Genomic DNA, 325,725 nt, shown 5'->3' with positions numbered 1-325,725 from the left:
TGAACTGAAACATCTCAGTAGCTCGAGGAAAAGACATCAACCGAGATTCCGAAAGTAGTGGCGAGCGAAATCGGAAGAGCCTGTTAGTGATAGCACAAGACATAACGGAACAGCTTGGAAAGGCTGGCCATAGCGGGTGATAGCCCCGTACGTGAAATGACCTGTGTGGTACTGAGCTAACGACAAGTAGGGCGGGACACGAGAAATCCTGTCTGAATATGGGGGGACCATCCTCCAAGGCTAAATACTCATCATTGACCGATAGTGAACTAGTACCGTGAGGGAAAGGCGAAAAGAACCCCGGGAGGGGAGTGAAATAGATCCTGAAACCGCGTGCTTACAAAAAGTAGGAGCCTCGTAAGGGGTGACTGCGTACCTTTTGTATAATGGGTCAGCGACTTACATTCAGTGGCAAGGTTAACCGAATAGGGAAGCCGTAGAGAAATCGAGTCCGAATAGGGCGATCAGTCGCTGGGTGTAGACCCGAAACCAAGTGATCTATCCATGGCCAGGATGAAGGTGCCGTAACAGGTACTGGAGGTCCGAACCGACTAGTGTTGCAAAACTAGCGGATGAGCTGTGGATAGGGGTGAAAGGCTAAACAAACTTGGAAATAGCTGGTTCTCTCCGAAAACTATTTAGGTAGTGCCTCAAGTATTACCATCGGGGGTAGAGCACTGTTTTGGCTAGGGGGTCATGGCGACTTACCAAACCAAGGCAAACTCCGAATACCGATGAGTACAGCTTGGGAGACAGAGCACCGGGTGCTAACGTCCGGACTCAAGAGGGAAACAACCCAGACCGCCAGCTAAGGTCCCTAAAATTGGCTAAGTGGGAAACGAAGTGGGAAGGCTAAAACAGTCAGGATGTTGGCTTAGAAGCAGCCATCATTTAAAGAAAGCGTAATAGCTCACTGATCGAGTCGTCCTGCGCGGAAGATGTAACGGGGCTAAGCCAGTTACCGAAGCTGCGGATTTGCAATTTATTGCAAGTGGTAGGAGAGCGTTCTGTAAGCCTGTGAAGGTGCGTTGTAAAGCGTGCTGGAGGTATCAGAAGTGCGAATGCTGACATGAGTAGCGTTAAAGGGGGTGAAAAGCCCCCTCGCCGTAAGCGCAAGGTTTTCTACGCAACGTTCATCGGCGTAGAGTGAGTCGGCCCCTAAGGCGAGGCAGAGATGCGTAGCTGATGGGAAACAGGTCAATATTCCTGTACCGATTGTTAGTGCGATGTGGGGACGGATCTTAATAGGTCATCCAGTTATTGGATTATTCTGGTTTAGTTGGATGTAGGCGTGCATTAGGCAAATCCGGTGCACATATACCGAGGCCAACGATCGAGCGGACTTGTCCGTGAAGTGACTGAACGAGGTTCCAGGAAAAGCCACTAAGCTTCAGCTAACAACGACCGTACCGCAAACCGACACTGGTGCGCGAGATGAGTATTCTAAGGCGCTTGAGAGAACTCAGGAGAAGGAACTCGGCAAATTGACACCGTAACTTCGGAAGAAGGTGTGCCCTATTAGTGTGTAGTGAACAACGAAGCATGAATGGGTTGCAAAAAATCGGTGGCTGCGACTGTTTATTAAAAACACAGCACTCTGCAAACACGAAAGTGGACGTATAGGGTGTGACGCCTGCCCGGTGCTGGAAGATTAAATGATGGGGTGCAAGCTCTTGATTGAAGTCCCAGTAAACGGCGGCCGTAACTATAACGGTCCTAAGGTAGCGAAATTCCTTGTCGGGTAAGTTCCGACCTGCACGAATGGCGTAACGATGGCCACACTGTCTCCTCCTGAGACTCAGCGAAGTTGAAATGTTTGTGATGATGCAATCTCCCCGCGGAAAGACGGAAAGACCCCATGAACCTTTACTGTAGCTTTGTATTGGACTTTGAACAGATCTGTGTAGGATAGGTGGGAGGCTTTGAAGCAGGGTCGCTAGATCTTGTGGAGCCAACGTTGAAATACCACCCTGGTGTGTTTGAGGTTCTAACCTAGGTCCATTATCTGGATCGGGGACAGTGCATGGTAGGCAGTTTGACTGGGGCGGTCTCCTCCCAAAGCGTAACGGAGGAGTTCGAAGGTACGCTAGTTACGGTCGGACATCGTGACGATAGTGCAATGGCATAAGCGTGCTTAACTGCGAGACTGACAAGTCGAGCAGATGCGAAAGCAGGACATAGTGATCCGGTGGTTCTGTATGGAAGGGCCATCGCTCAACGGATAAAAGGTACTCTGGGGATAACAGGCTGATACCGCCCAAGAGTTCATATCGACGGCGGTGTTTGGCACCTCGATGTCGGCTCATCTCATCCTGGGGCTGTAGCCGGTCCCAAGGGTATGGCTGTTCGCCATTTAAAGAGGTACGTGAGCTGGGTTTAAAACGTCGTGAGACAGTTTGGTCCCTATCTTCCGTGGGCGCTGCAGATTTGAGGAAGCCTGCTCCTAGTACGAGAGGACCGGAGTGGACACACCTCTGGTGTATCGGTTGTCACGCCAGTGGCATTGCCGAGTAGCTAAGTGTGGAAGAGATAACCGCTGAAAGCATCTAAGCGGGAAACTCGTTTCAAGATGAGATCTGCCGGGGCCTTGAGCCCCCTAAAGAGTCGTTCAAGACCAGGACGTTGATAGGTCAGGTGTGGAAGCGCAGTAATGCGTTAAGCTAACTGATACTAATTGCTCGTGCGGCTTGACCCTATAACTTTGATCAATCTGATCAAGGTGTTATGCCAAGTTGACGCATTCAAAATAATTCGCCAAAAGCTGATTCCAAACTCTATGAATTCGTCTGATTGATCGTGTGATCAATCGGACAACCCTTTATGCCTGATGACCATAGCGAGTTGGTACCACTCCTTCCCATCCCGAACAGGACAGTGAAACGACTCAGCGCCAATGATAGTGCGGGTTCCCGTGTGAAAGTAGGTCATCGTCAGGCTCTTACAGCCCAGAAAACCCCAGTCAGCAATGACTGGGGTTTTTTGCTTTGCGCGACGCAAAGACAAAGAACACGCAAAGCACGAGCAAGCGAATAGTCGGACAAAGAAAAAGCGCCCACTCGAAAGAGATGGCGCTTTTTTATTGCAGCAAACAACCGCCAATCAGGCGTTGCGGACCCCAAGAGCATCGGATTGTGCTGCGCCAGCCGCAATCAGCTCTGCCAACAGATCCTCAGTCAGGGCTGCCAGCGTCTCACCAGCAAAGAATCGAGCCCGAAGCCGCTCGAAAAACAGCGTCCCACCAACCCAATCAGCCCAATCCGCTCGCGACACCGCATGCAGCTCCAGCAACTTGAACTTCATCAACACCTTCATCGCATGACGCGCGTGCTTCACCGGGTCTCGCTGCAAGCCAGCTAAACGCCGGCGCGCAGTTTGCAAAGCTCGGTCGACGTCGCCAAAGACTCCTCCATGGCCCGGAATCACATGCAGAGGCGCCAGCTTCTCGATCAAATCGAGCGTCGCAGCGATATCTCCGAACGAGGGCTCACCCATCAGTTCAGGAAAGGCGATGCCAAAGCCGTTTTCCCAGAGTGCATCCGCGGAAATCAGGGTCCGCGACACTGGATCGAACAGGATCACCGAGTGCGGATCGTGACCTGGAGCGCCGTGCGCTTGCCACGCCCTGTCTCCCAAGAGGCATTCAGTGCCTGGCTCGAGCAGCCCGGTGAAGCCAAAGCGCGGGCAAGTCTGCCCTGTTGCAAGAAAACTCAGACCCTGCGCATCCCACCGCTCGACCAACGGCGCCTCGCCAGGTGGAATGTCCGTTCGCAGTGACGGATAACGCTGCTGCAAAGCCGCGTTCCCCCCGCAGTGATCGCTGTGCAGATGCGTGTTCAGCACCCGATCGAGCGGACGCTCTCCAAGAACGGATTCCACCAGTGCCAGCGTCTGATCGGCATGCGTGGCATACCCCGTGTCGACCAGCGCCGTTTCCTCTGCCCCGACGAACAGGATGTTGTTCGACGACAGCCAGCCCCGCTCGAACACGACGACATTCGCCGGCAGTCCGGCGCTGGCTTCCCCGTGATGCGCTACGCGCTCAGGCACCGGCACCGGCACTGGTGCGCAGTTCGCGCCGCAGGATCTTCCCCACGTTGGTCTTGGGCAGCGACTCGCGGAACTCGATGTGCTTCGGCCGCTTATAGCCGGTCAGTTGTCCGTTGCAGTACTGGAGCACGGCGTCTTCCGTCAACGTCGGGTCCCTGCGGACCACGAAGACCTTGATGGCTTCGCCTTGCTTTTCGTCCGGCACGCCGACGGCCGCGCATTCGACCACCCCCGGGCACAGCGAGATCACGTTCTCCAACTCGTTCGGGAACACGTTGAAACCGCTCACCAGGATCATGTCCTTCTTGCGATCGACGATCCGGCTGTAGCCGTCTTCCTGCATCACGGCGATGTCGCCGGTGCGCATGAAGCCGTCGGCTGTGAAGGCCGCTGCCGTCTCGGCGGGCTGGTTGTAGTAGCCGGTCATCACGTTCGGGCCTTTGATGCAGAGTTCGCCCGCCTGGCCGATCGGAAGCGATTGGCCTTCATCGTCCTTGATCGCGATCTCAATACTCGGCAACGGCAGGCCAATGGTGCCCGTGAACTTCGTGTTCGACACCGGGTTGTTGGTGCCGATCGCGCAGGTCTCGCTCATGCCCCAGCCTTCGATCATCGGGCAACCGGTGGCCTCGAACCACTTGCGTGCCGTGCCTTCGGAGGCGGCCATTCCACCGGCCTGAGATACGAAGAGCGTAGAGAAATCGACCGACTTGAACTCCGGGTGCATCAGCAGCGCATTGAACAAGGTGTTCACCGCCGGCAGCATGTGGAAGGGCCGCTTCTTCAACACCGCGACGAACTTGTTGAAGTCGCGAGGGTTCGGGATCAGCGTCATGTGCGAGCCCTGGCGAATCACGAGCAGGCACAGCGTCAACGCGAAGATGTGATACAGCGGCAGCGCCGCGATGCTGTTGACCTTCGCCAGGTCGCCGGCCCGCGACAGCGCGGGTGTGAACCAGGCTTCGGCCTGCAGCGTGGCGGCCACGATGTTGCGGTGGGTCAGCACCGCGCCCTTCGACAAGCCGGTGGTGCCGCCCGTGTACTGCAGGAAGGCGATGGAGTCGAGCGTGCTCTGATCGGGCCCGAGCGTGCGCCCGCGGCCTTCGGCAATCGCCTGCTTGAACGGCGTGACCGTGCGGCCGTCGCTCAAAGGCAGCTTGTAGGGCGGCACCATCTTGGCCAAGTGGCGCACGGCCACCGTGATCCACGTGCCGTACAGCCCGCCGAGCAGGTCGCCCATCGAGGTCATCACCACGTGCTTGACCGGCGTGCGCTCGATCACCTGCTCGAGCGTGGCGGCAAAGTTCTCAAGGATGACGATCGCCGTGGCGTCGGAGTCCTTGAGCTGGTGCTCCAGTTCGCGCGCCGTGTACAGCGGGTTGACGTTGACGCAGGTGTAGCCCGCGCGCAGCACGGCGCACATCGTGACCGCGAACTGCGGCACGTTGGGCAACATGATCGCCACCCGCGCGCCGGGCTCAAGGCCCCGCGACTGCAGCCAGGCGCCCATCGCCTTCGAGAGCGTGTCCAGTTCGCCGTACGACATCCACCGCTCCATGCAGACCGAGAACGGCCGGTCCTTGTAGCGGCCAAAAGCCTCATCGAACATGTGAGGCAGGGAGCGGTACTGCTCCGGGTGAATCTCGTGCGGCACGCCGGCCGGATAGTTCTGTTGCGCGGATGTCTGCATGCAAGCTCCTTTGGCGCGGATTGTGAGAGCCAATGCCTCCCACCCGCCAGCGGGCTTGTCCTAGGGGCGCATGCCGGGTGTCGCGCAGGCGATAGCCGCCGTGCGCGCCCCGGTCACACAGATGCCGATCAGGCGTTGCCGGATTCGCCCGGCAGCAGCACGCCGGCCGGGATGTCGGGCTCAACTTCAAGTGCGCGGTACAGCGGTGTGAAGTCGGGTGCCGTGAGATCGAAGAGCTGCGCGAAGTTCTCGATCACGAAGTAGTTGGCTTGGTAGGTGTCGATCTTGTATTGCGTGCGCATGGTGCGCAGCAGGTCGAGCGGCAGGCGGTGCGGCTCGGGGCTGCGCACCGCGTGCTGCAGCTCGCCGACCGAACTCAGGATGCCGGCGCCGTAGGCGCGCAGGCCTTCGGGCTGGCGGATCAGGCCGAACTCGACCGTGTACCAGTACAGCCGCGCCAGCTTCTCGCCGGCGCCCAGCTCGTGCGCCTTCATGCCGCCCTGGCCGTAGCGCTGCACATAGTCGGCGAAGGTGGGGTCGAACAGCATCGGCACGTGGCCGAACAGATCGTGGAACACGTCGGGCTCGACGATGTAGTCGAACTCTTCGGGCTTGCGGATCCAGTCGGTCACGGGGAACTTGCGGTTCGCCAGCAGCGTGAAGAAGGGCAACTCGGGAATCAGCCCCGGCACCGCGACGATCTCCCAACCGGTGGCACGGTGCAGGCGTTCGTTCAGTTCCTCGAAGCGCGGGATGCGGTCCTTCACGCCGAGCAGCGGCAATGCCTGGATGAAGGCGTCGCAGGCCAGGCCCGGCAGCTGCGCGGCCTGGCGTTCGTACAGCCGCTTGTAGGTGTCGTGGTCGGCCGCCGTGTAGCTGGCCCAGTCCTGCGGACAGGTGTAGTCGGCTTGCACCGAACCGCCGCGCGAGTAGTCGCCGCGCGGCGGGCGATCGGATGCGCCATAGACGGCGGGAGTGACAACGGCGGCGGGGGTGTCCATGGGGCGGTTCGATTTCTCGGGTTATTTGAGCCAGCGGTCCATCACGCGCTGGAAGTCGCCGCCGGCTTGCTGCAGGTGCAGCCATTGGTCGACATACGATTTGAAAGCCACGTCGTCGCGCGGCAGCATCCACGCCATCTCGCCGTACTGCAGCGGCTTGTCGGGATTCACCGCGCACAGCCCGGGCTTGAGCTTCTGCTGCGTGATGGCCTCGGCCGATTCGGTGACGAACACGTCGGCGCGGTTGGCCAGGATCTCGTCGAAGATCGTGACGTTCTCGCCGTGCAGCGTGAGCTTGGCCTGCTTGAAGTTGGTGCGGGCGAAGCGTTCGTTGCTGCCGCCCGGGTTGAAGATCACGCGGGTTGACGGCTGGTCGATGGCCGCCACGCTCTGGTACTTGGCCACGTCGGCGCAGCGCGCGATCGGCGTCTTGCCGTTGACCATGTACGGCGCGCTGAAGAAGGCACGCTTCTGGCGGTCGGTGGTCACCGACACACCGCCCACGGCGATGTCGCATTTGCCGGCAGCCAGGTCGGGCAGCAGGTTGGCCCACGTCGTCTTGACCCACTCGGGCTTCGCGCCGAGGCTGGCGCTGAAGCCGGCCATCAGGTCGACGTCGATGCCTTCGAAAGACGCGTCGGCCTTCTGGAAGCTGAAGGGCCGGTAGTCGCCCGGCGTGCAGATGCGCAGCACCGCCGCCTTTTGCACCGTGTCCAGGTGCGAGGCGCCCGGGCCGGCCGCGGGCGGCGCCGAGGCGCAGCCCGAGAGCACGACCGCAGCGGCGGCTGCCGCGACAAAGGAAGTGACGACAGTCGAAGAAGACACGTGGCGCATGCCGGGCTCCAGGGCAGTGGTGAAGCGCCTTATTTTGCGGCGCTCAGCACGCCGCGGCGCATCTGGTCGAGCTCGATGCTCTCGAACAGCGCCTTGAAGTTGCCGTTGCCAAAACCGTCATCGCCCTTGCGCTGGATGAACTCGAAGAAGATCGGGCCCAGCTGGTTCTCACTGAAGATCTGCAGCAGCAGCGCGTCCTTCTTGCCGTCGATCAGGATCTTGCGTTTCTTCAGCTCGGCCACGCTTTCGCCGTGCCCGGGGATGCGCTTGTCGATCAGCTCGTAGTACGTGTCGATGGTGTCCAGCAGCGTCACGCCGTTGGCGCGCAGCGCGTCGACGCTCTCGTACAGGTCGTCCGAGCCCATGGCGATGTGCTGGATGCCCTCGCCCTTGTACATGTCCAGGTACTCCTGGATCTGGCCGGCCTGTTCCTTGCCCTCTTCGTTGATCGGGATGCGGATCTTGCCGCAGGGGCTGGTCATGGCCTTGCTCTTCACGCCCGTCACCTGGCCTTCGATGTCGAAGTACTTCACTTCGCGGAAGTTGAAGAGCTTCTCGTAGAAGTTGGCCCACACGTCCATGCGGCCGCGGTACACGTTGTGCGTCAGGTGGTCGATGTAGGTCAGGCCGTTGCCCTTGCGCGCCAGCGCGTCCTGCGACGACACGCCCGGCAGTGCCTCGAAGTCCACGTCGTAGAAGCCGATGTTGCCGATGTCGCCCGGCTGCGCGCCGTTCTTGCCGGGCCAGCGGTCGACCAGGTAGATCAGGCTGTCGCCGATGCCCTTGATGGCGGGGATGTTCAGCTCGCCCGGACCGGCCTTGTCGGCGAAGCCCCAGGCGCCCAGCGCGGTGGCGCGCTCGTAGGCCTGCTTGGCGTCCTGCACGCGGAAGGCGATGGCGCACACGCTGGGACCGTGCTCGCGCGCGAAACGCTGGGCGAACGAATCGGGTTCGGCGTTCAGGATGAAGTTGATCGTGCCCTGGCGGTACAGCAGCACGTTCTTGTGGCGGTGCTTGGCGATGGCCACGAAGCCCATGCGCTCGAACACCTGGCCCATCGCGACCGGATCGGGTGCCGCGTATTCGATGAATTCGAAGCCGTCGGTGCCCATCGGGTTCTCCCAGGGCGTGAAGGCGGGGGCGTCGGCGTGGCTCATGGGTGCTGTCTCCGAAAAGTGGGGAAGTTGTGCAGAAAGGAAAACAATGGCCCGGATTCGGGCCGTGCTGCACTGTAGGACGGAAGGCTTTCAGGTTTTCTGCGTTTCTGGGCGCCTTTGATGGTCATGACGCAGTAAAACTGCAAAAATGGCGAAATGGAAGCACTCGACAAGATCGATCGACTCATTTTGCGCATGCTGCAAGCAGACGGCCGCGCCACCTACGACCAGATCGCCGAGCAGGTCAGCCTGTCGCCCAGTGCCGTGCTGCGGCGGGTCAAGCGGCTCGAAGAGCACAAGGTCATCGACCGCTACGTCGCCTTGGTCCAGCCCGAGGCGGTCGGCCTGGGCCTCACCGCCTACCTGAACGTGCGGCTCGAAAAGCACACCGAAAGCCACAAGCGCAACCCCATGGACCTGTTCCGCGCCAGCGTACAGACCTGGCCCGAAGTGGTCGAGTGCGCCGCGCTCACCGGCGACATGGACTACCTGCTGCGCGTGGTGGTGGCCGACATGGCGCACTACAGCCGCTTCATCATGGACACCCTGCTGAAGCACCCCAGCGTCCAGGACTGCAAGACCAGCTTTGTGCTCGATCGTGTCAAAGCCACAACATCTGTGCCCGTTTAACTACAAATTGGTTGCGGAAAGACCACGGACTCTGGTACCGAGTCACGAATGCGTCCAGAAAGTGTCCTGACGGGCTTGGTGATTAAGGGAAAACCCTTACATTTGAACCATGCTTACCGCCAAGACCCTCCTCAAAGCGTCTCTCGGCCTCGGCTCTTTCCTGAAGGCGCCGATGGTTGAAGCGCAGCCGCGCGCCGTCAGCGCGCCACCGCCCGTCATGGTGCCGATCCGCTCGATCGGCCCGCGCGAACGCGAACGCATCGCGCGCCACCTGCTCGACCTGACCCCGCACGACCGCTACCTGCGCTTCGGCTATGCCGCAGCCGACGAGCAGGTGTTGCGGTACGTCGAAAGCCTGGACTTCGATCGCGACGAACTGTTCGGCATCTACAACCGCCGCCTCGACCTGATCGCGATGGCGCACGTCGCCTACGCGCCCGACGACCAGCACAGCGACTGCGCCGAGTTCGGCGTGTCCGTCTCGGCGCACGCCCGCGGCCGCGGTTACGGCGCGCGCCTGTTCGAGCGCGCCGTGGTCGCCGCGCGCAACGAAGGCGTGGGCATGCTCTTCATTCATGCGCTGAGCGAAAACGCCGCCATGCTCAAGATCGCCCGCAACGCCGGCGCCACCGTGGTGCGCAGCGGTTCGGAGTCGGAAGCGCACCTGCAGCTGCCCACCGCCACTTTCGACAGCCGCATGAGCGAAATCGCGCTGGAGCACTACGCCGCCGTCGATTTCGCGCTCAAGAGCCGCGCCAAGCAGTTCTGGGCCTTCCTCGGCAGCCTGCAGGAAGTGCGCAGCGGCATGCGCGAAGCCCGCAGCAAATCGGCTCCTTGAGCGGGCGAGGGCGGCCTATGCCGGCCGGACGGTAGAGCCTGTCATGCGCAATCCGTTATCCTTGCCTTTCTTCAACTCCGCCCTCCCGCAGTGGCCGACCCTCACCCTGAACGCGCTCCCGTTGAACGGGAAGACAAGCGTGGCTTTCTCCAGAAGCTCGCCGAATTCATCCACCCCGGCCCCGATTCACGCGACGAGCTGATCGAAACCCTCGCCGACGCCGAGGACAACGAGGTGATCGGCGCCGAATCGCGCGTGATGCTCGAAGGCGTGCTGCGCATGGCCGACATGACGGCCGGCGACGTGATGGTCGCCGCCCCGCGCATGGACCTCGTGAACATCGACGCGCCCTTCGACGCGCTGCTGCACTCGGTCATCCAGACCGCGCACTCGCGCTTTCCGGTCTACGAGGGCGAAAAAGAAAACATCATCGGGATCCTGCTCGCGAAAGACCTGCTCAAGCTGCAGCGCGCGCCGGGCCTGAACATTCGCGCGCTGCTGCGTCCGGCCACCTTCGTGCCCGAGAGCAAGGGCCTGAACGACCTGCTGCGTGAGTTCCGCGGCAACCGCAACCACCTGGCCATCGTCATCGACGAGTTCGGCCGCGTGGCCGGCCTCATCACCATCGAGGACGTGCTCGAACAGATCGTCGGCGAAATCGAAGACGAGTTCGACATCGCCGAAGACGAGGGCGACATCTTCGGCCTGGCCGATCACACCTACCGTGTCTCGGGCGACACGCCCATCGAGCGCGTGGCCGAGGCCTTCGGCATCGTCTTCAACGAAGAACAGCTGAGCGAAGACTTCGACACCATCGGCGGGCTCATCGCGCACGAGATGGGCCATGTGCCCAAGCGCGGCGAGCACCACGCCATCGGCGGCTTCGACTTCGTCGTGCTGCACACCAAGGGCGGCGCGGTGCGCTGGTTCCGGGTGTCGCCGGCGCGCGGCGGCGACGCGGCCGACTGATGCCGGCGCCCGCAGCAGCGGCCTCGGCCCGCGTCTCGCCTTCTTCCTCTCCTTCCTCCGCTGCCAGCGGATTCCTGCGTCTGCTCGGCTTCGGCTTGGCGGGCGTGGCACAAGCGTTGTCGATCGCGTGGCCCGGCGACGGCCGTCCGTTGTGGTGGCTGCAGTTGTTGTCGCTGGCCGGGCTGGTCTGGCTGCTTGATGGCCTGCGTGCGCAGGGCGCGGGCTGGGGCCGCGCCGGTCTGCACGGCTGGGTGTTCGCAACCGCCTGGCTCACGGGCAGCTTCTGGTGGCTCTTCATCTCGATGCACACCTACGGCGGACTGCCAGCGCCGCTGGCGGTGATCGCCGTGCTCGCGCTGGCCGCGGCGCTCGGGCTCTATTACGCCGCGGCCTGTGCCTGGTTCGTGGTGCGCGGGCCGACGGGGCGCATCGCGGGCGCCTTGGTGTTCGCGGCGCTGTGGACGCTGGCCGAACTCGTGCGCGGCAGCTGGTTCACCGGCTTTCCCTGGGGCGCGGGCGGCTACGCCCACGTCGATGGCCCGCTGGCTGCGCTGGCGCCGTGGGTCGGCGTGTACGGCATCGGCGCGGCGGCGGCACTGGCCGTGGCGCTGGTTGCGCGACGCCTGCCGCTGCGTGGCGTGGTGTCGACGGCGCTGGCCGCGGTGCTGCTCGCCGTGGTCTTCGTGCTGCCCAACATCGTCTCGCCGCTGCCTGCTGATGCACGCGGCGCGCAGGGCACGGCCGGCACGCTGCAGGTCGCGCTGCTCCAGGGCAACATCCCGCAGGACGAGAAATTCGTTCCGGGCGGCGGCATCGAGACTGCGCTGCGCTGGTACGCCGAACAGTTGCGCGATGCCAAGGCCCAGCTCGTGGTCACGCCTGAAACCGCGCTGCCGCTGCTGCCGCGCCAGCTGCCCGCCGGCTACCTCGACGCGATCCAGGAACGCTACGGCCAGCAAGGCGCTCAGCAGGCCGCCATCGTCGGCCTGCCGCTCGGCGACGGGCCCGGCACCTACCGCAACGCCGTGCTGGGCTTCCAGCCCGGCGCGACGCAGCCCTTCACCTACAGCAAGCACCACCTCGTGCCCTTCGGCGAGTTCATTCCGCCGGGCTTTCGCTGGTTCATCCGCATGATGAGCATCCCGCTGGGCGACTTCGAGCGCGGCGGGCTCGCGCAGGCGCCGTTCGTCTGGCAGGGCCAGCGCATCGCACCCAACATCTGCTACGAAGATTTGTTCGGCGACGAGATCGGCGCGAACTTCCGCGACGAGGCCACGGCGCCGACCATCCTGCTCAACGTCAGCAACATCGCCTGGTTCGGCGACTCGGTCGCCATCGACCAGCACCTGGCCATCTCGCGCATGCGTGCGCTCGAGTTCGCGCGGCCGATGGTGCGTTCCACCAACACCGGCGCCACCGTGGTGATCGATGCCGCGGGCCGCGTCACGCACCAGCTGCCGCGCCTCACGCGCGGCGTGCTCGAAGCACCGGTCGAAGGCCGACGCGGGCTCACGCCCTTCGCGCGTTGGGTCGCGCCTTTCGGCCTGTGGCCGTTGTGGATCGCGGCGCTTGCGATCGTCGCGCTCGGCGCGGTCTTCTTCCGGCCCGGACGGCGCTGAGTCGCACCGGCGGATACACGTTCGAAGTCGTCGTCCGTGAAGCACCATCACCGCCCCAAGCCTGCCGCGCCGCCCGCTGCTGATGGCGCGAGCCCCCTCCGAGCCAAAGGCCCGGTGCTCGAAGTCTTCCTCGCCTTTCTCGCGCTCGGCCTGACCTCCTTCGGCGGCCCGGTGGCGCACCTCGGCTACTTCCGCGCGGAGTTCGTCGAGCGCCGCAAGTGGCTCGACGACAAGAGTTATTCCGACCTCGTGGCGCTGTGCCAGTTCTTGCCCGGTCCCGCGAGCAGCCAGGTCGGCATTGCCCTGGGGCTCGGCCGCGCGGGCTGGGGCGGGGCGCTGGCGGCGTGGCTCGGGTTCACGCTGCCGTCCGCCGTGGCGCTCATCCTCTTTGCAGCGGGCGTCACGCATTGGGCGGGCCTCGCGCAATCGGGCGCGGTGCACGGGCTGAAGGTCGTCGCGGTGGCCGTCGTCGCGCAGGCGGTGTGGGGCATGGCGAAGTCGCTGTGCCCCGACCGGTTGCGCGCGAGCGTGGCCATCGCCGCGGCACTGCTGGTACTCGCGGTGCCTTCGGCCGTCGGGCAGATCGTCGCCATCGTCGCCGGGGGCGTCGTCGGCCGATGGGCGCTGCAGCTCGGCCCCCTTCCCGCCGCGCCGCACCGCGACCACGGCGTGCGCAAGTCGACCGGCGCCGCGCTGCTGGGCCTGTTCGCCGTCCTGCTCGTCGCGCTGCCGATGCTGGCGGAGGCGACGCAGTGGCCGGCGCTGTCCGTCCTCGCGTCCTTCTATCGCTCGGGCGCGCTGGTGTTCGGTGGCGGTCACGTCGTGCTGCCCTTGCTGCAGGCGGGCGTGGTACCTACAGGACTGGTCTCGAACGACGTGTTCCTGGCCGGCTACGGCGCAGCCCAGGCCGTGCCGGGGCCCTTGTTCACGTTCGCGGCCTTCCTTGGCGCCGCCATGCCGGGACCGTTCGGCGGCTGGGTGGGCGGCGTGGCGCTGCTGCTGGCGATCTTCCTGCCCGCCTTCCTGCTGGTGGCCGGCGCGCTGCCGTTCTGGGAGACGCTGCGCCAACGCGATGGGGTCCAGCGCGCGATGGCGGGCGTGAACGCGGCGGTCGTCGGCGTGCTGCTCGCCGCGCTCTACGACCCGGTGTGGACGAGCGCCATCCACTCGAAGGCCGACTTCGGCCTCGCGCTGGCCGCCTTCGGCTTGCTGGTCTACGCCCGCCTCTCGCCGGTATGGGTTGTCGGGCTCGCGGCGTTCGCCGGCTGGCTGCTGGCCCTGTAAGGCCGGCGCATGACCGCATGCCATGCCGGCATGCAGCGGCCCTGCACGCGGGCATGGTTCATGTATCTTCCTCGCCGCCTCCAGAAATCATCCTCAAACCAAGGAACCCCTATGTACTTTTCTGCCCATTTCCGTGCCTTCGCGGCCGGTGCCGCGTTGCTCGCGGCCAGCGCGCTCGCGCAGGCCCAGCAGGCACTGCCCAACGTGGTGATCCTGGCAACCGGCGGCACCATCGCCGGTGCCGGCGCGTCGGCCGTCAACAGCGCGACCTACGCGGCCGCCAAGGTCGGTGTCGAGAAGCTGATCGCCGGCCTGCCCGAGCTGGCCAAGGTCGCCAACGTGCGCGGCGAGCAGGTGTTCCAGGTGGCTTCCGAAAGCCTCACCAACGACAACCTGATGACGCTGGCCAAGCGCGTCTCGGCGCTGTCCAAGCAGTCGGACGTCGACGGCATCGTCATCACCCACGGCACCGACACGCTGGAAGAAACCGCCTACTTCCTGACGCTCACCGTGCACACCAACAAGCCGATCGTGGTGGTCGGTTCGATGCGCCCGGGCACGGCCCTGTCGGCCGACGGCGCGCTCAACCTGTACGACGCCGTGAACGTGGCGGGCAGCAAGGACGCGATGGGCAAGGGCGTGCTCGTGACGATGGGCGACAACATCGACACCGGCCGCGACGTGAGCAAGAACGTCAACATCAAGACCAGCGCGTTCTCCAGCCAGTGGGGGCCGTTGGGCATGATCGTCGAGGGCAAGAACTACTGGTTCCGCGCGCCGGTGAAGCGCCACACCACGAACTCGGAGTTCAACATCGACACCATCACCGCGCTGCCGCCGGTGGAGATCGCCATGGGCTACGAAGGCGTGTCGTCGGTGGCCATCGACGCGATCGCCAAGAGCGGCGCCAAGGCGCTGATCCACGGCGGCACGGGCAATGGCTCGGTGGCCGATCGCATCGTGCCGAACCTGCAGAAGGCGCGCACCGATGGCGTGATCGTCATCCGCAGCTCGCGCGTGCCCGACGGCTTCGTGATCCGCAACGCCGAGCAGCCCGACGACAAGTACGACTGGGTGGTGGCGCACGACCTGCGCCCGCAGAAGGCACGCATCCTGGCGATGGTGGCTCTCACGAAGACCAATAACACCAAAGAGCTTCAGCGCATCTTCTGGGAATATTGATCTCCCCCAGGCTTGCGCGCTTCGCGTAGCCGCCAACCCCCTTCCGGGGGCAACACCGACGGACCGGCGAAGCCGGATCCGTGGTGTTTCTGGAAGACCCGCCGAGGCTGCGCCCGGCGGGTTTTTTGTTTTTAACGTTGCGCGCGTTGGCGGCGATGTCTTGCGTATTCCAGGCTGCTCACGCACACGAGCAGCCAGCCCAGGCCGGTCAGCAGGCCGGCCGCGACATCGCTCGCGAAGTGCACCTGCAGGAAGACCCGGCTGCAGGCGATGGTGACGATGGCCGCCGCCGCGGCCATGGCGGCCGGCACATGCCAGCGCGCCGGCAGCAGCCGCAGCGCCAGGTACAGCAGCATCCCGTAGCTCACGATCGCGCCCGCGCTGTGGCCGCTGGGAAAGCTGAAGCTCGTCTCCAGTGCCAGCCCGTGGTCGTGCACCGGCCGGGCGCGCGCAAAGATGTGCTTGAGCGCCGGGTTCAGCACCACGATGCCACCGAGCGCGATCACCCAGCCCAGCGCCAGACCGCGGTGTGCGTTGCGCCACAGCAGCAGCGCGACCACCCCGCACACGGGTGCGAGCAGTTGCGCGTCGCCCAGGTGCGTGAGCCAGCTGAAGCTCACGAGCGCGCCCCACGGCACGTGGGTGCCGATGGCATCGGCGAGCGCCTGGTCGGCGCGGCCCATGGTGCGGCCGTCGCCGAGGTGCGAAGCGATCCAGGCGACCAGCACCGCCGCCGCGAGGATCAGCACGAAGCCCAGGCCCAGACCGAGCGCCAGGCGCGATTCATCGGGCTCGCCGGTGTCGGGCAGCGAATGGCGCCGTTGCAGCATCCGGCAGCCGAGGCCGGCACCGAGCACCGACACGGTCAGCGCGAGCGCGAACCAGGCCAGGGCGTGCTCGCCCAGCTGTTGTGCAAGAAGAACCAAGGGGGAAGAAGAAAGAAGGAGGGTGTCCGCAGGAGGCATGCGGCGCAACCCTAAGGGCCTGCCGCGCGGCTGGCAAGCGGAAGCCGCAATAGGTCGACGGGCATGAAGGCTTTGTCGGCCGCCGAGTGGTCCCAGCGTTCGACCACGCAGACGCGCTGCGCGCCGTCGCCGGTCGATTCCGTGCGCAGCACGTTCACCGAATTGGGCGCGTCCGAGCGCACGCGCGTCGACACCGCGGTGCCGGCCTGCACCGCCCAGGCGGTGGGCGGACAGCCCTGAAAGTGCTCGTCCAGCGGGCGCACGAAAGGCAGGTGGATGTGGCCGCCGACGATCAGGTCGGCGCCCGCCGCCGTCCAGCGCGCGACCGCGGCCTCGCGCCCGTGCAGGCGGTTCGAGCGGTCTTCGGGCCGCGTCACCAGCACCGGCTGGTGCGTCACGACCACGCGCACCTGCGCGGGCGACGCGTGTGCCAGCCGCGACGCGACGCGCTCGACCTGCGCGGGCGACACCTCGCCGTCCTCGTGCCGGTACCAGCGCGTCGTGTTGACCGTGACCACCAGCCAGTCGTCGCAGGCGAACACCGGCTCCAGGTCAGTGCCGAAGGCTTCTGTGTAGCGACCGTAGGGCGAGAAGACGCGCGCCGCCAGCTGGAACAGCGGGATGTCGTGGTTGCCCGGAATGGCGACCACAGGCGCGGCGAGCCGGTCGGCAAAAGCGCGCGCCGCCGCGAACTGGCGGCGCGTGGCGCGCTGCGTGATGTCGCCCGACAGCAGCACCGCCTGCGGTGCCAGCGCGTGCGCGAGGCGCTCGAGCGCCTGCAACACCTCGGGCTGCTCGGTGCCGAAGTGCGGGTCGGACACTTGCAGCAGGCAGCTCATGGCCGCGCCGCCTCCAGCTCGGGCGCGCTGTCGGGCCGCACCAGCCACAGCGGGTCGGGCGCCACGCGGAACAGCAGGGGCATGTCGACCCAGTCGATCTCGCCGTCGGTCGCGATCTTCACGCGGCGCGGCGTGCGCAGCCGGCCGGCCTTCACGGTCATCGACTCGAACGGAAAGCTCAGCACCTCGTCGGCATCGCCCAGCCGCCCGAGCGCGCCGCGCACCAGCAGCCCCGGCATCGCCAGCAGGCCGACCGGCTTGAGCGCCACCGCGGTCAGCTGGCCCTGCTCGGGCGCCTCGGCGTGATCGACGCCCGCCTGCATCAGCTGCAGCGGGTTGTTGCCCACGAACAGCGTGGGCGTGCGGATGTCGCGCTCATGGCCGTGCGAGGCAATGCGCAGCTGCCAGTGGCGATGGCGTCCGCGCAGCACCGTCAGCAGGCCCGAGTAGAAGGCGATCCAGCGGTGGCGGCCGAAGCGCGCCTTGTGGCTTTCGCGCTCTTCGAGCAGGTCGGCATACAGGCCCATGCTGGCATTGACCAGGAACACCCGGTCGTTCACCAGCCCCACCTGCACGGGCCGGGGCTGCTGCGTCAGCAGCACCTGCAGCGCCTGCGCCGTGTCGCGCGGAATGCCGTGGGTGCGGCTGAAATAGTTGAAGGTGCCCTGCGGCAGCACGCCGAAAGGGCAGCCGCTGCCGAGCGTGGCCTGGGCCACGGCATTGATGGTGCCGTCGCCGCCCGCAGCCACCACCACGCCGCCCACGGCGCGGGCGCGCTCGACCGCTTCGCGCGCCAGTGCCTGCACGCGGCCGGGGCCGTCCACGAGGAACACGCGGTGCCGGCGGCCGTCTGCCTCGAAGGCTTCGTCGATGACCTGCCGGGCCTGTGCGGCGCTCTCGCTGCCGGAGCCGGCATTGAGCACGATGAAAAAGGGAGCGTCGGGGCCGATGTGGGGCGGTGCCATGCAGTGAGAGAGGGGGAAAGCGCGGGAAAGTGCCGAAAGCGGCGGGAAACGCACAAATGAGCGCGGGGCTCGGCTTTGTCCCACAGCCGCACGGGCCGCCGCGGCAGCCGGCATCCCGAGCGGCTGTGGGAGAGTTGCCCTCCCACGACCGTAAAATCGTCGCCTTTCGCGGCCTGTGCCGCGCCACCGTCCCGTCCAATGTCCGGCCCCCGACGCCGGCCAGCTTCATGTTGACCTTCCAGCAAATCATTCTCAAACTGCAGTCGTACTGGGCCGACAAGGGCTGTGCGCTCCTGCAACCGTACGACATGGAAGTGGGCGCAGGCACCTCGCACACCGCCACCTTCCTGCGCGCGCTCGGCCCCGAGCCCTGGAAGGCCGCCTACGTGCAGCCCAGCCGCCGCCCCAAGGACGGCCGCTACGGCGAGAACCCCAACCGCCTGCAGCACTACTACCAGTACCAGGTCGTGCTCAAGCCCGCGCCCAGCAACATCCTCGAGCTCTACCTCGGCAGCCTCGAGGCCCTGGGCTTCGACCTGAAGAAGAACGACATCCGCTTCGTCGAAGACGACTGGGAGAACCCCACGCTCGGCGCTTGGGGCCTGGGCTGGGAGGTCTGGCTCAACGGCATGGAAGTGACGCAGTTCACCTACTTCCAGCAGGTCGGCGGCATCGACTGCAAGCCCATCACCGGCGAGATCACCTACGGCCTGGAGCGCCTGGCCATGTACCTGCAGGGCGTGGACAACGTCTACAACCTCACGTGGACCGACGGCCTGAGCTACGGCGACGTCTACAAGCAGAACGAGGTCGAGCAATCGACCTACAACTTCGAGCACAGCGACGCCGAGTTCCTGTTCACCGCCTTCAACGCGCACGAAAAGCAGGCCAAGCACCTCATGACCGAGCAGCTCGCGCTGCCGGCCTACGAGCAGGTGCTCAAGGCCGCCCACAGTTTCAACCTGCTCGACGCGCGCGGTGCCATCAGCGTGACCGAACGCGCGGCCTACATCGGCCGCATCCGCAACCTCGCGCGCAGCGTGGCGCAGAGCTACTACGACAGCCGCGAACGCCTCGGCTTCCCGATGGCCCCGCGCGAATGGGTTGCGCAGATGCCCCCGAAGAAAGCCGCCTGAGCGATGACGACCCCCATGAACAAGAACTCCCTCCTGGTCGAACTGTTTGTCGAAGAGCTGCCGCCGAAGGCGCTGAAGAAGCTCGGCGAGGCCTTTGCCGGCGTGCTGCGCGACCAGCTCGTGGCGCAAGGCCTGGCCGAAGCCGGCTCGGTGCTCACGCCCTACGCATCGCCGCGTCGCCTGGCTGCGCACCTCACGCACGTGGCCGAGCGCGCCGCCGACAAGGCCGTGTCGCAAAAGCTCATGCCCGTGGCCGTGGGGCTCGATGCCTCGGGCCAACCGACGCCCGCGCTGCTCAAGCGCCTGGCCGCCCTCGGCGCCGACGCCTCGGCCGTGCCTGGCCTCAAGCGCGCCATGGACGGCAAGGCCGAAGCGCTCTTCTACGAAAGCACCGCCAAGGGCGCCACGCTGGCCGAGGGCCTGCAGAAGGCGCTGGCCGAAGCCATCGCCAAGCTCCCCATTCCGAAGGTCATGAGCTACCAGCTCGAAAGCGGCTGCGACATGCCCGGCTGGAGCAGCGTGAGCTTCGTGCGCCCCGCGCACGGCCTCGTGGCACTGCATGCCGACACCGTGGTGCCCATCGAGGCGCTGGGCCTGAAGGCCGGCCGCGAAACGCACGGCCACCGCTTTGAAGCAGCGGTCGACCCCGTGGTGCTGCGCGACGCCAACAGCTACGCGCTGCAGCTGCAGGACGACGGCGCTGTCATCGCCAGCTTTGAAGCGCGCCGCGCCGAAATCGCACGCCAGCTCGCGGCGGCTGCGGTCAAGGTCGGCGGCGGCTCGGTGCCGATCCACGACGACGCGCTGCTCGACGAAGTCACGGCGCTGGTCGAACGCCCCAACGTGCTGGTCTGCAGCTTCGAGCCGGAGTTTCTCGAAGTGCCGCAGGAGTGCCTCATCCTCACGATGAAGGCCAACCAGAAGTACTTTCCGCTGCTCGATGCGTCGAGCAAACTCACGAACAAGTTCCTCGTCGTCAGCAACATCACGCCCGACGATGCGAGCGCGGTCATCCAGGGCAACGAGCGCGTCGTGCGCCCGCGCCTGGCCGATGCCAAGTTCTTCTTCGACCAGGACCGCAAGAAATCGCTGGCCTCGCGCGTCGAGTCGCTGGGCAAGGTGGTCTATCACAACAAGCTCGGCACGCAGGGCGAACGCGTGCAGCGCGTGATGCACATCGCGCGCGGCATCGCCGAAAAACTCGGCGACGCGACGCTGGCCGCGCAAGCAACCCAGGCCGCGCAACTGGCCAAGGCCGACCTCGTGACCGACATGGTCGGCGAGTTCCCCGAGCTGCAGGGCTCCATGGGCCGCTACTACGCGCTGCACGACGGCCTCGACGCGGCAGTGGCCGACGCCATCGAAGACCACTACAAGCCGCGCTTCGCCGGCGACGAGCTGCCGCGCAACAGCGTGGGCCTCGCGGTCGCGCTGGCCGACAAGCTCGAGACGCTGGTCGGCATGTTCGGCATCGGCAACCTGCCCACCGGCGACCGTGACCCGTTTGCGCTGCGCCGCCACGCGCTGGGCGTGATCCGCATGCTGATCGAGAAAGACCTCGCGCTGGGGCTCGACGCCCTGCTGCAGGACGCCGCCGCGCAGTTCAGCGCCATCGACGGTTTCGACAGCAGCAAGGCCACGGTCGAGCTGCGCGACTTCATCCTCGACCGCTTGGCCGGCAGCCTGCGCGAGCAGGGCGCCAGCGCACAGGAAGTCGACGCCGTGCTGGCCCCGCTGCCGCAGCGCCTGGGCGAAGTGCCCAAGCTGCTGGCGGCCGTGCGCGCCTTCGCCGCGCTGCCTGCCGCCGCCGCGCTGGCCGCCGCCAACAAGCGCATCGGCAACATCCTGAAGAAGGCGCCCGAAGCCGACGCCCACGTCAGCGAGCTGCTGCTGCAGGAGCCCGCCGAGAAAGCGCTGCACGCCGCCATGGCGCAGGTCGTGCCCGCTGCCAACGCCCAGTTCGACGCGGGCGACTACACCGGCTCGCTGCAGACGCTGGCCGCGCTGCGCGAACCGGTCGATGCGTTCTTCACCGACGTGATGGTGAATGCCGAGCAGGCCGACCTGCGGCTGAACCGCCTGGGCCTCCTGATGTCGCTGCACGCCGCGATGAACCGCGTCGCGCAGCTCGAGCGGCTGGCCGTCTGACCCCATGCCCCATCCCTCCACCAGGAGCGGTTCTTCCATGAAGCTCGTCATCCTCGACCGCAACGGCACGATCAACGTGCACCGCGAAGACTTCGTCAAGAGCGACATCGAGTGGACGCCGCTGCCCGGTGCGCTCGAGGCCGTGGCGCGGCTCAACCATGCGGGCTGGCACGTGGTGGTGGCGTCGAACCAGTCGGGCCTGGGCCGCGGGCTGTTCGACATGGCCTCGCTCAATGCCATGCACGCCAAGATGCACAAGATGCTCGCGGCCGTGGGGGGCAAGGTGGATGCGGTGTTCTATTGCCCGCACAGCCCCGACGAAGGCTGTGACTGCCGCAAGCCCAAGGACGGGCTGTTCCTTCAGATCGGCGACCGCTTCGGCATCGACCTGAAAGGCGTGCCGACCGCGGGCGACAGCCTGCGCGACCTGCAGGCCGGCGCGTCCGCCGGCTGCGAACCGCACTTGCTGCTCACGGGCATGGGCGCGGCCTGCCGCGGGGTTCACCCGCTGCCTCCCGAATATCCGGCGGACACGAGGGTGCATGACGACCTCGCCGCCTTTGTCGACTTTCTGCTCGCGCGCGAAGCGCGGGCTGCACTGCAGGTGGCTGTCTGATGGCGTTTATCCGTTCCGTTCTCCACGCCCTGTGGATGCTTGTCACCGTGGTGCCCTGGGGCATCATCATGTGCGTCTGTTCGCTCTGGAAGCGCGGCATTCCGCTGTACTGGATGGCCGCGCGCTGGCTCGGCTGGGCGGTCGACGGTGCGCGCGTCATCATGGGCATCCGCACGCGCGTGACCGGCATGGAAAACCTGCCGACCGACCAGCTCGCCGGCGCCGTGCTGCTGGTCAAGCACCAGTCCACGTTTGAAACCTTTCTCATGCCCACGCTGATGCCGCACCCGCTGGCCTACGTGTTCAAGAAGGAGCTGATCTACGTGCCCTTCTTCGGCTGGGCGATGGCGCGGCTGGACATGATCCATATCGACCGCAGCCAGCGTGCGCAGGCCTTCAACAAGGTCGTGAGCCAGGGCCGCAAGCTGCTCGCGCAGGGCATCTGGATCATCATGTTCCCCGAAGGCACGCGCATTCCGCGCGGCCAGAAGGGCACCTACAAGAGCGGCGGCACGCGCCTGGCCTGCGAAACCGGCGTGCCCGTGATCCCGATCGCGGTCACCTCGGCCAAGGTCTGGCCGCGCAAGGCCTTCGTCAAGCGCCCCGGCGTGGTCGACGTGTCGATCGGCCCGGCGATCTCGAGCGTGGGCCGCAAGCCCGACGAGCTGATGCGCGAAGTCGAAGCCTGGATCGAGGCCGAGATGCGCCGCCTTGACCCTGAGGCCTACAGCGACAGCGCGGCGCAGCCGCAGCAGGCGTTGCCGCGCGAAGCGGGCTGACGCGCCTGCCTCAGAGCGAGCCCGACATGCAGGGGATGCTGCAATTCACGATGGACCTCTTCGAAGGGCTGGGGAGCACGCCGGCGCCTGCTGCTGCTCCGCCGCGGCGGCCGCGGAAGAAGGCGCCTGCGCCGGTGCCGCCCGCTGCTCCTGTGCCGGTGGTGGCTGCCACGCCTTTGTCCATCGAGCCCGTTGATCCGCGTCCTGCGGTGCCGTTGGCCGACACGTTGACGCTGGCGAATTTTGCGCATCCGCAGGCCACGCGTGAAGTGGTGCTGGGGTCGGCGCGCGTGGCCTACGAGTTCAAGCGGGGGCAGCGCAAGACCATCGGTTTTCTTGTCGGTGCCGAAGGCCTGTCGGTGCGAGCGCCGCGGTGGGTCACGCTGCGCGATGTCGATGCGGCGGTGCGTGAGAAGGCCGACTGGATTCTGCGCAAGCTGGCGGAGACGCAGCAACGCAATGCACGTGTCGAGGCGACGCGGATTGCTTGGGAAGATGGAGCGGAGTTTCCTTTTCTTGGCGAGCTGGTGGTGATCCGGCTCGATCCGAAACACGGGTTTGCCAGCGTCGGCGGCACGCTTGATCCTGCTGTCGAAGGCGGTGGCCCGCGGACGCTGCGGCTGGCTGTGGCGCAGAACGCGGCGCCTTCGCAGATTCGGGATGCGGCGCAGGCCTGGTTGATGCGGCAGGCGCGGAAGCTGTTCATTGAACGGCTGGATCACTTTGCGCCACTGCTGGGGGTGTCATGGCAGAAGCTGTCTTTGTCCAACGCTGCTACGCGGTGGGGGAGTGCGAGTGCGGATGGGTCGATTCGGTTGAACTGGCGGTTGATTCACTTCCGCCTGCCGGTGATCGACTACGTTGTGGCGCATGAGTTGGCGCATCTGCGGGTGATGGACCATTCGCATCGGTTTTGGGAGACTGTTGAGAGCGTGGTGCCTGACTATGGGGTGCTGAGGCAGCAGTTGAAGGATGAGGCTGTGCCTCGGTGGGGCTGATGTTTTTCGTTTGCTTCCCGAGGCCGGGAGTTCCGCCCGGCGGCGGACTTACTTTCTTTTGCTTCGCCAAAAGAAAGTAAGCAAAGAAAAGGCGACCCCACTGTCTGCGTCCCTCCGCTTCGCTGCGGGCAACCTGCGGTGCTCACGTTTCGCGGGGTCTCGCAGAACTCGCTTCGCTCAAACAGCTGCGAGCCCTGATCCGCGAAACGCTGCGCTCCTCGGCGCAGCCAGAGGGGATTTGGACACCGGACGGGCCTTTGCTTCGCTCGGCTTGGGATCGGGCCTTCGCTTCGCTCGGCGGGGAACTTGCTCCCTCTCCCCAAGGGGAGAGGGAGCAATGCAAGCCGAGCGAAGCGAAGGCTCGTGAGGTGTTCAGGCGCCGAGCGCAGCGATGGCGTGTCGGTCCCCCAACCCCTTCTGTATGCGCCGAGGAGCGCAGCGTTTCGCGGATCAGGGCTCGCCCTTGTTTGAGCGAAGCGAGTTTGGGCGAGACCCCGTGAAACGCGAGCACCGCAGGTTGCCCGAAGCGAAGCGCAGGGACGCAGACAGCAGGGTCGCCTTTCTTTTGCCTACGTTTCTTTGGCGAAGCAAAGAAAAGTAGGTCGGCCGCCGGGCCGAGACCCGGCCTCGGAACTCAACCAGCCCCGAGCGCCAAAAAATCAACGAGCGTGCGTGACCCCACCGTCCACCACCAACGTAGACCCCATCACATAGTCCCCCGCCCGCGACGCCAGAAAAATAGCCGCCCCAGCCATGTCCTCAGGCGTACCAATGCGGCCAGCGGGAATGCGGCCTTTGACCTCATCCCCGTGATCCCGCGCATCCTTGTTCATATCCGAAGCAAACGCCCCAGGAGCAATCGCACTCACCACGATCCGGTCCTGCGCCAGCCTCAGCGCCATCCGCCGTGTCAGCTGAATCAACCCCGCCTTGCTAGCCGCATACGAGTAAGTCTCTTGAGGATTCACAGAAATCCCGTCAATAGAAGCAATGTTGATCACCTTAGACAAATGATCCGTAGCAGCCTTCTTGAGCATCGGCGTCAACGCCTTCGTCAGGAAGAACGGCGTCTTCAAATTCAGGTCGACGACCTTGTCCCAACCACTCTCCGGAAACTCCTCATAAGGCGCCCCCCAGGCAGCCCCAGCGTTGTTGACCAGAATATCCAGCGCCCCTTCATGCTTCGCATAAGCATCGACCAGCGCCTGAGCCCCTTCCAAAGTCGAAACATCGGCAGGCAACGACACGCAATGCCCAAACGCCGACAGCTCCTTCGCCGTCTGATCACAAGCCGCAGCCTTGCGCGCCGAGATGTACACGCGCGCGCCTTGCGCCAGAAAGCCCTCGGCAATCATGCGGCCGATGCCGCGCGAGCCGCCGGTGATCAATGCGCTGCGGCCCTTCAGCGAGAAGAGTTGGGTGGTGTCCATGTGCGGTTGTCTCCTGAGTGGTGAAAAAGGGAAGTTCAATTCCCGTCAGGAGAAAGCTTAGTGCGCGATCCGCCCGCGCTGCGTCACCTAGGCGGCAGGCAGCGCCAGCCGGCGAGGGCTCTCGAAGGTGCGCAAGGCACCGCTCAGCGGGTCGATGAAGGCCAGCGACCGGGCCAGCAGCTGCAGCGGCTTGTCGAAGTCGTCGTTCCCCGCGGGCTGCAGCGTGGGATAGAACGGGTCGTTCACGATCGGCAGGCCCAGCGCCTGGCAATGCACGCGCAGTTGGTGCTTGCGGCCGGTGACGGGTGAAAGCTCCAGCAATGCATGGCCGTCGCGGGCCTCCCGCAGCACGATGCGGGTCTCGGAATTCGGCTCGCCGGGCGCTTCGCGCATCCGCATGAAATGGTCGTCGTCCACCAGCCGGCTGCGGTACACGGCGGGCACCGACGACACGCCCTCCTGCCACGGCACGACGGCCTCGTAGTGCTTGTCGATGCGCCGCTCGGGGAACATCGCCTGGTAGATGCCGCGCGTCTCGCGGCGCACCGAGAACAGCACCAGGCCCGAGGTGTTGCGGTCGATGCGATGCAACGGCACGAGGTCGTCCAGGCCGAGCTTGCGCTTCAGGCGCACCAGCAGGCTCTGCTGCACGTACTTGCCGGTGGGCGTGACGGGCACGAAGGGCGGCTTGTCGACCACGACGAGGTCGTCGTCCTGGTGCAGCACCAGTTCTTCAAAAGGGATGGGCGTCTCGGCGTCGAGTGCGCGGTAGTAGTACACGCGCAGCGGCGATTCATATCGGCGCGTGGCGGTGACGGGCACGCCGTGCTCGTCGCAGACGTCGTTCGCTTCAATGCGCGAGAGCCAGGCCTCGCGCGAGATGGCGGGAAAACGCTCGGCGAGAAAGTCGGCGATGGTGGACCAGGGGCCGTACGGCAGCGAGACACAACTCGGGCTCACGCCGTCGCGCGTGGGCATGGGGACGACGAAGCGGGGGCGCGTCATGGTGCAGCGGCGTCCAGCTCTGACAGCACTTCGGCGAACGACGGCCGTGCCGCCACTTCGGGTTGCAGGCAGCGCGCCGCGAGCGTGGTCAAGGGCGAAGAAGAAGCCGCATCGTCGCAGCGCTCGGCCAGCTCTTCGAGCAGGCAACCGAAGGCGCGCATCTCCACGCCTTGCAGCGCTTTCGCGTGCGCGGGGTCGAGCGCGCCCGTCATCCAGGCCGCGCCGAAGTCGCCGAGCCGCCCGCCGTCCTGCGCGTGCCAGAGGATGTTGTGGGCGTACAGGTCGCCATGCAGCACGCCGCGCGCATGCAGGTGCGCCATGGCCGCGGCGATGTCGCGCGCGATGCGCAGCGCGGTGCCGGCGGACCAGCGCGCATCGTCGGCATAGACGTCGCGGGTGCACGAAGCCAGGCTCGGCGGCCCGGCCAGGGTGATGAACGACGGCGGCACCAGCGCCATCACCAGGCCTTCGGTGCCGTCGGGGTGGCCGTCGATGCGGCCTTGCGCGGCGATCAATGTCGGGTGCGCGCCGGCCGCGATGCAGGCCGCCATCTCGCTGTGCGGCCAGCCGTCGCTGGTGACGGCGCCCTTGAACAGCTTCACTGCAACGGGCAAGGCAGCGTCGTCCGGTGTGGCCAGCGTGGCGCGGTGGATCACGCCCGAGGCGCCTTCACCGAGCTTCGGGCCGAGCGTGAGGTCGCGCCAGTCGACGTGCGGCACGGTGGGCGCGTCGATGGCCGCGTCTTCGGTCGGCGCATCGAACGGGTTGCCCGCGCAGGCCAGCCACGCCAGGCGCGGCAACGTGTGCAGCCACTCAGGCAACACCTCGAAGCGGTTGGCCGACAGGCGCAGCAGCTCGATCTGCTGGCAGCGGGCCACCGACGCCGGCAGCGCGCGCAGGCGGTTGCCGGCCAGCATCAGCTTCTGCATGCGCGTGCAGTCGCCTAGCGTGTCGGGCAGTTCTTCGATGGCGTTGTCGGTCAGGATCAGCCAGCGCAGCGAGGGCGGCAGCGCCTCGGCGGGCACGTGGGCGATGCGGTTGGCTTTGAAGCCCACGATGTCGAGCTGGCGGCACTGGCCGAGGGACGCCGGCAGTTCGGTGAAGCGGTTGTCGGAGCAGAACAGCACGCGCAGTCGGTGCAGCCGGCCGAGGTCGTCGGGCAGTGCGGTGAGCGCATTGCCCGTGAGGTTCAGCGTTTCGAGGGTGTCGGCGAGCGCAAAAATCTCGCGCGGGAACTCGGTGAGTCCGCACGAGAGGTCCAGTCGTCGTGCGCCAGCCAGCCGGCCGGCGCACAGCTCAGCCAGCGTGTCCATGCGGGAAGTCTACCCAGCCGAAGCGGCCCCGGCGCCGAAGCGGTAGACGCCGTCGGCATCGAGCGTGCGCTTCACCTGCCCCGAGAACCACAGCAGGTGCAGGTGGGCCACGGTCTCGCCCATGGCGAAGGTGATCTGGTGCAGGTCGAGCTCGCGCTTGAACAGGATCGGCAGGCCCTCCGACGCCGTGATCGGGCGCGCGAGGCAGGCTTCGAGCAGCTCGGCCAGACGGTCGCGGTGGTGCTCCTGCAGCTGGTCGACGCGGCGGTGGATGCCGGTGAAGGGCTTGCCGTGCGAGGGCAGGCCCAGCGTGTCGGCGGGCAGGGCCTTGAACTTGTCGATGCTGTCCAGGAACAGGCGCAGCGAATTGGCCTCGGGCTCGCCCGCGTGCACGCTCACGTTGGTCGAGATGCGCGGCAGCATCATGTCGCCGCCCAGCAGCAGCCTGGGCTCGGCGCAGTACAGCGCGATGTGCTCGGGCGCGTGGCCGTAGCCGCTGATGCAGCGCCACTCGCGCCCGCCGATGGTGACGATGTCGCCGTCCATCATGCGCACGTAGCGGTCGGGTACGGCGGGCACCATGTTCGTGTAGTAGCTGCTGCGTGCGCGGATCTTGGCGACCGACTCGGGGTTGCTCAGTCCGTGCGAGACGAAGAAGTCGGCCGCCGCATCGCCGCCCGCGAGCGTGTCGCCGGCGCTGCACAGCACGCGCGCCACGTGGTAGTCGGTGGCGCTGATCCACAGCGGCACGTTCCAGCGCTTGCACAGCCAGTCGGCCAGGCCGATGTGGTCGGGGTGCATGTGGGTGACGAACACGCGCAGGATCGGCAAGCCCTGCAGCTGGGTCTCGAAGATCTGTTCCCACTGGGCGCGGGCCTCGTCGTGCGCGATGCAGCAGTCGACCACGGTCCAGCCTTCGACGCCGTCGATCGTGTCGCGCAGCAGCCAGAGGTTGATGTGGTCCAGCGCAAAGGGCAGCCGCATGCGGATCCAGCGCACGCCGGGCGCCACTTCCATCGCTTCGCCGGCGGCGGGCAGGGTGTCGCCCAGGGGGTAGTGGAGTTCGCGTTCGAGGAGGTTCATGTATGATTGACGTTTACGTAAACGTCATGGGTTGAGGCTTCATTGTAAAGAATGCGCCACCAACCTGCTGTCGCCCCCGCAACCCTTGCCGCCCATGCCCGCGCAGACCTTCACCATCAGCCAGCTCGCCAAGGAGTTCGACCTCACGACGCGCGCCATCCGCTTCTATGAAGACATGGGCCTGCTGTCGCCGGAGCGGGCCGGCCTGCAGCGCGTGTACAGCGCGCGCGACCGGGCGCGGCTCACGCTCACGCTGCGCGCCAAGCGCCTGGGCCTGACGCTGGTCGAGGCGAAAGACATCCTGGACATGTACGACAGCCCGCGCGACACCGTGCCGCAGCTGGAGAAGTTTCTGGGCGTGCTCGGCGCCCACCGCGCGCAACTCGAGGCGCAGCTGGCCGAACTGCAGGCCAACCTCGCCGAAGTGCGCGAGCACGAGAAAAAGGGCCGCGCCACGCTGGTCAAGGCGCAGAAGGCCGTCAAGGCCACCAAGGACGCCCCCGGCGGCGAATGCCCGTCCGACACAACGACTCACTGACAATAGACCACCATGCCCTCCGACAACCTCGACGACCTCTTTGCCCACAACCGCGCCTGGTCCGCCCAGATGGAACGCGACCGGCCCGGCTTCTTCACCGGCCTCGTCAAGCAGCAGACGCCGCGCTACATGTGGATCGGCTGCTCCGACAGCCGCGTGCCCGCCAACCAGATCACCGGCCTGGAGCCGGGTGAAGTGTTCGTGCACCGCAACGTGGCCAACATCGTGGTGCATTCCGACCTCAACGCGCTCTCGGCGATCCAGTTCGCGGTCGAGCACCTGAAGGTCGAGCACATCATGGTGGTCGGCCACTACGGCTGCGCCGGCGTGAAGGCTGCGCTCAGCGGCAAGCGCATCGGCCTGGCCGACAACTGGATCCGTCACATCCAGGACGTGCGCGACCGCCACAGCGTGATGCTCGACAGCCTGCCCGAAGACGTGCGCGTCGATGCGCTGTGCGAACTCAACGTGGCCGAGCAGGTGGTCAACGTGGCCGTCAGCACCGTCATGGTCGACGCCTGGGCGCGCGGCCAGAAGGTGCGCATCCACGGCTGGACCTTCGGCGTGCACGACGGCCTGCTGCAAGACCTCGGCCTGAGTGCCGACGGCGACAAGCCGCTCGACGCCATCTACAAGGCCGCCGTGCAGCGCATCCGCTACAAGTGGAGCAAGCCCGCAGGCGCCTCGCCGTCGGCGCAAGCGGGTGCCGACGGCACCGAAGGCGTGGAGCGCGCAGAGACCCCGCCAGCCGCCTGAGCGAACCCGTCGCTGCCATCGCCGGTACCGTTGCCATGTTCCCGCAGCGCCTCGATTCGCCGCTGGCCTACGACATCGCGAAGGCGATGATCGACGGGTTCAACCGGCACTACCGGCTGTTCCGCGCCGAATCGGCGCGCGCCAAGCACCGTTTTGAAACGGCCGACTGGCACGGCCAGCAGCGCGCGCAGCGCGAGCGCATCGAGTTCTACGACCTGCGCGTGAACGAGGCCGTGGCCCGGCTCGAAAAAGAGTTCAAGGCCGGCGACCAGCCCATGGAAGTCTGGCACCAGGTCAAGCTGCACTTCATCGGCTTGCTGGTGAACCACCACCAGCCCGAGCTGGCCGAGAGTTTCTTCAACTCGGTCACCACGAAGATCCTGCACCGCGCGTACTTTCAGAACGACTTCATCTTCGTGCGCCCGGCCATCAGCACCGAGTACATCGAGCCGCGCGGCGCACCGACCTACCGGCCCTACTACCCGTCGCAGGCCACGCTGCCCGACATCATCGAGCAGATGCTCGACGACTTCGCGCTGCAGGGCAGCTACGCCAACAAGCGGCGAGACGCCGAGCGCGTGGCGCACGTCATCCTGAACCGCTTTCACCAGGTCAAGCTGCGCGCCAACTTCCAGCTGCAGGTGCTGTCAGGGCTGTTCTATCGGAACAAGGGCGCGTACGTGGTCGGCAAGATCATGAACGGCTTCACCGAGATTCCGTTTTCGCTGCCCCTCCTGCACGACACCCGCGGCAAGTTCTACATCGATGCGGCGCTGTTCGGCGAAGACGACCTGCAGATGCTGTTCAGCTTTGCGCGCGCCTACTTCATGGTCGACATGGAAGTGCCTTCGGCCTGGGTGCAGTTTCTGCGCTCGCTCATGCCGCGCAAGCCGCGCGCCGAAATCTACAACGCGCTCGGCCTGGCCAAGCAGGGCAAGACGCTGTTCTACCGCGACTTTTTGTCGCACCTGAACTACTCGAGCGACCGCTTCCGCATCGCGCCCGGCATCAAGGGCATGGTCATGCTGGTGTTCGACCTGCCGTCGTTTCCCTTCGTGTTCAAGGTCATCAAAGACTTCTACCCGCCGCAGAAAGACACCACGCGCGAGCAGATCAAGGGCAAGTACATGCTCGTGAAACAGCACGACCGCGTGGGCCGCATGGCCGACACGCTCGAATACAGCAACGTGGGTTTTCCGCTCGACCGCTTCGAGCCCGAGCTCATCGAAGAGATCCGCAAGTTCGCGCCCAGCCAGCTGGAAATCGGCGACCGCGACGGCAACGGGGAGATGGAAGTCGTGCTCAAGCACGTCTACATCGAGCGCCGCATGATCCCGCTGAACATCTACCTGCAGGAAGCCTTCGACACGCTGGCCCATCCCGAGAGCCCGGCCCATGCCAAGCGCGCGAAAGACCAGCTGGAGCACGCAGTCATCGAGTACGGCAACGCCATCAAGGACATGGTCGCCGCCAACATCTTTCCCGGCGACATGCTGTGGAAGAACTTCGGCGTCACGCGCGGCGGCAAGGTCGTGTTCTACGACTACGACGAAATCGAATACGTCACCGACTGCAAGTTCCGCAAGGTGCCCACGCCGCGCAACGAAGAAGACGAGATGAGCGGCGAGGTCTGGTACTCGGTGGGCCCGAAAGACGTGTTCCCCGAAACCTTCGAGCCCTTTCTGCTCGGCAACAGCGACGTGCGCGCCGCCTTCATGGCGCACCACGCCGACCTGCTCGACGCCGCCTTCTGGCAGCACCACAAGGAACGCATCCAGGCCGGCCAGATGCTCGATGTGTTCCCGTACGAAGAGTCGCAACGCTTCCAGCATGAAGGCCACGCGACGCATTTCTGACCGCCCGTTTCCCGATTCCGTTTTCGTTTTGTTTTTGACTTCACTTTCACATTCCTGAAGGAGACCTCCATGTCCGAATCCATCGTCATCGTCGGCGCCGCACGCACCCCCATGGGCGGCTTCCAGGGCGACTTTTCGTCCCTCTCCGCGCACGACCTGGGCGGCGCGGCCATCAAGGCGGCTGTCGAGCGCGCCGGCATCGCGCCCGAGAGCGTGGGTGAAGTGCTGTTCGGCAACTGCCTCATGGCCGGCCAGGGCCAGGCCCCGGCGCGCCAGGCGGCCTACAAGGGCGGCCTGCCCGACAGCGCGGGCGCCGTCACGCTCAGCAAGATGTGCGGCTCGGCCATGAAGGCCGCGATGCTCGCGCACGACCTGCTGCTGGCCGGCACGCACGACGTCATCGTGGCAGGCGGCATGGAAAGCATGACCAACGCGCCCTACCTCATGCTCAAGGGCCGCGGCGGCTACCGCATGGGCCACGACAAGATCTATGACCACATGATGCTCGACGGCCTCGAAGACGCCTACCAGCCGGGCCGCTCCATGGGCACCTTCGGCGAAGACTGCGCCGCCAAGTACAACTTCACGCGCGAGCAGCAAGACGCCTTCGCCATCGCCAGCGTGCAGCGCGCCAAGGCCGCCACCGAATCCGGCGCCTTCAAGGACGAGATCACGCCCGTCACCGTGAAGGGCCGCGGCGGCGACACCGTCATCTCCATCGACGAAGGCCCGGGCAAGGTCAAGCTCGACAAGATCCCCACGCTCAAGCCCGCGTTCAAGAAAGAAAACGGCACCATCACCGCCGCATCGAGCTCGTCGATCAACGACGGCGCCGCCGCGCTGGTCATGATGACCGAGTCGCACGCGAAGAAGATCGGTGCCAAGCCGCTGGCGCGCATCGTCGGCCACGCCACGCACGCACAGCAGCCCGAGTGGTTTGCCACCGCGCCGGTCGGCGCCGTGCAGAAGCTGTTCGCCAAGACCGGCTGGACCGTGAAGGACGTCGACCTGTGGGAGGTGAACGAAGCCTTCGCCGTCGTGCCCATGGCCCTCATGCACGAGCTCGACGTGTCGCACGACATCGTCAACGTGAACGGCGGCGCCTGCGCGCTGGGCCACCCCATCGGCGCCAGCGGCGCGCGCATCATGGTCACGCTGCTGCACGCGCTGAAGGCGCGCGGCAAGAAGCGCGGCGTCGCCACGCTGTGCATCGGCGGCGGCGAAGGCACCGCGGTCGCGCTCGAATTGCTATAACGCCAGGAGCCGCCGGCGCCCGGGGAGAGGGCGCCGGCCAGTTTCCACCCCGGACACTTCAAACAAAACCATGCGTAGAGCAGGAGATTTCATGCGCCCATCCCTTCACCGTACCGCCGTTGCCGCCGTGCTCGCTACCGCCTTCGTGGTAGGTGGCGCCTGGGCCCAGAAGCGCGACAACGTGCTGTTCCAGGCCGCCACCGACGAGCAGCCGGCGGTGATCAAGACGCTCGAGAAGCTCGTCAACATCGAGACCGGCACCGGTGACGCCGAAGGCATGGCCGCCGCCGGCGCGTACCTCGAGGGCGAGCTGAAGAACCTCGGCTTCACCGTCACGCGCAGCAAGTCGGCCGGCCTCGTGGTCGGCGACAACATCGTCGGCAAGCTCAAGGGTCGCGGCGGCAAGAACCTGCTGCTCATGTCGCACATGGACACCGTGTACACCAAGGGCACGCTCGCCAAGGCGCCGTTCCGTGTCGAAGGCGACAAGGCCTACGGCCCCGGCATCGCCGACGACAAGGGCGGCAACGCCGTCATCCTGCACACGCTCAAGCTGCTCAAAGACTACGGCGTGCGCGACTACGGCACCATCACCGTGCTGTTCAACACCGACGAAGAAAAAGGCTCCTTCGGTTCGCGCGACCTGATCCAGGAAGAAGCCAAGCAGGCCGACTACGTGCTCTCGTTCGAGCCCACCAGCGCCGGCGACGAAAAGATGTCGCTCGGCACCTCGGGCATCGCCTACGTGCAGGTCAACATCACCGGCAAGGCCTCGCACGCGGGCGCCGCCCCCGAGCTGGGCGTGAACGCATTGGTCGAGGCATCCGACCTCGTGCTGCGCACCATGAGCATCGACGACAAGTCGAAGAACCTGCGCTTCAACTGGACCATCGCCAAGGCCGGCAACGTGTCGAACATCATCCCGGCCAGTGCCACGCTGAACGCCGACGTGCGCTACGCACGCAACGAAGACTTCGACGCCGCCATGAAGACGCTCGAAGAAAAGGCGCAGCAGAAAAAACTGCCCGAGGCCGACGTCAAGGTGCTCATCACGCGCGGCCGTCCGGCCTTCAATGCGGGCGAGGGCGGCAAGAAGCTCGTCGACAAGGCCGTGGTCTTCTACAAGGAAGCCGGCGGCAGCGTGGGCGTCGAAGAGCGCACCGGCGGCGGCACCGATGCAGCCTACGCGGCGCTCTCGGGCAAGCCCGTGATCGAAAGCCTGGGCCTGCCCGGCTTCGGCTACCACAGCGACAAGGCCGAGTACGTCGACATCAGCGCCATTCCGCGCCGCCTGTACATGGCCGCGCGCTTGATCATGGACCTGGGCGCCGGCAAGTAAGCCGCGCACCCACCGACAAGAAAGAACTGGAGACAACGCCATGCTGCTCAGCGCAGACCAGGAAGCCATCCGCGACGCCGTGCGCGATTTTTCGCAGGCCGAGATCTGGCCCCACGCCCCCCAATGGGACCGCGACCACAGCTTTCCGAAGGAAGTGCACCAGGGCCTGGCCGCGCTGGGCGCCTACGGCATCTGCGTGCCCGAAGAGCACGGCGGTGCGGGCCTCGACTACCTCACGCTCGCGCTCGTGCTCGAAGAAATCGCGGCCGGCGACGGCGGCACCAGCACCGCCATCAGCGTGACCAACTGCCCCGTCAACGCCATCCTCATGCGCTACGGCAACGCGCAGCAGAAGAAGAAGTGGCTCGAGCCGCTGGCCCAGGGTCAGATGCTCGGCGCCTTCTGCCTCACCGAACCGCAGGCCGGCAGCGATGCCTCGAGCCTGCGCACCACCGCGCGCAAGGACGGCGACGGTTACGTGATCGACGGCGTCAAGCAGTTCATCACCAGCGGCAAGAACGGCCAGGTAGCCATCGTCATCGCCGTCACCGACAAGGGCGCCGGCAAGCGCGGCATGAGCGCGTTCATCGTGCCCACCGACGCGCCCGGCTACAACGTTGCGCGCGTCGAAGACAAGCTCGGCCAGCACAGCAGCGACACCGCGCAGATCAACTTCGACAGCTGCCGCATCCCGGCCGAGAACCTCATCGGCGCCGAAGGCGAGGGCTACAAGATCGCGCTCGGCGCACTCGAAGGCGGGCGCATCGGCATCGCCGCGCAGAGCGTGGGCATGGCCCGCAGCGCCTTCGACGTGGCCGTGGCCTACGCCAAGGAACGCCAGGCCTTCGGCGGCGCCATCTTCGACCAGCAGGCCGTGGGCTTTCGCCTCGCCGACTGCGCCACGCAGATCGAAGCCGCGCGCCAGCTCATCTGGCACGCCGCCAGCCTGCGCGACGCCGGCCGGCCTTGCCTGAAAGAAGCCGCCATGGCCAAGCTCTTCGCCAGCGAGATGGCCGAGCGCGTGTGCAGCGCCGCCATCCAGACCCTGGGCGGCTACGGCTACGTGAACGACTTTCCGCTCGAGCGCATCTACCGCGACGTGCGCGTGTGCCAGATCTACGAAGGCACGTCGGACATCCAGAAGCTGCTGATTCAACGCGCGCTCGCGTGATCACGTGAGCCGGCGCCGCGGCCGACCCTGGGGCTCGATCGCCGCGGCACTCGTGCTCGCGGCGCTGGCCGCCTGGAGCTTCGTCATCGAGCCGCGCTGGGTGGCCGCCCGCATCGAGCCCTTGGGCTCGGCGCAGTGGCAACCGCCCGCCGGCCTGAAGGTCGCCGTGGCCAGCGACTGGCACCTCAGCACGCGCTCGCTGTGGCGCGTGACCAGCGCCGACCGCGCCGCGGCCATCGCCGACCAGATCAACGCGGCGCAGCCCGACGTGATCCTGCTGCCCGGCGACTTTCTAGCCGGCTCCGGCGACGACGAAGACCTTTCCATCGAAGCCATGGCCGCCGTGCTCGGCCGCCTGAAGGCGCCGCAGGGCGTGTACGCGGTGCTCGGCAACCACGACTGGTGGCACGACGGCGAACGCACCGCCAAGGCCCTGTCCGCGCAGGGCATCCGCGTGCTGGAGAACGCCTCGGTGCGCCTGCCCGGACACGACCTCTGGGTGGTCGGCATCGGCGACGACTCCACTGGCCATTCGCAGCCCGACAAGGCCCTGGCCCGCGTGCCACCCGGCGCCGCCACGCTGGTCATGATGCACGACCCCTTCAGCTTCGCCGGCATGCCGCGCACGCAGGGGCTCGTGGTGGCGGCGCATACGCACGGCGGGCAGATCAGCGTGCCGGGCTACGGCGCAATCGTGGTGCCCGGGCGCGCGCCGCGCGAGTGGGCCTACGGCTGGATCGCGCACAAGGACAACAAGCGGATGTACGTGACCAGCGGGCTTGGCGTGAGCATCCTGCCGGTGCGGTTCAACATGCGGCCTGAGTGGGTGATGTTTCGATAGGGGCGTGTCAGTCGCTGAAGCTTGACGGGCGTCTGAGAGAGCGCGTACATTGCTTTTGCCTCGTGATGAGCGAGGTCGGGATTGGCGTCCCGCTGACATCCTGCGACGAAAGCCGCAGTTACCGCACAAGGTCTGCGGCTTTTTCATTCGCGCTTCTTTTTTAGGCGGCTCGAATGGGAGGGCTCGCGCCCTGCCGGTTTCCGCAAGGATGTCCCGGTACGCCAACCCGTTCGAGCTGCCGCCCCCGATTGGCGTCGGGTGCGTCGGTTGTTGCAAATCGACATCCTTGGAGGCCTATGGCCACTGCTTCAGATGCGGGTACCGACGCCGGTTGCCCTTGCGCGTCTCAACGATCCACTGCCTTGTTCAAACCCTTTGAATGGGTGCAAGGTGAACGGCTTGCTCCTTCACTGCAAAGCCGTGCAGCCTTTCTCAACGAGGCGCGCGACGTGGTGCAGGGCGCTCAGACGTTGGTTCAGTTGCTCGAATGGGATGAGGATCGACGCGACACCGCTACTTCCGATGCGGACCCTGCGCCGCTTTTCGATGCATGCCAGCGCAGTTCGCTGCAGCGGTTTCTTGCGGTCTCGCTGGGGCTTCTGCATGCTCGGATTGAAGCGCAGTGCGAGGGGTTAACCGAGTAGCAGAGCGACGCAGGGCTTGCGGTGCGTGGAGCCCTGCGGCGATGAGGCCAAGTCTTTTTTCCGTCATCGTCTAAGCTGCAAAGCCCATAGGAGGGGAATCGACGATGAAAAAACTTAGTTTGACGCTAGAGCATTGCTACGGCATCCGCAAGCTTGAAACCGTACTGGACTACTCCAAGTGGCCCACAGTTGCCATTTACGCTCCTAACGGCGCAATGAAGAGCTCGTTGGCCAACACCTTTCAAGATATCGCCGACGGCACTCCCTCGAAGGATCGGATTTTTCGAGATCGAGTCAATCGTCGCGAAATAAAAGACGAAACGGGCGCAGATATCGCAGCGGGGAACGTGTTGGTTCTTCGTCCCTATGAGGAAGTGGGCCAGAAGACGGGGGAGACCGCGACGCTGCTAGTGAATCTTGCGCTGCGTCAAGAGTACGAAGCCCTGCACGCGGAGATCAACACGGCTAGGGGAGCATTCCTCAAAGCCGTAAAGACACAGGCGAAAACGAAGCGAGAAGTGGATCGCGAGATATCTTCAACTTTTACGGCGTCTGGAAATCAGCTCGACACTGCACTAAATCGAATCAAGGACGAGCTCGCGTTGCAGCAGGGCGCTCCATTCGCAGACATCCCCTATGACATCGTGATGGATGAGAAGGTGCAAGCGTTCCTTGCGACGGGGGACTTCCGAACAGCGATCGACGACTACGTCAAGAAGTACAACGAACTGCTCGCGGCTTCCCAATACTTCAAGAAGGGAGCCTTCAACTACTACAACGCCGCCAATGTCGCGAAGCAGCTGAAAGACAACGGGTTCTTCGAGGCGAAGCACACTGTTAGCCTGAACGGGGACGAGAAGGTCGAGATAACTTCGGAAGCGCAGCTTGAAGAACTGATCAAGAAGGAAAAAGAAAAGATCACGGGTGACGCTGACCTCAGAAAAAGGTTCGAGGCGCTAGAGAAGCAGATCCAGAAGAACGTGACGCTGCGGGAATTCGAGGCATATCTACAGGACCACGAAGGACTGTTGCCTGAGCTAGCCGACTTTGCGTCATTCAAAGAGAAGCTCTGGAAGTCGTATATCAAGGCCAACTATGACTCGTACACCTCACTGCTCGAGAAGATCCAGCTAGCGGCTGCCCGTACCACGGAGATTCAGGAGCAGGCGGCTCAGGAAGAGACTCTTTGGCAAACGGTCATTGACATCTTCAACGACCGCTTCGTGGTTCCATTCAGGCTTGAGGTTGCAAACAAGGTTCAGGTCATGCTCGGTGTGGAGGCCGTGCCACGGCTTGGATTCATCTTCAGAGATGGAGGCGACGAGCTTCAGGTCGACCGAGATGCTCTCCTTCAAACCCTCAGTACGGGGGAGAAGAAGGCGTTCTACGTGCTAAACATGCTCTTCGACATCGAAGTGCGCCGCCAGAGCGGCGAGGAAACCTTGGTTGTTGTGGACGATATCGCCGATTCGTTCGATTACAAGAACAAGTACGCCATTGTTCAGTACCTCTCCGACCTTGCTGAAGACCCTCGCTTCAAACAGCTAATCCTCACTCACAATTTCGATTTTTTCAGAACCATAGAAAGTCGGAAACTTGTTCATCGAAGCAACTGCTTTATGGTTTCGAAAACCGCCCAGGGCGTGGCGCTGCAAGGAGCAGTCGGAGTAAAAAATGTCTTTGTGAATGTTTGGAAGCCGCGCTTCTACGTTGATCAGCGAATGAAGATTTGCTGTATTCCGTTCATGCGTAACCTGATCGAGTACACGAAAGACGAGTCGGATGTTGACTACGTAAAGCTCACGTCACTCTTGCACTGGAAGGCGGACTCTATCCAGATCACGGTGGCGGATTTGGACGGAGTTTATGGGCGACTTTTCGCCCCGAATGGACAGTCGGCCAACGGAGCTGATCTTCTTCTTGACTTGATCAACGCAGAGGCGCTGGCGTGTTTGCAAGCGCCCGATGGCATCAACTTCGAGAACAAAGTGGTGCTTGCCATGGCCACCAGATTGCGAGCGGAGAAGTTCATGGCGGACAAGATCAACGACGCAGCGTGGTTGGCTGCTATTAGCGCGAACCAAACGCCTGTCTTGCTGTCGCGCTACCGTGAGCTATTTGGTGGCGATGCCGCCAGTATTCGGGTCTTGCGAAAAGTGATGTTGATGACGCCTGAGAACATTCACTTGAACTCCTTCATGTACGAACCCATCCTCGACATGTCGGATCAGCACCTTCGGCAGCTGTACACCGAGGTGGCAGCGCTGGCCTAGTTGATGCCATTGACGACTTGAGGGTGGGTGCACTGATGGCCGGTATAGAACTGCGCAGCAATTTCTCTCCCGAACTTCTCTGAGCGCCAATGCGTGGGTGTGCCTGCAATTCCGGCAGACCCACGCCAGCCGATGCCCCTCCCCACGCCCGGCGGACATGCCCCGAAGCCACCCCAAACCCCACCTTCAACCCCCGCCGCGCCAAGTGTTCCAATAGAGCCCTTCATGAGCGCCACCGACCCCACTCCCGGCCCCTGCCCCTGCGGCCGCACCGACCGTCGCGACAAGCCCATCGGCTACGCCCTGTGCTGTGGGCGCTACCTCGACGATTTCGAGAACACGCCCGCGCCTGACGCCGAATCGCTGATGCGTTCGCGTTACTCGGCCTTCGTGCTGGCCCGCGCCGACTACCTGCTCGCCACCTGGCACGCGTCGAAGCGGCCGGCTACGGTCGAGTTCGAGCCGGGCGTCAAATGGCTGGGGCTGGACATCCGCTCGCGCTCGGTGCTCGACGCCGACCACGCCGAGGTCGAGTTCGTCGCCCGCCAGCGCAGCGCGGCGGGCGTGGCGTTCCGCCTGCACGAGCGCAGCCGCTTCGTGCGCGAAAACGAGCGTTGGTATTACGTCGACGGCGACCTGCACCAGCCGCCGCCGGCCTGACGGGTTGACGGCACCGGGCTTCGGCCCGCACAATCGGCCCCGCTCCGGGGTGCACACATGTGGTGTGCTGAGATGGCAAAGCTGCCGACCCGCGAACTTGATCCGGGTCATACCGGCGTAAGAAGAGCTGCACTCCCTGACTTCGGTCCGTCACTCCCTTTTCTGGTGGCGGGCCTCCCGAGGTCCACTGAGCGATTGCGGAGCACCCTTTCCCTCAACAAGGAGTGCCTCCCGATGAATGCCCCCGATAAATTCACCTCGCTGCTGTCGCTGACGCGCGAACCCTTTCCTGCGTCGCACAAGTGCGTCATTCCGGGCAGCCGGCCCGACCTGTTCGTGCCCGTGCGCGACGTGGCGCTGACCAACGGCGAAACCGTTTCCCTGTACGACACCTCGGGCCCCTACACCGACCCGAAGGTCGAGATCGACGTGCGCCGCGGCCTGCCCGACGTGCGCAGCGCCTGGGTCATCGAGCGTGGTGACACCGAAAGTTATGAAGGCCGCACGCACCACGCGCTGGACGACGGCGCCAAGAACGAAGACCGCGACGCACAGCGCCTGGCCGAGCTGCGCGCCGGTGCCTCGGCACTGCAGCGCACGCCGCGTCGCGCCAAGTCGGGCGCCAACGTCACCCAAATGCATTACGCGCGCCGCGGCATCGTCACGCCCGAAATGGAATACGTGGCCCTGCGCGAGAACGGCAAGCGCGAGTGGATGGCCGAGTACCTGGCCAACGAAGAGCGCGCCAAGCGCGTGGCGGGCAACCCGATGGGCGCGAGCATCCCGCGCATCATCACGCCCGAGTTCGTGCGCGACGAAGTGGCCCGTGGCCGCGCGATCATTCCCGCGAACATCAACCACCCCGAGGTCGAGCCGATGGCCATCGGGCGCAACTTCAAGGTGAAGATCAACGCCAACATCGGCAACTCGGCCGTCACCTCGAGCATCGAGGAAGAGGTCGAAAAGCTGGTGTGGGCGATTCGCTGGGGCGCCGACAACGTGATGGACCTGTCGACCGGCAAGAACATCCACACCACGCGCGACTGGATCGTGCGCAATTCGCCGGTGCCCATCGGCACGGTGCCGATCTACCAGGCGCTCGAAAAGGTGGGCGGCGTGGCCGAAGACCTCACCTGGGAAATCTACCGCGACACGCTCATCGAGCAGGCGGAGCAGGGCGTCGACTACTTCACCATCCACGCGGGCCTGCGCCTGCCGTTCATTCACCTCACGGCCGACCGCATGACGGGCATCGTGTCGCGCGGCGGCTCGATCATGGCCAAGTGGTGCATTGCGCACCACAAGGAGAGCTTCCTCTACACGCACTTCGAGGACATCTGCGACATCATGAAGGCCTACGACGTGAGCTTCTCGCTCGGCGACGGCCTGCGCCCCGGCTCGGGCGCCGATGCGAACGACGAGGCGCAGTTTGCCGAGCTGCGCACGCTGGGCGAGCTCACGCAGATCGCCTGGAAGCACGACGTGCAGACCATGATCGAAGGCCCGGGCCACGTGCCGATGCACATGATCCAGGCCAACATGGACGAGCAGATCAAGCACTGCCACGAGGCGCCGTTCTACACGCTCGGCCCGCTGACCATCGACATCGCGCCGGGCTACGACCACATCTCCAGCGCCATCGGCGCCGCCATGATCGGCTGGGCCGGCACCGCGATGCTCTGCTACGTGACGCCCAAGGAGCACCTGGGCCTGCCCGACCGCGACGACGTGAAGCAGGGGATCATTGCCTACAAGATCGCCGCGCACGCCGCCGACGTGGCCAAGGGCCACCCGGGTGCGCGCTCGCGCGACGACGCGCTGAGCAAGGCACGCTTCGAGTTCCGCTGGCAAGACCAGTTCAACCTGGGCCTGGACCCCGACACGGCGCGCGAATTCCACGACGAGACACTGCCCAAAGACTCGAGCAAGGTGGCGCACTTCTGCTCGATGTGCGGCCCCAAGTTCTGCTCGATGAAGATCACGCAGGAAGTGCGCGAGTACGCCGCCAAGAAGGGCGTGGCGGAGCGCGAGGCCGTGGCCGAGGGCATGGAAGAGAAGTCGAAAGAATTCATGGCCGGAGGCGGCGAGATCTACATCCCGATCCGACCCGTCGCTTGATAGCTTGAGTCTCCCCGTGCGGAAAGGGGCCGTTGCTACCATGGGGCCAGACCCCTGAACTCCTGCCTCGCAATGACCCCTTTCCCCTTTTCCGCCGTTCTCTTCGATTGCGACGGCGTGCTCGTCGATTCCGAGCCCATCACCAACCGCGTGCTCGCCGAAATGCTCGGCGAACTCGGCTGGCACCTGACGCCGACGGAGTCGATGGACATCTTCACCGGCAAGGCCGTGAAAGACGAAACGGCGCTCATCGAGGCGAAGACCGGCTTCAGGATCACCGACGACTGGCTGCGCGGCTTCCGCGCCCGCCGCAACGAGGCGCTCGACCGCGACCTCGTCGCCATTCCCCACGCGCCTGCGGCCATCCGCGAAATTCACACGCGGCTCAAGGGCCGCATCGCCTGCGCCTCGGGCGCCGACCGTCACAAGGTCGAGCTGCAACTGGCCAAGGTCGGCCTGCTCGACTGCTTCGAAGGCCGCATCTTCAGCGGCCACGAGATGCCGCGCTCCAAACCGTATCCCGATGTGTACCTGGCCGCGGCGGAAGCGCTCGGTGTCGACCCGACGCGCTGCGCGGTGGTCGAAGACACGGTCACCGGCGCCACCGCCGGCGTGGCCGCGGGTGCCACGGTGTTCGGCTACAGCACGGGCGAGTCGGGCCACAGCGGCCCGGGCGCGTTGCGCGGCGCGGGTGCCGTGGCCGTGTTCAGCGACATGACCGAGCTGCCCGCATTGCTGGCCAGCTACGGCCTGCAGGCGGCCTGAGTTTCTGATGCAATGACGTTTGTCGTCAGCGTGTGGTCGCGCGTCTCTCGCGCACACGCGCTCCCTCTTTCTCACGTTTCGCAAGGACTTCGCCCATGACCTCCGAATACCAGACCGAGCAACCCGACCGCAGCGAAATCGACGCGCTCCAGGGCCCGGCCGTGGTGGAGTTCGGTACCAACTGGTGCGGCATCTGCAAGGCCGCGCAGCCGAACATCGCCGAGGCTTTTGCCAAGTTTCCGAATGTGCGCCGCATCAAGGTGGAAGACGGCAGCGGCCGCCCGCTGGGGCGTTCGTTCAACGTGCGGCTGTGGCCCACGCTGGTGTTCATGCGCGACGGGCAACAGGTCGCGAAGCTGGTGCGTCCGGAAGACAGCCAGTCGATCGCCGATGCGCTGGCGCTGATCGATTCGCCGGCCTGAGTTCCGGCTCTCAGGGCACGCGCACTGAACGGGGTCGCTACAACCCCAGCTGCCGAAAGTCCCGCGGCGCATGCCCCGTCCACTGCAGGAACGCGCGCGAAAAACTCTTCTCGTTGCGAAACCCGACCGCCAGCGCCACCTGCTTGATCGGCCGCGTGGTCCGGCGCAGTTGCTCCACCGCCAGCTCGTGCCGCACCTCGTTCTTCAGCACCTGCAGCGAGGTGCCTTCTTCGTGCAGCTGCCGGTGCAGCGTGCGCCCCGACACGTTCAGCAGCCCCGCCAGCGCTTCCGCCGTGGTCGCCTCGCCGGCGCGCGCGCGCAGCAGTTCGCGCACGCGCTGGCCCAGCAGGCGGTCGCGGCGGTACTGCAGCACCGTGAGCGGCAGGGCGCGCTTGAGCATGGTGCGCAGCGCGCGCTCGTCGCGCAGCAGCGGCAGCGCGAGGTAGCGCTCGTCGAAGCTGATGCTGGCCTGCGGCGCGTCAAAGTGCACGTCGGGCGTGAACATCAGCGGGTAGGCGTCGTGGTGCGGCGGCGCCGCAAAAGGAAAGGTGGCCTGGCGCAGCGAGATGCGCGAGTCGATCGCCCAGCACACGTAGCCGTGCATGAAGCGCAGGCTGGTCACCAGGCAGAACTCGCGGAACGCCGCATCGAGCGGGCGGTTCTCGGTGATGCGCAGCGTGGCCACGCCGCCGGTCACCTCCAGCGCGAGCGTGATGTCTTCGGTCAGCAGGCGGTGGTGGCGGCACCAGCGCTTGATGGCCACGCCCAGGTCGGGCGAGGTCAGCGAGGCGCGGCACAGCATGCCGTAGCTGCCCCAGGGCAGGCGGCGCGAGAACCAGCCCAGGGCCTCGTCGTCCAGCTCCTGCATCGCGTGGCCCGACAGCGCCTCGAACTGCGCGGCCGTCACCCGCGCGCCGGGGCGGCTCAGTTCACGCGGCGCGATCTGTGCCGCCTGCAGGGCCTGCGCCGGGTCCTTGCCGTAGCGGGCATACCCTTGCACGATGGCTCGCACGAAGGCCATCGGCGTGACGGCGCGGGCGGGTCGCAGGAAGGCGGGAGACGACAAGGTTGAGTGCATCGGTCGTGGCGCAATTTGCAACCATTGTGGCGCCAATTGCGGCGCGACGAGGCGTAAGCTGCGACTTTTCAAGCGCCATTCCGCGCGGGCAGCCCTGCGCGCCGACCCCTTCAGAGGAGACAAGACTCATGCACGATTTCGGCCTCAACTTCGACCTGGGCGACGACATCGACGCGCTGCGCAGCGCGATCCAGGACTTCGCCGCCCACGAAATCGCGCCCCGCGCCGCCGAGATCGACCGCGACAACCTGTTCCCGCACGACCTCTGGCAAAAGCTCGGCGAGCTGGGCCTGCACGGCATGACGGTGAAGGAAGAATTCGGCGGCACCGAGCTGGGCTACCTGGCCCACATCGTGGCCATGGAAGAAGTCTCGCGCGCCTCGGCCTCGGTGGGCCTGTCGTACGGCGCGCACTCCAACCTGTGCGTGAACCAGATCCACCGCAACGGCAGCGACGCGCAGAAGAAAAAATACCTGCCCAAGCTGGTGAGCGGCGAGCATGTCGGCGCGCTGGCCATGAGCGAGCCCAACGCCGGCTCCGACGTGGTGAGCATGAAGCTCAAGGCCGAGAAGAAGGACGGCTATTACGTGCTCAACGGCGGCAAGATGTGGATCACCAACGGCGGCGACGCCGACACGCTGGTCATCTACGCCAAGACCGAACCCGAAATGGGCGCGCGCGGCATGACCGCCTTCATCGTCGAAAAGAACTTCAAGGGCTTCTCTGCCGGCACCAAGCTCGACAAGCTCGGCATGCGCGGCTCCAACACCTACCCGCTGTTCTTCGACAACTGCGAAGTGCCCGAAGAGAACGTGCTGGGCGGCGAAGGCATGGGCGCCAAGGTGCTGATGAGCGGCCTCGACTACGAGCGCGCCGTGCTCTCGGGCGGCCCGCTGGGCATCATGGCCGCCTGCATGGACGCCGTGATTCCCTACATCCACGAGCGCCAGCAGTTCGGCCAGAGCATCGGCGAGTTCCAGCTGATGCAGGGCAAGATCGCCGACATGTACTCGACCTGGCAGGCCACCCGCGCCTACGTGTACGCCGTGGGCAAGGCCTGCGACCGCAACGACCACGCGCGCACCTTCCGCAAGGACGCGGCCGGTGCCATCCTGTACTCGGCCGAGAAGGCGACCTGGATGGCCGGCGAGGCGGTCCAGACGCTGGGCGGCGTGGGCTACACCAAGGACTTCCCGGTGGAGCGGCTGTGGCGCGACGCCAAGCTGTACGAGATCGGCGCGGGCACGAGCGAAGTGCGCCGCATGCTGATCGGGCGCGAGCTGTTCAGCGAAACGGCCTGAGCTGTTTTTCTCCCTCCCCCGCTGGGGGAGGGCAGGGGTGGGGGCAAGCGGCGTCCGATGAAGCACAGCGCCTAGCAAACGCCGCTCGCCCCCATCCCAGCCTTCCCCCGGAAGGGGAAGGAGCAAGTCAAGGAGACAAGGAACATGAGCATGACTGCTGCGTTGACCGAGAGCTACGGCAAGGGCGCCACCAACGTCCCCCTCATCGAACACCCCATCGGCGACTTCTTCGACGACATGGTCGCCAGGCAGCCCGAGCGCGAAGCCCTCGTCAGCCGCCACGAAGGCCAGCGCTTCACCTACCGCGCGCTGCAGACCGCATCGAACCGCCTCGCGAGCGCGCTGCTGAACCTGGGGCTCGTGCCCGGCGACCGCGTAGGCATCTGGTCGCACAACAACGTGCCCTGGGTGCTGATGCAGATCGCCACCGCCAAGGTCGGCCTGGTCCTCGTGAACATCAACCCCGCCTACCGCACCTCGGAGCTCGAGTACGCGCTCAACAAGGTCGGCTGCAAGGCGCTGGTGACGATGGCGCAGTTCAAGACCAGCGACTATCTGGGCATGCTGCGCGAGCTGGGCCCGGCGAAGCTGCCGCAGCTGCTGCACACCTTCTGGATCGACGCAAAGCCCGGCCAGGGCGACGAGCAGCCCGGCATGCGCCGCTTCAGCGAGCTGCTGGCCAGCGGCGATGCGGCCGATGCGCGCGTGGCCGCCACGCAGAAGACGCTGAAGGCCACCGACCCGATCAACATCCAGTTCACCAGCGGCACCACAGGCTTCCCCAAGGGCGCAACGCTCACGCACCGCAACATCCTGAACAACGGCTTCTTCATCGGCGAGTGCATGAAGCTCACGCCGGACGACCGCTTGTGCATTCCGGTGCCGCTGTACCACTGCTTCGGCATGGTGCTGGGCAACCTGGCCTGCCTCACGCACGGCTCGGCCATCGTGTACCCGAACGACGGCTTCGATCCGCTCACGGTGCTCGAAACGGTGCAGGCCGAAAAATGCACGGGCCTGCACGGCGTGCCCACGATGTTCATTGCCGAGCTGGACCATCCGCGCTTCAAGGAGTTCGATCTGTCGACCTTGCGCACCGGCATCATGGCCGGCTCGCCGTGCCCGACCGAGGTGATGAAGCGCGTGGTCGACCAGATGCACCTGAACGAGATCACCATCGCCTACGGCATGACCGAAACCAGCCCCGTGAGCTGCCAGAGCAGCACCGACACGCCGCTGGACAAGCGCGTGTCGACCGTCGGCACGGTGCAGCCGCACCTCGAGGTGAAGATCATCGACCCCGAGACCGGCGCGGTCATGCCCATCGGAAAGTCGGGCGAGCTGTGCACGCGCGGCTACTCGGTGATGCACGGCTACTGGGAAGACGAACCCCGCACGCGCGAAGCCATCGACGCCGAGCGCTGGATGCACACCGGCGACCTCGCCACGATGGACGCCGAGGGCTACGTGAACATCGTCGGGCGCATCAAGGACCTCGTGATCCGCGGCGGCGAGAACATCTACCCGCGCGAGATCGAAGAATTCTTGTACCGCCATCCGAAGGTGCAGGACGTGCAGGTGGTCGGCCTGCCCGACAGGAAGTACGGCGAAGAACTCTGCGCCTGGATCATCGTCAAGCCCGGCCAGAGCGCCACCGACACCGAGATCCGCGACTTCTGCAAGGGTCAGATCGCGCACTACAAGGTGCCGAAGTACATCCAGTTCGTCACCGAGTTCCCGATGACGGTGACCGGCAAGATCCAGAAATTCAAGATCCGCGATGCCATGACCGAGCAACTCGGTCTCACGCAAGAAAAGACAGCATGAGCGCGGCGCAGAACCGCTTCAAGCTAGCTCGCTCCCCCTTGGGGGGAAGTGAGGACACGACAGTGCCGAACAAGAGGGCTCAATGACCAAACTCGAAACCAAACTCAACGCCCGCTCGGCGGACTTCCAAGCGAATGCCGCGGCCATGCGCGCGCTGGTCGACGATCTGCAAAAGCAGTTCGCCAAAGTGGAGCAGGGCGGCGGCGAGGCCGCGCGCGCCAAGCACACGGCGCGCGGCAAGCTGCTGCCGCGCGACCGCGTGGCCGAGCTGCTCGACCCGGGCACGCCTTTTCTCGAAATCGCGCCGCTGGCCGCGCATGCGATGTACCTCGACGGCAAGGGCGCCGAGTCGGCACCGGGCGCCGGCATCATCACCGGCATCGGCCGCGTGAACGGTGTCGACTGCATGATCGTGTGCAACGACGCCACCGTGAAGGGCGGCACCTACTACCCGCTGACGGTCAAGAAGCACCTGCGCGCGCAGGAGATCGCCGAGCAGAACCGCCTGCCCTGCATCTACCTCGTGGACTCGGGCGGTGCCAACCTGCCGAACCAGGACGAGGTGTTTCCGGACCGCGACCACTTCGGCCGCATCTTCTACAACCAGGCCAACATGAGCGCGCAGGGCATCCCGCAGATCGCGGTGGTCATGGGCTCGTGCACGGCCGGCGGCGCGTACGTGCCGGCGATGAGCGACGAATCGATCATCGTGAAGAACCAGGGCACCATCTTCCTGGGCGGCCCGCCGCTCGTGAAGGCGGCCACCGGCGAGGTCGTGTCGGCCGAAGACCTGGGCGGCGGCGACGTGCACACGCGCCTGTCGGGCGTGGTCGATCACCTGGCGCAGAACGACCTGCACGCGTTGGCGCTGGCGCGCTCGGCAGTCGCGAACCTGAATGCGAAGTCGGCGGAGAAGCCCGACGGCGCCGCGGTGCGCGCGCCCGAGTTCCCGCGCGAAGAGCTGTATGGCGTGATCCCCACCGACACGCGCAAGCCCTTCGATGTGCGCGAGATCATTGCGCGCATCGTCGACGGCAGCGAGTTCCACGAGTTCAAGGCGCGCTTCGGCGCCACGCTGGTCTGCGGCTTTGCCGAGATCGAGGGCATGCCGGTCGGCATCATCGCCAACAACGGCATCCTGTTCAGCGAGTCGGCGCAGAAGGGCGCGCACTTCATCGAGCTGTGCTGCCAGCGCAAGATCCCGCTGGTGTTCCTGCAGAACATCACCGGCTTCATGGTGGGCCGCAAGTACGAGAACGAAGGCATCGCGCGCCACGGCGCCAAGATGGTGACGGCCGTGGCCACGGCCAACGTGCCCAAGTTCACGATCATCATCGGTGGCAGCTTCGGTGCGGGCAACTACGGCATGTGCGGCCGCGCGTACAGCCCGCGCTTCCTCTGGATGTGGCCCAACGCGCGCATCAGCGTGATGGGCGGCGAGCAGGCCGCGAGCGTGCTGGCCACGGTGAAGCGCGACGGCATCGAACTGAAGGGCGGCAGCTGGAGCGCCGACGAAGAAGAGGCCTTCAAGGCCCCGATCCGCCAGCAGTACGAAGACCAGGGCCACCCCTACTACGCCACCGCGCGCCTGTGGGACGACGGCATCATCGATCCGGCCGACACGCGCCGCGTGCTGGCACTGGGCCTGGCGGCATCGCGCAACGCGCCGATCCCCGAGCCGAAGTTCGGCATCTTCCGCATGTGACGAGGGCCACCGCATGAGCAGCACCTTCACCAAGCTGAACCTCGCCATCGACGGCGCGGTGGCGCGCATCTGGCTCGACCAGCCCGACGCGCGCAACGCCTTCGACGATGTCGTGATCGCCGAGCTGACGCAGGCTTTTCTCGAAGCCGGCGGCGCGCCGCAGGTCAAGGCCATCGTGCTCGGCGCGAACGGCCCGGCCTTCTGCGCGGGCGCGAACCTCAACTGGATGCGCCGCATGGCCGACTACACGCGGGACGAAAACCTCGCCGACGCGGGCAAGCTGGCCGACATGCTGCGCACCATCGCCGAGTGCCCCAAGCCGACCATCGCGCGCGTGCAGGGCGACGTGTATGCGGGCGGCATGGGGCTCGTGGCCGCGTGCGACATGGCCGTGAGCGTCGACACCGCGTGGTACTGCCTCAGCGAAGTGAAGATCGGCCTCGTGCCCGCGACCATCAGCCCGTACGTGCTGCGCGCGATGGGCCCGCGCGCGTCGCAGCGCTACTTCCTCACGGCCGAGCGCTTCACCGCCGCCGAGGCGCACCGCATCGGCTTCGTGCATGAAGTGGTCGCGGCCGACGCACTCGATGCCAAGGTCGATGAACTCATCAAGGCACTCATCGGCGCCAGCCCCGCCGCCGTGCGCGCCTGCAAGCAGCTGATCGCCGACGTGGCCGGCCGCGAGATCGACGGCGCGCTCATCGCCAAGACCGTCGAAGGCATCGCCGACATCCGCGCCAGCGACGAAGGCCGCGAGGGCGTGCAGGCTTTCCTGCAGAAGCGCAAGCCGTCCTGGCTCGCCGGCTGACAGCCAACCAAGGACCGCCATGAACGCACTCGACATGCCGCAACTGCTCGCTCTGGCCGCCGCCATCGGCTGGGCCAGCGGCGTGCGCCTGTACCTCGTCGTGCTGCTGACCGGCCTGGTCGGCTACTTCGGCTGGGTGCCGCTGCCTTCGGGGCTGCAGATGCTCGCGCATCCGATCGTGCTCGCGGTCAGCGGCTTCATGGTGTTCGTCGAGTTCTTCGCCGACAAGATTCCCGGCCTCGACTCGCTCTGGGACGTGGTGCATACCGCCATCCGCATCCCCGCCGGCGCGGCGCTCGCGGCCAGCGTGTTCGGCGCCGACCATGGCGCGATGGCCGTCGTGGCGGCGCTGCTGGGCGGCGGCTTCGCGGCCATGGCGCATGCGGCCAAGGCCACCACGCGCGCGGCCATCAACACCTCGCCCGAGCCGTTCTCGAACGTCGGTGCGTCGCTGGTCGAAGACTCGATGGTGCCGGCCGGGCTGTGGCTCGCGGTGGCGCATCCGCTGGTCTTTCTGGTGCTGTTCGTCTTCGTGCTCGTGCTCAGCGTGTGGCTCATCCGCAAGAGCTGGCGTTTTCTGCGCGCGCTGTTCAGCCGCGTGGCACGCATCTTCAGTGGCCGGCCCGATCCGGGCGTCACGTCCGCCTTTCAACTGAAAAAGAATCCTCCGGGAGACACCCCTAATGTTTAAGAAGATCCTGATTGCGAATCGCGGTGAAATTGCCTGCCGTGTTGCTGCAACTGCACGCCGCATGGCCATCCGCACGGTCGCCGTCTATTCCGATGCCGATGCGCACGCCAACCATGTGCGCGCCTGCGACGAGTCGGTGTACCTCGGCGGCAGCGCCCCGAAGGACAGCTACCTGCGCTGGGAAAAGATCCTCGAAGCCGCCAAGGCCACGGGCGCCGAAGCCGTGCACCCGGGCTACGGCTTCCTCAGCGAGAACGAAGAGTTCGCGCAGGCCTGCGCCGACGCCGGCCTGGCCTTCATCGGCCCGCCGCCCTCGGCGATCAAGGCCATGGGCCTGAAGGCCGAGTCGAAGCAGCTGATGGAAAAGGCCGGCGTGCCGCTGGTGCCCGGCTACCACGGCCACGACCAGGACCCGGCGCTGCTGCAGCGCGAGGCCGACCGCATCGGCTACCCGGTGCTCATCAAGGCCAGCGCCGGCGGCGGTGGCAAGGGCATGCGCGCGGTCGACAAGGCCGCGGACTTCGAGGCCGCGCTGGCCTCGTGCAAGCGCGAGGCCATCAACAGCTTCGGCGACGACGCGGTGCTGATCGAGAAGTACGTGCAGCGCCCGCGCCACATCGAGATCCAGGTGTTCGGCGACACGCAGGGCAACTACGTGTACCTGTTCGAGCGCGACTGCTCGGTGCAGCGCCGCCACCAGAAGGTGCTCGAAGAAGCGCCCGCGCCCGGCATGACCGAGGCGATGCGCAAGGAAATGGGCGATGCGGCCGTGGCTGCGGCGCGCGCCGTGAACTACGTCGGTGCGGGCACGGTCGAGTTCATCGTCGAGCAGCGCGAAGGCGGCGAAATGAACTTCTTCTTCATGGAGATGAACACGCGCCTGCAGGTGGAGCACCCGGTGACCGAAGCGATCACGGGCCTCGACCTCGTCGAATGGCAGCTGCGCGTGGCCTCGGGCGAGCCGCTGCCCGCCAAGCAATCGGAACTGCAGATCCACGGCCACGCCATCGAGGCGCGCATCTGCGCCGAGAACCCCGACAACAACTTCCTGCCCGCCACCGGCACCTTGCGCGTGTACCGCAAGCCGCAGGCCACGGCCTTCCAGCGCAGCCGCGTGCGCATCGACGACGGCGTGCGCGAGGGCGGCGAGATCTCGCCCTTCTACGACTCGATGATCGCCAAGCTCATCGTGCACGGCAGCACGCGCGCCGAGGCGCTGGCCCGGCTCGACGCCGCGCTGGCGCAGGTGCAGATCGTGGGCGTGTCGACCAACGTGCAGTTTTTGCGCGGCATCCTGGCGACCGAGTCGTTCTCGAAGGCCAACCTCGACACCGCGCTCATCGAGCGCGAGCGCGCCGTGCTGTTCGACCGCGAGCCGCTGGGCCTGCCACTGGCCGCCGCCGCCGCCATCACGCGCACGCTGGTCACCGAAGCACCGGTCGGCGTGCCCGACCCCTTCGAGCGCCGCGACGGCTGGCGCGCGCACGGCGAATACAAGCGCCGCTTCGACTTCGAGTTCCGCGGCGCCGAGCACAGCGCGCTGCTGACCTACCGCCGCGACGGCGGCCTGAACCTCGAAGTGGGCGGCGTGAATGGCCCGCTGACGGTCGGCCGTTTTCCCTCGGGCGAGTTCGAGCTCGAATTCGTCGGCACGCGCCAGACCCTCGACGTGCACCTGGACGGCGCCACCGCCCACGTGTTCGCGGCGAAGGGCGCCACGCGCCTCACGGCCATCGACCGCCTCGCCCACGCGGGCGACACCCAGTCCGAAGGCGGTCGCCTCACGGCGCCGATGCCCGGCAAGGTCGTGTCCTTCGCGGTCAAGGCCGGCGACAAGGTCAGCCGCGGCCAGCCGCTGGCCGTGATGGAAGCCATGAAGATGGAGCACACCATCGCCGCGCCCGCCGACGGCACGGTGGAAGAACTGATGTTCTCGCCGGGCGAGCAGGTGGCGGAGGGCGACGAATTGTTGCGAATGGCTGCGGCGGCTTAACCCCGTTGCGGACGCTGGTCCGTATCAGCGGTGGTAGTCATTCTTTTCAAGGAGTCCTGATGATCCGCCGCACCCTTTCCGTGTCGACACCTCGCGCTGCCGTGCGCCATCGCGCGGGCGCTGTCCTGCTGGCCCTGGCGGCCGCCCTGTCGCTGGCCGGCTGCGACCGCGAGCGCAGTGCCGAGTCTGCCGCGCCGGCCTCCGCGCCCATGCCGGCACCGCCGATGGGCTATGGCGGTGCCATGAAAGTGCAGCGGGCGAGCGCGCCGCAAGCCGAAATCGCCGCGTCGCAGTCCGACGAGGCGCGGGGCGGCAGCGGCGAGACCGCGTTGCAACGCTTCCTGGCCGTGCGGCAGGACCTGAATGTCGAAGTGCCGGCCGAGCAGCTGGCCGACGCCTGGGGCAAGGTGCGCGACCTGTGCGGCACGCTGAAGTGCGAGCTGCTGTCTTCGTCGCTGCTGCGCGAGACGCCGCAGCAGCCGGGCAACGCCCTGCTCGAGATGCGCGTCGAACCTGCCGACGTCGACAAGCTGCTCGGCGGCCTGGCCGGCGTGGCGAATGTGGTCTCGCACACCACCACCAGCGAGGACAAGACCTCCGAGGTGATCGACGTCGAGGCCCGCATCAAGAACCGCACCGAGTTTCGCGACAGCCTGCGCGTCATGCTGCGCGACACCGTCACCAAGCGCACCATGGCCGACCTGCTGGCGATCCAGCGCACGCTGTCGGACACGCAAGCCGAGCTCGACGCCATCGCCACGCAGCGCAAGGTGCTGGCGCAGCAGACCAGCAAGCAGCACATCCAGATCCAGTTCACGCCCAAGCGCGCGCTGGTGAGCGGCAGCGACGGCTACAGCCCGATGGCGCATGCGCTGCGCAACGCGGGCGACGTGCTGGCCGAAAGCGTGGGCGCGCTCATCACCTTCGTGGCCGCGGCGCTGCCGTGGCTGCTGCTGGTGGTGCTGCCCGTGGGGTGGCTGGTGCGGGTGCTGTGGCGCCGTCGCCGGACCGGCAAGGCCTGAGTCCGTTCGGAAGCGAAGTGGTGCGTCAGCCCACCACCACTTCGCTGATCTGCATCACCGGCACGATGTCGGTGTAGTTCTTGATGTCGCCCTGGATCTCCTTCATGTGCGGGCCGAAGGCCTTCTGGAAGGACTCGACCGATTCGGCGAACACGTGGCACATGCCGACATACGCGGGCGGCGTGCCCGGTGCGCCGCCGCCCAGGCCCTTGTCGATGGTGTACGAGAGGCAGGCGTCGCCCATGCGGGCCTTGAGCATCGGCATGTGCTGGTCGCGGTAGTAGTCGTGGTCGAACCGCGCGCCGGGGGTGTGGGGGTACATCACGCTGACTTTGATCATTTGGGGTGTCTCCTGGGTGGCTGAATGCGGTCGAGCATAGGGGAGGGCGCGCAGCGCAACAAGCCGGTGCCTTCTAAGATGGCGCCCATGCGAATCTCCGTCTACCTCACCGACAACCGTCCCGATCCCTGGATCAATGGCCTGAAGGCCGAACTCCCCGAAGCCACCATCGAAGCCTGGGCGCCCGGCGCGCCGCAGGCCGACCACGGCGTGGTGTGGGCGCCGCCCCAGCAGTTTCTCGACGAGCAGCCGAACCTGCGCGGCCTGTTCAACATCGGCGCGGGCGTCGATGCGCTGCTCAAGCTCAAGGTGCCGGCGCACACGCGCATCGTGCGGCTCGACGACGCGGGCATGTCGGTGCAGATGGCCGAGTACGTGTGCCACACGCTCATTCGCCACTTTCGCGAGTTCGACGTGTACGAGGCCGATGCGCGCGAGGGCAAGTGGAGCTACCGCAAGCCCAAGCTGCGGCGCGATTTTCCGGTCGGCATCATGGGCCTGGGCGTGCTCGGCGAGCGCGTGGCCAAGGCCGTGGCACAGTTCGAATTTCCGGTGCTCGGCTGGAGCCGTTCGCCCAAGGCGCTCGACGGCGTGCAGGTGTTCAGCGGCGAGGCGCAGTTCGACGAGTTCCTGGCCTCCACGCGCGTGCTGGTCAACCTGCTGCCGCTGACCGAATCCACGCGCGGCATCCTGAACCGCACGACGCTGGGCAAGCTCAAGCCCGAGGGCTATCTCATCAGCATCGCGCGCGGCGGCCACCTGGTCGAAGACGACCTGATCCCGATGCTCGACGCCGGCCAGCTCGCGGGCGCGACGCTCGACGTGTTCCAGGTCGAGCCGCTGCCGGCCGACCACGCCTTCTGGCGCCACCCGAAGATCACCGTCACGCCGCACGGCTCGGCGCGCACGCTGCGCGAGGAGTCCATCGCCCAGATCGCCGGGAAGATCCGCGCGATGGAGCAGGGCCTGCCGATCGTCGGCATCGTCGATCCCGTCCGGGGCTACTGACGCCCCTGCGCCGACGACGACGATCCGGCTGAAACGCGGCCGGCGGGGGAAAACCCCGACGCTTTTGTTTTTCACATACGAGAAAATTTCTTCATGGTTGTGAAAACAGCGTTTCGCGTGATCGAGATCGTCGAGCTCTTTGCCAGGGAGAAGCAGCCGCTGGCCCTGTCCGAGATGGCGCGGCTGCTCGAGATGCCGGTGTCCAGCTGCCTGGGCCTGATCCGCACGCTCGAAGAGCAGGGCTACATGTACGAGACCGGCCGCCGCCAGGGCTACTACCCCACGGGCCGGTTGCTGGCGATGGCGCAGGTCATCGCCGCGCACGACCCGGTGCTCGACCGGGTGAAGGCCACGCTCGAAGAACTGCGCGACGCCGCGGGCGAGACCGTGGTGTTCGGCAAGTTCCGCGATGCGGAAAACGTCGTCTATCTCGACGTGCTGAGCGCGCCGCAGCGCATCCGCTACACGGCCGAGTCGGGCGAAACGCGCCCCGCGTACGCCAACTCGATGGGCCGCGCGCTGCTTTCCACGCTCGCGCCCGAGGCGCGCCGCAAGCGGCTCGACGGCATGACGCTCACGCCGCTCACCGACGCCACGCTCACCACCGCCGACGCCATCGAGGCCGAGCTGCAGCGCGGCGCCGCGCGCGGCTGGTACGGCAACCTCGGCGAAAGCATTCCCGACCTGATCGGCCTGGCCTGGCCGCTGCGCATCGGCGGCGAGGCCTACGCGATCTCGGTGGCCGGCCCGCGCTACCGCATGGAAGCGCGCATCGACGACATCGCCGCGATGCTGCGCTCGGCCTGCCTCGCGATCGAACCCAAGACAGAAAGCCCCCGATGACCGCATCCGCTGCTGCGCGCTACTTCGTCCGCGAGGACGAGATCACCGGCTACCACCCGGCCAACCACACCGGCACGCTGAACAAGCGGCTCATCGGCCCCGAGACCGTGGGTGCGAAGCAGCTCGAGGTGCTGGTGGGGCACATCCAGAAGGGCAAGGGCGCGCTGCCGCATGCGCACCCGGGCATCGAACAGGTCTGCTACATGCTCGAAGGCCGCGCGGTCGCCGAGGTGGGCGGCCAGCGGCAGGAGCTGCATCCTGGCGACAGCTGCTTTTTCCCGGCCGACGCGATGCACACCTTCACGGTGGTGAGCGACGAGCCGGTGCGCGTGCTGGTGATCTACAGCCCGCCGTACGAGGAATCGCCGGAGCGCGTGATCCGGCCCTGAACGACAACCCCCGGAGACAACAACCATGCAGACGAAGAACGCGACAGAAACAGTCGCGGTGGAAAGCCGCCGCCGCTTCATTTCCATCGGCGCTGCCGCGGGCCTCGTGGGCGCTGCGCCCTGGGCCTTTGCGCAGGACGGCTACCCGAAGCAACCGATCAAGCTCATCGTGCCCTTCGCGGCCGGCAGCGGCACCGACGCGGTGGCGCGCATCACCGCGCAGATGCTGGGCGAGGCGCTCAAGGGCTCGGTGATCGTCGACAACCGCGCCGGCGCCAGCGGCGTGATCGCGGCCGAGCTGGTGGCCAAGGCCCCGCCTGACGGCTACACGCTCTTCATGACGACCAACACCACGCACTCGGCCAACCCGAGCCTGATGAAGTCGCTGCCCTACGACCCGGTGAAAGACTTCGCGCCCGTGAGCCGCATGGGCAACCTGCCGTTCATGCTGGTGGTGAACAATGACCTGCCCGTGAAGAGCGTCGCCGAGCTGCTGGCCTGGGGCCGTGCGCATCCCGGCAAGCTGACCTACGCGAGCGGCAACAGCACCGGCATCGTGAGCGGCGCCACGCTGTCGCGCATGAGCGGTATCCCGATGCTGCACGTGCCCTACAAAAGCACGCCGCCGGCCATCGCCGACCTCATCGGCGGACAGGTCTCGATGATGGTGGTCGACCTCGCCGCGGGGCTCGCGACGGTCAAGGCCGGCAAGATGCGCGCGATTGCGGTCACCACGCAGGAGCGCACCAAGCTCTTTCCCGAACTGCCGCCGCTGGCCGACACGCCCGAGCTCAAGGGCTTCGACATCACCTCGTGGAACGGCGTGTTCGCGCCGGCCGGCACGCCGCGCGACGTCGTGCTGAAGCTCAACAAGGCGCTGTCGGATATGGCGAACGGGACTACCTTCCGCGAGCGTGTGACGAAGCTGGGCTTCGATGCGTTCGGCAGCAGGCCGGAAGAACTCGGGGCGTTCACCGTGTCGGAGCTGGCGAAGTGGAAGAAGCTGATTCAGGCTGCGGGCATTCAGCCGGAATGAGCGCTGAACTGACTTTCTCCCTCCCCCTCTGGGGGAGGGCCGGGGTGGGGGCAAGCGGCGCATCCATCGGGCGCTCTGCCTGCCCCCATCCCAACCTTCCCCCAGAGGGGGAAGGAGCCAACACCAAGTCATGAACACCTTCGGACCTCTTCAGGGCATCCGCATCCTCGACCTCACGGCCGTGGTGATGGGCCCGTACGCCACGCAGACGCTCGGCGACCTCGGCGCCGACATCATCAAGGTCGAGCCACCCTCCGGCGACAACCTGCGCGCCGTCGGCCCGATGCGCCATGCGGGCATGGGCGCGATGGCGATGCACCTGAACCGCAACAAGCGCTCCATCGTGCTCGACCTCAAGCAGCCCGAAGGCCGCGAGGCCTGCCTGCGGCTCGCGGCGGGCTGCGACGCGCTCATCTACAACACGCGTCCGCAGGCGATGGCGCGGCTGGGGCTCGGCTACGAGGCCGTGGCCGCGGTCAATCCGAAGATCGTCTACCTCGGCGCGTTCGGCTATGGCGAAGAAGGCCCGTATGCCGGCAAGCCCGCCTACGACGACCTGATCCAGGGCGCGGCCGGTGTCGCCTCGCTCTTCGCGCAGCAAAGCGGCGGTGCGCCGCGCTACGCGCCCGTCACGCTGGCCGACCGCGCCGTGGGCCTGCAGGCGGCCATCGCGCTGCTGGCCGCCGTGCTCAGCGCGCAGCGCACCGGCCAGGGCCAGGCGGTGGAGGTTCCGATGTTCGAAGCGCTCTCGCAGTTCGTGATGGGCGACCACCTCGGCGGCCACAGCTTCGAGCCGCCGCTCGGGCCCACCGGCTACGCGCGCCTGCTCGCGGAGCACCGCAAGCCCTACGCCACGGCCGACGGTTATCTCGGCGTGCTCATCTACAACGACAAGCACTGGCAAGCCTTCTTCGACGTGATCGGCCGGCCCGAGCTGCGCGCTTCGCCGATGTTCGGCACGCACACGGCGCGCGCCGCGAACATCGGCGCGGTCTATGCGTTCGTGGCCGAGGTGATGGCCACGCGCGGCAGCGACGAATGGATGGCGCTGCTGGAAGCGGCCGACATTCCCGTCGCACGCCTGCACACGACCGAAAGCCTGCTCGACGACCCGCACCTGCGCGCCGTCGATTTCTTCCCCGAGTTCGACCATCCGACCGAGGGCCGCATCCGCACGCTCGCGCCCGTCGGCCGCTACAGCGCCACGCCCGCGGCCATCCGCCGGCCTACGCCGCGCATCGGCGAACAGAGCGTCGAGCTGCTGCGCGAAGCGGGCTATGCGGACGAAGCCATCGACCGCATGCTCGCGCGCGGCGTCACGCTGCAGCCGGAACCCATGAAAGACGACAGCCCATGAATTTCTCCCTGAACGAAGACCAGCGCTCGCTCGTCGCGGCCATCGAGCGCCTGTGCGAAGACTTCCCCATCGACTACTGGCGCGACCACGACGACCGCGCCGTGTTCCCGCATGAATTCCACCGCGCCGTCGCCGAGAGCGGCTGGCTCGGCATCGCGATGCCCGAAGCGCAGGGCGGTGCGGGGCTCGGCATCACCGAGGCGGCGCTGATGATGCGTGCCATCAGCGCCTCGGGCGCGGGCATGTCGGGCGCGTCGTCGGTGCACATGAACATCTTCGGCCTCAACCCGGTGGTGGTGTTCGGCACCGAGGCGCAGCGCCAGCGCTTCCTGCCGCCGCTCATCGCGGGCACCGAGAAGGCCTGCTTCGCCGTGACCGAGCCCGATGCGGGGCTCGACACCACGAGCCTCAAGACGCAGGCGGTGCGCCAGCCGAACGGCAGCTACCTGCTGCACGGCCGCAAGATCTGGATCTCGACCGCGCAGGTGGCCGACCGCATGCTGATCCTCACGCGCACCACGCCGCTCGACCAGGTGAAGAAGCCCACGCAGGGCCTCACGCTGTTCTACACGGCGCTGGACCGCAGCAAGGTCGAGGTGCGCGAGATCCACAAGCTCGGCCGCGCGGCGGTCGACTCCAACATGCTCTTCATCGACGGCCTGGAAGTGCCTGAAGGAGACCGCATCGGCGAGGAGGGCCGCGGCTTCGAATACATCCTGCACGGGCTGAACCCCGAGCGCATATTGATTGCGGCCGAAGCCATCGGCATCGGCCGCGCCGCGCTGCGCATCGCGGCGCAGTACGCGCAGGAGCGCGTCGTGTTCGGCCGGCCCATCGGCCAGAACCAGGGCGTGGCGCACCCGCTCGCGCGCGCCTGGGCCAACCTGGAAGCGGCCGACCTGATGGTCTTCAAGGCCGCCACGCTGTACGACGCGAACGAGCCCTGCGGCATCGAGGCCAACGCCGCCAAGTACCTCGCGGCCGAGGCGGCGCACGACGCCTGCCAGAACGCCGTTCTCACGCTCGGCGGCATGGGTTATGCGAAGGAATACCATGTCGAACGCCTGCTGCGCGAGAGCTACATCCCGCGCATCGCGCCGGTCAGCCCGCAGATGATCCTGAACTTCATCGCCGAAAAAGCGCTGGGGCTGCCGAAGTCGTACTGACCACCGTTCATGAACGCCAACGCTACCGTCACCCGCCATCTCGTCGTCCACGGCCTCGTGCAAGGCGTGGGCTACCGCTGGTCGATGATGCAGGCCGCGCAGCGGCTCGGCGTGCGCGGCTGGGTGCGCAACCGGCGCGACGGCAACGTGGAAGCGCTCGTGGCCGGCGCCGCCGATGCGGTCGAGGCGCTGGTGCATTGGGCGCGCCAGGGACCGGCGGGTGCGCGCGTGGACGCGGTCGATGTGAACGAGGCCGACGCCGCGGACGATCTGCCCGACGGCTTCGCGCAGCGCGAAACCGTCTAGCGGCTGTTTTCCTGCAGCGCTGATCGGTTGGCACCATTTGCAACCCCACAGGCGCGCATTGCTACCTTCTGCGACTTGTGTACCCTGCAGCGCAAGCCCATGTGTCAGACAATCGAAGCCGGTTTTTCAGCATCCTCCCGCGACAGCGACACAAGAGACATCCCATGAAACTCCCCGCCCAGGTCAAGCTCGTCGACGTCGGTCCGCGCGACGGCCTCCAGAACGAAAAGCAACCCGTGTCCGCCGAGGTCAAGATCGGCCTCGTGCACCGCCTGCAGGACGCCGGCCTGAAAGAGATCGAGGTCACCAGCTTCGTCTCGCCCAAGTGGGTGCCGCAGATGGCCGACAACGCCGAGGTGATGCACGGCATCACGCGCAAGCCGGGCGTTCTCTACTCGGTGCTCACGCCCAACATGAAGGGCTTCGAGGCCGCCATCGCCGCGCCGCGCGACGAGTGGCCCGACGAGATCGTGGTGTTCGGCGCCGCGAGCGAGGCCTTCAGCCAGAAGAACATCAACTGCTCGATCGCCGAGAGCATCGAGCGCTTCGCGCCCGTGGTCGAGGCGGCGCGCGCGAAGGGCATCGCCGTGCGCGGCGCGATGTCGTGCACGGTGGGCTGCCCCTACGAAGGCGAGATCGATCCGTCCAAGGTCGGTTACCTCGCGCAACTGATGAAGGGCATCGGCGTGCAGCGCGTGGACGTGGCCGACACCATCGGCGTGGGCACGCCGCGCAAGGTGCAGGCGGCCATGGAGGCCACGCTGGCGCACTTCGATGTCGACGCCATCTCCGGCCACTTCCACGACACCTACGGGCAGGCGCTGGTCAACACGCTGGCGGCGCTCGAACTGGGTGTGTGGAACTTCCAGTCGTCGTCGGCCGGCCTCGGCGGCTGTCCGTACGCCAAGGGCGCAACGGGCAACGTCGCGACCGAAGACGTGGTCTACATGCTGCACGGCATGGGCATTTCGACCGGCATCGACCTGGACAAGTTGATCGACGCCGGCGTGTACATCAGCGAAGCGCTGGGCCGCGAACCGAACTCGCGCGCCTCGAAGGCGATCCGCACCAAGCGCGCGGGCTGAGTTTTTCTTTTCAGCGCCCGAAGGCGCGCAGCCCCAGCAGCACGACCACCGCCGCGGCCAGCAGCACGGTGGTGCACTGCCAGAAGAGCACGGGGCGGCGCTCGATCAGCGGCGGCATCCGCGCGCTCAGGAACTCCGGGCCCGGCGTGCGCAGGTCGTGCACGAACTCCGACACGGCCTGCTGCCGCTTCGCAGCCTGCGGGTGCAGCGCCTTCTGCAGCACAGCGTCGACCCACGCGGGCAGCTCGGGCCGCAGGTGGCGCACGGGCACGTAGCGCAGCCGGCCCACGTCGGCCGGCGTGCGGACGCGTGACACCTGCAGGCCGTAAGGCAGCTGGCCGCACAGCATCTGGTAGACGATCGCGGCCAGCGAGAACAGGTCGGAGCGCGCGCTGCCGCCGTGGCCGGTGAAGTACTCGGGCGCGGTGTATTGCAGCGTGCCTTCGATGGCGAGCGCGCGGGCTTCGCCGCTGCCGTCGGCCAGGCCGGCGACGTGGGTCGAGGCGAGGTCGATGATCTTCACGGTGCCGGTGCGGTCGATCATCACGTTCTCGGGCCGCAGGTCCTGGTGCAGCATCTCCTTGCCGTGCAGCGCCTGCAGGCCGCGCGCGAGCTGCGCGACGATGCCGCGCACGCTGTCCAGGTCGGGCCGGGGATGGTCGACCATCCACTGCGCGAGCGTGTGGCCGTCGACGTACTCCATGGCCACGTACAGGTGCGCGCGCGGGCGCTCGACGGCGCTGGCCTTGAGCACGTGCGGGCTGTCGATGCGCCGCGCCACCCACTCCTCGAGCACGAAGCGGTCGAGGTAGTCGGGGTCGTCGCGCAGGTCGACCGACGGCAGCTTCAGCACGGCGGGCTGGCCGGTGGCGTCGTCGGTGGCCAGGTACACATGGCTGCGCGAACTCATGTGGATCTCGCGCACGAGGCTGAAGCCCTCGAAGCGGGCGCGCGGCGCCAGCGCCGGCGGCATCGCCAAGCCTTCGCGCTGCAGCTGCGCGGGCGGCGCGGCGGCGTCGGGCAGCTCGTCGATGCGCAGCAGCTGCACGGTGATGTCGTCGGTGCTGCCTTTGGTGCGCGCAGCCTCCGCGAGCCAGCGCGCTGCTTCGTCGAAGTTGTCGGCGTGCAGCGCCAAGGCTTCGTGCACGGCGGCGGCGTCCAGGTGCGTGTAGGCGCCGTCGGTGGCCAGCAGGTAGACCTCGCCCACCTCCGCTTCCCAGCATCGATGGTCGATCTCGACATGCGCGCCCGCGCCCAGCGCGCGGCCGAGGTACGACTCGACCGACGACACGCGCACGCGGTGGTCCTCGGTGAGCTGTTCGAGCGCGCCGGCGTGCAGCCGGTGGATGCGCGCATCGCCCACGTGCAGCAGGTGCGCGTCGCGGCCCTTGAGGATCAGTGCGCTGAAGGTGCAGACGTAGCCGCTGTCCTTGTCGAAGCGCGCGTCGCTGCGCTGGGTCTGCGCATGCAGCCAGGCGTTGGTGGCGCCCAGCACGCGCTGCGCCGCGCGTTGCACCGACCAGGTGTCGGAGGTGGCGTAGTAGTCGTCGAGAAAGCCGCGCACGGCCGCCGCGCTCGCCACCTGGCTCACGCGGCTGGAGCCGATGCCGTCGGCCAGCGCCACGGCGATGCCCTTGGACGCGCGCAGCGTGCCCTCGGGCAGCATGGCGCCGTGGAAGTCCTGGTTGACCGGCGCGTGGCTCCCCGCCAGCGAGTGCTGGCCGAGCGTCACGCGCAGCTGCTTGCGCGGCGGCGCGGGCATGCGAACCGTGGTGATGCTGCTGCTGCTGCGGTTCAGCCGATCACGCGCTTGGCGGCCGTCTTGTAGTGCGTGGCGTACAGCGTGAGGCCCACGAAGGTCAGGCCGCCGACGAGGTTGCCGACCACGGTGGGCAGCTCGTTCCAGATCAGGTAGTCCATGAAGGTGAACTTGCCGCCCAGCATCAGGCCGGCGGGGAACAGGAACATGTTGACGATGGAATGCTCGAAGCCCATGTAGAAGAAGATCATCACGGGCATCCACATGCCGATGGCCTTGCCCGACACGGTGGTCGACATCATGGCCGCGACCACGCCGGTCGAGACCATCCAGTTGCACATCACGCCGCGAATGAACAGCGTGAGCATGCCGGCCGCGCCGTGCGCGGAGTAGCCCAGCGTGCGGCCTTCGCCGATGTGGCCGAGCTTCTCGCCGATGGCGTTGGGCGCCTCGCTGAAGCCGAAGGTGAAGATGATCGCCATGAACACCGCGACGGTCAGCGCACCGGCGAAGTTGCCCACGAACACCAGGCTCCAGTTGCGCATCACGCCGGCCCAGGTGGCGCCGGGGCGCTTGTCGAGCACGGCCAGCGGCGCCAGCGTGAACACGCCGGTGAGCAGGTCGAAGCCCAGCAGGTACAGCATGATGAAACCGACCGGGAACAGCATCGCGCCCACCAGCGCATTGCCGGTGTTCACGGTGATGCTCACGGCAAAGGCCGCGGCCAGCGCGAGGATGGCGCCCGCCATGTACGAGCGGATCAGCGTGTCGCGCGTGGACATCAGCAGCTTGGATTCACCGGCGTCGACCATCTTGGTCACGAATTCGGCAGGAGCGAGGTAGGCCATTCGGAGTCCTTGGAGAGAGGCTGAAAGAAAGAGAAGAGGGGGCGGTCGTCAGGCGAGCGCGACGAGCACGCGGCCGTTTTCGACGCGCACCGCATGCGCGCGCACCGAGTGCTCGGGCGCCTCGAGGCATTCGCCGCTGCGCAGGTCGAAGTGGTTCTTGTAGAGCGGCGAGGCCACCACGATGCGGTCGCCCAGGCTGCCGACCAGCCCGCGCGAGAGCACACTGGCGCCGGCCTTCGGGTCGACGTTGTCGATGGCGAAGAGCGAGGGCTCCTGGCCGACGCGGAAGATCGCGACATGCACGCCATCGACCAGCGCGCACACGCCGGTGTCGGGGAGGATGTCGCCGGCGGCGCACACGGCGGTCCAGTTCAGGGTGTCAGTGGTCATGGTGGGTTGTCCTTTTTTGTTCGCTCAGGCGGCGCTGGTTTCGCGGCGCTCTTCGGGACGCGCCGGGCGGTTCTGGCCGCGTTCCTGCACGAAGACGATGTGCTCATCGGGCTTCTCGCTGTTCACGAAGGAGCGGAAGCGCTGGCGCGTGGCGGGGTCGGTCACGGCGGTCTTCCATTCGCACTGGTAGGTGTCGACCACGTGCTGCATCTGCGTCTCGAGCTCGGCGCCCAGGCCCAGCGTGTCCTGCAGCAGCACGCCCTTGAGGTAGTCGAGGCCGCCTTCGAGGTTCTCGCGCCAGGTGCTGGTGCGCTGCAGGCGGTCGGCCGTGCGCACGTAGAACATCAGGAAGCGGTCGATCATGCGGATGAGGTCGGCCTTGGTCAGGTCGCTCGCCAGCAGCTCGGCGTGGCGCGGCTTCATGCCGCCGTTGCCGCACACGTAGAGGTTCCAGCCCTTGTCGGTGGCGATGATGCCGACGTCCTTGCCCTGCGCCTCGGCGCATTCGCGGGTGCAGCCCGACACGCCGAACTTGATCTTGTGCGGCGCGCGCAGGCCCTTGTAGCGGTTCTCCAGTTCGACGGCCAGGCCGACGCTGTCGTCCACGCCGTAGCGGCACCAGGTGGAGCCCACGCAGCTCTTCACCGTGCGCAGGGACTTGCCGTAGGCATGGCCCGACTCGAAGCCGGCGGCGATGAGTTCTTCCCAGATGGACGGCAGTTGCTCGACGCGCGCACCGAACATGTCCACGCGCGCACCGCCGGTGATCTTGGTGTACAGGCCGTACTTCTTGGCCACATGGCCCACGGCGATCAACCCGTCGGGCGTGACCTCGCCGCCGGGCATGCGCGGCACCACGGAGTAGGTGCCGTCCTTCTGGATGTTGCCCAGGAAGTAGTCGTTGCTGTCCTGCAGGCCGGCCAGGTCTTTCTTGAGCACGAACTCGTTCCAGCACGAGGCGAAGATGCTCGCGGCGGTCGGCTTGCAGATGTCGCAGCCCAGGCCCTTGCCGTGCTTCGTGAGCAGGTCGGCGAAGCTGCGGATCTCGCCCACGCGGATGAGGTGGTACAGCTCCTGGCGCGAGTACGGGAAGTGCTCGCACAGGTGGTTGTTCACGGCCATGCCGCGCTTGGCCATTTCCATCTTCATGACCTGCGTGACCAGCGGCACGCAGCCGCCGCAGGTGGCGCCGGCCTGGGTGCAGGCCTTCATCTCGGCGGGCGTGCACACGCCCTGGCCCACGGCCTCGCAGATCTGGCCCTTGGTGACGCTGTTGCACGAGCAGATCTGCGCGCTGTCGGGCAGCGCATCGACGCCCAGGCCCGGCTTGGCCTTGCCGTCGCTCGACGGCAGGATCAGGAACTCGGGCTCGTCGGGCAGTGCGATGCCGTTGAGCGCCAGCTGCAGCAGCGTGCCGTACTCGGTGGCGTCGCCGACCAGCACCGCGCCCAGCAGCTGCTTGCCGTCTTCGCTGACCACGATCTTCTTGTAGACCTGCTTGCGCTCGTCGATGAACTGGTAGGCGCGCGACTTCGGCGTCTTGCCGTGCGCGTCGCCGATGCTGGCCACATCGACGCCCATCAGCTTGAGCTTGGTGCTCAGGTCGGCGCCGGTGAAGGCCGCGTCGTCCTGGCCGGCGATGTGGCGGGCGGCCACGCGCGCCATGTCGTAGCCCGGCGCGACGAGGCCGAAGGTCTGTTCGTTCCACGACGCGCACTCGCCGATGGCGTAGACGTTGCGGTCGCTGGTGCGGCAGTGGCTGTCGATCGCCACGCCGCCGCGCGGACCGACGGCCAGCAGGCTCTGGCGCGCGAGCTCGTCGCGTGGGCGGATGCCGGCGGAGAACACGATCATGTCGGTCTCCAGGTGCGTGCCGTCGGTGAACACCATGCGGTGCCGCGCGCTCGCGCCGTCGGTGATCTCCACCGTGTTGCGGCCGGTGTGCACATGCAGGCCCAGCGCCTCGATGCTGCCGCGCAATGCACGGCCACCGCCTTCGTCGACCTGCACGGCCATGAGGCGCGGCGCGAACTCGACCACGTGCGTTTCCAGGCCCATGTCGCGCAGCGCCTTGGCGCATTCCAGGCCCAGCAGGCCGCCGCCCACCACCACGCCGCTGCGCGACCTGGCGCCGCAGGCCTTCATGGCGTCGAGGTCCTCGATGGTGCGGTAGACAAAGCAGTTCGGCCGGTCGCGGCCCGGCACGGCCGGCACGAAGGGGTTGGAGCCGGTGGCCAGCACCAGCTTGTCGTAGGCGATCACCTCGCCGTCGGCCGTGGTGACGGTGTTGTTGCGCCGCTCGATGGCCGCCGCGCGGGCCGCCAGGCGCAGCGTGAAGCCGCTGCGCTCGAAGAAGCCCGGCTCGACCAGCGACAGGTCGTCGGCCGTCTTGCCGGAGAAGTATTCGGACAGGTGCACCCGGTCGTAGGCCGGGCGCGGCTCTTCGCACAGCACGGTGACCTGTGCATCGGGAATGCCGAGCGTGTGGAGTTGCTCGAGGAATTTGTGGCCGACCATGCCGTGGCCGATGACTGCGATCTTCATTGGGGGTCCTGCACGCAACCGGCCCTGGAAGGCGCCCCCGCGGCCGCTGTCGAACAGACAGCGTCGTTGGGGCCCCCGCGACGGAACGGATGCGAAATGGGTTGGAGCAGACGAACCGGCGGCGGGCGGCCATCGGTGCGCTTGAACCCCGCCGTCGTTAGCGGAGGCAATGCGAACCCGCCGCAGAAGCCGGTGGGTCGCCACCGTGTTCAGCAATAAGCGTGCCGCGCTCAAAAGCCCGTGGGGCGGGCCTCATCGGCCGGTGGCGCACCGAAATCGGACCGGGACGGCCGCGGCGCGCACGGGCGTCGTGCGCCGGCGCTCTCCGCATTGGTGCGCCGGGCTTGAAGGGTGAGCGGAGGCGGTGGCGTCGGTGCGCGGGGCTTTTCCGTATGCTCGGGGCCTTGCAACGCGGGGCGAACGCCCCCACGAACCTCGAAGAACTTGCCATGTGCGGCTCCGAACTCCATTCCCTTCCTGAAGGTGTCCAGCGCGTCTCCCGCGTGCTGCAGGACGCCGGCCACCCCCATGCGCCCCGCATGCTCGACGACGCCTGCCGCACCGCGCAGCAGGCCGCCGACGCGCTCGGCATCTCGGTCGGTCAGATCGCCAAGAGCATCATCTTTCGCCGCAAGAGCGACGAGGCGGCGGTGCTGGTCATCACCTCGGGCGACAAGCGCGTCGACGAGAAGAAGGTCGACGCCATCGTCGGCAAGACCGGCCGCGCCGACGCCGACTTCGTGAAGGCGCGCACCGGCTTCACCATCGGCGGCGTCTCGCCGGTGGGCCATGTGACCAAGCCCGTGGTGCTGATCGACCGCGAGCTGTTCCGCTTTGAGGAAATCTGGGCCGCCGCGGGCCATCCGCATGCCGTGTTCCAGTTGCACCCGAACGATCTAGAGAAGCTCACCGGCGCGCCGGTGGCCGACGTGGTGTGAACTTCGACGAAGCGCACGCGCTCGCCGACCGCGCCACCGCCGTGCAGCGCATGGCCGGCGAGGTGCCTTCGCCATGCTCGTCGGTGTGCCGCATGGACCGCCTGAGCGGTTTCTGCGAAGGGTGCCTGCGCACCATCCCCGAGATTGCCGGCTGGAGCAAGATGGAAGACGACACGCGGCGCCAGGTGTGGCGCGCGATCGAACTGCGCGCCCAGGCGGGCATCTGGCGCGTGCCCGAAACCACCCCCGGAGACACCGACGCATGAAGCACATCGACTTTTATCTCGACTTCATTTCGCCTTACGCGCACCTCGCGTTCGAGCACCTGCCCGAGGCGCTCGAAGGCCTGAGCGTGAGCGTGGCCTACAAGCCCGTGCTGCTGGGTGCGCTGCTCAAGCACCACGGCCAGCTCGGCCCGGCCGAGATTCCTTCCAAGCGCAGCTGGACCTACCGCCACGTGCTGTGGCTGGGCCAGGCGCACGGCATCCCCATCGAGATGCCGGCCTCGCACCCTTACAACCCGCTGCCGCACCTGCGCCTGGCCGTGGCCACGGGCGACGACGGCAGCATCAATCGCCTGGCCGCCGAAACCCTCTTTCGCCACGTGTGGCGCGGCGGCGAAGAAGCGGGCGACGCCACGCGGCTGGCCGCGCTCACGGCGCAGCTGCAGCCCAAGCGCGACGTGAACGGCGACGAGAACAAGGCCCTGCTCAAGCGCAACACCGACGAGGCCGTGGCGCAGGGCGTGTTCGGCGTGCCGTGCTACGTGGTCGACGGGCGCCTGTTCTGGGGCTTCGACGGCCTCGCGATGCTGCGCGCCTACCTGCAGGGCGATGCGTGGTTCGACGGTCCGCAATGGACCGGTGCCGACCAGCGGCCCTCGTTGCTGCGCAGCAGCAAGGGCTGAAAAGGCCGGATGAGGACAAACCCGCGCAGGGTCTTTGTTTCTTACAAGCTGAAACGTGCAGCGCGGGTTTCACCCTAAACCGTAAGCGCCCGTTCAGTTTCGCGAAAGCCTCGGGTCAGTCGCGCCTCCAAAAATGCCTCACGGTCCCGAATGCCGGGCACCGATGAACGCATACATACACACCAGGAGACGACGATGGCAGCCACGCTAGATTCAAGGGGAATGCCGCATCCGGCCCCCCGGCCCATGTCCGCGGAGGAGAAGAAGGTCATCTTCGCCTCCTCGCTCGGCACCGTGTTCGAGTGGTACGACTTCTATCTGTACGGTTCGCTCGCCGCGATCATCGCGAAGCAGTTCTTCAGCGGCCTGGATGCGGGCGCGGCCTTCATCTTCGCGCTGCTGGCGTTTGCCGCCGGCTTCCTGGTGCGTCCGTTCGGCGCCATCGTGTTCGGCCGCCTGGGCGACATGATCGGCCGCAAGTACACCTTCCTGGTGACGATCCTGATCATGGGCCTGTCGACGTTCATCGTCGGCCTCTTGCCCAGCTACGCGACCATCGGCGTCGCGGCGCCGGTGATCCTGATCGCGCTGCGCATGCTGCAGGGCCTGGCGCTCGGCGGCGAGTACGGCGGTGCTGCCACCTATGTGGCCGAGCACTCGCCGCACGGCAAGCGCGGTGCCTACACCTCGTGGATCCAGACCACGGCCACGCTCGGCCTGTTCCTGAGCCTGATCGTCATTCTGGGCGTGCGCACCTGGCTGGGTGAGCAGGCCTTCGGCGACTGGGGCTGGCGCATTCCGTTCCTGGTGTCGATCCTGCTGCTGGGCGTCTCGGTGTGGATCCGCCTGTCGCTGAGCGAGTCGCCGGCCTTCCAGAAAATGAAGGCCGAGGGCAAGACCTCGAAGGCGCCGCTGTCCGAATCGTTCGGCGAGTGGAAGAACCTGAAGATCGTGATCCTGGCGCTGGTGGGCCTCACCGCCGGCCAGGCCGTGGTCTGGTACTCGGGCCAGTTCTATGCGCTGTTCTTCCTGACGCAGCAGCTCAAGGTCGATGCGACCACGGCCAACCTAATGATCGCCGCCGCGCTGCTGCTGGGCACGCCCTTCTTCGTGGTGTTCGGCACGCTGTCCGACAAGATCGGCCGCAAGCCGATCATCATGGCCGGCTGCCTGCTGGCCGTGGTCACGTACTTCCCGGTCTTCAAGATGCTGACCGAAGCCGCCAACCCTGACCTGGCCCGCGCGCAAGCCACGGCCGGCGTCACCGTGACGGCCGACCCGAAGACCTGCTCGTTCCAGGGCAACCCGGTGGCCCGCGAGATCGACTTCAAGAGCTCGTGCGACATCGCCAAGCGCTACCTCGTGCAGAACTCGGTGAGCTACGAGAACGTGGCCGGCGCGCCCGGCTCTGCCGCCGTCGTGAAGATCGGCAGCAAGACCATCGAGGCGCCCACCGGCGTGGTCGCGAACTCCAAGTTCGACGAGACCAGCGTCAAGGCCATCGCCGCCTTCAAGAAGGGCGTGGCCGAAGACCTGAAGGTTGCGGGCTACCCGTCCAAGGCCGACCCCGCCAAGATCAACAAGGTGCTGACCATCGTGTTGCTGTTCTGGCTGGTGCTGCTGGTGACCATGGTCTACGGCCCGATCGCCGCGATGCTGGTCGAGATGTTCCCCACGCGCATCCGCTACACCTCGATGAGCCTGCCGTACCACATCGGCAACGGCTGGTTCGGCGGCCTGCTGCCGACCACCGCCTTCGCCATCGTGGCCTCGACCGGCAACATGTACAACGGCCTGTGGTACCCGATCATCATCGCGGGCATCACGCTGGTGATCGGCACGCTGTTCATCCGCGAGACCAAGGACGTGGACATCTACGCCAACGACTGATCGGTGGCACCTGGAGGGAGCCGCGCGGCGGCTGCCCTCCGTTCAACAAAGAGGCTTCATGCCCACGGCATGAGGCCTTTTTCTTGAACGTTCTCTTCCCCTTTTTCTCACCTTCTCAGGAGACAGTCCCCATGTGGAAAATCGTTGTCGGCTTCGTCATCTTCGCTGCCATTGCCCTGTATGTGATTTCGATGGGCGGCGACAAGATCGACATGTCCGGCGAGAAGCACGGCGGCGATACGACGCACGCGCCGGCAGCCCCTGCTGCTGCAGGAGCTTCGGCACCGGCTGCCGCGGCTTCCGCCGCGAAGTAACGCGACGCGGTTCGCGTCAGCGCTTGAAGCGGCCTTCGCTGATGATGGCCAGGTCCGCGAAGTCGATGCCGCTGTGGTCCTGCGGCGAGTAGCTCACTTCGAGCCCGCCGCCCAGGTCGTAGCCCTTGAGGCTTTCGAGTGCCGCGAGCACCTTGGCGCGCGTGGGCTTGGGGCCGGCGCGGCGCAAGGCTTCCACCAGCACCTTGGCCGAGGCGAAGCCCTCGAGCGCGGCCGGTGACAGCTCGCCCTGGCCCTTGGCGCGGGCGAGCGTCAGCGCCTCTTTCACCATCGGCTGGCCCATCGAGCGTTCGTTGGGGAACACCTGCGTCACGATCACGCCGCGGCTGGCGTCGCCCAACTGTTTGATGAAGCCCGACGAGGCGTTGTTCGACAGCGTGACCACCTGCGCCGCCGAGCCCGCGGCGCGCAGCGCCTTGATGCCGTCGACCACCGCCACGCCCGAGCCGATCCACACCACCGCCTGCGCGTCGGCCTTCAGGATGGCGGGCACGATGGTCTTGTAGTCGGGCTTCTCGCGGTCGGCCGGCACGGTGGCGATCGGCTGGGCCTTGCCCTTGGTGAAGCCGTTCATCGCGCCCTGCAGCGCATCGGCGCCGAACGAGTCGGTCACGTGGACCACGGCGATGCGCGTGAGGCCGATGGTCAGCAGGTGCTGCACCGCCTTCTCGGCCTCGCGCTGGTAGGTGGCGCGCACGTTGAACACGTGCTTTTGCAGCGGCTTGTGCAGCACCATCGCACCGGTCGAGGGGCCGATGAGCGCCACCTCGTTCTTGTCCAGGTACGGGATGATGGCCTGCGAGTGCGGCGTGCCGCGGCTCATGAAGAGCGCGAGCACCTTCTTGTCTTCGATGAGTGCGCGTGCGTTGTCGCCCGCGCGCTTCACGTCGAAGGCGTCGTCCATGCGGATCACCTCGATCTTCTCGCCGTGGATGCCGCCCTGGGCATTGGCCGCGTCGATCACCAGCTGCGCGCCACCGATGGTCTCGTTCACGCTCGCAGCCACCGAGCCGGTCATGCCGGCGGTCTGGCCGATCACGATCTGGGCCGAGGCGCCCATGGCGCACAGCGCCAGCAGGACGGCCACGCTGAGCGCGTGCCGTGAACCTGCCACCTTCTTCTTCGTCATGGAAACCTTTCGGAGTCGTCTGCAGACTCGCCGGACAATTGTGAAAACAAATGTCGCATTTGTTTCACAAAGTGTCTCAAGGCGAATCCGGACAAACCCCTGCGCGGGCGCCGCCCATGTGGCGGGGTGGGCGGAAGCGTCACGATGCGCTCCCTAGAATGTTTGCCCCACCCCTCAAGGCACTCATGACACAGGGCTCCATCCGGATTCGCGGCGCGCGCCAGCACAACCTCCAGAACCTCGACCTCGACATCCGCACCGGCGAGATGACCGTGGTCACCGGGCCGAGCGGCTCGGGCAAGTCGAGCCTGGTGTTCGACACCCTCTACGCCGAAGGCCAGCGCCGCTACGTGGAGACCTTTTCCGCCTACGCGCGCCAGTTCCTGGACCGCATGGACAAGCCCGCCGTCGACAAGGTGGAGGGTGTGCCGCCCGCCATCGCCATCGACCAGACCAACCCGGTGCGCTCCTCGCGCTCCACGGTCGGCACGATGACCGAGCTGAACGACCACCTGAAGCTGCTCTACGCGCGCGCGGCCCAGCTGTTCGACCGAGAGACCGCGCTGCCGGTGCGCCACGACTCGCCCGACAGCATCTATGCGCAGATCGCCGAGCGCGCCGCGGCCGCGGGCGACCCGCGCATCGTCATCACCTTTCCGGTCGAGCTGCCCGCGGGCACGTCGGCCGAAGAAGTGACGCAGTGGCTGTCGGCCAGCGGCTTCACGCGCGTGCAGGCCGAGCGCGAGCTCGCCACGCCCACCGGCCCGCGCAAGGTGCTCGACGTGGTGGCCGACCGCTTCCGCATCTCGAGCGCCGAGCGGGCGCGCGTGGTCGAGGCGATCGAAGTGGCGCTCAAGCGCGGCAGCGGGCGCGTCACCGTGCATGCGACTGGCGCGGAAGAGAACGCGCCCACCGATGTGTGGAAGTTTTCGACCGGCCTGCACTGCCCCGAAAGCGACATCCGCTACACCGACCCGATCCCGTCGATGTTCTCGTTCAACTCGGCGGTGGGCGCCTGCGACACCTGTCGCGGCTTCGGCCGCGTGATCGGCGTCGACCTGGGCCTCGTGATCCCGAACGACAAGCTCACGCTGCGCGCCGGCGCCATCAAGACCATCCAGACGCCCGCGTGGAAAGAAGCGCAGGACGACCTCATGCGCCACGCCGAGGCCGCCGGCATTCCGCGCGACACGCCGTGGAACAAGCTCACCGAGGAGCAGAAGCACTGGGTGATCGAGGGCACGCCCAACTACAAGGAAGGCAACTGGAACAAGCAGTGGTACGGCGTGCGCCGCTTCTTCGGCTACCTGGAGAGCAAGGCCTACAAGATGCACATCCGCGTGCTCTTGTCGAAGTACCGCAGCTACACGCCGTGCCCCGTGTGCAGCGGCGCGCGGCTGAAGCTCGACAGCCTGATCTGGCGCATCGGCAGCAAGGAAGACGCGGATGCGGTGCTGCCGCCCGAGAAGCGGTTCATGCCCACCGGCGTGAAGTGGACGCGGGCGCAGCTCGAAGCGCTGCCCGGGTTGTGCCTGCATGACCTGATGCTGTTGCCCATCGAGCGGTTGCGGCGGTTCTTCGACCGCATGGGTTTGGCTCCCTCCCCCGCTGGGGGAGGGCAGGGGTGGGGGCACGCGGCCTCTGCAAAGGCTGTGGCGGTGGTGGAGGCCGAGAGCCCCCATCCCCACCTTCCCCCAGCGGGGGAAGGCGCAAGACAGGGCGAAGCCCAGGCCCTCAAGCTCCTCCATGAGGAAATCACCACCCGCCTGCGCTACCTGCACGACGTCGGCATCGGCTACCTCACGCTCGACCGCCAGAGCCGCACGCTCAGCGGCGGCGAGGTGCAGCGCATCAACCTCACGACCGCGCTGGGCACCTCGCTGGTGAACACGCTCTTCGTGCTCGACGAGCCCAGCATTGGCCTGCACCCGCGCGACATGAACCGCATCACCGAGGCCATGCTGCGCCTGCGCGATGCGGGCAACACGCTGGTGGTGGTCGAGCACGATCCGGCCGTGATGCTCGCCGCCGACCGCGTGATCGACATGGGCCCCGGCCCCGGCGTGCGCGGCGGACAGATCGTGTTCGACGGCACCACCGACATGCTGCGCGACGCCGACACGCTCACCGGCCAGTACCTGGGCGGGCGCAAGAAGATCGGCATGGGCTTCAAGCGGCTCGTGAGCGAGAACACGCACCGGCTCATTCTCGAAGGCGTGCGCGAGCACAACCTGAAGAACATCACGGTCGACTTTCCGCTCGCGCGCCTCGTGTGCGTGACCGGCGTGAGCGGCTCGGGCAAGTCGACGCTGATCCAGGACGTGCTGGCGCCCGCGCTCATGCGCCACTTCGGCAAGGCCACCGAAACGCCGGGCGCGCACGACCGCATGCTCGGCGCCGATCACCTGGGCGACGTGGTGTTCGTCGACCAGTCGCCCATCGGCAAGACCGCGCGTTCCAACCCCGCGAGCTATGTGGGCGCGTGGGACGCCATCCGCGAGATCTTCGCCACCGCGGCGCTGTCGCGCCAGCGCGGCTACACCGCGAGCAAGTTCAGTTTCAACTCGGGCGACGGTCGCTGCCCGACCTGCGGCGGCTCGGGCTTCGAGCACGTCGAGATGCAGTTCCTGTCGGACGTGTACCTGCGCTGCCCCGACTGCGACGGCAAGCGCTACCGGCCCGAGATTCTCGAAGTGAAGATCGAGCGCAAGGGCCGTGGCTACAACGTGGCCGACATCCTGGAGCTCACCGTGGCCGAGGCTGCGGCGCTGTTCGACACCGACCGTGACGTGCTGCGCGTGCTGCAGCCCATCGTCGACGTGGGCCTGGACTACGTGAAGCTCGGCCAGCCCGTGCCCACGCTGTCGGGCGGCGAGGCCCAGCGCCTGAAGCTCGCGGGCTTCCTGGCCGAAGCGGCCAAGAGCGCGACCGCGAGCCGCCAGATGGTGGCGCGCAAGGGCACGCTGTTTTTGTTCGACGAGCCGACCACCGGCCTGCACTTCGACGACATCGCGCGGCTCATGCGCGCGCTGCGCAAGCTGCTCGACGCGGGTCATTCGCTGATCGTCATCGAGCACAACCTCGACGTGATCCGCGCCAGCGACTGGCTCATCGACCTCGGCCCCGAAGGCGGCGAGGGCGGCGGCGAAGTGGTGGCCGAAGGCACGCCCGAGCAGCTGCGCGAGAACCGCGCCTCGCTCACCGGCGCGGCACTGGCCGACTACGAACTGGCCATCGGCCCCGGTGCCTACAAGGTGGCCGAGCGCGCCGCGCGGCGCTACATCGCCAATGCGAAAACGGCGCCGGGCAGCAACGCCATCGAGATCGTCAACGCGCGCGAGCACAACCTGAAGAACCTCAGCGTGAACATTCCACGCGGCAAGTTCAGCGTGGTGACGGGCGTGAGCGGCTCGGGCAAGTCGACGCTCGCGTTCGACATTCTTTTCAACGAAGGCCAGCGCCGCTACCTCGAATCGCTCAACGCCTATGCGCGCAGCATCGTGCAGCCCGCGGGCCGGCCCGAGGTCGACGCGGTGTACGGCATTCCGCCGACCGTGGCCATCGAGCAGCGCCTGTCGCGCGGCGGCCGCAAGAGCACGGTGGGCACCACCACCGAGGTGTGGCACTTCCTGCGCCTGCTGTACGTGAAGCTGGGCATCCAGCACTGCGTGCACGACGGCGCCGCCGTGCAGCCGCAGACGCCCGACAGCATCGCCGCGCAGCTCATGCGCAACTTCAAGGGCCAGCACATCGGCCTGCTCGCGCCGCTGGTGAGCAACCGCAAGGGCGTGTACACCGAGCTGGCCGACTGGGCGCGCCCGCGCGGCTTCACGCACCTGCGCGTGGACGGCGACTTTCTGCCGACCACGGGCTTCCCGCGCATCGACCGCTTCAAGGAACACAGCATCGAGCTGCCCGTGGCCAGCCTCGACGTGCTGCCCTCGCAGGAGAACGAGCTGCGCGCGGCGCTCACCCGGGCGCTGGAGCACGGCAAGGGCGTGGTGCATGTGCTGAGCGAACTCGACGGCCTGCGTGCCGCGATGGCGGCCGGCGTGTCGGCCACCGGCATCGGCCGCGTGCACGTGTTCTCCACGCTGCGCGCCTGCCCGGTGTGCAGCACCAGCTACGCCGAGCTCGACCCGCGCCTGTTCAGCTACAACAGCAAGCACGGCTGGTGCCCCGACTGCGTGGGGACGGGCGTGAAGCTCAGCAAGGACCAGCGCAAGGTCTTCGACGATTCGATCCGCGACGACGACAACAAGGGCCGCGAACAGACCTTCGCCGAGCCCGAGGTCGAAGACCTCGCCGACGTGGCGTGCCCGACCTGCGAAGGCACGCGCCTGAACGCCACCGCGCGCGCCGTGGGCTTCGGCACCGCGGCCGACGGCTCGGGCGGCATCGGCATCACGCAGTTGGCGCGCATGAGCGTCACCGAAGTGCGCCAGTGGTTCGAAGGGCTGGTGCTCAACGGCCGCGAAGCCGAGATCGCGCGCGACCTCGTGCCCGAGATCAAGAGCCGCCTCGAATTCCTCGAAGAGGTGGGCCTGGGTTACCTCACGCTCGACCGGGGCGCGCCCACGCTCTCGGGCGGCGAGGCGCAGCGCATCCGCCTCGCGGCGCAGCTGGGCAGCAACCTGCAGGGCGTGTGCTACGTGCTCGACGAGCCGACCATCGGCCTGCATGCGCGCGACAACCAGATTTTGCTGAACGCGCTGCACAAGCTCGGCGAAAAGGGCAACACGCTGGTGGTGGTGGAGCACGACGAAGACACCATCCGCCGCGCCGACCACATCATCGACATCGGCCCCAGCGCCGGCAAGCGCGGCGGCCGCCTCGTGGCCGAGGGCACGGTGGCCGACATCCAGAAGGCCGGCGATTCGCAGACCGGCCGCTACCTGCGCGATGCCATCAAGCACCCGCTGCAGGCGCGCCGCCTGATTCCCTCGCCCGATCCGAAGGCGGAAGACAGCGGCAACTGGCTCACCGTGCACGGCGCCGACCTGCACAACCTGCAGGACGTGACCGCCACGCTGCCGCTGCACCGCCTCGTGGTGGTCACGGGCGTCAGCGGCTCGGGCAAATCGACGCTCGCGCGCGACGTGCTGCTGGCCAGCGTGCAGGGCATCGTCGTGCAGCGCATGACCAAGGCCGGTCGCGACGCCGATGCCGCGGGCAAGCGCCCGGCCTGGGTCGGCTGCCGCGGCGTCGACGGCTACGCGGTCATCGACCGCGTGCTCGAGGTCGACCAGACGCCCATCGGCAAGACGCCGCGCAGCTGCCCCGCCACCTACATCGGCTTCTGGGACACCATCCGCAAGCTCTTTGCCGACACGCTCGAAGCCAGGGCGCGCGGCTACGGCCCGGCGCGCTTCAGCTTCAACACCGGCGAAGGCCGCTGCCCGGGCTGCGACGGCGCGGGCGTGCGCACCATCGAGATGAGCTTCCTGCCCGACGTGAAGGTGCCGTGCGAGGTCTGCCACGGCGCGCGCTTCAACCCCGAGACGCTGGCCGTGAGCTGGCGCGGCAAGAGCATCGGCGACGTGCTGAAGATGGAGGTCGACGAGGCGGTGGAGTTCTTTGCCAGCATGCCCAACATCGCGCATCCGCTGCAGCTGCTGAAGGACGTGGGCCTGGGCTACCTCACGCTGGGGCAGCCGTCGCCCACGCTGTCGGGCGGCGAGGCGCAGCGCATCAAGCTGGTGACCGAACTCAGCAAGGTGCGCGACGACATCACCCGCCGCGGCCAGAAACCGCCGCACACGCTGTACGTGCTCGACGAGCCGACCGTGGGCCTGCACATGGCCGACGTCGAGAAGCTGATCCACGTGCTGCACCGGCTGGTGAACGGCGGCCACAGCGTGGTGGTGATCGAGCACGACCTCGACCTGATCGCCGAAGCCGACTGGATCATCGACCTCGGCCCCGAGGGCGGCAACGCCGGCGGGCGCATCGTCGCGGCGGCGCCGCCGGAGGAGGTGGTGCGGTTGGGTACGCACACTGGCGTAGCTCTAAAGGCCGTGTTGGCACGTTGACGCGCGCAGGCGCACAATGGCTTGAACCCTTGGCGCAGGCGCATCCTGAATCAGCCATGGTGGAGACCATGTGAACGGATGAAGCGCCGTGTCAGGGCTACGCAAGGAGCCGCGCCATGACCCGCTTCATCGATGTGCACAGCCTGGTTCGCCTGGTGGATGAGACCGGCGTCCCGCAATTCCTCGTCACCCTGGCCGACGCGCTGCGCGACGATTTTCTGCGCTGGCGCGAGTTCGACAAGAAGGCGCGCGTGGCCAGCCATTCGCACCTGGGCGTGATCGAACTCATGCCCGTGGCCGACGACGGCGCCTACGCCTTCAAGTACGTCAACGGCCATCCGCACAACACGCAGGTCGGCCTGCCCACGGTCATGGCCTTCGGGGTGCTGGCCGAGGTCGACACGGGCTACCCCGTGCTGCTGTCCGAACTCACGCTCACCACCGCGCTGCGCACGGCCGCCACCTCGGCGATGGCCGCCAAGGCGCTGGCGCGGCCCGACGCACGCAGCCTCGCCATCATCGGCAACGGCTCGCAGAGCGAGTTCCAGGCGCTGGCCTTCCATGCGCTGCTGGGTATCGGGCAGGTGCGCGTGTTCGACACCGACCCGCACGCCACTGACAAGCTGGTGCGCCACCTCGCGGCCTGCACGCCGATGGAGATCGTGCGCGCCGGCTCCACCGCCGAGGCGGTGCGCGGCGCCGACATCGTGACCACCATCACCGCCTACCAGGGCCACGCGACCGTGCTCACACCCGAGATGATCGAGCCCGGCATGCACATCAACGCCGTGGGCGGCGATTCGCCCGGCAAGACCGAGCTGCATCCCGACGTGCTGCGCGGCGCGCGCGTGTTCGTCGAGTACGAGCCGCAGACGCGCATCGAGGGGGAGATCCAGCAGCTGCCGCCCGACTTCCCGGTGCACGAGCTGTGGCGCGTGCTGCTGGGCGAAGTGCCGGGGCGCGAGCGGCCCGAGCAGGTGACGGTGTTCGACTCGGTCGGCTTCGCGCTGGAGGACTACACGGCGCTGCGCTGCATCCAGCAGCTGGCGCTGGAGCGCGGCGTGGGCCGGCAGATCGCGCTGGTGCCCGAGCTCGACGACCCGAAGGACCTGTTCGGCCTCACCGCCTCGGGGCGGCGCCGGGCGGTGCTGCGGCGTGCGGCATGATGGCGGCCCCTGTCGTCACGCTTCTCGCTGCTTCATGCTCACCATCTACAACGATCAGCACGCACTGCACCAAGGCAAAGTCGAAATGTTCCGGGGCGAGCTGGTGCCCTGCTTCGAGGTGCCCGCGCGCGTCGACCATGTGAGGCACGAACTGGAACGGCGCGGCCTCGGCCCGTTGCAGTCGCCCGATGCGCTCGACGATGCCCTGCTGGCGAAGGTGCATGCGCCGCGCTACCTGGACTTCATCGCCGGCGCGTGGGACGAATGGGTGGCGCTCGATCCGGCCAATGCCTCGCGCGATGCCTTGCCTTCTTACTGGCCCACGCGCGGCATGCGCACCGACGTGCTGCCGCAGAGTTTTCCGGCGCGCCTGGGCCTCTTCTCGTTCGATGCGGGGACACCGCTCACGGCCGGCAGCTGGGCCGCGGCGCGACAGGGCGCCGCCTGCGCGTGGACCGCGGCGCAGCGCGTGCTCGCCGGCCAGCGCAGCGCCTTCGCGCTCACGCGCCCGCCGGGCCACCATGCGGGCGCCGACTTCTTCGGCGGCTACTGCTTCGTCAACAACGCCGCCGTCGCCGCGCAGGCACTGCGCGATGCGGGTGTCGAGCGCGTGGCGGTGCTCGACGTCGACTACCACCACGGCAACGGCACGCAGGCGATCTTCTACGAGCGCAGCGACGTGCACTTCGCCAGCCTGCATGGCGACCCGCTCACCGACTACCCGTACTACCTCGGCCATGCCGACGAGCGCGGCGCCGGCAAGGGCGAGGGCTTCAACCACAACCTGCCGCTGCCGCGCGGCACCGACTTTGCGGCTTGGCGCGCGGCGCTCAAGACGGCGATCGACGGCATCGCGAAGGTGAAAGCCGGCGCGCTCGTGGTGTCGCTGGGCGTCGACACCTTCGAGGGCGACCCGATCTCGGGCTTCAGGCTGAAGAGCGACGACTACCTGCGCATGGGCGAAGACCTCGCGCGCCTGGGGTTGCCGACGGTGTTCGTGTTCGAAGGCGGTTATGCGGTGGCCGAAGTGGGCGTCAACACGGTGAACGTGCTCGAAGGCTTCGCGCAGAAGTAAGCAACCGAAGCAGCGGGAGCCCCCTCGGGCGCCGCTGCTGACGCGCAGGCGACTGCGCGGCCTGAATAGGCCCTGGTTTCCCCGGGAAATCAGGGGAGCCCCGATTGCCTTCGACCACCGGGCCGGGCCCAATCGGCGCTTTCCCAAGTTTCAGGAACCCGTCAGCCATGCTCCGCCGATCTTCGCTCCTCTGTGCCGCCACGCTTGCCGCGTGCGGCCTCGTCTCCCCGCTGGCGGCCTTTGCGCAGCAGGCCTTTCCCGCCAAGCCCATCAAGCTGGTCATCGCCTTTCCTGCCGGCGGCCCGACCGACATCACCATGCGCCAGCTGGCCGACAACGCCAGCAAGATCCTGGGCCAGCCCGTGATCGTCGACAACAAGCCCGGCGCCGGCGGCACGCTGCCCGCGCAGGCGCTGCAGACCGCGCAGCCCGACGGCTACACCGTCGCGCAGATTCCGCTGGGCGTGTTCCGCCTGGGCTACACCACCAAGATCAACTGGGACCCGCTCAAGGACATCACGTACGTGCTGAACGTCACCGGCTATGCCTTCGGCATCGTCGTGCCGGCCGACAGCCCCTTCAAGACCTGGGCCGACTTCGTCGCCTATGCCAAGGCCAACCCCGGCAAGCTCACCTACGGCTCGACCGGCAACCTGACCAGCCCGCATCTCACGACCGAGATCATTGCGCAGAAGGCCGGCATCACGCTGCAGCACGTGCCCTACAAGGGCAGCGCCGACCTGATGCTGGCCGTGGTCAGCGGCCAGCTCATGGCCGCAGCCGACAGCACCGGCTTCGCGCCGCAGGTCGAGGCCGGCAAGCTGCGCGTGCTCAACACCTGGGGCGACAAGCGCCTGGCCAAGTTCCCCGACGCGCCCACGCTCAAAGAGCTGGGCTACGACGTGGTGCAGAACTCGCCCTTCGGCATCGGCGCGCCCAAGGGCACCTCGCCCGAAGTCGTGAAGAAGCTGCACGACGCCTTCAAACAGGCGATGGAAGAACCGAGCTACGTCGCCTCGCTCGGCCGCTACGACATGCTGCCCAACTACATGAGCTCGGCCACGTACACCAAGTTCGCGCAGGACACGGTGGTGCGCGAGAAGGTGATCATCGACAAGCTGGGGTTGGCGAAGGAGAAGTGAGGCGGAGGGAACACGACAGCCGCGGCCACGGTCGCTGCTGAACATGGATTCCGCCGGTTTCTATGCACGTCGTCGACGACGTGTATAGAAATTCGATTTTTCTATGCACGTTTCGGCCTGCGCCATGCAGCGCCTACCCCGATCCCCGATCGGTGTCCCGAACTCACCCCCTAAAACCCTCTGCAATTTAGGCGTTAACCCCATGTAATCCCTTTGTCTTCCAGCGAAGGAAAACTCGGACCCAGTCTCGCGGCGGCATCGCCCGGACGTCCCACTGTCGCGCCCGATGTCGGTGCAGCGACTTTCCCATCCCTGGAGTGACACGAATGAAAAAATCCCTGCTTGTTCTGGCTGCCATCGCAGCCTGCGGCGCCGCGTCGGCGCAATCGACCGTGACCCTGTTCGGCGTGGTCGATGCCGCCTACCGCAACGTAGCGAACAAGAGCGTTTCGACCAACCCCTTCGGTCCCGCCTACAGCGTGAAGGCCAGCCGCACCGAGCTGGCGAATTCGGGCCTGAGCTCGAGCCGTCTCGGCTTCCGCGGCGTGGAAGACCTGGGCGGCGGCCTGTCGGCCAGCTTCTGGCTCGAAGCCCCGATCACCAACGACGACGGCGCCACCGGCGTGTCGAGCTTCACCCGCCGTTCGACGGTGAGCCTGGCAGGCAGCTTCGGCGAACTGCGCCTGGGCCGCGACAAGACCGCGACGGTGATGAACGAAGAACAGTTCGATCCGTTCGGCGACACCGGCATCGGCGGCTCGCTGATCATCGACGCCAACGAAGCCAGCCTGTCGGGCAGCGGCTACGGCAGCAACAGCACCTACAAGCGCGCCAGCAACATGGTGCAGTACTTCCTGCCGCGCCTGGGCGGCCTGTACGGCAACGTGGCCTACGGCCTGGCCGAGCAGACGCGCCTGTCGCCCGACACCGCCGCCAGCACCAACACCGGCCGCCACATCGGCGGACGCCTGGGCTACACGACGGGTCCGTTCGACATCGCCGCCAGCTACGCGCAGAACGACACCAGCTTCACGTCCGGCAGCGGTGCCGCCGCCGTGGCGCGTCCGGGCAAGATCAAGACCTTCAACCTCGGCGCGACCTACGACTTCGGCGTGGCCAAGCTGTTCGGTGAAGTCTCGCGTTCGAAGGACGAGCGCAACGCGCTGAACATCTTCACGACCGGCCAGGACGTGGACCTCACGGGCTACCTGCTGGGCGTGACCGTGCCGATCGGCCCGGGCGTGATCCGCGCGTCGTACGCGCACGTCAAGTACGACTTCAACCGCGTGCCGGTCTTCGGCGTGAACAACGCCGACCCGAAGGCCAGCAAGCTCGCGCTGGGCTACGTGCACAACCTGTCCAAGCGCACCGCGCTGTACGGCACGGTCGCGCGCGTCAGCAACAAGAACGGCGCAGGCCTCACGGTGGGTGCAGGCCCGTCGTACGCCACCACGTTCAACCGCACGGCGCTGCAGGCCAAGAGCTCGATGGGCTACGAGTTCGGCATCCGCCACACGTTCTGATGGTTTGAGCGGTCGCGTACTGCGCGACCGCACCCCCGCAAGTTTCTCCAAGGGTCGTTCAACCGGTCCATTCGGCCCGCCTCGTGCGGGCCTTTTTTTCGTCTGCGGCCCCGGAAGACGGCGTGGCTCAGCGCGCCGACAGCACCGCGTGCGCCGCTTCGGCAAACCCTGCGCCGCGCTCGCCCTGCGTTACGTAGCGCGGCAGGTGCTCCAGCTGCGGCACGAAGCGCGCGACGTTCGCCACGCCGATGCTGTGCGCGAAGCTGCGGAACATCAGCTGGTCGTTGGTGGAATCGCCCACGTAGGCCCAGCGGTCCATCTCGTCGTCGAGCGTGCGGCCCCAGAGTTCGCGCACGATCCAGCGCGCGCCTTCGAGCTTGTCGTTGTCGCCGTACCAGCCGTTGATGTGGATGCTGCTCACGGTGGCGTGCATGCCCTCGCCGCGCATCAGCGCGACGACGCGCGCGATGGTGTCGTCGTCGAGCGTCACGAACTCGCTGTGGTCGATCGCGATGTCGGTCTCGCGCCCGGGCGAGTCGGTGGCGCGGCCGGCGCCGGGAATCTCGCGCTCGATGCGCGCCAGCACGGCCTGCATGCGCGCGAAGTTGGCGGCGCGCGTGGCGGCGTCCTGCTGGTAGCGCTTCTCGACACCGCCGTCGGCCGCAGGCCCCAACGCCACCGCGCCGTTCTCGGCCACGATGGCATCGACCGGCCAGCTGTTCACGAAGGGCAGGCTCCAGCCCACGGGCCGGCCGGTGATGGCCACCACCGCGAGGCCCGCGGCCTTCAGGTCGGCCAGTGCCTTCAATGCGTCGGGCGTGATGGCGCCGTCGGTGGTGAGCGTGTCGTCGATGTCGGTGAACACGCCGGTCAATGCCGTGCGCGCGTCGGCGGGCCAGCGCGTCAGCGGCAACAGGTGGTGGGGCGAAGCGGGCAGGGCAGGGGGAGGCGAAGACATGGGCAGGATTCTCGGGAAGGCCCGTGATCGTACCGGCGCTTTCGTGTAGCATCCCGCCCCCGCCGCGCTTTCAGGGCCGGCGCGGCACTCTGCTTCTGTCTCTCACCATGCCTCACATCCTCGTCGACAACCTCCGCAAGACCTACCGTGTGTCCGAGCGCGACCCCGGTCTGCGCGGGGCGCTGCGCGGCCTGCTGCAGCGCCGCCACCGCACGGTGGAGGCGCTGTCGGGCGTGTCGTTCGCGCTGGAGCGCGGCGAGCTGCTGGGCTTCATCGGGCCGAACGGCGCGGGCAAGTCGACCACCATCAAGATCCTGTCGGGCATCCTGCGGCCCGACGGCGGGCGCGTGGAAGTCGATGGCCGCGACCCCTTTGCCGACCGCGAGCGGCACGTGGCGCGCATCGGCGTGGTCTTCGGCCAGCGCACGCAGCTGTGGTGGGACCTGCCCGTGGGCGACGGCTTCGACCTGCTGCGCGACATCTACCGCGTCGACCCGCAGCGCTACCGCCGCACACGCGACGAGCTGGTCGCGCTGCTGCACCTGGAGCGCGTGCTCGACCAGCCGGTGCGCCAGCTTTCGCTGGGCCAGCGCATGCGCGCCGAGATTGCGGCGGCGCTGCTGCACGAGCCCGACCTCCTGTTCCTCGACGAGCCGACCATCGGCCTCGATGCGCCCTCGAAGCTCGCCGTGCGCGACTTCGTGCGGCGCGCCAACCGCGAGCGCGGCACCACCGTGCTGCTGACCACGCACGACATGCACGACATCGAGGCCCTGGCCCAGCGCGTGATCGTCATCGGCCACGGCCGCGTGCTGGCCGACAGCCCGGTCGAGGCGCTGCGCGCGCAGGTGCTGGCCGAGCGCCGGCTGGTGGTCGACTTTGCACAAGACGCCACGCTGCCCGCGCACGTCGACGGCGCCACCGTGCACTCGCGCGACGGCCAGACGCTGGTGCTCGACTTCGACCCCAAGCAGACCCCCGCCCCCGCGCTCATCGCCCGCATCGCCGGCGCGCACGCCGTGGAAGACATCCGCCTCGAAGGCCTTGCGATCGAAGCCGTGATCGCGCGCTTCTACGCCATGCACGGAGCGGCCGAGGCGTGAGGCCGGCCATGGGCCTGCGCGAACTCGCCCGGCCGTATGTCGCGGCGTTCGTCTCGCGCTTTTTGCAGATGCTGCAGTACCGCACGGCGGCGCTCGCGGGCTTTGCCACGCAGTGCTGGTGGGGCGGCATCAAGGTGATGGTGTTCGCCGCGTTCTACAGCGGCAGCGCCATCGCGGGCGCGGCCTCGTCGATGTCGCTGGCCCAGGCCATCACCTACACCTGGCTCGCGCAAGGTTTGCTGGTGCTGATGCCCTGGCTCGGCGACCCGGAAGTGGCTCAGGCTGCGCGCACCGGCGCGGTCGCCTACGACCGGCTCCGCCCGGTGGATGCGTACGCGCTGTGGTTCGCGCGCACGGCGGGTTGGATCGCAGCGCGCCTGTTGCCGCGCGTGGCGCTGATGGCGGCCTTCGCGGCGGTCGCGCTGCCGCTGGTGGGGCTGGGCGACTGGGCCTGGCAAGGGCCTGCGAATGCCGTGGCCGGCGCGGCGTTCCTGCTGTCGGTGGTGCTCGGCCTCCTGCTCTCCACCGCGATGGTGATGTTGCTCAACGTGGCGACCACGGCGGCGCTCAACGAGCGCGGCATCCAGGCGGTCGCGACGCCCGTGGTCATCGTGTTCTCGGGCAACCTGCTGCCGCTGGCGCTGCTGCCCGACGCCTGGCAGATCGCGCTGCTGGTGCAGCCGTTGGCCGGGCTGATCGACATTCCGGCGCGGCTGTACTTCGGGCAGTTGAGCGGCTGGCATGCGTTGATCGGCTTGGGGCTGCAATGCTTCTGGATCGTCGCGCTGGTCGCGTTCGGGAAGGTCACGATGGGGCGCACGATGCGCAGTCTGCAGGTGCAGGGTGGTTAAGGTGCAGCGCTGTTCAGGGCGCACTCACGCCGACGGGGAGCCTTGCTCCGCGAATGTCCTCCGCCCTTCGGGCTCCCCCTTAATTTCGCTGCGCAAGGCACCCCATCGACGTGAGCGTTGGGCAGTGCGGTCGTTGATCGACCCGCACAACGACCGCGCTCGGTGTGCGCAGGACACTGGGTGCTTCCCGCAGCGAAATCAAGGAGGAGGGCGAAGCCCGGGGGACATTCGCGGAGGGAAGTACCCGGTGGCCTGTGCACGCGCCCTGAACAGCGGCAAACCAAGCCAAGAGGGCCACTGAAGATGGGCGCACTTCCCCTTTTCTTCCGCCTCATGGCCGCCTCCATCAGCGGCCAGGCGAGATACCCCGCATCGGCTTTGCTGCTCACCGTCGGCCAGTTCCTCGGTACAGGCATCGAGGTGGTCGCCGTCTGGGCGCTGTTCCATCGCTTCGGCGAAGTGCAGGGCTGGGGCATCGGCGAGGTCGCGCTGTTCTATGGCCTCGTGAACTGCATGTTCGCCCTCGCCGACGCATTGGGTCGCGGCTTCGACGTGCTCGGCACCGAGTTCCTGCGCACCGGCACCTTCGACCGGCTGCTGCTGCGTCCGCGTCCGCTCGCGCTGCAGCTCATGGGCCACGACGTGCGCATCAGCCGCCTGGGCCGCCTGCTGCAGGGCCTGCTCGTGCTGGCCTTCGCGACCGTGCAGGCCGACATCGCGTGGACGCCAGGCGCGGTGGCCGTCGCGCTGTTCGCGATGGCCGGCGGCATCGCGCTGTTTCTCGGCATCCTCGTGCTGCAGGGCACGCTGTCGTTCTGGACGGTCGAGAGCCTGGAGATCGCCAACGTGCTCACCTACGGCGGCGTGCAGGCGGCGCAGTACCCGCTGGCGCTCTACGCGCAGTGGTTCCGCCGTGTGCTGACGTTCATCGTGCCGCTGGCCTGCGTGGCGTACTACCCGGTGCTGGCGATTCTGGGCAAGTCCGACCCGCTGGGCGCGCCGGCCTGGGTGGGGTGGGTGTCGCCGCTCGCGGGCTTCGTGTTCCTCGCGGCGGCGTTCGGTGCGTGGCGCATCGGGCTGCGCCACTACACCTCGACGGGCAGCTGATCAGCCTGCGCTTTGCAGCGCCAGCCCCGCGTGCTCTCGCAGCGGATGGAAATGGATCTTCGGAAAGCGCTCCTGCGCCAGCCGCACGTCGTACGGCGAGGTGCACAAAAAGGCCAGCGTGTCGGCCGCGTCCTTGGCCATGCGCACCGGGTAGGCGTGGACGAACTCGCGCAGCTCGGCCGGGGTGTCGGCCGTGATCCAGCGCGCGCCCGTGTACTGGCAGCCTTCGAGCCGCACGTCGGCGTCGTACTCGGCCTTCAGGCGGTGCTGCACCACTTCGAACTGCAGCTGGCCGACGGCGCCCAGCAGCATCGGGCCGCCGACCTCGGGGCGGAAGACCTGGATCGCGCCTTCCTCGCCGAGCTGGGCCAGGCCCTGCTGCAGCTGCTTGGTGCGCAGCGGGTTCTTCAGGATGACGGTCATGAACAGCTCGGGCGCGAAGAAGGGCAGCCCGGTGAACTGCAGGTTCGCGCCGTCGGTGATGGTGTCGCCCAGCTGCACGCCGCCGTGCGTGGTGAAGCCCACGATGTCGCCCGCGTAGGCCTCTTCCACCGCCTCGCGGCGCTGGCTCATGAAGGTCACGACGCTGGTGGGACGCAGCTCTTTCGACGTGCGCTGCACCTTGAGCTTCATGCCCGGCGTGTACTTGCCCGAGGCCATGCGCACGAAGGCGATGCGGTCGCGGTGGTTGGCGTCCATGTTGGCCTGCACCTTGAAGACCACGCCCGCGAAGTCCTTGTCCTCGGGCTGGATCTCCTTCACCACCGGCTGGCGGTTGACCAGCGTGGTGCTGGTGCGCGACTGCGGTTGCGGCGCCAGGTCGACCAGTGCGTCGAGCACTTCCATCACGCCGAAGTTGTTCACGCCGGAGCCGAAGAACACGGGCGTCTGCTTGCCGGCCAGGAAGGCCTCGCGGTCCCAGGTGGGGGAGGCGCCGGTGGCGAGTTCCATGCTTTCCATGGCGTGCTCGAAGTCGGCGCCGAAGCGCTTGGTCAGCGTGTCGCGTTCGCTCAGCGGGATGGTCTCGAAGTCGTGCGGCAGCCGCTCGCTGCCCGACTCGAACACCGTCATCGCCTGCGTGCGCAGGTTCATGATGCCGCGGAAGCTCTTGCCCTGGCCCACGGGCCAGGTCATGGGCACGCAGGGCATGCCGAGTTCGCGCTCCACCTCGTCCAGGATGTCCAGCGGCTCGCGCACTTCGCGGTCCATCTTGTTGACGAAGGTGATGATGGGCGTGTCGCGCTGGCGGCAGACCTCGATCAGCCGGCGCGTCTGCGCTTCCACGCCGTTGGCCGCGTCGATCACCATCAGCGCCGAGTCGACGGCGGTGAGCACGCGGTAGGTATCTTCCGAGAAGTCCTTGTGGCCGGGGGTGTCGAGCAGGTTGATCACGTGCTCGCGGTACACCATCTGCATCACCGACGAGGCCACCGAGATGCCGCGCTGCTTCTCGATTTCCATCCAGTCGGAGGTGGCGTGGCGCGAGGCCTTGCGAGCCTTCACCGAGCCGGCGATCTGGATCGCGCCCGAGAACAGCAGCAGTTTTTCGGTCAGCGTGGTCTTGCCGGCGTCAGGGTGGGAAATGATCGCGAAGGTGCGACGGCGGCGGGTTTCGGCGAGAAAAGACAAGGTGGGCAATCTGCAGGGGGAATCCCCCGATTTTAGGAGGCCGCCCCGCAATCCTCCTCAATCCCCTGCCGATGGGCCTAAAACGCCTCCGTCACCCCGTACGCCCGCATCTGCGCCTCGACCTGCGCCGCGTCCTGGCTCAGCACCACGAGGTCGTGCGCCTTGCCCTCGCGGTCTTTCACGTGGCGCGTCAGCAGGGCCTCGGGCCGGAAGCCCAGGGCCTGGAAGACGGCGATGGCGCCGCGCTGGTCGACGCTCATCTGGGCGACGATCTTTTCCTGCCCGTGCGCGAAGGCCAGCGCGCAGCCCTCCTGCGCCAGCTGCTGGCCCAGGCCGCCGCCGCGCAGCGTGGGCGAGACCAGCACGCGCAGCTCGGCGACATGGCCCGACCACGAGTGCGGGTCGCGGATGACGGCGGCGCAGCCCAGCACGGCGCCATTGCGCACGGCGAGCACGCTGTCGATGTCGCCGCGCTCGATGGCGCGGACCCAGGCGGCCATCACCTTGGGCTCGGTGATGTCGCGCGGCAGAAAGAGCAGGTCGTGCGTCGGCAGCGCCTGCGCGAAGGCGAGCACGGCGGGGGCGTCGGCGCCGGTCATCAGGCGCAGGGCGATGTCGCCGTCCGCGTGGGCGACGGTGCGCGGGTAGGTCCGGGAAGAAGATGCGGTCATGGGAAGGTGTTCGGTGGTTGTGTTCGTCAGGTGGAGCGCACGCCCAGCCATTCGTCGAGCTTGGGCCACAGCCGCCGCACGGCGTTGGTGCCGGCCGCCAGGCTGACGTGGCCGCCCTTGAGCACCACCTCTTCCTTGTCGGTGGAGCCGATGCCGGCAATCAGCGGCTGCCCCGCCTCGTAGGGCACGATGTGGTCGTGCTGCGCGAGCGCGTGCAGCACCGGCACGGTGATGTTCTTCAGCAGCACCTTGCGCCCGCCGAGCACCAGCTCGCCCTTGTGCAGCTTGTTGTCCCACATGAGCTCCTTCACGGTCTGGCGGAAGTACTCGCCGGCCAGCGGCAGCATCTCGGCGCCCCAGCGGTCGAACATGCGGTACGACTTGACGAACTCGTCGTTGGCCATGTTGTCCCACAGCTGCACCAGCCCGGCGCCGCGCCCGGCGGGGCGCAGCATGTCGAAGGAGGCGAACAGCATCTCGGGCGGCACGTTGCCCACGGTGTCGATGAGGCGATCGACGTCGAAGTACCGCCGGTCGGACCACGCATGAAAGAGCGTCATGCGGCTGAAGTCGATCGGCGTGGTGAAGAGCGCGAGGTTCTTCATCGGCCCGTCGGGATGCAGCGCCGCGTACAGCGTGGAGAGCACGCCGCCCATGCAGTAGCCGGCGAGGGTGACGTCTTCTTCGCCCGAGTCTTCCTGCACGCGGCGGAGCGAGTCGGGAATGAAGTCGAGCACGTAGTCTTCGATGCGCAGGCGCTTCTCGTCGGGGCGCGGCGCGTTCCAGTCCATCACGTAGACGTCGTAGCCCTTGAGCAGCAAATACTCGACCATGCTCTGGCCCGGCGCGAGGTCGAAGATGTAGGCGCGGTTGGTGGTGGCCATCACCATGAGCACCGGCACGCGGTAGATCTCGTCGACCATCGGGCGGTAGTGGTACAGGCTCAGCGTGCCGCGTCGGTGGATCTCGTCCTTGGGCGTGAGGCCGACGGCGGGCGCGGTCGAGGTGAGGAAGTCGAGCCCCTTGATGTTGCGCTGGATGGTGCGCTCGATCTCGCCGCGGATGTCGGGCAGCGCGCTCATGGGCGGCGCTTTCCGGTGGGGCGTTTCTTTGGGGCGGCGGCTTTGACAGGTGGGATCGGCGCCGCCGCGGGCGGCTGCCTGGTGCGACGTGGCCGGGGCGACGCGGTGGCGGCATCGGCGGTCCGCGCTGTCCGCGCAGCAGGTCCGGCCCCGCCTTCCAGCGCGCGGCGGATGCCCGCCAAGTGGTCGTCGATGCGGTGCAGCTGTTCGCCCAGCGCCTGCAGGTCGCCGCGTGTCGGCAGGTTCAGCAGCGTGAGGTAGCGCGCCATCAGGTCGCCCAGCGCCTTCTGCGCGGTGAGCGAGGCGTTCATGCCGCCATGCATGCCTTGTCGGAACGGGTCCGACGCCATGGTTTCGTTGGCGAATTCGTTGGTGCTTTTCTCCCACTGGGCCGTGAGCTCACGCCACATCGCCATGGGATCGAGGGACGGAAACTGGCTCATCGAAACACCTCCGTCTGGGTTGGTCGTTGTCTCTTTTTTTCTTCAGTGATCGTCGCGTCGCGCTGCTCGTGCGGTGTGCGCGGCAATGGCCTCGGTGATCTGCGGCCACATCGCGATCGGCAGTGCGTGGCCCATGCGTGGAATGCGCAGCAGCTTCGCGCCGGGAATGGCCTCGGCCACGTCGATGCCGCAGGCCACGGGCACCAGCGGATCGACGTCGCCGTGGATCACCAGCGTGGGCACCTGCACCGCACGCAATGCCGGCTTGCGGTTGCCCGACGCGAACACCGCCGCCAGCTGCCGCGCCACGCCGCCCGGGTTGAGGCCGCGCAAAAAAGCGAGCTGCGCGCGCCCGGCATCGCGTGCCTCGTCGAGCGGAAAGGCGTCGGGCCCGCGCAGCACGCGCCACAGCTTGGCGTGGTGCGGCAGGTAGGCCTCGAAGCTCGTCGGGGTGGGCGCGAACAGCACCGCCAGCGCCTCGGGCGTGGGCGGCGGCAGGGCCGGGTCGCCCGTGCTCGACATGATGCTGGTGAGCGAGCGCATCCGCCCCGGGTGATGGATGGCCATCTCCTGCCCGATGGCGCCGCCCATCGACGCACCCACGATGTGGGCGCGCGCGATGCCCAGCGCGTCGAGCAGGCCGGCGCAGTCGTCGGCCATGTCGCGCAGCGTGTAGGGCACCTGCAGCGGCCGGCCGGCCATGGCCTGCAGCATCAGCGCCTGGATGTCGGGCACGCCGGCGTGCGGCAGGTGGGTGGAGTGGCCGATGTCGCGGTTGTCGAAGCGGATCACGTGGTGCCCGCCGGCCTGCGCCAGGCCAGCGCAGAACGCGTCGTCCCAGGCGACCATCTGGGCGCCGAGGCCCATGACCAGCAGCAGCGGCGGCGCCTCGGGGTCGCCGAAGCTGTCCCAGGCCAGGTCGATGCCGTTGGCGCGGGTGCGCCGTTCGGTGCGGGGTGGGACAGCGGTCATGCGGACGGCGGTCTTCGTTGCGTTACTTGCGCTGCAGCAGCTTCGTGACCTCGTCCACGTTGGACTGGATGCGCTGGCGCACCACGTCGAAGGCATCGGCCTGCGACTTGGCGGCCAGGGTGGCCAGCTCCTTGATGTCGTCGACGGCGCGCTGGAACGACTGGCGGCCCAGCTCGTCGAGCTTGGCCAGGTTTTCCTTCGGGTCCTTGCCGGGCATCGCCTTGGCGGCGGTCTGCCATTCGGCGATGGCGCTCTTGATCATCTCGGTCTGTCGCTGCACCACGGACTGCAGGCCCTGGTAGGACTTCTCGTTAGCCTGCATCAGCGCCTGCAGGTCCTTGCGGCCGCTGTCGAGCAGCTTGCCGGCGCTGCCGGTCAGGTCCAGGTTCTGCAGGCGCTCGGCCATGCCCTTGAGGTTCTTCATCGGGTCGAGCATGTCCGCGGCGGACGGCGCCGCCTGCTTCGCGCCGGCGCTGCTGGCGGTGGTTTTTTTCGCGGCGGCTTTCTTGGCAGTGGCCATGGTGCGGAATCTCCTGTGTCGGGTGATGAAAACAATCGAACGGGTGGATGCAGGCAGCGGCCGGGCGGCCGGGGCCCGCCGCCACGATACGCCGCGTCGGCGCGGCCGAGGGCGGTCGAAGCGCGGATTTGCCTGCGGAGTTTCCCGGGGTGGCCCGTGCGACGCCGCAGCACCCGTGCTTTCCGTGATGTGGGATGCCCCGGTCGATTGGCGGGTGCGGCGGCCGCGACTACAATCCGGCGCTCCGAGGAGCGTTGCAGCGCCGTCAGGCGTGAGGCTCGGACCACATCGCAACCACGCTCACCCGCTGTTCTCGCGGTGAGTTTTTCTTCCCCGTACGCAGTGGCATCTTTCAAACCAGTTTTGGAGTTCTCATGAGCGCTGTACTCAAGCCCACCCCCGTCTCGACCGCCGACCAGGCGATTGCCGACCTGTCCCTTGCCGCCTGGGGCCGCAAGGAAATCAAGATCGCCGAAACCGAGATGCCCGGCCTCATGGCCATCCGTGAAGAGTTCTCGAAGGGCCAGGCCCTCAAGGGCGCGCGCATCACGGGCTCGCTGCACATGACCATCCAGACGGCCGTGCTCGTCGAGACGCTGCAAGCCCTGGGCGCCGAAGTGCGCTGGGCCTCGTGCAACATCTTCTCGACGCAGGACCACGCCGCCGCGGCCATCGCCGCCGCCGGCACGCCGGTGTTCGCCATCAAGGGCGAGTCGCTGAAGGACTACTGGGACTACACCCACGCCATCTTCGACTTCGGCCCCAAGGGTTCGAAGGGCGAAGGCCCGAACATGATCCTGGACGACGGCGGCGACGCTACGCTGCTCATGCACCTGGGCCAGCGCGCCGAGAAGGATCTGGGCGTGCTCGCCAACCCGACCAGCGAAGAAGAACGCATTCTTTACGCCGCCATCAAGGCCAAGCTGGCCGTGGACGACACCTGGTACACCCGCAAGTCGGCCGAGATCATCGGCGTGACCGAAGAGACGACCACCGGCGTGCACCGCCTGAACGAGATGAGCGCCAAGGGCACGCTGCTGTTCCGCGCCATCAACGTGAACGACTCGGTCACCAAGAGCAAGTTCGACAACCTGTACGGCTGCCGCGAATCGCTGGTCGACGGCATCAAGCGCGCGACCGACGTGATGATCGCCGGCAAGGTGGCTTGCGTGGCCGGCTACGGCGACGTGGGCAAGGGCTCGGCCCAGGCGCTGCGCGCACTGTCGGCACAAGTGTGGGTCACCGAAATCGACCCGATCAACGCCCTGCAGGCCGCGATGGAAGGCTACAAGGTCGTGACCATGGAGTACGCCGCCGACAAGGCCGACATCTTCGTGACCACCACCGGCAACAAGGACGTCATCACGCACGACACCATGGTCAAGATGAAGGACCAGGCCATCGTCTGCAACATCGGCCACTTCGACAACGAGATCGACGTCGCGTCGATCGAGAAGTACGAGTGGGAAGAGATCAAGCCGCAGGTCGATCACATCACCTTCCCCGATGGCAAGAAGATCATCCTGCTGGCCAAGGGCCGCCTCGTGAACCTGGGCTGCGGCACGGGCCACCCGAGCTTCGTGATGTCGTCGTCGTTCGCGAACCAGACCATCGCCCAGATCGAGCTGTTCACCAAGCCCGACGCCTACCAGGTGGGCAAGGTCTACGTGCTGCCCAAGCACCTGGACGAGAAGGTCGCGCGCCTGCACCTGAAGAAGGTCGGCGCCATGCTCACCGAGCTGACCGACGCCCAGGCCGCCTACATCGGCGTGAGCAAGAACGGCCCGTACAAGCCGGACACGTACCGCTACTAAGCGTCCATGCGCGCTGATCAACTGTTGGTAGAACGCGGCATGGCCGCCTCGCGTTCGCAAGCCGTCCGGCTCATCGCCGGCGGCATGCGCTGGCGTGACGCGGGCACGAGCGACGCGTGGCGCACTGTCGTCAAGAACAAGGACGAGGTGCCCGAGTCGGCCGAGCTCGAACTCGCCGACGCGGCCGAGGCACGTTATGTGTCGCGCGGCGGCCTCAAGCTCGAAGGCGCGCTGAAGGTCAGCGGCGTGGACCCGACGGGCAGGCTCTGCCTGGACGTCGGCCAGTCGACCGGTGGCTTCACCGATTGCCTGCTGCAGCATGGTGCCGCCAAGGTGGTGGGCATCGATGTGGGCCACGGGCAGCTGCATCCGCGCATGCGCGAAGACGAACGCGTGGTCGCCATCGAAGGCGTCAATGCGCGGGCGTTGTCGCCGGCCGATCTGCAGGTGGACGAGGGCGATGACGAGGACGAAGACGCCGAAGTGGGCGAGGTCGCCGAAGTGGTCGAGGCCCCGCCCGAACCGCGCTTCGACCTCATCGTCGGCGACCTGTCGTTCATCTCGCTCACGCTGGTGATGCCGGCCGTGGTGCAGTTCCTGGCCGACGACGGCCAGTTGCTGATGCTGGTCAAGCCGCAGTTCGAACTGCAGCCCGGCCAGGTCGGCAAGGGCGGCATCGTGCGCGACGAGGCGATGTACGCGGTGGTCGAGAAGCGCCTGCACGACGCCTGCGCGGCGCTCGATCTGAAGGTGCTGCGCTGGTTCGACAGCCCGATCGCCGGGGGCGACGGCAACCGCGAGTTTTTCATTCACGCCGTTCGTGCTGCCAAGGCCGGCGACGGTTCCTAAGGAGACGCAGGTGCGCCTTCCGCTGAGTTTCGAATTCTTCCCGACCAAGACGCCCGAAGGCGCGGTCAAGCTGCGCGCCGTGCGCCAGCAGCTGTATGTGCGCAAGCCGCAGTTCTGCTCGGTCACCTACGGCGCGGGCGGCTCCACGCACCAGGGCACTTTCGGTGCGGTGCAGGAGATCCTGGCCGAGGGCGTGGACGCTGCCAGCCACTTCTCGTGCATCGGCGCCACGCGCGCCACTGTGCGCGAGCAGCTGGCCGAGCTGAAGGCCATGGGCGTGAAGCGGCTCGTCGCGCTGCGCGGCGACCTGCCCAGCGGCTACGGCATCGGTGGCGAGTTCCAGTACGCGAGCGACCTCGTCGCCTTCATCCGCGAAGAGACCGGCCGCGACTTTCACATCGAGGTGGCCTGCTACCCCGAGATCCACCCGCAGGCGCGCTCGCCCGAAGCCGACCTGCAGGCCTTCGCCACCAAGATGAAGGCGGGGGCCGATTCGGCCATCACCCAGTATTTCTTCAGCCCCGAGGCCTACTTCCGCTTCGTCGACGACGCGCGCAAGCTGGGGCTCGACACGCCGATCGTGCCGGGCATCATGCCCATCACGAGTTCGACGCAGCTCATGCGTTTCTCGGACGCCTGCGGCGCCGAGATTCCGCGCTGGATTCGCCTGCGCTTGCAGGGCTTCGGCGACGACACGGCCTCGATCAAGGCCTTCGGCCTGGACGTGGTGACCGACCTGTGCGCGCGCCTGCAAGAGGGCGGTGCACCCGCGATCCACTTCTACACGATGAACCAGTCGGCGGCCACGCTGGCCATCCTGGAGCGCCTGGATTGAGAGGGCTGCGCGCGGTCGCCGTCGCGGTCTCCTGCGTGCTCGCAGGTTGCACCATGCCGCCTGCCACGCAGGACAAGGATGCGGACACCGCCGCCACGCCGGCGGCGTCCGACAAGCGGCTGCTGCCGCTGGGCCGCGGCCTGGCCGTGCCGCCCGGTGCGGCGCCGCGCTCGGCCGTGCCGTCGGTGCGCTACGACCTCGCGGTGTCGGGCACCGGCGAGGCGCTGGACGACGGCGTGCCCGGCGATGAGCCGCGCGAGATCTTCGAGCGCGGCGGGGCCTCGTGGTACGGCATCCAGTTCCACCAGCGCAAGACCGCCAACGGCGAGCGCTTCGACATGGGCGCCATGACGGCGGCCCACAAGACGCTGCCCTTCAACACGCGCTTGTGCGTGCGCAGCCTGGTCAATGGCAGCGAGGTGCTGGTGCGCGTCAACGACCGCGGGCCCTTCACGCCGGGCCGCATCATCGACCTGAGCCGCGCCGCGGCCGACCGCATCGGCCTCACGAGCATGGGCATCAAGCAGGTGGCGCTGTCGGTCATCGACCGCGAGGGCATGCGTTGCGGCGGCGAAGCCGTGGCGGCAGGCGATCTGCAGCCCGCGCTGTTGCCCGAGGCGCCGACGTCGCGCGTTCGTGCGCCGGCACCTGCACGCAAACAGGCGGCCGTGCCGCCGCGCAAGCGCCGCTGAGCGGCCGGCCTCAGCCGCCGCTCTCGAGCGAGTAGGCGGCGTTGCGGTCTTGTGCCAGGCGTTCGGCCAGCTGGGGCAGCGCCTCGGCCAGTTGCGCCTTCAGCGTGTAGGGCGGGTTGATCAGGAACATCCCGCTCGCCGGCAGGCCCGGGCGCTGCGTTTCGCCCGACGCGGCGTCCTTCGTGATCTTGCTCGACTTGACGGTCAGCGTGGCGTGCAGCCACGACTTGCCGGCCTTGGTCGCCATCGTCTTCAGGCGGCGCGGCAGGTCGTGCGCCTCGGGGCGCGGAATGATCGGGTACCAGACGGCGTAGGTGCCCGTGGCGAAGCGCTTGAGCGCCTCGGCCGCGAAGTCGAGCACGCGGCCGTAGTCGGTCTTCATTTCGTAGCTCGGGTCCATCAGCACCAGCGCGCGGCGCGAGGGCGGCGGCAGGAACTTGGTGGCGCTGCCGAAGCCGTCTTCGGTCAGCACGGCGATCTGCCGGCCGGCTTCGAGCTGCGCGATGTTGGCGCCGAGCGTGCGCGAATCGGTCGGGTGCAATTCGAACAGCTTGAGCTTGTCGTGGTCGCGCAGCAGGTGCTGCACGATGAACGGCGAGCCGGGGTAGACGCGGGCGCCGCCCTTGGGGTTGAAGTCGTGGATCACGCTCAGGTAGCGCGCAATGGCTTCGGCGACCGGCTTGTCTTCTGCGGGCGCCGCCGCTTTCTTGCCCGCCGATTTCGCGGCCGGGGCGCCGGGCGCAGGCGTTTCAGCCGCTTTTGACGGCTCGGCGAAGAAGCGCAGCACGCCGTCGGCCGCTTCGCCGCTGGTGCCGGCGTAGTCGCCATCGAGCCGGTACAGGCCGGCGCCGGCGTGGGTGTCGACGACGGTCAGCGCGGCTTCTTTTTCAAGCAGGTGGTCGAGCGTGGCAATCAGGACCGTGTGCTTGAGCACGTCGGCGTGGTTGCCGGCATGGAACGCGTGGCGGTAACTGAACATGGAATGAGGCCTGAAAAAGTGAAAAGGGGAGCGCTAGACTCGCGCGGCGCTACATTGATTTACAAAACACAACGAGGGGCAGCAATGCGAGGAGCCGGATGGCGATTTTGGGGCCTGTGCGTCGGCGCGGGTGTTTTGTCTATTTTGACGGGCTGCGCCTCGGTCACCCACGGGACGACCCAGAACGTGAAGTTCGAGACCCTGTCGCCCGCCGGCAAGGTCGTCGACGGGGCCCGCTGCCGGGTCTCCAACGACCGCAATGATGCCGTGGTGCGCTCCGGCCTGACCTTGCCGGTGCGGCGATCGGGCGAGAACCTGAGCATCGAATGCACCCAGGCCGGCCTGCCGCCGGCCCGCGGCCAGGCGATTTCGCGCGTCAACGCGGGCCTGGTCGGCAACGTGATGATCGGCGGCCTGGTCGGCGTGGCAATCGACACCGGCACCGGGGCGGGCTTCAACTACCCGAGCTGGATCCAGCTGATCTTCGGCGAGGTGCGCAGCTTTGACCGCAGCGCGCAAACCGGCGACGAGGCGACGACCGGCATGAAGATCGGCACGACCGAGATGGCGGCCCCGCCGGCGCCGAAGACGGCCGCAGCGCCTGTGCCCGCGCCAGCGCCCGTCGTGCTGCTGCCTGCGCTTCCTCCTTCTCCTCCCGTGGCCGTCGCTCCAGTGCGCCCCGCACCCGCCGCGGCGCCCGATGCCCGCGTCTCGATGGACGACCTGCGCGGCCTGCTGCCTCCCAAGCCGTGAAGCCGACCTGGATGAACCCCGCACGGTGGCTGTGCGCCGCGGGCGCCTTGCTGGTCGGCCACGCCGCCGCGCTGGAGCCGGACGCCCTGTTCGCCAAGCTGACGGGCAGCGTCTGGGCCGTGCGCACCTTCGACGCGCAGGAGCGCCCGCTGCGCGCCGGCAGCGCTGTGGTGATCGCGCCCGGCCGCCTCGTCACCACCTGCCACGTGCTCGCCAAGGCCAGCAATTTCGTGGTCAAGCGCGACAACGTCACCTACGGCGCCACGCTCGAGTACCCGGACCCGGGGCGCGACCTGTGCCAGATCAAGGTCGCCAACTTCACGGCCACCCCGGTGGCACTGGCGCCCGCCGGCGGTGCGCGGGTGGGCCAGCGCGTGTACGCCATCGGCAATCCGCGCGGGCTGGAAAACACGCTGAGCGAAGGCCTGCTGTCGGGCCTGCGCGGCGGCGACGGCGAGGCCCGGTTGCTGCAGACCACGGCCGTCATCGCTTCGGGGTCGGCCGGCGGGGGGCTGTTCGACAGCGACGGCCGCCTGCTGGGCATCACCACTTTTGCCGCCCGCGACGGCGGCAACCTGAATTTTGCGATGCCGGCCGAGTTCCTGGCGGAATTGCCGGCCCGCGCCCAGGCGCAGCTGGCGGCACGGGCCAACGAACCCGAAGGCGCCGCCCGCCGTCGCGTCGGCGTGGCGCTGGCGGAGCCGCTGCGCGCCGGTGACGCGCTCGAATACGTGCGCACCGACCGGTTGACGGGCAACCGCACGCCGGTGATCTACCGAGTGGACCGGGTCCAGGGCGATGAGGTGTCGTTCAACGCTGGCAGCCGGATCGAGAAGACCAACGGGCAGGTGGTGTCCATCACGTCGCCAGCCGGTGGCATGTTCGACAGCGCGTCGCCGCCGGGCGGTTGGGCGCCGAAGGACGAGGTTCAGCCTGGCATGCGCTGGCACCTGGACTATGTAACGACCACCGACGATCGGCTGCGGCATGAACTCAACGCCTCGGTGGGCGCTGAACATGCGACGCGCGTTGACGGTGTGGACGTCAATGTGATGCGCATCAGCTACGACGGCTGGATCTACGCCTCCTATGGCACGGGTGCCTCGCCCGTGGGCACGCCGCTCAACGTGGCCGTCCTGTACAGCCCCGAACTGAAGCGGATCGTCAAATTCGAGGCCACGTACCGACGCGCCTATGCCAGCGTGACCAACGAGACCCTGGAACTCGTCCGCATCCAGCGCTGAGGCCCCCGGAAGCCCGGAAATTGGCCGTTTGCCCATTTCTTCATATAATCGCGGGCTTCGCAGCGTTTTTGTAGCCCCGCGGCGAAGGCATGTTCACCTGCTCATCACTGGGCGGGCAGGCATGAAAACCCACCTAAGAGATTCCCAGCAGAGGAACGCCGACCGTGGAAAAGGGCTCGCCAAACCCTCTTTCAAGAGAAAAACTCATGACCAAAACGTTCAGCGCCAAGCCCGCTGACGTGACGCACGAGTGGTTTGTGATTGACGCGACCGACAAGGTCCTCGGACGAGTAGCCAGCGAAGTTGCTCTCCGTTTGCGCGGCAAACACAAGGCCATTTACACGCCTCACGTCGATACCGGTGACTACATCGTCATCATCAACGCCGCGCAACTGCGCGTCACCGGCGCCAAGTCGATCGACAAGGTGTACTACCGTCACTCGGGCTACCCGGGCGGTATCACGGCGACGAACTTCCGCGACATGCAAAACAAGTTCCCGGGCCGTGCCCTGGAAAAGGCTGTCAAGGGCATGCTGCCCAAGGGCCCGCTTGGTTACGCGATGATCAAGAAACTCAAGGTGTACGGTGGCGCTGAGCACCCGCATACCGCCCAACAGCCCAAAGTGCTGGAACTGTAAGGAGCCTTGAGAATGATTGGTGAATGGAACAATGGCACCGGCCGTCGCAAATCCAGCGTCGCCCGTGTGTTTCTGAAAAAAGGCACCGGCAAGATCACGGTCAACGGCAAGGACATCCAAGCGTTCTTCGGCCGTGAAACCTCGATCATGATCGCCAAGCAGCCCCTGGCGCTGACCAACAACCTCGAAGCTTTCGACGTGATGGTCAACGTGAACGGCGGCGGCGAATCGGGTCAAGCCGGCGCCACGCGCCACGGCATCACCCGTGCCCTGATCGACTACGACGCAACGCTCAAGCCCGTCCTGAGCCAAGCCGGCTTCGTGACGCGTGACGCACGTGAAGTCGAACGTAAGAAGGTCGGTCTGCACTCCGCCCGTCGCCGCAAGCAGTTCAGCAAGCGCTGATCCCCTGCTCGTTGCGAGACAAGAAGCCGCCCTCGGGCGGCTTTTTCGTGGCCGCGTCCCCCAGGTGCCCTTGGCGGATGCGGCGTTCGACCCCACTTGCGATGGGTGCTCGCCACAGTCGGCCTGCCGAAAATGCGGCATTGCAGTAGCATTCGTCCCATTGGCCGCCACAGCGGCCCCCCAAGGAGTTTCACCCCATGAGCGCTGTTGCCGAAAACATCCAGACCCAGATGCCCGAGCCGATCGTCTTCACGGACAGCGCGGCCGCCAAGGTCGCCGACCTGATCGCCGAAGAGGGCAATCCCGACCTGAAGCTGCGCGTGTTCGTGCAGGGTGGCGGGTGCTCGGGCTTCCAGTACGGTTTCACCTTCGACGAGATCACCAACGAAGACGACACCACCATGACCAAGAACGGTGTGTCGCTGCTGATCGACGCCATGAGCTACCAGTACCTGCTCGGCGCCGAGATCGACTACAAGGAAGACCTGCAGGGCGCCCAGTTCGTCATCAAGAACCCGAACGCCACCAGCACCTGCGGCTGCGGCTCCAGCTTCTCGGCCTGATGCCTGGATGCTGCTGACCAGTCCCCTCGAAAAAGCCGCCTCCGGGCGGCTTTTTGCTGCCTGTCGGTTTTCTTCTGAATCCGTGCTTTCCCAATGAGCCCCGAAACCGCCGTCCCCGTCGATCCGTCCCGCAAGAGCCTGCTGTGGCTCGTGGCCGTCGGCTTCTTCATGCAGACGCTCGACGCCACCATCATCAACACGGCGCTGCCCGCCATGGCCGCCAGCCTGGGCGAGAGCCCGCTGCGCATGCAATCGGTGGTGGTGGCCTACGCGCTCACGATGGCGATGCTGATCCCGGCCTCGGGCTGGATCGCCGACCGCTTCGGCACGCGGCGCATCTTCTTCTGCGCCATCGTGCTGTTCGCCGCCGGGTCGGTGCTGTGCGCGCTCTCGCAGGGGCTGGGGCAGCTCGTGGCGGCGCGGGTGGTGCAGGGCCTGGGCGGGGCGTTGCTGCTCCCTGTGGGGCGCCTGGCGCTGCTGCGCACGGTGCCGCGCGGCGAGTTCCTGCAGGCGATGAGCTTTGTGGCGATTCCGGGCCTCATCGGGCCGCTGCTGGGGCCCACGCTGGGCGGCTGGCTGGTGCAGTACGCCTCCTGGCACTGGATCTTCCTGATCAACGTGCCGGTGGGGCTGGCAGGCTGCATTGCCACGCTGCGCTACATGCCGGACCTGCGCGGCGCCATCCAGAAGCGCTTCGACAGCGTCGGCTATGCGCTGCTGGCCTTCGGGATGGTGGCGATCTCGCTGGCAGTCGACGGCGTGTCGGGGCTCGGATTGCGCCAGGGCGGTGTGATGGCCGTGTTGATCTTCGGCTTCGCCGCCGTGGTCGCCTACTGGCTGCGCGCGGCGCGCACGCCGGAGCCGCTGTTCTCGCCCGCGCTGTTCGGCATCCCGACGCTGAGCATCGGCCTGCTCGGCAACCTGTTCTCGCGCCTGGGCAGCAGCTGCATGCCCTTCCTGGTGCCGCTGCTGCTGCAGGTGTCGATGGGCTATTCGCCGGTGCGCGCGGGGCTGATGATGCTGCCGGTCGCGCTGGCCGGCATGGCGATGAAGCGGTTTGCCACGCCGCTGATCACGCGCCACGGCTACCGCCGCGTGCTGGTGGCCAACACGGTGCTGGTCGGCTGCACCATGGCCAGCTTCGCCCTCACGGCGCCGGGGCAGCCGGTGGCGCTGCACCTGCTGCAGCTGCTGGTGTTCGGCGCGGTCAATTCGCTGCAGTTCACGGCGATGAACACCATCACGCTGAAGGACCTCGATGGCGACATGGCCAGCAGCGGCAACAGCCTGCTGTCGATGGTGCAGATGCTGGCGATGAGCCTGGGCGTGGCCGCGGCGGGCGCGGTGCTGGCGGGCTACAACGGCGTTTTCGGCACGGCAACGCCAGTGCAGACGCTCGACGCATTCCAGGCCACGTTCGCGACGATGGGGCTCATCACGGTGGCTTCAGCGCTGATCTTCTGGCATTTGCCCGCGGAAGTGCGGGCGGCGCAGCCTGCGCAGCCGGAAGTTTCCGGCCAGGGCTGACGCAATTCAGGCGGGGTAGATCGCGCCGAGCACCCGCGCCCCATGTGCGCCGGTCACGCTCGCGAGGTTGCCGGGTTCGCGTCGCACGGTGCGCCGGGCCAGCCACGCGAAGGCGGCCGCTTCGACCTGCTGGGGCGGCAGGCCGTGTTCCGACGACGCCTGCACCCGCACGCCGGGCAGCAGGGCACGCAGGCGAGCCATGAGGTGGTCGTTGAGCGCGCCGCCGCCACAGACGATCAGCAAGGCGCTCTCTTTTTGATAGCGAAGCAGACCTCCCGCGCAGGTGCTGGCGGTCAGCTCCGCCAGCGTGGCCTGCACATCAGCAGGCGCCCACGTGGCCGTGCCCAGGTGACTGGCCAGCCAGTCCGGATGGAATAAATCGCGCCCCGTGCTCTTCGGCGGCGCCTTGGCGAAATACGGCTCGGCCTGCAGCCGGGCGAGCAGTTCGGGCAGCACGCGCCCGCTGGCGGCCCACTGGCCGCCCCGGTCGAAGGGCTGGCCGAGGTGGCGCTGGCACCAGTGGTCCATCAGCGCGTTGGCGGGGCCGCAATCGAAGCCCAACAGGGGCGCAGTGTCCGCCGGTGCGTTCGTGGCGGGCAGCAGGCTCAGGTTGGAGATGCCGCCCAGGTTCAGCACGGCAACGGGCGCGTCGGGTCGGGCGAACAGCGCCTGGTGAAAGGCCGGCACCAGCGGGGCGCCCTGGCCGCCGGCTGCGAGGTCGCGGCTGCGGAAGTCGGCGACCACGTCGATGCCGCTCAGTTCGGCCAGCAGCGAGGGGTTGTTGATCTGCAGCGTGTAGCCGGTGCCATCGAAGTCGAGCGGCCGGTGGCGCACCGTCTGGCCGTGGGCGCCGATGGCGGTGACGGCTTGCGGGGCGGTGCCGGTGCGGGCCAGCAGTTGCGCGACCACGTCGGCATACACCCGCGCCAGGCCGTTGCCGGCCAGGGCCGCGCGGTGCAGCTCGTTGTCGCCGGGGGTGTTGAGCGCCATGAGCTCGGCGCGCAGCGGGGCGGGAAAGTCGGCGCTGGCGTGGCCGATCACCGCGAGGTGGCCGCTGTCGGAAAAAACGGCAATGACGCCGTCGACCCCGTCGAGCGAGGTGCCCGACATCAGGCCGATGAAGCGTTGCTGCGGCTGCTGCGGTGCGGCGGCCATGCCGAAAGGAGCGCCGAGGCTCAGTCGGCGCTGGCCTGGATCACCGAGAAGGCGGCAGCCAGCTCGGTGCGGGCGCCCACGGCGATGCGTTCGAAGGCCGGACGCATCGCGGCGGTGATCGGTGCGCCGCCTTCTTGCGCGATCGTGGTCGGGTCCTGGTAGGCCCCGCCGACGCGGTATTCGAAGTGCAGGTGCGGGCCGGTGGCCCAGCCGGTCGAACCGACGGCGCCGATGGTCTGGCCCTGGCTCACGCTTTCGCCGGCTTTTACGTTGATACGGCTCAGGTGCGCGTAGGCCGTTTGCTGGTTGTTGCGGTGGTTGATGATGACGATGTTGCCGTAGCCGCTTTGCGTGCCGGCGAAGTCGACCGTGCCATCACCGACCGTGCGCACCGCGGTGCCCGTGGGCGCCGCGTAGTCGACGCCGTTGTGCTGGCGCCAGCTGTTCAGGATCGGGTGCATGCGCATCGCGAAACCGCTGGACACGCGCGAGAACTCGACCGGCGTGGCCAGGTAGGCCTTGCGCAGGCTGTCGCCGTTCGGGCGGTAGTAGCTGCCCTTCTGGCCCGCGCCCGGAGGCTGGAACCAGACGGCCTGGTGGACCTTGCCGTTGTTCTCGAACTCGGCCGAGAGCACGCGGCCGCTGCGCAGCGCCTGGCCATCGGCTTCGAAGGTCTCGTAGACCACGGCGAAGCGGTCGCCCTTGCGCAGCGAGCGCACGTCGACGTCGCCCGCGAAGATGTCGGCCAGCTGGCTCGCCACGGCATCGGGAATGCGCGAATCGTCGGTGGCGGCGAACAGCGAGCTGCGGATCGTACCGCTGGCCAGGCGCGTGCCCGGCGTCAGCATGTCGCGCTCGGTGCGGGCCACGAAGCCCGTGGGCGTGCGCTCGATGACGAAGCGCTTGAAGCCGCCGTCGGCGTCGGGAATCCAGCGGGCGCTGAGCTTCTGGAGCTGGTTTTCCTGCGTGGCTTCGGCCGTCACGGTGCGGCCCACGCGCGCGAACAGCGCCATGCGCGCTTCGGCGTTGCCGCGCACGAAGGCGGTGGCGGCGGGGTCGGAAATGCCCAGGCGCTTCATCAGCGTCTCGGCCGTGTCGCTCGAACGCGAGACGTCGGTGCGGAACAGCGTGAAGCTGAAGTTCTCGAGCGACGTCGACTGGTCGGCGAAAGACACCGGCGCGGTGGCTTCGAGCACTTGCTGCACGGGGAGGTCGGACGCGTCGGGACCGAGCGAGGCGACCGCGAGGGTGCCGGCGCTGAGCAGCATCGCAGCGATCGCCGCGGTGATCTGCTTGGGGTACGTCCGGAATGTATAGGCCACGCGGGAAGCGAGAAGCTCCTCGGCGGCGAGAATGCCGTTGATCAAACTGTGGATTCCAACTCAGGTTCTGCCGGTCCGTGCTGCAAGGCCCAGTGCGTTCAGGGCGGCAGGAGACGGTGCGGAAAAAAGCGCCGCTTAGAATCCGGCGCTTGAAAGTCGGGCTGAGTATAGCTTCGGCCACCGGAAAAACCGCCAAAAAAGCCCATGAACGCCGAATCTGTTACATCCACCAGCCTCTCGGATGGTGTAAGACAAGCCCTCGAAATATCCCTCCGCGGCGCTGACGAGCTGCTGCCGCAGGACGAGTGGGTGAAGAAGCTCCAGAGGGCCGAAGCCTCCGGCAAGCCGCTGCGAATCAAGCTGGGCCTGGACCCGACCGCACCGGATATTCATATCGGACACACGGTGGTGCTCAACAAGATGCGCCAGCTCCAGGACCTGGGGCACCGCGTGATCTTCCTGATCGGCGACTTCACTTCGCTGATCGGCGACCCCTCCGGCCGCAACAGCACCCGCCCGCCGCTCACGGCCGAACAGATCCGCGCCAACGCCGAAACCTACTTCGCCCAGGCCAAGCTGGTGCTGGACGAGTCGAAGACCGAGATCCGCTACAACTCCGAGTGGAGCGATCCGCTGGGCGCGCGCGGCATGATCCAGCTGGCGGCCAAGTACACGGTGGCGCGCATGATGGAGCGCGACGACTTCAACAAGCGCTTCAAGGCCGGCCAGTCGATCTCGGTGCACGAGTTCCTGTACCCGCTGATGCAGGGCTATGACTCGGTGGCGCTCGAAAGCGACCTCGAACTGGGCGGCACCGACCAGAAGTTCAACTTGCTCGTCGGCCGTCATCTCCAGCAGGAATATGGCCAAGAGCCGCAGTGCATACTTACTATGCCGCTGCTCGAAGGGCTCGATGGCGTCGAGAAGATGTCCAAGAGCAAGGGCAACTACATCGGCATCAGCGAAGACGCCAACAGCATGTTCGCCAAGGTGCTGTCGATCTCCGACACGCTGATGTGGCGCTGGTACACGCTGCTGAGCTTCCAGTCGGTGGCGCAGATCGAGGCGCTGAAGGCCGAGATCGCAGCCGGCCGCAACCCGAAGGACGCCAAGGTCGCGCTGGCCAAGGAAATCACCGCGCGCTTTCACAACGCGGCGGCGGCCGATGCGGCGGAGCAGGACTTCATCAACCGCAGCAAGGGCGGCGTGCCCGACGAGATTCCCGAGGTGGCGCTGAGCGGTGCCCCGCTGGGCATCGGCCAGCTGCTCAAGCAGGCCAACCTGGCGTCGTCGTCGGGCGAGGGCAACCGCCTGATCGACGGCGGCGGCGTGCGGGTCGATTCGGTCGTGGTGTCCGACAAGGGCCTGAAACTGCCCGCGGGCAGCTACGTGGTGCAGGTCGGCAAGCGCAAGTTTGCGCGGGTGACCCTGAGCTGATCGAAAAAAAGGCCCTTCCGGGCCTTTTTCAATGGGGGTCAGTAGCGCGGGGTCAGCGGACCTCGATGGTCACGCGCCGGTTGCGCGGCTCGTCCACGTCGTCGGCGGTCGGCACGGCCAGGTCGCGTTCGCCGCGGCCCACGGCCTCGATGCGGGCGGCCGGGAACTGGCGCTCCACGAAGAGCTGGGCCACTTCCTGGGCGCGGCGGCGCGACAGCTGGTCGTTCTGCTCGCCGGCACCCTTGGTGTCGGTGTGGCCGGTCACCACGATGTCGCCGCCGCTGCGGGCCAGCGCGGCAGTCAATGCCTCGGTCATGATCTGCTGCGATGCCGCAGTCAGCGTGGCGGTGCCCACCTCAAAGAACACCGTGTAGCGTTGCGGAGGCGGCGGGCGCATGTCGAACAGGGGCTTGTTCTCTGCCTGGACCTTGGCCGCATCGGCCTGGTCGACCACCGGTGCACCGCTCTTGCCCACTGCGGCCGTGGCGCGCTGGTAGGGCTTGGAAAGCACTTCTTCGCCGTCCTTGGCGCGCACCACCACGGCGGAGGGCGTGCCGTCGGCCTGGGGCAGCAACACCACGCGCGTGCCCGGCGTGGAACAGGCGGCTAAAAAGAGGGCGACCGTGGTCGCAAGAAGAAGGGAGGAGCGGCGTAACAGGGTCTGCATCTGGTCAGGGTTGGCCGTCGGTCTGCACGATGAAGTCCGTGCCCCGAATGCCGATGGTGGCGGTCTGGGTTTCGACGCGCACGGCGTCGGGGTTGGTCTTGCCGATGAGGCCCGTGATCATGCGCATCGAGCCGCGCAGCAGCGACACCAGCATGCCGCCGTCGCGGGTGGTGCCGTCGAAGTGGAATTCCTTGAGGTCCATGCGCGAGGACGGGCCGACCATCAGCGTGGTGTTGTCGCGCAGCACGACGGCCGCCGACGAATCCGGGCCGGTCACGATGCGATCGACCGCGCCCAGCGCGTCGCCGGGGGCTGCGTTGCGCGTGGCGCCGGCGCCGTCGAGCAGCTGGACGCTGCCGCGCACCGACTTCACGAACCCGGCCTGCTGGGGCGTTGCTGCGGCTGCGGGCGCTGCAGCGGGTGCCTGGGCCTGGGCCAGGGTGGCTGCGCCGACGATGGCGAGCCCGAGGGCGGCGGTCAAAAATTTCTTCATCATTTGCCTCTCTGTGACTGATTGCTTCGCAATGAGCGCAAATATTAAGGCGAAGGCGTTACATATGGTCACGCGGCTGATAATTCAGCCGATTCCTGCGACGTAATGCCCGCGCGCACGGGCCTTTTTACCTGATCTTGTTCCTTCTGCATGACGTTGACCCCTAAAACGCTGCTTCGCGTCTCCGTCGCCGTGGCCCTGCTCACCATCCTCCTGAAGGGCTGGGCGGGCTACCTGACGAACTCGATGGGCCTCATCTCGGACGCCATGGAGTCGTGCGTCAACCTCGCGAGCGCCATGTTCGCGCTGGCCATGGTGACCATCGCCGAGCGCCCGGCCGACGAGGACCATCCCTACGGCCACCACAAGGCCGAGTACTTCTCATCAGGCTTCGAGGGCCTGCTGATCGTGGCCGCCGCCGGCGCCATCCTCTGGGTGTCGGTGCTGCGGCTGATGGCGCCGCAGCCGCTCGAGCAGCTGGGCTGGGGCCTGGCGCTGTCGGTAATCAGCTCCGGGTTCAACGCGGCCCTGGCGTTCATGCTGTTCCGCGCGGCGCGCGCGCACCGCTCCATTGCCCTGGAGGCCGACGGGCGCCACCTGATGACCGACGTCTGGACCTCGGTCGGCGTGCTGGTCGGCATCGTGGCCGTGCATTTCAGCGGCTGGCTCTGGCTCGACCCGCTGATCGCCATCGGCGTGGCGCTCAACATCGTGCGCGAGGGCTTCAAGCTCGTGTGGCGCTCCTCGCAAGGCCTCATGGACGAGGCGCTCGACGCCGAGACGCTCGCCACCGTGCGCGCCACGCTCGACGCCTTCGCCGCACGCCATGCCGAGGGCGACCGGCTGCGCTTCGACGACATGGTGACGCGCGGCGCCGGCCAGCGCCGCTTCGCCGACCTGCACATGCACGTGCCCGGCGACTGGACCCTGCAGCGCGCCGCCAACCTGCGCGACGAACTGGAGCAGGCCCTCATGGACGCCGTGCCCGGCCTGCGCGTGACCATTCAACTGCTGCCGCTCACCATGGAAGCGCGCGCCACCCGACTCGAGGACCACCATTCATGAAAGCCGTGCTCCAGCGCGTGGCGCACGCGCGCGTCGACATCGCAGGCCAGACCGTCGGCGCCATCGAGGCGGGCCTGCTGGTGCTGCTGTGCGCCGAACGCGGCGACACCGACAGCGTGGCCGACCGCCTGCTCGCCAAGATCCTCAAGCTGCGCATCTTCTCGGACGACGCCGGCAAGATGAACCGCAGCGTGCAGGACATCAGCGGTGGCCTGCTGGTCGTGAGCCAGTTCACGCTGGCCGCCGACGTGAGCGGCGGCAACCGCCCCAGCTTCACGCTCGCGGCGCCACCCGACGAGGGTCGCCGGCTCTACGAGTACTTCGTGGCGCAGGCGCGCGGCGCGCACCCGGTGGTGGCGACCGGCGAATTCGGCGCTGACATGCAGGTGCACCTGCTGAACGATGGGCCGGTCACGATCCCGTTGCAGATGACGGCGTAGGCCGGAGCACGGCCTCCCACGCCACCTTCGGTTCGTCGTAGCGCAGCACGCGCACTTCTTCGAGGTGCTGCAGCGCCCAACCGTCGGCAAACAGTCGCTCGACTGCTGCGCGATCGAAGAAGCGCTTGGAGATGCCGTCCACCACGTAGAAAAAGTCTTCGTCCCGCCCGCTGGCTGACGGACCGCGCGCGCCGTGGTGCAGGTCGTTGACCGAGTTGAGGCGGCACAGCAGCACGCCGTCCGGCTGCAGCGCGCGGTGGATGCGCCGCACCAGCGCCAGTGTCTCGTCCCACGCGAAGTAGTGCAGCGACAGGCTCGCGAGCACGGCGCCGACCATCGCGCCCTCCGCCAGCGGCCACGCGGCGCGGAAATCGCCGCAGTGGAACTCGGCGCCTGTCGGCACGCGCTCACGCGCCTGCGTCAAGGCGTCGGACGACAACTCGATCGCCACCACCCGCAACCCGGCCTCGACCAGCGTGGCGGTGTCGCGACCGGCTGCGCACCCCAGTTCGAGCACCGGCCCGTCGTCAGCGCATTCACGCAGCAGCGGCAGCCAGCGCGGCAACCAGGGATCGGTGTCGGACACTGCTGCGGCCCCCCGTCAGCGCCCGTACGGGCTGCGAATGCCTAGGCCCGCGAGGATCTCGATTTCGTACGCTTCCATCTCGTCCGCGTCGGCGTCGCTGGTCTCGTGGTCCCACCCTTGCGCGTGCAGCGTGCCGTGCACCAGCAGGTGCGCGTAGTGTGCGGCGAGCGTCTTGCGGTTTTCTTTTGCCTCGCGTGCCACCACGGGCGCGCACAGCACCAGGTCGGCCATCACGACCGGGCCCTGCGCGTAGTCGAAGGTGAGCACGTTGGTGGCGTAGTCCTTGCCGCGGAACTCGCGGTTCAGGCGCTGGCCTTCTTCGGCATCGACGATGCGCACGGTGATCTCGCCGTCGATGTCGAGTGCGTGCCGAATCCAGCGGTTCACGCTGTGGCGCGGCAGCGCGGCGCGGTGGCGCTCCACGCCCTTGAAGCGCCCGAACTGCAGCGACAGCGACAGGGCCGGAAGCAAGGAGGCCGCCATCTCAGTGGCCTCCCGCGCGCTTGCGCTGGCCGTCGTAGGCATCGACGATCTTCGCCACCAGCGGGTGGCGCACCACGTCCGCGCTCGTGAAGTGCGTGGTCGCGATGCCGGCCACGCGCTTGAGCACGCGCTCGGCGTCGATCAGGCCGCTGAGCTGCTGCTTGGGCAGGTCGATCTGGCTCACGTCGCCCGTCACCACCGCCTTGGCGCCGAAGCCGATGCGCGTGAGGAACATCTTCATCTGCTCCACCGAGGTGTTCTGCGCCTCGTCCAGGATCACGAAGGCGTTGTTCAGCGTGCGCCCGCGCATGAAGGCCAGCGGCGCAATCTCGAGCGCATTGCGCTCGAAGGCCTTCTGCACCTTCTCGTAGCCCATGAGGTCGTACAGCGCGTCGTACAGCGGGCGCAGGTAGGGGTCGACCTTCTGCGTCAGGTCGCCCGGCAGAAAGCCCAGGCGCTCGCCCGCTTCCACGGCCGGGCGCGTGAGCACGATGCGCTGCACCGCCGCGCGCTCCAGCGCATCGACCGCGCAGGCCACGGCCAGGTAGGTCTTGCCGGTGCCGGCCGGGCCGATGCCGAAGGTGATGTCGTGCTTGGCGATGTTGTCCAGGTACAGCGCCTGCGTGGGCGTGCGCGCGCGCAGGTCGGCGCGGCGCGTGACGAGCATCGCGGCGTCGTCGTCGCCATCGACCATCGAGCCGTCGCCGGCCAGGGTGAGCTGCACCACCGCGGGGTCGATCGGGCGCTGGGCGATCTCGTACAGCGCCTGCAGCACGTCCATGGCCCGCTGCGCGGTGGCCTTGGGGCCGTCGACCTTGAACTGCTCGTGGCGGTGCGCGATCTTCACGCCCAGGGCTTCCTCGATGCGGCGCAGGTGCGCGTCCAGCGGGCCGCACAGGTGGCCGAGGCGCGAATTGTTCAGGGGGGTAAAGGTGTGTCGCAGAATCACGCCGGACATTTCAAGGAAAAAGGGCACCCATGATAGGCAAACTGACCGGCACGCTGGCAGAGCGGAATCCCCCGCAGGTGGTGGTGGACTGCAACGGCGTCGGCTACGAGGTCGACGTGCCGATGAGCACGTTCTACAACCTGCCGAACGTCGGCGCGAAGGTGTCGCTGCTCACGCACTTCGTCGTGCGCGAGGACGCGCAGATTCTCTACGGCTTCGGCACCGCCGAGGAGCGGGCGGCCTTCCGCCAGCTCATCAAGATCACCGGCGTGGGCCCGCGCACCGCGCTGGGCCTGCTCTCGGGCATGAGCGTGGGCGAGCTGGCGCAGGCCATCACCACGCAGGAGCTGGGCCGTCTCGTGAAGATCCCGGGCATCGGCAAGAAGACCGCCGAGCGGCTGCTGCTCGAGCTCAAGGGCAAGCTGGGCGCCGACATCGGCCTGCCGGCGCATGCCGCGTCCGATGCGCAGGCCGACATCCTGCAGGCGCTGGTGGCGCTGGGCTACAGCGACAAGGAAGCCGCGCTCGCGCTGAAGGCGCTGCCGAAAGATGCGAGCGTGAGCGACGGCATCAAGATGGCACTGAAAGCCCTGGCGAAGTGAGTTGGCGCGAGGCGTGGTCGCGCGCGCAGGCGCTGCGCCACGAGTCGACCGAGACCGACGCGGTGCTGATGCACACGGCGATGGTCCTCTCGGTGCCGATCATCTGGCTCTACGGTTTCGCGGGCGTGGCCTACGGCCAGCTGCCGATGCTGACGCCGGCCGGCTTCGTCGACATGCCGGGCGTCTGCGCATGGCTCACGGCGGTCATGGCTTTCGCGGTCGGCATCGTGTTCATCGACTGGCTGGTGCGCGGCGACGTGGCGCCGCCGCCGGTGCCGGCGTCGATCGTCGTGCGGCACTGGCAGTCGGGCTGGCCCCGGTCACCGGCGTTGCCGCCGCAGCCGTCGCCCGGCTTCCTGCAGGGCAGCGCGTCTGCGTTTCGCAACGTGTGCCTGAGCGTCGCGGCCATCGCCTGCCTGTCGGCGCTGGTGTTCAGCGGCCTCGACACGCTGGGCTGGTCGGTCGTCGCACGGGCGGGCGGCCTCGCACCGCGCGCCGAGTGGCCGCTGTACCCGCTGCCGTGGATCTGGCCCTGGCTGCTGCCGCTCGCGCGACAGCCCTTCATGCTCGGCACCGTCGTGATCGGTGCCGTGCTGTTCGTTGCGGCGATCCTGATGCGCTGGCGCCGGGTGCGCGGCGCGTGGTTTCCGTTTTTCGCGGCGCTGCCGATCCTCGTGGCGCCGAACTTCCTGGGCACTGCCGGCTTCGACTACGCCGCCGCGCGCGGGCTCGGCGGCCTGAACGAACCCGCACTGGCGAGTGCGCTCGCGCAGCATCCGGGGCGCTACAACGTCTACACTTTCCTGAGCCTGTGGTGCGGCATCGGTACCGGCACGGTCGGCCTCGTGCTCGGCTTCTGGTTCGGCCGCTCGCGGGTCATGGACGAGGACTGAGCGCTGGCCCGGCGCCCTGCAAGGAGACACCCTCTGTGAGCGCTTCTTTCTTCGACTCGCCCGCGCGCATGACCGGCGGCCCCCTCACGCCATTGATGCGCGCCGAGATCCCCTTCGAGCTCGTCGCCCCGCGCCTGCAGGCCGTGTGCGGCAACTTCACGCCCGTGCCCATGCCGCGCCAGCAGACCGTCTCGGGCGGCATCGAGGTGCGGCGCGCCGGCGGGGTCGACGTGGCGCTCATCGGCCAGAACCTGCAGCGCGTGCACCGCGATGCGCAGGCGATCCGGCGCGACGACCGCGAACATTTCTTCCTCGTGTTCCAGGACCATGGCGGCGCGCTCATGTGCCACGGTGCGCAGCAGATCGCGGTGCAGGCCGGCGACATCGTGCTGATCGATTCGGCGCGGCCCTCGGAGTTCGTCTACGACGGCGCCAGCTCGCAGCAGGTGTCGGTGCACCTGCCGCGCGCCGACATGCTCGCGCGCTTCGGCCCCACGCTGCAGGGCGGCGTGTGCGTGCGGCGCGGCGACGCGCTGGGCTTCGCGATGCGCGCCATCCTCGCGCGCATGCTCGACAGCGGGCAGTCCGACGACGACCACCTCGTGGAGGCCTTTCTCGGCGTGTTCGGTTCGGTGCTGGTCGAGCGCGCGCGGCAGTCGCCCGCGCTGCTGTCGCGCCACGCCGGCGAGGGCGTGCTGCGCCGCGCGATGGACCACGTGGCGCTGCAGTTCCACGACCCGGCCTTCCACGCGGGTGAGCTGGCGCGGCACCTGGGCGTGTCGCCGCGGCTGCTGCAGCGGGCCTTCGAGGCGCTGGGCGTTTCGCCGAGCCGCCACATCCTCGACATCCGGCTGACGGCGGCACGCGCCGCACTCGATGCGGCAGCCCGTCGTGGCGGTCCTGCGCCGGCCATCGCAGAGGTCGCCTACGACTGCGGCTTCAACGACCTGTCGTTCTTCTACCGCGAGTTCCGCAAGCGCTACGGCGTGCCGCCGGGGCGCCTGGCGCTTGGACCACTGACGCACTGACGCCTGAGTCCATTCGCTGACGTCTGGCTCCAAGACGCCGGCCCCTGCTTTTCCTACATTGACCTGGCGCGCCCGCCCTGCGGCGGCGCGTTCCAGCGTCAACCTACAAGGACAAAGCAATGCAAGAGACAAGAATGACGATCGGCGGTCGCGCAGTGCCAGGCACGGCTTCCTTCGAAGTGCGCAACCCCGCCAACGGCCAGGTGATCGGCACCGCGCCGAACGGTTCGCGCGACGACCTCGCCGCCGCCGTGGCCGCCGCGCAGAAGGCCTTCACGAGCTGGTCGCGCCAATCCGACGACGAACTGGCTGCCGCCTGCCGCGCCGTGACCGAGAAGATCGGTGCGCACGCCGAAGAGCTGGCGCGCCTGCTCACGCTGGAGCAGGGCAAGCCGCTCAACGGCCTGGGTTCGCGCTGGGAGCTGGGCGGTGCCGCGGCCTGGGCCGGCGCCACCGCAGCGCTGTCGCTGCCGTCGCGCGTGCTGCAGGACAACGCGCAGGGCCACGTGGAGATCTTCCGCAAGCCCGTGGGCGTGGTCGGCTCGATCACGCCGTGGAACTTCCCGGTGCTGATCGCCGTGTGGCACGTGCTGCCGGCGCTGCGCACGGGCAACACGGTCGTCATCAAGCCCTCGCCGTACACGCCGCTGGCCACGCTGCGCTTTGTCGAGCTGCTCAATGAGGTGCTGCCCGAAGGCGTGGTCAACAGCGTGAGCTGCGACGACCGCACGTCGAACCTCGGCGCCGACATGGCGAGCGACCCGGTCATCCGCAAGATCGTGTTCACCGGCTCCTGCGCCACCGGCAAGAAGGTGATGCAGTCGGCCGCCAGCACCATGAAGCGGCTCACGCTCGAGCTCGGCGGCAACGACGCCGGCATCGTGCTGCCCGACGCCGACCCCAAGGCCATCGCCGAAGGCCTGTTCTGGGGCGCGTTCCTCAACAACGGCCAGACCTGCGCGGCCATGAAGCGGCTGTACGTGCACGCCAGCATCCACGACGACGTGTGCGAGCACCTCGCGGCCTTTGCGAAGCAGGTGCCGATGGGCGACGGCATGGACGAGAAGAATGTGCTCGGCCCGGTGCAGAACCGCATGCAGTTCGACAAGGTCGCGCGGCTCGTGGCCGACGCGAAGACCAAGGGCCAGCTGCTCACCGGCGGCGAGCCCGGCGAGGGCCTGTTCTTCCCCGCGACGATCGTTGCAGGCCTGAAGAACGGCGATGCGCTGGTCGACGAAGAACAGTTCGGGCCCGCGCTGCCCATCATTCGCTACACCGATGTCGAAGACGTCATCCGCGCCGCCAACGACAGCGAGAACGGCCTCGGCGGTTCCGTGTGGTCGAAGGACATCGAACACGCCAAGCGCATCGCGTCACGCCTGGAGTGCGGCTCGGTGTGGATCAACAAGCACGGCGCCATCCAGCCCAACGCGCCCTTCGGCGGCGTGAAGGCCTCGGGGCTCGGCGTGGAGTTCGCGGAAGAAGGGCTGAAGGAGTACACCGACGCGCAGGTGATCTTCTCCTGAGGAAAGTCCAGAGCGTGGCACCCGCCACGCTCTGGTTAGTTGCGCAGCGCGGCGGTCAATGCGCCGAGCAGCGCATCGGTCTCGACCAGGCTCGGCGGATGGATCGGCGCCGGCCACGTGCTGTGGATCGCGACCACGAGCCGTTCCTTGGGGTGGATGTAGATCTGCTGGCCGAAGATGCCGAGCGCGGCGAACAGGCCGCCGTCGAGCTCTGGCAGCGCCTTCGCGCCGGTCGGGAAGGTCCACCACTGGTAGCCGTACCCCATCGGTTCGAAGCCCGCGAGTGTGCCGGGCGCGAGGTGGCTGGCTGTATCGACGCGCGTGGCATCGGCCACCCAGCCGTCGGGCAGCACCTGCTGGCCACCGGCCACGCCGCCGCCGAGCACGAACAGGCCGAAGCGTCCGAAGTCGCGCAGCGTCGCGTTCACGCCGCTGCCGGTGAACTCCTGGCCATCGACCGCATCGAGCTGCCAGTACGCATCGGCCTCCATGCCGAAGGGCGCCCAGATCTTTTGCGAGAGGTAGTCGCTGATCGGCCGGCGGATCGCGCTGGCCAAAATCTCGCCGACGAGGCAGGTCTCGCCGGTGCTGTAGTTGAAGCGCGTGCCCGCCGGTGCCACGCGCGGTCGCTGCGCCATGAACTTCAGCACCGCGCCCTTTTCGCGCGTGAGCTGCACGCGCATCAGCTGGCGCCGGTCGGAGTCGGCGTCGAGGTAGTCCTCGTTCCAGGCCACGCCCGAGCTCATCTGCAGCACCTGCTTCACCGAGACTTCGTCATAAGCCGAGCCGCGCAGCGCGGGCAGGTAGCGCACCACCGGGTCGTCGAGGCTGTCGATGTGGCCGTCTTTCACAGCCGCACCGACCAGCGTGGAGGTCAGCGATTTCGCGACCGAGAACGACAGCCACTTCGTCGCCGCGTCGTTGCCCATGGCGTAGCGCTCGAGCACGACGTGGCCGTCCTTGAGCACCAGCAGCCCGGCCGTGTGGTTGCGCGCCATGAAGCCGTCGATGCCGAAGCGCTGCGCATCGACCGGCCTGCCCTCGGGCAGCGGGTGCACGTGCGTGCCGCGCCGGATCGCGCGCGTCGCGTAGAGCCGGTCCATGTGGCGGTAGGTCGGCGCCTGCAGCGCGGGCGGCAGCGTCATCAGGTCTTCGTAGCGGCCGATGGCCGCGTCGGGCGCGCTCATTTCGCGGGAGGCCGGTTCAGCCCCAGCGTCGGCGTCTCGTCGAAGAAGTTCCAGGGCTTGAGCAGCGCATGCACCCACTCGGTCGGCATGATCGGCCACTCCTCGGCGCGCGCGACGTGCGTGGTGCCGGTGGTGAGCCACACCACGTTGTCGGTGTTCACGATCTCCTGGTTGTCGGCCGTGAACTGGCCCAGCCCCGTGTCCTTGTTGGAGCGGTTCGGGTACTTGCCTTCGGGGAACAACTCCTCAGGGTCGTAGCGCGTCACCCAGAGCTGGCGGTCCATGAAGCTCAGGCGGTGGTTGATCCACTCGTCCTTCGCGAAGTTGGCGCCCTTGGCGATCGGGTGCGTGCCGCCCGCGTACGGCACGAGCTGGTACGACACCGGGTTGCCGACCTTGTTGTTCTTCGCCGGGTTGCTCAGCAGGCGGATGGTCGAGGGGTCGAACTTCTGCGCCGCCTGCTGCTCGGTGCGCACCGTGCGCTGCACCGTCTGCATGGTGCTGGTGCGCGGGCCGCCGCGCGTGTTGGGCAGCACCACGGGGTCGACCTCGGTGAGCGTGTTCTGCTCGCCGTCCACATCGAGGTCGAGGCGGAAGTTGTAGATGTGCTGGTGCGTGGTGCCGACGATGTGGTGGTCCAGCAGCGTGCCGTAGCGCGTGTCTTCGGCGGCCGTGGGGTCCTGCATGGTGCGCGCCTTCACGCCCTTCACGGCCTCGATGCCGGTGGCGCCCGCGTGGATGCCGATGGTGCCGTTCTCGGCGAACACCCAGTCGAACAGGTAGTCGTAGTTGCCCACCGTGCTGATCCAGCGCACCACCAGCTCGCGCCGCTCGGTGCTGATGTTGGGCTTGCCCATCTCCTGGTGCTTGAACTCGGGATCGGCATAGCGCTCGAAGACCGCGATGGCGCGCGGCACCTTGGTGGGGGCGCCGGTGTAGTCGGCCAGCGTGGCGTCCAGCAGCACGGCGTTCTGCGGCGCGTCCTTGTTCGGCTCGATGGGCGAGGTGAGCGTGCCCATGCCGTACTCGCCCGAGTCGAGGTAGGCCTTGAAGTACCAGCCGGTGTCGGGGTCGCCGTAGGGCACGATCATCCCGCCCAGCGAGCCCTCGTACATCACCTTGCGCTTCGTGCCCTTGTCGTTGTACGTGACGGTGGACAGCACGAGGCCCACGCGCGCGTCGAGCCGCACATGGAAGTCCCAGTTGCGCCAGTGCATCGTGTGGCCGGTGATCGTGTAGTTCTTGCCCTCGGGCTCGGTGATCTCCAGCGGCTTGGGCGCGGGCGTGGGCGCGCGGTCGCGTCCGTCGTAGGGCGTGGGCTTGAGCGGCACGGGCACGAGGCCGCCGTCCTCGATCTTGATGACCTTCTTCTGTTCCAGGTCGACCACCGCCACCAGGCCCTCGATGGGGTGCGCCCAGTAGTTGCCGTCGCCCACGTCCAGGTAGCTCACGACCTTCAGCAGGCGGTCTTCCTGGCGCAGCGAATCCTTGCCGTCGAAATAGCCCACGGTGAGCGGCGTGGCGACCACTTTTTTCACGTCGTCGATGCCGCGCGTGGCGAGCGCACGGGCGTAGTCGGGGCTGGCCTCGATGGCGGTCTGCACGGTGGCGAAGTCGTCCAGCAGCACCATGCCGTGCGCGCCCTCGATGGGCTTCCATGCGGTGAGCGTGCGCGCCGCCAGGTCGACCGTGCCCTCGATGACCTTCTTGCCGTCGAGCGCCACGAAGGCCGCCTGGCGCGGCGCGCGCACGGGCTGGCCGGTGAGCGCGAAGTTCCAGACCTCGTCCTTGGGCGGGCGCTTCACGCTGATCTCGGTGAAGCGCAGGCCGGTCTTGTAGCGCCCGGAGGCCTTCAGCACCTCGAGCGCGGTCTTGATCTCGGCCTCGGTGAGCGGGTTCAGCGGGTTCGGCACGCGCTCGACCACGAAGGTGGTGTCCAGGCTCGACTGGAACACCTGGTTCACGAAATCGTGCGGCACGTAGGCCGCGCCCTTGCGAATCGTCACGGGCACGTCCAGCTGCATCGGCTGGCCGTTGACCAGCGCCGTCTTCGAGCCAGGCTTCAGGCGCACCAGCGTGCCGTTGCGCGCCACGGTGAACACGTTGGCAAAGCTGTCCCAGCGCAGCGTGCCGCCGAAGTCTTCCACCGTTTTCTTCAGCGGCACCATGTGGGCCGCGCCGCCGTGGGCCCGGGCCGGCTCAGTGCTCAGGGTGCCGAGGGCGAGCGCCAAAGCGGTGGCCAGGGCGGTGCCCAGGAGACGCCGCGCGGCCCCGCGGACCGGCGTTCGGTGGAAACTGCTGCGCATGGCTGCATCCTTCTTCGCATGTTGTGTGGGACAACCGCGAAGTTAAGAGCGCCGCCGGCGCGGGCGTTATCAAGATTTGGCAAACCACCGCGCGCGCGTGGCGGACGGCAGTTCGCCGAACAGGCGCGTGTAGTCGATGGCAAAGCGCGACAGGTGCCAGAAGCCCCAGCGCGCGGCGATGTCGCCGATGGTGTCGTCGCGGCAGGCCTGCATCTCGCAGCGCACGCGGTTCAGGCGCATCACGCGCAGGTAGGTGACGGGGCTCAGGTGCAGCACGTCCTCGAAGGCGTACTGCAGCGAGCGCCGCGACACGCCCGTGGCCGCGCACAGGTCGGGCACGCTGATGGGCTCGTCGGCGTGCGCCTGCATGTACTCGCGCGCCTTCGCCACGATGTGGCGGCGCGCCGCCGAGCTGGCGGGCAGCCGGGCCTCGAAGGCGTCGGAGCCCATGCACTGCAGCACCGCGTCGGCCAGCGACAGCGACAGCATGTGGCGCGCGGCCGGCTGTTCCAGCTGCGCGAGGTTGTCGCGCGCCAGCGACAGGGCGGCGCCGAGCAGGCGGGTGAAGGCGCTCTCGTCGAAGCCGGAATGTTCGACCGGCGCGGGCACCGGCATGCGCAGCGCGAAGTCGGGGCCGAACAGCGTGGCGGCCAGGTCGGCCAGCGGTTCGGTGTCGACGCACACGGCCATCAGGTCCATGCCGGCGCCGGCCAGCAGCTCGAACTCGCGCTGCGGCGACAGCGCGATGAGCCGCCGCCCGTCGAGGTCATGGCCGCAGTACCAGCTGCCCGGGGCCGTGACGTCGATCACGGCCAGGCACAGCGCGCCCGGACGGCCGAGGCCGTGCTGCAGCACCGTCTGGTTGGCGTGTTCGTGGAACACCTGCACGAAGTCGAGGTGCAGGTCTTCGGACAGCCCCTCGAAGCGGCCGTTCGAGAGCTGCTCGTAGTGCTGTTTCCAGGTGCCCACGCCCGAGGCCTGGGCCTGGGCTTCGGTGGTGAGTTGTCGGCTGAAATGAAGGAGCTCGGTCATGGTGCGCGCCGGCGCAGTTGCCATCGCTCCACCGATGAGCAGAAACCGTGCCTGTCAGCGCGCAGTGTGTGGGAAGCGCCGCCGGCCGACCACGTTGCTTACCCTTGGTCGGGCCGGCCCGGGGCGCCTACTCGAGCGTCAGGCCGATGTCCTTCACCAGCGCGCCCCAGTCCCGCAGGTCGTTCCGGATGGTGGTGGCGAACTGGTCGGGCGTGTTCTGCGGCAGGTCGTTGAAGTTCAGCTCGTACATGCGGCGCACCACCGCGGGGTCGCGCAGCACCTGGTTCACGGCCTCGTTGAGCTTCTTCACGATCGCGGGTGGCGTCTTGGCCGGCGCCATCAGGCCGTACCAGGCGTAGGTGGTGAAGGGGTAGCCGCTCTCGGTCATGGTCGGCACGTCGGGCAGCATCGGGATGCGCGAGGGGCCGCTGTTGGCCAGCGCCCGGATGCGGCCGGCGCGCACGATCTCCACGGTCGACGAGATGTCGGCGAACGCCGCATCCACCTGGCCGCCCACCAGGTCCTGCACGCAGGGACCGCTGCCCTTGTAGGGCACGTGCGTCATCACGAGACCGGCCTGCTTCTTCAGGCTTTCCATCGCCAGGTGGCCGCCCGAGCCGGCGCCCCACGAGCAGTAGCTGAGCTTGTCGGGCCGCGCCTTGGCGTAGGCGACGAACTCCTGGATGGTCTTCACCGGCAGGTCCTTGCGCACCAGCAGCAGGTTGCCGCCGCGCCCGACCTGCGCGATCGGCACGAAGTCTTTTTGCGGGTCGTAGGGCAGCTTCTTGTAGAGGCTGGGGTTCACCACCATCGTCGCGGCGTAGGTGAACAGCAGCCGGTAGCCGTCGGGCGTGGCGCGCGCCACCGCCTCGCTGCCGAGGATGCCGTTGGCGCCCGGGCGGTTGTCGACCACGAAGGGCTGCTTCAGGAGCTTGCCGAGGCCGTCGCCGATCAGCCGTGCCATGGTGTCGGTGCCGCCAGCCGGCGCGGTGGGCACCACCAGCGTCACGGGCTTGTCGGGGTAGTTGTCGGCCTGTTGTGCGTGGCTGGCCGTTGCCAGTGCGGCCAGGGAGCAGGCGGCCAGCAGCGTGCGCAGGCCGAAGCGGAAGTGTTGTTGTGTGGTTGTCATGGTCCGTGTCTCCGATGGAAAGGCTTCAGCGGATGCCAAAGCGCGCCTGCGTGCCTTGTTCGATCATGTCCGCGCCCACGCGGTACAGGTTGCGCGAGACGTAACTGGGCACTTCGCGCGCCCGCTCGCGCAGCCATTCGGCCTTGAGCGAGCGCGCCTCGGCGATCTCCAGCGCGTCGCCCTCGGCGGTGGCCAGCAGGTCGATCACGTGCAGCGCGAGCTGCCACTGCTTGGCTGCGGCCAGCGTGCGTGCCTGGTCGATCACGCCGCGCTTGTCGGTGATGGCGTCGGCCACCGCGCGGCCGATGGCCTCGGGCGCGGCCGGATGCAGCGAGGTCGGGTTACGGTCCCACCAGCCGTTCTCGGAGCGGTAGATGTCGCGCACGATGTAGCCGGGGTCGCCGTAGGTCGGTTTCATCCAGTCGACCGCGAACAGCTCGTCGGGAAAGCGGATGCGCGCCAGGATGTCGCGCTCGTTGAGCCCGTCGTTCATGAGCCGCACCACCTCGGCGCGCAGCCAGCGCAGCGCGCGCGCCGTGTGCCCGAGCACGCGCTGCACCTGGTCTTCGCCTTCGAGCGTGGCGCCGAATTCGCGCACCGCCTTGCGCGGCTTCAATGCCGCCAGCGCCTCCAGCGTGTCGGCCCAGCGCACCGTGTCGCGCATCGTGCGAAAGGGCGTGCCGATGTTGGGAATCGAATCGATCAGCGCCGCGCCGCCGTACAGCACGCGCTGCGCCGGGCTCCACAGCGCGATCGCGTCGTCGGTTTCCGAGGGCGCCCAGCGCAACTCGATGCGGCGCTCGCCGCTGCCGATCTGCAGCACGTCGTCGAAGGTCTCGGTGGGCGGGTGCGTCACGAGCCGGTGGTCGAAGAAGCCCGGCGGGCGGTTGAACTGGATCTCGGCCATGCGGTGCTGCAGGGCCATCGTCTCGCCGTAGCGCGCCAGGCGGCGCGGCACGTTGCGGTGCGCAATGATCCGCGGCGGTGCATCGCCGCGCGCGGCGGCATGGGCCAGCCACATCGGCACGCCGGCGTTGTAGCCGATGTGGCCGTGGCTGAAGCACAGCGCATGCACCGGCGCGTCGCTGAGCTGGCGCAGCGCATCGATCATGCCCTGCGTCACCGAGCCGCCCGGGCCAGCGTCGACCACGACCAGACCCACGTCGGTCTCGGCCACGAACGACTGCCCCTGCCCGCGCAGGATGTGCAGGCCCGGCGCGACGGTCTCGGTGCCGGTGCCGACGATGAGGAAGGGCTTTTCTTTTTCTTCTGCTGCTGCTGCTTGGGGTTTTTCAACGGTGGCGGTCATGCGGAATCCTTGGTAGCGGTGAGAGGCGGCAGCACATAGCGGCCGTCGAGCAGTTCGGTGCGCGGCACGTAGGCGCGCAGGCAGAGGTAGAAGCTGCCTTCGGGCGCCGGCAGCCAGTTGGCGAGCGCGGCCTCGCTGTCGGGACGCGCGTGCTGGATGTGCAGCGTGAGCCCGCCGTCCGCATCGCGCCGCAGCCCCGGCGTGCGGTCGCCGATGGCGTAGCGGTCGATCGGGTTGTCGACCAGCATGTAGTCGCGCGCGTCGTACATCGTGAGCGACCAGAAGGCGTCGACCGGCGGCAGCGCGTCGGGGGCGAAGCGCAGCGTGTAGCGGCGCTGGCCGGTGAGCGGCTCGCCTGCGGCGTCGTGCCAGGCCATCGGGTAAGTGGCCTCGCGGCTTTCGAGCATGCCGATGTACTTGAGCGCGACCAGCGCGCGCGCGAGGTGATCGTCACCAAAGCTTCCTTCGACCAGCGGCATCTGCACCCAGCCCGAGGCCGTGGTGCGGCCCGACTGCGCTTCGCGCAGCCGCGGCAGCACGGTATCGAGCGCGGCCTGCAGCGCGGCGCGCTGGCCGTCGTCGAGCGCGCCTGCGCCAGCGCCGATTCCGAGCGCGGCATAGCGCGCAAGCTGCGCCGCATCAGCGGCCGGCGGCGCGTTGTCGCGCAGCGCCGCGTTCACCTGCGCAGCGAAGTGCTCCGCAGTGAGCGGCGCCTTCGGGTCGCAGGCCGGGTCGAAGGCGCGCGGCTTCGAGGCACGGCCGGCCTGCCAGTCGGCCAGCGTGCGCACGAGAAAGCCGTCTTGCAGCGCGTTGACGGCCGGCACATCCTGCGGGCCGTCGACCAGCAGGCGCCCGATGATCCACAGCCAGCGCGTGGGCGCCTCGATGCGCGCACCCGGCGCGTCGAACGCCGCGGGCAGCGTGCCGCGCCATCCCGGCGGCGTGACCACGAAGGACCGCGCCGCTGTGCCGGTGAGGCGCTGCCCGAGATGGGCAAAGGGGTTGGTGAAGAAGTCGAGCAGGCCCAGCACGTAGTAGCGGCCGGCGGTGTCGGGCACGTCGATCACCAGCGGGCCGTCGCCCAGGTCGAGCCAGGCGTTGGTGTAGAGCGTGTCGTTGTTCGGCGTGACGACGCGGCTCTTGCCCGCGCGCAGCAGCTGGCGCGCGTGCGTGAACACGTTGCACCAGCGCTGTGGCCGCGGCGCCTCGCCGGCGGCATCGGTGCGCTGCGGCGAGGTGGCCGCGCGCATGCGGCACATCTCGAAGAGCGGGTAGGCGTAGACCACGGCCTCTTCGGCCACGGCGTGCAGGGTGTCGGTGTGCAGCTGCATCGTGCTCAGTCCTGTTGCGCTTGCAGCGCCGGAATGCGCCAGCTCTGCACGCCTTCGCGCGGGTAGTACATGCGCAGGATCAGGTAGAAGCGCCCGGCCGGCGCGGGCAGCCAGTTGGCGGCATCGGCGGGGCGCGCGTGGCTCACCACGAGTTCGAGGCTGCCGTCGGTGTTGCGCTGCAGGCCCGGTGTGCGGTCGCCGATGGCGTGGCGGCGGATCTCGTTGGGGTAGAGAAAACGGTCGGTGTCGTACAGCGTGACCGACCAGAACGCGTCCGCAGGCGGCAGGTCGCCGGCCTCGAAGCGCATCGCGTAGCGGCGCTGGCCGTCCAGCGGCTCCTGCTTGGCGTCGTGGTGCGCGGCGGCGTACACCGCCTCGCTCGTGGCCAGCGCGCCCAAGCCCAGGTAGGCGGTGCGCGCGCGGCCGAGGAACTCGTTGCCGTAGCGGCCGGTGGCCGGCGTCATCGACCAGGGCTTGGGCCGGCGATTGCGGCCCACCGCACCGACCAGCTGTACGCCTTCGGCGAAGCCTTCGATGAGGCCTTCGCGCAGCGGTGCTTCGAGCGCGTCCCACGAGAACGCCGCGTTCGCCAGCAGGCCGCCCTGGCCAAACCACGCGACGAGGCCGCGGTCTTCCACGCGGCCCGGCGCCTCGGCCAGTGCGTGGCACACGTTGGTGAAGAAGCGCGGCGCCACGTCTGCGGCCGGCTCGCCGTGCTCGAAGGCGGCGGCCATGGCGTCCTCGTGCGGACCGGCCCACTGTTCGATGGCGGCCGGGCGGCCCTGCAGCACGGTGCCGGGCGCGGGCGCGAGCTGGATCTCCGACTGCAGCGCACGCGCGGCCGGCCAGTCGCTTTCATCGCCCACGAGGATGCGGCCGATGAGCCAGACGAGATTGGTGGGGCAGCGCACCACGCGATGGGCCGCGAGCGATTCCGGCACCATGCCGCCGGGGCCGACGAGCACCACGGTCTCGCCGTCGGGGTTGCAGTTGCGCGGGCCCAGGTTTTCGAAGTTCTCGGTGTAGGCGTCGTACAGCGGCAGTACGAAATAACGCCCCGGATGCCGCGACGACGCGGGCACCGTGAGCAGCATCGGCCCGTCGGCCAGGTGCAGCCAGGCCATGGTGTAGAGCAGGTCGTTGGCCGGCGTGACCACGTCGCGGTCCTGGTCGGTGGACGGGCGCGGCGCGTGGTGCAGCGTGTTCATCGGCGCGCGCACGTCGGAGCCGGCCGAGGCGCCGCTGCGGCGTTCGGCGCGCGGCGCGGTCTGCATCGCGCAGGTGCGGTAGGTCTCGGTGAGCGGATAGCCATAGACGAAGGCGGCCAGGCCGATGGAGCGGGCGAGCGCCTTGCGGGCGACGGCGATGTCGGGCGTGGAGACGGGAGCGTTCATGGAAAATACCTCGGAGCTGGGGTTCGAAAAAATCGGGGTGGGCGGCGCTTCAATCGAGCTTCACGCCCGTGGCCTGCGTGAGCTTCAGCGTCACGGGAAGGAAGGCCTTGTAGGCCGCGGTGGCTTCGGGCGGCAGGTTGCCCACGGGCTCGGCACCGAGCTCCTCGATGCGCCGGCTCACCTCGGGCTGGCGCACCACCGCGCTGACCTCGCGGCCCAGGCGCTCGATGACGGCATCGGGCGTCCTGGCCGGCGCCATCAGCGAGGTCGGTCCGGTCATCGCGTAGACCTCGTCGGCGTAGCCCTGCTCGGCGAAGGTCGGCACGTCGGGCAGCGCACGGGCGCGCCGCGTGCCGGCCACGGCCAGCGGGCGCAGCTTGCCGGCCTTGATGTACGGCTGCAGCGTGGTGATGGAGCCCACGGTCATCTGGATCACGCCGCCGATCAGGTCGATCGCCATCGGGCTCTCGCCCTTGTAGGGCACATGCATCGTCTGCAGGCCGTAGGCCTTGTCCATGTAGACCTGCACCTGGTGCGGCTGCGTGCCGGAGCCCCACGAGCCCATCGAGTACTTGCCGGGCGTGGCCTTCACGGTGGCGATGAGGCTCTTGAAGTCGGTGGCCTGCACCGATGGGTGCACCGCCAGCACGGTGCGCGTGGTGGCGATGTCCGACACCATGCGCAGGTCGGTGCGCGGGTCGTAGGGCAGCTTGCTGTAGAGCACGAGGTTCGCCGTGACGGGCCCCGGCACCGTGAGCAGCAGCGTGTAGCCGTCGGGCGGGCTCTTGGCGACGTAGTCGGTGCCGATGATCCCGCCCGCGCCGCTGCGGTTCTCGACCACCACCGGCTGGCCGAGCCGCTTCGACAGCCCCTCGGCCACGAGCCGCGCGAGAATGTCGGTCGAGCCGCCCGCCTGGTACTGCACGATGATGCGCACGGGCTTGGAGGGGAAGGGCGCCTCCGTCGCGGCCGCCGCCGCGCCTGCCGCGAGGGCCAGCGCCGCGCCCAGGCCGAGTGCGCGCGAGAGGCCGTTCTTCGATGTCGTCGTCATGCGATGTCTCCGGTGGTTGTTGTGGTTGTTCGTCAGGCTGCGCGGCCGACGATCAGCGCGTCGACCGCCACGCAGCCGCCCTCGGCCTGCGGGCGTGCGATCAGCGGGTTGATCTCGGCGCTGTCGAGCGAGTCGCCCGCGCGCTGTGCAAAGTCGGCGAGCGCGCACAGCGCATCGGCGATCGAATCGAGGTCGACCGGCGGCCGGCCGCGCGCGCCGTTCAGGATCGCGAAGGCGCGCAGCTCGCGCACCATCGCCAGTGCGTCGTCGCGCGTGATGGGCAGCGCGCGCAACGACACATCGCGCAGCGTCTCGACGTGGATGCCGCCCAGGCCGAACATCAGCACCGGCCCGAACACCGGGTCGCGGTGCACGCCCGCGATGCACTCGACGCCGCCGGTCAGCATGCGTGCCACCAGCGCGCCATCGAGCCGCGCCTCCGGCCGCGCCGTGAGCGCGTGGTCGCGCGTGCGCTCGAAGGCCGCGCGCGCCTGCGCCCCCCCGCGCAGCCCGAGTGCCACACCGCCGACGTCCGACTTGTGCGGAATGTCGGCGCTGACGATCTTCACAACGACGGCCTCGCCGAGCGCCTCGGCGGCAGCTGCAGCTTCGTCGGCGCTGCGCACCACGCGGTGCGCGACGACGGGCACGCCCGCGTCGGCGAGCAGCGCGAGCGCGTCGGGCTCGGACATCGTGCCGGGCGCGAGCGTCAACGAAGCCTTGATCGACGTGGGCGCCGCGATCACGGCAGCGGCAGGCTTCAGCCCCGCGAGCGCAGCGATCGTGCGGATGCCATCCGACGGATCGGCGAACACCAGGCAGCGCATCGCCTCGAGCTCGGCGCGACGTTCCGGCGACAGCAGCGTACTCACCGCCAGCAGCGTGTCGGGATAGGCCTCGCGCAGTGACGTCACGAGTGAGCGCAGCACCGGCCAGAACGCGTCCGACGCACCTGCAGCCGCAAGGAAACCCATCCACGACGCGAAGCCGCGGTCGTCGAGCATCACGCGCGCCGTGCGCTCGATGAGCGTCATGTCGTTGGTCACCTGCCCCGTGATGTCGACCGGGTTGCGCGGCGCCGCGAAGGGCACCCAGCTGCGCAGCGTGTCCTGCGCGGCATCGCCCAGCGGCTGGACGTCGAGGCCCTGCGCCGAGGCCTCGTCGGCCATCAGCGCGCCGACGCCGCCCGAGAGCGTGAACAGGCCGATCGAGCGGTCGCGCGGGCGGCCCGCCACGGCCGCGCTGTGGGCCAGGTCGAAGAACTCCGTGAGGTTGCGCGCGCGCAGCACGCCGTACTGGCGGAACACGGCGTCGTACACCGCGTCGTCGCCCGCCAGCGCCGCGGTGTGCGAGGCCGCGGCCTCGGCGCCCAGCGCGGTGCGCCCGACCTTGACCATCACCACCGGCTTGCCGTTGGCCTGCGCCAGGGCCAGCGCCGCGCGCAGCCGGGGGCCGTCGCGGCAGCCTTCCATGTAGGCCATGATCACGTCGGTGTCGGGGTCCTGCGCGAGCCAGGCCAGGCAGTCGGCGACCTGCACGTCGGCCTCGTTGCCGGTGGTGGCCCACAGCGACAGGCCGACGCCGCGCGCCCGCGCCATCGCGTAGGCATAGGCGCCGAACGCGCCCGACTGGCTCACGAGCCCGATGCGCCCCGGCATCACGCGGCCCACGCCGGGCGCCGGCGAGAAGGTCGCGTACACATGGCGCGCCACGTTCATGAAGCCCAGGCAGTTGGGGCCGATCAGCCGCACGCCGGCGGCACGCGCCTTGTCCCCGAGCCGCGCCTGCGCCGCCGCGCCCTCGGCGCCCACTTCCGCGAAGCCCGAGGAGAACAGCACCACGCCTTTCACACCGGCCGCAATGGCGTCGTCGAGCGCGCCGTCGACCAGCGCCGACGGCACCGCGAGGATGGCCAGGTCCACCGGCTGGCCGATGGCGCGCAGGCTCGGGAAGGCCGGCAGGTCCTGGATGCGGTCGGCGTTCGGATTGACCGGGTACAGCGCGCCCTCGAAGCCGAAGCGGCGTTGGTAGTCGACGGGGATGCCGCCGATCTTCTGCGCATTGGACGAGGCGCCGACCACCGCGATGGAGCGCGGTGCGAACAGGGCGGACAAAGACTCGGCTTGTGAAGAGAAGAAATCCATGGGCGTGTCGAAGGTCAGAAGTTGTGGCGGATGCCGGTGGCGAGCACGCGCACGTCGTTGCCGCTGTGGGCGACCACCGGAATGGTCCCGAGCGAGGCCGAGGCGCCGTGCCGGTTCAGCAGGCGCAGCCAGCGCGCGTAGACCACGGTGCGCTTGCTCAGGTAGTAGTCGTAGCCCAGCGTCCACGCCAGCTGCGAGCGTTCGCTCTCGGCCACCTTGCGCTGCGTGGCGCCGAAGATGAGATTCGACGTGGGCGTCACGTTGTAGGTGGCGCCCAGGTTCACGAGCTTCGCGGTCGGCACGTGGGGCAGGCTCGACGCGTTGCGCACGTAGCTCGCGTACAGCTGCAGGCCGATCGACGGCAGCTCGTACGAGCCGGTCACGGCTTGATAGGTCGTGGTGGCGGGCGAGGCCACGGGCGCCGCGGCCGAGCCCGAGCGTGCGCGCTGGAAGGCGTAGGCGATGTAGTACGGCTTGCGCGCCCAGCCGATGTTGCCGCCGTAGACGTTGCCGCTCTGGTGGCTCAGCGCGCTCGATTCGCCGGGTGCGTAGGCCAGGTCGGCAAAGAATTCCATGCTGGCCGGCGTGCGGTAGCGAACCATGTTGCTGGCGCGGGCCGCAAAGGGCGTGATGCCTGTCTGCGCGTCGGTGGCGGCCACGAGGTTGATCGGCGAGAACACCGAGTTCAGGCCATAGGGGTCGGCCTTGAACAGCGCATAGAACATCGGCGTGTACATGCGGCCCGCGTCGATCTGGCCCCATGGCGCCGAGAAGCCGACGAAGGACTGCCGACTGAACGACATCGCGGGGCCGGGCAGCGTGCCGTTGCCGGTGTCGGGCGCAAAGCCGCTCTCCAGCGTGAAGTGCGCGCCCATGCCGCCACCGAGGTCTTCGGTGCCGCGAAAGCCGATGCGCGAGGCGGTCTGGCCGCCGTCTTCGAGCCGCGTCGACGAGGCGGCGCCCGACTTGGCGTGCGCCACGTACAGGTCGACCGTGCCGTAGACGGTGACGGTGCTCTGCGCGAGTGCAAGGGTGGAGGCCGCGAGCGCGAGGCCGGCGGTGGCTGTCTTCTTCATGGGGTGTTGTCTCCGGGTGCGGCGTGCCGCTTGTGTGCTTGTCGATGTCCGGGGCTTACGATAGAAATGAAGACCCGCCAAATCTGTCAACGCTTTGACAGATTGGTGAACATCAAGGCAGGGAGAACCCGCTGGCCCGATCGACTGTTTCCACCCCCAAGGACGCGCTGAACGCCGAAGAGAGCGCCGATCTGCTCGAGCGCGCGCTGCGCTGGAACGAGCTCTTCTCGCACTGGCCCGACACGCTGCGCGCCGAACTCATGAAGTCCGCGCGCCTGGTGCGCTACCGCCGCCGCACGCAGGTGCTGGCGAGCGACCGCCGCAAGCGCGAGCTGCTGGCGGTGGTGTCAGGCTGCCTCGAAATCAGCAACATGAACCCGCAGGGGCGCAAGTACGTCAACGCGCTGCTCGGCCCCGGCCAGGTGGCGCCGCTGGTGCGCCTGCTGGCCGACGTGCCGCTGCCCTACGACTACCACGCGCACGAAGATTCGGTGATCGTCCACCTGCCGAGCGATGCCGTGATCGCGCTGCTCGACGCCGAGCCCGTGCTGTGGCGCGACGTGGCCAAGCTGGCCCTGCAGCGTCAGCGGCTGAGCGTGATGCTGCTGCAGGGCCAGATGCTGAACTCCGTGCGTGCGCGGGTGGCCGCCACGCTGACGAGCGTGATCCATTTCTACGGCATGCAGGTGAAGGCGGCGGCGAGCCTGCCCGTGCGCCTGTCGCAGAACGACCTCGCGGCGATGCTCGGGCTGTCGCGCCAGACCATCAACAAGGAGCTGGGGCGGCTGGTCGCAGAAGGCGTGATCGACATGAGCTACAAGCGCATCCGCATCGTGGACCCGGAGCGGCTCATGCTCATCGCGGCCGGCGCCGAGCCGCAATGAGCGGCGTTGCGTCAGCTCAGGGGTGGATCTTCTCGCCCTTGGCGAGCATCTCGACGAACTGCGCGATGCGACGGGCGCGTGTCTCGGGCTTCTTTGCGCCCTGCGTGCGGAACAGCACCGCATAGCGGTTGCGCGCATCCAGCGTGGCGAAGAAGGCCTTCGCGGTGCGGTTGGCGTCGAGCGCGGCCTGCAGGTCGGGCGGCACGGTCGCCACGCTGGCGGCGTCGTAGGCCGCGTCCCAGCGGCCGTCGGCGCGGGCACGTTCCACCTCGGCCAGGCCACCCGGCTGCATGCGGCCGTCGTCGATGAGCTTCAGCACCTTGTCGCGGTTGATCTTCGACCAGATGCTGCGCGCGGTGCGCGGCGTGAAGCGCTGCAAAAAGAACTGCGCGTCCTGGCTCTTGCGCTGGCCGTCGATCCAGCCGAAGCACAGCGCGATCTCCAGCGCCTCGGGATGGTCGACGGAGGCGATGCCGCTGGCTTTCTTCGCGATGCGCAGCCAGACGCCGGCGTGCGCGGCGTGGTGCTTCTGGTACCAACGCAGCAGTGCTGCGGCGTCGGCACATTCGAGCGGCGTGTCGTCGACGATGCGGTCCGTCTTGACCACTGTCTTCTTCGCCGCCGGGCTCACGGCACCCACCAGTAGCGCAGCGCGTGGAAGTAGATCGGCGCCGCGAAGATCACCGAGTCGAGCCGGTCGAGCATGCCGCCGTGGCCTTCGATCATGGAGCCCCAGTCCTTCACGCCGCGGTCGCGCTTGATGGCCGACATCACGAGCCCGCCGAAGAAGCCCAGCAGGCAGATCATGAAGGCCATGAGCGCGGCTTGCCACGGGTTGAAGGGCGTGGCCCAGTACAGCGCCGCGCCCATCGCGGTGGCGCTGGCGACGCCGCCGATCAGGCCTTCCCAGGTCTTCGAGGGCGACAGCTCGGGCGCCACCTTGCGCTTGCCGAAGAGCTTGCCCCACACGTACTGCAGCACATCGCTGCCCTGCACGACGATGACGAGGAAGGCGATCAGCAGCAGGTTGCGGCCCTCGAAGCCCGGAATCTGCAGCGTGAGCAGCGCCGGCACGTGGCTGATGCAGAACACGCACACCATCAGGCCCCACTGGATCTTCGAGGTGCGCTCCAGGAAGCGCTGCGTGTCGCCTCCCACGGCCGCCAAAATCGGCAGCAGCAGGAAGGCGTAGACGGGGATGTAGATCGAGTACAGCCCGTACCAGTCGATCCAGATCAGGAAGTACTGGCCCGGCAGCGCGACGAAGAAGGCCAGCGCAATCGCACCGTGGTCGCCGCGCCGCGTGTAGGCCAGGCTGATGAACTCGCGCAGCGCATAGAACGAGATCAGGTAGAACAGCACGATCACGCCACCCTTGCCGAAGGCAAAGGCCAGGCCGATCACCGCCACCATCACCCACCACGCGTTGACGCGCGAGTTGAGGTTGTCGATCACCGAGTGCGGCTGGCCGTGCGCCACGCGCCACTTGAGCAGCGCACCGATCGAAGAGGCCAGCACCAGCACGCCGAAGACGCCGCCGAAGAGCTTGAAGGTGGTCCAGGCGAAGGGAGAGAGTTCGATCACGAGGCGGTCCCTCCGTTGGTCTCGATGCGGTCGTACTCGGGGCGCAGGTCGAGCATGGCGGTGCGCGCGCGGGCAAGGAAGGCGACCTTGTCTTCGCCTTCTTCGAGCTGGATCGGCGCGCCGAAGCGCACCGTGCAGGCCAGCGGAATCGGCACCAGCGTGCCCTTGGGCAGCACGCGCTTGAGGTTCTCGATCCACACCGGCACCAGCCGCACGGTGGGGCAGGCGCGCGCCAGGTGGAACAGGCCGCTCTTGAGCGGCAGCAGGATGTCGTCGCCCGTGTTGCGCGTGCCCTCGGGGAACATGATGAGCGAGTCGCCGCCTTCCAGCGCCTCCTTCATCTGGTCGACCGGGTTGCCGCCCTGGCCCGAGCCGTCGCGGCGGATCATGAGCGCGTTGAACACGTCCTTGCCGATGAAGTTGCGCAGCTTCGAGGCCTCCCAGTAGTCCTGCCCGGCCACGGGCCGCGTGAGCGCGCGCAGGTCGGAGGGCAGCGTGGCCCACAGGAGCACGAAGTCACCGTGGCTCGTGTGGTTGGCGAAGTACAGCGTCTGCTCGGCCTTGGGCGTGGTGCCCGACCAGAGGGCGCGCACGCCGGTCAGCAGGCCGGCCGCGCCGATGATGAGCTGGCCCGCCACCACCGCGAGCCCGCGGCGCACGATGGCACCTGGCCGGGCGCTGTCGTCGCTGCTGTCGTTCTTGTTGGTGCCGTTGTCGTTGTTGTTCAAGCGAGTTCCTGTGTCATGAGAGCGAGGAGGAACAGCGCGTTCTGGCAGGCGATCACGATGGCGTGGCGCTGCATGAGTTGGCGGGTTCCCTGCACGCGGTCGGCGAGCGCGCGGGCGCTGGGGTGCGGCGGCGGGTCGCGCAGCCCGAGCACGGAGAGCGCGTTGTCCAGCGCACCCAAGGTAGCGATCTGGCCGTTGGCCAAGCCTTCGAACAGCGCCTGGTCCAGCCGCAGCCGGAAGGCGAAGTAGCGTTCGAGCACGCCCAGCACCATCACCCCCGCAAAAGCCAGGATGGCGGTGTTCGACAGCGCGCGCAGCGTGAGCGCCAGCACCAGCGCCGCGATGCAGGTGAGCGCGAAGCCCCAGAGGGCGAGCGCGGCCGCCGCGCGCAACAGGCCGGCCAGGGTGGTGCAGGTGGCGCGTTCGTTGTCAGTCATGGCGCGAGGGTCCTCCAAGGGGGTCGAGTGCGGCGCGCCAGACGGCGTGCAGCACGATCTGGGGGCGTGCGCGGCGCACGGTGTCTTCGGCGTGGGCCAGACCGTGGTCGCGGCCCAGCCAGGCGATCACGGCGCCGGCGCTGCGCGAGAAGCCCAGCGCGCAGCAGACCCACACGGCCGTGCCGTCGGCCACTGCCGCGCGGCGCTGGCCTTCGATGACGGCCGCCGCGCGGCGCAGGCGCACGGGCGGCGGCACCACGAGGTCGAGCAGCGGCACGCAGCGCGCATGCGTGGGCGGCACGCCGGCGGGCAGTTGCAGTTCGGCGCACAGGCTCACGAGCCGGGGCTGGCCGGCGGCCAGCCATTCGGCCTGCGTGGGGCGCCGGCCGAGCCAAAGGCCCGGCACCACCTCGACCGAGGCCGGCAGCTTGCGCGTCCAGAGCCACACATTGAAGGCCGCGCCCAGGCGGTAGGGCGCCAACAGCCAGCGCGCCGCCCAGCCCATGCGGCCGTGGCCGTCCATCTGGAAGCCGCGCGCGCCGAAGCCGAGGTAGTTGAGCGCCACCAGCGCGAGCGCCGCCGCCGGCCACGCCAGCCACAGCGCCACGCCGCCCGTCGCCAGCGCCGCGAACAGGCACAGCACCGCGCCCACGGCGTAGAAGCCCGCGAGCTTCAGCCGCTGCGGATCGCGCGCCAGGCGCCATGCGCGCAGCATCGACAAGCGGCGCGCCATCGGCCACAGCCACACGCAGAAGATGCCGAGCAGCGCGCCGGTCGGGATGTCGATGAAGTGGTGCTGCCAGGTCGTGAGCACCGAAGCGCAGATCGCGAAGGCCCACACATGCAGCACCAGCCGCGCCCACAGCGGCCGGATGAAGCGCCGGTACCAGTCCCACAGGATCACGGCCAGCGCGATGTGCAGCGAGGGCGCCTGGTTGTAGGGCTGGTCGAAGCCGCGCAGCGCGTTGAACAGGAAGGCCGGTGCGCCCTCCACCGGCGGCTGGCCGAAGCTGAAGTGCAGCGGCCAGAAGATGAAGCAGGTGCAGGCGATGAGCGTGGCGCTCACGAGCCGCAGCGCATGCCGGTCGAGCGTGTGGCGGTCGCGCGCCAGGAACAGCGACAGCGCGTAGAAGACGTTGATGGTCCAGTACGGAAAGATCGTCCAGGCCCAGAAGGGCAGCTGCCGCTCCCAGTCGAAGGCCATCGACGGCACGCTGGCGCGCGTGGTGGCCCACCAGTTCGCGAAGCCGTAGGTCGCGTAGAACAGCGGCCCCAGCAGCACCAGCCATGCGGCGGCGCGTTTCCAGGGCCGGGGCGCCAGCCGGGCGGTCATTGCGCGACGCGCACCGCCAGCGACACCGTGAAGATCCCCCACTCGTCCACGCGCTGGTCGATCTTGCGGAAGCCCGCTTCTTCGACCAGCTGGTCCATCTCGGCCTGCGTGCGCCGGCGCATCACCCAGGCTTCGCCCTGGCGGTGGCTGGTGAGCGCGCGCGCGATCATTTCGAGCTGCGGGTGCCACGGCTGGCCGGTGTAGACCAGGTAGCCCCGGTCTTCCACCGCGTCACCCACGCCCGCGAGCGAGCGGCGCACCATCTCGTTGTCGGGGAACAGCTCGTACAGCCCCGACACCACGGCCAGCGTGGGCCGCGGCGTGACGCTCGCGAGGCTCATGCGGTCGAAGGCGTCGGCCTGCACGAACTGGGCGACGTCTTCCAGGCCCTTCTCGGCGATCAGGGCCGTGCCGTCGCGCACGTTGATGTCGCTGTAGTCGCGCAGCAGGACCGAGCTGGCCTTCACCGGGCTGGCCAGCACGGCGTCGAGCACGTAGCGGCCGTGGCCGGCCGCGATGTCCATGAGCCGCACCTCGCGGTGCATCTCGACCAGCCGCTCCATCGCGATGCGCAGCAGTTCTTCGACGTGGACTTTGCGCTGGCGGATGCCGCGCCAGCCGATGGAGTCGAGGTAGGTGCGATCGACCGAGCGGCCCAGCGCGCCCTTGCCCTGCGGCTGGTTGCGGTAGACGTAGTCGAGCGTGCTGCCCGAGTCGAAGCCGGTGGCGTGGCCCAGCGCCACGCCGCTGGACAGCGCGCCGCCCACGCGCAGTCCGCCGCGCGTCATGGCCCAGTAGGCGCCGCGCGGCGACAGCGGCGAGAGCGGTTCGGCCAGCGCGCGCGACTCGTCGGCCGTGTGGCCGCTCAGGTGCGCCTCGCGCAGGTCGACCGGCACGGCCGGCTCGTCGAAGCGCTGCAGGATGAACTCGCGGATCGACGCCACCGCGGGCGCCCGGTCTTTCTCGCCCAGCGTGTCGTGGAAGAAGCCCGGCAGCACCGTCTTCGTCTTGACTGCGCTGCCCAGCCGATCGAAGAACTGGTGCTGCGGCTTGTGATGCACCACCCAGTCGGCGCCCGAAATGAGCAGCTGCACCGGCAGCGTGATGGCGTTCGCGTCGGCCACCACGCGGTCGGCCGCCTCGTACAGGCCCAGCAGGATGTTGACGGCAATGGGGCGCGAGATCAGCGGGTCGTTCGTGTAGCTCTCGATGCGCTCGGGGTCGTGCGTGAGGAACTTCGGCTTCACGTAGCTGTTCACGAAGAACAGTCCGCGCAGCTTGTGCATGAGCGCCAGCCCCGGCCGCGCGAACGGCACGTAGAGCTTGACCTTGAAGGCCGGCGAGGCCAGCGTGAGGCCGCGCACCTTGGGGGCGTAGTCGTGCGCCCAGGTGGCGATCAGCACCGCGCCCACGCTCTGCGCGACCACGTGGATGTCCTGCTCGGGCACGCCGTGCGCGGCGGCGATGTGCTGCACGAAGGTCTGCACGTCGCGCACCGAGGTGCCGAAGCTGGGGCTGTAGCCGCGCGGGCCCGGCGAGCGGCCGTGGCCGCGCGCGTCCCAGGCGAAGAGGTCGAAATCGGGCAGATTCAGTTCGTCGACCAGGTGCGCCATGCGCGCGCCGTGCTCATGGCCGCGGTGGAACAGCAGCACGGCACCGCGCCGTGCGCCGCTGGTGGCCGGCCAGTGGCGGTAGAACAGCGATTCGCCGTCGTGCGTGCGGAAGTGGTGCTCGGCGGCAACGCGGGGTGCGGAAAGGGTCATGGAGCGGGTTCTTTTCTATTTATTTGTGTGGGGGTGTTTCAGGCGGCGGTCGCTTCGGCTTCGGCCAAGGCGCGGCGGATGCGGTTGACGACCGTCCAGGCCACCAGCGCAGCCAGCAGCGGCATCAGCAGCGCCGTCCAGCCTGGCAGCGGCCCGCCAAGGGCGACATACAACCCGAGCGCGCCGAACACGAAGGCCCGGTCGCTCTTGCCCATCGGCCCGTCGTAACGGCGCGAGGCGCCCACCGTCGGGCCCAGCGCGCCGGCGAATTCGCTCAGCCCGGCCAGCACGATGACCGTGCCGACCCAGAACGGCGCGAACGGCACCACGAGCACGAAGGGCAGGTAGAGCGCGGCATCGGAGACCACGTCGGTGAGTTCGTTGAGGAAGGCGCCCAGCTTGCTCTGTTGGTGGTGTTCGCGGGCCAGCATGCCGTCGATGGCGTTGAAAGCCATGCGCAGGAACATCCAGGCGGGGATCAGGCCGAAGGCCGCCAGCGAGGGCGCGGCGAAGAACAGCCAGAGCCCGAGCCCGACCGACACCGCGCAGGCCGCCAGCGTCACCTGGTTGGCCGTCACGCCCATCGCATGCAGCCGGACCACGAGCGGTCGCAGCAGTGCCTGGAAACGCGGTTTCAGTTCGTAGATGGACACGCCTGACCTTCCCCTCGTTTTGTTGTAGTGGCCGATCATTCTGCCAGTGTGAAAAGTGGCCCCCACGCCCGGCACTTCGCGCTCTCTCGGCCCCCTGAGGGGACACTCGCTCGCTGGGGGCGGCCCGGCGCGGCGCTCGGACTAAACTTGCCTCCGAAGCCCCACCCCCAATGACCATCCAGACCGACGATTTCGCCCCCGCCCCGCAACGCGTGGTGTCCGCCGCCCCGGCCTCGCCCAACGAGGAGGCGATCGAGCGGGCCCTGCGGCCCAAGCTGCTCGACGAGTACGTCGGCCAGGCCAAGGTGCGCGAGCAGCTCGAGATCTTCATCGGCGCGGCGCGCAAGCGCAAAGAAGCGCTCGACCACGTGCTGCTGTTCGGCCCGCCGGGCCTGGGCAAGACCACGCTGTCGCACATCATTGCGGCCGAACTGGGCGTCAACCTGCGCCAGACCTCGGGCCCCGTGCTCGAGAAGCCCAAGGACCTGGCGGCATTGCTGACCAACCTCGAGCCGAACGACGTGCTCTTCATCGACGAAATCCACCGCCTGAGCCCGGTCGTCGAAGAAATTTTGTACCCCGCGCTGGAGGACTACCAGATCGACATCATGATCGGCGAGGGCCCCGCGGCGCGCAGCATCAAGCTCGACCTGCAGCCCTTCACGCTGGTGGGCGCCACCACCCGCGCCGGCATGCTCACCAACCCGCTGCGCGACCGCTTCGGCATCGTCGCGCGGCTGGAGTTCTACACGCCCGAAGAACTCGCGCTCATCGTGACCCGCAGCGCCCGCCTGCTCAAGGTCGAGACCGACGCGGCCGGCGGCTTCGAGATCGCGCGCCGTTCGCGCGGCACGCCCCGCATCGCCAACCGCCTGCTGCGCCGCGTGCGCGACTACGCCGAGGTGAAGGGCGACGGCCGCATCACCGAAGACATCGCGCACAAGGCACTCGCCATGCTCGACGTCGATCCGCAGGGCTTCGACCTCATGGACCGCAAGCTGCTCGAGGCCGTCATTCACCGCTTCGACGGCGGCCCAGTCGGCCTGGACAACGTGGCCGCCAGCATCGGCGAAGAGCGCGACACCATCGAAGACGTGATCGAGCCCTACCTCATCCAGCAGGGTTATCTGCAACGCACGCCGCGCGGGCGCATCGCCACGCTCGCGGCCTACCGCCACCTGGGCGTGACGCCGCCGTCGAGCCGCTCGGACGGACAAGACCTTTTCGGAGCCTGAGAATTCCATGCACACCCATGACCTGAGCGCCTGGCAGCACGACCACCATTTCGGCGCGGGCAATGCCGCCGCCGAACGCAGCACCCGCCTCGTGATGTGGATCACCGCCGCCATGATGGTGATCGAGATCGGCGCCGGCTGGTGGTTCAACTCCATGGCACTCTTGGCCGACGGCTGGCACATGAGCTCGCACGCGCTGGCCATCGGCCTGAGCGCCTTCGCCTACGCCGCCGCGCGGCGCTACGCCCGCGACCCGCGCTTTGCCTTCGGCACCTGGAAGATCGAGGTGCTCGGCGGCTTCGCGAGCGCGCTGCTGCTGCTGGGCGTCGCCGCGCTCATGGTGATCGGCTCGCTGGAGCGGCTGTGGTCGCCCGTGGCCATCCACTACCCCGAAGCCATTTCGATCGCGGTGCTGGGGCTGGTCGTGAACCTGGTCTGCGCGCGGCTGCTGGGGCATTCGCACGACCACCACGGCCATGACCACGGGCACGGTCATGACCACCACGGTCACGATCACGCGCATGGCCACGACCTCAACCTGCGCTCCGCCTACCTGCACGTGGTGGCCGACGCCGCCACCTCGGTGCTCGCCATCGCGGCGCTGCTGGGCGGCTGGTTCTACGGCTGGTCCTGGCTCGACCCCGCCATGGGCATCGTCGGCGCCGTGCTCGTCGCCGTCTGGGCCAAGGGCCTGCTGAAGGAAACCGGCAAGGTCCTCCTCGACCGCGAGATGGACCACCCCGTCACCGAAGAAATCCGCGAAGGCGTCGAGACGATGCTGGCCGATTCCGAAACCCGCGTGGCCGACCTGCACGTCTGGCGCGTCGGCCGCGATGCGTATGCGTGCGCGCTCACGGTGGTGACGCACTCGGCCACGCTCACCGCAGATCAGGTGCGGGCGTGCTTCTCAATGCATGAGGAGATTCGGCACTCGACGGTGGAGATTCAGCGCTGCGCGGAGTAGGTTGAGGTCTTGCTCCTTCCCCCTTTGGGGGAAGGTTGGGATGGGGGCAGGCAGAGCGCCCAATGGATACGCCGCATGCCCCCACCCCCGCCCTCCCCCGGAAGGGGAGGGAGAAAGTCAGGCCCCCGGCCGCCGGATGTGCCGCACGATCAGCATCTGCGCCGTGTAGTACGTCGACAGCACCCACAGCGACGCCAGCAGCAGCGGCGACACGAACCGGTTGATCGCCAGCAGCGCATCGCTCAGCATGAAGAAGCAGGCGCCCACCGCCACCCACAGCGCGGCCGGGTCGCTTGAACGCAGCACCGCGGCGCGGCCGATGGCCTGCGCCGCCATGCAGGCGATCACCACCACATAGAACCCGACCGGGATGCGCAGCGCCACCGGCAGGCCGCCCTGCCACAAGAAGGCGTACATGCCCGCGCCGATCAGCAGCGTGGCTGCCAGCGCGCGCGGGCGCGGAAACAGGCCGACGCCGATGCGGAACAGCGCGATGTACGCCAGGTGCGCGAGCAGGAAGCACACGAGCCCGGGCACGAACAGGTTCGCCGGCCCCATCAGCAGCACGTCACCCGCGAGCGAGGCGACCAGGCCGGTGAGCAGCAATGCATCGAAGCGCGTCACGCCGCCGGCCTGCTGTTGCGCGCGCCGGGCTGCGAAGACGATCGCGATCGCCAAGGCCAGCGGCTTGCAGACGAGGTGCAGCCAGCCGATGCCCAGTGCCGCACTCGCCGTGGCCAGCGCGGCCGCCTCGACCAGCAGCACCTCGGTGACCGAGAGCCGCCCCTGCAGCACCGCGCCGACCGCCCACAGCCCGGCCGTGAGCGCGGCCAGCCAGACGGCGGCCTGCGGCAGCGGCAGGGCGTCGGAGAACCAGAGGAACACCGTCACCGCGGCCAGCAGCCCAAGGAACTGCAGGCCCGCGAACCACTGCACGCCGCGGCTCACCATGGGCTCGTAGCGCGTCACCTGCGTGATGTCGAAGGCGGGCTTGGGGTAGCGCGCCGCCACATCGTCCGGGCGCCAGCCGGGCGGCTTGAACCACACGCGCAGCTTGTCGGACCAGCGGCGCGCGCGCCATGAGTCGCGCGCCAGCGCCCAGTACACCTCGGCATTGGCCCAGAGCGGGTCCCAGCTTTTCAGCTCGCCGCGCGTGCCGTAAACGCAGCGTTCGTCCTCTTCGCGGAAGGTGCCGAAGAGGCGGTCCCACACGATCAGCACGCCGCCGTAGTTGCGGTCGAGGTACGTGTCGTTCACCGCGTGGTGCACGCGGTGGTTCGAGGGCGAGCAGAACCAGCGGTCGAACCAGCCCAGCTTGCCGACCTGCTCGGTGTGGACCCAGAACTGGTAGAGCAGGTCGATGAGCGCCACCACGCCGAACACCAGCGGCGGCACGCCGGCCACGGCCATCGGCAGGTAGAAGACCCAGCCCAGCAGCGCGCCGCTCGACGTCTGCCGCAGCGCGGTCGACAGGTTGTAGTGCTGGCTCTGGTGATGCACCACATGCGCCGCCCACAGCACGGCCGACTCGTGGCCCATGCGGTGCAGCCAGTAGTAGCAGAAGTCGTAGAACACCAGCGCCAGCAGCCAGCCGTACCAGGTGGTCCAGAACTCGCGCGCCGCGTCTTGCGGAAAGAGCGCCACTGCCGAATACACGGCGGTGTAGATGCCGATGCGCAGCAGCCCCGTGAGCACCGCGCTGATCTGGCTCAGCATGCCCAGCCCGATGCTGTTCACGGCGTCGGCCAGGCGGTAGGTGTCCTGGCCGGTGCCGCGGCGGGCGCGCGCGCGGCCGACCGCGAACTCGATCGCGATGAGCAAAAAGAACACGGGGGACGCGAGAACGATGATCTGGCCAGGGCGCATCGTGTGATTGTGGCGTTGCCCTGCGGCCACGCGTCACCGGGATGTCACGGAGTCGCCATCGTGCGGTCACGCGCGGCTGCGAACCTACCGGACCATGCAACGCGACGACGCTTTCCTTCGCGCCTGGCGCGACACCGCGATCCAGCCTCCCGAGCCGGAGGACGACGATGCGGCGCGTCCGGCGCTGCGCTATCGCACCCTCTGGATCTCCGACCTGCACCTGGGCACGCCCGGCTGCCAGGCGCGGGCGCTGCTCGACTTTTTGAAGTACACCGAGTGCGAGACGCTGTTTTTGGTCGGCGACATCATCGACGGCTGGCAGCTCAAGCGCCACTGGTACTGGCCGCAGGCGCACAACGACGTGATCCAGAAGCTGTTGCGCAAGGCACGCAAGGGCACGCGCGTGATCTTCATTCCGGGCAACCACGACGAGTTCGCCCGCAAGTACCTCAACCACAACTTCGGCGGCATCGACGTGGCCGACGAATGGATCCACGAAACCGCCGACGGTCGCAAGCTGTGGATCATCCACGGCGACCTGTTCGACGGCGTGATCCAGTGCGCCAAGTGGCTGGCTTACGTGGGCGACTCGCTCTATGAGTTCACGCTCAAGCTCAACCGGCATCTGAACTCGCTGCGTGCGCGCATGGGGCTGCCGTACTGGTCGCTCTCGAAGTACCTCAAGGGCAAGGTCAAGCGCGCCGTGAGCTACGTGGGCGACTTCGAGAACGCCGTGGCCCGCGAGGCCCGCAACCGCGGCGCGCAGGGCGTGGTCTGCGGCCACATCCACCACGCCGAGATGCGCGACATCGACGGCATCCTGTACTGCAACGACGGCGACTGGGTGGAAAGCCTCACCGCGCTGGCCGAGCATGCCGACGGGACGCTCGAGATCATCGACTGGGCGCAGCACATGCCCGTCGGGACGCAAGCGGTGCCGGTGCACGAAGCGGTCGCGGCCTGAACGTTCTTCAGCCCTGCGCGGGCCTCGAGGGAAGGAAAAAGCGCTCACCGCCGCCGTGGGGCATCCACGTTCGTCCGATCCGACGATGCCGCGCGGGCGCGCGGGCCGCACACTTGCCAGGTGTGAACCCTGTGAGACAACACCATGGCCTGGACACTCAGCGCGGCAGAGACCGCGTTTCGCGACGAGGTTCGCGACTTTCTCGCGCGCGAGCTGACGCCTGAGCTGCGCGCCGCGGGGCGCCGCTGCTCCGGCATCTTCACTGACTACGCGGACGGCAACCGCTGGCACCGCGTGCTGGCGCAGCGTGGCTGGAGCGTGCCGCACTGGCCGGTGGAACACGGCGGCACCGGCTGGACGCCGATGCAGCACTACCTCTTCGCGAGCGAGCTGGCCGCGGCCGACGCACCGCCGCGCGCGCCCATGGGCCCCGGCATGGTCGCGCCGGTGATCATCGCCTTCGGCACCGAGGCGCAGAAGCAGGCCTGGCTGCCCGGCATACGCTCAGGCGAGGACTACTGGTGCCAGGGCTACTCGGAGCCGCAGTCTGGGTCTGACCTGGCGTCGCTGCAGTGCAAGGCGGTGCGTGACGGCGACGACTACGTCATCAACGGCACCAAGATCTGGACCACCCACGCGCAGTACGCCAACCGCATGTTCTGCCTCGTGCGCACGGCCTCGGGCGGCAAGGCGCAGCAGGGCATCAGCTTCCTGTGCTTCGACATTCCCCAGGCCGGCCTCACCATCCGTCCGATCATCAGCATCTCGGGCGACCACGAGCTCAACCAGGTGTTCTTCGACGACGTGCGCGTGCCCGCCAGCGGCCTCATCGGCGAGGAGAACCAGGGGTGGACGGTGGCCAAATACCTGCTGCAGCACGAGCGCGGCGGGGCCTGGGCGCCGATGCTGCGCGCGCGCCTGCGCCGGCTGCGCACCGCCGCCGACAGCGCCTTTTCGGCTGCAGGCGAGTCTGCCGCCGACGAGGCGCGCGAGATGGCGCTGCGCCTGGCCGAGATGGACTGCGCCATCGATGCGGTCGAGGCTACCGAGCTGCAGTCGCTGCGCGCCCAGGCGCGCGGCGAGCCGCACGGCATCCGGCCCTCGATGGGCAAGGTGATGGGCTCCGAGCTGCGCCAGCGCCTGACCGAACTCGGCGTCGAAATCGCCGCCCACTACGCGGCGGCTGACCTGCCGCTGGACGACAGCCTGCAGGGCGCGCTGGCCGTGCCCGAGGAGGCGGTGTTCTCGATGTCCGCCTACCTCAACGACCGCGCCGCGTCGATCTACGCCGGCTCCAACGAAGTGCAGCGCAACATCATCGCGGCGCAGTTGCTGCAATCCCGCTGAGGCCCCGTTCTCCATGACCACCCTCACTGAACAAGACGACACCCTCGCGATGCTGCGCGACAGCCTCGCGCGCTACCTTGATGACCAGCACGGCTTCGAGCAGCGCCTGCAGGCGCTGGCCGCTGCCGACGACGCACCGCCGCCGTTCTGGCAAGGCCTGGCGCGTGACCTCGGCCTGCTCGGCGCGGCCTTGCCCGAAGCGCAGGGCGGCTTGGGCCTCGGCCTGACCGCGCACCTTGCGCTGATGCCCACGCTGGGCGGCGCGCTCGCGGCCGAGCCCTATCTTTCGACGCTGGTGATCGGCGCCGGCCTGCTGCAGCGCCATCCCGGCGCGATGGCCGATGCGCTGCTCGCGCGCGTCGTCGCGGGGCAGTCCGTGCTGGCCTTCGCGCACGATGAGCCGCACAGTCGCCATGCGCGCGACGACGTGCGCACGAAGCTCGTGCGCGAGGCCGACGGCCGGTTGAAGCTCGACGGTCGCAAGGCCGTGGTGCAGGCCGCGCCATGGGCCAGCCACTTCATCGTCACCGCGCGCAGCGACAAGGGTTTGTCGTTGCTGGTCGTGCCCAAGGATGCTCCCGGCGTGCGGCTGCGCGCCTACCGCACACGCGACGGTGGCCGCGCCGCCGACATCGCCTTCGACGCAGTGCATCTGAATGCCGATGCACTGCTCGGCATCGAAGGCGGCGCGCTGCCGCAGATCGAGCAGGCGCTCGACGAGGCCACGCTCGCGGTCTGCGCCGAGTCCATCGGCATCTTGCGCCGGCTGATGCGCGACACGCTCGACTACGTGCGCCAGCGCAAGCAGTTCGGCGTGCCGATCTCCAGCTTCCAGGTGCTGCAGCACCGGCTCGCCGACATGCACATGGCGCTCGAACAGGCCGACGCGCTCACCGCCAGCGTGGGCGAGGCACTGGCCGGGGGCGCCGATGCGGCGTCGCGCGCCCGCGCCGTGTCGTCCGCCAAGGTCGCGGTCGCCAAGGCCTGCCGCGCCGTGGGGCAGGGCGCGGTGCAGCTGCACGGCGGCATGGGCATGACCGAGGAACTCGCCGTCGGCCATTACGTGCGCCGCGCCACCCTCATCGAAGGCCAGTTCGGCCCGCCCGCGTGGCACCTGCGCCGCGTGGCGCAGCTTCAGCAACAAACATCCTCAGAGCAGCAGTAAACCCATGACAGCACTGGACGACCGCACGCCGGTCATCGTCGGCGTCGGCGAAATCACCCACCGCACCAAGGAGGCCGCCGAAGGCCTCGAACCCATCGAGCTGATGGCACGCGCCATGCGCGCGGCCGAACAGGACAGCGGCGCCGCCGCGCTGCTGGCCGGCCTCGACTCGCTCGACATCGTCTGCGAGTACTCGTGGCCCTACACCGACGCGCCGGCGCTGCTCAACGCGCGCCTGGGCTGCAGCCCGGCGCGCAGCGTCTACGGAGAGACCGGCGGCGAATCGCCGGTGCGCTACATCCACGAGGCCGCGCTGCGCATCGCGCGCGGCGAGAGCACCGTGGCGGCCGTCACCGGCGCCGAGGCGCGCTACACGGTCGATGCCGCCGCCAAGCTCGGCACGCCGCTGGCCTGGACGCCGCGCGACGACAGCGTGAAGCTGGTGCGCGGCACCGACATCTGCCACCCGGTGGCGATCAAGCTCGGCGCCGCCATGCCGACCACCATCTATCCCTTCTACGAGAACGCCGCGCTCGCCCACTGGGGCCAGACGCCGCGCCAGGCGCAGGACGAGTCGTCGCGCCTGTGGGCGCGCTACTCCGAAGTGGCCGCCGCCAACCCTTATGCCTGGCTGCGCAAGCCCTTCACGCCCGAAGACATCGCGCGCATCGATGCGGCCAACCGCCTCATCGCCTGGCCTTACACCAAGCACATGGTGGCCAATCCGCTGGTCAACATGGGTGCAGCCGTGCTGCTCACCAGCGTGGGCCATGCGCGCGAACTCGGCATTCCCGAAGACCGCTGGGTCTACGTGTGGGACGGCGCCGCCGCGCGCGAGCCGCGCGACTACCTGCAGCGCGACCAGTACCACCGCTCGCACGCGCAAGACCTGGTGATGGAAACCGTGCTCGCGCAGGTCGGCGGCGACGCCTCGGCCTTCGAGATGCTGGAGCTGTACAGCTGCTTCCCCATCGTGCCCAAGATGGCGCGCCGCACGCTGGGCCTCGCACCCGAGGCGCGCATGACCTCCACCGGCGGCCTGAGCTTCTTCGGCGCGCCGCTCAACGACTACATGACGCACGCCGCCGCCGGCTTGGTGCGCGCGCTGCGCGACGCACCCAAGGGCAAGGCCGCGCTGCTCTACGGGCAGGGCGAGTACGTCACCAAGCACCACGCGCTGGTGCTCGGCTCCAGCCCGCCGCCGCAGGGGCTGCTGAAGCCCGACTACAGCGTGCAGGCCGCTGCCGATGCGCGGCGCGGACCGGTGCCGCCGCTGGTGCTGCAGTACACGGGCGCCGCCACGCTGGAGACCTTCACCGTGGTTTATGGCCGCGACGGCCAGCCCTCGCAGGGCATCGTGATCGCGCGCACGCCGGCCGGCGAACGGCTCATGGCGCGTGTCGAGGCGACGGATGCGGCCTCACTGAAGGTGCTGACCGATCTCGACCGCAGCCCCGTCGGTTGCGGCGGCACGGTGACGGCCGGTGCGGACGATCTTTTGAACTGGAGCGTGTCATGAGCGCAGTCACCGTCGAACGTCTGCCGGGCCACGTCGCCCTCGTCACCATCGACCGCCCCGAGGCGCGCAATGCCGTCAACGGCGATGTGGCGACGGGGCTCGAAGCCGCCGTCGATGCCACCGAGGCCGACGACGACATCCGCGCCGTGGTGCTCACGGGCGCGGGCCGCGAGGCCTTCTGCGCAGGCGCCGACTTGAAGGAAGTGTCGGCCGGCCGCGGCAGCGCGCTGCGCACCGAGCGCGGCGGCTTCGCCGGTTTCGTGTACCGCGAGCGCAGCAAGCCGTGGATCGCCGCCGTCAACGGCAAGGCACTGGCCGGCGGCACCGAGCTCGTGCTGGCCTGCGACCTCGTGGTGGCCGTGCGGCAGGCGGCCTTCGGCCTGCCCGAAGTGCTGCGCGGGCTGATCGCCGCGGCGGGCGGGCTGTACCGGCTGCCGCGCGCCATTCCGCCGAACATCGCGCTCGAACTCATCCTCACGGCCGGCCAGCTCGATGCCGAGCGCGCGCACGGCTTCGGCCTGGTCAACCGCCTCGTGGACGATGTGGACGGTCTGCGCGAAGCCGCGCTGGCGCTGGCCGCCGAGATCGCGCGCAACGCCCCGGTGGCGGTGCGCCAGAGCCTGCGCGTGGCACGCGAGGCGAACAGCGGCCTCGACGAGGCCGCGCTGCGCGCCCTCACGCGCGACGCCTTCGAGCGCGTGGCCGCGAGCGAAGACTTCAAGGAAGGTCCGCGCGCCTTCATCGAGAAGCGCGCGCCGCTATGGAGCGGTCGCTGAAAGGAAAGAGCCCCATGTCCGACACCGATGACATCCTCATCGACCGCAGCCGCGAAGGCATCGCACTGCTCACGCTGAACCGCCCGGCGCGCCTCAACGCGCTGAGTCAGCCCACCGTGCGGCGCCTGTGTGCCGCGCTCGATGCGCTGGCGCAGGACGACAGTGTGCGCGTGCTGGTGCTCACCGGCGCCGGGCGCGGCTTCTGCGCCGGCTGGGACCTCACCACACCGCTCACGCGCCGCGACGACCAGCCGCTCGCAGGCGAGCCCTCGGTGGCCGACCTGATGGCGGGGCAGGAGCTGTTCGCCGGCATGGTGCGGCGGCTGCGCGCGCTCGACAAGGTGGTGATCGCCGCGGTCAACGGCGTGGCCGTGGGCGCGGGCTTTGCGCTCACGCTGGGTGCCGACATCCGCGTGGCCGCGCGCTCGGCGTCGTTCCATGTGGGCGCGGTGCGCATCGGCCTCACGGCCGGCGAGTGCGGCATCAGCTACCACCTGCCGCGGCTGGTGGGCGCCTCGCGCGCCTTCGAGCTCATGCTCACGGGCCGACCCGTGCCGGCCGACGAGGCCGAGCGCATCGGCCTGGTCGCCGCGCTGGTCGACGACGAGGCCTTGCTGCCGCGCGCGCTCGCCCTGGCTGCCGACGTGCTGCGCAACAGTCCCTACGCCACGCGTCACACCAAGCAGCTCATGTGGGCCAACCTCGAAGCCCCGAGCCTCGACGCCGCGCTCGAGGTGGAGAACCGCGCCCAGGTGCTGGCGCTGAAAACCGAGGATTTCCGCGAGGCTGCTGCCGCCTTCGCGGCCAAGCGCGCGCCCGTCTTCATGGGGCGCTAAGCCGTCCTGCCTCGCTTTCGTCGCTTCCGACGATGCGACGCCGGCGCCCGCGCGCCAAGATGCCTCTACACAACAGGCCGCCGGGTGCGCGCCAGAGGAGACACACATGGCAGGACCCCTGAAAGGACTTCGGGTCGTCGAGATGGCCGGCATCGGCCCTGGCCCCTTTTGCGCGATGCTGTTCGCCGACATGGGCGCGGAGGTGCTGCGCATCACGCGCCCCGGCACGCGGCGCGACCCCCACGACATCCTGGCGCGCGGGCGCAGCACCTGGGAGGTCGACCTGCGCGCCCCCGGCGCCGCCGCCCCCGTGCTCGACGCCATCGCGCGCGCCGACATCCTCATCGAGGGCTTCCGCCCCGGCGTGATGGAACGCCTGGGCCTGGGCCCGGCCGAATGCCACGCGCGCAACCCGCGCCTGGTCTACGGCCGCATGACCGGCTGGGGCCAGCACGGCCCGCTGGCGCACGCGGCCGGCCACGACATCAACTACATCGCCATCAGCGGCGCGCTGCACGCCATCGGCCGCTCGGGCGAGGCGCCCGTGCCGCCGCTGAACTACGTGGGCGACTTCGGCGGCGGCGCCATGCTGCTGGCCTTCGGTTTGCTGGCCGCGCTGCACGAGGTGAAAAGCTCGGGCCAGGGCCAGGTGGTCGACGCCGCCATGACCGACGGCGCCGCACTGCTGTCGGCCATGATGTACGGCTTCAAGTCGGCCGGCCAGTGGAGCAACCAGCGCGGCGAGAACATGCTCGACGGCGGCGCCCACTTCTACGACACCTACGCCTGCGCCGACGGCAAGTACGTGGCCATCGGTTCCATCGAGCCGCAGTTCTACGCGCTGCTGCGCGAGCGCTGCGGCCTCGTCGACGACCCCGCCTTCGACGCCCAGATGGACGCCGACCGCTGGCCGCTGCTCAAGCTGCGCCTGGCCGACGTGTTCCGCACCCGCACGCGCGACGAATGGTGCGTGCTGCTCGAAGGCAGCGACGCCTGCTTCGCCCCCGTGCTCGACTGGGACGAAGCGCCGCAGCACCCGCACAACGTGGCGCGCGGCACCTTCGCGACCGTGGGCGGCGTGGTGCAGCCCGCGCCTGCGCCGCGCTTCAGCCGCACCGCGCCGGTCGTGCCGCCGGCCGTGTCGCCCGACGACGGGCAGGCGCTGCTGCAGCGCTGGGGCGCGGCTGCGCCTGTGGCCGAAGTGCGCTGACGTCTTTCATCCTTGGGCATGCGCGTTGGCGCATGCATGGCATTTCCGCACCGACAGGAGCCCGTGCCCATGCAATCCATGCAACCGAAGCTGCACCTCACGCAGGCCCTGCACCGCGCCGTGCAGTGCAGCCCGCGCGCCGTCGCCACCGTCTTCCAGGGGCGCACGCGCACCTACGGCGAACTCGGTGATCGTGTCGCGCGCCTCGCAGGCGCATTGCGCCGCCTGGGCGTGCAGCCCGGCGACCGCGTGGGCGTGCTCGCGCTCAACGCCGACCGCACGCTGGAGTACTACCTGGCCGTGTGGTGGGCCGGCGGCGTGGTCAACCCGGTCAACACGCGCTGGAGCGTGGCGGAGATGGCGCACTCGCTCGACGACTGCGCCACCGGCATCCTGTTCGTCGACGACCAGTTCCTGCCCGTGGCCGCCGAGTTGCGCGCCGCCGCGCAGGCCGTCACCACCTGGGTCTACATGGGCGAGCGCCAGGCGCCGACTGGAATGACCGACTGCGAAGCCCTGATCCGCGAGAGCGCGCCCGTGCCCGACGCACTGCGCGGCGGCGACGACCTGGCGGGCGTGTTCTACACCGGCGGCACCACCGGCCGGCCCAAGGGCGTGATGCTCAGCCAGTCGGCGCTGGTGATCAACGCGCAGGTCTCGATGCTCGGTGCGTTCTTCGACGACAGCGCGCGGCTCTTGCAGGTGGCGCCGCTCTTTCACCTGGCGGGGCTGTCGTTCCTGCTGCGCGGCGTGCTCATGGGCTGCACGCAGATCATCCTGCCGGGCTTCTCGGTGGACGGCATGCTCGCCGCCATCGAGCGCGACCGCGCCACCAACCTCATGGCCGTGCCCGCGATGCTGCAGATGCTGGTGGACGACCCGCGCACCGCGCAGGCCGACCTGTCGAGTGTGCGCTTCGTCGGCTACGGCGCCTCGCCGATCACCGAGGCGCTGCTGGAGCGCGCCTTCGCCACCTTCCCGCAGGCCGAGTTCGCGCAGGGCTACGGCATGACCGAGCTGTCGGCCGGCGTGAGCTACCTCACACGCCACTACCACTCGCCCGAAGGCCGCAAGCTCGGCAAGCTGGCCTCGGCCGGGCAGGCGCTCTCGGGCATCGACCTGCGTGTGTGCGACAGCGACGGCCGCGACGTGCCGCGCGGCACCGTCGGCGAACTCACGGTGCGCAGCCCGTGCGTGATGCAGGGCTACTGGAACCTGCCCGAGCAGACGGCGGCCGCGCTGCGCGATGGCTGGATGCACACCGGCGACGCGGCCTGCATGGACGACGACGGCTTCGTCTTCATCGTCGATCGCTACAAGGACATGATCGTGAGCGGCGGCGAGAACATCTACTGCGCCGAGGTCGAGGGCGCGCTCGCACGCCATCCCGCCGTGGCCGCCGCCGCCGTCATCGGCGTGCCCGACGAGCGTTGGGGCGAGGCCGTGCATGCGGTGGTGGTGCGCAAGCCCGGCAGCGATGCCGATGCCGACGCGCTCATCGCGCACTGCCGCGAATTGATCGCCGGCTACAAGTGCCCGCGCAGCGTCGAGTTCGTCGACGCGCTGCCGATCTCGGGCGCCGGCAAGGTCATGAAGTACCGCCTGCGCGAGCCGCACTGGGCAGGCCATGCACGCCGGGTCGCCTGACAAAACCACCAAGGAGACGACACCCATGTTCCTCACCCAGCCCCTGCACAAGGGTCGCCGCGAGAAGGCCCGCGAAACCGCCGTGGTCTGCGGCGCCCATCGCCTCGACTTCGCCACGCTCACCGACCGCGTGGCGCGCCTGGGCGCCGTGCTGCAGCAGCTCGGCATGGCGCGCGGCGACCGCGTCGGCATGATGAGCCTCAACTCGCACCGCTTCGTCGAGTTCTTCTTCGGCACCTGGTGGGGCGGCGGTGTCATCAACCCGGTGAACATCCGCTGGAACCCGAAGGAGGTCGCCTACTCGCTGGACGACTGCGACACGCGCATCCTGCTGGTGGACGACCTGTTCGCGCCCATGGCCGGAGAGCTGCGCAAGCTCTCGACCTCGCTGCGCACCGTCGTGTATTGCGGCGACAGCCCCGTGCCCGAAGGCATGGTCGGCTACGAGGCGCTGCTGGCCGATGCACAGCCCATCGACGACGCACCGCACAGCGCCGACGAGCTGGCCGCCATCATGTACACAGGCGGCACCACCGGCCGGCCCAAGGGCGTGATGCTCACGCACGGCAGCCTCTACATCAACGCATTGAGTTCGGTGGCAGCGGTGCCGCGCGAGACGCGCAATGCCGCCGTCGTCATCGCCGTGCCCATGTTCCATGTGGCCGGCTGCGGGTTGTCGCTGCAGAGCATCCTGCGGCTGGTGCCGCAGCACGTGGTGCCGGTGTTCGACGAGGTGGCGATCCTGCAGGCCATCCAGTCTGCGCGCGCCACCGAGATGTTCCTCGTGCCCACCATGATCAAGCGCGTGATCGAACACCCGCGCTTTGCCGAGTTCGACCTGTCGAGCCTGCAGATGCTGCTGTACGGCGCCGCGCCCATCGACGTGGCGCTGCTCGAGCAGGCCATGGCCGCGCTGCCCGCCACGAGCTTCTCGCAGGCCTACGGCATGACCGAGCTGTCGCCCACCGTGGCCGTGCTGATGCCGCACTTCCACCTGCCCGGGCCCGACCGCAATCGCCTGCTGCGCGCAGCCGGCACGCCGGTGCCCGTGGCCGAGATCCGCATCGTCGACGGCGAAGACAACGAAGTGCCTCCAGGCCAGGTCGGCGAGATCGTCGCGCGCGGCCCCATGGTCATGAAGGGCTACTGGAACAAGCCCGCCGAAACCGAGGCCGCGCTGCGCGGCGGCTGGATGCACACCGGCGACGGCGGCTACATGGACGAGCACGGCCTGCTGTTCGTGGTCGACCGCATGAAGGACATGATCGTGAGCGGCGGCGAGAACGTGTACTCGGCCGAGGTCGAGAACGCCATCGCCCAGATGCCGCAGGTGCTGATGTCTGCCGTCATCGGCGTGCCCGACGACAAGTGGGGCGAGCGCGTGCATGCGGTGATCGTGTTGCGCGAAGGCATGCCGCTCGCGGCCGACGACGTCATTGCGCATTGCCGCGACCAGATTGCCAATTACAAGTGCCCGCGCAGCGTGGAGTTCCGCGACGCGCTGCCGCTGTCTGCCGCCGGTAAGCTGCAGAAGTTCCAGCTGCGCGAGCCCTTCTGGGCCGGTAAAGAGCGCCGCGTCGGCTGACCCCATTCCCCTCATTTCAAGACACTGAAGGACAACCCCATGCCCATCGATTTCCGCCGTTCGTGGAGTGACGAAGAACTGGAGCTGTACCGCGACAACGTGGTGCGTTTCGTCGAAACCGAAATCGTGCCGCACGACGAAGAGGCGCGCAAGCGCGGCCACGTCGGCCACGAGGTGTGGCGCAAGGCCGGCGCTCTCGGCCTGCTGTGTTCCGACATCCCCGAGGCCTACGGCGGCGCCGGCGGCGACTTCCGCCACGAGGCCGTCTTCTACGAAGAGAAGGCACGCCGCGCACTCAGCGGCATGGCCAGCTCGGTGCACACCATCGTCGCGCACTACTTTTTGAACCACGGCACCGAGGCGCAGAAGCTGAACTACCTGCCGCGCATGGCGCGCGGCGAGCTGGTCGGCGCCATCGCCATGACCGAACCCGGCGCCGGCTCCGACCTGCAGGGCGTGCGCACGCGCGCCGAGAAGCAGCCCGACGGCAGCTACCGCATCCGCGGCTCCAAGACCTTCATCACCAACGGTTTTCTTGCGGGCGTGGTGCTGGTCGTGACCAAGACCGACCCGACGCAGGGCGCCAAGGGCACCTCGATCCTCATCGTCGAGACCGAGGGCTGCGAGGGCTACCGCGTGGGCCGCGTGCTCGACAAGATCGGCATGAAGGCGCAGGACACGTCCGAGCTGTTCTTCGACGACGTGCACGTGCCCGCCGACGCGCTGCTCGGCGGCCAGGAAGGGCAGGGCTTCTTCCAGCTCATGAGCGACCTGCCGTACGAGCGCACCATCATCGGCGTCAACGCGCTGGCCACCATGGAAGGCGCCTACCAGGCCACGCTCGACTACGTGCGCGACCGCAAGGCCTTCGGCAAGCCGATCGCCGAGTTCCAGAACACCAAGTTCAAGCTGGCCGAGATCGCCACGCAGATCAAGGTCGGCCGCGCCTTCATCGACCGCTGCGTGGAAGACCTCGTGGCCGGCCGGCTCGACACCGCCACCGCCTCCATGGCCAAGCTCTGGGCCTCCGAGACGCAGGGCCGCGTGGTCGACGAATGCCTGCAGCTCTTCGGCGGCTACGGCTTCATGACCGAGTACATGGTTGCGCGTATGTACGCCGACGGGCGCGTGCAGCGCATCTACGGCGGCACCAACGAGATCATGAAAGAAGTGATCTCGCGCGCGCTTTGAATGCGATCCGCGTCATGAGCGACGTCTTGCAGATCGAGCAGCGCGATGGCGTCGCCTGGCTCACGCTGAACCGTCCCGAGCGCCTCAACGCGCTCGACCCGGTGCTGGTGCGCGCATTGCGCGACTACTTCGAGGGCCTGAACGCGCGCAGCACCGAGCGCGTCGTCGTGCTGCAGGGCGCGGGCCGTGCCTTCTGCGCCGGGCTCGACCTGAAGGAGCAGGCGGGCGGCGAAGACCTCGGCGTGGCCGACATGCTCGAACAGCAGAAGGGCATCCGCGACATCATGCTGGCCATGCGGCGCTGCCCGCAGCCCATCGTGTGCGTGGTGCAGGGCGCGGCCAGTGGCGGCGGCTTTGCGCTCGCGCTGGCCTCGGACGTGCGCCTGGTCACGCCCGACGCGCGCATGAACGCCGCCTTCATCCGCATCGGCCTGTCGGCTTGTGACGTGGGCGTGAGCTACTTCCTGCCGCGCATGGTCGGTAGCTCGGTCGCAGCCGAATACATGCTCACCGGCCGCTTCATGGACGCGCAACGCGCCTACGCGCTGGGCCTCGTGAGCCGCGTCGATGCGCTGCCCGCGCTGCAGACCGAGGCGCAGGCGCTCGCCGACGACATGCTGAACGCGACGCCCGTGGCACTGCGTCTCACCAAGGAAGCGCTGGGCCTCGCGGTGGACGCCGGCAGCATGGAAGCGGTGATCGCCATGGAAGACCGCAACCAGGTGCTGTGCACCCAGACCCGCGATTTCCGCGAAGGCATGGCCGCCTTCCTCGAGAAGCGCGCGCCCGTCTACACGGGGCGCTGAGCTTCATCTTCATCCCGCACGTCTTCGCGTGCATGCATGCAAGCAAGCAAGGATTCCCATGACCCTCGACGACCTGATGTTCAAGCCCGGCCTGCTCGCCGGCCGCCGCTACCTCGTGACCGGCGGCGGCAGCGGCCTGGGCCGCGTGATGAGCGAGGCGCTGCTGCTGCTCGGCGCCGACGTGTACATCTGCGGGCGCCGCGCGCCCGTGCTCGAAGAAACCGCCGCCGAATTGATGCACCTGCACGGCGGCCGCGTGATCCCCAAGACCTGCGACATCCGCCACGACACGCAGATCACCGAGATGCTCGACGCCATCTGGGCCGACGGCGGTGCGCTCGACGGCCTCGTCAACAACGCCGCGGGCAACTTCGTGAGCCGCACCGAAGACCTGTCGCCGCGCGCCTTCGACGCCATCTCGAGCATCGTCTTTCGCGGCAGCTTCTGCATGACGCTCGAATGCGGCAAGCGCTGGTTGGCGGAAGGCAAGGCCGCGTCGGTGCTGTCGATTCTTACCACCTGGGTGTGGAACGGCTCGCCCTTCACCGTGCCTTCGGCCATGTCGAAAGCCGGGCTGCATGCCATGACGCAGTCGCTCGCCGTCGAGTGGGCCGGCCGCGGCATCCGCTTCAACGCCATCGCGCCGGGCCTGTTCCCCACCGAGGGCATGAGCGCGCGCCTGAACCCCGGCGGCGGCGAGCACAAGGCCGAGCGCAACCCGATGGAACGCAACGGCCGCATGCCCGAACTGGCCAACCTCGCGGCCTACCTGCTCGGCCCGGGCTCGGAGTACGTCAACGGCCAGACCATCGCCATCGACGGCGCGCAGTTCCAGGCCACGGGCGGGAATTTCTCGCGGATGTCGGAATGGAAGGACGACGACTGGCAGCGTGCGAGAGAGAACATCGCGGGGCGGAATGCGCAGGACAGGCGGCAGCGGCTGGCGGTCTGATGTCGAAGGAAGGGCGTTTCCCGCCCAGCTAGTCCTGCGGCTTGAGCGTTCGGCGGGTCAAGACCTGGGTGCCTTCTCTGGAGAGCAAGCGCGTGCGTTTCAGGTCGGTGTCGAAGATCGCCAGATGTGAGACTGAGCTCTCCATGATGAAGCCGATTGCGACAGGTGTACCGTCCTTCAACACTTCAACGCAGGAGTACTTGGCCGTGACACATCCCTTCAAGTATTCGAGTTCTTCGCGCTCAGCGATTGCGCGGCCCGCTGTCTCGCCAACAATCGCTGGTATCGCCATGAATGCGGTAACAACAACGAGTGCAAGAGGAAGAAGGCCGATGACGAGTGTGGTCAGCGTTGTTTGCCGTACGAGTCGTTTGAGCCAAGGAGGACGTCTTTCAAACCACTGCCATCTAGATGCGTTTGGCGTTCCGAGGGGCGTCAAGAGAACGAATACATAAAGACCAGCACCGACTGCAGTTCCGAAAAATATCAAGAGATTGCTTGCAGCTGTTCGCAGGAAGGCGAAGAAGCGCTCGAAGAGCACGTAGTAGCCGTTGATGATCAGCCAGTCTGCTGCTTTGGGGAACAGGCCTGCGTCGATTCCCCAAGCATTCAGATACGCGCGATGGGCGGCGTCGCCCAAAAAATGGAGCGCTACCGTTCCGAATGCTGCAGTTGCAGCGGCAATACTGAGAAGTGTTGGAAGACTCGGTCGGTTGAGTCTCGGTCTTGTCGTCGGCTCTGAATCATTTGCTTGCATGGAGCAACTTTAGCTTTTCCGCCGCTCTGAGATTTAGTTTCCTTGCACAGACGAACAAGCACTCCTTGCGCACTGCACGGGTTCTCTTAGCGAATCACCCCCAGCTTGCGCGCAATCGCCACCGCCTCGGTACGGCGTTTGGCCCCCAGCTTCATGTTGATATTGCGCAGGTGCGTGCGCACCGTGCTCTCCGACACGAACAGCTTCTCGCCCATCGCGTTGTTCGAGTAGCCCTCGGCCAGCAGCTGCAGCACGCGGATCTCCTTGCGCGTGAGCGGCTCCTTGGTGGCGTCGCCCGAGGGCGCCTCGGCGTCGATCGGTGAGGGCGGCGGGCCGAGCACCTGCAGCAGCCGTTGCAGGTAGTCGGCCAATATCGGGTCGCTGCGCAGCACAGGTGCCACGGCGCCGGCCTCCTGCTGCATCGCTGCCGCATAGCGGTGCACCAGCGTGCCCACGGACGGGCCCTCGTCGAGGATCAAGCGCACGAAGCCTTCCTGGCTCGCAGTCTGCAGCACGGCGCCGATTTCCTCGAGGGCGGTGGCGAGGTCGCCTGCGCGCTGCAGCGCCAGCGCGCGCAGCACGCGCAGCTTGAGTGCGCGGCGGTTGCGGTTGGCGGCGACGGCGGCGTGCAGTTCGGCGTCGAGCACGGTGAGGGCCGCACGCGCGTCGCCGAAGGCGATGTCCCAGCGCGCTTTGGCGAGCGCGAGGTAGTCGAGGTCGTGTGCGGGCAGGCGCTGGCGGCGCTCGCGTTCCCACAGCTCGGGGTCGTCGGCGCGCTGCAGCTCGTCGCGCGACGCGGGGCCGTTGCCCTGCAGCAGCAGCATGTGGGCGCGCTCCAGCTTGGCGCCCGCGACCACGCGCGGCAGTTGACGGTGGTGGCCCAGGTATTCGAGTTCGGTGAGCGCCTGGAACGCGGCGTCGATGTCGCCTGCGTGGAAGGCGATGCGCGAGCGCATGACGTGGCTCAGGATCATGTGGTCGGGCAGGCCCACGTCGCGCGCCAGCGGCAGGTACACGTTCAGCAGGTGCTCGGCCTGCACGAGCTGGTTGGTCTCGTACACGGCGCCCGCGTACAGCACGCCGGCCCAGGCGTTGCCGTGGCTGTGGTTGTACGACACGGCATGCGTCGAATCGACCGCCATGCGCAGCCGCGCGGTGGCTTGCCTCAGCCGGCCTTCGGTGAGGTCGAACAGGCCCGCGAGCGACTCGGTGTACATGCGGTTGAAGGTGCTGTTGCCCTGCTCGCGCCGCGCGGCCTCGAGCAGGCGCTGCGCCTCGCGCTGGTCGCCGCGCACCGCGAGGATATGGGCCATCGCATTGAGCAGCACGCCTTCGGCAAAGGCCAGCCCGGTGGGCAGGCGCGCGAGGCTTTCGCGGCCGGCTTCGTAGGCGGCGTCGTGCTGGTCTTCCATGGCCAGCAGCAGCGGAATGAGCGTGTGGGCGTTGGCGCGCACCTCGGGAATGGGGCTCTCGAGGCAGCCCGATTGTTCGAGCAGCCGCATGGCGTCCCACGGGCCGTGCGTGAAGCAGGTGGCCCACAGCGCGATGAGTTGCAAGAACGGATGCTCGCGCAGCTGGTGTTCAGGAATCGCCGAAAACCAGCGCGCCAGCATGCGCATGCGGCCCTGTTCGAGGAACTGCTCGGCGTAGCTGTCGAGCAGCGTGAGTGCGTGCGGATGGTCGCCGCCTTCGATGGCGTGGTCGATGGCGGGCACGGGCCGGCCGTGCGACTCGTACCAGCCCGAGGCCGCGAGGTGCAGCCGCGCGAGCTCGTCGGGCCGCTCGCGCGCCAGCTGTGCGCGCAGAAAGTCGGCGAACAGGCTGTGATAGCGCCACGCGCGCACCTCGCCACCCGCATCGCCGCTCACGGGCGTGAGGAACAGGTTGGCGGCGGCGAGCTGTTCGAGGATGACGGCGCTGTCGCCGCGCGGGCTCAGCGCCTGGCACACCGACGCGTCGAGCTGGCGCAGGATGCTGGTGCGCAACAGAAAGTCGCGGATCTCGGGTGGCTGGTGCGCGAGCACGTCTTCGGCGAGGTAGTCGGCCACGGCGCGGTCGGAGCCCGAGAAGCGCTCGATGAAGCCCGTCTCGATGCCGTGCCGCTCCAGGGCCATCGACGCCAGCCAGATGGCTGCGACCCAGCCTTCGGTCTTGCGGTGCAGCTGCGACAGCATGTCGGCCGGCAGCGCCTGCGGCGGCTGCGCGGCGGCGTGCGGCGCATGCGCCTGGCGCAGGCCGATGAAGGCGCTGGTTTCTTCCAGCGTGAAGCGCAGGCGGTCGGTGTCGATCTCGATGAGCTGGCCGCGCGCGCGCAGCCGGCCCAGGCCCAGGTCGGGCAGGCTGCGAGAGCCGATCACGATCTGCCCGCGCCGCGGCAGGTGCTCGACGAGCTCGCGCACGAGGCCGAGCACGGCGGGTTCCTGCACCACCTCGAAGTCGTCGAGGAAGAGCGTGAAGGGCGAGTCGTGCGCGGCCAGCGCGGCCACGGCGTCGAAGGGCGCGTGGCTTGCGGGCTCGTCCACGCCGATGCGCTGCACGGCCTCGGCCAGGCAGTTGAGAAAGCGCGACACGTCGTTGTCGGCGCGGTCGAGCGTGAGCCATGCGGTGGCGATGCCCTGCGCGTCCATGCGCTCGCGGATCTGTGCCATGGCAGTGGTCTTGCCGAAGCCGGCGGGTGCGCGCACCAGCACCAGCTTGACGGTGGCGGCCGCGATTTCTTCGCTGATGGCGGTGCGCGGCACCTGCGTGGCCACGAAGGCCGGCGGGTTGAGCTTGGTCTCGAGAATCCGGAGCGAGGAAGGGGGAACGGGGGCTGGTGCAGGCATCGCAAAGGGGGAGTGAATGCCTGGAAATTCCGTCGCTTCCGACGATTCCGGCAACCGATTCTGCTTCCTAAACTGGCCGCAGACAAACTGAATTCCCCTGCATCCGGTGGCCCTGCGCACCCGGGCAGCGCCCTGCCCATGACCCACGACGTTTTCATCTACGACCACGTGCGAACCCCGCGCGGCAAGGGGCGCGCCGACGGTGCGCTGCACCCCATCACGCCGGTGCAGCTGGCCACGCAGGTGCTGCAGGCGCTGCGCGAACGCCATGCACTCGACCCCACGCAGATCGAGGACGTGGGCCTGGGCGTGGTGATGCCCGTGGGCGAGCAGGGCGCCGACATCGCGCGCGTGGCGCTGCTGTCGGCGGGCTACGGCGACAGCGTGGTCGGCTTTCAGCTCAACCGCTTCTGCACCTCGGCGCTCGACACGCTCAAGATGGGCTTCGGCCTCGTGGCCTCGGGCCAGGCCGACGCGGTGATCGGCGGCGGCGTGGAGTCGATGTCGCGCGTGACCATCGGCAGCGACGGCGGCGCGGTCTACACCGACCCCGCCGTGGGCCAGCGCTACCCCTACATCCCCAACGGCGTGGCGGCCGACCTCATGGCCATGCTCGACGGCGTGGACCGCGAGGCGGTCGATGCCTACGCCATGGAAAGCCAGCGCCGCGCCGCCGTGGCGCAGGCCGAAGGCCGCTTCGACCGCTCGCTCGTTCCCGTGCGCGACCGGCTCGGCCGCACCGTGCTCGCGAAAGACGAGGCCAACCGCCCCGGCACCACGATGGCCGACCTCGCCAAGCTCAAGCCCGCCTTTGCCGGCGTGGCCGCGCAGGGCTACGAAGCGATCCTGCTGCAGCGCTATCCCCAGCTCTCGCACATCGACCCGATCCACACGGGCGGCAACTCGAGCGGCATCGTCGACGGCGCCTGCGCGGTGCTGCTGGGCAACCGCGACTACGGCACGCGCAACGGTCTGACGCCGCGCGCGCGCATCGTCGGCAGCGCCTCGTGCGCCGACGAGCCATTGCTGAGCCTGGGCGGCCCGATGCCGGCCACCGAGCGCCTGCTGGCGCGCTGCGGCCTGCGCATCGGCGACATCGACCTGTTCGAGGTCAACGAAGCTTTTTCGGTGGTGCCGATGCGTTATGCGCGGCACTTCGACATCGACCCCGCGCGCATCAACGTGAACGGCGGCGCCATCGCGCTGGGCCACCCGCTGGGCGCGACCGGCGCGATCCTCACGGGCACGCTGCTCGACGAGCTGGAGCGGCGCGACGCGGGCCTGGGCCTGGTCACGCTGTGCGCCGCGGCGGGGCAATCGACCGCGCTGGTGATCGAGCGCGTCTGAGCGCGTCTTCTCTCAAGTTCTTTTCTCATGCATTCCAACATCCGATTCGAGGTCGATGCCGACGGCGTCGCGCTCCTCACCCTCGACGTGCCCGGCCGGCCGATGAACGTGTTCACGCCCGGCTTCACGGCCGACCTGCGCGCGGCCGTGGCGCAGATCGTGCAGCGCGCCGACGTGCGCGGCGCGGTCATCACCTCGGGCAAGGCCAGCGGCTTCATGGCCGGCGCCGATCTCAAGGACCTCGTGGGCTTTCATGCGACGGGCGGCAGCGCGGCCGACGCCGCCGAGGCCATCGCGCCCGGCGGTCGCGTGCTGCGCGAACTGGAGCGCTGCGGCAAGCCCGTGGCGGTGGCCATCAACGGCGTGGCGCTGGGCGGTGGCTTCGAACTGGCACTGGCCTGCCATCACCGCGTGCTGCTCGACGAGCCGCGCGCAGTGGTCGGGCTGCCCGAGGTCACGGTCGGTCTGCTGCCGGTGGGCGGCGGTACGCAGCGGCTGCCGCGCCTCATCGGCATTGCGCGCGCGCTGCCGCTGCTGCTCTCGGGCCAGCACGTGGCGCCGGCCGAGGCGCTGGCGCTGGGCATGGTCGATGCGCTGGCACCGGCCGACCAGCTCGTGCCGGTCGCGCGCCGCTGGGTGCTCGACCACCCCGAGGCCGGCCAGCAGCCGTGGGACGTGAAGGGCTTCAAGGTGCCGGGCGGCGCGGGCGCGCTGGCGCCGCACGCGGGCGCGAGCTTCGGCGCCACGCTGGCGCAGGTGCGGCGCGACACGCACGACAACCTGCCGGCGCCGCTGGCCATCCTGTCGGCCGTGTACGAAGGCACGCAGTTGCCGATGGACGCGGGGCTGGCGGTCGAGGCGCAATGCTTCGGCCCCTTGCTGGCCGGCCCGGTGGCGCGCAACCTGATGCGCACGCTGTTCGTGAACCGGGGCGCGGCGCTGCGGCGCAAGGGCGACCTGAGCGCGGTCAATACCGCGTATGTCGAACGGCTGCGGCAGCTGTACCGCAGTGAAGGTGCGGCGCTGTTGAGCGAGGGCGTGTCGCCTGCGCTCATTGCGAATGCCGCGCGGCAGGCTGGGTTGGGCGAGAGCCCGCTGACCGCTGAAGCCACCGCGACACAGACTGCCGCATCGCAGCCCGACGCACGCGCCGTCGGCGAACGTCTGCTGGCACTGCTCGCGCTCGAAGCGGTACGTTGCCTCGAAGAAGGCGTGCTGAAGCAGCCGGTCGAAGCCGACCTCGGCGCCGTGCTCGCGCTGGGCTACCCCGACTGGACCGGCGGCACGCTCTCGTACATCGAAACGGTCGGCCTCGCCGCCTTCGTCGCACGCTGCGATGCACTCGCAGCGCGCCACGGCGAGCGATTCAAGCCTACGGCTGCGTTGCGCGAGCGCGCGCAATCGAACACCTCGTTTTATCCCACGGAGCAGGCCGCGTGAGCACAGGCCGCGCCGAAGCGCTGCAGTCGCTGGTCGCGCAGCTGCAGCTCGAACAGCTCGAGAAGAACCTGTTCCGCGGCACCAGCACCGACATCGGCGCGCCCGCCGTCTTCGGCGGCCAGGTGCTCGGACAGGCGCTGATGGCCGCGGCCCGCACGGTCGACGGGCATGCGGCGCATTCGCTGCACGGCTACTTCTTGCGCGCAGGCGACAAGGCCGCGCCCATCGTCTACGACGTCGACCGCATCCGTGACGGCGCGAGCTTCACCACGCGGCGCGTGGTCGCCATCCAGCATGGCGAGCCGATCTTCCACATGTCGGCCTCGTTCCATCGGCGCGAGGAGGGCGTGTCGCACCAGTGCGCCATGCCCGAGGCGCCACCGCCCGAAGCACTGACGCCGCGTGCCGGCTCGCGCGCTGGACCTCCTATACGGGTCGAAGGACCGATCGAGTTCCGCTACGTCGATCCGCGCGACCCGGTCACGGCCGGCCCGCGCCCGCCGCAGAGCCAGCTCTGGCTGCGTACCGCCGACGTGCTGCCCGACGACCCGCTGCTGCACCAGGCCATGCTGGCCTATGCCTCCGGCTACAGCTTCATGGGCGTGGCGATGCAGCCGCACGGCCTGGCCTTTCAACAACCCGGCGTGCAGGGCGTGAGCCTGGACCACGCGATGTGGTTCCACCGCGATTTCCGTTGCGACGACTGGCTGCTGTACGACGCCGATTCGCCCTCGGCTGAACATGCGCGCGGCTTCTGCCGTGGCGCGCTGTTCGACCGCGCCGGCCGGCTCGTGGCCTCGGTTGCGCAGGAAGGCCTGATCCGGGTGCGCCGATGATCAAGCTCGTCTTCTGCCTGCGGCGGCTGCCGCACCTGGACCGCGCGCAGTTCCAGCACCACTGGCGCCATGTGCATGCGCCGCTCGTGGCCGAACGCGCCGAGGTGCTCGGCTTGCGGCGCTACGTGCAGTCGCACACGCTCGACGATGCGCTGGTGCAGCCGCTGGCCGTGCCGCGCGGCAGCCCCGCGCCCTTCGACGGCGTGGCCGAGCTGTGGTGGGACAGCCTCGAGGCGCGCACCGGTGCGCAGCGCGACGAAGCCCGCCGCGCGAGTGCCGAGCTGCTCGCGGACGAGCGCCGCTTCATCGACCTGGCCGCTTCGCCGATCTTCTTCACCGACAAGTTCGCCGTGGTCGGCGACCCCGCCGCCGAGGCGGTGCGCGACTACCTGCAGGCGCGCGGCCGCCTGTAATCGTCGCTTCGGACGATGCCTGCGCGCAGGGCGCGTCCCTAAACTTTTTCCCACAGGTTGGCGTGTCGCCGGCCGCGAGGAGACCCCCTTTGTTCCAAGGCGAAAGTATCGAAGTCCTGCCGCTGCAGGACGGGCTGGTGGAGCTGCGCTTCGACCGGCGCGGCGAGGCCATCAACAAGCTCGACGCGCGCACGGTCGACGAGTTCCGCCAAGCCACCGAACGCATCGCGGCCTCGCCGGAGGTGCGCGGCGTGCTCGTGACGAGCGCGAAAGACGTGTTCATCGTCGGTGCCGACATCACCGAGTTCGGCGCCACCTTCCAGCAGGCCGAGGCCGACATTGCGCGCGGCGTGCGCGCCAGCAACGAGCTGTTCAACGCCTTCGAAGACCTGGCCGTGCCCAGCGTGGTCGCCATCAACGGCTTCGCGCTCGGCGGCGGGCTGGAGCTGGCGATGCTCGCGCCGCTGCGTGTGATGGCCGACACGGCCCAGGTCGGCGTGCCCGAGGTGAAGCTCGGCCTGTTCCCCGGCTTCGGCGGCACGGTGCGGCTGTCGCGCCTCGCGGGCCTGGCCACGGCCATCGACTGGGTGGCAAGCGGCAAGCCGGCCAAGGCGCCGGCCGCGCTGGCCGCGGGCGTGACCGACGAGGTCGCCGCGCCCGACGCCCTGCGCGACCGTGCGCTCGCGCTGCTGCAGCGTGCGGTGCGCGGCGAGGTCGATTGGCAAGCCGCGCAGCAACGCAAGCGCGCGCCGCTGGCGGTGTCGGCCCAAGAGGCGGGCGCGCTGGTCGAGACGGCGCGCACGCAGGTGGCAGCGCGCAGCGGCAAGCACCAGCCCGCGGCCCTCATCGCGCTCGAGATGATGGCCGAGGCCGCAGGCCGCGACCGCGCGGGCGCGCTCGATCTCGAGTCGGCCGCCTTCGGCCACGTCGCGAAGACACAGGCCGCCGCCTCGCTGGTGCAGGCCTTTCTCAACGACCAGGCGCTCAAGAAGCTCTACAAGCGCCACGCGCGTGAAGGCCGTCCGGTGAAGCAGGCGGCCGTGCTCGGCGCCGGCATCATGGGCGGCGGCATCGCCTACACCAGCGCGCTGCGCGGCACGCCGGTGCGCATGAAGGACATCGCGCAACCGCAGCTCGACCTGGGCATGGCCGAGGCCGGCAAGCAGCTCGCCAAGCAGGTGAAGAACGGCCGGCTCGCGCAGGCCAAGGTCGATGCCATCCAGGCGTCGATCGTGCCGCAGCTCGACGAGGCCGGCTTCGACACGGTGGACTGCGTGGTCGAGGCCGTGGTCGAGAACCTCGAGGTCAAGCGCAAGGTGCTGGCCGCGCTGGAAGGCAGCGTGAAGCCCGGCACCGTGATCGCCTCGAACACCTCGAGCCTTCGCATCGACGACATCGCCCAGCCGCTCGCACGGCCCGAAGACTTTGTCGGCATGCACTTCTTCAACCCCGTGCCGGTGATGCAGCTGGTGGAAGTGATCCAGGGCGCGAAGACGAGCAACGCCGCCGTGTCCACCGCCGTGGGCTATGCCGTGGCCGTGGGCAAGACGCCCATCGTGGTGAAGGACTGCCCTGGCTTCCTGGTCAACCGCATCCTCACGCCGTACATCAACGCCTTCGTGCAGTTGGTGGCCGACGGCGCCGACTTCGAGGCCGTCGACCGCGCGATGGAAGCCTTCGGCTGGCCCATGGGCCCGGCCTACCTGCAGGACGTGGTGGGCATGGACGTGGGCGCGCACGTGGGCGACGTGATCGCCGCGGGCTACCCCCAGCGCATGCCGGTCATTGAACGCAACGCCGTGAAGCTCATGGTGGCGAACAAGCGCTACGGCCAGAAGAACGGCGCCGGTTTCTATCGCTACGAGAACGACCCCACGGGCCGCCCGCGGAAGTCCACTGCGCCCGAGGCGCATGCGCTGGTCGCCACGCTGCAGCCGCAGGGCCGGCACGACTTCGCCGACGCGGAGATCGTCGAACGCATGATGCTGCCGATGGTGGTCGAGGCCGCGCACGCGCTCGAAGACGGCGTGGTCGCCACGCCGGCCGAACTCGACATGGCACTGCTGCTCGGCGTGGGCTTTCCGGCCTATGCAGGCGGCGCGCTCAAGTACGCCGACTGGCTCGGGCTGGACCGCGTGGTCGCGCTGTGCGACAAGCATGCGGCGCTCGGCGCGCCGTATGTGCCCACGGCGCGCATGCGCGAGATGGCGGCGCGCAAGCTGCGCTACTACCCGGTCTGAACGGCAGGCATTTCGTTTTTCATTTTTCCTTTCTCTCTCACTCTCCAAGGACAACAAGAGATGCAACTCGATTCCAGCATTGCCGCCGTCGTCACGGGCGGCGCCTCGGGCCTCGGGGCCGCCTCCGCGCGCCGCCTGGCCAGCCACGGCGTGAAGGTCGCGCTGTTCGACCTCAACGAGGCGCAGGGCGAGGCCCTCGCCAAGGAACTGGGCGGCGTGTTCTGTAAGGTCGACGTGACCTCCGAGGAGCAGGTCGATGCAGCCTTTGCCAAGGCGCGCGCCGCGCACGGCCAGGAGCGCGTGCTGGTCAACTGCGCCGGCACCGGCAACGCGGTGAAGACCGCGAGCCGCGACAAGGCCTCGGGCGAGATCAAGCACTTTCCGCTCGCCAACTTCGACCGCATCATCCAGATCAACCTCGTGGGCACCTTCCGCTGCATCGCCAAGTCGGCGGCCGGCATGCTCACGCTCGACACGCTGGAAGACGGCGAGCGCGGCGCCATCGTCAACACCGCCTCGGTCGCGGCGCAAGACGGCCAGATGGGGCAGGCCGCATACACCGCCTCGAAGGCCGGCATCGTCGGCATGACGCTGCCCATTGCGCGCGACCTCATGGGCGAGGGCATCCGCGTGAACACCATCCTGCCGGGCATCTTCAACACGCCGCTGCTGCAGGGCGCCCCCGACAACGTGAAGGCCGCACTGGCCGCCTCGGTGCCGTTCCCCAAGCGCCTGGGCAACCCGGCCGAGTACGCGACGCTGGCCGAGCTGATGATCACCAACGGCTACTTCAATGGCGAGAGCGTGCGGCTGGACGGCGCGATCCGGATGGCGCCGCGCTGACGTCAGGGCGCAGAAGGGCCGTCGTCAGCCCTTCTGCGCACGCCCCCGCGCCTGCACCGCCTCGCGCCGCGCGCGCAGCACTTCTGGCGTGAGCGATGCCGCCCACTCGCGCGTGGCGACCTGTTCCAGCGCCATGCCTTCGGCAAAGCTGCGCGCATGGCCGTCGTCGATCAGGCGCTTGTAGACCGGCAGCATCTCGGGCAGCGCGCTCGCGATGTCGGCGGCCAGCGCGAGCGCCTCGGGCATCAGCTGCTCGGGCGTGGTCACGCGGTTGACCAGCCCCCAGCGCTCGGCCTGCTCGGCGCCGACGAAGTTTCCGCTGAAGGCCATCTCCTTCGCACGCGCAATGCCGATGAGCCGCGACAGCCGCTGCGACAGCCCCCAGCCCGGAATCACGCCGATGCGCGCGTGCGTGTCGGCGAAACGCGCCTCGCTCGACGCGATCAGCAGGTCACAGGCCAGCGCCACCTCGAGGCCGCCCGTGAGGGCCGCGCCGTTCACGGCGCCGATCACCGGCCGCGGAAAGTTCGCGAGCGCGGTGGCCACGTCGGTGCCGGCGTCGCCGGTGATGGCGCCCGGGTCGATCTCGCGCAGGTCGAGGCCGGCGCAGAAGGCGCGGCCCGCGCCGGTGACGATGAGAACGCGCACGCTGTCGTCCTGCGCGAGCGTGTCGAGCGTGCGCACCAGGGCGCGCCGCAGTGCGAGCGACAGAGCGTTCATGGCCTGCGGGCGGTTCAGCGTGAGGCAGGCGCAGCCGTCCTGCGGGCGGGTGAGCAGAAGGATGTCGGCGTCGTCGGTTGCAGGTGTGTTCATGGCATGTCAGTGTTGGGCGCAGTCCGTACCGGGGCATCGTCGGAACGGACGAATCCGGCGGGCTTGTCCCGCTCACGACTCGAAACCCGCGCCCGCATCGGCACCATCCGCCGCATTGTCTTCATTGAATCCACAGAGAGAAAGAAGGAGCGTCCCCCATGGACTTCAGCCTCACCCCGGCCCAGCTCGACCTGCAGGAACGAACGCGCCGCTTCATCGCCGAAGAGGTGATGCCGCTCGAATCCGACCCCCGGCAGGATTCGCACGGCCCCGCCGAGGCGCTGCGCGACGAGCTGGTGGCGCGCGCACGCCGCGCCGGTTTGCTCACGCCGCATGCGTCGAAGGAACACGGCGGGCTGGGCCTGTCGCACGTCGATAAGGCCATCGTGTTCGAGGAGGCGGGCTACTCGCCGCTCGGCCCGGTGGCGCTCAACATCCACGCGCCCGATGAAGGCAACGTGCACCTGATGGAAGTGGTCGCCACGCCGGCGCAGAAGGCGCGCTGGCTGCAGCCGCTCATCGACGGCCACGTGCGCTCGTGCTTCTGCATGACCGAGCCGCCGCCCGGCGCCGGCTCCGACCCGTCGATGATGCAGACCGTGGCCGTGCGCGACGGCGACCACTACGTGATCACCGGGCGCAAGTGGTTCATCACCGGCGCCACCGGCGCGGGCTTCGCGATCATCATGGCGCGCATGGAAGACGGTTCGTCGACCATGTTCCTGGCCGACATGAACCAGCCCGAGATTGTCGTCGAGCGGCAGATCGACGCGCTCGACAGCTGCTTCACCGGCGGCCACGGCGTGGTGCGTTTCGACGGCCTGCGCGTGCCGGCCGCCGACGTGCTGGGTGCCATCGGCGAGGGCTTTCGCTACGCGCAGGTGCGGCTGGCGCCCGCGCGCCTCACGCACTGCATGCGCTGGCTCGGCGCGGCGCGCCGCGTGCACGAACTCGCCACCGACTACGCCCGCCGCCGCCAGGCCTTCGGCCATGCGCTGGTGGAGCACGAAGGCGTGGGCTTCATGCTGGCCGACAACGACATGGACCTGCACGTCTCGCGCCTGACCATCTGGCATTGCGCGTGGGTGCTCGATCAGGGCGGCAAGGGCCGGCACGAGTCGAGCGTGGCCAAGGTGCTGTGCTCGGAGGCCGAGTGGCGCGTGGTCGACCGCTCGGTGCAGATCCTCGGTGCGAGCGGCGTGTCGGACGAGACCGTGGCCGCGCGCATCTTCCGCGACATGCGGGCCTTCAGGATCTATGACGGCCCATCGGAGGTCCATCGCTGGAGCATGGCCAAGCGCCTCGCCAAGGCCTGATTCAGGCTGCGGGGGCCGGCGTCATTCCGCCGGCTCTTCCGCTCCCCCCTGCGCATCGTCCACCCGCTGCATGTTGTCGAGCAGCTTCAGCAGGTAGTGCAGGGTGTGCGTGACGTCGTTCACCGAGAACCCGTCAAGCACCTGCTCGTAGTAGGCGTAGATCTTCGGCTGCGCCTCCACCTTCCAGACGTGTTGCCCCGACCCGGTCATCGTGACCAGCCGTGACCGCCGGTCGCGGCTGTCGGGTGCGGTCGTCACGTGCCCGTCGCGCTCCATGCGGCTGACCAGGCCCGACAGGTTCTGGCGGCTGACCTTCAGGTAGCGCGCCAGGTCTCCCACGCTCATTCCCCCCACGGCCTCGTCGCGCGACAGCGCGCCGAGCACGGCCCATTGCTGCGTCGTCAGGCCCTCGGCCTCGACCGCGCGGCTGCCTGTTTTATGCAACATGTTTGCGCATTGATAGAGGCGGAAGAACACCCGGTTTGCCAGCGCCATGCGTGCTGCGTCAGTGTTTTCACTAGTGTTTGGCATGTTTTTTCTTTCGGAAAGGCTTGCGCGACGCCACTGCGGCATTCAATAATACGTCAACGTATTTACGTAAATGCCTAAAAAGCGGCGCCCAACGGCCCAACGATATAGCAAGCCCTCGCACCCCAGGAGAACCAGATGCAGCGATTTCAGGACAAGACAGTGATCGTCACCGGCGGCGGTGGCGGCATCGGCGGCGCCACCAGCCGCCGTTTCGCCCAGGACGGCGCCCGCGTGGCGGTGTTCGACATGAACCTCGAGGCCGCCGAAGCGGTGGCCGCGCAGATCCGCGCCGACGGCGGCCAGGCGCAGGCCTTCCGCTGCGACATCACCGACCGCCCCGGCGTCGATGCGGCCGTGGCCGCCGTGGTGGAGCGCTTCGGCCCGGTCGACGTGCTGGTCAACAACGCCGGCTGGGACGTGTTCAAGCCCTTCACCAAGACCGAGCCCGCGCAGTGGGACAAGCTCATCGCCATCAACCTCACCGGCGCGCTGCACATGCACCACGCCGTGCTGCCCGGCATGGCCGCGCGCAAGGCGGGGCGCATCGTCAACATCGCCTCCGACGCGGCGCGCGTGGGCTCGTCGGGCGAGGCGGTGTACGCGGCCTGCAAGGGCGGGCTCGTGGCGTTCTCGAAGACCATCGCCCGCGAGCACGCGCGCCACGGCATCACCGTGAACGTCGTGTGCCCCGGCCCGACCGACACCGCGCTCTTCGCCGAATACAAGGAAGGCGCGGGCAACCCCGAGAAGCTCATGGAGGCCTTCACGCGCTCCATTCCGCTGGGCCGCATCGGCCAGCCGAACGACCTGCCGGGCGCCATTCTTTTCTTCGCCAGCGACGACGCGGCCTTCGTGACCGGGCAGGTGCTCAGCGTCTCGGGCGGCCTGACGATGAACGGCTGAACCCCACACACCAGACACCTTTCAGGAGACACACATGGCATCCCCCGACTTCGAAGACATCCTCTACGACGTGCGCAACGGCGTGGCGTGGATCACCATCAATCGCCCCGAGAAGATGAACGCCTTCCGCGGCCAGACCTGCGACGAGATCATCCGCGCGCTCAACCGCGCGGGCTACGACCGCGGCGTGGGCGCCATCGTGCTGGCCGGTGCCGGCGAGAAAGCCTTCTGCACCGGCGGCGACCAGTCGGCCCACAACGGCAACTACGACGGTCGCGGCACCATCGGCTTGCCGATGGAAGAGCTGCACGACGCCATCCGCAACGTGCCCAAGCCCGTCATCGCGCGCGTGCAGGGCTTTGCCATCGGCGGCGGCAACGTGCTGTGCACCATCTGCGACCTGACCATCGCGTCCGAGAAGGCTGTGTTCGGCCAGGTCGGCCCGAAGATGGGCTCGGTCGATCCGGGCTACGGCACCGCCTTCCTGGCCCGCGTGGTCGGCGAGAAAAAGGCGCGCGAAATCTGGTACCTCAACCGCCGCTACAGCGGCGCCGAGGCCGTGGCCATGGGCCTGGCCAACGCCGTCGTGCCGCACGAGCAGCTCGATGCCGAGGTGCAGAAGTGGGCCGAGGAAATCTGCGAGCGCAGCCCCACCGCGCTGGCCATTGCCAAGCGCAGCTTCAACGCTGACACCGCGCACCAGGCCGGCATTGCAGGCCTGGGCATGTACGCACTCAAGCTGTACTACGACACCGAAGAGTCGCGCGAGGGCGTTGCGGCCCTGCAGGAACGGCGCAAGCCCGAGTTCCGCAAGTACGCCAAGTAGCCGCACCGGACACACCGCGATGAACCCGTACATCGACGACGACCTGGCGACGCTGGCCGAGCATGCGCGCCGCTTTGCCACCGGGCGCGTGGCGCCCGGCTTCCTGGAGCGCGACGCCACGCGCGTGCTCGACCGCACGCTGATGCGCGAGATGGGCGAGATGGGTTTCATCGCGCCCGAGCTGCCCGAGGCCCACGGCGGCCAGGGCCTGGGCTGCCTGGCCGCCGGCGTGATCCACGAAGAGATCGCCCGCGCCGACCTGAGCCTGAGCTACATCAACCTGCTGGCCTCGCTCAACGGCCAGATCCTCTGCGAGCACGGCCGGCCCGAAGTGGTGGCGCCGTGGCTGGCAAAGCTCACGCAGGGCGAGGCGCTGTTCGCCATTGCGCTCACCGAGCCGCGCGGCGGTTCCGACGCCGCCAACCTGCGCCTGCGCGTGGAGCGCGTGGGCGATCACTACGTGCTCAACGGCGAGAAGACCTCCATCTCGGCCGCCGACCAGGCCGACGCGGCCGTGGTGTTCGGCCGCACCGGCAGCCTCGAATCGGCCGCCCACGGCGTGACCGCGCTGCTGGTGCCGATGGACCTGCCCGGCGTCACGCGCAACCGCTTCGATTGCCACGGCCAGCGCGCCATCGGGCGCGGCTCGCTGTTCTTCGAGAACGTGCGCGTGCCCGTCGACCACCGGTTGGGCGAAGAGAACAAGGGCTTCGTGCAGGTCATGCAGGGCTTCGACTTCTCGCGCGCGCTCATCGGGCTGCAGGTGCTGGCCGTGGCGCGCGTGGCGCTGGAAGAAACCTGGGAGTACGTCGCGCAGCGCGAGGCCTTCGGCAAGCCGCTGTCGGCCTTCCAGGGCGTGTCGCATCCGCTGGCCGACTTCGACACGCAGATCGAGGCCGCGCGCCTGCTGTGCCTGCAGACCCTGTGGCTCAAGGACAAGGGCGCGCCGCACACCGCCGAGGCCGCCATGTGCAAGTGGTGGGGCCCCAAGCTGGCCTACGACGCCATCCACCAGTGCCTGCTGATGTTCGGCCACGGCGGCTACGACCGCGGGCCGATGGAGCAACGCCTGCGCGACGTGCTGGGCTTCCAGATCGGCGACGGCACGGCCCAGATCATGAAGACCATCGTCGCTCGCACGCGTGCGGGGCGCTCGGCAGTGCCCGCGTAGTCGCATCCCTGGCTTTCCGGTTCGCACAACAAGAGGAGACAAGACATCATGGAATTCGACGCCGTACTGCTGCCCCCGCGCCGCGCGCGCATGGTGGCCCAGGGCCTGTGGCACGACCGCACCATCAACGATGCGCTCGACGCCTGCATTGCCGCCTGCCCCGACAAGGTGGCGCTCACCGCGGTGCGCGTGAAGGATGGCGAGGGCGACGCTGCCACCGTGCGCTTCACCTACCGCGAGCTGGGCCGCATGGCCGACCGCATCGCCGTGGGCCTGGCGCGGCTGGGCGTGGGCCGCAACGACGTGGTGGCCTGCCAGCTGCCCAACTGGTGGGAGTTCACGCTGACCTACCTGGCCTGCTCGCGCATCGGCGCGGTGATGAACCCGCTGATGCACATCTTCCGCGAGCGCGAGCTGTCGTTCATGCTGCGGCACGGCGCGGCCAAGGTGCTGATCGTGCCGTCGCGTTTCCGGGGTTTCGACTTCGCGCAGATGGCCATGGGCCTGCAGGCCGACCTGCCCGACCTCGCGCAGGTGGTGGTGGTCGGCGGCAGCGGCGCGAACAGCTTCGAGGCGCTGCTGGCCGGCCCTGCCTGGGAGCAGGCGCCCGATGCCGCTCAAATCTTGCAGCAGCACCGGCCCGGCCCCGACGACGTGACCCAGCTCATCTACACCTCGGGCACCACCGGCGAGCCCAAGGGCGTGATGCACTCGGCCAACACCACCATGGCGAACATCGTGCCCTACGCGCAGCGGCTCGGTCTGGGCGCCGGCGACGTGGTGCTCATGGCCTCGCCCATGGCGCATCAGACCGGCTTCATGTACGGGCTCATGATGCCGATCCTGCTGCAGGCCTCGGTCGTGCTGCAGGACATCTGGGAACCGAAGCAGGCCATCGCGTCGATCAACGCCGAGGGCGTGAGCTTCACCATGGCGTCCACGCCCTTCCTGTCCGACCTGTCGAAGACCGTGGCCGAGTCGGGCATGGCCGTGCCCACGCTGCGCGCTTTTCTCTGCGCTGGTGCACCCATTCCGGGCGCGCTGGTCGAGCAGGCCCGCCAGGCGCTGGGCGCCAAGATCGTGTCGGCCTGGGGCATGACCGAGAACGGCGCCGTCACGCTCACGCGGCTGGACGACGACGACGAGCGTTCCATCCACACCGACGGCTGTCCGCTGCCCGGCGTCGAGCTCAAGGTGGTCGATGTCGACGGCCTCGCGCTGCCGGCGGGCGAGATCGGCAAGCTGATGCTGCGCGCGTGTTCCAACTTCGGCGGCTACCTGAAGCGCCCGCAGCTCAACGGCACCGACGCGGCCGACTGGTTCGACACCGGCGACCTCGCGCGCATCGACGAGCGCGGTTACGTGCGCATCGCCGGGCGCACCAAGGACGTGATCATTCGCGGCGGCGAGAACATTCCCGTGGTCGAGATCGAGTCGCTGCTGTACCGCCACCCCGACGTGGCCATGGCCGCCGTGGTCGCCTACCCCGACGAGCGCCTGGGCGAGCGCGCCTGCGCGGTGGTGGTGCCCAAGCCGGGGCGGCAGGTCGACCTGCCGTCGATCGTTGCCTTCCTCAAGGCCGAGAAGGTGGCGCTGCAGTACATCCCGGAGCGCCTCGTGGTGCGCGAGACGATGCCGTCCACGCCCTCCGGAAAGATCCAGAAGTTCAAGCTGCGCGACCTGCTGCGCGCGGACGAATCGGGCGCCCCGGCCGCCTGAGCGCACCTGCCGATCCTTTCGACACAACAACGGAGACAAGACATGCAACAGAAGCAATTCGCCGCCGGCGTGGGCCGGCGGCTGGGCCGCGCCGTGGCCGCATTGGGTGGCCTCGCACTCGCCGGTCACGCGGCCTGGGCGCAGGCGCCCGCCGCCACGCCCACCGGGGCTGCGGCCTGGCCGTCCAAGCCCATCCGCGTGGTCGTCGGCTTTGCGCCCGGCGGCAGCACCGACGTGATGGCGCGCATCCTCGCGCAGTCGCTGTCGGAGTCGCTCGGCCAGACCGTGCTGATCGACAACAAGCCCGGCGCCAGCGGCAACATCTCGGCCTCCGAGGTGGTGCGCGCCGCGCCCGACGGCCACACCTTCCTCATCGCACCCACCTCGGTCGAGACCGCCAACCCCTCGCTCTTCAAGGCGAGCCTGCTGCCTTCGCGCGACCTCACGCCGGTGGCCACGGTCGGGCGCACGCAGATGTACCTCGTCGCCAAGCCGCAGCTGCCCGCGAAGGACGTGCGCGAGCTGGTCACGCTGGCGCGGGCCAAGCCCGGCACGCTCTCGTACGCCTCGGCCGGCGCGGGCACGCCGCCGCACCTGGCCTGCGAGCTGTTCAAGCAGGCCACCGACACGCAGGTCACCCACGTGCCCTACCGCGGCGCCGCGCCGGCCTTGCAAGACGTGCTCTCGGGCCAGGCCGATTTCGTCTGCGACCCCGGCATCGCCTTCCAGCACATCCGCGCCGGCAAGGCCAAGCTGCTGGGCATCGTGAGCGCCAAGCGCTCGCCCTTCTTCCCCGACGTGCCCACCGTGGGCGAGCAGGGCTTCCCGGGCGCCAACCTCGACATCTGGTTCGGCATGTGGGCGCCCAACGGCACACCGCCCGAGGTGCTGGCCCGCATGAGCGCCGAGCTCGGCAAGGCGCTGGCCCTGCCGAGCGTCAAGTCGCGCTATGGCGATCTGGGCGCGGAGCCCATCGCCATGAGCACGCCCGAGTTCCGCAAGTTGTTGGCCGACGAAGGCGCCATGCTTTCCGCGCTCATCGCGCGCCAGAAGATCGTGGTGGATTGAGTTCATGACCATGCCCGACGCTCCCGTGCTCACCCATGTCGACGGCCGCGTCGGCGTGATCACCCTGAACCGCCCGCGCCAGCTCAATGCGCTCGACGACGCGCTCATGGACGCCCTCGGCGCCGCGCTGCTGGCCTTCGACGCCGACGCGGGCATCGGCGCCATCGTCGTCACCGGCGGCGACACCGCCTTCGCCGCCGGTGCCGACATCGCGGCGATGGCCGACTGGGGCTACGCCGACGTGGTGCGCGACGATTTCATCACCCGCAACTGGGAGACCATCCGCCGCGTGCGCAAGCCCGTGATCGCCGCGGTCGCCGGCTTTGCCTACGGCGGCGGTTGCGAGCTGGCGCTGGCCTGCGACATCGTGCTGGCCGCCGAATCGGCGCGCTTTGCGTTGCCCGAGATCAAGCTCGCCATGCTGCCGGGCGCCGGCGGTACCCAGCGCCTGCCGCGCGCCATCGGCAAGGCCAAGGCGATGGAGATGTGCCTGGCCGCACGCGTGCTCGATGCGGCCGAGGCCGACCGCTACGGCCTGGTGTCGCGCGTGGTCGCGCCCGAGGCGCTCATGCCCGAGGCCCTGGCGCTGGCCGCGCGCATCGCGGGCTACTCGCTGCCGGCGCTCGTGGCGATCAAGGAGTCGGTCAACCGGGCGTGGGAATCGTCGCTGTCCGAGGGCATCTTGTTCGAGCGGCGCCAGCTGCACGCGCGCTTTGCCACCGAGGATGCACGCGAAGGCCTGCAGGCGTTCCTGGCGCGGCGCCCGCCCGTGTTCGGCCACCGCTGAGAGGGTGAGGGCGCGCGGCATGGCGCCCAAAATCGTCGGTTCCGACGACGCTGTGCGGCGGCGCGGCGCCAACAATGCGCTGGACTGTCGAACCGAACCCATCACCGGAGATTTCACATGCCCGAAGCCTATATCGTCGCCGCCGCGCGCACCGCCGGAGGCCGCCGCAACGGCCGCCTCGCCGGATGGCACCCGGCCGACCTGGCCGCACAGGTGCTCAACGCGCTCGTGGAGCGCACCGACGCCGACCCCGCGCTGATCGAAGACGTCATCATGGGCTGCGTCGGCCAGGCCGGCGAGCAGGCCTCGAACATCGCGCGCAACGCGGTGCTGGCCTCGCGCCTGCCCGAGTCGGTGCCCGCCACCTCGGTCGACCGCCAGTGCGGCTCGTCGCAGCAGGCGCTGCACTTCGCGGCGCAGGCCGTCATGTCGGGCACGATGGACATCGTGATCGCCGCCGGCGTCGAGAGCATGAGCCGCGTGCCCATGGGCCTGCCCACCACGCTGCCGCTGAAGAACAACCTGGGCTTCTACGTGAGCCCGGGCATGGAAAAGCGCTACCCCGGCATCCAGTTCAGCCAGTTCACGGGCGCCGAGATGATCGCCCGCAACTACGGCATCGAGAAAGACGCGCTCGACCGCTACGCGCTCGAAAGCCACCACCGCGCCATCGCCGCCACCAAGGCCGGCCACTTCGAGCGCGAGATCGTGCCCGTGGCCGTGCGCATGGCCGATGGCACCGAGACCGGCGAGCTGCACACCACCGACGAAGGCATCCGCTACGACGCCACGCTGGAGAGCATCGCCGGCGTCAAGCTCATCGCCGAAGGCGGGCGCTGCACGGCGGCCACCGCCAGCCAGATCTGCGACGGCGCCAGCGGCCTCATGGTCGTGAACGAGCGCGGCCTGAAGACGCTGGGCGTGAAGCCGCTGGCGCGCATCCATCACATGAGCGTGCTGGGCCACGACCCGGTCATCATGCTCGAGGCCCCGCTGCCCGCCACGCAGCGCGCGCTGCAAAAGGCCGGCATGAAGATCGAGGACATCGACCTGTACGAAGTCAACGAAGCCTTCGCGCCCGTGCCCATCGCCTGGCTGAAGGCGCTGGGCGCCGACCCGGCCCGCATCAACGTGAACGGCGGCGCCATTGCGCTGGGCCACCCGCTGGGCGCCTCGGGCACCAAGCTGATGACCACGCTGGTGAACGCCCTGGGCCAGCGCGGCAAGCGCTACGGCCTGCAGACGATGTGCGAAGGCGGCGGCATGGCCAACGTGACCATCGTAGAGCGGCTCTGACGAAGCCGGGCGGCCCTTGCGCCGCCAACCTGGCAGCGCCCGCGGGGGCGGCGCTGACCTTTTCCGTTCCCTCACAAAAAGAGATCGACGCATGATTCATGACAACGATCGCGGAGACAAGACGAACACCCCCCTGTTGCGCATCGACGCGGTGTCGGTGCGCTTCGGCGGCATCGTGGCGCTCGATGGCGTCTCGTTCGACGTGCGGCGGGGCCAGATCTGCGGCCTCATCGGACCGAACGGGGCGGGCAAGAGCACACTGTTCAACTGTCTCTCGCGCCTGTACGAGTGCAGCGCCGGCCGCATCGAGTTCGACGGCCATCCGCTCACACGCCTGCCGCGCCACCGCATGGCGGGCCTGGGCATCGGGCGCACCTTCCAGAACCTGGCGCTGTTTCGCACGATGACCGTGCGCGACAACGTGCTGGTGGGTTGCCACAGCAAGCACCACGCGGGCTTTCTGCGCAACGCCTTCCGGTTGCCCGGCGTGGCGGCCATCGAGTCGCAGGCGCGGGCGCGGGCCGACCAGCTGATCCACTTTCTCGACCTCGAGGCCGTGGCCGAACGCGAAGTGGCCGACCTGCCTTTCGGCACGCAGAAGCGCGTCGAGCTGGCACGCGCGCTGGCGGCCGAGCCGCAACTGCTGCTGCTCGACGAGCCGGCCTGCGGCCTGAACCACGAAGAACTCGAAAGCCTGGGCACGTTGATCCGCGACATCCGCGATCGACTGAACGTGACGGTGCTGCTGGTCGAACACCACATGAGCCTCGTGATGGGCGTGTCGGACCAGGTGGTGGCGCTGAACTTCGGCAAGAAGATCGCCGAGGGCACGCCGGCCGAGGTGCGCGCGCACCCCGAGGTGATCCGTGCCTACCTGGGTGAGGAAGAAGAAGCGGAGGCCATGGCATGACCACGAACATTCTTGAGGTGCGCGGTCTGCATGCGGCGTATGGGCCGACGCGCGTGCTGCAGGGCATCGACCTCGACATTCCCGCGGGCCAGGTCGTGGCGCTGCTGGGTGCCAACGGCGCCGGCAAGACCACCACGCTGCGCGCGCTGTGCCAGATGATGGTGAGCACCGAGGGCCGCATCATGCTGGCCGGCCAGCGCATCGACGGCCGCTCGACCGAGCAGATCGCCAAGGCCGGCGTGGGCCACGTGCCCGACGGGCGCGGCACCTTCCTGGGCCTCACGACCGAGGAGAACCTGCGACTGGGCGCCTACGCCCGTGCGAGCCGCGAGGGCATCGACGCCGACATGGAGCGCGTGTTCGGCTACTTCCCGCGCCTGCGCGAGCGCCGTGCCCAGCAGGCCGGCACGCTGTCGGGCGGCGAGCAGCAGATGCTCGCCATCGGCCGCGCGCTCATGGGCAAGCCGCGCCTGCTGCTGCTCGACGAGCCGTCCTTCGGGCTCGCGCCGCTCATCGTGAAGGACATCTTCTCGATCATGCGGCGCATCAACAAGGAAGAGCGCGTGTCGATTCTTCTGGTGGAGCAGAACGCCAAGCTCGCGCTCGACCTGGCCGACTCGGCCTACCTCCTGGAAACCGGCCGCATCGTGCTCTCGGGCACCGCCGCCGAAATCCGCCGCAACGACGCCGTGCGCAAAGCGTATCTCGGCGAATAAGGGCCTCACACCGATGAACGCATTCCTGCACCAACTGCTGGCGGGCCTGGCCACCGGCGGCATCTACGCCAGCGTTGCACTGGCGCTGGTGATGATCTACCAGGCCACGCACCACATCAACTTCGCGCAGGGCGAGATGGCGATGTTCTCGACCTTCATCGCCTGGAGCCTCATGCAGGCCGGCCTGCCGTACTGGGCCGCTTTCGTTGCGACGGTGGCCTTGTCCTTCGTGCTCGCGGCCGTGGTGGAGTTCACCGTCATCCGGCCCATGCACGACAAGCCCGCGCTGTCGGTGGTGGTGGTGTTCATCGGCCTCTTGGTGATCTTCCACAGCCTGGCGGGATGGCTCTTCGGCTACACCATCAAGCAGTTCCCGAGCCCGTTCCCGTCGGACGCGTGGTTCGGCAGCGCGATGATGTCGGCGCACGAAATGGGCGCCATCGGCGTCACGCTGCTGGTCGTGCTGCTGCTGTTCGCGTTCTTCCGCTTCACGCCGCTGGGTTTGGCGATGCGCGCTGCGGCGCAGAACGCGGCCTCGTCGCGGCTGGTGGGCATCAACGTCGGGCGCATGCTCATGCTGGGCTGGGGCCTGGCCGGCGCCATCGGCGCGGTGGCCGGGATGATGGTCGCGCCCGTGGTCTTTCTCGACCCGCACATGATGACTGGCGTGCTGCTCTACGCCTTTGCCGGTGCACTCATCGGCGGCATCGACAGCCCCGTGGGCGCGGTGCTCGGCGGCTTCATCGTCGGCGTGCTAGAGAACCTCATCGGCACCTACGTGGTGGGTACCGAACTCAAGCTGTCGGTGGCGCTGGTGCTGATCGTCGGCGTGCTCATCGTCAAGCCCTCCGGCCTCATGGGCCGCAAGTTGGTCACTCGAGTCTGATCGCATGAACTCCCCTCAAGCCTCCTCCTTGCCGACCGTCATGGCACCGCTCGCTGCATCGGCCAGCGCACGCGCCGCCAAGCCCTCGCGCTCGCCGCTCATGTGGGTCGGCCTGCTGATCGTGCTGGCCATCGGCATCACCTTCGTGGCGCGCGGCTACCAGCTGTTCCAGGCGACCATGGTGATCTCGTACGCGATCGCGCTGCTGGGCCTGAACATCCTCACGGGCTACAACGGGCAGATCTCGCTCGGCCACGGCGCCTTCTATGCCATTGGCGCCTACACCACCGGCATCCTCATGGAGCATGCGGGCGTGCCGTACTGGCTCACGGTGCCGGCAGCGGCCGTGGTGTGCCTGGTCGTCGGCTACCTGTTCGGGCGGCCCGCGCTCAAGCTCGAAGGGCTGTACTTGGCGCTGGCCACCTTCGCGCTCGGCGTGGCGATGCCGCAGCTGCTCAAGTACAAGCACCTCGAGGCCTGGACCGGCGGCGTGCAGGGCATCGTGCTCATGAAGCCCGCCGCGCCCTTCGGCCTGCCGCTCAACGAAGACCAGTGGCTCTACCTGTTCTCGCTGTTCGTCGCGGTCGTGATGTTCTTCATCGCCCACAACCTGCTGCAAAGCGGCAGCGGCCGGGCCATGCGCGCCATCCGCGACCACGCCATGGCCTCCGAGGCGATGGGCGTGGACAACAGCCACTACAAGGCCATGACCTTTGGCGTCTCGGCCGCGTACACCGGCGTGGGCGGTGCGCTGTCGGCCATTGCCGTGCAGTTCGTGGCGCCCGATTCGTTCACGCTGTTCCTGTCGATCTCGCTGCTGGTGGGCATCGTGGTGGGCGGCGTGGGCACGCTGTACGGCGCGATCTTCGGCGCGCTCTTCATCATGTTCGTGCCCTCGCTGGCCGAGAAGGTCTCCAAGGCCGCGCCATGGGCGGTGTACGGCGTCGTGCTGATCGCCTTCATGTTCGCGATGCCCGGCGGCGTGGTCGGGTTGCTGCGCAAGCTCCAGGCACGCGTCGCCCGTGCACGATGACGCGACGCTGATCGCGAACGCACTGCAGCGGCTGGCCGGGCAACTCGTGTCCGGTGGCCATGCGGTGCAGGCCGTGCGCCGGCTCTCGGGCGGCGCCAGCCAGCAGACCTGGGCTTTCGATGTGACGACCACCGGCGCAGGCCGTGCGCATACGCAGCCGCTGGTGCTGCGCCGCGCCGCCGATGCCAGCGGCGCGCGCGCCCTGGGCACTGCGGGCCTCGCTGCGGAAGCGCAGCTCATCGAAGCCGCACGCGCAGGCGGCGTGCCCGTGCCCGGCGTGCGCCATGTGCTGCAGCCGGCGGACGGGCTCGGCGAAGGCTTCGTCATGGACCGCATCGAGGGCGAAACCCTGGGCCGCCGCATCGTGCGCGACGAACGCCTGGCCGGCGCGCGCCGCGTGCTGGCGCGCCAGTGCGGCACCGCCATGGCGCGCATCCATCGACTGCCCGCACACAACCTGCCGCGGCTGCGCACGGCCGCCGCACGCGCGGAACTCGACTTCCAGATCGACCTGCACCGCAGCCACGGCACCGCGCGCCCCGTGTTCGAACTCGCGTTCCGCTGGCTGCGCGCGAACGCACCGGCCGACGTGCCCGCGCCGGTGCTCGTGCACGGCGACTTCCGCAACGGCAACCTGATGGTCGGCGAGGAGGGCCTGCGCGCCGTGCTCGACTGGGAACTTGCGCACTTCGGCGATCCCATGGAAGACCTCGGCTGGATGTGCGTGCGCTCCTGGCGCTTCGGCCACGGCGCGTTCCCCGTGGGCGGCTTCGGCACGCGCGAGCAACTGTTCGAGGGCTACACCGCCGAAGGCGGGCAGGTCGATGCGGAACGCGTGCGCTGGTGGGAAGTGCTGGGCACGCTCAAGTGGGGCATCGTCTGCGAAGCCATGGTGCACGCCTGGCTCAGCGGCCGCGAGCGCGATGTCGAGAAGGCCGCCATCGGCCGCCGCGCGTCGGAGGCCGAGTCGGACCTGCTGGCCCTGCTCGCACCCGAGGAAGAGGCCGCCTGATGCAAGACCGCCCCGACATCGCCGAGCTGCTCGAGGCCGTCGCCGCCTTCCTGCGCGAGCAGGTGGTGCCGGCCACCGAAGGGCAGGTCGCGTTCCACGCGCGCGTGGCGGCGAACACGCTCGACATCGTGCGGCGCGAAGTGCAGCTCGGCCCGCTCGCGCAGGCGAGTGAGCTGGCGCGACTTCACGCACTGCTGGGCCCCGGCGCACCCGTCGATCTGGCCGATGCCAACCGCCTGCTCTGCACCCGCATCGCCACAGGCGAACTCGACCCCACCACGCCCGGCCTGATCGAGCACCTGCGCCAGACCACGCGCGACAAGCTCGCCATCGACCAGCCCGGCTACGCCGCCGGCACGACGAAGAAGAAGGAAAACTGAGCCATGGACTTCGACCTGCCCCGCGACCTCGTCGATTACCTCGCCGAACTCGACGCTTTCATCGACCGCGAGATCGCGCCGCTGCAGGCGCAGGACGACAACGAACGCTTCTTCGACCACCGCCGCGAATGGGCCCGCACCGACTTCGAGAACGGCGGCCTGCCACGCCCCGAGTGGGAAGCGCTGCTGGCCGAGGCGCGCCGCCGCGCCGACCGCGCGGGCCATCTGCGCTTCGGGTTGCCCACCGCGTTCGGCGGGCGCGACGGCAGCAACCTCTGGATGGCCGTGATCCGCGAGCACTTTGCCGCGCGCGGCCTGGGCCTGCACAACGACTTGCAGAACGAGCATTCGATCGTCGCCAACAACCCCTTCGTGCTCGCCATTCGCGACTTCGGATCGCCCGCGCAGTGCGACGAACTCATCCAGGGCATGCTCGACGAGCGCGTGCGCCTCACCTTCGGCCTCACCGAACCGCAGCACGGCTCCGACGCCACCCACATGGAAACGCGTGCCGTGCCCGAGGCGCGCCACGGCCGCGCCGGCTTTCGCATCGACGGCGAAAAGATGTGGACCACCGGCATGCACACCGCCACGCACTGCGTGCTGTTCGCACGCACCAGCGGACGCGACGGCGACCCGCGCGGCATCAGCGCATTGCTCGTGCCCGCGAAGGCCGAGGGCGTGAAGATCGAGGAGTACCTCTGGACCTTCAACATGCCCACCGACCACCCGCGCGTGAGCTTCACGAACGTGTGGGTGCCCGAAGCCGCCGTGCTCGGCCCGCTCGACGGCGGGCTGGCCATTGCCCAGCACTTCGTGCACGAGAACCGCATCCGCCAGGCCGCGTCGAGCCTGGGCGCCGCCGACTACTGCGTGCGCGAGAGCGTCAAGTACGCGCGAGAGCGCAAGCCCTTCGGCGAGGAACTGGCGCGCAACCAGGGCATCCAGTTTCCGCTGGTCGAGCTGGCCACGCAGGTCGAGATGCTGCGCCTGTTGATTCGCAAGACCGCGTGGCAGATGGACCAGGTGCCCAAGCCGCAGGTCGAGAAGCAGCTGTCCGACAAGGTCTCGATGTGCAACTACTGGGCCAACCGCCTCGTGTGCGAGGCCGCCGATCGCGCGATGCAGGTGCACGGCGGCATCGGCTATTCGCGCCACAAGCCCTTCGAACACATCTACCGCCACCACCGCCGCTACCGCATCACCGAGGGCTCCGAAGAGATCCAGATGCGCAAGGTGGCAGGCCACCTCTTCGGCTACATGGGGCCGAACCGGGCCACGGCCTGAACCGCTTTCCGACGACTGACGATGCAGGCCAGCCGGCCACTCAGCAACACAGAAGGAGACACGCGACATGGTTCATCCGCTTTCCCGCCGCACCGCATTGGCCGCCGGCCTGGCCACGCTCTGCATCAGCCTGCCCGCCCTGGCCCAGAAGAAGCCCGAAGCCGGCGTGAGCGACGCCGAGATCGTGCTGGGCATGCCCATGCCGCTGTCGGGGCCCGTGTCGGGCTACTCGGTGGTCGGCAAGGTGGCCGAGGCCTACTTCAAGAAACTCAACGAGCAGGGCGGCATCCACGGGCGCAAGGTGCGCCTCTTGATCTACGACGACCAGTACTCGCCGCCCAAGACCGTCGAGGTGGCGCGCCGCCTCGTCGAGGAAGACCAGGTGCTCGCCCTCTTCGGCAACCTGGGCACCGCGCCCAACATGGCGATTCAGCGCTACATGAACGCCAAGAAAGTGCCGCAGCTCTTCGTGCAGTCGGGCGCCGCGCAGTTCGACGACGCTGCCAGGTACCCGTGGACCGTGCCCTTCCTCGGCAGCTACCAGGGCGAGGGCCGCGTGTTCGCGCGCCACATCATCGAGAACCGGCCCGATGCCAAGATCGCCGTGCTCATGCAGAACGACGACCTCGGCCGCGAAGTGCTCAAGGGCCTGCAGGAAGGCCTGTCGAAGCAGAGCAAGGCGAAGATCGTGGCGCAGGCCACCTTCGAGGTGACCGACCCCACCGTCGATTCGCAGGTGGTGCAGCTCAAGTCGTCGGGCGCCGACGTGCTCGTGATGGCCGCCACCGCGCGCACCGCCGCGCAGGCCATCCGCAAGGTCGCCGACGTGGGCTGGACGCCCGACCGGTACCTCAACTTTGCCGCCGCCTCCGTGAAGATGGCCTTCGAGCCCGCGGGCGCCGACAAGGCCAAGGGCGTGGTCGCGCTCGCCGTCTACAAGGAGCCCATGAGCCCGCGCTGGAGCCGCGACCCCGAGGTGCTCGAGTACCTCGAGCTGCTCAAGACCCACGCCAGCGGCGTCGACCCGAGCAACGGCAGCGGCGTGTCGGGCTACATCGTCGCGCAGCTCATGGCACACGTGCTGCGCGAGGCCGGCGCCAACCCCACGCGCGAGAGCGTGCGCGTGGCCGCCAGCACCCTCAAGAGCCCGCGCATCTCGATGCTGCTGCCCGGCGTGGCCATGGCCAATTCGGCCGCCGACCTGCACGCCTACGCCTCCATGCAGCCCGTGCGCTTCAACGGCGTGGACCTCGACCCGGTCGGGCCCGCGCTGAACATGAAGTGAACCCCTTTTTTTTTCTACTCACGCCCTTCGGAGCCCACCCATGAGCCCACCTGACGACCAGGACCCCCTTCTGTACGAGCGCGACGGCGACGTCGCCATCCTCAGTTTCAACATTCCCAAGCGGCTCAACCCGCTCACCGTGCCGCTGCAGCAGGCCTTGCGCCAGCGGCTCGCGCAGCTGCGCGACGAAGGCGAGGTGCGCGCCGTGGTACTCACCGGCGTCGGCAAATCGTTCTGCGTGGGCGCCGACCTCGGCAGCATGGACGCCAGCGCGCCCGGCAGCCTGGGCCAGCGCACGGCCGATGCAATGGAGGCGACGTCGAACCGCCTCATCGAAGACCTGCGCAGCATGCCCTTCCCTGTGGTGAGCGCCATCAACGGCCCCGCCGCGGGCGCCGGCGTGGGCGTGGCGCTGGCCGCCGACGTCGTGCTGGTGGCGCGCTCCGCCTACTTCTACCTGCCCTTCATGCCGCGCCTGGGCATCGTGCCCGACCTGGGCACCACCTGGTTCCTCGAACGGCTCGTGGGCCGCGCAAGAGCCATTGGCATGTCGCTGCTCGGCGAGCGCCTGTCGGGCGAACAGGCCGCGCAATGGGGCCTCGTGTGGGCCTGCGTGGACGACGCTGAACTGCGCACCCAGGCCGTGGCCGTCGCACAGCGGCTCGCGCGCCTGCCCGCGCACGCAGCGCACGAGATCCGCGCCGTGTACGAATCGGCCGCGAGCCAGTCGCTCGTCGGCCAGATGCGCCACGAGGCCGAGCGCCAGCGCGAGCTGATCGACCGGCCCGACTTCGCCGAAGGCGTAAAGGCCTTCATGGAGAAACGCGAGCCCGTGTTCCGTCGGCCATGAGCGGGGCCACCGATTCAACGGCCCCGGCGGGCATCGAGTTCGACGCCGACCGCCTGCAGCGCTATTTGCGGCAGGCGCTGCCCGAGCTCGAAGGCCCGATGCGCCTGGCGCGCATCGGCGGCGGGCAGTCGAACCCCACCTTCTTCGTCGACTTCGACAACCGCGCGCTGGTGCTGCGCAAGCAGCCGCCCGGCGAGCTGCTGCCCTCGGCCCACGCGGTCGACCGCGAGTACCGCGTGCTGCGCGCGCTGGCCGGCACCGACGTGCCCGTGCCGCGCACCGTGCTGTACTGCGACGACCGCGCCGTGGTGGGCACGCCCTTCTACGTCATGGACAAGCTCGAAGGCCGCGTGCTGTCGAACTACGCGCTGCCCGGCATCGCGCCCGCCGAGCGCCGCGCCTACTACTTCGCCATGGCCGAGACCCTGGCGCGCCTGCACGCCGTCGACCTTGCCGCCGTCGGCCTCACCGACTACGGCCGCCCCGGCAACTTCTTCCAGCGCCAGATCGCGCGCTGGACGCGGCAGTGGGAAGCCTCGCGCACGCGCGAAGACGCCAACATCGACCGCCTCATCGCCTGGCTGCCCGCCAACCTTCCACCGGGCGACCAGACCACCATCGCGCACGGCGACTTCCGTTTCGGCAACCTCATGTTCCACCCCACCGAGCCGCGCGTGATCGCCGTGCTCGACTGGGAGCTGTCGACCCTGGGCCACCCGCTGGCCGACGTGGCCTACAACTGCATGGCCTGGCACACCGGCGCCGACGAGTTCGAAGGCATGCAGGGCATCGACCTCGCGGCCGAAGGCATCCCCACGCAGGCCGAGTACATCGCCCACTACCAGCAGGCCGGCGGCTGCGCCGAGCCGGTGACCAACTTTCACCTGGCGTTCTCGCTGTTCCGCTTCGCCGTGATCCTCGAAGGCATCGCCGCGCGCGCCAAGAGCGGCAGCGCGGCGGCGGCAGATGCGGTGCAGGTGGGGGCGCAGGCCGCGGGGTTTGCGCGGCGGGCGGTGGCGCTGATCGACTAGAACGCTGCACCTGAGAAGTCTCCGTATCATTTCGGCTGTCCCTCGGCACAGCGAAAGAGTCCATGCTTCTCATCAGATCCGCCACGAGCGGCCTCTTCGGCTTTATCGATGTCGGAGGGGAGACGGTTGTTCCTCCGCAGTTCCACGACGTCGGGCCTTTTGCCACGAACGGCCTTGCGGTTGCGCGATTGGATGTCGAAAGCGAAACCGGCATCGGGTTCATCGATCGAACGGGTCGCACCGTGGTCGGCCCGTCGTTCCATCAGGCCGAAGATTTTTCCAGCCAAGGCATCTCCAAGGTGATCCTCGACCGGGAACAGCTGTTTCAGCACGGCTTCGTGGATGCCAAGGGCCACAAGGTCTTCACAGCGGTTTTCGAATACGCCCGCTCGTTCGACGACTCGAGCCTCGCGACGATCCGGACCCCGGAAGGCACCTGCGGATGCATTGACATCCGCGGGGGGCTGGTGATTCCGACCCTCTACGACGGGATCGGTGCGTTCGCGGCCAATGGCCTTGCCAAGGCCCGGCGCGCCGACTTCACCGGATTCATCGACGTCACCGGCAAGGAAGTGCTGCGCCCGGCATTCAAGACATTCGGTGAGTTCGATGCGTGCGGGCTGGCGACCTTCAAGGGAGGTAATCATCGCCATGGCTACATGGACGCGAACGGTGAACCCCGAATTCCAGCCCGCTATGTGGAGGCTGCCGGCTTCGCCAAGAACGGACTCGCCAAAGTCCGCGTCGGGGAGAAATGGGGCTTCATCGACACGGCCGGGAATGTGGCGATCGACCCCGTCTTCGATGACCTGTCGAGCTTTTGCTATGCAGGATTCGCCGTCTTTCTGCACACGAACCACAAATGGGGATGCATCGATGCCACGGGCGAGGTGGTCATCGATCCGGTGTACGACGACATCGATCTGTCGTTCGATCCGCAGGTGCTCGATGTCGTGCGCGATGGCGTCCGTGGCTACATCACGAAGGCCGGCACGTGGATCGGCAGCTATGCCCGGTAGGCGTCGGCCAGCCAGCCAGCTAGCTAGCTAGCTAGCTAGCTAGCTAGCGGGGCAGGGCGCCCGTCAGCCGCCGATGGGCGAGCACAGCTCGACCAGCGTGCCGTCGGGGCAGCGCACGTACGAGACCACCTGTCCCCAGGGCTTGGTCACTGGTGCCGACAGCTGCGTGGCGCCGGCCGCCAGCGCGCGGCTGTGCGCGGCGGGCACGTCGGGCGTCACGAGGCCCAGCTCCATGCCCAGCGGTTGGGCGGAATCCGAGGCGGCGACATGCCCGCCCGGAAAGTTGGAATCGGCGAGTGCGTGCGCGGCAAAGGACAACGTGGTCTCGCCGGTTTCAAGCTCGCCGTAAGTGCCCGATTCGTGCAGGAAGCGCGTGGGCAGGCCGAAGGCTTGTTCGAAGAACTTCAGCGATTGGGCGACGTCGGGAACGTAGACGATGGTGTAGCCGAGTTTCATGCGTGAGGGCGCGTTGCTTACTTACTGCGCTTCCAGCCGCTCTGCAATCTCGCGCGCCCCGAGTTCCCGCACCGTGGCCAGTCGCTCCAGCTGCGCCGCACGCGGGCGCGCCTTGCCTTGTTCCCAGTGATAGATCGTCTGGCCCGACACGCCGACCAGCTGCCCATAGATCGCAGCGGACAACCCGAGCTTGGCGCGGTGCGCGGCCAGCCGGTTGGCACTGAAGCGGCGCTTGGGGCCGCCTGCGTCGGCGTCGTCGCCCGCAGCACCGGCAGCTGCGGCCGGCGCCTGACGCGCGGAGCCCTTGGCGAGCTTGCGCAATTCTTTTTCAAGCGCGCTCACCTGACGGCGCAAGTCGGCAATCGATGCCCGGTGCGCGACGGAGGCCTTCTTGAGGGTTTCGATCTCCGCTCGCACTTCCTTGCGAGCGACACGGGAGATTTCGGCTTTGAGGATGGAGGCGATATTTGGCATGGGGGGATTGTGCTCAATTTGGGGACACAAATGGAGGGTGCCTACTGTAGGCGGATGCCGTCGTTTGTGGGGCAACAGGTGTTGGAGCCTCAAAGAGCTGCGAATTTCTTCGTTGAATCCCGAATTCCCGATGCCGATGGATGCTTGCCGCGCCGTTTGAAAAAACTGCGCTTATCGGGTTGAGTGGTCCGTGCGAGGATTCGGGGTGGCGCTATCGGCCATGAGCTGACTGTTGTGACGGTCAGCTTTCGAGCCCGCCAGTTTGGTAGCCCAGCTTTTGACCGAATAGCAAGAAAGAGGCGATATCGTGCCAGCTACTGAGATGACGACAGCGGAGGTGCCCGGGGTGTACCGGCGCATCGCGAGCGCAATTGGTGCGGCACACTGGCAAGGTGCCGTTGCACGGCAGGAAGAGGCTATTCGGTCTAACCACTTTCTCCGCGACTACCTACATTCGGAGTACGCCATCGCATACCAGTTGGATCGGCTGCGAAAACTGGTCACGGCGTTTGGCACGGTGCCACACGATGTCTGCAACGACCCAAGCATTTTTCCGTCTATGGGCTTCGCGGTACAGGTACTCGGAGTCATGGAAAGGAGCACCCCCAAGCAGGCCAAAGCATTCGTCAAACGGGTCCGAAACGCCTTCAGCAGTCCCGGGAACATGCAGGGTCTGGCCTTGGAACTTCAGGCAGCGACCCACTTTGCCCGTCGAGGACAACGTGTGGCTTGGCACAGAACGAGCGACGGGGACTCTTTTGATCTCTTGGTCGAAGATCTCGGCCCCAACGGGCTCGAGGTCGAATGCAAGTCCATCTCCGAAAGCAAGGGTCGTCGCATCCATCGCCATGAAGCGCTGGCGTTCTGGGGCGAGCTTTGGAAAGACTTGGTCGGCGTTGCGCAGAGCCTGCGCTCGGGGCTTGCGGTTGTGCTGACCGTTCCATATCGCTTGCCAGTAGACGCAGGGGAAAGAATTGCACTCGCGAGAGAAGTCGTTGCTCGAATCGTGGCTGGGAACGGCGCGATGTTGGGCGGAGGCGCGGAAGTGCGCATTGAGCCCTTCGATCCTGCCAAGATCGAAGCGGCAGAGAACAAGGGCCGCATGGAGTTGCGTAAGGCCATTAGCGCCGCGACAAGAACTGACAACCGCGAAGCAGCCGTGTACAGGACCCCTGCAGGGGGCATGCTGATGTTCGTGATGCAAAGTGCAGTTGAGGACGATGTGCTGGATCAGGTGTTTGCCACCCTCGACGAATCCGCGGCACGACAATTCACCACCAATCGTGGCGCCTTGTTCTGGGTAGCATTGCAAGGCGTCGACGCAGATCAGTTGCTGTCGATACACGAACAAGACAGCGACGCGAGCAAGCAACCATCGCGGTTGAAACTCGGAGTTGGCAGCTTCCTCCATCGTGCTCCGAGCCACATCGTCGGTGTCGTGTTCAGCAGCAGAGGCGGCCTTTTTCCCTCTGTCGATGGCAGCACGGATTCGGGCGGAACAACGAACTTCTTCTTGAACGAAGACAGCCCTCTCTGGCATGCAAGCTTCCGCAGCCCACTAAGAGCGGCAGGGATGCTGGAGTAGAGCGCCTCAGCTGGTTGGTACGTCGGGCAAGCTGGGCAGCAGCGAAACTGCGCCATCGATGCCACTGTAAAGAGGCCCCATACCTTTCGAATGGAAGATTGAGGGGCAGGAACGAGATAAGGGCCCTTGTTGCCTCTATGCACCCAGGGCATTTGAATTTCAAATGGCCAAGACAACGCCGACAGGCCGATTCTGGGCGGCGAGTTAAAGGGCGCGGATGTCGCTGATGGGCCCCATAGCGGCAGTACACATTGCCACGGAGCAGTCGTTCACTAAGCAGCTCGTGATGCCGAAGATGCAGTGGCTTGCGGTTGCTTCTTGTCGCATTCCATCAGTTTTTTTTCTGCTGGAAGCATTCCCGCTGGGAGCGATACCCAGCCCGTCTCCTTCACAGGGGTGCGTGAGACTTTTCCTTCATCGATCGAGAGCAAGCTGAGCGTTATGGCGCACCTACCGCCCGCTGCCATCTTGATCGACAACTCATACTCTTCGCCAGGCTTTGGGGAAAAGACCGGCACTGCGCAGACGCCTGCCTGGGCTTTCTGAATAGCCCCGTGCGTAGCCGGATTCATCGAGAAGAGGATTGTTACTGCATCGAGCAGCGCAACGGTCATCCACGGCATGACCGCCATCGGACGATCTGGTGCAACTCGCCTCTCAAGGACGCCATCTCGCGGCATCGTAGTGTCGAGCATGCCCACTCGTGCCGTATCAACCCTTGCGCCTCCGCTAACCCAACCGATATCGGCGGCGGGCTTGCATGTAGTTAGATCGACCGTTGCAAGACGAAGCGCAAACTGCTCCGGATTGGGAACGACAACGCGCAACTTGGCTGCACTTTCTCCCTCGGGTTGTTGATAGTCCGGGATGGAGGAGCATCCAGCGGAAAGCGCTGCAACACAGCACAACGCAAGTCGATATCGAACGGGCATGGGATGGATCGAACTATTTCAAAAGGGGATCAAGTACTTCAAACGCGCGTTGCTTCGAGTGTCGATTCGTCAGCATCGGAGGCGCTGCTCGCGCCAAGAAGATTGTGGCCGAGACTAGTCCCTGGTTCGAATGCTTAGTGTTGGTCGGATTCTGCCTTCCCAACTCGAAATGCGATATGCCCGTTTCCATCGTTGAGCGCTAGATTTCGTCAGTTGAACTGGCGTGCCTCGCCTTAAAGACTAGTGGCTATCTCGCGGAAGATTTCATCTCGGAGGGGCGAAGCGACCTATCGCACACCGCCTTCAACAACGGCACGCAGTGACTGAGTCGTTGCGTCGGCGGCTTCGATCCGCCGCTGCAGTTCCTCATTCACCAACCGCACCAACGCCCCCAGTTCAGTGCGCGTCGGAAAGACTTCTTCCGTATCCCCCACACGCTGCGGAACGATGAGCTTTTCGATGCACGCGTAGGCACGTTGCACCGCATGAAGACTGTCGACGTCGTCACACGCCTGCAGGGCGAGCGATTCGGCACTGGCGGTTTCTTCAGAAGATGCAGGAAGCGAAGACGCGTGCGCGGACGCGCGAGGAGATGCAGATGCAGCCATGAATGGCCTCCAAGGGTTTCGGTTTGCTGAAACCGACGCACCCGAGGCCAATCGGAGGCGGCGGCTCGACGGGTTGGCCTACCGGGAAACCACTTGCGTGAAACCGGCCGGGCTTGCGCCCGCCCATCGAGCCGCCTAAAACAGGAAGCACGAACGACGAAGCCGCAGACCCTGCGGGGTGGCTGCGGCTTTTACGTCGCAGTGATTTCAGCGGGAGGCCAATCCCGATCACGCCCTGTGTAGACGTGACCGGCGCAGTATAGCCATGGCCAATGCTGCTCCTGCGAGAGTGGATTCGCAGACCTGCCAACCTATCATCCGGCCCTGTCGAGCCTCAACCCGTCGCCCATGGCGTCGTCATCTTTCATCCGCAGAGCAGACATGAAAAACGAGAAATGGGAAACGACCATCCTGAGCGACACGGCGCATGAGCACCTCGTCGCGGAACTGAGTTTCGATGGCCAGTTCTTGTTGCTGCTCGATCGCGAGGAAGGCCGGGACCAGCTCTGCGTTGCGTTCCCCGCAAAAGACGGAAGCCTGGGCCCGCGCATTCCGCTGCCCGACTTCATCGCGCAACTGAACGCCGCAGCAGCCGATCTGTGCCGTTAGCGCACTGAGCGCTACAGCACATCACGGCGCCGTCGCATTCTGCTCCGGCGTCTTGCGCTCGCCGTCGCGGGGCCCCGGCACCCGCCACCGCAGCGCACCGCTCGCGAGCACGACGCCGGGCACCACGAACGACAGCGCCAGCAGCGCGGGGCGAGTGACGGGCTCGTTCATCCACCATGCCGCGCCGAGCGTGGTCAGCACGGGCACGAGCGCGGACGACAGCGCGGCGCGGGCGGCGCCCAGCCGCGTGATCGCGACGCCGTAGACCACCAGCCCGAGCAGACCGGCGACCACGCCTTGGCCTGCGGCCTGCATCGCGATGTCGGTCCATGGCGCGGCGAACAGTTGCGGCGGGCCAGCGAGCCAGAGCAGCGGCAACAGCAGCAGGGTCGATGCGCCGTTGACGAAGGCCGCGCCCTGCCAGGCGCTCATGCCGCAGCGGCCGAAGGCGAGGGAGTAGACGGTCCACAGCAGGGCCGCCAGCAGAAAGAGCAGGTCGCCGCGCCAGTGCTGTTGCCGCAAGCCCTCGCCGAAGCTGCCCGCCGCGAACACCGCCATGCCGACGGCGATGCCGGCCAGCCCGAGCAGGCGCAGGCCCTGCACGCGCTCGCCCCGGTAGATCCACGCGCCCAGCGCGGTGAAGAGCGGCAGGCTGCCGGCCATGAAGATGCCCATGTGGCTGGCGGGCGCCCACTGCGCGCCGGCCAGCACCAGCAGGCCGAAGGGCAGGCCGCCGCCGACGACGAGCAGCACGAGCGCGCCGGGCGATGCCCCCGGCGGCACGAGCCTGCCGCGCAGCCACAAGGGGCTGAGCAGCAGCGCGGGAATGCCGTAGCGCAGCAGGGCGAGGTCCATCGGCCCGAGCGCGGTGGCGGTCACGCCGTGGCGCGACAGCAGCTGCCAGGCGCTGCCGATGAGGGCCGCGGCCAGCGCGGCGAGTGCGCCGATCCAGAGGGCGCGAGGCGATGTCGTCATCGGGCCAGTCTGTGGCCCGGTCGGCGCGAAAGCTATCAGATTCGTGCGCCTGCGCCGGCCGGTCCGAGCACGCGGCGGGCGTCGCCGAGGGTGACGCCGACGGCACGCCGGAACACGGCGCCCAGATGGCTCTGGCTGCAATAGCCCAGGTCGTGCGCGAGGCCGGCGAGGTCGCGCTCGCCGTCGGCCAGCCGCTCCATCGCCGACGCCAGCCGCAGGTGCTGGCGGTACTGGTGCAGGCTCAGGCCGGTCTGCTGGCGGAAGCGGCGCGCCAGGTGAAAGGGCGAGCGCGACACGGCCTCGGCCAGTTCGTCCAGCGAGAGATGCCGCGCGCCCGCACCGCTGCCTTCGGACAGCAGCAGTTGCCGTGCACGCGCGACGGCGCCGTGCCAGGGCGCCTGATGCGGCGCGCTGCCCAGCTCGGCGACGAGCGCGGCCACCAGGGTCGCGGCCTGTGCGCTGTCGGTGTCCGGCAGTTGGCGCCGTGCCGCGTGCATGCGGTACAGCGCCTGCGGCGTCAGCAGGCAGACGCTCACGCCCGCCGCGCTGGCGCCGTGGGCCGGGCCGACCGATGCGTGGCCGCTGACCACGAGGCTGTGCCGCACGGCCGCGGTCTCGGGTCGCAGCCGGTAGGCGGTGGCATCGCCGAAGCGGATGGCGGTGAGCGCGTCGGTCAGCCAGATGTGGTCGCCCGAGCGCACGTCGAGCCGCGTGCGACCGATGGGGAAGACGACGCGCGGCGAGGCCACGGTGTACAGGTCGCTCCACGCCGGCCCCTGCGGCGCATGCAGGCGCACATGCGCTACCTCGAACCCGCGCCCGGCATAGAGAAGGGTGCGGTCTTGCGGCATGGAAAGCGTGAAGGGTCGCTCAGCCCAGCGCGGTCCAGCTGCAGCGCAGCTCGTACTGCGCGCCGCGGTAACTGAGCGTGCCGGTCGCGCCGGCCACGCGCAGCGCCACGGCCACCTGCGGGCGTTCGAGGCCGGTGCCGCGCACGCGCATGAGCTGCTGGCGGTGGTCGACGAAGCGCTGCTGCAGCGTGAAGCGCTCGCTGCCTTCGGTGCCGGGGCCGGTGCGCGCGACGATGAGTTCGGTCAGCTGGCCGGTCGAGAGGCTGAACTGGATCTCGACCGCGTAGGGCCGGCCGTCGCACTGCAGGCTGCCGTTCGCAAACGCGGGCGACAGGCCAAGGAGCAGAAAGCAGGGCAGGGCGAGAGCGAGGAGGCGGCGGGGCATGTCGCAGTAGGTGCAGGTGCAGGTGGCAGCCCGCCACCATACCCCAAGCAGGTGAAACACACCCGCACACATCCGCGCACACCCGCCGGCGCGTCACCCCACCTTGCGCGCGCGCCCTTCCCAGTGCGGCTCGCGCAGCTTGTACTTGAGCATCTTCCCCGCCGGCGACAGCGGAATCTCGGCGCGAAACTCCACGCTGCGCGGGCACTTGTAGCCGGCGATCAGCGTCTTGCAGTGCGCCACCAGCGCCTCGGCGCTCAGGGCTTCGCCGGCGCGCAGCACGACCACGGCATGCACGCGCTCGCCCCACTGGTCGTCGGGCACGCCGACCACGGCACACATCGAAACCTGCGGCAGCTGGGTGATGGCGTTCTCGACCTCGGCCGAGTAGATGTTCTCGCCGCCGCTCACGATCATGTCCTTGAGCCGGTCGACCACGTAGACGAAACCGTCGGCGTCCATCACGCCGCCGTCGCCGGTGTGCATCCAGCCATCGCGCAGCACTTCAGCCGTTTGTTCGGGCTTGTTCCAGTAGCCGGCCATCACCATCGGTCCGCGCGCGGCAATCTCGCCGACGGTGCCGTTGGGCACGGGGCGGCCTTCGGCATCGACGATGCGCACTTCGGCGATGGGCACGGGCCGCCCGGCCGAGCGGCGGCGCGCGGCCGGCTGCTCGGGGTGGTGGCACCACGTGGGCAGCACGGTGACCACGGGCGACAGCTCGGTCATGCCGTAGAGCTGGCAGAAGCCCGCGCGCGGCAGCTTGTCGATGGCCTGCAGCAGCAACGCATCGTCGATGGGCGCGGCGCCATACAGCACCAGCTGCAGCGGCGTGGTGTCGAACTCCGCAAAGCGCGGGTGCTCGATGAGCCGCTTGAGCATCGTGGGCACCATGAAGGTCTCGCTGGCGCGCTCGTTCTGTATGGCTTCCAGCACCTTCACTTCGTCGAAGGTCGGAATGATGACCTGCGTGCACAGCCGCATCATCAGCTGCAGCGTGAGGCCGGCGCCACCGACGTGGAACATGGGCGCCATGTTCAGGCCCACGGCCTCGGCGGGGCGCGTGGCGGCCATGTTGGCCGAGAGCTGGCCGCTGTACAGGTTGCCGTGCGTGAGCATCACGCCCTTGGGCAGGCCGGTGGTGCCGCCGGTGTACATCACGGCGGCCAGGTCGGCGCCGCCGCGCCGCGCGTCGGGCACGGGCTGCGCCTGCGCCATGAGCGCCTCGGCATTGGCCATGCCGTCGGGCGCGGGGCCGTCGCCGAAGTGCACCAGCGTCTTCAGCGAACGCGACAGTTCGCGCTGCTGCTGCGCCACGGCGCCGAAGTGCGCGTCGGACAGCAGGATGCGCGTGTCGCAGTCGTCCAGCGAGTACGCGACCTCGCGCGCGCTCCAGCGAATGTTGACGGGGTTGATCACGCCGCCCGCCCACCACGTGGCGTAGAGGTACTCCACGTAGCGGTCGGAGTTCAGCGCCAGCAGGCCCACGCGGTCGCCAGGCTGCAGGCCGAGCGACTGCAGCACGGCCGCGAGCCGCGCCACGCGGTCGACGAACTGGGCGAAGGTGCTGCGGCGTTCGCCGCACACGAGGGCGGTGGCGCCGGGGCGTTCCTGTATCGCTTTGTGCAGGGGCTGGGTGAGGTCCATGAACTGCGGTCTCCGTCGGTCGGTTCGTTGTTGTGCGCCGAGTATGGAAGGGCCGCGCCGCGCCGGCATCGTCGGAAGCGACGGGATCGAAAGCGCCGTGGCGGCCAAAGTCGTCGGAAGCGACGGTGACCGGGGAAAGGCAGCGCGCGACCATCTCCGCACAACGACTGTTCGACCGAACGACCGACCGGAGACGCGCCATGACTTCTTTCTTCACAGATCCCTCCCGCCGCCGCCTGCTGGGCGGCGCCGCGCTTGCCGCCGCCGGCACCGCGCTGCCCTTCATGGCCCGCGCCCAGGGCCTGTTCGGCAAGCAACCGATCACGCTGCTGGTGCCCTACCCCGCGGGCGGCGCCACCGACGTGCAGGCGCGCGCGCTGGCCCTGGCGGCCTCGCGCGAGCTGAAGCAGCAGATCGTGATCCTCAACCAGCCCGGCGTGGCCGCCACGCTGGCGCCGACCACCATGGCGCGCAAGGCCGCGCCCGACGGCTACACGCTGTCGCTCATGCTGAGTTCGCTCTACCGCCTGCCGCACCTGCAGAAGGTGAGCTACGACCCGGCCACCGACTTCACCTACGTGGCCAACGTGACGGCCGCCACGCTGGGCATCACGGTGCGCCAGGACGCGCCGTGGAAAGACCTGAACGCGCTGCTGGCCGCGGCCAAGGCCAAGCCGGGCGAGGTGTCGTATGGCACCACGGGACGCGGCGGCACCTCGCACGTGTCGATGGAGCGGCTGGCGGCGCTGGCCGGCGTGAAGTTCAACTTCATTCCCTTCAAGGGCGCGGCCGAGCTGTACAACGCGCTCATGGGCGGCCATGTGGACGCGGTCTCCGAGGCCGGCTTCGGCGCCGCCGTGGCGGGCGGGCGCGTGCGCCTGCTGGCCACCTTCAACGAGGCACGCTCGCCCACGCGGCTGAACGTGCCGACCGTGAAGGAGCTGGGCTACGACGTGGTGGCCAACGGCTCGTGGGGCATCGCCGGCCCGCGCGGCATGGACCCGAAGGTGGTGCAGGCGCTGCAGGAGGCCTTCCGCAAGGCGGTCGACGATCCCGAGTTCGTGCGCACGCTCGACCTGAACGACTACGTCAGGTTCTACATGGACAGCCCCGCGTACACGGCCTGGGCGCACAAGACCTATGCCGACGAGAAGCGCTTCGTGAGCGACCTGCGCATCAAGCTCGACGACTGAAGTCGACGAAGCCCTTCCCGAGAACGAGACCTCCCTTCTTTCCTGCCATGACTTCTTCTTCCTCTTCTCTGCACTGCTTTCTCCACCCGAAGGCCATCGCCTTCGTCGGCGCCACCGAGCGCTCGGTGTGGTCCAACGCGGCGCTCGCCAGCCTGCGCACGCTGGGTTACGCGGGCAAGCTCTACCCGGTCAACCGGCGCGGCGGCAGCTTCCACGGCATCGCGGCGGCCACGTCGGCCGAGGCCATCGGCGAGCCGGTCGACACGGCACTGCTCATGGTGCCGGCCGATGCGCTCGACGACGCGCTGGCCGACCTGCAGCGCGCGGGCATCGGCAACGCGGTGCTGCTGAGCTCGGGCTTCGCCGAGGCCGGCGAGGAAGGCCGCGAGCGCCAGCACCAGCTCACGGCCAAGGCGCGAGCGCGCGGCCTGCGCATCCTCGGACCCAACTGCCTGGGCTTCGTCAACTACGTCGACCGCTCGGCCGTGTGGACCGCTTCGCTGCGCGAGCCGCTGCCGGCGGGCACGCTGGGCATTGTGTCGCAAAGCGGCGCGCTCGCGGGGCAGCTCTCGTTCATGGCGCAGGTGCACGGCATCGGCCTGAGCCGCATGGTGTCGACAGGCAACGAGTCGGACATCGACATCGCCGAGGTCATCGACTACCTGGTGGACGACGAGCACACGCGTTCCATTGCCGTGTTCGCCGAGACCGTACGCGACCCGCAGCGCTTTGCCGCCGCGGCCGAGCGCGCGCTGGCCGTGGCCAAGCCCATCGTGGTGCTGAAGATGGGCAGCAGCGAGATCACCGCGCAGGCCGCGCAGGCCCACACCGGCTCGCTGGTGGGCGACGACCGCGTGTTCGACGCCATGTGCCAGCGCCTGGGCCTGATGCGCGTGCGCTCCATCGAAGACCTGGTGTTCACCGCCGCCTTCGCCAGCATGACCGGGCCCTTCGCGGCCGGCGGGCTCGCGGCGGTGTCGATGTCGGGCGGCATGTGCGAGATCTTTGCCGAGCGCGCCGAAGAAGAAGGCCTGGTGCTCACGCCCCTCGCGCCCACCACCGAGGCTGCGCTGCGCGAAGTGCTGCCAGGCTACGGCACGCCGCAGAACCCGCTGGACGTGACCGGCGCGGCCATGCTGCAGCCCGAGCTGTTCGGCAACGCGCTCGAAGCGCTGGTGCGCGATCCCGCGCTGGGCGCCGCCATCGTCGTGGCCGACGTGCCCAACGCACCGGCCAACGACACGCCGCTCAACCGCGCCGTGCTCGCGCAGGTGGCACGCGGTCTGGCCGCCAGCCCGGTGCCCGCCATCGTCTGCAGCCACTACGTGATGCAGGTGAGCGAGCGGTCGCGCGAGCTCATCGCCGAGACCGGCGTCCGCCACATCGCCTGCGGCATTCACCACGCGATGAGCGCGGCGGGTGCGGTGCAGCGCTGGTCTGAAACGCTGCGTCGGCGGCAACACGCGCAAGGTGTCGCTGCTGCCGTGCCGGCGACGCCACCCACGCAGCCCTTGCGCTCGGAGCGCGAGACACTCGAGTGGCTCTCGCAGCGCGGCGTGCCCGTGGTGCCCGTGCGGCTGTCACGCAGCGCCGACGAGGCCGCGCGCTTCGCCGATGAGCTCGGCGGCCCGGTCGTGCTGAAGATCGCCTCGGCGCAGATCGCGCACAAGACCGAGGTCGGCGGCGTGGCGCTCAACCTGCAGGGCGCCGACGCAGTGCGCGCGGCCTGGCTGGCGATGGATGCGCGCGTGCGCGCGGCACGGCCCGAGGCCGAGATCGACGGCATCCTCGTCGCGCCCATGCGCCAAGGCGGGCTCGAGCTGTTCGTCGGCACCGTGCGCGATCCGCAGTGGGGCCCGGCGCTCGCCGTAGGGCTTGGCGGCATCTGGGTCGAGGCGCTGCGCGACACCAGCCTGCGCCTTCTGCCCGTGACGCCCGCCGAGGTGAAGGACATGCTGGCCGAGCTGCGCGGTGCGCGCCTGCTCGACGGCTGGCGCGGCGCGCCCGCGGCCGACCGCGACGCCATCGCCGAAGCCGTGGCTGCCATCGGCAACGCCGCGCTCGCACTCGGCCCCGAGCTGGTTTCGCTCGAAGTCAACCCGCTGCGGGTGGACGGCCGCACGGTCGAGGCGCTCGATGCGCTGGCCGTGTGGGGCGCAGCCGGCTGAACCGCTTTCCTTCCTCTGCAAGAAAACCAACAGGAGACATCTTCATGCTGCAACGACGTCGATTCGCGCAATGGGGCGCGAGCGGACTGCTGGCCCCCGCGCTCGGGGCCCTGCCGAAGGCGCAGGCGGCCGACGCCTATCCGACCCAGCCGATCAAGATCATCGTGTCGTCGGCGGCCGGTGGGCTGGTCGACGGCATCGCGCGCACCATCGGCGAACGCATCGCCAAGCCGCTGGGCCAGCCGGTGCTCATCGACCCGAAGCCGGGCGCCAACGGCGCCATTGCCGCATCCTTCGTGGCCAAGGCACCGGCCGATGGTCACACGCTGCTGTTCGCCGTCAACTCCTTCGTGCTCGCGCCGTTGCTGATGGCCAAGCCCGGCTACGACGTGTTCAAGGACTTCGCGCCCGTGTCGCTGTCGAACTACGGCCTGCTCGTGTTCGCGGTGGGCGAGGGCGTGCCCGCCAAGAGCATGCGCGAGTTCGTCGCCATGGCCAAGGCGCAGCCCGGCAAGCTGAGCTTCGGCTCGGCCGGGCAGGGCTCGTCGGGCCACCTCTACGGCGAGAAGCTGATGCGCGACGAAGGCCTGCAGATGACACACGTGCCCTACAAGGGCGGCGCGCCGCTGATGATCGACATCCTCGGCGGCCAGGTGCAGGGCGGCTTCGTCACCATGGGCGAGGCGCTGCCGCATGCGAAGTCGGGCCGCGCGAAATTGCTCGGCGTGTTCGGCACGCGCCGCATGCCGCTCGCGCCGCAGATTCCCACCTTCACCGAGCAGGGCTTCAAGGGCTACGAGCACGGCGGCTTCTGGGGCTTCTTCGCGCCGACGGGCACGCCACAGCCGGCCATCGACAAGCTGGCCGGTGCGGTGCGAAAGGCCGTGGCGCAGCCTGATCTGCAGGAACGCATGATCGGGCTGGGGTTGGAGCCTTCGGGTGAAGGGCCGGGTGAGTTGATGGCGGCCGTCAGACGCGAGAACCTGCTGTGGTCGCGGCTGATCAAGGACATGAACCTGAAGCTCGAATAGGCCTCAGGCCCGCGCCACCACGCCGGCGGTCACCAACGCATCGACCGCCGCGCGTTCGAATCCGAACTCTTCCAACACCTCATCCGTGTGCTCCCCCAGCGACGGCGCAAGCCGTTGCACGCCGCCCGGCGTGGCCGACAGCGTGAACGGCACGCCGGGAAAGCGCAGCGTGCCTTCGGTCGGGTGCTCGGCGTCGTGCCACAGGCCGCTGGCTTTCAGCTGCGGATCGTCGGGCAGCTGCTGCAGCGTCTGGATCGGCATCGCCGGAATGTCGGCCTGGCGGAACGCCGCGACCCATTCGGCCGTGGTGCGCGCGCCGGTCGCGCGTTCGAGTTCGCCGAACACCACCGTGTGGTTGCGCACGCGCGCGGCCAGCGTGGCAAAGCGTTCGTCCTCGCGCAGCTCGGGCCGACCCACCACCTCGAAGAAGCGCAGCCACTGTGCGTCGGTGTAGGGCACCAGCGCAATGTAGCCGTCGGCCGTGCGAAAGGGCTTGCGCACGCCGGAGCGGATCGAGCCGTACACCATGTCGTCGATGGGGGGCTGGAAGGTGTGGCCCCACAGGTGCTCCACCATGTTGAAGGCGGTCATGGTCTCGAACATCGGCACGTCGATGGCCTGCCCCTGGCCGCTGCGTTCGCGGTGGAAGAGCGCGGTGACGATGGCGTAGGCCGCGTACAGCGCGGTGGTCTTGTCGGCGACGAGCGCGGGTATGTAGCGCGGCTCGCCGGTGTAGATCGATTGCAGATGCGCCAGGCCCGACGCGGCCTGGATGATGTCGTCGAAGGCCGGCAGGCCCGCATACGGCCCCTCGTCCGAGAAGCCCTTGACGTGCGCGCTCACGAGGCGCGGGTTGAGCTCCAACAGCCGCGCCGCGTCGATGCCGATGCGCGCCGCTGCGTCGGTGCGCACCGAATGCACGAGCACGTCGCTGCCGCGCACCAGCGTGTCGAGCACCTCGCGCGCGGCGGGTTGCTTCAGGTCGAGCACGAGGCTGCGCTTGTTCCGGTTGCACGACAGGTACAGCGACGACATGCCCTTGTGGCGCGCTGGCCCGACCGAGCGGGCCAGGTCGCCTTGCGGCGCCTCGACCTTGATGACGTCGGCGCCCATGTCGGCCAGCATCTGGCTGGCCAGCGGGCCGAGCACCACCGACGAGAGGTCGAGCACCTTGACGCCTTCGAGGGCGCTGCGAAAAAGCGGAGGGGACGTCATCGGTCAGTCCTCCAGGCGGATGCCGGTCTTGTCGATCACGCGCTTCCAGGTGTCGGCGTCCTGGCGCAGCACCACGGAAAACTCGGCGGCCGTGCTGCCCACGGGTTCGATGTTCATGTCGCGCATCTTCTTTTGCACCTCGGGCTTGGCGACGATGGCGGCGACGGCCTTCGACATCTTGTCCACGCGCGGCTGCGGCGTGCCGGCCGGCAGGAAGAGCGCAATCCACGCATAGGGCTCGAAGCCCGCGTAGCCCGCCTGCTGGAAGGTCGCCACCTGCGGCAGCGTGGCCGAGCGCTGCGTGCCCAGTGCCGCCAGCGCGCGCAGCTTGCCGCTTTGCAGGTGGGGCAGGGCGGTGCCGGTGTCGAGCACGGCCACGCGGATGTGGCCGCCGAGCAGGTCGGTCACCATGGGGGCCGCGCCCTTGTAGGGCACGTGTGGCATGTCGACGCCCGCTTCTTTCTTGAACAGCTCGCCGTAGATGTGCGAGGTGGTCGCGACGCCGGTCGAGCCGTACGAATACTTGCCGGGCTCGGCCTTGAGCAGCGTGACGAGTGCGGCCAGCGTTTTCGCGGGCACGTCGGGCGTCACGACCAATGCCGAGGTCGAGATGCCGATCTGCGACACGGCCGCGAAGTCTTTCACCGCGTCGTACGAGAGCTTGCGTTGCAGCGCGGGCATCTGCACGTGCGTGGTGATGGTGAAGAGGGCGGTGTGGCCGTCTTTCGGGGCGCGCGCGACAGCGGCGGCGCCGATGGTGCCGCTGGCGCCCACGCGGTTGTCGACGACGACGGGCTTGCCCCAGGCGGTGCCGAGTTCCTGCGCGACCAGCCGCGCCATGTTGTCGGTGATGCCGCCGGCGGGGAAGGGCACGACGAGCGTGACGGGTTGCGAGGGGTAGTCGGCGGGTGCTTGTTGCGCGGCGGCGGGCAGGGCGAACAGGGCAGCGAGTGCGAGGCCGAGCGTGGAGGAAAGACGTGTCATGACGGATTGCTTCAATCGAGCTTGATGTTCTTGGCCTGGATCACCTGCTTCCAGCGCGCGTGGTCCGCGCGCATGGTGGCGGTGAGCTGCGCGGGCGTGCTACCGACCGGGATCACGCCCAGGCCTTCGATGCGCGCGGCCTGCTCGGGGATTTGCACCACCTGCGCCACTTCGGTCGAGAGGCGCTGCGCGATGGGCTGCGGTGTGCCCGCGGGCAGGTAGATGCCGAACCAGCCGACCGACTCCATGCCGGCGAAGCCCTGCTCCTTGAAGGTGGGCACGCCGGCCGCGAGCGGTGCGCGTGCGGTGCCGACCACGGCGATCGACTTCACCTTGCCGGCCGCGACGTGCGGGCCCACGCCCTTGGCCGAGACGAACACGGCATCGACGGTGCCGCCGAGCAGGTCGGTGATGGCCGGCGCTTCGCCCTTGTAGGGCACGTGCAGCAACTGGATGCCCGCAGCGTCCTGCAGCACTTCGGCGTAGAGGTGCGCGCTCGATCCGTTGCCGTAGGAGCCGTACGAGTATTTGCCGGGTGCGGCGCGCGCGAGCTTGACGAAGCCGTCGAGCGTTTCGACGCCGAGCTTGTTGCTCACGGTGAAGACGATGGGCAGACGGCCCGCCTCCGAGACGGGCACGAAGTCCTTGAACGGATCGAAGCCGGCGTTGGGGTACAGCAGGGGGTTCTGGATGATCGAGGTCAGCGAGAACAGCACGGTGTAGCCGTCGGCCGGTGCGCGCTGCACGGCGGTGATGCCGATCTGTCCGTTGCCGCCAGGGCGGTTGTCGACGATGACGCTCTGGCCGAGCCGCTTGCCCAGGCCCTCGGCGACGATGCGCGCGAACACGTCGGTGCCGCCGCCGGCCGCGTAGGGGACGATCAGGCGGAGGGGTTTGTCGGGCCACGCGGTCGTTGGCTGTTGCGCGAAGGCACTGCCGGCGGCCAGGGCGGCTGCCAGCGCGAGGGCGTGGCGGCGGGTGAATCTGCTGCGGTGCATGTCTGTCTTGTCTCCGATGGTTTTTCTGTCTGGGTGCGATGTCAGAGCGGCAGGCTCACGACGGCGAGGCCGGGGCCGACCGACACGCCGTGGCGGTTCTCGCTCCACAGACGCAGGTCGAGGCGGTGGCGATGCGCGGTGTCGGCGCTGTCGTCGATCCATTTGCGTTCGACCTGGCCGCGCACGGTGACGGTGTCGCCCGCCGTGTTGAACGACTTCATGCGAAAGCCGCGGATGGCATGCAGCACGCCTGCCGTGCCGATGTACTCGCGAATGGCACGCTCCCACATGCCCTGCAGCAGCATCACGTTGGCGTACATCTCGGGGGCGCCGGTCGATTGGGCGTGCTCGGTGTTGTGGTGGATCGCGTTGAAGTCGCGGTTGGCACCGGCGGCCATCACGAGGCGGTAGACGGTGAGGGGGAAGGGCACGGGGGTCAGGGTGTCGCCCTCGTTGACTTCGTTCCAGCGGCGTTGTTCTTGCCAGTTCATCTTGTTGCTCTGCTTTCTTTGTTCAGGGCGCGCGCACAGGCCACCGGGCACTTCCCTCCGCGAATGTCCCCCGGCCTGCGGCCTCCTCCTTGATTTCGCTGCGGGAAGCACCCAGTGCCCTGTGCACGGGAGGCGGCGCGCCGGTGCGGGAGGCCGCACCGAATCGGATGCTTGTTCGCTAGTGCGGCAGGTAGTGGTACATGCCGAAGCGGCAGCGGGCCACCACCTCTTCGCGCTGGTTCACGATGTCGTACTCCCACGTCGTGAACGCGCCGCGCCCTACCTTGGTCGCCTTGGGTTCGCAGCGCACGAGCCGGTTGCCGCGCCGGCCCAGGCGGTCGTCCAGGCGCGCGGGTTGCAGGTAGTCGACCTCGTAGTCGGTCGCCATGTAGGCGGTGGTGGGCGGCATGCCTTCGGGGCGCGTGCCCTTGAGCGGGCTGCGCTCGGGCTCGGCGTTGCGTGCGTCGCTGGTGAACACGGGCGGCTGGCCCGGGGCCCACATCGGCGGCAGCGTGAGGCTGGCGAGGCTGGTCGATGGCGCGACCGCGTCGGGCCCGTGGTGCAGCGGGCAGTCGAACTCCAGCACCTCGACATAGCGACGCACGGCGCCGGCCTCGATCACGTCGGCGCCCCAGCGGATCACGCCGTTCGCAAAGTCTTCGCCCACGCGCGCCACCATCGGCGCCCAGGCGCTTTCCCAATCGTCCATCTGCGGGTGCTTTCTTAGATACCGATGAACTCGGCCACGTCGGCGAGTGGCGCGCGCTCGGTTTCGAGGGCGTCGATGGGCTTGTCTCGGTCGGCGTAGCCGATGGCCATGCCGGTGAACAGCATGCGTTCGGGCGGCAGGTCGATGAAGCGGCCGATGGTCTGCGGGTAGATGGCCCAGCATTCCTGCGGGCAGCTGTCCAGGCCCTCGGCGCGCAGCAGCAGCATCACGTTCTGCAACATCATTCCCAGGTCGGACCACTGCGGCGGGCCCATGCGGCGGTCGACGGTGCAGAAGAGTGCGAGCGGTGCGCCGAAGAACTGGAAGTTGCGCGCAAACCATTTCAGGCGGGCGGCCTTGTCCTCGCGCGGAATGCCCAGCCGCGCGTACATCGCTTCACCCACGGCGAAGCGGCGGTCGCGGTACGGTGCCACCAACTCGCGCGGGTAGATGTCGTACTCGCTGCCTTCGCCGCCGGGCGTTTCCTGCACGCGGGTGCGCATGAGGGCCTTGAGGTCGTTCAGCCGTTCGCCGCCCACCACATGCAGGTGCCACGGTTGCAGGTTGCCGCCCGAGGGCGCACGCAGCGCGGCCTGCAGCACGCGGCGGATGGCGTCGGGCGGTACGGGGCGGTCGAGAAATTCGCGCACCGAGCGGCGGCTCGCGACGGCGTCGTAGACAGTCATGCTCATGGTGAGGTGTGGCTCCGGGGAAGAGAGGTCGTCAGGGTCACGCCCAGTTCGCGCGCCACTTCGGCGCTGTGCTGGCCGGGTGTCGCGGCATGCGACAGGTCGGCGTAGGCATAGCCCGAGAAGCGCACCGGTGGGCGCACCTCAAGATACGCGCCTTCGGTCGGGTGCGTGCGCTGTCGGAAAAGGCCGGCGGCCTGCAGCTGCGGGTCGTCGGGCAGGTCGGCGATGTCATTCACGCGCATCGCGGGCACGTTGGCCTTCTTCAATATGTCGAGCCACTCGGCCGTGGTGCGCTCCGGCAGGATCGCGGCGGCAGCCTCGTACATGCGGCTCATGTGCTTGCGGCGCAGGGCCTTGTCGGCGAGCTCGGTCGCCTCCAGCACCTCGGGGTGGCCGGTGGCCTCGAAGAAGCGCAGCCAGCGGTCGTCCAGGTAGGGCGCAATGGCGATGTAGCCGTCGCGCGTGCGCATGGGCTGGCGCATGGGGTCGATCTGGCGCGGGTACAGCGCGGGGCCGGTGGGCGGCACGAAGGTCTTGTCGCACAGGTGCTCCACGAGGTTGAAGCTGGCGAGCGATTCAAACATCGGAACCTCCACCTGCTGGCCCTCGCCGGTGCGCAGCCGGTGCACCACGGCGGCGAGCACGGCGTACGCCGCGTGCAGGCCCGAGACCTTGTCGGCCATGGTCATGGGCACGTAGCGCGGCTGCGGGTTGCCGTCGACCTTGGGCGGCAATGAGGCAATGCCCGACGCGGCCTGGATGATGTCGTCGTAGGCCTGCAGCGCGGCATACGGCCCGCGCTGGTCGAAGCCGGTGCAGTGCACGTAGACGATGTCGGGGCGGATGGCGCGCACTTCGTCATACGACAGGCCGGCGCGCGCGATGGCGTCGCTGCGCACGTTGTGGATGAAGATGTCGCTGGTCTCGATGAGGCGGCGCATCGCGGCGCGGCCGTCCTCGCTCTTCAGGTCCCAGACGACGGAGCGTTTGCCGCGGTTCAGGCGCAAGTGCACGGGGCTCATCAGCGGCGTGACGGGCGGCGTGCCGATGATGCGGATGCTGTCGCCCTCGGGCGGCTCGACCTTGACCACCTCGGCGCCGAGGTCCGCAAGGATCTGCGTGCAGTAGGGGCCGAAGATCACCGTGGTGAGGTCGACGATGCGCAGGCCTTCGAGCATGCGGGGGGCGGGGGCAGTGGTCTGGGTCATGGATGGGGAGGTCATGCGGCGACAAGGCCCTGCATTTCGGCGGCGAGGTGGCGCACGCGCTCGGGTCCGCCGAGCAGCTGGCGGTTGAAGCCGATGCGCTTGAACCAGTAGTGCAGGCCCAGCAGGTCGGTGATGCCCATGCCGCCATGCACCTCGGTGGCGGTGCGGGCGACGAAGGTGCCGGTTTCGCTCAGGTGCGACTTGGCGTGTGCGGCGAGCAGCGCGGCTTCGTCGGGCAGTGCGTCGAAGGCGTGGGCCGCGTACCAGACGAGCGCGCGGCCGGGTTCCAGCCCGGCGGCCATCTCGGCGCACAGGTGCTTCACGGCCTGGAAGGAACCGATCACGCGGCCGAACTGGCGGCGCTCCTTGGCGTAGGCCACGGCCTGGCCGATCATGGCTTCGCCCGCGCCAAGCGTGTCGGCGGCGAGCAGCGCCCAGCCTGCGCTGCGCAGGCGCGCGAGCGTGACGGGGCTGGCGTTGGGCAGTCGCTCGGCCTTCACCTGTGCGAAGTGCAGTTCGCCGAGCGGGCGCGTGGCGTCGATGCTGCGCAGCGCGCCGCGCGTGAGGCCTTGTGCATCGGCGCGCACGAGGTGCAAGCCGCCCGCGCGGTCCGCGACGATGAACACATCGGCCGCGCCCGCGTCGAGCACGAAGAGCGCGCTGCCGTCGAGCATGCCGTCGACGTGGGCCGTCACGCCCGCACCATCGCGCGCGCCGGCCACGGCCTCGGCGATGGCCACGCCGGCGATGCATTCGCCGGCGGCCAGGCGCGGCAGCCATTCATCTTGCTGTGCGGCGCTGCCGGCTTCGCGCAGCGCCAGCGGTGCGAGCACGGCGGTGCCGAGAAACGGCGTGGGCGCGACATGGCGACCCAGTTCTTCGGCGGCCAGCGCGGCGTCGAGCAGCGAGAGGTCGAGCCCGCCGAAGGCCTCGGGCACGAGCAAAGCCGGCACGCCGACCTCGCACAGCGTGCGCCAGACCTCGCGGTCTAGCGGCAGGTCGTCGGCCGCGACGCGGCGCACGCGATCGAGCGGGCAGGCGCGTTCGAGGGCGCGGCGCAGGCTGTCCTGCAGCAGCTTCTGGTCGGCGGAGAGGGCGAATTCCATGGAGCAGTTCCTTCCAGCCGATCAGGCAAGACGCGGTTCGCGCGGCATGTCGAGCCCGCGTTCCGCGATGATGTTTTTCTGGATCTGCGCGGTGCCGCCGCCGATGATCAAACCCAGGTCGAACATGTAGCGCTCCTGCCAGAGTGCCTGCGCGCGCACGTGCGCGCTGCCGGGCATCAGCAGGCCCAGTTCGCCCAGCGCGTCGATGGCGAGCGCGGCCAGCTGGTGGCGCAGCTCGCAGCCCTGCAGCTTCACGACCAGCGCGGCCAGGCCCGGGTCTTCGCCGTTGGCCGCGGCCGTGAGCAGCCGCAGGCCGTGGCACTTCTGCGCCAGCACCTGGCCCTGCAGCCGCATCAGGCGGTCGCGCAGCACGGGCTGGTCGATGAGGCGCGATCCGTCGACGGTTTCGGCCTGCATCAGCGTGGCGAGTTCCTGGTAGCGCTGGGTCGTGAGGTTGGGGTTGCCGAGCGAGCCGCGCTCGTGTTTGAGCGTGGCGTTGGCCACCTTCCAGCCTTCGCCGCGCTGGCCCACGATCTGGTGCTGCGGCACGCGCACATCGGTGAAGAAGACCTCGTTGAACTCGGCGTGGCCGGTCATCGTCTTCAGCGGGCGCACCTCGATGCCGGGCGTCTTCATCGAGAACAGCAGGTAGCTGATGCCCGCATGCTTCGCGGCGCCGGGCTCGGTGCGCACGAGGCAGAAGATCATGTCGGCCACATGGGCGGTCGAGGTCCAGATCTTCTGGCCGTTGATGACGAAGTCGCCACCGTCTTCCGTGGCGCGCGTCTGCAGCGAGGCGAGGTCGGAGCCCGCGCCGGGTTCGGAGTAGCCCTGGCACCAGACCACCTCGCCGCGCAGCGTGGGGCCGATCCACTCGCGCCGCTGCGCCTCGGTGCCCAGCTCGAGCAGGGTGGGCACCAGCATCGAGATGCCCTGGTTGCCCAGCGGCGGCGCCGCGCCGGCGCGCGCGAACTCTTCGGTGATGAGGTGCGCCTCCATCACGTCGGGCGCGGCACCGTGGCCCCCGTACTCACGCGGCACCGTGCGGCCCGCATAACCGTGGTCCAGCAGCAAACGCTGCCACGCAAGCGCGTCGGCGTCGGGGCGTTCGGCGGTGCGCGCGAAGGCCGAGCGGTGGCCGTGCGTGGCGAGGAACGCGCGCAGCGCGTCGCGAAAGGCTTCGTAGCGGGGATTGAGCGTGAGGTCCATGCGGTGCTTGCCTTCGGTGCCCGCCGCGTTGCGCGGCGGTGCGTGTTGTCTCCGTGTCGAGGCTCATGCTAGGGGCAACCCTCGGGCGCTCTCAATCGTCCGTTCCGACGATGTGACGCGCAGGGGGCGCTGCCTACCATCCAGCCCGAACGCCGCACGAGGTCCGATGACGTCCGATGAAGTCTGGTGAGAGGCCCGCGGCCGGCAGCTTCTTTTTCACAAGAACGACGGAGACAACACCATGACACGTTCCCTCTTTTCTGCCCGCCTCGGGTCGCGCCGCCGCCTGCTCGGCGCGGGCCTCGCGGCCACGCTCTGCCTGGCCGCCGCCTTCCCGGCGCAGGCCCAGAAGCGCTACGACCCGGGCGCGAGCGACACCGAAATCAAGATCGGCCACATCGTTCCGTACTCGGGCCCGGTCTCGGCCTACGGCACCATCGGCAAGGCGGCGGCGGGCTACTTCGCCAAGCTCAATGCCGAGGGCGGCATCAACGGCCGCAAGGTCACGTTCATCTCGCTGGACGATGCCTACAACCCCTCGAAGACGGTGGAGCAGGCGCGCAAGCTGGTCGAACAAGACGAGGTGCTGGTGCTCTTCGGCCCGCTGGGCACGGCGCACAACCTCGCGATCCAGCGCTACATGAACGCCAAGAAGGTGCCGCAGCTGTTCGTGGCCACGGGCGCCACGCGCTTCGGCGACCCGAAGGCCTTTCCCTGGACCATGGGCTGGCAGCCCACGTACCAGACCGAAGGCAAGATCTACGCGCAGCACATCCTGAGCACGAAGCCCAACGCGAAGATCGCCGTGCTCATGCAGAACGACGACTTCGGCAAGGACTTTCTGAAGGGCTTTCTCGAAGCGCTCGGCGACAAGGCCAAGACGATGATCGTGGCGCAGTCGACCTACGAGGTGACCGACCCGACCATCGACAGCCAGATGGTCAACCTGAAGGCCTCGGGCGCCGACACCTTCTTCAGCATCACCACGCCCAAGTTCGCGGCGCAGGCGATCCGCAAGGCGGCCGACATCGGCTGGAAGCCCACGCAGTATTTGTCGAGCGTGTCGGTGTCGGTGTCGGCGGTGATCAAGCCGGCCGGCCCCGAGAACGCGGTGGGCGTGATCTCGGCCACCTACTTGCGTGACCCGGCCGACGACATGTGGAAGGGCTCGAAGGAGTACGAGGACTACAAGACCTGGTTCAGCAAGTACTACCCCTCGGGCGACCTGAGCGACTCGCTCAACGTACTGGGCTACTCGTCGGCGCAGACGCTGGAGCAGGTGCTGCGCAAGGCGGGCGACGACCTCACGCGCGCCAACATCATGAAGGTGGCCGCCAACCTGCAGTACAGCCCGCCGATGCTCTACCCGGGCATCGACGTGAAGACCTCGCCGACGGACTTCTACCCGATCGAGCGCATGCAGCTGGTGCGGTTCAACGGCACGCGCTACGAGCCCTTCGGCAAGGTGCTCGGCGATTGATCGATTGATTGATCGCCTCGTTCCTGATGTCTCCCTTTTCGTTTTTCCACTGAAGCTTCCATGACCTCCATCGTTCGACTGGCCGCCGCCCTGGGCGGCGCGGCCCTCCTGTTCACCGCCGGCGCGGCCTTTGCGCAGAAGAAGTACGACACCGGCGCATCCGACACCGAGATCAAGCTCGGCATGGCCATGCCCTACAGCGGCCCCGTGTCGTCGTACGGCATCGTCGGCAAGGTCAACGAGGCGTACTTCAGGATGGTGAACGACAAGGGCGGCATCAATGGCCGCAAGGTCACGCTCATCAGCTACGACGACCAGTACACGCCGCCGCGCACCACCGAGGTGGTGCGCAAGCTGGTCGAGCAAGATGAAGTGCTGGCCGTGTACGGCAACCTGGGCTCGGCCTCCAATGCCGCGATCCAGCGCTACATGAACGCCAAGAAGGTGCCGCACCTGTTCCTGGGCGTGGGCGCCGACCGCTTCAACGACCCCAAGACCTACCCCTGGACCACGCCCTACATGCCCAGCTACGAAGGCGAGGGCAGCCTCTACGCAAAGAACATCCTGAAGACGATGCCCAACGCGAAGATCGCCGTGCTCTACCAGAACGACGACTTCGGCAAGGACCTGCTCAAGGGCCTGAAGAAGGGCCTGGGCGACAAGGCCTCGATGGTGGTGGCCGAGGCCTCGTTCGAGGTGGCCGACCCGACGGTCGATTCGCAGATCATCAAGCTGCAGTCATCGGGTGCCAATGTGTTCGTCAACTTCGCCACCGCGCGCTTTGCGGCGCAGGCCATCCGCAAAGCGTGGGACATCAACTGGAGGCCCAAGCAGCAGTACCTCACCTACGTGTCGGCCTACGTGAAGATGACGCTGGAGCCCGCGGGCCTGGAGAAGTCGAAGGGCATCATGGCCATGGCCTTCTTCAAGGACGCCGCGCAGCCGCGCTGGGCCAACGACCCGGCCACGCAGGAGTTCCTGGCCTTCATGAAGAAGTACGCACCCAACGAAGACGTGAACAACGCCGCCGGCGTGTACGGCTACGGCGTGGCGCAGGCCATGGAGACCGTGCTCAAGGCCTCGGGCGACAACCTCACGCGCGAGAACCTTCTCAAGCAGGCCACCACGCTGAAGAACATACGCACCGGCATGCTGCTGCCGGGCATTGCGCTGAACACCTCGAACACCGACTACTTTCCGTTCAACACGCTGCAGCTGGTGCAGTTCAACGGCAAGGAGTTCGAGCCCATGGGTGATTCGATCGCCGTGAAGTAGCCTTCCGAGAAGCACGCTCAAAAGAACCCACAGGAGACACACACCATGTTCGGACTGATGCAGGACCGCCCGCTGCTGATCTCGTCGCTGATCGATCACGCGGCCACCTTCCACCCCCACGCCGAGATCGTCGGTCGCACCGTCGAAGGTCCGGTGCACCGCACCAATTACCGCCAGGTGCAGTTGCGTTCCAAGCAGGTGGCCAATGCGATGAAGGTGCTGGGCGTGGCGCCCGGCGACCGCGTGGGCACGCTGGCGTGGAACACCCACCGGCACCTGGCGCTGTACTACGGCGTGTCGGGTTCGGGCGCGGTGCTGCACACCGTGAACCCGCGGCTCTTTCCGGAGCAGATCGACTACATCGTCAACCACGCCGAAGACAAGGTGCTGTTCTTCGACACCAGCTTCGCGCCGCTGGTGGAGAAGCTCGCACCCAAGCTCACGAGCGTGCGCGCCTTCGTCGCCATGACCGACCGCGCGCACATGCCGGCCATCGACGTGCCCAACCTGCTGTGCTACGACGAACTCATCGGCGCGCAGAGCGAGGACTACACCTGGCCCGAGTTCGACGAGCGCACCGCCTCGTCGCTTTGCTACACCTCGGGCACCACGGGCAACCCCAAGGGCGTGCTGTATTCGCACCGCTCCACCGTGCTGCATTCGCTGATGGAATGCGCGCCCGACACCTTCGGCGTGTGCTCGCAGATGACGCTGATGCTCGCCGTGCCGATGTTCCACGCCAACGCCTGGGGCATGCCGTACTCGGCGGCGATGGTGGGCGCCAAGCTCGTCATGCCCGGCCCGCACATGGACGGCCAGAGCCTGTACGAACTCATGCGCGACGAGAAGGTGAGCTTCTCGCAGGCGGTGCCCACCGTGTGGCTCATGCTGTTCCAGTACTTCGATGCCCACCCCGAAATCGACACCCGCGCCATCGGCCTGAAGCGCATCGGCGTCGGCGGTGCCGCCACGCCGCGCGCCATGATCGAACGCTTCGAGCGCGACTTCAACGCCGACTTCGTGCAAGGCTGGGGCATGACAGAGACCAGCCCCATCGGCGTGATCGGCAACCTGCTGCCCAAGCACCTCGCGCTCCCGAAAGAAGAGCAGACCACCGTCAAGATGCGCCAGGGCCGCGGCGTATGGGGCGTGGAGCTCAAGATCGTCGACGAGAACGGCCAGCGCCTGCCGCACGACGGCGTGGCCTTCGGTCACCTGCATGTGCGCGGTCCGTGGATTGCGAGCGGTTACTTCCGCAGCGAAGGCGGCGAGGTGCTCGATGCCGAGGGCTTCTTTCCGACCGGCGACGTGGCCAACATCGATGCCGACGGTTATGTGCAGCTGGTCGACCGCGCGAAGGACGTCATCAAGTCGGGCGGCGAGTGGATCTCGTCGATCGACCTGGAGAACGCCGCCAGCGCGCACCCGGCCGTGGCCGAGGCCGCGGTGATCGGCATCGCGCATCCGAAGTGGCAGGAGCGGCCGCTGCTCATCGTGGTGAAGCGCGCGGGTGCGGAGGTCACGGGCGAGGAACTGCTCACTTTTCTTTCGCAGCGCGTGGCCAAGTGGTGGCTGCCCGACGACGTGGCTTTCGTCGACAGCCTGCCGCATACAGCCACCGGCAAGCTGCTGAAGACCAAGCTGCGCGAGCAGTTCAAGGGCTACGTTGCAGCCAAGTCAACTTGATGACAGTTGTTAGGTTTTTCTGTGCATAACTCTGTGGGTTGCCTGAGGAGGCTGACCCACAGAACGAGCATTGGCGCGGGTTCGCACCACGTTGCCCACTGATTGAGCAGGCCGGTATTTCGCCCGGCACTATTTACCTTCCGCGCTCCTTTTTCCAAGGCCCCTGCGAGTCATCGACTTGCAGGGGCCTTGCTGCTTTGTGGCTACATCGGGGGGCTTTGTTCACAGTTTCGCCCTGTGCCTATGTCCTGGCCCTTCCATTTCGGACTGGTCCGATGGCCGTACCCGGAACGTCTTCCTAAAGTCATCGGTCAACACACCGTCTGAGCTGGCGTCGCGTGCGCGTTCGCAGTTCCGGTCCCGATTTCATTCGGCGAGTACGAGGAATTTCATGGCAAGGAAGAAGGCGAAGGTCGTAGTCAACAGCATCCGCCCACGCAGCCGCCGTCGTTCGACGATTTCTACCGGGACATCCTGCTCGTGTTGCAAGCCCGCGGACTGGGCTGCGCGACGCCGAAGCCGCTCACGTGGGGCGCCTACAGCTTCCACCCGCTGGAACGCAGCGTGAGCTTTGCGGGCCGGACGCGCCGCCTCGACCCGGTGACTTTCGATCTGGCGCTCGAGTTCTTCTTCAACGCCGAGCGGATGCTCTCGCTCGCGAGGCTGCGGCGGATGATGAACCCCGTGCGAGGCGCGTGCAGGTTCTGGGGCAACGAGCTGATCGGCACGCTGACCGACGTGGCGGACGAACTGGAACTGCACGGCGTCCACGGCTGGCGCTTGGTGCATTGCGAGCCCGAGGCGTTCCGGCTCGACCGCGAGGCGATCCCTTGAGCAGGTTCCGGGCAAGAAAAAAGCCCTAAGTTGTTGAAAACTTAGGGCTTTTTGTGCATCCCGCGCGAGGCGGGAATGCTGTGTTGGTGGCTCTTCACGGATTCGAACCGCGGACCTGTGGATTATGATTCCATCGCTCTAACCGACTGAGCTAAAGAGCCGTTCAGTACAAAACTGCACCGAAGCCCAAAATTATAGCCCAGGCTTTGGGCCGAGTTCAACACCCGGCGTTTTTAGGTCGATTTTTCTGCATCCGAATCCTCCGGATCGCACCCCGACTTAACCCCGATCGCCTCACTGAGCCGTACAAGCCCGGGTGACAATCCTTCGATGTCTGCGCTGCCCCGCGCCCCTTCCTCTGCTGCCTCCGCCGCCCTTGCGCGCGACGCCATGCCCGACGATCAGTTGATGCTGGCCTACGCCCACGGCGATGCCGCTGCCTTCGACGTGCTCTATGCGCGCCACGAAGGCGGCCTGTTCCGCTTCGTCAAGCGCCTGCTCGGCGCGCGGCTGGTGGCGCAGGCCGACGAGGTGTTCCAGGACACCTGGGTGCGGATCATCTCTGCGCGCGACAGCTTCTCGCCGCAGGGCGCCACGTGGCGCACCTGGGCCTTCACCATCGCGCACAACCTCGCGATGGACCGCCTGCGCGTGAGCGGCCGCGAAGTGACGCTCGATGGCCACGCGACCGACGACGACGGCGACGCCGTGCCTGCGCTGGACCGCGGCGTGCACGGTGCCACCGACGTGTCGGCCCATCCGTCGGCCGAAGAGCTCGCGTTCTGGCGCGCCGCCGGGCGCCGGTTGTTGGCCTGTCTTGACGAACTGCCGGCCGAGCAGCGCGCCGCATTTCTCTTGCACCATGAAGACGGCCTGACCGTCGACGCGCTCGCGGCCAAGCTGGAGATCGGCTTCGAGACGGTGCGCAGCCGCCTGCGCTACGGCCTGCAGAAGCTGCGCGACTGCATGGAACGCTACTTGTCGGTGCTGGAGCAACGGGCATGAACGAGAACAACGACGATCTGCACGACCCGCGGCTGCGTCGCGCGCTGGACCATGCGCCCGACCGCGACGCGGTGCCTGCGGCGCACACGCGCGAGGCGATCTTGAAGATGGCGCACAACCTTGCTGCTGTTTCCGCGCCGGCGGCCGGCCATGTGGCTGAAGCCGCGCCGTGGTGGCGACGCCTGTTCGGCGGCGGCAGTCCTCGCTCGCGCATGCCGTGGAATGCGGCCTTCGCGACCGTGCTCGTAGCGACCTTCGTCACTGTGCTGTGGCATCGGGAGCCGGTGCCCGAGGCAGGGCTCGATGGCGAAGCACAAGTGACCGGAGCGCCCGCGCCGGCATCGGCACCGCCTGCGCAACCGGCCGAAGCGCCAGCACCGGTGCAAGCTGCGCCTCCTGCTGCTGAGCCGGCCGCAACGGCCGACACGACACCGCCCGCCGTTCAACGCAGCGAAGTAGCGCGCGATACGAAAGAGACCTTGAAGCAGCGCGAGACGCAGGAAGCACGTGACGCATCGCGGCGGCGTGAAGCGCCTGCTGCGGCGTCGATTCAGAAAGACGAAGAACGGATGCTGGAAAAAGCGGCGCCCGTGCCCGCACCTGCACCCACCGCACCCGCCATCGCGTCGGCGCCCATGCCGGCGCCTCCCATGGCTGACGTCGGTCAGAGTCCCGCGCCTTATGCCGCTGCACCACCAGCTCCGGCCGTGGCGCCGGCCGCGCCTGCAGCGCCGATGCCGCGCGAGTCGGCGGACGCGGCCCCATCGTTCGCCGCACAAGGCGGTGTCAGCGCGAATGTCGCGGGCATGCAGCGCCGGGCTGCACCCGCGTCCGCACCGGCCGCGGCCAAGGCTGCCGCGCCACGCGCGGCCACCGAGGCCACCACAGCCGGCGTCTTCTCGGCACTGGACCGCTGGACCGCCCTCGACATCACGCGCGCCGGCACCGCCACGCGCCAGGCGCGCGGCGACACCGAAGGCCTCGCGGCGCTGGTGAACAGCGTGGCGCGCGCGGCCACCGTATCGGGCGGGGAATTGAGTTCGCCGGTCGAGGCGCGCATCGAGCTGCGGCGCGACGGCGCGTTGCTGGCCGTGCTCGAGATCGCGGGCGATCAGGTGCGGTGGACGCCGCAACCAGGCGGCCCCGCCTTCATCGGCACGCCGCCGGCACAGGCGCTCGACGCGCTGCGCATGGCGGTCTCGCGGACCCGCTGACGGCGACCGCTGCGGTCGCCGGGTCCGCTATTTAGCGGATCAGCGCCTCAGGCGTTCTTGAAGTCCGGGGCCCGCTTGTTCAGGAAAGCGTCCATGCCTTCCTTCTGGTCCTGCGTGGCGAACAGCGCGTGGAACAGGCGGCGTTCGAACATCACGCCGTCGCTCAGGCCGCTCTCGAAGGCGCGGTTGACCGATTCCTTGGCCGCCATCACGGCGATCTGCGAGTAGCCCGCGATGATCAGCGCGGCGCCCAGGGCTTCGTCGGCCAGTTTTTCGAAGGGCACCACGCGGCTCACGAGGCCCGCGCGCTCGGCTTCGGCGGCGTCCATCATGCGGGCGGTGAGCGCCATGTCCATGGCCTTGCTCTTGCCCACTGCGCGCGGCAGGCGCTGCGTGCCACCGGCGCCGGGGATCACGCCGATCTTGATTTCGGGCTGGCCGAACTTGGCGTTGTCGGCCGCAATGATGAAGTCGCACATCATCGCCAGCTCGCAGCCGCCGCCCAGCGCAAAGCCGCTCACGGCCGCGATCACCGGCTTGCGGATTGAGCGGATGGTTTCCCAGTTGCGCGTGATGTAGTCGCCCTTGTAGGTGTCGATGAAGCTGTACTTGGCCATCGCCGCGATGTCGGCGCCGGCCGCGAAGGCGCGCTCGCTGCCCGTGAGGATGATGCAGCCGATGGCGTCGTCGGCGTCGAAGGCCTTGAGCGCCTGGCCCAGCTCGGTCATCAGCGCGTCGTTGAGCGCATTGAGGGCCTTGGGGCGGTTGAGGGTGACGATGCCGACCTTGCCTGCTTCGGTGCGCACTTCGATGTTTTCGTAGCTCATGGTGTCTCTGTCTCCGGGGGAGGTGGGGGAAAAAACGCGTTCCACTATACCGAGCATGGCCGCGGGCCCGCTGGCGCGCGGGCGTTTCATTTGATAATTGTTCTCATCTAGAATGCCCGCCATGGACTTCCCGATGCAAGAACATGCCGTGTTGCTGCGGGCTTACGCTCGGGTGCAGGAGCGTTGCTCGCGCCTGCTGATCGAGCAGGCCGCCCGGGTCGAGCGGCTCGAGGCGCAGATCGTGCGGTTGCGCGGCGCACTGGTGGCGCGCGACTCGGCGATTGCCATCGTGCGCGAAGAGCTGGCGGCGCGCGCGGCCGTGGGCACTGCATTGCCCCAGCGCCTGCATGCGCTGCTGGCGCCGGGCGGCCGGCGTCACCATGCGCTGCCGCCGGGACCGGAAGTGCCGGCCGATCTGCGTGCCAAGTCGGTGCTGTGTGTCGGGCGGTCGGAAGCGGCGCAAGAAGCGCCTTCGCTGGCACGCCAGCTCGTGGAGATTGCCGGCGGCCGTTACCTGCACCACGACGGCGGCGACGATGCCGACGACCCCGCGGCGCTCGAAGCGGGCCTGCGCGCCGCCGACCTCGTGATCTGCCAGACCGGCTGCGTGAGTCACGGCGCCTACTGGCGCGTGCAGGACCACTGCCGCCGCACCGGCAAGCCCTGCGTGCTGGTGGGCGAGCCGCAGCCGATGCTGTTCGTGCGGCCGCCGCTGGCGGCGGCCGTCGATCACACCGCCTGAGAAGAAATTACGGCTTGGCTGCGAGCCAGGCCGAGACCTTGGCTGCGTCGTGCGAGAACAGCCGCCACGTGGTCGACCCCGTCGCCAACGTGAGCGGCAGGCGCAGCAGCCGGCGGTCGCGCGAGACGAGGGCCGTGCACTTGGTGCCACTGCCGAGGTACAGCGCCAGGTCGTCGAGCTTCGTGAGGCGCCAGGCCTGCGCGGGTTGCGATGCACCCTTGCCGCGACCACCCACGGCCGGCAGTTCGATGCCCAGCCATTCATCGTTCGCCGAGAAGCCGGCCTTCTCGGCGGCGCCGCCGCGCAGCACCACCTTGATTTGCACGCTGCCGCCGGTTTCGGCCACGCGCAGGCCGAGCGCCTGCGCCGGCTGCGAGGGGTCGTCGAGCGTGGCCACGCCGTGTGCGCGCAGCAAGTCGGCCAGCGGGAGTTCGTCGGTCGAATGCACCCAGCGCGCCAGCTCCGGCGCGTACGAGCGTCCGCCCACGGCTTCGAGCGCGGCCGCAATGTCGGCCTCGCTGATCGGACCGCCGTTGCTGTGCGTCCAGAGGTGGCGCATCACGTCGTCGAGCGTGCCCTTGCCTTCGTGGCGCAGCGTGAGGTCGAAGCACAGCGCCACCAGCGCACCCTTGGTGTAGTAGCTGACGGTGCTGTTGGGCGTCTGCTCGTCCTGGCGGTAGTACTTGACCCAGGCGTCGAAGCTCGCGTCGGCCACCGGCTGCACGAGCCGGCCGGGCGTCTGCAGCACCTGGTTGATGGTCTTGTTGAGCAGCCGCAGGTAGGCCGCGTCGTCGATGCGGCCGGCGCGGCGCAGCAGCAGGTCGTCGTAGTAGCTCGTGAAGCCCTCGAAGAACCACAGCAGCTGCGTGTAGTTTTCCTGGCTGTAGTCGTAACGCGCGAACTCCGCCGGGCGCATGCGCTTGACGTTCCAGGTGTGGAAGTACTCGTGGCTGATGAGGCCCATCAGCGTGGTGTAGCCCTCGGGCTGCTTCTTCTTTTCGCCGCGCTGCGGCAGGTCGCGGCGGTTGCAGATGAGCGCGGTGGAGTGGCGGTGCTCGAGCCCGCCGTAGCCGTCGTCCACCGCATTGAGCATGAACACGTAGCGGTCGATCGGCAGCTTGGGGCCGCCGCGCTTGCCGGCCTTGTCGCCGTGCCAGAAACGGATCTCGGCTTCGCAGATGGCTTGCGTGTCGGCGATGAGGCGCTCGCCGTCGAACGAGGCCGCGGCGCCTGCGATCACGAAGCGGTGCGGCACGCCGCAGGCCTCGAATTCGGCGCTCCAGAAGGCGCCCATCTCGACCGGGCTGTCGGCCAGTTCGTCGTAGCCGGCGGCGCGGTAGCTGCCGAAGCCGTGCTTGTCGGCCTTCGTCGGCACGAGCGCGGTGGCGCACGACCAGCGCGCGGCGTCTGCCGGCAGCGTGGGCGGCACGATTTCGAGCGCGTGCGGCGCCTCGGTCTGGCCCTCGACACGCAGGCAGATGCTGGTGCCGTTGAAGAAGCCGCGCGTGGCGTCGAGCCATGCGGTGCGCACCGAGTTGTCGTAGGCGCAGACCTGGTAGTGCAGCACCAGTGGCTGGCCGGGCACGCAGTCGATCTGCCAGCTGCATTTGTCGAGCTGCGTGAGCAGCGGCTTGCGGCGGCCCTGCGTGGCGCGCAGGCCCTGCAGGTTCTTGGCGAACTCGCGCACCAGATAGCTGCCCGGAATCCACACCGGCAGCGCCACGCGCTGCTGCGCGGCGGGCGCGGCGATGGTCAACGTGACAGCGAACAGGCGGGCATGAAGGTCCGCGCACTCGACGCGGCAATGCACAGCGGGCGCGGCGGTTGCAGCAGCTGCCGAGCGCCGGGAAGCAGAAGTCGTCGCCATCGGATCAGTTGGCGGCGGCGAGTTGCTTCTCGACCTGTTCGGCGGGAATGGCGCCCGGGACGCGGCTGCCGTCGGTGAAGATCAGCGTGGGCGTGCCCGTGATGTTGTACTTGCGGCCGAACTCCACGTTGCGCTCCAGCGCCGTCACGTTGCAGCTGGTGGCGGCGGCCGCGGGCTTGACGCTGTTTTCCATCCAGTCGGCCCAGGCCTTGCCCGGGTCCTTGCTGCACCAGATGTCGCGCGACTTGGCGGTCGAGTCGGCACCGAGCACGGGGTACAGGAACATGTAGACGGTCACGTTGTCGACCTTTTTCATGTCTTTCTCGAAGCGCTTGCAGTAGCCGCAGTTCGGGTCTTCGAAGACCGCGACCTTGCGCTTGCCGTTGCCGCGCACGATCTTGATGGCGTCTTTCACGGGCAGCTTGTCGAAGGCGACCGCGGTGAGCTTCTCGACGCGCTCTTCGGTGAGGTTGCGGCGCGTCTTGGCGTCGATCAGGTTGCCCTGCAGCAGGTAGTTGCCCTGTTCGTCGGTGTAGAGCAGCTGGCTGCCGCCGACGCGCACTTCGTACAGGCCCGGCACGGGCGTCTTGGTGACTTCCTCGATGGGCGGGAGCTGCGGGATGTGCGTCGGCAGGTTCTTGCGGATCTCGGCCTCGCCTGCGCCGGCGGTGGAGAGCGTGAGCAGCGCACAGGCGGCGACGAGAAGGTGGCGGACGAAGGTCATCGGGAAGGTTTCGGGAAAAAGGTGGAGGGCTGGGGGCGGCGTCAGGCGATCAGGCTTTGAGGCCCATGGCTTGCGCGGTGATCCAGTGCTTCACGAAGCGCGTGCGGTCGAAACCGCGCATGCCCCAGTTGCGCAACGCAGGAAGTGGACCCAGGTTGTGCGAGAAAAGTTGCTGCAATCCGTCGGTCGCCAGGCTCATCTGCAGCACGTCGGCGCGGCGGGCGCGTTCGTAGCGGCGCAGCAGGCGGGCATCGCCCACGCTGCGCCAGTAGTCGCGGGTGCGGATCACCTCGGCCAGCGCGGCCGCATCGGACAGGCCCAGGTTCAGGCCTTGGCCCGCCAGCGGGTGCACCGTGTGGGCGGCGTCGCCCGCGAGCACCCACGATTGGGTGGGCTGGCCGGGCATCGTGCCGGACCACCGGTCGGCGATGGCGCGCGACAGCGGCCACACGGCGCGCTCGCTCGTGAGCCGCAGCGAGCCCAGTTCGCCGTGGCTGGCCTCGCTCACGGCGGCGCTGAATTCTTCGACGCTTTGTGCGACCAGCTCGGGCACGCGCAGCTGGTCGACCGACCACACCAGCGCCAGCGTCTTGCCGTGCACGCCGCCCAGCGGCAACAGGGCGAACACTTCGCCGCGGTCGTTGAACCACTGGCGCGCGATGCCGTCGTGCGTGTGCGCGGCTTCGAGCCGTGCGGCAATGGCGTGCTGCGGATAGCGCGTGACCTCGTAGCTCACGCCCAGCGCCGCGCGCGAGGCGCTGGCCTTGCCTTCGCACACCACGGTGAGCGGTGCGGCCACGGGCTCGGTCACCACGTCGATAAGGGGCTGGAAGCGCACCGCGTCGGCCAGCTGCTGTTCGAGCGCGGGCACGTCGACGATCCAGGCCAGCGCATCGACCTTCTGGCGCGCGGCGCTGAACTGCACGCGGCCACCGTCGTCGCCGTGCACCTGCATCTCGTGCACCGGCGTGGCATGGGCCGTGTCGGGCCAGCCGCGCAGCGATTCGAGCAGCGTGCGGGACGCCACGTTGAGCGCGTACGCCCGGATGTCTTCCTTGGCCGGCGGGGCGGGCGGCACCACGAGCGCGACGCGCACGCGTTCGCGCGCCAGCAGCAGCGCCAGCGTGCGGCCGACGATGCCGGCGCCGCGAATACAAACTTCGGGGGAAAGGGCCATCGGATGATTGTAGGAGTTGCCTCCCGCACGGGCGTCGATACCCGTTCATGCGGGACAATCGCCAGCGATTTCAAAGGAACCCCACCGTGTCGCAGCCGTCCGCTTTCGATCTCCAGGCCACCATCTCGCGCCTGTTCGTGTACCCCGTCAAGTCGTGCGCGGGCGTCGAGCTCAATGAGATGCTGCTCACCGAAACCGGCCTGGAGTTCGACCGCGCCTGGATGGTGGTCGATGCGCAGGGCGAGTTCGTCACCCAGCGGCAACTGCCGCGCATGGCGCTCATTCAGCCGCAGATGAAGCACACCGAGGTCGTGCTGCGCGCGCCCGGCATGCTGGCGCTGCACTTGGCCTTCGACCGCGTCGAGCAGCCGGTGCGTGTGCGCGTGTGGAAGGACGACGTGGCGGCCTACGACATGGGCGACATCGCCGCCCAGTGGTTCAGCGACTTTCTTTCGGAGCCCGGCAAGCCGCAGACGCTGCGCCTCGTGCGCTTCGACCCCGAGCACCAGCGCCTGTCGAGCCTCAAGTGGACCGACGGCGTCGAGGCGCTGAACCAGTTCGCCGACGGCTTTCCGCTGCTGGTGGCCAGCGAAGGCTCGCTTGCCGAGCTCAACGAGCGCCTTGCGGCTGCGGGCCACGGCCCGGTCGGCATCGAGCGCTTCCGCCCGAACATCGTGCTGGCCGGCATCGAGTCGCACGACGAAGACCGGGTCGACGCGCTGCACGTCACCACCGGCGAGGGCCAAGCCGAGCTGCGCCCGGTCAAGCCCTGCACGCGCTGCCCGATTCCCGACATCAACCCCGCCACCGCGCTCAGCAGCCCCGAGGTCGGCGACATGCTGCGCACCTACCGCGCCGACGCGCGCGTGGACGGCGGCATCACCTTCGGCATGAACTGCATCGTGGTGCAGGGCGTGGAGCACCTGCTGAAGGTGGGGCAGGTGGTGGGGGCGAACTACAGGTTCGAGTAACGGGCGATCAGAACGCCACGCCCGCGACCAGGATGATGTTCGCGTAGGGCGTGCATTCGCCCGTGCGCACCACGGCCTTGGCGCGCGCGCTCACGCGCTTCAGCTCTTCGTGCGAGATGACCTGCGGCACCACGCCCAGCTGGCCTTCGCACCACGCGGGCAGCGTGCCGGCGGGCAAGGGCTCCAGCGCCTCGCGCGCGATGAGTGCGCTTTCCACCTGCATCTCCGACAGCACCGCCTTCAGCACATCGCTGATCCCCGGCACACCGCGCGCCACGGCCAAGTCGATGCGGCGCGGGCCGTCGGGAATGGGCAGGCCGGCGTCGCCGATCACCAGCATGTCGCCGTGGCCCATAGAGGCGATCACGTGGGAGAGTTCGGCGTGCAGCAGGGGAGAGCGTTTCACAGCGTGATCCAGTCGGGGGGCAGGGGGCTGCGCAGCACGGCGTCGCGCAGCGGAATGGAGGGTTGGGCGCCGGGTTGCTGGATGCACAGCGCGGCGGCGCGGATGCCCAGGCGCACGGCTTCGTCGAACGATTGGCCTTCGCCCAGTGCCACGGCGAGCGCACCCAGGAAGGTGTCGCCGGCGGCGGTGGTGTCGACGGCCTGCACCTTCGGCGCGGGATGGTGGCGTGCGCCGTCGGCGTCGACCGCGACCGCGCCGCGCGAACCCAGGGTCACGACCACGCGGGCGATGCCGCGCGCACGCAGCGACTGGCCGGCCTGCGCGGCTTCTTCGGGGCTGTCGGCGTTCTGGCCGGACAGGGTCTGCGCCTCGATCTCGTTGACCACGAGTGTGTCGATGCGAGGCCAGAGCACCTCGGCGATGGCTTGCACCGGCGAAGGGTTGAGCATCACCGCGCAGCCTGCGTCGTGCGCGGCGGCGATGGCGCGCGCCACCTGGTCCATGGGGGTTTCGAACTGCGCGACGAAAAAAGCCGCGCCCTGCAGTTGCGTGCGCAGCGCGGCGTCGTCGAGGGCGACGCGCGCGTTGGCGCCGGGGATCATCACGATGCGGTTCTGGCCGCTGTCTTCGACCAGGATCAGTGCCGTACCGGTGGGCTCGGCGGTGTCGGTGCGCAGCGCGGAAGTGTCGATGCCGTCGCGCGCGAGTGCATCGCGCAGCGCCTGGCCGTGGGCATCGTCGCCCACGCAGCCGATCATGTGCACCTGCGCGCCTTCGCGGGCGCAGCTCACGGCCTGGTTGGCGCCCTTGCCGCCGGGGATGGCGTCGATCGAACGGCCGAGCAAGGTTTCGCCCGCGGCCGGCGCGTGCGGCACGCGCAGCACGATGTCCATGTTCAGGCTGCCGAGCACGACGATGCGCGGTGGCGTGGAGGAAGAGAGAGGCTGAAGGCTCACGAGGTGCGGGACTTGGAAGATGTGGTGGTGGCGGTGGTGGCCGATGCTGCGGACGTCACGCCCGCTTCGCGAAAGCCCGCGTGGCGCGCGGTCGAGGCACGCACGCGCAGCTCGGGTTGCAGCACGACCTTGCGCGCGTCGCGGCGCTTGCCGCCCATGCGCTCCAGCAGCATGTCGACGGCCAGTGCGCCGATGCGCTCCTTGGGCTGCGCCACGGTGGTGAGCGGCGGGCTGGTGTAGGCCGACAGTTCGATGTCGTCGAAGCCCACGATGGACAGTTCGTCGGGCACTCGCACACCGCTTTCATGCGCGGCACGCAGCGCGCCGATGGCCATCAGGTCGTTGCACACGAACACGGCCGAAGGTTTTTGCTCGGTGCGCAGGATGGCGTGCATCGCCTCGTAGCCGCCCTGGCTGGTGAAGCCGCCGCGCCACAGCAGCGCGTCGGCGTTCGGTGCCGAGCCGGTTTCCGCCAGCGCCATGCGCCAGCCTTCGATGCGTTGCTCGCTCGACGTCACGCCCGTCGGCCCGCCGATGCAGGCGATGCGCTTGTGGCCCAGCGACAGCAGGTGCCGCACCGCGAGCAGGCCGCCCTGCATGTGGGCGGTTTCCACCAAGTCGCAGGCCGGATCGGCGATCTCGCGATCGACCAGCACAGTGGGAATGCGCAGGCCGCGCAGCTGGGTGGCGAGCGAGTCGTCTTCGTCGGCGCCAGTCGACACGACGATGAGCCCGTCGATGCGGCGCTCGGCCAGCACCTGCAGGTACACGCTCTGGCGCCGGGGCTCGTCGTCGGTGTTGCACAGCACCAGCGTGTAGCCGGCGCCGAAGCAGCGGTCTTCCACGATGCGCACGATCTCGGCGAAATAGGGGTTCGAGCTGTTGGGAATGAGCATGCCCAGCGTCGACGTGGTGTTGCTCTTGAGGCTGCGCGCCATCGCGTTGGGCACGTAGCCCAGCTCGCGAATCGCAATCTCGACGCGCTCGCGCACCTTGGCGCTCACGTGGCGCGTGTCGTTGACGACGTGCGACACGGTGGTGACGGAAACGCCCGCCTGGAGTGCAACGTCCTTGATGGTGGCCATGGTTGTGTGTGTTCCTTGAGGCTCAGGCGAGTCGACGGTCGGCCCGGCGCTGGCGCAGGGTGTCGATGATGACGGCCACCACGATCACCGCGCCCGTGATGATGCGCTTGCTCGGTTCGCTCGCGCCCACCTGCGCCAGGCCGGCTTCGAGCACCGCGATGATCAGCACGCCGAAGAAGGTGTTGACCACCGAGCCGCGCCCGCCCATGAGGCTGGTGCCGCCGATGACCACGGCCGCGATCACCTGCAGCTCGATGCCGACGCCGGCGTTCGGGTCGGCCGCTTCGAGGCGCGCCGACTGCATCAGGCCCGCGAGCCCGGCCAGCAGGCCGGTGACGGCGAACACGATGATGCGGATCGGCCGCGGGTCGATGCCCGCCAGGCGCATGGCTTCTTCGTTGGTGCCGATGCCCACCACATGGCGGCCGAACACGCTGCGCGTGAGCACCAGCTGCCCCACGGCCACCAGCACCACGGCAAGCACGAAGGCGGCCGAGATGCCGCCGATCCACGGCGCGGCCAGGCCCGAGATGGCGTCGCCCACGTACTGCGTGCGCGAATCGGTGACCAGGTAGGCGCCGCCGCGCACGGCTTCGAGCATGCCCAGCGAGACGATGAAGCTCGGCAGTCGCCACGCGACCGACACCGCGCCGGTCACCGTGCCGCAGATGAGGCCGGTGGCCAGGCCGAGCAGGGCGGCCAGCGGCACCGAGAGCTTCCATTCGAGGATGGCGGCGGCCGTGACGGCCGCGCTGAGTGCGAGCACCGAGCCCACCGACAGGTCGATGCCCGCGATGATCAGCACGAAGGTCATGCCCACTGCCATCACGGCCAGCGCCGGGATTTCGTTGGCGATCGAGATGAAGGTGTCGCGCGTGAGGAAGTATTCGCTCATCGAGCCGAACAGCGCAATCATGCCCAGCAGCACGACCGTCAGGCCCAGGTAGGTGCCGAGCTGACCCTTGAGTGCGGACGGCGGCTTGCTGGTGGCAGCGGAAGAAGAAGGGGAGGCGGCGTTCATGGTCGTCAGGCGTCGGCGGAAGTCGGGGCGGAAGCTGCGGAATGGGCAGAGTCCGCGGGAGAGCCGGGCACGCGGCCCGTGGCATCGCTGAAGGCGGCGGCGAGCAGCGACTGCTCGGTCCACTCGCCGCGCTCGAACACCGCGACCAGCCGGCCGGCGCTCATCACGCCGATGCGGTCGCACATGGCCATCAGTTCGCGCAGGTCGCTCGACACCATCAGCAGCGCCTTGCCGGCGTCGGTCATGCGGTCGAGTTCGGTGTACAGGTCGGCGCGTGCGCCGACGTCCACGCCGCGCGTGGGTTCGTCCAGCAGCAGCACCTTGCATTCGCGGTGCAGCCAGCGTGCGAACACCACCTTCTGCTGGTTGCCGCCGCTGAGTGTCGACACGGGCTGCTCGATGCTGCGCGAACGGATGCGCAGCAGCTCCACCAGCCGGCGTGCAATCTGGCGTTCCTTCGCGCGGCGCAGCCAACCGGCATGCGAGATCGCGCCGAGGTCGCTCAGCGTGGCGTTGACGCGGATCGGCTGCGACAGCAGCAGGCCCTGCGACTTGCGGTCTTCGGTGACGAGGCCGATGCCCGCGCGAATGGCCTGCATCGGCGAGCGCCAGCCCTTGCGCGCATGCTGAACGGGCTGCGCGGCCGGCGTGCCATCGTGCAGCACGACCTCGCCGCGGTCGGCGCGGTCGGCGCCGAACAGCAGCCGCACGAGCTCGGTGCGGCCCGAGCCGACGAGGCCGGCCAGGCCCATGATTTCGCCGGCGCGCAGTTCGAGGTCGACATCGCGCACCACCTGCGCACGGCCGATGCCGCGCGCGCTCAGCAGCACCGGGCCCGCCACGCGGCGCGCGCGCCCTTCGTGCTCGTGCACCGCGCGGCCGACCATGCGCTGCACCAGTTCGGATTCGCGCACGCCGGCCATGGCACGCACGTCGACCAGCTTGCCGTCGCGCAGCACGGCCACGCGATCGGCGATGCGCTGCAGTTCTTCGAGGCGGTGCGACACGTAGACGATCGCTACGCCGCGCAGCTTCAGCAGCTCGATCTGCTCGAACAGGTGCGCGGTTTCGCGCGGCGTGAGCATGGCGGTGGGCTCGTCGAGCACCAGCACGCGCGTGTCGTCCTGCAGGTTGCGCGCAATTTCCACCATCTGCTGCTGGCCGATGCCCAGCCGCGCCACCGGCGTGGCCGGGTCGATGCCGTCCAGGCCGATCTTCGCGAGCTGGCGTTCGGCCAGTTCGTGCAGCGTGGCGCGGCGGATCCAGCCGCTCTTGTGCGGCAGGCGGTCGAGCAGCAGGTTCTCGGCCACCGACAGCGTGGTGACGAGGCCGAGTTCCTGCATGACCATGCGCACGCCCAGCCGCTCGGCGTCGCGGCGCGAGGCCGGCGCGAAGGGCTGGCCATCGAGCCGCATGCCGCCACGCGTGGGCTGCACCAGCCCGCAGACGATCTTCGACAGCGTGCTCTTGCCCGCGCCGTTCTCGCCCGTGAGCGCGAGCACTTCGCCCGCGCGCAGCTCGAGCGAAACGTCGTCGAGCACCGGCGCCGCGTAGTCCTTGCCGACCGTGCTCAGGGAGAGCACGGCGGTGGGTAAGGGGGGATTCATAGCGGCGTCGAGTGCGGCAGTCACAACGAGGTCTTCTTCTTTTTAGGGGGAACGAAGTGGCTTACTTGGAAGACTTGGTGACGAGGATCACGTCGGTCTTCACTTCGGCCGGCATTTCCGATTGCTTCTTCTTGTCGGCGATGGCCTTCAGCGCGGTCTCGATGCCGAACACGGCCTGCTTGGCGGCGAACTGGTCGGCGGTGGCGAGCACGCGGCCGTCTTTCAGCATCGGCTTGATGGCGCCGATGTTGTCGTAGCCCACCACCAGCACCTTGCCGGTCTTGCCTGCGGCCTTGACGGCGGCGACGGCGCCCAGCGCCATGCTGTCGTTGCCGGCCAGCAGGGCCTTCAGGTCGGGGTGCTCGCGCATCATGCCGGCGGCCACGGTGTTGCCCTTGTCGATTTCCCACTGGCCCGATTGCACGCCGACCACGGTCACGCCCGCGGCCTTCATGGCGTCCTGGTAGCCCAGCGTGCGCTGCTGCGCATTGAAGGTGGTCGACACGCCTTCGATGATGCCGACCTTGTCGCCCGACTTCAGTTCCTTGGCGAGCGCGTCGCCCACCAGCTTGGCGCCGGCGCGGTTGTCGGGGCCGACGAAGGGCACCAGGATGCCCTTCTCCTTCAGTGCGGCGCCGTCGAGCTGGTTGTCGATGTTCACGACCAGGATGCCCTTGTCGATGGCCGCCTTGATCACCGGTACCAGCGCCTTCGAATCGGCCGGTGCGATGACCAGCGCGTTGATCTTCTGCGCCACCATCTGCTCGACCATCTTGATCTGGGCGGCGGTGTCGGTTTCGTCCTTGATGCCGTTGGCCACCAGCGTGTACTGCGCGGCATTGGCCTTCTGGTGCGCCTTGGCGCCGTCTTCCATGGTGCGGAAGAACTCGTTGGCCAGCGACTTCATGACCAGCGCGACCTTCGGCTTGTCCTGCGCAAAGGCGGGCGTTCCGGCGATGGCGCCCAGCAAGGTCAATGCGGCAGCGCTTTGCAGGGTACGGCGGGTGAACTTCATGGTGAATGTCTCCTGAAATGAGGGGTCAGAGCGGAACGCCGGTCTGTGCCGGGGACCCGATATTAATCGAGGGAAACGTTTGCGCAAACGTTTGCTAGTCGGGTCTAACCCTGAGCTTTCCGGGCCGAAACGCCTCTGCCAGAGAGCTTTCGCGTGCTTCTGAACGTCTGGGAAAAGGTGCGCGGCAGCGGCCGGAAGCGGGCCCAAGCCGGGGGAGAACCCGGTCAGCCTAAAATCGGGGGTTACCCAAGAGGACCTCCCATGAGTTTGCAATGCGGCATCGTCGGCCTGCCCAACGTCGGTAAATCCACCCTTTTCAATGCGTTGACCAAGGCCGGCATCGCAGCGGAAAACTATCCGTTCTGCACCATCGAGCCCAACGTGGGCGTGGTGGAAGTGCCCGATCCGCGGCTCGACCAGCTCAGCGGGATCGTCAAGCCCGAGCGCGTGGTGCCCGCCATCGTCGAGTTCGTCGACATCGCCGGCTTGGTGGCCGGTGCCAGCACCGGTGAAGGCCTGGGCAACAAGTTCCTGGCGCACATCCGCGAGACCGACGCCACCGTCAATGTGGTGCGCTGCTTCGACGACGAGAACGTGATCCACGTGGCCGGCAAGGTCGACCCGATCTCCGACATCGAAGTGATCCAGACCGAACTCTGCCTGGCCGATCTGGCCACGGTCGAGAAGGCGTTGCACCGCCACACCAAGGTCGCCCGCTCGGGCGACAAGGACGCGCAGAAGCTCGTCGGCCTGCTCGAACGCTGCCAGGCTGCGCTGAACGAGAACACGCCGGTGCGCGCGCTCGAGTTCACGAAGGAAGAAGTGCCGCTGGTGAAGAGCTTCACGCTCATCACCGCCAAGCCCGCGATGTTCGTGGGCAACGTGGCCGAAGACGGCTTCGAGAACAACCCGTACCTTGATCGCCTGCGCGAATACGCCGCCAAGCAGGGCGCGCCCGTGGTCGCCATCTGCGCCAAGATCGAAGCCGACCTGTCCGAGATGGACGAGGAAGACAAGAAGATGTTCCTCGCCGAAATCGGCCAGGAAGAGCCGGGCCTGAACCGCCTGATCCGTGCGGCCTACAAGTTGCTGGGCCTGCAGACCTACTTCACCGCCGGTGTGAAGGAAGTGCGCGCCTGGACCATCCACATCGGCGACACCGGCCCGCAAGCCGCCGGCGTGATCCACGGTGACTTCGAAAAGGGCTACATCCGCGCCCAGACCATCGCGTTCGACGACTACATCGCCTTCAAGGGCGAGCAGGGCGCGAAGGACGCGGGGAAGATGCGTTCGGAAGGCAAGGAATACGTCGTGAAGGATGGCGACGTGATGAACTTCCTGTTCAGCTCCTGATTTCGCTCGCCCCTTGCGGGGGCAACACCTGAGGCCCGGCGAAGCCGGTTCCTCGGTGTTTCACGAAAAGCGCCATGACTCGCGACCAACTCAGCCAAGCGAAAGACAGGGACTTACCGGCTTCGCTGATTGCGATGCGGCGCGCCGCACAGATGGCACGCGAGCTTGCCGTGCGCACCAACACCGGCATCGTTGTGCAGCGCGATCAGAAGCTGGTCCGCATCACGGCGGAAGAACTCCGGAAGGCCGGCGTCAAGTAAGCCCCGGCTACTTCGCGATCTGCTGCTTGCCCCACACCACGGTGTCATCCACAGCATAGGCTGCGCACGTCACCTTGCGTTCGGTGCAGCCTTTGAGGTGCTCGGTCAGCGCGGCCGAACTGGTGGCGGTGCCGAACTTCTGGTCGTCGGTGATCAGGAAGATGCGGGGCCGCGCCTGCAGCAGGAACTGGCGGTAGGCATTGCGCACCGGTGTCGGGTCGGCGCCGATGGGCGGCAGGGCCTGCAGGTCCGACAGATCGGCATGGCCGGAAGGCGCGGGTTCGCCATTGGGTCCGAACACCACGCCGGTGCTCTTCAGCAGATCGCGCCATGTCGCCAGCTCCGTGGTCACGCGCCGCGGCAGCTCCATCACCCACTGCGCCGGATAGGCAAAGCCGAGGTTCGCACCGCCGGGCGCCACGCTGTCGGTCACGCCGACGAGCCGGCCCTCGGTGTCGAACAACCCGCCGCCGCTCGAGCCTGAAGACACCGGCGCCGACGTTTGCACGATCGGCAGTTGCCCGGTTGCGCGTGGACGCAGTGCGGAGATCAGGCCTTCGCTCAGTGTGCGTTCGAGGCCATGCGGGCTGCCGATGGCGAACACGCGCTGGCCGACGCGCAACTCGCCGGAGGGCACGATCTGCACGGCGGGCAGCTGCAGCGGCGTTTCAGTGGTGAGCACGCACAGGTCGCGCGACGGATCGGGGTCGCGCACGATGCGGGCGATGCGCAACGTGGTCGGGCCCTGCGTCACGGTGACGGAGAAGGCGCCGTCGACCACGTGGCAGGCCGTGGCCAGCGCGCCCGAGGTCACGGCCACCGCGCTGCCGATGACGGTCTGGTTATTGCCGCGCTCGCCCTTCACGGTCCAGACCGAGGGCGAGACCTTGCGGAACACCTCCTCGGGCGTGAGCGCCCAGGCATGGCAGGCCGCGAGGCCGAGCCAGAGTCCGATGAGCGAGGTGCGGCGGCGGTGCGTGAAGTGTTGGAGCATTTCGGCCAGTGTAGGAAGCAGGTCCACGGTTTGCCGTAGGCGGTGGCGCTGTCGCACCGGGCGCCTGAAAGCCGCCTGGGTTGTGGTTAGACTGCGCGCCCGCTGCATCCTCTGCCGGAAGGCCTTCATTCGCCATGCTCACTGTCCATCACCTGAACAACTCGCGCTCGCAACGTGTGCTCTGGCTGCTCGAAGAACTCGAGCTGCCCTACGAGATCGTCCACTACCAGCGCGACCCCAAGACCATGTTGGCGCCCGCTTCGCTGAAGGCTGTGCACCCGCTGGGCAAGTCGCCCGTGGTGACGACCGACGACGGCGCGACATTGGCGGAATCGGGCGCGATCATCGAGTCGCTCATCGAACGCTACGGCCAGGGCCGGCTTGCACCCGCGGCGGGTTCGCCCGAAGCGCTGCGCTACCGCTACTGGCTGCACTTCGCCGAAGGCACGGCGATGTCGCCGCTGCTGCTCAAGCTGGTGTTCGACCGCATCGAGACGAGCAAGATGCCCTTCTTCGCGAAGCCGATCGCCAAGGCCATCGCAAGCAAGGCGAAGTCGGCCTTCATTCATCCGAACATCACGGGCCATCTGAATTTCATGGAGGCCGAACTCGGCCGGAGCGAGTGGTTCGCAGGCAATGAATTCACGGGCGCCGATATCCAGATGAGTTTCGTGGTCGAAGCCTCGCAGGCGCGCGGCGGCCTCGATGCGAAGCGGCCGAAGCTCATGGCCTACCTGGAGCGCATTCATGCGCGCCCGGCCTACCAGCGCGCACTGCAGCGCGGTGGCCCCTACGAACTGCTGAGCTGAGTTTGTTCGAACGCGCGCTTCATGACGGGAAGGCGTAAAGCAGCGCGTAGGTCATCGTCACGTAGCGCAGGAACTTGCCGATCGCCATGTAGCCGACGCAAGGCCAGAACGGCAGCTTGAGCCAGCCTGCGACCGCGCACAGCGGGTCGCCCACGATCGGCAGCCAGCTCAGCAGGCAGGCCTTCGGGCCCAGCCGTTCGAGCCAGCCGAGCACGCGCACATGGTGTTTCGAGTGCGAGTATTTGTCGGCCACCTTGTGCGCGCCGTAGCCGATCCACCAGTCGACCGCGCCGCCAAGCGTGTTGCCCACGGTGGCCACGGCAATGGCCTGCCAGAACATCTCGGGGTTGAGTTTCAGCAGGCCGAACAGGATCGGTTCGGAACCGACCGGCAGCAACGTGGCCGACACGAAGGCCGCGATGAACAGCGTCGAAAGTCCGTACTGGGGGAGCGCAAGGAGCGCCAGGAGTGCGTCGAGCCAGGCTTGCATATGGTCGGCGAAGTATAGGCAGCGCTCACGTCGCCGCCGCGTGGGAGAAGGCCCCGCGAACTACTGGTGTTTACGCCTGTGTCGCAGGTGCAAATAGGCGTAAATCGTTTCAGTCGCTGAAATGCCAGGTGGCTACAATCGTGCCTCATTTTTCAGCAGCCGGCCCGCACAGCACCCCTTTCCATGACCTTGCAGATCGGCACCCACACGCTGGAAAACCGGCTGTTCGTCGCGCCCATGGCCGGCGTGACGGACCGGCCCTTCCGCATGCTGTGCCGCGAACTCGGTGCGGGCTATGCGGTCAGCGAGATGGTCACCTCGCGCAAGGAACTCTGGAGCACGCTGAAGACCTCGCGGCGCGCCAACCACGACGGCGAGCCGGGCCCCATTGCGGTGCAGATTGCCGGCACCGACGCGGCCATGATGGCCGAGGCCGCGGTCTACAACATCGAACGCGGCGCGCAGATCATCGACATCAACATGGGCTGCCCGGCCAAGAAGGTCTGCAATAAGTGGGCCGGCTCGGCGCTGATGCGCGACGAGCCGCTGGCGCTGGAAATCGTGCAGGCCGTGGTCGATGCGGCGCAACCCTTCAACGTGCCGGTCACGCTCAAGATGCGCACCGGCTGGAGCGAAGACAACCGCAATGCGGTGAAGCTCGCACGCGACTTCGAATCGGCCGGCGTGCAGATGCTGACCGTGCACGGCCGCACGCGCGAACAAGGCTACAAGGGCCACGCCGAGTACGACACCATCGCTGCCGTGAAGGCCGCGGTGCGCGTGCCGGTGGTGGCCAACGGCGACATCCGCTCGCCCGAGAAGGCACGCGACGTGCTCGCGGCCACGGGCGCCGACGCTGTGATGATCGGCCGCGCCGCGCAGGGCCGGCCGTGGATCTTCCGCGAGATCACGCACTTCCTGGACACCGGCACGCACCTTGCACCGCCGCTGGTGGCCGAGGTGCGCCGGCTGTTGCTCGATCACCTCGTGGAGCACTACGCGCTGTACGGCGAGTTCAGCGGCGTGCGCACGGCGCGCAAGCACATCGGCTGGTATGTGCGTGCGCTGCCCGACGGCGAGGCGTTCCGCGCACGGATGAACGCCATCGAAGACTGCGCCGGACAGCTGCGCGCGGTCGACGACTATTTCCAGGGGCTTGCGGACCGCATGGACCGCATGCCCGCTCCGACGACAGACGAGGAGCCGTCGGGGGAAGAGAAGACGGCCTGCGCCGTCGATTGAGAGAAGAAGAGAAAAAGAGAAGAAGCAAGCAATGAGCAAGAAACACATCGAGGACTGCGTTCGCAGCAGTCTGGACAGCTACTTTCGCGATCTGCGGGGCACCGAACCCGACGGCATGTACGAGATGCTCGTGCGCGTGGTCGAGAAACCCCTGCTCGACGTCGTCATGACGCGCGCCGAAGGCAACCAGTCCCGGGCCGCCCAATGGCTGGGCCTGAATCGCAACACGCTCCGCAAGAAATTGGTCGAGCACAAACTTTTGAAATAACCCGACGGCACATCCATGGCTCAGACCGCACTCCTTTCCGTTTCCGACAAGACCGGCATCCTCGAATTCGCGCAAGCCCTGCATGGCTTGGGCGTCAAGCTGCTGTCCACCGGCGGCACCGCCAAGCTCCTGGCCGATGCCGGCCTGCCGGTGACCGAAGTCGCCGACCACACCGGCTTTCCCGAAATGCTCGACGGCCGCGTGAAGACGCTGCACCCGAAGATCCACGGCGGCCTGCTGGCACGCCGCGACCTGCCCGCGCACGTGGCGGCCATCAAGGAACACGGCATCGACACCATCGACCTGCTGGTGGTCAACCTGTACCCGTTCGAAGCCACCGTGGCCAAGCCCGGCTGCACGCTCGAAGACGCGATCGAGAACATCGACATCGGCGGCCCGGCCATGGTGCGCAGCGCGGCCAAGAACTGGAAGGACGTGGGCGTGCTCACCGACGCTTCGCAGTACGCCGTGGCGCTGGCCGAGCTCCAGGCCGACGGCAAGCTCAGCGACAAGACCAAGTTCGCGTTCTCGGTGGCCGCGTTCAACCGCATCGCCGACTACGACGGCGCCATCAGCGACTACCTCTCGGCCATCGACTTCGACGCCAGCATCGGCCAGCCCGCGCCCACGCGCTCGCTGTTCCCGGCGCAGAGCAACGGCCGCTTCGTGAAGGTACAAGACCTGCGCTACGGCGAGAACCCGCACCAGCAGGCCGCGTTCTACCGCGACCTGTACCCCGCGCCCGGTTCGCTCGTGTCGGCCAGGCAATTGCAGGGCAAGGAACTCAGCTACAACAACATCGCCGACGCCGATGCGGCGTGGGAATGCGTGAAGAGCTTCGACGAGCCCGCCTGCGTGATCGTGAAGCACGCCAACCCCTGCGGCGTGGCCGTGGGCGCTGACGCGCTCGAGGCCTACAGCAAGGCCTTCAAGACCGACCCGACCTCGGCCTTCGGCGGCATCATCGCCTTCAATCGTCCCGTCGACCTCGCCACCGCGCAAGCCGTCAACAAGCAGTTCGTCGAAGTGCTGATGGCACCGGGCTACACGCCCGAGGCGCTCGAAGTTTTCCAGGCTACCAAGGCCAAGCTCAACGTGCGCGTGCTCGAAATCGCACTGCCCCAGGGTGGCACCACCGACTGGGACAACGGTCGCAACGCGATGGACGTCAAGCGCGTCGGCTCGGGCCTGCTGATCCAGACCGCCGACAACCACGAGCTGGCCCTGGCCGACCTCAAGGTGGTCAGCAAGAAGCAACCCACGCCGCAGCAGCTGCAAGACCTGCTGTTCGCCTGGAAGGTCGCGAAGTATGTCAAGAGCAACGCGATCGTGTTCTGCGCCGACGGCATGACGATGGGCGTGGGCGCCGGCCAGATGAGCCGCCTCGACTCCGCGCGCATCGCCAGCATCAAGGCCGAGCACGCGGGCCTGTCGCTCAAGGACACGGCGGTGGCCAGCGACGCCTTCTTCCCGTTCCGCGACGGCCTCGACGTGGTGGTGGACGCGGGCGCGGGCTGCGTCATCCAGCCGGGCGGCTCGATGCGCGACCAGGAAGTGATCGACGCGGCCGACGAGCGCGGCGTCGTGATGGTCCTGTCGGGCGTGCGCCACTTCCGGCACTGAGTCTGTGGCCCCGCGGGGCCTTCGCGCACAAGGCCAGGGTCGCTCACGCGGCCCTGGCCTTTTTCGTTGTGGCCGTCGCTGTTACTCGTGCGTGCCGAAGCGGTACTTGAGCTGGAAGCTGATCGCGCCGTACAGCCGGTTCCTGATCGTCGGCACGTAGGCGATGTTCAGGCCCCAGTTCTTGCCCTCGATGGCGGCCGTCGGGATGATCGCGGGGAACCAGTTGCCGTTGCGGTAGTCGGGGTAGCCGTCGAAGCCACCCACCACCGCGCCGAACTTCACGCCGTAGAACTCGAAGGGCAGGATGTACAGGCCGACGTAGTGCGACTGCCGCCGGTTGCTGTTGTGGAAAGTGCCGGCCGTGACGCGGTAGGTGTCGTTCAGCGGGTACTCGAAGCCCAGGCCCGGATTGGCATTCTGCAGATCCTTGCCGCTGTCGAAGTGGGCCGAGTAGAAGCCGGGGTTGACCCAGATGTTCTTCGGCTCGAAGGACTGCGCCAGCGCGAGGCCCGGCAGAAGAAGGGCACTCAGCAGCGGCAGCATGCGCAAGGGGGTCATGGGCGGGGCGTCCTGAAAATCGGTCTGTCTCGCGGCTTCGATGGTGGCTGCGATGACGGCTTCCCTTGCTGTGGCGCACGCGGGAATGGACCCGCGAACGCCGGCGCAATATACACGCGGCGATCACGAAAATGATGACACCACTCAGGCGGGCCGCGCCAGGTATTTGCGGAACAGCTCGGCCAGCCGCAGCGCCGCCAGCGACAGCGGCTTGCCGCGCGGCGAGACGATGCCCAACTCCAGCGGCGGCACCGGCATCGCGAGCGGCACGCGCTCCACCAGCTCGGCGTAGGGCGACATCGTGAGCATGCCGGCGGGCCCGACCATCAGCGCGTCGCTGCGGGTCAGCAGGCCCCAGCTCACGCCGAACGACGCCACCTCGATGCGGTGCTCCGGCAGCGGCAGGCCCTGCTCGGCGTACTGCTCCAGCAAAAAAGTGTGCTGACTGCCCGGCGCCAGATGCATCAGCCATTCGGCGCCCGCCACTTCTTCCCAACGCGTGGCGCGGTTCAGCGGATGGCCGCGCCGGCAGAGCACCGCCATCTCGATCAGGTCGAGCCGCTCGAACGCGAAGTCGGCATCGAGCGCCGCGGCGACCGGGCCGGCCACGGCGAAATCGATCATGCCCTCGCGCAGCAGCGGCAGCACCTGGGGAATCAGGCCGTCGAAGAGCTTGAGCTGCGCATGCGGCATCGCCTTGCGAAAGGCGCGCACCACCTCGGGCAGCACGCCCAGGAACACCATCGGCGTTACCGCGACAGCCACGCGCCCGTGCTGGCTGCCTTGCAGGATGCGGATGTCCTGCCGTGCGAGTTCGAGCTGCTGGTGCGCCAGCCGCGCGCGCACGGTGAGCTGACGACCGCACTCGGTGAACTCGATGCCGCGCGAACTGCGCAGCACCAGTTGGGCGTCGACCTCGGCCTCGAGTTCGCGGATCGCCTTGGTCACGGCCGCCTGGCTCAGGTGCAGGCTGCGCGCGGCGGCGCGGATGCTGCCGGTGTCTGCCAGCCGCAGCCAAGCCTTGAGCTGGTGGTCCTTCATGCGGCGCATTCTGCCGGGCGGCGCCACCGGGTGATCCCCAGACAAACACAGGTTGTCATCGCGACAAGCGATTGTCTTTTCCGGCGGGCAGTCGATTCCTAGACTTTGCGCACCGGTCGTCTCATCGTGAGCGGCGGGCTTCTCACAGGAGATACCTTCGTGCCTGCACTGCTGTCATTCGCGTGGACTCGCCGCACCCTCGTTGCCGGGCTTGCTGCCGTCGCCCTCGGCGCCTCGGCCCAGTACCCCGAGCGCCCGTTGAAGTTCATCGTGCCGTACGCCGCCGGCTCGGGCGTGGACGTGGCGATGCGGCCCGTGGCCGACGCGATGGGCCGCGAACTGGGCCAGGCCATGGCGGTGGACAACCGCCCCAGCGCCGGCGGCATCGTCGGCACGCAAGCGCTGGCGACCTCCGCGCCGGACGGCTACACGATCGGCTACGGCAACCTCGTCACGCTGAGCATCAACCCGGCCTTCTTCTCGAAGCTGCCGTACGCGCCCGAGAAAGACCTGGTGCCGGTCGGCCTGATCTCGAGCAACGCCTACGTGCTGATCGTGCGCAAGGACCTGCCGGTGCGCACGCTGCAGGAGCTGGTCGCCTACGGCCGCGAGCATCCCGGCAAGCTGTCGGTCGGCTCGCCCGGCATCGGCAGTGCGGGGCACCTGACCGGCGAACTGCTGAAGGCCGAGACGGGGCTGACGATGGTGCAGGTGCCCTACAAGACCGGCACGCAGGCGGTCGGCGACATGGTCAACGGTCAGCTCGACGTGACCATCGAAAACATCTCGGCGGTGCTGCCGTTCATCCAGCAGGGGCGCGTCAAGGCGATTGCCGTGACCAGCGCCAAGCGCGCCAGCGTGCTGCCCGAGGTGGCGACGGTGGCCGAGAGCGGCGTGCCCGGTTTCGAGGTGGTGGCCTGGGGCGCGCTGATGGCGCCGGCCGGCACGCCGCGCAAGACGGTCGACCGGCTCAACACCGCGTTGCGCGCCGCACTGGCCGACCCGGCCGTGGTCCGGGCCAACGCCGCGCTGTCGATCGAGGCGCTGCCTTCGAGCCCCGAGGAACTCAGCGCGCTGATGAAGCGCGAGAAGCCGCGCTGGGCCGACGCCGTGCGGCGCGCGGGCGTCAAGGGCGACTGACGAACGGCCCGATCGATTTCACTTTTTCCCAAGGAGACAACGCATGCAACTCTGGCAACTGGAAGCCGCCGACCTGGCGCAGCGCATCAAGGCGCGCGAGGTCTCGTGCGTCGACGCGGTGCGCAGCAGCCTGGCGCGGCTCGACGCGGTGAACCCGCAGCTGAACGCCGTGGTCGACCGCTGCGCCGACGAAGCGCTGGGCGCGGCAGCGCAGGCCGACGCGGCGCTGGCGAGCGGCGAAGCGACGGGGCCGCTGCACGGCGTGCCCGTCACCATCAAGGTCAACGTCGACCAGCGCGGGCACGCCACCACCAACGGCGTGGAGGCCTACCGCAGCGTCGTGGCCACGGAAGACAGTCCGGTGGTGGCAAACCTGCAGCGCGCCGGCGCGATCGTGGTCGGCCGCACCAACACGCCCGCGTTCTCGATGCGCTGGTTCACCGACAACGCGGCCCACGGACGCACGCTGAATCCGCACAACGCCGACGTCACGCCGGGCGGTTCGAGCGGCGGCGCGGCGGCGGCGGTCGCGGTCGGCATCGGCGCCATCGCACACGGCAACGACCAAGGCGGATCGATCCGCTACCCGGCCTACGCCTGCGGCGTGTACGGCCTGCGCCCGAGCTTCGGGCGTGTGGCGGCCTTCAATCCCTCGGGCGGGAGCGAGCGGCCGATGGTGGTTCAGCTCACCTCCGTGCAAGGGCCGCTGGCGCGCAGCGTGCGCGACCTGCGGCTGGCTTTCGCCGCGATGGCGCAGCGCGATGTGCGTGACCCGTGGTGGGTGCCCGCGCCGCTGGAATCGGCAACGTCGAGCCGCCCGGTCAGCGTGGCACTGTGCACCGAACTGCCCGGCTACGCCTGCGATCCCGAGGTGGCCGATGCATTGCAGCGCGCGGCGCGCCGCCTGGAGAGCGCCGGCTACCGGGTCGAGCCCGCGCAGCCACCGCGCCTGCGCGAGGCGGCCGACCTCTGGCTGTCATTGACGATGGCCGACAGCCGGCTGCTGGTGGAAGAGGCGCTCCTGCGCGATGGCGACGACACCATCCGCCAGGCCTACCGCGCCATGGATGCGCACGCGCCGCAGTTCGACACCGCGGGCTACATGCGCGCCCTGGCCGCGCGCACGGGCTTGATGCGTGAATGGGCGCTGTTCTTGCAACGCCATCCGCTGCTGCTGATGCCCGTGTCATGGCGCCCTCCGTTCCCGGTCGACGCCGACCAGCGCGGCAGCGCCGCGATGCGGGAGATCCTGGATGCGCAGAGCCCGCTGCTGTCCACCGCGATCCTGGGGTTGCCCGGGCTGTCGGTGCCGATGGGCATGCGCCGGGGGCTGCCCACGGGCGTGCAGCTCGTGAGCGACCGCTTCCGCGAAGACCTGTGCCTGGCCGCGGCCGAGGTGCTCGAAGCCGAGGCCGGGCCGGTGGCCGTGGTCGACCCCGCCTGAGCGGGGAGGGCGCGCGTCAGCGCTTGCTGAAGATCTCGCGTGCCGCGGCGATGGTGGCCGCGATGTCGTCCTCGCTGTGCGCGGCGCTCACGAAGCCTGCTTCGTAGAGTGCCGGCGCGATGTACACGCCGCGGTCGAGCAGGCCGTGGAACAGCGCGTTGAACTGTGCGTTGTCGGTGGTCATCACTGTCGCGTAGTTCTGCGGCAGTTCGTTCATGAGGAAGAAGCCGAACATGCCGCCTTCGCTGTCGGCGTTGAAAGGCTGGCCCTCGGCGACCGCGGCGGCCTTGAGGCCGTCGACCAGCGTGCGGGTCTTCTTCGCCAGCGCTTCGTAGAAGCCGGGCTTCGAGATTTCCTTCAGCGTGGCCAGGCCGCAGGCGGTGGCCACCGGGTTGCCCGACAGCGTGCCGGCCTGGTAGACCGGGCCCAGCGGCGCGAGCTGTTCCATGATGGCGCGCGGACCGCCGAAGGCCGCCAGCGGCATGCCGCCGCCGATGACTTTGCCGAGCACCGTGAGGTCGGGCGTGACGCCCAGCACGCCTTGCGCGCCGTGCAGGCCGACGCGGAAACCCGTCATCACCTCGTCGAAGATCAGCAGCGCGCCGTGCTGCGTGCACAGCTCGCGGCAGCGCTTCGCGAATTCGGGCGTGGCGCGCACGAAGTTCATGTTGCCGGCGATCGCTTCGATCATCAGGCAGGCGATGTCCTGGCCGTGCAGCGCGAACGCTTCGTCGAGCTGCTGCAGGTTGTTGTACTCGAGCACGAGCGTGTGCTGCACGACTTCGGGCGGCACGCCGGCCGAGGTCGGGTTGCCGAAGGTGGCGAGGCCGGAACCGGCCTTCACCAGCAGCGCGTCGGCGTGGCCGTGGTAGCAGCCTTCGAACTTGACGATGGTCTTGCGGCCGGTGGCGCCGCGCGCCAGCCGCAGTGCGCTCATGGCGGCTTCGGTGCCCGAGCTCACGAGGCGCACCATTTCCATCGACGGCACCAGGGCCAGGATGGCTTCGGCCAGTTCGATCTCGCGTTCGGTCGGCGCGCCGTACGAGAAGCCCTCGAGCACGGCTTTCTGCACCGCCTCGACCACGGCGGGGTGGCCATGGCCCAGGATCATCGGACCCCAGGAGCCGATGTAGTCGATGTAGCGCTTGTCGTTGGCGTCCCAGAAATAGGCGCCTTGCGCGCGCTGGATGAAACGGGGCGTGCCGCCGACGGCCTTGAAGGCGCGCACGGGCGAGTTCACGCCGCCGGGGATCACGGCGCGGGCGCGCTCGAAAAGAATGTCGTTCTGGTCAGTCATCAATCAGTGTCGCGTGTCGTGCGGGGGTAAAGCGAAATCGGGAGGGGTGTCGGGTTCGTCATCGTCTTCGTCGTCCTCGGGCTCGGCCCAGAACAGGCGGTCGGGCAGCACGTGGCCCATGCCGGGGCGAAAGCCCGCGTCGAGGCAGCGGTCCATGTAAGCGAGCGCTTCGCTCGTGGCGGCGACCAGGTCGGTGCCGCTGGCGAGCAGGGCTGCGAGCGCGGCCGAGAGCGTGTCGCCGGCGCCGGCGAAGACGGCTTCGAGCCGTTCGTACTTCTCGCTGACCAGCACCGATTGGGGCGAGGCCAGCACGTTGTCGATGAACTGGTCGGGCAGCACCATGCCGGTCACCAAGGTGTAGGGCACGCCGAACTCGCCGGCGGCCTTGGCGATGTCGCGCGCGCCGGGCGGGCGCTCGCCGCTCCAGTCGGGCAGCAGCCAGCGCCACAGGGTGCTGTGGTTTCCAACCAACACCGTGGTCTGGGGCAGCACGAGGTCGCGAAAAGCGTCGAGATAGGCCTCGATCAGGTTCTCGTCCCACCACGACAGGTTGGGCATGTAGGCCACCACGGGCACGTCGGGATAGTCGGCGGCGGTCTCGGCGATGGTGCTCAGCGCCTCGGGCGTGCCGGCAAAGCCGACCTTGATCAGCTGGACCTCGACGTCTTCGAGGATGGCGCGCGCCTGCTCGGCCACGGCCTCTTCCTCGAAGGCGAAGTGGTCGAAAATCTCGGCCGTGTCGCGCGCGTAGGCGCCCGTCACCACCGGCAGGATGTGAGCGCCCACCGATCCCATGGCCAGCGCGTCGGCGCCCAGGCCACCCGCGCCGCTCGGATCGCTGGCATTGAACACCAGCACGCAGGGGGGATTCAGGTCGCGTTCGCTCAGCGCCTCGTCGTCCTGCGAGGGGTCGTTAAGATCGCCCGGGTTACGGGCGTTCTCGTCTGGATGTAAGTAGATGGTCATACGCCTGGCGAAATCCCCTAGATGGTGGCATAGGCGCGACGTTTACGGTCTGCCAGTGAGATACGCATAGATACACTCGTTGCATTTAATGAACAAGGACTTTAAGCTCCGATGAACACGAAAACTTGGATGTGCCTGATTTGTGGGTGGATCTATGACGAAGCGGTAGGTGTGCCGGAAGACGGCATCGCGGCAGGCACGGCCTGGGCCGAGGTGCCGATGAACTGGACCTGTCCTGAGTGCGGTGCGCGCAAGGAAGACTTCGAAATGGTTGAGATCTGACAAGCATGGCATAGGGCTACGCGATCTGCGTCGATGTTCGGCGCGGCGGGCATCCAAGTCTCTGATGAGCAGGAGCGTTTGCAATGAGCCCGAATGGATCTGGTTACAAGGTGCTGGTCATCGATGACAGCAACACCATCCGGCGCAGTGCCGAGATTTTTTTGAAGCAGGGTGGGCACGAGGTTCTTCTCGCGGAAGACGGCTTCGACGCGCTCTCCAAGGTTAACGACCACAAGCCTCACCTGATTTTCTGCGACATCCTGATGCCTCGTCTCGACGGCTATCAGACCTGCGCCATCATCAAGCGCAACGCACATTTCTCCAATGTCCCGGTCGTCATGCTGTCTTCGAAAGACGGCGTGTTCGACAAGGCCCGTGGCCGCATGGTCGGGTCCCAGGACTATCTCACCAAGCCGTTCACCAAAGACCAGCTGCTGCAGGCCGTGCAGCAGTTTGGCATTGTTCAACAGGAAGTGCAGTAATGCCGATTCGAAAAATCCTCGTCGTTGACGACTCCAAGACGGAACTGATGTTCCTGACCGACCTCCTCCAGAAGAACGGTTTCTCCGTGAAGACGGCCGAAAACGCCGACGACGCGATGCGCCGCCTCGAGGAAGACCACCCCGACCTGATCCTCATGGACGTGGTCATGCCCGGCCAGAACGGCTTCCAGCTCACGCGCGCCATCGCCCGCGACCCGAAGTACGCGGCCATCCCGATCATCCTGTGCACCAGCAAGAACCAGGAAACCGATCGTGTCTGGGGCATGCGCCAGGGCGCACGCGACTACATCGTGAAGCCCGTCAACGCGGCCGACCTGATGTCCAAGATCAGCGCGCTCGCCTGACCGGGAACCTGCGCAATCCATGGCGAATCGCGACGCGCTCCGCGCCTTCCAGTCCCGTCTTGCGAGCCGCCTCCAGGCTGCGCGCACCACGGGCGTGGCCGCGAGTTGGCTGGCGGTCGAGGCGGGCGAGGGCAAGTACCTCTTTCCGCTCGCGCACGCCGGCGAAATCTTTCCCTGGACGCCGCCCCAGCCCGTGCCCTACACGGAGCCCTGGTTTCTCGGCGTCGCCAACCTGCGCGGCGGCCTGTACGGCGTCGTGCAGCTGTCGGCGTTTGCGTCCGGTGCGCCGGGCGCGCCCGCCGCCTCCGAAGCGGCACGCATGCAATCGCGGCTCGTGGCATTCAACGAGCTGCTCGAAGTCAACTGCGCATTGCTGGTCGATCGACTGGCGGGGTTGCGGGGTGTCGAGGCCTTCACGGCCGCCGAGGCCCCGGGCGCAGAAGCACCTGCCTGGCACGGGCATCTGTACACCGACGCAGCAGGAGAGCGCTGGCAGGAAGTCAACCTGCAGGCGCTTTCGCAGCAACCCCAGTTTTTGAGTATTGGTGCGTAGTGCTTCGGCACATGGCACTGGCAACCACCTGAAGGACCGACCGTGAGCTCGATCGCCGACAAGTTCAAGAAATTACTCCCCGCGAACAACGGGAACGACAAGGCCCGCGTCGACGGCTCCGGTTCGATATCGCTCGACGATGTCGACACGGTTCAGGTTCCGGACGAAAAAACGATCCGCCTCGCCAAAAAAGGCGATGGCGTTTCCGCGTCCGCCGCCGTGACCGACACCGGCTTCGGCGGTATCGATACGCTGGGCGACCCCGCGTCCATCGAGGCCGCCAACGCGGCCACGCTCGAAGCGGCCCCGCTGGCCGCCACCACGGGCGGCAGCATGGGCGCCAACCCCGCCAAGCAGCAGCGCGTGCTGGCCATCTTGCTGGCCATCGTGGTGCTGGCGCTGTTGCTGGTGGCTGGCTCCGCCATTCTTCGCGCGGAACGTCTGGCGCAGCAGGTGGCGGCCACCGGCCAGTCGCTGATGCAGTCGCAGCGTCTGGCGAAATCGATCTCGCAGGCCCTCGTCGGCAGCGCCTCGGCGTTCGTCGAAGTGAAGGACAGCGCGGACGACCTCTCGCGTCGCGTGCAGGGCCTTACCAACGGCGACGACTCGCTGCGCCTGGAAGCCGTCGGCAATCAGTACGACGAGGAGATGAGCAAGATCAACCCCTTGGTCACCCGCGCCGACACCAGCGCCAAGGCCGTGCTGGCCCAGCGCCAGATCCTGACCCAGGTGGGTGCCGCCTTGCGCGACATCAACCAGCAGTCGTCCACGCTGCTCGAAATGACGGAAACCGTCGCGTCGCTGAAGATGCAGCAGAACGCCACGCTGCCTGAAATCTCGGCCGCCGGCCAGCTCGTGATGCTGACGCAGCGCATCGGCAAGTCGACCAACGAGTTCTTCACGGTCGAGGGTGTGAACCCCGACGCCGTGTTCCTGCTCGGCAAGGACCTGAACACCTTCCAGGAAACCACACGCGGCCTGCTCGACGGCAACGCACAGCAGCGCTTCCCCGGCTCGAAAGACCCGCAGACGCGCCAGCAGCTCGAAGCCATCCTGAAGACCTACGAGCAGATGCGCACGCAGGCGTCCGCCATTCTGGGCAATCTGCAAGGTCTGGTGGCCGCGCGCGAAGCACAGGCCTCCATCCTGACCGACAGCGAGCCGCTGCGTAAGTCGCTGGGCGACCTGCAAGACAAGCTCTCTGCCCGCACCGGCCTGGGCGCCGGAACGATCGTGCTGCTGTTCGTGCTGTCGCTGGCCGCCCTGGCGCTGGCCGGCGCCATCGGTTTCGTGCAGGTGCGCGAAGGCCGCGAACGTGCCGCGACCGCCGAACGCGAACGTCTGGCGGCCGAGCAAACTTCGGAAGAAGCCGGCCGCGTGAACAACGCCAACCAGGCCGCCATTCTTCGGCTGATGAACGAACTGCAAACGGTGGCCGAAGGCGACCTGACGCAGGAAGCGACCGTGACCGAGGACATCACCGGCGCCATTGCCGACTCGGTGAACTACACGGTGGAAGAACTGCGTTTGCTGGTGGGCAACGTGCAGAACACGGCAACCCGCGTGGCACAGACGACGTCGCAGGTGGAAAACACCTCGACCGAGCTGCTCGCCGCCTCGACCGAACAGCTGCGCGAAATTCGCGAAACCGGCCAGTCGGTGCTGACCATGGCCGAGCGAATCAACGGCGTGTCCACGCAAGCGCAAGAGTCCGCCACGGTGGCGCGCCAGTCGCTGCAAGCCGCATCGTCGGGTTTGCAGGCCGTGCAGAACGCCATCGGCGGTATGAACTCCATCCGCGACCAGATCCAGGAAACCTCCAAGCGGATCAAGCGCCTGGGCGAATCCTCGCAAGAGATTGGCGAAATCACCGAGCTGATCTCGGACATTACCGAACAGACGAACGTGCTGGCGCTGAACGCCGCCATTCAAGCAGCATCGGCTGGTGAAGCCGGCCGAGGCTTCTCGGTGGTGGCGGAAGAAGTTCAGCGACTGGCTGAACGCTCCGCAGACGCCACGCGCCAGATTTCGGCGCTGGTGAAGGCGATTCAGACCGACACCCAGGATGCGGTGGGCGCCATGGAGCGCTCCACGCAGGGTGTGGTCGAAGGGGCCAAGCTGTCCGACAACGCAGGTACCGCGCTGACCGAGATTGACCGCGTGTCGCGCCGCCTTGCTGACCTCATCGAGCAGATTTCGCAGTCCGCTTCCCGCGAGGCCGATTCGGCCAACGTGGTGGCTGCCAACATTCAGCACATTTTTGCGGTGACGGAACAGACCGGAGAAGGCACGCGGACCACGGCCCAGCAGGTGCGCGAGCTCTCGCAGATGGCTGAAGAACTGCGTCGCTCGGTCGCTCGTTTCAAGATTGCGTAATGAAGCTCTCCCCCAGCCTTCGCGCACTTCGTGTCGCTTCGCCAACCCCCTTCCGGGGGCGACACCAGCGGCCCGGCAAAGCCGGTTCCGCGGTGTCCCTTGAAGTGACTGCGACGGCTGGATGCATTGAGGGCGCATGGCGCCCAGTGAAAAACTGACAGATAAAGAACGGCGAGCAATCAACGTGTCGATTCAAACCCCTGCCACGGCCCCCCTCGCCGGCAACATGCCGGCCACCGAAGACCTCGGGCCGCTGGCCTGGGTGCTGGGAGAAATCCAGAAATCCCTCGACGGTGTCGGCAAGTCGCTGCGGCGTTTCGTGCGCGACGTGGGCAGTGCCACGGAGCCCGAAAGCGGCCCGCTGCAGATGGCCCGCCAGCAACTGCACCAGGCCGTTGGCGCGCTGCAGATGGTGGGCCACAGCTCGCCCGCGCTGGTACTCGGCACCATCGAATTCGCGGTGCAAGGCTTCATCACGGAGCCGCAGCGCTGCACCGACAGTGCCGTGCACAAGATCGAGCGTGCCGGCTTTGCCGTCACCGATTTCCTCAGCGCGCTGCTGGCCGGCAAGGCCGTGTCGTCGGTGGCGCTGTTCCCGCAGTACCGCGACGTGCTGGAGCTGGTCGGCAATGAGCGCGTCCACCCGGCGGACCTCTGGAGCACCGCGTGGCGCTGGGTCGAGGTCAAGCCCGCGCTCACGCAGGCGGCACTGGCCTACGACCCGGCCGTGCGTTCGCGGCTCGACCGCGAGGTGCTGCAGCTGGTCAAGAGCAGCGATCCGCAGGCTGCACGCCGGCTGCATGCGCTGTGTCTGGGCCTCGGCCGCGGTGCGCTGCTGCCGCGTGTCGCCAGCTTCTGGACATTGGCTGCGGGCTTCTTCGAAGCCCTCGCACTGGGCCTGATTCCCTTCGACACCTACGTCAAGCGCGCCGCTTCGCGCGTGCTGCTGCAGTACGCCACGTTGGCACGCGGCGACAGCGTGGTGTCCGACCGTCTCGGCCAGGACCTGCTGTTCTTCTGCGCCCAGGCCGGTCCTGGCGCACCAGACGACGACGCCGCCACGCTGCGCACCGTGCGCAGCGCCTGGGGCGTGGCGCAAGAGCCGCGCGTCGACTACACGGTGGTGCAGTTCGGCCGCTTCGATCCGCTGGTGCTCTCGCAGGCACGCAAGCGCATCGAAACCGCCAAGGAAATGTGGTCGGCGCTCTCGGGCGGCGACATCACACGCACACGGCAGGTGGCCGACACCTTCGCGCAGCTTGGCGAATCGCTGCACAAGCTGCACCCGCCGAGCCAGCCGATGGTGGAGGCGCTGACCCATGCCGTGGACGCCTCGGTGCGCTCCGGCCAGCCGCCCGACACCGAACTGGCGATGGAAGTCGCCACCTCGGTGCTGTACCTCGAAGCAGCGCTCGAAGACCTCGACCCCAGCGATCCGCAGCTCACGGCCCGCACGCTGCAGCTGGCCGGCCGCATCGAGCGCGTGCGCGACGGCGGCCGTTCCGAGCCGCTCGAGCCGTGGATGGAGGACCTGTACCGCCGCGTCAGCGACCGCCAGACCATGGGCACCGTGGTCGACGAACTGCGCAGCCACCTGAGCGAACTCGAGAAGTCGCTCGACCAGTATTTCCGCCGCCCGGCCGAAAAGCCGCTGCTGCGCACCGTGCCCACCCAGCTCATGCAGATGCGCGGTGTGTTCTCGGTGCTGGGGCTCGAGCAGGCCGCACTCACCGTGCAGCGCATGCGCGACGACGTCGACCAGATGCTGCAGGCCAACCGCTCGCCCGTCGAGGAAATGGCCACCTTCGACGCGCTCGGCAACAACCTGGGCGCGCTCGGTTTCCTCATCGACATGTTGGGTTACCAGCCCGCACTGGCCAAGCGCCTGTTCGTGTTCGACGCCGAAGCCGGCGAACTCAAGCCCTTGATGGGCCGCCACGCCTCCGATGCCGCGGCCCCGGCCGAAGGCGCCGCCGCGCCGGCCGCCGAGCCCGTGCTCAGCATCGAGGAAGTCGACGCGCAGATCGCCTCCAAGCTCGCCGCGCTGGCCACGCCCAACCGCAAGACCAAGCCGTCGCCGCTGGAGGAGTTCAGCCGCAAGGCCGAGAGCTGGACCACCAAGATTTCCGGCCCGTCGGCGCTGCCCGACACCGAGGTCACCGAGCTCGAAGAAGACGACCTGCAGAACATCTTCCTGGACGAAGCCCGCGAAGTGGTGGGCAACGGCCTGGCCGCCATCACCGCGCTCGGCAGCCGTCCCGGCGACACCGAAGAACTCACCATCCTGCGCCGCGCGTTCCACACGCTCAAGGGCAGCTCGCGCATGGTCGGCCTCACCGACTTCGGCGATGCCGCCTGGTCGCTCGAACAGGTGCTCAACACCTGGCTGGCCGACCAGCGCGACGCCACGCCTGAGCTGCTGTCGAGCACCGAGCGCATGCTGGGCGATTTCAGCCAGTGGGTCGAAGCCATCGCTGCCGGCGATGCAGGCCCCTGGCACTCGGCGCCGTTCAGCCGCGTGGCCAATGCGCTGCTGGCTGGCGAGCCCGTGCCCGCACCGGTGCGCGTGGCCGACGCCGAAGCGCTTGCAGTGGCTGCACGCCACATTGCCGCCGAATCGGCATCGCTTGCGCTGCCGGAGCTGCCCGATCTGTCGCTGACGCCGCAAGACGTCGGAACTCCTGATGCCACCTTGGACTTCTCCGACTGGCAGCAGGCGCAAGACGCACAACACGCACAAAACGCATCCACCCAGCCTGTCACACCCGAGCCCGACGACGATTTCGCCTCCACCGATTTCATCGACTTCGAGACCAAGCAAAGCACCGCGCCCGCACCGCTCGAAGCGCTGCCCAGCGGCGACGAGTTCGATTTCCTTGCGCCGTCGAAGACGCACGCACCTGTCGAGCCTGTCGTGTCGTATGTCGAGCCCGAACCCGCTGCGGAGATCGAAGCGACGATGCCGACCGCGTCGGGCCTGCCCGATCTCGAATGGGCGCCCGAGCCGCTGCCGCTGGCTGCCGCAGAGCCTGTCGCCGAGGTGGTGGACGCTGTCGAAGTCATCGAAGTCGCCGAAGAACTGCCGGCACTCGACGCGCTGCCTGAACTGCAGCCGGAGCAGGAACCCGTGGCCGCGACAGTCGACGTCGCACCCGAGGCCGAGGCCCCTGTCGTCGTCGAAGAACTGATTGCAGCCGTCGTGGCCGAACCGGAGCCCGTGTCGGAGCTTGAGCCTGTGCTGGCCGAGGCCGTTCCCGAATCCGAGCCTTCCATCGCACCGAGCGCCGAAGACCAGGTCAAGGTCATCGGTCCGCTGCGCATCGGCATCGCGCTCTACAACGTCTACCTCAACGAAGCCGACGAATGGTCCCGCCAGCTGGCGACCGACGTCGGCGAATGGGCGCTCGAAACCCACGAGCGCCTGCCCGACTCGACCATCGCACTGGCCCACTCGCTGGCCGGCAGCTCGGCCACCGTCGGCTTCCACAGCCTCTCGGGCATGGCCCGCCTGCTCGAATCCGCGCTGCAGCACTTGCAGATGCAGGGCAGCGGCACGCGCGAGCAGGGCGTGGTGCTGGTCGCCGCGGCCGATGAGCTGCGTCGCCTGCTGCACCAGTTCGCCGTCGGCTTCCTGCGTGATCCGTCCGAAGCCACGCTGCAGGCGCTGCGCGAAATCGCCGCCGCGCCGATGCCGCCCGAAATCGCCGCGGCCCGTTTCGAGTCGCTGCTGCCGAAGCAGATCGTCGCCAACGACGCCTTTGCCGACGTGGTCCTGGACGACAACGAAGACGCCATCGACCTGGCCGATGCGGTCGACGTCGACCTGTTCCCGATCTTCGAGGAAGAGGCGGCCGAACTGATGCCGCAGCTGGGCGAGGCGCTGCGCCAGTGGTCGCACCACCCCGACGACAGCGCGCCGCGCGCCTCGGTGCTGCGCACGCTGCACACGCTCAAGGGCAGCGCTCGGCTGGCTGGCGCCATGCGCCTGGGCGAGCGCGCGCACCGCATGGAGTCCGAGATCGAACTCCTGGGTTCCCAGGGGGCGGAGCGGGCCGACATCGAAAAGCTGCTGGCCCGCCTCGACACGCTGCAACACACCTTTGACGCCCTGCGCGCGGCCGACGACGCCGCCCAGGTCGAAGTGGCCCAACTGATCGCGACCGCCAGCCCGACCGCACCCGCCATCCAGCGCGTGCAGTCGGCGCCCGAGGTCCGCGTGTCGGCGAATGATGACCAGGCCGAAGCCGGCGAGGCCGCTGATGCGGTGTCTGCTGCAGCCCCGTCGTCCTTGCTGCCGCGCCCCGCACCGGCTCTGCTGGCGCCGCTGCGCGCGGCATCGGGCCAGGCGGTGCGCATCCGCACCCAGCTGCTCGACCGCCTGGTTGCGCAGACCGGCGAGGTCATCATCACGCGCTCGCGCCTCGAAGCCGAACTCGGCCAGCTGCGCGGCTCGCTCGCCGACCTCACGGGCAACCTGGATCGTTTGCGCCAGCAGCTGCGCGACATCGAAGTGCAGGCCGAAAGCCAGATGCAGTCGCGCCTGGCGCAAGCCAAGGACTCGCAGCAGAGCTTCGACCCGCTCGAGTTCGACCGCTTCACGCGCGTGCAGGAACTCACGCGCATGATGGCCGAGTCGGTGAACGACGTGGCCACCGTGCAGCGCACCTTGCAGAAGACCGTGCAGGCCACGGAAGACGACCTGAGCGTGCAGGCACGCCAGACCCGTGAACTGCAGCGCGGCCTGCTGCGCACGCGCATGGTGGAGTTCGAAGGCATCTCCGACCGTCTGTACCGCGTGGTGCGCCAGGCCTCGAAGGACACCGGCAAGCAGGTGCGCCTGGACATCGTCGGCGGCTCCATCGAAATGGACCGCGGCGTGCTCGACCGCATGACGCCCGCCTTCGAACACCTGCTGCGCAACTGCGTGGCGCACGGCATCGAAGACGCGGCAGCGCGCGAAGCCTCTGGCAAGGACGCCAGCGGCCTCATCGTCATCGACCTGCACCACGAAGGCAACGACGTGTCGGTGAGCTTCCGCGACGACGGCGCAGGCCTCGACCAGAAGCGCATCGCCGAACGTGCCCGCGCCCTCGGCCTGCTCGGCCACGACCAGGACCTGTCGCCCGAAGAAGCCACCGAGCTGATCTTCAAGCCCGGTTTCTCCACGGCCGGACAGGTGTCCGAACTGGCCGGTCGCGGCATCGGCATGGACGTGGTGCGCGCGCAGATCGCCGCGCTCGGCGGCCGCATCGAAACGCACAGCACGCCGGGCCAGGGCACGACCTTCAAGCTGGTGCTGCCGCTGACCACCGCCGTGACGCACGTGGTGATGCTGCGTGCGGGCGAGGTGTCGATCGGCGTGCCGTCGAACCTCGTGGAACTCGTGCAGCGCGTGAGCGGTGCCGACCTCGAGGCCGCCTACCTGAACCACAGCTTTGCCTTCGGCAGCGAGCAGGTGCCGTTCTACTGGGCCGGTGCGTTGCTGCAGCATTCCATCCGCAGCGAACACGCCGCCACCAAGAACAACACGCTGGTGATCGTGCGAAGCGCGGCGCAGCGCGTCGCCCTGCACGTGGACGAAGTGCTGGGCAACCAGGAAGTCGTGGTGAAGAACCTCGGCCCGCAGCTCGCACGGCTGCCCGGCCTGGCCGGCATCTCGGTGCTGGCCTCGGGCGCGGTGGCACTGATCTACAACCCGGTGGCGCTGGCGGCAGTGCACGGCGACCAGGCGCGTGCGCGCCAGACCGCCGCGCTGGCCGCGCCGACCCATGCCGCGTCGGCAGATGGCGGTGCACCGCAAACCCCGGCGGCCTTCGCGCCGGTGGTGCCGCAGATTCCGCTGGTGCTGGTGGTGGACGACTCCATCACCGTGCGCCGCGTCACGCAGCGTCTGCTGCAGCGCGAAGGCTATCGCGTGTCGCTCGCGGCCGACGGCCTGCAGGCGCTCGAGCGGCTGCAGCAGGAGCGCCCAGCCGTGGTGCTGTCGGACATCGAAATGCCGCGCATGGACGGCTTCGACCTGGCCCGCAACATCCGCGCCGACACGGCGCTGGCCGAGCTGCCGATCATCATGATCACCTCGCGCATCGCCGAGAAGCACCGCGAGTACGCACGCGAGCTGGGCGTGAACCACTACCTCGGCAAGCCGTACTCGGAAGAGGAACTGCTGCGCCTGGTGCGTGCGTACACGAGCGAGCCGGCCGCGCTGGCCGTGGCCTGATCAGCCTCGGCAGCGTCGGCGATCGACGCGCAAAAGAGAAGGGCCCTTCGGGGCCCTTTCTCTTTGGCTACGGCTTTTGCAGGGCCTTGCTCCGCGCCGTCGCATAGCGCTGCATCGTCTTCTCCCGCGCCTCGGCGTGGTCTACCACCGGCGTCGGGTAGTTGTCGCCCAGCTTCACGCCCGCCGCCTCCAGCTCGACCGGCGACGCCATCCACGGCGCGTGGATCGCCACGTTCGACAGCCCCGCGAGCTGCGGCAGGTAGCGGCGGATGAACTTGCCTTCGGGGTCGAAGCGTTCGCTCTGCGTCACCGGGTTGAAGATGCGGAAGTAGGGCTGGGCATCGCAGCCGGTCGAGCTGGCCCATTGCCAGCCGCCGTTGTTCGAGGCCAGCTCGAAGTCGTTGAGGTGCAGCGCAAAGTAACGCTCGCCGCGCCGCCAGTCCAGCCCCAGGTCCTTGCACAGGAAACTCGCCACCACCATGCGCAGCCGGTTGTGCATGTAGCCGCTCTGCCGGATCTGCAGCATCGCCGCATCGACCAGCGGATAGCCGGTGCGGCCCTCGCACCAGGCGTCGAACAGCTGGTCGGCGTGCTTGCCGTGGTGCCAGGCGATCTTGTCGTACTCGGGGCGAAAGCTCTTCGACTCGCCGTTCGCATGCACATGCGGAAAGTGCGCCAGGATCTGAAAGTAGAAGTCGCGCCAGACCAGTTCGCTGAGCCAGGTCGCGGCACCGGTGTTGCCCTGCAGCGCCAGTTGGTGCGCCACGCTGGCGAGCTGCCGTATCGACACCGTGCCGAAGCGCAGATGCACGCCCATGTAGCTCGGGCCGCGCACCGCCGGGAAGTTGCGCGCCTCGTCGTAGCGGTCGATGCGCTCGAAGAAATCTTCGAACAGCGCGCCCGCACCGCGCGTGCCGGTGGGAATCTCCAGCGTCTGGAGGTTGGTGCTTTCAAAACCGATCTCGCCCAGCGTGGGCACCGGCCCATTCAGGGCCGGGGGCGGCGGTGCGAGCGCGTCGGCGTGGCTGCGCACCGGGTACGACTTCAGGAAGAACGAATCCACCTTCGCCAGCCAGGCTCGCTTGTACGGCGTGAACACGGTGTAGGGCAGGCCGGCCTTGGTCATGACCTCGTCGCGGTCGAAGACGGTGCTGTCCTTGAAGGTGTGGAAGCTGATGCCTGTATTGGCCAGCGCGCCGAGCACGCGGGCGTCGCGCGCCAGGGCGTCGGGCTCGTCGTCGCGGTTGGCGAACACCGCCTGCACGTCGAGCGTGTGGGCCAGCGCCGGAATCTCTTCGGCGGCCACCGCGTGCCGCACGATGAGCCCGCTGCCCAGGCCGCGCAGCTCGGCTTCGAGTTCCACCAGCGATTCGCGGATGAATTCGACCCGCCGGTCCGCGCGGGGCAGGGCGTCCAGAATGGACCGGTCGAACACGAAAACGCACACCACCTGCCGGCAGGCCCGCAGCGCCCGGTACAGCGCCGCGTTGTCGTCCACCCGGAGGTCCCGGCGGAACCACATGAGCCCTTTGGGATAGGTCTTATCGACGGCCAGTAAAATCGGGGGCATATGGCTGCCGATTCTGCCCCGATGAACCTGACGCATCACTTTCTGATCGCGATGCCGGGGATGGAAGACAAAACTTTCAACCGCAGCGTCGTTTACCTCTGCGAACACAGCGAGCGCGGCGCGCTCGGGCTGGTCATCAACAAACCCAGCGACATCAACCTCAAGGTGCTGTTCGAAAAAATCGAGCTTCACCTGACCCGCCCCGAGCTGGGCGACGCCCCCGTTTTCCAGGGCGGCCCGGTGCAGACCGAGCGCGGCTTCGTGCTGCACGAGCCAGTGTTCACCCAGGCCGAGAAGCCCGAGGAATCGGTCTACGCCTCGACCATGACCATCCCCGGCGGGCTCGAAATGACCACCTCGAAGGACGTGCTGGAGGCCCTGGCCACCGGCGCCGGCCCGCGCAAGGTGCTGGTCTCGCTGGGCTATTCGGCCTGGGGCGAGGGCCAGTTGGAGTCCGAGCTGGCCGAGAACAGCTGGCTCACCGTGCTGGCCGACCCCGCCGTGATCTTCGATACGCCGGTGGAGAAGCGCTACGACAAGGCGTTGATGCTGCTGGGGCTCGAAGCGTGGACGCTTTCTCCCGAAGCGGGCCACGCATGAGCGACGTCATGTCCGACGCGCCCGCATCCGCTCCTGCTTCCGTTCCTGTTCCCGCCGCCGTTCCCGCGCATTTCCAGAGCTTCCTGGGCTTCGACTTCGGCGCCAAGCGCACCGGCGTGGCCAGCGGCAACCGGCTGCTGCGCAGCGCCACGCCGCAGACCACCATCAAGGCCGAGGGCGCCGACGCCCGCTTTGCGCAGGTCGAGGCCCGCATCAAGGAATGGCAGCCCGACGCGCTCGTGGTCGGCGTGCCCTACCACCCCGACGGCGCCCCGCACGAGAACACCCGCCGCGCCCAGAAGTTCGCGCGCCAGCTGCGCGGCCGTTTCAATCTCCAGGTGTACGAAGTCGACGAGCGCTACAGCACCACCGAGGCGCTGTCGTCCGGCGCCCGCGATGCCGATGCGGCGTCGGCCTGCATCATCCTGGAGCAATTTTTGAGGAGTCTCCCGTGAGTTCAATTCCTGATGCCGAAGCGCTCTACACGACGCTGCTGTCCGGCGTGAAGGCGCTGATGCGCCCCGAGACGAAGCTGGTGGGCATCACCTCCGGCGGCGCCTGGCTGGTCGAGCGCCTGCAGAAAGACCTGGGCCTGGCCGGTGCGCCTGGCGTCATCTCGTCAGCCATGCACCGCGACGACTTCGCGCGCCGCGGCCTCTCGGCCAGCGCACAGACCGCGTTGCCCTTCGACGTGAACGGCGCCGACGTTCTGCTGCTCGACGACGTGCTCTACACGGGCCGCACGATCCGCGCCGTGCTCAACGAGCTGTTCGACTTCGGCCGCCCCGCCTGCGTGCGGCTCGCCGTGCTGGTCGATCGCGGTGGGCGCGAACTGCCCGTTGCTGCCGACTTCGCCGCAACGACGCTCACGCTGCCCGACACCCAGCTGCTAGCCCTCGCACGCGCCGACGATGGCGCCTTCAGCCTCAAGGTAGAGGACAACACGTAATGCTCTACAAGCGAAACCCGCAGCTCAACAAGAACGGCGAGCTGATCCACCTGCTGTCGATCGAGGGCCTGCCCAAGGACATCGTCACGCACATCCTCGACACGGCCGCCAACTTCACGAGCGTGAGCGACCGCGAGGTGAAAAAAGTGCCGCTGCTGCGCGGCAAGAGCGTGTTCAACCTGTTCTTCGAGAACAGCACGCGCACGCGCACCACCTTCGAGATCGCGGCCAAGCGCCTCAGTGCCGACGTCATCAACCTCGACATCGCGCGCTCCTCGGCCACCAAGGGCGAGTCGCTGCTGGACACCATCGCCAACCTGAGCGCCATGGCCGCCGATCTGTTCGTGGTGCGACACAGCGAGTCGGGCGCGCCGTACCTGATCGCGCAGCACGTCGCACCGCACGTGCACGTGGTGAACGCCGGCGACGGCCGCCACGCGCACCCGACGCAGGGGCTGCTCGACATGTACACGATCCGCCACTACAAGAAAGACTTCTCGAACCTCACGGTCGCGATCGTGGGCGACGTGCTGCACTCGCGCGTGGCGCGCTCCGACATCCATGCACTCACCACGCTCGGCTGCGCCGAAGTGCGCGTGGTCGGCCCGAAGACGCTCGTGCCCGCCGACATGGCCGGCATGGGCGTGCGCGTGTGCCACACGCTCGAAGAAGGCATCAAGGACTGCGACGTCGTCATCATGCTGCGCCTGCAGAACGAGCGCATGAGCGGCGCGCTGCTGCCCTCGTCGCAAGAGTTCTTCAAGACCTTCGGCCTCACGCAAGAGAAGCTGCAACTGGCCAAGCCCGATGCCATCGTGATGCACCCGGGCCCGATCAACCGCGGCGTCGAAATCGACTCCGCCGTGGTCGACGGCAAGCAGAGCGTGATCCTCCCGCAAGTCACTTTCGGCATCGCGGTCCGCATGGCCGTGATGAGCATCGTCGCAGGCAACGAAGCATGAACATCCTCATCACCAACGGTCGCATCATCGACCCCGCCTCGGGCACCGACAAACAGACCGACATCGCCATCGCCGACGGCAAGATCGCCGGCATCGGGCACGCACCGTCGGGCTTCAAGCCCGAGCGCACGCTCGACGCCACGGGCTGCATCGTCACGCCCGGCCTCGTCGACCTGGCCGCGCGGCTGCGCGAGCCGGGCTACGAGCACGAAGGCATGCTCGAGAGCGAAATGGCCGCGGCCATCGCGGGCGGCGTGACCAGCCTCGTGTGCCCGCCCGACACCGACCCCGTGCTCGACGAGCCCGGCCTGGTCGAGATGCTCAAGTTCCGCGCCGAAAAGCTGCAGTGCGCGCGCCTGTTCCCGCTCGGTGCGCTCACGCGCAACCTGGCCGGCGGCGTGCTCACCGAGATGGCCGAGCTCACCGAAGCCGGCTGCATCGGCTTCGGCCAGGCCGACGTGCCGCTGGCCGACACGCAGGTGCTGCAGCGCGCGCTGTCGTACGCCAGCACCTTCGGCTACACCGTGTGGCTGCGCCCGCAGGACCGCGACCTCGGCAAGGGCGTCGCGGCCAGCGGCGCGCTCGCCACGCGCCTGGGCCTGGGCGGCGTGCCGGTGGCGGCCGAGACGATCGCCATCTTCACCATCATCGAACTCATGAAGAGCACCGGCGCGCGCGTGCACCTGTGCCGCGTGTCGAGCGCCCGCGGCGTGGCGCTGGTGCGCGACGCCAAGGCGCAGGGCCTGCCGCTCACCTGCGACGTCAGCATCAACTCGCTGCACCTGGCCGACACCGACATCGGATTCTTCGACAGCCGCGCGCGCCTGAACCCGCCGCTGCGCCAGCAGGGCGACCGCGATGCGCTCTCGGCCGCGCTGGCCGACGGCACCATCGACGCGCTGGTGTCCGACCACACGCCGGTCGAGGCCGATGCCAAGACGCTGCCTTTTGCCGAAGCCGAACCCGGCGCCACCGGACTCGAACTGCTGCTGCCGCTCGCGCTGCAGTGGGGCGAGCGCAGCGGCGCGGGCGTGGCGCGCGCCATCGAGGTCATCACGTCGGCGCCGGCACGGCTGCTGAACGCGGTCGACGCAGCCAGCGGCATCGGCCGCATCGTGCAGGGCGGCGTGGCCGACCTGTGCATTGCCGATCCGTCGCTCGAATGGCAGGTGGTGCCCGAGGCGCTGCGCAGCCAGGGCAAGCACACGCCGTTCTCCAGTTACCCGATGCAGGGGCGCGTGCGCCACACGCTGGTGGCCGGTCGCGTCGTGCACGGCTGAGCGACAGCCGACGCTCACTGTCACAAGCACGCAGAAAAAAGAAGAAGAGGGCCCGCGTCCAGATGCTGCACTCGTTGAAGGCCGGCTGGCGATTGCTGCATGCGGCGTCGCATGCGCTGTCCGGCTGGTGGACGATCCGCTTCGCCTTTCCGAACCTCTCGCCCGACGAGCGCAGCGCGCGCGTGCAGGCCTGGTCGGCGCGCATGCTGCAGATCATGGGCGTCACGCTGCGCGTGCAGGGCGAGCCGCCCGCGCAGGGGCCGGCGCTGCTCATCTGCAACCACCTCTCGTGGCTCGACATCACCGCCATCCATGCGGCGCGCCATGTGCGCTTCGTGTCGAAGTCCGACGTCAAGCAGTGGCCGGTGATCGGCACGCTCTCCACCGGCGCGGGCACGCTCTACATCGAGCGCGAACGCCGCCGCGACGCCATGCGCGTGGTGCACCACATGACCGAGGCGCTGCGCGGCGGCGACCTGATCGGCGTGTTTCCCGAAGGCACCACGAGCGACGGGCGCGGGCTGCTGCCGTTTCACGCCAACCTGCTGCAGGCCGCGATTTCCTCGGGCGCGCCCGTGATCCCGGCCGCGCTGCGCTTTGCCGACGCCGCCACCGGCGAAACCAGCCAGGCGCCGCGCTACATCGATGACGACAGCCTGCTGACCTCGGTGTGGAACACGCTGCGCGCGCCGCCGCTCTTGGCCATCGTGCGCTTCGGCGAGCCGCAGCCCTCGTACAGCCGCGAACGCCGCAGCTGGGCGCATTCGCTGCATGAAGACGTGCAGCAGCTGCGCCGCGACACCCACTGAGCGGCACTGACCGGGTTCGATCCGCGCAAAAAAAGCGCCCCGGGAGGGGCGCTGTAACGACGCAAGAATGCGCCGTGAGGAGGAAACAGGATCGTTCGTCGCGGGGCCGTGGGCGGTCAGAGAATGCCGAAGATCTTCAGCCCGATGATCACGATCAGCGGCACGCCGCAGAGCCAAAGAATGATGCTTTTCATGACCGGTCTCCGTGAGGTAGGTAGGCCTCTACGGTGGCCGCGTCTGTGGCCCGCGCGTGCGGGATAAGTCAAACCAAGCGCGTGAGCGCCTGCCTACACGGCAGGACCTCAAGCCGGCGCGTCCGTCGCCACGAAGCCGAGGCGGCGCGAGATTTCCAGCGCGCAGGCTTTCAGCGGCACGGCCACGCGGCCGTTCCAGTCGCTGTCGAAAGTGGCCTCGGGGCCCATCGCGGTGATGCCCAGCACCAGGTTGTTGGTCGAGTCGAACACCGGCGCACAGAAGGCGTCGATGCCCGGAATCGGCTGGCCCAGCGTGCGCGACATGCCGTGCAGCCGCGTCTCGACCAGCAGCGCCTCGATCTGCGAGGTCGACAGCTCTTCGGCGCCGCGGCCGCCGGCCGGCCCGCGCAGGCGCGCGAGGTCGTCCACCATCATCTTTTCCACCACCTTCGGCGGCAGGTAGGCCGCGAACAATCGGCCCGTGGCCGTGTAGGCCAGCGACATCACGGTGCCGGTGCGCAGGTTCACGTGCAGCGGGTGGATCGGTTCTTCCAGCCGCACCACGGTCGGCCCGAAGTTGCCCCACACGGCGACCGCGATGCTCTGCTCGGTCTCGGACGCCAGCGCCTCGATGAGGGGCGACGCCTCCTTGATCGGGTCGAGCCGCTGCAGCTTGGCCAGGCCCAGTTGCAGGGCCAGCGGGCCCAGCTCGTAGCGGCCGGCGCCGTCCTGCACCACGAACCCGACCTTCAGAAAACTGACGAGGTAGGGGTGCGCCTTGCCGACCGGAATGCCGGCCGACTTGCCGAGGTCGCGCAGCGCCATGGGCGCCACGTGCCGTCCGAGCGCGACCAGCAATTGCGTTCCGATTTCGACGGATTGAATGCCACGTCTTGGCTTTTCCATGGGGCGCCCGGCGTGGGGGTTGAGGGAGGGAGCGAGTATAGCCATCAGGGTTTTTACTGATATTGTCGTGTTCAATCGACGATGACTGATCATCTGATAGTAACTAAACGACTTGACCATATCAACATCGCTCCATACACTCCGCCGCACTTAAGTCGTACACAACACGAGAACGAACAGAGGCAGAGATGGAACAGAACACGTGGGAATGCGATGTCCTCGTCGTCGGCAGCGGCGCATCGGGCATGGCCACCGCCGTCACGGCGGCGTCGCAGGGTTTGAAGGTGCTGGTGGTCGAGAAAGAGCCGCGCTTCGGCGGCACCACCGCGCGCTCGGGCGGCTGGCTGTGGATTCCGGGCACGCGCCTGGCCACGGAGCAGGGCATCCATGAACCGCCCGGCGCGGCGCTCGACTACATGAAGCACGAGACCACGACGCACTTCGACGCCGCGCGCGTCGGCGCCTTCCTCGACATGGGCCCCAAGGCCATCGACTTCTTCACGCGCAACACCTGCGTGCAGTTCGACATGCCGGCCGTCTTCCCCGACTACCACGCCGAAGCGCCCGGCGGCCAGCCCGGTGGGCGTTCGATGGTCACGCGCCCGTTCGACGGCCGCGAACTCGGCAAGCGCATCAAGCACCTGGCGCCGCCGCTGCCCGAACTCACGGTGTTCGGAATGATGTTGGGCTCGGGCCCCGAGATCAAACACTTCATGCGGGCCTTCAAGTCGCCGACCTCGTTCTGGTACGTGACCAAGCGGCTGACTCGGCATTTCCTGGACGTGGTGCGCCACGGCCGCGGCATGACGCTGACCAACGGCAACGCGCTGGCCGGCCGCCTGGCCAAGGCCGCGATGGACCTGGACATTCCCGTCTGGCTCTCGTCGCCCGTGAAGAAGCTCGTGGTCGAGTACCACGGCGTCTCGGGCGCCGTGGTGCAGCACGAAGGCAAGTCGGTGCGCATCACCGCCAAACGCGGCGTGGTGCTGGCCTGCGGCGGCTTTCCGTACGACGTGGAGCGCCGCAAGCAACTCTTCCCGCACGCACCGACGGGCAAGGAGCACTACTCGCCGTCGCCGTCCACGAACACCGGCGACGGCCTGCGCCTGGCCGAAGCCGTGGGCGGCCGCGTCGACGGCACCATCCCGCACGCCGCGGCCTGGGTGCCGGCGTCGGTCACCACGCGGCCCGACGGCAGCAAAGGCGTCATGCCGCACTTCATCGACCGCGCCAAGCCCGGCGTGATCGCGGTCACGCCGAAGGGCAAGCGCTTTGCCAACGAAGGCAACTCGTACCACGACTTCGTGCAGGCGATGGTCAAGGCGTGCGAGGGGGAGCCCGAGGTCACGGCCTGGCTGCTGTGCGACCACAAGGCGCTGCGCGACTACGGCCTGGGCTGCGTCGCGCCCGCACCGCTGCCCATCGGCCGTCACCTGAAGAGCGGCTACCTGAAGCGCGGCGCCACCATCGGTGAGCTGGCAAAAGAAATCGGTATCGCCCCCACCGCGCTTGAAGCCACCGTGCAAGCCTTCAACGAAGGCGCACGCACCGGCGACGACCCCGCCTTCGGCAAAGGCAGCAAGGCCTACAACCGCTACCAGGGCGATGCCAACGTCACGCCGAACCCGTGCGTGGCGCCGCTCGAGCACGGTCCGTACTACGCGATCAAGCTCGTCGTCGGCGACATCGGCACCTTCGCCGGACTCGTCACCGACGAGAAGACGCGCGTGCTCGACGCCGACCGCCAGCCGATCAAGGGCCTATACGCCGTCGGCAACGACGCAGCCAGCGTGATGGGCGGCAACTACCCCGGCGCGGGCATCACGCTCGGCCCGGCGCTCACCTTCGGCTACGTCGCGGGCCTGCAGGTGGCGCAGGCCGAAGTGGCCGTGCCCTTGCACGTCGAACAGCGCGAAGCCGTGGCCGTGCCGCGCAGCGCCTGACGCCGTTCCGATTCAACGAACGTACGCATTCATTCAAGGAGCCGACCATGCCCTTTCCTCCTCACGTCGCACCACGCCTGCTCGAAGGCCGCCTCGCGCTGATCACCGGCGCCGGCCAGGGCAACGGCCGCGCGCTCGCGCTCGGCCTGGCCCAGGCGGGCGCACGCGTCGTCGTCACCGACATGAACGAAGCCACCGTGGCCGAGACCGCGCAGCTGGTGCGCAACGAAGGCGGCGAAGCCTGGTCGTTCGTGCTCGACGTCACCGCGCCCGAGGCCTGCCATGCACTGGCCGCGCGCGTGGCGCAAGAGGTCGGCCATGTCGACCTGCTGGTGAACAACGCCGGCATCATCATCCGCGAGACCACCAGCAGCCCGAACGCCGCGGCCAACTGGAAGAAGACCATCGACGTGAACGTGCACGGCACCTTCAACACCACGCTGGCCTTCATCCCCGTGCTCAAGCAGACGAAGGGATCGATCATCAACATCGCCTCCATTGCCGCTTATGCGGGGCAGGCCGCGAGCCTGGGCTACGCGCCCTCGAAGGGCGCCATCAAGATGCTCACGCAGTCGCTGGCGCAAGAGCTCGCGCCGGCCGGCGTGCGTGTCAACGCGCTCGCACCCGGCGTGATCGAGACGCCCATGACCGCCGCCACGCGCGAGAACCCGCAGCGCCTCGAGTCGTTCATGACGCGCATCCCGATGGGCCGCGTCGGCCAGACCGAAGACCTCGTGGGCCCGGTGATCTTCCTGGCGAGCGACATGTCCCGCTACGTCACCGGCATCACGCTGCCGGTGGACGGCGGCTTTCTCGCGGTCTGAGCCGTTTGAGGCAGGCCCCTTCTTTTTCGATTTCCCGTTCCCGTCCGTCAAACACTTCAGGAGACAAAGAATGAAAACGATCCGTCTGTACAAGACCCTGCTCGCGACCGCCGCCTTCGCTGCGTTCAGTGCCGGTGCTTACGCGCAAGACATCAAGCTCGGCTACAACGGCGACCTCTCAGCGTCGCCCTCGGCGCAGAGCGGCCAGGCCGCGGTGCTCGGCATGGAGGCGGCCATTGCCGACCTGAATGCCGCCGGCGGCGCGCTCGGACGGAAGTTCACGCTGGTCACGCGCGACGATGTCTCGGCGCCGCCGAAGTCGATCCAGAACATGAGCGACCTGGTCGACAACGAGAAGGTGGTGGCGGTGTTCGGTCCCACCAACTCGGGCAACGCCATGGCCTGGAAGCACATCGCCAACCAGAAGAAGATTCCCGTGCTGGGCAACGTGGGTTCGGGCACCGACATCACCAAGCCGATGAGCCCCGGCGCCGACAACTACATGTTCCGCGTCTCGATGGTCGACCGCGAGCAGGTCGCCGCGCTCATGGCCTACGTGAAGCGCAACACGGCCGGCTCCAAGGTCGTGGGCCTGATGGCCGAGACCACCGGCTACGGCCAGGGCGGCCTGAAGGACATGGAAGAAATCGCCAAGCTGCAGGACATCAAGATCGCAGCCACCGAGCGCTTCGGCGTCGGCGACACCGACATGACCTCGCAGCTCTCGAAGATGAAGGCCGCCAACGTCGATACCGTCGTGGTGTGGGCGCAGGGCACGCCCATCGCGCAGCTGGTGCGCAGCATGGAGAAGATCAACTACTTCCCGCTGACGCTCACCTCGTGGGCGGCCGACAACATCACTTTCTACGACGCAGCCGGCAAGGCGCTGGCCGAGAAGCCGATCTTCATGCGCACCGTGAGCGAAACGCGCACGCCCGCGCAGCAGAAGCTGTTCGACCGCATCGGCAGCAAGCTGAAGGCACCGGGCTCGTTCTCGTTCGCGCTGCACGGCTACGACTCGGTGCTGCTGCTGGCCCAGGCCATGAAGCAGGCCAACAGCACCGACGGCGCCGCCGTGCGCGTCGCGCTCGAAGACCTGAAGACGCCGGTGCAGGGCGTGCTCAAGACCTACGAGAAGCCCTTCAGCAAGACCAACCACGAAGCCCTCACGGCGAAAGACCTGGTCTGGATCCGCTGGAAGGACGGCAAGCTGCTGCCCTACAGCGACGCGCTGATCGGCGCGCTCAAGCCGGCCGACTTCAAGCAATAAACGTCTGAGACAAAAAAAGGAACGGGGCACCGCCTCGTTCCGCAACGGAGATACACACCATGGTTGAAGCGCTCCTGCAGGCGCTCATCAGCGGGCTCGCCGTCGGCGGTGCCTATGCGCTGGTGGCGCTGGGATTCAGCATCACGTTCACGACGACCAAGACGCTGAACTTCTCGCACGGCGAGTTCGTCTCGGCCGGCGCGTTCATCGGCATGAGCGCACTGTTCCTCGTGCTGGGCAAGCCGCTCAGTTCCACCACCTTCGGCGACGCCGTGCCCGGCGCGGGCGCGCAGCTGTTTGCGCTGCTCGCCGCGCTCGGCGTGATGGGCCTCCTGGGCTGGCTGCTCTACGTGCTCGGCGTGCGCCCGTTCGCGGGCCGCCCGGGCATGGCCTGGGTCATGAGCACGCTGGGCTTCGGCGTCATTCTGCAGAGCGTGGGGCTTGCCATCTGGGGTCCGAAACCCGTGGTGGTGCCCGCGCCCGTGGGCGACACCGTGATCCGCATGTTCGGCGTGGGCGTGCGCCCGCAGGAACTGCTCACGCTCGGCGTAGCCGTGGTCGTGATGATCGGCTTCGACCGCGTGATGAACCGCACCATGATCGGCAAGGCCATGCGCGCCGTCGCGCAGAACGGCAACGTTGCGAGCCTGATGGGCATCAACACCAACGCCATGATGATCGGCGCCTTCGTCGTCAGCTCGGCGCTGGCGGGGCTGTCGGGATTTCTGCTCGCGCCCATCGCGCAGGCCTCGCTCTTCATGGGGCTGACCGTGGGGCTCAAGGGCTTCTCGGGCGCCATGATCGGTGGCCTGAGCAACCCGCGCGGCTGCGTCATCGGCGGCTTCCTGCTCGGCGTGCTCGAGTCGATGGTGAACCTCTGGCAGGCGCAATGGCGCGAGGTCGCGGTGTTCGCGCTCGTCATTCTGGTGCTGGCCTTCCGGCCCACGGGCCTGTTCGGTCGCTCGACGGTGGAGAAGGTATGAAACGCCTCGCCCATCCCGCCGGCGTGGTGCTGGTGGCGGCCGTGCTGTGCGGCCTCGTCACGCTGTCCGGCAACGACTACTACCTGCGCATCGCCTTCATGATGTGCGTCTACTACCTGTGCGCCGCCGGCATGAACGTGCTGGTCGGCTACGCAGGGCAGAAATCGCTGGGCCAGGCCGGCCTGTTCGCGGCCGGTGCTTATGCGGTTGCGCTCATCACCTCGCGCACCGAACTGAATCCGTGGCTCGCGCTCGTGATCGCAGCTGTCGTCTCGGGCGTGTGCGGCGTGCTCATCGCGCTGCCCTCGCTGCGCGTGAAGGGCCCGTACCTTGCGATGGTCACGCTGGCCTTCGGCATCGTGGTCGAGAAGCTCGTGGGCGAATGGACCGACGTGTTCGGCGGCGCGCAGGGCATCTACGGCATCCGCCCGCTGACCTGGAACGGCCAGCCGTTGAGCAGCGTGCAATGGGTGATTTTGGGCATCGTGCTCAGCGCCGCGCTACACCTGCTGCTGCGCAACCTGCTGCAGGGCCGCTTCGGCCGCGCGCTGCTGTCGCTGCAGGCGGACGAGATCGCCTCGTCGTCGGTGGGCGTGCGCGTGTACCGCGCCAAGGTCATGGCCTTCGTGGTCGCGGCGGTCACCTGCGGCATCGCGGGCGCGCTCGTGGCGCAGCAGAACCAGTACATCAACTCCGACTTCATCACCTTCCATCTGTCGATCTTCATCCTGCTGCTGGTGCTGTTCGGCGGCGCGGGCTCGATGTACGGCCCCATCGTCGGCGCGGTGCTGCTCACGGCGACCGACGCGCTGCTGGCGCGCTGGCCCTCGGCGCAGCACTTCCTGTACGGATTTTTGCTGCTGTTCGCGCTGTACGTCATGCCGGGCGGCGTGGTGGGCCTGTTCAACAAGTGGTTCCTGACGTCGCGCCATCGCGGAGAAGGGCCGGGCGGTCATGGCGTGCCGGGCCAGATCGGTCCGGGCGGCGAAGGCGAGCTGCTGGTGGTGCAGGGCGTGACCAAGTCGTACGGCGGCGTGAAGCCCGCGCAGGACGTGTCGTTCCGCCTGCAGCGCGGCCACATCCATGCGCTCATCGGACCGAACGGCGCCGGCAAGAGCACCATGATCAACATGCTCACCGGCGTGGTCGAACCCGACGCGGGCGTGATCCGCTTCCTGGGCCACAACATCGTGGGCCAGCCGGCGCACACCATCTGCTGCCTGGGCATGGGCCGCACCTTCCAGAACCTGCGTTTGTTCGCCGACCTCTCGGTGCTCGACAACGTGATGCTTGGACGGCACAGCCGCATGAGCAACGGCTTCCTGTCGTCGCTCGTGGCCTGGCCCACGGCCGGCAAGCAGGAACGCGCCACGCGCGACCGCGCGCTGCAGCTGCTCGACCTCGTGGGCCTGGGCCATCTGGCGCACTGGCCCGCCGGCAGCCTGCCCTACGGCCTGCAGCGCCGCGTGGAACTGGCGCGCGCGCTGGCCACCGAGCCGCAGCTGCTGCTGCTCGACGAGCCCGCCGCCGGCCTCAACCCGCAGGAGACCGCCGAGCTCGGCGAACTGCTGGTGCGCATCGGCAAGTGCGGCGTGTCCATCCTGATGGTGGAGCACCACATGGACCTCGTGATGTCGATCTCCGACCACGTGATCGTGCTCGACTACGGCGTGAAGATCGCCGAGGGCAAGCCCGCCGAGGTGCAGTCGAATCCGCGCGTGGTCGAGGCCTACCTGGGCGTGGACGACGAAGAACCAGCGCACACGGCGCAGGCCGTGCCCGCCTGAGCCAGAGGACCGAAACCATCATGTTGAAAATCGAATCGGTGAAGGTCTCGTACGGCGCCATCGAGGCCGTCAAGGGCGTGAGCCTGGAAGTGCGCGCGGGCGAGGTCGTCACCATCATCGGCGCCAACGGCGCCGGCAAGAGCACGCTGCTCAAGAGCATCGTCGGGCTGGAGCCCGTGGCCGAAGGCCGCGTGCTCATCGACGGCAAGGACTGCACGCAGGTGCCCGCGCACCAGCGCGTGGGCCTGGGTGTGGCGCTCTCGCCCGAAGGCCGCGGCGTGTTCCCCGACCAGACCGTGCGCGAGAACCTGATGCTCGGCGCTTATTCGCGCCGCAGCGACAAGGCCTTCGTGGAGCGCGCCATCGAACGTGAGTTCGTTCGCTTTCCGCGCTTGAAAGAACGCGAGCATCAGCTGTCGGGCACGCTGTCGGGCGGCGAGCAGCAGATGCTCGCGATTGCGCGCGCGCTCATGAGCGAGCCGCGCCTGCTGCTGCTCGACGAGCCCTCGCTGGGCCTGGCGCCGCTCATCATCAAGGACATCTTCGATGCCATCCGCCAGCTGCGCAGCTCGGGTCTCACGATCCTGCTGGTGGAACAGATGGCCAAGCAGGCGCTCGGCGTGGCCGACCGTGCCTACGTGCTCGAAACCGGCTGCATCACGCTCGAAGGCTCCGGCCGCGAGCTGCTCGACAACCCCAAGGTGAAGTCGGCGTACCTCGGCACGCATTGAATTCATCGCTCACATCAAAGGAACCCCAATGACCACCAAGAAATTCGCCAGCCAGGCCGACCTCGAAGAAAAGAAGGTCTCGTTCACGCGCCTCTCGGAGAACGCCTACGCCTACACCGCCGAGGGCGACCCCAACACCGGCGTCTTCATCGGCGACGAGGCCGTGATGGTGGTCGACACCCAGGCCACGCCCGCGATGGCGCAGGACGTGATCCGCCGCATCCGCGAAGTCACGCCGCTGCCCATCAAGTACGTGCTGCTGAGCCACTACCACGCGGTGCGCGTGCTGGGCGCGTCGGCGTACTTCAAGGAAGGCGCCGAGCAGATCCTGGCCAGCCGCGACACCTACGACCTGATCCTCGAGCGCGGCGAGCAGGACAAGGCCAGCGAAATCGGCCGCTTCCCGCGCCTGTTCCGCAACGTCGAGTCGGTGCCGGCCGGCCTCACCTGGCCCACCATGACCTTCGACGGCACCATGAGCGTGTGGCTCGGCAAGAAGCTCGAAGTGAAGATCGCGCAAGTGGGCCGCGGCCACACCAAGGGCGACACCATCGCCTACCTCGAAGACCAGAAGATCTGCTTCGCCGGCGACCTCGTCGAGTACCAGAGCACCGCCTACGCAGGCGACTGCTACTTCCGCGACTGGCCCACCACGCTCGACCGCCTGGCCGGCTTCGGCTTCGAGAAGCTGGTGCCCGGCCGCGGCGCCGCACTGGAAAACGCCGCCGACGTGCGCAAGGCCATCGCTTCGACGCGCGCCTTCATCTCCGACGTCTACACGCTGGTGAACAACGGCGTGGCCGAGGGCAAGTCGCTCAACGTGATCTACAAGGAAACCGTGGCCGCGCTGCGCCCGACCTACGGCCACTGGGTCATCTTCGACCACTGCATGCCCTTCGACGTGACGCGTGCGTACGACGAGGCCACGGGCCACGTGCACCCGCGCATCTGGACGGCCGAGCGCGACATCGAAATGTGGAACGCGCTCGAAAGCTAGCGTGAACCAACCCGCGCCCTCGCACGGCGCCACGCCCGCGTCCGTGCAGGGCTGGATGCTGCTCGCGATGCTGGTGTGGGGCGTGAACGTGTCGGTCGTGAAGGCGCTCACCACGTCCTTCGAGACGCTGCCGCTTTCGGCACTGCGCATGGGCGTGGCGTGCTGCGCGCTCAGCGCCATCGTGCTGTGGCGGCGCGGCGGCGTGCCCAGGCTCACGGCGCGGCAGCTCGCGGTGATGGCGGGCTGCGCGTTCCTCATGGTCTACGGCAACCAGATCCTGTTCGCGCAGGGGCTGCTGCGCTCCACCGCCACCAACGGCGCGCTCATCATGGCGCTGAGCCCGCTGGTGTCGGCGCTGATGGCCGCGCTGGTCTTCGGCGAGCGCTTCACGCCGCGCCGCATGGTGGGCGTGGCGCTGGGCTTCATGGGCGTGGCTGCGGTGGTGCTGAGCCACCCGGGCGCGGGCCTGTCGAGCGCCGGCATCGGCGATCTGATGCTTGCGCTGTCGGTGGTGAGCTTCGCGGTCGGCGGCGTGGGCGTGCAGCGGCTGGCGCGGCAGATCGATCCGCTGTCGATCAGCTGGGTCATCTACCTCATCGGCACGCTCATGCTCGTGGTGCATACGGTGCTCGGCCCCTCGCGGCTGGGCACGGCGCAGCTCTTTCCCGGCGTGTGGCCGTGGGCGCTGGTGCTGTTCTCGGGCATCGCGGCCACCGCCGCGGGCAACCTCATCTGGAACCGTGCGATCTCCGTCATCGGCGTGGCGCGCACGGCCGTCTTTCTCTACTGGGTGCCGGTGTTCGGCGTGCTGTTCGCGGCGCTGCTGCTGGGCGAAGTGCTCACGTGGTGGCACCTGTTCGGCTTTGCCGCGGTGATGACCGGCACCTGGCTCGGCACGCGGCCCGTGGCCCCGCCGGCCTCCTGATTTCTTGCACACATGCCTGACTCATCTCTCCCTTTGCTGTTCCAGCCTTTGCAGCTGCGCGAGCTCACGCTCGCCAACCGCGTCGTCATCTCGCCCATGTGCCAGCACGCCGCCGAGCGCGGCCATGCCACGCCGTGGCACCTCGTGCACCTGGGCAAGTTCGCGCTCGGCGGCGCGGGCCTGATCCTCACCGAGAGCACGGCAGTCGATCCGCGCGGGCGCATCGGCACCGCGGACCTCGGGCTGTGGAACGACAGCCAGATCGCACCGCTGAAGGCCGTGGTCGATTTCGTTCACGCGCAAGGCAGCGCCATCGGCGTGCAGCTCGCGCACGCGGGCCGCAAGGCCGGCAGCGAGCCGCTGTGGGAGGGCGGTGCCGCGATCGACCCGGCATGCATGGCGGCCGACGACGAGCCGTGGGAGCGCCTGGGCCCGAGCGCGCTCGCGGCCGGCCCCGGCTGGTCGGCGCCGCGCGCGCTCGATGCCGCGGACATGGCCGAGGTCGTGCAGCGTTTCGTCGATGCCACCGTGCGCGCCGACAAGGCCGGCTTCGACGTGGTCGAGCTGCACTTCGGCCACGGCTACCTCGTGGCGAGCTTCCTGTCGCCCAACGCCAACCACCGCGACGACGCGCTCGGCGGCAGCCGCGCGAACCGCATGTCGCTCGCCTTGGAAATCGCGCAGCGCGTGCGTGCCGCATGGCCCGCCGGCAAGCCGCTGTTCTGTCGCCTCTCCGCCGTGGACGGCACGCTCGACGGCTGGAACCTCGACGACTCGGTGGTGCTCGCGCGCGAGCTGAAGCGTTGCGGCGTCGATGTGATCGATTGCTCTTCAGGTGGCCTCACCGAAGAGACACGCGCACTGCCTGTGCCGCGCGGCCTGGGCTTCCAGGTGCCGTTCTCGGAGCGCATCCGGCGCGAGGCCGGCGTGGTCACGCAGGCCGTCGGAATGATCGTCGACGCGCAGCAGGCCGAGGCCGTGCTCGCCGCCGGGCAGGCCGACCTCATCGCGCTGGGCCGCGAAGCCCTGTTCGACCCCTACTGGCCGCACCACGCCGCCGCCGCACTCGGCGCCGACCCGCAATACCAGCGCTGGCCCGTGCGCCACGGCGTGTGGCTCGCCAAGCGCGCGCCCGGCCTGGCGCGTGCGCGCGCCGAGGCAGAGCACACGCAACCCCACAAGGAGACCGACCGATGACCGAACCGACCACGACCCTTCGCATGGGCCTGATCCGCAAGCAGCCCGGTTGGACCGACGAGGCTTTCAGCCGCCACTGGCGCGAACGCCACGGCCCGCTCGTCGCGCGCCTGCCCACGCTGCGCGGCTACCGCCAGAACCGCGTGACCGATCGCCTGCAGCGCGGCATCGACTTCGCGCGCGGACCGTGGGATTTCGATGGCTTCTCGCAGCTGCAGTTCGATGCGGCGGCCCAGGCCGATGCGGCCTTCAACATTGGCGAGCTCGCTGCAGAGATTCGCGCCGACGAGCAGCACTTTCTGGGCGGGCTGCACATCGTGACGGTCGAACAGACCGAGGTCGTCGCGCCGCCGTCGCCCGCATCGTCGGCGATGCTCAAGCGCATCTCGATCCTGCGCCGCCCGGCCATGCAATCGGAGGCCGACTTCCGCCGCGAATGGAAAGTGCACGCCGACCATGTGCGCCGCATGCCCGGTGTGGCCGGCTACCGCCAGAACGTGGTCGTTGCGCGCGAGTTTGAAAAGGGCACGCCTTGCGGCTATGCCGAGCTGCCGATCGACGGCATCGTGGAGTTGTGGTTCGAGAACACCGACACGCTGAACGCCGCGTTTGCTTCACCCGAAGGCCAGCGCACGATGGCGCACGCCAAGACCTTCCTGGCGGAGATCACCGCCTTTGTGGTGGAGGAGTTTCGGGTGGTGTGAACGCGGTCGCGAGCCCGTAGTGCACCGACGTGCTCAGCGCCGGAATCACGGGGTGATGCGAGACGGGGTGCGATGCGCGTGCGGGCACCGTGCCGATGGGCGCGATCTCGCGGGGATGCTGCGATGCTTCCGGTGCGTCGCCGCGCCCCGACGGCTCGGGCAGGAACAGCCCACGCCGCAAGGACCAGATGCAGGCGCCGAGGCGCAGCAGTCTTTCGACATTGGCGTCATGCGCCGGATCGTCCGGTGACTCTTGCGCGATCAGTTCGCCCAAGTGCGTGAGTGCGTCGGCGGGCGTCATGCCGCGCCCGATCCGAGCCACTTCCACCATGGCCGCCAAGGCCTCGGTCTTGTTCATCGCTTGCCCCCTGCTGTCTGTGTCTTGCTGTGAGGGCCAGCATGCCGTTACGCCGTGCATCCAAAAGTAGTCCGCCGCGCCGTCGGGCCGTGGCGGGAAGGCGCGTCACCGCGCGGGGCGGCACGCACACCGAAGCGACACGCCCCCGTCGACGCAGCGAAGCGCGACACGCAGTGTGATCATCATTGACAATTCGACGCCACGCATCCTGCCGGCACGCACCTCGAGGAGTTGGGTTTGACGAACGACATTGGGACATCGCCGCGCCAGGCCGACCCTGCATCGACCCTTCCGGAAGCCACGGGCGTCGCGGCAGCTTGCCGGGCGGAGCGCGTGTTGTTCCTGCACGAAAACCTGCGCCAGGTCGGCAATGGCATCGAGATCGCCGGCATCCGCCGTGCCCACCTCTTCCATGGCCAGCTCGGCATCACGCCGTGGATCCTGACCAGCAACTTCGCTCCCCATCTGCGCAGGAACGAAGCGCTCCTGAAGGACTCGGGGATGCTGCCGCTGGCGACGAAGGTGCTCAATGTCTACGACTGGCTGGTCGACATGAGTGACGCAGGCTTGCTCACCCCGCTGGCTTCATTGCCCTCGGCGCCGGCCAGGGCCAGGCCGAATGCGGCCAGGCCTTCGCTGCGAAAGATCAGCCACCCGGCCGCGTGGGATTCGACGCAGACCGGTTGCGAGGAATTCGAGCTGGCGAACGGCCAGGTCGTGATGCGAAAGACATTCGCATCGGGCCGGGGCGGCGCGGATCTGCAGGCCATCGAGTTGCGCGATGCGCAGGGCGCCGCGATCACCTACGCGAGCGAGAGCGATTTTGTCTGCGCGATGATGGGCGCCAATCTGGAGCCCGACGTCACCTGGCACTTTCTCGTCGACAAGAACAAGATGTACCGCAAGCTGCGGCAGAGTGCGGTGTGCCAGCGGCTTCACTGCACGGTCAGTGCCTACTTGCACAGCACCCATCGGCTGTCCAACGGACAACTGAAGAGCAGCTATCGGCACCTGCTCGAAGATTCAGACGCTTTCGACAGCCTCATCGTTGCCACTGAAGAGCAGCATCAGGACCTGCTCGAAACCGGTGTGCCGGCGGCGAAATTGAAAGTGATTCCGCACGCGTTGCCCCGTGTGCCCGAGACCGTCGAAACGGCTTCTTCGCCGGAAAAGCGGGTGATCTATCTGGCGCGCTACACACCCGAGAAGCAGCATGAGTTGCTGTTCCAGGCGTTCGAACGCGTCCTGAAAAAGCTCCCGGACGCGCAGTTGCACACCCACGGCGTCGGCCCTCTGCAGGCGGCGCTCCAGGCGCGCGTCAACGCCAGCGGCCTGGCCGGGAGCATCCACATCCACGGCTATGCAAGCGATGTCGCGACCCTCTTCAGGGAATCGAGCCTGGGCGTGATGGCGTCCAGCGAGGAGGGCTTCTCGCAGTTCGGATTGGAGTGCCTGGCCCACGCGCGTCCGCTGGTGGCGTTTTCAGTGAAGTACGGCCCCAAGGATCTGCTGGAGGGCCGGCATGCCGGCATCCTGGTTCCCCCCGGAGAGATCGGCGCGATGGCCGACGCGATCGTCGCGCTGCTGGAAGACCCCGAGAAAGCGTATGACCTTCGCTTCGGCGCCCTGGTGTCCGCGGAGCGCTTCACGGCGGACAAGATTGCACAGCGATGGTCCACATGGTGGGCGGAGGTTCGAGAGATCGCACGCCATCGCGAGTCCCTCACGCTCGCAAGCTGAACCGACATCTTTTTTGAGTTCGAATTGATTTTGGCGTTCAGCTATTGCTGAGCCCATCATTGGTGCCGAGCAATGGGTTCAGGTGAATTGCGTTGCAATACTTTTGTATATACAAATGGCTGCTGAACGCCGAGGCGAGCCTGCGCAGGCGGCTTTCAATTGAGGCATTGATTTCCGATGCCTACTGGTTTCCGTAGAAATTAACTTGGCCGAGTGACAGCAGATCGGCAAGGAAATAGACTGATTCGACCGGTGAATTGTCACCATATGACCGTCATGAGTCGAATCTCCATTTCACTGTTATTCCTCGCAATCCTGCTGTGTTGTCACGGCTGGGCTGCGGTGATGCAGGACGTTTGGTTTGCGCAAGCAGGCATGACCGACAGCGCCGCAGGGGAACCGGATGAGATGACAGCATCGGTCGCCCAAGGCAGCAACGGCTCCGGACAACTACACGACAGCGCGTCCGCACAGACGGAGCTCGACGACTTCCCCCTTGTTGTGGGGCGACTCGATGTCCTCTCAACGGCCGCACAGGCGGCTGAGCGCCATGACATCGGCAGTTTCCTGAATCTTCCGTTCCGATGGCCTGAGTGCCCGATGCGGCCCCCGTGCCCGGCTGCCTTCCTCGCGTAGACCCAAGTTGACGGCGACGCTGGACCGAGTCCGGCAGTCACTTCTGAACGCGGTCTCGCGTCTGACCGGCGCAGTGCTCGAGCAATTGCGCATCTTTTCGCCCTCTTTTCAGCACCGCTGCTGAATTGCCGTCTGCGCGCAGACCTTGGGCGCCGGCCGACGAAGGCCTTTATCTCCCCAATTATTTTCGCGGCAAGTTCTGCCTTTTTCGACTGCCAAGTGCGCTCGAAGTCGCAACACCGCTGTAAGGAAGACCCATGAACCAGTCCAAAGATGTCCTGTTCGCACGCTTGAAAAATTTCAAGACGGACCCCGAAGCGCTGCGCGCGCATTTTCTCGGTCATGTCCAGAAAATGCCTTCGACGCCCTACAGAGACAACAGGGTCGATTACGTCGGATGGGCGGTCACCAGCCGCGACGGAACGCTGGACGATGGCATTCGCCGCATTGCACCTGGCGGATCCAACGTGCGTGGTGTGAATCCCACCGACGCCTGCAGTGGCAGCCTGGCCCAGGTCATCGACGACTTGGGCCGCACAGGCTTGAAGCCTTACCGCGCTCGAATCATGCAACTGGAGAGCGAGGGTGCAGAGATGCCGCTGCACACCGACGCCAAAGTGGAAACATGGCGGCTGCACATTCCCATCATTACCAATCCCAACTGCTTCTTCGAATGGCAGCGTGACGATGGAAGCATCGAGAGTGTTCATCTGCCGGCGGACGGTTCCGCCTGGTTGGTGCGGGTCGACGTGAATCATCGCGCGGTCAATCGCAGCAACGAGCCGTCCCATCGGGTGCATCTGTTGATGGGGCTGAGCGTGAACCCGCCTTTCCAGAAACTCGCCGAGCCTTGGCTGCCCGTCACACGCGAGCGGAGCCCCTTGCACCAGGCAGAAGAACAGGCTGCCGCGCTGAGTCTCTTCGCGCATTCGATGGCGAACTGAGCGTGCACGCGCTACAGGGATGGAGCGAACGGCATCGCAGGCCTGGGCTTGCACGTCGCATCGCGGCATTGCTCTGTCTGGCTTGTGCAGGGTCGGCGACTCAGGCGCAGCAGCCCGCCTCGGGGCCGTGCCGACCGGGCACCAGCCAGGCATTCCCGATGCTGGAGCGCATCCATGTGCGCGATGAGTTCCGCATCGTGTATGCCTTGGCAGGCCCCCACGCACTGAAGGACCCACGTGACCTGAACGGCAACGGCATCCCCGACAAGGTGGAGGACGTCGCAACGCAGCTGGTGGCGGGCCGCCAGCTGTTCAGTGACCTGATGGGCTTCGTGGCGCCACTGAAGCAACCGCGCTACGCGCAAGCGACGTCCATCGACGTGTTCTTGCTGAAGCTGGAAAGAGGCAACGGCCTGGCCTACGACGAGGTCAGGAACTACCGTCTCGGATTCGACGGCGCCACCGGCCAATGCGCATTGCGCATCGATCTGCTCAACAGCCACGTCAACCAGAACGTGACGCCAGTCCATGAACTCTTTCACCTGTACCAGTACGGGTACACCATGTTCAAGCCACGCTGGTTTCTCGAGGGCACGGCGCGATGGGCCGAGTACGCACTGCGGCTTGGCAGCGGACCGCAGAAGCCGTTGCCGCTGTCGTCGGCGTCCTTGCAGGAGCAGGTTTTCGGCACGACTTACGCGGCGAGCAATTTCTGGAACCGCCTCGCCCAACTGCTGGACCCGGCGGGCCGCATGAAACTGCCCGCTGCGGTGGCACATCTGGCTTACGTCGACGGCGGTCGGGTGGTCCATGACGATGAGCTGCACGGCGCTGCCTTCATGAAGGCGGTATTCGAATCGCTGGCGTCGCTCGACCGCGACATCGGAGCGCAACGAGGCTGGCCCGCCTACCAATGGAAAGAGGCTGACCAGCGCTCCGCTCAATTTGACGCGGACATCTTCGGAAACATCCAGAGCGTGGTCCGCCTCGAGGCCCGCCGTGCGGGTCTGGCGACCTCGCCCGAACTCGACGCATTTCTGGCGTTGACCCCGTCATTGCAAAAAGCCCCGATCCATGAGCCTGAGTGAATTGCTGGCCAAGGCACGCCCTGCAGGCTCCGAACTGTGGGATGAGTGCCGCGCGGCCTCCCCGGGCCCCGCCGGGAAACCCGGCGTGCTCTTCATGTCGGCCTGCACCGGCCAGGAACGCGCACATGTCGTCGTGGCGCGTGGCAAGGACTTCGGTGCCACGTGGCAGCGTGGCGCGCAATTGCTGAGCGCATGGCAACGCAAGCAGGCCGCCCTGCAGATCCTCTGGGTGCGCGTCGACGTGGTCCACACGGTGCACGCAATGAACTGGGCGACCTTGACCCAGGGCCTCACAGTCACCAAGCGCAATTACTTCCGCTTCGGCATTGCCTTCGACGAAGAATTCACAGTGGCGATGCTCGAGCCCGAGATCGCCGCGAATGCGGTGCTCTACGACAGCACCGTGGACAACGCAACGCCGAACGAGGCCAACCTCAGGCGCTATGGCCGACGCCGCTTCGGCCGCGAGTTGACCTGGCCGTTGCAGCCGACGGACCGGGTGTGGTTGTTCGAGACCCGCGCCGTCTTCACCGACGGCAAGGCACTGCACCGTGTCGAGCACCAGGGGCGCAACCGGGGCCATCGCGTCTTGCCAGGCTGGAACCCGGCGTACGTTCAAGAAGTGATTGCCACGAGCACGAACTATCTCGCGCGGCAGGTCACGCCTTCGGGCAAGTACCAGTACGGCTGGTTCCCGTGCTTCGATCGCCCTATTCCCACCTACAACACCTTGCGGCATGCCAGCTCCACCTATGCCTTGCTGGAAGGCTGGGAGCTCACGGGCGATCCGCGGCACAAGGTGGCAATCGACAAGGCGCTCGCCCACCTGACCGGCAACCTCATCCACCACGCGACGCTGCCGTCGGGTGCGCAGGCCGCGTTCCTCGTGGACGAAGGCGACGAGATCAAGCTCGGCGGCAATGCCGTCTGCCTGCTGGCGCTGTCGAAATACACCGAGCTGACCGGCGACACGCAATACCTCCCGTTGCTCGAGGCACTGGCGCTCGGCATCGTCCATATGCAGGACGCTTCGACGGGGCGCTTCGTGCACGTGCTTCACCATCCGGACCTGACCGTGAAGCAGGAGAGTCGCATCATCTATTACGACGGCGAGGCCGCCTTCGGTCTGATGCGGCTTTACGGCCTGACCCGCGACCGGCGATGGCTACGCAGTGCCGAACTGGCCTTCAACTACTTCATCGAGGCCGAGCACTGGCGGGCACACGACCATTGGCTGGGCTACTGCGTCAACGAAATCACGCTGTACAAGCCCGAGGCCCGGTACTACCGCTTCGGTCTGGACAACGTGCGTGACCACCTGGACTTCGTGCTCGAACGCATCACCACCTTCCCCACCTTGCTGGAACTGATGATGGCGGCCGAAAAGATGATCGTGCGCCTGCAATCCACGCCCGAGTTGTCGCATCTGCTGGAAGGCTTCGATCTCGACAAGTTCCACCTGGCGTTGGAACAACGGGCCAGGTACCTGATGACGGGGCATTTCTTTCCCGAGCTGGCGATGTTCTTCAAGAACCCGGGGCGGGTGGTGGGGAGCTTTTTTATCCGGCACCACAGCTTCCGGGTCCGGATCGATGACGTGGAGCACTACCTTTCCGGCTACGTGGCGTATCGGAAGTATTTGCAGCGTGTCGGGTCGTGACGGAGTGAAGGTTGCGCTGGATTTCCTCCGCTTGTGTCGCCAAGGGCACGACGTGATCGACCTTCATCTTTGCACCGGCAATGCGCCACTCGCCCGGTCTAGATTGATCTCTGCCCAATCGGTCGTTCGCCACTCACTAGATCGGACAAAGATCAGGGGGAGCGCTTCAGCGGGGCAACGGTGCTGGGATGGCCGTTATAGGCACGGGTTGATCGGATCACGTCGCCGACTCTCTTGGGCTTCGTAACGGCAGCGACGTGCCTGCTCGTTTTCGAGGCCGGGCTTCGATCAGGTCGGCGGTCAGTGCTGCTCTGCCAATTCTGACACTACTGCGAAGCGAAACACTTGCCCGCAAAGCTGCTTGCAATATCGCACTACATTCTCAGCAGCTCGGTGTCGTCCGTTCGTTGAAGAATCATGGCTTCATCCATTTTTAAAGCGGAAAAAGCTGAGCCAAGTGCTTCACTGCTCCGTAGTAAAAAGGCTGCGTCGTCGACTAAGACAATTGCGGGACCTGCGCTTGAGCTTGACGCTTCGATTTCACTAACGATAGATCGCCACAATGTTTTGTATGCGGAATCTTCCTCAAAGTAGGAGTTAATGCCCGACCTTCCAAACATATCTTTGTAGTCGATATTTGAGGCTTCAAAGAAAGAAAACGCTTGAGCTCTCGTTGGGCGAACGAAATCTAGTCGAGGCGCGATACGCAGGTCAATAATTGTAGAAGCCATTATTGCGGTCGCAAAGCGGCAAAAAACATCTGAGGCTCGAAAGGATGAGGTCAGAACAAAAATCAAATCACGAGGCGCACAGAACGGAAGCGACAACTGGACTGCTTTTTCCGCTTCACGGGTTTTTGCGTCAAATTCCACGCTTCGTTGGCGACGGTCAAATAGGGAGAAGACGTTACTTTTTGTCATTATCGGGTCCTTCTTCGAGACTAGTCTCAAGTTGGCGATAACTCTTTTCTAATAGGCCGGTTGCCCATTCTGGCGGGGCGACGTGAAGCTCTCCAAGCTCATTTTTCAGCTTGCGATGCTTCATAAAGGCGCGAGCGTAAAGCTTGGGCGCGACACCAGTGAAGGGCCTGAACAACACTTTAGTCGGCTTGGCTTGGGGGTTGGCAAGCCATTTTGTGAATGTTTGTTCGATTGCATCACTATGCAGCTCAAAAGCTCGGCTCTTCGGATACGGTTCGATATATTGAACTTCCTCTACCCCCGCTGATACGACATGTCGAGCGCAGTAATGGCATGGGAAAGTAGTAACGAACAATTTGGTGCCCACTGTAGGGGCACCAGCACGCGCGGCACTTAGGAGTGCATCCATTTCAGCATGGACTGCTCTACTAAATTCGAGGAGACGCCCTAGAGCAGTTTTTTTAAGTTCTTCACGAATCTTTTTCTGATCGGGGATGTTCCTCAGCGCGGGAATTGCATTGATTACTTCCGTAATCATTTCATCTTGGACTCTTGTGTTGCTGCAATATTTGTTTGTAATCGCGCAACGATGGTCAATTGATTCGGTTTCAACTTCTAGGCCGAGTTGCCCGCCATAAACGCCACCACCGAATCGTGGAACTTCGTTTGTTCCTGTTGAAATCAAATTTCCTTTGTTATCCGTAAGAGCAGCCCCGACTTGACGCGAAAGGCACGCACTTCTCATTTGCGCTCCTGTTGCGTGAAACATTCCTATTTCGCTTGGCGTAGGGCGAACAATCTTCTCACCAATCAATATATCTAAAAGTCGACCGAGCTTTTCGCTAACAACCCATTCTTTGTTTTCTATTTTCTTGGCTTGATCAACGTACCGATCGGGCGTGTTGTCTACAAAAAAATCTGCCAAGTGAAATGTGTCGGATACATGTTGCCCCCACTTATCACTTGCATCTTCGTCGCGTCGCATGAAGACATCAATTTGAGCAGAGCTTGAATCTGAGCACTTCCCATCTTGCAGGCGCTTTTTGCGTGTGGTGGTGTCGCAAACAACACCGATCAAGCAAAACGCCTCTCTGTAGACGGCTCTTAGCAATTTAACTTCCGCAGGATGTTTGAGTGAATCTAAAACGTAGATTCGCTGGGCTTTTTTAGGAATTCCTTCTCCTGCATGAAGCTGCGTCACCCCTGCGGCTGCGTCAGAATCGTCCCATTCAATTCGTGCCGCCTTAATGGCTGATACAAGCAGAGATCCTACTGCGGCAGTGTCTTCTTTTCGGAGGTTGTCGCCGGCGTCCTGTAAAAAAGTTGCTCGCGTAAGTCGAGCAGCTTCGGCTGCAATTTCGTTTCCATTTTGCTTTGCCGCATTTTCAATTACGGTGCTGGCTTTAATAATTTTAATTTCCGCACCCTCGATTGAGGCTTTGGATAGAGTCGCCAACGCCTCTGCGACCCACGTCGTACCCGACCCAACTGGTCCAACCACAGCAAAAATTAGTTCCGGTGAGGCTTGTTCGTTTAACACTGTCCGAGCATCGCGGCGCTTGAAAGTGCTAACAACAGAGCTGGCTGGCAAGGCGGCGCTTGGCACGGACATCGATTCCCCCCGGACAACTGATTGCAAAATGTTACGAACAGTGTAGCGTTTGCTACGGTCGTAGGGTGTGGGGATTGCCCTCGCCTGGACCATTCAATTGGTCCAGAAAAGACAGCAGTTTTTATGCCTTCGATGGGCGTACCGCTCGCATCGCATAAGGAAGGTGAGGGCGTTCGTCCCAGCTCTGTCCCGCTATGCAAAAAAAGCTTACAAATCAAGACTTTAGTGGTGCCCTCGACAGGAATCGAACCTGTATCTGAGTCTTAGGAGGACCCCGTTCTATCCATTGAACTACGAAGACTGTGCGCGCTGCTGTTGCTGCGGCAGCGCGGCCCGAACTTTACCAGTTTGGGGTGTCCGCACCCTCAGTCGTACTTCACCGTATAGATCAGGTCGACCCCGCTCGTCTGTCCCGCCTGGCCCCGCAGCGTGAGTCGCTTGGTCAGGTCGTAGAAGATGAAGATCGTGCCGAAGGTGCCGCCCAGGCTGCGTTCGTAGGTGATGTAAAAGTCTTTGGACAGCCGCTTGCCGAGCGTGACGGCCGACTCGCGCAGGTCGCCGCCGTTGCCGGGGCCCTTGAAGCCGAGTTCGTCCAGGCCGAAGCGGCTGGCCAGGCTGCCGCCGGTGTTGGTGCCGCCGATCTTGCCGAGCAGCGACAGAGCGGCCTGCTGCAAGAGGGCCGATTCGCCGCCGCTGGTGGCCGAGGCTCGGCCCAAGATGACCCATGACAGCGTTTCGGCGTCGGACAGCGCGGGCTCGGCGTAGAGCTTCACGCGGGGCGACTGCGCGGAGCCGGTGATCTGCACGCCGGCGCGCTGCGCGATGTTCGGGCGGATGGCCAGGATGTCGAGCGCGGGGTTGTCGAACGGGCCGTTGAAGCGCGCGATGCCGGTCTCGACATCGAGCTGCTGGCCGTAGGCGCGGTACTGGCCCTTCACGGTCTTCACTTCGCCGGTGATGCGCGGCGGAGCATCGAGGCGGGTGCTGCGGATTTCGAGTTCGCCTTCGAGCCGCGTGGTGATGCCGCGGCCCTGCACGGCGAAGTCGTCGCCGAGGTCGAAGGTGACGACGATGTCGGGCGGCTTGGCGGTCTGGGGCTTGTTGGCGGCCTTGGCCGCCTGGGCGTCGGCCTTGGCGGCTTCGCGCTTCGCGGCCTCGGCGTCTGCCTTGTCCTTGGCGGCCGAGCGCACGACGACGTCGCTGCCCAGGCTGGGCGCGGTTTCGTCGGGCAGGATGATGACGGCGCGGTCGGTCTTGAGCTTGCCGCGCACGTTGAACTGGCCGTTGTCCAGCCGCGCCTGCAGGTTGCCCGACAGCGACACCTGGCGGTCGGTGCGCACCAGCACGCGCAGGGCGCGCAGCTCGGCCTGCAAGGCCATGCGGATGCCGGTGCTGGTCGTGCTGTTGTTGCTGCCCCAGCTGAGGTCGCCGCGCGCGGTGAGTGAGCCGCCGTCGGTGCGCGCCTCGCTGGCGGCGGTGCTGCGGTTGCCGCTCTGGCCGCCGATGCGCGCGCTGCTGCCGGCGCCACCCTTGAGCGTGAACTCGGCAATTTCGAGGCGGTCGCCGGTGAGCGAGGCGCGCAGGCGGCCGTCGCGCAGGTCGAGGCCTTCGACGGGCGCGCGCAGCGCGAGCTGGTCGGCGCCGAGCGTGCCGTTCCAGCGCGGCGCGGTGCGGCTGCCCGACAGGGTGGCGTTGGCGTCGAGCGTGCCGGCGATGCGCCAGCCGGGCGGCGCAAGCATCGACCACACGCCCAGGTTGGGCAGCGCGGCGCGCAGCGTGCCGTTGAGCGGCGCGTCGGGCGCCCACTGCCAGCCGCCGCTGCGCTGCTGCATGCGGGTGCCGAGTTCGGCGTCGAGGCGGCCGGCGCGTTCGCTGTCCCAGGCCAGGGTGGCGCGCACGGCGTCGCCTTGCGCGTCGAGCTGCAGTTCGGCGCGGCGCAGGCCCGCCGGGGTGGCGGTGAGATCGACGCCGTTGACGTCGTTGGTGCCGCTGGCCGAGCTCATGGTGCGTTCGCTCGCGGTGCCGGTCCCGGTGCTGGTGATGCGGGTGACGAGCGCGGCCTCGCCGGCCTGCACGCGGATGTCGCCGCTCTGGCGCGCAAGGCGGGCCTTGGCGCGCAAGGTGTCGCCGGCGTCGATGTCCCAGTCGCCGTTGAACAGCAGGTCGCCGCTGATGCCGAGTTCGCTCAGCGTGGCGTTGGCGCCGAGCGCGCCGGCCCAGGCCATCGGCAGGCCCTGCATCTGGCCCTTGGACTGCAGGCGAAACACGCGGTTCGGTGCGGCGCCGCTCTGATTGAAGCGCAGCGGCTGCCAGTCGATGCGCACGGTGCCGGGCAGCGGGCCGCGCAGGGTGGCCTCGGCGGCGGAAGCTTCGACGTCGAGGCGGTTGTCGGCGGCGCGCACGGTGGCCGTGACTTCGCGGCCCAGCTCCAGCACCCAGGGGCCCTGGCCGGGGCGCGCGGTGGCGGTGTCCTGCGCCTGCAGGCGCAGGCTGGCGAGGGTGGCGCGCCACTGGTTGGCGCTGGCGAGGCCGCCGCTGGCGCGCGTGTCGAGCGCCAGCTTCTGCGTGCCGGTGGTGGCTTCGCCCTTGAGCGTCAGCGTGGCCTGGGCAATGCTGCCGGCGAGGTCGGCCTGCAGCTCGCGCAACTGCACGTTGGTGGCCGTGCCACCGGGCTGGGCGGCGGGCAGGTTCAGATCGAGGCGCGGCACGGCAAGCGCGGCCTTGAGGCTGGGCTCGGCGCTGCTGCCGCGCGCGGTGGGGGCGCCGGGGTTCTCGATGCGGCGCTGCACGGTCTGCCAGCCGCCTTGCCAGCTGGCGTCGAGGCGGGCGCTGCCCTTGGCGCTGGCGTTCGCGAACACGCCCGACAGGCCCGGCAGGCCTTGCACCCAGCGCTGCATCGCTTCGGCGTCGTCGATGCGCGCCTTGAGGTCGCCGCCGCCGGTGCTGGGCGCGATGCGGCCGTCGAGTTGCGCGCTGCCGCCCGGCAATGAAAGGTCGAGCTTGCCGCTGGCGGCCTGATCGGCCACGCGCACCTGCAGCTTGCCGTCGATGCGGGCGCGCATGGCTTCGACGCGCAAGGTGCGCAGGTCGAGCACCTGGTCTTTCCACTGGCCCTGCGCCAGTGCGCGGTCGAGGCCGAAGCCGGGCAGCGCCTTGCTGCCGGCGCCGCCGTTGCCTTCGGCGCGGAGGGCCACATCGAAGACGAGGGTGTCGGAATCTTCGGCCTGCCGTGCGCTGATCTGCCCGCCGACGGGCGCGCCCGACAGCTCGCTGTACAGCGCGCCGGGCCGCACGCCGCGCACGGTGGCGCGCACCTGCCAGGGCGAGGGCGCGGGGCTCCAGCTGCCTTCGGCGTCGATGCGGCCGCCGCCGGCGCGCACGGTGGCTTCGGGCACGGTCCAGGTCGTGCCGTCGAAGCCGACCTGCGCCTCGACCTGCTCGACCGGCAGCTTCTGTTGGTCCCACGGGCCGGCGACGGCGTTGCGGATGTCGGCCGAGGCCTTCCATGCGGCGGGCCCGGTGGCGGCGTCGGGCGTGAGTTCGACGGTGCCGGTGAGCCGGGTCTGCGGCGCGCCGGGCCAGAGGCTGGCGGCGTCGACGTTGCGCAGGTCGGCCTTGGCATCGACCACGGGCTGCGGCAGCCAGGGCGCGATCTGCGCGCGCAGTTTGGCTTCCATCGGCGCTTCGGCGTTGGGCTCGGTGGGTTGCAGGTCGGCGGCGACCTGCAGGCGCGCCTCGGGGCCGGCCAGCGTGCCCTTCACAGACGCCTTGGCCTGCACCTCGATGTGGCGGTCTTCGGCGAGCGGGGCTTTCACGCGGCCGTCGAGCGTGGCGTCGAGCGCCATCGGCGCCGGGCCCTGCAGCCGCACGCGGGCGCTGTAGTGGCCGTCGGCGATGTCTACGCCTTCGATGTCCAGCGCGTGCTGCGCGCCGAGGTAGCTGTAGCGCCCGGCGAGGCCGGTGGCCTGCAGCGGAGGCGGGCCGGCCCAGCGCAGTTCGTCGATGCGGAAGGGCACCTCGGCCACCTCGACGGGCAGCGCGACCTGCGCGAGCGGCTCGGTCGGCGTGTCGCTGGGCGGGCCGCGGCGTTCGATCGACAGGCGCGCGGCGTGGATCTCACCGAGCTGCACCTTGCGCTGGAACAGCGGCGCGAGCTGCCAGCCGAGCGTGGCGTCGTTCACCTCGACCGCGAGGGTTTCGCTTTGCCATTTGAGCCAGCCGATGCGCCCGCCGGTGCGCAGCGAGCCGGTCACGTCGCGGCTTTCGAGCGTCTGGCCCGCGGGCAGGCGTTGCGCGGCCTGTGCGAGCGCGAAGGCCAGCGAGGTGTTCGAGCCGAGCCACCACCAGGTGCCGGCGGCGAGCAGCAGCACGACGAGCAACAGGCCCGCCAGCGTCCAGCCCAGCGCGCGCAGCACGCGACGGCTGCGCGAGCGGGGACGGGGACTGGTCGGGGCTGCGGCGGGCGTGGTCGGCATGAAGCGGGTCAGAAGGTGAAGCCGAGACGGAAGTGCAGGCGGAATTTCTTCGAGTCGACGCCGTAGGCCAGGTCGGCCTGCACGGGGCCGACGGGGCTGCGCCAGCGCGCGCCGACGCCCACGCCGACCTTGGGCTTGAGCTCGCCGGGCTTGTCGGCCACGGCGCCGGCATCGACGAACACCACGCTCTCCCATTCGGTGAGCTTGTCCTTGTAGACGAAGGGGCGCTGCCATTCGAGGCTGGCCACGCCGAGGTAGCGGCCCGCCACGGTCTGGCCGTCGGCGCGCACGGTGCCGATCTGCTTGTAGCTGTAGCCGCGCACGGTGGTGTCGCCGCCGGTGAGGAACATCAGCGTGGACGGGATCTGCGCGATGTCCTTGGCGGCGACGGCGCCGGCCTCCAGGCGCATCTGCAGCCGGCTGCGGCGTGCGCGGGCGTTCTTGTCGTCGGCCGCGCCCAGCGGCAGCACGCCGAGAAAGCGCGCGTAGGTGCGGGTGAAGGGCAGCTGTTGGCCCGTGAGCGTGTAGCCCGCGGCCATTTCGAGCGCCAGGCCGTAGCCGCGCGAGGGCGACGCGTTGTCGTCGAAGTAGCCACCGGTCCAGCCCCAGTTGGCGGTGACGGCCGAGGCCGAGGGCGGCGCGTCGATGCCGCGGTTGTGGGCGTAGTCGTACTGCAGGAAGTAGCTGCGGTCGATGTGGTCGCTCGACTTGTTGCGCCCGCCGCGCAGCCGGCCGCTGTCGACCACGTAGCTGCCCGACTGCTCGCTCTTGAGTTCGCCGCCGGCAAACCAGCGCCAGCCGCGGTCGTTGGGCACGGCGTTCCACTCGGTGCCCAGCGACTGGATGTCGTTGTCCAGCGAGAGCCGCGACACCGCGCGCCAGCCGAGCAGCGGCATGCGGTTGTGGGTGTGGTCGATCGACAGGCGCGGGCCGTTGTCGGTGGTGAAGCCGACGCCCATCACCACCTTCTGCAGCGGCGCTTCACGCAGCTGGGCGATCACGGGCGCGGCCAGCGGCGTGTTGTTGTCGGTGTCGAGCGTGAGGAACACCGAGTCGTAGTAGCCGCTGCTGGCCAGGCGCTGCTGCGCGTCGAGCAGCTTCTGCTGGTCGTAGTCGGTGCCGGTGGGCAGGCGCGCGATGCGGCGCGCGGCGTCGGCGTCGTAGCGCTCCACGCCGCGCAGCACGAGCGGGCCGAACTTGTAGGCCGGGCCCGATTGATAAGTTACGCCGAGGCGGGCCTCGTGGCGGTCGGCATCGATCTCGGCGCGGCTGACTTCCACGCTGCCGGTGGGAAAGCGCCTGGCCGTGAGGCTGCGCAGCGCGGTGGTCTTGGCGTCGTCCCACGCCCCTTGGGTGAAGGGCTCGCCGGCGCGCAGCGCCCAGCCGGTGCGGATGGCGTCGCGCTGCGCTTCGGCGGTGGGGTCGTCGGCGATCTGGCCGCTGTAGCGGATCTGCACGGTCGACACTTTGGTCCGCTCGCCGGGCGCGACGGTGATGACGACCTCGCGCGGGGCCTCGGTGCTGTCGGGCGTTTCCTTGAGTTCGAGCGTGAGCGTGGGCGTGAAGTAGCCGAGCGTGCCCAGCAGTTCGCGCGCGTTGGCCTCGGCCGCGACCATGAGGCGCGAGACCTCGGTCACGCCCAGGTCGTCGAGCTCGCGGTAGCGCTGGATTTCGAGGTGGCGCGTGAGGTAGTCGCGCTCGGTCTCGGGGCCACGCACGTCGACGGTGAAGGCGCGGCGCCGGCCGTCGGCCTTGGCCTTGCCGTCGTCGTCCTTGGCGGTGTCGCCTTTGCTGTCGCCACTGCGCACCACGCCGACCGTGGACGCGCCCGTGTCCGCCGCCTCTTTTTTAGGCAGCAGGCTGCAGCCTTGCAAGAGCAGGACGCCGGAAAAAAGCAAAGCCGGCCACAACGCCGGCGAAAGAACGGATGCCACCCTGACCATGGGGGCATTCTGACAGCACACGTGTGACGCGTGCCCCCCGCTTGTGCGGGGCTGCGGGTTACTTGGACAGCATGCGCATCGCCTCTTCGAGGCCGCGCAGCGTGAGCGGATACATGCGGTTGGACATGAGTTGCTGCATCACCGCGATGCTCTGGCGGTACTGCCACACGCCCTGGGGCTCGGGGTTGATCCAGGCGAATTTGGGGAAGGTGTGCGTGAGGCGCTGGATCCATTCGGCGCCGGCCTCTTCGTTGTTGTATTCGACGCTGCCCCCAGGTTGCAAAATTTCGTAAGGACTCATCGTGGCGTCGCCCACGAAGATCAATTTGTAGTCTTTGTTGTACTTGCGCAGGATGTCCCAGGTCGCGAACTTCTCGGAGAAGCGGCGCTTGTTGTTCTTCCACATGAAGTCGTAGACGCAGTTGTGGAAGTAATAGAACTCCAGGTGCTTGAACTCGGTCTTCACTGCCGAGAACAGCTCTTCGACGCGCTGGATGTGCTCGTCCATCGTGCCGCCCACGTCCATCAGCAGCAGCACCTTGACGTTGTTGTGGCGCTCGGGCCGCATCTTGATGTCGAGGTAGCCGGCGTTGGCCGCGGTCGAGTGGATGGTGTTGTCCAGGTCCAGCTCTTCCACGTTGCCTTCGCGCGCGAACTTGCGCAGCCGGCGCAGCGCGACCTTGATGTTGCGCGTGCCCAGTTCCTGCGTGTCGTCGTAGTCCTTGTAGGCGCGCTGGTCCCACACCTTCACGGCACTGCGGTTCTTGCCGGCGCCGCCGATGCGGATGCCCTGCGGGTTGTAGCCGCCGTTGCCGAAGGGCGAGGTGCCGCCCGTGCCGATCCACTTGCTGCCGCCCTCGTGGCGCTCTTTCTGTTCTTCGAAGCGCTTCTTGAGCGTTTCCATGAGCTCGTCCCAGCCCATCTTCTCGATCTTGGCTTTCTCTTCGGCCGTGAACTCGCGCTCCAGCGTCTTCTTGAGCCAGTCGAGCGGCACTTCCTTGGTGAAGTCGGTGAGCATCTCGACGCCCTTGAAGTAGGCGGCGAAGGCGCGGTCGAACTTGTCGTAGTGCTTCTCGTCCTTCACGAGCGCAGTGCGCGAGAGGTAGTAGAAGTCGTCGATGCCGTAGGCACCGTCGGAGTTCGGGCCCACCACGTCGGCCTTGAGCGCCTCGAGCAGCGTGAGGTATTCCTTGACCGACACCGGCAGCTTGGCCGAACGCAGCGTGTAGAAAAAGTCGATGAGCATGGGGTGCGCTCCTTGTGTGTCGTCGCCGGTGTCAGTCGCGCGGCCGGTCGAGCAGGTACTGCAGCTGGGCCTTCACCTCGGGCCATTCGCCCGCGCGCAGGCTGTACATGACGGTGTCGCGGATGGTGCCGTCGCGGCGCATCACATGGCCGCGGATCACGCCGTCTTTCTTCGCGCCCAGGCGCTCGATGGCGCGCTGCGAGGCGAAGTTGAAGTTGTCGGTGCGCCAGCCCACCACGTTGCAGCCGAGCGTGTCGAACGCGTGCGTGAGCATCAGCAGCTTGCAGGTGGTGTTGACGTGGGTGCGCTGGCAGCGCGCGGCGTACCAGGTGTAGCCAATTTCGACGCGCTTCACGCCCGGCAGGATGTCGTGAAAGCTCGTGCTGCCCAGCACCGTGCCGGTGGCCTCGTCGGTCACGGCGAAGGCGAAGCGGTCGGCCGTTTTGAGGGCGGTCTCGATGTAGGCGCGCGTGTCCTGCGGCTCGGGCACGGAGGTGACGCGCAGCTTCCACAGCTCGCCGTCGGCGGCCGCGGCGCGCAGGCCGTCTTCGTGGGGGAGTGCAAGCGGCACCAGCGCGATGCCGCGGGCCTTCAGGGTGACAGGTTCGACGAACGCCATATCAGGAGACTCTCTCGTGAGCAGTGGGGCAGGGGCTCGGCTTGTGGCGGCTTCTCAGCCGCGCGGGTTGCCGTACTTGCGCGTGTACCAGGCACGCGCCAGTTGCACGCCGGCGCCGCCACCCAGGCCGATCAGCAGGATGCCGAAGATTTCCTTGTTGCCGTAGCCGCCCGCGCCGAAGGCGTCCAGGCCCAGCAGCAGGCCGATGCCGCGGCCGAGCAGGGCGCCCGCCACGAACAGCACCGCCTGGGCAATGCCCAGCTTCATCAACTGGCCGGTGGAATGCGGCGGTGGCTGTTGCTGGCTCATGGGCTCAGCGGTTGTTGCGTTGCATGAAGACGAGCTTCTCGAACAGCGTCACGTCTTGCTCATTCTTGAGCAGCGCGCCCACCAGCGGCGGCACGGCGACCTTGTCGTCCTTGCTTTGCAGGGCTTCGAGCGGAATGTCTTCGGCCACCAGCAGCTTGAGCCAGTCGAGCAACTCGGAGGTCGAGGGCTTCTTCTTCAGGCCGGGCAGGTTGCGCACGTCGTAGAAGGTTTTCATTGCCGACGTGAGCAGCTCCTGCTTCAGGTTCGGGAAGTGCACGGCGATGATGTGCTTCATCGTCTCGGCATCGGGGAACTTGATGTAGTGGAAGAAGCAGCGGCGCAGGAACGCGTCGGGCAGTTCCTTCTCGTTGTTCGAGGTGATGAACACCAGCGGACGGTGCTTGGCGCGAATGAGTTCGCGCGTCTCGTAGCAGTAGAACTCCATGCGGTCGATTTCGCGCAGCAGGTCGTTCGGGAATTCGATGTCGGCCTTGTCGATCTCGTCGATCAGCAGCGCGACCGGCTGGTCGGCCGTGAAGGCCTGCCACAGCACGCCCTTGATGATGTAGTTCTGGATGTCCTTCACGCGCTGGCCGCCGTCCACGTCGGCGAGCTGCGAGTCGCGCAGGCGGCTCACGGCGTCGTATTCATACAGGCCCTGTTGCGCCTTGGTGGTCGACTTGATGTGCCACTGCAGCAGCGGCATGTCGAGCGCTTGCGCCACTTCCTCGGCCAGCATGGTCTTGCCGGTGCCGGGCTCGCCCTTGACGAGCAGCGGGCGCTGGAGTGTGATGGCCGCGTTGACCGCCAGCATCAGGTCCTGAGTGGCGACGTAGTTGTCTGAGCCCTTGAATTTCATGAGTGGAGCGGAGGCAGGGTGGAGAAAAGAACACACTCGAACTGCATTGCGCAGCCTCTTGTGCAGCTCGCGCGAGGTTCCCGTGGGACCCTTGCATATAATCGAATGTTGATTCGAAAAACTGTATCTCCACGAGATTGTGCGCGCAAAATGAACAAGTTGTTGACCACGATGTTTGCCCTTGCTGTCGCTTGCGTGACGCTCTCGGCACAAGCCCAGCAAGTCACTGGCAAGCCCCAGGACGGCGCCAAGAAGGTCCAGATGTGTGTGGGCTGCCACGGCATCATCGGCTACCAGGCGAGCTTCCCCGAGATCCACAAGGTCCCGATGATTGCGGGCCAGAGCGCCACGTACATCTCAGCCGCGCTCACCGCGTACAAGGGTGGTGACCGCAAGCACCCGACGATGCGCGCCATCGCCGACAGCCTCACCGAACAAGACATCGCCGACCTCTCGGCCTACTACAGCCAGCTGGGCGTGAAGGAAGGCGATGCGCCTCCGGCCGCACCGGCCAAGGCCGCGTCCGAGAACGTCCAGGCGCTCATCGCGCGCGACAAGGACAACAGCTGCACCAAGTGCCACGGCGCCAACTTCAACACGCCGAACGACGGCACCGTGCCCAAGCTGGCCGGCCAGCACGCCGACTACCTGTTCGTCGCGCTCAAGTCGTACCGCGTGAAGAACAATCCCCACCTCGGCCGTTCGAACGCCGTGATGGCCGCACAGGTCGAGCCCAAGAAGTTCACCAACGCCGAACTGAAGACCCTGGCCACCTACATCAGCTCGCTGCCCGGCGAACTGAAGATCGTACCGGAGTCGCGCCTGCATCACGCGCCTCAGTAAGCCAAGCCAGTTCGCAAGACTGGTGCCCCCAAGAGAAAGCCCGCGGATGCGGGCTTTTTTTCGTCCGGATTTTCCCGGGGGTCAGACGTCGAAGAAGACCGTCTCTTCCGCGCCCTGCATGCGGATGTCGAAGCGGTACGTCACCGCGCCGCCTTGCTCCACGCGCTCGGCGATCAGCGTGTGGCGGCGATCGGCCGGCACGCTCTGCAGCACCGCGTCTTTCGCGTTGGCTTCGGCTTCGTCGCTGAAGTACACGCGCGTGAACGCATGCAGCAGCAGGCCGCGCATCAGCACGATCACGTTGATGTGCGGTGCCTCGCCGGGCGCTTGTGCGCCGGGCTTGACGGTGTGGAACACGAAGCGGTGCTGCGCATCGGTGCCCGTGCCGACACGGCCGAAGGCGCGAAAGCCCAGGGCGCGGGCCTCGTCGGATGTCTGCGGGTAGCGGCCTTCGCCGTCGGGCTGGCTGATCTCGATCAGCGCGTCATGGATCGTATTGCCGTCGCCGTCGATCACGCGGCCTTCGAGGCGGATGCGCTGGCCGCTGGCGGTGTCCAGCGCCAGCACGGCGTCGAAGGGCTGGTTGAAGTTGTAGCCGTACTGCGTGGCGGTGAGGCCGTACGCAAAGTAGGGGCCCACGGTCTGGGACGGGGTCTGGCCGAAGTCGGCTTCCTGGGCGGTCATCAATGGCATGGGAAATCCTTTCAGCGGTTCTCGAACGGCGTTTCATCGGCGCCGCGCAGCACCATGTCGAACTGGTAGCCGAGGGCGTAGCCTTCCTCGGTGATGTCGAGGCTGAAGTCGGCAATGAGGCGGTTGCGGTAGCGCTCGGGCGTGCCGGTGACCATGGGGTCGTACTGCAGCAGCGGGTCGCCGGGGAAGTACATCTGCGTCACGAGGCGGCTGGCGAAGCTCTGGCCGAACAGCGACAGGTGGATGTGCTGCGGGCGCCAGGCGTTCGGGTGGTTGCCCCAGGGGTAGGCGCCGGGCTTGATGGTGAGGAAGCGGTAGCGGCCTTCGCTGTCGGTCAGGCAGCGGCCCGCGCCCAGGAAGTTGGGGTCGAGCGGGGCGTCGTGCTGGTCGACCTTGTGCACGTAGCGGCCCGAGGCGTTCGCCTGCCAGAGCTCGACCAGCGTGTTGGCGACCGGGCGGCGGCGCTCGTCGAGCACCTGGCCCCTGAGGATCATGCGTTCGCCCAGCGGCTCGCCGTTGACGCGCGCGTTGCGCGTGAGGTCGTGGTCGAACTCGCCGATGCTGTCGTGGCCGTACACGGGCTGCTGCAGCTCGCCGAGCGAGGCCTTCAGCGGAATCAGCGGCTTCTGCGGGCCGCGCTTGCCGGTCGACTTGTAGCCGGGGTAGATGTAGCTGGGGTGGGCGTCCCAGTCGCGCGGGGTGAGTGTGGGCTGGGCACCTTGGGTCTTGGTCATGTACGTTGTCTCCTGTCGTGGGACGAATCCGGAGCCCGCACTGTAGAAGTCGCAATCAATGATGTAAATTGAAGATTGTTCCAGTTTCAATAACCAGAAGGCATTGAAAAAGTCTCCCGCCGAGCTTCGCCAGGATTTCGTGCGCAACGTGCAACTGCGGCACCTGCGCGCCTTTGTCGCGGTCGCGCAGGAGCGCCACCTGGCGCGCGCGGCCGAGCGGCTGGCGCTGAGTCAACCGGCGGTGTCGAAGACGCTGTCGGAGCTCGAGGCCGTGGTCGGCACCCGCTTGGTGGACCGCAGCCAGGCCGGCCGCCGCGGCGTGCAGGGCCTCACGCCGGCCGGCGAACAGCTGCTGGCCCACGCCCTGCGCGTGCTCGAAGCGATGGACGCCAGCGCGCAGGCGGTGGCCCCGGCGGCGGGCGGGCGCATCGAGCGCCTGCGCATCGGCGCCTTGCCCAGCGTGGCGCCCGCGCTGTTGCCGGTGGCGCTGGCGCGGCTGCGCGAGGGCTGGCCGGCGGTGCAGATCCTGGTGAAGAGCGCGGCCAACGCCGTGCTGCTCGATGAGCTGCGCGCCGGCGAGCTCGACCTCGTGGTCGGCCGCATGAGCGATCCGCGCCTCATGGGCGGCCTGAGCTTCGAGCTGCTGTACACCGAGCCGCTGGTGTTCGCCGTGCGCGCCGGCCATCCGCTTGCACTCAAGGCAGCGCCGGTGCAGGCGGTGCTCGACTATCCGCTGGTCGTGTACGGCGAGGGCACGGCGCCGCGCCACAACACCGAGAGCTTCCTGTCGGCGCGCGGCCTGACGCTGCCGCCCAATGCCTTGCAGACGCTCGACGTGGCGGTGGCACGTGCGCTGGTGGCGGTGTCGGATGCGGTGTGGATCACGCCGCTGGGCGCCGCGCGCAGCGAGCTGGCCGACGGCCGCCTGGTGCGCCTGCCGATCGACACCACGGGCACCGAAGAGCCCGTCGGCCTCCTGCAGCGCAGCGAGGCCGAGCCGTCGCCGTTGCGCGCCGCGATGGCGGGGCTGCTGCGCGAGGCGGCAAAGGCGCAGGGCGCGCTGCCGTCGCGAAAAGGAACGCCGCGCAACGTCGGCTGAGGGTTCGTCAGTCCTTCGTCGCTCGACGCTGCACGCACGCCACGTAGCCATCGCCATCGGGCGGACGCCCGGCGCGCTGGCTCTCCCACATCATCTGACCCAGGCAATCCATCGCCTCGTGATGCGCGTGCAATAGCGAGCCGCGACGCGCGGCCAGCAGCTCGACCGCCTGGCGGATGCCGCGCGGCTGGTCGATGGAGCACTGCTCGCTGATCGACAGGTGCATCGACAAGTGAAGGAATGGGTTCTCGCGGCCGTTCGATCCGTCGTAGACCCGCGCCACCGCCGCGTCGGCGTCGATCAGGTCCTCGTGGTACTCGGGGTGCTCGTCGATCCAGCCGGCCGCGATGGTTTCCAGCGGCTCCATCGGCAGGCCCTGCCGGTGCTTGGCGTACACGTCACAGAAGAAGCGGCGCACGTCTTCCTGGGAGGGATTGAACATATAGATAGAGGAGAGAGGAAGGGAGAAGAAGAGAAAGAAAAAACAGGCGGCGCGGTGTGCATCGCGGCCCGGTGGAAAGTGCGAGAGACACGTCCGGCGTTCCGGGTGCGTGGCGTTACATCGTTACGTAACGAATCGCGAAATGAGGTCTTTGTGAGCGGTTTCGGCGGCCGGCATGCGACGCGGTTTTCAGAAAAATTCTCATACAAATCAATCACTTGAAGCGCCAGCGAGGCCTCGTTGGCACGGCGGCGGAAAAGCGGCACGCAAGTTGCCCCTGTAGATGCATCTTTTGTCACAGAGGCTGCCATGACCGCTCCACAAGCATCGACCGTTTCGACCGAAGGGCTCTCCGCCAATGGCGCTGCGCCCGTGCTTCTTGCCCAAGCCACCGTCACGCCGCTGGGCGCGCCGGGTATGAGCGCCGGCGCCTCCGCCGCGCCTGCGGCCGTGGCGTCTTCCAGCGTGGGCACATTGTCCAATGCTACGCCCGGCGTTGCAGTGATGCGCGAGGGTGTCCGCATTCCGGTGGACGGCAATCAGACCCTGATGGCCGGCGACCGCGTGATCGTGCCGGACGGCGGCCAGGCCAACGTGCTGTTCCCCGGATCGGCCTCCAACAAGGCGCCGCTGGCCGGCGTCTTCACCGGCGGCACCGATGCCACCATCGGCTCGACCAAGCTGCCCGGCGGCCTCGAACAAGTGAACGTGGACGTCGCCTCGGGCGACCTGCAAGTGACCCCGCCGGACAGCGACGCCGACGCGGCCGCTCTGGCAGTGACCAAGAAGACCGCAGCAGGCAGCGGCATCGGCCTCGGTGAATTCGCGCTGGGCGCCCTGGGCGCCGCGGCGCTGGGTGCTGCGCTCAGCGGCGGTGGCAGCGACGGTGGCACCACCGGCTTCCCGCTGTTCGTGGGCGGCCCGGGCGGTGAGTCCGATGCGGACGCTGATTCGGACTCGGATTCCGATTCGGACTCGGACAGCGATTCGGACTCCGACTCGGATTCGGATTCGGATTCGGATTCGGATTCGGATAGCGACTCGGATTCCGACAGCGATTCGGACAGCGACTCTGACTCGGACAGCGACAGCGACAGCGACAGCGACAGCGACAGCGACTCCGACAGCGACTCCGACTCCGACTCCGACTCCGACTCCGACTCCGACTCCGACTCCGACTCCGACTCCGACTCCGACTCCGACTCCGACTCCGACTCCGACTCCGACTCCGACTCCGACTCCGACTCCGATTCCGACTCCGACAGCGACTCGGACAGCGACTCCGACTCGGACAGCGACTCTGACTCTGACTCGGACAGTGACTCCGACTCGGACAGCGACTCTGACTCTGACTCGGACAGTGACTCTGATTCGGACAGCGACTCGGATAGTGACTCGGACAGCGACTCCGACAGCGACAGCGACTCTGACTCGGACTCCGACTCGGACAGCGACGCAGACGCGGACAGCGATGCCGACGCAGACGGCGACAGCCTGCTCAACCCCGCGGACGGCATCCTGGGTGGCGCTGTCGGTGGCCTGGATGACGCGCTCGGCCTCGGCGGCTCGCTCACCCCGGTGTCGGAGACGGTCGACAACCTGACCGACGTCGTCGACGACGTGCTGGCTCCGCTGCTCGGCGAAGAGTTCCAGGCCAACGACCCGAACCAGTTCGACCCGATCGACGACACCGTCGGCAGCATCACCGACCCGCTCGGCGGCGTGCTGAGCCCGGTGCTCGATCCGCTGCTCGGTGCCGGCGCCGCCGGTGCCATTGCGGACGGCCTGCTCGGCCAGGTCGACTACGTGACCGACGCGCTCAACAACGGGCTCGAGAACCTCGTCGGCGACAACGGCATCGTCAGCGGCCTCACCGACGCCCTCGGCCTCGGCGGCGTCACCGACGAACTGCTGGGCGACGACGGCGCGCTCGGCGGCCTGCTCGAGAACGTGCTCGGCGAAGGCAGCCTCGTGGAAGGTGTGCTGGCCGAAGACGGCCTGGTCGGTGGCCTGCTGGCACCGGACGGCCTGGTCGGCGGCCTGCTGGGTGAAGACACCGCCGTCGGCGGCCTGCTCGACACCGTGCTCGGCGACGACGGCCTGGTCGGTGGTCTGCTCGGCGACGGCGCTGTCGGCAACCTGACCGGCGGCCTGCTCGGCGCGGAAGGCCTGCTGGGCGGCCTGCTCGGCGACGAGGGCGCGGTCGGCGGCCTGCTGGGTGACGACGGCCTCGTGGGTGGCCTGCTCGGCGGAGACGGCGCACTGGCCGGCCTCGCCGGTTCGGAAGGCCTCACCGGCGAACTGCTGGGCCAGGGTGGCCTCGTCGACAACCTGCTCGGCCAGGACGGCGCGATCTCCGGCCTGCTCGCAGACAGCCCGCTGGGCGGCCTGCTCGGCGGCGACGACGGTCTGCTGGGCGGCGTGCTCGGCGGTGTCATCGGCGAAGGCGGCCCCATCGGCGGCCTGCTCGGCAACGACGGCCTGGTCGGCGGTCTGCTGAGCGACGACGGCCTGCTGGGTGGTGTGCTCGGCAACGACGGCCCCCTGGGCGGCCTGCTGGGTGACGACGGCCTGGTCGGTGGTCTGCTCGGCGATGCCGGCCCCATCGGCGGCCTGCTCGGCGGCGACGGCGTGCTGGGCGGTGTGCTCGGCGACAACGGCTTGGTCGGCGGTCTGCTCGGCGGCACCGGCCCCATCGGTGGCCTGCTCGGTGACGACGGCCTGCTCGGCGGCCTGCTGGGCGAAGACGGCCCGCTGGGCGGCCTGCTCGGCGGCGACGGCGTCGGCGGCCTGCTCGGACCCGACGGCGTGGTCGGCGGCCTCCTCGGCGAAGACGGCCCTGTGGGCGGTCTGCTCGGTGAAGAAGGCCTGCTCGGCGGTCTGCTGGGTGGCGTGGTCGGCGGCATCGGCGGTGGCGGCACCCCGGGCACCGGCGCGGCACTGCTCGACCCGGCCGACAGCGTGGTCGCCGGTGTGGTGGACGGCCTGAACGAAGGCGTGCTCGGCGATCTCGGCCTGGGCGACGTCCTGGCCCCGGTCTCGCAACTGACCGACGGCGTGACCGACACCGTCGACGGCCTGCTGGCCCCGGTGCTCGGTTCCAGCTTCACGCCGAACGACCCGAACGTGCTCGACCCGGCCGACGGTCTTGTCGACGACGTCACGGACGGCGTGGCCGACCTGGCCAGCCCGGTGGTCGACCAGCTGCTCGGCGCCGGCGCAACGAGCGGCCTGCTGACCGCGGTGGACACGCAGGTCGACTTCGTGACCGACGGCGTGGCCAACCTGATCGGTGGCGATGGCCTGCTGGGTGGCGTGCTCGGCGGTGACGGCGGCCTGTTGGGCGGCGTCCTCGGCGGCGACGGTGGCCTGCTTGGCGGCGTGCTGGGTGACGACGGTCTGCTGGGCGGCTTGCTCGGCGGCGAAGGCGGTCTGCTCGGCGGCGTGCTGGGTGACGACGGCCTCCTGGGTGGCGTCCTCGGCGGCGACGGTGGTCTGCTTGGCGGCGTGTTGGGTGACGACGGCCTGCTGGGCGGCGTCCTCGGCGGTGAAGGCGGTCTGCTCGGTGGCGTGCTGGGTGAAGACGGCCTCCTGGGTGGCGTCCTCGGCGGTGAAGGCGGTCTGCTCGGCGGCGTGCTGGGTGAAGACGGCCTCCTGGGCGGCGTCCTCGGCGGTGAAGGCGGTCTGCTCGGCGGTGTGCTGGGTGAAGACGGCCTGCTGGGCGGCGTCCTCGGCGGCGAAGGTGGTCTGCTCGGTGGCGTGCTGGGTGACGATGGTTTGCTGGGCGGCTTGCTCGGCGGCGACGGCGGCCTGCTCGGTGGCGTGTTGGGTGACGACGGCCTGCTGGGCGGCTTGCTCGGCGGTGACGGCGGCCTGCTCGGTGGCGTGTTGGGCGACGACGGCCTGCTGGGCGGCGTCCTCGGCGGTGACGGTGGTCTGCTTGGCGGCGTGTTGGGTGACGACGGCCTGTTGGGCGGCGTCCTCGGCGGTGACGGTGGTCTGCTTGGCGGCGTGTTGGGTGACGACGGCCTCTTGGGCGGTGTCCTCGGCGGTGACGGCGGTCTGCTTGGTGGCGTACTGGGTGATGACGGCCTTCTGGGCGGCGTTCTCGGCGGCGGCGAAGGCGGTCTGCTCGACGGCATCCTCGGTGACGACGGCCTGCTCGGTGGTGTCCTCGGCGGCGTGACCGGCGGCGACGCGGGCGGCCTGCTCGACGGCATCCTCGGCGACGACGGCCTGCTGGGTGGTGTCCTCGGCGGCGTGACCGGCGGCGACGCTGGCGGCCTGCTCGACGGCGTGCTCGGCGACGACGGCCTCCTGGGTGGCGTCCTCGGCGGCGACGGTGGCCTCCTGGGCGGCGTGCTCGGCGGCGACGAAGGTGGCCTGCTCGGCGGCGTCCTCGGTGACGACGGCCTGGTCGGCAGCCTGCTCGGTGCGGACGGCCTCGTGGGCGGCCTGCTCGGCGGCCTGACGGGTGGCGCTGAACCGGTGGCCGGCATCCTGGAACCGGTGACGAGCCTCCTCGACGGCTCGGCCGGCTCGGTGGTCACGACGGTGGTCGAAACGGTGACGACCGCGGTCGAACCGGTGACCGACATCCTGGCCGGCTCGTCGGCGACGGCTCCGGTGGGCACGGTCGTGACCGGTCTGCTGGACACCGTCGAACACACGGTGGCCCCGGTGCTCGACAACGTGCTCGCCCCGATCTCCAGCCTGGTCGATCAGAGCCCGACCGGCGGTGCCCTGGCCCCCGTGACCAACATCCTGCACGGCCTGCTGGGCTGATCCAAGGGATACGAAGAGGGAGGAAGGGAAACCTCGATAGCAAGCAGACAGGGACAGGCCGGCAGCGGCCTGTCCCGCGAAAGGACCGTCATGAACAAGAATTTCCGGATACTGGCCCTCGTGGCAATGAGCGCAAGCCTCGTTGGGTGCGGTGTGGCCTCCAAGACGGGTCGCGACGACGCGACCTACTACTACTCCAACAAGAGCCTGCGCGAAGTGCCCAAGGTGGAGCCGGCGCCCCCGGCGCCGCCGCCGAACACGCCGGCCAAGATCGTCTACTTCGACTTCGACAAATACGACGTCAGGGCGGGCGACCGCAGCATCGTCGAGGCGCACGCGGGCTACATGCGCAACCGGCCGGCGAGCCGCGTCGTGATCGAAGGCCACACCGACCTGCGCGGCGGCCGCGAGTACAACCTTGCGCTCGGCCAGCGCCGCGCCGAGGCCGTGCAACGCATGCTCACGCAGATGGGCGTGCCGGGCGAACGCATCGAAGCCGTCAGCTGGGGCATTGAAAAGCCCGCATCGCTTGCCACCACCGAGGAGGGCCATCAGCTCAATCGCCGCGCCGAGTTCAGCTACCGCTGAACCGGGTCCCCGCGATGATTCCGAGGGCAGTGCCCGGCTCGCGATCACGTCATCCAGGCGAGAGCAGATGACGGACGCGACCGGTCGCCGCCCGCATTCGACCGGAGCCGAATGATGTCCTTCTCAGACCAGCTCCACGCCTGCCACGAGCGCCTGGTGTCCGTGTGCGCGGCACTGCCCGCGCCGTACCCGGCCTTCACGCTCTTCTTCTCGGTGAGCGACGGCGCCCAGCGTGCACACGTGGTGCATGCACGGGCCGACGACTTCGAGACCGCCTGGCGCGAAGGCGCCGACCTCGTCGAGCAATGGGTGCGCGAGCGCGGCATCGTCTCGCCCTGGTTGCGCATCGACTGGGTCGAGGGCGCCAGCCCCATGGACTGGACGCAGTTCAAGACCCAGCTCACCGCGGTCAAGCGCAACTACTTCCGGCTCGGCCTGGCCTTCGACCAGGACTTCGGCTTCGCTTTCACCGAGCAGGAGCTCAACGCCAACGCCATGCTGTGCGGCGATTCGACCATCGCGCATTCGGTGGTGAACGTGCGCAACTTCGATGTGTATGCGCAGGCCCGCTTCGAGCACACGCTGCCGCTGGAAGCGTCGTCGGATCGCACCGTCTATCTGCTGGCCACGGTCGGCGTGTTCTGCCAGCCCGACGGCGTGGTGCACAAGCTCGTGGGCACGGGGCTCGACGCCGGCCGGCGCCAACTGCCGGCGCTCAACCCGCAGTCGGTGCTCGAGCTGGTGCGCAGCGGCTCGTCGTACCTGGCGCGCCAGATGCAGAGCGACGGCCTGTTCGTGTACGGCTACTTTCCGTGCTTCGACCGCCGCATTCCGACCTACGACGCGATGCGCCACGCGGGCACCGTGCACGCCATGCTCGAGGCCTGGGAGCTCACGCGCGACGACACGCTGCGCGCGGCCATCGACCGCGCCATCGACCACCTCACCGACGCGCTGATCCGCGACTACACGCTGCCCGACGGCCGCGAAGTGGCGTACCTCGTCGACACCGGCGGCGAGATCCGCCTGGGCGGCAACGCGGCCTGCGTGCGCATGTTCGTGCGCTACTGCGAACTGATGGAAACGCGCCACTGGCTGCCGCTGCTCGAGAAGCTCGCGCTGGGCATGGTCGCATTGCAAGACCCCATCAGCGGCCGCTTCGACCACGTGCTGCACGCGGCCGACCTGACGCTCAAGCAGGCCTCGCGCGTCATCTTCTACGACGGCGAAGCGGCCTTCGGCCTCATGCGCCTGTACGGCCTCACGCGCGATCCGCGCTGGCTGGCCTCGGTCGAGAAAGCCTTCGACCATTTCATTGCGAGCCAGCACTGGCAGTCGCACGACCACTGGCTCAGCGGCTGCGTGAACGAGCTCACGCACTGGAGCCCGCAAGAGCGCTACTTCCGCTTCGGGCTGCAGAACGTGGCGGGCTACCTGGACTTCGTGCTCGACCGCAAGACCACCTTTCCCACGCTGCTCAGCCTCATGCTGGCGGCGCAGCAGATGCTGCAGCGGCTCGAAAGCATGCCCGCCATGCGGCACCTGCTCGACGAGCTGGACACCGAAAAGTTCTACCGCGCGCTCGACTACCGCGCGCACTACCTGCTCAACGGCTTCTTCTGGCCCGAGATGGCGATGTACTTCCGCCGGCCGTCCACGGTCGTCGGCGCCTTCTTCGTGCGACACCACTCGTTCCGCGTGCGCATCGACGATGTCGAGCAGTACGTGACGGGCTTCGCGGCCTACCACCGCTACCTGCTCGACCGGCGCAGCCAGCCCGGCGGCCCGGGCCCTAGCGGCACTGGGGGCGGCGGCAGCGTGCGCGACGACGGCGCCGTCTGGACCGCCGGCGAGATGGCGCGCGTCACCGGCGGCGAATGGGTCGTCAAGCCCGAAGACGGCTGGCGTGCCACCGGCGTGACCCAGCGCACCTTCATGCGCAAGGGCCGCGTCGTGTTCGAACACCAGGCCCGGCCCTCGAAGACGCCGCTGGCCGCCGTCACGCTCAAGGGCGTGCTGCAGCCGGCCGCGGCCGTGCTGTGCACCGACCCCAAGCCGCACCTGGACAAGCGCGTGCCCGTGCTGCAGGTGGCCAACGTGCTGCAGGCCGTGCTCGAGCTGGGCGACCACGCGCGCACCGAGTTCACCGGCCGCGTGTGCGGCGTGCTCGGCAGCGGCGCGGGCAGCAGCACCGTGGCCGCCATGCTGGCCGGCGCGCTCACCGTGTGGGGCGAAGTGGCGCAGCCCGAGGGCAACATCAGCCTGCCGTCGGGCATTGCGTGGAACCTCACCTGCATGCCGCGCCATGCCGCCTACTGGGTGCTCGAGATGGGCACCTCGCACATGCCGGCCTCGGCGCAGCTCATGCGGCCGTCGCTCATCGTGGTGACCGGCATCTCGGCCGCCTCGCAGAAGCACCGCGGCCCGTCGGAGGCCGCCGCGCGGCTCGACTGCCGCATGTTCCAGGCCATGGCCCCGGGCGACCGCGTGGTGCTCAACCGCGACATGCCCGAGTTCGCCACCTTCGCCGAAGCGGCCATGGCGCACCAGCTGCAGATCGTGACCTACGGCGAGCACAAGGACGCCGACGTGCGCCTGCTCGCCTTCGACCACGGCGAGGTGCAGGCCGAGGTGGCGGGCGAGCCTTTTCAGCTGCGCCTGAATGCGCCGGGCCGCCACATGGGCGCGAGCGCCGTGGCCGCGCTGGCCGCGCTGCAGGCGCTGCGCCTGCCGCTGGCCGCGGCCGTCGAGCCCTTTGCGCACTTCGAGCCGCCGGGCGGACGCGGGGCGCTGCACACCATTCACATCGGCGGCGGAAGCTTCAAGCTGATCGATGAAACCTACGACGCCAACCCGAGTTCGATGCGGGCGGCGCTTGAGTTGCTGTCACAAGCCCCCTGCGAGCCTGCGCGCCGGGTGGCCATTCTGGGCGACATGCAGGAGCTGGGGCCCGCGGCGCAACGCCATCACCTCGACTTGGAGGCCGAGTTGCTGGCGTCGCAACCTGACCGCGTGCTCCTTTGCGGACCCTTGATGCGGGCGCTTCACACGCGCATCCGCACCAAGGTCCGCTCCCATTGGTTTGTCGATGTGTCCGACCTCTCCACCGCACTCGGCGGGCTGCTGCAACCAGGCGACTGGGTGCTGGCCAAAAGCTCCGCCGGTGTCGGTCTTTCCCGGCTCGCCCGGGTCCTGAAAGCACTGCCATGAGATGGAACGCATTGGTCCACATCCCCTATGAATCCGAACGCGAGGTACCCCCGCGGCGCTGGTGGCTGGGCTGGCTGCAGCTGCTGTGCGCCTGGGTGCTGCTGATGCTGCTGTGCGCCAACATCGCCCTCGCGTTTGCCGACAACCTGCCGTCCCCGTCCGGCCGCAGCGCGACCCGCACGTACGCCCATCCAGCGGTGAATTGCACGTCCAGGGACAGCGCCGCGCTGCAGGGAACGCATGGTGCGCAAGCGGCCGGTCCGGCGCAGGTTCGCGCACACCGATGCTGAGAGGCGTCAGAGGCGAATTTCTGCCTTGTAACGATCGGGTAACAGTTGATAATGGGGCCGGCGTCGTTGCCCGACGGATCGGTGTTTCTCCATGATCAAGTTCCTCTTGCCCAGCCAGCTGGTTGCCGACAGGCCGGACGCTCCCGGCGCCAGTCCGTATGCCGGTGCGTTGAACGATGCGTTCCGCTCGGCCTACCCGCTCGTGAAGAGCGCGGCGTGGCTGTCCCTGCCCATCAGCCTGTTCGGGCTGCTGCCTTCGATCTTCCTGCTCCAGGTGTATGACCGCGTGCTCTCGCGCAGCGGCGTGTCCACGCTCGCCGCGCTGGTGTGCGGCATTCTGTTTTTCCTGTGCATCGAGTTCTGGCTGCGCACGCGGCGCTCGCGCCTGCTGCGCAACGCGGGCGCCACCGTCGACCACGGCGTGTCGGGCGCGCTGCTGCATTCCATGCTCGGGCGCCCGCTGCGCGCGCTCGAGGCGCGACCGGCTTCGTCTTGGCAGCTGTTCTTTCGCGACGTGGGCTCCGTGCGCGGCACCGTCACCGGCGGGCTCGCGCAGTCGATCTTCGATTTGCCGATGGCGATCTTTGCGCTGATCGTGATCGGCATCGTCGCGCTGCCGGTGCTGCCCGTGGTGGTGGCCTTCCTGGCCATCATGGCGTTCCTGGCTTGGTGGTGGGCCGACGAAGTGCGCGCCGGCCGCGTCGAAGAAGTGCTGCGCGGGCGCGGCCTGGACCGCATCACCTCCGAGATCTGCCATGCGCGCGAGACGCTCAAGGCGCAGTCGAACGACGGCCCGACCATCGAGGTTTGGCAGCAGACCTACAACGCCTGGCTCAGCGAGAGCTTCGGCAAGAACGGCCAGATCGAAACCGCGCGCGACGGCACCACCGTGCTGCTCACTGTGTTCTCGGTGATCGTCGTCACCGTCGGCGCCATCGCCGTCATGCAGCAGTGGATGACGGTGGGCGGCCTCGTCGCCTCCAACATGCTCGCGCTGAAGGCGCTGCAGCCGGTGGCCGGACTCGTATCGAACTGGCGCGCACTGGCCACCGCCAAGGAAGCCGCCAAGCGCCTGGAGACCGTGCTCGGCGAGCCGGTCGAGAAGGCGCCCACCGGCATGGCGCTGCCGCAGCCGCTGGGCCGCGTCACGCTGAAGGATGTGAGCTTCAGCTTCACCGAAGACGCGCCGCAGCCCGTGCTCGAAAACGTCGACCTCGACATCGGCCCCGGCGGCCTGCATGTGATCGTCGGGCGCAACGGCGCGGGCAAGTCGACGCTCGTGAAGCTGCTGTCGGGCCTGTACACGCCCACGCACGGCGTGGTGAGCATCGGCGAGTACGACCTGTCGCAGTTCGGCCGCGAAGAGCTGTCGCGCTGGATCAGCTACCTCTCGCAAGAGGTGTATTGGTTCGGCGGCCCGCTGGTCGACACCATGCGCCGCGGCGCGCCGGGCCAGAGCGACGAGCAGATCGTCGCGGCCTGCAAGCTCTCGGGCGCGCACGACTTCATCTCGCGCCTGCCCGACGGCTACCGCACCGTGGTGGGCGAGGGCGGCACCGGCTTCTCGGTGGGCGAGCGGCGCAAGCTCGCGCTGGCCATGAGCTTCCTGCGCAAGCCTTCGGTGCTGGTGCTCGACGAGCCCAGCAACGACCTCGATTTTCAAAGCGAGCGCAACCTGCTCGCGACCATGCTCGCGGTGGCCAAGGTGCGCACCGTGGTCGTGGTCACGCATTCGCTGCGCATCGTGTCGGCGGCCACGGCCGTGTATCACGTCACCGGCCAGGGCAACGTGGAGATCGGCTCGGCCGCCGTCATGGTGCCCAAGCTCTTCGGCGTGAAGAAGCCGCTGGTGGCGCTGGGCGACAGCGAGGACGGCAGCAGCAATGCCGGCGTCCCCACCGCGTCGCGCTCGATGGCGTGAGCGACTTGCGTGCTTGATTGATCGATTGACCGACTGACAGACAGAGACAGGGGTACGGGATTTTGAAACCAGACTTGCCGCAGGTGCTTCAGGGCGAGAGCGAGAAACAGGCGGCGCAGACCACGCCGCAAGGCCGGCGGCGCCAGTGGATCATCGGCGGCGCGGTCGCGGTGCTGGCGGTGGTGGGCCTCGGCTTTCCGATGGAAACCGTCGTCGTCGCGCCGGGCCGCGTGATCCCCTCCGACCGCGTCAAGTCGATCCAGCACTTGGAAGGCGGCATCGTCAGCAACGTGCTCGTGAAAGACGGCGACAAGGTCAAGCAGGGCCAGTCGCTGGTCGAGATCGACCTGGGCGGCAGTGGCCTGAACTTCGAAGAACTCACCGCGCGTTATGCCGCCACGCAGGCCACGCGCGTGCGCCTCATTGCCGAGAGCCGCGGCCAGCCGCTCAAGCGCGATTCGTTCGATGCCGAGATCGACGAAGCCGTGCTCGAAGGCGAGGTCGGTGCCTACCAGGCGCGCGCGCTCGAACAGCGTGGCGTCATGGCCGGTGCCGTGTCCGCACTGGAACAGGCGCGCAGCAAGCAGCTCGAGCAGCAAGCCAAGGCCAAGGGCCTGGCCGATCGGCTCGAGCTGATGCAGAAAGAGCAGGAGATTTCGGAGCAGCTGCTCAGCGAAAAACTCGTCGGCCAGGTCGAGGTGCTCGAGAAGCGCCGCCAGGCCGAAGGCGTGCGCAGCGAACTCGCCGTCGCGCGCCAGGGCATCATCTCGGCGCAGGCCGCCATCACCGAAGCGCAGGCCAAGATGGCCGAGGCCGAAGGCCGCTACCGCCGCCGCGCATCGGACGAACTCGCCACCGTCGAACGCCAGTTCGCCAGCCTGAGCGAAGACCTTGCACGCGCCCGCACGCAGCGCTCGCGCACCGTCGTCAAGGCGCCGGCCGACGGCATCGTGAAGGGCCTGCGCAGCTCCAGCGCCGGCTGGGTCGTGAAGCCCGGCGAATCCATCCTGGAAGTGGTGCCCGACGAAGACGAGATCATGGTCGAGGCGCGCCTCAACCCGAACGACCGCGGCTTTGTGGAAGTGGACCAGCTGGCGCGCGTGAAGATCACCGCCTACGACTACCTGCGCTACGGCGCCGTCGACGGCAAGGTCAAGCTCGTGGCGGCCGATGCCGACCGCGACGCTGCCATTGCCAACGGCGCGCCGTACTACCGGCTGCTCATCAGCATGTCGCAGTCGCATGTGGGGCGGCCGGAAAACCGCGTCACCGCCGGCATGGAAGCCGAAGTCGATCTGCGCGTGGGCACCGATCCGTTCATCTGGTACATCCTGCGGCCTGTGCTCAAACTGCGGCGCGAAGCCTTCCGCGAACCATGAGCAAGCCCGTGTTGCCGGGCCGGCGCGCGCGCATCGCCCCGGGCGTGCTCTGCGCGACTCTGTGCGTCAGCATGGCGCTGCCGCCCACCGCCTATGCCCAAGCCTCCGAACCCGAGGGGCCGCCCGCGTCGCTCGCACTGTCGCGCCGCCTGTCGCCGCCGTCCCTGGGCGCCGCCACTTACGCGCAGCGCGTGAAGCAGGCGCTCATTGCGCTGTCGCAGGAATACCCCGAGGTGCTGACCGCGCAGGCGGCCGCCAACACCAGCAGCTTCGGTGTCGATGCGGCCCGCATGGCGCGCTACCCGCGCTTCAAGGTCGGCACGTCGTCGGGCACCTACAACAGCGGCGCCGAGCGGGCGAAGAGCGAGAACTACACCGTGCTCACCGCCGAAGCGCGTGTGAGCCTGATCGACGGCGGCGCCATGAGCGCCGCGCAGCGCGCCGCCGAATTCGGCAACCAGGCCGACGACGAAGCCGTCACCACCACGTCGCAGAAAGTGGTGCTCGATGCGCTGACCGCCTACCTGCAGGTGCAGCGCTTTGACCTGAAAAAGCAGATCGCACACCGCGCCACCGAAGTCGTGGCTGAATTGTCGAAGGCCGAGGCGCGCCGCGTGGCGCTCGGCGTGAGCGGCGACAACGACCTCAACATGGCCGCGTCGCGCCGTGCCCTTGTCGCTGCGCGCGAGTCCGACTTCGAGGCCCAGCGCGACGAAGCCATCGCCAAGTTCCGCAACTACTTCAAGTTCTCGCCCAATCCCGCCTCGCTGCCCGTGCTCGCCGCACCGTCGCACTGGCGCATCGGCTCGCAGGAAGAAGCGCTGCGCCGCGCCGAAGCGCGCAGCACCGAACTGGCCGAAGCCCAGGGCCGCGTTGCACGTGCGCGTGCATTGGTCGACCAGACCGAAGCCAGCATGTTCCCCACGCTCGACGCCGTCGTCGTGAAGAGCAAAGACCCGCGCGGCGTGTCGCCGCAAGACCCGACGCGCGCGGCCTTTGAATTGAACTGGAACTTCGGCAACGGCTTCGACCGCCAGCTCAAGCTCAAGGGCGCCCTGGCCGAAGTCGCGAACCAGGAAGCCAAGATGGAGGGCGTGAAGCTCAACCTGATGGAACTCACCGCGTCGTCATGGTCGCGCACCATGGCCGGCCGCGAACGCGAGCGCCAGTTGATGGAAGCCGTTAGCACCTCGGGCCAGGCCTTCCGCGGCCGCCGTCGCCTCATGGAGTTCGGTCGCGAGACCCTGCCCCAGGTGCTCGATGCGCAGCTCGACTACTACACGCTGCTGTTCGATTACATCGACGGCGTGTTCGATTTGCGCATTTCGGAACTGCGCCTGGCGCGCACCACCGGTGAGCTGCGCGTCGACCCGCTGGGCGCCAACAACTGGATCGACCGCATCTTCGGCCCGCCCAGCCGCAACGTCCTGACCGAGGATGGTTTGCTGGGCGCGCTGTGCATTTCGAGCAACACGACCTGCGCGAGCGAGCCGCTGGTCGACCGCGCGCCGGGTGCGTCGATTGCGAACCCGCCGCTGCGCAGGGCAACGCGCCTGGCGGCAAATTAGTTCGATACTGGCTGCAAAAGCAGTCCCGGAAGACTGATTGAGTCAGGTGATTGCTCTGGTGCGGGCTGCGGCTGCCCTAAAAAACCCAAGTTAAGCTGGCGGCCATAAACATCAAACGTCGCCTAAAGGTAAGCAATATCCCCGCGGTTGCGACTGGTTCTCAGAGCTCAATCCACCCTCGCTGTCCGCCGAGGGAATGGGTGTGTGGGCCCCCATATTGTTAGCAATAGGCGTAAGGCCCGCTGTACACGGAACACCAGCAATGTTGAAATCAGAGATTTCGATACTCTAGATTTCATCTGAATAGGGTCAGATAGATTGCAGAGTGCCCCCCAACTTGAAGAATCTTTGTTGCGCGGAATTTGAATATCAAGGCAATTTCCGCGCTACTTCAGGGGTGCCCCTCACGCACTAGACGGGCGAGATGCGGTGTGAGCAAGGCCTGGCTAGACAGTTGGCTCCAGAGCACCATCATCGATCGTGCTGATTGATAATTCCGGCCGGGTGTGGGTGGAAGAAGTAAGCTGCGTCAGCAATTCTGCCGCTCGCGGACTCTCTGAATCTCTATAGTCCTCGTGAATGCCGATCATCGCTGCGTCGCAGGTGGGTAGCCTAGATTTCCATTGTGGTTTTGTTGAAAATGAAAGTAGTTTTTCACATCAATTCTGAACAAAGGGTTGAAGTGTTTGCTCATTAGAGCATGCAATTTAAGTGCGATTCCGTGGCCCCACTCACGTCGGCGCACAGCCACGCTCGAGACACTCAATAGAGTGGGTTGAAAGATCGTGACGATAATAATCTTGTATGTGTAGTCATATCTCGGCAAACTGAAAGAAAGGAGATGCATAGACATCTGGCGGGGTATGCCGCCCATAATTGATTTATGCAATGGGCATTTGTGAAAAAAAGCCGGTAAATATCACTTGAACGTTAATATTGTTCTCTATATTTTCGAGGGGCTGCCTTCTTTGATGTCGAACTTGGGTTGAAAAAATAGAAAAGAGATCGGGCAAAGATCTTCGACTGAACATGGCATGGCAGCTCTGACGGAGTCCGAGCAGTTGATGTCACCTTGAATTGAGGCTGTGAAGAGTTGATTGCTGCCGAGGATTGAGATGACCACGAGATGGAAGGTCAGTGCTAATAATTTCACCCTTCAGGATTGTTTTTTCGAGTTTGTTTCGAAAAACCTCGCTCATGAGGAATGTGGCTAGCTTGCTGCATAGCTCCTCGAGCAATATTGAAAGGCGGTTTTGAAAGGACGCGCTGTGAAACTTTCAAAATTTCTTGGTGCAGGGCGTTGGCATGAAGCTCTCAGTCTTTCCGACGCCATAGGGAATGGCCCCCTGCGCGGCACTGAGCAAGAGTCCCTGCATAAATCTCAGCCTTAACGGAAAATTTCCAGAGCTGAGGCCAGGCAGGTGAGCGGCTTCACTCGTCTAAGTTCGAGGGGATTCCCCTCTTTCTTCCGTCCTCCGAGTCGGTTGAGCGCTCACTCTCGGGAAGGGTTTTCACTCAGAATCTAGTCAATCCTGAGATCTTACAGGTGGCGATTCTGGCGATTTTCGCCAAGATCGCCACCACATAAGCTAAAGAAGAGGTTGCTGTTGAGGATCGTGGACCGGCATAAGGACGATCCACTCCTCTCCTGAGGGCACCGGATACTCCAGCCTGACCTTTCCCACATGTTCAAGGTAGTCCAACGCTGGCTGCCACACATTGCTTCTGCGTAGGAAGTGAGGAGTGGCATTTTTTGCAATCAATCTCTTGGGAACAATGGATGCAAAAGAGTTCCAAATTGCTTTTTTATTTAACCAATGCAAAAGTAGTTCGGCGTTCTTTTCGATTGGGGCAATTTCCCTTCGACCGAAGTAGAAATAATGCTCCACGAGATACCATTGGCACACGTCGATGGCGCACATGACGCTTTCTCTTGTGATTTTTTGAGGAGCGATGGGATGGTTGAAGCACTCAAAGATAGCGGCCACTCGAGCGATGTTTTCCGAGATTTTGGAAGCCATTGCTCTAATACTTTCCAACGGACCACCTCGGATCATGAAGTTTTCAATCAGGGTTGAGTATTCATTCCAGACTTTCACCGCTTCAGCACTGAAACGCATCGGGAGAATTGGTTCGGAAAGAGGTCTTGAGTATGAAATGTTGAGCATTTTTTCAACCTCAGCCTCAAAAACTTCGAGCCCTCCGTAGACTGACTCGTATCCCGACGGTGGCTTACGTGTGCCAATCTTTGACTGGGGAAACGAAAACAACGAACGAGCCAGAAGTCCGCTTTCTTCCCAGATGTTATTTTCCTTTTTTAAGGCGCGAAGGAAAATCTCGGGCTGCAACATCAGGTGCACTGTCAAGCGAGGATTGTCGATGGTAAAACTCTCCGAGCTAGTTCTCTCGACGCTCAACGCTTTTCCATTCCAACTATTATTTAGGTTGCCAACATTTGCAGTTGTAAATGACGCAAGTGCACTTGCGCCTTCATCGGAAATAATGCTGGTTGTTGGTTGATATTTGTCGAAAAAACGAAGAAATGCCGCGGAGGTCGTATTGTCGATTTGAAGTTTCAATCCTTTTGGCTCTACAGGCTCTGATCCGAGAATTTTTTCTTGATCGTAGCGAAGCGCTTCCAAATTTTCTGTTTGTTCATCACGCAGACATCGGTCAATCTTTTTCTCAAGGACTCGCTTCTGTTGATTCCAAAAATGAAGATCTGCCTTGTATTTTTTAATCTTCTCCTGAAATTCCAAATCAAATCTTCTTTGAAACTCCCTGACGGGCTTCATGAGCAAGGCGTCAGTTGCGGTTTTTCTCTCTCCTGATGCTGCCAGAGTAAAGAAGTAGAGAGATAGAGGGGAAATTTGCCCAGAAGGATGGATGACAGTTCGCCTTGCTTGGCACGCAATCGAAAGAACCGACAGGATAGAGCTCGTTATCAAGGCTATTGGGCTTTGAATTCTTTCCGAGACTTCGTTGATGGTGCCCTGAATTACATGGTGATATTTATCGGTGGGCGGGTGTTCTGCATGTGCTTCTCTGTTGTTTAGTTTTTGAAGCAGGTCGGCTGAAAAATTACTCATGGGTTCGGGCAAAGAAAAAGTACTGAGGGATGTGAGGCAAGGTTCGTTGAGATTTTTTATCTTCCGTTCGGACTGCGTCGAGATTTGAATGAATGCTGAATGGCGCGGTTAAGGGGGACGCTTGGTGCCATGGTTGGATTGCAAAAAATCTCAGCCCCATATGACAGAGCTGACAACCAAGCATCCGTCTTCATCGTCGCACCTTTGGACGAGAACCCTGCAGCTTGGGCATGTAGGCGTCAGGCCGCATGGGTCGGGTCTTTGGATTCGACGAAGGCGGGCATCGATACCGCTTGACGCTATTTGATCTTCGACCTTCCTCCCTCCCACCCCCAGTCCCAGCCTCCCAAAGCCCCGCCTCTCCATCGAGAGGGCGGGGCTTTTTGTTGGATGGGCGGTTTGAACCTTCAGAAAGAAATCGATGAACTCAACTCCCCGAAGCACTCAGCGTTCGCCGAGCACTCGTGTGCGCTCGCGCGCCCCTGCATTGCGCCTGGTCCCATCCACCTGTTCGCAGGCTCCGATATCCGAGCGGTGGCCGAGCGCGGGCGAAGCCGGGATTGGCAGTCTCGACGCCGCCGCAGCCGTAGGCCGCGATCCCTTCAAGTCTGCCGTGCGGCTGTGGATGGAAAAGACCGAGCGCCACGACCTGCTGCAGCCCGTCGATCCTTCCCTCATCCAGTCCGCAGCTACCGCTGCTTATTGGAGCCGGCTGCTCGAGCCCATCGTGGCGGCGCACTACGCGCTGCGCACGGGACACCAGGTGAAGCGCACCCGCGCCTTGCTGCAGCACCCGCAGAACCCCTGGATGCTGGCTGAGCCCGGCCACGAAATCGTCGGAGCCCCCGATGTTCAGCTGCTGGAGTGCCGATGCGTCGGCATGGATGAAGCTGAGCTCTGGGGCGCAGGCCTTCCCGACTGCGTGCGGATCCAGATGCTGCACAGGCTGGCCGTGGCAGACGCCCAGGCCCTCGATGTCGTGGCGTTGATCTGCGGCCAGGACCTGCGGATCCACCGGGTCGAGCGCGACGAGGTCGAGATCTGCCGCCTCATCGATGCCGAGCGCGAGTTCTGGCACTGCGTGCAAACCGACTGCGCGCCGCTGGCGGGCGATCGGGAGGCGGTCTGAGATGGGAAGCATCGTCTACAGGGCCACCAAGGACCAGGCTGTTCATGACGAACTGCACGGCGTCGCAGCTTTTGCTGCGGTGCTCGCCCATCGCGCGATCGGCAACCGGCTGTGGTTCCTGGCGCAGAACCGCTCGGGCGAGCACGCCGGGCGGATCTGGATCGGCCTGACCCTCATCGATTGCAGGAAGGGCGAGGCAGCCGTCAAGAGCATGGACGAAAGCTGCGGGCCGTACTACTTCGACTGCCCGCTGGCCTTCCTGGATCGTGCCAGTCCTCCGACTGGACCTTACGCAGGCCCATGGCGCGAGAAGGTGCGCGAGTTCCATGCGAACCGGGCCGCCAAACGAGCAGTCATCCGCCCGGGTCTGCGCGTCTCCTACGGCGAATGGACCTATGTGCTGCGCCGCAGCCTGGGCCGCCGGGGCTGGGACGTCGCGCGCGAGAGCGACGGCCTGATCTGCCGCCTGAAATCCCGACAGCTCGGCAAGGCAACGGTGCTGCCGTCCCAAGACAAACATCCACAAGAGAAACATCCATGAAAACCAGAGTCCGGCGGCACATCACAGTGCCGCCCCATACCCGTGACCCCTTCGCGCAAGACATGTTCAAGTGGTCGGCTGACTTCGAGGTTCCCTCGATCGGCGACGACGTGATCATCCGCATCAACGGCATCGGCCGCGCCAAGGTGGTGGGCTACGCCTCGCAAGCCGGCTACCTGGGCGTGATGACGGTGCCATACAGCCCGCCCGATTGGTGGATTCGCCAGAACGGACCACCCAGTGCCGACAACGCGGCGCTGGCGTTCGGCGCGGAGATCTCGCGCATCGATGCCGGGGAGGGCGCATGAGTGGCCCGCCGCCCATGCCCCGAACAGTGGTGGTCTTCAGCATCGAGCTTGCCGTCTTCGATGAGGAGGCGCTCGCCGGTGCTGCCAGGGTGCGTGCACGCGAGGATGGCCTGGACGATGAGGTGTGGGCGTCGATGCGCTCGGGCATCTCGGATGACCTGGTCATGCTGCTGGATCCGGGCCTCATTGCCGATGCGGGCTTCGAGATCCTTCAGTCGACATGCGAGGTGTGCGAAGTGAATGAGGGGTGCCAGCATGCCGTCGACCAACGTTGAATTCGTCACCGAACTGATGGAGTTCAGCGCCCATGGCGCACTCATCCAAGCGTTCGTGATGCAGGCGCTGGAGCAGTACGCCAAGCGAGTGGCTGAAGCGGATCCCGCGGCATTGGACACCCCCATGGTCAGCGGCCGTGCCTGGCATGGCTGTGCTGTGGAAGTGCGGGACAAGCTGGCCAGAAGGCTGGGTCGCGACGACCCGATCCCGCCTGCCACTTCGCTCACGCAAAGACGCTGACCCTCGGCGTTAGCGGACTCGCTGCAACTGCGTACAGGCGCCCTGCCTGTGCATCGGACCTCCCGGTCCGCCCTCATTCCCTACGCACGCACCCACCACGCCCCGGCCTCTCTGGCCTGGAGCGTGGTGGAGGTGCGCGCGTGGGTCTGGCTCGCCCTTTGGGGCCGGCACTTCATGGCGTCGCCGTCAACGGCTGCGCTCACAACATAGAGGATCAACTTTGTTTATTCCGATCATGGCGGAGGCACACGCTCGCCCGCAATCAACACCGCCGTCCCGGGAACGGCTGAATCACTCTCCTGCGGCTTCCACCAAGCAGGACACCTGCACCTATCACCTGGTGCGCGTCAGCCGCAACCGCAAGACCGGCCCGATTCCGGTGACCACCACGAGTGCGAACTCGTGCCCGCCGAGCTGCAGTTTCAAAGGCAATGGCTGCTATGCCGAAAGCGGACCCTTGGCCATCCATTGGCGCGGCGTGTCCGAGGGACGGCGAGGCCACAGCTTCGATGAATTGCTCCAGGAGATCTCCACCTTGCGGCGCCATGCCCTGTGGCGCCACAACCAGGCGGGTGACCTGACGCCCGAAACGCCCGGCGTCATCGACAGTCGCAAGCTCACGAGGCTGGCCATGGCGAACCGGGGGCGTCGTGGATTCACCTACACCCACTATCCGCCCACACCCCAAAACCAGGCGGCGATCCGCCATGCGAACTGGCTGGGCTTCACGGTCAACCTCAGTGCCGAGACCTTGGTCCAGGCCGACGCGTATGCGGATCTGGGCATCGCGCCGGCGGTGGTCGTCCTGCCCCAGGGACTCACCAAGTCCATCCGTACGCCAGCGGGGCGCCAGGTGATCGTCTGTCCCGCCAGCACCGGCAACTCTGATTGCCTGAACTGCGGGATCTGTCAGCAACGCGATCGCGCCGCCATTGTGGGCTTCCCGGCCCACGGCGCAGGCGCCCAGCGCGTGCAGGCGATCTTCTTCAAGGGCAGGCCCTCATGAGAAGCACACCTGACGCGATACCCGCGCAGGGCACCGCCGGCCAGAACGAGATGTTCCCGCTCGATGAGGCGTTTCTTCAGCGGGTGGATCGCGTGATGCTGCAGCGCAAGCAAACCGATCCGTTCCAGCAGGAAGCGGTCTGGCGCGCCACCGAAGAGGAGGCCAGGTTGCGACAACTCCAGTTTCCAGATGAAGAACCTGTCCGTGTCCCTCTACTTTGAATGCGGCATCAGAACGCCGCTCTCCCGATCTCCCTCTTCTCATCTCGACGACACAGACCCCGGCGCCCTCTCAAGGGACCGGGGTTTGGTCCTTGTGGGGCTGGAGATTCACCTCACCAACCAGAAAGAAAGAGATAAGGACATCGCCATGAACATCTGCTACGGGCCGATTGACTACCTGACGGCCTTCGCGTTCGTGCTTGTGACCGGAATCCTCTTGGGCCTCGGGCTGGGATGGAGTTTCTGCAGCTACTTGCGCCGGGACTCTTTTGGGGGCCTTTGAAGAAAACCGGCGAACACCTGGCCAGCAGATCACCAAATCGCCATCGAGTCGGCCAGCTCGATGGCCACGCCCCATTTCCGCGGGGGCTCACAGCGGCTCGCCCCAGCGGATTGAAGGGGCGAGCTGGACAAGGTTTCAACCACATCAAGGAGTGCTCATGCACAAAGAACAGGCCCAGACGCCAAACGTTCTCGAGCGTATTGCCGTCGGCAAGGTCGTCATCGCGGATGGCCCCTTCCAGAGAAAGACAACCACATGGCCCATCTCGAACACCTGTTTGTAAGGGGCATCCGCTTCGACACCGAAGTTCAGTACCTCGCACAGGATGCAAAGGGTCTCGTGTACGAGAACCTGCGCATTCGCAAACCGGCATCGGCCGAAACTTGTGCGCTTGCCAGCGTGATCCAGTGCCTCGCGGTACTGGGGCAGTTGTCTCGTCAGCAAATGAGAGAGGCCCAGCGCCTGGCTCGAAAGGCATTGCAGGGAACTGGCGACGACAGCATGCTGCGCTGTATCGATGCTGCTGGCTTGCCCATCGTCGTCGAATTGCACGCCTCAGATTCCGGCCAAGCGGGCCGCGTCGGGACGACCGCATTGGAGGCGCTGCGCGCGGGTCGAGCATGCCTGGTGCACTTCGAATCCGCCGCCGCCAACCGATGGGCGACAGTGATCGGGGTGGAGTGGGACCGTGCGACCGGCGAGCCCCGGGCGTTGTTGTTGCTGGATGCCGGCGCAGGTGAACCCTGGGCCTGCGCTCACAACGTGCGCATCGAGCTGCAAGCCGAGGCGGGCAGGTCGGTACGCGCGAGCCCGGGGTTCACGCTGAACTGCCGTCACCTCACGGGTGAGGCGTGTGCGGTTCGTCTGCGCAGCTTGATCGTTCTGCGGCGCAACACGTCAGCCGGGGTCTAGCTGCGACGAGTGCTGCGCTTCTTGACCGGGTAGGGTCGGGCGGTGCGCGGGGCCCGCGTTAATGTCACATCGAGATCGCGCTGCTGTGGCAAGTCCGGGTCCATCAGCTCATGGGCGGGGGCGCCGATGGCTTTGGAAATCAGCTCGATGTTGTCGATGGAGATGTTGCGCTGGCCGCGTTCCAGCGTGCCAACGAAGGCTCGGTCCAATCCGGCCTCGGCGGCCATACGCTCCTGCGACATGCCCGCGTGAATGCGCATCAGGCGGATATTGCGGGCAAACACCAGGCGAAGAGAAAGAGGAGCGGCACGAGGCATGCCCTCGATGCTCGAAAAAAGAGGTGTTTGAAACCACGGTGTTTGAAACCCTTTAACATTCAGATGCAAACAACGAAGTCATCGATCGACGCGCGGGATAGGGCACGGCCCTGTCCCGTGGGGTCCGTCTTGATCAAAAAGGAGATTCAAACACGTCTTTATAGGATCCTCGAAAACTGAGTCCGAGTTTCGAGTGGCAGCCGGGTTTGTCCGGCCGCTGGAACAAGTCAGCGTCGCGTACGACGCCTCTGGGCGCAGCGTGCCCTGTTATTCAGAACCCAACCATGAACATCCACTTCCACAAAAATAACCAAACTCGCTTCGTCAAGCACGGCTTCTCGTGGCAGCTCTTCTTCTTCGGACCGATCGCATTCCTGATGCGTGGTCAATGGCCGCTGGCGCTGCTGTGCGCGGTCTTCCTGTACGCGACCTTCTTCGTCGTGGGTCTCGCCATCTTGCTGGTGCTCGACCCCGCCGAAGACTGGGTGGCGCAGACCTGGGCGATCCTCATCGCCTGCGGACTGGTGGGGCATTTCGGCAACAGGATCTCGGCGCGCTCCTATGTGAAGAACGGTTGGATGCCGGTCGATAGCTTTCCGTCTGACTGGAATATCCCGCAGTTGATTGCGATCAAGCCTGCCGACACCAAGCTCGGCTGAGCGGCCTCCGACTAGCGTGGCTGCACTCGGGCGGCCTCGCTTCAGCTCCATCTTTTTTCAAGGCCTCTCATGAAAACCATGCTCGGCGCCGTATTCGCGGTGCTCACAGCGATCGTCTTGACACCGTTGGCGCTTGCCAAAGGCATCGATCCGCTCATCAACCCAGATGCCGTAAGGCACCAGATCGACCGGTCGGCCATGGAGATTCAGATCCAGGGCTGGAGCCGCGACCTCAAGTACCCGGTCTATCCGATCCAGGTCCACGCAGGCAGCAGCGGCGTGTACTACACCACCACCGAGCGCGTGAAGGCTTACAGGGAATTCGATTTCGACGAACTGCGCTGCGAGATCGGCGATGCAGACCGCGCAGTGTTGAAAGCACCGGGATATGCCTGCGCCGACGGCGTGTGTGTGACCAAGGAGGGGGCCGTGCTGGGCACCGATCCACGCCGACCCCGGAATCCGAAGCACCGCTGCTAGGCAAGCCTACAAGCCGGAGCTCAGCTGAGCACCTGGCTCATACCAACCACACATCTATCTTTCTTGATCATGAAATTCATCAAGCCAGGAGCGCTCTTTGCGCTCGGGTTCCTTTGCGCCGCACTGTCAGCCTGCACCGACTCGAACATCACGGCAGTCAAGGAAGCCTCCTTGACGCGAAGCGACTTCACCTTCGGTGAGGCGCTGGACGGCGCCAAGGGCTGCAAGAACACCGCATGGGAGCGTCAGGACGACGCGAATGGTCGGCCTGTGGTGATCTACACCTGTACGGCCGAGGCCTTCGATGACATCGCGCAGGAGGCCAAGAAGAAGGCGTTGGCCGATCTGGACACCGCCAGCGAGGAAAGAGCCAACGTGTACCCAGCGATGATCACTGCGCTCCAGCAAAAGCTGGCGGAGGCCAAGAAATCAAGCGAAGGGCCGTCCGTTGAGAAAAGCCCAAAGCTCCAGGCGGCCGCCAAGGCCTTACAGGACTACGAGGCGCAGGTCGACGAGGTGATGAAGAGTCCCATCAACAACCCCGAGTGGAAAAGGAGGATCCAGTTGGAACTGGCTCGGATGCATCGGCAATATGAAGCTCTGAAGGCCCAGGAAGAACAGGAGGCACCTGCGAGAAGGCAGGAAGCAAACGGGGCTGTTGCGAAGGCTCAAAAAGAACTGGACGATGCAGCCTCGTGGCAGGAGCGATACACCACGGCGGTGAAGACCACCAGAGAAACCGTCGAGAAGGACATCAACGACTACTACGGCCGGGGCCACACGTTCAAGCTGAGAATCCAGTTCGCTGTCAGCAAGAAGTCGCCCATTACTCCCTCGACGATCGAGTGGCTAATGGACGAACGCCCCGTCGTTGCGAGCATCCTGATGCCGTCGTTTCTCTATGACCCGAAGAAGATGGAAGCATCGCTTCGGGATATCTTCAAGGACAAGGTTTCGATCAAGGCTCAGGACAGGTACCAAGAGATCTTCCCGATCGTGTGCTACTACCGGTGGTCCGATCCGACCATCGGATGCTCGGTCAAGGAAAAGTAGTCAATGAGAGGACCTTTGGGGTCCTCTTTTTTTTGTTGTCATAGAGGCGCTCATCGATCTTCGTTGCGGCGCAGAGCACCGAGGGGGCGGAGCCTGTCTAGGTGGCGATGAAGAGAGCCATCAGAACGATGCATTAAGGGTGTTGATGATTTTTGCGTGGACCGTGTCTTACTGATAGTACGAACGGTCATGCAGCAATTTATGGTCGGCGAGAAGGAGCTTGAATCGCCGAAGCAGACGGGACCAATTTGGAGGTTGCCTCCTCTCACGCGGGTGCTCTGCATCGCGAAGTCAGCATGGGCCGGGAATTCGCGAAGGCGATACAGGCGGATATTTTTTTGCTCGATACCGTTTCACTATGAGTAGTGCACCCGTAGTTGCCGAAGCAATTACAGATTGAGGTGCCGACCGAGCCTTTGGTTGCAACCGGACGATGCCACGCAAAGGAAAGCGGGGCGAGCTCCCCTGCCTGGACGGTTAGAGCCTTTGGTACCGTCGAGCCCGAGAGGCTAAGTCTCTTCGGGAATGCCAGGCTCGCCGTCAAGAATCTGGTACTTGCGCATCTTTTCCCAGAGCACCTTGCGGCTGATGCCCAGATGCTGCGCCGTGTCCTGGCGCTTCCAGTCGTTGATCTCGAGCGCCGCGATGATGCGGTTACGCTCACCGCTGTTCCAGCCCTTGCGGTCGCCGTTCGCATCGAGTGCCGCACCGTTGCCGTTGCGGTCGGTGCCCAATGCAGCCGGCGCCGGCGTGCCACGCGTGAGCGCGATCGCACGCTGGATCAGGTTCTGGTCCCAGGCGTGCAACTGCCGCGCGATCACGCCCACGCGCTCCGCGAGGTTCCGCAGCTGCCGCACATTGCCGGGGAAGTAGGTCTCGGCCACCGCATCGCTGAGCCAGTGCGGCGTTTCGCCCAAGGCTTCGAGCTCGTCGCCCAGCACGTTCGTCAGCAGCGCCTTGAAGATCGCGATCTTGTCGATCTCGCCGCGCTCTTCGAGGCTCGGCACATGCAGCTCGATGACGGCGAGCCGGTAGAACAGGTCGGCACGAAACTCGCCACTCGCTACCATCTCGCGCAGGTTGCGGTTCGTCGCCGCCACGAGGCGGAAGTCCACGCGAATCGGCGAGGTGGCTCCCAGCCGCGTGACCGCGTTGTCTTCGAGCACGCGCAGCAGCTTCACCTGCTGATAGCGCGGCAAGTCACCGATCTCGTCGAGGAACAGCGTGCCGCCCGTGGCTTGCTCGAAGTAGCCGCGGTGCGCATGCACGGCACCGGTGAACGAGCCCTTCGTATGGCCGAAGAACAGCGACTCGAACAACCCATCGGGAATCGCGCCGCAGTTCACTGCCACGAACGCGCCCTTGCCGTACTGCTGGTGCCCGATGTGAAGTTGTTGTGCGATGCGCTCCTTGCCGACACCGGTCTCGCCACGCACCAGCACCGGATGGTTGCAGTCGGCAAAGGCACCCACTTCGGCGAGCAGGCCCTTCATTGCATCCGAATGCGCCACCAGCACGTCGGGCGCCTGCGGCGCGACATCGCGCGCACGCAGCTGGCGTACCAGCTTGGCGACCATCGTGCGCAGCTCGGCGCAGGTGAAGTCGTAGGGCAGAACGTGCAGGTACTCGGGCGGATACGTACGCGAATCGCGCTCGCGCGAAGCGGCAGCGACCCAGATCACGGGCATGCCTTGCAGCAGCTCGGTCGCGTGCGGCAACCCACCGCCGTCGATCACGGTGACGCTGATGATCGCAACGGAAGGGCGCAACGCGACACCACGGTCCTGCGAAGGCGGCGGCAGCCCATCAGCCCGGATGACTTCCACGTCGAAGCTCGCCATGCACCGCGCTATGCGGTCGAGGATGTCGGCTTTGCCTTCCCAGACAAAGAGGTCGAGTTCGTCGAAGTTGGAGGGGGAACTCATGCTTGAAGAGAGCGCATATCAGTAAACAAGGGTCGCGCCTTTATCGCAAGAAAGACGTGCCCCAACCTCTGTCTGGGCGAGGTTAATTCCCAGTAATTCGAGTAAATTATTTGTCAGTGGATCTAGAAGCAATTTTACTAGTTCGCCACTTAAAAGTGATTCCAATGAACCAAGAAGGCTGTTGACAAGACTGGAGGTGACTTCAAGCAATGGACCCAAAGGACCGCTTCCGGTGCTGTAATAGGTGTGAAGGTGAATTCCACTCAGGGTGGAGGATAAACTTTCGATTACTGATTTTGCGCTTAATTCTTGATACGAAGGATCTGGTGCTGGCCCGGAGTAAGGTGCGGCATCTATTTCGGGAAGATTTTCGCCGCTGGGGGTTGAATAAGTCAATGGCTTGAAAGAGCTTCCAATGTTTGAATTAATATTCAAGCCGATTCCTGCAATCACTGTTATTTTTGCGGCCGATGGATCTGAGACAAAAACACCAGCATTGTTTCGCCATTTTTCACCGTCACATTTGGCGCCCAGAACCGGTAGAAGCGGGCAGGAATCGTACTTCACTTCGCGATAGCCAATTTCCAAAATACTAATGGGCGCGGCAATTGGTTCAGCGGCTGTAAAAAAATCACTTTCCTCCATGGAGCCCACATTGAGGCGAGTGATACTTGTTTTTGCATCCGCTGTTAGGGATTTTTCGCCACCGCTTGGGCAAGTGAAGCCCGTCACGAGAGCGGACCCATTTCCGGCTTTAATACCAATTCTTATTGGATCCGCAAGCACTTCCGTATAAATAACTTTCATTGGCTGGCATGCTGGGGCGAGAAAATGGCCGCAGCCGAGCAGTTGTGAAAGAATATTTTCAATGCTCGCGACTAGATTTCCTAAATTCAAACTGGTAATGCTTTTGAGAAGATCGGTTATGGCGCCCAACGCTGGACCGACTAATCCTGTGATTTTGGAGATGATGTTATTCAATCCGGAAAGATTGATTGAAATTAATGCCCTGACTTGCGCTGTTTGAACTTGGATATTGTTTGGATCGCTGATCTTGTTAGGATTGATCAAGGCGGGATTGCGTATGGCAGATATCTGTGGTGGCTCGGTGGCTCGTACTTTGACGTTGAAGTTGGCGAGGCCATCAATTTTTATTGGAATTTCAGCCGCGAGCGAGTTTTTTCCGTTTGCAATTTGGATCGCTCCTTGTACTAATTGAAATATTTGCAAATTTGTTTGTAGGCCGGCAGCTTCGGTGCCCGTGGCTATGCTTAGAAACTCTTGAAGTTTTAAGTTGAATGGCGCGGCTTTAACACTAAGCAAGATATCTCCTAGCGCACCGATGGCAATATCAGTTGTTTCTCCTCCTCGTTGCATGGCGTTGATCATGGCTTGGAGAAGCAAGCCTGCATCAATTTCAGTTCCAAGCAATTGATCGTAGCTTAGTAGGCTAAGGTTGGCATCCAATAGTTTTAATTGATCAAAAACAGAAAGCAATTGAACGTCTGCGTCAAGTAGCCCTTGCCATCCTCCCGCGCGAACGGAGAGCTTAGAGCCCAGCATGCTGCCCAAGATCGCGTCCAATAGAACCGACTTCTCACTATTGATTTCAGCCAATGTGCTTCGTATGGTCAATGAAGCTAGGGGCTGCCGTTGGGTGGCAACCGCTTGAACACATATCGTCCGATTGCCTGTAAAGAAAGGAAGCAAAGTAGAAGGCGGGGGCTTGATTCGCACCCGAAATGCGTTCTCTGGCGAGGCAAGGGGAGAAAAATGGTCATCGGTGCCAGCAAAGCAGTCCGTGCTGACTGGCGTGACTTTCGTCGGGTCCCAGTGCCCGCATATTGCTTCTGTAAGAACAATGCCCGCGAAGTTCTTTACTGCGTTTGCGCGAGCGGCTAGCTCTGCAGAGGCGCATGCACTGCTTCCCCCTGGCGGCCCCAGCTTCTGCGCTCCAGCAAGGGCGGCGAGGTCTGCGGTTTTCTGAAGCTCTCGCTTCAGGTAGAACTGGTATCCCAATTCCGCGCCCACAAGCGTGATCACGATCAGGCTTAGCGCGATGGCTGTATTGATGACAATCGACCCGCGCGCGAGCCGTCGCGCGCGGGATCGAATGGGGCGTGTCGGTGTCGTGTTCATGCCGAGAGCCATTTCATGAAGCCTTGAGCGCCACAGTTGCGCGGCTTTGCAACTTGGGCGGAACCCAACTGGTATCGAACAACGACACCAAAGGCAGGATGGGGTTATCCCCGTAGCGATAGGTGACGGTCACGGCGCAACTTGCGTCAGCCGGTGAGCATCCGGTGAGCGAGACGGAGGTCAGGTCCGAGGCGCTGCTTGGGCAGGTGAGCGGTGGCACAAGCGAGCTTGCCAGCGAGTTTGAAACGGCTTGGCACACGCTGGCCAGAGACGGCGGCTGCGGCAGCAACCTGGCCGCCCGAGCCCCATCCTCTGCCGCACGCGAGATGGCTTGCTGCGTATAAAAAACTGCACCGAAGGTCACCAGCCCATACATCGCAATGAACAGCAGCAGGAAGACAAACGCGAATTCGATGGCGGCAATGCCGCGTTGACGCCCGCTTGCAGTGGCGATGCGGCGAGGTCGGACGTGGAGGGTTGTCACGGTTTTCACCTCAGCTCCAGCAACATGCTGGCCCTTCCGGCGATCTGGTCGGGAACGGCGAAGCTCGGCAAAGGTGGCAGCACCGATTGGAGATCGCCGGCCTGCACGACAACCTGGACTTGGCACCGTTGGCTCCAGGAAGGGCCGCAGGCGGACGCGGGGCACAGGTCGACTCCCGCTGCACCCTCCACATGGCAGATGGACACATCCGGGCGTTTCACCCGAGGCATCCAGTCGCTTCGAGCCTCGGCGACACTTGTAGCGCGAGCCACGCGAGCCCCGAGGGTGCTCTGGTACTGAAGCGCAGCCCGCGCCCCATCCTCCGCCGCGTTTTGCAGCCCCAGCCGGAACGCGAACAGCATGCCGTAGCAGATGGCGGCATACAGGACCGTAAAGAAGATCAGGAACACCATAGCGAACTCGATCGCGTACACGCCGCGCTGGGAGCGTGGCGAGCCTGGCGCGCGGATCGCTTGCATGGCGTTCTGTGACGTGTGAGCGGGGCGGGAGAAGCGGGGCCTTGCTACTTGCCGCCGCTGGACGTCTTCACCGTCGAGCTCATCCGCTCAGGAATCGGAAACTCGAAGCTCTTCAGGTACCGCTCATAGCTGCGGCCAGCAACGGCTCCCGCGATGGGCCGCGCCGTCCGCGAGGCGATCTCGCCGCTGCGTTGCCAGGCGAACAGGCTCAACGTAGCGTCGCCGACCTGGGGGGAAAGAAGATCGAAGGCCTCTTGCTCTTCCGCTGCCGCCGGGACGTCTTGCGCCAGCTGCGATGGGGACGCAGGTCCGGCGTGAGCGGTTCCGGTCGCCGTTACCGCAGATGTCTGACTGAGCGCGGCGTTACCTTGAGGAGCGCTTGTGCTGGCGGTCTGCGCTGCGGCTGCCGCCGTTACGAAGAAAAAGGCCGTGGCCAGCGCGCAGGCGGACAGCGTGGAAAGCCGGTGGGCAAGCTCGTTGTGGTTCATGGTGTCCCTCGTGGTGAAGTCGGGTTCGGTGAAAGAGGTGTGTCTGCGGCCGAGACGGGCGGATTCAGCTGGGTGGCAGTGCGTACGCCGCCCATGCCAGCCCAGCGGGTGGGCTTGAGTGCAAGCGGCAAGGGGGCTATCGGCTCATCGCGCGGCAGCATCGCAGACGCCGGTGCCGTGGCGGCCGAATTCCCTGCTGCTGCAGCCCGCATCTGCAGCGCAGCCGCGCGCACGGCGGCGCGCGTGGCTTCAGGCATGCGGTTCGAATCCATCAGGGCCGTGGCTTGTTCCTGTTGATGCGTGGCCTCGAGGTAGAGCGCCACGTTGGCCTGTGCCTGCTTGCTGTCGGGCTGCAATTGCAGGGACTGCATCAGCGGCAGGCGTGCCTCCTCAGGCTGGCCGGCGCGCAGGCTCGCATAACCAAGGTCGCTGAGCAACAAGGCATCAGTCGGGGTGCGGCGCTGTGCCTGCTTGAACAGTTGCACTGCCTCTGCGTAGTGGCCGCGTGCACCGGCCAGCAGGCCCAAGCCCCTGTAGCCCGCGCTCTCCTGCGGCGTGTTCAGCAAGCGTTTGTAGGCGGCTTCGGCAGGCTCAGGTTGGCCGGTCTGGCGCAGCGCGTCCGCGCGTACACGGGTGGAGTCGGGCGTGATGCCCCAGCGTTGCTCCAGGGCGTCGATGTGCGCAAGCGACGCGAACCACAGGCCCTGTTGCTGCATCTGGCCGACGACCTTGAGATAGGTCGCCTGGGTGTCGATATTGGCGCTGCTTTTCGTTTCGCTGGCGGCCTCGAAGGCTTGCCGCTGCTGGGCGTCTTCGCCCGCTGCGTAGTGGTCCTTGGTTGCGCCACACCCGGCAACTGCCAGAGCCAAGCCCATGGTCATGGATGCCCAGACGATGCGTACAGATGGGTTGAAGAATGCGCTCATTGGCCGACGCTCCCCAAGGCACGGAAGATGGCGATGAAGCCAGGACCTGCAGTCACGATCAGCAACGCGGGCAGGAGCGTGATGACCATGACGCCGGTCATCTTCACAGTGATCTTCCCGATGCGCTCTTTCATTTCCGAGCGGCGATGCTCGCGAAGGCGATCGCTGAAAGCGCGCAGCGGCTCCTGGACCGCGCCGCCATGGCGGTCGACTTGGACCAGCAGTGCAACCAGGCTGCCCAGGTTTTCATTCTTGTGCAGCGTGGCAAGGCGGTGCAGCGAATGTTCGCGCGTGCGGCCTTGGGCGTATTGCCGATTGGCCAGCGTCAATTCGTACCCCAGGACGCGCAGCACGTGCGAGAAGTCGCTCGCCATGACCTGCAACCCCTGGTCCAGACTCATACCCACACCCTGCAGTAATCTCAGAAGATCCACAAAGAGCGGCAGCTCTCTGGCGACTTTCGTGCGTCGCCCGGCCGCAACGCGGCCCAGCACCCATTTCGGTCCCATGAAGCCAATCACGAAGAGTGCGGCAAGCACGAGGATGGCGGTGCTCTGCTTGTGCCCTCCGCTCCAGAAAGCAAAGGCCAGCAAGGGCAGCAAAATCGCCAGTAGCACGCGCGTGACGAGGAAGATCAACTGGGCACGCTGGGAAGGCAGCCCGCATTGATCAATGAGGTTGCGGTCCTCGTCAGCAACGAAGGCCCGTCCGAGGCGCGAATTCAGCCAGTGGAATGGCAGTTCGACGTCGGCCTTGTACTGGCCACCGAACTCCGAGTCGACTTCGGTGGTGCCTATGGCCGATGACACCGTGCCTTGGTGAATCGCCTTGCCGATCGCGTGACCGCTGCGCACACGACGCAATTCCGACGCAATCAACGTGCCGGCCGCCACAAGCAGCCCGAGCGCCAGTAGCCCCAAGCTGATGGCTGTCAACGCACTGGGTGTCAGCATCATGTGATCCTCGCAAGTCGGTACAGCAGCAGGCCGCCCAGTGCTTGAAGTCCAAAGCCCGTGAGGACGAGCATCCGGCCGGTGTCATCGTTCCACATCCCGAGAAAGTAGCTTGGGTTGTTCATGATCATGAAGGCGCCCACACTCACAGGCAGTAGCCCCAGAATCCAGGCCGACAGCCGCGTCTCCGATGACATCGCCACCAGCTCGTGCTCGGCCTGTTCGCGATCGCGCATGAAGTTGCTCACGCGTTCGAGCAACAGGTCGGCGCGTCCGCCGTAGCGCACGCCCAGCCCGAGGATCGAGGCGAGAAGGAACATCTCCTCGACGCGCACGTTGGTGGCGGTCTGGTGCAATGCCTTGTCTAGATCCACGCCCGCACGCACCAAGGCGGCCGAGCGTTCCAGATGGCCGCGCAGTGGCTCCTGCGTGCTGCCGATGGCAAGCTGGAAGGCCGCCTGCGTCGAATTGCCGATAGTAATCAGACGAACCATCGCATCGATGTAGCCCGGCAATTGGCCCACCAGCTTGCGGCGCATCTTCTGCAACCGAAGCCAGACGCCGAAAGTGCCGGCCAGCGCGAGCAGCACCAGCGCGGCGAATGCGGCAAGCCAGCCACCGAACAAGCCGGCGACCAGCGACAGCGCCACAACGGCGACCAAGCCGAGAACGAGCACTTGAGCTTCGACCACGCCTACCAGCCATCCGGGCATCGCCCGGTCAAGCCAGCGTTTGGGCCGAGCGGCCGCAGCGGCCGTGGCCTCGGTCTCGAGCCACGGGTCGGTGGTCAGTCCGGAGACGACGCTGCTCATCGGTACGGTTGCCCGCGCGGGCAGCATCGCGGAGAATGCCGCTGGTGCTGACGCGCCCGTTCCCGCCCGGATTTGTTGATCGAGATGCCGCCCGACGGCGTGTTGCGTCTGGCGCTTCCTTGCCCATTGCCACAGGAGCAGCCCGCTCGCCGCCAGCAGCAGTGCAGCGACGGCGACACCAAGCAGCATGACCTCACGCACGGGGCTCCCCCTGCTGCGAGCGCGCGAGCGACTGGCGGAACCGCGTGATCTTCGGGGAGTGCGGCGCGATGCCCAGTGACACCCAGCGGTCGCGTTCTTCGCCGTCCGGCGACACGACTGGCTCGTAGCGATACAGCTCCTGCATCGCCACCACGTTGTCATTCACGCCCGTCACTTCGCTCAGCGAGATGATGCGGCGCTGGCCGTTCGACATCCGCCCGATCTGCACGATGAAGTCGATCGCACTGGCAATCTGGCGTCGCAGGCTCACTTCGCTGCCTTGATAGCCTGCAAAGCCTGCCAGCATTTCGAGGCGATAGAGGCACTCGCGAGGCGAGCTGGCGTGGATGGTTCCCATCGAGCCTTCGTGGCCGGTGTTCATGGCCTGCAGCATTTCGATGACTTCGGCGCCACGCACTTCGCCGACGATGATCCGGTCGGGCCGCATCCGTAGGCTGTTGCGCAGGAGGTCGCGGATCGACACCACGCCCGTGCCATCGAATCCGCCGGGGCGGCTTTCGAGGCGCACCACGTGACTTGTACTGAGTGAGAGTTCGGCCGTGTCTTCGATGGTGATCACGCGCTCGCGCGAGGGAATGAAGCTGGCGAGCGCGTTGAGCAGCGAGGTCTTGCCCGAGCTGGTGCCGCCACTTACTAGCACGTTGCAGCGTGCGCGCACCGCGATCTCGAGCAGCTGCGCCATGCCGGCATCGAAGGTGCCGAGCTTCACCAGGTCTGCGGGAGTCAGAGGCTCCTTGCGGAACTTGCGGATCGAGACCGAGAGGCCGTCGATGGCCAGCGGCTCGATGATGACGTTGATGCGTCCCCCGTCGGGCAGGCGCGCATCGACCATCGGGTTTGATTCGTCGAGCCGGCGCCCCAGTGGTGCCAGGATACGACGCACGATGCGCATGACGTGTTCGGAATCGGCAAAGCGCAGGGTCTCGCGTTCCAGCATGCCGTGCCGCGACACATAGACGTTCTGGTAGCCGTTGATAAGGATGTCTTCGA

The 325,725-nt window shown here is 67.4% G+C and carries 292 protein-coding genes, 2 tRNA genes, 2 rRNA genes and 2 riboswitches (2 of these 298 cut by a window edge); of the genes, 180 read left to right on the top strand and 116 right to left on the bottom strand.

Annotation, left to right across the window (positions count from 1 at the left end):
* Positions 1 to 2,695: ribosomal RNA gene (locus tag RZE79_RS27440) — 23S ribosomal RNA — on the top strand (it extends 181 nt beyond the left edge of the window).
* 128 nt (positions 2,696 to 2,823) lie between these two features.
* A 5S ribosomal RNA gene (gene rrf / locus RZE79_RS27435) occupies positions 2,824 to 2,936 on the top strand.
* A gap of 163 nt (positions 2,937 to 3,099) precedes the next feature.
* On the opposite strand, the gene RZE79_RS27430 is transcribed toward rrf, so the two are convergent.
* The 5 genes from RZE79_RS27430 to hppD form a co-directional block, all read right to left on the bottom strand.
* The gene (locus tag RZE79_RS27430) at positions 3,100 to 4,047 is read right to left on the bottom strand and encodes an MBL fold metallo-hydrolase (RefSeq protein ID WP_319357662.1); all 948 of its coding nucleotides are present in this window, start codon (positions 4,045 to 4,047) and stop codon (positions 3,100 to 3,102) included.
* Positions 4,040 to 5,737, bottom strand: a complete 1,698-nt coding sequence (locus tag RZE79_RS27425) for an AMP-binding protein (protein ID WP_319357661.1) — start codon at positions 5,735 to 5,737, stop codon at positions 4,040 to 4,042. Before RZE79_RS27425 ends, RZE79_RS27430 begins: the two co-directional genes overlap by 8 nt.
* A 128-nt stretch (positions 5,738 to 5,865) precedes the next feature.
* On the bottom strand, positions 5,866 to 6,738 hold the full coding sequence (phhA, locus tag RZE79_RS27420) for a phenylalanine 4-monooxygenase (protein WP_319357660.1): 873 nt from the start codon (positions 6,736 to 6,738) through the stop codon (positions 5,866 to 5,868).
* Positions 6,739 to 6,759: 21 nt separating this feature from the next.
* On the bottom strand, positions 6,760 to 7,572 hold the full coding sequence (locus tag RZE79_RS27415) for a transporter substrate-binding domain-containing protein (RefSeq protein WP_319357659.1): 813 nt from the start codon (positions 7,570 to 7,572) through the stop codon (positions 6,760 to 6,762).
* Positions 7,573 to 7,601: 29 nt separating this feature from the next.
* A complete protein-coding gene (gene hppD, locus RZE79_RS27410) occupies positions 7,602 to 8,729 on the bottom strand; it encodes a 4-hydroxyphenylpyruvate dioxygenase (protein ID WP_319357658.1) in 1,128 nt (375 codons plus the stop codon).
* Positions 8,730 to 8,885: 156 nt separating this feature from the next.
* Here hppD and RZE79_RS27405 point away from each other — a divergent pair, with 156 nt between their 5' ends.
* The 6 genes from RZE79_RS27405 (at position 8,886) to RZE79_RS27380 (ending at position 15,251) form a co-directional block, all read left to right on the top strand.
* On the top strand, positions 8,886 to 9,359 hold the full coding sequence (locus tag RZE79_RS27405) for an Lrp/AsnC family transcriptional regulator (protein WP_099793261.1): 474 nt from the start codon (positions 8,886 to 8,888) through the stop codon (positions 9,357 to 9,359).
* Between the two features lie 109 nt (positions 9,360 to 9,468).
* The gene (locus RZE79_RS27400; RefSeq protein ID WP_153281881.1) at positions 9,469 to 10,197 is read left to right on the top strand and encodes a GNAT family N-acetyltransferase; all 729 of its coding nucleotides are present in this window, start codon (positions 9,469 to 9,471) and stop codon (positions 10,195 to 10,197) included.
* A 90-nt stretch (positions 10,198 to 10,287) separates the two neighbouring features.
* Positions 10,288 to 11,166: an HlyC/CorC family transporter gene (locus tag RZE79_RS27395; protein WP_099793257.1), complete on the top strand. Its 879-nt coding sequence runs from the start codon at positions 10,288 to 10,290 to the stop codon at positions 11,164 to 11,166.
* On the top strand, positions 11,166 to 12,785 hold the full coding sequence (lnt, locus tag RZE79_RS27390) for an apolipoprotein N-acyltransferase (RefSeq protein WP_319357657.1): 1,620 nt from the start codon (positions 11,166 to 11,168) through the stop codon (positions 12,783 to 12,785). The genes RZE79_RS27395 and lnt overlap by 1 nt, the downstream gene beginning before the upstream one ends.
* A gap of 114 nt (positions 12,786 to 12,899) precedes the next feature.
* Positions 12,900 to 14,069, top strand: coding sequence for a chromate efflux transporter (gene chrA / locus RZE79_RS27385; RefSeq protein ID WP_319361311.1), 1,170 nt, complete (start codon positions 12,900 to 12,902; stop codon positions 14,067 to 14,069).
* Positions 14,070 to 14,180: 111 nt separating this feature from the next.
* Positions 14,181 to 15,251, top strand: coding sequence for an asparaginase (locus tag RZE79_RS27380; protein ID WP_319357656.1), 1,071 nt, complete (start codon positions 14,181 to 14,183; stop codon positions 15,249 to 15,251).
* 131 nt (positions 15,252 to 15,382) lie between these two features.
* Here RZE79_RS27380 and RZE79_RS27375 read toward each other — a convergent pair whose 3' ends face one another.
* From RZE79_RS27375 to RZE79_RS27365, 3 genes are read right to left on the bottom strand one after another with little or no spacing between them, the layout of a single operon-like run.
* On the bottom strand, positions 15,383 to 16,177 hold the full coding sequence (locus RZE79_RS27375; protein WP_319357655.1) for a phosphatase PAP2 family protein: 795 nt from the start codon (positions 16,175 to 16,177) through the stop codon (positions 15,383 to 15,385).
* 50 nt (positions 16,178 to 16,227) lie between these two features.
* The gene (locus RZE79_RS27370) at positions 16,228 to 17,055 is read right to left on the bottom strand and encodes a metallophosphoesterase (protein ID WP_319357654.1); all 828 of its coding nucleotides are present in this window, start codon (positions 17,053 to 17,055) and stop codon (positions 16,228 to 16,230) included.
* Positions 17,052 to 18,020 carry a diacylglycerol kinase family protein gene (locus RZE79_RS27365; RefSeq protein ID WP_153281887.1) on the bottom strand — a complete coding sequence of 323 codons (969 nt, stop codon included), beginning with the start codon at positions 18,018 to 18,020 and terminating at the stop codon, positions 17,052 to 17,054. The genes RZE79_RS27370 and RZE79_RS27365 overlap by 4 nt, the downstream gene beginning before the upstream one ends.
* A 227-nt stretch (positions 18,021 to 18,247) precedes the next feature.
* On the opposite strand from RZE79_RS27365, the gene glyQ reads away from it, so the two are divergent.
* From glyQ to RZE79_RS27340, 5 genes are read left to right on the top strand one after another with little or no spacing between them, the layout of a single operon-like run.
* A complete protein-coding gene (gene glyQ, locus RZE79_RS27360) occupies positions 18,248 to 19,156 on the top strand; it encodes a glycine--tRNA ligase subunit alpha (protein ID WP_056577308.1) in 909 nt (302 codons plus the stop codon).
* 15 nt (positions 19,157 to 19,171) lie between these two features.
* A complete protein-coding gene (glyS, locus tag RZE79_RS27355; RefSeq protein ID WP_319357653.1) occupies positions 19,172 to 21,304 on the top strand; it encodes a glycine--tRNA ligase subunit beta in 2,133 nt (710 codons plus the stop codon).
* A gap of 37 nt (positions 21,305 to 21,341) precedes the next feature.
* A complete protein-coding gene (gene gmhB / locus RZE79_RS27350; protein WP_192193828.1) occupies positions 21,342 to 21,920 on the top strand; it encodes a D-glycero-beta-D-manno-heptose 1,7-bisphosphate 7-phosphatase in 579 nt (192 codons plus the stop codon).
* Positions 21,920 to 22,699 (top strand): lysophospholipid acyltransferase family protein, encoded by a 780-nt coding sequence (locus RZE79_RS27345; protein ID WP_319357652.1) that lies wholly within the window; start codon positions 21,920 to 21,922, stop codon positions 22,697 to 22,699. The genes gmhB and RZE79_RS27345 overlap by 1 nt, the downstream gene beginning before the upstream one ends.
* Before the next feature lie 26 nt (positions 22,700 to 22,725).
* The gene (locus tag RZE79_RS27340; protein ID WP_319357651.1) at positions 22,726 to 23,697 is read left to right on the top strand and encodes a SprT family zinc-dependent metalloprotease; all 972 of its coding nucleotides are present in this window, start codon (positions 22,726 to 22,728) and stop codon (positions 23,695 to 23,697) included.
* Positions 23,698 to 24,356: 659 nt separating this feature from the next.
* Here the strand turns inward: RZE79_RS27340 and RZE79_RS27335 are convergent.
* The 4 genes from RZE79_RS27335 to RZE79_RS27320 form a co-directional block, all read right to left on the bottom strand.
* The gene (locus RZE79_RS27335) at positions 24,357 to 25,127 is read right to left on the bottom strand and encodes an SDR family oxidoreductase (RefSeq protein WP_153281891.1); all 771 of its coding nucleotides are present in this window, start codon (positions 25,125 to 25,127) and stop codon (positions 24,357 to 24,359) included.
* A gap of 87 nt (positions 25,128 to 25,214) precedes the next feature.
* The gene (locus RZE79_RS27330) at positions 25,215 to 26,132 is read right to left on the bottom strand and encodes a pseudouridine synthase (protein ID WP_319357650.1); all 918 of its coding nucleotides are present in this window, start codon (positions 26,130 to 26,132) and stop codon (positions 25,215 to 25,217) included.
* A complete protein-coding gene (locus tag RZE79_RS27325; RefSeq protein WP_319357649.1) occupies positions 26,129 to 27,445 on the bottom strand; it encodes a leucine-rich repeat-containing protein kinase family protein in 1,317 nt (438 codons plus the stop codon). Before RZE79_RS27325 ends, RZE79_RS27330 begins: the two co-directional genes overlap by 4 nt.
* A gap of 9 nt (positions 27,446 to 27,454) precedes the next feature.
* Complete coding sequence (locus RZE79_RS27320; protein WP_319357648.1) at positions 27,455 to 28,528, bottom strand: MBL fold metallo-hydrolase; 1,074 nt, start codon at positions 28,526 to 28,528, stop codon at positions 27,455 to 27,457.
* A 94-nt stretch (positions 28,529 to 28,622) separates the two neighbouring features.
* Between RZE79_RS27320 and RZE79_RS27315 the strand changes: the two genes are divergently transcribed.
* The 13 genes from RZE79_RS27315 to RZE79_RS27255 all read left to right on the top strand — a co-directional run bounded on the left by RZE79_RS27315 (position 28,623) and on the right by RZE79_RS27255 (position 43,165).
* Positions 28,623 to 29,066 carry a MerR family DNA-binding transcriptional regulator gene (locus RZE79_RS27315; RefSeq protein WP_319357647.1) on the top strand — a complete coding sequence of 148 codons (444 nt, stop codon included), beginning with the start codon at positions 28,623 to 28,625 and terminating at the stop codon, positions 29,064 to 29,066.
* A 12-nt stretch (positions 29,067 to 29,078) separates the two neighbouring features.
* On the top strand, positions 29,079 to 29,822 hold the full coding sequence (can, locus tag RZE79_RS27310; RefSeq protein ID WP_319357646.1) for a carbonate dehydratase: 744 nt from the start codon (positions 29,079 to 29,081) through the stop codon (positions 29,820 to 29,822).
* Positions 29,823 to 29,857: 35 nt separating this feature from the next.
* A complete protein-coding gene (gene aceK, locus RZE79_RS27305) occupies positions 29,858 to 31,678 on the top strand; it encodes a bifunctional isocitrate dehydrogenase kinase/phosphatase (RefSeq protein ID WP_319357645.1) in 1,821 nt (606 codons plus the stop codon).
* A 69-nt stretch (positions 31,679 to 31,747) separates the two neighbouring features.
* Positions 31,748 to 32,932: an acetyl-CoA C-acyltransferase gene (locus RZE79_RS27300; RefSeq protein ID WP_099793223.1), complete on the top strand. Its 1,185-nt coding sequence runs from the start codon at positions 31,748 to 31,750 to the stop codon at positions 32,930 to 32,932.
* A 91-nt stretch (positions 32,933 to 33,023) separates the two neighbouring features.
* Positions 33,024 to 34,271: a glutamate carboxypeptidase gene (locus RZE79_RS27295; RefSeq protein WP_319357644.1), complete on the top strand. Its 1,248-nt coding sequence runs from the start codon at positions 33,024 to 33,026 to the stop codon at positions 34,269 to 34,271.
* Between the two features lie 40 nt (positions 34,272 to 34,311).
* Positions 34,312 to 35,442 carry an acyl-CoA dehydrogenase family protein gene (locus RZE79_RS27290; protein ID WP_153281899.1) on the top strand — a complete coding sequence of 377 codons (1,131 nt, stop codon included), beginning with the start codon at positions 34,312 to 34,314 and terminating at the stop codon, positions 35,440 to 35,442.
* A 4-nt stretch (positions 35,443 to 35,446) separates the two neighbouring features.
* Complete coding sequence (locus RZE79_RS27285; RefSeq protein ID WP_319357643.1) at positions 35,447 to 36,283, top strand: metallophosphoesterase; 837 nt, start codon at positions 35,447 to 35,449, stop codon at positions 36,281 to 36,283.
* 362 nt (positions 36,284 to 36,645) lie between these two features.
* Positions 36,646 to 36,927 carry a hypothetical protein gene (locus RZE79_RS27280; protein WP_319357642.1) on the top strand — a complete coding sequence of 94 codons (282 nt, stop codon included), beginning with the start codon at positions 36,646 to 36,648 and terminating at the stop codon, positions 36,925 to 36,927.
* A 104-nt stretch (positions 36,928 to 37,031) separates the two neighbouring features.
* On the top strand, positions 37,032 to 39,200 hold the full coding sequence (locus tag RZE79_RS27275; protein WP_319357641.1) for a phage infection protein: 2,169 nt from the start codon (positions 37,032 to 37,034) through the stop codon (positions 39,198 to 39,200).
* Between the two features lie 225 nt (positions 39,201 to 39,425).
* Positions 39,426 to 39,860: a YchJ family metal-binding protein gene (locus RZE79_RS27270; protein WP_319357640.1), complete on the top strand. Its 435-nt coding sequence runs from the start codon at positions 39,426 to 39,428 to the stop codon at positions 39,858 to 39,860.
* A 35-nt stretch (positions 39,861 to 39,895) separates the two neighbouring features.
* Positions 39,896 to 40,001: riboswitch (TPP riboswitch) on the top strand.
* A 93-nt stretch (positions 40,002 to 40,094) separates the two neighbouring features.
* On the top strand, positions 40,095 to 41,978 hold the full coding sequence (thiC, locus tag RZE79_RS27265) for a phosphomethylpyrimidine synthase ThiC (RefSeq protein ID WP_319357639.1): 1,884 nt from the start codon (positions 40,095 to 40,097) through the stop codon (positions 41,976 to 41,978).
* Between the two features lie 72 nt (positions 41,979 to 42,050).
* Positions 42,051 to 42,743: an HAD family phosphatase gene (locus RZE79_RS27260; protein ID WP_319357638.1), complete on the top strand. Its 693-nt coding sequence runs from the start codon at positions 42,051 to 42,053 to the stop codon at positions 42,741 to 42,743.
* A gap of 95 nt (positions 42,744 to 42,838) precedes the next feature.
* Positions 42,839 to 43,165 (top strand): thioredoxin family protein, encoded by a 327-nt coding sequence (locus RZE79_RS27255; RefSeq protein ID WP_319357637.1) that lies wholly within the window; start codon positions 42,839 to 42,841, stop codon positions 43,163 to 43,165.
* 37 nt (positions 43,166 to 43,202) lie between these two features.
* On the opposite strand, the gene RZE79_RS27250 is transcribed toward RZE79_RS27255, so the two are convergent.
* Positions 43,203 to 44,231 carry an AraC family transcriptional regulator gene (locus RZE79_RS27250; RefSeq protein ID WP_319357636.1) on the bottom strand — a complete coding sequence of 343 codons (1,029 nt, stop codon included), beginning with the start codon at positions 44,229 to 44,231 and terminating at the stop codon, positions 43,203 to 43,205.
* A gap of 140 nt (positions 44,232 to 44,371) precedes the next feature.
* Between RZE79_RS27250 and RZE79_RS27245 the strand changes: the two genes are divergently transcribed.
* The 7 genes from RZE79_RS27245 to RZE79_RS27215 all read left to right on the top strand — a co-directional run bounded on the left by RZE79_RS27245 (position 44,372) and on the right by RZE79_RS27215 (position 53,590).
* Positions 44,372 to 45,544, top strand: coding sequence for an isovaleryl-CoA dehydrogenase (locus RZE79_RS27245; protein WP_099793207.1), 1,173 nt, complete (start codon positions 44,372 to 44,374; stop codon positions 45,542 to 45,544).
* A 144-nt stretch (positions 45,545 to 45,688) separates the two neighbouring features.
* The gene (locus RZE79_RS27240; RefSeq protein WP_319357635.1) at positions 45,689 to 47,371 is read left to right on the top strand and encodes an AMP-binding protein; all 1,683 of its coding nucleotides are present in this window, start codon (positions 45,689 to 45,691) and stop codon (positions 47,369 to 47,371) included.
* 82 nt (positions 47,372 to 47,453) lie between these two features.
* Positions 47,454 to 49,076 (top strand): carboxyl transferase domain-containing protein, encoded by a 1,623-nt coding sequence (locus tag RZE79_RS27235; protein ID WP_319357634.1) that lies wholly within the window; start codon positions 47,454 to 47,456, stop codon positions 49,074 to 49,076.
* A 13-nt stretch (positions 49,077 to 49,089) separates the two neighbouring features.
* On the top strand, positions 49,090 to 49,884 hold the full coding sequence (locus RZE79_RS27230; protein ID WP_319357633.1) for an enoyl-CoA hydratase/isomerase family protein: 795 nt from the start codon (positions 49,090 to 49,092) through the stop codon (positions 49,882 to 49,884).
* Positions 49,885 to 49,903: 19 nt separating this feature from the next.
* Positions 49,904 to 50,575: a DUF4126 domain-containing protein gene (locus RZE79_RS27225; protein WP_319357632.1), complete on the top strand. Its 672-nt coding sequence runs from the start codon at positions 49,904 to 49,906 to the stop codon at positions 50,573 to 50,575.
* Positions 50,568 to 52,568 (top strand): acetyl/propionyl/methylcrotonyl-CoA carboxylase subunit alpha, encoded by a 2,001-nt coding sequence (locus RZE79_RS27220; protein WP_319357631.1) that lies wholly within the window; start codon positions 50,568 to 50,570, stop codon positions 52,566 to 52,568. Before RZE79_RS27225 ends, RZE79_RS27220 begins: the two co-directional genes overlap by 8 nt.
* A 59-nt stretch (positions 52,569 to 52,627) precedes the next feature.
* On the top strand, positions 52,628 to 53,590 hold the full coding sequence (locus tag RZE79_RS27215) for a DUF4349 domain-containing protein (protein ID WP_319357630.1): 963 nt from the start codon (positions 52,628 to 52,630) through the stop codon (positions 53,588 to 53,590).
* Positions 53,591 to 53,615: 25 nt separating this feature from the next.
* Here RZE79_RS27215 and RZE79_RS27210 read toward each other — a convergent pair whose 3' ends face one another.
* Entirely contained in the window at positions 53,616 to 53,930 is a 315-nt protein-coding gene (locus RZE79_RS27210) for an EthD family reductase (protein WP_319357629.1), read from the bottom strand.
* Between the two features lie 87 nt (positions 53,931 to 54,017).
* On the opposite strand from RZE79_RS27210, the gene RZE79_RS27205 reads away from it, so the two are divergent.
* The 8 genes from RZE79_RS27205 to RZE79_RS27170 all read left to right on the top strand — a co-directional run bounded on the left by RZE79_RS27205 (position 54,018) and on the right by RZE79_RS27170 (position 61,120).
* Positions 54,018 to 54,938, top strand: coding sequence for a glyoxylate/hydroxypyruvate reductase A (locus RZE79_RS27205; protein WP_319357628.1), 921 nt, complete (start codon positions 54,018 to 54,020; stop codon positions 54,936 to 54,938).
* 93 nt (positions 54,939 to 55,031) lie between these two features.
* On the top strand, positions 55,032 to 55,781 hold the full coding sequence (locus RZE79_RS27200) for an IclR family transcriptional regulator (RefSeq protein ID WP_319357627.1): 750 nt from the start codon (positions 55,032 to 55,034) through the stop codon (positions 55,779 to 55,781).
* Complete coding sequence (locus tag RZE79_RS27195) at positions 55,778 to 56,170, top strand: cupin domain-containing protein (RefSeq protein ID WP_319357626.1); 393 nt, start codon at positions 55,778 to 55,780, stop codon at positions 56,168 to 56,170. The genes RZE79_RS27200 and RZE79_RS27195 overlap by 4 nt, the downstream gene beginning before the upstream one ends.
* 25 nt (positions 56,171 to 56,195) lie before the next feature.
* Positions 56,196 to 57,206, top strand: coding sequence for a tripartite tricarboxylate transporter substrate binding protein (locus tag RZE79_RS27190; RefSeq protein ID WP_319357625.1), 1,011 nt, complete (start codon positions 56,196 to 56,198; stop codon positions 57,204 to 57,206).
* A gap of 130 nt (positions 57,207 to 57,336) precedes the next feature.
* Complete coding sequence (locus RZE79_RS27185; protein ID WP_319357624.1) at positions 57,337 to 58,563, top strand: CoA transferase; 1,227 nt, start codon at positions 57,337 to 57,339, stop codon at positions 58,561 to 58,563.
* Entirely contained in the window at positions 58,560 to 59,729 is a 1,170-nt protein-coding gene (locus RZE79_RS27180) for an acyl-CoA dehydrogenase family protein (protein WP_319357623.1), read from the top strand. Before RZE79_RS27185 ends, RZE79_RS27180 begins: the two co-directional genes overlap by 4 nt.
* Positions 59,730 to 59,738: 9 nt before the next feature.
* Positions 59,739 to 60,035: an acylphosphatase gene (locus RZE79_RS27175; RefSeq protein ID WP_319357622.1), complete on the top strand. Its 297-nt coding sequence runs from the start codon at positions 59,739 to 59,741 to the stop codon at positions 60,033 to 60,035.
* Between the two features lie 164 nt (positions 60,036 to 60,199).
* Positions 60,200 to 61,120: a hydroxymethylglutaryl-CoA lyase gene (locus RZE79_RS27170; RefSeq protein ID WP_319357621.1), complete on the top strand. Its 921-nt coding sequence runs from the start codon at positions 60,200 to 60,202 to the stop codon at positions 61,118 to 61,120.
* Between the two features lie 10 nt (positions 61,121 to 61,130).
* Here the strand turns inward: RZE79_RS27170 and RZE79_RS27165 are convergent, their stop codons facing one another.
* From RZE79_RS27165 to nirB, 4 genes are read right to left on the bottom strand one after another with little or no spacing between them, the layout of a single operon-like run.
* A complete protein-coding gene (locus RZE79_RS27165) occupies positions 61,131 to 62,882 on the bottom strand; it encodes a protein kinase (protein ID WP_319357620.1) in 1,752 nt (583 codons plus the stop codon).
* A gap of 32 nt (positions 62,883 to 62,914) precedes the next feature.
* Positions 62,915 to 63,727, bottom strand: a complete 813-nt coding sequence (locus tag RZE79_RS27160; RefSeq protein WP_319357619.1) for a formate/nitrite transporter family protein — start codon at positions 63,725 to 63,727, stop codon at positions 62,915 to 62,917.
* A gap of 48 nt (positions 63,728 to 63,775) precedes the next feature.
* Complete coding sequence (gene nirD / locus RZE79_RS27155) at positions 63,776 to 64,117, bottom strand: nitrite reductase small subunit NirD (protein ID WP_153281926.1); 342 nt, start codon at positions 64,115 to 64,117, stop codon at positions 63,776 to 63,778.
* Between the two features lie 24 nt (positions 64,118 to 64,141).
* Complete coding sequence (nirB, locus tag RZE79_RS27150) at positions 64,142 to 66,661, bottom strand: nitrite reductase large subunit NirB (protein ID WP_319357618.1); 2,520 nt, start codon at positions 66,659 to 66,661, stop codon at positions 64,142 to 64,144.
* A 449-nt stretch (positions 66,662 to 67,110) separates the two neighbouring features.
* On the opposite strand from nirB, the gene RZE79_RS27145 reads away from it, so the two are divergent.
* From RZE79_RS27145 to RZE79_RS27125, 5 genes are all read left to right on the top strand, one after another.
* Positions 67,111 to 67,599 carry a YbaK/EbsC family protein gene (locus RZE79_RS27145; RefSeq protein ID WP_056577405.1) on the top strand — a complete coding sequence of 163 codons (489 nt, stop codon included), beginning with the start codon at positions 67,111 to 67,113 and terminating at the stop codon, positions 67,597 to 67,599.
* A complete protein-coding gene (locus RZE79_RS27140) occupies positions 67,596 to 67,865 on the top strand; it encodes a DUF1289 domain-containing protein (RefSeq protein WP_319357617.1) in 270 nt (89 codons plus the stop codon). The genes RZE79_RS27145 and RZE79_RS27140 overlap by 4 nt, the downstream gene beginning before the upstream one ends.
* Positions 67,862 to 68,506 carry a 2-hydroxychromene-2-carboxylate isomerase gene (locus tag RZE79_RS27135; RefSeq protein WP_101490498.1) on the top strand — a complete coding sequence of 215 codons (645 nt, stop codon included), beginning with the start codon at positions 67,862 to 67,864 and terminating at the stop codon, positions 68,504 to 68,506. Before RZE79_RS27140 ends, RZE79_RS27135 begins: the two co-directional genes overlap by 4 nt.
* A 195-nt stretch (positions 68,507 to 68,701) precedes the next feature.
* On the top strand, positions 68,702 to 70,396 hold the full coding sequence (locus RZE79_RS27130; RefSeq protein ID WP_153281930.1) for an MFS transporter: 1,695 nt from the start codon (positions 68,702 to 68,704) through the stop codon (positions 70,394 to 70,396).
* 131 nt (positions 70,397 to 70,527) lie between these two features.
* On the top strand, positions 70,528 to 70,710 hold the full coding sequence (locus RZE79_RS27125) for a hypothetical protein (protein WP_153285922.1): 183 nt from the start codon (positions 70,528 to 70,530) through the stop codon (positions 70,708 to 70,710).
* A gap of 16 nt (positions 70,711 to 70,726) precedes the next feature.
* On the opposite strand, the gene RZE79_RS27120 is transcribed toward RZE79_RS27125, so the two are convergent.
* Positions 70,727 to 71,857 carry an ABC transporter substrate-binding protein gene (locus tag RZE79_RS27120; protein ID WP_373696513.1) on the bottom strand — a complete coding sequence of 377 codons (1,131 nt, stop codon included), beginning with the start codon at positions 71,855 to 71,857 and terminating at the stop codon, positions 70,727 to 70,729.
* Between the two features lie 185 nt (positions 71,858 to 72,042).
* On the opposite strand from RZE79_RS27120, the gene uvrA reads away from it, so the two are divergent.
* The 5 genes from uvrA to RZE79_RS27095 all read left to right on the top strand — a co-directional run bounded on the left by uvrA (position 72,043) and on the right by RZE79_RS27095 (position 82,795).
* Entirely contained in the window at positions 72,043 to 77,889 is a 5,847-nt protein-coding gene (gene uvrA / locus RZE79_RS27115) for an excinuclease ABC subunit UvrA (protein WP_319357616.1), read from the top strand.
* 116 nt (positions 77,890 to 78,005) lie between these two features.
* A complete protein-coding gene (locus tag RZE79_RS27110; protein ID WP_153281931.1) occupies positions 78,006 to 79,055 on the top strand; it encodes an ornithine cyclodeaminase in 1,050 nt (349 codons plus the stop codon).
* 34 nt (positions 79,056 to 79,089) lie between these two features.
* Positions 79,090 to 80,130: a histone deacetylase family protein gene (locus tag RZE79_RS27105; protein WP_319357615.1), complete on the top strand. Its 1,041-nt coding sequence runs from the start codon at positions 79,090 to 79,092 to the stop codon at positions 80,128 to 80,130.
* A 167-nt stretch (positions 80,131 to 80,297) separates the two neighbouring features.
* Entirely contained in the window at positions 80,298 to 81,272 is a 975-nt protein-coding gene (locus RZE79_RS27100) for a tripartite tricarboxylate transporter substrate binding protein (RefSeq protein ID WP_319357614.1), read from the top strand.
* A 326-nt stretch (positions 81,273 to 81,598) separates the two neighbouring features.
* Positions 81,599 to 82,795 (top strand): porin, encoded by a 1,197-nt coding sequence (locus RZE79_RS27095; RefSeq protein WP_319357613.1) that lies wholly within the window; start codon positions 81,599 to 81,601, stop codon positions 82,793 to 82,795.
* Between the two features lie 127 nt (positions 82,796 to 82,922).
* Here RZE79_RS27095 and RZE79_RS27090 read toward each other — a convergent pair whose 3' ends face one another.
* Entirely contained in the window at positions 82,923 to 83,753 is an 831-nt protein-coding gene (locus RZE79_RS27090) for an HAD-IIB family hydrolase (RefSeq protein WP_319357612.1), read from the bottom strand.
* Between the two features lie 107 nt (positions 83,754 to 83,860).
* On the opposite strand from RZE79_RS27090, the gene RZE79_RS27085 reads away from it, so the two are divergent.
* The 3 genes from RZE79_RS27085 to RZE79_RS27075 all read left to right on the top strand — a co-directional run bounded on the left by RZE79_RS27085 (position 83,861) and on the right by RZE79_RS27075 (position 86,814).
* Positions 83,861 to 84,856 (top strand): ABC transporter ATP-binding protein, encoded by a 996-nt coding sequence (locus RZE79_RS27085; protein ID WP_319357611.1) that lies wholly within the window; start codon positions 83,861 to 83,863, stop codon positions 84,854 to 84,856.
* Positions 84,857 to 84,864: 8 nt separating this feature from the next.
* On the top strand, positions 84,865 to 85,707 hold the full coding sequence (locus RZE79_RS27080) for an ABC transporter permease (RefSeq protein WP_319357610.1): 843 nt from the start codon (positions 84,865 to 84,867) through the stop codon (positions 85,705 to 85,707).
* Between the two features lie 303 nt (positions 85,708 to 86,010).
* Entirely contained in the window at positions 86,011 to 86,814 is an 804-nt protein-coding gene (locus RZE79_RS27075; protein WP_319357609.1) for an ABC-2 family transporter protein, read from the top strand.
* Here the strand turns inward: RZE79_RS27075 and RZE79_RS27070 are convergent, their stop codons facing one another.
* The 6 genes from RZE79_RS27070 to phaP form a co-directional block, all read right to left on the bottom strand.
* Complete coding sequence (locus tag RZE79_RS27070) at positions 86,815 to 88,443, bottom strand: peptide chain release factor 3 (protein WP_153281938.1); 1,629 nt, start codon at positions 88,441 to 88,443, stop codon at positions 86,815 to 86,817.
* Between the two features lie 77 nt (positions 88,444 to 88,520).
* Positions 88,521 to 89,114, bottom strand: a complete 594-nt coding sequence (locus RZE79_RS27065; RefSeq protein ID WP_319357608.1) for a GNAT family protein — start codon at positions 89,112 to 89,114, stop codon at positions 88,521 to 88,523.
* Positions 89,115 to 89,140: 26 nt separating this feature from the next.
* Positions 89,141 to 90,196: an alpha/beta fold hydrolase gene (locus tag RZE79_RS27060; protein WP_319357607.1), complete on the bottom strand. Its 1,056-nt coding sequence runs from the start codon at positions 90,194 to 90,196 to the stop codon at positions 89,141 to 89,143.
* Positions 90,193 to 90,639, bottom strand: a complete 447-nt coding sequence (locus RZE79_RS27055; RefSeq protein ID WP_319357606.1) for a hypothetical protein — start codon at positions 90,637 to 90,639, stop codon at positions 90,193 to 90,195. Before RZE79_RS27055 ends, RZE79_RS27060 begins: the two co-directional genes overlap by 4 nt.
* A gap of 42 nt (positions 90,640 to 90,681) precedes the next feature.
* A complete protein-coding gene (locus tag RZE79_RS27050) occupies positions 90,682 to 91,611 on the bottom strand; it encodes an alpha/beta hydrolase (RefSeq protein ID WP_319357605.1) in 930 nt (309 codons plus the stop codon).
* Positions 91,612 to 91,633: 22 nt separating this feature from the next.
* Complete coding sequence (phaP, locus tag RZE79_RS27045) at positions 91,634 to 92,131, bottom strand: TIGR01841 family phasin (RefSeq protein ID WP_153281943.1); 498 nt, start codon at positions 92,129 to 92,131, stop codon at positions 91,634 to 91,636.
* Between the two features lie 240 nt (positions 92,132 to 92,371).
* A riboswitch (S-adenosyl-L-homocysteine riboswitch) is annotated at positions 92,372 to 92,440 on the top strand.
* A gap of 65 nt (positions 92,441 to 92,505) precedes the next feature.
* Here phaP and ahcY point away from each other — a divergent pair.
* The 4 genes from ahcY to RZE79_RS27025 are packed head-to-tail and all read left to right on the top strand — an operon-like array spanning position 92,506 to position 96,321.
* Positions 92,506 to 93,945: an adenosylhomocysteinase gene (gene ahcY, locus RZE79_RS27040; RefSeq protein WP_319357604.1), complete on the top strand. Its 1,440-nt coding sequence runs from the start codon at positions 92,506 to 92,508 to the stop codon at positions 93,943 to 93,945.
* Positions 93,946 to 93,951: 6 nt separating this feature from the next.
* On the top strand, positions 93,952 to 94,794 hold the full coding sequence (locus tag RZE79_RS27035) for a TlyA family RNA methyltransferase (RefSeq protein ID WP_319357603.1): 843 nt from the start codon (positions 93,952 to 93,954) through the stop codon (positions 94,792 to 94,794).
* A gap of 10 nt (positions 94,795 to 94,804) precedes the next feature.
* The gene (metF, locus tag RZE79_RS27030; protein WP_192193772.1) at positions 94,805 to 95,629 is read left to right on the top strand and encodes a methylenetetrahydrofolate reductase [NAD(P)H]; all 825 of its coding nucleotides are present in this window, start codon (positions 94,805 to 94,807) and stop codon (positions 95,627 to 95,629) included.
* A 53-nt stretch (positions 95,630 to 95,682) separates the two neighbouring features.
* Positions 95,683 to 96,321 (top strand): septal ring lytic transglycosylase RlpA family protein, encoded by a 639-nt coding sequence (locus RZE79_RS27025; protein ID WP_319357602.1) that lies wholly within the window; start codon positions 95,683 to 95,685, stop codon positions 96,319 to 96,321.
* Positions 96,322 to 96,331: 10 nt separating this feature from the next.
* Here RZE79_RS27025 and RZE79_RS27020 read toward each other — a convergent pair whose 3' ends face one another.
* Positions 96,332 to 97,300, bottom strand: coding sequence for a 23S rRNA (adenine(2030)-N(6))-methyltransferase RlmJ (locus RZE79_RS27020; RefSeq protein WP_319357601.1), 969 nt, complete (start codon positions 97,298 to 97,300; stop codon positions 96,332 to 96,334).
* Between the two features lie 186 nt (positions 97,301 to 97,486).
* On the opposite strand from RZE79_RS27020, the gene RZE79_RS27015 reads away from it, so the two are divergent.
* From RZE79_RS27015 to mdtD, 6 genes are all read left to right on the top strand, one after another.
* On the top strand, positions 97,487 to 98,053 hold the full coding sequence (locus RZE79_RS27015; RefSeq protein ID WP_319357600.1) for a hypothetical protein: 567 nt from the start codon (positions 97,487 to 97,489) through the stop codon (positions 98,051 to 98,053).
* Positions 98,050 to 99,297, top strand: a complete 1,248-nt coding sequence (locus tag RZE79_RS27010) for a serine protease (protein WP_319357599.1) — start codon at positions 98,050 to 98,052, stop codon at positions 99,295 to 99,297. Before RZE79_RS27015 ends, RZE79_RS27010 begins: the two co-directional genes overlap by 4 nt.
* A gap of 206 nt (positions 99,298 to 99,503) precedes the next feature.
* Complete coding sequence (gene rplM / locus RZE79_RS27005; protein WP_056577471.1) at positions 99,504 to 99,935, top strand: 50S ribosomal protein L13; 432 nt, start codon at positions 99,504 to 99,506, stop codon at positions 99,933 to 99,935.
* Between the two features lie 12 nt (positions 99,936 to 99,947).
* A complete protein-coding gene (gene rpsI / locus RZE79_RS27000; RefSeq protein ID WP_056577474.1) occupies positions 99,948 to 100,340 on the top strand; it encodes a 30S ribosomal protein S9 in 393 nt (130 codons plus the stop codon).
* A 197-nt stretch (positions 100,341 to 100,537) separates the two neighbouring features.
* Positions 100,538 to 100,903 carry an iron-sulfur cluster insertion protein ErpA gene (gene erpA, locus RZE79_RS26995; RefSeq protein ID WP_056577477.1) on the top strand — a complete coding sequence of 122 codons (366 nt, stop codon included), beginning with the start codon at positions 100,538 to 100,540 and terminating at the stop codon, positions 100,901 to 100,903.
* Positions 100,904 to 100,996: 93 nt separating this feature from the next.
* Positions 100,997 to 102,430 carry a multidrug transporter subunit MdtD gene (gene mdtD, locus RZE79_RS26990; protein WP_319357598.1) on the top strand — a complete coding sequence of 478 codons (1,434 nt, stop codon included), beginning with the start codon at positions 100,997 to 100,999 and terminating at the stop codon, positions 102,428 to 102,430.
* Between the two features lie 6 nt (positions 102,431 to 102,436).
* Here the strand turns inward: mdtD and RZE79_RS26985 are convergent, their stop codons facing one another.
* Together RZE79_RS26985 and RZE79_RS26980 are read right to left on the bottom strand one after the other, a co-directional pair.
* Complete coding sequence (locus RZE79_RS26985; RefSeq protein ID WP_319357597.1) at positions 102,437 to 103,585, bottom strand: anhydro-N-acetylmuramic acid kinase; 1,149 nt, start codon at positions 103,583 to 103,585, stop codon at positions 102,437 to 102,439.
* Between the two features lie 20 nt (positions 103,586 to 103,605).
* Entirely contained in the window at positions 103,606 to 104,952 is a 1,347-nt protein-coding gene (locus tag RZE79_RS26980) for a M23 family metallopeptidase (RefSeq protein WP_319357596.1), read from the bottom strand.
* Positions 104,953 to 105,111: 159 nt separating this feature from the next.
* Between RZE79_RS26980 and tyrS the strand changes: the two genes are divergently transcribed.
* Positions 105,112 to 106,344, top strand: a complete 1,233-nt coding sequence (gene tyrS / locus RZE79_RS26975) for a tyrosine--tRNA ligase (RefSeq protein ID WP_319357595.1) — start codon at positions 105,112 to 105,114, stop codon at positions 106,342 to 106,344.
* Between the two features lie 52 nt (positions 106,345 to 106,396).
* Here tyrS and RZE79_RS26970 read toward each other — a convergent pair whose 3' ends face one another.
* Positions 106,397 to 107,011 (bottom strand): OmpA family protein, encoded by a 615-nt coding sequence (locus RZE79_RS26970; RefSeq protein WP_319357594.1) that lies wholly within the window; start codon positions 107,009 to 107,011, stop codon positions 106,397 to 106,399.
* Between the two features lie 4 nt (positions 107,012 to 107,015).
* Positions 107,016 to 107,507 (bottom strand): FecR domain-containing protein, encoded by a 492-nt coding sequence (locus RZE79_RS26965; protein WP_373696512.1) that lies wholly within the window; start codon positions 107,505 to 107,507, stop codon positions 107,016 to 107,018.
* Between the two features lie 147 nt (positions 107,508 to 107,654).
* On the opposite strand from RZE79_RS26965, the gene RZE79_RS26960 reads away from it, so the two are divergent.
* Entirely contained in the window at positions 107,655 to 108,569 is a 915-nt protein-coding gene (locus tag RZE79_RS26960) for a cation diffusion facilitator family transporter (protein WP_319357592.1), read from the top strand.
* On the top strand, positions 108,566 to 109,009 hold the full coding sequence (gene dtd / locus RZE79_RS26955) for a D-aminoacyl-tRNA deacylase (protein ID WP_319357591.1): 444 nt from the start codon (positions 108,566 to 108,568) through the stop codon (positions 109,007 to 109,009). Before RZE79_RS26960 ends, dtd begins: the two co-directional genes overlap by 4 nt.
* Here dtd and RZE79_RS26950 read toward each other — a convergent pair.
* Genes RZE79_RS26950 through RZE79_RS26940 form a run of 3 tightly spaced genes read right to left on the bottom strand, consistent with a single transcriptional unit; the run spans position 108,981 to position 111,036 of the window.
* Positions 108,981 to 109,595 (bottom strand): class I SAM-dependent methyltransferase, encoded by a 615-nt coding sequence (locus tag RZE79_RS26950; protein ID WP_319357590.1) that lies wholly within the window; start codon positions 109,593 to 109,595, stop codon positions 108,981 to 108,983. The genes dtd and RZE79_RS26950 overlap by 29 nt on opposite strands.
* Before the next feature lie 15 nt (positions 109,596 to 109,610).
* Positions 109,611 to 110,078, bottom strand: a complete 468-nt coding sequence (gene ybeY, locus RZE79_RS26945) for an rRNA maturation RNase YbeY (protein ID WP_095947949.1) — start codon at positions 110,076 to 110,078, stop codon at positions 109,611 to 109,613.
* A 1-nt stretch (position 110,079) separates the two neighbouring features.
* On the bottom strand, positions 110,080 to 111,036 hold the full coding sequence (locus RZE79_RS26940) for a PhoH family protein (RefSeq protein WP_319357589.1): 957 nt from the start codon (positions 111,034 to 111,036) through the stop codon (positions 110,080 to 110,082).
* A gap of 20 nt (positions 111,037 to 111,056) precedes the next feature.
* Here RZE79_RS26940 and ruvA point away from each other — a divergent pair, with 20 nt between their 5' ends.
* From ruvA to RZE79_RS26920, 4 genes are all read left to right on the top strand, one after another.
* Positions 111,057 to 111,629 carry a Holliday junction branch migration protein RuvA gene (gene ruvA, locus RZE79_RS26935; RefSeq protein WP_056577514.1) on the top strand — a complete coding sequence of 191 codons (573 nt, stop codon included), beginning with the start codon at positions 111,057 to 111,059 and terminating at the stop codon, positions 111,627 to 111,629.
* Positions 111,626 to 112,522, top strand: coding sequence for a hypothetical protein (locus tag RZE79_RS26930; RefSeq protein WP_319357588.1), 897 nt, complete (start codon positions 111,626 to 111,628; stop codon positions 112,520 to 112,522). The genes ruvA and RZE79_RS26930 overlap by 4 nt, the downstream gene beginning before the upstream one ends.
* Positions 112,523 to 112,557: 35 nt before the next feature.
* Complete coding sequence (locus tag RZE79_RS26925; RefSeq protein WP_319357587.1) at positions 112,558 to 113,550, top strand: helix-turn-helix domain-containing protein; 993 nt, start codon at positions 112,558 to 112,560, stop codon at positions 113,548 to 113,550.
* A 119-nt stretch (positions 113,551 to 113,669) separates the two neighbouring features.
* On the top strand, positions 113,670 to 115,076 hold the full coding sequence (locus RZE79_RS26920; RefSeq protein WP_319357586.1) for an aldehyde dehydrogenase family protein: 1,407 nt from the start codon (positions 113,670 to 113,672) through the stop codon (positions 115,074 to 115,076).
* A 35-nt stretch (positions 115,077 to 115,111) separates the two neighbouring features.
* Here RZE79_RS26920 and RZE79_RS26915 read toward each other — a convergent pair whose 3' ends face one another.
* The 10 genes from RZE79_RS26915 to RZE79_RS26870 form a co-directional block, all read right to left on the bottom strand.
* Complete coding sequence (locus RZE79_RS26915; protein WP_319357585.1) at positions 115,112 to 116,263, bottom strand: serine hydrolase; 1,152 nt, start codon at positions 116,261 to 116,263, stop codon at positions 115,112 to 115,114.
* Complete coding sequence (tynA, locus tag RZE79_RS26910; RefSeq protein ID WP_319357584.1) at positions 116,260 to 118,569, bottom strand: primary-amine oxidase; 2,310 nt, start codon at positions 118,567 to 118,569, stop codon at positions 116,260 to 116,262. The genes RZE79_RS26915 and tynA overlap by 4 nt, the downstream gene beginning before the upstream one ends.
* Positions 118,570 to 118,638: 69 nt before the next feature.
* The gene (locus tag RZE79_RS26905; RefSeq protein ID WP_319357583.1) at positions 118,639 to 119,601 is read right to left on the bottom strand and encodes a helix-turn-helix domain-containing protein; all 963 of its coding nucleotides are present in this window, start codon (positions 119,599 to 119,601) and stop codon (positions 118,639 to 118,641) included.
* 127 nt (positions 119,602 to 119,728) lie between these two features.
* Positions 119,729 to 120,730, bottom strand: a complete 1,002-nt coding sequence (locus RZE79_RS26900) for a tripartite tricarboxylate transporter substrate binding protein (RefSeq protein ID WP_319357582.1) — start codon at positions 120,728 to 120,730, stop codon at positions 119,729 to 119,731.
* A gap of 25 nt (positions 120,731 to 120,755) precedes the next feature.
* Positions 120,756 to 122,039, bottom strand: coding sequence for an alkyl sulfatase dimerization domain-containing protein (locus RZE79_RS26895; protein ID WP_319357581.1), 1,284 nt, complete (start codon positions 122,037 to 122,039; stop codon positions 120,756 to 120,758).
* Positions 122,036 to 123,370, bottom strand: coding sequence for a DUF1254 domain-containing protein (locus RZE79_RS26890; protein ID WP_319357580.1), 1,335 nt, complete (start codon positions 123,368 to 123,370; stop codon positions 122,036 to 122,038). The genes RZE79_RS26895 and RZE79_RS26890 overlap by 4 nt, the downstream gene beginning before the upstream one ends.
* Before the next feature lie 5 nt (positions 123,371 to 123,375).
* The gene (locus RZE79_RS26885) at positions 123,376 to 124,764 is read right to left on the bottom strand and encodes a DUF1254 domain-containing protein (RefSeq protein ID WP_319357579.1); all 1,389 of its coding nucleotides are present in this window, start codon (positions 124,762 to 124,764) and stop codon (positions 123,376 to 123,378) included.
* 49 nt (positions 124,765 to 124,813) lie between these two features.
* Positions 124,814 to 125,815, bottom strand: coding sequence for a tripartite tricarboxylate transporter substrate binding protein (locus RZE79_RS26880; RefSeq protein WP_319357578.1), 1,002 nt, complete (start codon positions 125,813 to 125,815; stop codon positions 124,814 to 124,816).
* A 32-nt stretch (positions 125,816 to 125,847) separates the two neighbouring features.
* On the bottom strand, positions 125,848 to 127,959 hold the full coding sequence (locus RZE79_RS26875; RefSeq protein WP_319357577.1) for an acetate--CoA ligase family protein: 2,112 nt from the start codon (positions 127,957 to 127,959) through the stop codon (positions 125,848 to 125,850).
* A 14-nt stretch (positions 127,960 to 127,973) separates the two neighbouring features.
* Positions 127,974 to 129,035, bottom strand: coding sequence for a porin (locus RZE79_RS26870; protein ID WP_319357576.1), 1,062 nt, complete (start codon positions 129,033 to 129,035; stop codon positions 127,974 to 127,976).
* A gap of 260 nt (positions 129,036 to 129,295) precedes the next feature.
* On the opposite strand from RZE79_RS26870, the gene RZE79_RS26865 reads away from it, so the two are divergent.
* Positions 129,296 to 129,919 carry a Crp/Fnr family transcriptional regulator gene (locus RZE79_RS26865; protein ID WP_228121966.1) on the top strand — a complete coding sequence of 208 codons (624 nt, stop codon included), beginning with the start codon at positions 129,296 to 129,298 and terminating at the stop codon, positions 129,917 to 129,919.
* 16 nt (positions 129,920 to 129,935) lie between these two features.
* Here RZE79_RS26865 and RZE79_RS26860 read toward each other — a convergent pair whose 3' ends face one another.
* The 7 genes from RZE79_RS26860 to RZE79_RS26830 form a co-directional block, all read right to left on the bottom strand.
* Entirely contained in the window at positions 129,936 to 130,559 is a 624-nt protein-coding gene (locus RZE79_RS26860; RefSeq protein WP_319357575.1) for a YdeI/OmpD-associated family protein, read from the bottom strand.
* Positions 130,547 to 131,503 (bottom strand): phosphatidate cytidylyltransferase, encoded by a 957-nt coding sequence (locus RZE79_RS26855; RefSeq protein ID WP_099793091.1) that lies wholly within the window; start codon positions 131,501 to 131,503, stop codon positions 130,547 to 130,549. The genes RZE79_RS26860 and RZE79_RS26855 overlap by 13 nt, the downstream gene beginning before the upstream one ends.
* Positions 131,500 to 132,165 (bottom strand): lysophospholipid acyltransferase family protein, encoded by a 666-nt coding sequence (locus tag RZE79_RS26850; RefSeq protein ID WP_319361307.1) that lies wholly within the window; start codon positions 132,163 to 132,165, stop codon positions 131,500 to 131,502. Before RZE79_RS26850 ends, RZE79_RS26855 begins: the two co-directional genes overlap by 4 nt.
* 62 nt (positions 132,166 to 132,227) lie before the next feature.
* Entirely contained in the window at positions 132,228 to 132,668 is a 441-nt protein-coding gene (locus tag RZE79_RS26845; RefSeq protein WP_319357574.1) for a hypothetical protein, read from the bottom strand.
* Positions 132,661 to 134,001, bottom strand: a complete 1,341-nt coding sequence (locus tag RZE79_RS26840) for a phosphatase PAP2/dual specificity phosphatase family protein (protein ID WP_319357573.1) — start codon at positions 133,999 to 134,001, stop codon at positions 132,661 to 132,663. The genes RZE79_RS26845 and RZE79_RS26840 overlap by 8 nt, the downstream gene beginning before the upstream one ends.
* Positions 133,998 to 135,764 carry a bifunctional alpha/beta hydrolase/class I SAM-dependent methyltransferase gene (locus RZE79_RS26835; RefSeq protein WP_319357572.1) on the bottom strand — a complete coding sequence of 589 codons (1,767 nt, stop codon included), beginning with the start codon at positions 135,762 to 135,764 and terminating at the stop codon, positions 133,998 to 134,000. The genes RZE79_RS26840 and RZE79_RS26835 overlap by 4 nt, the downstream gene beginning before the upstream one ends.
* Positions 135,765 to 135,802: 38 nt before the next feature.
* Complete coding sequence (locus RZE79_RS26830) at positions 135,803 to 136,417, bottom strand: CDP-alcohol phosphatidyltransferase family protein (protein ID WP_319357571.1); 615 nt, start codon at positions 136,415 to 136,417, stop codon at positions 135,803 to 135,805.
* A gap of 170 nt (positions 136,418 to 136,587) precedes the next feature.
* Here RZE79_RS26830 and ruvB point away from each other — a divergent pair, with 170 nt between their 5' ends.
* The gene (gene ruvB, locus RZE79_RS26825) at positions 136,588 to 137,652 is read left to right on the top strand and encodes a Holliday junction branch migration DNA helicase RuvB (protein WP_099793082.1); all 1,065 of its coding nucleotides are present in this window, start codon (positions 136,588 to 136,590) and stop codon (positions 137,650 to 137,652) included.
* A 7-nt stretch (positions 137,653 to 137,659) separates the two neighbouring features.
* Positions 137,660 to 138,616, top strand: a complete 957-nt coding sequence (gene dmeF / locus RZE79_RS26820; RefSeq protein WP_319357570.1) for a CDF family Co(II)/Ni(II) efflux transporter DmeF — start codon at positions 137,660 to 137,662, stop codon at positions 138,614 to 138,616.
* Positions 138,617 to 138,733: 117 nt separating this feature from the next.
* Here the strand turns inward: dmeF and RZE79_RS26815 are convergent, their stop codons facing one another.
* Positions 138,734 to 140,482 carry a lysoplasmalogenase family protein gene (locus RZE79_RS26815; RefSeq protein WP_319357569.1) on the bottom strand — a complete coding sequence of 583 codons (1,749 nt, stop codon included), beginning with the start codon at positions 140,480 to 140,482 and terminating at the stop codon, positions 138,734 to 138,736.
* Positions 140,483 to 140,576: 94 nt separating this feature from the next.
* Here RZE79_RS26815 and RZE79_RS26810 point away from each other — a divergent pair, with 94 nt between their 5' ends.
* The 12 genes from RZE79_RS26810 (at position 140,577) to RZE79_RS26755 (ending at position 154,480) form a co-directional block, all read left to right on the top strand.
* Positions 140,577 to 141,446 carry a UDP-2,3-diacylglucosamine diphosphatase gene (locus RZE79_RS26810; RefSeq protein ID WP_319357568.1) on the top strand — a complete coding sequence of 290 codons (870 nt, stop codon included), beginning with the start codon at positions 140,577 to 140,579 and terminating at the stop codon, positions 141,444 to 141,446.
* A gap of 144 nt (positions 141,447 to 141,590) precedes the next feature.
* Positions 141,591 to 142,793: an acyl-CoA dehydrogenase family protein gene (locus tag RZE79_RS26805; RefSeq protein WP_319357567.1), complete on the top strand. Its 1,203-nt coding sequence runs from the start codon at positions 141,591 to 141,593 to the stop codon at positions 142,791 to 142,793.
* Between the two features lie 13 nt (positions 142,794 to 142,806).
* Positions 142,807 to 143,958 carry an acyl-CoA dehydrogenase family protein gene (locus RZE79_RS26800; RefSeq protein WP_319357566.1) on the top strand — a complete coding sequence of 384 codons (1,152 nt, stop codon included), beginning with the start codon at positions 142,807 to 142,809 and terminating at the stop codon, positions 143,956 to 143,958.
* 4 nt (positions 143,959 to 143,962) lie between these two features.
* On the top strand, positions 143,963 to 145,477 hold the full coding sequence (locus tag RZE79_RS26795; RefSeq protein WP_319357565.1) for an acetyl-CoA acetyltransferase: 1,515 nt from the start codon (positions 143,963 to 143,965) through the stop codon (positions 145,475 to 145,477).
* The gene (locus RZE79_RS26790; RefSeq protein ID WP_319357564.1) at positions 145,474 to 146,253 is read left to right on the top strand and encodes an enoyl-CoA hydratase-related protein; all 780 of its coding nucleotides are present in this window, start codon (positions 145,474 to 145,476) and stop codon (positions 146,251 to 146,253) included. The genes RZE79_RS26795 and RZE79_RS26790 overlap by 4 nt, the downstream gene beginning before the upstream one ends.
* Before the next feature lie 14 nt (positions 146,254 to 146,267).
* Positions 146,268 to 147,089 (top strand): enoyl-CoA hydratase-related protein, encoded by an 822-nt coding sequence (locus RZE79_RS26785; protein ID WP_319357563.1) that lies wholly within the window; start codon positions 146,268 to 146,270, stop codon positions 147,087 to 147,089.
* 106 nt (positions 147,090 to 147,195) lie between these two features.
* Entirely contained in the window at positions 147,196 to 148,299 is a 1,104-nt protein-coding gene (locus tag RZE79_RS26780) for a CaiB/BaiF CoA-transferase family protein (protein ID WP_319357562.1), read from the top strand.
* Positions 148,300 to 148,368: 69 nt separating this feature from the next.
* On the top strand, positions 148,369 to 149,946 hold the full coding sequence (locus RZE79_RS26775) for a long-chain fatty acid--CoA ligase (RefSeq protein ID WP_319357561.1): 1,578 nt from the start codon (positions 148,369 to 148,371) through the stop codon (positions 149,944 to 149,946).
* Positions 149,947 to 149,971: 25 nt separating this feature from the next.
* Positions 149,972 to 151,531, top strand: coding sequence for a long-chain-fatty-acid--CoA ligase (locus tag RZE79_RS26770; RefSeq protein ID WP_319357560.1), 1,560 nt, complete (start codon positions 149,972 to 149,974; stop codon positions 151,529 to 151,531).
* A gap of 39 nt (positions 151,532 to 151,570) precedes the next feature.
* On the top strand, positions 151,571 to 152,722 hold the full coding sequence (locus RZE79_RS26765) for an acyl-CoA dehydrogenase family protein (protein ID WP_319357559.1): 1,152 nt from the start codon (positions 151,571 to 151,573) through the stop codon (positions 152,720 to 152,722).
* A gap of 14 nt (positions 152,723 to 152,736) precedes the next feature.
* Complete coding sequence (locus RZE79_RS26760; RefSeq protein ID WP_319357558.1) at positions 152,737 to 153,528, top strand: enoyl-CoA hydratase/isomerase family protein; 792 nt, start codon at positions 152,737 to 152,739, stop codon at positions 153,526 to 153,528.
* A gap of 58 nt (positions 153,529 to 153,586) precedes the next feature.
* Entirely contained in the window at positions 153,587 to 154,480 is an 894-nt protein-coding gene (locus RZE79_RS26755; RefSeq protein ID WP_319357557.1) for an SDR family oxidoreductase, read from the top strand.
* Positions 154,481 to 154,508: 28 nt separating this feature from the next.
* Here RZE79_RS26755 and RZE79_RS26750 read toward each other — a convergent pair whose 3' ends face one another.
* Together RZE79_RS26750 and RZE79_RS26745 are read right to left on the bottom strand one after the other, a co-directional pair.
* Positions 154,509 to 155,237, bottom strand: coding sequence for a hypothetical protein (locus RZE79_RS26750; RefSeq protein WP_319357556.1), 729 nt, complete (start codon positions 155,235 to 155,237; stop codon positions 154,509 to 154,511).
* An 86-nt stretch (positions 155,238 to 155,323) separates the two neighbouring features.
* Entirely contained in the window at positions 155,324 to 158,062 is a 2,739-nt protein-coding gene (locus RZE79_RS26745) for a LuxR C-terminal-related transcriptional regulator (protein ID WP_319357555.1), read from the bottom strand.
* Positions 158,063 to 158,200: 138 nt separating this feature from the next.
* On the opposite strand from RZE79_RS26745, the gene RZE79_RS26740 reads away from it, so the two are divergent.
* The 6 genes from RZE79_RS26740 to RZE79_RS26715 all read left to right on the top strand — a co-directional run bounded on the left by RZE79_RS26740 (position 158,201) and on the right by RZE79_RS26715 (position 165,181).
* Positions 158,201 to 159,409 carry an acetyl-CoA C-acetyltransferase gene (locus tag RZE79_RS26740; protein ID WP_319357554.1) on the top strand — a complete coding sequence of 403 codons (1,209 nt, stop codon included), beginning with the start codon at positions 158,201 to 158,203 and terminating at the stop codon, positions 159,407 to 159,409.
* Between the two features lie 27 nt (positions 159,410 to 159,436).
* Positions 159,437 to 160,849 (top strand): enoyl-CoA hydratase-related protein, encoded by a 1,413-nt coding sequence (locus tag RZE79_RS26735; protein WP_319357553.1) that lies wholly within the window; start codon positions 159,437 to 159,439, stop codon positions 160,847 to 160,849.
* On the top strand, positions 160,846 to 161,685 hold the full coding sequence (locus RZE79_RS26730) for an acyl-CoA thioesterase II (protein WP_319357552.1): 840 nt from the start codon (positions 160,846 to 160,848) through the stop codon (positions 161,683 to 161,685). Before RZE79_RS26735 ends, RZE79_RS26730 begins: the two co-directional genes overlap by 4 nt.
* Positions 161,682 to 162,098 carry an EthD domain-containing protein gene (locus RZE79_RS26725; protein WP_319357551.1) on the top strand — a complete coding sequence of 139 codons (417 nt, stop codon included), beginning with the start codon at positions 161,682 to 161,684 and terminating at the stop codon, positions 162,096 to 162,098. Before RZE79_RS26730 ends, RZE79_RS26725 begins: the two co-directional genes overlap by 4 nt.
* A gap of 89 nt (positions 162,099 to 162,187) precedes the next feature.
* Positions 162,188 to 164,338, top strand: coding sequence for a fatty acid oxidation complex subunit alpha FadB (fadB, locus tag RZE79_RS26720; protein WP_319357550.1), 2,151 nt, complete (start codon positions 162,188 to 162,190; stop codon positions 164,336 to 164,338).
* Between the two features lie 60 nt (positions 164,339 to 164,398).
* Positions 164,399 to 165,181 (top strand): SDR family NAD(P)-dependent oxidoreductase, encoded by a 783-nt coding sequence (locus RZE79_RS26715; protein ID WP_319357549.1) that lies wholly within the window; start codon positions 164,399 to 164,401, stop codon positions 165,179 to 165,181.
* 24 nt (positions 165,182 to 165,205) lie between these two features.
* Here the strand turns inward: RZE79_RS26715 and RZE79_RS26710 are convergent, their stop codons facing one another.
* Positions 165,206 to 165,994, bottom strand: coding sequence for an enoyl-CoA hydratase (locus RZE79_RS26710; protein ID WP_319357548.1), 789 nt, complete (start codon positions 165,992 to 165,994; stop codon positions 165,206 to 165,208).
* Positions 165,995 to 166,152: 158 nt separating this feature from the next.
* Here RZE79_RS26710 and RZE79_RS26705 point away from each other — a divergent pair, with 158 nt between their 5' ends.
* Entirely contained in the window at positions 166,153 to 167,310 is a 1,158-nt protein-coding gene (locus tag RZE79_RS26705; RefSeq protein ID WP_319357547.1) for an acyl-CoA dehydrogenase family protein, read from the top strand.
* Between the two features lie 21 nt (positions 167,311 to 167,331).
* Here RZE79_RS26705 and RZE79_RS26700 read toward each other — a convergent pair whose 3' ends face one another.
* Positions 167,332 to 167,841, bottom strand: a complete 510-nt coding sequence (locus tag RZE79_RS26700) for a MarR family winged helix-turn-helix transcriptional regulator (protein ID WP_101490414.1) — start codon at positions 167,839 to 167,841, stop codon at positions 167,332 to 167,334.
* A 135-nt stretch (positions 167,842 to 167,976) separates the two neighbouring features.
* On the opposite strand from RZE79_RS26700, the gene badH reads away from it, so the two are divergent.
* The 18 genes from badH (at position 167,977) to RZE79_RS26610 (ending at position 186,020) form a co-directional block, all read left to right on the top strand.
* Positions 167,977 to 168,744 carry a 2-hydroxycyclohexanecarboxyl-CoA dehydrogenase gene (badH, locus tag RZE79_RS26695; protein WP_056577609.1) on the top strand — a complete coding sequence of 256 codons (768 nt, stop codon included), beginning with the start codon at positions 167,977 to 167,979 and terminating at the stop codon, positions 168,742 to 168,744.
* A gap of 34 nt (positions 168,745 to 168,778) precedes the next feature.
* Positions 168,779 to 169,570, top strand: coding sequence for a 2-ketocyclohexanecarboxyl-CoA hydrolase (gene badI / locus RZE79_RS26690; RefSeq protein ID WP_095947987.1), 792 nt, complete (start codon positions 168,779 to 168,781; stop codon positions 169,568 to 169,570).
* A 19-nt stretch (positions 169,571 to 169,589) separates the two neighbouring features.
* On the top strand, positions 169,590 to 170,741 hold the full coding sequence (gene aliB, locus RZE79_RS26685) for a cyclohexanecarboxyl-CoA dehydrogenase (protein WP_319357546.1): 1,152 nt from the start codon (positions 169,590 to 169,592) through the stop codon (positions 170,739 to 170,741).
* Positions 170,742 to 170,789: 48 nt separating this feature from the next.
* Positions 170,790 to 172,460, top strand: a complete 1,671-nt coding sequence (gene aliA, locus RZE79_RS26680; protein WP_319357545.1) for a cyclohexanecarboxylate-CoA ligase — start codon at positions 170,790 to 170,792, stop codon at positions 172,458 to 172,460.
* Positions 172,461 to 172,502: 42 nt separating this feature from the next.
* Entirely contained in the window at positions 172,503 to 173,528 is a 1,026-nt protein-coding gene (locus tag RZE79_RS26675; RefSeq protein ID WP_319357544.1) for a tripartite tricarboxylate transporter substrate binding protein, read from the top strand.
* A gap of 10 nt (positions 173,529 to 173,538) precedes the next feature.
* Entirely contained in the window at positions 173,539 to 174,315 is a 777-nt protein-coding gene (locus RZE79_RS26670; protein ID WP_319361305.1) for an enoyl-CoA hydratase-related protein, read from the top strand.
* Positions 174,316 to 174,432: 117 nt separating this feature from the next.
* The gene (locus RZE79_RS26665) at positions 174,433 to 175,611 is read left to right on the top strand and encodes an acetyl-CoA C-acetyltransferase (RefSeq protein WP_319357543.1); all 1,179 of its coding nucleotides are present in this window, start codon (positions 174,433 to 174,435) and stop codon (positions 175,609 to 175,611) included.
* Positions 175,612 to 175,702: 91 nt separating this feature from the next.
* Positions 175,703 to 176,521 carry an ABC transporter ATP-binding protein gene (locus tag RZE79_RS26660; RefSeq protein WP_153281997.1) on the top strand — a complete coding sequence of 273 codons (819 nt, stop codon included), beginning with the start codon at positions 175,703 to 175,705 and terminating at the stop codon, positions 176,519 to 176,521.
* Positions 176,518 to 177,237: an ABC transporter ATP-binding protein gene (locus tag RZE79_RS26655; protein ID WP_319357542.1), complete on the top strand. Its 720-nt coding sequence runs from the start codon at positions 176,518 to 176,520 to the stop codon at positions 177,235 to 177,237. The genes RZE79_RS26660 and RZE79_RS26655 overlap by 4 nt, the downstream gene beginning before the upstream one ends.
* 13 nt (positions 177,238 to 177,250) lie before the next feature.
* Complete coding sequence (locus RZE79_RS26650; protein ID WP_056577629.1) at positions 177,251 to 178,123, top strand: branched-chain amino acid ABC transporter permease; 873 nt, start codon at positions 177,251 to 177,253, stop codon at positions 178,121 to 178,123.
* A gap of 4 nt (positions 178,124 to 178,127) precedes the next feature.
* On the top strand, positions 178,128 to 179,156 hold the full coding sequence (locus RZE79_RS26645) for a branched-chain amino acid ABC transporter permease (protein ID WP_373696511.1): 1,029 nt from the start codon (positions 178,128 to 178,130) through the stop codon (positions 179,154 to 179,156).
* Positions 179,146 to 180,168, top strand: coding sequence for a phosphotransferase family protein (locus tag RZE79_RS26640; protein WP_319357541.1), 1,023 nt, complete (start codon positions 179,146 to 179,148; stop codon positions 180,166 to 180,168). Before RZE79_RS26645 ends, RZE79_RS26640 begins: the two co-directional genes overlap by 11 nt.
* Positions 180,168 to 180,548 carry a DUF6285 domain-containing protein gene (locus RZE79_RS26635; protein WP_319357540.1) on the top strand — a complete coding sequence of 127 codons (381 nt, stop codon included), beginning with the start codon at positions 180,168 to 180,170 and terminating at the stop codon, positions 180,546 to 180,548. Before RZE79_RS26640 ends, RZE79_RS26635 begins: the two co-directional genes overlap by 1 nt.
* Positions 180,549 to 180,551: 3 nt before the next feature.
* A complete protein-coding gene (locus tag RZE79_RS26630) occupies positions 180,552 to 181,835 on the top strand; it encodes an acyl-CoA dehydrogenase family protein (RefSeq protein ID WP_319357539.1) in 1,284 nt (427 codons plus the stop codon).
* Positions 181,836 to 181,902: 67 nt separating this feature from the next.
* Positions 181,903 to 183,120, top strand: a complete 1,218-nt coding sequence (locus tag RZE79_RS26625) for an ABC transporter substrate-binding protein (RefSeq protein WP_319357538.1) — start codon at positions 181,903 to 181,905, stop codon at positions 183,118 to 183,120.
* Between the two features lie 40 nt (positions 183,121 to 183,160).
* The gene (locus RZE79_RS26620; protein ID WP_319357537.1) at positions 183,161 to 183,970 is read left to right on the top strand and encodes an enoyl-CoA hydratase-related protein; all 810 of its coding nucleotides are present in this window, start codon (positions 183,161 to 183,163) and stop codon (positions 183,968 to 183,970) included.
* Positions 183,967 to 185,001, top strand: a complete 1,035-nt coding sequence (locus tag RZE79_RS26615) for a phosphotransferase (protein ID WP_319357536.1) — start codon at positions 183,967 to 183,969, stop codon at positions 184,999 to 185,001. The genes RZE79_RS26620 and RZE79_RS26615 overlap by 4 nt, the downstream gene beginning before the upstream one ends.
* Positions 185,002 to 185,063: 62 nt before the next feature.
* Positions 185,064 to 186,020: a WG repeat-containing protein gene (locus RZE79_RS26610; RefSeq protein ID WP_319357535.1), complete on the top strand. Its 957-nt coding sequence runs from the start codon at positions 185,064 to 185,066 to the stop codon at positions 186,018 to 186,020.
* A 63-nt stretch (positions 186,021 to 186,083) separates the two neighbouring features.
* Here the strand turns inward: RZE79_RS26610 and RZE79_RS26605 are convergent, their stop codons facing one another.
* Together RZE79_RS26605 and RZE79_RS26600 are read right to left on the bottom strand one after the other, a co-directional pair.
* Positions 186,084 to 186,476, bottom strand: a complete 393-nt coding sequence (locus RZE79_RS26605; RefSeq protein ID WP_099793022.1) for a VOC family protein — start codon at positions 186,474 to 186,476, stop codon at positions 186,084 to 186,086.
* A gap of 21 nt (positions 186,477 to 186,497) precedes the next feature.
* The gene (locus RZE79_RS26600; RefSeq protein WP_319357534.1) at positions 186,498 to 186,950 is read right to left on the bottom strand and encodes a helix-turn-helix transcriptional regulator; all 453 of its coding nucleotides are present in this window, start codon (positions 186,948 to 186,950) and stop codon (positions 186,498 to 186,500) included.
* 322 nt (positions 186,951 to 187,272) lie between these two features.
* Here RZE79_RS26600 and RZE79_RS26595 point away from each other — a divergent pair, with 322 nt between their 5' ends.
* Positions 187,273 to 188,535 carry a hypothetical protein gene (locus RZE79_RS26595; protein ID WP_319357533.1) on the top strand — a complete coding sequence of 421 codons (1,263 nt, stop codon included), beginning with the start codon at positions 187,273 to 187,275 and terminating at the stop codon, positions 188,533 to 188,535.
* A 272-nt stretch (positions 188,536 to 188,807) separates the two neighbouring features.
* Here the strand turns inward: RZE79_RS26595 and RZE79_RS26590 are convergent, their stop codons facing one another.
* Both RZE79_RS26590 and RZE79_RS26585 read right to left on the bottom strand, forming a co-directional pair.
* Positions 188,808 to 189,230, bottom strand: coding sequence for a hypothetical protein (locus RZE79_RS26590; protein ID WP_319357532.1), 423 nt, complete (start codon positions 189,228 to 189,230; stop codon positions 188,808 to 188,810).
* A gap of 524 nt (positions 189,231 to 189,754) precedes the next feature.
* Entirely contained in the window at positions 189,755 to 190,075 is a 321-nt protein-coding gene (locus RZE79_RS26585) for a hypothetical protein (RefSeq protein ID WP_319357531.1), read from the bottom strand.
* A 348-nt stretch (positions 190,076 to 190,423) separates the two neighbouring features.
* Between RZE79_RS26585 and RZE79_RS26580 the strand changes: the two genes are divergently transcribed.
* Entirely contained in the window at positions 190,424 to 190,684 is a 261-nt protein-coding gene (locus RZE79_RS26580; protein ID WP_319357530.1) for a hypothetical protein, read from the top strand.
* A 21-nt stretch (positions 190,685 to 190,705) separates the two neighbouring features.
* Here RZE79_RS26580 and RZE79_RS26575 read toward each other — a convergent pair whose 3' ends face one another.
* The 4 genes from RZE79_RS26575 to RZE79_RS26560 form a co-directional block, all read right to left on the bottom strand.
* Positions 190,706 to 191,659 carry a DMT family transporter gene (locus RZE79_RS26575; protein WP_319357529.1) on the bottom strand — a complete coding sequence of 318 codons (954 nt, stop codon included), beginning with the start codon at positions 191,657 to 191,659 and terminating at the stop codon, positions 190,706 to 190,708.
* A 35-nt stretch (positions 191,660 to 191,694) separates the two neighbouring features.
* Positions 191,695 to 192,510 (bottom strand): AraC family transcriptional regulator, encoded by an 816-nt coding sequence (locus RZE79_RS26570; protein ID WP_319357528.1) that lies wholly within the window; start codon positions 192,508 to 192,510, stop codon positions 191,695 to 191,697.
* A 19-nt stretch (positions 192,511 to 192,529) separates the two neighbouring features.
* Positions 192,530 to 192,895, bottom strand: a complete 366-nt coding sequence (locus RZE79_RS26565) for a hypothetical protein (protein WP_319357527.1) — start codon at positions 192,893 to 192,895, stop codon at positions 192,530 to 192,532.
* A gap of 93 nt (positions 192,896 to 192,988) precedes the next feature.
* Complete coding sequence (locus RZE79_RS26560) at positions 192,989 to 194,542, bottom strand: long-chain fatty acid--CoA ligase (RefSeq protein WP_319357526.1); 1,554 nt, start codon at positions 194,540 to 194,542, stop codon at positions 192,989 to 192,991.
* A gap of 200 nt (positions 194,543 to 194,742) precedes the next feature.
* On the opposite strand from RZE79_RS26560, the gene RZE79_RS26555 reads away from it, so the two are divergent.
* Genes RZE79_RS26555 through RZE79_RS26545 form a run of 3 tightly spaced genes read left to right on the top strand, consistent with a single transcriptional unit; the run spans position 194,743 to position 198,934 of the window.
* On the top strand, positions 194,743 to 195,735 hold the full coding sequence (locus tag RZE79_RS26555) for a tripartite tricarboxylate transporter substrate binding protein (RefSeq protein ID WP_319357525.1): 993 nt from the start codon (positions 194,743 to 194,745) through the stop codon (positions 195,733 to 195,735).
* Positions 195,736 to 195,782: 47 nt separating this feature from the next.
* Positions 195,783 to 197,903 carry an acetate--CoA ligase family protein gene (locus RZE79_RS26550; RefSeq protein WP_319357524.1) on the top strand — a complete coding sequence of 707 codons (2,121 nt, stop codon included), beginning with the start codon at positions 195,783 to 195,785 and terminating at the stop codon, positions 197,901 to 197,903.
* A gap of 44 nt (positions 197,904 to 197,947) precedes the next feature.
* Positions 197,948 to 198,934, top strand: a complete 987-nt coding sequence (locus RZE79_RS26545) for a tripartite tricarboxylate transporter substrate binding protein (RefSeq protein ID WP_319357523.1) — start codon at positions 197,948 to 197,950, stop codon at positions 198,932 to 198,934.
* A gap of 3 nt (positions 198,935 to 198,937) precedes the next feature.
* Here RZE79_RS26545 and RZE79_RS26540 read toward each other — a convergent pair whose 3' ends face one another.
* The 9 genes from RZE79_RS26540 to RZE79_RS26500 all read right to left on the bottom strand — a co-directional run bounded on the left by RZE79_RS26540 (position 198,938) and on the right by RZE79_RS26500 (position 207,546).
* The gene (locus tag RZE79_RS26540; protein WP_319357522.1) at positions 198,938 to 200,149 is read right to left on the bottom strand and encodes a CoA transferase; all 1,212 of its coding nucleotides are present in this window, start codon (positions 200,147 to 200,149) and stop codon (positions 198,938 to 198,940) included.
* Positions 200,150 to 200,152: 3 nt separating this feature from the next.
* A complete protein-coding gene (locus RZE79_RS26535) occupies positions 200,153 to 201,133 on the bottom strand; it encodes a tripartite tricarboxylate transporter substrate binding protein (RefSeq protein WP_319357521.1) in 981 nt (326 codons plus the stop codon).
* Positions 201,134 to 201,144: 11 nt separating this feature from the next.
* Entirely contained in the window at positions 201,145 to 202,131 is a 987-nt protein-coding gene (locus RZE79_RS26530) for a tripartite tricarboxylate transporter substrate binding protein (RefSeq protein ID WP_319357520.1), read from the bottom strand.
* Between the two features lie 41 nt (positions 202,132 to 202,172).
* On the bottom strand, positions 202,173 to 202,622 hold the full coding sequence (locus tag RZE79_RS26525; protein WP_319357519.1) for a hypothetical protein: 450 nt from the start codon (positions 202,620 to 202,622) through the stop codon (positions 202,173 to 202,175).
* Positions 202,623 to 202,800: 178 nt separating this feature from the next.
* A complete protein-coding gene (locus RZE79_RS26520) occupies positions 202,801 to 203,331 on the bottom strand; it encodes a hypothetical protein (RefSeq protein ID WP_319357518.1) in 531 nt (176 codons plus the stop codon).
* A 14-nt stretch (positions 203,332 to 203,345) separates the two neighbouring features.
* Positions 203,346 to 204,017 (bottom strand): nitroreductase, encoded by a 672-nt coding sequence (locus RZE79_RS26515; protein WP_319361302.1) that lies wholly within the window; start codon positions 204,015 to 204,017, stop codon positions 203,346 to 203,348.
* A gap of 2 nt (positions 204,018 to 204,019) precedes the next feature.
* The gene (locus tag RZE79_RS26510; protein ID WP_319357517.1) at positions 204,020 to 205,231 is read right to left on the bottom strand and encodes a CoA transferase; all 1,212 of its coding nucleotides are present in this window, start codon (positions 205,229 to 205,231) and stop codon (positions 204,020 to 204,022) included.
* Between the two features lie 11 nt (positions 205,232 to 205,242).
* A complete protein-coding gene (locus tag RZE79_RS26505; protein ID WP_319357516.1) occupies positions 205,243 to 206,337 on the bottom strand; it encodes an acyl-CoA dehydrogenase family protein in 1,095 nt (364 codons plus the stop codon).
* 21 nt (positions 206,338 to 206,358) lie between these two features.
* A complete protein-coding gene (locus tag RZE79_RS26500; protein ID WP_319357515.1) occupies positions 206,359 to 207,546 on the bottom strand; it encodes an acyl-CoA dehydrogenase family protein in 1,188 nt (395 codons plus the stop codon).
* 241 nt (positions 207,547 to 207,787) lie between these two features.
* Between RZE79_RS26500 and RZE79_RS26495 the strand changes: the two genes are divergently transcribed.
* The 4 genes from RZE79_RS26495 (at position 207,788) to RZE79_RS26480 (ending at position 212,821) form a co-directional block, all read left to right on the top strand.
* Positions 207,788 to 209,026, top strand: coding sequence for an ABC transporter substrate-binding protein (locus RZE79_RS26495; protein ID WP_319357514.1), 1,239 nt, complete (start codon positions 207,788 to 207,790; stop codon positions 209,024 to 209,026).
* Between the two features lie 60 nt (positions 209,027 to 209,086).
* Positions 209,087 to 210,301 (top strand): ABC transporter substrate-binding protein, encoded by a 1,215-nt coding sequence (locus RZE79_RS26490; protein ID WP_319357513.1) that lies wholly within the window; start codon positions 209,087 to 209,089, stop codon positions 210,299 to 210,301.
* 45 nt (positions 210,302 to 210,346) lie between these two features.
* Positions 210,347 to 211,987, top strand: coding sequence for a 3-(methylthio)propionyl-CoA ligase (locus tag RZE79_RS26485; RefSeq protein WP_319357512.1), 1,641 nt, complete (start codon positions 210,347 to 210,349; stop codon positions 211,985 to 211,987).
* A gap of 480 nt (positions 211,988 to 212,467) precedes the next feature.
* Positions 212,468 to 212,821 carry a hypothetical protein gene (locus RZE79_RS26480; protein WP_319357511.1) on the top strand — a complete coding sequence of 118 codons (354 nt, stop codon included), beginning with the start codon at positions 212,468 to 212,470 and terminating at the stop codon, positions 212,819 to 212,821.
* A gap of 84 nt (positions 212,822 to 212,905) precedes the next feature.
* Here RZE79_RS26480 and RZE79_RS26475 read toward each other — a convergent pair.
* Positions 212,906 to 212,982, bottom strand: a tRNA-Met gene (locus RZE79_RS26475).
* A gap of 169 nt (positions 212,983 to 213,151) precedes the next feature.
* Here RZE79_RS26475 and RZE79_RS26470 point away from each other — a divergent pair.
* The gene (locus RZE79_RS26470; protein WP_319357510.1) at positions 213,152 to 213,826 is read left to right on the top strand and encodes a sigma-70 family RNA polymerase sigma factor; all 675 of its coding nucleotides are present in this window, start codon (positions 213,152 to 213,154) and stop codon (positions 213,824 to 213,826) included.
* Positions 213,823 to 215,040, top strand: a complete 1,218-nt coding sequence (locus RZE79_RS26465; RefSeq protein WP_319357509.1) for a hypothetical protein — start codon at positions 213,823 to 213,825, stop codon at positions 215,038 to 215,040. The genes RZE79_RS26470 and RZE79_RS26465 overlap by 4 nt, the downstream gene beginning before the upstream one ends.
* A 47-nt stretch (positions 215,041 to 215,087) precedes the next feature.
* Here the strand turns inward: RZE79_RS26465 and RZE79_RS26460 are convergent, their stop codons facing one another.
* Positions 215,088 to 215,867, bottom strand: a complete 780-nt coding sequence (locus RZE79_RS26460; protein ID WP_099792965.1) for an enoyl-CoA hydratase — start codon at positions 215,865 to 215,867, stop codon at positions 215,088 to 215,090.
* A 133-nt stretch (positions 215,868 to 216,000) separates the two neighbouring features.
* Between RZE79_RS26460 and RZE79_RS26455 the strand changes: the two genes are divergently transcribed.
* A complete protein-coding gene (locus RZE79_RS26455) occupies positions 216,001 to 216,609 on the top strand; it encodes a DUF2325 domain-containing protein (protein ID WP_319357508.1) in 609 nt (202 codons plus the stop codon).
* Positions 216,610 to 216,616: 7 nt separating this feature from the next.
* On the opposite strand, the gene RZE79_RS26450 is transcribed toward RZE79_RS26455, so the two are convergent.
* Genes RZE79_RS26450 through RZE79_RS26440 form a run of 3 tightly spaced genes read right to left on the bottom strand, consistent with a single transcriptional unit; the run spans position 216,617 to position 220,377 of the window.
* Entirely contained in the window at positions 216,617 to 218,476 is a 1,860-nt protein-coding gene (locus tag RZE79_RS26450; protein ID WP_319357507.1) for a peptidase M61, read from the bottom strand.
* A gap of 4 nt (positions 218,477 to 218,480) precedes the next feature.
* The gene (locus RZE79_RS26445; RefSeq protein ID WP_319357506.1) at positions 218,481 to 219,200 is read right to left on the bottom strand and encodes a DsbC family protein; all 720 of its coding nucleotides are present in this window, start codon (positions 219,198 to 219,200) and stop codon (positions 218,481 to 218,483) included.
* 49 nt (positions 219,201 to 219,249) lie between these two features.
* Positions 219,250 to 220,377: an FAD-dependent monooxygenase gene (locus tag RZE79_RS26440; protein WP_319357505.1), complete on the bottom strand. Its 1,128-nt coding sequence runs from the start codon at positions 220,375 to 220,377 to the stop codon at positions 219,250 to 219,252.
* Positions 220,378 to 220,463: 86 nt separating this feature from the next.
* Between RZE79_RS26440 and RZE79_RS26435 the strand changes: the two genes are divergently transcribed.
* The gene (locus tag RZE79_RS26435) at positions 220,464 to 221,348 is read left to right on the top strand and encodes an MOSC N-terminal beta barrel domain-containing protein (protein WP_319357504.1); all 885 of its coding nucleotides are present in this window, start codon (positions 220,464 to 220,466) and stop codon (positions 221,346 to 221,348) included.
* Positions 221,349 to 221,355: 7 nt separating this feature from the next.
* On the opposite strand, the gene rbsD is transcribed toward RZE79_RS26435, so the two are convergent.
* The 6 genes from rbsD to RZE79_RS26405 all read right to left on the bottom strand — a co-directional run bounded on the left by rbsD (position 221,356) and on the right by RZE79_RS26405 (position 227,438).
* Positions 221,356 to 221,754 carry a D-ribose pyranase gene (rbsD, locus tag RZE79_RS26430; RefSeq protein ID WP_070062770.1) on the bottom strand — a complete coding sequence of 133 codons (399 nt, stop codon included), beginning with the start codon at positions 221,752 to 221,754 and terminating at the stop codon, positions 221,356 to 221,358.
* A complete protein-coding gene (gene rbsK, locus RZE79_RS26425; RefSeq protein ID WP_319357503.1) occupies positions 221,751 to 222,710 on the bottom strand; it encodes a ribokinase in 960 nt (319 codons plus the stop codon). The genes rbsD and rbsK overlap by 4 nt, the downstream gene beginning before the upstream one ends.
* Positions 222,707 to 223,795, bottom strand: coding sequence for a LacI family DNA-binding transcriptional regulator (locus RZE79_RS26420; RefSeq protein WP_319357502.1), 1,089 nt, complete (start codon positions 223,793 to 223,795; stop codon positions 222,707 to 222,709). The genes rbsK and RZE79_RS26420 overlap by 4 nt, the downstream gene beginning before the upstream one ends.
* A gap of 22 nt (positions 223,796 to 223,817) precedes the next feature.
* A complete protein-coding gene (locus RZE79_RS26415; RefSeq protein ID WP_319357501.1) occupies positions 223,818 to 224,816 on the bottom strand; it encodes an ABC transporter permease in 999 nt (332 codons plus the stop codon).
* 5 nt (positions 224,817 to 224,821) lie between these two features.
* On the bottom strand, positions 224,822 to 226,423 hold the full coding sequence (locus RZE79_RS26410; RefSeq protein WP_319357500.1) for a sugar ABC transporter ATP-binding protein: 1,602 nt from the start codon (positions 226,421 to 226,423) through the stop codon (positions 224,822 to 224,824).
* Between the two features lie 61 nt (positions 226,424 to 226,484).
* Positions 226,485 to 227,438 (bottom strand): sugar ABC transporter substrate-binding protein, encoded by a 954-nt coding sequence (locus RZE79_RS26405; RefSeq protein WP_319357499.1) that lies wholly within the window; start codon positions 227,436 to 227,438, stop codon positions 226,485 to 226,487.
* Between the two features lie 261 nt (positions 227,439 to 227,699).
* Between RZE79_RS26405 and ychF the strand changes: the two genes are divergently transcribed.
* Positions 227,700 to 228,791, top strand: coding sequence for a redox-regulated ATPase YchF (gene ychF, locus RZE79_RS26400; RefSeq protein ID WP_319357498.1), 1,092 nt, complete (start codon positions 227,700 to 227,702; stop codon positions 228,789 to 228,791).
* A 74-nt stretch (positions 228,792 to 228,865) separates the two neighbouring features.
* A complete protein-coding gene (locus RZE79_RS26395) occupies positions 228,866 to 229,051 on the top strand; it encodes a hypothetical protein (protein WP_319357497.1) in 186 nt (61 codons plus the stop codon).
* 7 nt (positions 229,052 to 229,058) lie between these two features.
* Here RZE79_RS26395 and RZE79_RS26390 read toward each other — a convergent pair whose 3' ends face one another.
* Entirely contained in the window at positions 229,059 to 230,045 is a 987-nt protein-coding gene (locus tag RZE79_RS26390; protein WP_319357496.1) for a trypsin-like peptidase domain-containing protein, read from the bottom strand.
* 134 nt (positions 230,046 to 230,179) lie between these two features.
* Here RZE79_RS26390 and RZE79_RS26385 point away from each other — a divergent pair, with 134 nt between their 5' ends.
* Entirely contained in the window at positions 230,180 to 230,854 is a 675-nt protein-coding gene (locus tag RZE79_RS26385; protein WP_319357495.1) for a glutathione S-transferase, read from the top strand.
* Between the two features lie 19 nt (positions 230,855 to 230,873).
* Here the strand turns inward: RZE79_RS26385 and RZE79_RS26380 are convergent, their stop codons facing one another.
* Positions 230,874 to 231,344 carry a YqaA family protein gene (locus RZE79_RS26380; protein WP_153282058.1) on the bottom strand — a complete coding sequence of 157 codons (471 nt, stop codon included), beginning with the start codon at positions 231,342 to 231,344 and terminating at the stop codon, positions 230,874 to 230,876.
* A 183-nt stretch (positions 231,345 to 231,527) separates the two neighbouring features.
* Between RZE79_RS26380 and dusB the strand changes: the two genes are divergently transcribed.
* The 3 genes from dusB to purH are packed head-to-tail and all read left to right on the top strand — an operon-like array spanning position 231,528 to position 234,477.
* The gene (dusB, locus tag RZE79_RS26375) at positions 231,528 to 232,586 is read left to right on the top strand and encodes a tRNA dihydrouridine synthase DusB (protein WP_319357494.1); all 1,059 of its coding nucleotides are present in this window, start codon (positions 231,528 to 231,530) and stop codon (positions 232,584 to 232,586) included.
* Between the two features lie 31 nt (positions 232,587 to 232,617).
* Positions 232,618 to 232,854 (top strand): Fis family transcriptional regulator, encoded by a 237-nt coding sequence (locus RZE79_RS26370; RefSeq protein ID WP_056577757.1) that lies wholly within the window; start codon positions 232,618 to 232,620, stop codon positions 232,852 to 232,854.
* Positions 232,855 to 232,869: 15 nt separating this feature from the next.
* Positions 232,870 to 234,477: a bifunctional phosphoribosylaminoimidazolecarboxamide formyltransferase/IMP cyclohydrolase gene (purH, locus tag RZE79_RS26365; RefSeq protein ID WP_319357493.1), complete on the top strand. Its 1,608-nt coding sequence runs from the start codon at positions 232,870 to 232,872 to the stop codon at positions 234,475 to 234,477.
* 81 nt (positions 234,478 to 234,558) lie between these two features.
* On the opposite strand, the gene RZE79_RS26360 is transcribed toward purH, so the two are convergent.
* A complete protein-coding gene (locus RZE79_RS26360) occupies positions 234,559 to 235,035 on the bottom strand; it encodes a hypothetical protein (RefSeq protein ID WP_319357492.1) in 477 nt (158 codons plus the stop codon).
* A 144-nt stretch (positions 235,036 to 235,179) separates the two neighbouring features.
* Positions 235,180 to 236,076, bottom strand: a complete 897-nt coding sequence (locus RZE79_RS26355; protein WP_319357491.1) for a LysR substrate-binding domain-containing protein — start codon at positions 236,074 to 236,076, stop codon at positions 235,180 to 235,182.
* A gap of 159 nt (positions 236,077 to 236,235) precedes the next feature.
* Between RZE79_RS26355 and RZE79_RS26350 the strand changes: the two genes are divergently transcribed.
* Positions 236,236 to 237,216, top strand: coding sequence for a tripartite tricarboxylate transporter substrate binding protein (locus RZE79_RS26350; protein ID WP_319357490.1), 981 nt, complete (start codon positions 236,236 to 236,238; stop codon positions 237,214 to 237,216).
* A 43-nt stretch (positions 237,217 to 237,259) separates the two neighbouring features.
* Positions 237,260 to 238,660 carry an amidase family protein gene (locus RZE79_RS26345; RefSeq protein WP_319357489.1) on the top strand — a complete coding sequence of 467 codons (1,401 nt, stop codon included), beginning with the start codon at positions 237,260 to 237,262 and terminating at the stop codon, positions 238,658 to 238,660.
* Positions 238,661 to 238,676: 16 nt separating this feature from the next.
* Here RZE79_RS26345 and hemL read toward each other — a convergent pair whose 3' ends face one another.
* A complete protein-coding gene (gene hemL / locus RZE79_RS26340) occupies positions 238,677 to 239,957 on the bottom strand; it encodes a glutamate-1-semialdehyde 2,1-aminomutase (protein WP_319357488.1) in 1,281 nt (426 codons plus the stop codon).
* Between the two features lie 3 nt (positions 239,958 to 239,960).
* The gene (locus RZE79_RS26335; protein WP_319357487.1) at positions 239,961 to 240,923 is read right to left on the bottom strand and encodes a bifunctional hydroxymethylpyrimidine kinase/phosphomethylpyrimidine kinase; all 963 of its coding nucleotides are present in this window, start codon (positions 240,921 to 240,923) and stop codon (positions 239,961 to 239,963) included.
* Positions 240,924 to 241,034: 111 nt separating this feature from the next.
* Between RZE79_RS26335 and RZE79_RS26330 the strand changes: the two genes are divergently transcribed.
* The 6 genes from RZE79_RS26330 to RZE79_RS26305 all read left to right on the top strand — a co-directional run bounded on the left by RZE79_RS26330 (position 241,035) and on the right by RZE79_RS26305 (position 251,201).
* A complete protein-coding gene (locus RZE79_RS26330) occupies positions 241,035 to 241,205 on the top strand; it encodes a rubredoxin (protein WP_099792923.1) in 171 nt (56 codons plus the stop codon).
* 83 nt (positions 241,206 to 241,288) lie between these two features.
* The gene (locus tag RZE79_RS26325) at positions 241,289 to 241,687 is read left to right on the top strand and encodes a PleD family two-component system response regulator (RefSeq protein WP_099792921.1); all 399 of its coding nucleotides are present in this window, start codon (positions 241,289 to 241,291) and stop codon (positions 241,685 to 241,687) included.
* Positions 241,687 to 242,052 (top strand): PleD family two-component system response regulator, encoded by a 366-nt coding sequence (locus RZE79_RS26320; RefSeq protein ID WP_099792919.1) that lies wholly within the window; start codon positions 241,687 to 241,689, stop codon positions 242,050 to 242,052. Before RZE79_RS26325 ends, RZE79_RS26320 begins: the two co-directional genes overlap by 1 nt.
* Positions 242,053 to 242,071: 19 nt before the next feature.
* The gene (locus RZE79_RS26315; protein WP_101490349.1) at positions 242,072 to 242,605 is read left to right on the top strand and encodes a chemotaxis protein CheW; all 534 of its coding nucleotides are present in this window, start codon (positions 242,072 to 242,074) and stop codon (positions 242,603 to 242,605) included.
* A 42-nt stretch (positions 242,606 to 242,647) separates the two neighbouring features.
* A complete protein-coding gene (locus RZE79_RS26310) occupies positions 242,648 to 244,981 on the top strand; it encodes a methyl-accepting chemotaxis protein (protein ID WP_319357486.1) in 2,334 nt (777 codons plus the stop codon).
* A gap of 184 nt (positions 244,982 to 245,165) precedes the next feature.
* Positions 245,166 to 251,201, top strand: a complete 6,036-nt coding sequence (locus tag RZE79_RS26305; RefSeq protein WP_319357485.1) for an Hpt domain-containing protein — start codon at positions 245,166 to 245,168, stop codon at positions 251,199 to 251,201.
* 67 nt (positions 251,202 to 251,268) lie between these two features.
* Here RZE79_RS26305 and RZE79_RS26300 read toward each other — a convergent pair whose 3' ends face one another.
* Positions 251,269 to 252,771 (bottom strand): deoxyribodipyrimidine photo-lyase, encoded by a 1,503-nt coding sequence (locus RZE79_RS26300; protein WP_319357484.1) that lies wholly within the window; start codon positions 252,769 to 252,771, stop codon positions 251,269 to 251,271.
* Here RZE79_RS26300 and RZE79_RS26295 point away from each other — a divergent pair, their 5' ends adjacent.
* From RZE79_RS26295 to RZE79_RS26270, 6 genes are all read left to right on the top strand, one after another.
* The gene (locus RZE79_RS26295) at positions 252,772 to 253,371 is read left to right on the top strand and encodes a YqgE/AlgH family protein (protein WP_101490345.1); all 600 of its coding nucleotides are present in this window, start codon (positions 252,772 to 252,774) and stop codon (positions 253,369 to 253,371) included.
* The gene (gene ruvX / locus RZE79_RS26290; RefSeq protein ID WP_319357483.1) at positions 253,368 to 253,826 is read left to right on the top strand and encodes a Holliday junction resolvase RuvX; all 459 of its coding nucleotides are present in this window, start codon (positions 253,368 to 253,370) and stop codon (positions 253,824 to 253,826) included. The genes RZE79_RS26295 and ruvX overlap by 4 nt, the downstream gene beginning before the upstream one ends.
* On the top strand, positions 253,823 to 254,320 hold the full coding sequence (gene pyrR, locus RZE79_RS26285; RefSeq protein WP_192193664.1) for a bifunctional pyr operon transcriptional regulator/uracil phosphoribosyltransferase PyrR: 498 nt from the start codon (positions 253,823 to 253,825) through the stop codon (positions 254,318 to 254,320). Before ruvX ends, pyrR begins: the two co-directional genes overlap by 4 nt.
* On the top strand, positions 254,320 to 255,282 hold the full coding sequence (locus tag RZE79_RS26280; protein WP_056577783.1) for an aspartate carbamoyltransferase catalytic subunit: 963 nt from the start codon (positions 254,320 to 254,322) through the stop codon (positions 255,280 to 255,282). Before pyrR ends, RZE79_RS26280 begins: the two co-directional genes overlap by 1 nt.
* Positions 255,279 to 256,562 (top strand): dihydroorotase, encoded by a 1,284-nt coding sequence (locus tag RZE79_RS26275; RefSeq protein ID WP_319357482.1) that lies wholly within the window; start codon positions 255,279 to 255,281, stop codon positions 256,560 to 256,562. Before RZE79_RS26280 ends, RZE79_RS26275 begins: the two co-directional genes overlap by 4 nt.
* 62 nt (positions 256,563 to 256,624) lie before the next feature.
* The gene (locus RZE79_RS26270) at positions 256,625 to 257,371 is read left to right on the top strand and encodes a lysophospholipid acyltransferase family protein (RefSeq protein WP_319357481.1); all 747 of its coding nucleotides are present in this window, start codon (positions 256,625 to 256,627) and stop codon (positions 257,369 to 257,371) included.
* 302 nt (positions 257,372 to 257,673) lie between these two features.
* Here RZE79_RS26270 and RZE79_RS26265 read toward each other — a convergent pair whose 3' ends face one another.
* Positions 257,674 to 258,471, bottom strand: coding sequence for an IclR family transcriptional regulator (locus RZE79_RS26265; protein ID WP_153282071.1), 798 nt, complete (start codon positions 258,469 to 258,471; stop codon positions 257,674 to 257,676).
* A 188-nt stretch (positions 258,472 to 258,659) separates the two neighbouring features.
* Between RZE79_RS26265 and RZE79_RS26260 the strand changes: the two genes are divergently transcribed.
* The 10 genes from RZE79_RS26260 (at position 258,660) to RZE79_RS26215 (ending at position 269,832) form a co-directional block, all read left to right on the top strand.
* Entirely contained in the window at positions 258,660 to 260,414 is a 1,755-nt protein-coding gene (locus RZE79_RS26260) for an FAD-dependent oxidoreductase (protein WP_319357480.1), read from the top strand.
* A gap of 47 nt (positions 260,415 to 260,461) precedes the next feature.
* Positions 260,462 to 261,238 (top strand): SDR family NAD(P)-dependent oxidoreductase, encoded by a 777-nt coding sequence (locus RZE79_RS26255; protein WP_153282073.1) that lies wholly within the window; start codon positions 260,462 to 260,464, stop codon positions 261,236 to 261,238.
* A gap of 70 nt (positions 261,239 to 261,308) precedes the next feature.
* Complete coding sequence (locus RZE79_RS26250) at positions 261,309 to 262,508, top strand: ABC transporter substrate-binding protein (protein ID WP_319357479.1); 1,200 nt, start codon at positions 261,309 to 261,311, stop codon at positions 262,506 to 262,508.
* A 59-nt stretch (positions 262,509 to 262,567) separates the two neighbouring features.
* Positions 262,568 to 263,491 carry a branched-chain amino acid ABC transporter permease gene (locus RZE79_RS26245; protein WP_319357478.1) on the top strand — a complete coding sequence of 308 codons (924 nt, stop codon included), beginning with the start codon at positions 262,568 to 262,570 and terminating at the stop codon, positions 263,489 to 263,491.
* The gene (locus RZE79_RS26240; RefSeq protein WP_319357477.1) at positions 263,488 to 265,278 is read left to right on the top strand and encodes a branched-chain amino acid ABC transporter ATP-binding protein/permease; all 1,791 of its coding nucleotides are present in this window, start codon (positions 263,488 to 263,490) and stop codon (positions 265,276 to 265,278) included. Before RZE79_RS26245 ends, RZE79_RS26240 begins: the two co-directional genes overlap by 4 nt.
* Positions 265,279 to 265,298: 20 nt before the next feature.
* Positions 265,299 to 266,009, top strand: a complete 711-nt coding sequence (locus tag RZE79_RS26235) for an ABC transporter ATP-binding protein (RefSeq protein WP_319357476.1) — start codon at positions 265,299 to 265,301, stop codon at positions 266,007 to 266,009.
* Between the two features lie 28 nt (positions 266,010 to 266,037).
* Positions 266,038 to 267,006 (top strand): MBL fold metallo-hydrolase, encoded by a 969-nt coding sequence (locus RZE79_RS26230; protein ID WP_319357475.1) that lies wholly within the window; start codon positions 266,038 to 266,040, stop codon positions 267,004 to 267,006.
* Position 267,007: 1 nt separating this feature from the next.
* Complete coding sequence (locus tag RZE79_RS26225; RefSeq protein ID WP_319357474.1) at positions 267,008 to 267,931, top strand: DMT family transporter; 924 nt, start codon at positions 267,008 to 267,010, stop codon at positions 267,929 to 267,931.
* 12 nt (positions 267,932 to 267,943) lie between these two features.
* Complete coding sequence (locus RZE79_RS26220) at positions 267,944 to 269,128, top strand: NADH:flavin oxidoreductase/NADH oxidase (protein ID WP_319357473.1); 1,185 nt, start codon at positions 267,944 to 267,946, stop codon at positions 269,126 to 269,128.
* Entirely contained in the window at positions 269,125 to 269,832 is a 708-nt protein-coding gene (locus tag RZE79_RS26215; protein WP_319357472.1) for an EthD domain-containing protein, read from the top strand. Before RZE79_RS26220 ends, RZE79_RS26215 begins: the two co-directional genes overlap by 4 nt.
* On the opposite strand, the gene RZE79_RS26210 is transcribed toward RZE79_RS26215, so the two are convergent.
* Entirely contained in the window at positions 269,795 to 270,190 is a 396-nt protein-coding gene (locus tag RZE79_RS26210; RefSeq protein WP_319357471.1) for a hypothetical protein, read from the bottom strand. The genes RZE79_RS26215 and RZE79_RS26210 overlap by 38 nt on opposite strands.
* 237 nt (positions 270,191 to 270,427) lie before the next feature.
* Between RZE79_RS26210 and RZE79_RS26205 the strand changes: the two genes are divergently transcribed.
* The 5 genes from RZE79_RS26205 (at position 270,428) to RZE79_RS26185 (ending at position 276,258) form a co-directional block, all read left to right on the top strand.
* Positions 270,428 to 271,930 (top strand): glycosyltransferase, encoded by a 1,503-nt coding sequence (locus RZE79_RS26205; protein WP_319357470.1) that lies wholly within the window; start codon positions 270,428 to 270,430, stop codon positions 271,928 to 271,930.
* Positions 271,931 to 272,197: 267 nt separating this feature from the next.
* On the top strand, positions 272,198 to 272,566 hold the full coding sequence (locus RZE79_RS26200; RefSeq protein WP_319357469.1) for a hypothetical protein: 369 nt from the start codon (positions 272,198 to 272,200) through the stop codon (positions 272,564 to 272,566).
* A gap of 257 nt (positions 272,567 to 272,823) precedes the next feature.
* A complete protein-coding gene (locus RZE79_RS26195) occupies positions 272,824 to 273,510 on the top strand; it encodes an aspartyl/asparaginyl beta-hydroxylase domain-containing protein (protein WP_319357468.1) in 687 nt (228 codons plus the stop codon).
* 158 nt (positions 273,511 to 273,668) lie between these two features.
* On the top strand, positions 273,669 to 274,598 hold the full coding sequence (locus RZE79_RS26190; protein WP_319357467.1) for a hypothetical protein: 930 nt from the start codon (positions 273,669 to 273,671) through the stop codon (positions 274,596 to 274,598).
* A 1-nt stretch (position 274,599) separates the two neighbouring features.
* The gene (locus tag RZE79_RS26185) at positions 274,600 to 276,258 is read left to right on the top strand and encodes a Mur ligase (protein WP_319357466.1); all 1,659 of its coding nucleotides are present in this window, start codon (positions 274,600 to 274,602) and stop codon (positions 276,256 to 276,258) included.
* Positions 276,259 to 276,632: 374 nt separating this feature from the next.
* Here RZE79_RS26185 and RZE79_RS26180 read toward each other — a convergent pair whose 3' ends face one another.
* From RZE79_RS26180 to RZE79_RS26140, 9 genes are all read right to left on the bottom strand, one after another.
* Positions 276,633 to 277,178 carry a hypothetical protein gene (locus RZE79_RS26180; RefSeq protein WP_319357465.1) on the bottom strand — a complete coding sequence of 182 codons (546 nt, stop codon included), beginning with the start codon at positions 277,176 to 277,178 and terminating at the stop codon, positions 276,633 to 276,635.
* The gene (locus tag RZE79_RS26175) at positions 277,165 to 278,769 is read right to left on the bottom strand and encodes an anti-phage dCTP deaminase (RefSeq protein WP_319357464.1); all 1,605 of its coding nucleotides are present in this window, start codon (positions 278,767 to 278,769) and stop codon (positions 277,165 to 277,167) included. Before RZE79_RS26175 ends, RZE79_RS26180 begins: the two co-directional genes overlap by 14 nt.
* Positions 278,770 to 279,016: 247 nt before the next feature.
* Positions 279,017 to 279,091 (bottom strand) — tRNA-Arg (locus RZE79_RS26170).
* Positions 279,092 to 279,155: 64 nt separating this feature from the next.
* A complete protein-coding gene (locus RZE79_RS26165) occupies positions 279,156 to 283,265 on the bottom strand; it encodes a translocation/assembly module TamB domain-containing protein (protein WP_319357463.1) in 4,110 nt (1,369 codons plus the stop codon).
* Positions 283,266 to 283,273: 8 nt separating this feature from the next.
* A complete protein-coding gene (locus RZE79_RS26160) occupies positions 283,274 to 285,208 on the bottom strand; it encodes a BamA/TamA family outer membrane protein (RefSeq protein WP_319357462.1) in 1,935 nt (644 codons plus the stop codon).
* 58 nt (positions 285,209 to 285,266) lie between these two features.
* Positions 285,267 to 286,454, bottom strand: a complete 1,188-nt coding sequence (locus RZE79_RS26155; protein WP_319357461.1) for a VWA domain-containing protein — start codon at positions 286,452 to 286,454, stop codon at positions 285,267 to 285,269.
* Positions 286,455 to 286,485: 31 nt separating this feature from the next.
* On the bottom strand, positions 286,486 to 287,073 hold the full coding sequence (locus tag RZE79_RS26150; protein WP_319357460.1) for a GNAT family protein: 588 nt from the start codon (positions 287,071 to 287,073) through the stop codon (positions 286,486 to 286,488).
* Between the two features lie 54 nt (positions 287,074 to 287,127).
* A complete protein-coding gene (locus tag RZE79_RS26145) occupies positions 287,128 to 287,382 on the bottom strand; it encodes a hypothetical protein (protein ID WP_056577818.1) in 255 nt (84 codons plus the stop codon).
* Between the two features lie 4 nt (positions 287,383 to 287,386).
* On the bottom strand, positions 287,387 to 288,241 hold the full coding sequence (locus RZE79_RS26140) for a MoxR family ATPase (protein WP_099792867.1): 855 nt from the start codon (positions 288,239 to 288,241) through the stop codon (positions 287,387 to 287,389).
* A 150-nt stretch (positions 288,242 to 288,391) separates the two neighbouring features.
* Here RZE79_RS26140 and RZE79_RS26135 point away from each other — a divergent pair, with 150 nt between their 5' ends.
* On the top strand, positions 288,392 to 289,084 hold the full coding sequence (locus RZE79_RS26135; protein ID WP_153282090.1) for a cytochrome c: 693 nt from the start codon (positions 288,392 to 288,394) through the stop codon (positions 289,082 to 289,084).
* Between the two features lie 81 nt (positions 289,085 to 289,165).
* Here the strand turns inward: RZE79_RS26135 and pcaG are convergent, their stop codons facing one another.
* Together pcaG and pcaH are read right to left on the bottom strand one after the other, a co-directional pair.
* Positions 289,166 to 289,777 (bottom strand): protocatechuate 3,4-dioxygenase subunit alpha, encoded by a 612-nt coding sequence (gene pcaG, locus RZE79_RS26130; RefSeq protein WP_319357459.1) that lies wholly within the window; start codon positions 289,775 to 289,777, stop codon positions 289,166 to 289,168.
* Positions 289,778 to 289,788: 11 nt separating this feature from the next.
* Complete coding sequence (gene pcaH, locus RZE79_RS26125) at positions 289,789 to 290,511, bottom strand: protocatechuate 3,4-dioxygenase subunit beta (protein WP_319357458.1); 723 nt, start codon at positions 290,509 to 290,511, stop codon at positions 289,789 to 289,791.
* A 103-nt stretch (positions 290,512 to 290,614) separates the two neighbouring features.
* On the opposite strand from pcaH, the gene RZE79_RS26120 reads away from it, so the two are divergent.
* Entirely contained in the window at positions 290,615 to 291,610 is a 996-nt protein-coding gene (locus RZE79_RS26120) for a LysR substrate-binding domain-containing protein (protein ID WP_319357457.1), read from the top strand.
* Between the two features lie 7 nt (positions 291,611 to 291,617).
* On the opposite strand, the gene RZE79_RS26115 is transcribed toward RZE79_RS26120, so the two are convergent.
* Positions 291,618 to 292,052 carry a DUF1841 family protein gene (locus RZE79_RS26115; protein WP_062482964.1) on the bottom strand — a complete coding sequence of 145 codons (435 nt, stop codon included), beginning with the start codon at positions 292,050 to 292,052 and terminating at the stop codon, positions 291,618 to 291,620.
* 309 nt (positions 292,053 to 292,361) lie between these two features.
* Between RZE79_RS26115 and RZE79_RS26110 the strand changes: the two genes are divergently transcribed.
* The 7 genes from RZE79_RS26110 (at position 292,362) to RZE79_RS26080 (ending at position 305,793) form a co-directional block, all read left to right on the top strand.
* Complete coding sequence (locus RZE79_RS26110; protein WP_319357456.1) at positions 292,362 to 296,837, top strand: hypothetical protein; 4,476 nt, start codon at positions 292,362 to 292,364, stop codon at positions 296,835 to 296,837.
* Between the two features lie 90 nt (positions 296,838 to 296,927).
* Entirely contained in the window at positions 296,928 to 297,425 is a 498-nt protein-coding gene (locus RZE79_RS26105) for an OmpA family protein (RefSeq protein ID WP_153282094.1), read from the top strand.
* 111 nt (positions 297,426 to 297,536) lie between these two features.
* On the top strand, positions 297,537 to 300,635 hold the full coding sequence (locus RZE79_RS26100) for a glutamate ligase domain-containing protein (protein WP_373696510.1): 3,099 nt from the start codon (positions 297,537 to 297,539) through the stop codon (positions 300,633 to 300,635).
* Positions 300,632 to 300,925 (top strand): hypothetical protein, encoded by a 294-nt coding sequence (locus RZE79_RS26095; protein ID WP_319357454.1) that lies wholly within the window; start codon positions 300,632 to 300,634, stop codon positions 300,923 to 300,925. The genes RZE79_RS26100 and RZE79_RS26095 overlap by 4 nt, the downstream gene beginning before the upstream one ends.
* Positions 300,926 to 301,016: 91 nt before the next feature.
* The gene (locus RZE79_RS26090; protein WP_319357453.1) at positions 301,017 to 302,846 is read left to right on the top strand and encodes an ATP-binding cassette domain-containing protein; all 1,830 of its coding nucleotides are present in this window, start codon (positions 301,017 to 301,019) and stop codon (positions 302,844 to 302,846) included.
* Between the two features lie 83 nt (positions 302,847 to 302,929).
* The gene (locus RZE79_RS26085) at positions 302,930 to 304,225 is read left to right on the top strand and encodes an HlyD family type I secretion periplasmic adaptor subunit (protein WP_319361299.1); all 1,296 of its coding nucleotides are present in this window, start codon (positions 302,930 to 302,932) and stop codon (positions 304,223 to 304,225) included.
* On the top strand, positions 304,222 to 305,793 hold the full coding sequence (locus RZE79_RS26080; RefSeq protein WP_319357452.1) for a TolC family protein: 1,572 nt from the start codon (positions 304,222 to 304,224) through the stop codon (positions 305,791 to 305,793). The genes RZE79_RS26085 and RZE79_RS26080 overlap by 4 nt, the downstream gene beginning before the upstream one ends.
* A 1,589-nt stretch (positions 305,794 to 307,382) precedes the next feature.
* On the opposite strand, the gene RZE79_RS26075 is transcribed toward RZE79_RS26080, so the two are convergent.
* Positions 307,383 to 308,882 carry a YfjI family protein gene (locus RZE79_RS26075; protein ID WP_319357451.1) on the bottom strand — a complete coding sequence of 500 codons (1,500 nt, stop codon included), beginning with the start codon at positions 308,880 to 308,882 and terminating at the stop codon, positions 307,383 to 307,385.
* 421 nt (positions 308,883 to 309,303) lie between these two features.
* Between RZE79_RS26075 and RZE79_RS26070 the strand changes: the two genes are divergently transcribed.
* The 9 genes from RZE79_RS26070 (at position 309,304) to RZE79_RS26030 (ending at position 313,798) form a co-directional block, all read left to right on the top strand.
* Positions 309,304 to 310,011 (top strand): YqaJ viral recombinase family protein, encoded by a 708-nt coding sequence (locus RZE79_RS26070; protein WP_319357450.1) that lies wholly within the window; start codon positions 309,304 to 309,306, stop codon positions 310,009 to 310,011.
* 1 nt (position 310,012) lies between these two features.
* The gene (locus RZE79_RS26065) at positions 310,013 to 310,552 is read left to right on the top strand and encodes a hypothetical protein (RefSeq protein ID WP_319357449.1); all 540 of its coding nucleotides are present in this window, start codon (positions 310,013 to 310,015) and stop codon (positions 310,550 to 310,552) included.
* Complete coding sequence (locus RZE79_RS26060) at positions 310,549 to 310,860, top strand: hypothetical protein (RefSeq protein ID WP_319357448.1); 312 nt, start codon at positions 310,549 to 310,551, stop codon at positions 310,858 to 310,860. Before RZE79_RS26065 ends, RZE79_RS26060 begins: the two co-directional genes overlap by 4 nt.
* Before the next feature lie 14 nt (positions 310,861 to 310,874).
* Positions 310,875 to 311,135, top strand: a complete 261-nt coding sequence (locus tag RZE79_RS26055) for a hypothetical protein (RefSeq protein WP_319357447.1) — start codon at positions 310,875 to 310,877, stop codon at positions 311,133 to 311,135.
* Complete coding sequence (locus RZE79_RS26050) at positions 311,116 to 311,376, top strand: hypothetical protein (RefSeq protein WP_319357446.1); 261 nt, start codon at positions 311,116 to 311,118, stop codon at positions 311,374 to 311,376. Before RZE79_RS26055 ends, RZE79_RS26050 begins: the two co-directional genes overlap by 20 nt.
* Positions 311,377 to 311,596: 220 nt before the next feature.
* Positions 311,597 to 312,382, top strand: coding sequence for a hypothetical protein (locus RZE79_RS26045; RefSeq protein WP_319357445.1), 786 nt, complete (start codon positions 311,597 to 311,599; stop codon positions 312,380 to 312,382).
* Positions 312,379 to 312,603: a hypothetical protein gene (locus RZE79_RS26040; protein ID WP_319357444.1), complete on the top strand. Its 225-nt coding sequence runs from the start codon at positions 312,379 to 312,381 to the stop codon at positions 312,601 to 312,603. The genes RZE79_RS26045 and RZE79_RS26040 overlap by 4 nt, the downstream gene beginning before the upstream one ends.
* Complete coding sequence (locus tag RZE79_RS26035) at positions 312,587 to 312,886, top strand: hypothetical protein (protein ID WP_319357443.1); 300 nt, start codon at positions 312,587 to 312,589, stop codon at positions 312,884 to 312,886. Before RZE79_RS26040 ends, RZE79_RS26035 begins: the two co-directional genes overlap by 17 nt.
* Positions 312,887 to 313,141: 255 nt before the next feature.
* Positions 313,142 to 313,798 (top strand): hypothetical protein, encoded by a 657-nt coding sequence (locus RZE79_RS26030; RefSeq protein ID WP_319357442.1) that lies wholly within the window; start codon positions 313,142 to 313,144, stop codon positions 313,796 to 313,798.
* Here the strand turns inward: RZE79_RS26030 and RZE79_RS26025 are convergent.
* A complete protein-coding gene (locus RZE79_RS26025) occupies positions 313,795 to 314,184 on the bottom strand; it encodes a helix-turn-helix transcriptional regulator (protein ID WP_319357441.1) in 390 nt (129 codons plus the stop codon). The two genes, RZE79_RS26030 and RZE79_RS26025, sit on opposite strands and share 4 nt — an antisense overlap.
* Positions 314,185 to 314,399: 215 nt before the next feature.
* On the opposite strand from RZE79_RS26025, the gene RZE79_RS26020 reads away from it, so the two are divergent.
* From RZE79_RS26020 to RZE79_RS26010, 3 genes are all read left to right on the top strand, one after another.
* The gene (locus RZE79_RS26020) at positions 314,400 to 314,774 is read left to right on the top strand and encodes a hypothetical protein (RefSeq protein WP_319357440.1); all 375 of its coding nucleotides are present in this window, start codon (positions 314,400 to 314,402) and stop codon (positions 314,772 to 314,774) included.
* A 69-nt stretch (positions 314,775 to 314,843) separates the two neighbouring features.
* Complete coding sequence (locus RZE79_RS26015; protein ID WP_319357439.1) at positions 314,844 to 315,254, top strand: hypothetical protein; 411 nt, start codon at positions 314,844 to 314,846, stop codon at positions 315,252 to 315,254.
* A 69-nt stretch (positions 315,255 to 315,323) separates the two neighbouring features.
* On the top strand, positions 315,324 to 316,307 hold the full coding sequence (locus RZE79_RS26010; protein WP_319357438.1) for a hypothetical protein: 984 nt from the start codon (positions 315,324 to 315,326) through the stop codon (positions 316,305 to 316,307).
* 509 nt (positions 316,308 to 316,816) lie between these two features.
* On the opposite strand, the gene RZE79_RS26005 is transcribed toward RZE79_RS26010, so the two are convergent.
* The 9 genes in view from RZE79_RS26005 to RZE79_RS25965 are tightly spaced (at most 44 nt apart) and all read right to left on the bottom strand, a layout consistent with a single transcriptional unit that may run on beyond the window.
* Complete coding sequence (locus RZE79_RS26005; protein ID WP_319357437.1) at positions 316,817 to 318,232, bottom strand: sigma 54-interacting transcriptional regulator; 1,416 nt, start codon at positions 318,230 to 318,232, stop codon at positions 316,817 to 316,819.
* A gap of 18 nt (positions 318,233 to 318,250) precedes the next feature.
* Positions 318,251 to 320,371: a TadG family pilus assembly protein gene (locus tag RZE79_RS26000; RefSeq protein WP_319357436.1), complete on the bottom strand. Its 2,121-nt coding sequence runs from the start codon at positions 320,369 to 320,371 to the stop codon at positions 318,251 to 318,253.
* Between the two features lie 13 nt (positions 320,372 to 320,384).
* Positions 320,385 to 320,855: a TadE/TadG family type IV pilus assembly protein gene (locus RZE79_RS25995; protein ID WP_319357435.1), complete on the bottom strand. Its 471-nt coding sequence runs from the start codon at positions 320,853 to 320,855 to the stop codon at positions 320,385 to 320,387.
* Between the two features lie 5 nt (positions 320,856 to 320,860).
* Complete coding sequence (locus RZE79_RS25990) at positions 320,861 to 321,334, bottom strand: TadE/TadG family type IV pilus assembly protein (RefSeq protein WP_319357434.1); 474 nt, start codon at positions 321,332 to 321,334, stop codon at positions 320,861 to 320,863.
* Between the two features lie 44 nt (positions 321,335 to 321,378).
* Positions 321,379 to 321,822 carry a DUF3613 domain-containing protein gene (locus tag RZE79_RS25985; protein ID WP_319357433.1) on the bottom strand — a complete coding sequence of 148 codons (444 nt, stop codon included), beginning with the start codon at positions 321,820 to 321,822 and terminating at the stop codon, positions 321,379 to 321,381.
* Positions 321,819 to 322,748 (bottom strand): tetratricopeptide repeat protein, encoded by a 930-nt coding sequence (locus RZE79_RS25980; protein ID WP_319357432.1) that lies wholly within the window; start codon positions 322,746 to 322,748, stop codon positions 321,819 to 321,821. The genes RZE79_RS25985 and RZE79_RS25980 overlap by 4 nt, the downstream gene beginning before the upstream one ends.
* The gene (locus tag RZE79_RS25975; protein ID WP_319357431.1) at positions 322,745 to 323,704 is read right to left on the bottom strand and encodes a type II secretion system F family protein; all 960 of its coding nucleotides are present in this window, start codon (positions 323,702 to 323,704) and stop codon (positions 322,745 to 322,747) included. The genes RZE79_RS25980 and RZE79_RS25975 overlap by 4 nt, the downstream gene beginning before the upstream one ends.
* Positions 323,701 to 324,714, bottom strand: coding sequence for a type II secretion system F family protein (locus tag RZE79_RS25970; protein ID WP_319357430.1), 1,014 nt, complete (start codon positions 324,712 to 324,714; stop codon positions 323,701 to 323,703). Before RZE79_RS25970 ends, RZE79_RS25975 begins: the two co-directional genes overlap by 4 nt.
* Positions 324,707 to 325,725, bottom strand: partial view of a CpaF family protein gene (locus RZE79_RS25965; RefSeq protein ID WP_319357429.1) — the 3' portion only. 298 nt of this gene lie beyond the right edge of the window; the window shows 1,019 of its 1,317 coding nt (coding positions 299-1,317); its start codon lies off the right edge, out of view; it ends in the stop codon at positions 324,707 to 324,709. The genes RZE79_RS25970 and RZE79_RS25965 overlap by 8 nt, the downstream gene beginning before the upstream one ends.

Origin of the sequence: Variovorax sp. EBFNA2 (genome assembly GCF_033802765.1) — a bacterium.
In the GTDB taxonomy this organism is placed as follows: domain Bacteria; phylum Pseudomonadota; class Gammaproteobacteria; order Burkholderiales; family Burkholderiaceae_C; genus Variovorax; species Variovorax paradoxus_H.
The sequence above is the reverse complement of the archived record's forward strand: the minus strand, read 5'-3'. Positions and strand labels throughout refer to the sequence as shown.

Coding starts and splice junctions, on each gene's coding strand:
- RZE79_RS26505 (WP_319357516.1), bottom strand. CDS start 206,337: ATGGAATTCGCCCTCTCCGCCGACCAGAAGCTGCTGCAGGACAGCCTG.
- RZE79_RS26890 (WP_319357580.1), bottom strand. CDS start 123,370: ATGCAGCTGCACACCGACACCCTGCACGCCGTGGCCGAAGAGGCCGTG.
- RZE79_RS26150 (WP_319357460.1), bottom strand. CDS start 287,073: ATGGCGTTCGTCGAACCTGTCACCCTGAAGGCCCGCGGCATCGCGCTG.
- RZE79_RS26895 (WP_319357581.1), bottom strand. CDS start 122,039: ATGACCGCCACCGTTGAAAAACCCCAAGCAGCAGCAGCAGAAGAAAAA.
- RZE79_RS26105 (WP_153282094.1), top strand. CDS start 296,928: ATGAACAAGAATTTCCGGATACTGGCCCTCGTGGCAATGAGCGCAAGC.
- RZE79_RS26570 (WP_319357528.1), bottom strand. CDS start 192,510: ATGCCGCAAGACCGCACCCTTCTCTATGCCGGGCGCGGGTTCGAGGTA.
- RZE79_RS26940 (WP_319357589.1), bottom strand. CDS start 111,036: ATGTCCGGCGTGATTCTGCGACACACCTTTACCCCCCTGAACAATTCG.
- RZE79_RS27065 (WP_319357608.1), bottom strand. CDS start 89,114: ATGACCGCATCTTCTTCCCGGACCTACCCGCGCACCGTCGCCCACGCG.
- thiC (WP_319357639.1), top strand. CDS start 40,095: ATGAATGCCCCCGATAAATTCACCTCGCTGCTGTCGCTGACGCGCGAA.
- RZE79_RS27025 (WP_319357602.1), top strand. CDS start 95,683: ATGCCGCCTGCCACGCAGGACAAGGATGCGGACACCGCCGCCACGCCG.
- ruvX (WP_319357483.1), top strand. CDS start 253,368: ATGAGCGACGTCATGTCCGACGCGCCCGCATCCGCTCCTGCTTCCGTT.
- RZE79_RS26550 (WP_319357524.1), top strand. CDS start 195,783: ATGACTTCTTCTTCCTCTTCTCTGCACTGCTTTCTCCACCCGAAGGCC.
- RZE79_RS26765 (WP_319357559.1), top strand. CDS start 151,571: ATGCCCATCGATTTCCGCCGTTCGTGGAGTGACGAAGAACTGGAGCTG.
- RZE79_RS27365 (WP_153281887.1), bottom strand. CDS start 18,020: ATGGCACCGCCCCACATCGGCCCCGACGCTCCCTTTTTCATCGTGCTC.
- RZE79_RS26785 (WP_319357563.1), top strand. CDS start 146,268: ATGTCCGACACCGATGACATCCTCATCGACCGCAGCCGCGAAGGCATC.
- RZE79_RS26445 (WP_319357506.1), bottom strand. CDS start 219,200: ATGACCTTCGTCCGCCACCTTCTCGTCGCCGCCTGTGCGCTGCTCACG.
- RZE79_RS26700 (WP_101490414.1), bottom strand. CDS start 167,841: ATGCCAAACACTAGTGAAAACACTGACGCAGCACGCATGGCGCTGGCA.
- RZE79_RS26750 (WP_319357556.1), bottom strand. CDS start 155,237: ATGCAAGCAAATGATTCAGAGCCGACGACAAGACCGAGACTCAACCGA.
- RZE79_RS26470 (WP_319357510.1), top strand. CDS start 213,152: ATGTCTGCGCTGCCCCGCGCCCCTTCCTCTGCTGCCTCCGCCGCCCTT.
- RZE79_RS27425 (WP_319357661.1), bottom strand. CDS start 5,737: ATGCAGACATCCGCGCAACAGAACTATCCGGCCGGCGTGCCGCACGAG.
- RZE79_RS26395 (WP_319357497.1), top strand. CDS start 228,866: ATGACTCGCGACCAACTCAGCCAAGCGAAAGACAGGGACTTACCGGCT.
- RZE79_RS26320 (WP_099792919.1), top strand. CDS start 241,687: ATGCCGATTCGAAAAATCCTCGTCGTTGACGACTCCAAGACGGAACTG.
- phaP (WP_153281943.1), bottom strand. CDS start 92,131: ATGGCCACTGCCAAGAAAGCCGCCGCGAAAAAAACCACCGCCAGCAGC.
- RZE79_RS26605 (WP_099793022.1), bottom strand. CDS start 186,476: ATGAAACTCGGCTACACCATCGTCTACGTTCCCGACGTCGCCCAATCG.
- RZE79_RS27275 (WP_319357641.1), top strand. CDS start 37,032: ATGAAAAAACTTAGTTTGACGCTAGAGCATTGCTACGGCATCCGCAAG.
- RZE79_RS26885 (WP_319357579.1), bottom strand. CDS start 124,764: ATGAACGCTCCCGTCTCCACGCCCGACATCGCCGTCGCCCGCAAGGCG.
- RZE79_RS26510 (WP_319357517.1), bottom strand. CDS start 205,231: ATGACCCAGACCACTGCCCCCGCCCCCCGCATGCTCGAAGGCCTGCGC.
- RZE79_RS26190 (WP_319357467.1), top strand. CDS start 273,669: ATGCTGGAGCGCATCCATGTGCGCGATGAGTTCCGCATCGTGTATGCC.
- RZE79_RS26220 (WP_319357473.1), top strand. CDS start 267,944: ATGCCTGACTCATCTCTCCCTTTGCTGTTCCAGCCTTTGCAGCTGCGC.
- RZE79_RS27125 (WP_153285922.1), top strand. CDS start 70,528: ATGTGGAAAATCGTTGTCGGCTTCGTCATCTTCGCTGCCATTGCCCTG.
- glyQ (WP_056577308.1), top strand. CDS start 18,248: ATGTTGACCTTCCAGCAAATCATTCTCAAACTGCAGTCGTACTGGGCC.
- RZE79_RS26280 (WP_056577783.1), top strand. CDS start 254,320: ATGCTCTACAAGCGAAACCCGCAGCTCAACAAGAACGGCGAGCTGATC.
- RZE79_RS26760 (WP_319357558.1), top strand. CDS start 152,737: ATGAGCGACGTCTTGCAGATCGAGCAGCGCGATGGCGTCGCCTGGCTC.
- RZE79_RS26635 (WP_319357540.1), top strand. CDS start 180,168: ATGCAAGACCGCCCCGACATCGCCGAGCTGCTCGAGGCCGTCGCCGCC.
- RZE79_RS26210 (WP_319357471.1), bottom strand. CDS start 270,190: ATGAACAAGACCGAGGCCTTGGCGGCCATGGTGGAAGTGGCTCGGATC.
- RZE79_RS26775 (WP_319357561.1), top strand. CDS start 148,369: ATGCAATCCATGCAACCGAAGCTGCACCTCACGCAGGCCCTGCACCGC.
- pcaG (WP_319357459.1), bottom strand. CDS start 289,777: ATGCCATTGATGACCGCCCAGGAAGCCGACTTCGGCCAGACCCCGTCC.
- can (WP_319357646.1), top strand. CDS start 29,079: ATGCCCTCCGACAACCTCGACGACCTCTTTGCCCACAACCGCGCCTGG.
- RZE79_RS27300 (WP_099793223.1), top strand. CDS start 31,748: ATGTCCGAATCCATCGTCATCGTCGGCGCCGCACGCACCCCCATGGGC.
- RZE79_RS27220 (WP_319357631.1), top strand. CDS start 50,568: ATGTTTAAGAAGATCCTGATTGCGAATCGCGGTGAAATTGCCTGCCGT.
- RZE79_RS26200 (WP_319357469.1), top strand. CDS start 272,198: ATGACCGTCATGAGTCGAATCTCCATTTCACTGTTATTCCTCGCAATC.
- RZE79_RS26625 (WP_319357538.1), top strand. CDS start 181,903: ATGGTTCATCCGCTTTCCCGCCGCACCGCATTGGCCGCCGGCCTGGCC.
- ybeY (WP_095947949.1), bottom strand. CDS start 110,078: ATGGCGGCCTCCTTGCTTCCGGCCCTGTCGCTGTCGCTGCAGTTCGGG.
- RZE79_RS26795 (WP_319357565.1), top strand. CDS start 143,963: ATGACAGCACTGGACGACCGCACGCCGGTCATCGTCGGCGTCGGCGAA.
- RZE79_RS26900 (WP_319357582.1), bottom strand. CDS start 120,730: ATGACAACCACACAACAACACTTCCGCTTCGGCCTGCGCACGCTGCTG.
- RZE79_RS26740 (WP_319357554.1), top strand. CDS start 158,201: ATGACCCACGACGTTTTCATCTACGACCACGTGCGAACCCCGCGCGGC.
- RZE79_RS26385 (WP_319357495.1), top strand. CDS start 230,180: ATGCTCACTGTCCATCACCTGAACAACTCGCGCTCGCAACGTGTGCTC.
- RZE79_RS26180 (WP_319357465.1), bottom strand. CDS start 277,178: ATGACAAAAAGTAACGTCTTCTCCCTATTTGACCGTCGCCAACGAAGC.
- RZE79_RS26555 (WP_319357525.1), top strand. CDS start 194,743: ATGACTTCTTTCTTCACAGATCCCTCCCGCCGCCGCCTGCTGGGCGGC.
- RZE79_RS26295 (WP_101490345.1), top strand. CDS start 252,772: ATGGCTGCCGATTCTGCCCCGATGAACCTGACGCATCACTTTCTGATC.
- RZE79_RS26215 (WP_319357472.1), top strand. CDS start 269,125: ATGACCGAACCGACCACGACCCTTCGCATGGGCCTGATCCGCAAGCAG.
- RZE79_RS26960 (WP_319357592.1), top strand. CDS start 107,655: ATGACGTTGACCCCTAAAACGCTGCTTCGCGTCTCCGTCGCCGTGGCC.
- RZE79_RS26140 (WP_099792867.1), bottom strand. CDS start 288,241: ATGAAATTCAAGGGCTCAGACAACTACGTCGCCACTCAGGACCTGATG.
- RZE79_RS26535 (WP_319357521.1), bottom strand. CDS start 201,133: ATGACACGTCTTTCCTCCACGCTCGGCCTCGCACTCGCTGCCCTGTTC.
- RZE79_RS26985 (WP_319357597.1), bottom strand. CDS start 103,585: ATGGCCGCCGCACCGCAGCAGCCGCAGCAACGCTTCATCGGCCTGATG.
- RZE79_RS27335 (WP_153281891.1), bottom strand. CDS start 25,127: ATGGACACCACCCAACTCTTCTCGCTGAAGGGCCGCAGCGCATTGATC.
- RZE79_RS26015 (WP_319357439.1), top strand. CDS start 314,844: ATGAAAACCATGCTCGGCGCCGTATTCGCGGTGCTCACAGCGATCGTC.
- RZE79_RS26155 (WP_319357461.1), bottom strand. CDS start 286,454: ATGCTCATCGACTTTTTCTACACGCTGCGTTCGGCCAAGCTGCCGGTG.
- RZE79_RS27400 (WP_153281881.1), top strand. CDS start 9,469: ATGCTTACCGCCAAGACCCTCCTCAAAGCGTCTCTCGGCCTCGGCTCT.
- aliA (WP_319357545.1), top strand. CDS start 170,790: ATGGAATTCGACGCCGTACTGCTGCCCCCGCGCCGCGCGCGCATGGTG.
- RZE79_RS26670 (WP_319361305.1), top strand. CDS start 173,539: ATGCCCGACGCTCCCGTGCTCACCCATGTCGACGGCCGCGTCGGCGTG.
- RZE79_RS26875 (WP_319357577.1), bottom strand. CDS start 127,959: ATGGATTTCTTCTCTTCACAAGCCGAGTCTTTGTCCGCCCTGTTCGCA.
- RZE79_RS26490 (WP_319357513.1), top strand. CDS start 209,087: ATGACCTCCATCGTTCGACTGGCCGCCGCCCTGGGCGGCGCGGCCCTC.
- RZE79_RS26090 (WP_319357453.1), top strand. CDS start 301,017: ATGATCAAGTTCCTCTTGCCCAGCCAGCTGGTTGCCGACAGGCCGGAC.
- RZE79_RS27260 (WP_319357638.1), top strand. CDS start 42,051: ATGACCCCTTTCCCCTTTTCCGCCGTTCTCTTCGATTGCGACGGCGTG.
- RZE79_RS26060 (WP_319357448.1), top strand. CDS start 310,549: ATGAAAACCAGAGTCCGGCGGCACATCACAGTGCCGCCCCATACCCGT.
- RZE79_RS27405 (WP_099793261.1), top strand. CDS start 8,886: ATGGAAGCACTCGACAAGATCGATCGACTCATTTTGCGCATGCTGCAA.
- nirB (WP_319357618.1), bottom strand. CDS start 66,661: ATGAAGATCGCAGTCATCGGCCACGGCATGGTCGGCCACAAATTCCTC.
- hemL (WP_319357488.1), bottom strand. CDS start 239,957: ATGACTGACCAGAACGACATTCTTTTCGAGCGCGCCCGCGCCGTGATC.
- RZE79_RS26595 (WP_319357533.1), top strand. CDS start 187,273: ATGACGACAGCGGAGGTGCCCGGGGTGTACCGGCGCATCGCGAGCGCA.
- dmeF (WP_319357570.1), top strand. CDS start 137,660: ATGCACACCCATGACCTGAGCGCCTGGCAGCACGACCACCATTTCGGC.
- dusB (WP_319357494.1), top strand. CDS start 231,528: ATGACCTTGCAGATCGGCACCCACACGCTGGAAAACCGGCTGTTCGTC.
- RZE79_RS26255 (WP_153282073.1), top strand. CDS start 260,462: ATGCCCTTTCCTCCTCACGTCGCACCACGCCTGCTCGAAGGCCGCCTC.
- purH (WP_319357493.1), top strand. CDS start 232,870: ATGGCTCAGACCGCACTCCTTTCCGTTTCCGACAAGACCGGCATCCTC.
- badH (WP_056577609.1), top strand. CDS start 167,977: ATGCAGCGATTTCAGGACAAGACAGTGATCGTCACCGGCGGCGGTGGC.
- RZE79_RS27195 (WP_319357626.1), top strand. CDS start 55,778: ATGACCGCATCCGCTGCTGCGCGCTACTTCGTCCGCGAGGACGAGATC.
- RZE79_RS26370 (WP_056577757.1), top strand. CDS start 232,618: ATGAGCAAGAAACACATCGAGGACTGCGTTCGCAGCAGTCTGGACAGC.
- hppD (WP_319357658.1), bottom strand. CDS start 8,729: ATGAGCCACGCCGACGCCCCCGCCTTCACGCCCTGGGAGAACCCGATG.
- RZE79_RS26300 (WP_319357484.1), bottom strand. CDS start 252,771: ATGCCCCCGATTTTACTGGCCGTCGATAAGACCTATCCCAAAGGGCTC.
- RZE79_RS26880 (WP_319357578.1), bottom strand. CDS start 125,815: ATGACGACGACATCGAAGAACGGCCTCTCGCGCGCACTCGGCCTGGGC.
- RZE79_RS26315 (WP_101490349.1), top strand. CDS start 242,072: ATGGCGAATCGCGACGCGCTCCGCGCCTTCCAGTCCCGTCTTGCGAGC.
- RZE79_RS27245 (WP_099793207.1), top strand. CDS start 44,372: ATGCACGATTTCGGCCTCAACTTCGACCTGGGCGACGACATCGACGCG.
- RZE79_RS26390 (WP_319357496.1), bottom strand. CDS start 230,045: ATGCTCCAACACTTCACGCACCGCCGCCGCACCTCGCTCATCGGACTC.
- RZE79_RS26800 (WP_319357566.1), top strand. CDS start 142,807: ATGACCACCCTCACTGAACAAGACGACACCCTCGCGATGCTGCGCGAC.
- RZE79_RS27050 (WP_319357605.1), bottom strand. CDS start 91,611: ATGACCGCTGTCCCACCCCGCACCGAACGGCGCACCCGCGCCAACGGC.
- RZE79_RS27180 (WP_319357623.1), top strand. CDS start 58,560: ATGAATTTCTCCCTGAACGAAGACCAGCGCTCGCTCGTCGCGGCCATC.
- RZE79_RS26000 (WP_319357436.1), bottom strand. CDS start 320,371: ATGAACACGACACCGACACGCCCCATTCGATCCCGCGCGCGACGGCTC.
- RZE79_RS26610 (WP_319357535.1), top strand. CDS start 185,064: ATGCTTCTCATCAGATCCGCCACGAGCGGCCTCTTCGGCTTTATCGAT.
- RZE79_RS26075 (WP_319357451.1), bottom strand. CDS start 308,882: ATGAGTAATTTTTCAGCCGACCTGCTTCAAAAACTAAACAACAGAGAA.
- RZE79_RS26335 (WP_319357487.1), bottom strand. CDS start 240,923: ATGACCATCTACTTACATCCAGACGAGAACGCCCGTAACCCGGGCGAT.
- RZE79_RS26485 (WP_319357512.1), top strand. CDS start 210,347: ATGTTCGGACTGATGCAGGACCGCCCGCTGCTGATCTCGTCGCTGATC.
- RZE79_RS26065 (WP_319357449.1), top strand. CDS start 310,013: ATGGGAAGCATCGTCTACAGGGCCACCAAGGACCAGGCTGTTCATGAC.
- RZE79_RS27315 (WP_319357647.1), top strand. CDS start 28,623: ATGCCCGCGCAGACCTTCACCATCAGCCAGCTCGCCAAGGAGTTCGAC.
- RZE79_RS26110 (WP_319357456.1), top strand. CDS start 292,362: ATGACCGCTCCACAAGCATCGACCGTTTCGACCGAAGGGCTCTCCGCC.
- RZE79_RS26275 (WP_319357482.1), top strand. CDS start 255,279: ATGAACATCCTCATCACCAACGGTCGCATCATCGACCCCGCCTCGGGC.
- RZE79_RS26600 (WP_319357534.1), bottom strand. CDS start 186,950: ATGCCAAATATCGCCTCCATCCTCAAAGCCGAAATCTCCCGTGTCGCT.
- RZE79_RS26790 (WP_319357564.1), top strand. CDS start 145,474: ATGAGCGCAGTCACCGTCGAACGTCTGCCGGGCCACGTCGCCCTCGTC.
- RZE79_RS27100 (WP_319357614.1), top strand. CDS start 80,298: ATGCTCCGCCGATCTTCGCTCCTCTGTGCCGCCACGCTTGCCGCGTGC.
- RZE79_RS26245 (WP_319357478.1), top strand. CDS start 262,568: ATGGTTGAAGCGCTCCTGCAGGCGCTCATCAGCGGGCTCGCCGTCGGC.
- rpsI (WP_056577474.1), top strand. CDS start 99,948: ATGATTGGTGAATGGAACAATGGCACCGGCCGTCGCAAATCCAGCGTC.
- RZE79_RS27120 (WP_373696513.1), bottom strand. CDS start 71,857: ATGACGAAGAAGAAGGTGGCAGGTTCACGGCACGCGCTCAGCGTGGCC.
- RZE79_RS26815 (WP_319357569.1), bottom strand. CDS start 140,482: ATGCGCCCTGGCCAGATCATCGTTCTCGCGTCCCCCGTGTTCTTTTTG.
- RZE79_RS27415 (WP_319357659.1), bottom strand. CDS start 7,572: ATGCGCCACGTGTCTTCTTCGACTGTCGTCACTTCCTTTGTCGCGGCA.
- RZE79_RS26585 (WP_319357531.1), bottom strand. CDS start 190,075: ATGGCTGCATCTGCATCTCCTCGCGCGTCCGCGCACGCGTCTTCGCTT.
- RZE79_RS26810 (WP_319357568.1), top strand. CDS start 140,577: ATGCAACGCGACGACGCTTTCCTTCGCGCCTGGCGCGACACCGCGATC.
- RZE79_RS26135 (WP_153282090.1), top strand. CDS start 288,392: ATGAACAAGTTGTTGACCACGATGTTTGCCCTTGCTGTCGCTTGCGTG.
- RZE79_RS26195 (WP_319357468.1), top strand. CDS start 272,824: ATGAACCAGTCCAAAGATGTCCTGTTCGCACGCTTGAAAAATTTCAAG.
- RZE79_RS26345 (WP_319357489.1), top strand. CDS start 237,260: ATGCAACTCTGGCAACTGGAAGCCGCCGACCTGGCGCAGCGCATCAAG.
- RZE79_RS27330 (WP_319357650.1), bottom strand. CDS start 26,132: ATGACGCGCCCCCGCTTCGTCGTCCCCATGCCCACGCGCGACGGCGTG.
- ychF (WP_319357498.1), top strand. CDS start 227,700: ATGAGTTTGCAATGCGGCATCGTCGGCCTGCCCAACGTCGGTAAATCC.
- rplM (WP_056577471.1), top strand. CDS start 99,504: ATGACCAAAACGTTCAGCGCCAAGCCCGCTGACGTGACGCACGAGTGG.
- RZE79_RS27090 (WP_319357612.1), bottom strand. CDS start 83,753: ATGTCTTCGCCTCCCCCTGCCCTGCCCGCTTCGCCCCACCACCTGTTG.
- RZE79_RS26620 (WP_319357537.1), top strand. CDS start 183,161: ATGAGCCCACCTGACGACCAGGACCCCCTTCTGTACGAGCGCGACGGC.
- RZE79_RS26565 (WP_319357527.1), bottom strand. CDS start 192,895: ATGCCCCGCCGCCTCCTCGCTCTCGCCCTGCCCTGCTTTCTGCTCCTT.
- RZE79_RS26835 (WP_319357572.1), bottom strand. CDS start 135,764: ATGACCCTTTCCGCACCCCGCGTTGCCGCCGAGCACCACTTCCGCACG.
- glyS (WP_319357653.1), top strand. CDS start 19,172: ATGAACAAGAACTCCCTCCTGGTCGAACTGTTTGTCGAAGAGCTGCCG.
- RZE79_RS26405 (WP_319357499.1), bottom strand. CDS start 227,438: ATGAAGTTCACCCGCCGTACCCTGCAAAGCGCTGCCGCATTGACCTTG.
- RZE79_RS27210 (WP_319357629.1), bottom strand. CDS start 53,930: ATGATCAAAGTCAGCGTGATGTACCCCCACACCCCCGGCGCGCGGTTC.
- RZE79_RS26970 (WP_319357594.1), bottom strand. CDS start 107,011: ATGCAGACCCTGTTACGCCGCTCCTCCCTTCTTCTTGCGACCACGGTC.
- RZE79_RS27145 (WP_056577405.1), top strand. CDS start 67,111: ATGTGCGGCTCCGAACTCCATTCCCTTCCTGAAGGTGTCCAGCGCGTC.
- RZE79_RS25990 (WP_319357434.1), bottom strand. CDS start 321,334: ATGCAAGCGATCCGCGCGCCAGGCTCGCCACGCTCCCAGCGCGGCGTG.
- RZE79_RS26755 (WP_319357557.1), top strand. CDS start 153,587: ATGACCCTCGACGACCTGATGTTCAAGCCCGGCCTGCTCGCCGGCCGC.
- RZE79_RS27190 (WP_319357625.1), top strand. CDS start 56,196: ATGCAGACGAAGAACGCGACAGAAACAGTCGCGGTGGAAAGCCGCCGC.
- dtd (WP_319357591.1), top strand. CDS start 108,566: ATGAAAGCCGTGCTCCAGCGCGTGGCGCACGCGCGCGTCGACATCGCA.
- RZE79_RS26780 (WP_319357562.1), top strand. CDS start 147,196: ATGGCAGGACCCCTGAAAGGACTTCGGGTCGTCGAGATGGCCGGCATC.
- RZE79_RS27185 (WP_319357624.1), top strand. CDS start 57,337: ATGAACACCTTCGGACCTCTTCAGGGCATCCGCATCCTCGACCTCACG.
- RZE79_RS26010 (WP_319357438.1), top strand. CDS start 315,324: ATGAAATTCATCAAGCCAGGAGCGCTCTTTGCGCTCGGGTTCCTTTGC.
- RZE79_RS26735 (WP_319357553.1), top strand. CDS start 159,437: ATGCATTCCAACATCCGATTCGAGGTCGATGCCGACGGCGTCGCGCTC.
- RZE79_RS26630 (WP_319357539.1), top strand. CDS start 180,552: ATGGACTTCGACCTGCCCCGCGACCTCGTCGATTACCTCGCCGAACTC.
- RZE79_RS26355 (WP_319357491.1), bottom strand. CDS start 236,076: ATGAAGGACCACCAGCTCAAGGCTTGGCTGCGGCTGGCAGACACCGGC.
- RZE79_RS27165 (WP_319357620.1), bottom strand. CDS start 62,882: ATGCCCGCGCCGCCGCGCAAGCAGCTGCGCGTGACGCTCGGCCAGCAC.
- RZE79_RS27255 (WP_319357637.1), top strand. CDS start 42,839: ATGACCTCCGAATACCAGACCGAGCAACCCGACCGCAGCGAAATCGAC.
- RZE79_RS27055 (WP_319357606.1), bottom strand. CDS start 90,639: ATGAGCCAGTTTCCGTCCCTCGATCCCATGGCGATGTGGCGTGAGCTC.
- RZE79_RS26440 (WP_319357505.1), bottom strand. CDS start 220,377: ATGGCCCTTTCCCCCGAAGTTTGTATTCGCGGCGCCGGCATCGTCGGC.
- RZE79_RS27160 (WP_319357619.1), bottom strand. CDS start 63,727: ATGGCCTACCTCGCTCCTGCCGAATTCGTGACCAAGATGGTCGACGCC.
- RZE79_RS26030 (WP_319357442.1), top strand. CDS start 313,142: ATGGCCCATCTCGAACACCTGTTTGTAAGGGGCATCCGCTTCGACACC.
- RZE79_RS27290 (WP_153281899.1), top strand. CDS start 34,312: ATGCTGCTCAGCGCAGACCAGGAAGCCATCCGCGACGCCGTGCGCGAT.
- RZE79_RS26420 (WP_319357502.1), bottom strand. CDS start 223,795: ATGGCCACCATCAAGGACGTTGCACTCCAGGCGGGCGTTTCCGTCACC.
- RZE79_RS26615 (WP_319357536.1), top strand. CDS start 183,967: ATGAGCGGGGCCACCGATTCAACGGCCCCGGCGGGCATCGAGTTCGAC.
- RZE79_RS26265 (WP_153282071.1), bottom strand. CDS start 258,471: ATGGAAAAGCCAAGACGTGGCATTCAATCCGTCGAAATCGGAACGCAA.
- ruvB (WP_099793082.1), top strand. CDS start 136,588: ATGACCATCCAGACCGACGATTTCGCCCCCGCCCCGCAACGCGTGGTG.
- RZE79_RS27295 (WP_319357644.1), top strand. CDS start 33,024: ATGCGCCCATCCCTTCACCGTACCGCCGTTGCCGCCGTGCTCGCTACC.
- RZE79_RS26380 (WP_153282058.1), bottom strand. CDS start 231,344: ATGCAAGCCTGGCTCGACGCACTCCTGGCGCTCCTTGCGCTCCCCCAG.
- mdtD (WP_319357598.1), top strand. CDS start 100,997: ATGAGCCCCGAAACCGCCGTCCCCGTCGATCCGTCCCGCAAGAGCCTG.
- RZE79_RS26145 (WP_056577818.1), bottom strand. CDS start 287,382: ATGAGCCAGCAACAGCCACCGCCGCATTCCACCGGCCAGTTGATGAAG.
- ahcY (WP_319357604.1), top strand. CDS start 92,506: ATGAGCGCTGTACTCAAGCCCACCCCCGTCTCGACCGCCGACCAGGCG.
- RZE79_RS27105 (WP_319357615.1), top strand. CDS start 79,090: ATGCTCACCATCTACAACGATCAGCACGCACTGCACCAAGGCAAAGTC.
- RZE79_RS25975 (WP_319357431.1), bottom strand. CDS start 323,704: ATGATGCTGACACCCAGTGCGTTGACAGCCATCAGCTTGGGGCTACTG.
- badI (WP_095947987.1), top strand. CDS start 168,779: ATGGCATCCCCCGACTTCGAAGACATCCTCTACGACGTGCGCAACGGC.
- RZE79_RS26325 (WP_099792921.1), top strand. CDS start 241,289: ATGAGCCCGAATGGATCTGGTTACAAGGTGCTGGTCATCGATGACAGC.
- RZE79_RS26845 (WP_319357574.1), bottom strand. CDS start 132,668: ATGACTGACAACGAACGCGCCACCTGCACCACCCTGGCCGGCCTGTTG.
- tyrS (WP_319357595.1), top strand. CDS start 105,112: ATGAACGCCGAATCTGTTACATCCACCAGCCTCTCGGATGGTGTAAGA.
- RZE79_RS26675 (WP_319357544.1), top strand. CDS start 172,503: ATGCAACAGAAGCAATTCGCCGCCGGCGTGGGCCGGCGGCTGGGCCGC.
- RZE79_RS27345 (WP_319357652.1), top strand. CDS start 21,920: ATGGCGTTTATCCGTTCCGTTCTCCACGCCCTGTGGATGCTTGTCACC.
- ruvA (WP_056577514.1), top strand. CDS start 111,057: ATGATAGGCAAACTGACCGGCACGCTGGCAGAGCGGAATCCCCCGCAG.
- RZE79_RS26965 (WP_373696512.1), bottom strand. CDS start 107,507: ATGATGAAGAAATTTTTGACCGCCGCCCTCGGGCTCGCCATCGTCGGC.
- RZE79_RS26260 (WP_319357480.1), top strand. CDS start 258,660: ATGGAACAGAACACGTGGGAATGCGATGTCCTCGTCGTCGGCAGCGGC.
- uvrA (WP_319357616.1), top strand. CDS start 72,043: ATGACACAGGGCTCCATCCGGATTCGCGGCGCGCGCCAGCACAACCTC.
- RZE79_RS26080 (WP_319357452.1), top strand. CDS start 304,222: ATGAGCAAGCCCGTGTTGCCGGGCCGGCGCGCGCGCATCGCCCCGGGC.
- RZE79_RS26920 (WP_319357586.1), top strand. CDS start 113,670: ATGCAAGAGACAAGAATGACGATCGGCGGTCGCGCAGTGCCAGGCACG.
- RZE79_RS26590 (WP_319357532.1), bottom strand. CDS start 189,230: ATGCTCGACACTACGATGCCGCGAGATGGCGTCCTTGAGAGGCGAGTT.
- RZE79_RS27035 (WP_319357603.1), top strand. CDS start 93,952: ATGCGCGCTGATCAACTGTTGGTAGAACGCGGCATGGCCGCCTCGCGT.
- RZE79_RS27060 (WP_319357607.1), bottom strand. CDS start 90,196: ATGAGCGCGCTGCCCGACATCCGCGGCGAGATCGAGCGCACCATCCAG.
- RZE79_RS26020 (WP_319357440.1), top strand. CDS start 314,400: ATGAACATCCACTTCCACAAAAATAACCAAACTCGCTTCGTCAAGCAC.
- RZE79_RS27095 (WP_319357613.1), top strand. CDS start 81,599: ATGAAAAAATCCCTGCTTGTTCTGGCTGCCATCGCAGCCTGCGGCGCC.
- RZE79_RS27370 (WP_319357654.1), bottom strand. CDS start 17,055: ATGAGCTGCCTGCTGCAAGTGTCCGACCCGCACTTCGGCACCGAGCAG.
- RZE79_RS27110 (WP_153281931.1), top strand. CDS start 78,006: ATGACCCGCTTCATCGATGTGCACAGCCTGGTTCGCCTGGTGGATGAG.
- RZE79_RS27075 (WP_319357609.1), top strand. CDS start 86,011: ATGGGCGCACTTCCCCTTTTCTTCCGCCTCATGGCCGCCTCCATCAGC.
- RZE79_RS27215 (WP_319357630.1), top strand. CDS start 52,628: ATGATCCGCCGCACCCTTTCCGTGTCGACACCTCGCGCTGCCGTGCGC.
- RZE79_RS26645 (WP_373696511.1), top strand. CDS start 178,128: ATGAACTCCCCTCAAGCCTCCTCCTTGCCGACCGTCATGGCACCGCTC.
- RZE79_RS26415 (WP_319357501.1), bottom strand. CDS start 224,816: ATGAACGCCGCCTCCCCTTCTTCTTCCGCTGCCACCAGCAAGCCGCCG.
- RZE79_RS26495 (WP_319357514.1), top strand. CDS start 207,788: ATGACACGTTCCCTCTTTTCTGCCCGCCTCGGGTCGCGCCGCCGCCTG.
- erpA (WP_056577477.1), top strand. CDS start 100,538: ATGAGCGCTGTTGCCGAAAACATCCAGACCCAGATGCCCGAGCCGATC.
- RZE79_RS26095 (WP_319357454.1), top strand. CDS start 300,632: ATGAGATGGAACGCATTGGTCCACATCCCCTATGAATCCGAACGCGAG.
- tynA (WP_319357584.1), bottom strand. CDS start 118,569: ATGCGCAGCAGTTTCCACCGAACGCCGGTCCGCGGGGCCGCGCGGCGT.
- nirD (WP_153281926.1), bottom strand. CDS start 64,117: ATGACCACTGACACCCTGAACTGGACCGCCGTGTGCGCCGCCGGCGAC.
- RZE79_RS26465 (WP_319357509.1), top strand. CDS start 213,823: ATGAACGAGAACAACGACGATCTGCACGACCCGCGGCTGCGTCGCGCG.
- RZE79_RS26575 (WP_319357529.1), bottom strand. CDS start 191,659: ATGACGACATCGCCTCGCGCCCTCTGGATCGGCGCACTCGCCGCGCTG.
- RZE79_RS27380 (WP_319357656.1), top strand. CDS start 14,181: ATGTACTTTTCTGCCCATTTCCGTGCCTTCGCGGCCGGTGCCGCGTTG.
- RZE79_RS27175 (WP_319357622.1), top strand. CDS start 59,739: ATGAACGCCAACGCTACCGTCACCCGCCATCTCGTCGTCCACGGCCTC.
- RZE79_RS26525 (WP_319357519.1), bottom strand. CDS start 202,622: ATGAACTGGCAAGAACAACGCCGCTGGAACGAAGTCAACGAGGGCGAC.
- RZE79_RS27270 (WP_319357640.1), top strand. CDS start 39,426: ATGAGCGCCACCGACCCCACTCCCGGCCCCTGCCCCTGCGGCCGCACC.
- RZE79_RS26330 (WP_099792923.1), top strand. CDS start 241,035: ATGAACACGAAAACTTGGATGTGCCTGATTTGTGGGTGGATCTATGAC.
- RZE79_RS26580 (WP_319357530.1), top strand. CDS start 190,424: ATGGCGTCGTCATCTTTCATCCGCAGAGCAGACATGAAAAACGAGAAA.
- RZE79_RS26530 (WP_319357520.1), bottom strand. CDS start 202,131: ATGCACCGCAGCAGATTCACCCGCCGCCACGCCCTCGCGCTGGCAGCC.
- RZE79_RS27020 (WP_319357601.1), bottom strand. CDS start 97,300: ATGTTCAGTTACCGCCACGCGTTCCATGCCGGCAACCACGCCGACGTG.
- RZE79_RS26270 (WP_319357481.1), top strand. CDS start 256,625: ATGCTGCACTCGTTGAAGGCCGGCTGGCGATTGCTGCATGCGGCGTCG.
- RZE79_RS27205 (WP_319357628.1), top strand. CDS start 54,018: ATGCGAATCTCCGTCTACCTCACCGACAACCGTCCCGATCCCTGGATC.
- aliB (WP_319357546.1), top strand. CDS start 169,590: ATGAACCCGTACATCGACGACGACCTGGCGACGCTGGCCGAGCATGCG.
- RZE79_RS26560 (WP_319357526.1), bottom strand. CDS start 194,542: ATGGACCTCACCCAGCCCCTGCACAAAGCGATACAGGAACGCCCCGGC.
- RZE79_RS26660 (WP_153281997.1), top strand. CDS start 175,703: ATGATTCATGACAACGATCGCGGAGACAAGACGAACACCCCCCTGTTG.
- RZE79_RS26725 (WP_319357551.1), top strand. CDS start 161,682: ATGATCAAGCTCGTCTTCTGCCTGCGGCGGCTGCCGCACCTGGACCGC.
- RZE79_RS27235 (WP_319357634.1), top strand. CDS start 47,454: ATGACCAAACTCGAAACCAAACTCAACGCCCGCTCGGCGGACTTCCAA.
- RZE79_RS26770 (WP_319357560.1), top strand. CDS start 149,972: ATGTTCCTCACCCAGCCCCTGCACAAGGGTCGCCGCGAGAAGGCCCGC.
- RZE79_RS26160 (WP_319357462.1), bottom strand. CDS start 285,208: ATGGTCAGGGTGGCATCCGTTCTTTCGCCGGCGTTGTGGCCGGCTTTG.
- RZE79_RS26665 (WP_319357543.1), top strand. CDS start 174,433: ATGCCCGAAGCCTATATCGTCGCCGCCGCGCGCACCGCCGGAGGCCGC.
- RZE79_RS26655 (WP_319357542.1), top strand. CDS start 176,518: ATGACCACGAACATTCTTGAGGTGCGCGGTCTGCATGCGGCGTATGGG.
- RZE79_RS25985 (WP_319357433.1), bottom strand. CDS start 321,822: ATGAACCACAACGAGCTTGCCCACCGGCTTTCCACGCTGTCCGCCTGC.
- RZE79_RS26240 (WP_319357477.1), top strand. CDS start 263,488: ATGAAACGCCTCGCCCATCCCGCCGGCGTGGTGCTGGTGGCGGCCGTG.
- RZE79_RS26040 (WP_319357444.1), top strand. CDS start 312,379: ATGAGAAGCACACCTGACGCGATACCCGCGCAGGGCACCGCCGGCCAG.
- RZE79_RS26545 (WP_319357523.1), top strand. CDS start 197,948: ATGCTGCAACGACGTCGATTCGCGCAATGGGGCGCGAGCGGACTGCTG.
- RZE79_RS26100 (WP_373696510.1), top strand. CDS start 297,537: ATGATGTCCTTCTCAGACCAGCTCCACGCCTGCCACGAGCGCCTGGTG.
- RZE79_RS27240 (WP_319357635.1), top strand. CDS start 45,689: ATGAGCATGACTGCTGCGTTGACCGAGAGCTACGGCAAGGGCGCCACC.
- RZE79_RS26455 (WP_319357508.1), top strand. CDS start 216,001: ATGCAAGAACATGCCGTGTTGCTGCGGGCTTACGCTCGGGTGCAGGAG.
- RZE79_RS27325 (WP_319357649.1), bottom strand. CDS start 27,445: ATGGACACGCTGGCTGAGCTGTGCGCCGGCCGGCTGGCTGGCGCACGA.
- RZE79_RS26515 (WP_319361302.1), bottom strand. CDS start 204,017: ATGACTGTCTACGACGCCGTCGCGAGCCGCCGCTCGGTGCGCGAATTT.
- RZE79_RS26915 (WP_319357585.1), bottom strand. CDS start 116,263: ATGAGCGCGCCCGACGCGGCCATCGGCCGCTACGAAGACCTGATGACG.
- RZE79_RS26705 (WP_319357547.1), top strand. CDS start 166,153: ATGGACTTCAGCCTCACCCCGGCCCAGCTCGACCTGCAGGAACGAACG.
- RZE79_RS27130 (WP_153281930.1), top strand. CDS start 68,702: ATGGCAGCCACGCTAGATTCAAGGGGAATGCCGCATCCGGCCCCCCGG.
- RZE79_RS26715 (WP_319357549.1), top strand. CDS start 164,399: ATGCAACTCGATTCCAGCATTGCCGCCGTCGTCACGGGCGGCGCCTCG.
- gmhB (WP_192193828.1), top strand. CDS start 21,342: ATGAAGCTCGTCATCCTCGACCGCAACGGCACGATCAACGTGCACCGC.
- RZE79_RS27230 (WP_319357633.1), top strand. CDS start 49,090: ATGAGCAGCACCTTCACCAAGCTGAACCTCGCCATCGACGGCGCGGTG.
- RZE79_RS26070 (WP_319357450.1), top strand. CDS start 309,304: ATGAACTCAACTCCCCGAAGCACTCAGCGTTCGCCGAGCACTCGTGTG.
- RZE79_RS26460 (WP_099792965.1), bottom strand. CDS start 215,867: ATGAGCTACGAAAACATCGAAGTGCGCACCGAAGCAGGCAAGGTCGGC.
- lnt (WP_319357657.1), top strand. CDS start 11,166: ATGCCGGCGCCCGCAGCAGCGGCCTCGGCCCGCGTCTCGCCTTCTTCC.
- RZE79_RS26540 (WP_319357522.1), bottom strand. CDS start 200,149: ATGACGTCCCCTCCGCTTTTTCGCAGCGCCCTCGAAGGCGTCAAGGTG.
- RZE79_RS26520 (WP_319357518.1), bottom strand. CDS start 203,331: ATGGACGATTGGGAAAGCGCCTGGGCGCCGATGGTGGCGCGCGTGGGC.
- RZE79_RS27225 (WP_319357632.1), top strand. CDS start 49,904: ATGAACGCACTCGACATGCCGCAACTGCTCGCTCTGGCCGCCGCCATC.
- RZE79_RS26235 (WP_319357476.1), top strand. CDS start 265,299: ATGTTGAAAATCGAATCGGTGAAGGTCTCGTACGGCGCCATCGAGGCC.
- RZE79_RS27085 (WP_319357611.1), top strand. CDS start 83,861: ATGCCTCACATCCTCGTCGACAACCTCCGCAAGACCTACCGTGTGTCC.
- RZE79_RS26710 (WP_319357548.1), bottom strand. CDS start 165,994: ATGAACACACCTGCAACCGACGACGCCGACATCCTTCTGCTCACCCGC.
- RZE79_RS26450 (WP_319357507.1), bottom strand. CDS start 218,476: ATGGCGACGACTTCTGCTTCCCGGCGCTCGGCAGCTGCTGCAACCGCC.
- pcaH (WP_319357458.1), bottom strand. CDS start 290,511: ATGACCAAGACCCAAGGTGCCCAGCCCACACTCACCCCGCGCGACTGG.
- RZE79_RS26865 (WP_228121966.1), top strand. CDS start 129,296: ATGAAGTCCGCGCGCCTGGTGCGCTACCGCCGCCGCACGCAGGTGCTG.
- RZE79_RS26005 (WP_319357437.1), bottom strand. CDS start 318,232: ATGAGTTCCCCCTCCAACTTCGACGAACTCGACCTCTTTGTCTGGGAA.
- RZE79_RS26050 (WP_319357446.1), top strand. CDS start 311,116: ATGCCGTCGACCAACGTTGAATTCGTCACCGAACTGATGGAGTTCAGC.
- phhA (WP_319357660.1), bottom strand. CDS start 6,738: ATGGACACCCCCGCCGCCGTTGTCACTCCCGCCGTCTATGGCGCATCC.
- RZE79_RS26745 (WP_319357555.1), bottom strand. CDS start 158,062: ATGCCTGCACCAGCCCCCGTTCCCCCTTCCTCGCTCCGGATTCTCGAG.
- RZE79_RS27080 (WP_319357610.1), top strand. CDS start 84,865: ATGGGCCTGCGCGAACTCGCCCGGCCGTATGTCGCGGCGTTCGTCTCG.
- RZE79_RS26360 (WP_319357492.1), bottom strand. CDS start 235,035: ATGACCCCCTTGCGCATGCTGCCGCTGCTGAGTGCCCTTCTTCTGCCG.
- RZE79_RS26650 (WP_056577629.1), top strand. CDS start 177,251: ATGAACGCATTCCTGCACCAACTGCTGGCGGGCCTGGCCACCGGCGGC.
- RZE79_RS27200 (WP_319357627.1), top strand. CDS start 55,032: ATGGTTGTGAAAACAGCGTTTCGCGTGATCGAGATCGTCGAGCTCTTT.
- RZE79_RS26115 (WP_062482964.1), bottom strand. CDS start 292,052: ATGTTCAATCCCTCCCAGGAAGACGTGCGCCGCTTCTTCTGTGACGTG.
- RZE79_RS25980 (WP_319357432.1), bottom strand. CDS start 322,748: ATGAGCGCATTCTTCAACCCATCTGTACGCATCGTCTGGGCATCCATG.
- RZE79_RS26055 (WP_319357447.1), top strand. CDS start 310,875: ATGCCCCGAACAGTGGTGGTCTTCAGCATCGAGCTTGCCGTCTTCGAT.
- aceK (WP_319357645.1), top strand. CDS start 29,858: ATGTTCCCGCAGCGCCTCGATTCGCCGCTGGCCTACGACATCGCGAAG.
- RZE79_RS26905 (WP_319357583.1), bottom strand. CDS start 119,601: ATGACCGAGCTCCTTCATTTCAGCCGACAACTCACCACCGAAGCCCAG.
- RZE79_RS26165 (WP_319357463.1), bottom strand. CDS start 283,265: ATGCCGACCACGCCCGCCGCAGCCCCGACCAGTCCCCGTCCCCGCTCG.
- RZE79_RS27170 (WP_319357621.1), top strand. CDS start 60,200: ATGAAACTCCCCGCCCAGGTCAAGCTCGTCGACGTCGGTCCGCGCGAC.
- RZE79_RS27135 (WP_101490498.1), top strand. CDS start 67,862: ATGAAGCACATCGACTTTTATCTCGACTTCATTTCGCCTTACGCGCAC.
- RZE79_RS26870 (WP_319357576.1), bottom strand. CDS start 129,035: ATGAAGAAGACAGCCACCGCCGGCCTCGCGCTCGCGGCCTCCACCCTT.
- RZE79_RS27340 (WP_319357651.1), top strand. CDS start 22,726: ATGCAGGGGATGCTGCAATTCACGATGGACCTCTTCGAAGGGCTGGGG.
- RZE79_RS26805 (WP_319357567.1), top strand. CDS start 141,591: ATGGCCTGGACACTCAGCGCGGCAGAGACCGCGTTTCGCGACGAGGTT.
- RZE79_RS26500 (WP_319357515.1), bottom strand. CDS start 207,546: ATGGACCTCACGCTCAATCCCCGCTACGAAGCCTTTCGCGACGCGCTG.
- RZE79_RS26230 (WP_319357475.1), top strand. CDS start 266,038: ATGACCACCAAGAAATTCGCCAGCCAGGCCGACCTCGAAGAAAAGAAG.
- RZE79_RS27320 (WP_319357648.1), bottom strand. CDS start 28,528: ATGAACCTCCTCGAACGCGAACTCCACTACCCCCTGGGCGACACCCTG.
- RZE79_RS26840 (WP_319357573.1), bottom strand. CDS start 134,001: ATGACCGCCCGGCTGGCGCCCCGGCCCTGGAAACGCGCCGCCGCATGG.
- RZE79_RS26250 (WP_319357479.1), top strand. CDS start 261,309: ATGAAAACGATCCGTCTGTACAAGACCCTGCTCGCGACCGCCGCCTTC.
- RZE79_RS26410 (WP_319357500.1), bottom strand. CDS start 226,423: ATGAATCCCCCCTTACCCACCGCCGTGCTCTCCCTGAGCACGGTCGGC.